The organism is Peiella sedimenti (assembly GCF_030504955.1).
In the GTDB taxonomy this organism is placed as follows: domain Bacteria; phylum Pseudomonadota; class Alphaproteobacteria; order Caulobacterales; family Caulobacteraceae; genus Brevundimonas; species Brevundimonas sedimenti.
Genome location: NZ_JAUKTR010000003.1, coordinates 53,738 through 446,914, shown reverse-complemented (window position 1 = coordinate 446,914; position 393,177 = coordinate 53,738). Strand labels below are relative to the sequence as shown.

The following is a 393,177-nucleotide window of genomic DNA, read 5'->3' as shown; positions in this document are numbered from 1 at the left end:
GCGGCGGCCCCAGCCGAACCCGGTACCACCTATAACGAGACCACCGGGCGAAGGCCCGGCGCTCCGCCGCCTCTCCACCCCAACTCCGCAGCCAAAGGCGCGGGGGCGATCAGCCGTGTCTCGTCCCTGCCGAAGGCGGGGAGGGGCTGCTCAGTCGTCGGTCCGGTAACGGCGGCAGTCCTCGCGCGAGCCGTCGCGGACGCGGCGCTCGCAGGCGCGGCGCTCCTTGCGCATGGTCTCGGCGTCCGATGTGGTGACGGCGTCAACGCCCGCGCCCACCACCGCGCCGGTGGCGCTGACCCCCGCCCCTACGACGGCCCCGGCCACGCCGGCGGCGGCGCCCACCAGGCACCCTGAAAGCGCGGGGGTCATGGCCATGAGAGCGGCGGCGATGGCGAGGCGGCGGGCGGTCGGCGTCATGATCAGGTCTCCGGTCCCGCCTGTGCTAGCGGGGGAAGGTTAACCGGACCATGACGCCAAACCGCGCAGGGGCGCGTCCCCGCCTAGCGGCAGTCCACCATGACCAACTCAGCATCCTCAAGGGCGCGGACGGTTATGTGGTCGACCTCGGCGATGGCCGCGCCGTCGCGAGCGTTCGCCCTGACGCCGTTGATCTCGACCGCGCCGGTCGCCGGCACCAGATAACCACGGCGGCCGGTCAGGTCGTAGTCCAGGCTCTCGCCGGCCTTAAGCGTCGCGCCCAGCACGCGGGCGTCGGTGTTGATGGGCAGGGCGCCGTCGTCACCTTTGGCATCGCCATCCCGGCCGCTGGCCAGGATCGCCCAAGCGCCGGAGCGGTCGGCCTTGGGGAAGGGCTTCGCGCCCCACGAGGGTTGCGCGCCCGGCCGGTCCGTCTGGATCCAGATCTGGAACAGGGTCGTCGTCTCGTCCTCGAGATTGTACTCGGCGTGGCGCACGCCAGTGCCCGCGCTCATCACCTGGACGTCGCCGGCGCCGGTGCGGCCCTGGTTGCCCATGGAGTCCTGGTGGGTGATGGCCCCCGTGCGGACATAGGTGATGATCTCCATGTCGGCGTGCGGGTGCGGAGGAAAGCCGGACTTGGCCGCGATCTCGTCGTCGTTCCAGACGCGCAATGCGCCCCAGCCCATGCGGCTGGGGTCATGGTAGTTGGCGAAGGAGAAGTGGTGCTTCGCCTTCAGCCAGCCGTGGTCGGCGCCGCCGAGGCTGTTGAAGGGCCGGATGTCGATCATGGGTGTCTCCCTGAGGATTTCGCCTCAGATAGGCATGCGATCTGGTAATGCAACAGACTCGGTTACGGTCATCCCATTTGACCCCGGTGGCGCAGCTTGGCGTCAGCCAGCACGCACAGGGCCATGGCCTCCACCACCGGCACGGCGCGGATGCCCACGCAGGGGTCGTGGCGGCCCTTGGTGCGCAGCTCCACCTCCTTGCCCCCCGCATCGATGGAGCGGCGCGGCGTCAGGATCGACGAGGTGGGCTTGAAGGCCACGCGCGCCGTCAGGGGCTGACCCGTCGATACCCCGCCCAGCACGCCGCCAGCATGGTTGGAGAGGAAGACCGGCCGCCCGTCCTCGCCTATCCGGATCTCGTCGGCGTTCTCTTCGCCACACAGTTCCGCCGCGCCGAAGCCGGCCCCGATCTCCACCCCCTTGGCGGCGTTGATGGACATCAGCGCGGCGGCCAGTTCAGCGTCCAGCTTGCCATAGACCGGCGCGCCCCAGCCCGCAGGCACACCGTCCACAGAAAGGTCGACCACCGCCCCCAGCGACGAGCCCGCCTTGCGCGTCTGATCCAGCAGCGCTTCCCAGCCCTTCGCCGTCTCCGCATCGGCGCAGAAGAAGGGATTGCGGCTGATCTCCCGGGCGTCGAACCGCGCCGGGTCGATGCGGCTGGACCCGATCTGGGTCACCGAGGCGATCGCCCGGACATCCGGTCCCAACACCATCTGGGCCACGGCGCCCGCCGCCACGCGCGCGGCGGTCTCCCGCGCCGAGGAGCGTCCGCCGCCCCGCCAGTCGCGCACCCCGTACTTGGCCTGCCAGGCAAAGTCCGCGTGGCCGGGCCGAAAGGCCCCCGCGATCTCATCATAGTCCTTCGACCGCGCGTCCTCATTTCGGATCAGGATCGAGATGGGATGGCCGGTGGTCACCCCCTCGAACACGCCCGACAGCACCTCGGCCGCATCGCTTTCGCGGCGCTGGGTGACGAAGCGCGAACCGCCAGGTTTCCTGCGGTCCAGGGCGCTCTGAAGCGCCTCGGCGTCGAACGTCAGCCCCGGTGGACACCCGTCGATGACGCAGCCGATGGCCGGGCCGTGGCTCTCGCCCCAGGTGGTGACGCGGAACAGGTGGCCGAAGGTGTTGTGCGACATGGCCGCATCGATAGCCCGGCCCCGGCGCTGGGGCTAGGCGGCGGCCCAGGTCTGGCGGAAGGCGTGCAGACGGGCGCGGCTGACCGGCGCGCGCTCTTGGGCGGGGTCTGCCTCGATGACGGCCATCAAGTCGCCCTGGGGCCGGGCGCCAGCGGCGGGCAGGCCGAGCCCCGGCAGGCGCAGGCGAGCGGCGTCGCCCTCCGTGGGTGGGACCCAGACCTCACGCGGACCAAAGGGGGTAATCAGGCGGCGGCGGCCGCCGCGCGCCAGCTCGGAAGGCGCGGCGCTGGTGACCAGCCACAGGTCATCGCCCAGCACCCACAGGCCGTCCTCGGCGATGATGCGCACCGGCAGCACCGAGCCTTTCAACCGCACCCGATCGCCCTGGCGCAGGCCGGGCGGCAGCCCCAGGTCTGCATCGCCGAAGAGGGCCTGGCGCGGGCTGAGGCTGAGAATCTCGACAGGCTGCTCCGCAATGGGCGCCGAGGCGGCCAGGAGAAGGCGATAGGCCTCGACCATGCGGTGGAAATCGGCCGGATCGCCCCCGGCGTCGGGATGGACCCGCTTGACCGCCAGACGGAAGGCGCGCGCCAGGTCTTCGGGCGTCGCGGCGCCGTCCACGCCCAGCCGGGCGCGGGCGTCGTTGAGGAGGTCAGGCGCCGCGAGCATGGCCCCAGCTTCACCGCAGCGAGGGTCAAGACGGGGTTAATCGCGGCTTCACCACAAAAATCTTCGCGGAATTGTCGGGCCGCCGAGCCGCTGTTCGACCTTGGGGCGCAGGGCCGATAAACAACGGCTGGAAGGAAGAGGAGATAAGACTCATGCGCGTCATGGTGATCATGGAAGGCAACCGTCACACCGAGTCCGAGGCCCAGCCCTCGGAGGCGCTGATGCGCGAGATGATGGCCTTCAACGAAGAGCTGACCCGGGCCGGCGTCATGCTGGCGGGCGAGGGCCTGAAACCGACCAAGTACGGCAAGCGCGTGCTGTTCGACGGCGACAAGGCGCCCATGGTGGTCGACGGACCCTTCACCGAGGCCAAGGAGATCGTGGCGGGCTTCTGGATCTGGCAGGTCGACAGCGTCGAACAGGCTGTGGAGTGGGCCAAGCGGGTGCCCAACACCGATGGCTTCCACACCGGCGTTCAGATCAGGCCCATCTTCGGCATGGAGGATTTCGAGAACATCACGCCCGAGATCATCGAGCAGGTGAACCGGCTGAGCGCCGAGACCGGCAACTACGCCGCTGAAAAAGCCTGACCCGAGCCTGACGCCAGGCCCGCTGGGCGCTATAGGCGGGGTCATGGTCAAGTCCGTGATCCCGCCCAGCCCCTCGGCCGATGACTATGCCAAGGCGCACGACGCCAACGCCGACGAAGCGATCTTCGGCCGCGACGATCCGATGGGGCTGTTCGTCGAATGGCTGGCCGAGGCGCGCCGGACCGAGCCGAACGACCCTAACGCCATGGCCCTGGCCACCAGCGGCGCCGACGGCCTGCCGGACTGCCGCATGGTGCTGCTGAAGAACGTGGATCCGGCGGGCTTCGTCTTCTACTCCAACGCCGAGAGCGCCAAGGGCCTGCAGCTGGCCGTCAATGCTCAGGCGGCCCTGCTCTTTCACTGGAAGTCGCTGCGCCGCCAGGTGCGGGTGCGCGGACCCGTCGAGCCGGTGACGCCGGAGGAGGCCGACGCCTATTTCGCCGAGCGGGCGCGGGACAGCCGCATCGGCGCCTGGGCGTCCGACCAGTCGCGCCCGCTGGAGGGCCGTTTCGAGCTGGAGCGACGCATCGCCAGGTACGCGGCCAAATACCTGACGGGCGACGTGCCCCGACCCCCGCAGTGGACAGGCTGGCGTATCCGCCCCCTGCAGATGGAGTTCTGGCGCGACCGGCCCTTCCGCCTGCACGACCGGCTGCAGTTCACGCGCGAAGGGCTGGACAGGCCCTGGACCCGGCGGCGGCTCTATCCCTGAGGCGTGGCGTAGCGCGCCAGGAAGGTCTCGGCCGCCTCGTCGCAGATGTCCTCGACCGCGCGCGTCGAGCGCCCCCCCTCTCCCACGACCAACGGCACGAAGAACAGCGGGTGTTCGATCATGCCGAGCAGCTGCCCTGCCGCCCAGGAGGGCTTTGGCGTCTTCAACTGACCCGACGCCTCCAGCTCTTTGATGGCGCGCACCAAGGCGCTGCCGATGCGCGCGCGACCTCGCTCGTAATAATGCGCCGCCATGCCGTCGAAGCGGGGGCGCTCGGCCACCACAAGCCGGAAAATGGACAGAACGAAGGGGTCGCCCATGAACCGGCCGTACAGTCGCGCGAAATGGGTGATGCGCGCGCCCGCGTCTCCGTCCAGCGCCTGAACCGCATTCATGCGCTCTTCGAACTCGAGCGCGGCGTCCTCGATGACGGCCTGGAAGAGATCCGCCTTGCTGGCGAAGAACTGGTAGAGGGTGGCGGTCGAGACAGAGGCGTCCCTGGCGATCGCCTCCATGCCGGTGGCGCCGTAGCCTTCGTGCGTGAATTTGCGCCGCGCCGTGCGCAGGATGTCCTGGCGCCGGACGTCCTCGAAGGCGGCGTGGGCGGTCATGGGAGGGAGGATGCGACGGTCAGCTGATCGTTAAAACGGCGTAATGTTACTTAGGAGTCCGAGGTACAGACAAGCCGTTCTCAATCCAGACCCACCTTGCCCGCCACCAGTGGATGCGCCAGCACGGCGGCCAACAGCGCGTCCACATGGGCGGGGTCTGGGAATCGTACGCTGTTCCCTTTGTCGTGGATCACGACGTCCGTCAGATTTCGACAGGGCTCTATCTGGCGCAGATAGGCGGGCCGGACCGTCTCCAGATACTGCTCGGTTACGGATTGGACCGAGCGGCCGCGCTCAGCCTGGTCCCGCAAGAGGCGCCGGATGAAGCGGATGTCCGCCGGAGCGTCCACAAACACCCTAAGGTCGAACAGGTCCGCTACCTCTGGCGTGCACAGCAGGTGCAACCCCTCGACGATAATGACCTCGGCCGGAGCGATCTCGTCGCTCCAGGGCAGACGGCGATGGTGGACGAAGTCGTAGCGCGGAGCCTGGATGGTCTCTCCGGCCTTCAGCCGTCCGAGATCGGCGGCAAGCCTCGCGTGATCCCGCGTCTTCACGTCGTCGAAGTCCCAATGGGCGGGGTCCACGCCCTCGGGCAGGTCGAAATAATAGGCGTCCTCGCCCAGCACCGCGGCTCGGGAGCCCAGGCGCGCGGCCAGGCGCCGCGCCAGGGTGGTCTTGCCCGAGCCGGAGCCGCCGACGATGCCGATGAGCAGGTGCTGCATGGGGCGGGCTTGTGGCCCAGCCGGTCTTCTGCGTCAAAGCTGACGTTACGGCGCCGTTTCCAAAAAGCGATCCCCGGCATAGGTTTGTCAGCGGGGGCGGAACGCATGGAGAAATGAGGGCGCGCATGCAGGGTTTGATGCAGGACTGGCCGCTTACGGTCGACCGGATCCTAGACCACGCCAAACGCTGGAACGGCGCGCGTGAGGTGGTGACGCGCTCGGTCGAAGGACCGCTGGTGCGCACGACCTATGCGGAGATCCACGACAGGGCCAAGCGCGTGTCGAACGTGCTGAAGGGTTGGGGGATCAAGACCGGCGATCGCATCGCCACCCTGGCCTGGAACACCGGCCGCCACATGGAGGCCTGGTACGGCATCATGGGCATCGGCGCGGTCTGTCACACGCTGAACCCACGCCTGTTCCCCGAGCAACTGGCCTACATCATCAACCACGCCGAGGACCGGGTCATCTTCACCGATCTGACCTTCGTGCCTCTGCTCGAGGCGGTTCTGCCCCACTGCCCGACCGTCGAGCGGGTCGTGGTGATGACGGACGAACTGACCATGCCGGTCTGCAAGCTGCCGCGCGCCGAGTGCTACGAGGCCCTGCTGGCCGACGCTTCGGCGGACTGCGCCTGGGGCGGCTTCTCAGAGGAGACAGCCTGCGGGCTCTGCTACACCTCTGGCACGACCGGCGATCCCAAGGGTGTCCTGTACTCGCACCGGTCGAACTTTCTGCACACGCTAATCACCTTGCAGGCCGACGTCATGGGCGCCTCCAGCAAGGATGTGATCCTGGCGGTGGTGCCGATGTTCCACGCCAATGCCTGGGGTCTGGCTTTCAGCGCCCCGGCCGTCGGCGCCAAGCTGGTCATGCCGGGCGCCAGGATGGACGGCGCCTCGATCCACGAACTGCTGGAGACCGAGGGCGTCACCTATTCCGCGGCGGTGCCGACGGTCTGGCAAGGCCTATTGCTGCACCTCCGCCAGACCGGCGCCAAGCTTTCGACCCTGAAGAAGGTCCTGATCGGCGGCTCCGCCGTGCCCGAGGCCATGATCCGCATTTTCCATGACGAGTACGGCGTCGAGGTGGTGCAGGGCTGGGGCATGACCGAGACCTCGCCCGTCGGCACCATCGGCAACATGAACCACGAGTACGCACACCTGCCGTTCGAGGAGCAGGTGCAGCACCGCGTCAAGCAGGGCCGCCCACCCCTGGGCATCGACCTGAAGCTGAAGAACGATGAGGGCCAGACCCTGCCGCATGACGGCCAGACCTTCGGCCGGCTGATGGTGAAGGGTCCAACCGTGGCCGCGCGCTACTTCAAGAACGTGGGCGGCGACATCCTTGATAACGAAGGCTATTTTGACACCGGCGACGTGGCCACCATCGACGGCCGCGGGTACATGCAGATCACCGACCGCGCCAAGGACGTCATCAAGTCCGGCGGCGAGTGGATCAGCTCCATCGACATCGAGAACATCGCCGTCGGCCACCCCAAGGTGGCGCTGGCGGCCGTGATCGGCGCCCCGCATCCGAAGTGGGACGAGCGGCCCCTGCTGCTGGTCAAGCTGCACGAAGGTCAGACGGCTCAGCCGCAGGAGTTCCTGGACCACCTACAGGGTAAGATCGCCAAGTGGTGGATGCCGGACGCTGTTGAGTTCGTGGACGAAATTCCGCTGGGCGCCACAGGCAAGATCGACAAGAAGATTCTGCGCGAACGTTTCAAGGACTACCGATTCCAGGGCTAGAGGGCTCGCAGATGCCGAAGCCGGAACAGAGCTCAGGACCGCTGCCGCTGCTGGCGGCGCTGGCCGCATTGTCGCCGCTGATCGTGGCGGTGGCGGTCGTGGCGGTGCGCATGGGCGCCCTGGATTGGCGAACGGCCTGGGAGTTGTGGGTGTGGACCGCCGCCTGGTGGCTGTCCTGGCTGGGCGCGGCGGCAGCCGTTGTGGCCGTGATCCTGATGCTGAAGGCGCCGCGGGCTCGATGGGGCTGGGCTCTGGTGGCCTTTGGGCTGGCGGCTGCGACGCTGGTTGTGTTCGTCCAGGGTTGGCGCGCGCGGCAGTCGCTGCCGCCGGTGCATGAAGCCGCTACCGACTGGGATGAACCGCCGCAGCCTTCGTCGTTGATCCAGCGGGAACGCGGCAGCGCCTCCACGCCGGTGGAGAATGACCCCGTGATCGGCGCCGAGTTCGGCGCGCCCTGGGCTGGAAGGCGCGTGGCCGAAGTGGACGCCGAGACCTGTCGTGGGCCACGGCCGGTGATGAGCCAGCTCGCTCCCGAAAGCGCCGCCGGCGCCCTGCGGGATGCCGGGGTCCGTGTCGTGTCCTCCGCCCCCTGGCGGGTGGAGGGGATCAAGGAAGGCATGTGGTTCGGCTTCACCCGGGATGTGATCGTCCGTATCCGGCCAGGCCGCACGGATGTTCGCGTCATCGGCCGCGAGGACCGTCACGATCAGGGCGACGCCTGCCGCCTGCTGACGCGGGTGACCCGCGAACTAGCCGAGCGGGCGGAAGCGGGCGGCTAGGGACAGCTTTCCGTCGCAAGCGGCCTGGTTCAGCTCCGTGAGCCGCTTGAGGTGAGCCAGCACGGAGAGGGATGCGGCCGGCCAAAGACGCCGGTCCACCTGGGCATAGAGAACGGGCACCATCTCGGCGACGGTGGCGTCTCCGGCGTGCAGGCGCTCTAGAACCTGGGTCTCCCGCGTAAGCCGGTGATCCAGATAGGCCTTCAGGAAAGGTTGAACCTCGCGGACCGGAGGACCGTGTGTGGGCCAGAGGGTTTCGAACCCCTTGGCCATGACCCGCTCGAGACTGGAGATGTAGGCGCCCATGTCGCCGTCGGGCGGCGCCACGACGGTCGTGGACCATCCCATGATGTGATCGCCGCTGAAGAGGGCGTTCTCCTCCTCCAGGGCGAAGCACAGGTGGTTCGAGGCGTGGCCTGGCGTCGCCAGCGTGCGCAGGGTCCAGCCTGGGCCCGACACGCGGTCGCCGTCCTCAAGCAACTGATCTGGCTGGAAGGCCTCGTCATAGGCCTCCTCGGCGCTGGCCAGGTCATGACCTTGGGGCGGCGGCGCGGCCAGCACGGGCGCGCCAGTGGCCCGGGCGAGGGGCCGAGCCAGGGGCGAGTGATCAAGATGGGTGTGGGTGATCAGGATATGGCTGACGCGCCGGCCCTCCAGCGCCCTCAGAAGCGCCGCAAGATGCGCCGGATCAGGTGGGCCCGGATCGAGGACCGCCACCGTATCGCCGCCGACGATGTAGGTCCCCGTGCCGGTGTACGTAAACGGTCCGGGGTTGCGGCAGGTGACGCGACCGATCAGGGGCGAGAGGGTCTCTAGCACCCCATAGGGAAGCTCGTCGCGACGGACGAAGGGGATGCTCACGGCTGTGCCGCCTGAGCGGCGCGGCCCTTGCGCCGTGGGCTCAAGAGTTCGCCCGGAGTCCCGATCATGGCCATTTCCACCGCCCTTTTCGTCTCAAAACGGCTCCAGCCCGTCGCCGTGGCGATCCTGTGTCTCATGGCAGCGCAGCTGGTCGTCGCCTCCTGCACGCCCGAGCCGGTCCCCTACGCCGCCCGCATCGCCATCGACCGCTAGAGGACGGCTGACAGGTCGTAACCGCACTGGGCCGCCTCGGCCAGGACGGCGTCGCGATGGCGGCCCGCGGCGATCTGGACGCCCGCCCAGGCCATGGTCGAGCGGGTGCCAGTGCGGCAGAAGCCCAATACAGGCCCCTCGGCGCCTTCGAGCAGCACGGCGACAGCCTGGACCTGGTCTGGGGTGGGTCGGCCGGTGATGGGCACGGCGGCATAGTCGAGTCCGGCTGCGCGCGCCGCCTCCTCGATCTCGGCGCCCGGCGGTTGGTCCGGAGACTCGCCCTCGGGGCGATTGTTGATGATCAGCACCGCGCCTTGTCGAGCGATTTCCGCAAGATCGGACGGAGACAACTGGGGCGCGGCCCAGAAATGGTCGGTGATGCGGCGGATATCGGCCATGGGCCTCTCCTTACGTTGACACCTGACAGGTGCAGTGGAAGGGTCCGGCGTGCAAGCCCGCCGCAGTTGTGCGGCGTATCGCGGATGGGCCGATGCCGAGTTTCGCCGGATGCTGAGATTCCTGTTCCGACGCCTGCTGGTGGCCATTCCCACCCTGCTGGTGGTCATCACCCTGGCCTTCTTCCTGATGCGCGCGGCGCCGGGCGGCCCGTTCGACACCGACCGCATCCTGCCCCCGGAAGTGGTGGCTGCTATGGAGGCGCGCTTCGGTCTCGATAAGCCGCTGCCGGTTCAATACGTCGAATACCTGGGCAATGTGGTCACCGGCGATTTCGGCCCGTCCATGAAGTACCAGGACAAGACGGTTCTGGACTTCATCAAGGAAGGCTTCCCCGTCTCGCTGAAGATCGGCCTGTCGGCCCTGATTCTGGCGATGGGGGTGGGCGTCACCCTGGGCAGCCTGGCGGCGCTTCGCCAGAACACGCCGGCGGACTATTCCGTGACGGCCATAGCGATCCTCGGCGTATGCGTGCCCACCTTCGTCACCGCGCCCCTGCTGTTGCTGTTGGGCAAGGCGGTGGACTGGGGTCTGCCCTCGGGCGGCTGGAATGACGGCGCCCTGCCCAACATGGTGCTGCCGGTCATCGTGCTGTCCCTGCCGCAGATCGCCATCATCTCGCGCCTCACGCGGGCCGGCATGGTCGAGGTGCTGAGGTCGAACTATGTGCGGACGGCAAGGGCCAAGGGTCTGTCGGAATGGACCATCGTCACCCGCCACGCCCTGCGGGGGGCGATCCTGCCGCTGGTTGCCTATCTGGGGCCGGCCTGCGCGGGGGTGATCACCGGTTCGCTGGTGATCGAGGAAATCTTTCAGCTGCCGGGCCTCGGCCGCTCGTTCATCATCGGCGCGCTGCAGCGCGACTATCCGGTCGTGATGGGGGTGGTGATCCTCTACGGCGCGCTGATCATCGTGCTGAACCTTGTGGCGGACCTTCTGACCGCCCTGCTTGATCCCAGGGTGCGCCTGTCATGACGGCACGCAAATACGCCATCGGGTCCGACGCCAACGCCCGCGCCATGGAGGCGGTGAAGGGCCGGAGCCTGTGGGATGACGCGCGCCGCCGCCTGTTCCGCAATAAGGCCGCCGTGACCGGCATGATCATCCTGGCGGTCATGGTGCTGGCCGCCCTGATCGGCCCCTATCTGCTGCCGAACGACTACAGCCACCTGAATCGCGACAACGTCTGGGCCTCGCCCGGCGAAGCCGGTTTCGTGTTGGGCACCGACTCGCTGGGGCGGGATCTACTGGCGCGCCTGCTGATCGGCCTGCGGGTCTCGCTGGCGGTGGGCGTGGTGGCCACGGCCGTGTCCCTGGTCATCGGGGTCATCTGGGGCGCCGTGGCGGGCTATGCCGGCGGCAAGGTTGACGAGCTGATGATGCGCTTCGTCGACGTGCTCTACTCCCTGCCCTTCATCTTCTTCGTCATCCTCCTGATGGTGACCTTCGGGCGCAGCTTCATACTGATCTTCGCCGCCATCGGGGCGGTCGAGTGGCTGACCATGGCGCGCATCGTGCGCGGCCAGACCATGTCCCTGAAACAGAAGGAGTTCGTCGAGGCGGCGCGGGCGGCGGGCCTCGGCCCCATGGCCATCATCGCACGGCACATCGTGCCCAACCTGCTGGGTCCGGTGGTGGTCTATGTGACCCTGACCATTCCCACCGTGATCCTGGTGGAGAGCTTCCTCAGCTTCCTCGGCATGGGCGTGCAGGAGCCGCTGACGTCCCTGGGCACCCTGATCAGTCAGGGCGCGCGCGACATGGAGATCGCCTGGTGGAGCCTGGTCTTCCCGGCGGGGGCGATGATCCTGACGCTCATGAGCTTCAACTTCATCGGCGACGGCCTGCGCGACGCCATCGACCCCAAGGACCGCTAGGCGCCGGCTCAGCGGATGCGCTCGACCCGCAAGGCCCGCTGGTCGTTTACATTGAGGAAGTAGCTGCCGAAGCCGGCGCGGCGCACGCGGATCGTATCACCCTGGCGCGGCGTGGTGCGAAGGCGCTCGTTGTCGATCTGGCGCCAGACCGAAGCGTCCTCCAGCGTGAAGACCCAATCGTCCTGGCCGTTGCGCGCCGCCGAGACGAGGGCCGAGGTGATCTCGGTCAGCTGCTCCGGCTCCGGCGCGCCCTCGCGTCGAAAGATGGAGCCCACATCCACCGACAGGCCGAACAGCCGCCGGTTCGTTTCCTGGATACGGGCCCGATCCATGACCACCACCTCGCCAGACTGGGTGGCGGCGCTGAGCGAGGCGGCGGCGGCGTCGAAACAGGCGAGCCGCTGCACCGGATCCATAACCTGACGGCAGCGCTCGATCTCGATGACGATGGCCGCTTCGGGCGAGGCAGGCGCCGACTGAGCAAGGGCGGGCGACGCCCCAATGAGCGCGATAAGCCCGATCGCCTTTGACGGAAGGTGCATCTGTGTCATGCCTCAAGAAGCCAAGAAGTGTAGCGGCCGCCCGCCGGCCGCGCGTGTCGCATTGAATGAGAGGCCGGCGTGTTGCGCAATCTCCTTCTCACCCTTTCCGTTCTGATGGTCATTTCCGGCTGCGCCCGCGAAGACGGGGCGCCCGCGCGTCCGGCCTGCCCGCAAGGCCAGCTGTGCCTTCACCGCGGCAACGGGGCCGAGCCGGTCTCGCTGGACCCGCATCGCAGTTCCGGCACCTGGGAGAACCGGATCATCAGCGACATGATCCAGGGGATGTTCGACTATTCGGCGGCGGGCGAGACCATCCCCGGCATGGCGGAAAGCTGGACCACCTCGGCCGACGGCCTGACCTGGACCTTCCGCCTGCGCGACGCCCAATGGTCGGACGGTCAGTCGGTGACCGCCGAAGACTTCGTCTACGCATTTCAGCGTATCCTGAAGCCTGAGATCGCGTCCCAGTATTCATACCTGCTGTACTTGATCCAGAACGGACGCGAGGTGAACGAAGGGACCGCGCCGCCGGAGAGCCTCGGCGCGCGGGCGCTTGACGCACGGACGCTGGAGCTGCGCCTGATCAACCCGGCGCCCTACCTGCCCGAGCTGATGACCCACTACACCTTCTATCCGGTGCCCAGCCACAAGGTGCGCGAGCTGGGCGACGCCTGGGTGCAGCCCGGCAACTACGTCGGCAACGGCGCCTACACCCTGGCCGAGTGGCGGCTGGGCGACCATGTGCGGCTGGTCAAGAATCCGCGATTCTGGGATGCCGAGAACGTCTGCTTCGATCAGGTCTACTTCTACCCCACGAACGACGCCACGGCGGCGGAGCGGCGCGTGTTCCGCGGCGAGTTGGACATGAACGCCGACATCCAGTCGAACCGGATCCAGTATTTGCTGGCTGATCCCGAAACGCGGCCGTTCGTTCATACTCACACCTACCTCGGCACCGCCTATCTGGCCTTCAACCAGGGCCCCCAGGTGCGCACCCCTGCCCTGCGCGACCGGCGGGTGCGCCAGGCTCTCGCCATGGCCGTGGATCGCGACTTCATCGCCAACCGCCTGCTCCGGGGCGGCCAGGTCCCGGCCTTCTCCTTCGTGCCGCCTGGCATGTCGAACTACGTGGAGAACGGCCCCAAGGCCTTCTATGCCGACTGGTCCCTGGAGCGCCGCCAGCGCGAGGCGCGCCGCCTGCTGGCCGAGGCGGGCTATGGCCCAGACAACCCGCTGCGCCTGGAGATCAAGCACCGCAATACGCCCGACCCCTCGCTGATGATGCCGGCCGTCCAGGCCGACTGGGCCGAGATCGGCGTACAGGTCCAATTGGTGCGCAACGAGGTGCAGATCGCCTATCAGTCCTATCGTTTGCGCGATTTCGACGTGGCCGACGCGGCCTGGGTGGCGGACTTCGACGACCCGAAAAGCTTCCTGGACCTACAATTGTCCACAACCGGTCAGCAGAACTACGGCGATTACGCAAATCCGGCCTATGACGCCCTGCTCCTGGCGGCGGATCGCGAACCCAATGAGGGCCGGCGCGCCCAGCTGCTGGCTCAGGCCGAGCAGATCATGCTCGACGATGCTCCGATTGTTCCGCTTTACTTCTATGTGAACAAGAACTTGGTCTCGCCCCGCATGACAGGCTTCGTTGACAATCTGGTCGACCAGCATCGCACGCGCTGGATGTGCCTGCGCAACCGAGGCCAGTAGCCGCTCGCCAGACCTTGCGGCGTTCGCACGACGCCGATGTGGCAAAGCTGTGACAGGGGTCGCGGAACCCGGTGAGCAAAAAGTAATGCGCATTGACCGGATTCGCGGTCCCTTCGTATCGTCAGAATAACCGTCAGTGCGGACTGGCGGTCGATTCTTGCTTCGGCGGGGGGAGGGACCCGGTGTCCTTCACGCCAGGCTCTGGAGGACTGGAACTTGAAAACCCAAACCGTTCGCGGGCGTCTGCTCGCTTCCACGATGATCGGCGGGGCGGCGCTGATGGCGCTGTCGTCCGCTCCGGCCTACGCTCAGGACGGACCGACGCAGGTCGAGGCCATCGTGGTCACCGGCTCGCGCATTGCCCGCCAGGACTACATCGCCAACAGCCCCGTCGCGACCGTCTCGGAAGAGCGCATCGAGGCGACCGGCACGGTGAACGTCGAGGCCATCCTGAACACCCTGCCCCAGGTGGTGCCGGGCTTCTCGGCCAACTCGAACAACCCTGCTGACGGCACGGCCACGGTCGACCTTCGCGGTCTGGGTCCGCAGCGCACCCTGGTGCTGCTGAACGGCCACCGCATGACCCCGGCCACCAAGGCCTTCTCGTCTCCCGACCTGAACACGATCCCCGCCTCGCTGATCGAGCGCGTGGAAGTGGTCACCGGCGGCGCCTCGGCCGTGTACGGCTCCGACGCCCTGGCCGGCGTCGTCAACTTCATCATGAAGGACGACTTCCAGGGCCTGGAGTTCCAGACCCAGTACGGCATGAGCTCGCGCGGCGACGGCGAGACCTTCACGCTGAACGCGCTGATGGGCGCCAACTTCGACGGCGGCCGCGGCAACCTGACCGCCTTCGCCGGCTACTATGACCGCGACGGCGTGCTGTCGACCGAACGCGACTGGGCGGCCGTGGCCACCAGCGCCAACGGCTCGCTGACCGGCCTGCGCGGCCGCTTCGACAACGTGGCGCTGAACCCGTTCACGTCGCAGCCCACCGTCGCGGGCTGCGCCAGCAGCGCCTCGTCGCCGAACATCACGTTCCGCAACAACGGCACGACCGCCTTCGGCTTCTGTAACGACCCGATCGCCGGCGACCCGGACAGCATCATTACGGACCGCTACAACTTCGCGCCGACCAACTATCTGTCGACGCCGGCCGAGCGTCTGAACCTGGCCTTCCTGGGCAACTACGACATCACCGACAATGTCGGCCTGCGCATGGAAGCCTTCTACACGGACAGCCGCAACGCCAACCAGCTGGCCCCGACGCCGCTGACCGCCGCCTTGATCCCGTTCGACAACATCTTCGTGACGCCGTCGATCGCGGCCGTCCTGGCCGGTCGTCCCAACCCGACGGCCGATGCGGTTTACCGCCGTCGTATGGCCGATGTGGGCGCGCGCCTGCAGACCCACAACAACAAGACCTTCGACTTCACGACCGGTCTTGATTGGGACATGGGCTCGGGCTGGAACGCGGATGCGACCTACACCTATGGCCGCAGCGAGTTCACCGACACCACCTTCAACGACATCTCGCGTTCGCGCTTCGCGGCGGCCACCGAGGGTCTGTCGGACGGCGCCGTGGCGCCGACTGTCGGCAACCCCAACGGCAGCTGTAGCGCGGCCACTCTGGCCATCTTCCCGGACTGCGTGCCCTACAATCCCTTCGGCGACGGCGCTCGTCCGCAGGCGGCTCTGGACTTCATCCGCCAGAACTTCACCGACAACACGATCTTCGAGCGTCATACCTTCAACGCCAACCTGACCGGCAGCGTCATGACCCTGCCGGCCGGCGACGTGGCGGTGGCGCTGGGCTTCGAGCGTCGTGAAGACAGCTTCTCGTTCAACCCCGACGCGGCCCATGCGGCCGGCGACATCTTCGGCTTCAACCAGGAACGCGCGGTGACCGGCTACTACGCCGTGACCGAGTGGTACGGTGAGGCCCTGGTGCCGCTGTTCCGGGACGTGCCGTTCGGCCAGTATGTGGGCCTGGAGCTGGGTGTCCGCTATTCGGACTACACCTCGATCGGCCCGGTCCGCAGCTACAAGTTCGGCGGCGAGTGGCAGTTCAACGACGACCTGCGCCTGCGCGGCATGTATCAGCGCGCCTCGCGCGCGCCGAACCTGTTCGAGCTGTTCCAGGCCGGCGACCAGGGCTTCCCGCCCATGACCGACCCCTGCTCGACCGTGATCGTGACCAACGGCAACCCGAACAACGGGCCCGGCACGGCGCTGGGCGATCCGGCGGTTCGCGCCTTCTGTACCGCCCAGATGGGCTTCGACCCTGTCACGGCCGGCTACGTCCAGCCGAACAGCCAGATCGAGTCGTTCTTCTACGGCAACCCCGATCTGAGCGAAGAAGTGTCGGACACCTACACCGCCGGCCTGGTGTGGAGCCCGTCGTTCATCGACAACCTCGACATCACCCTGGACTGGTACGACATCTCGGTTGAGGACTACATCGCCCCGCTCGCCGGCGGCGCGACCGGCACGATGCAGGCCTGCTTCGCCAGCCTGAACGCCGCCGGCCCCGAGTGCTTCAACTCGAACATCGGCGCCCTGGTCTATCGTGACGCCACGTCCGAGCTGAAGGTCCGCACCTACAACGTCAACGTCTCGCAGCTTGAGACGGACGGCGTCGACCTGACGGTCAACTATCGCGCGCCGATGGGTTGGCTGGCTGGCGACAGCGGCTTCTTCGGCGACACGCTGCGTATGAACCTGATGGTCAACTTCCTGGGCTCGTACGTCCTGGACGGCATCGACTACAAGGGCACGATCGGGGCGTACAACCTGAACATCGGCCTGCCGGATTGGAAGGCGAACCTGAGCCTGGGCTACGACTTCGGCCCGGTCGAGGTGAACTGGACCTCCATGTTCGTTCCGAGCATGGCTGACCAGGGCGATATCTTCGAGGGTGCCGGTTCCTACCCGGGCGTGGACTCCTACACGATCCACGAGCTGCAGGGCCGCTGGGCGATCAACGACACCGTCGAAATCTACGGCGGTATCCGGAACCTGTTCGACCAGGATCCGCACCTGATCACCAACGCGCCGGACGGCAACACCGACCCGAACCTGTACGATGTGCTGGGCCGGTACTTCTACATCGGCGGCCGCCTGCGCTACTAAGCGCCGGACGACTACCGGATAAGACGGAGCGGCGGGCCCTCGGGCCCGCCGTTTTCGTTTGAGCGCAGGAACGTCTCGGGACTGGGCGGGACTGGCTCAGCGCCGGAAGACGCCCACGACCTCCACATGGGCGGACCACAGGAACTGATCGACAGGCGTGACCTCATCCAGCCGGAACCCGGCCTCGATGAGCGCGCGGGCGTCGCGGGCGAAGGTCGAGGGATTGCAGCTGATCCCCACCACCGTGGGGATGTCCGACTTGCCGAGCTCCATTGCCTGGGCAAGACCTCCGGCGCGGGGCGGATCGAACAAGGCGCCGTCCACGCCCTTCAGCTCAAAGGCGGACAGCGGTTCGCGGAACAGATCCCGCGTCATAGCGCGGATGGGCTTCAGGCCCGAGGCGTGCGCGGCGCCCCGTTCCAGGGCGGCGATGCCCGGCGCCCAGCTATCGGCGGCCAGCACCTGACCGGTCTCGGCAAGGCGGAAGGCGAAGGCGCCCATGCCGCAGAAGAGATCGGCCGTTCGCCCGCAACCCTTGAGCGCCTGAACCGCCAGTTCAGCCATCGCCGTTTCGGCGGCCTCCACCGCCTGGAGGAACGCCCCTGGTGGCGGGGCGACCAGAGCCTGCCCAAAGCGCACGACTGGCTCTCGCGCCTGATAAAGCGCCTCCCCTCCCAGCGTCAGCCGGGCCAGATCGGCGGCGGCGGCGGCCGCCGCGGCGCGCACGCGGCCATCTCGGGACAGACCGCCGCTTTTGCGCTCCACCCCCGTCACCTCCACGTCCAGACCCGTCTCCGTCCAGGTCACATGCAGCGTGGGCGCGGACTTCGGATGCTCCAGGAAAGGCGCCGCCACCTCGCGCAAGGCCGGAAAGGCCGCCTCGATCTGACGGAGGGCGACGGGACACCGCTCCACCTCCACCAGCCGCCAGGACCGACGCGCCTTGAAGCCCAGCAGGACGCGACCGTTCTGCCCCCTGCGCGCGTGAAGCCCCAGACGCCGCCGCGAGCCGGGCCGACAGGGGATGGCCGGGCGCACCTCGGTCTCTATGCCCTCGCGCGCCAGTAGATGCCGCACGCGATCCGTCTTCCACTGCAGATAAGGCCCGGACGCCCAGTGCTGCAGCGAACAGCCGCCGCACTCACCGTAGTGAGGCGAGGCCGGGGTCTGTCGATCCGGGCTGGGACGCAGCACCTCGACCAACTGGCCGCGATCGCCCTCCACCTGGGCCAGCACCCGTTCGCCGGGCAGGGTCAGGGGCACGTGGATCCGGACGCCGCCCTGCATGATCGCCAGGCCGTCGCCCTGAGCGCCGAGGTCTGTGATCTCCAGATCTTCAAGGTCGGGGGCGGTCATGGCGTTGGGCTTTGGCCCCAATCCCGTCCTCGCGCAACATGAACGAATATGAACGCCCTGCTCAAAGGCCGTTCAGCTTCGCTCCTCTAGAAAGGTCAGCAACGGAGGAGATCGCCGGGCGTTACCGGGCCAGACCCTCCGCCAGACAGACGGGAGCTGAGACATGACCCTGCGTTCAAATCTTCTTAAGGGCGGCATGGCCGCCGTCATCGCCGCCGGCGCCCTGGCGGTTCCGGCCTTCGCCTCGGCCCAGAGCTATTACGGCGGGCAGACCTATCAGGGTCAGGCCTACTACGATCCCTGCACCCGCGACGCGCGCACCCGCGCCACGACGGGCGGTCTGGTCGGCGCGGCCATCGGCGCGGCGGCCGGGTCCTCCATCGCCAGCCGCGGCGCCCGCACCGAGGGCGGCGTCCTGGGCGCTGTGCTAGGCGCGGCCATCGGGTCCAGCGTCGGCCGTAACCAGGCCGCCTGCACGCCGGATCCGCGATACAGCGGCTACGACTACAACAACGGCTATTACAGCTCGACCAACCCCTACTACGACCGCTCGTCGAACTACGGCTACGGCTATGACCGGTACGGCCGCGACGATGACCGGTACGGCCGGGACTATGACCGCGGCTATCGCGTGAATGACCGCGGCTACGCCGACACCGATCAGTGCCGCCTGTCGGACAGCGTCATCCGCCTGCCCGACGGCCGCACCGAAACCCGTTACGTGCGCGTCTGCCCTGACGAGTACGGCCGCTATCGCGTCGTCGATTAAGTTTCAGCCCCCCTGTCGATCGACGACGTGATCGAAGCCCCCCGTGCGTATCTCGGGGGGCTTCTTTCGTTTCGACGGCTAGAGCCAGCGTCGCGGCAGCCCCCGGGCGATGACGTCCGCCAACCAGCCCAGAAGGTTCACCCGTCGCGGAGGCGCGGCCAGCCTCGCGCGGCGTCCTCGCCCCATGAACATCCGGACCACCATGGCCTCAGGGCACGCGATAGCGGCTGGCGAGGCAGATCAGCTGCTCGCGGCTCGAGACGCCCATCTTGGCGTAGATGCGCCTGATGTGGGTGCGGGCCGTCTCGATGGTGATCGACAGCGCCTGGGCCAGGCCGTCGGCCGTCAGGCCATCCATGAGACATCTGAGAACGCGCATCTCCGCAGGCGTCAGCTCATAGACATTGCGCAAGTCGGGCAGAAGGAAGCGCCCGGTGTCGCTGAGGCTGTATGCGGTGACGCCGAGCAGAACGGGTTCTCCCGGCGCCCGCATCGTTCGCCCTCTCAGCACCAAAGCCTCGCAGTCGCCAACGGGTGGCAGGACTATGGCGGTCCCAGAGGCCGCGGCGCCGAGTTCGTCCAGGCTACGCTGCCAACGTCGGTCGGCGCAGGCGAGACGGCCGCCGCTGAGCGCCAGCTGACGCCCCTGATCCAGCAGATCGCGGGCCGCGCTATTGGCCCAATGCAGCCGCAGCTCTCGCGGGGTGCAGAGGATAAAAGCCGTTTCCCACTGCCGAACGGACTCGGCGAGTGCGGCGGCCACGCCATGGTCGGTCAGACGGCCAGGCGCGGGCTCTTCCCCCCTGAACCTGACGGCGATCGTGCCCATGCCTCGTTCCCCCATTCCGCCGACGCCGGCTAGGCCGCCCGCAGAACGTCGATATACCTCGGGTTGAGTATGGAGTCACGCTATGGTGGCGTCATTGCCCGCTTGAGTTGTATTCCAGTCGCACTGTCAGAACGGCGGCCCCAGCCTCATCCCGCACCGTGACCTGACTGGCGTCCGCGTCTTCCGCGCCCATGTCGACGGCGTGTTCTGCGGCGGCGTGAATCGCGGCTCGCCGGACGTCGGGCCCGGGCTTCAACCGCAGTCCCGTCGCGTCCCGGCGCACTCGACCGCGCCAGATTAGATCAAAGAAGTAGCGCCGCTCCTGCTGCGGGCCGGCGCCGTGAGGTGGTTGAGCCATGGCGGATCACGCTGTGTCATGCCCAGTAGCGCATGCGGATTGGCTCTAGGGTAGCGGCCAGCCCTCTTCTCGCGAAGTACATATTCCATTTACCGCAACCGTCCGCCGTTTCTTAAGCCGGGACGGGTAAACCTCTGCGTGTGGAATGGAGAACTCCCATGCGAGCCCTTGCGATAGGATCGGCACTCGTCCTCGCGCTGTCCAGCGCGGCCCATGCCGACATTCGTATCAGCATTCGCGCCAACGTGGCCGTGCAATGTGGCGTGGCCGGCGTGCAGGCCAGCGGATCGCAGCTGATGATCCAGACCTTCTGCAACACGCCGAACTTCAGCGTGGTCCTGACAGGGCCTGACGGTCAGCCGATGATCGTCTCGGCCCAGTCGGCCCAAGCGCAGGTAGGCGTTGGCGCTGGGCAACTGAACGTCCAGCTGCAACAGCCCGGCTTTCAAAACATCGCCGTCACGCTTGAGGAACCGGCCGATGCGTCCCTGGTGGCGGTGGACCTGATCCCGGGCTGACGATCAGTAGGGCGTAAACGTCAGGGTCAGGGTGTCCCAGTAACGTCCCGCGTAAAGCCGCCGATGCGGCGGAACGCGAACCTCCAGCGTCTGGCTCTGTACGGTCAGGCGCGAGAATGGCAGATGCACCGGCGCCGCGCCGGTTGTCACGTCGAGCTCCTCACCCGCCACAAAGACCCGGTAGGACGCCGAGCCCACCGAAAGCCCGTCCTCATGGACCAGGCGCCCGCCATTCTCCGACGCGGCCGTGACGGCCAGATCCGCATTGGTGCGATAGAAGAAGCTGGTGCGCGTGACCGAGCCGTCGGTCAGTTCACCCAGGTCCATGGACTGCGCCCCGCCCGCCGAGGCGGCCTCGAACCGCATCACCGGCTGGACCACCGTCTCGACGGTGAAAGGCTGGACCGTGTCGCCCGCGCTGACTTCCAGCTGGGTGGTGTAGGCGCCGGCGCGGCGAAACTGGCCGCCCTCGATGTCGGCGAGCGGGACGGTGACGCTGCGGCCCTGGACCAGCTCGGCGCGGGCCGAGGCGGTGAGGACGAGGCTGCGGCCTGATCGGGTCACCACCCCTGAACTGACCAGCCTGGTGGTCAGGGCGCTGGCCCCGTTGCGCAGTCGTATGGGTGTGGGCTCGGTCGGAGCCGGCTCTATGATGACAGGCGTGTCTTCACAATCCGCGTCCAGCGCCCCAGCGCTTGAGCTGATGCGCAGCGACACCCGCTCATCGACGGGCGAAGCGGGATCGTACTCAAGGCCCTCGTCCTGAACGAGGCTGAGGGCGTAGCCGGGGCAGGAGCCTGGCGCGGCGGCCAGCACGGACAGGGCGACCAGGGTCCAGATCATGGCAGTCTCTCCAGTTCGATGACGCCCGCGTCCCGATACGCATCGTCATTCTCGCCCACGGTGAAGGTGAAGCCGGCGTTCATCCCCGGGAACACGACCCGGTACCGGCCGGGCGCCAGATTGCTGAAGGCGGCGCGGCCCACGCGGTTGGTGAAGACCACCTGCTCCACCCCCTCGGCATCTATGATGCGGCCGTACATCAAGGCGACGGGCCCGCCATCGTACATCAGGGTGGCGACCACGGATCGGTAGGCGTCGCTGCCGATGGTGACGCCGATGCCGGTCCGGGCGCCCGGCACGACGAGGTACCGGCCCGACCCGATGTCGTAACCGGCGGGCCCGCCGCTGACGCCGACACGAAGCTCCTCCGGACGATAGGGATTGCGCGCCGGCGCGATCGCCGGGCCCAAGGGGCCCGAGCGCGCCAGCGTCGTAGAGCCGGCGCCGCTTTGAATGGAGACTTCGGCCCCGTCGAGCGACGGGTGAGCCCGGAACAGATAGAAGCCGCGGCCCGGATCGCGCGCTATGCCGAAAGCGCCGTCCACGAACGCGATGCCGGACTGGAACCGGCCCCGGACAACCTGGCCCTGGCTGCCGACGGCGTTCGTTTCCAGCTGGCTGACCACGCCCAGATCGCCTTCGAAGCGCGTCGAGGTGTAGCCGACCTCGGCGTTCACTTCGGTGGCGCCGTCCTGGGTTATGGCGCCGACCCGATAGTTGTAGTCAGGCACCTCGAAGCCGCGGGCGCGCACATACTCCACGCGCCCCGTCTGGGTGATGCTGTCATAGGAGGCGCGCCCCGTCTGACGCAGGCCGAACGGCACGCTCAGCGAGAAGAACACGCCGCTTTCTTCACGCCCGTCGGCGTACTCCCCGACCCGCAGCACGCCGGTGGCGAGCACGCGGCCGAACTGGCGGCTGAGGCCCAGGTTCGCGAAACGGTCAGCGCCATCCCTGCCGTGCTGGGTGGCGTAGTAGCCGCCGACGGACATGGAGGTTCGAGGCGTCAGGTCGAAGCGGTAGTCAGCCGCCGCAATCCATTCCTGGCTGAGCAGGGAATTCGGATCGGCGAGGGTGGCGAAGTCCTCGGACGTGTAGTCGAGGCTGGCGGTCAGGTTGTCATTGCGCTCGACGCCGAGGAAGCCGCCGCCCCGGAAGTTCAGGCTCATGGCGTAGCCCTGACCGGCGAAGTCTGAGGTGCTGAAGCCGCTCTCGAAGGAGACGACGCCGGGTTCGACCGCGAAGGCGACGGCGCCGCCGGCGTTGATCAGCGCTTCAGACAGGGCGCCGTGGACGCCGTAGGTCAGGCTCTCGCTGAGACCCCGTGTGTAGAAGCCGGTCAGGGCCAGGTCGCTGCCGTATTCGTAGCCTGATCCGCTCTCGTCGCGCAGCGCGCCGAGCGCGAAGGAGAACTCCGACAGGCCAGGAGCGAGCAGGGTCAGATCGCTGGACAGTGAAAAGGCTTCCAGCTCGCGCCTGCCGAAGGCGTCCTCCACCACAATGGAGATGTTGTTGCTGACGTCGGCCAGCGGGATGTCGCCAATGTCGATAGGCCCGCCTTCGGACTGGAAGCGGCTGAGCAGGACGCCGTTGGCATACACCTCCACCGTGGCCGGGCGGTCCAGGAAGAAGGAGCGGCGACCGGTTGGGCGGATATTGCGGGTGGGGTCGAGCTCTTCGTAATTGCGCTCGAACGACAGGCCCAGCAGGCCGGCAGGTCCACCCAGACGCGGCAGGTACGGCGTCAGGTCGCCGGCCGAATAACGCAGGGACCGTTGCGGGTCGTCCTTGAAGACGACGATGGCGTCGCGGCGGAACTCGCTGTCATCGGCGCCAAAGTTGAAGGAGCCGCCGAAATCGACGTTCACGCCCGTCAGGCCGCCAAAGTTGGCGAAGCCGGCGAAGGCGAACTGGCCGAAGGGGTCGCGGTCGTCCTCAAGATTGTCGGTGACGAGCACAGCTCCAGTCACGCCGGCGGACACCCTGCCGGGATAGATGCGTTCTACACCTTCGTAGTTGCCGGGCGGCAGCAGGGAGACGCCCAGGGGAGGCCGGGCCGTCGGGGGCACGGTGACGACAACGCTGAGCGTGGTCGGATCAAGGCGCGCCGTCACCCCGGTTCCAGCCAGATCCTCGACCGGCCGCAGGCCCGGCCCAAGTTCGCGAAGGGCGATGTGGGTGCGCTCGTCGATCGTGGTCGTCAGAATCTCCGACAGAGCCGCCGGCGAAATCTCGATCAGCTGCGACACCGTCGTGCGCACGGCGACAGCGGGATAGCGGCGACCGTCCACGACCACCGGAAGGCTGGTGTCGATGACCGCGCTGTTGTCCGGCAGGGGGTTGGCGCCGCGCGCGGGCTGAGACGCGGCGGTCTCAGCAGCCGCGACAGGGGCGGCGGGACCTTCCAGAGCCGATGCGTCCCCGGCCTGATCAGCGGCCGCGACCGCGGGCCCGGCTTGGTCGCCGTCGGGGATGACGAGCCGAGCCCCCGCCATGATGAAATCGCGGCGGACGATGCCGTTGGCCTCGGCCAGGCGATCCAGGCTGACCTCATAGGCGCGGGCGATGCCGCTGAGCGTGTCGCCCGGCTTGATGAGATGCGTGCGGTCTGCGACCGAGGGCGTGGCGATGCTGAGCAGCACGACGGCCATGGCGGTCGATCCCGCCAGGGCTCCGCGAAACTTTCTTCGTCCCCCTGCCCTCATGCTGGTCGGCCTACTGCGCCGGGCCGAGATCGACGGTTACCGGCCCTTGCGGCAGTTCGCCCGCGGGGATCGTGAACAGGCGGGTCGACAGGGGAGGAACGATCGGGTTCTCGATGGCCGCCGCCAGATCCTCTGCCGCGATCTCGCGGCGTTGACCACCGGCGGCAACCGTCAGCGTCCTCTGCGCCAGGAAGCCGTAGTCGCGGCCGCTGTTCTCAACTTCGAAGGTGATGGAGTCGCCGTCGCGGCGCGCGTTGTGAACGGCCAGGTCCGCCTGGGCGCCCTGGGCCTGGACGTAGACCGCCACGCCGAAGTCATAGACGGTGATGATGCCGCTGAAGCCGTCGGGGATGACCGGCACTTCCTTGACCTGAAGCACGTAGGAGGCGCTCTGCGCCAGCGCGGGATCGCCGATGTACTGGAAGCGCACGGCCTGGCTCTGCTGCGGCTGCACCAGGGCCTGCGGCGGGAAGACGGTGAACTGATCCTCGGCGGGGGTGAACGTCTGGCTGCCGTCCGGCGCCACGTCGCGCCGGAGAACGCGAATCTCAAAGGGTAAGGGCGTCGTCCGGCTGTTCGACACGGTGACGACAGCCGAGGTCTGGCCGTTCTGCGGCTGCAGGAAGACCCGCATGGGCGAGACTTCGTGCGCTTGGAGGGCGGTCGCGGCGACCGATCCGGCCAGGATCAGGGCGGCGCCCAGGGCGCGCAGGCTGCGAAGCGGGCTGAACATCTGACTGAACCTGTGGGACGCTGCGCCCAGTGCGCGGAACGAGATTCCGGCGAGCGGCCGAAGCCGCCCGCCGGCGCTTCTCGGGGGGAGAAACGTTAGTTGGCGACGACCGCGATGGTCATCACGTCGGTGTAGTCGCCCGCGAACACGTTGGTGGTCGTGAACGACGAGTTGGCCGGCGACGGGATGCGGACGCCGTCGGCGCGCAGCGTCACGGTGCCGCCCTGGCCGTTCATCAGGGCCACGGAGCCCGGACGGACGGTCACGATCGGCGTGAACAGGGTGGACTCGGCGAAGTTCAGGCCCGAGCCGCCGCCGTGCTGGATGGTGTAGCGGACCTGGTTGGCCGCGCCGCCCGAGGTGCCCGTGCGCCACAGATAGCCGCCGTTGGCGGAGCTGATGGTGCGGGTCATGCCGGCGGCCGAGTTGCAGATGTAGGTGGCGTTGAAGCCGCCCAGCGGCACCTGCGCCGTGGCGTCGGTGTTGGCCAGCTGGCCGAAGTCCAGGTTCAGGACGCCGCCGGTGGCGCCGCTGTTGTAGGCGCCGCAGACGGTGGCGACGTTGCCCGTCAGGTTGACGGTCAGGTTTTGAGCCGAAGCGGCGCCGGCGGTCGCGGCGAGCGCGATGGCGGTAGCGGAAGCGATAAGCACTTTCTTCATGATCGAAGTCCTTGCATTATGCCCCTTGGCTAAGGGGCCTGGTGGAAGGTCAGCGATCACGTCGATCGCCCCTTGGTTTTCCCCGCGGACGGTTGCAGCCGCCGCGCGGAGCTTTGAGGCCCAGCGCATCCCCAAGGGTGCGCTGGGCCAATCTCTTTGGACTGGAAGGTTAGGACGCCCAGAGCCCGCGCCTTTCGGCGTTCGGTCGATTTGGACTTTGGTCTTCTAGCGCTCCCCTACGCTTGCGTCGTCCGATGGCCGCAAGATGAGCGTTAGGACTTTGTTAAGCATCCCCAACTTGGGGGACGCCGCGCACACTTTCGTAGTTAAGGGCCTTAGAAAGTTCAATTTTTCGCCAAACAGGCGAAAGGTGAAATGATTCGCCCTGTTGTGACTGCGATCCCGTCGCCGAGCTTGGCGGCCGTGGTAGGCCCGGAGGGACTCGAACCCCCAACCAGACCGTTATGAGCGGTCGGCTCTAACCATTGAGCTACGGGCCCCCGCGGGGGATGCTTTCCAGCTATCGCGAGCCGCCGCGCCCGTCAAAGGATGAACGTCGGCTGCCGGTTGGAACACCCGAGCCGTTCAGACGCTAATGGCCAAGGTTCCGCCCTAGCGGCCGTGTAGATGACCGGCCATGGATCCAGGAGAGACCCCATGAAATCCCTGCTTCGCTCGACCCCCCGTTGCTCGATCTTGGCCGCCGGCGCCCTGGCGCTGGCCTGCGCCGCCGCCGCCGCGCCGTCCGCCCTGGCCCAGACCATGGGCTCGGCGCCCATGCACGCCATGCATCACGCGCCCAGCCTGCATCTGGCCGCCCACGGCGAGGTGCGGGTGGCCCCCGACATGGCCACCATCATGACCGGCGTCCAGACCGAGGCCCCCACCGCCGAACAGGCGATGGCCGACAATCGGGCCCGCATGAACCGCGTCATCGCGGCCCTGCGCCAGCGCGGCGTGGCCGAGCGCGACATCCAGACCTCGGGCCTGAACCTCAACCCCGTGTACGATTATCGTGAGAACCAGCCGCCGCTGCTGCGCGGCTATCAGGCCTCCAACACGGTGACGGTGATCGTGCGCGACCTGGCCCGCGTGGGCCAGGTGGCCGACGCCGTGGTCGCCTCCGGCGCCAACCAGATCAACGGCATCAGCTTCGGTCTCGACAACCGCCAGGCGGCCGAGGACCAGGCCCGGGTCGCCGCCGTGCGTGCGCTGCAAGCCAAGGCGCAGCTCTATGCCCAGGCCCTGGGCCGGCCGCTGGGCGCGCTGCGCACCCTGAGCGAAGGCGTCAGCTATACGCCGACGCCGCCCATGCCCATGTACCGCATGGAGGCCGTGGCCAACGTGGCGGCGGACAACACGCCCGTCGCGCCGGGCGAGCTGCAGGTTCGCATCAATATCGAGGGCGTTTACGACCTGCCGCAGTAGCGCGGGTCAGGCCTTGGGCCGGTTGCCGTCGTCCAGCAGCACCACCGTGGGGTGGTGGGCGGCGGCTTCCTCCGGGCTCATCTGGGCGTAGGCCACGATGATCACCTTGTCGCCTGGCTGGGCCAGGCGCGCTGCGGCGCCGTTGATCCCGATCGTCTTGGACCCGGCTTCCGCCACGATGGCGTAGGTGGTGAAGCGCCCGCCGGTGTTGATGTTCAGCACATCCACCTGTTCGTTCGGCAGGATGCCCGCAGCGGCCATCAGCTCGCTGTCGATGGAGACCGAGCCTTCGTAGTGAAGGTCGGCGCGCGTCACCGTGGCGCGGTGCAGCTTGGCCTTCATCAGGGTCAGAAGCATCTCGGCTCCTTTCCGCCGGCGCCCGATCAGGGCCTCGATATAGCTTTCGCGCCTGCGTTTCGCAAATGCAGCATGACGAGGAAATGAGGGTTCGTCTGTTAAGGGGTCTTCATTTGACGCTTATCTCTCCCAGCTATAGCGCTTGAGTGTGTCGGTCACGCGGCGGACGCCGCGTTCTGTGGGGATGCCCGATGAAGCAGTTCTTCCTGACCCTGGCCGGCGTCTTCGCCGGCATGATGCTGTTCTTCGTGGGGCTGCCCGTGCTGCTGATCGTCAGCGCCATCGGCAGCGCCCAGCCCAGCGTCCCCGGCCGCGCCGTCCTCGAGTTGGATTTGCGGCAGGGGCTGACCGACCAGACGCCCGCTAATCCCTTCGCCGCCCTGGGCGGCGCCGTCTCGGTCATGGACGTGGTCGAGGCGCTGGACCGGGCCGAGGAGGACAGCCAGATCAAGGGCCTGTTCGTGCGCCTGCCCGAAGGCGGGATGACCCCCGCCGCCGCCGACGAGCTGCGCCACGCCTTCCGTCGTTTCCGCGCCGCCGGCAAGCCGATCGTGGCCCACAGCCAGGGCGTGATGGCCTCTGGCGCGGCGGTCTCGACCTATATGCTGGGCGCCTCCAGCGGCGACCTGTGGATGCAGTCTAACGCCACGCTCGAAGCGGTGGGTCTGGCCACCGAGGAAATATTCCTGGGCCGGGCCTTCGACCGCTACGGCGTCAACGCCCAGTTCGAGCAGCGCGAGGAATTCAAGAACGCCGTCAACGCCTTCACCCAGAGCGACTATACGCCCGCCCACCGCGAGGCGACGCTGTCGTGGATGAACGCCATCTATGAGGCGGCGGTTGGCAAAGCCGCCCAGGAGCGGCGTCGTACGCCCGACCAGCTGCGCGCCACGCTGGAGCAGGGTCCCTATCCGGCCGAGCGCGCCCGCCAGCTTGGGCTGATCGATCACGTGGGCGAGATGGAGCAGGCGCGCGACGCCATTCTGGAACGCGCCGGACGGGGCTCCCGCCTGGTGGACTTCGGCGAGTATGTCCGCGCCCATGTGCCTGGCGGCGGCGGGTCCATCGCCCTGGTCGAAGGCGAAGGCTCGATCATGACCGGCTATGGGACGATCGACCTGTTCGGCTCGGGCGACGGCATCTACTCGGACGACGTGGCCGAACAGCTGTACCGGGCCGCCGAGGATGACGATGTGAAGGCGGTGGTCTTCCGTGTGTCCTCGCCGGGCGGCTCACCCGTGGCGTCCGAGCAAATCCTGGCGGCGGTGCGCGCCGTACGCGCGGCCGGCAAGCCGGTGGTGGTCAGCATGGGGGCCTATGGGGCCTCAGGCGGCTACTGGATCGCCTCGGAGGCCGACGAGATCGTGGCCCAGCCCACCACCCTGACCGGCTCGATCGGCGTTTACTCGGGCAAGATGGCCCTGGGCGATGCGCTGGCCCGTTTCGGCGTCGACGTTCGCGGCCTGGCCGTGGGCGGCGCCTACGCCGACGCCTATGACGCCGGCGAGGGCTTCGACGCTCAGGATCGCGCGGTGCTCGCCCAACAGGTGGACCAGGTTTACGCGGACTTCATCACGCGGGTAGCGCGCGGTCGCGACCTGCCGCCCGAGCGGGTGCGCGAAATCGCCCGCGGCAGGGTCTGGACGGGCGCTCAGGCCCGAGAGCTGGGCCTGGTCGACCATCTGGGCGGCTATCACGAGGCCGTGGCGCGAGCCGCAGCTCTGGCAAATCTGGGCGACGCGGCGGACGTTCGGGTGAAGCGCTACGAGCGTGACCTGGGCCCGTTCGGCGGCCTGTTCCAGGCGCTCGGCGGCGCCTCCACTTCCTTGCGCGGCCTGATGGCGCTGGGAGCGGTGCTGTCCGACCCGGAAGCACGAGCCGCGCTGGCCCAGATCCGCGACGCCCAGACGTCCCAAGGCCGCGCCATGGTGCTCGCTGGACGCGGCGTAGGCTAACGCCTCAGAGATCGACCACGCAGCGCTCGTGGATGGTCGGACGGGAAACCGCCACGCGGCATAGGCCGGGCCATTCCGGGCGCAAACGGCGGGCGAACCACAGGCACAGGTGCTCCAGGCTGGGAAGCTCCAGGCCCGGCTTTTCGTTGAGCAGACCGTGATCCAGTTCGGCCGCCGCCGCCTTCAGCGCCGCCTCCAGCGCGCCCAGATCGGCGACCCAGCCGTGCGCCTCGTCCAGCGCCTCGCCCCGCACCGTGGCCTCGACCATGAAGGAATGGCCGTGCAACCCGCGGTAGGGGCTTCCCTCGGGCTCCGTGGGAAAGTGGTGGGCCGCATCAAAGGTGGCCGCCTTGGTGATCTCGAAACGTGGGGTCATTTCACGCCGATGTACTTGTGGGTCTGGACGCTGAGGCGCCAGCGTGGATGGGCGAGGCAGTAGGCGACGGCGGCGGCGGTGTTCGCCTCACGCGCCGGACCGTCCATGGGCTGCAGCCAGAACCGTTCGAAGGCGAGACCTTCGAAGGCTGCGGGGTCGACGCCGGCCTGGGGGAAGACCAGCTTCAGCTCCTGACCCCGGGTCTGCACGACGCGGTTCCGGCCCTTGGGACTGACACAGATCCAGTCGACGCCTTCCGGCGCCGCGATGGTGCCGTTGGTCTCGACCGCGATGGAGAACCCGCGCGCCTTGAGCGCCGTGATCAGAGGTGGATCGAGCTGCAACAGAGGCTCGCCGCCGGTGCAGACCACCAGCCGCTCGGACTTCCCGCCCTTCCAGAGGGCCGCCGCCGCGTCGGCCAACTCATCGGCCGAACCGAACTTGCCGCCCCCCTCCCCGTCGACGCCGACGAAATCCGTGTCGCAGAAGTCACAAGCCGCACTCGCCCGGTCCTGCTCGCGACCGCTCCATAGATTGCAGCCCGAAAAGCGCAGGAACACCGCCACGCGCCCGGCCTGGCCGCCTTCGCCCTGAACGGTCAGGAACAGCTCTTTCACCGCATAGGTCATCGGCGGGCCGTCCATTCCGCCCAACCGCGCGCGCGCAGCTCGCAGGCGGGGCAGGCTCCGCACCCATAGCCCCACGCATGACGCCGGCCCCGCTCGCCCAGATAGCAGGTATGGCTATCCTCGAGGACCAGATCGATCAGCGGGTCGCCGCCCAAATCATGGGCCAGGGCCCAGGTTTCGGCCTTGGTCAGGCGCATCAGGGGCGTCTCGATCCGCAGATCGCGGGCCAGTCCCAGCCGCAGCGCCCGCTCCATGGCGTCCAGCGTGTCGCGGCGGCAGTCCGGATAGCCCGAGAAGTCCGTCTCGCACATGCCGCCCACGAGGTTCACGATCCCCCGCCGGTCGGCCAGGGCCGACGCATAGGTGAAGAAGATCAGGTTCCGCCCCGGCACGAAGGTCGTCGGCAGGCCGCGCTCGTCGGTCTCAATGTGGCGGTCCGTGGTCATGGCCGTCTCGCCAATGGCGCCGAAGCCGCGCAGGTCCAGGACATGATCCGGCCCCAGCCGCTCCGCCCATTCCGGCTTGAGGTCCGCCATACCGTCACGGACCGCCAGGCGCGCGTCCATTTCCACGCCGTGCCTCTGGCCGTAGTCGAAGCCGACGGTCTCCACGCGCCCATACCGCTCCAGCGCCCAGGCCAGGCATACGGCGGAATCCTGGCCGCCCGAGAACAGGACCAGGGCAGAGCCGTTTTCGACAGGGGTTGACGGGGTTTCGCTCATGACGACCCTGCGGTCGGCCGCGGGCCGCGCGCATGGAAAGAGGTGCTGCAATGGATGACGAGGTGGTGCTGCTTTACACCACTTGGCCCAACGCCGAAACCGCTGAGGCTTTCGGGGCTCTCGCCGTGGCCGAGCGGCTGGCCGCCTGCGCCAACGTGATCTCGGGCATGCGCTCCATCTATCGCTGGGAAGGCGCCGTCGAACGCGCGGCCGAGACGGTGATGATCCTCAAGACGACGGCGGCGCTCAGCCCCAGCCTGACGGAGCGACTGATCGGCGAGCACCCCTACGACACCCCCTGCGCCGTGGCGTTGCCGGTCTCAACCGTCGGATCCAATCCGACGTTTCTAGGCTGGGTTGCAGCAAACGCGGCGCTTTAACGGTTCCGAAAAGGGGTTGTGGATAAGGTCAGGCTCCAAGACGAGGAGCTCGGCTTTAGTCATGCCGACCATCAGAGTACTGGCCGAACCCTGCGTACCCTTGGGTCCCGAGGCCACGGGCGCCGACGCCCTCGCTCGATTCCAATCAGAACCGAACTGTCTTGTGCTGCCCGTGGTTGATCACGGGCGGCCCTTGGGCCTGATCGAGCGCGACGCCTTTCTCGTGAAGGCCGCGGACGCTCAAACCGGCGCCCAACTGCTGGCCAGCCCGGCCGGCGGCCTGGTCGCGGACGAGCCGCTGATCGTCGAGGCCGACGTCCAGATGGCCGCCATCTCCAGCGGGGACTCCAGCCAGCGGCCGGAAGACCTGCGGCGCGGCTTCATCGTGACCGACAAGGGTTACTATCTGGGCGTCGGCTGCGGGCTTTCGCTGCTCATGTTCGCCTCGCGCCAGACGCGGCCGCAACCGCGCGGCCTGGATCTCAAGGCGATCAGCCAGGCGGTCGAGGAGGTGCGCACCCCGCTGGGTGGCATCATCGCGGTTGCCGACCTTCTCAAGCGCCAGCCCCTGAACGGCGACGCCCGCGCCTACGTGCAGACCATCGTCGACGCCGCGGAGAGCGCGCAGCGCATCGCCCTGAACAATCTTGATCTGGTCCGCATTCGGGCCGGCGATCTCAATCTCAAGCCGCAGATCACCGTCCTGCGCGAAGTCGTGGACGAGGTGCAGCAGGCGTGGAGAGCCGCCGCCGCCCGTGACAGCATCACTCTGATCGCCAGCTATGAAGGCGACACTGAGCTGGCCGCCGAGGTCGACAGCGCCCGCCTGCAGCAGGTGTTGAACTGCCTGGTGGCCGAAGCCTTGCGCTATGCTCGCGAGGGCGTGGTGGAGTGCGGCCTGCGCGCCTCGCTCACCGGCAAACAGGTCATCCTGCGCGCCAGCGTGCGTCACAACGGCGCCATGCCCGGCGAAGGACATCCGGATTCCTCCGGCGTCTCTCTCTCGCGGGAGATCATCGCGGCCATGGGGAGCCAGCTTCTCGTTGAGCGTCACCCCGGCAAGGGCGCCACCGTCGCTTTCGAGCTGGAGCTTCCCGCGGCCAAAGTGGAGGCTCAGCCGGCGGGCAACGTCGCAGCCCTCGCGGAACTGGAGCTCCAGTCCCAGCCACACATTCTGATCGTCGACGACAACGCCACCAACCGCGTCGTGGCCCAGGCCCTGTGCGAGATGTTCGGCTGCACCTCCGAATGCGCCGAGGACGGACAGGAGGCGCTCGAAATCGTGCAGTTGCGCGGCTTCGACCTGATCCTGATGGACATCAAGATGCCCCGCATGGACGGCGTTCAGGCGACACAGGCCATCCGCGCCCTGCCCGGCGCGGTGGGACGCACGCCGATCATCGCCCTGACGGCGAACGCCGACCCGGATGACGCAGCCCACTACCTGTCGGTCGGCATGGCCGCCGTGGTGGAAAAGCCGATCAAGCCTGAGCGGCTCCGTCAGGCCATGAACGCGGCGCTTCAGGCCCCTGAGGTCGCCCAGCAGCCCGCTGCGCGCAAGGCCGGATAATCGCTCCTAGCCCGTGCGGCTGTCGTTCGGATGATTCTGCGGATATTCCTGCAGGCGACGCGTGAGCTGTTGCGCCTCGCGCCGATTGCGTTCCCATTCCGCCGCGCTCAGGCAGACGATATGCCGATTGACTCGCGAGCCGGGCACGCGAAATCGCCGGCAAACTTCGCGGTTGGGATCCAGCCCGGGGCGAGCCGCCGAATCCGCTTCCTCTACTGCGCCTACTTGAGCTGGCGCCTGAGCCGCCTGATCGGGAACCTGTTCCACCGTCGCCGGGGCCGTCTGCAGCGCGACCGCTGCGATGAACCAAAGCATGTTTTCTCTCCTGCAGGCGACCCTCAACCCTCGGCTGCAGAACGGCTTTCGTCAATCCTCCTCGTCTTCGTACCCTGATAATCGCAAGGCCTGCGCCTTTCGCCCTTCCAACTCAGCCCAGCGCAGCAGCCCATCTTCGCGCCCATGGGTGATCCACAGCAGCGCCTCGGGAAGCTCTCGAAAGGTGCTGATCAATTCGTCCCAATCGGCGTGGTCGGACATGACCAAAGGCAGTTCGACGCCGCGCTGGCGGGCGCGGGCGCGCACGCTCATCCAGCCAGAAGCGAAGGCCGTGACGGGATCGGCGAACCGCCGTGACCATTTTTCCTGGAGAGCTGACGGCGGGCAGATCACGATCTCCCCGGCCAGATCACCGCCCCGCTCGGCCGTGGCGGGCTCGAGTGGGCCCAGTTCAACGCCCAGGTCTTCATACAGGGCGCACAGCCTCTGCATCGCGCCATGAATGTAGATGGGCCGCTCCCATCCCGCTTCGCGCAGCAGCCGGATCAACCTCTGCGCTTTTCCCAGGGCGTAGGCGCCGACCAGATGGGCCCGCTCAGGAAACTGGCGGACCGAGTGCAGCAGCCTGGCGATCTCTTCCGTGTCGGGCGGGTGGCGAAAGACGGGCAGGCCGAAGGTCGCCTCGCTCACGAACAGATCGCACTGGACAGGTTCGAAGCCCTTGCAGGTCGGGTCACGGCGGCGCTTGTAGTCGCCGGAAACCACGGCGGTGAAGCCGCGCCAGCGCAGCACCGCCTGGGCCGAACCCAGCACGTGCCCCGCCGGCGCCAGCGAAATTTCGACGCCGTCCCGGTCCACGCGCTCCCCGTAGGCCACCGGCTGCCGGCCCTGGGCGAAGTCGGCGCCGTAGCGTTCCGTCATTATGGCTAGGGTCTCTGGCGTCGCCAGCACGATGCCGTGGCCTGACCGCGCATGATCAGAATGGCCGTGGGTCACCACCGCCCGCGGCGTGGGACGCACCGGATCGATGTAGAAGTCGCCGGGCGAACAGTAGAGGCCCTCGGGCCTTGGCTGGAGCAGGTCCTGGGGCCGCATCACCCCCATATAAGCTCTCGGCCTTGCGATGCGATCCCGGGCTGCTTAAGCGCGGGTCATGGCCGATGTCTTTCTGCCCGCCAGCGCTGAGGAACTGCCCGCCCTGCTCGAGCGGCTGACCTCGGCGGCGCCGCACACCCAGGCCCTGGATCTGCGATTCGAAGGCGTGCGGGCGCGCGCGGTGCGCTTGCGCCTGCCCTGGCGCGAGGATCTTTGCGGTGGTCAGGACCGGATTCTGGCCGGCGGCGCCGTAACAGCCCTGCTGGACCATTGCGCGGGGCTGTCCGTCTGGGCCGACATGGGCGGCTACGCGCCCATCGCCACGCTCGATCTGCGCATCGACTATCTTCGGGCCGCCGACCCAGGCGGAGACCTCCTTGCGGAGGCGCTTTGCTACCGGCGCACACGGTCGATCGCCTTCGTGCGCGCCACGGCCTTCGCCAGCACGCCGGACGAGCCCGTCGCCGCCGTTCAGGCCGCCTTCGCCCTGGGCGCTGCAACCAGTCCCGACACGGCGGCGGATCGATCATGAGCGACCGCACTCTCGACGCCTTTGTGGATCAGACGCCCTACGCACGCTTTCTGGGCGTGACGTTCACTGAAGACGAGCAGGGCGTGCTCGGGCGGCTGCCGGTGGCGCCCCATCTGATCGGCAACCCAATGATTCCCGCTCTGCATGGCGGGGCCGTCTCTGCTTTCCTGGAGTTGACGGCGACGGCCCAGCTATGGCGGGCGGGCGCGGGCTCGCCCCGCCCCATCAACCTCACGGTGGCCTACCTGCGCGCCGGACGGGGCGGCCGCGAAGTTCTGGCCCGCGCCCACGTGAAGCGTTCCGGGCGGCGGATCGCAAACGTTCAGGTCGAGGCGTGGCAGGACAGCGCCTCCCGCCCAATCGCCCTGCTCCACGCCCACTTCATGGTCGATTGACGGACGGGTCGCCGACCCTGCGAAGTCCCACGGCGACGGGCTTTCAGACGGCGGCCTGACGCGGGCGGTGGGAATGAGTCTTATGGAAACTCAAGGGCCTAGATCGCAATACAGGCGGCTCGAGGCGTTAAGCTTCGATCTTAAGATTCCATCTACCAAAACCCAACCTGAGGTGTTAAGGATTCCTTAATGTTCACGTGTGGGGTGTCCGATGGACCGAGTTGAAGTTGTAAAGGCTGTTGCTGACGAGCTGTTCGCCACCGAACAGGCCGTCGACGCCGCGATCGTGCAGGCCACCGGCCTGGTGACCAAGATGATCGAGGGCCGCGCCGCTGCGAAGCTGTCGCCGGTCGTGGGCGCCGAAGCCCAGGCCAAGGTCATGGCGGCGGTCGCCGCTCTCGGCGAAGCCCGCGAGGCCGTCGTCGCCGCTCACGGCGAGCTGGCCAAGACGCACCGCAAGATGGGCCTCGGCGTGTTCGCGCTTGGTCCGCTCGACAAGCCGGATGATCACACCATCCCGGTGGGCGGCAGCGCCGATCGCGTCCTGCGGGTCGCCGCCTCGCGCTAAGGGAATTCTAGGGGCGCGCCGTCGGTGCGCCCCTATTCCCCCCGCCTTGCGAGGTCCTGGGGGATTAGGACTTCCTTGGTTAACTGATGGCAGGGTATCGCCGGTCTCGGCGGCGTGCGCCCCCGGGGTCCATCTCGGGGGCGATTCTGTGTTTGAAACACTCTACAGCCAACTCGGAGCGATAGCGGTCGTTTTGGTCTGCGGCTATGCCCTGTGGAAGGGCGGAGATCCGGAGAAGGCCGCAGCTGCAGGCTACTTCTTGATTTGGATCGCCTCCATGGTCCTCTCGTCGTACTCGGGATGGAGCAACCACCTCTACCCGGTGTTCGCCTTAGACGTGGTGGTCTTCGTCTTGTTGGTCGGCTTGTCGCTTCGGTACCGAATAGCTTGGCCAATGTGGGCTGCGGCATTCCAGTTGATTGGACTACTCGCCTATGTGTCAGTGTTCATCGGGATGACGCCGTCCGTCTTTAATTATCGCACCGCCCTCGCTGTCGCGAGTTACGGTGTCCTCGGCGCGCTGGCTGTAGGCGCCTTCTTGGCTAATGCTGAGAGGGACGCCAGCAAGGCTCAGTTTAGACTGTAGTATCCGATGCTTGAGACTTGGCCGGCGCGAATTGCGGCAGTCTTGGTGGCCGCAGTGCTGGCGCTCGCCTTCATAAGGGGCGATGCCAGGGTCAGAGCCGCTGCGCTGGCCTACGCCTTCGCCTGGGTCGGCTCAATTTTACTGCAAGACATCACACAGTTGTCGGGCATCCAAACGGGCGTTCTGTTGGTGGACGTGATTCTACTGCTAGCCCTCACCGGGCTATGCTGGGGGGCCAAGCACCCCTGGATTTATTTCGCCTCCGGCGCGCAGCTTGTCGGCGTGCTTTCCCACGTCTTCGCGGCGATAGATGATCGGATTGGGGTCGGCGCCTATTATTCCGCCTTTCAGCTCTGCACTTATTTGGTCGTGGGGATGATCGCCTGGGGCGCGTTGCGCTCACCGGATTAGGTTGATTTTCCTATTCCCTGGCCTATGGTCCTCGCCCTTAGCCGCGAGGGCCACATGAGTCTTAGCCACGGCCAGATATGGCGCGCCATCGACCGCCTCGCGGCGCGCTTCTCCATGAGCTCGTCGGGCCTGGCGCGCCTGGCCGGTCTGGACCCCACCAGCTTCAACCCGTCCAAGCGCGCCTCGACGGACCAGCCACCCCGTCGGCGCTGGCCGTCGAGCGAGAGCCTGGCCAAGGTGCTAGAGGCCACGGGCGTCAGCTTCGCCGAGTTCGCCAGCCTGGCTGAGGACGGGCCGCCCTCGCGCGGAGCGCCCCTCATCGGCCTGGCCCAGGCCGGGTCCGAAGGCTTCTTCGACGATGCCGGCTTCCCCGTGGGCGAGGGTTGGGATCGGGTCGAACTGCCCGGCGCGGGGCGCGAAGGCGTCTACGCCCTGGAGGTGACGGGGGAGTCGATGGCCCCCCTGTATCGCGACGGCGACCGTCTGCTGGTGGATCCCTCGGCCGAGGTGAGGAAGGGCGACCGGGTGGTGGTCAAGACCCGCGCAGGCGAGGTCATGGCCAAGGAGTTGGCGCGCCAGACCGCCAACCGTCTGGTCCTGCGCTCCCTGAACCCGGACTATCCCGACCGGACCCTGGACCGGAAGGACGTGCTGTGGGTCGCCCGGGTGCTGTGGGCCAGCCAGTAGAGGTCAGCCCGGCGCCAGGTCGCCCCGGGCTCCGCTCTCGATCAGCTCGATGGTTCGCGACAGGCCGTAGATGGCCGCGAACGAGCCGAAGCGTGGGCCCTGGGGCTGGCCCAACAGCACCTCATAAAGCGCGCCGAACCACGAGCGCAGGGGCTCGAAGCCGTGCTCTTTGCCGACGGCATAGACCTCGTTCTGGATGGTCTCGCCGTCCTTGAGGTCGCGGGGCAGGGCGCGCAGACGCGCGGCCAGGTCCTCGAACGCCGCCCTCTCCCTGGCGTCGGGCGCGCGATAGGCCTTCGCCGGCTTCACGAAGTCCTCGTAGTAATTAAGCGCGAAGCCCGCCATCTGGTCGAGCACCGGCTCGCTTTCGGGGGTGGCGCCGGGCAGATAGCGCGAGATGAAGCCCCACAGGTCGGCCTTGTCCTCGACGTTGGCCACCGCCGCCAGGTTCAGCATCAGCGCGAAAGTAACGGGCGAAGCCTTCACGGGCGGCGCGCCGCCGTGCACGTGCCAGACGGGGTTCTCGATCTGCTGGGCCGGCTCCTGGCGGTGGAAGGCCTCCAGTTGCTGGAGGTATTCGTCCGCGGCACGCGGCACCACATCGAAATAGAGCCGCTTGGCCGACTTGGGCGAGCCGAAGACGTAGTAGGCCAGGCTCTCGGGCGCGCCGTAGCGCAGCCACTCCTCCATGGTCAGGCCGTTGCCCTTGGACTTGGAGATCTTTTGTCCCTGCTCGTCCAGGAAGAGCTCGTAGTTGAAGCCTTCGGGCGGGGTTCCGCCCAGCACGCGACAGACCTGGGACGAGACCTTGACCGAGTCGATCAGGTCCTTGCCGGCCATCTCGTAGTCGACGCCCAGCGCCGTCCAGCGCATGGCCCAGTCGGGCTTCCACTGCAGCTTGACGTGGCCACCGGTAACCGGGACCTCGGCGCGCGAGCCGTCCTCGTCCTCGAAGACGATCGTGCCGCGCTCGACATGCCGCTCCAGCGTGGGGACCTGCAGCACACGGCCCGTCTTTGGGCTGATGGGCAGGAAGGGCGAATAGGTGGCGCGCCGCTCCGGCCCCAGAGTGGGCAGCATGATCTTCTGGATGTCGTCGAACCGCTCGAGCGCCCGGATCAGCACCGGGTCGAACTGGCCGGACCGGTAGCAGTCCGTGGCCGAGGCGAACTCGTAGTCGAACCCGTACTGATCCAGGAAGGCGCGCAGCCGCGCGTTGTTGTGGGCGCCGAAGCTGTCGTGTGTGCCGAAGGGGTCGCGCACCACCGTCAAGGGCTTGTGCAGGTCCTCCTCGAGCACACGCGGATCAGGAATGTTGTCCGGCACCTTGCGCAGGCCGTCCATGTCGTCCGAGAAGCAGACCAGCCTCGTCGGCCAGGCGTCGTCGGTCAGGGCGCGGAAGGCGTTGCGCACCATGGTGGTGCGCGCCACCTCCTGAAAGGTGCCGATGTGCGGCAGGCCCGAGGGGCCGTAGCCGGTCTCGAACAGTACGGGACGCGCCAGTTCGGGATGGCGCTTCAGCACCTCCGCCGTCTTCCCCGTGGCGATGTCGGCCAGGGCCGCGTCGCGGGCGGCGGGCTCGGTCAGGTGCAGCCGCAGCTGTCGCGCCAACAGGTTGCGGGCCTGTTCAAAAGGCCAGGCGCGGCCCGAATGGGCGAGGGAGGACAAACCAGACAGCATGGGGCGTGCGTTACGGGCGGTAATGGGCGCGGTCAATGCGCGAGCGCGGGTGGCGACCCCGGGGTGACTCGAACACCCGACCTACGGTTTAGGAAACCGCCGCTCTATCCTGCTGAGCTACGGGGCCACGCGAAGGGTTCCTTAGCGGGCGCCGGATCAGGACAAAAGCCCCGAGGCGGCGTCATGCTTTGGGGGAGCCCCCTCGGCCTGTGTGCGTTGAACGGCGACGCCTGGAGTTCGCCGCTTGAGTCTTTCCCTGCCCTCCCCGCCCTCGCCGGATGCGCTCAGCCGCGCACTGCATCGCCCGTGGCGTCGCCTGACACACCTAGTCCAGTCCCGGTGGCCGTGGGCGTCGCGCCTGCCGCCGCTGGCCAAGTGGGTCGAGTGGGCGGCCAGGGCGGGCTATGGCGGGCGCGGCTTCGTCTATCTGTCAGCCGGGGCGCTGTCCCTGCTCGCGGCCACGGATCACATCAGAGACGCGGCTGGATCCAGCGGCGCCGCGGGCTGGCTGGCGGGACAACCCTATGGCCAGGTCTGGCTGCTCGCCTTGGGGATCAGCCTTTGGGCCTTCGTCCTGTGGCGCGCCATCCAGGCCATCTTCGACCCTGATCGCCACGGGACGGGCGCCAAGGGGCTGGCCAAGCGCGGGGGCCAGGCCCTGTCCGGCGTTTTCTATGGGGTCCTGGCCGCCACCGTCTTCGAGTACCTAGACGAATACGGCGGGCGCACCGAGGCCGAGGACACGGCCGAGAACCAGCAGAAGGCGGCGGAGGTCCTGGCCCTGCCCTTCGGTGAGGCGCTGCTGATCCTGATCGGGCTGATCATCCTGGCCATCGGCCTGGGCAATCTGATCCGGGCCCTCCGTGAGGATTTCACCGAGGGTCTGGACTGCAGCGACCGGGCCCGCCGCTGGGCCGAACCCCTGGCCAGGGCCGGCTACGGGGCCAGGGGCCTGGCCTACCTGCCCCTGGCTGTCTTCGTTCTTCTGGCGGGACTGCGGGCAGAAGCCGGTTCCGTGACCAGCTTCGCCGGCGGGCTGGAGGCGCTGGAGCGCCAGCCGGGCGGCTCGATGGTGCTGGGCGCCCTGGCCGCCGGCCTGATGGCCTTCGGCGCCTTCGCCTTCGTCGAGGCCCGCTGGCGCCGCATCCGCGCCCCCAAGGAGCTGAGTTAGCGCCGGCGCTCGAAATCGCGAGCGTCGCGCAGTTCCGCGCGCTCCATGTCGATCTGATAGCCGTCCAGCCGATCATCAAAGGTGAGGTCGCGCCATTCGACGGGCCGCCAGGCCTCGCCGTGCAGCAGGCCGCCGCGGACGCGGACGACGGCGTATTCGACGCGACCGGACCGCTTGTCGACCATGAAGTTGGCCACCTCGCCCACGCGCCGTCCGTGCAGGTCGAAGACGGGGCTGCCCTCGACCTTGTCCGAGGCGATCAGGCGTTCCGTCTCCTCGCGCGGCAGGCGGCGGCGCGTGTCGTCCAGGCTGTAGCGGCGATCAGTGCGGCCGAAATCGAACTCGCGACGGCGACGCTCCTCCTCGTAGGCCGCCTCACGCCGGTCGTCGCCGCGATCATCGCGTCGCTCGTCGCGTCGGGCATAGTCCTGGCCCCAGGCCGGACCACCCACGGGCCCCTCGGGCCGAGCGTGGAAGTCCTCATGGTCGTGGCGGCGAGCATCAGGTTCGCCGTCGCGATCCCACGGCCCGCGCTCGTGGGCGCGGCGTTCATCGTACCGAAGTTCGTCGTAGCGATCCTCGCGCCACTCATCACGGTCGCGGCGGTGGGGGTCTCGGGCGGGATCGTGGAACATGCTAAGCCTCCTTCGCTTGTCCTGCGGACAACCGGAGGCGGCGCGCTAGGTTCCGGGCTTAAGGAGCGAGCAGCCCTTCCAGCTGGATGCTCTCCAGACGCTCATCCCCCAAATAGAGATGCAACGCCTTCGGCCGGCTGTGCAGCCGGGCCACACGCATGGCCTCCTCGCGGGCGGCCTCCAGTCCGTCGGCGGACAGGGCCTGGAGGTGCGGCACGGGACTGGTTTCGGTTTCGACGTAGCAGATATAGGACATGGCGCACTCTCTCGCGGTGACTAGGGCGGGAGTGCGCAGGCGGTTTAGGGCCCCTGTCTCTCAGTCACTGAAAACCCGAGGCTCTCGTCCAGCGATGGGGCATCCTAACATACGGAATCCAAACCGGATCGATTTTTCCCGCAAGATACGAAGATCGACATACCGATCAGGAATTTCGGACTTTTACGGTGCAGCCGAAACGATGCCGACGGCGCCGGGTTGTGCAGGCGCCATGACTGTGTCGGCCTACCTACAGAACGCCCGCACCTGCGAGCGACGCGCCCAGGAGGAGCGCAATCCCAGACGTCGCGAGACCTGGCTTCGCATGGCTCGCGACTGGCGCGAACGGGCCAGATCCGCCGGCGAGAAGGCGGACGAACTGAAGGAGGATCGCTAGGCCTCCACCGATGGCCCGCGTCGGCTACTCCACCATCTCGAGCAGCCAGAAGACGCCCAGGCCCGACAGCCAGACGACGAGGCCCAGCAGCAACGCCCAAAGTCCCGCCCTGAGCATCGGGGCCCGGCGGCGCAGGGCCGCGATGAGATAAATGGCGGCGTAGATCAGCGGCGATAGCTGAAAGAGCAGGAACGCCGCCACGTTCACGCCTGGAAACCACATGAAGGCGAACATCAGGGGCTTCATCAGCCCCAGCATGACCGCGCCGATCAGCCAGCGGACAGGGATGGGGTGCATGGGTTCCGCCCCTTATCCTCTCCCCTCGTGGGAAGTTTGGCTCGCGAAGCGACGGGTGGTCCCCCTCCCCATCGGAGAGATGGGGAGGAGACGCGGATGCTTAGATCAGCTTGGCCATCGCTAGGGCGGTGTCGCTCATGCGCGTGGCGAAACCCCACTCGTTGTCATACCAGCTGAGCACGCGGGCCAGCTTGCCCTCGATCACCTGGGTCTGCGGCAGGGCGGCGGTCGACGAAGCGGCGATGTGGTTCATGTCCATGGACACGACCGGATCGGTGGTGGTGGCCAGCACGCCTTTCATCGGGCCGTCGGCGGCGGCCTTCAGCGCCGCGTTGATCTCGTCCACCGAGGTGTCGCGGCCGGTCACGACCTTCAGGTCCACCACCGATACGTTCGGGGTCGGCACGCGGATCGAGGAGCCGTCCAGCTTGCCCTTCAGCTCGGGCAGGACCAGGCCCACCGCCTTGGCCGCGCCGGTCGAGGTGGGGATCATGGAAAGGGCCGCGGCGCGGGCGCGGTAGAGATCCTTGTGCATGGTGTCCAGCGTGGGCTGGTCGCCGGTGTAGGCGTGGATCGTGGTCATGTAGCCGCGCTCGATGCCCACCAGGTCGTGCAGCACCTTGGCGATCGGAGCCAGGCAGTTGGTGGTGCAGCTGGCGTTGGAGACCACCACGTCGTCACGGGTCAGCGTGTCGTGATTGACGCCATAGACGATGGTCTTGTCGGCGTTGTCGGCGGGGGCCGAGACCAGCACACGCTTGGCGCCGGCGTCCAGGTGCGCCGAGGCCTTATCCTTGGACGTGAAGATGCCGGTGCACTCAAAGGCGATATCGACGCCCAGCTCCTTGTGCGGCAGCTCGGCCGGGTTCTTGATGGCCGTGACGCGCATCTTGCCCATGCCGGCGTCGATCCAGTCGTCGCCCGCCGTCACCTCGCCCGGGAAGCGGCCGTGCACGCTGTCATAGCGCAGCAGGTGGGCGTTGGTGGCCACCGGACCCAGGTCGTTGATCGCCACCACCTCGATGTCGGTGCGGCCGTGCTCGACGATGGAGCGCAGGACCAGGCGGCCGATGCGGCCGAACCCGTTGATGGCGACGCGAACGGTCATGTCGGAAAACCTCGTCTGAAAGGGGGAATGAGTTGCGCGGCGTTGTGCCGCCAAGGTTCCCAAATCGCAAGCCCACGCGGGCTCACGTCCGGCGACGGATTGTGACCCATTCTGGCCTGTGGTGAGGTGGCCCCCATGATGTGGTTTTCAAAGCGGTTCCGCGCCCTTCTTCTGGCCTCGGCCCTCGTCGCCGGAGCCTGCGCCGGAGGCGGGCCCGGCCTTGAGCTGGCGCGCGAGGGCGTGCTGCCGCGCCCCATCATGGTCGAGGAAGCCTCGGCGGCGAGGCGGCGCGTCAATCTTGAGGTTTTTGACGCCGTCTGGCGGGCGGTGGACCGGGCCTATTACGACGCGCGGCTGCACGGGCTGGACTGGGATGCGGTGCGGCGCGAACACCGCCCGCGGGCCGAGCAGGCCACGAGCGAAGCCGAGCTCTACGCGGCCCTCAATCAGATGCTGGCCCTGCTCGACGACAACCACACGAACGTCACCTCGCCCTCGACCCGCGCCCGCGACGAGGTCATCCGCGTCGAAGGGGCCGTGGCCAGCTATGGCCTGCAGCTGCAGCGCCACGGCGAGGTCTGGATGGTCGAGCAGGTCTACCCCAACAGCCCCGCCGAAGCGGCGGGCGTGCTGGTGGGCTGGCGCATCGTCAGCGTCGACGGCGCCCCGTTCGGACGCCACGTCCTGGCCGCGGACGGGCGCGAGGACCAGGTGGTCTTCGAGGACGAGGACGGTCGCCGGATCGAGAAGGTGCTGCGCGGCGCCCTTCTGACGCCCCCGCCCCGGCGCGAGGCGCGCGTGCTGCCGGATGGCGGGCTCTATCTGCGCTTCGCGCGCTTCGACCAGAGCTCTCTGGTCTGGGTTCACCAGGCCATCAACCTGCGTGACGAGCCGCCGGCCTATCTGGTTCTGGACCTGCGCCATAACGGCGGCGGCCTGCTCAGCGTGCTGGGCCGCGTCGCGGGCCTGATCAGCGCTGAGCAGTCGACGCCCTACGCGGTTCTGCACGGCCGACTGTTCAACCAGCGCCTGATGACCGCGTCAGGTCAGGGCGGCTACCGCGGCCCACTGTACATCCTCATTGGGCCGGGCAGCGCCAGCGCCTCAGAGCTGCTGGCCGCCTGGGCCCAGGAGACCGACCGCGGCCTTGTCGTGGGCCAGCCCAGCCACGGCTCGGTCATCGCCTCGCAGGATTTCAACCTGCCCGACGGCGGCGAACTCAGCCTGTCGATCCGTGACATCCGCACCGGTCGCGGCGTGCGGCTGGAGAAGGTGGGCGTGACCCCCGATCTGGTCATCGCGCCCACCCTGGCCCAGCGCCGCGCGGGCGAGGATCCGGTCCTTCAGACCGTCATCGCCCGCGCGACGGGCGGCGGCTAGTCCACTCGCCGCGTACGCGCGGACGGACCGGACAGCGACAGGCGCTCCATGGCGATCACGCGGCCATCGCCGTCGCGTTCAAAGCGGTAGCGAACCGTGGGATCGTCGCTCAGGATGAACTGGTCCGGCTCCACCGGAATCAGCGTCAGCGGCGGGCGCCGGCCCGAGCGCAGCACCAGCCGATCGTCCTCAGCCACGGCCGTCGCCGGACCATAGGTTCCCTCATAGGGCCGCAGATCGAAGTTGACCGGGTTCAGCGCCGCCAGAGCCCAGCGCGCAGCCTCGGCCCGGCCTGGCGACGGGGCGGCGACGATAGTGCGCTCCAGCGCCGCGCGCTGGGCGGCGGTCAGGGCTTCGTCCTGGGGCGCGGCGATGTCGGGCTGCACGCCTGCGCCGCCCCAGTTGGTCCCCGTAAAGGGGTTCCGGGGCGTGCCGCGCGAGACAAAGACGGCGAAGCCTTCGCTCAAGGGAATGAACCCGCCGGGATTCGACGCGCCGCCGCTGGCCTCCCCGACGATCGTGGCCCGCCGCGCCGACTGGAGCGTGTAGGGGAAGCCCTCGGCCGCGGAGCCCGAGCGTCCGCTGATCAGGATATAGACGGGCACGTCCAGGCGCGGACGCGGGTACAAGACGCGAGGCCGCTCCACGCCCTCGCCGCGCCGGTTGATGAAGCGGTTATAAATGTCCTGCTCTCCCACGAAGGCGCTGGACAGGTACCCGACCATGGAGGGCGCGCCGCCGCCGTTGCCGCGCAGATCGAAGATCACCGCCTCGGTATTGCCCACAAGCGCCAGAGCCGCGTCGGCCGCCGCGCGGGCCGGGTCATTGGGATCGTCCCAGTTGATGTTGGCGAAGCGGCTCATGCGGATGTAGCCGAGATTGCCCGGCAGGATGCGCACCTCGGCGAAACCGTTGTTGTCGAAGGCCGCCGCTTCGGGCGGCGTCAGGCGCGTGGGCAGGCCCGGCGCTGGCACGCCCGCATGCCCCACCGGATCGTAGTTGACCTGGAAGTGCGGGTCTTCAGGTTTGAGGCGGCCGGTCAGCACCGTCGCCAGGTCGCGGGGATCCGTCTCGGCGTCGTAGGCGCCCCGGGCGGCCTCGGCCTCCAGCGCATCGGCGATGCGAGCGGCCGCGGCGGCGTCATAGAACTCGTGGCGGATCGCCTCGGCGATCTCCTGGACGGTCTCGCGCGGACCGGCTTCGGCGGGGATGGCGGCCAGCAGGGCGGTGGCGCAGGCGAAGGCCTTCAGCAGGTGGCGGCTCATGAATGCTCCTTGGGATGGGTCGTGGAGAGGATCAGCCGCGCCTCAAGCCCACGCGGCGAACGATTGGACAGGACGACACGGCCGCCGTGGGCGCGCGCCACCGACTGGGCGACGGCCAGGCCCAGGCCCACACCGCCGGTTTCGCGATTGCGGCTGGGATCGCCGCGCTGGAAGGGTTCAAGCGCCGCCTCGAGGGCGTCGTCCGGCAGGCCGGGCCCCTCGTCCTCGATGACGACGGCGATCTGGTCCGCTTCGGACGCCAGCCGCACCCGGCCCCGCCCGGCGAACTTGACCGCATTGTCGATCAGATTGGCCACGGCGCGGCGCAGAGCCACGGCGTCTCCAGGCACGACGGCCTCCGACACCAGGTCGGCCTGCACCTCGGCGCCGGTGTCGCGGAAGCCCTGCACGACGTCGCGCACGAGGGCGGCAAGGTCGACGGGCTGAAAGCTCTGGCGGGCCTGCTCGCCGCGCACGAAGGCCAGCACCTGGCCGATCATCTGGTCCATCTCGTCGATGTCGGCGGCCATCTTGTCGCGTACGCCGGGCCTGGCCTGCTCGGCGCGGAAGCGAAGCCGCGTCAGCGGCGTTCTCAGGTCGTGGGCGATGGCGGCCACCATGCGCGTGCGTCCCTGCACATAGGCCTGCAGCTTGGCCTGCATGTCGTTGAAGGCGCGGGCCGCCGAGCGCACTTCGGCCGGGCCGCTCAGCGCCAGAGGCGGGGCCGCCGGATCGGCGCCCAGCCGCTCGGCCGCCTCGGCGAAGACGCGGATCGGGCGGGTCAGGCGGCGGGCCACCCACCAGGCCAGCGGCCCCAGCAGCAGAGTCGTCAAAAGGAATCCCAGCCCCATGCGCACATGCCAGGGCGAGATCAGCGGCGGCCGCGGGCTGGCCGTCAGCCACTGGCCGTCCGGCCGCCGCACCGAGGCGGAGAGGCCCGAGATGCGAACGCCTGAGCGCACCAGCAGGGTCTCGGCCAGCCGGACCCGTTCGCCGATCACCTCGGGCGGCAGCGGCGGACGGGGCGGGGCGGGCGGCGGGGGTGGGAGGGCCCCGCCAGGGGCTGGAGCCGGCGGCGCCGGCGGCGGCGCTGGCGGCGTCAGGCGCACGCTCTCCGCCTGCATGACGATGACGTTGTGCACGTCGCCGACGCGGCGCTTAAAAGCAAAGCCGTGGCGGCCCGGCCCATCGGCGCTGCGCACGACCACCGAGGCGGGCGGCAGGTCCAGCTCTTCAGCCACCGCGCGGGCATAGGCGGCGCCCAGCGGATCGCGCGACCCGTTGTCCGGCGGAGGCTGGTCCGAGACGCTAAGGCGCATGTGCGGCCAGCGCCGGGCCCCGTCCAGCCCCGCGCTCAGGGCGGCGGCGACCTCTGGAACCGTGGCCCCCTGCGGCGGCGGCGGCGGCGCGAGGGTGACGATGGCGAAGGCCACGGCCTGACCCAACGCGACGCTGGCGGCCACTAGGGCCGCGACCTGGGCATAGGTCGGCCAGGCGGTGAAGCGCGGCCTCATGCGCCGCCCCTGACCTGGCGCACCTCGGCCTCGAACACGTAGCCCACGCCGCGAACCGTGCGGATCGGGTCCTGCCCGCCGTCCGCGGCCAGCTTCTTTCTCAGGCGGCTGATCTGCACGTCGATGGCGCGGTCAAAGGCATCGCAGGCGTCGCCGCGCGACAGATCGAGCAACTGGTCCCGCGTCAGCACCCGGCGCGGGCGTTCGGCCATGGTCTTGAGCAGGTTGAACTCACCGGTCGACAGCGGCGTGTCTCCCCGGGGGCCGCTGAGACGGCGGGCCATCAGGTCGAGCGTCCAGGCGCCGAAGGCCAGGCATGCCGGAGCGGCGAACACAGGCGGCGCAGAGCCGTCTGAGGAACCGGCGCGTCTACGCAGAACCGCCCGCACCCGCGCCAGCAGCTCGCGCGGATTGCACGGCTTGCCGAGGTAGTCGTCGGCGCCCAGCTCCAGTCCGACAATACGGTCCACGTCCTCGCCCATGGCGCTGAGCATGACCACCGGAACCCCGCGCGCGGACAGCCGCCGACAGATGGACAGGCCGTCCTCGCCCGGCAGCATCAGGTCCAGCACCACCAGATCGGCCTGGTCCAGCAGGGGCTCGGCCTGGCTTGCGTCGGCGGCGGTCATCACCTGAAAGCCGTGGCGGGCCAGATATTCGCTCAGCACCTCGCGGATGCCGGGATCGTCGTCGACGATGAGCAACCGCCCGACCGCTTCGGAGGAAGCGTCAGTCGTCGGATCGGCGGGGGCGGCGGACATGGCCATGGAATCCCTTTTGGCGCCCGCATCGCTCAGGCGGATTTCACGATTGAAATACCCAAAGGCAAAGATGGCAAAGGCGGGGCGGCCGCACCGAACGCTGAAATCTTTCTGCAATGCAGGATCGGTCTGATCCCGGCGCGGCCGATCTTTAGGCCCCTGCATTTTGGAGGAGAGCGACATGCGCCCCTTGATCTTGATCTCCCTGCTGGCCGTGGCCGGCCCCGTCCTGGCCGATACCGCCCAGGACGGACAAGAACGCCGCGTGGAGCGCGTCATCATCAACGGCGAGGAGGTCGACGGCGAGGCCAATCCGCTGGACGCCAACGGCGACGGCCGCATCACGCGAGACGAGTTCCTGGCCATGCACCAGCGCCGCTGGGACCAGCTGGACAGCGACCATGACGGCGCGGTCGACGCCGGCGCCCTGCGCGGCCATCGCATGCGCGTACCCGGACCGATGGCGCCCCGCGCGCCGATGATGTTCCGCCACCGCATGCCCGAGGGCGCGCCGGGCGAGCACAACGTCATCGTCATGCGTCACCGCGACGGCGACCCCGTGGTGATAGACGGCGACGGCCCTGGCCGCCACGACCTCCGGATCATCCGCCGCGGCCGCGAGGACATGGACGCGAACAACGACGGGCGTATCTCGCTGGAAGAGTTCACCGCCCCCATGCGCGAGCACTTCCAGGCCATGGACAGCGACAGCGACGGCTTCCTCGAGGAAGGCGAGCACATGGCTCCGCCCGCGCCGCCGGCCCCTCCGGCCCCTCCGGCGCCCCCCGCCCCGCCGCGCCCGCCGCGGGGCTAGGCCTCAGCGGCTCCCCCTGCCGCGCGGGAGGGGGAGCCGGCCCTTCACCGGGCCATCTTTTCGATCAGGGCCATGGCGGCGGCCGGGTTGCGCACCTTGGCGCCCGAGATGAAGTAGCAGAACACGTCCCCGTTCCCGGCCCAGCCGCGCGTGCGGGCCGCCACGGCGTCCAGGTCCTCATCGGTCAGGCCGGTCTCAAGATCCTCCCGGCTCGACATGATGCGGGCATAGGTGAAGTCTGTCGTTCGCCGGTCGATCCGCGGCCATTCGGGCGCCTCGTCGTCCTCGGCGTAGACGATGGCGCAGCCGTATTTTTCGGCCAGGGCGTAGAAGGCTTCGTCGCAGAAGCTGGGGTGACGCACCTCCAGCGCATGGCGCAGGCGAACACCGTCGCGCTCCGGCGGCAGCAGCTTGAGGAAGCCCTCGAAATCCACGGGATCGAACTTCTTCGTGCCCATGAACTGCCAGTTGATGGGCCCCAGCTTGTCGCCCAGCAGGGTCAGGCCCTGATCCAGGAAACGCCCCATGCTCTCGCCCATATCCGAGAGCGCCTTGCGGTTGGTGCAATAGCGGCTGGCCTTGACCGAAAAGACGAAGCCGTCGGGCGTCTCGTCGCGCCACTTCATCCAGCTGTCTGGCTTGAAGGTGGAATAATAGGTGCCGTTGATCTCGATGGAGGTCAGCTGCCGGCTGGCGAACTCCAGCTCGCGTTTCTGCGCCAGGCCCTCGGGGTAGAAGACCCCGCGCCAGGGCTCATAGGTCCAGCCGCCGACGCCGATATGAATCCTGCCGGTCATGGTTCCTCCACGCGCCGTCCCTTGATAGGCGACACGGGACCTTCGGCCTAGAGGACGACCATCGCGGACGTGTGAACTAGAGGGCCCTACTGGCGGCGGGGCGCGCGCTTCCGACAGGCCCCCACACCGACACCCGCGTGCCCGGTTTGCCGTCCGATAGCATTACTCGCGCCTGCAACTGGGCGGCCAGGGCCTGAACGATGCTGGTGCCCAGTCCCGCCTTGGCTTCATCGCCGCCGCCTGAGGCGGGCATGCCCACGCCGTTGTCGGCGACCGACAGGGTCCAGCCCTTGGGCGCGTCGTGATAAGCCACGGTGATCCGGCCTTTGCGCCGTCCGGGAAAGGCGTGCTTCAGGGCGTTGATGACCAGTTCGGTGACGATCAGCCCCAGGCTGACCGAGATTTCTGCGCTGGTCTCGCTGTCATCGACGTCCACGCCGATCGACAGCCGTCCGGGGTCCTGGATCATTGACGCGCCCAGACTCTTGCACAGCTGGGTGAAATAGGGCTGCAGTTCGACCTGGCCGGTCTGGGTCACGGCCAGCTGTTGCTGCACCGAGGCGATGGACATGACCCGGTTATGGGCGTCGCGCAGGTGAATGCGTGACTCTTCAGACTGCACCTTGCGGGCGCTCTGCATGAGCACGCTGGCGATGATCTGCAGGCTGTTGGCGACCCGGTGCTGAACCTCCTGAAGCAGGACGGCCTTTTCGCGCAGCAGTTCATCCTTCAGCCGGTCGGCCAGCCGCGCGTCGGTCACGTCCAGCACCGCCACGACCAGCCGCACATGATCAGCATCGCCATAGTCCAGCCGTTTGACGTTCAGGACCAGACGGCGGGTTTCGCGCCCGGCGCAAACCAGGTCCATCTCGTAGGCGTCGATGTCGGCGTCGCCCCTGGCGGTCGCCTCCAGGAGGGCGCGCAGTTGCGGCACGTCCCATTCGCCGCCACCCAGGGCGAACAGCTGCTGCCCGGCGACGCGGTCTGCGCCAGTGTCGAAGGACTCGCAGAACGACCGGCTGGCCGCGATCAGCGTCAGGTCGCCGTCCAGCAGCAGCAGGGGGGCGCTCGACGCCGCCACAAGGGCCAGCGACAGGTTCAGCGATGCATCAGGGTTCAGCGTAACAGGGGCAGCCATGGAAAGGCCGATCTTGAGAACCGGAGGCGCTCCGAAAGCGGAGGGCCATACCCGTTGGGCGTGGTTCAGGCGGCCCGTCCCCTACCCCGGCGAAGGACCAGGGCGCACCCTAGCACAATGGGGCGCGGGATGTGGATTATTCGGGTGGGGGATGGAGAGGGCCGCCTCGCTTTCGTCCCGTTCAGCGGCCAGACACCCCGCACTCCCGCCCGTGCGGGTCGCCACGGCGATGTAGATCCCGCCGGTCATGACGGCCTCCTGCTCCCCGTTGCCCTCGTGGACTGGCTAGCCCTGGAGCGGGTGGCGGGGAAGCGCGCCGCTAGTTCGGCCAGACGTCGATGGTCAACAAATCCTCGTACCGGCCGGACATCTGACCTTGGATCGGCCCGAGGGTGAAATCCAGCGGAAGCGAGACGCCGGCGAGGGTCCGCGGAGGATCGACCAGCCGCATCCAGTCCCGGGTCAGGTCGACCGGTTCACCGTCCAGCTCGAGCTGGTAGGCGACCTCGGTTCCCGCCTCTCCCATCTCCACGTGCCGCATGACGCCCCGATGCGCCGATCTGACGGACAGGGTGGATTCCGCATTGGCGCGAACCTGGACGAAGACCCGCTTCGTGGCCCCGCTTTCAGCCACGCCGAAGTCGACGGTCTCCACGGATGAACCTGACCCAAAGGCGCCGGCCGAGCCGGCGATGTTCACCTGGGCCCGCGGCATGGACTGCAGGATCAGGCGCAGCGGGAGCTGGGCGGCGGCGGCCGTTCCGTCACCCTCCAGAACCTCCAGACGCAGATCGGCCTGATGCTCGCCCGCAGGGACGATCCCTTCGCTGATGACCAAGGCGTCGATCTCTGCGCGAGCCGACTGGTTCCCTGGGACGCCCAGCAAGAAGACGCCGGGATCGAGGTCGCGCCGAAGCACGCCCGAGCTCTCGCGCGGCCGAAACTCCACCGTCGAGGGCCCGACCTCGACCGTCGGCCTGGTATCGCCGACCTCGTCTATGAACCGGAGACGAAGCTCGCAGGCCTCGTCCGAGCGGTTCTCGAACTGCACGTTCAAGGGACCGCTGGAGGGGCCTGGACCGAAAGGCTCATAGTCAATCCGAACCGCCTCAGGGGCTTGCACGACCAGATCACACGCCCCGGCCGGAGATAGACAGAGGCCAAGAGCCAGACCCACGGCTAGGCCCCCGATCCTAAGGGGTGGATGCGCGAATTTCGCCGACATTGACGACTCCTTCCTGATCCTCGCGAATGGTGAACTCCGCTATGGCCGCGCCCCGGACGATCAACCGGTAGCGGCCCGGCGCGAGGCCATCGCCCACGAAGCGTCCGGAGCGATTGGTGAAGAACGGGCGTGGCTCCTCGCCGGGGCTGGCGTCCACCGACTGAATCGCGCCGCTGATCAGCGCCATGGGTCCGTCCTGGTCAGTCAGGACCCCGATCACGGTGCGCGAGGCGTCGCTGCCGACCACCATGTGATAGCCGCTGCCGTAGCCCGGAAAGGCCGAGAGGACGCCCGCGCCCAGGTCGTAGCCCTGCGGCAGCGGCTCGACGGCGACCACAAACCGATTGACGCCGTAGGCCCGGCTGATCGGGGCCAGAGCCGGGCCGAACCAGCCGGCGCGGGCAATCGCCTGCCCGCCCCCATCGGTCAGGGCCAGGGACGACTCCTTGAGGGACGCGTGTCGGCTCGCAATGACGAAGCCTTCAGGAGACTGGCGGCCGAGCGCGAACGCGCCGCCGGCGTATCCGAAGAAGGACGAGATCCGCCAGAGGGACTCCTGCAGCGGCTCTCCCCCGGGCTCGTTGCGGACCAGGCGGTTGGTGACCAGCTGCGCGTCGAAGCGATTGTTGATGTAGCGGACGTCGGCGGAGAGCGACTGCTGCTTGCGGTCTTCCCCAAACCTCACCGTGCCGCTGATGTCGTTGAGCCGTCCGGTCGGCGCGCGGGACAGGCTGATCTCGCGGGCCCGGTCCTGGCGCTCGTATCGGGCCGCGCCGGTCCAGCGGCCGCCGAAGCGGGCCGTCAGCGACACCCCCACGCGCGTCTCGCTAGGCCGGTCATCGCTGAAGGCCCGCCATCCCAGGTTCAGGTTGACCGCGAAGCGTTCGAAGCTTCGCCCCAGGCCCAGCGTCAGGTCGGATTGGTGGGGATGACCGTCCCGCCCTCTGGCGTAGGCTGCGCCGAGATTGAGCGAATAGTCGCCACGGCGCAGCACGGACTGGGCCGCGGCGCGCCATCGTTCCCGGTTTGAGGGCCGATCCGCGAAGGGGGACTGAAAATCCCGGCTCTTGGCTTGCAGGGAGAGGATGAGGCGGGCGTCCACCTCGTCGAGGATCACCCCCTCGCGCAGATAATCGATCGACGCCGCAAGACCCGAACGGCCGTCCGGCCCTCCGTGGCTCGCTGCCGCGGCCACCTGCAACAGGCCCAGCGGAGCGCCCCAGGTGGCCAGGAAGCCGGCCTGAACCAGCTCGTCGGTCAGCTGTGCGTTGGCTCCCACCGTCAGGACGTCGCTGACCCCCTTGCGCACGAATCCCGACAAGCCAGGTGTGGAGCCGTACTCGAACGGGCCGCCCTCCTCCAGAACCCCCGCCGAGACCCCGAAATCGACCACGCCGGGATCCAGCAGGCCGGCCCCCCCGAAGAGATCGAAGACCGCGATCTCCCGGCGTCCGGAGTCGTCCTCGACGAGCAGGCGGACGAGATTGGGGCCCTGGGCGAACGGGAAATCCGCCAGGGAATAGGGGCCCGCGTCGAGCTGCAGCCGCTGGACGACCACGCCGTTCACCTCCACCTCCACGAAGGACGGACGATCGAGAATGAACTCCCGCCGACCCGACGGCCGAATGTTCTGGAAGGGGCGAATGGTCGAATAGGCGCGGGCCGCCGACACGCCGAGGAAGCGCCGCGATCCCTGGAAGCTCTCGATGGGGGGTGAGAACTCCCCGGCGGTTACACGCACGGCCGAGGCGAAGATATCCTTCGTCAATCGCACCTCCCTGCGCCGCCACCTGTCGTCTGGAGACGAGCCGTCGTAGTCGGCGCCGGCAGTGAGGGTGACGCCCTCGAATCCGCCCCAGTTGGCGAACATGTCCACCCCGGCCTGTAGGGGCGAGAAGGTGTCGCTCTGGTGCGAAAAGCGCTGGGAGAGGCTGAAGTTGGCGCCAGCGGCGAACTCCGCCGGCTGGTCGAAGCTGGCGGGGTCCACGACCTCGGGGTCGGAGAAGCTCACATGGCGGCGGGCCCGCGCCGTGGGCGCGAGCGTCGCGTTGAATGTCAGGGCCAAGGGGTCGAACGTCAGGTCAAAGGCCTCGGACCCGAGCTCCGCAAGGGCGATGCGGTCACGCCCAAGTATACGGGAGCGCAGATCGTCGAGGAGGCTGGGGCTCACCAGGGGCTCGAGCAGGGTCATCAGCCGGTCGGCGTCGACCACGCCGTCCCCATCGCCGCTCACCGCGCCACTGATGTCGCCGAGATAGCGCCTGTCCAGCAGGAGGGGGCCCTGGATGGGCGCCAGCACCGGGGTCGGCCGCGTAACAGGCGCCTGCGCCTGCGCCGCCGCCAGGGCCGGAGCCGTTCCCTCCAGCGGGGCGGCCATTGGGGCGTGATCGCCGCCCGCCGTGGTCATGGGCAGGTCGAAGGCGGGGATGTCCGAGACGGCGCAGAAGGCGGCCCCGGCCGAGGCTACCGCCAGACCGCCGCCGAGGCACAGGATCGCGCCCGTGCGGCGGCGGCTGGCGGCGCCCAGGCGGGCGCGGCGTCCAATTGGGGGGACAGACACAGCAACCGCCTAGCTCAACTCGATCGAGGCCGTGACCTCCTGGCCGATGCCGGGGACCAGCGCGGCGGGAACGCGGATGTTGCGCCGGGCGCCTCCGGGCAGTGCGCTCACCTGCCCCACATCGACGTCCTCGGCCCGGACCGGAAACTGCCGGCCGTCGGACGAGGTCAGCGCGTAGCGGGCCTCGCGCAGCGACGCGAAACCCACCCCCTGATTCTCAACGCTGATCAGCACGTCCCCGTTCTCCGCCTTTCGGGTCGAGAGGACGTGCAGGGACGGCCGCGCCCCCGCGGGCGCCAGAAGGACATGCGTATTGACGTTGAAGGCGACCTGGATCGCGGCGCCCGAGGCGCTGTTCTCTTCGGAAGAGAACGTGATCGGCAACTGCCCGACGCGCACCAGATACATGCGCGGCGTCGGGTCGGGCGGACCCACATAGCGCACCTGGACGACCTGCTCCCGGTTCGGCGGGATCACCGACTGGGGGGGGAAGATGGCCAGGTCATCGACCTCTTCACTTAGGGAACGCCGGCCGTTCTCATCGACCTCCATGAGGAAGGCCTGGATCTCCACCGTGATCGGTTGATCGTCGGTGTTCCGGACCCTGAGCCGGTAGCCGGAGCTCGCGCCGGATGGGGTGATGTGCTGGACCATCGGATTCACGTCGATGGCCGTAGCGGGCTGGACCGCGGACCAGCACAGGACGCTGGCGGCGGCGAAGGCGATCACTCGATTCTTGCGCATAATGTTTTCCCCCAATTGAGAACCATCTGGCCGGATCGGGCCGAAAAGCGGGGGCCGCTCCCCCGAGGGAGCGGCCCCTAAGCGCCCGGCGGTTAGGCCGGGTCGAGATCGAACTTGAAGGTCTCCGAGTAGGTGCCCGCCGGAGCTTCAGACGCACCGGGTCCCGAGGGAGCCGCAGCGCAGCCGCTCGATCCGGGGGTCGTGTCGCCAGCGGTGCCGCCCAGGCCAGGGCCGCCCGGGACGCCGTAGCAGAGGTTCAGGAACAGATCGGCGAAGATGCCGTCCGCCAGTTGCTCGCTATAGCCGCCCGAGTTCGTGACGACCTGCCAGTTGGTCGGGAAGGTGTCCTGGGGGGCGAACCCGAGGGCGGGGATCGCCGGGACCACCAGCTCCCAATCGTAGTTGATCAGGACGCCGCCGGCCGACTTCAGGTCGCCGTTGACCGCGGTCGAGGTCAGCCGCGCGCCGGTCGGCGCGTTGCAGGACATGCGCAGGGTGGTGACCTTCTGACGGACGCCGTTGGCGACGGCCACGTTGCTGCCGGCGACGTTGGCCAGACCGATCGAACAGTAGTTCTCGACCGTCGTGGTCACGACCAGCTGGGTGTCCTGAGCCTGAGCGGCGGCAGGGATGACCATGAGCGCGGCGGCCGCGGCGGCCGCACTGAGCATAAGATGACGCATTGAACCCTCCAGAGATTAAGCGGCACACCAAACCATTTTGATGCTTGCTCGCATCAGGCTTGTGCCTGATTTCTACTGGGTAACACGCCGACTTAGCGCCCTTCATCCCCTTCATTAGCAGTCATCTTTGCCCGTTAATATTGATTAACGGTGTTCTATAGGAACGTGCAGGACGTTCTGATCATTCCATTCAGGCCGCGAACGTTCATTTTCGCGTACAGATCTCTCAGATGCGCCCGCACCGTGTGCTCCGATATTCTCAGCGCCGTGGCTACGGATTTGGGGCACCCACCGGTCAGCAGGCCGTAGAGCACGTCGGTCTCTGATGTCGTCAGATGAAAGGCCGAGCCTATGGCCTCCATGGCCTCGACCGAGGGGCTCGCCTCCGCCTTCACGGACACGATGACGAGGCTTCCGTCCTGGACGCCGTGGAGGGTGGCGCCGACCCAACCGCCGTGTCGCTGACGCAAAACGAGGCGGGACTGGCCGCCCCTTCCCACGACCGCGCGGACGGCGGCGAGAAAGTCGGAATCACAGCCCGATGAACCGAAGCTGAGAACGCCTGAACCATTGGCGAGCAGTCGCCCGTCGTTGATCAGTTCAGTTCCCGCGGGATTGGCGCAGACCAGCCGCCCGCCTTCATCCACCACGAAAAGGGGTGTGGGATCCAGTGCGAACCAGCTGTCCGCCGGGCTGTTGATGTTCATTCGGCGCGCTGCGGCGACATCTTGAGGCGCCGCCTGGACCCTGGCGGTCCCCGTCGTCGGAAGGCGACCCGGCGCCGGCGCCACGGGTCGCCCGCGGGCCCGGAAGTTATCCACGCTCATCATGATGCCCCCCTTCATCGGGTTGAGCTCGACGCGGAACCAAGGCCACAGAAAAGGACCATTGTGGCCTATATTCAATCCCAGATTTAGTAGCCAATTCAGATAGGCCTTTGCATTGAAATGTTATTCTTAAGGCAGGCGAAAGGATCGACCCGCCACATTTCACAGGTGGTCAGGCCTTGCTCAAGATTTCCGCCCATGCTCCTTGCCACTGGATGCACTCTTCGCAGTTGATCAAAGTCAAAAATCACGATTTCAGAGGAAGATTTTTTCAGCAGTCGACCTGATCATTTGCACATCGGCCAATGGTCGCGAGTTAGTCGCTCGGGACGCGGCGGCGGTCATGCCGTCCCCGAGAGATCGACGGGCCAAAAAACCCCCCCGAATACAAGCTTTCGCCGGGCTGAGGCCAAGGACGACGATTTCAACCTGAAGTCGTTGAGCGGGGCGCCGGGCCTTCACGATCCGGCCTTGCCCGTGTGCGCCAATCGCGAGGCGTGTCCGGCGAGCCGGCACGGGCTCTGGGCGAAAGGCTCGCCTCGCTTTGGTCGGGATTTCGGGCTACAGACCCCGCCCCGCCCGTTTGGCGGAATGCGCGACGCCTGCGCCCTGGACCTGACTTCCCATGCCTTTTCCCGCCAGCCATCCCGCGCTCGACCGCGCGCTGTCCGAACGCGGCTATGCCGAGCCCACGCCCGTGCAGGCCGCGGTGCTGGAGGCCGAAAGCGGCCGCGACCTCCTGGTCAGCGCCCAGACCGGATCAGGCAAGACGGTGGCTTTCGGCCTGGCCCTGGCCGGCACCCTCCTGGGCGAGGCGGAGCGCGTCAGCGACAACGCCGCGCCCCAAGCCCTGATCATCGCCCCGACGCGGGAGCTGGCGCTGCAGGTCTCCAAGGAGCTGGAGTGGCTGTACGCCAAGGCCGGCGCCCGCATCGCCACCTGCGTCGGCGGTATGGACCCGCGCGCCGAACGCCGCAGCCTGGAACGCGGCGCCGCCATCGTGGTGGGCACGCCCGGGCGCCTGCGCGACCACATCACCCGCGACGCCCTGGACCTGTCCCAGCTGAAGGCCGTGGTGCTGGATGAGGCCGACGAGATGCTGGACATGGGCTTCGCCGAAGACCTGACCTTCATACTCGACGCCGCGCCCGCCGAGCGGCGCACCCTGCTGTTCTCGGCCACCATCGCCCCGGACATCGCCCGGCTGGCCAAGACCTATCAGCGCGACGCGGTTCGCATCGACACCACCCGGCGCGACCAGCCGCACGGCGACATCGAGTACCGCGCCATCCGCGTGGCCCCGCACGAGGTCGAACACGGCGTGGTCAATGTGCTGCGCTATTTCGAAAGCCCCGGCGCCCTCGTTTTCGCCAACACGCGTGAGCGGGTGAAGCACCTGACGGCCAGCTTGCGCGAGCGCGGCTTCTCGGTCGTCGGCCTGTCGGGCGAGCTGACGCAGGGCCAGAGGTCCGAGGCGCTGCAGGCCCTGCGCGACGGCCATGCGCGCGTGTGCGTGGCCACCGACGTGGCGGCGCGGGGGCTGGATCTGCCCGACCTGGGCCTGGTCATCCATGCCGAGATACCCGTGAACAAGGCGACCCTGCTGCACCGTTCGGGCCGCACCGGTCGGGCGGGCAAGAAGGGCGTGTCCGTCCTGATGGTCAGCCATACCCGCCGCCGCAAGGTGGAGCTGATGCTGCATTCGGCCGCCATCAAGGCCGAGTGGTCGGGCCCGCCCTCGGCGGACTCGATCCGGGCGAAGGACCGGGAGCGCATGCTGTCCGATCCCCTGCTGACCGCCCCCGCCGACGAGGAGGCGCTGGAGCTGGGCCGGGCCCTGCTTGAGCGCTCCACGCCGGAGCAGGTGGCCGCCGCCCTGATCCGGCTTTACCAGCAGAAGCTGCCGCCCCCCGAGGACGTGCAGGACGACGAGCGCATGGCCCGCGCCCAGGCGTCCGGCCGCAACGACAAGGGCCAGAGGGACGGGCCGCTGAGCGACTATGCGCGCGGCGGCGACATGGCCTGGTTCCAGATCAACATCGGCCGCGAGAAGAACGCCGATCCCAAGTGGCTGCTGCCGCTGATCTGCCGCCTGGGCCATGTGACCAAGCGCGACGTGGGCTCCATCAAGATCTTCGGACGCGAGACCAAGTTCGAGATCACGAAGGAGGCGGAAGGCAAGTTCCTGGCCGCCATCGCTCGCCCCAATGAAGACGGCGTGGTCATCACCTCGGCCGTCGCGCCGGCGCCGGGCGAGAAGAGCATGCGCCGCTGGGACAAGCCCGAGGGCAAGCCAAGGCCGCCATTCAAGGCTCGGCCGGACCAGCCGCGCGCCGAGAAGGCGCCCTTCAAGCCGCGGCCGGATCGGGACGATGCGCCCGCCCGCCCGAAGAAGCCTGGCTTCAAGCCACGCCCTGACCAGGCGGAAGCCAAGCCCTGGGCCAAGTCCGCTAAGCCGGATCGGCCCTCAAAGGGGCCCGGCAAGCCGGCGGGAAAGCCCTTCGCCAAGCCGAAATGGGCCAAGCGCAAGGCTGACAGCCGGTAGGTGTTCACCCTTCTAAAAACCGCCTCGGGGGTGGAGGCGGGCAAACTCGGCTGTTAGCCTCCGCCGCCATGGAAACCGCAGCGCTCATCTCCATCGGCATCTACTTCCTGGCCATGCTGGCCATCGGCCTGTTCTCGTACAGGACCGCCAACCAGGACCTGGCCGGCTATGTGCTGGGCGGGCGAAAGCTGGGCCCGGCGGTCACGGCCCTGTCGGCCGGCGCCTCGGACATGAGCGGCTGGCTGATGATGGGGCTTCCGGGCGCGCTCTATGCGTCGGGACTGTCCCAGGCGTGGATCGCCATCGGCCTGTTCGCCGGCGCCTTCGCCAACTATCGCCTCGTGGCGCCGCGCCTGCGCGTTCACACCGAGGTCGCGGACGACGCCGTCACCATCCCCGACTTCTTCGAGAAGCGCTTCAAGGATCGCTCGCGCCTGCTGCGCGTGATCTCGTCCTTGGTCATCGTTGTCTTCTTCACCCTCTACACCTCCAGCGGCCTGGTGGCGGGCGGCAAGCTGTTCGACAGCGCCTTCGGCATTCCCTACGCCTGGGGCCTGTGGGTCACGGCGGGCGTGGTGGTGGCCTACACCTTCGTCGGCGGCTTCATGGCCGTCAGCCTGACCGACTTCGTCCAGGGCTGCATCATGTTCCTGGCCCTGATCCTGGTGCCCATCGTGGCGCTCAGCCAGTCCGGCGGGGTCGGAGAGGCGACGGCGACCCTGAACGCGCTGAACCCCGAACTGCTCAACCTGTTCAGCGGGGCCACCGTGCTGGGCGTCATTTCGGCCCTGGCCTGGGGGCTGGGCTATTTCGGCCAGCCGCACATCATCGTGCGCTTCATGGCCCTGCGCTCGGTCAGGGACGTGCCCACGACCACCGCCATCGGCATGAGCTGGATGGGCGTCAGCCTCATCGGCGCCCTGGCCACGGGCCTGGCGGGCCTCGTCTATGCGACGAAGAACGGCCTGTCCGTCACGGACCCTGAGACCATCTTCATCATCCTGTCGGACGTGCTGTTCCACCCGCTGATCTCGGGCTTCCTACTGGCGGCCATCCTGGCGGCCATCATGAGCACCATCTCCTCGCAGCTTCTGGTGTCGTCCAGTTCGCTGACCGAGGACTTCTACGGGACCTTCCTGCGCCGCAGCGCCAGCCAGAAGGAGCTGGTGCTGGTCGGGCGTCTGTGCGTGGCCGTGGTCGCCCTCGTGGCGGGGTTCATGGCCATCGATCCGGAAAGCACCATCCTGGGCCTGGTCTCGAACGCCTGGGCCGGCTTCGGCGCCGCCTTCGGCCCCATCATCCTGCTCAGCCTGATGTGGCGCAGGCTGACGCGGAACGGCGCCCTGCTGGGCATGATCGCCGGGGCCGCCACGGTGCTGGTGTGGATCTACGCGCCGCTAGGTCCCGACGGCGGATCGCTGTCGCCGGTGCTGTACGAGATCGTGCCCGGGTTCCTGGCCTGCCTGATCGTGGCGGTCGTGGTCAGCCTGATCGACCGCAAGCCGTCAGAGATGGTGCTGGCCGATTTCGACCGCGCCCAGGAACTGCGAAGAGCCGGCTAGCGACCCTCAGATCGGCATGCGCATGATTTCCTGGTAGGCCTGGATCACCTGATCGCGCACGGCCATCACCGTCTCCAGCGAGGCCTCGGCCGAAGCCACTGAGGTGACCACGTCGATCAGCTCCGCGCGTCCGGCCGCATGCGCCTGCATCTGGGTCTCGGCGGCCCGGGTGGACTGGGCGGCCTGCTCCATGCCCGCCTTCAGCAGGTCGGCGAAGCCGCCCGCCTCTCCAGCAGGCGAGGCGCCGTTCGTGGGGGCCGCATTGCCCGCCGCGGCGGCGTAGGCGCGGGCGGCCATCAGGGCGTTCATCACCTAGCCTCCTATCGCTTGAGCAGGTCGAGGGTGCGCTGCTCCATGGCGCGCGCCGTCTCGACCACGTTGAGGTTGGCTTCGTAGGCGCGCTGCGCCTCGCGCATGTCCATGGACTCGATCAACGATTCCACGTTCGGCCTCAGCACATAGCCCTCGGCGTCCGCCGCCGGGTGCGAGGGGTCGTACTCGCGCTTGAAGTCCGAGGGGTCGGCCCGCACCTCGGCCAGGGCCACGCCGGTGGCGCCGTCGATCTGGCGGGTGGTCAGGACGGGCACCTGACGGCGGTAGGGATCGCCGCCCGGCGTGCGCGCGGTGGACTCGGCGTTGGCGATGTTCTCGGCGATCACCCGCATGCGTGACTGCTGGGCGCGCAGAGCGCTGGCGGCCACGGCCATGGCGGAGTTGCGGGGCGGAACGGGATCTGTCGGCATTCAGGCGTCCTTCCTCAGCGGCCCGGCGGGCGCGCCGCCATGCGCAGCATGGCCAGCGATTTCTGGTAGAAGCCGATGGCGGCGTCATAGGCCATGCGGCTCTCGGCCATGCGCAGCATCTGCTCTTCAAGCACCACCGAGTTGCCGTCGAGGGTGGTTTCCGAATCAGGCGTCCGCACCACCTCTGCCGCGGCCGCGGCAGGACGGCCCGCCGGGGCGATGTGGCTGGTCGAGGTGCGCGCCAGCGTTGTCCCCGCGCGGGGACCGTTCAGCATCTGGGCGAAGTCGCTGGGCCTGGCCAAGTCGCGCGCCGCATAGCCCGGGGTGTCGGCGTTGGCCACGTTCTCGGCCGTCACGCGCTGGCGCTGGTCCAGCCAGCTGAGGCGGTCGCGCAGCTGCGCGAACAGCGGAATGTCATCCAGGCGCACGGCGGCGATCCTTCCCTTCGGACTGGGAAGAAAATGCCGCCCGCATGGTTAACGGACCCTTGCCTCAACGCCGCGTTAACCGATGCCGTTAACCATGTTCACTGGACGCGAGGGTGCGTCCGCTGACCGCCGGCGCGTTTCCCATGAACTTCCTCACCCTGCTCCAGGCGGTGTTCAGTCTGGCCCTGACGCTGGGGATCATCCTGCTTGTGGCCTGGGGCATGCGCCGCTACGCGCCCGGGCTTCTGGCCCGCTTCCAGGCCGAACGCGGCGAGCGCCGACTGAAGGTGGTCGAGACCCTGGTGCTGGACCCCACCCGTCGCCTGGTGCTGGTCAAGGTCGACGATCAGGAGCGGCTGGTGCTGTTGGGCGAGGGCCGCGAACTCGATCCGGTCGAGGCGCCGCGCCGATGACCCGCCTGCTCAAGCTGCCCACCAAGGCCGAACTCAAGCGCGCCGCCCTTCTGTCGCTGGTCTGCGTCGTGGCCAGCTGGATCTTTCCCCTCGCCGCCTTCGCCCAGGATGCGGCCCAGGGCGCGGGCCCGGCCGTCAACATCAACCTGGGCACCGGCGCCGGCCTAACCGAGCGCGTGGTCCAGTTGGTCGGGCTGATGACGGTGCTGTCCCTGGCGCCGTCCATCGTCATCATGACCACCAGCTTCGTGCGCATCGTGGTGGTGCTGTCGTTGCTGCGCACGGCTCTCGGTCTGCAGCAGAGCCCGCCCAACGCGGTGCTGATCTCGCTGGCCCTGTTCCTGTCGGCCCTGGTCATGGCGCCGACCTGGCAGGACGCCTACGATTCGGGCGTGCGGCCCCTGCTCGACCAGCAGATGGAGCTGCCCCAGGCCTTCGACGCGGCGTCCGAGCCGGTCAAAACCTTCATGCTCAGCCAGGTGGGCGAGGCGGACCTGGCCCTGTTCACGCGGCTGGCCGACCTGGATCAGCAGCCCCAGTCGGCCCAGGACCTGCCCCTGCGCGTGGTCACGCCCGCCTTCATGATATCGGAGCTCAAACGCGCCTTCGAGATCGGCTTCTACCTGTTCCTGCCCTTCCTGGTGATCGACCTCGTGGTGGCCAGCGTGCTGATGAGCATGGGCATGATGATGCTGCCGCCGGTGGTGGTGTCCCTGCCCTTCAAGCTCATCTTCTTCGTCCTGGTGGACGGCTGGCGCCTGGTGGCCGGCTCCCTGGTCGAGAGCTTCCAGAGGGCGTCCGGCACAGGCTAGGCTCTTTAGACATGAGCCAGGTCCACATCGTTCTTCTGCGCGGCGTCAACGTGGGCGGGCGGCCCCTGCCCATGGCGGACCTCAGGGCCTGGGCCAAGGGTCTGGGCTTCAGCAACGCGCGCACCCTGATCGCCAGCGGCAACCTGATCATGGAGGGCGGCGCCTCATCCGGCGCCGATCTCGAGACCCTGCTGGAACGCGAGGCCGTGACCGGGCTGAATCTGAAGACGGCCTTCTTCGTGCGCACGCCCCAGGAATGGCGCGCCATGATCGAGACCAATCCCTTCCCGGCTGAAGCCGAAGAGCACCCCGCCAAGCTCATCGCCCACCTGACGAAGGAGACGGTCCCGGCCGCCGCCTTGAAGACCCTACGCGAGGCCATCACGGGCCCCGAGCGCGTCGAGGCCGGAAAGCGCGTCCTCTACATCGACTTCCCCGAGGGCCAGGGCCGCTCGACCCTCGACCGCGACTGGGCCAGGACAAAGGCCGCCCCGCTGGGCACCTCGCGCAACTGGAACACCGTGCTGAAGATTCTCAAGGCGGTGGAAGGCTAGGAGTCTCACCTGCTCACCCCCAGTTGCGCCGCTGGGGTGAACCGTGTATCTAGCCGCGCTCTTGATTTGACGGGTTCCCGTCCCGCCGCGCGCGGCGTTGCGCGGCGGTTTTTCTTTTGAGGCTAACGGACATGGCCGAGATCGTTCTGAACGTTGAAGTCCGCGACCGCGTCGGTGACGGCGGCGCTCGCGCGGCGCGCCGCGAAGGCAAGGTGCCCGGCATCCTGTACGGCGGCGACAAGGGCCCCGTGCCGATCGCCGTGAACGAGAAGGACTTCCGCAAGTCGCTCTACACCGGCAAGCTGCTGGGCCATCTCGTCACGCTGAAATACGGCGACGAGACCCAGCCGGTCATCGCCAAGGACGTGCAGTTCCATCCCGTGAGCGACACGCCGGTTCACTTCGACCTGATGCGCGTCGACGAGCACGCCCCGGTCAAGATTTCGATCCCGGTGCACTTCAAGAACCAGGACCAGTGCGGCGCCTTCCGCCAGGGCGGTTCGCTCGAGATCGTCCGTCACGAGGTCGAGATCATGGTCCCGGCCGACCACATCCCCGAGGAGCTGGTCGTCGATCTGGCCGGCCGCCAGCTGGGCGACACCCTGCGCATCTCGGACGTCCAGATGCCGAAGGACGCTCAGCCCACCATCACCGACCGCGACTTCGTGATCGCCTCGATCAAGGTGTCCTCGGCCGCCAAGGCCGACGCCGCTGACGAGGCCGCCGACGCCGCCGCCGCCGAAGAGGCCGCCGCCGCCGAAGAGGCCGCCGCGGACGAGGTTCCGGCCATTGAGCAGGCCGCCGCCGAAGAGCCTTCCGAGGGTTGATCCCCTTTCGCCCCATCGGGCATTGAAGCGGCCTCGCCTCTCCGGGCGGGGCCGTTTTCTTTTGGGCGTCCCATGCTGATCATCGCCGGCCTCGGCAATCCCGGTCCCCGCTATGCGGGCAACCGCCACAACATCGGCTTCATGGCCGCCGACGCCATCGCGGATCGCTGGCGCTTCGGCCCCGAGCGCGCGCGCTTCCAGAGCCTGGCCCGCGACGGCGAGGTGGAGACCGCCAAGGGGCCGGTCCGCGTCATCCTGCTCAAGCCCCAGACTTTCATGAACGAGAGCGGCCGCGCCATCGGCGAGGCCATGCGCTTCTTCAAGCTGACGTCCGCCGACGTGATCGTCTTCTATGACGAGATCGACCTGGCGCCCGGGCGCTTCCGCATGAAGACGGGCGGCGGCGCGGCGGGCCACAACGGCATCCGCTCGACCATCAGCCAGATCGGTCCCGACTTCCGCCGCGCCCGCATGGGCGTGGGCCATCCCGGCCAGAAGGAGCTGGTGCACGGCCACGTCCTGTCGGACTTCCACAAGGTGGAGCAGGGCTGGGTCGCCGATCTGTGCCGCGCCTGCGCCGACGCCCTGCCCTTCGCCTGCGCGGGCGAAGACGAGCGCTACCAGGCCGAGGTCATGCGCCTGGCCCCCGCCGAGAAGTTCAGTCCTAGACAGACGGGCCGCGACCCCCTTAGCTGACCCTGCAACCTGGGAGGGTAAATGATGCGCGCGGTGATCCTTGCGGCCTGCCTTGGCCTTATGTCCGGCCCCGCATTCGCCAGAGCGGAGCCGCCCCGGGAACCTTTCATCGCCGTGAGGGGCGAGGCCGCCGTGTCCCTTCCCGCCGACTACGCAACCCTGGTCATCGAGCTGAGGGGAGAGGGCGACGATAGGATAAGCGCATTGCGGCAGCTGGAGGAAACGCGGTCCCGGGTCATCGACGGCGTCTCCAGGCTCCAGGGCGCGCGCGCAGGCGTGACGTCGCGGCAGGCGGATGTCCAGCCGGCCTATGACCCGCAGTGCAATGACGGACGTTACGGCGGACGCCGGGCCACCGGCGCCTGCGCGCCTACGGGCTATATCGCCACAATGACGGTCTGGGCGGATATCTCACCCGCCGAAAGGATCGGAGCCGCAGCCTCCCTCGCCTCTGAGCTGGGCGCGTCGTCAGCTTCCTTCAGAACCGGCCGGCTGGCGGATCATCGGGCCGCCTACGCCGCCGCTCTTCAGGCCGCCTATGCAGACGCCCGACGCCAGGCCGAGGCCATGGCGCAGGCGTCAGGCATGCAGCTCGGCGAGATCATTCGATTGCAGGATGCGGACGTTCAGCTCGAAGACCCGGAAGATCAGCCTCAAGCGGCGGCAATCATGGTGACCGGGTCTCGAATCACCCGCCCGACCGTTGAGCTGCAGGCGGCTGTTCCGCCTGTGGCGGTGGAAGCGACGGTGACAGCAGTCTTCGCTATCCGCCCCCGCTAGACCGCTACCCACCTCAGCAGCGCCCCATAGGCTTCCCGCGTGAAGGCCTCCACGTCGTCAGGCGCGCGCAACTGCCCGGCCAGGTGGACCGAGTGAAACAGCCGCGCCGCCGCCCGCGCCCGGGCTTCATCCAGGACGTAGGCCGAGGCCATCAGCTGGGCCAGCACGGCCTCTCGGCGCTGGTCCGCCGCCTCGACCTCGGTCTCAAGGGCCGGCTGACCGATCGCGGCCCGGCGCACGGCCACGTCCAGCCGGTGATCCATGCGGCCCGTCAGCTTGCCGAGGGTCCGTAGCGCCAGCTCGGGTGTGCGCGCCGCCAGGGCGGCCTCCGCGATCCGGTCCGTGGCCCGCTCGCGCCAGCGGCCGATCACGGCGGCCAGGAATTCCGTGGCCGATCCGAAGTGGTGGTAGAAGGAGCCCTTGGTCCGGCCCGCCGCCTGACACATCCGCTCGATGGTCAGGGCTTCTGGCCCCTCGTCCCTCAGCCGCTCCAGACCTAGATCCAGCCAGGCCGCGCGCGTGAAGCGGCTCATGGCGTTGCCGGAAGAGCGAGGCCAAGCACGGCCAGGATCGTAATGACGGCGAACAGGATCACCGGGGGCAGCCGCCACGCAGGCAGCCTGCCCCGCCCCGCCGCATAGAGCGCCACCGCCAGGAAGCCGACGGCCTGGAAGGTCAGGAAAAGCGCCAGCACCGCGCCATCCTTGCGCCAGGCGGCCCAGCCGTAGCCGCCCGCCGTGAAGGCCAGGCTCATGCTGACCATGTGCCAGGTCATGAAGTTCAGCCAGCGGGGCACACGATCCAGTCCCGCCGCCTCCAGCAGCGGCCGGACCACCAGCCGCGAACCCAGGAACAGATGTACTCCCAAAGCGACTGCGGCCACGACCGCCGCCGCGACGAACCAGACGTTCATGGCGATCTCCATACCAGTTCGTATGGTTTGTGCTACCATTCGGCGTGGGACGCAAGCGTTTGGCGGCCCGGCCCGCCTGTGCTAGGCAGCGCGCCGCCGCCGCGCAGCGGGCGCGGCCCCATCACCTCCTAGGCGTCCATGGCCCTGAAAGTCGCGATCGTCGGCTTGCCCAATGTCGGCAAGTCCACCCTGTTCAATGCGCTCACCAAGACGGCGGCGGCCCAGGCGGCCAACTTCCCCTTCTGCACGATCGAGCCGAACACCGGCGACGTGGCCGTGCCCGAACCGCGCCTGGAAGTGCTGGCGAAGATCGCGGGCTCGAAGGAGATCATCCCCTCGCGGATCACCTTCGTGGATATCGCCGGCCTGGTGCGCGGCGCCTCCAAGGGCGAAGGGCTGGGCAATCAGTTCCTGGCCAACATCCGGGACTGCGACGCCATCGCCTTCGTGGCGCGCTGCTTCGTCAATGACGACATCACCCACGTCGAGAACCGCATCGACCCCATCGCCGACCTCGAGATCATCGAGACCGAGCTGATGCTGGCTGACCTCGACAGCCTGGAGCGCCGCATCGTCCAGGTCGAGAAGCGCGCCAAGGGCGGCGACAAGGAGGCCCAGGGGCAATTCAAGCTGATGAGCGCGGCGCTGGACCTGCTGCGCGCCGGCAAGCCCGCGCGCCTGGCTGAGGTGTCCAAGGAAGACCGCAAGGCCTGGGACATGCTGCAGCTCCTGACCGCTCTGCCGGCCCTTTACGTCGCCAACGTCGATGAAGGGTCAGCCGCCGAAGGGAACGACCTGTCCGCCCAGGTGGCCACGCGCGCCAAGGCCGACGGCGCCGAGACGGTCGTCATCTCGGCCCAGATCGAGTCCGAGATCGCCACCCTGGACGAGGCCGAGCAGGCCGAGTTTCTGGAGACGCTGGGCCTGACCGAGCCGGGCCTGAACCGCCTGATCCGCTCCGCCTATACCCTGCTCGGCCTTCAGACCTACTTCACCGTGGGCCCCAAGGAGGCCCGGGCCTGGACTATTCCCGTGGGCGCCACCGCGCCCCAGGCGGCGGGCGTCATCCATACGGACTTCGAGAAGGGCTTCATCCGCGCTGAAACCATTGCCTACGACGACTACGTCTCGCTGAACGGCGAGGCCAGGGCGCGCGAGGCCGGAAAGCTGCGGGCTGAAGGCAAGGCCTACGTCGTCAAGGACGGCGACGTGATGCACTTCCTGTTCAATACGTGACAATAGCCCTCCCCCTCGACGGGGTTGGGTGGGGGCGAGAACGCAGCGCTGCGGCCAGGGCGTATGAGGCGATCGCCGGCGTGCACTTGACGCGCTTCCGGCCCGCCAGGCTGACATGCGGTTGAAAGGGCGTTCGCGGCCAGGGCCCCGTCAGGCCGCTGCGCGTGCGGGAGCGGCTCCACCGGTCCGCTGGCGGAAGCGCTGCTTCTCCGCCGCCACCCACCCGGCGAAGGTTTCGGCCGAGGCCGCAACGCGGGTGACGGCCGCCAGATCCTCAGCGGCGGCCTCCGGCCCGGCCAGAGCGATGCGGACAGCGTCAGGCGCCCGCGCCCGCTCGGTGAAGCCCGCGAACCGGCCCGACAGCCTTGTGAGAGCCGCGCCGTCATTGGCCAGGGAATAGGCCACGCCGGCCCGCACCAGCCAGCTTTCCTCCTCTGGCGTCAGGGGCGTTTCGGCGTCGCGCCAACGCTCGCCGAGGCGACGTTCATAGATCGGCCCGGCCTGTGCCCAGGCCTGCTGGCGCCAGGCCGCCTCGCCGCGCACCAGCAGGGCCTCGGGCGACTGGTCATTGCCCAGCACCTCCAGGGCGTGTTCGTGGCGGCCCAGCGCGGCCAGGGCCCGCGCCTCGACCACGCGGCGTTCGGATTGCATGGCGGTGGGCAGAAGGGTGGTGCGCGAGTTCCAGATGGCCTGCAGCGCCTGCTCCGGCTTGCGGTTCATCAGGTGAATGCGCGCCAGGTCCGTGGCCACCGACGCCTTGGCCACGCCCTCCAGCCGGTTGTTGACCTGATAGTCCAGCAGCTCGGCCGCCTGATCCAGCAGGTCCACGTCCACCAGCCGCCGTGCCAGGCGGCGAACCATGTCGTCCCCCTCGGCCCCCACGGGCGTCAGGTCACGGAAGTCGTAGAACAGGGCCACCGCCTGGATCGGCTGAAGTCCGTCGGCCCGGCCTTCCAGGAACAGGGCGCGAAAGGCGGCGGACAGGTCGGCCTGCAGTTCGGTCGCCTCGGGCAGGCGAGCCAGCCGGTCGCCCGCGCCGCGCAGCACCTCCAGCGCCTCGCGATAGCGGCCCTGGCTCAGGTAGATGCCGCCCAGGGTGCGGATCAGCTTCAGCTCGGTGGCGTCGCCGCGCCAGCGCCAGCGCAAGGGCTCCAGCACCTCAATGGCCTGGGCCGTGGTGATCTGGCCGCTGTCCAGCTTGATGCGGGCCGCGTTCATGCGGGCCTCGGTGGCCAGGTCGTCCAGGGGCGCGCGGCCCACGGCCTCGAAGACGCGCACGGCGCGCGTCTTGTCGCCGCGCAGCTCGAACAGCTCGGCCTGGATCAGCCGCACCTTCAACTGCTCCTCGGCGTCGATGTGCTGGGACAGGGCGTAGCGGATCAGCGCCTCGGCGGCCTCAAGGTCTCCGGTCTTCATCGCCGCCAGGGCGTGGGCGGCGCCGAAGCGGGCGCGCCACTTGGGCGGGAAAGCGTCGATGGCGGGCGCGGCTTGCGTGAACTGACGGCGCGCCTCGTCCCACTCCTGCTGCTGAGCGGCGATGTAGCCCCGCCAGGCCGAGGCCGACGGGTCACTGGCCAGGGCGCCCACGGAGAAGTCCGCAAGGGCCTCGCCATAGCGGCCGACCATGGCCCGCGCCGCGCCGCGCAGGCCGCGCGCCTCGGGATCGGCCAGGCGGGCTTCGTTCTCGGCGGCCATCTGGTTGATGACGCCGATGGTCTCATAGGCCAGCTCGTTACCCATCAGGAAGCGCGCCAGGCCCAGACGGGCGCGGCTGGGGGCGCTGGGCCCCTCGAGGCCCTCCTGGGCGGCCATGTCCTCCAGCTGCCGACGGCGCGCCGAGTAGTCGGCCTCGCCCGTCGAGGCCCACCGCTCAAGGACAAGGGCCGGGCTGGGCGCCGCCTGGGGCAGCTCCAGGGCGGCGATGGCGGCGTCCTCGCCGGCTGCGGGCGGCGACAGGGTCAGGCCTCCCGGCCGGGACATGCGCACCAGGTCGCCCTCGACGGCCACGCTCAGGTCCGAGGCGATGGGCGCGAGGCCCAGGCCCTGGGCGCTCTCCAGCAGGGTCAGGTCGATGAGACGGCGGGACTGCCCCCAACCCTTGGCCGGGCCAAGGGCAGGCGTGACGAGGAAGCGGTCGCCCACCGCCGGGTCGCTCAGCCAGACCGGCTGGGCCGCGCCCGCCACGGCGGCCACCAGGGCGGTGGGGCCGGATTGATCGTCGCGGGACAGGGTCACCTGGCCCTCGGGCGGAACCGGCGCTCCACCCAGGGTGATGATCCAACGGTCGCCGTCGGCGCGAGCGGAGAAGGCGATGTCGTCCGGCGCCGACAGGCGCACGGCGGTGTGGGAGGGACCCGCCGTCCACTGCAGACCGGTGGCCGGCCCCAGATCCCGCGCCCGGCTGAGATCCAGGCGGAGCGGCGCGGCGAAGACGATCCACACGGCCGGGCCGCGCCGGACCACCGCCGCGGGCGTCGCCTGGCTGAATGGGAAGGTCAGGGTCAGGCGGCCGTTCTCCACCTGGCCCGCCACGGCCACGGTCCCCTGCGCCGCCGCGGGCGCTGGAGCTGCGGCTGCACCGTTCGGCCGGATGTTCAGAAAGGCCGCCCCGTCGGCGTGGCCCGAGACGATCGACGCGCCCTCGGCCAGGGTCAGGACGATCTCGACGCCGCGGTCCGCCGGCCGCACCTCGACCCCCGTCACGCCCGGCGGCGGGTTGACCCGCAGCTGCGATATGTCAGGCGCGGCGGTCATGCCCAGCCGGATAATGGCCTCGCGGCCCTCCTGGCGGATGCGCGCGCGCTGGCCGATCACCCCCGCGAACTCCACCCGTGTGAATTCGGTATTGCGGCCGACGCGCACCTCGACCGGGTCGAGGGCGCGCACGGGGGCCTCGGATGGGACGGCCATGGCCAGCATCGGCGCAGCGCCGACCGAGCCTGCCGTCAGCACGGCGAGGCCGGCGTTCAGAAGTCGCTGGCGGCGCGGGTTCCCCATCAGGCCGCACCTTCTTCCGCTGCGGTTGAGGCGCGGTTAACGAAGCGTCTATTCGACGGTCTGGCGCGGGCTGTTCTGCTGCCCCTGCGCCGCCCCTTGAGACGGCTGGTAGGGCTGGGGCGCGCTGGGCAGGGACGGCTGTTGGGCGGCCGGGCGCTGCGCGGCCTGTGCGGGCCGGTTGCGGTTCTGGGCGCCCGAGCGATTCTGCGCCGCAGGGCGGGGTCGCGGGCGCTGCGCTTGCGGCTGTGCCGCGGCAGGCTGCGCCTCGGGTTGAGTCGGCGCCTCAGCCCTGGCGGGATCATTGGCGGCCTGAACCGCCGCCTCGCTGCTGGTCCGGGGCGCACCATCGGTCGCGGCCTGGGTGCGCGCGCGCAGCTGCTGGGACTCGAAGCGGCGGGCCAGCTTTTCGGTGAGCTCGCGCGCCGCGGCGGGTTCCATCTGCGCCATGATGGCCGCCAGAGAGCGGGGCCGCATCGCCGCCGCCACCGGCAGGCGCACCTCGTCATCGAGCGTGGCCATTACGCGAGCCGCCTCGCGGGGCCGCATGGCGGAATAGACCTGCACCAGGCGGTTGGTCTCCTCCTGCTGGCGCGCGTCGGCCTGTCCCAGGAGCGCCTGCAGTTCGCCCTTGAGGCCGTTGAGTGTGTTGATGCGCTCGTCCAGCTTCTGTTCGGCCGCGGCCAGCAAAGGCAGCTGGGTGGCGAAGTCGGCGTCGCGGGCGTCCAGTTGGCCGCGCCTTTCGGACAGGCTCTGCAGAACACGCAGCTCGGCGGGCGACAACCCCGCTTGGCGCGCCAGCTCCTCGGGGCTCACGGCGCAGACGCCGGGCGCTGGACGGCTCGACGCCTCGGCGGGGGCCGCCTCCCCCTGGGCTTCGGCGGTCACCTCGGCGGCGAAGGCGCGCGCGCCCTGAAACAGGTCCGGCCCGGCCCCGATGGCGCGTACGGCCACCACGCCGCCGATGGCGACGGCGACGAGGGGAAGGATGCGGGGGATGCGGCTCATGGGGCTCTACTCAGGTCACAGAGCGCGCCGGGCGGGCGCCTCGAACAGGTCTTCGTCGGCAGGGGGACGAGGGCGCGACGGGGGAGTGCGCTCGCCCGCCTCGAAGCGGGTCTGCACCTCGCGCGCATTGGCCAGGGCCTGCAGGATGGTGGCGCGGTCGAGGCCAGGCGCGGGCGCGGCGGTCTCGGCCGGAGTCTGCCCTGCCGCTTCAGGGCGAGGGGCTGGCCGGGGTGACGGTTGGCTCGCGGCGGGGCGCGGCTGCACACCAAGGCGCTCGGCCCGCGCGATCAGGGTCTCCAGCTCCACCTTCAGCACGCGCGCGGCGGTGACGCGGCCGTGCAGCTCTTCGGTCTCGGCGGCCGCCTGCCGCAGAGCGCCCAGACCCTGCTCGGCCCGGATCGCGGCGCCGTTCAACTCCGCCACGGCCTTTGCGAAGCCGGTCTGGCCGTCGCGCAGCGCCTTGAGCTTCTTTTCCAGCTTCATTCCATAAACCAGCGCCATGACCAGCAACAGGATCAGCACGCCGTCCAGAAGCAATCCGACCTGGCTCATCTTTCCCCCCTGGCGGCGCGCTGCACGGCCTGGGCGCTGGGCGGCTGCTCGACCTTGAGGGCGATATGCTGGCCTCGACGTCCCATCCGGCCTTGGGTCAGGTTCACCGGTCCGCAACGCAGGGCGACGGGGCTATCGGGCCCCGCGTTCAACATCAGGGTGTCGCCCACCTTCAGGTTCAGCACCTGCCCCAGCGGGACCTGATGCTCGTCCAGCACGGCGCGCACCTCCAGCTGGGTCGTCCAGAGCTCCGTGGCCAGGTGCCCTTCCCAGATGTTGTCGCGGCCGAACTTCTCCCCCATGAACTGCTGCAGGAGCATCTTCCGGATGGGCTCCAGCGTGGCGTAGGGCAGCAACAGCTCAATGCGCCCGCCCCGATCCTCCATGTCGATACGCAGCTTGACCAGGATCGCCGCATTGGCGGGACGCGCGATGGCCGCGAAGCGAGGATTGGTCTCCAGGCGGTCGAGGTTGAAATGCACCGGCGTCAGGGGCTCGAAGGCGGCGCGGGCGTCGTTCAAGACCACCTCGACCATGCGCTGGACCAGGACCCGTTCGATCGTGGTGTAGGGCCGGCCCTCGATGCGCAGGGCCGCGGTGCCGCGGCGCCCGCCCAGCAGGACGTCCACGATCGAGTAGATCAGGTTGGAATCCACCGCCAGCAGGCCGTAGTTGTCCAACTCCTCGGCCCGAAAGACCGCCAGGATGGCCGGCAGCGGGATCGAGTTCAGGTAGTCGCCGAACCGGATCGACGAGATGTTGTCCAGGCTCACCTCGACGTTGTCGGAGGTGAAGTTGCGCAAGCTAGTCGTCATCAACCGCACCAGGCGGTCGAAGACGATTTCCAGCATCGGCAGACGCTCGTAGGACACCAGCGCCGAGTTGATGATGGCCCGGATGCCGGTGCGATCGGCGTCCTCATCGTCCGAAAGGTCGAAACCCAGAAGGCTGTCGATCTCCTCCTGGTTCAGGATGCGCTCTGCCGGGCCCCGCGCCTCGGGCATGTCGGCGGCCGCCTCGTCGTGCGTCGCCAGCGGGTCCATCTCGGCGAGCGCGGCGTCGGTCATTACTGCACCAACATCTCTTCGATCAGCACGGCGTCCACCCGGCCCGGCGCGGCGATCAGATTGACCCGGCGCAGTATTTCCTGACGCAGCGCGAAGCTGCCGGCCGATCCGGCCAGATCCGCCGGGCGCAGCTCGCGCAGGAAGCTCTGGAACATGTCCTGCATCCGGGGCGCCTCGGCCTGAAGCTGATGGGCCAGGTCGGCGTCGTGCATCTCAAGCGTGAGCTTCAGCTTCAGAAGGGCCGGGCGACCATCGTCGGACTGAATGTTCACCACCATGTCGGGCAGGGTGTAGAAGGTGACGCCGTCAGGCCCTTCGCGCACCAGGCCCAGAGAAGGGTCGCCGTCGCCGCCGCTGGCCTCGCCATGGCCGCCGCCACCCTTTTTCTTTTTCTTGGTGTCGTGGCCGCCGCCGCCATGATCGCCGGACGCCTCTTCGCCGTGCGCCGCCTCGGCAGGCTTGGGCTTCAAGAGAAAAAAGGCTGCGCCGCCGCCCCCGCCGCCCAGCAGGACGACGGCCGCGCCGATGATGACGAGAAGCGGGAGCTTCTTTTTCTGGGGCGCCTCATCTGCGCCCTCCGCACCCTCGGCGGGTGCGGGCGCCGCCTCGGCCTCGGCCGGAGCGTCCTTCGCCTTTTTCTTGAACAGCTTGAGCATGGACCGGCGCAGGTTGGAATTCGACGCCTTCAGGAATCGGCAGGTTTGGTTAACGAGGCGTTTCAAGCCCGGCAGATTCTGCCGATCCGGAGACGCTTTCCGACCGCGCCGGCCACGAGTTTCAGCTCGGAAAGCCTTACAGGCCTTGCGTTAACCATGTGGCCCGCCCCTTGCACCGTTCCAGGCGTCAAGGAGCCCACCCGTGGAAAACGCCGCCTATATCGGCCTGTCCCGTCAGATCACCCTGCGCCGCCAGCTCGATATCGTTGCGAACAACATCGCCAACGCCGAGACGACCGGCTTCAAGGTCGAGCAGCTGCTGGTCTCGGCCACGCCCGGCCGGGGGGCCGAGAACGACGGCGTGCGCCATTCGGCGACCTTTGTCATGGACAACGGCGTCGGGCGCGACTTCGCTCAGGGCCAGTTGCGCGCCACCCAGAACCCCTACGACCTGGCCATCGAGGGCGCCGACGCTTTCTTCCAGGTCGAGGGCGACCGCTTCACGCGGGCCGGGGCCTTCACCGTTGATGACCAGGGCCGCCTGACCACCGCCCAGGGGCTGCCCGTGCTGGACGCCGGCGGGGCCGAGATCACGCTGGACCGCCAGCGCGGCGCGCCGTCCATCGCCGCCGACGGCACCATCACCCAGGAGGGCCAGGCCGTGGGCCAGATCGGCCTCTACCGTTTCCCGGACCTGGGCGTGCTCGCCAAGGAGGGGGACGGCTTCTTCCGCAACACCTCCAACGCCCAGCCCGAGGCCGCCGAAGGCGCCCGCATCCGTCAGGGTTACCTGGAGGGCTCCAACGTCAACGTGCTGACCGAGATCACCGAACTGGTCGAGATCCAGCGCGCCTACGAGCGGATCACCCGCCTGATCGAACAGAACACCGACCTGTCCCGCCGCTCGGTCGAGCGGCTGGGCCGGGTGAGCTAGAAGGGAGGCTGAAGAGCCATGCGCGCGCTTCGCACCGCAGCCACGGGCATGTCGGCCCAGCAGCTGAACGTGGAGGTCATCTCCAACAACATCGCCAACATGAACACGGTGGGCTTCAAGCGTCAGCGCGCCGAGTTCCAGGACATGCTGTACCAGAACGTGGAGCGCATGGGGGCCCAGTCCTCGGCCCAGGGCACCGTGGTGCCGACGGGCATCCAGATCGGCTCGGGCGTACGCGCCGGCGGCGTCTACCGCATCACCGAGCAGGGCGCCCCCACCCAGACCGGCAACCGCTACGACATGGCCATCGACGGCCGCGGCTACTTCCAGGTGCTGATGCCGTCGGGCGAGACGGCCTTCACCCGCGCCGGCAACTTCGCCGTCAACGGCGAGGGCCAGCTGGTCACCGACGACGGCTATGTGGTCCAGCCCGAAATCAGCATCCCCCAGGACGCCCGCGACGTGATCGTCTCGGCCGACGGCCAGGTCCAGGTGGTCACGGCGGGGCAAACCGAGCCCCAGATCGTCGGTCAGCTGGAGCTGTCCATCTTCTTCAACGAGGGCGGGCTGGAAGCCATCGGCGACAACCTGTTCCTGCAGACCGCCGCCTCGGGCGAGCCGGCCACCGGAACCCCTGGCGACGTGGGCTACGGCACCCTGATGCAGGGCTATACCGAGGCCTCCAACGTGGACGCGGTCAGCGAGATCACGGCCCTGATCGTGGCCCAGCGCGCCTATGAGATGAACTCCAAGGTCATCTCCACCGCCGACGAGATGCTGTCCGTCACCGCCCAGGTGAAATCGTGATGCGTGCCCTGATCGCCGCCCTGGCCGCCCTGGCCTTCGCCGCTCCCGCCCTGGCGGGGCCGGTCCAACTGCGCGCCAGCCCCACCGACGGGGACGGACGCATTACGCTGGGCGAGCTGTTCGACGGCGCGGGCGCCGCCTCGGGCGTGCTGGCCGCCACCCGCACCGGCGAGACGGCGGTGCTGGACGCCGCCCAGCTGCAGCTGCTGGCGCGCCGCCACGGCCTGAGCTGGTCCAACCCCCAGGGTTTCCGCACCGTGCTGGTGAGCGCCGGAGCCGAAACCGCAGTCTCCACCACCGTCGCGAGCGCCAGCCGCACGGCCACGGTCGACATCCTGACCTATGCCCGCAACATTCCGGCCGGCGAAATCATCCAGCCGCAGGACGTGGTCTTCACCGCCGTCCAGGCTCACCAGGCTCCCGCCGACGGCGCCGACGATCCGGAGCGCGTCATCGGCCAGTCGGCCCGGCGGCCCCTGCGTTCCGGCGCGGCGGTGCGCGCCGCGGACCTGTCGTCCCCGGTCGTCGTGCGCCGGGGCGAGATGATCGAGGTCGCCTTCGAGACCGGCGGCGTCACCCTGACGCTCCAGGCCCGCGCGCTCCAGGACGGCGCGGTGGGCGAGCGCATCCGCGTGCTCAACACCCAGTCCGACCGCACCATTCAGGCCGTGGCCGCCGCCCCCGGGCGCGCCGTGGTCGGCCCCGCAGCCCAGGCCGCCGTCGCGCGCGGCTTCAACTAGGAACCGGACGTATGCGTAACATCCTCCTTCCCTGCGCCGCCGCCCTGATGCTGGGAGCCTGCTCCACCGCCGTCGAGGCCGTGCGTGGACCCGAGCTGGCCCCCATGGCCTATCCCTCCGCCCTGACCCCGGTTGAGCAGCAGATCGTCCACCCGCGCCCGCAGCCGGCCAGCGCCAACAGCCTGTGGCGGGCCGGAGCCCGCTCGTTCTTCAAGGATCCGCGCGCCGGCGAGGTGGGCGACATCCTGACCGTGAACATCGACATCGACGACCGCGCCCAGGTGCAGAACTCCACCACCCGCGACCGCTCCAACGAGATGAACGCGGGCGTGACCAACTTCTTCGGACTGGAGAACACGCTGGGCCGCCTGTTCCCCGGCGGATTCGATCCGGCCACCATGGTTTCGACCAGCGGCGGCTCCACCTCGTCCGGGTCGGGCAGCATCGCCCGGTCCGAGCGGGTCAACCTGACCGTGGCGGCCATCGTCACCGCCGTCCTGCCCAACGGCAACCTGGTCATTCAGGGCCGGCAGGAGGTGCGCACCAACCGCGAGGTGCGCGAGCTGACCGTGGCCGGCATCGTGCGGCCCGAGGACATTTCGAGCGCCAACACCATCGATCACACCCAGATCGCCGAGGCGCGCATCAGCTACGGCGGGCGGGGCGACGTCAGCCGCATCCAGGCCGCCCCGGCCGCCCAGTCCATCGCCGAGCGCTTCAGCCCGTTCTAGGGTGAGGGGATGAAGCCGCTTCATTCCCTCGTCCTGGCCGCCGCCCTCGCCCTGGCCCCCGCCGCAGTCGCCCGGGCGGACGAATCCACGTCGCCCGTCCAGGTGCGCGGATCCTTCTTCGCCCTGCAGGTGGCGGACGTGGAGGCCAGCGTGGCCTGGTGGCGCGATGTGTTCGGCCTCAGCCTGGCCATGAGCCCGCCCACCCGGAACGGCGTCACCATGCGGCTGATGGAGGGCGACGGCCTGATGGTCGAGCTGATCCAGGACGACAGCGCCCGCCCCTTGCGCGACCTGATCCCCGGCGGACGCGAGCGCCAGGGGCCCATCTGGGTGCATGGGGTCTTCAAGGGCGGGATCATCGTCGATGACTTTGACGGCGTGATCGCCCGCCTGCGCGAGCGCGGCGCGGACATCGCCATCGGCCCCTTCCCGGCCACGCGGGAGCAGCGCGCCAACGCCGTGATCCGCGACAACGAAGGCAACTATATCCAGGTGGTCAGCAGCCAGCCGCCGGTAAGTTGAGGCGGCGTCGGGTTTCTGTCTCCTCCCTGCCGCGTGAGCAGTGGGGAGGTGGCTGCGAGCCGCTGGCGAGCAGACGGAGGGGTATGGGGCGTCCCACCCCTCCACCACCCTGCGGGTGGTCCCCCTCCCCATCCGAGATGGGGAGGAGACAGGGGCCGGCGCCCCGCGCCGTGGCTGCGGAGTTAGGGTGGAGAGGCGGCGGAGCGCCGGGCCTTCGCCCGGTGGTCTCTTTGATGGTGGTACCGGGTTCGGCTGGGGCCGCCGCTGGGTTTTCCAGGCCCAGAAGCTGGTCAGCGCTCCGCGGTTCGTCAGGCTTGGCCGGCCTTCTGTTTAGGAAGGCGCTGTCGGAGCAGACCCGCCGGCGGGGCGGGCCCGTCGGGCCTGGGTATGCCAGAATGGGCCCGAAGCCCTCTCCCCCCCAAGCTGTGGCCAACCGGCGCGGCCAAACCGCCGGTCCCGATTTTTGCTCTCCGTTCGACCCAACGAAGCCCCAGGGCCGCACGAGCCGCCTGCGCATACGGCCTCTCCGCCCCGGAGCCCGCTTAGAGTGCGGGATACGCGAGGGGGTGTGCGCAAGTCGGACGCGGTTGGTGCGTGATGCGTTGTGGATCAGGAGGTTAGCGGCCCCGAGGCGGTGCGTATCCGGGCCCGTAATCAACCCCGCTCGGCCCGACAGGCCGCCAACAGGGCAGGGTCGCCCTGTCCTTTGAAGGCCAAAGCCACAACCCTGTCGCCGCTCATGGCCAGCGCGGAACTGGCGCGCCGACGCTCGTGGACCACGGCGGCGAAGTAGGGCCCCCTCTCCACCTGGCCACAGACCAGGCGGCGGCGAGCACCCGAATGGGCCCTCGGCACGCGATACCGGACCACGGTCTTCTCGAAGCGCGCCTGCGGGTCGCCCAGCCGCTCGCGCACCGCCGTCTCGGCCGCACGGGCCGGAGAGCTGGCGCTCCAGCCGTACCAGCTTATAGCGCCGATCAGACCCACCGTTGCGAGAATGGCCGCCCACCACGGATTGCGCACATCAGGCGCCAGGTCCGACACGATCTCAGGCAGGTGGCGCAGCAGGTGTAACATGCCGCTTGTTAACCTCATGAATTGAACAGGATGTTGCGGTCCGTCCGTTAGTCACATCGGGCAACACTCCGTTCAACGCGCCCGCTCATGCTTCGCGCCGGAGGAGTACGGTCAATGCCCGTTGAGCCATGGCGCGATCACGACGCGGCGGAAGCGCGGCTGCGGCGCCTGAACAGGCGGTTCGCCTCGGCATCCCGCCGGGCCGAACGGCGCGGGCCGCTGCGTCTGTCCGAGGCGGTGATCATCGGGGCCTTGGCGATAGCTGCGATGGCCTGGGCGCGGCCGGAGGCGGCGGCGGACGCGGTTCACCGTCTGGCCAAGATCAACCGGCAGCTGGTCTGGTATCCGAACTGCGCTTCGGCGCACGCGGGCGGCGTCTACAGTATCCGCGAGGGTGAGCCCGGCTATCGGCCCCGGCTGGACGCCGACACGGATGGCCTGGCCTGTGAGCCCCCGCCGCGGTGAGCGACGCCGCTGGCGCCCCTACGCCCTAAGCTCCACGCCGTTGCCGTCCGGATCGGCGAGGTAGATCGATACGGCCGAGCCCTTGGCGCCGTAGCGGACGCCCTCTTCACCCACCTCGACGCCGTGCGCCTGCAGATGACGGCGCACCTGGGCCGGGTCGAAGTCGGCGATCTGGAGGCAGAAGTGGTCGAGGTTGCGCGCGGTCTTGCCCGGCGCGGCGCCGCCCATGCGGCCCAGCTTGCCGTCCACCGGCACGAGGTCGATGAGCGAGGCGCCGGCGCGCAGCTGATAAAGGCCGATCTCTTCCTGCACCCGCTCGACCGTGCAGCCGATGACGTCACGGTAGAAGGCGAGCATGGCGTCCAGTCGCTCTGTGCGCAGGACGATGTGATCGATGCCGAGCGGCCGCATCAGTAGGCGTGGTCCCGGTAGAGGCGGCTGAGGTCGCCCTGCCACTCGCCGTGATACAGGGCCAGCAGGCGTTCGGCGGGGGTGACGCCGCTCTCGGCGATCTCTTCGGCCTCGGACAGATAGCCGGTCTCGTCCACCAGCCCGCCCGAGAAGCGCGCCCGGCGGCGAAGGCCGTGCCGGGCGATGGTCACCATGTCCTTGGCCACGTCCTGGACCGAGCGGCCCGAGACCTGGGCCTTGAGGCCCAGGCGCGTCACGTCGCGGCGCAGACGCTCGTGATCCTCGATATCCCAGTCCTTGCACAGGTCCCAGGCGGCGGTCAGGGCCGCGTCGTCGTAGAGGATGCCCGCCCACAGGGCCGGCAGGGCGCAGATGCGGGCCCAGGGGCCGCCGTCGGCCCCGCGCATCTCGAGGTAGCGCTTCAGCCGCACCTCGGGGAACAGGGTGGTCAGGTGATCCTGCCAGTCCTTGTAGGTCGGCCGCTCGCCCGGCAGGGCCGGCAGCTTGCCCTCCATGAAGTCGCGGAAGGACTGGCCCGAGGCGTCGATGTAACGGCCGTCGCGCTTGACGAAGTACATGGGCACGTCGAGCGCGTAGTCGGCATAGGCCTGGAACCCGAAACCGTCCCGGAAGACGAAGTCCAGCATGCCGGTGCGGTCGGGGTCCGTGTCGGTCCAGACGTTGGCGCGGGCCGAGAGGAAGCCGTTGGGCTTGCCCTCGGTGAAGGGACTGTTGGCGAACAGGGCCGTGGCGATGGGCTGGAGCGCCAGGGAGACGCGGAACTTGCGCACCATGTCCGCCTCGTCGGCGTAGTCCAGGTTCGCCTGGATGGTGCAGGTGCGCAGCATCATGTCGAGGCCCAGCGAGCCGCGCTTTGGCATGTAGGCGCGCATGATGTCGTAGCGGCCCTTGGGCATGATCGGAATCTCAGATCGCGCCCACAGCGGATCGAAGCCGACGCCCAGGAAGCCGAGGCCCAGCTCGTCGGCGACGGTCTTGACCTCTTCCAGGTGGCGGCCGGTCTCGTCACAGATCTGGTGGATGTCGTCGAGGGGCGCGCCGGACAGCTCGAACTGGCCGCCGGGCTCGAGGCTGACCGAGGCCATGGCGTGCTCCAGGGCGATGACCTTGCCGCCCTCCTCCACCGGTTTCCAGCCGAAGCGGGTCAGGCCCGTCAGCATGGCCTCGATGCCGGCGGGGCCGTCATAGGCGGGACGGCGGAGGTCGGCCTTGGCGAAGCCGAACTTCTCGTGTTCGGCGCCGATGCGCCACTGGGCCTTGGGCTTTGACCCCGCTTCGAATTCCGCGACCAGGGCGTCGTAGGTCAACGGTTCAGTCATGCGGGGCGCCCCTTCACTGACGGCCAAGCCGTGCGCGGGCAAATGGGCGAGCGAACGCGCCTGCGCAAGGGGCTTTAGTTGCGCCAGTCGCCGGCCGCCGCCTGCCACAGGGCAAGGGCCGCGATGGCGGCGGTGTCGGCCCTGAGAATGCGGGGGCCGAGAGACACGGCGACCGCGGCGGGATGGGCGCGCAGGCCGGCCCGCTCCTCAGGCGAAAAGCCGCCCTCGGGGCCAATGAGGATGGAGGCCGGGCCGAGGCGGCCCGCCGCCGCCTCGAGCAGGGGCGCGGCCTCGCCCGCCTCGTCGCAGAAGATCAGGGTGCGGCCCTCGGGCCAGTCGGCGATCAGCCGCTCCAGCTTTTCGGGGGGCGCGATTTCGGGGACGTCCAGGCGGCCCGTCTGTTCCGAGGCCTCGACGGCGATAGCCGACAAGCGGTCCACGCGCGTGTGGTCGGCGTTGGTGCGCCGCGTGACGGCCAGCCGCACGCGGCCGCAGCCCAGCTCGGCGGCCTTCTCGATGATGGTCTCCAGTCGGGTGCGCTTCACCAGGGCGATGACCAGCTCGAGGTCCGACGCGGGCGTCTGTTCACGGGTGCGCTCGACGGCCTCCAGCTCGCAGCCGCGTTTGGAGGCCGCCGTGATGCGGCAGCGCCATTCGCCGTCGCGGCCGTTGAAGCAAAGCAGCTCGTCGCCGACGGACTGGCGCATGACGGCCAGCAGATAGCGCGCCTGGTCCTCGCGCGGGGCGAAGCGCGCGGCCTCCTTGAGCTCGGCGTCGACGTAGAGGCGGATCATGGGCCTCAGCCTTCCACCGCCGCCTTGAGGGCCATGGAGATGCGTTCGAAGGCGGCGCGGCGGCGGGCGCGTTCACGTTTAGCGTCGAACTCGCCCAGGAAGCCGGACCAGATCTCGCCGTTGGCGAAGATGCAGCTGCCGCGATCCAGCTCCTCGATCTCGAAGTAGCGCACCGAGCGGGCCATGAGGCCACGGTTCATGGCCCAGATGATCTGCTCGCGCGGCACCCATTCGACCACCGAGGCGGACAGCATCTGTCCCTCACCCTCGCTCAGGCGCTCGCGCAGCATGAGGGGCGCGCCGATGCGAAGGGCGCCCTGAACCTCGGGGTGGACCGGGTTCCAGTGGGACCAGCGGGCGAAGTCGCCGAGCAGCTCCCAGATGTCGTCGCTGGCGGCCTGAATGCCGACGCGGCTCTCGATCTTGATGGGCATCAGCCGGCTCCCTTCATGCGCCAGGTCGCGCCCTGCGGCCCGTCCATGACGACCACGCCCAGGGCGTCCAGCTCGGCGCGGATGCGGTCGGCCTCGGGCCAGTCCTTGGCGGCGCGGGCGGCGGTGCGCTGTTCCAGCAGGGCCTCGACCCGGGCCTTCAAGTCCTCGTCGGCCCCGCCCTCGAACCAGGCGTCGGGGTCCTGCTGGAGAACGCCGAGGAGTGAAGCCAACTGAAGCAGTCGAGCCTTGGCGTCAGCCGCGGCGGCTTGGGCTGCATCGCCCTGCTTGTTCATCAAGGCTTCCAGCTCGTCGGCATAGGCTCGAAGACGTGCGAACGTCGCGGGGGTGTTGATGTCATCTAGAAGGGGTTGCGTAGGATCACGCCACTCTGACTCCTCCGCGTGCAACCACCTTGCCGCGATATGCCCAGATCTCTGGATCACCCCATACAACCGATCCAGGCTCTTGCGGCTCTGATCAAGCAGGCTCTGGGTCCAGTCCAGCGGCTGGCGGTAGTGGGCGGAAAGCAGGGCCCAGCGCACCACTTCGCCGGGGACCGTCTTCACCAGGTCGTGCAGCAGCAGCACATTGCCGACCGACTTGGACATCTTGTCCGCCTCGATGGTCAGAAAGCCGTTGTGCATCCAGTAGCGGGCGTAGGCTTCGGGGCCGTCGTGACCGTGGGCGCAGACCCCTTGGGCGATCTCGTTCTCGTGGTGCGGAAAGACCAGATCGATCCCGCCGCCATGGATGTCGATGGGGAAAGGCCCAAGGACCTCCTCGATCATGGCCGAGCACTCGATGTGCCAGCCGGGCCGGCCCGGGCCCCAGGGGGACGGCCATTCCGGCTCACCCGGCTTGGAGGGCTTCCACAGGACGAAGTCATGGGCGTTGCGCTTGTAGGGCGCGACCTCGACCCGGGCGCCGGCGATCATGTCGTCGAGCGAACGCTTCGACAGGGCGCCGTAGGCCGGATAGGCCCCCACGTCGAACAGCACATGGCCCTCGGCCGCATAGGCCGCGCCGCGCTCGACCAGGGCGCCGATCTGGCGCGTGATGGCCTCCATATGGTCGGTGACGTGGGGCGCGACGGTCGGCGGCAGGACGTTCAGGGCCGCCATATCGGCCAGATAGGCGGCCTCGTAGCGGGCCGTGATCTCGCCGATGGGCACGCCTTCCTTCGCGGCCTTGGCGTTGATCTTGTCGTCCACGTCGGTGACGTTGCGGGCATAGATCACATGCTCGGCCCCGTATTCGCGGCGCAGCAGCCGGTGCAGCACGTCGAACACCACCGCCGGGCGGGCGTTGCCGATGTGGGCGTAGTCATAGACCGTCGGCCCGCAGACATAGAGCGTCACCCGGTCCTTTCGGAGCGGCTTGAACTCCCGCTTCTCGCGGCTGAGCGTGTCGTAAAGGCGCAGGGTCATCGGCTGTCGAACGTTGCGGGGACGGGGTCCGGTCCCATATAGCCGTGAGGGCGTGTATTAGAACCGCCTTCTCTCCCCCGGACGCGAGAAATCATGGACGTGAAGCCCAGCCGGCCGGTCTTAGTGGCCAACCAGGATCGCCCGCGCCCCGACAAGGCCCGGGCGCTGGAGGCGGTGCGCACCCTGATCGAGTGGGCCGGGGACGATCCGGACCGCGCCGGCCTGGTCGACACGCCGGAACGCGTCTTGAAGGCCTATCGCGACTGGTTCAGCGGCTATGGCGAGGACGCCGCCGCCGAGCTGGGCCGCACCTTCGACGAGCTGGAGGCGGCGGGCGATTTCGTCATGCTGCGCGAGGTGGAGGTCGAGAGCCACTGCGAGCACCATCTGGCGCCGTTCCTGGGCCGGGCCAGCGTGGCCTATATCCCCGGCGAAAAGGTGGTCGGCATCTCCAAGCTGGCGCGGGTGGTCGAAATCTTCTCGCGGCGCCTGCAGAGCCAGGAAGCCCTGACCCGACAGATCGCCGACGTCATCGAAGAGGTGCTGAAACCCCAGGGCGTCGCCGTAATGATCGATGCGCGGCATCAGTGCATGACCACACGCGGGGTGCATCACCGCGACGTTTCGACCGTCACCACGCGGTTTACCGGCGCATTCCAGGACGATCCGTCGCTGCAGACGCGCTTTCTGTCGCTCGCCCGCCAGGGGTAAAGGCTGCGACGGAACCGGAAGGCGATTTAGACCGCTTTACAAACCGGTCGGATTCCGGCCAGAACGGCACGACAGCTTCGCCGGACGGATGCCCGCCGGCCATGGAGACAAGCGCGCATGGGTGCGAAACTGGGTGGGGCCTCCGGCGGCCAGACCATCGACCAAAACGCCGACATCAATGTCACGCCCTTCGTGGACGTGATGCTGGTGCTGCTCATCATTTTCATGGTGTCCGCCCCGCTGGCCACCGTGTCCATCAAGCTGGACCTGCCGCCGCCGGTCCCGCCGCCCCCGGGCACGCCGCAGGAAGATCCGGTCTACATCTCGATCCAGGAGGGCGGCGCCCTGTTCCTGGCCGACCGCGAGACCAACATCACCAACCTGGCCGCCGACGTCTGCTCGGCGCTGGGCGGCGGCCAGTGCCAGGAAGAGCGCGTCTTCGTCCGCGCCCAGCCGGAAGTCCGCTACAATCAGTTCATGGAAGTCATGAACACGCTGCAGGAAAACGGCTTCCTGAAGGTCGGCCTGCTGAACGAAGACATCACCTGATCGCCTGACGATCACGGTGCGAGTTCAGGGCCGGGCGGCGACGCCCGGCCCTTTCTCTTTTAGGGGTCAGGCCAGACGGCGGGGCGGCTGGCCGGGTCGGATTTCGAACCGGGCCACCTCGCGCGTCTCGAAGGCGCGGCTCTCCAGCGTGGAGACGCCCACGAAGCGCGCCTCGGCCCGCTCGGGAGTCAGGGTCACGTCAAGGAAGCCGCGCTCTCCGAAGTGGGCGAAGAGCACCTCGGGGTTCTGGGCCGTCATCGCCGCCGCCATGTCCATGCCTGGAACCAGGCGCGACAGGGAGGGCGGCGGGCTGGAGATGGCCGTGGCGCCCAGCTCAGTCCCGGCGCGGCGGCCGCCCGCGTCATGCAGGTCGTGGACCCAGTTGGCGTGGCTGTCGCCCGTCAGCACCACCAGATTCGCGCCTGCGCGCCCGGCGGCGGCGTAGAGCCGCTCGCGCTCGGCGGGATAGCCGCCCCAGTCGTCCGTGTTCTGGGGCAGGCCCTGCCGCTTGCGCAGGGCCATCTGCCGAATCCGGTTGCGCGCGAAGTTTGAGAGGCCCGCAAGGGTCTCGGGGGGCACGCTGTCGATCAGGTCGACGCCGGACTGGCGACCGATGGGCGTCTGCTGGCCCAGCAGCTGCCAGGCCACGGCGTCGCGCACAGCCTCGCCGAGGCCCGCCTCAAGCCAGGTCAGTTGTTCGGGTCCCAGCAGAGACCGCGCCGGACTCTCCAGCGCCTGGCGGAAAGCGGCGACCGCGGTCGCGTCGCCGGCGTCATCGGGAAACTCCAGCTGTTCGGATCGGGCCAGGAGCCGCGTCTCCAGCATGTGCAGGCTGGCGGTCCGTCCGAAGCGGAAGGCCCGCCGCGCGGCCAGGGCCAGGTTCGGGCCCCGGTCGCGGATGGGCATCCACTCGAACCAGGCCTGAAGGGCGGCGGCCTTGCGGGCCGCCCAGTCGCCCTCGTCCGGCTGATGGTTCTGGGCTCCGTCCGTCCAGGGATCGTTGGTGATCTCGTGGTCGTCGAAGGTGACGATCCAGGCGCAGCGGGCGTGGGCGGCCTGGGCCTGGGGGTCGGCCTTCACCTGGGCATGGCGGCGGCGATAGTCGGCCAGGGTCACCGTCTCGTGGGGCGGGTCGACCATGCGGCCCAGCTCGGCCGCCCGCGCCGCGCCGTAGTCGCGCGGCCCGCTGGCGTACTCGTAGATGTAGTCGCCAAGGTGCAGTACGGCGTGCACCTCGCCCAGGTTCGCGATGGCCTCATAGGCGTTGAAGTAGCCATGGCTGTAGAGGGCGCACGACGCCACCGCCAGGCGCACCGCCGACGCGTCGCCCGCCTCGGGCAGGGTCCGGGTCCGTCCCATCGGCGAGACCTGATCGCCGCAGCGGAACCGGTAGCGGTATTCACGACCGGGCCGGAGGCCGTCGACCTCGACCTTGACCGTATGATCCCGCGCGGCGGAGGCGACGGCGCGGCCACGCTTGAGAATTCGCGCGAAGCTGTCGTCCCCGCTGATCTCCCAGACCAGGTCAGCCTCCGGCGCGTCGGTGGTCAGGCGGGTCCACAGAAGGACGCCGTCGGTGGCGGGATCGCCGCTGGCCACGCCGTGAAGAAAGCGGCCCTCCGCCTGGAGCGGCCGCCCAGGCGCCGCGCAGGCCGCGGCGGTTCCGCCCAAAGCCCCACCCAGGGCCACGCCAAGCTGGCGCCGGTTCAGCGTCATCGCCATCGCCACCACTCCTTCTGGCGCTCTCCTTTAGCTCAGGATTGCGACAGCGGCTTGCACAAGCGGGGGGGAAGGTCCAACCCTAGCCCATGGAGTCCGCGCCGCTCGCCATCCTCGCCTTCACCGCCGCGGCGGCCCTGCTGACGGTGACGCCGGGCATGGACACGGCCCTGATCCTGAGAACCGCCCTGGTCGAGGGGCCGAGGCCCGCCTGGCGCGCGGCGCTGGGCATTCTGACCGGCTGCATGGTCTGGGCAGGGGCGGTGGGCCTGGGCCTGGGCGCCCTGTTGCTGGCGTCGGAGACGGCCTATCGCGTCGTGCAGGTCTGCGGGGCCGTCTATCTGGCCTGGCTGGGGCTGAAGCTGATCCTCAAGCCGCGCCGCGACTTCGCGGTGGAGGGACTGCGCCCGGCCACCGGCTTTCGACAAGGCCTTCTGACCAACCTGCTCAATCCGAAGGTGGGCGTGTTCTACATCTCGTTCCTGCCCCAGTTCATTCCTCACGGCGCGCCCGTGGCCGCCTGGGCCATCGGACTGGCGCTGATCCATGCCGTACTGGGCGCGCTCTGGTCCGGCGCCCTGATCGCCGCCACCCAACCCCTGGCGAAGGCGCTGAGACGGCCGGGCCTGATCGGCTGGCTGGACCGCGTGACCGGCGGGGTCTTCATCGCCTTTGGCCTGAAGCTGGGCCTTTCCGCCCGGTGATCCCCGAGGAGGAAGAGGGCTGGGACGAGGCCGGCGCGCGCCGGCTGGAGGTCACGCTGGCGCCCGGCGGGGCGAGCCGGCTGGACAAGGCCCTTCACGAGGCCCTGTCGGACCAGGCGCCGGAGCTGTCGCGGGCGCGCCTGCAGGCCCTGATGGCCGAGGGGGCCGTGACGCGGGACGGCCAGGCCGTCATGGCGGGGTCCGCAAGGGCGGCGCCTGGGCTCTACCTCATTGAGATTCCCGCCCCCGCGCCCGCTGAGCCGCAGGCCCAGGACATTCCGCTGACCATCCTGTTCGAGGACGCCCACCTGATCGTGCTGGACAAGCCCGCGGGCATGGCCGTGCATCCCGGGCCGGGGCGGACGGACGGCACACTCGTCAACGCCCTGCTGCATCATTGCGCGGGCAGCCTGTCCGGCGTCGGCGGGGTGGCGAGGCCCGGCATCGTGCACCGGCTGGACGCGGACACGTCTGGCGTCATGGTGGCGGCCAAGACGGATCAGGCGCACCAGGCCTTAAGCAAGCTGTTTGCAGCCCACGACATCGAGCGGGCCTACATCGCCCTGGTGCGGGGCGCGCCCCGGCCCGAGCGCGGCCGCGTCGAAACCCGCATCGGCCGCTCGCAGCACGACCGCAAGAAGATGGCCGTGCTGACCAACGGCGGCCGGGTGGCGATCACCGACTACGCGCTCGAAGGCGTCTGGGGTCCGCAGGAGCGGCCGCTGGCGGCCCGCGTGCGCTGCACCCTGCAGACCGGGCGCACGCACCAGATCCGGGTGCACATGGCCTCGCTGGGCTGTCCGGTGCTGGGCGATCCTGTCTACGGCTCTGGCGCCCCGGCGGGCGCTGTGCGCGAAGCCATGGCCGAGGCGGGGCTGGGCCGCCAAGCTCTGCACGCGACCGTGCTGGGCTTCGTCCATCCGGTCACGGGCGAGCGGCTGCGCTTCGAGTCCGCCCTGCCGGCGGATATGGCGGCGCTGCAACAGGCGCTCACCAAGAAGATCGCCTGAAGGTTGCATCTGTTCTGCAACGATTTCTGCGCTTAAGCTGTCCCCACTAGGGGGGCTCCAGCATGTGGAAGAACGCCGTACGCGCAGTGGTCGTGGCTGTCCTGGCCTTTGGGGCGGCGCCGCCCGCACTGGCGCGCACCCCCGTGCCGATCGACACCCTGACCGATGTTCCGGTCCTGACCAGCGCGACCCTGTCGCCCTCGGGCCGCTACGTCGCCTATCTGCGGCGGCAGGGGGCGGCCCACTTCCTGGCGGTGAAGGACCTGCAGACGGGGCAGGAGCGTGGCCTGATCTCGGCGCGCGCGACCCAGGTTTTCGGAGGCACCTCCATCCGCTGGATCGGCTGGAAGGACGGCGACCGCCTGCTGGCCTCGGTGCAGATGCTTGAGCTGACCCGCGACGGGCCCACGGTGCAGGACAACGTCACCGGCTATCGCGCCAGCGTAGCGACCTTCGCCATGAATCCGGACGGATCCGAGCGCGTGGAGCTGCGCGGCACCCAGTCGCGCAGTCGCTTCCCCGGCGAGGTGATCGACTTCCTGCCCAACGACCCGGACCATGTCCTGGTGGTGGTGCGCGACGCGGCGGATAACGCCGACGTGGTCCGCCTGAACATCCGCACGGGCCAGGGGACGCCGGTTCTGGACGGCGACCGCTCCGTGCTGGGCTATGTCACGGACCGCCACGGCCAGGTGATCGCCCGCTATGTGCGCGGCGCCCTGTCCAGCCGCGAGCGCTATCTGGAGGCTCGCCTGCCCGAGGGCGGCTGGCAGCGGGTCGCTGACGTCAGCTTCGATTCCATGTCGGGCGGGGCGGAGATGGAGATCATCGGACCCGCGCCGGAGAGCGGCCAGGTCTATGTCGTCGTTCCGCCGGAGCACGCCAACTCGGGGCTCGATGTGCAGGCGGTGCACATCTACGACTTCCGCACGCGCACCCTGGGCGCGCCGGTCTGGCGCCACGAGCGCTACGACGCCGCCAGCGCCGTGATCAACCCGCGCACGGGCGAGCTCGAGGCCGGCTGCTATGTGGCCGACGTGTTCCGCTGCGAGTACCTCGACCCGGCGCGCCAGGCGCTGCGCGCCGCCGTGGAAGGGGTGTTCGAGGGACGCTCAAGCGTTCGGGTGCAGGATCGGTCGGCCGACGGCCAGGCCTGGCTGCTGCACGTCTCAGGCTCGGACGACCCTGGCGGCTATTATCTGTTCGACACTCAGGCCCGCTCGATGACCGACCTGGGCCCCATCTATGCCGATCTGGTGGATGTGGGCCTGCGGCCTGCCGAGCGCGTTGACTACACGGCGGCGGACGGGACCCAGCTTCACGGCTATCTCACCCTGCCCGCGCCCCGCGCCGACGGCTCGGCCCCGCCCCTGGTCGTGCTGCCTCACGGGGGACCGGCGGTGCGGGACTCCATGGATTACAGTCCGTGGGTCCAGTTCCTGGCCACGCGGGGCTACGCGGTGTTCCAGCCCAACTTCCGCGGCTCAAAGGGCTTTGGCGCGGCCTTCGAGCACGCCGGCGACCGCCAGTGGGGGCGGCTGATGCAGTCCGACGTGGAGGATGGCGTGCAGAGCCTGATCAACGCCGGCCGCGTCGACGGCGGCCGCATGTGCATGATGGGAGCCAGCTATGGCGGCTACGTGGCCCTGTGGGCCGGCGCCTCTACGGGAGACCGCTACCGCTGCATCATCTCCATCGCCGGCGTCAGCGATCAGCGCGCCATCATGCGCTGGGAGCGGTCCACGGCGGGCGCCGAGTCGCGCCGCTACCGCTACTGGCTGCGCAACCAGGGCCACCCCGAGACGGACGCCGAATATCTGGACGAGACCTCGCCGATCCGGCGGGTGGCCGACTTCCAGGCGCCGGTGCTGATGTTCCATGGCGACCAGGACCCCATCGTGCCCTTCGAGCAGTCGCGGGACATGGATGCGGCGCTTCGCGGGGCGCGCAAGAACGTTCGGCTGATCAAGTTCGAGAACGAGGGGCACTCGGGCTGGTACACGGCCAACGAGCGGACCATGCTGCGCGAGGTCGAAGCCTTCCTGAACCAGCATCTGCCCGCGAACTGACCGCCCTATCGTTCGTCTTGAAAAAGGACGGACCTGCGCGCATATTCGCTCCAGGTCCACGGCGACGATTTTTTCGCGAAAGCTTGGCCGCGGGGTCTTTTCATGGGTGCAACCAACACCCAGCTATCCGGTTGAGGGGCCATGGGCCGGTCGCCTGAGCATAGGGGCCGCGCCGCTGAAGCGCCCGCTCGCTAGTTGAGGAAGGGGGAAGGCCAGATGGCTTCCAATTCGCTGATCGCCATGTCGCCGGAACAGGGCCTGTCCAGGTACCTGACGGAAATCCGCAAGTTCCCGATGCTCTCCAAGGACGAGGAGTACATGCTCGCCAAGCGCTGGATCGAGCATCAGGACACCGACGCCGCCCACAAGATGGTCACCAGCCACCTGCGGCTCGTGGCCAAGATCGCCATGGGCTATCGCGGCTATGGCCTGCCGATCGGGGAAGTGATCTCCGAGGGCAATGTGGGCCTGATGCAGTCGGTCAAGAAGTTCGACCCGGACAAGGGCTTCCGCCTGGCCACCTACGCCATGTGGTGGATCAGAGCCTCGATCCAGGAATACATCCTGCGCAGCTGGTCGCTGGTGAAGATGGGCACGACCGCCGCGCAGAAGAAGCTGTTCTTCAACCTGCGCAAGGCCAAGAGCGAGATCAGCGCCCTGGAAGAGGGCGACCTGCGGCCCGAGAACGTCGAGCATATCGCCACGCGCCTGGGCGTGACCAACGAAGAGGTCATCAGCATGAATCGCCGCCTGTCCGGCGGCGGCGACGCCTCGCTGAACGCGCCGCTGCGCGCGGACGGCGAAAGCGAATGGCAGGACTGGCTGGCCGACGACAACGCCGTCTCGCAGGAGACCCAGCTGGCCGAGAGCGAAGAGTTCAGCCTGCGCATGAGCCTGCTCCAGGAGGCCATGGAGGAGCTGACCGATCGCGAGAAGCACATCCTGACCGAGCGGCGGCTGACCGAGGAGCCCAAGACCCTCGAAGAGCTGGCCAGCCAGTACGGCGTCAGCCGCGAGCGCGTGCGCCAGATCGAGGTGCGCGCCTTCGAAAAGCTGCAGAAGGCGATGCGCGCCGCCGCCCGCGAGCGCAATCTCGATAGCGGCGACGGCGCGGGCGTTTAGGGGGCGGCCGGAGAGTCCAGCCGCCCTTCCTCCAGCAGGCTCAAGACCCAAGCCCTCAACCGTGGGTGATCCCAAGCGCCCGTGTAGGCGATATCGGGAGTGTATGCCTCCATGTCGCCACGGGCGCGACCGCGATAGACTTTCATGGAATGTTCCAGGCGCGCTCCGCCGGCAGGCAAGATCACGTCGCTGCGTTTCTCGATGTAGAGATTGTCGCCAGAGGTCGTCATGCCCAGGTGCGTCACACCGGGGCGAGTTAGGATACGGTCGGCAAAACCCAGGCAGGCGCTTGCGCACCGGTCGTCGCTGAGAAAGGCCACGCGCGCTGGGAAGGCCCCGGGGCCGCGAGGACGGCGCATCGTCAAGCCGCCCGATGGCCCCGTCTCGGCCGGACCCTGCCGCCAGTAGGGCCGGCCCGCTTCCAGGCTTTCGGCGATCCCCGTCTCCACGGCGGTGAGGAAGCGCACCACCTCATCCTGACCACCGGCGGACTGCATCTCCTCACGTGCCGTGCGGATGAAGGCCAGATTGTCCGAGGAGGCGCGCCAATCGACGGCGGAAGACGGGGTCACCGCATCCTCCGGCGAGGCGGGCCACAGGGCTTGGACGATGCGCGCACCCCAGGAGGTCGAGCCGCCGCCGTTGCCACGCACATCGAACACGATCAGCCGGGCCTGACGCAGCTCATCAGCCCGCGTCTCGATCTCGGCGACAAGGGCCAGCAACGCCTGCCGCTCCTGTCCGCCCGGACTGAAGGTCGGCAGGCCGATCCAGAACACGCCCGGCGCGATTTCCTCGATGCCCGTGACCGCCGGCTGGATGCCGATCGGCCCATAGAGGCGGGTGAAAGTGTCGGCGCCGTAGTCCCGCCAGCGCATCTGATAGCTTAGCGCCTGGCCGTCCGTCTCGAACTGACAGACGCGGGGCGGCGCGCGGAATGGATTGCCCGTGTCCACCAGGGTCCAGGTCACAGCCATGCGACGGTCGAAGTGTTTGCCCGCATGCCCCATCCACGACAGGGTCTCGGCCGCCATGTCCTGAGCGCTCACGCCGTCACAGCCGATAAGCCGCGCGCCCAGCGGCGGCGCATCTTCGCCCTCGCGGTCCACGACCACCGGCGCCACGTCATCACCGCCCGCCACGACCACACCGGCCCAGCGCGCATGCAGACGATTGTAGTCCGGCACAAAGACGGTGTGTGTGTCGCCCAGCGCCAGGACGAAACGGTTCAATCCAAAAGCGTAGCCCGGGTAGTCCCGAACTGGCAGGGCCTCAGCCTCAGCGTAGGCGGTGTCGAAACGCGCCGTAAATGCAGGGTTTTCGGGATCGACGGGACCGGGGTGGTTGGCTTCGATCTGCGCCCGCGCGAACGCCAGATCCCGCAGATAGGCCGCGCGCCAGTTCGTGGGTTCAGCGACCTGCGCCGACGAAAGGGCGAGCGCCATGGCGACTACGAGCATGCTGCTTTCTCCCGAGAGCAGACTAGCCAAGCTTCAAGAGAGGTCAGTTAAGGACGATCCCGGAGGCCTAAACCGCCCGCTGCTGGGGCGCGGCCGCGTCTTGCGGATAAAGCAGATCCAGAACCTTGGTCACCGGCGCGGTCAGGCTCATCTTGGTGGCCTGGGGATTGGTCAGCGCCACCTCCAGGCCGGCGACGGAAACCGCCGCGCGCGCCTCGCCGGCGCTGAGGGCCCAGGCCTTCAGCTGCTGGGCCTGCTCGCGCATGGCCCGCAGCGCCTGGTTGGGATCGCGGTCGAACTGATCCAGGGCCGCCCGCAGGATGCGGCACGGCTGCTCCACCGCCGTCAGGCGCGCCTGGGCCGCGTCGGTCATGCCCCCCGGCGTCGTGGCGGCGTCGGTCTTGCGTTTGCCCGCGCCCTTGAACTCGGCCGAGTTGAAGCGACGCCGGTCCGGACCGACATAGCCCACCGCCTCGATCCAGTTGCGGTCCTTCAGCGTGACCGCCTCGATGCGCTTCAGCAGGTCGCCCGCCGTGAAGGGCTTTCTCAGGAACTCGTGCACGCCGGAATCCCGCGCGGCCTTGATGCTGGTGGCGGTGGCCTCGGCCGTGACCATGATTACGGGCGCCTTGCGACAGGCCAGGTTCGAGCGGCGAAGCTTCTGGGTGAACATCTCGCCGCGCAGGCGGGGGCCCGCGTACTCGGTGAAGATGAGGGTCGGCTCGAAGTCGCGCGCGAGGTCCAGCGCCCGCCGTTCGTCCTGCTCGAAGACGGCCTCGCGCGTGCCCAGCCCCTTCATCAGGTCCGCGATCAGACGGCAGACCTGGGGGTTGGGATCGACCACCAGCACCCTTCGGGTGACGGGAGCGAACTTCTGCAACAGGCGTGGATCGGCGGCGAACACGGGCAAGACCTCACAGGGAGGCCGTCAGCCTAAACGCAGGCGGTAAACAGGCCCTTGAGCCTGCGGCGAAGCTTCAGCCGGCGAAGGGGTCGGTGACGAGGATGGTGTCGTCCCGCTGGGGGCTGGTGGAAACCAGGGCCGCCGGGGCCCCGACGAGCTCTTCGATGCGGCGCACATACTTCACCGCATTGGCCGGTAAGTCCTTCCAGGTGCGGGCGCCCTGGGTGCTCTCGCTCCAGCCCGGCAGGGTCTCATAGACCGGCTCCGCGCGGGCCTGATCCCCGGTCGCTGCGGGCAGGTGATCGACGACCTGATCGCCGATCCGGTATCCGGTGCAGATCTTCACCGTCTCGAAGCCGTCCAGCACGTCCAGCTTGGTCAGCGCCATGCCGGACATGCCGTTCACCGCCGCCGTCTGACGCACCAGCACGGCGTCGAACCAGCCGCAGCGGCGAGCCCGGCCGGTCACCGTGCCGAACTCATGGCCCCGCTCGCCCAGGCGCTGGCCGTCGGCGTCCTTGAGCTCCGACGGGAAGGGCCCCTCGCCCACCCGGGTCGTGTAGGCCTTGACGATGCCGAGGATGTAGCCGACCGCGCCGGGCCCCACGCCTGATCCCGCCGCCGCCTGGCCCGCCACCGTGTTGGACGAGGTGACGAAGGGATAGGTGCCGTGGTCGATGTCGAGCAGCGCGCCCTGCGCCCCCTCGAACAGGATGCGCTTGCCCTGGCGGCGCAGCTGATCCAGGTCGCGCCAGACCGGCCCGACGAAGGGCAAAATCCTCTCGGCAACCTCCATGAGATCACGGGTCAGGCGCTCGGCGTCCACGGGGGGCATGCCCAGTCCCTTGCGCAGGGCCTGGTGATGGGCCAGCAGGCGCGCCAGCCGCCCCTCAAGTTCGGACAGGTCGCGCAGGTCCGAGACCCGGATAGCCCGCCGCCCGACCTTGTCCTCATAGGCCGGACCGATGCCGCGGCCGGTGGTGCCGATGCGGGCCGAACCGGCAGCCTCCTCACGGGTCACGTCCAGGTCGCGGTGGATAGGCAGGATCAGGCAGGCGTTGTCCGCCAGGCGCAGCAGCTGGGGCGTGATCTTGAGCCCCTGCCCCTCGATGCGTTCGATTTCGCTCAGAAGGGCCCACGGATCGACCACCACGCCGTTGCCGATGATGGAGGTCTTGCCCTGCACCACGCCCGACGGCAGCAGGCTGAGCTTGTAGACCTTGTCGCCGACCACGAGCGTATGGCCGGCGTTGTGGCCGCCCTGGAAGCGCACGACCACGTCCGCCCGATCGGCCAGCCAATCGACGATCTTGCCCTTGCCCTCGTCGCCCCATTGGGCGCCGACAACCGCGACGTTGGTCAAATCAAAGCTCCGAAGGCGTAACTAGGCCGCTCAGCGGCCGAAGCGGTGCACCAGACGAATACCGACCTCGTCCAGGCCCTGGTTCTTGCCCTGGGCGAAGATCTGGCCGTTGGACAGGTGAACGTAGGACAGCTCGATCGAGGTGTTTTCAGACAGACGGGCGCCGAAGGCCAGTTCGGGTTCGAACAGCACCTTGGAGCCGAACTCGATGCGCTCGCTGCGCAGGGCGATGCGGCGGTCGCGTTCCTCGGTGGTGATGCCGGCCTCGTTCCAGTCGGGGAACTCGTCCCAGCCGTCATGATAGGCCAGGCCGAAGCCGGGGCGCAAATACCAGGTCCCGCTGTCGCCCAGCGGCACATGCCAGTTCAGGCCGACGGCTGCGTAGGAGGTGTCGCCTTCGGTGTTGGCCGAGATGAAGGCGTGCACGCGGGGTCCGCCCATCCAGTCAGGGGCGTTGTCCAGGCGCTCGGAGCGCCAGCCAAGGTGGATGTTGGCGCCGCCTTCCTTGCCGGCCGCGCCCAGGCCCAAGGTCTCGCCGACGAAGGTGACGTCGTGGGCATAGACGCCGACCCAGCCCTCGCTGGCGGCGGCGGCCCCCGCCGCACCCATGGCCAAGGCCGCCGCGGCGGCCGAAACGACTGCATGCTTCAAGGGACACCCCTCCGCTTGATCTGAACGTGCGACCCTTAGACCGATTGGCCGGTTCGCGAAAGCCGCGCTTCCAGGGCCGTATGGAAGGCCCAGTCCAGCCAGGACCCCAGCGCCTCGACGTCGGTCGTCTCCACGGTCGGCCCGCACCAGATGCGCAGACCCGCGGGCGCGGCGCGGTGGGAACCCACATCAAAGGCGGCCCCCTCGGCCTCCAGCAGGGCCGTCATTTCGCGCACGAAGGCATGCCGCTCGGCTTCGCTCAGCCCCGCCACGCGCGGCTCGGTGATCTTCAGGCAGATGGAGGTGGTCGAGCGCACCGCCGGATCATCGGGCAGATAGGCGGCCCAGCGGCTGGCCTGCACCCAGGCGCCCAGAGCCGCCGCGTTGCGGTTGGTGCGGGCGATCATCTCGCGCAGTCCCCCCGCCTGGCGGCACCAGTTCAGCGCCCAGACCCAATCCTCCAGGGTCAGGAAGGACGAGGTGTTGGTCACGATTCCCTCGAATATGGCCTCGTCCAGTCGGCCATCGGCGGTGGTCAGACGATGGGCCTTTGGAATGGGGCGCTGCCGTCCCGCCTCCAGCCGCTGGACCGCGCGGGGCGACAGGACCAGGACGCCCAGGCCCGCCTCGCCGCCCAGGGCCTTCTGGAAGGAGAAGGTGGTGGCGTCCAGCCTGTCCCAGTCCAACGGCATGGCGAAGGCGGCCGAGGTGGCGTCGCAGAAGGTCAGGCCCCCGCGTTCCTCGGGGATGAAATCCACGTTCGGCACACGCACGCCCGAGGTGGTGCCGTTCCAGGTGAAGACGATGTCCGCCTCGGGATCGACGCCGCTGACATCAGGAAAGCCGCCGAAAGCCGCGCGGCGCACCCTGGCCTTCAGGCCCAGCTGATCGGTCACGTCCTCGGCCCAGATGTTTCCGAAGGCCTCGAAGGCGATCACCTCGATCGGGCGCGGCCCCAGCAGGTTCCACAGGGCCGCCTCGAACGCGCCCGTGTCCGAGCCGGGCACGAACGCCAGGCGGTAATCCGCCGGTATTTCCAGCACTTCCCGGGTGAGCGCCAGAGCCTCGCGGAAGCGCGCATTGACCGGCTCGGCGCGGCTGGTGCGGCCGATAAGGGCGGTCGACAGGGCCTCGGGGCTCCACCCAAGCGGCTTGGCCGTGGGACCGCTGCTGAACCAGGGCCGATCGGGCCGCGCATTGGGTTTGGAGAGGCTCATGGGGCCCTTCTGCGCCTTGCCGAGCGCCGTCTCAAGATGAACCGAACCTTAAACGCGCCGTTCAGATCAGGCTCAGGCGCGGGGTGGTTATCTGCATCCCATGACGCCGCCGGATGGTCCGGCGACGCCGAACCGAAAGGACAAAGACCGATGAAAAAGGTTCTGATCCCCGTTCTGGCGGCCGCCGCTGTTGGTATGGCCGCCCCGGCCCTGGCGCAAAGCTCGGTCGGCTTCTCCATCTCGGTGGGCAATCCCGGCTACGGCTACGGCCATCGCGGCTATCATCGCGACTATGACCGCGGGTACGATCGCGACTGGGTGAACATCAACCAGCGTCAGGCCCAGCTGGACCGCCGCATCGACCAGGGCATCCGCAACGGCCAGATCACGCGCCAGGAAGCCTATCGCCTGCGCGCCGAGTTCCGCCAGATCGCCATGCTCGAGGCGCGCTATCGCCGCACGGGCCGTGGTCTGGACTACCGCGAGCGGGCGGACCTGGACTACCGCTTCGACCGTCTGGCGCAGCGCATCCGCTATGAGCGCCGCGACGGCGACCGCTACCGCGGCTACGGCCGCGGTTGGTAAGCCTGCTTACGGCTTACGACTCCTGGAAGACTGGGCGCGGACTCGACAAGGGTTCGCGCCCTTTTTCATGCGCGCAGGCGGGCCTCGATGACGGTCACCGCGCGGCCCCGCAACAGGACGCGGTCTCCCGCCAGCTCGCACTCCACCTCGCCGCCACGGCCAGGATAGGCCTGATGGCAACTGAGGGTGGTCTTGCCCAGCTTCTCAGCGAACAGGGGCGCCAGGATGCAGTGGGCCGAGCCGGTCACCGGATCTTCCGGGATGCCGAAGCCGGGCGCGAAGAAGCGGCTGACCACATCGAAATTCTGACCCTGGGCCGCCACGACCACGCTGCCGTGCTCCCAGGGGCCCCTGTCCATTCGCATGAGAGCCTCACCCCCCGGCGCGGCGGCGCGCACGGCGGTCTCGTCAGGCAGGACGGCGATCAGATAGGCGCCGGCCCACACCTCCACCGGCTCCACGCCCAGGGCCTCGGCCAGGCCCCGCGGCGGCTCGATGCGACGCGGCGGATCGGCCGGGAAGTCCATCTCGTAGCCGTCGCCCGAGCGGCGCACCCTCAACTCGCCGGACAGAGTCTGAAAGCTGAGCATGTCCGACGTCTCGCCCATCTCGGCCCATAGGGCGTGCGCCGCCGCCAGGGTGGCGTGTCCGCACAGGGGCGCCTCGCGCAGCGGCGTGAACCAGCGCAGGCCGTATCGACCGGGCTTGTCGCTCCTCAGCAGGAAGGCCGTTTCAGCCTGGTTGTTCTCCATGGCCAGGGCCTGCATCCAAGCCTCGTCCGGCCAGGCCTCGAAGGGTTCGACCACACAGGCCGGATTGCCCCGGAAGGGCTGGGAGGTGAAGGCGTCGATGGTCCACTGGCGCATGGCTGGGCAGATAGGCTAGGCCGTGGCGGCTTTCCAGCCGGAGCCGCCATGACGCCCGACATTCGCACCGATCTTACCGAGGACGATCTGCGCACGGCATGGCGCTGGATCAGCGAGGAGAGCTACTGGGCCAAGGGCATCCCGTGGCCGACGTTCGAGCGGGCGGCGAGGAATTCGCTCTGCTTCGGCGCTTATGTGGAAGACCAGCTGGCCGGCTTCGCCCGGGTGGTCACCGACCGGGCCACCTTCGGCTGGCTGTGCGACGTGTGGGTGGATGAGGCGCATCGCGGCCAGGGCCTGTCCAGGACGATGATGACGGCCATCAAGGCGCACCCGGATCTGCAGGGTTTCCGCCGCTTCCACCTGGCCACGGCGGACGCCCACGGGCTCTATCGCCGGTTCGGCTTCACCGACCTCACGGGGCCGGACCGCTGGATGGAGATCGTCGATCGGGACGTTTACGCGCGGGACCAGGCGCGCTCCACCACCTGACACTCAGGCCAACGCGCCTTTGCCGAGGCCGTGACCCGCTCCCAGCCCTTGGCCAGGGGGCGGTTGGGGTTTGGGCGCAGGACCATGCCGAACACATCGTCCAGGCCGAAGGGCGCCGCGATGGTCAGGCGGTCATCCGGCTCCAGCCGGATCCCCACGGAGAAGGCGGGGCAGACGAAGCGCTCCAACGCCTCGCCGGTTGAGGCGAGCGGCGAGTAGGGCTCGCCGAACCTGTCTTCAAACCAAAGGTGGACGCGGGCCTGATTGCGCAGCTCGACCTGGAACTTGAGCGGCTCGTCGAAGGCGTCGGCTACACGCTTGATCCAGACGTCCTCGGCGTCCCAGGACGTGTCAGGGTCGAAATAGCCGACGTCGTAATCCTTGAGCCCGTAATCCGGATCGCGGCCGGTCACGGCGTTCCAGACCGTCTGATAGACACCGCCGGAGAACAGCAGCCACTGGGGCGGCCCCACCTCACGGACGCCCCGCAGCACGCGCATCAGGGTCGGGCTGGCGCGGACGATCTGGTCGAGGCGACCTTCCAGGTCGCTCATCGGCGCATCGGCCAGGCATGGTCGAGCGGGCCGTGCCCCTTGCCGAGGCCCGGTGCGCGGCGGATCGCCTCGGCCACATAGGCCCAGGCGCGGGCGACCGCCGCCTCAAGCGTCAGGCCCTGGGCCAGTCCGGCCGCGCAGGCGCTGGCCAGGGTGCAGCCGGTGCCGTGGGTGCTGCGGGTGTCGATGCGGGCGCCTTCCAGCACGGTCTCACCCTGGGGCGTCAGCAGGAGGTCGACCACCGTCGGCCCCGGCACGTGCCCGCCCTTCATCAGCACGGCCCCGGCGCCCATGCGCAGCAGGGCCTCGCCCGCGCGGCGCTGGCCGTCCAGATCGCCGACCCCATGGCCGGTGAGCGCCTCGGCCTCGGGCGCGTTGGGCGTCAGCAGAGCCGCGCGCGGGACCATCAGGCGGCGCACCGCCTCGACGGCGCGATCCTTGAGCAGCGGAGCCCCGCCCTTGGCGACCATGACCGGATCCACCACGGCGGGCGCGCCGCCGGCCTCATCAATCAGGGCCGCCGCCGCCTCGACCACCTCCACCGAGCCCAGCATGCCGGTCTTGATGGCGTCGGCGCCGATGTCGGCCAGCACCACCCGCCCCTGGGCCAGGATGGTCTCCACCGGGATCGGGTGCACGCCATGAACGCCCAGCGTGTCCTGCACCGTGATTGCCGTCACCGCCGTGGCCGCATAGCCGCCCAGGGCAGTCACCGTCTTGATGTCGGCCTGAATGCCGGCGCCGCCGCCCGAGTCCGAGCCGGCAATGATGAGGACGCGTCCGAGGTGGGGCGACATGGGATCTCCAGCCAGAGGGGCCGCCTTGATACGGCGGGAGGCTGCGAACCGCCACCACGCGCGTATAAGTAAGCAGCCGTTCTGAGGAGCTCGCCATGAACGATGCGCCCGTCGCCAGCGCCGGAATGCTGATCCGCAAACCCGTGGACGAGGTCTTTGAGGCCTTCGTCGATCCCACGATCACCACGCGTTTCTGGTTCTCCAGGGGCTCCGGCCGGCTGGCGCCGGGCGCGGTCGTGCGCTGGGACTGGGAGATGTACGGCGCGGGCTCGGATGTGCGGGTCAAGGCCTTGGAGCCCGACCGGCGCATCCTGATCGACTGGGATCTGGACGCCCCAACCGAGGTCGAATGGCGGTTCGAGGCACGCGGCAAGCACACCTGGGTGACGGTGACCAACCGCGGCTTTCACGGCGAAGACCCGGTCGCCGAGGCGCTGGACTCCGCCGGCGGCTTCGCCCTCGTCCTGGCCGGGGCCAAGATCTGGCTGGAGCACGGGATCGCGCCGGGCTTCGTGGAGGATCGCCACCCGGACCATCTGAAGGCCGAATGGACGGACCGGTAGGGTTGGACCTGGGCTGGGTCAGCCTTCCAGCGCCGCCCAGACCTTCAGGGCCTGAACCGTCTCGCGCACGTCGTGGCAGCGGATCACGTCGGCGCCTCTGGAAGCCGCGAACAGGTGCAGGGCCAATGAGCCGCCCAGTCGGTCCAGCGGGTCGCTCGCCATCGGGTCGATGGCCTGGATAGTCCGTTTGCGGCTGGCGCCGACCAGCACCGGGAAGCCCAAGCCCTTCAGCCGAGGCAAGCCACGCAGAAGCTGGAGATTGTGGTGAGCCGTCTTGCCGAAGCCGAGGCCGGGATCGAGCCAGATCCGCTCGCGGGCCACGCCTGCGCCGATCACAGCCTCAGCGCGTTCGGCCAGCCAGGCGGCGACCTCTTCCACCACGTCGTCATAGGCGGGGTTCGCCTGCATGGTGCGCGGCGACCCCTGCATGTGCATCAGCACCACCTCGCAGCCGAGCGCCGCCGCCGTCTCAGTCGCGCCGTCAGCGCGCAGGCCGAACACGTCGTTCCAGATCGTCGCGCCCGCCGCCACGGCGGCGCGGGCCACCGCCGGCTTCATGGTGTCGATGCTGATGGGGCCGTCCCAGCGCGCCCGCACGCCCTCGACCACCGGCAGGACGCGGTCCAACTCCTCGGCCTCGCTGACGGGATCGGCGCCCGGGCGGGTGCTCTCGCCGCCGATGTCGAGAATGTCGGCGCCGGCTTCGATCAGGCGCAGGGCATGATCGACCGCGCCCTCGACCGAGGCCAGCCGCCCCCCGTCGGAAAAGCTGTCGGGCGTGACGTTGACGATGCCCATGACGCGGGCGCGCGCGCCGCTGCCGGTCTGCCCTGCCATCAGGGGTTCATGGGCGGCCCGCCCAGGGCCTGTTCCACGAGGGTCTTGGTCCGAATGAAGGCGTCCTGGTTCACGGTGACGCCGGACATGGCCACGCGCAGATCGGGGCTGTAGGCGACGAAGGTGCCCCAGAAGCCGGAATGCCAGTACCACCGACGGCCGTCCCGCTCGGCGACGAAGACACCCAGGCGATAATGGTCCGCGCGCTCATGCGAGCCCTGCCACAGCATCTCCTGCAGGGTCTCGGGGCGGTCAAAGACTCGCCCCTCCCATAGGGCGGCGAAGAAGGTGGCCAAGTCCTTTGCTGACATGACCAGGCCGCCGCCGCCGTACAGATCCATGGAGGCGTGGATATCGCGCGCATCGATGGAGCCCAGCGCCTGGGGCGCACGATCCTGGGCCGTCGCGGGCTGGCCCTCCATCACTTCCCACCACGAACCGTCGAGACCCAGACGGTCGAAACGCAGCTCGCGCCGCACGGCCTGGCCGAGATTGAGGCCGGTGATCCGCTCGATGATATCGCCCAGGAGGATGTAGCCACCGTCCGAGTAGCGCCAGCGCACGCCGGGCGGCGTGGGCGGATCGGCGTATTCCACCATCAGACCCAGAAGCTCGGCGCGGGTCCAGTGATGCTGGGGATCGGCCAGCACGGCCTGGATGAAACGCGGGTCCGAGCCGTGGTCGTAGAGGCCGCCTGAGTGGCTGAGCAGATGCCTGACCGTGATGGCCGACGTGTCGTAGCCGTCAGCGCGCAACAAGGCGCCCAGGTCCGGGCTGATCAGCGGCCCGATGGGCGCATCGAGGTCGATCCGCCCCTGCTCCCAAAGGCGCAGGACGGTGGCGGCCGTAAAGATCTTGGCGTTCGAGGCGATACGCAGCGGCGTATCGACGGTCATGGGCCGTCCAGCCTGCACATCCGCCAGCCCTGCGGCAGCGCCATACGGCTCGGCCACGCCTGCCCCGGCGATCCAGACCGCCGCCCCGCGGCCCGAAGCCGAGAGCGCCTGCTCAAGCTGGGCCGCGCCGGGCAGCGCGCCGCCCGCCTGCGCCCACGCCCCGCTGGTTGGAAGGACGGCGAGCCCAAGGCCCGCCGCCAGCACCGCGCGTCTATCCATGCCCCCTCCCCAAAGCCTGGATCAGGCCGTCGCGCCCGCCAGGCCCGGGCCGAAGTCAGGCGCTTCCTTGGGCGTGATCGGCACGGCCACGGACGGCCCGCTGGAGGGCGCGTCGGTCACGTCGCGGTTCGGCGGCAGGCCCTTTTCCAGCAGGTCGCGGATTTCGTCGCCCGACAGGGTTTCGTACTCCAGAAGCGCCTTGGCCAGGGTTTCAAGGTCGTCGCGGCGCTCGGTCAGGATGCGGCGAGCCTCGTCGTGGCCCTCGCCCACCAAGCGCTTGACCTCGGCGTCGATGATGCGCGCCGTCTCTTCGGAGACGTTCTGGGTGCGCGCCACCGAGTGGCCCAGGAACACCTCGTCCTGATTGTCGCCATAGGCCACATAGCCCAGCTTGTCCGAGAAACCCCAGCGGGTGACCATTGCGCGGGCCAGGTCCGTGGCGGCCTTGATGTCCGAGCTGGCGCCCGAGGTGATGTTGTCCTTGCCGAAGACGATCTCCTCGGCGACGCGGCCCGCCATCATGATGGCCAGGCGGCTGACCATCTGCTGGTACTTCATGGAGTAGCGGTCGCCCTCGGGCAGCTGCATGACCATGCCCAGGGCCCGGCCGCGAGGCACGATGGTGGCCTTGTGGACCGGATCGGTGGAGGGCACCGTCAGCGCCACCAGGGCGTGGCCGCCCTCATGATAGGCGGTCAGCTTCTTTTCCTCGTCGTTCATGGCCATGGAGCGCCGCTCGGCGCCCATGAGCACCTTGTCCTTGGCCTCTTCGAAGTCGCGGTGGGTGACCATCTTGCGGTTCTTGCGGGCGGCCAGCAGGGCCGCCTCGTTGACCAGATTGGCCAGGTCGGCGCCCGAGAAGCCAGGCGTGCCGCGGGCGATGACCTTAACGTTGACGTCGGCGGCCAGGGGCACGTTCTTCATGTGCACGCGCAGAATCTTCTCACGGCCCGACACGTCGGGGTTGGGCACCACCACCTGGCGGTCGAAGCGGCCGGGACGCAGCAGGGCCGGGTCCAGCACGTCGGGGCGGTTGGTGGCGGCGATCAGGATGATGCCTTCGTTGGACTCGAAGCCGTCCATCTCGACCAGCAGCTGGTTGAGGGTCTGCTCGCGCTCGTCGTTGCCGCCGCCCAGGCCCGCGCCGCGATGGCGACCGACCGCGTCGATCTCGTCGATAAAGACGATGCAGGGCGCGTTCTTCTTGGCCTGTTCGAACATGTCGCGCACGCGGCTGGCGCCGACGCCCACGAACATCTCGACGAAGTCCGAGCCGGAGATGGTGAAGAAGGGCACGCCCGCCTCGCCCGCAATGGCGCGGGCCAGCAGGGTCTTACCGGTGCCGGGAGGGCCCACCAGCAGAGCGCCCTTGGGGATCTTGCCGCCCAGGCGCTGGAACTTCTGCGGGTCCTTCAGGAACTCGACGATCTCGGCCAGTTCGTCCTTGGCCTCGTCGACGCCCGCCACATCGTCAAAGGTCTTGCGGCCCTTGTGTTCGGTCAGCAGCTTGGCCTTGGACTTGCCGAAGCCCATGGCCCCGCGCGCGCCGCCCTGGACGCGGTTCATCATCCAGAAGAACAGGCCGAAGACCAGCAGCAGGGGCAGCACGCCCAGCAGCAGGCTGACCCACAGCGACTGGCGCGTGGTCTGCAGCTGAACCTGAACGCCGGCCGCCTGCAGGGCCTCGATCAGGCCCTCATTGGGATAGGGGGTCGTGGCGCGGAAACGGCTGTCATCGGCGGCCACGCCCTGCAGGGTGTCGCCCTTGATCTGCACGGACTTGACCTGGCCGGCCTCAACCCGCTGCATCAGTTGGGAATAGCTGATTTCGCTGATCTGTCCCGGACGTTCAGCCGCGGCGCCGCTCTTGCCCGCGAAGCCGGGGCCCATGACGCCGTACAGCGCCACAAGGGCCATGATGATCAGGAGCCAGATGGCAAGGCTGCGCAGGATTTTCAAAGCTCGTCCTCGGATCGTCTGGGCCGCGCCGGCCCGTTCGCGTTCAAGATAGGGGTTGCGGGCCGTCCGCGCCATCGGCCCATGACGCCGCATCCCCCTCGGTTCCGATCCAGCCCAGCGCCGCCGCAAGGCGCCGCAGGACGAGGGGCCGGAGCCGTCCCGCAGCCTGTGCAAGAACCGGAGCAGTCTGCCCGTCCCGAAGAAGGACTGGAACTGCGCCGCGCATGGCGGGCGGCAACTTGGCAAGCTCGGCCCGGTCGGCGGCGCTGAGCCGGGCGCGCAAGCCCGCCGCAGGGACCAGGCGTCCGGGGTGGTCGGCCACGAAGGCGAAACGGCCGTCCCAGATGACCTCCGGCCCTGGGGCCACGGCCACGCTGGAAAGGCCCGTCCGGCCCGGCTCGCGGGCGACAAGGACCTGGTCTCGGACGGTCGCGATGCGGGCGCCGGCCAGGGTCCAGGCACCGTCTCCTGACGCCAGCCGCGCCTGAAGCGCCTCGATCCGCTCGCGGCGGGGCGGCGCCTCCCGTCCAGAGGCGCACAGGATCGCCGCCCTCAGCAGCCGGGACGAGGCGGCGGCGTCAGTCCGTCTCAGAATGAAGCCGCCGCCGACGGTCTGAACGGTGTAGAGCGGCGCGGGTCCGCCTTCCTCAGCGGCCGCAGGCGAGCCCGCTCCCCCGGCCCGCACGCGGGCGCGCAGCCAGCGCGGATCAACGTTGGCGGGATCCTCGATCCAGGTCGCGCCCTGCCCGGCCAGCCAGGCCTGAAGCTCGGCCCGGCGCGCATCCATTAAGGGCCGCAGCAGCATGACTTCGCGACCTTCGGGCCAGACTGGCGACGGTCCCCATTCGAGCGGATCGCCCACCGACGCCCCCGATGCGCGCATGGCGGCGGCCTCCGCCCGGTCGTCGGCGGTATGGCCCATCAGAACGACCCGCGCGCCCGCGTCTCGCGCCGCCTGAGCCAGCAAGGCGTGTCGCGCCCGTCGCGCGGCGGCCGGCAGGCCGGTGGTCGGCTTGGTCCCGGTCCAGGCCAGGGTCTGAAAATCCGCGCCGACCCGCTCCGCCAGCGCGCTGGCCGCCGCCGTCCATTGGCCGCTGTCCGAATGGAGCCCGTGATCGACGGTGAGGACAAGGAGGCGCCGTCCGGCCGCCCTCGCCCACTCGGCCGCCAACAGCAGCAAGGCGGTGGAGTCCGACCCGCCCGAGACCGCCACGGCCAGGGGCGCGGCGTCATTCCGGCTCAGCCGCCGGTCAAGGATCGCGGAGACCCTGGGAAAGGCGTTCAGGCGGCGCAGGCGGCGCGCGTCTTCAGCGCCGCCACCCTCTGGCGCAGGGCCTGGGGCGCCTGGGCGTAGCGGCGTTCGAATTCGCCGATGGCGGCGCAGGCCTGCTGGGTGCGGCCGCCGGCGTGAAGCGCGGTCGCCAGGTTCACCGTCGCCTCCGGCGCCCAGGACGTGCGCGGCCAGCCGCGCAGCGCGGCGGCATAGGCCTGGGCCGCGCCCGCCTGATCGCCCTGCCCGGCCCGGGCCTGGCCGAGGCGGAAATGGGCCTCCGGAATCTGGTCGGCGTCGGGCCAAACGGCGATGAAGGTGTCGAAGGCCGCCACGGCCGTCGCCCAGTCCTGGGCGCGCAGGGCCTGCATGGCGGCGGTGAAGTCGGCGCCCGGCTCGCCGGTGGGCGAGGTCGGGGCTGGCGGCTCGGCGTTGGCCTCCTTGAGGGCCGTCAGTTCGCTCTCCAGCTCGGCCGTGCGGGTGCGCAGGGCGTCGATGTCACGCTGACGCTCCACGGACTGACGCCGGGTCTGGACCAGTTCGGTCGTCAGGTCGTCTACCGAGCCGTTGACGCGGCGCAGAGCGCCTTCCAGGTCGCCGATGCGGCGGTCCATCAGCTCGACCCGCCCTTGCAGGGCGATGACCTCGGGATCCGGCTCCAGAATCAGCGGCTCGCCGGCGGCGTTGCGCTGGAACAGGGCCCGCTCGAGGCGGCGCACGTTGCGGTCCAGGCGATCGAGGCGGCGTTTGTCCCACTCGATCGGCTGCAGCTGCTCGGTCTGGGCCACCACGGTGGCGCCGATGAACAGAACCCCGGTCACGGTGGCGGCCAGCGTGCCCCACTGCACGGACTTCAGCTTGGACAGTCGGTTGAGCATGGCAGCCTGACCCGAAAAGAAGGCGGGAGCCGCCGGGGCGACGGCTCCCGTTACTCTACACTTATCGCGCGCCCGAGGTGATGGCCGTGTGGGCGTTGCGGTTGCGCGCCCAGGCCTCCTCGTTCGAGCCGTCGGCGATGGGACGCTCCTTGCCGTAGGAGATGGTGTCGATGCGCGACGGCGCGATGCCGCGCGCCACCAGGAAGCTGCGCACGGATTCAGCGCGACGTGCGCCCAGGGCCAGGTTGTATTCGCGGGTGCCGCGCTCGTCGGCGTTGCCCTCGATGCGCACGCGCACCTCCGGATAGCGGCGCAGCCAGGCGGCCTGGCCCTCGAGCCGCGGCTCGGCTTCGGCGCGGATCGCATAGCTGTCGAAGTCGAAATAGACGCGGTCGCCCACATTGACGACGAAGTCCTGAGTGCTGCCGGGCTGGATGGTTCCGGTGGGCTGCTGCGTCACCGGCGGCACGGGCTGGCCGCCCGTGCCCGGAGTGGTCCGCGGCTGCTCGGTGGGCGGGGGCGGGGGCCTGTCGGTGACAGGGCGACGGGCGCAGGCGGCGGCGGTCAGGGCGACGGCCAGAACCACGGCTCCGTTGCGCAGGGTGACGGCGTAACTCATTCGGTCCTCTCCTTCGTCAGGACGGGGACCGTCCGATCCCCAGGGCTGAAGCTTGGCTGTTGGTGGTACTGGCTACGGCCGAATACGCCAGCCGGATAACGTCAAGGTGAAGAGCAAAAGGCGGCTTTGTGTTCCCCCTCCGCTCATCGGGCCTGGCAGCGGCCCGAGCCGCCGAAGTCGCCGGCCGGCGGATCCAGCAGCGGCGACCACGCCGGGTCAGAGGCGGGCAGGTTGTAAGGCGCCGGACGCTCGATGCGGCCGGTCACATCCACCGTCCAAAGGCGCGGCGAGCCGCCGCCCGGCTGGCGGAAGAACATGATGTAGCGGCCGTTGGGCGCCCAGGTCGGGCCTTCCTGGAAGAAGCTGGACGACAGGATGCGCTCGCCCGAGCCATCCGGCGCCATGACGCCGATGTGGAAGCGTCCGCCCGCCTGCTTGGTGAAGGCGATCAGGTCGCCGCACGGGCTCCAGACCGGGGTGTGATAGTTGCCCGATCCCGTCGAGACGGGACGCTGACCCGAGCCGTCTGTGTTCATGATGTAGAGCCGCGGACGACCGGCGCGGTCCGAGTTGAAGACGATCTGGCGCCCGTCCGGCGAGAAACTGGGCGAGGTGTCGATGCCCGGATCGCTGGTCAGGCGCGAGATGCCTCGCGTCTGCAGGTTCATCACAAAGATGTCGGTGTTGCCGCCCCGCTCGATGGAGAAGGCGACGCGGCGGCCGTCCGGCGAGAAGCGCGGCGCGAACACCTGGCCGTCGAAGGAGCCCAGGCTCTCTCGGCGGCCGGTCTCCAGGTTGTGGACGTAGATGCGGGTGCTGTCCTCGCCCAGCACCATGTAGGTCACTTCCTGACCGGCGCCCGAAAAGCGCGGCGTCATCACAATGCCCTCGGCCTGGGTCAGATAGACGGGGTTGAAGCCGTCCTGGTCCATGACCGCCAGACGGGTGGCGCGACCCTGACCCCGACCCTGCTCGGCCACGAACACCACGCGGGTGTCGAAATAGCCCAGCTCGCCGGTCAGGCGCTGATAGACGGCGTCGGAAATCTTGTGGGCGATGCGGCGCCAGTTCTCGGGGGTGGCGGTGAACTGGAACCCCAGCAGCTGCTGCTCGGTCACCACGTCCCACAGGCGGAAGTTCACCCGCATGCGCCCCTGGGCGTCGATGCTGCTTTCGCCGACCACCAGCGCCTGGGCGCGGATGCGGCGCCAGGATTCGAACTGGGGCTGCACATCGACGCCGGGATTGGTCTCGATGAAGGCCGCCGGATCAATGGGGGCGAAGAAACCGGACCGCTCAAGGTTGGCCGTGATGACCTGCGAAATCCCTGCCCCATCCGGCCCGGCGAAGGGCGCGATGGCGATGGGCGTGGGGGCCACGACGCCCTGGTTGACCACCACTTCGCTCTGGGCGCGCGCGGCGCCCGGCAGGGCCAGGCCCGCCAGCAGCGCGGACATCAGGACGGCGATCAGGGTGCTCAGGCGCATCGAATACTCCGGCTGGAAGGACGCCATGACAACCAAGGCGGCCTTCCGAAGCAAGCGTCGCAGTGCATGAGGCCCCGCGAATGGGGCGACTTCACGGCATGTTTCAACGGCCGCGGCAGACGTCACGCAGCTCGAAGCGGAAGGTGATCTCCTGGGCGGCGAAGTCGTCCGGCACGGTGAAGGGCGCGGTGGCGCGGATGGCGCGTTCAGCGGACTCAGCAGCGGCCCGCCAGACCGGATCGCTGCGCCGGTTCAGCACCGTCGGGCCGGAGGTGATGCGGCCGTTGTCCGCCAAGCCCACGCGCACGCGGATGGTCAGGTCTTCGATGCCGGCCAGGTCACAGTTGAGCAGCCAGTTAGGAGGCACCTGACCCGCCAGGTCGGCCAGCTGTGGTCCCGTCGCCACCGGAGCGCGGCCCTGGCCCTGATCCCCCACCGGTGGGCGCTGCGGGCGGCGCGGCCCGGGCCGTGAGGGGCCGGAGGCGATGGCGTCCAGGTCCAGCGACGGCTGATCGCGCGGCGGCGATGGATTGGGGCGCGGGGGAGTCTGCGGCCGCTGCGGACCCTTCTGGGCCGGGTTCGGTTGCGGCGGCGTGGGGCGGGGTTGCGGCGGCGTCGGGCGAGTCTGGGACGGCGTGGGCGGTGCGGGCGTGGGTTCAGGCTCGGGCGTCTCGGTCAGCTCAGCCTCGGGCGCGACCTCGGCCTCGGGTTGGGGATTGTCGGCGGGCGCCGCCAGCTGGGTGACGCTGGAGACAATGGTCACCGGCACGGCCCCCTGCACAAGGGTGGACGGCCGCTTGGGCAGGGCGATGAAGAAGGCGCCGATCACCAGGGCATGCACCAGCACCGATCCGAGGATCGCGGGCAGTCTGCTCTGGCGCGGTTCGCGCGGCATGGGTGGGGCTCAGCCCTCCGCCGGGGCGGCGGCCTCGGCCGGGGCCGGGGCCGGTGCAGCCTGGCTCTGCGGCGCGGTGTCCGTGATCAGGTTCAGCTTGGTGAAGCCCTGGGTCGACAGGCGCGCCATCACCTGGGCCACGGTTTCGTAGGACGCCTGGCCGTCGGCGCGCACGAACACGGGCCGCTCGCCCGCCTCGCCGCCCGACATGGCCAGAAGACGCGGCGTCAGCTGATCCAGGGTGGCCGGGTCTTCCTGCACGAAGATGGAGCCGTCGCGGCGGATCGACACCGTGAGCGGCTCCTCAGCGTCGGCCACGGCGCCTGCGTCGGTCTTGGGCAGCTCCACCGGCACCCCCACCGTCAGCAGCGGCGCGGCCACCATGAAGATGATGAGCAGCACCAGCATCACATCCACCAGGGGCGTGACGTTGATCTCGGACAGGGCCGCGCGGCGGCCGCGCCTGCGCCCGCGTCCGGCTCCGCCCCGGCCTGATCCCGCCGTCAGCGCCATGTCAGCGGCGCTCGCCCAGGCGGCGCGCGATGGCGGCCTGCAGTTCGTCTGCGAAGGCGCCCAGCCGGTCGGTGAACTTGCCCGCGTCGATGGAGAACTTGTTGTAGGCGATGTAGGCGGGGATGGCCGCGGCCAGGCCGATGGCCGTGGCGAACAGGGCCTCGGCGATGGCGGGCGCCACCGTGGTCAGGTTGGTGTTGCCCTGGGCCGCGATGGCGTCAAAGGCGTGAAGGATGCCCCACACGGTCCCGAACAGGCCGATGAAGGGCGAGGAGGTCGCCACCACCGCCAGCACGCCCAGACCTTCCTCGGCATGGGCGCCCTCGCGCGCGATGACGGCGTCCAGGCTGCGGTCGATGCGGCTGACCAGCATGCCGGCCTGGCTGTCCGTCAGCGGCCCGGCGTTTCGCGCGTCGCGCCATTCGCGCAGGGCGATGACCAGCATGCGTGGCAGGGGGTGGGCCGGGTCGGGGCCTGCCTGGGCGGCGATGTCCTCCAGCGGACGGCCCGACGCCACCGCGGCCTCGAAGGACCTCGCCTGGCTCTTGAAGCGGGCGAACCGGGCGGCCTTGTCGAAGATCACCACCCACGACCAGATCGAGGCGATGGCCAGGCCGATCATGACGGCCTTAATGACCCAGTCGGCCTGGATGAACAGGTTGATGAGGTTCAAGGCCTCGGGATTGGCGCCCTCGGGCATGCGCTAATTCTCCAGCGGGATGTCGGCCATCCCCATGCAAGAAGGAAGCCGCGCACCCGTGTCGGCTTTATGGCGGTTTGGGCGCCCGGTCAGTCGGGCTTCAACCACGGTTTGAGGGTGGCGAACAAGGTCGCCGGCGGCTTTCTGGGCCGCCCCTTCAGGTCAATGCAGGCGGCCTGGACCTCGGCGGCGCAGAGAACATCGCCCTCGCGCTCCACCTGCTGGCGGATGTAAAGGCGCGGCCCCGCTATGCGCTCATAGGCCGTGCGGACCACCAGCGCGTCGTCGATCCGCGCAGGCTTCCGGAAGCTCAGGTTCATGGTCACGACGACAAAGGCCAGTGGGTCTTCGCGATCCAGAAGCTCGGCGTGACCCGCGGTGGTAAGGCGCAGGAAGTCTGACCGCCCCCGCTCGAAATAGCGAACATAGTTGGCGTGGTAGACAAGGCCGGTGAAGTCCGTGTCCTCATAATAGACGCGGATTGGCAGCAGGTGCTCGCGCCCCTCGAAACGCCCGGCGGTGGGTTGATCTGCGGTGCTCACGCGACCGGCGGTAGCGGCCGGATGAGGCCGGGGCAATAGGCCCGCCGCAGACGTTCGAACTCCTGGGGCAAGGGGTCCCTCTCCAGCAGCAGCCGGTTGGGCTGGGAGATGAAGGCCTGATCATCGCGCGCGCCCCGATGGGCCACATAGCCGCACAGCACGCCACCCTGCCCCCTCTCGAGCAGCCGCACCTCGGCGCGCGGGCCGAGACGCTCCTCGATCTGGTGCGACAGACGATCTTCATCGCCCATGTGCATGTGGATTCTCTGGCCGCGCCAGATGGATACGCCCGCCCAGATCGCCACCACGACGGCGATCAGCACGGCCAGGCTGGCCAGCCTCGACGGCTGGGTCCACGCCGCCAGCCTTGGCCGAGTCTCCCCCATGGAAGGCAGGATGCCCGCGAAGACCCCTCGCGTGAAGCCTTCCGCAAGCCGGGGTCCTTGGCCGCCCCCGGCCTTGACCCTAAGCTGACGGTTCAGAGGGAGATCTCTATGGCGCGCAAGCTCATCCTCGCGGCGGTTCTGACCGCGGCCCTGACCTCCGGCGCGCCGATCCTGGCCCAGGCTCAGCCAGCCACCACGGCCGCGCCTGCGGCCGAGTGGGACAGCGTCCTCGCCGGTCTGGATCAAAGCTTCGCCCAGTGGGCCGAGCAGGCCCACGCGCCGGGCGTGGTCTGGGGGGTCGTTCACCAGGGGCGGCTGGTCCACGTGGGCGTCTATGGGGTGCGCGACTTCGACGCCCGCCGCCCGGTGGACGCCGATAGCCTGTTCCGTATCGCCTCCATGTCCAAGGCCTTCACGGCGCTCGCCGTCCTGAAGCTGCGCGACGAGGGCCGCCTCTCACTCGACGCCCCCGCCGAGGACTACGTGCCTGAGCTGCGGGGCCTGGCCTATCCCACGGCGGATTCGCCGAAGATCCGCGTACGCGACCTGCTGAACCACACCGCCGGCTTCGTGGAGGACAATCCTTGGGGCGACCGCCAGCAGGTCATGAGCGAGGCCGAGCTCACCGCCCTGCTCCGCCAGGGCGTGCCCTTCGCCCATGTGCCGGGGACGCGATACGAATACTCCAACCTGGGCTACGCCCTGCTGGGGCGCATCATCACCAACGTCTCCGGCCGTCCGTACAAGGACTATATCGAGGCCGAGATCATGCACTCCCTCGGCATGGCGTCCAGCGGCTACGACATCTTCGAGTCCGACAACGCCCGCCGCGCCATCGGCTACCGCTGGGAGAACGACGCCCATCAGCGGGAGCCCGACCTGATCCACGGAACCTTCGGGGCCATGGGCGGGGTCCAGACCTCGGCCAACGACTATGCCCGCTGGATCGCCTTCCTGCTGTCGGCCTGGCCGCCCCGCGACGGGCCCGAGACCGGACCGGTGCGCCGCTCGACCGTGCGCGAGATGGCCCAGGGGCTGAACTTCGCCTCGCCCCGCTCGCGCCAGCGGCCCGACGGCACGCCGTGCCCGGGCAGCAGCGCCTACGGCATGGGCCTCTTCGCCATCCAGGACTGCGAGCTGGGCGCCTATCTGGCCCACAGCGGGGGTTATCCCGGCTACGGCTCGTACATGCTGGTCGTCCCCGACCGGGACCTCGGCCTCTTCGCCTTCTCCAGCCGCACCTACAACGCCCCGGTTCAGCCCCTGACCGAGGCCGCCCTGACGCTGGTGCGCTCAGGCCTGGCGCCCGTGCGCGACGAGCCGCCCACAGAGATGCTGGCTGCGGCTTACGCCGACGCCCAGGCCGTCTGGCGCGCCGGCGACATTCTGGCGGTCGAAGACCGGCTGGCCATGAACGTTCTGCTGGACCGCTCGGCGGAGAACTGGCGGACGATGCTGTCGGGTCTCAGGGATCAGGCGGGCGCGTGCGATCTCGGCTCAGCCGTGCGGCCCGCCGGACGCATGACAGGCCTGTTCACCTGGAGCTGCGAGCGCGGCGTGATCAACGGCCGCGTGAACCTGGCCCCGACTACGCCCGTCACGCTTCAGGCCATCACACTGCGCTTCACGCCGAACACGCCGGGGAGCTGAGGGCCCGCCTCAGTTCAGGTCCAGGTGCAGGATGGGCCGGGCCCAGGTCACCCGGCCCCCCGGCGGAGCCTCGCCGACCCGCCTCGCGCCCTGCCTCAGGTAAAAACTCTCCGCGGGCGGGTTGGAGACGATCAGCATGCGGACCCCGCCCATTCCCCTCGCCGCCCCCACCGCCGCCTGGAAGAGCTGACCGCCGAAGCCTTGGCCCTGGCGCGCGTCGGCCACGAACATCAGGTCCAGCTCCACGGGCTCGCCCGGGGTCAGGCTGAAGAAGCCAATCACGCCCTTGTCGTCCTCGGCCAACTCAAAGTGATCCCGCGCCAGCTGGTCGGCGCTGATCGCATAGCCCACCAGCATGGGCGCGTACTGGCCCTGATAGGCGCGGCTTTCTTTCAGGATGCGGTTCAGTGTCGGCAGGTCGCCGACCGTCGGCCGACGCAGCCTCATTTGCCGCCGAACAGGTCGCTGGCCCCCGGTGTCCTGGACGGCTCGGCCAGCCCCAGGTGGGCATAGGCCCGGGCGCAGGCCACTCGGCCGCGGGGGGTGCGCTGGATGAAGCCCTGCTGCAGCAGGTAGGGCTCGATGACGTCCTCCACCGCGTCGCGAGCCTCGGCGATGGCCGCGGCGAGGGTGTCCATGCCCACCGGCCCGCCGCCGTAGTTCTCGATCAGGGCCTTCAGGAACTTGCGGTCCAAGGCGTCCAGCCCCTGCTCGTCCACCTCCAGCCGCGCCAAGGCCTTGGCCGCCGTCAGCCGGTCGATCGCCTTGGCCCCATCGGCCATGGCGAAGTCACGGACCCGCCTCAGCAGCCGCCCCGCCACGCGCGGCGTGCCCCGGGACCGCGCCGCGATCTCGGTGGCGCCGTCGGCCGTCAGCTCCGCCCCCATGCGCCTCGCCGCGTGGTTCAGCACGCCCGACAGCTCTTCCGGCGAATAGAACTCCAGCCGGATCGGAATGCCGAACCGGTCCCGCAAGGGGGTGGCCAACAGGCCCGCCCGCGTCGTGGCGCCGACCAGGGTGAAAGGCGCCAGGTCGATCCGCACCGAGCGCGCCGCCGGACCCTCGCCTATCATCAGGTCCAGCACATGGTCCTCCATGGCCGGATAGAGGATCTCCTCCACCGCCGGATTCAGCCGGTGGATCTCGTCGATGAACAGGACATCGCGGGGCTCGAGATTGGTCAGGATCGCCGCCAGGTCGCCCGCCTTGGCCAGGATCGGGCCGGACGTGGCGCGGAAGTTCACGCCCAGCTCGCGCGCGATGATCTGGGCGAGCGTCGTCTTGCCCAGGCCCGGGGGGCCGAACAGCAGCACGTGATCCAGCGCCTCGGCCCGCTCGCGCGCGGCGTCGATAAAGACCTTCAGATTGGCCTTCGCTTGAGCTTGGCCCACGAACTCGGCCAGGGTCTGGGGCCTCAAGGCCCGGTCCTGGGGGTCGGGCGCGGCGCCGGAAACGAGACGATCGTCGGTCACCGCCCCAGCTCCTGCAGGGCCGCACGGATCACCGCCGAGACGTCCGCCTCCTCGCCCAGGCGGATCAGGGCCTGATCGACCGCCCTGCGCGCATTGGGTTCGGCCACGCCCAGGCCCAGAAGGGCCGAGACCGCCTCACCCGCTGTCGAAGGCTGAGGCGCGGCGGGGGCGGCGGCTACCGCGCCGGCCGGTGCGAAGCTCGCGTCGCCCAGGGCCTTGCCCTTCAGCTCCACCACGATGCGCTGGGCCAGCTTGGGACCAACCCCATTCGCGCGGGCCACCGCCGCCTTGTCCTCGCGCGCCACGGCCGCGGTCAGCTCTCCCGGCGGCAGCACGTCGAGCACGCTGAGGGCCGCCTTTGGCCCCACGCCCTGAATGGCAAGCAGGGCGGTAAAGGCCTTGCGTTCATCCTTGGTGAGAAAGCCGTAGAGCCGCGGACCCTGCTCCTGGGACCATTGGGTCTCCACATGCAAAAGGGCCTCGTCGCCCAGCGCCGGCAATCGCGACAGGGTGCGCGCGCCACAGGCCACGACGTAGCCGACGCCGCCGGCGTCGATCAGGCACTCGGCCTCGCCCACCTCGGCCAGCACACCACGCAGCCGCCCGATCACGCCGCGCTCCCAAGGGCGCGCGCGCGCCTCAGTTGGGCGTGGGCCACCGCCACGGCCAGGGCGTCGGCGGCGTCCGCCGTCACATGTCCGGCCTGGGGCATCAGCCGGCGGATCATGAAGGCCACCTGCGCCTTGTCCGCATGGCCGCCTCCGGTCACCGTCTTCTTGACCAGGTTGGGAGAATACTCCGCCACCGGCAGGCCGGCGCGCGCCGGCGCCAGCATGACCACCGCCCGGGCGTGGCCCAGCTTGAGCGTCGAGGCGCCGTTCATGTTCACGAACACCTCCTCGATGGCAGCCTCGTGGCAGGCGTGAGCCTCGGCCACCTCGGACACCGCCTCGAACAGCGCCCGCAGCCGCTCGGCGAAGGGGGCCTTCTCGGGCGGAGCGATGATCCCGTGGGCGATCCAGCTCAGGCGCGAGCCCTCGGCCGCCAGCACGCCCCAGCCGGTGCGGCGCAGCCCCGGATCGAGGCCCAGTATGCGGACAGGAGGAATCGCGGTGTTCGTCATTCGTTCGCAGTCATGCCCCAAACGAGGTTGACGAACAATGACCGGCTGCGGCTTGCGCTTTCTCCGGGGGGTGACGGAACCGGCCGGCCGCCGCTACGCTGAACCTGCATGAGCGTCGCCTTCACCCGCGAGGAAGATCTTGAGGCCACGGCGGCGGACCTGCCGGACCGGCCCATCTCGCCCCATCCCAATCTGGTCACAGCCGAGGGCCTCGCGGCCATCGAGCGCGAACTCGCATCGGCCAAGGCGGCCTATACGGCGGCCCGGGCGACGGGCGGCGTGGATCAGGACCGCACCGCCATGGCCCGCGCCACGCGCGACCTGCGCTACTGGTCGGCCCGGCGCGCTTCGGCCCTTCTGACCGAGACGGAGGCCGACGGCCGGGTCCGCTTCGGCGGCGCCGTCACCATCGAACGCGAAGACGGCCGGGTGCAGACCTGGCGCATCCTCGGCGAGGACGAGGCCGATCCGGCGAACGGCTCGGTCAGCCATGTCTCGCCGTTGGCGCGGGCTCTGCTCGGCAAGCGCGCGGGAGATGCCGCCGTCATCAACGGCCAGGAAGTCGAGGTCCTGGAGGCGACCTGAGGTTCACACGTCTCGTGGCGAGATTTCGAAGGCCGTGAGACGCGTTTCGCGCCGCAAAGCCCCGGCCAAGGATTCAATGTCGAAAGTCTGACGCGCCCGCAGCGCAAGCCGGCGGCGCACCATCCCCTTGGTGGTCAGGGCGTAGTCCAGCCGCGCCACCTTCAGGCCACAGCTCCCCATGATCGCTTCGAGATCGGCCCGGTCGGGGGCGGTGTCCGGTTCGGCCCAGACCGTCACGTCGATCATGGTGTGGGCCGCCAGGTAGCCCTCGATGATGCGCAGCAGCACCAAGACCACAATCACCGACACCGTGCCGAAAATCGCGAGCCCGTACAGCCCCGCTCCGAACAGCAGGCCGATGGCCGAGGTGGTCCACACGGAAGCGGCCGTCGTCAGCCCGTGAATGGAGAAACCTTCGCGGAAGATCACGCCTGCGCAGAGGAAGCCTATGCCCGTCAGCACCCCATGGGCCATGCGGGTGGGGTCCGCCACGACGTTGCCTTCCGGGAAGGGTGTGAAAATCCACTGCCCCTGCCTCGCGGCCGCCAGCATCAGCAAGCACGCCGCCAGGCACACCATGATGTGGGTTCGGAAGCCCGCGGGCCGCCCCCTATACTCCCGCTCCAGGCCAATGGCTCCGCCGGCGATGATCGAACCGGCGATGGCGAGCAGCATATCGTGGTCCAAGGCGTCTCCTCTCGAGGGCGGATTAGTTACGCCCTTCCGGATCGAAAGGTTCCGGTTTTCTGACCAGCGACACAAGCACCACGCTGATGATCATCAGCAGGAACCACGAGCCCAGCTTGGCCAGGGACACCGGCTCCCAGCCGTCCTCCTGCCCCGGATAGGCCCAGGCCCGGGCGAAGGTGCCGATGTTCTCGGCCGCCCAGATAAACAGCGCCACAAGGAAAAAGCCCAGCAGCACCGGCATCCAGCGCTGCGTGCGGTCCGGCATGAACCAGAACCGTGTCCGCCCGAACACCAGGGCCGTGGCCGCGAACAGCAGGAGCCTGATGTCCGGCAGCCAGTGGTGGGCGAAGAAATTGACGTAGATCGCCGCGGCCAGCAGCCACGTCCACCACAGCGGCGGATAATGGGTGAAGCGGATGTCGAAGATGCGCCAGATGCGCGCGATGTAGCTGCCCACCGCCGCGTACATGAAGCCCGAGAACAGCGGCACCGCGCCGATCCGCAGGTAGCTGTCCTCTGGATAGATCCACGAGCCGTGGGCCGTCTTGAACAGCTCCATGACCGTGCCCGCCACATGGAAGGCCAGGATCACCTTGGCCTCGTCCCAGCTCTCCAGCCGGAACGCCAGCATCCCCGCCTGGATCAAGATCGCCGCGATCACGAGGAAGTCGTAGCGCGCCAGCCAGGCCTCCTCCGGATAGAAGAAGGCGGTGCCCAGCAACAGGAGGAGCATCAAGGCGCCGAACAGGCAGGCCCAGCCCTGCTTCAGGCCGAACATCAGGAACTCGAAGGCCCAGCGGCCCAGTTGCGTCCGGTCGGCGCGGGCTTGAAGGCGTTCCAGAAGGTCGCGGCCCCACCGTTCGAGCGGCAGGCGGGGCTGGTGAGCGGGCGTCATGTTGAGCTTTCCAGGTGCTGCACCAGGATGTTGGTCCCGATGCCGATCAGTAAGAGGCCGCCCAGCGCCTCGGCGCGGGCTCCGAACCTGGCCCCTGCGGCCGCGCCCATCAGCCCGCCGATGCCCGAAAGCACAAAGGCCGTCAGTGCGATGACGCCGCACACGATCAGTCCGGACACGCTGAAGGCGGGTATCGCCACGCCCGCCGCCGCCGCATCGATGCTGGTGGCCATCGCCGCTCCGATCAGGCCGATCATGCCGGTGCCGATCTCCTCGGCCTCATCGTCGCCGGGCCGCAGAGCGCCCCACAGCATCCGCCCGCCGATCACGGCCAGCAGCCCGAAGGCGATCCAGTGATCCACCGCGGCGATCCAGCCTCCCACGCCGACGCCGAGGCGCCAGCCCAGCCAGGCCATCACCCCTTGCGCCAGCCCGAAGGCGCCGGCCGCCAGCAGGGCGTCCTGAACCCGCCTGCCGATATGCTCGGCGGCACGCGCCGCCCCGCGTCCCAGGGCCACCGCGAAGGCGTCCATGGCCAGGGCGACCGCCAGGATCAGAACGGCGGTCACGCCCCGATCAGCCCGCGTACTTTTCGGCGTCCTCGTCCGAGACGTCCTCGTTGGAATAGACCTGCTGCACGTCGTCCTCGGACTCCAGAGCGTCCAGCAGCTTGAACAGCGTCCCAACCTGGTCGCCCGACAGTTGAACCTCCGACTGGGGCTTCCAGACGATGGCGGTGGACTTGGGATCGCCCAGCACCTTGGACATGGCCTCGGCCACGTCGTTCAGATCTTCGAAGGCGGTCCAGATGGTGTGGCCCGGCGCGTCTTCGTAGATGTCGGGCTTGGTCAGGTCGCTTTCCACGTCCTGGGCGCCGGCCTCGATGGCGGCTTCCATGACCGCGTCCTCGCTGCCCGCCTCGGCCGGATAATGGATCTTGCCGACCCGGTCCCACATGAAGGTGACGCTGCCCGTCTCGCCCAGGGCGCCGCCGTTCTTGGCGAAGGCCGCCCGCACGGCCGAAGCGGCCCTGTTCCGATTGTCGGTCAGCACCTCGACGATGACCTGAACCCCGCCGGGGCCCCGGCCCTCGTAGCGGATCTCCTCCATGGCATCGACTTCGCCGCCCGAAGCCTTCTTGATGGCGCGGTCGATGTTCTCCTTCGGCATCGACTCGGCCTTGGCGTTGTTCACCGCCAGGCGCAGGCGCGGGTTCATGGCCGGATCGGGCAGGCCCTGCTTGGCCGCCACGGTGATCTCACGCGACAGGCGCGAGAACAGCTTGGAGCGGGCCGCGTCCTGGCGGCCCTTCTTGTGCATGATGTTCTTGAACTTTGAGTGGCCGGCCATGGGCGTCGTCGTTCCGCAGGTTCGATTGTCGAGCGAGGCGCCGCTTTAACCGACCGGCCCGGCCTTGTCATCCGGCGGAACAAGGCGTTCTGATTGGTGTTCCGCTAGCGAGTTCGCGGGAGCAGGCCATGAACGACGAAGTCGTCATCGAAGACGAAACACCCGAAGGCGAGCTGGTTCACTGGGGCGAGCCGCGCACCTGGCACGTCAAACCCTGGACAGGGGTCCTCAGCCTGGTCGGCGCCCTGAGCATCGGCATCGTTCTGGGCCTCGGGGTCGCCGCCCTGGTCGACGAAGTCTGGGACGATTAGCAATTCCGGCGCTTGGCGTCGGCGGCCGGGTTGAGCCAGACTGTTTCACTCTAGGCAGTGGAGGCTCAGATGCGCTGGCTTACCGACGAGGACATCGCCAAACTGACGCCCGCCGAACGCAGCGAGCCGCGCACGCCGCTGCCGGTGCGCATGGTCTCCAGCGAAGAGTACCACCCGGTCCCCCAGACCCGGAAGCAGGCCGAAACCCAGGCCCGCCTCTACGCCCTGGCCGATGAGATCGCCCCGAAGCTGGGCATGTCGCGCCGCCGCTTCTTCCAGACCTCGGCGGGCATGGCGGCGGGGTTCGCGGCGCTCAACGGGACGTTCGGGCCGATTTTCGACGCGTCCGTGGCCGAGGCCGCCACACCCGAGATGGCCGATGAACGCGCGGGCGCCCTGCGTGGCCAGTTCATCATGGACATGCACACCCACTTCCTGCGCGACGACACGCGGCTGCAGAACTTCGTCAATCTCAGGAACGCCGTGATCCAGGCGGGCTGGAACCCGCAGCTCAACGCCTCGGTCGGCGCCCAGTCTCTGGAAGACCTGAAGTTCGACAACTTCTTCAAGGAGATCTTCCTCGATTCCGACACCAAGATCGCCCTGATCTCGTCGGCCCCCTCGGACAATCCCGGCGACTGGTTCCTGACCAACCAGCAGATGGCCGACGCCCGCGCCCGCGTGAACGAACAGGCCGGCACGACCCGGCTGATGAGCCACGCCATCATGACCCCCGGCGCGCCCGGATGGCTCGACGATCTGGACGCCGCGCTCGCCCTGCGGCCGGATTCGGTGAAGGGCTATACGGTCGGCGACGCGCTGAGCCCCGGAACGGCGCGCCATCCCTGGCGCATGGACTCCGACGAGGCCTATCGCGGCTATGAGAAGATCCTGGCCGCCGGCGTCACCACCGTCTGCGTGCACAAGGGCCTGTGGGGCCGGGGCTCGGCCCAGCGGCTGCCGCACATGACGCCTCACGCCGCCGTGGGCGATGTGGCCCAGGCGGCCAAGGACTGGCCCCAGCTGAACTTCAACATCTACCACGCGGGCTATCGCCTGGATGACCCGAACTGGGCGCTTGAGGAGTTCGAGCGCACCGGCCGCATCGAGTGGGTCACGGACCTGGCCGAAATCCCCGCCCAGCACGGCGTCGCCAACGTCTATGCCGACGTGGGTCAGATCTTCGCCCAGACCCTGATCGCCCAGCCGCGCATCTGCGCCGCCATCATGGGGACCCTCATCAGGGGCCTGGGCGCCGACAAGGTGTGCTGGGGCTCCGACGCCGTCTGGACCGGCTCGCCCCAGTGGCAGATCGAGGGCCTGCGCCGTCTCGAAATCCCCGAGGACATGCAAACGGCCCACGGCTTCGCGCCGCTGGGCGCCGCCGACGGACCGGTCAAGAGCGCCATCTTCGGCGGCAACAACGCGCGGCTCTACGGCGTCGACATCCCGGCCCAGACGGCGGTGCTGGGCGACGACCGCTTCACCGCGCTGCGCTCGGAATATTTGGCGGGCGGCGCTCAGCCGTCCAACCGCCGCTACGGCTACGTGGCGAGGGGGTGAGCTTGACCACCGACCCGCGGCTTGAGCGCGTAAGAAACGGTCGCACCGACCTCGTTCTGGAGATGCTTGCCGAAGGGCTTCCCCCCGAGGAACGAGCGGACGACGGCGTGCCCCTGATCCGCTGGTGCGCCTATTATGGCGATGTTTCCGCCATCCGCGCCCTGCTTGCCACGGGCGCGCCGTTGAGCTCCCTCGGCGAGAACCTCGATCTGATGGGCGCGGCCTTTCATGGGCACTGGCGGCTGTGCGAGTTCCTCATCGAACAGGGAGCAGATCCAGACTGGGTGGATCCAACCACCGGAGAGACGGCCCTCCACGCCGCCTTGAGCCGGGTCAATCCGCCCCACCAGTCCCGCGTGGTCGCCGTGCTGCTGGCGGCCGGCGCGCAGGTCCAGGCTCGGACCCTGCGGGATGCGGAGACCGGCGCCTTCATGCGCGACGTCCGCACCCGGGGCGAAACGCCCCTGCATCGGGCCGCCGCCTTCGCGGATGCCGAGACGATCGAGCGGCTCCTGGAGGCGGGCGCAGATCGCACAGCCCGGGACGCGGCCGGAGATTCCCCCTTAAGCTGGGCCAGTTGGCATCTGAGGCCCGCTCATATCCTCAAGCTCCTGTGCTTCGGCGAGCATCGCATCAACCCGACCGCCGACTGGCGGGGTGATCATGGCGCGGGAACTAGCGGCATGGCGCTGCATCTGTGCGGAAAGCCAGCCGGTTTCGACAAAGCCGATTAGCGGGTTCAACCGGCGTCAGGAATGGCCTGGCTGAGCCGCCCGCCGACCCGGATCGGCTCGACCCGTGTCGCCAGGCCCGTGCGGTCATCCGTCTCCACATAGACCCCGCACACCGTCGCGGGGCCTGAGGCCGGCGCATATCGGCCGCCAGACAGGCGAGTGGTGAACCGCCTCAGCGGCTCTTCCTTGTCGTTGCCGATCACCGAGTCGTAGTCGCAGCACCCGCCCGCGTCGGTCTGATAGGCCGTCCCGCCCGGCAGCACCTGGGCGTCCGCCGTCGGCACATGAGTATGGGTCCCCACCACCAGCGAGGCCCGGCCGTCGCAGAAGTGGCCCATGGCCATCTTCTCGCTCGTCACCTCCGCGTGCATGTCCACGATCACCGCGTCGGCCACCACGCCCAGCGGCGCCTGGGACAGTTCGCGCTCCACCGCCGAGAAGGGGTCGTCCATGGGGTCCATGTGCACCCGCCCCAGCACGTTGATCACCAGCACGCGCCGGCCGTCATCCAGGATGAAGACGTTCGAGCCCAGCCCCGGCGCGTCCATCAGGGCCGGGAAGTTGGCCGGGCGGATAAGGCGCGGCTCGCGCACGATATAGGTCAGGGCCTCGCGCTGGTCCCAGGCGTGGTTGCCCAGGGTCAGGCAGTCGGCGCCCGCGTCGAACAGCTCGCGCGCCGTGTTCTCGGTGATGCCGAAGCCGCCGGCGGCGTTCTCGGCGTTCACGACCACGAAATCGAGCTTCAGATCCCGCCTCAGACCCGGCAAATGGTCGCTGATCCCGTCACGGCCCGACTTGCCGACCACATCTCCAAAAAAGGCCAGTCTCATTCTGCTTCCCGATCAAACCGGATCAGACCGTCCTCGGTCAGCACCGCGTCCAGCCGCTCGTCGTGGCCCTCGGCCTCCAGCCGCTCGACCCGCTGGCCCGCATAGGCCAGCCCTATGGCGCGAAAGGGGCGACCCTCGGCCCGCAGGGCCGCGAAGGTCCGGTCGTAATAGCCGCCCCCCTGACCCAGCCTGAAGCCCCGCCCATCGAAGCCCAATAGCGGCGTCACGATCAGGTCTGGAACCACCGCCTCGGCCAGATCGAGCGGCGCAGGGCACCCGGCCTGGTCCGGCTCCAGCGGCTCGCCCTCAGCCCAGCGCAGGAACGCCATCGCCTCCCCCACCGCATCGGCCCGGGGCGCGGCCAGCGCCACGCCGGCCTTGCTCAGGGCCCGCACCAGCGGTTCGCAGGACAGTTCCGACCCGATGGCGTGATAGACGGCGACGACCCCGCCCTCGCCCAGTCCGGCGATCAGTTCGCCCGCATGACCCGCCGCCCGTTCGGCCGCGTCCGGCCGTGCGGCCTTCAGCGCCTTTCGGACGCGGCGCATCTCGGCGCGGAGTTCGGCCTTGTTCGTCACAGGCCGCTTCATATCGGAGGTTGGCGGGCGCCGCGAGGACCGTGGGGCCGTTTCAATCCCCTCGGACCTGGATGACCAGGTGGGCGCCGTGTGCCTAGGCCCTCGGGCCAGAGCAGGGACAGCTCCCGATTGAGGCGATTAAGGTCCCCGGGATAGATGACCTTCACGAGAGCCGCAGCAGCCCGCCGTCGGTGAAATTAGGCGTCCATCGTGGCGGCGCCAAGGCGGCTGACGTCCGGCTGCATCCGTTTGTCGCGCACGGCCCCGTACCAGGCCCACAGCAGATGCGCCGCCGCCGACCGCTCAGGCGCCCAGGCCTCGGCCCGCTTCGCCGCCTGTCTGGCGTCCGGTCGCGCCTCCCGTGCATCGAACCAGCGCATGGCCTCCTGGAGCGCCACGTCGCCCGCCGGAAAGACGTCGCGCCGTCCCTCGCAGAACATCAGATAGATGTCCGCGGTCCACGGCCCGATGCCGCTGACGGCCAACAGCGCCCGCCGCGCCTCCGCCTCGTCCAGCGCCGCCAGCCGCTCGTGGGCCAGCCGACCGTCAGCGAAGGCCCTGGCGATCGAATGGGCGTGCCGGGCCTTGGGCCGCGACAGTCCCATGCCGCATAGGTCCTCTCCCGTCCGGCCCAGCACAGTCTCGGGCGTGATTTCACCCAAACCCGCCTCGCACCGGCTCCAGATCGCCGCCGCCGAGGCCAGCGAGACTTGCTGGCCCACCATGATCTTCAGCAGGCCCGCAAACCCGCCCGGCCAGCGCCGCCAGGGCACCGGCCCCACGGCCTGGGCCAAGCCCGCGAATGCGGCCTCACGCGCCGCCAACCTTTCGAGGGTGGCCGACTCGATTATTTCCACATGCCCGGTGGCTGGCGCCGTCATGCAAGCCGTGTAAGCGAGGCGGCATGGTCTTCACCACCCGTTTCGCGCCTTCGCCCACAGGCCGACTGCATCTGGGCCACGCCTTCTCGGCCCTGACGGCCGAGCGGGCCGCGCGCGAGGCGGGGGGCCGCTTCCTCCTGCGGATCGAGGACATCGACCCAACCCGGTGCAAGCCGGAGTTCGAGGCGGGAATCCTCGAAGACCTCGAATGGCTCGGCCTCAGCTGGGAGACGCCGGTCCGCCGCCAGTCCGATCACCTGGGCGACTACGCCGCCGTGCTGGATCGAATGCAGTCCGACGGCCTCATCTACCGCTGCTTCCTGACCCGCACCGAGGTGGCCGAGCGCATCGGCCAGGCTCCCCACGGCGCGCTCGAGGCCTATGTGGGCGCGCCCCTGCCGCCCGATGAGGAGGCCCAGAGGCTGGAGGCCGGCGACGCCTTCGCCTGGCGCCTGTCCCTCGCCGCGGCCCAGGTTCGGCTCGGCAGGCAGTGGGACTGCATGACCTTCACCGAGGAGGGGTCAGGCCCCGACGGCGAAACCGGCGCCCTCGCCGTGGATCCCGCGCGCGGCGGCGACGTGGTCCTGGCCCGCAAGGACGCCCAGGTGGCCTATCACCTGGCCTGCGTCCACGACGACGCAGCCCAGGGCGTGACCCACGTGATCCGGGGCCAGGATCTGTTCGAGGCCGTCCACGTCCAGCGCCTTTTGCAGGCGCTTTTGAACTTGCCCGAGCCGGTCTATCGCCACCACCGCCTCATCACCGACGAGACCGGCCGGCGCCTGGCCAAGCGTGACAAGGACCAGACTCTCAAGGCCCTGCGCGACAGCGGCGTCACCCCGACCGAAATCCGTGAAAGGCTGGGCCTGTGACCGCGCCCTCCGCCGCCGAGCGGCGCCTGGCCCTCATGGCGCTCACCGGCTGCGCCCTGCTGCTGGGATTGGCCCCCAATCTCGTGCGGCTGGCGGATGTGGGACCGGCGGCGGCCGGCTTCTGGCGTATGTTCCTGGCTGCGCCGATCCTGGCCCTGATCGTCCTCAGGCCGGGACGAGCGCGCGCGGCACTCAAGCCTCCAGGCCGCTTCGCCCTGCTGGCCGGCCTCTTCATCGGCTGCGACCTGGTTTTCTGGCACTACGGCATCCAGATGACCTCGGTGGCCAACGCCACCACCCTTTGCAACCTGACGCCGGTGGTGGTCACCGCCTTCGCCTGGATCGTGCTGGGCGAGCGGCCTGGCCGGCTCTTCCTCGCCGCCCTTGCGTTGGCGGTCATCGGGGCCTGGACCATGGCCGCGGGCGCGGACGGCGGCCAGGGGACCAACCCCCTGCTCGGAGACCTGTTCTCCCTGTCGGTTGCCGGTTGGTACGCGGGCTATTTCCTGGCCGTGCAACGGGCGCGGCGCACCATGGGCGCCCTGCCCGTCATGCTGTGGTCCACGCTCGCCGCCGTTCCCATTGCGCTCATCGCGGCGCTGGCCATGGGCGAGCCCCTGCTGCCCGCCAGTTCCGGCGGCTGGTGGGCGCTGGCGGGTCTGGCCCTGATGCACGTCACCGGCCAGGGCGGAGTGGCCTGGGCGCTCGGCCGCCTGCCGGCCTCCACCACGGCGGTGATCGTGCTTATCCAGCCGGTCTCGGCCGCTGTCATCGCCTGGCTCTGGCTGGGGGAGACCGTGACCCCGCTCCAGGTCCTGGGCGGGGCGGTGATCCTTTGCGCCGTGCTCCTGGCCCAGCGCGCCGCCACCGGGCCTGGCGGTGCAAATGAAAAGGGCGCGACGGCCTAGACCTTCGCGCCCTTCGCTTCAATCTGTTCCGAGCGGCCTAGAGCGGCTTCAGGTCCACGGCGGCCGTCTTGCCGCGCTCGTTCTGCAGCTCGTAGCTGACCTTGGCGCCTTCATCGAGGCCCTGCAGACCGGCGCGCTGAACCGCCGAGATGTGCACGAAGACGTCCTTGCCGCCATCGTCGGGTTGAATGAAGCCGTAGCCCTTCGTGGTATTGAACCACTTGACCGTACCGGTGGCCATTGTCGCGTCTCTCCTTGAACGCACTTATCCAGACAGGTCGCCCGACGGGAGACCCGGCGGCCATTTCCGGACAGCAGCTCGTTCAGCAGAAAGAGCGACCGCCGCCTCCCGGACGGGAAACGGCAAATCCATGGACCGCAGGGCAAAGCCTGACCACGCGAGGGCGGAACGGTCAATCAGAAATCGCGGTTTCTGCCGGGTTAGGCTTCACCGGCGGAGCGCCGCCGGAAGGGCCCACACCGCTCCGACAGCCGGTTGAGGGGTATCCGCAGATGGCCTAAGCGGCCGCAGCCTAGCGGAAGGCCTCTCCGGATTTCAGGCCAAGTCGTTTGAAGGCCATCGCGGCGGGGCAGAAGCCCGTGAACGCCGCCTGGATCATGTTCACGGCGGCGAGCACCGCCAGCCAGATCCAGGCCGGGTGGACCCACCGCGCCAGCGCGATACTGGCAAGAACGACAAGTCCCGCAAATACGAAGACGGCTCGATCAATGTTCATGGCCCGAGTTTCCCTGAAGCTTGGCGCCGCGCCGCAGCTTGGGCGCGCCGATCAGATCGAGCGCCAGGCGCTCGTAGATGGGCTGGCTTTGTCCGGTGCGGACCTTGTGTAGAAAGTACTTCTCGAAGGCGACCTTGGCCGCGTGGACCCAGCCGCCGCTGGCCGACCAGTTGATGTTGCGCGGCGGAATCTGCGGCTGGGCCATGAAGGCGACGCCGTCGTCGCCGAAATCGGCCAGGCAGATGGCGTTCCACGTCGCCTCGTGGGTCGGTTCTTCGCCCGCCAGCATCTGCTTCAGATTGGCCGCGACGGCCGTGACCATGCTCTCGATCATGAAGCCGGTCTTGGGCACCCCGACGGGCACCGGCGTCGGTCCGGTCGGCGGAATGGCGATGCAGACACCGACGCCGAACACGTTCGAATAGGTCGGGTTGCGCTGGTGCTTGTCCACGAGGATGAAGCCACGCGGGTTGGTAAGACCCTCGACGCCGCGCACCGCCTCTACGCCGCGAAAGGCCGGCAGCATCATGGAGAAGGCGAAGGGCAGGTCATGGCGGGCCTTAACCTCGCCCGTGTCAGCCACCTCCTCCACATGCATCTGGCCAGGCTCGATCGAGACGACCCGGGCATTGGTGATCCACTTGATGTGGCGTTGGCGCATCTCGCTTTCGAGCAGGCCCTTGGTGTCGCCCACCCCATCCAGGCCGAGATGGCCGATGTAGGGCTCCGATGTGACGAAGGTCATGGGCACGCGGTCGCGCACGCGCCGACGCCGCAACTCGGTCTCAAGCATCATGACGAACTCATAGGCCGGCCCGAAGCAGGAGGCGCCCTGCACCGCGCCCACGATCACGGGCCCCGGACTGGCCGTCAGCTTTTCGAAGGCTTCGCCGGCCTCCACCGCATGGCTGACGTGGCAGACGGACGTGGTGTGGCCCTCGGGCCCGAGACCCGGAATCTCGTCAAAGGCCAGTTCGGGACCGGTGGCGATGACCAGATAGTCGTAGGTGAGGGTCTCGCCGGTCTCCAGATCGATCTGGTTCTCAGCGGGGCGAAGCGCCTTGGCCGGAGCGTCGATGAAGCGAATCCCCTTCCTGGCCATGACATCCGGAAGCCGCACCTCGATCGCCTCGCGCTCTCGCCAGCCCACGCCGACCCAGGGATTGGACGGGGTGAAATGGAAGGTGTCGCCCTTGGACACCACGACCAGCTCGATGCGGTCCTTAAGCGTCTCGCGCAGTTCGAAGGCGGCGATGACGCCGCCGAGACCGGCTCCCAGGACGACGACGACGGGCTTGGGCATGACCCTCTCCTTCGGGAAACCCGGTCATTAGTCGCCCTGGCCGTGTGAACCGCCTTGATGTGGATCAAGGAGAAGGCCGCCGCTCCGCCGGAGATTGAACAAGATCCGGCTAATATTAGCTCTTGCTAATCAAGGAGCGCCCCGTGCGAAGCCCTCGGTCCTGCCTTGGCTTGATCTGTCTGGCCCTCGGCCTGGCGCCGCTGGCCAGCTGCGGCAGTGATGAGCAGGCGCCTGCGGCGGCGCCCGCGGCGGCTCAGGCCGGCCGCCTGGTCGTAACAACCGAGACGATCCCCGACGCCAAGTCGGTGTCCGCGGTCGTGGCGTCTCGCGACCTCGCCGAGGCGCGCGCCCGCATCAGCGGCGTTCTCGTCCGGCTGAACGTGCGCGAAGGCGATCAGGTGCGTTCGGGTCAGGTCATCGGCGTGGTCGCGGATGAGCGCATCGGCATGCAAACGGCGGCCCTGGACGCCCTGGTCGCGGCGGCCGAGTCTGAAGTTCGGCGGGCGCGAGCAGAACTGGCGCGCGTCCAGACGCTCTTTGATCGCGGAATCTACGCCCAGGCGCGCCTCGACCAGGCGCAGGCGGCCTACGAGGCGGCCGAGGGCCAGGCCCGCGCCGCGCGGGCCCAGCGAGAGGCTTCCGTCGAACTCGGCGCCCAGGGGCGCATCCTGGCCCCCGCCGCCGGCCGTGTGCTGACCGCAGACGTGCCGCAAGGCTCCATGGTCACCGCTGGACAGTCCATAGCGACGATCACCGCGGGCCCCGTGGTGCTGCGCATCGAAGTTCCTGAAGCCCAGGGCGGCGAGCTGCGCGTCGGCCAGACGGTTCAGGTGGACGGCCTCCCGCAGCCAGGGACCATCCGCCAGGTCTACCCGGCGGCGAGGGGCGGGCGCGTCATAGCCGACGTCTCGGTGGCGGGGCTGGAGGGTTGGAGCCTGGGGCGGCGGATCGACACGCGGATCACCCTGGGCGAGCGCGAGGCCATCGTCATTCCGCGCAGTTACGTCGCCACGCGGTTCGGCATCGATTACGTCCGCACCCTCGGCCCGGGCGACGTGGCGGTCGAGGCGCCGGTCCAGCTGGGCCCTGACCTGTCTGACGGACGGGTCGAGGTTCTCTCCGGCCTCGCCGAAGGCGATGTGGTCCTGCCGGCGGAGGCGCGCTGATGCGGTTGGGCCTGTCCGGTCGCCTGACTCAGGCGACCCTCAACTCTCCCCTGACGCCCCTGATGCTGCTGGCGGCCATCGCCGTGGGCCTGATGGCGCTGCTCAGCATACCCCGCGAGGAAGAGCCCCAGATCAGCGTACCCATGGTGGACGTGATGGTCGCCGCCCCCGGACTGAACGCGTCCGACGCGGTCGAGCTCGTGGCTGAACCGTTGGAGGCTATCGTCAACAGCATCGATGGGGTGGAGCACGTCTACACCCAGGCCGAGGACGACCGAGTCATGGTGACGGCCCGCTTCGAGGTGGGCTCGGACCCGGACGACGCCGCCGTGCGCGTGCACGAACGCATCCGGGCCAACTATGCCGACATTCCCGTGGGCGTCAGCGAGCCGATCATCACCACCCGGGGCATCGACGACGTCCCGGCCCTGGTCCTGACCCTCACGCCGTCTCCCGAAGCGGCGGGTCGCTGGAGCGATCAGGCCCTCTACGAGGTGGCGGTGCGCCTGCGCGCGGAGATCGCCAAGGTCGACAACGTCGGCCAGACCTTCATCGTCGGCGGACGGCCGTCGGAGATCCGGGTCGAGCCCGACCCCGCCCGCATGAACCTGCGCGGCGTCGCCCTGTCGTCCCTGCTCGAGACGGTCAGCCAGGCGAACCGCAGCTTCCCCGCCGGTGTGGTGCGCGAGGAGGGCTCGGCTACGGCCCTCAGGATCGGCGAGCGCCTGCGCACGCCCGAGGACGCCTCGCTGCTCACCGTCTCGTCCGTCTCGGGCCAGCCCGTCTACCTGCGCGACGTGGCCGATGTCGTCCTGGCGCCGCGCGAGGATCAGGCGCGCGTGGCGCACTATGCGCGCGGCGAAGAGGGGTGGAGCCGCGCGCCTGCTGTCAGTCTGGCCGTAGCCAAGCGGCCCGGCGCCAACGCCGTGGTTCTATCGCACGACCTGCACGCGCGGCTTGAGCAACTCGGCGGCTCGCTGATCCCCGAAGGGCTCGAAGTCGTGATCGCGCGCGACTACGGCGAGACGGCCAACGAGAAGGCCAACGAGCTGCTCTTCCACCTGGGCCTGGCCACCGTGTCGATCGTCGTCCTGATCGGCTTCGCCATCGGCTGGCGCGAGGCGGCGGTGACCGCCGTGGTCATCCCGACCACCATCCTGCTGACCCTCTTCGCCTCCAACCTGATGGGCTACACCATCAACCGGGTCAGCCTGTTCGCGCTGATCTTCTCGATCGGCATCCTGGTCGACGACGCCATCGTCATCATCGAGAACATCGCCCGCCACTGGGCCATGAACGACGGCCGCGGCCGAGCCGAGGCCACCGTCGAGGCCGTGGCCGAGGTCGGCAACCCGACCATCGTGGCGACCCTGACGGTGGTGGCTGCGCTGCTGCCGATGCTGTTCGTCTCGGGCCTGATGGGTCCCTACATGGCGCCGATCCCGGTGAACGCCTCGGCGGCCATGGTCTTTTCCTTTTTCGTGGCCGTGGTGCTGGCCCCGTGGCTGATGATCCGGCTGGCACGACGCGCGCTTGCCGCCGGGCACGGCCATGCGGAGGGCGAGGGCCGCATCGGCCGCCTCTATCGGTCCTGGGCGGGCAAGATCATCCGCACGCGCCGCAGCGCCTGGATGTTTCTCGGCGCCGTGGGGATCGCGACGCTATTGGCCATGTCGATGTTCGGCCTGCGCGCCGTGCCGGTGAAGCTGCTTCCCTTCGACAACAAGTCGGAACTGCAGGTCGTGCTCGACATGCCCGAGGGCACGAGCCTTGAGGTCACGGAGCGAACCCTGGCGGCGGCCGCGGCCCTGACCCAGTCGGTCCCTGAGGTCGTGGCCATCCAGAGCTATGCCGGAACCGCGGCGCCGTTCAACTTCAACGGTCTTGTCAGGCACTACTTCCTGCGCGAACGGCCCGAGCAGGGCGACCTGGCGGTGATGCTCAGCCATAAGGGCGAACGGGACCGCGCCAGCCACGCCATCGCCATCAACCTGCGCGAGCGGCTGGCTGAGCTGGTCTTGCCGGATGGGGCGTCGCTCAAGGTCGTGGAGGCCCCTCCGGGACCACCGGTGCTGGCCACCCTTCTGGCCGAGGTCTATGGCCCTGACGCCGAGACGCGCCGAGCCGTGGCCCGCCGCATCGAAGCGATCTTCCGGGCCGAGCCCTCGATCGTGGACGTGGACAACAGCTTCGGCGAACGGCGGCCAACGCTCCGGCTCACGCCGGTGCGCGAGCGGATCGAACGTTTCGGGCTCCAGGAACGCCAGGTTCACGACACGGTCGCGGCCCTGATGGGCGGCTCGACCCTGGGCTACGCCGCGCGCGACGAGGGACGCACGCCGGTCGAGATCGCCGTGCGCCTGCCCCAGTCCGGGCGCACCTGGAACGAGCACCTGGCCACCATGCCCGTGGCGGTGACCACGCTCGACGGCGCCCCCCGGCTGGTGGAGCTGGGCGAGGTGGTCGAGGCCCGCAGCGAGCTCGCCAGCTATCCGGTCTATCGCCGGGATGGACGGGACGCCGAGATGGTCATGGCCGAGCTGGCCGGCCGCTACGAGGCGCCGATCTACGGCATCCTGGCGGTGGGCGACGCCATCCGGGCCGAGGACTGGGGCGACCTGTCCGAGCCCGAGGTCCGCCTCAACGGCCAGCCCGACGACGAGAGCCGGCCGACCGTCCTGTGGGACGGCGAGTGGGAGATCACCTGGGTGACCTTCCGCGACATGGGCGCCGCCTTCGGGGTGGCGCTGGTCGGCATCTACATCCTGGTGGTGGCCCAGTTCCGCGACTTCCGCCTGCCGCTGGTGATCCTCACGCCCATCCCGCTGACCCTGATCGGCATCGTCATCGGCCACATGCTGTTCGGGGCGCCCTTCACCGCCACGTCGATGATCGGCTTCATCGCGCTTGCAGGGATTATCGTGCGCAACTCCATCCTGCTGGTCGACTTCATCGAACACGCCCGCAAGACCGGCCGGCCGTTGAAGGACGTGCTGCTCGAGGCGGGCGCCATCCGCTTCAAGCCCATCCTGCTGACGGCGCTGGCGGCCATGATCGGGGCGGCCGTGATCCTGTTCGACCCGATATTCCAGGGACTGGCGATTTCGCTGCTGTTCGGCCTGATGTCCTCCACGCTGCTGACGGTCCTGGTGATTCCGGCGATCTATGTGGCGCTGAAGGGGAGCGAGCCCGCAGCCGAGAACGGTGCATCGTGAGCCCCGCGATCCGGCAGGGTGCGCTCGCTCTGCTTGAGGCCCAGGCCTCTCAAGCCGCCAGGCTGATGGGCCTGTTCGCGAACAGGCAGAGGCTGGTCCTCCTGTGTCGGCTGAGCGCCGGAGAGGCCCGGGTGAACGAACTGGCCGCCTTTGCGGGGCTCTCGCAATCGGCCTGCTCGCAGCATCTGGCGCGGCTGCGCCAAGAGGGGGTCGTCAAGCGGCGCCGCCAAGCCCAGACGGCCTACTACAGCCTCGTCGACCCGACCGCGGCGCGCCTGGTCGGGGCTCTGTGCGACATCTTTGGAGGCGACGCGACCTAGCGGTGGTATGAGCTTGCTGCATCTTGAGAGAGCCGATCGTCGCATCCGACAGAGGCGCGCGAGCATGGGCTTGACCTTGTCATGACGTCAGGGTGCAAGGTCGGTCCATCTGCGACGGGCCCACGTATCTGCAGGGGTCCCGCCATCAAGAGAGCACTTAAGCCGTGACGAATATCAACCGGCGTCATCTCCTGCGCAGCGCGGTCGGAGGCGCGGGTCTGGCCGCCCTCTCCGGCCTACTTCCAGCGTGGGCTCAGACCGGAACGGGTGGTCTTCCGCCCGTGCTATCGGGCGAAGACATACGCCTTCGCGTCGGTCACAGCATCTACCGAGTTGGCGGCCGCGAGGGACATGCCATCACGATCAACGGGGTCTTGCCTGCTCCGCTGATCCGCCTGCGCGAGGGCCAGCGGGTGCGCCTGCACGTCGAGAACGGCCTCGACGAAGACACGTCGATCCACTGGCACGGCCTGATCCTGCCGTTCCACATGGATGGAGTGCCTGGCATCAGTTTCCCGGGCATCGCGCCAGGTGAGACCTTCACCTATGAGTTTCCCGTCCTTCAGAACGGGACCTACTGGTACCACTCGCATTCGGGGCTGCAGGAACAGCTCGGCCACTACGGCCCGCTGGTGATCGACCCGCAGGGCCAGGACCCGGTCGCCTATGATCGCGAGCACGTCATCGTCCTGTCGGACTGGACCTTCCTGCATCCGCACCAGGTGATCGGAAAGCTGAAGCAGGAGGGCGGCTATTTCAATCGGCAGCGCCTCGCCATGCTGGGCGACCCCGCGGAGAACACCATGTCGGCCGAGGACCGCCGCATGTGGGGGGCCATGCGGATGGACCCGACCGACATCGCGGACGTGACCGGCTCGACCTACACTTACCTGATCAACGGGCACGGGCCCGACGACAACTGGACAGCCCTTTTCCGACCCGGAGAGCGGGTCCGGCTGAGGATCATCAACGCCTCGGCCATGAGCATCTTCAATATCCGCATCCCCGGCCTGCCGGTCACGGTGGTGCAGGCGGACGGTCAGAACGTCCGGCCGGTCGAGGTCGACGAGTTCCAGATCTCGGTGGCCGAGACCTACGATGTGATCGTCAGTCCGCCTGACGACCGCGCGTACACCTTTGTGGCCGAAAGCATAGATCGCTCCGGTCTGGCGCGGGCCACGCTCGCGCCCCGCCTGGGTATGAGCGCGGAGGTCCCGCCGCTCCGCCCCAGGCCGCTGCTGTCGATGCGCGACATGGGCATGGGGGGCATGGACCACGGGGCGATGGGCCACGGCTCAGCCGCCGCGGCCAGTTGCCCGCCCGAGCACGCGGCCATGGGTCACTGCACGCCCGGTGATGCTGGCGCTGACGCCGAGCAAGCGATGTCCCACGATATGCGGGACCCCTCGCTCGTCCCGTCGACGGTCACGGTCGGCGTCGGCGTCGACATGATCGCCCCCATGCCCGTGGACCGGACCGGCGACCGGCCGCTTGGCCTGGAGGACGAGCCGCACCGGGTCCTGACCTATCACGACCTCGCGCCCCTGACGCCCTTTCCGGATAAGCGCCCGCCGACGCGGAGCGTGGACATCCACCTGACGGGCAATATGGAGCGCTTCATGTGGTCCTTCGACGGGCGAACCCTGAACGAGGGGACCGAGCCCATCCGGTTTGCCCGAAACGAGCGGGTGCGGGTGAACCTGATCAACAACTCGATGATGAACCACCCCATCCACCTGCATGGGCACTTCTTCGAAGTGGTGACGGGCCAGGCGCACGGCGACCCGATCAAGCACACCGTGAACGTGATGCCGGGGGGGATCGCCAGCTTCAACCTGACGGCCGATGCGCCGGGCGACTGGGCCTTCCACTGCCACCTCCTTTACCACATGCACGCCGGGATGATGAACGTGGTCACGGTCCGTCCGCTCGACGGCGAGGGGCGGTGACATGCGGGCGCCATTGCTCCTAGCCGCCGCCCTCGGCCTGGCTACTCCGGTGCTCGCGCAGCACGCCGGCCATGGCGCGCCGCCGCCTGAGCCGCCGGCCGAGATCTCAACCTGCGAGCCCGAGCACGCCGCCATGGGGCACTGCTCCCTTGCGCCTACGGCCGATCCGGTCGATCCCAACTGTCCGCCCGAACACGCAGCGATGGGCCACTGCACACCCACCCGCGCCGACTCGGAAGACGCCCCGGGCGGCTCCGATCCCGTTCAGGCGCCTCCGGTCGCGCCACCGCCGGCCGAGGCGTTCAGCGGGCCGGCTCATGCGGCCGACGCCGTTTTCGGCGCCGCGACGATGGGGCGCGTACGTAGCGACGTTCTCATCGAAGAACACGGCGGCATGCGCACGGGGCGGGTTCTTATCGACCGGCTGGAAGTCTCCTACGGAGACGGTTCCGACGGCTACGCCTGGGAGGCCGACGCCTGGTACGGCAGCGACTACAACCGTCTTTGGTTCAAGACCGAGGGCGAAGGCGAGTTTGGCCACGACATTGAGGCCGCAGAGATCCAGCTGTTGTGGAGCCGGCCCGTCACGCCCTTCTTCGACCTCCAGGCGGGCGTTCGGCATGACATTGAGCCGGACACCGGACCGGCCCACCTCGTCTTGGGCATTCAAGGTCTGGCGCCCTACTGGTTCGAGGTCGATGCTGCGGCCTTCCTGTCGGACGAAGGCGATCTGACCGCCCGTTTCGAGGCGGAGTACGACGCCCGGATCACCAACCAGCTGATCCTCCAGCCGCACGCAGAGCTGGAACTCTCCGCTGGCGACATAGTGGAGCGAGAGATTGGCGGCGGCTTGTCCTCCGTCGAGTTGGGGCTGCGCCTTCGGTATCAGTTCGTGCCTGAGTTCGCGCCTTATGTCGGAGTGAGCTATGAGCGCAGCTTCGGCGGCACGGCGGATTACGCGCGGGCGCGCGGCGACGAGGTGGCGGCGTGGCGCGTCCTGGTCGGACTAAGGACCTGGTTCTAGGAGAGAATATGCGCATCGGACTTACTGTCATCGCCGCCCTCAGCCTGGCCGCCGCGAGCCTGCCGGCCGCTGCTCGTCACCCCGAGAATGGCCAGACGGCCCCAAGCGCCCTAGCCCTTCCTGCCGAGCTTGAAGCGCCGGCTCAGGTGGTCGATGGCTTCCACGCGGCCCTGGCGCGGGGCGACACCGAGGCCGCGCTCGGCTTCTTGGCTGAAGATGCGCTGATCTATGAGTCCGGTGGCGTCGAGCGCGGCAGGGCAGAGTACGCGGCCCACCACCTTGGCGCCGACGCTGCGTTTGCTCAGGCCGTGCCCAGTCGGGTCTTGCGCAGGACAGGCGCGCTCAGGGGCACGACCGCCTGGCTGGCCAGCGAGGGGCGGGTGACCGGCGCCTACAACGATCGCGCGCTGGACCACATCACCAACGAAACCATCATCCTGGAGCACGACGGCGCCGCCTGGCGCATCGTTCACATCCACTGGTCCTCAGCAGCCGCCCCCACCCGTTCCTGACCCAAGAGTACGGAGTATCCATGTATCACCGCCTCCTTCCCGTCGCCGCAGTCGTCACTCTGCTTTCCGCCGGCGCGGCCCAGGCTCACGCCCAGCTTGTGTCGGCCAACCCCGCGCCCAACAGCACGGTGAGCTCGGCGCCCGGCGTCTATGTGCTGACGTTCAACGAGCGGGTGCTGCCGCGCTTCGTCACTCTTGAGGTGACCGGACCGAACGGAAACGCCCTGCATGTGGCGGACGTCACGGTTGATCCGGAGAACCCGGCCCGCGTGCGAGCGCCGGTTCATGGCGGCGGCCAGCCGGGCGTATACCGCGTATCGTGGACCGCGGCCGGCCCCGACATGCATCGCATGAACGGCAGCTACACCTTCGCCGTCCGCCCGTGATCGACGCCGGGCTGATCGCGGCCCGATTCGTCCACTACCTGGCCCTGGCGATCGCGTTCGGTGCGGTCCTCTACGGCCATTACGGGCGCGGCGAAGGGCTCGAAGGCGTGCGCCGCCGGCTGGATAGGCTGTCGATGGTAGGCGCGCTCGGCGTCATGGCCGGCGCCGCCGCTTTGCTCATGCTCACCGTCGCGGGGATGGGCGGCGGTTTCGCCTCGCTCGGTGACGCGCCCCTTTGGCGGGCCGTGCTCCTCGAGACCGACTTTGGCCGGGTGTGGATCGCCCGCCTTGTCCTCGCGGGCGGGCTGGTCGGTGTGACCATGGGGCTCAGCGAGCGCCCCTCGCCGGCGCGACGCGTCGCCCTCGGCCTTGCCGGCCTCTTGCTCTTGAGTGTGGCCCTCACGGGCCACGCGACTTCGCACGACGGCCCGATGGGTCTGCTTCACCGCGCCACTGACGCTGTGCACCTGCTTGCGGCGGGGGTGTGGATCGGCGCCTTGCCGCCTCTGCTGTTCCTGTTAAGCGCCGCGCGGCGGGACGTGGGCGCATCGACCCATGCGGCGCGAAGGCTGCGGGAGTTCCACGGGATCGGCCTCATCGCCGTCGCCGCGCTGGTCGCGTCGGGACTCGTGAACAGTGCGCTGCTCGTCAGTGACTTCCCCGCCCTGATCGGATCGCCTTACGGGAGGGTGCTTGCCGTCAAGCTCTGTCTTTTTCTGGGGATGCTTGCCTTGGCGGCGTCGAACCGCTGGCGAGCGGCGCCGCGGCTGGACCATGCCGTGGATAAGGGCGGAGACATTCGAGCGCCGATCCACTTGTTGCGTCGTCAGATCAGGATGGAGCTCGTGATCAGCTTGCTGGTTCTGGGCGCGGTCGCCGTGCTGGGAACGTTGTCCCCGACGATGCCCTAGTTCGAGGTGGGGGACGGGAGCCGGCCGCCTAAGCCGGAAGCCGACACGCTCGTAGATTGCCTGACTTCTTGTCGACGAGCGCCACCCAGGCGCCCCCCAGGCTATGGGCGCCACACGCTTGAGGATCCAGGTCGATCCTTCTCACCCACTGGTCGACAGGCCGAGCGTATTGCCGCGCCCCGACATGCGCATTGGGACGATTTCGCCTGGGCAAAGGCCAATTATCCGCCGGCGGACACGGAGATCCCGCCAAGCAACTTTCGCCTCCCCGCGCCGGCGCGATGATCTCGAAAGGCGCCGGCGCCCGTTTTCTGCTGCAGCACTGTTGATCGCGCCTACCTGCTGCGGTGTACGTGGTTGCCGGCCCAGGAAATCTAAGTACCCCTCGGCCGCCGGAGCTCCCAAGGTCATGCGTGATTCTGGGCTACGGCTCCCGACTTCGTGACGTAGGCCTTCATTCTTGGCGGCGATCCTTCGCCTTTCGACCAACGTCCGGTCGTTCTTGCGAGCGGACGATCACCCTGGAGCCCTCATGATGGCCAAGACCCCCCGCTTGTCGGAGTGGCTCGAAGGCCTTCGCCTGGCCCGTACCGAACGAGGGCCGATGGTCGTAGGGCTCGATGGTCGCAGCGGCGTTGGCAAATCGACCCTTGCGCAAACCATCGCGGCCGAAGCTGCCGGAGTGGTCGTTGGCGGCGACGACTTCTTCGCCGGCGGCACGACCCTCGTGAACGGGCGTCCAGAGCAGTTGGCAGACCTCTGCATTGACCGTCTCCGACTTGCCCGAGTCCTCGAGGATCTGAGGGCAGGGAAGCCGGCCAGGTACCGCGCGTTCGATTGGGAAGCCTTCGATGGGCGGCTGGAAGTCCAGACCACACACCTGGAGCCAGCTGACCTAATCATCGTCGAAGGGGTCTACAGTTGCCATCCCGACCTCCACCACGTTCTGGATGCGAAGGTCTTGGCTACGGCGGCGTCCGACATCCGAGACAGCCGACTCCAAGCGCGGGAAGGAGAGATAGGTCCTTGGGAGCGCCAATGGCACGCGGCGGAGGACTGGTACTTCTCGGCAATGATGACCGAGGCGTCCTTCGATTGGGTCATCGACGCGTCAGACTGAACCGAGGCCACCCCTTGCGGAACGGAGAGCACTATGGCGCACAACGAGTTTCTGGAGAGTCTCTGGTGAGCGTCGGCGCGCTCGAACCGCCTAATTCATTGAAAAGAATGGTGGACGCGACAGGGATTGAACCTGTGACCCCTACGATGTCAACGGTCACATCGTCAATGATTTCAATAGCTTGAAATTATCCACAGGTCGGAAAATTAAAGGAAATCAGTGTCCCCGCCCACGTTTTGTGGGCATTCCATGGGCTTGACCACGGCTGATTGGACCATTCCTACAGGCAAACCAACAATCTGATTTTTATCAGCTTCTTCGACAGCGCCTTGTAACGAACACCCACAGCGGTCGAAGGTCAAGGCACACTTGCCGGACTGGGTCAGCCTGCCCTGGCGCGTCGCCCGCTTGGCAGCGCAGGCGGCGGAAGTGAGGACGCCTCCGGCTCCACGAAAAACTCGCCCAGAGGAACGCCCAGGACCTGAGCGAGCCGCTCTAAAAGGTCCACGGTTGCGTTGCCGCGGCCTCGCTCAAGCTCGCCGACGTAAGCTCGGTCCACGCCCGTATCGGCGGCCAGCTTCTCTTGCGAGATGCTCCGCTCCGTCCGCAATTTTCGCAGATTCCACGCCACCAGCGCGCGCCCGATGTGATCTGACATGCGGTGTGGCTCTATTTCCGCTTCTCGCTCAGCCTGCGGGATGTGGAGGAGTTGCTGGCTCAGCGTGGCATTGAGGTGCGCAGCGCATCACCACGGACGGCCTGGTGTCGTATCAATCCGTCCTGCCCGAACTTGGCCTGGAGGGACGTCACCCGCCGGGACGACTTCGGGGGAACAATCGGGCTGAGAATTCTTACCTGCCGATCCGGCGAAGGAGCCTCAGCCCAGCGCTTCCTCACCACCCACGCCGCCGTCTGTAACACTTTCTACACACAGCGACATCTGATCAGCCGCCCCACCCTTCGCCGCTTCTGCACCGGGGCCCGGACCGCATAGTCGGCCGCTGTCGCCTGAAGCTGCTGGGTTTGGGCTTGCCGCATGCCGGGGCCGTGAACCTGACAGCGGTTACGTATTACCCCTAGTTGACCGCGCTTCCGAGGAACCTAGGCTGGAACTTGGTGATCGGGTCTTCGTTGACCTGCGGTAGAGCTAGGCAGGGAGGGCCAGGCTTGGTCGAAGAACCCCACCCCACATCCGTGGTCGAGGATGATGACGGCCTGTCCCAATCCCAGATTGACGAGGCCATGCGCGAGACCCCCAAGGGCGCGTTCGCCCTGGCGGGCCTGACCGTCGGGCTGCTGATCGTGGCCTGGTTGGCCATCTACATCTTCGTCTTCCTTCCGCGCGGCACGGTGGGCTGAGCCATGTCCGGACCCGAGGGAGAGGAAAAGGTCGTCAAGTCCGAGTTGCGCTGGGCTCTGGCGGCGGGCGCCGTGGTGTTCATCATCTTCGCCGCCGTGCTGTGGGCGGCGATCACCATGCGCATGAACCCGCCCAGCAACATCGAGCACGCCGACCCCGCCACCCTGCATATGCAGGGGGAGTTCACCGAGTCGAACCTGGGCACGACGGTCGAGCCCGACGGCCGGGTGACGGTGCGCATGGTGGCGACCCAGTTCGCCTTCGTGCCTAACTGTCTGATGGTGCCACAGGGCCGCGAAGTCACCTTCCGCTTCGTCAGCCCGGACGTGATCCACGGCATTCTGATCACCGGCACCAACGTCAACACCATGATCGTGCCGGGCTATGTGGCCCAGGTTCACACGGTCTTCCGCCAGTCCGGCGACATGCTGATGCCCTGCCACGAGTTCTGCGGCCTGGGCCACAGTGAGATGATCGCGCGGGTCCAGGTGGTTCCGGCCGATCAGTTCCGCCCTGGACCCGACGGCCGCGCCCATTGCGAGGGCCAGACGCCGCTCGTGAACACCGCCGCGCCGGGCGTTCCGGCCGGCGATGTGGATGCGGGCGCTCAGGCCCAAGGCCCTCTGGTAAGCGGCGAGCCTTCGCCCGATCCGGCCCAGGCCACACAAGACGCGGTAGCGGCGGCCCAGCCCGCCACGGGGGAATGATCCGATGCTGACGACCCGCCGCCTTGTCCTGACCCATATGTGGGTGGCCTTCGCCACCTTCAGCGTCGCCATCATCCTGGGCGTCTGGCAGATGTGGGCCAGAAGCCCCCTGCGCGCACCCTTCCTGACCGCCGAGAACTATTTCAACTCGGTGACGATGCACGGCGTCTCCATGGGCTATGTGCTGACCACCTTCTTCATCATGGGCTTCGGCTATTTCGTCGCCGAGACCGCCCTGAAGCGTCCCCTGCCCGGCAAGACCTGGGCTTGGGCGGCCTTCTGGATGGGCATCCTCGGTGTCTTGATGGCGGTGCTGGCCATCGTCACCAACAACGCCACGGTCCTGTTCACCTTCTACCCGCCGCTGACCGGCAGCCCCTGGTTCTACATCGGCCTGGTTCTGGTCGTCGTGGCCTCGTGGATATGGTGCGGCCTGATGATTGTAGCCATGGCGCAGTGGAAGCGCGCCAATCTCGGCGAGCCCGTGCCCCTGGCCATGTTCGCCACCGTGGCCAATGCGGTCATGTGGCTGTGGACCACCATCGGCGTCGCGGCCGAGCTGTTGTTCCAGGTGATCCCGGCGGCCTTCGGCTGGATCCACACCGTCGACGTGGGCCTGTCGCGCACCCTGTTCAGCTGGACCCTGCACGCCATCGTCTATTTCTGGCTGATCCCCGCCTATATCGCCTTCTACACCATGGCCCCGCGCGAGGCGGGCGGGCGGCTCTATTCCGACACCATGGGGCGGCTGACCTTCGTGCTGTTCCTGCTCTACAGCCTGCCGGTCGGCATGCACCATCTGTTCATGGACCCGGAGCACTCAACCGGTTTCAAGTTCGTGCAGGCGGCCCTGACCTTCCTGGTCTCGGTGCCCACCTTCCTGACGGTCTTCACCATCTCGGCCTCGATGGAGCTGGCGGCGCGGCTGCGCGGTGGCACGGGGGTGTTCGGCTGGATAAAGGCCCTGCCCTGGAAGAACCCCATGACCCTGGCCACGGGCCTGGCCTTCTTCATGTTGTGGTTCGGCGGCGGCGGCGGCCTGATCAATATGAGCTACGGCATGAACGCCATGATCCACAACACCAGCTGGGTCACGGCGCACTTCCACCTGATCTTCGGCGGCACCGTGGTCATCATGTATTTCGCCATCGCCTATTCGATCTGGCCGCACCTGACCGGCTGGACCTTCCGCAGCCCAGGCCGCCTTCGGCTTCAGCTGTGGCTCTGGGCCGTCGGCATGATGGTGATGACCATCCCGTGGCACTATCTCGGCCTGCAAGGCCAGTGGCGGCGCGTGGCCACCTTCGACTATTCCGACCCGATGATCGCCGGCTGGGGTCCGTGGGTGATCGTCTCGCTGATCGGCGGGCTGATCCTGCTGGCCAGCGCGGCGCTGTTCATCGTCAACCTTCTGCCGCCGCATAGGAAATGGGCGCGACAGCCTGGCCCGACCGAGCCCTATCGCTACGCCTTGGCCGCTCATCCGCCGCGTCGGGTGCCCGAGGTTCTAAACGGCTTCACCCTGTGGAACCTGCTGGTGGCCCTGTTGATGCTGGCGGCCTACGGCTGGCCAATCCTGCAGTTCTTCCTTACGGATGCGCCTGAGGCCATCGTCCACCGGATCGGAGGCTGAGATGGCCTCGCCGGACCCTCACAACACGCCTGAGACAGAAGCTGAGCGCCGCGCCGGCCGCCTGTGGGCGCGCACCGCCGTCATGGTGGTAGTGGGCTTCGTCGCCGTCTTCGGAGTGCTAGGCTTCGTCATTATCCCAGTGGCCCAGGGCGCTCAGGCCGGCATCGATCCGTGGTCGGCAATCTGCCGCGCTGTCGGCGTCAGCCCCGGCTCGCCCGCCATGCGCCAGCCGGTCAGCGACACCCCCGCCCAACCCGTGTCGAACGTAGCGTGGACCCCTGCCATCCTGAACACGCTCAGCGGCGCCGACCGCGCCACGGGCCAGCGGCTGGCGCAGGAAGTCTGCTCGGCGTGTCACGGCGAGTCAGGAGTGTCGCCAAGCCCAAACTTCCCGCATCTGGCTGGTCAGTCAGCGGCGGCCATCTACAAGCAGCTGCACGACTATCGCTCCGGCGCCCGCTTCAATGAACAGATGACGCCAGTGGCCGAGGCCTTGAGCGAACAGGAGCTGGCCGCCATCGCCGCCTACTATGCCGAGGCCTCCGACGACCTGCGGCTGGGCACGCGCAATCCCCTGCCGGACGAGCGGCTGCAGCGCCTGGTCAGCGAGGGGGATCCTTCGCGCGGCATCCCCGCCTGCAACGCCTGTCATGCGCGTGGCGCCGGCGGCCCCATCGAGACGCCGATGATCAACGGCCAGCACGCCGCCTATCTGGAGGCCCAGCTGACCGCCTACGCCAACGGCGGGCGCCGCAACGACATCTACCAGCGCATGCGGACCATCTCAGCGGCCCTGACCGAACAGGAGCGGCGTGAGCTGGCGGCCTATTATCAGGGCACGCGCTAGACGGTTGGTGCGGGCAGCCGCTGGCTGCCTTGCGGCAATGTTTTGAATGCCTCCGGGGCGCGTGGACCCCGCTGGCCGCGCCGCTACAGGAAGGTTCTCCGGTGGAAGAATTCTACATCCAGATTCGCCACGTCCACATCGGCGCTGTCATCGCCAGCGGCAGCCTGTTCTTCCTCCGCGGAGCGGCGTTGAACCTGTTTAGACAAGGTTGGGCCATGGCCAGACCGCTGCGCTGGCTGAGCTACGCCATCGACACGGTGCTTCTGACAGCCGCCCTTATGCTGATGACGATCATACAACAGTACCCCTTTGCGGACGTCTGGCTGACGACGAAGGTGATGTTGCTGGTCGGTTATGTCGTGCTGGGCAGCTTCGCCCTCAAACGCGGGCGTACGCCTCGACAGCGCACGGTCGCTTGGGCGGCGGCCTTGGTCGTCTTCCTGTTTATCATCACCGTGGCGCGGGCGCACGATCCCCTGGGCGTTTTCGCGGCCCTGTAGAACCCCGTAGCGGACGATTGCGGAGGCCCGGTCTTGCGCCGGCTCAATCTCGTCAGGAGCCGGGACGGCGATAAGGGCGGGCGGCCAAGCCGGTCGCGACTCCGCCTGTGGTCCCGCCATGTTCCTCACCACCGTTTCAGCCCTTGCCCTGGCGACTGCGGCGCCCGCTCTCCTAGCTGCGGAGGCCGATGGCGCCCCCACGGTGGTGGAGGAGGTCGTGGTCACGGCGCAGAGCCTGCCTGGCGATCCTCTCGCGGCGCGGAGGGCGCGAGCAGAAGCCCAGAAGACGCCCGGCGCGGTCGCAGTGGTGGCGCGCGAAACTTACGAGGATCACCTCGCCACCCATCTGGGTGAGGCTCTGCACGCTGTGCCGGGCGTCTACGCCCAACGCCGCTGGGGCGAGGACGTGCGTCTGTCCATCCGAGGCTCCGGCGTCGGCAACGCCTCCCATAACCGTGGGGTCATCCTCGTCCAGGACGGCATCCCCTTCAATCAGGCGGACGGCTTTGGTGACTTTCAGGAGATCGACCTGCTCAGCGCCCGCTATATTGAGGTGTACAAGGGCGGCAACGCCCTGCGCTTCGGCGGCGCGACCATGGGCGGCGCCATCGAACTGAACACACCCACTGGCCGCAACGCCCCCGACCGCAACCAGCTGCGCCTTGAGGGGGGCTCCTTTGAAACCCGGCGTGTCCACGGCGAAGCGGCGCGCCGCCGGGGCGATTGGGACGCCTGGACGGGCATTACGCTCCTTTCCGCCGACGGGTGGCGAGACCACTCGGCTCAATCGTCGCAGCGCCTCAGCATTAGCGCCGGTCATGAGCTGGGAGGGGCTGGGGAAATCAGACTAGTCCTCAGCGTCGCTGACATCAGTAACGACATACCTGGCGCACTGACGCTGGACCAGGCGCTCATGGATCCGACCCAGGCCGCGCCGGGCGTGGTGGCGCGGGACTACCGCAGAGACATGACCTCTGTGCGCGGCGCGTTAGAGCTGAGCTTTCAATGGGCAGATGACTGGCGCTTCGAAGGCGGGCTCTATGCGGCGAGTAAGTCTCTGGACCACCCTATCTCCATCGTCATCGACCAAGCCAGTCTGAACCTGGGCGCCTTTGGCCGAGCGGCGTGGGAGGGCAGGATCGGCGGCCGCAACGCGGACCTACTGGTGGGCGCCTGGTTGCGCTCGGGCGGGCTGGATCAGCAGACCTTTGTCAATGCCGCGGGCGCGCGCGGGCCCCGGCTGGGTGACGGACGCCAGGAGGCGCTGGCGCTGGATGTGTTCGCCGAAGGCCGGCTGTTCGTCACCGACCGTCTCGCCATCGTGGGCGGGGCGACGGCCGGTCGAGCCACGCGTGACTATGCCGACCGCTTGAACCCGTTGCGCAGCGACGACGCCGAGTTTGCTTGGATCGCGCCTCGGCTCGGTCTCCTTTGGGAAGCTGAAGGCGGACAGCAGGTCTTCGCCAATGTCACGCGCAGCGTGGAGCCGCCGAACTTCTCCGCCTTGGTGCAGACGCCCGTGCCCGCCTTTGTTCCCGTCCGGATGCAGGAAGCCTGGACCTATGAGCTCGGAGCGCGCGGGCGCGCAGGCAGGCTCGCCTGGGATTGGGCGGCCTATCACATGACGGTCGAGAATGAGCTGCTCACCTTCGTGCCGGGTCCTGATATTCCTGCCGCCACCTTCAACGCCGGGCCGACCCTTCATTCGGGGGTCGAGGCTGGCCTGAACATGACGCTGGGGGAAGGAGACTTCGGCAAGCTGGAACTGAACCAGACCTATGCCTGGTCGAACTTCCGGTTCGATGGGGACGGCCGGTACGGGAGCAATCAGCTGCCGGTCGTTCCCGAGCATCATTATCACGCCGAACTGCGCTTCAGTCGCGCAGGCGTCTTCTCCGTGGCGCCGTCGCTAGAATGGGCGCCCGGCGACACCTGGGCCGACTACGCCAACACGATGAAGAGCCCAGGCTATCTGGTCTGGTCCCTGAACGGCTCGCTTGAGATTGGCGGGCATGTGACCGTGTTCTTGGACGCACGAAACCTGACCAATCAGGTCTATGTCTCCAATGCCAACGCCATAACCGACGCCCGCGTGGCCTCCAACGCCGTCTTCTGGCCGGGCGAAGGCCGCTCCGCCTTTGTCGGCCTGCGCGCCCGCTTCTGAGAAGGGAATGTCATGCGCCACACCTTTATGATCGCCGCCGCCCTGGCCATTGTCGCCTTTCCCGCGGGCGCTCACCCCGTCTTCGCGCAGCCCGAGGCCCGGGCCGGGGACTACTGGGTCGGAGAGCTGCGCGTCGGGCACGGCTGCAATGGCTCAGCGACCACTTCAATCCGGGTGGAGGTGCCCGAGGCTTTGATCGTGGCGCGGCCCCAGGCGAAGCCTGGCTGGATCGTGACTATCGAACACGCGTCGCTCGCCAGCCCTGTCGCCGGAGAAGGCGGCCGTATGTTGACGGAGCGGGTCAGCGCCGTGACTTGGACGGGTAGGTTGCCGGACAACCAGTTCGACACCTTCGGCCTGGCGGCGAAGTTGCCCCAACAGACTGGTGAGCTGACCTTCAATATCCTCCAAACCTGCGAACAGGGAGAGGTCAGCTGGAGCGAGAGCGCCGGGCCCGACGGCCATCGCCCCGCTCATCCGCCGGCGCGGCTGAGGGTCAGTCCTCCGGCGGACCACGCCCACCACTGAGGCGTCCTCAGCATGGTGCGATCAGGGACCCGGGCCGTCGGCCCGGGTCTTCTGTCCAATTGCGCCAACTCTCGCTCACCGAGCTCACAGTGGAACGGCATACGCAAATTTCCCATCGGGCTACTCCTCTGGTGAGATTGTTGGGGCGCAAAGTCTGGCCAGACCACCCGCTCTAGATCAGCTCCATCAGGGCCGCGTCAGGCCCGGGAGACTGAAAGATGAAACGCCTTACCCTTCTCGCCGGCGTCGCCCTGCTGAGCCTCAGCGCCGCCGCCGTTCGCGCCCAAGATGCCGCGCCTGCGGGTGATCCCGCGCCTGCCGCCGACATTATCCGCCGAGGCGATGATCTGCCGGGGCCGCTGGCGGCCCAGACCGGCCCGCGCCACCACGTCGTCGACCTGGAGACCACTGAGGTGATCGGCCAGCTTGAGGACGGTACGACCTACACCTACTGGACCTATAACGACCGGGTGCCTGGTCCGATGATCCGGGTGCGCGTCGGCGACACGGTCGAGGTGAACCTGCGCAACGCCGACACCAGCGCCATGATGCACAATGTGGACTTCCACGCCGTCACCGGTCCGGGCGGCGGAGCGGCGGCCACCAACGCCAATCCGGGCGAACGCCGCAGCTTCACCTTCCGCGCGGTGGCGCCGGGGCTCTACGTCTATCACTGCGCCACGCCCATGGTGGCCCAGCACATCGCCAACGGCATGTATGGGCTGATCCTGGTGGAGCCCGAAGGCGGCCTGCCGCCCGTGGACCATGAGTTCTACGTCATGCAGGGCGAAATCTACACCGAGCAGCCCCAAGGCACGCCCGGGCTGCTGACGGAGAGCATCGATAACCTGCTCAACGAACAGCCCACGTACTATGTGATGAATGGCGCCTTCAAAGCGCTGACCGGCCCCAACGCGCTGCAGGTTCGGGTCGGCGAGACCGCCCGCATCTACTTCGGTGTCGGCGGCCCCAACAAGACCTCGAGCTTCCATGTCATCGGCGAGATTTTCGACCACGTTTACAACATGGGATCGCTGACCAGCGCGACGGTGGACGATGTGCAGACCGTCTCCGTGCCGCCTGGCGGCGCCACCGTGGTGGATCTGACCTTCGAGGTGCCGGGCAGCTACATCATGGTCGATCATGCCCTCAGCCGCGTCGACCGTGGCGCAGCCGGGATCATCGAGGTCACGGGATCCCAGAACCCCGATCTCTTCCGGGGCGATGACGCGGCCCACAACCATATGGAGCACTAGGCGGCCCTTGTCCGACTAGGAACTGAACGGCCGCCGGAGCGATCCGGCGGCCTCTTTCTTCAGGAACCCTCATGCTAGCGTTGACCTTGGCCCTGCTGACCTCCGTCACGCCTGCACCTCAGGCCGCCGACGCCGCAACGGACGACGCCGCTGACCTCATTGTGGAGTTCCGCGCGAGGTCCGAGATCGTCTCGCAGACTGGACTGGAGGATGCTCACGCCCTGACGGTCCGCTCCCGACTGGGCTGGCGTTCCGAGCGCCGCCGAGGCCTACAGGCGCTTATCGAAGGCGAGGCGGTATCGGTCATCGATGACGACTTTTCCGCTCCGCTCTCGCCCGATCCCGCTCGTCCGACCATCAGCGACGGGGATTCGCTGGAGCTGAACCGAGCCCAGCTCAGCTGGCGGCCCAGCCCCGCCTTCGAAATCATCGCCGGTCGCCAGCGGGTCGTGCTGGGCGATGGCCGCTTTGTCGGCAACAGCGGATGGAGGCAGAATGAGCAGACCTTTGATGCTCTGCGGATCAACACCACCGTCGCTCGGGGCCTGAGCGTCACGTTCCTGCACGCCAAGAACGTGCGGCGCTTCCCGGGCGCGGACCATCCGCAGGGCGTATGGCGCGGAGCTGTCAACGCCCTGAGCGCCCAGGCCGAGACCCCTGCGGGACGCCTGTCGGGCCTCTATCTGACCAGCGATCTAGAAGGCCGCCCGGCCGAGTCCCTGCGGACTTGGGTGATCGCGGTCGAAGGTGAGCGGCGGGTGACGGGGCAGACAGAGGCGGCCTGGCGCCTCGACTATGGGCGTCAGTCGGCGTTCGGTCCCAACCACGGCGACTTCTCTGTGGCGTACGCACGCGCCGTGGTCGGCGTGAGACGGCAGGACTGGTCCGTTCAAGTGGGCCGGGAGTGGCTGGAGGGGGACGGCCCACACGCCTTCCAGACGCCCCTGGGCTCCAACCACGCCTTCCTCGGCTGGTCAGACGTCATCGGGGCCACGCCCAGCTATGGGCTGACCGACGATTTATTACGCGTACAGAGGGCCGGCGGCCGCTTTCGGCTCGCTGCCGAGGCCCACAGCTTCCAGGATGGCTCCGGCCGGAATGCCGTAGGTCGTGAATTCGACATCTCAGCCTCGGCGCCTCTGGGAGAGCGCCTGTCGATCGAGGCGAAGGCCGCCCGGTTCGAGAGCCGGCGGCTCGCGTTCGCCGACTTCAGCAAGGTCTGGCTGACGCTGGAGTATCGCTACTGACCCATCAGCCGCACTTGGAGTAGCCGCATTCAAAGCAGGTGTCGCAGCCCTCTTTGCGCACCATGCCGGCCGTGCCGCATCGGGGGCAGGACGGACCGGCGATAACCGCCGCAGGCTGCGCCTCAGCGTGGCTAACGCAGACCGCCTCGCGCCCGAGGTGCCGTTCGATGATTCCGCCGATGGCCGCAGGCAGCGAGGCCACATAACGGCCGTTCATCCAGCCGCCGCCCCGCGGATCGAACACCGCCTTCAGCTCCTCCGCCACGAAGCTGACGTCGCCGCCGCGCCGGAACACCGCCGAGACCATGCGGGTCAGGGCCAGGGTCCAGGCGTAGTGCTCCATGTTCTTCGAGTTGACGAAGATCTCGAAGGGCCGCGTCCCGTCGGGGTCTTCCACGTCGTTCAGGGTCACGTAGACCGCGTGAGGGCTGTCCGGCCAGCGCAGCTTGTAGGTGCTTCCAGACAGGGTTTCGGGCCGGTGCGCCAACGCGGGGTGGTTCTCGGCCGGTGGGGCTGCGGGCTTTGGCGGTTCGGCCGACAGCACCGATCCGGTCACGGCATTGGGCCGGTACGTGGTCAGACCCTTGCAGCCCATGGTCCAGCCTCGGACATAGACATCGGCGAAGTCGTCGAAGGCGATATCCTCTGGGCAGTTGACCGTCTTGGAGATGGAGCTGTCCACCTGGCCCTGCGCCGCCGCCTGCATCTTTAGGTGATGTTCAGGAGTCAGGGTCTGGGCGGTGGCGAAGGCGTGCTCGGGCGGTGGGGCGTCCCCGTGCAGCCGCTTCCATATCGTGAGAGCGTAGTCCTCGACGGCCTCCTCGCGCTTGGAGCCATCAGGCTGCAAGACCTTTCGCGTGTAGGCGTAGGCGAACACCGGCTCGATGCCGGAGGAGACGTTTCCTGCCAGCAGCGAGGTGGTCCCGGTCGGCGCGATCGAGGTCAGACAGCCGTTGCGCAGACCGTGCCGCGTGATGAGCTCGCGCGTTTCAGGGTCCAGACTTTTCAGGTTCGGTGTGTCGAGGATGGTGGGCTGGTAAAGCGGGAACACTCCCTTCTCGGCGGCGAGCTCAGCCGAGGCGCGGTAGGCCTCGCGCTTGATGACCGACAGCCAGCGGGTGGTCAGGGCAGCCGCCTCATCCTCGCCGTAGCGGACGCCGCAGAACACGAGTGCATCCGCCAAGCCGGTCACGCCCAGGCCGATCCGCCGCTTGGCCTTGGCCTCTTGTTCCTGTGCCGGCAGCGGATAGCGCGACACGTCGATGACGTCGTCGAGAAAACGGATCGCCGTTCGCGTCAGCTCGGCCAGCCTCTCCTCATCCAAGGCCGCGTCTTCAGCAAAGGGATGCGGGACTAGCCGCGCCAGATTGATCGATCCCAACAAACAGGCGCCGTAGGGCGGGAGCATCTGCTCGCCGCACGGGTTGCTGGCCGAAATCGTCTCGATGCCCGCCAGATTGTTCTGGCTGTTGACCCGGTCGATGAAGATTACGCCCGGCTCGGCGACGTCGTAGGTAGCCTGCATCAGCCTGCGCCACAGATCTCGGGCCGGCACGGTGCGATAGGTCTGCCCGCCGAAGACGAGTGGCCAGTGGTCTCCCGTCTTCAGCGCCTCCATGAAGTCGTCCGTGACCAGAACCGAGACGTTGAAGTTCCTCAGCCGTGTGGGGTCGCGCTTGGCGTCGATGAAGGCCTCGATGTCGGGGTGATCGATGCGCAGGCAGCCCATCATTGCGCCGCGCCTCTGCCCTGCTGACAGGATGGTGCGGCACATGGCGTCCCAAACGTCCATGAAGCTCAAAGGGCCGGAGGCGTCGGCGCCCACGCCCATAACTGGCGCGCCGGCGGGGCGAATGGTGGAGAAGTCCATGCCGACGCCACCGCCTTGTTGCATGGTTACGGCGGCCTCGCGCACGGCCTCGAATATGCCCGGCAGGTCGTCCGGCACCGTGCCCATGACGAAGCAGTTGAACAGGGTGACGCTGCGCCCCGTGCCGGCGCCAGCCAGGATTCGGCCCGCAGGCAGGAACTGAAAATCAGCCAGAGCCTCGCGGAAACGGTCGCGCCACTGGCGGCGCGCCTTGGGCGGCTCTGCCTCAGCGACGGCGGATGCGACGCGCGCCCAGGTCTGCTCGACCGACTCGTCGCCGCCGCCCCCGGGCGGATTAAAGCTGTATTTGCCGCGCCAAATCTCGGCGGCCAAGGGATTGTCGAACGCCATGGATGGTCCTCCTTCGGATCGCCCAGGCTGGATGATTCTTTTCGGCCCCTATTTGCGCGGGCTCAAACTCGGCGCCCGCTCCTGGGGACAGCCCTTCCGCGTTCCTACGGAGGCTTGAGCTTGTGCGCGCGCAAGGTTGCAGGGGCGGCGCGAGCCTAAAAGACGGCCACGACGCGGCAGGGGCCGCGCCGCTTGCTCAAGGTAGTCCGACAATGCTGAAACGCACCTTCCTCACCCTGGCTCTCGCGGGCGCCGCCCTGGCCATGGCGGGCGAAGCCGCCGCCGCCGAACACCGCGTGCAGATGCTGAACCGCGGCGAGGGCGGAAACATGGTCTTCGTCCCGGCTGTGGTCCGTGCCCGCCCAGGCGACACCATCCGCTATGTGCCGACCAATCCGGGGCACAACGCCGAGACCATCGCCGGCATGCTGCCGCCGGGCGTCCAGGTCACGCGCGGCGCCATGGGCCGCGAGTATGTGCTGCAGGTGACGCGCCCCGGGGTCTATGGCGTCAAGTGCGCGCCTCACTACGGCATGGGCATGGTCGGGCTGGTGGTCGTCGGCGACGGCGCCGCCAACCGTGCCGGAGCCCAACAGCACGCAACCACCGCGCCCGGCATCGCCCGGCGCCGTTTCGCCGAGATGTTCGGCCGGCTTTGATCCCTCTCTCTCGCCGGTCGAGCCGCGGGCCTGGAGCGCTGCTCCGGGCCCGCTTTGCGTTCGGAAGAAGCCTCAGTGATCGGCCATGGCCTGTAGCGCGGCACGATCGCGCACGATGACGCGGCGGCGGGCGCTGGCGGTCACACCGGCCTGGTCCCAGGCGGCCAGTGTCCGGCTGACCGTATGCAGGGTGGAGCCGGTCATCTCGGCCAGCTCCTGCCGGGTGATGGGAAAGTCGATTTCCGTACCTTGAGGCGTAGGCCGCCCGGCCTGTTCAGCCAAGCGCAGGACAGCCCTGGCGATGCGTTGCTCCACGCGTTCGGTACTGAGTTCACTGATCCGGTTCTGTAGATCGAACAGCCGTGTTCCCGCCGAGGCGGTGGAGCGTACGCCGATCTCCGGGTGGCGGCGCATGAGTTCGCGAAAGTTGGAGACGCCCCAGCGCAGTTCGACGGACTCCGTCACGGCTATGGCGTCGGCTGGAAAGGGCTGGTCCATCAAGGCCGCGACTGTGCCGTACATCTCGCCGGGACCGATGAAGCGAAGGACAGCCTGGGTTCCATCCGGCAAGGTCTGAACGATCTTGACTCGGCCTTCCATCAGGGTGTGGCAGGTCACCCCTGGATCGCCCTGAGCGAAGATGCGCTCCCCCGCCACCAGCCGCCTCGGCAAGCCTGCGGCGGCGATGTCGGCCAGCGCTTCCGTGGGCAGGCTCCCGAACATTTCCGCCCGGCGCAACAGGTTCAGGTCGGCTATCGGCATAAGGGGTCCACTCCACCCTCTGCCTAGGCCCGCGATGCCGGTGCTGGCCACTTGGGGAAACCCCGTAGGCGTAATCCCCAGGTGTCGGGGCGTCGCCGCCACCGATAGACATGGCGGCATGGATCGTCACATAACAAGGAGCCGCGCCATGGTCATGCAGCCGCTGAACACTGGCGCTGTCTCTTCGGCCCTTCCGCGCCCGACGACGCTACCCTGCGCTGTTTGTGACGCCTTCGACGAGGTCGCGCAGACCTCAGTCTTTCGCGCTGGCCAGGAGTTGTGCGCGCAAGGCGAGCCCAGCTACCGCGTCTTCCGGGTAAAGACCGGCGCCGTGGCGGCCTATCGCCTGTTCAGCGACGGGCGACGTCAGGTGATGAGCTTTCACCTGCCTGGAGACTTCATCGGCCTGGAGGCGGGCGTCAGCCACGGCTCGACCGCGGTCGCTCTGATCGAAACCACCGTCGAAGCGATGCGCCGCAGCGAGCTGTCTGACCTGGCGCTCAACGATGCGGACCTGGGCCGGGCGCTGTGGCAGGTGTCGATCCGCGCCTTCCATCGCAGCGAAGAGCATGCCCTGGTCCTGGCGCGTCACGGCGCGCTGGAGCGGATCGTGTCCTTCCTGCTGAACTTCGCCGACCGCGCCGGCGCCGCAGACGCCTTTGATCTGCCCATGTCGCGTCAGGACATGGCCGACTATCTGGGCCTCACCATTCACACCGTGTCGCGCACCCTGTCTCAACTGGAGGCGCAGGGCCTGGTCGAGGCGCGGGGCAGCCGTCAGGTGCGGCTGCTGCGCCGCGCGCGTCTGGAGGACATGCTGCCATGAGGGATGCGGTCCACGCCCAGATAGTGCTGGTCGACGACGACCCCGCCGTCACCCGCGCCATTGAATTCTCCTTCGGGCTCGAGGGCTTGACCGTATGGAGCTACGCCGACGGCGCCGGCGCCCTGTCCAGCGACCGCTTGGATGACGCCGGATGCCTCGTGCTGGATTATCAGCTGCCGGACATGGACGGACTTGAGCTGCTGCGCCGTCTGCGTGTCCAAGGCGTGTCGGCGCCGGCCATACTCATCACCTCCAACCCCAAACGGGATATGCGCCGCCGGGCCGAGGCGGCCGGAGCGCCCATTGTTGAGAAGCCGCTGCTGTCCGACGCGCTGCTGGAGTCCGTCCGCGAGGCGTTGGCTGAAGCCGCTTAACCGCCGGTCAGCAATCGCATGCGGACCAGCTCCGACAGGCTCCTGGCCTGCATCTTCGTCATCACATTGGCTCGGTAAACCTCAACGGTGCGCGGGCTGATGCCGAGGTCGTAGGCAATGACCTTGTTCGCCTTGCCCGCCACCAGCCCTTCAAGCACCTCGCCCTCGCGCTGCGACAGGGATTCCAGACGGCGGCGTATCTCGACCGTCTCGGCGTCTTCGGCCGCGGCGGAGGCGTGCTGAGTCATGGCGGCGCGTACCGAGGCGAGAAACGCCTCGTCATCGAACGGCTTTTCGATGAAGTCGATCACGCCGGCGCGGATAGCCTCGATGGCCAAGGGCACGTCGGCGTGCCCGGTCATCACGATGATCGGGTGACGGACGTCCATCTCCTTCAGCCGTCGCACGAGCTCGATGCCGTTCATTTCGGGCATGCGCACGTCGGTGACGATACACCCCGGCTTTAGGTCGCGGGCCAGGCTGAGCAGTTCAGGCGCGGAAGCATAGGTCGCCGCCTCCAACCCCGCCGCCCTCAGCAGAAAACGCAGCGAATTGCGAACGGCGGCGTCGTCATCGACGACATGCACCACGCCTTCAGTCGTCATGGTCCAGCTCCTCCTGATCGACCATATTCAGGGTAAAACAAAAGCGGGTGCCGCCGCCGGGGTTTGGCTCGGCCCAGATACGCCCGCCGTGCGCCTCGATGATGGTGCGCGAGATCGACAGGCCCACGCCCATCCCCGTGCGTTTGGTGGTGAAGAACGGCTGGAACAGCTGGCCGGCGGCCTCGGGCGTCAAGCCTATGCCTGTGTCGGAGACCGTGACCAACGCCTCGTGATCGCCGCCGGCGTCGATGCGCACCTCCAGCACTTTTCGCGAAGCGTTCTCCATGGCCTCAATGGCGTTGCGTATGAGGTTCAGGACCACCTGCTGAATCTGGACCTTATCCGCCAGCACCAGATCCACGGCGGGATCGAAGCGAAAGCTGACCCGCACGCCATGCTCCTTGGCGCCGACCAGGGCCAGGGCCCCGGCCTCTTCGATCAGCTTGTGCAGGCTTTCGACACGCCGTTCCGTCTCGCCCCTGGCCACGAAGTCGCGCAGGCGCCGAATGATTTCACCGGCCCGCAGCGCCTGTTCGCCCGCCAGCTCCAGCGCCTCCTTCAGCATGTCGCGTGGCACCTCCGCCGCATCCAGAAGGCGGCTGGAGCCCTTGAGATAGTTGGCCACGGCTGACAGCGGCTGGTTCAGTTCATGCGCCAGGGCGGAAGCCATCTCGCCCAGGGCGGTGAGGCGCGAAATATGCACCAGCTCGGTCTGCAGTTCCTGCAGCCGCGCCTCAGTTTTCTGACGCTCGGTCAGGTCGCGCACAAACCCCGTGAAGAAGCGCTGGGCGCCCGAGTGCATCTCGCCGACCGACAGCTCCATCGGAAAGGTGGAGCCGTCCTTGCGCTCGCCCACTACGATGCGGCCCATGCCAATGATGCGACGCTCGCCCGTGGCCAGGTAACGCGCCAGATAGCCGTCGTGCTGCTCGCGATAGGGCGATGGCATCAATACGCTGACATTACGGCCCAACGCCTCGTCCCGGGTCCACCCAAACAGACGCTCGGCCGCCTGGCTGAAGGAGTGCATGATCCCTCGCTCATCGATCACGATCATGGCGTCCGGCACGGTCGCGAGAATCGAGGTCAGGTGCGCTTCACGCGCCCGCAGGTCGGCGTTCACCGCGGCGGCGCGCCCCCGCATGGTCTGGAACATCTCACCGCCCACGGCGATGGCGACGCCGACGCCGCAGAAGACGACCGCGCTGGCGATGTCGCCGCCTGTTCGCTCGGCCCAGGTGATGACCATGCCCCCGACGCCGCCCAGCGCGGTGGCAAGAACGCCCGGCCAAAGGCCGCCCAAGGCGGCCGCTCCGACCACTGCAGGGATGAAAAACAAAAAGGCGACCCGGTCCTCAAGCCAGGGCGTAACAGACACGCGAACAACCAGCGCCAGCGCCGCGCCCACGAGGGCCACCGCGACGGCAAACCAGGTGCGCCGCTCGGAGAAGGCCCACGCCAGCAGGCCGGCCCCCAAAGGTGGGGCGGGGGTATTCAGCGTCGTACCGGGAGATTGCGTAGGTGAAAGACCCAAGTGTCCCTCGTGGAGCGTCGCGCCTAAGCACCCCGTGCCGAGGTGGAGATTCCCTCAAGTTCGTCCTGTTTGAGACCGGAGGCAACCATGGCCGGAGTGATGGCGCCGCATCGTGAGGACCTCACGGGGCCCTCCGCCGCCTGGCTTGCCGAGGCCGGCCGGACCTTGCCGCGTTACACCAGTTACCCCACGGCTCTCGCTTTCGAACCGGCTGACGGCGAGGTTGAAACGCGCGAGTGGCTGAGCGCGATCACGCCGGATCAGGCGCTGTCCGTTTATGTCCACGTGCCCTTCTGCAGGCGGCTGTGCTGGTACTGCGGCTGCCACACCAGCGTCTTCCACGAGTATGATCGCGTCGGCTCGTACTTCGACACGCTGAAACGCGAGGTCGACATATGGGCGGACCACCTCCCTGCCCATGCCGGAACCCAGCATCTGCACTTCGGCGGCGGAAGTCCTAACGCCCTGCTGCCGGAGCATTTCGCCGAACTCTTGGAGTTGTTGAAGCGGCGCTTCGCCGTGCGGCCGGATGCGGAGGTTGCCGCCGAGCTCGACCCAGGCCTTCTGACGCACGAGTTCGTCCACGCGGCGGCTGCGGCGGGCGTGACCCGCGTCAGCCTGGGCGTGCAGACCTTTGACCCCGAAGTGCAGGGCAAGGTGAACCGCACACAGCCGTTTGCTCATGTGGCGGGTGTGGTCGATCAGCTACGCGCCGCCGGGATCCAAGCGCTGAGCTTCGACCTCATGTACGGCTTGCCCGGGCAGACGCCAGAGAATGTGGCCGAAAGCGCGCGCCAGGCCGTGACCCTGTCGCCCGATCGCATCGCCGTATTTGGTTACGCCCACGTGCCCTGGATGAAGAAGCACCAGCGCATGATCCGAGATGAGGACCTGGCCGACGCGCGGGGTCGGTGGGCTCAGGCTGAGGCTGCCGACGCCACTCTGGTCGAAGCTGGCTATGTACGTATTGGGCTGGATCACTACGCCAAGCCCGATGACCCGCTGACGATCGCGACTGCCGAGGGGCGGCTGCGACGTAACTTCCAGGGCTATACGGATGATCCTGCCCCCGTGCTGATCCCCGTCGGGCCGTCCAGCATCGGCAGCCTGGGACCCGGATTTGTTCAGAACGCGGTCTTCACTAACCTTTGGGGCCAGGCCGTGGCCGAGGGGCGGCTGCCGGCTGCGAGGCGGTTGCCCATCACGTCGGAGGACCGGCTGCGCGCCGCGGTGATCGAGCGGCTGATGTGCGATCTCCACGTGGATGTGGGGGCGCTCTGCTTGGCGCATGGATGGCCGGTAGAAACGCTGGACGGCAGCTTCGATGACCTGGCGCGGCTGCACGTACTGGGGCTTTGCGAAGTGGTGGACCGCACCCTCCGGATTCCCGAAGCGGCGCGGCGCCTGATGCGCACCGTGGCTGCCTGTTTTGACGCGCGACTGCAGGCGGCCGAGAAGCGACACGCAACCGCCGTCTGAGGCAATTGCGGATCGCGGGTTTGCGCTGGCGCAACGTTCCGCTGAGCCTCGCGCATCAAAGCAAGTCCAATGGCTGGCGAGGGGGAGTCCCTACGGCCGGAGGACATTGAGAGATGACAACCAAGAGACTGTGGATCGTCCTCGCCCTGATAATGGCCGCGTCCTTCGCGGTGCTGGGGCTGATGGGACGCGAGATACACCGCCAGGCGCCGCCCATTCCGGCTCAGGTGGTCAGCACATCCGGCGAGGTGCTCTACACCCGCCAAGACATTCAGGACGGCCAGCTGGCCTGGCAATCCATGGGCGGGCAGCAGGTCGGCTCGGTCTGGGGCCACGGCGGCTATGTGGCGCCGGATTGGTCGGCGGACCAACTTCACCGTGAACTGCTCGCCCTGCTCGACATCTGGGCCCGACGTGAGCATGGCGTCGCCTACGCCCAGTTAGACGGTGAGACTCAGGCGGCGCTGCAGGCCCGCCTGCAACGGGAGTTTCGCACCAACACCCATGATCCGGAAACCGGAGTTATAATTGTCTCAAACGACCGAGCCGCCGCTATTCGCGAGGTGCGGAGCCATTACGAGGCCCTGCTCAGCGACGATGCGCGCCTGTCGGAACTGCGCGAGCAGTACGCCATCGCCGAGAACCCGGTTCCCGACGCCACGCGCCGGGGCGACATCGCCGCCTTCTGGTGGTGGTCGGGCTGGGCGGCGGGCACGAACCGCCCCGGCGACGACGTCACCTATACCTCCAACTGGCCGCATGAACCGCTGATCGGCAACACGCCCAGTTCTGCGAACATGTTCTGGTCGGCCGCCAGCATCCTGCTGCTGATCATCGGCGTCGCCGCGCTGATTTTGTGGCACGCGAAGTCCAAGCACGATGCGCCACATCCGGCGCCTGCAACCGATCCGCTGTTCAGCCTGAAGCCAACGCCTTCGATGAAGGCGACGGGCAAGTATTTCCTGACCGTCATTGGCCTTTTCCTGCTACAGATCGGCCTGGGCGCCATGACGGCGCACTACGCGGTCGAGGGTCAGGACTTCTACGGCTTCCCCCTGTCCGACTGGCTGCCTTATGCGGTGACCCGCACCTGGCACACCCAACTGGCCGTTTTCTGGATCGCCACCGCCTGGCTGGCCACGGGGCTCTATATCGCCCCCATGATCTCTGGGCAGGAGCCGCGCTTCCAGAAGCTCGGCGTCAACATCCTCTGGGTGGCCCTGGTTGTGGTGGTGCTCGGCTCGATGTTTGGCGAATGGCTCGGCGTTCAGCAGGTCTTCGACATCCACACCAACTTCTGGTTCGGACATCAGGGCTGGGAGTACGTCGACCTCGGCCGCTTTTGGCAAATCCTGCTCTTCGTCGGGCTGATGCTTTGGCTGGTGCTGGTGGGCAGGGCCCTGTGGCCGGCGCTCCGCTCTCCGTCTGAGAGCAAGCCGGTGCTGGCGATCCTCTTCATGTCGACGGTGGCCATCGGCTTGTTCTACGCAGCCGGCTTCATGTGGGGTAAGCACAGCCACATCTCGATGGTCGAGTATTGGCGCTGGTGGATTGTGCACCTGTGGGTCGAGGGCTTCTTCGAGGTCTTCGCTACGTCCGTGATCGCCCTGCTTTTCGTGAAACTAGGACTCGTGCGGGCGCAGACGGCCAATATGGCCGTCCTGTTCGGCACCATCATCTTCCTCTCGGGCGGCGTTCTGGGCACCGCGCACCACTGGTACTTCGCCGGCACCCCGGTGTCGGTGATCGCCATCGGCTCGGTGTTCTCTGCCCTTGAGGTGGTTCCGCTGGCCCTGGTCGGTTTCGAGGCCTTCGAGACCTGGCGGCACACCAAGGCCGCGCCCTGGGTGAAGACCTACAAGTGGCCGATCCTGTTCTTCGTTGCGGTCTCCTTCTGGAACCTGCTCGGCGCCGGGATCTTCGGCTTCATGATCAACCCGCCGCTCAGCCTTTACTATCTGCAAGGGCTGAACACGACGGCCACCCACGGTCACGCCGCCCTGTTCGGGGTGTATGGGATGCTCGGCATCGGCCTGATGCTGTTCTGCCTGCGCGGCCTAGCCCGGCGCGAGGCCTGGAGCGACAAGCTGCTGGCCGGCGTATTCTGGAGCCTCAACATCGGCCTAGCGATGATGGTGTTCCTGTCGCTGCTGCCCATGGGCGTGGTCCAGGGCCTGGCCAGCATCGACAAGGGCATGTGGTACGCCCGCTCGCCCGAGGTCATCCACTCGCCGCTCATCGAGCTGTTGGTCTGGATGCGGGTGCCCGGCGACACCGTGTTCAGCATCGGCGCCGTTCTGCTGGCCATCTTCGCCGGACGGCTGGTGATCGCGGCCCGCAAGCCCCGAGCCCTAGCCGAACCGGCGACCCTGCCCGCCGAGTAGAGGCAGGTCCGCGTAATGGGGCGGGAGGGGCCAGTCTCCTCCCGCCCCTCTCTTTATTGAGGTGAGTTTTGATGGGCGCCACCCGAGAGGCGATCAGGTCCTATGCGGGGCCGCCGCTGTTCAGTTGGGGATTCCGCCCCTTCTTCCTTTTTTCCGCAGTCTGGGCGGCGGCGGCGGTGCCGATCTGGCTCGCGGTCTTCTTTCATGGAGGCCGCATCGGCGGGTCCGAGGGTCTGCCGTGGCATATCCACGAAATGTTGTTCGGCTATGTCGGCGGAGTCATCGCGGGCTTCCTGCTGACAGCGGTGCCCAACTGGACCGGCCGTCTGCCGGTGACCGGAATGCCCCTGATCGGCTTGGTCGGGCTGTGGTTGGTTGGCCGAGCCTCCGGCTTCCTGCCTCCAAGCCTGTGGCCGCTTCCGGCTCTGCTGGACGGCGCCTTCCTGATCGTTTTCGCCGCCGTGGTCTGGCGCGAAATCCTGGCGGCAAAGAACCGCCGCAATCTGCCCGTCGCCCTGATGGTCTCGCTCCTGGCGCTGGCCAATCTTTTCTTCCACGCGCGCGGCTTCTGGCCCGATGCGGTGGCCGTTTCCGAGCGCGCCGCTGTCGCCGTCATTACCGCCCTGATCGCCCTCATCGGCGGCCGCATCGTACCTAGCTTCACCCAAAACTGGACCTTGGCCCGTGGCTTCGCGGCGAGACCAGCACCTTTCGGGCCCTTCGACCGGGCGGCCTTGGCCCTGGCAGTCACGGCCTTGGCGCTGTGGGTCGCCGATCCCCTGAGCACCATGTCCGGCGCGAGCCTCGGCCTAGCCGGTATCGTGCATTTCATCCGCCTCGTCCGCTGGCGGGGCTGGCTGGCCTGGCGCGAGTCGATGGTCTGGAGTCTCCACATCGGCTACACCTTCGTTCCGGTCGGCCTGCTTCTTCTGGGCGGCGCCGCGTTGGCGCCGTCGCTCTTCCCCTTCACCGCCGGCCTGCACGCTCTGACCGCGGGCGCCATGGGTGTCATGACCCTGGCCGTCATGACCCGGGCTAGCCGCGGTCACACCGGCCGCCCGCGGGCCTCGGATCCAGCGACCACCGGCATCTACATCCTGGCTGTACTCGCCGCGGCCGCGCGCATCGTCGCGCCCTTCTTGGCGGACTGGACCCCGCTGCTGCTCTCTGCCTCAGCTCTCCTCTGGATCTTGGCGTTCTCCGGCTTTGTCCTGGCCTATGGGCCGATGCTGCTGCGGCGATCCCTGTAGCCTGCGTTGCGCTGGCTCAAGGCGCGGCACCCCCGAACAGGTCACGCTGATCCCATGAGACCAGACACCCTGCCGATGGATTTGTGCGGATTTCACGAGTGCCAGGCGCAAGCGCCCGCGGGTGCGCCGGGCCGCCTATTGGTTCTGCGGGTACTGGGCACGGCCGCCGCAGGCGCGGCGCTGACTGGCGTCTTCCTACCGCTGCTGCCGACCACACCCTTCGCCCTGATTTCGGCTTGGGCCTTCGCGCGATCTTCGCCGCGCCTGGAGGCTTGGCTTCTGGATCATCCGCGGCTCGGGCCAGCCATAGGGGCTTGGCGCGACCGCCGCGCCATACCGCCTCAGGCCAAAGCTGTCGCCGCGCTGAGCCTCCCGATCAGTTGGAGCGCGTTGTGGGCCTCGGGCGTCAGCCCGCTGGCGCTCGCAGGCTCCGGCTTGGTGCTGGCCTCCGTTGCCGCCTGGATCTTAACCCGCCCCCACTGACCAAGGAGCGACCGCCCATGGACCATCAGCGTATGGCCGCCAATCTCGGCGACGCCGAAGCTATTCCCAGCGCATCGCAGATCGCGGCCTCGTATTTTCCCGGCTTGGGCTCCCAGAATGAAACCTGGATGCGGGCCGAGATCCAACGTCTGCTGGATCACTGGTTCGACTGGCGGCGTGACCTGTTTCCGCAGGACCGGCGAATCGCAGCCGCTGCGCCTCCAGCCGATCCAGTGGCGCGCCACCTCATTACCGAGCGGCTGGACGAGCTGGCCCGCGCTCTCACGGCTGAAACGCCTACCCACACGCCACGCTATATCGGGCACATGAAAGCGGAGGTATCTCTGCCTGCCCTGTTCGGCTGGCTGGCGGCGATGCTGCACAATCCGAACAATACTTCCCGCGAGGCCAGCCGTGTCGGAGCCGTCATCGAGAGCGAGGCCATCGCTATGCTCGCCCAGTTGCTGGGGTACGATCCCTCCAAGGCCGAAGGACATTTCACCTCGGGCGGTACGGTCGCCAACTTCGAGGCGGTCTGGCGCGCCCGCTATCGGCTGGACCACTGGCTCAGCCTGGGCCTGCACCTGTCCGAAAAGACGGGCTGGCCCCTGGATGTATTCGCCTGCGCCCATATGGGCTGGGGCCGCTTTGGCGAACTTCGGCGTGAGCACGGGCTCGACGACCAGACCCTGCGGCGGTGCAGCGCCGCAGCGGGTAATCCCACTGATGTCTATCGACGCATCTCGCGCGCCGCCGGACGCGACTACCTGGGCCCGGTGCTGCTGGTCGCGGGCAATAAGCACTACTCCTGGCTGAAGGCCGCCAATGTCTTCGGCCTGGGCGAGGAAGCCCTGTGGAGTATCGCCCTCGACGGCGAAGGGCGTCTGGATGTTGCCGATCTCGACCGGCTGATTAAGCGCGCTCGCGGCGACGGTCGCCCTGTGCTAATGGCTGTCGCCGTCGCAGGCACCACTGAGACTTGCGAGATCGATCCTGTTCACACCGTGCATGACCTGCTGGAGCGGTGGGAGCGCGAGCAGGGCCTGCATATCTGGCGGCACGTGGACGCGGCCTATGGCGGTTTCCTGGCCGGGATCGTGGGCGGACCTGACGAAGCGACTTTGTCGCCCGGCAGCGCCACAGCCCTCGGCGCGCTCGGCCGGGCGGACTCCCTCACCATCGACCCGCACAAGCTCGGCTATGTGCCCTACGCCTGCGGGGCTTTCCTCACGCGCGACCGCGCGCGTTATGCGGTCTCGGGCTTCGACGCGCCTTACCTCGACCGGTCGGAGCTCGGTCCCGACAAGTGGTCTTCGACGCTTGAGGGGTCGCGCTCGGCCGCGGGCGCAGCGGCCATATGGCTGACGGGCAAGGCGCTGGGGTTCGGGCCGGAAGGACTCGGCGCCCTTCTGGCCCAGAGCGTGCGCTCGGCGCGCGAGTTCGCGGGAGCGGTAATGACGGCGCACGATGACGTGCGTGTGTTAACCCCTATCGACGCCAACATCGTCTGCTTCTCTCTGGGCCGGCAGGGCGAGCCCCTCTCAAGCGCGAACCGGCGCACGGGCGCCCTCTTCGACGCGATCCACGCTTCGCCCGACCTCTCGGTCTCCAAGACCACCTTGGGGGAAGGCTATAGGCGGCTGATCGACCGCCATGCCGAAGGGTTCAGCGCCTTGCTGGACGAGCAGCGCTTAGTGTTGATCCGCTGCGTGTTCATGAATCCATATCTCAGCCAGCCCGAGGCCCGGAGCCGGCTATTCAATGAGTTTGGCAGGATGGTGCGGCTCCTGGCTGATGCGACACACTGACCATCCTTGCTTGAGAGGGCTTGAGGCGCCGCAGATTAGAGCTTTCGACGCCCAGGACACGGGTGCTGGTGTTGATCTCGCGCATCTCGTGCGCAGAAATTGGGCCGGGAGAGCGGATTCAGCGTTTCATGGGCAGTTCCTCGCCGAGGGTGCTCAGAAGCCAGCTAACTCATTGAAAAGAATGGTGGACGCGACAGGGATTGAACCTGTGACCCCTGCGATGTCAACGGTGACATCTTCAATGATTTCAATGGCTTGAAATTACCCACAGGCCGGAAAATTCAAGCAAATCAGGCACCCCGCCCACGTTTTGTGGGCATTTCATGGGCTCGGCCACGATTGGTTGGACCATTCCTGCGCGAAGTCCAACCATTTGATTTCCGTCTGCTTCTCCGACAGCGTCTTGAAACGGACACCCACAGCGCTCGAAGGTCAAGGCGCCTTCGCCTGGCCTAGCTGCGCGCCGCACCTACCAAGCTGAGCGCACTCGCAGCGGGATTCTGCTGTACGGCCAGCCGAAAACCCACTCGTACGCAGTAGGAGGGTCTACAGCGAAATGGTTGACGCCATGTTCGGTCGGCGTTATCTTCTGTAGAATGCCTTACAGAGGGATTCTCGATGCGCCTCGCTGACGCCTGCACCATCCACACCGGCTACACGGCACGCGGCAGACTGGAACCGGCGCCCGGGGGCGTGCTGGCAATTCAGTTGCGGGACATATCCCCCGAGGGCCTCGTCGATCCTGAGCAGCTCACCCGCGTCCAGTTGGACGGCCTTGCCGATCGGTATTTCGTCCGCACCGGCGACGTGGTGTTCCGCTCGCGCGGTGAGCGAAACACGGCCTCCGCCCTCGACGAACGCCTGCAAGAACCCGCCCTTGCGGTGCTCCCGCTGATGGTGCTGCGTCCGAAGCGTGAGGTGGTGACGCCGGAGTATCTGGCGTGGGCCATAAACCAGCCTCCCGCCCAGCGCCATTTCGACAGCGCGGCACGCGGCACCAACATCCGAATGATCCCGCGATCCAGCCTCGACGATCTCGAACTCGATGTCCCGGACATCGAAACTCAAGGAAAGATCGTCGTGGTCGATGCACTGGCTGAGCGGGAGCGGGAGCTCACCCGGCTCGCCGCCGACACACGAAGAAAGATGATCAGCCTGCTCCTCGTGGAACGAGCGAACAGCATACGCCCCAAGACGAGGCAGGAAAGGACGTCCAAATGACCGACCAACTCACTCAGCAGCAGGTCAACCAGACGGCCTGGGCCGCATGCGACACCTTCAGGGGCGTCGTCGATGCCGGACAGTACAAGGACTACATCCTGGTGATGTTGTTCCTGAAGTACATTTCTGACCACTGGAACGATCACCTCGAAACCTATCGCAAGCAGTATGGCGGGGATGAAACCCGGATCAGGCGCAGGCTGGAGCGCGAGCGCTTCGTCCTCCCCGAAGGCGCCAGCTTCTACGATCTCTACGAGGCGCGGAACGAGCCCAATATCGGCGAGCGGATCAACATCGCGCTGGAGCGGATCGAGGATGCCAACCGCGCGAAGCTTGAAGGCGTGTTTCGCAACATCGACTTCAACTCCGAAGCCAACCTCGGGCGCGTCAAGGACCGCAACCGTCGCCTCAAGAACGTGCTGGAGGATTTCGCCAAGCCCGCGCTTGATCTGCGCCCCAGCCGCGTGACCGAGGACATCATCGGCGAGTGCTACATCTACCTCATCTCGCGCTTTGCCTCCGACGCGGGCAAGAAGGCTGGCGAGTTCTACACGCCCTCCGCCGTCTCCCGCCTGCTCGCGAAACTCGCGGCGCCCAAGCCGGGTGACACGATCTGCGACCCGGCCTGCGGTTCCGGGTCGCTGCTGATCCGTGCGGCCGAGGAAGTCGGGTCCGAGAACTTCGCCCTCTACGGCCAGGAAGTGAACGGTGCGACCTGGGCGCTGGCCCGGATGAACATGTTCCTGCACGCTAAGGACGCCGCCCGCATTGAGTGGTGCGACACGCTCAACAGCCCCGCACTGGTCGAGGGCGACCACCTGATGAAGTTCGACGTGGTGGTGGCCAATCCGCCGTTCAGCCTCGACAAATGGGGCGCGGAGAATGCGGACACCGACCAGTTCAAGCGTTACTGGCGCGGCATCCCGCCGAAGTCCAAGGGCGACTACGGCTTCATCACCCACATGATCGAGATCGCCACGCGCCAGAGCGGCCGGGTGGCCGTCATCGTTCCGCATGGCGTGCTGTTCAGGGGCGGGGCCGAGGGGCGCATCCGTCAGGCGCTGATCGAGGAGAACCTGCTCGACGCAGTGGTGGGCCTGCCCGCCAACCTGTTCACGACCACGGGCATTCCGGTGGCCATCCTGGTCTTCGACCGCTCCCGCGAACAGGGCGGCGCGAACGAGGACCGCCGCGACGTCCTGTTCATTGACGCCAGCAAGGAGTTCACGCCGGGCAAGACCCAGAACGTGATGGACGAGGCGCATATCAACAAGGTGCTGGAAACCTACGCTGCGCGGGCGGAGATCGACAAATACTCCCACCGCGCCAGCCCGGAAGAGATCGCCGAGAACGACTTCAACCTCAACATCCCCCGCTACGTCGACACCTTCGAGCCGGAGGAGGAAATCGACGTGGCCGCCTTGCAGAAGCAGATCAACACGATCGAGGCCGAGCTCGCCGAGGTGCGGGGCAAGATGGCTGGCTACCTGAAGGAGCTGGGCGTCGATGTCTGAGGGCGAACTGATCCTTTACAGCACCGAGGACGGCGCCGCGACCATCGGCCTGCGGGCCATCGACGGCACAGTCTGGCTGACGCAGCTGGAGATGGCCGAGCTGTTCGACACCTCCAAGCAGAATGTCAGCCTGCACATCAACAACATCCTGTCCGAGGAGGAGCTGGCGGCAGAGTCAGTTGTCAAGGAATCCTTGACAACTGCCGCGGACGGCAAGGCCTACCGCACGAAGGTCTATAATCTGGACGCCATTCTGGCGGTCGGCTACCGCGTCCGCTCCCCGAGGGGCACCCAGTTCCGCCGTTGGGCCACAACGGTCCTGCGCGAATACCTGGTCAAGGGCTTCGCCATGGACGATGCCCGGCTGAAGCAGGCCGAGCAATGGGACTATTTCGACGAGTGGCTTGCCCGCATCCGGGACATCCGCGCCTCGGAGAAGCGCTTCTACCAGAAGGTCCGCGACCTCTACACGACCGCCATCGACTACGACAAGACGTCCGAGCAGGCGCAGGCCTTCTTCAAGAAGGTGCAGAACAAGATGCTCTGGGCAGTCACGGGCAAGACGGCCGCTGAGCTGATCGAGAACCGCAGCGATCCGAGCGCCCCCAACATGGGCCTGACCAGCTGGAAAGGCTCGGTCGTGCGCAAGGGCGATGTCGGCACGGCCAAGAACTACCTCAAGGCCGAGGAGGTCGAGGAACTCAACCGCATCGTCGTGATGTACCTCGACTACGCCGAGGACCAGGCAAGGCGCCGCCGCCCGGTCAGCATGGCCGAATGGGCCGACAAGCTGGACGCTTTCCTGTCCTTCAACGAGCGCGACGTGCTGACCCATGCCGGGCGGCTGCGGATGGACGTGGCCCAGAAGCTGGCCGTCGAGCGGTTCGAGGTGTTCGACGCCAACCGCCGCGCGACTGAGGCGCTGGCGGCGGACGAGGCCGATATTGCTCAGTTGGAGGAGATGGAGAAAGCCGCCAAGGAGCGGAAGAAGGGCGGCAGCGATGATTGAGGGATGGAAACAAAAGTCTGTCGACGAAATCTGCGAACGCGTAAGCGTCGGCATTGTTGTCAAGCCGTCACAATACTATGTCGATGAAGGCCAAGGCGTCCGCGCGTTTCGCTCTGCTAACGTAGCGGAGAATAGAATCGTTGATGAGAACTGGGTATACCTATCCCATGAAGGACATACCGCAAACGCCAAGTCGTGCTTGAGAACTGGCGACGTGCTTGTCGTTAGGTCTGGGGCTCCTGGAACAGCCTGTGTCGTCCCGCCGGAGTTCCACGGATCCAACTGCATCGACGTCGTGTTCGCACGTCCGAACCCTAAGGCGGTTCTCCCGGAGTACCTTGCCGAATATACCAACTCTGCTGTCGGCAAGCAGCATGTCGTTGGGAACAAGGGCGGACTCGCTCTTCAGCACTTCAATGTGGGCGCTTACAAGGAGATGCTCGTTCTCCTGCCCCCACTCCCCCAACAGCGCAAGATCGTCGAACTCCTGCGGACATGGGACGGGGCCATCGAGAAGCTGGAGGCGCTGCGGGCGGCGAAGCTTCGTCGGCATCGCGCGTTGACCCACTCTCTGGTCTTCGGCACGCGCCAACTGGATCGCTTCCGCACCACAGACGAAGTGGCCGCGCATCGCTGGTTCACGCTTCCCGCCACCTGGGGCATCAAGCCAATCGGCAAGCTTGCGCGCGAGATATCCGAACGGAACGGCGACGCAGAGCAGCATGAAGTCCTGTCCTGCTCGAAATATGACGGATTTGTCCGGTCGCTCGAATACTTCAAGAAGCAGGTCTTCAGCGCCGATCTGTCAGGCTACAAGAGAATCTGGCGCGGCGACTTCGGCTTTCCCAGCAACCATATCGAGGAAGGCTCTATCGGCCTTCAGAACCTGACAGACGTCGGCGTCGTCAGTCCCATCTACACGGTCTTCCGCTTCGCCCCGGAGAAGGTGGATGCCGACTACGCCTTTGCCGTGCTCAAGACCGGGCTCTATCGGCACATCTTCGAGGTCAGCACCAGCGCTTCCGTGGACAGGCGCGGCAGCCTGCGCTGGAGCGAATTCTCGAAACTGCCCTTCCCGCTTCCGTCGCTGGCCGAACAGAGGGCCATCGCAGAGGTGTTGGGTACGGCACAGACCGACCTCGACGCCCTCAATACCGAAATCGAAGCCCTCACCCGCCAGAAACGCGGCCTGATGCAGAAGCTGCTGACAGGCGAATGGAGGGTCAGCCCATGAAGTTCATCTACATCGACGAAAGCGGTGCACGCGATCAGGGCGATGTGTTCGTCATGGCGGGGCTGATGGTCGACGCCTACAAGCTACGCAAGAAGACCGAGGATTTTGACCGGCGGCTGGAAGCCCTCTTTGCGCTCCATCCCGGAAATCGCTCGGACTTCAAGACCAGCCGTTTCATCAACGGCAAGGGTGGTTGGCGGGAGGTTGATGCGGCCGAACGAAAGGCTTTCCTAAAGACCGTCTGCGAGCTGGCTGTCGAGAATGGCGGCAAGGTCTTCGGATACGCGCTTTCCTATGGCGCATTCGATGCGGCCGCGGCCGCTGGCCATGGGCAGCCTTTCGGCACAAACTACTGGCTGGCCTCATCTATGTTCACGGCGTGCCTCGTCCAGAAGAGGATGCAGGGCGTCAAGAACAGCAAGGGCCTCACCGTCGTCATCATGGACGACAACAAGAGCGAGATGCCGAAGCTGTCGGACGGGCTGTATCAGGGCGATGCCTGGTTCGATGGCCTCTATCAGACGCAAGGCAAGAAGCGTGGGAAAACGGTCTGGCTGGAGCGCAGCAAGAAGGATCGGTTCGACCACATCATCAACACCGCCTTCGCGATCAAGTCCGACCATTCCTCGATGGTGCAGGTGGCTGACGCCATCTCCTACGTCTATCGGCGGCATCTGGAATTGCAGGCCGTCGCGGAGGCGTGGGCAGGCGAGAAGGATTACTACGCCGAGCTTGTGGCCATTCTGGAGCCTGCGCGCGAGACACTGGGCCGCTGCCTGGATGCTCCCTGCGTGAAGTTCTACAAGGCGGCGAAGCATGCGGAGTGGAAGCCATGACCTTCGACGCCGCCGAGAAGCATCAGTCGCAAATCCCCGCCCTGCAGCTCCTTGTGGCGCTGGGGTTCACGCCGCTGTCCCAGGTCGATGCTGTGCGCCATCGTGGCGGCCGCCTGCGCAACGTGGTGCTCGACGACGTTCTTGCGGACCAGCTCCTGCGGATCAACAGCTTCACCTACCGGGGACGGGAATATCCCTTCGACCTCGAGGATGCTCACGAAGCCATTCGCCGTCTTAAGCCCACGCCTGACCGGCAGAAGGGCCTGCGTGGGACCAACCAGGACATCTACGATACCCTCGTCCTCGGAACGACCATCACCAAAACGATCCAGGGAGACTCGAAGTCCTATTCGTTCCGCTACGTCGATTGGGAGCGGCCTGCGAACAACGTCTATCATGTGACGGCCGAAGTCTCGGTTGAGCGGACTGCCAGCACCCAGACCAAGCGATGCGACATCGTCGCCTACGTGAACGGCATCCCGTTCCTCGTGATCGAGAACAAGCGGCCGACCGCGAGCCTGAAGAAGGCCGGCAGCCAGCTGATCGGCTACCAGAACGAAGACAACATCCCGCAGCTGTTCCACTTCGCGCAGCTTCTCATGGTGATGAACCGTGTCGAGGCGCGCTACGCCACCGTGGGCACGCCGCGGCAGTTCTGGCAGACGTGGCGGGACGAGGAAGACCGGGACGAGATCATCGATCCGCTGGCCAATCGGCCGCTAACGCCGTCTGAGGCCGACGCGGTCTTCTCGGGCGACTTCGCCTTTGCCCGCGCTCATTTCGATGCCCTGGCCGCCGAAGGTGCGCGCGCGATCACGGCGCAGGACCGCACAATTCATGCGATGTGCCGGCCGGAACGCCTGCTCGACCTGATCCGTCGCTTCACCGTGTTCGATGGCGGCGCACGCAAGGTGGCGCGCCATCAGCAGTTCTTCGGCATCCGGAAGGCTGTCGAACGCGTCCGCCAGTTCAATCTGGACGGCCGCCGCAAGGGTGGCGTGATCTGGCACACCCAAGGGTCGGGAAAGTCGCTGACCATGGTGATGCTGGGGCGCTCGCTCGCGCTCGACAGGGCCATCCCTAATCCGCGCATTCTGATCGTCACCGACCGCGACGATCTCGACAAGCAGATCAAGGACACGTTCAAGTCCTGCGAACTGGAACCTGTGCGGGCAACCAGCGGCGCCCATCTGATCGAGCTGATCCGAAACCGGACACCGCTCGTGACGACCATCATCAACAAGTTCGATACGGCCGCCAAAGCTGCGGAGGACGTCGACGAGGATGCCAACGTGTTCGTCCTGGTCGACGAGAGCCATCGCTCGCAGACCGGCCGCTATGGCGGTCACAGCCAGTTCGCCACGCGGATGCGCCGGCTGTTGCCGAAAGCCTGCTATCTCGGCTTCACCGGAACGCCGCTCCTGAAGAAGGAGAAGAATACGCTCTCGACCTTCGGCGGCCTGATCCACAAATACGCGATCGACGAGGCTGTCGCCGACGGGGCCGTTGTGCCGCTCCTCTATGAGGGACGGATTGTCGAGCAGCAGGTCAATGGCGGCGTGATCGACAAGTGGTTCGACAAGATCAGCGAGGGCTTGACCCCCAGCCAGAAGGCCGACCTGAAGCGCAAGTTCTCCCGCATGGACGCGCTGTCGAAGACGGGCCAGGCGATCCGGGCGAAAGCTTTCGATATCTCGGAGCACTTCCGCCAGCACTGGCAAGGCACGGGGTTCAAGGCGCAGCTTGTGGCGCCGTCCAAGGCAGCGGCCGTCCGCTTCAAGGAGGTGCTCGACGAGATCGGGCACGTCACCAGCGAAATCGTCATCTCGCCGCCCGATGACAACGAGGGCAACGAGGAGGTCGACAAGGAATCGAAGGACCTCGTGCGCGGGTTCTGGGCGCGGATGATGGCCCGGTACAAGACCGAGGACGAATACACCCGCCAGATCATCGACGCATTCAAGGGCTCGGGCGACCCGGAGATTCTTATCGTTGTGTCGAAGCTGCTCACCGGGTTCGATGCGCCGCGCAATACCGTGCTCTACGTGTGCAAGGCGCTGCGGGAACATAACCTGCTACAAGCTATCGCCCGCGTGAACCGGCTCTACGAAGACGGCGCGACCGAGAAGCAGTCCGGCTTCATCATCGACTACGAGGGGCTGCTCGGAGAACTCGACACGGCGCTGACGACCTACAGCGCCTTCGAGGGCTTCGACGCCGCCGATCTCGCTGGCACGGTCCACGATGTGCGCGAGGAAATCCGGAAGCTGCCCCAGCTCCACGATCAGCTCTGGGACCTGTTCAAGCCGGTCAAGAACAAGAAGGACATGGAGCAGTTCGAACAGTTCCTGGCCGATGAGGCGATCCGGCAGGAGTTCTATGAACGACTGAAGGCGTTCAGCCGCTGCCTCCACATCTCGCTGTCGTCGGACAAGCTCTTCGACGTCTTCGACGAGGCGAAGATCGACGTCATGAAGAAGGACTGGAAGCAGTTCTCCGAGCTGCGGCGCTCGGTCCAGCTTCGCTACCAGGAGACCGTCGACGTCAAGGAGTTTGAGCCAAAGATCCAGAAGCTGCTGGACGACCATGTGGTTGCCATGCCGGCCGAGACGATCATCGAGATGGTCAACATCAACGACCCGGACGCGCTGAAAGCGGTGGTGGAGGAGACGGGCGTCTCCGAGGCGTCGAGGGCGGACCGGATCGCCAGTGCGACGCGCCGGACCATCACCGAAAAGATGGACGAGGACCCGACCTTCTACCGCAGTTTCTCGGAACTGCTGGAGGAAACCATCCGCGACTATCGGGCCAAACGGATTTCCGAGCGCGATTACCTCAAGAACGTAGTCGATCTGGCCAGCAAGGTTGCCCGCAAGGACCGGGGGCGCGAGGTGCCGGATGCGATCAAGGGCAACGACGATGGGCAGGCGTTTTTCGGGGTCCTTGAAGGCGTGCTCGCGACTAACGACGGTAAACCGATCGCGGCAGATGAGGTTGCCGCCATTGCGCTCACGATCATCGACATCGTCAAGTCCCATCACATCGTCGACGTCTGGTCCAATGACATCGCTCAGAACAAGATGCGCAACGCCATCGACGATTACTTCTTTGATATCCTTCGCGATGAGCGGGGCATCGAACTGACCCTTGAGGTGATGGACGATCTTGAACTCAAGATCATGGACTTGGCCCGCGCACGGTTTCCTGGATGAACGCGGAACGACACAGCGTCCGATATGGTGAACACCGGATTGATTTCTCCATCGTGCGCCGCGATCGGACGACGCTGGAAATCGCCGTAGAGCCTGATGCCTCCGTTGTGGTCGCTGCTCCACAGGATGCTCCGCTGGTGGCTATCGAGGAGAAAGTGCGCAAGCGCGCCGCGTGGATCAGGCGCCAGCAGCGGTATTTCATCCAGTTCCTGCCGCGCACCCCGGATCGCCAGTATGTGGCAGGCGAGACCCATCTCTATCTCGGGCGGCAGTATCGATTGAAGGTAGTGCCCCACGTTCAGGCGACGGTGAAGCTCGTCCGTGGCTTCATTGTGGTCCAAACGCACAGGCCCGAACGGACCGAGGCCACCCGCGAACTTGTCGAAGGTTGGTATCGGCAGCGGGCCCATTCAAAATTTGCCGAGCGCCTCGAAGTCAATCTGCTGCGCTTCCCGGCCCCGGAAGACTTCCGCCCCAAAAGCCTGATCGTGCGCCAACTCCAGCAGCGGTGGGGTTCGATGTCCCCGGCATCGCGGCTGCTGCTTAATCGCCGCCTGATCGAGGCGCCAATCGACGCAATCGACTACGTTATCACGCACGAGCTCTGCCACGTCGCGGTGCCGCACCACGGTCCAGAGTTCTTCGAGCTCTTGGACCGCGTGTTACCCGATTGGGAAATGCGGAAGCGGCGACTAGAACAAAAGATGGCGTGAGAAAATGAACTCTACCCGTCAGTAGCCAAAGCCAAGCAGACTGCCGCTCGCATCCATGACCGCAGCCCAAAGACGGACTACTGTGGCCGCGTTAGCGGCAGAAACGGTTTCGCCGGATACGCCAGTTCGGCGCGCTTTGTGGCCACGCCCGTGCTCGCGGCGGTGCATGGGCACGCGGGCTTCGAGCGGCTCTATCGCGAGATATGCGAGGACCTCCCCATGGTGGGGCGCGTTCCGCATTCCTGGCCGTTTGCGCCCGTCAACGGGCCCAGGTTACGCGGCGCCCAACCCGCACCGGACGGTGCATCACTTGCAGCGTGGTTAACCATTGTCCCGAAAGGAAGCAGATATGGTTAGCCATCACACCGAAGCCGCCGACGTCGTCCAATTTGTTCACCCAGCGCAAGTGGCGGTTGGTCGAAGCCGCAAGGCGGCGTCTGTCGTCATCCTGAAGCGCTTGCGCCAGATTCTGGCCGAGACTGAGCTGCGCCCCTCGGATTGGGGGCAAATCGGCGACGCCGTTCACGGCGATCTTCACATCATGTTCAACCGTCACGAAGCGGGCGTGTGCTTCCGGATCGACGGGCCCCAGGGAGGCCCGCCGTTGATGTCGGGCTATATCGATCCGCGCCGGCCCGGCCAGTATGTGGGCGGAAAGCTGCACGTCATGAGCTGGCGCCGCGGCTGGGAACGCGCCCTGTTCTAGACGCCAACCGAGGTCTGCGGCTCGAAGGCCGCCTCTATCGCTCGCTACTCTTCGGTCGTCGGCGTGCTGCGCCGGATCTGCATCACAGCGGCTTCCGGGCCGCCAAGCCGGATGACGCCCAGCGGCGCCGCCACGGTCACCCCGGTCTCGGCGTCTCCGACCGCGGTCGGGCCGCTGGCCGTGCGCCGCTTGTGCCGGACGCGCCACTCGTGATCCTTGAGCGGGCGATCAGCCCACACCCAACCCCAGTCGTTCGCATCGCTGAGGCGGATCGAGCGGACCCACTTGCCCCGGCGGTACTGGGCCAGGCCGAGCCGCACGCGAGCTTGGTCGGACTCCAGCTCGGCCTCGTCAGGCTCTCGCCCCCGGTCGTTCACGGCGGCGACCATTTCACGGAAGAGGATCGGCCAGTCCGCATCGTCGAGCATACGGCCGATTAGGGCCACGTCGCGCCACAGCTGCTCCTCCTCGGGCGTCTGGGGCTGGAACAGATCGACGTAGAACCAGAAGGTGGCGATCGGAAGATTATGCACGTCCCCGGCACCTCGCTCGTGCATGATCTTCTTTTCGAGCGTGACGCGGTCGACCAGGCGGCTGATCTCCCCCTCGATGTAGACGCGCACGGCCTTGTTCCCCTTGCCGTCGGGGCGACCGCCCTCGCCATCGAAGGGTTCCACGGTCACCTTGGTGATCAAGCTGCGGACGATTTCGCGGGCACGCGCAGCGTCGCGCTCGTTCCCCTGGATCGCCTGCCCCAGATCCTCCAGCAGAGCCTCGAAGCGGCCAACCACGAAATCCGAGGTGAGCTCCACCGGCCGCGCGTTCTCGGTGCGCGCGGCCTCGCGCTCGAACTGGGCCTTCGAAGCGATGAGCGTCTCCAGGTCGTCGTTGAACATCTTGCGCGCGTGCACGCCGGGCTTGAGGCGAAGCTGCTCGCGGATCGAGTCGATCTCCTCGTTGATCTCGGCCAGCTTCTGAACGGCCCGTGCGCGGCGCTCGGCGGCCGCCTCGTTAGCCGGCCCGCGTTCGCGCAGATATTCCGGCATGAACCAGGAGATGACTTCGGGCTGAGCGAGCTGCTGCGTCAGCCCATCCAGCGCCGCCTTCTCCAGGTCCTGGCGACGGACGCGACGGTTGTTCGAGCACGCCTTCAAGCGATAGGCCGAACATCCCATCGTCTTGGAAACCTGCACGAAGGAGCCACCGCAGACACCGCATTTCACCAGCCCGCTGAAGGGGTAGGTGGGGCGGCGTCGATCAACCAGCTTCGAGGCGGGGCGAGCGGCAAGCCTGGCCTGATTGCGGTCCCATACGTCCTGGGGAACGATGCGCAGATCAGGGCGCTCGTGCTCGATCATGTCGGCGACGTCGCCCTTACGCTTCTTGAGTTCGCCGGTCTTCGGATCGCGCTCGTTCGTCACCTTCCCGTGGATGACGCGCCCGACGATGATCGGGTTACGCAGCAGGCCGGACATCGAGCGCTTCACGCCCACGATGGTGTTCGGATGCCAGATCGGACCACCCTCCGGGGTCGGTATGCCCTCCGCTGTAAGGGCGACGGCAATCTGGTGGGGGCTGAGGCCCGCGTCGAAGTCCTGGTTCACTCGAAGGACGTAGGGAGCAGTGGCGTCGTTCACAGCGATGTCTCGCACGGGGTGACCGCGGCTGTTCAGGATCGGCGAGCCGTCCGCCGCCTTCTGCTCGACCAGGCGGTAGCCATACGGCACGTCGCCCATAAACTTCCCGCGCGCCGCGGCGGCGCGGCGGCCGCGGGACGTGCGTTCGGCCATGCGCTCGCTCTCCATCTGCGCCATTTCGGCGTAGATGGCGAACTCGAACCGGGTCATGAAGCCCTTGTCGTGCGTGAAGATCATGACGTTGGCGTCTTGGAGCCGGTTGCGGGCGTCGTTGAGCTCCCGCGCGTCGCGGCCAAGACGGTCTAGCTGGAAGACGCCGATTACATCTGCTTCGCCCGCGGCGGCGGCCGCCATCATGTCCAGGTAACCAGTCCGGCGCTTGACCGAACGACCAGACTTTCCCTTGTCGGTGTAGGAGCCGACCACCACCCATCCGTGCCGCTGGCAGTCTTCGGCCAGGATGCGAAGCTGATCTTCAGCCCCAAGCGGGTTCTGTTGGTTGTCGGAGAAGCGCGCATAGAGCAGCACTCTGGAGCCGGGAGGCGGCACCGGGCCGCGATTAAACAGGCTCACACCAACGGCTCCTGGGTCTTGGCGTCGCGTTGGGCGGCCAGCCGGGCGAGGCTGAGCACCAGGGGCGCAAGGAGACGCTGCTCGGCGGTCAGCCCCTCAAGGAGGTCCTGCTCTCGGCGGTCCTGCGCGCGGCGCCACAGTTCGTAGTCCACGGTCCTATTCGAGGGCGGTGTCATCGGGGGCGGGTTCCCAGCGTCAGCGGTCAGCGATGGGCTTGCGGACCACGATGCTGTCCGCCGTGAATTCGTAGCGCTGGGGCGGCAGCTTCTCGTAGGAGCGCCCCTTAAGCAGGCCGAACGCCTCGATGGCGCCCTCGCCATTGATCAACGCGGCGCCGGCCACGCGGGGGCGGCTCTCGAGCTGGAAGCAGACCGGCGAGGCGACCACCAGGCTGCGACGGCTGGTCCTGGCCAACTGGACCTCAACGGGTTGATGTCCCGGGCACCCGAGAACCTGTCCATGGGCGCCGTCCACATCGGGCATCTTCGAGAGGAGGACCAACCAAAGAGCCGAGCTGAACCCGTTGGCGCGGGCGATAAGCGACGGCGCCATCTCCGCGGCGAAGGGGCCGTGGGGATGCTGATCGTAAGGCTGATGAAGGACCGGCTGGGGGCCGCCGGAGAGGCCGACGTTGGTCTGCATGATGGCTTCTACTGAGGGTGATGTGTGGACGAGCCCAGGCTCGGGTGATGTCGCTGGCGATCAGGCGGAGGCCGGCGTGGTCGCGAGGCTCAGCTTGCGCCGCGCCAGGCCGCGCTTCACCCGGTGGTTGTGCACTTCGGACCAGGCAGTGCTCATCTCGCGCCAGATCGCAAACGTCAGGCGCTCAACCACGCCGGCCTGCGCGGTCATCAGGACGACGCCCGTTTCGTCCATCGCCTCCGACAGGTAGGACTGCGCGCTGGCGCTGCGCGGAAGTCGGTCCAGGCTTTCCAAGATGATGACCTCGGCATGACCTCGGCGTGCGAGGTAGGCCATGCGCCCCAGGGCGGTGCGGCTGTCACCGCGGCCACGGCGGCGCCGGTTCGTATCGAGGAACTCGCCCTCGATCTCCCATTCGTGGCGACGGGCGATCTCGCGGCAAATATCTCGCTGCTGCTCGACCGGGCCCCACGGACGGTCATCCGAGCCGCTGATATAGATAAAGGCACGGCTCCCCGCGGAGGGAAGGGAGTTAGGCATCCGAATTCTCCTTTCTAAGAGTTGTCGTTGATCGGCGGGGTCATGGCCCGCGCCCGGCGTCGGCAGCGCGCTGTCATGAATCGGCGCCGGGTGACCGGCCGCACGGCCATGGCGATTGCGCCTAGCCGCCAGAGCTCAGGGAGCCGCCCTGGTCGGCCCAGGGGCCCATCTAGGGCCCGCCTCTAGTCGATATCGTGCGCCCTACCCCTCCGTGACGAGCTGGATGCGGTGGGCGGGGACCAGAACGCGGCCCAGGACCTCGCCGTCGTCGTTCGGCAGCGCGTCCCCAAGCAGGCCGCGCTCGCGGCGGAGGATGTCGGCGACATCTTCCAGGCCGTCGGCCTCCAAGCCGAGCCCCAGGCGACCCCCGCCGATCATGTGGATGGTGATGTTCATGTGCGAATGATGCCTGGCCCCGAACTGGAGTCAAGTATTTTTAAGTTCTCGTGGTCATGGTCCGAGTTGTAAAGGATGGAATTGCGTGACCTGTGTAAAGGAATGATTTGCGTAAGCTGATTCATTACTTGACGCGAGCGTCGCACGTGCGTATAGGGGTGTGGACGACGAAGGAGGAGCCCACCTCGGCGGGAATGGTCCCGGCGAGAAACCTCAATTTCGATTCGTCAAATGAAGAACAACGGAAACGAGCTGAACCACCCCGGCCAACCGCTGCCGGAGCCCGAAGTCCTCACCTTCCCCTGCCCGCCCGGCATCCACCCCGACACGCCGCTGCGCCTGTCCAAGGCGGTGGTGATCGCCTTCCCCGACGGGTCGCTGAAGCCCAGCACCCTGATGACCGAGCACCAGCGCGGGAACCTTGAACTGGAGAAGATCGGGGGCCGCTGGTTCGTCACCCTCCGCGCCATCAACGAAATGAGGAAGAAGTGCCGCGTCGTCGTGAACCGCCCCGGCTCTGGCTCCGAGAGCGAGCAGGTCGTCCGTCCGTATACGTCGTCCTCGACGGAGGCCGAGAGGTCGGCACGGGCTGCGGCCCTGATGCGCGCCGAGAGGCTGAAGAAGCGCTCGCGCGCTACCTAGCGGCCAAGCACGAGCCGGCCTTCGGCGACGGCGACCCACGCCGCATCCTCGTCGCGGACTGCGTGATCTACTACCTGGACAGCCTGGACGAGGACCATAGCGGGCCCGAAGCCACTCACGTGCCCTGGCTGATCGACCACTTCGGCGGCATGGCCTGCAGTCAGGTGAACATTGACACCTGCAAGGCCTACGTCGCCGCTCGCACCACCGGAGCGATCGGGCACAAGCCGGTCAAGCAGGCGACGGCGAAGCGCGAACTCGAGACGCTGTCGGCCGCGCTGAACCGGGCGTGGAAGGCGGGCAAGCTGGATCGCCCCATCGCCGTCTGGAAACCGGGCACGGACGAACAGGAGGCGCGGTGGCTCACCCGTGACGAGGCCGCGCGGCTGCTCCGGGGCGCGCTGGGCTTCACGCCGAACGGCTTCGACGCTGACGGGCGGGTGACCGCCTACGCACGGGTGGCCAAGCCGAACTACCATGTGGCCCGATTCATCCTGATCGCCCTCTACACCGCCACCCGCCACGCGGCGGTGCTGGGACTGCGGTGGGAGCGGAACGCGCACTCCGGATCGGTCGATCTGAAGGAGCATCGCATCTATCGCCGCGGCACCGAAGAGCGCGAGACGCGCAAGCGACGCCGCCCCTGCCCGATCCCCGATCGCCTGCTGCCGCATCTCCGGCGCTGGCGACGGCTGACGGTCACCGGCCCGACCGAATACGCGGGCGAGACCATTCAGCGGCAGAAAACCGGGTTCGACGCTGCGCGGCGGCTGGCGAAGCTGGGCGGCGACGTGACGCCGCACACTCTCAAGCACACGTGCATCACCTGGATGCTCCAGGCGGGCGTGCCGACATGGGAGGTCGCTGGCTTCACCTCGACCAGCGAGAACCTGATCCGCCGCCGCTACGGTCACCACTGCCCCGACCACATGGAGAACGCCCGCAAGGCTCTGAGCCGCAGAAGGGGCTGACGAGGGGGACACCATCTTCCACCGGGCCGTCGATAAGGCCAGGCGATCCTCACAGGCAGCAACTCGCTCCGGAGTTTACCTGGCCCGGGCGATAGGCACGACGCCAAGCAGCCTCTCGACCTCGGCGACGACATCATCGGCTAGCGGCAGATGCGCCCGCTCGGCTCGCCAGATGTCATGAAAGCGATCGACGGCTTCAGCGGCCGCATCGCGGGCCAGGGCCTCCGGCAACCCGGCTCTGGCGGCCATGTAGACCACCTCGTCGAGGCTGAACTCGTCCATCCGCTTCGTCCGGGCGTACTTCAGCGCCGCGTTCTCATCGGGAATGTAGACGGTCGTCGACAGGAAGTCGTAGCCGGGCGACAGCTCGGGCGTGCGGCCGTCGCGATAGATCAGCGACCAGTTCTTCAGGTGCATGTCGGTGTTGCCGATCAGGGTGTTGAACACCAGGCGCCGGATGAACTCGCGCACCCCGGGCTCCCCAGTCTCCAGCCAGAGCACCTTCGCCAGATAGCGATAGGATCCCTTGTCGTACTTATCGCCCGGATAGACCCCGAAGACCTGGGCGAAGTCCTCGATATGGATCCGTCCCCCGTCCGCCCGGCGATCGAACCGCCGGATGGCGAAGGCGTCCTCCTCGAACTTTCCGATTCCTTCCGGCAGCCCCTCGATTTGGTCGAGTGGCACGAGGTCCACGTCAGGGATTTCCATGCCCATGGCCTTGGCCAGGCGCATCATCGAGTACTCGTTGGCCGCGACGCCGCGAAAGTGGACCGACGGCAGTTTGATGATCCAGTCCCCACCTCGGCCGCTCGCGGGGATGGTCAGCCTCCCCTGCGCCTTTTCGACCGCCGAGAACTTCAGTTGCACGCCGGCCAGGGAGAACCTCAGGGGGCCCTGACCCGCGGCGCCGTCGTCGTGCTGATCATCATCATGATCTTCATCAACCGGGCCCTCTCCGACGGGGCGGACGGCGACGGCGCCTGGAAGGTCGGGACCAAGCGCCTCCAGCAACGGGTATTCCCGCATCGGCTTGAGGCCGGCCCGCTGGGCCAGGTAGTCCCTAAGCGCGCCTTCAGGCAGCAGGTTGGAAAAGACGGGCATCAGCCGCGTCTGGGTGGGCCGATGATTGCGCAGCAGTCCGCCGCGCTCCCCCTTGAAGGAGAGGCTGAGCGTCGGCCGATCGGGATCGTCCGCATAGTCGTCATCGAACGAGAAAATCGACTGATCCCCACCCAAGGCGGTGATCAGGCCGATCCTTCGACCATCGAGCAGGACTTCGAGCGCGTCGGCTGCCATCGTCAGTCCTCGTCATCCAGGCTGTAGGCCGGACGCTCCGCCTGCGGCGCGTGCAATAGTGCGCTTCGGAGGTTCTTCAACCAGGCGGCGGCGTCCCGATAGGTCTTGGGGCGGCTAGGGCGCTCCACCGGCGGATCACTCAGGAAGCCCTCAAGGTTGGCCCGCAGGCGCTCAAGATCGGCCGTCGGTGCGATCTTCCCCAGGCCTGGCGCGAGAGGCTCCAACTCCTGAAGGCTGGACGCGATGGACGCGATGTCCTCGCGCTCCGGAGCAGAGGCTCGCGCCGCCTCGGCAAGACGGCGAAGCTTGGTGAGCAACCTCCTTGCGCTTCGCTCCTCCGACCTTTCCCCCGCAGAGCGGACGGCGGCTTCCACGGCCGTGATCGCCGATCTCGGCACGAGTTGGAGGTCCAGATCGAGGGAGCGCGCCAGTTCGAGCAGGGTGGAGACCTGCGGGTCCACCTCGCCGTTCTCGATCCGGGAGATTTGGGCCTGGGTCAGGTGCGCGCGGGCGCTGAGGTCTCTCTGGCTCCAGCCTTTTTCGCGACGCGCCTGCCGTAGCGCGTCGACAAGCGGCTCCAAGCCATATCGTTTTGATATTTTATGCGACATCGCCGCCCCATACTGATGCCGCTTTATATATCACAACCCGCACGGGAAAGCCGCTAGATTTATTCTTATATATCGCCCCGACCGAATGATGTTGTTTTTTATATCATCCGGGCGGCCTGATCTTCCGACCTGGGCGGTTTCAAGGTTTCACACGCCGATCATGGCTGAGCTCGAAGCGGCGGCGACGAAGAAAGGGGAAGCGAGGACGCCAGACTTTCCAAGCCTTGGGTCAAAAGGCCGAACCCGTCGCCCCAGGAGTCCCCGGCCCGGAAGGTCGCCTCCGTGCGGGTTGGCGGCTTTCAGAGCTTCCGCCCTCGGGACATCCATTTGATGCAGGTCAACGCCGTTTCCCGAGCCACGGTGCACATATCGTCCAAATAGCCGACGCGGCCGGATGGCGGCGAAAGATATGGGGGACGGCATGATCCGCGGATTACTCTTGGCTTCGACGGCGCTGGCAGGCCTCGCGCTGGCGCTCCAGCCCGCCCGGGCTCAAACGGCGGATCAGCCCCCTCCGCAGTCACCGGCCCCGGTCGCCGCCCAACCGCGCCTCAACGTGGACGGCTCGATCTCAGTCTCGGCGGTTCATACCGACAATGTCTTTGTGACCACGAACAATCGCGTGGGCGATTTCATAACGCTGGTGGAGCCGTCGCTGTCGGCGACCCTGACCGGCAACAGGTACCAGGCCCGGCTGGGCGTGAGCGCGGATCTGGCCCGATATGCGGATCAGACCAACGAGAATTACGAGGACTATCTGATTGAATTGGAGGGGCGGCTCCAGCTCAATCCGGCGATCCTGCTTTTTGGCGGCGTTGACTATTCCGCCCTGCACGAGGGCCGCCAGTCCCCGGACGATGTCCAAGGCGTCAGGCCCACTGAGTATGATCAAGCCAGCGCCTTCGCCGGCTTTACCGGCAATTGGCGACCGTGGGCGGTGCGCTTCGGGGTCAACTTGATCGATCTGAACTACGACGCCGCTCACGACGGCATGGGCGGCGTCATCAACAACGACGATCGCGACCGGGCCAAGCTGGAGGTCGGGGGCCGCGTCAGCTACGCCTTGAGCCCGCAACGACAGGCCTTCGTTCAGGCCACGCTTGACCAGCGCGACTACGATCTGGCGGTGGACGACCTGGGATTCCAGCGATCGTCGTCAGGATATCGCCTGGCCGGCGGCATGCAGGGCGTCCTGGGACGGAATGTGACGGGCGAGGTCTATGCGGGCCTCATATCCCAGGATTACGACGATCCGCGGTTCAGCGACACGGCGGCCCTGGACTTCGGCGTGCGCGCCGATTGGGCGTACGCTCCCCGCTCGCGCATCAGCGCCTTCCTGGGTCGGACACTTGAGGAGACGACCCTTGGCGGCTCCCCCGGATACCTCAGAACCTCTGGCGGGATTTCGCTCAGCAGGCGGCTGAGCAACGAACTCCAGGTGCTCGCTCACCTCGAGCACCGAAAGGACGATTATCGGCTGCTCCACCGGGCCGACTACAGCCTCGAGTCGGGGGTGAGCCTTCGATACTTCTTCACCCGCCGCGCCTATCTGGACGCCGGCTACGCCTTCTCGGAACGGAACTCGAACCAGGCGGGCAACGACTTTAACGAGAACCGGATCACCCTGCGGCTGGGGGCCCAGCTAGACCCGGTGACGCGGGCTGAAGATTTCGATCCCGACGCCGCATTCGAACCGCTCGGCTTCTATGCCGGCGTCAATGCGGGCCATGGCGCCCTGGTCACCAATCTGACGGGCTCGCGCGGACCGGGGACCAATACTGCCGACTTCGGGTCGGACGGCGGCTCCTTCGGCGTCTTTATCGGACACGGCTGGACCGTCGACGAAGTCATCCATCTCGGTCTGGAGTTCGAAGCCGAGGACGTCGCCCAACAGTGGGACCACCGCGCAGGCCGCACCTTCGGAGTTCGCATCGACGACACCTATGGCGTCACGGCCCGCATCGGCCATCGTCTGCAGGGCGACGCCCTTGCCTACGCGAGGGCCGGAGTCGTCAGCACCGCCGTCCGCACGCCCTATCTGCATGACACCGAAATCCTCGACCGAAGCGAGCGCGAGACTGGATACCGGTACGGGGTCGGCGCCGACTTCCCAATGACGGAGCGGGTCTTCGGCCGCTTCGAATACGTGTTCACCACCTACGGCGATTACACGATCCAGTCGCCGCGAACGTCCGACAACTTCGCGGATGCGCAATCGCTCCTCCGGCTGGGCGCGGGCTACAGGTTCGGACGCTCCGCGCCAGCCGCACCCTCCGCGGTGGATTTCTCCGGCTTCTACATAGGCGCCCAGTTCGGTCACGGAGCCCTGACGAGCGAGAATGTCGGTCCTCGCCCCGGCCCCGACTTCATTCTGGATGCGGAGAGGTCCGGCTTCGGGGGCGCAACAGGTGTTTTCGCCGGATACGGCTTCGTAATGGCCGAACGCTTTTACCTGGGGCTGGAGGTTGAGGCGGGGGTTTCCAGCGAGGGCTGGAACATCGAGCGCGACCCTGAGGGCCGCGTGTATTCGGTCGAGACTGACGAGGAGCACGGCTTCGGGCTTCGCGCCGGCTACGTGCTCAATGGCGCCAGTCTTCTCTATGTGCGCGCCGGATCCGTACGCGCCCAGTTCCACACCGAGTACGAGGTCGGGCCAAACCAGCTCATCCAAGACGACCGGCGGGACGGGCTTCGCTACGGAGGAGGCGTCGAGATGGGCGCGGGGCCGCGCTACCGGTTCAGGGTTGAGTACACGCACACGGACTACGATGAGTATTCGGCCACGCCCAATTCCGTCACGGATGTCTTCGCAAACCGCGGAACCAGCTTCAGGGTAGGGTTCGCCTATCGATTTTAAAGTCGGAAGCGATGGGACATGATGCTGGCGTGTGTGCCCGCCGACATGAGATTTTGCGTCTCGTTATCCTTCTCACTCATTGCTACTTTCGAACCGTACGTCGTTGTGAACTTTCGAAAGTTTGACTGAGATCAAATACATTGGTTCGCACCCCTGAATAGATGGTTTTCAACCGCCGGACCTGCGGGTCGGGCAGGCAGTGAAAATCCATTTCATCTAAACTCACGGGGACGCATCACATGACCACCTATCGCAAGTTTCTCACCGGCGGCGCGGCCTTCGCCGCCCTCGCCTTCGCGGCCGTCGCCATCCCGGCGCCGGCGGCTTTCGCCTTCACCAAAGAGTCCGGCGCCGCCATCGTTCTAGACGCCAGTCAGCAGCGGGGCGGCTCGCGCGACCAGCAGCCCCGTGGTCAGGGTTCGCGTCCTGACAGCGATCGCGGCGGCCAGGGTCAGGGGCAGGGCGGGCGCTCGCTCGACGACATCTTCCGCGACATCGGCGGCGAAGGGGAAGAGGAAGACTCCGACCGTCCCGACTGGGCCGGAACCCCGGGCGGGGGATCGGACCACGGCGGGGGGCGCCCCTCCATGGCGGGCAGCAAGCGCGGCGATCTTTTCGGCGACCTGTGGGTGATCCTGCGGGACGAGAACGGCGTGCCGATCCTGACCCCGGAGGGTTGGGTCCAGCCCCTCGACGCCAACGGCAACCCCGTGCCCCTGGATGAAGAGGGGGCGCCCATCGACGAGACCCTGGTGCAGGAGGTCGAGTTGGGACGCCTGAACGTCGGGCGGGCGCCGAACAGCGTGCTGGACCGCCGTGCCGAAGAGGTGGTGACCCTGCTGAACGCCGCCACCGATCTCAGCACCGACGCCTCGGGCCGGCTTGTCATCACGACCGCCGACGGAACCAGCACGATCGACTCGCCGCTGGAGAACCTGGCCATCTATGTGGCGCTGCTCACCCAGGGCACGATCCCGGGCGTCAGCGACCTGCCTGGCACCGCCTATGATCACCTGGTCGACGGTGTGTTCACGGCGGCCGACCTGCAGGCCAGCGCGTCCTTCCTGGCGGCGGCTACGGACAAGACCAGCCCGTTCACCGCCGACGAGATCGCCTACATCAACGCGTTCCTGGGCATCAACACGGCGACGCGGGGCAGCGCCACCTGGTCGGTCATCGACTATTCGGACTTCACCTATGACCGCTCGGACGTCTACGGCTCCGCTACGGCCACGGTCCTGGTCCAGCAGGCGGACGGAACCTGGGTGGCCCAGACGGTGAATATCTACGAGGCCGTTTTCGGCAGCGTGGACGCGACCGTGTCCGGCAGCCTCGACGCCTACACCCGGGCCGCCGACGACGCCCGCACCGTCGTCAACTTCCTGCACGAGTACGAGGTGCCCGCCACGTCGCTGGACGACGTCGAGCACTGATCAGTCAGCAAGAGGCCCGCCGCGAACGGCGGCGGGCCGTCCCTCATGCAGCGCCGGGCGCGCCTGGCGCAGGAGAGCCCAGATGTCAGCGAAGCTTCTTCTCGCCACCTCGTCCGCCTTGGTGATCCTGACGGTCGGAGCGCCGCCGCTCCAGGCTGGGGGGCTGCTTTCAGCCGACGCATCGGCTCTTTTGCAGCACCGCGGTCAACCTCGAGGCGGCGATGACCATAATCCTGGCGGTCATGGGGACGATCACGGCGACGACCATGGGGACGACCATGGCGGAGATCATGGGTCCGAAGGCCGGGGCCGAGGCCGCGATTCCCATTCGACCTCAGGCGGGCATGGCCGATCCATCGATGACCGCGTCTTTCGTCGGGATACGGACACCGGCCACGGCGGCGGACGGAGCGGTCGCGGCGCCCTGTACGGCGACATGTACGTCGTCCTGCGCGACGCCAACGGCGTTCCGATCCTGAACGAGAATGGCTTTGTCCAGCCCGTCGACGCCAACGGCCAGCCCATACCGTTGGATGAAGAGGGCCGGCCCATCGACGAATCGCTGGCTGTTGAGGTCGAGCTCGGCCGCCTGAATGTGTCGCGCGCTCCCAGCCAGGTGCTCAACCGCAGGCTCGACGAAGTGGTCGGCCTGATCAACTCCGCCTCGGCCCTGTCGCTGGATCCCGCCGGTCGCCTGGTCCTGACCGTGGACGGGGAACAGCGCACCATCGACTCACCTCTTGAGAACCTGGCCATCTACCGTGCGCTGATGACCACCGGGTCTATCCCGGGCGTCACCCTGGACCCTGCGCTGATGAGCGGCCTGGGCCACATGGCGGACGGTCAGCTGACGCCTGAGGACTACGCCGCTGCAGCCCATTTCCTGGCCGGCGCCGCGGACAAGACCACCCCTATCTCGCTGGACGCGGTCATATATCTCAACGCCATGCTGGGCGTGACAGGCTCCATTGAGGGGCCGAACGGCCGCAGCTACGTGGATTACGCCAGCTTCGGCTACGACCGCAGCGACGCCTATTCAGGCCGCATGGTCGAGGTGCTGACGCCCGACGGCAACGGCGGCTGGGTTACGCAGACGGTGGACATCTTCCAGGCCGTCTTCGGCGGCCAGAACGCCAGCGCCCCGACCGGAGCCGGCGCCTGGACCCGGGCCGCGGACGATGCGCGGGCGGTCATCAACTACCTCCACCAGTTCGAGGAGCCGTCGCACGAGACGCACGACTGAAGCGCGCCTCGTCCCCGGAGGTGAGGCGCCCGGACTTCCACTGAAGGAGCAAGAAGATGAACCGTCGACACTTTGCCCTGACGCTCGTGGCGCTGACATCATCGGCGAGCGTCGCAGGCTGCAGCCACGGCTACGGTCCCGGCTACGGTCCCTGGGGCGGCACAGTCATATACGTGCGAACCGCTCCGCCGCCGCCGCCGCCCAGGATCATCATCCCACCCCGCCCTTCATCCACCGCCGTATGGATCGAGGGCTACTGGAACTGGACCGGTGTCACCTTCGTCTGGGTGGACGGCTTCTGGGAGCGCAGCCCGCCTCCCGGCCGCGTCTGGGCGCCAGGACGTTGGGTGCAGACCCCTAGGGGCTGGCGGCACGAGCCGGGCCGCTGGGTGGCACGCCGCCGACCCAGGTGATTGCCAGTATTTGGCGCGCACAAAAGTTAGCGCTGTGTGGTTCCAGGCCGCGCCTTTTGATTCAGGTCAATGCGAACCATCACACGCATGAATAGTATTGCTGTATTCGAGGTGCGAAGAGCCCGCCTTTACGCCAGAATTGTTCTTTCCACCACTCAATGCGGGCGGAGGTGTGTCATGGTTTCGAGACAGGTTTCCTCAGTTGTTTTGGTCGGAATTCTGCTGCTGGGCTCGTCGGGGCTCGCGCTGGCGCAACCGCGCGGCGGCTCGCGGCCCCAACCCCAAGCGACCCAGCCCGCGCCGGTCCAGCCGGACCGTGACCGAACCCGCGACCAGGATAGGGATCGCGTTCCGGATCAGGATCGCCTGCGCGACCGGGACCGCGACCGGCTCCTGGATCTTGACGGCGACGGGGTGCCGGATCGCGATCGCGATCGCGACCGGGATCGGGACTATCTCAACAGCGCCAGCAGCCTGGTGGCTTCCGGCCTGCTGACCGAGCAGGAGCGAAGCCAATTCCGGCTGCAAATGCAGCAGGCGTCTTCGGACGCGGATCGCGCGCGAATCCGCGCCGAACACCGCCAGCAGATCCGCGAGCGCGCCGAGCAGATCGGGATCAGTCTCGGCCCCGACGGCGTGCAGAGCCAGGGCCGCCACCGCTACATGCTGAGCCAGATGCTCACCGATCAGGAGCGCCTGCGCTTTCACGAGCAGATGCGTCAGGCGACGAGCCGTCAGGAACGGGACCGGCTGAGAGAGGAACTGCAGGAGCGCCTGCAGGAGCGCCTGCGGCAGTCGATGCAGGACGGCCAGTAGGCTTTGACGAGGGATCCCCGGACAGCCCCCCTCCCGGATCCCTCGGCAGGGCGGCTGCGAGGCTCTGGCGCCAGCCCGCCGGAGCCCCGCGGCCAGCCTCTGAACTCATGGGCCTCGCCGCCATTGAGAGATCAGGCAGCCGGTGAAAAGCGATGGCGCTTGAACGACAACAGCTTCACTGAAATGCTTCCTCCACAAGGGCCTCATTCCCTCCCGAGTGGAAGTTTGCGTTAGACTGACAGCACCGCCATCGCCGCGACTTAAGCCCGCTTCAGCCGGGCCAGCTGATCCCACAGGTGGGCGCGATACGCCTCAAAGCAGGCGGCGCCGGCCATCAGCCGCATGACCGCGCCCTCGGCCAGGCTGCGCACGCACTCGGGTCGCTCGGTCGCCAGCGGCAGCAGCACCTCCTCGTTCCAGGCCTTGGAGTGCTCCACGTCGAGCGTGGCGTGCAGGGCGTAGTACTTACGCTCGGCGCCGATCCCGAGCCGCTTCAGACCCGCCGCCACTTGTGCCGAACGCCACGGCGCCGTCAGCTCCACGGCCCCAAGCGCGCCCAAGGCGTGATAGGCGTAGCGGCGCGTGGTCGAGAAGGCGACGAGGATGTTCCCCAGGGCCAGCGACGGCCAGACCGTGCTTTCGATGGTCGGTTTCAGGTTCAGATGATCGGCCAACACCTTCAGCATCGGGCCATGCATGCCCTTGATGTTGCCGCGGCCCATCTCGTCCCAGTAGTTACGCGCCAGCTCCAGCTTGGGCCGGTCGGGCATCTTCACCTGGGCCATGGCGACCAGGTCCTCGAAGCCGGCCTCGCCGGCCACCTCCTGCTGCAGGAACCAGCGCATCTGCTCCAGATCGGCCTCTTCGGCCAGCCACGGGAACAGCGGATCGTTCTCGCCAGGACCGTGGCCCTTGAGCGCCTCGAACCAGGCTACGAACGCCTCGGGGTCGTTCTCGGGAAGGTCCGCCAGCCAGCCCTCCGCATCCTTGCGCAGGTGCTCGATGAAGGCACCCTCGATCAGCACCATCTCGGCGTCCTCCAGCGCGTAGGACATCCAGTCGTCCGTCGGCGTGGAGGGGGCCAGCCGCCGCGCGTTCCAGCGCGTCAGGCGCTGATGGAAGGCGTCGGGATTGGCGACCTCGGGCCTGAGGGCGGTGATCTTGGTTTGCGGCATGCGCGACTCCATGGACTGGGCCGGGAATACGCGCGCCAGGACCGGGAGTTCCTAAGTCGGCGACCCGACCGAAGGCTCAGTGAATGACGCCCATCCGACATAGGAACTGGGGCGCCGGCCCTAACGTTCCGGCGTCTCTCAGGAGGCGTAGAATGAAATCTGGATATGTCTGGTCCCTGAAACCCGAGGGCGAAGGCTGGCGCTGGCAGGCGCTCGGCCGCGAGGATCGCGCCCTGGTGGCGCAAGGATTGGCCCGCTCCAAGGCGGAGGCCGCCGCCTATCTGGTGCGCGCCCTGTCGCGCGGCATGGTCGCGGAAAAGGACGCCGCCTCAGCATGAGCCGCAGGGCGAATCCGACCATGCCGATGAGCGTGCTGGAGACAGGCGTCTATCGGGGCCCGCACCTCTACAGCGCCACGCCCATGATCCGCATCCAGCTGGACCTGGGGGCGCTGGAGGACCATCCCACGAACGCCCTGCCCGGCTTCGCGGAAGGGCTGCTCGAGCGGCTGCCGGGACTGGCCAACCACGGCTGTTCCAGGGGCGAGCCCGGCGGCCTGGTCGAGCGCCTGGATGAAGGCACCTGGCTGGGCCATGTCATCGAGCATGTGGCGCTGGAGCTGCAGAGCCTGGCCGGCGCCGCCGTGACGCGGGGCAAAACCCGATCGGTCAAGGGGCGGCCCGGCACCTATAATGTCATGTACGCCTATGAGGACGAGTCAGCCGGGCTGCTGGCCGGGCGCCTCGCCGTCCAGATCGTCGACGCCCTGTTGCCGGAACACCTGCGCGGCGCGCGGCGTCTGGACCGCATCACAGAGGCGCCGGAAGGCACTGAGGTTGAAGCGGCTGTGGAGCTGGTGCGAAACGCCCTTCGGCGCAACGCCCTTGGCCCCACCACGCGCGCCCTGGTCGAGGCGGCCAAGCGGCGCGGCGTTCCGGTGCAGCGGTTGAACGAGCACAGCCTGATCCAGCTGGGCTGGGGCGCCAATCAGCGCCGCATCCGCGCCAGCGTCACCGACCGCACGGGGCTGCTGGCGGCGGAATCGGCCGGGGACAAGGCCGAGACCAAGATGCTGCTGGACGCCATCGGCATTCCGGTCGCGCGCGGCGTCGTCGCCCGCTCCGCCGATGAGGCGCTGAGCCAATCGAAGCGTCTGAAGACGCCGCTGGTCATCAAGCCGCTGGACGGCAACCACGGTCGCGGCGTGACCACCGGCATCGTCGGCGAAGAGCCCTTCCGCGCCGCTTTCGCCGAGGCGCAGAAGATCAGCCGCCGCGTCGTGATTGAAGAGCAACTGCCCGGCCGCGACCACCGCATTCTCGTCGTCGACGGCAAGGTGGTCGCCGTAGCCGAGCGCGTGCCGCCGCACGTCATCGGTGACGGCGAACGCACGGTTCGCCAGCTCGTCGATGCGGTCAACGCCGATCCTCGCCGGGGCGAGGGCCACGAGTGCGTGCTGACCAGGATCAAGCTGGATCCGGCCGCGCTGGAGCTGCTGAGCCGTCAGGGCCTGGCGCCCGACGATGTGCCGGCCCAGGGCCGCGAGGTGCTGCTGAAGACGGCGGCCAACCTCTCCGCCGGCGGGACGGCCGTGGACCGCACCGACGAGATTCATCCGCACAACGCCGCCATCGCCCGCCGCGCCGCGCTGGCGATGGGGCTGGACGTGGCGGGGATCGACCTCCTCGCGCCGGACATCACGAAATCGATCCGCGAAACCGGCGGCGGCGTGGTCGAGGTCAATGCCGCGCCGGGTTTGCGCATGCATCTGGAACCCTCGGAGGGCCAGGCGCGCGACGTCGCCGAACCGATCATCGACATGATGTTCCAGCGCGGGGCCCGCGCCCGCATCCCCGTGCTGGCGGTCACTGGCACCAACGGAAAATCGACCGTGGGCCGCATGCTGACCCATATCTTCGCCCGTCAGGGCAAGTGCGTGGGCCTGACGAACACCAGCGGCGTCTATGTGGGCGAAGAACAGATCCTGTCCGGCGACGCCTCCGGCCCGAAGAGCGCCCGCATGGTGCTGCGCGACCCGACGGTCGAGGTGGCGGTGTTCGAGTGCGCGCGCGGCGGCATCTTGCGCGAGGGCCTGGCCTTCGACCGCTGCGATGTGGGTGCGGTGCTGAACGTCACCGAGGACCACCTCGGCCTCAAGGGCGTCGACACGCTGGACGACCTGGCTGCGGTCAAGTCGGTGGTGGTCGAGAGCGTCTCGCGCCGGGGCGTCAGCGTGCTTAACGCCGACGATCCCACGACCCTGCGCATGGCGCGCCATGCCGGCGGAAGGATCGGCTGGTTCTCCATGCGCGGCGACATGGAGGCGCCGGGCTTCCTGCTGAAGCACATCGCCGAAGGCGGCCTGGCGGTCCTTTATGATCCCGCCACCCAGCTGATCACCCTGCACGATCGCGGCCAGGCGCAGGTGGTCTGCGATGCCCGGAATATTCCCGCCACTTTGCGCGCCAGGGCCGCGTTCAACGTGCAGAACGCCATGGCGGCCATCGCCATGGCCCACGGGGCGGGCGTTTCCGTCCCAGCCATCGCCGAGGCCCTGTCCAGCTTCGCCTCGACCTACGAGCAGAACCCCGGCCGCATGAACGTCCATGACGAGCACGGATTCCGCGTGGTGCTGGATTACGCCCATAATCCCAACGCGGTGCGGGCGCTGGGCGAGACCATCGCCGCCATGCGCCGGCCGGGCGCCCGGGCCATCGGCATGCTGAGCGTGCCGGGCGACCGGCGCGAAGAGGAGATCCGCGGCGTCGGCGCGGCGGGGGCCGAGCACTTCGACGTGCTGGTCTTCCGCGAGACCCCCGACAACCGGGGCCGGCCCGCCGGAGACGTGATGCGCCTGATGACCGAAGGCGCGGTGGCGGCCGGGTTCAACCCGCGCTGCATCCATGAGGTGTACGAGGAGTCCGATGCCGCCGAACTGGCCCTGCGCCTGGCGGAGCCTGGCGACATCGTCGCCCTCACGCCCACGCGGATCGAGGCGGTGTGGCGGATCATCCAGGCGTTCCAGCCTCTGAGCACTCCGGCCGAAACGAAAGACCGACCAGAAGCGCCAGACGCGGTGCTGGAGCCCGCCCATGGCTGACGAGCAACAGGACCCGTGTCCGGGGCCGCTCCTCATCATCGGAGGACATGAGGACAAGGATGGCGAGCGGGCCATCCTCAAGGCGCTGGCCAGGCTGGTGGGCGAGCGCCGGCTGGTCATCGCCACCGTGGCCTCGCACGAGCCCGACGGCTACCTCGAAGCCTATCAGGACGCCTTCCGCGACCTGGGCGTCACGGATCTGGTCGAACTGTATGTCGAAGAGCGTGGCGACAGCGCGAGGGACGAAGCATTGCGCAAGCTGGACGGCGCCGGCGGGGTCTTCTTCACAGGCGGCGACCAGCTGCGCATTTCAAGCCAGATCGGAGACACCCCGCTTGAGCGCCGCATCCTGGAGCTGCACGCCCAGGGGCTGCCGATCGCCGGCACCTCGGCCGGCGCGGCGGTGATGAGCGAGACCATGCTGGTCAAGGGGCCCAACGCTACCTCGTACCGCATCGGCGAGCTGCACATGGCGCCGGGCCTGGGCCTCATGCGCGACGTCATCATCGACCAGCACTTCGCCGAGCGCGGCCGTTATGGGCGCCTTCTGGGCGCCGTGGCCCATAACCCGCGCCTACTGGGCGTCGGCATCGACGAGAACACCGCCCTGCTGGTCGAGAACGGCTGCGGCACGGTGCTGGGCGAGGGCGCGGTCTATGTGGTGGACGGCCATGGGGCCAGCCATTCCAACATCGCCGAGGAAGAGGCCGAGCGGGCCCTGTCCATCTTCGACGTGCGCATGCATGTGCTGTCCAGCGGCGATGAGTTCGACTTTGAGCGCCGCCGGCCGAAAAGCGGCAAGCACTGGGACGACCGCTAGGATCCGATCTGGACCGAAATCTGGGCTTCGTTGGGCGCGCCGGCCTCAACCGATTTCGGTCTGGAGCGGCAGGATGCCCAGCCGCTCGCCCCGCGCCCTCAGTGCCCGGTAGCATTCGCAGGCCCGCCGCTCGAGCCGGGACCGGTCGCGGATGTGGATGACCCCCCGCGCATAGGAGAGCCCAGCCTCCTCCTTGAGCCCGCTCATGGCGTCGAGGATCGTGGTGCGCTGGGCGCCGAGCAGTTCGGCCAGCTCCACCTGCGTGTAGGTGAGCGGCAGGCCGGGACTCAGGTCCGAGGCGAAAAGCAGCCACCTTGCCAGTCGCTGGGCGACCGGATGCTCGGCGTTGCAGGCGGCGGCCTGCACAGCCTGGACCTGGTAGAACAGCGTCAGTCGCTGAAGCGCGATGCGTAACGCGTAGCTCTTCTCCGCCCGTTCGAGAATGGCCTCGGTCGGAATGGCCCACGCCCGGCCTGGGCGCCGCACCCTCACTCGCCACGGGCAGGCCGACCGCGCCAGGAAGGGCGCGAGGCCGGAGACGCCCTCGCGGCCCACCACCGAGGTCTCCACAGCGGCCCCGTCCTTGAGCACCACCACGTTGCCGAACTCGGCGTCCACGGGGAAGTGGGCGGCCTCGACCAGGTCGTCCTGCTCGATCAGTACACGCCCCCGCTCCAGCTCGACAGGCTGCAGCGCAGGAGCCAGGGCCCGCTGATCCTCCGCGTCAAGCCGGTCGAGAAAGGCGTTGCCGAAGGGTTCCGGACTCATCCGCTCCGGCCGGAACAGCGTGACACCTCTTCGGCAAACCGGACGGTCAGCCGGGCCTGGTCGGGCGCATGTTCCTTCAGGTGGATGAACCAGCCGTTCTCCTCCTCGAACATGTGGGTCAGGACCGCGCCTTCGATATGTTCCCACTTGTCGGTCCAGGCCTTGGCGGCCGGATCGATGTTCTCCAGCTCGGACATCTGCATCTTGGTGGTCGTCTGCTCGCCGTAGGCCGCGCCGGCCTGCATCTTGTGGCCGTGCTGGGCCATGGCCGGATAGAGCACCACCTCCTCAGCGGCCGAATGCGGGTTCAACACGTCGGCCAGCGCCTTCATGGCCGCCAGACGCGCCTCGGGCGCGGTGGCTTCACGCCCCTCTCGGAAGCAACGGCGGATCTGGTCATGCTGATCCAGCGCCAGGGTTAGCCAGTCATTCGCCTCGGCGGCGGCGCGCGCCTTCTCAGTGGCCTCGGCGCGCCTTTCGTCCGAGGGTTGGGGCGTGACGGCGGCCAGCGCCCGGTCGATGATGGACATCTTCAGTCTCCCTCGGTTGTGGAAACGCCGGCGGGCGAGCCCTTGGGCGCGCCGGAGGCCTCCCCGGTCGAGACGGTCAGGTCCGAGACCTCGCGCGCGTCAGGACCATCTGGCCCGGCGGTGTGGCGCTCCCTGCGACCGGTGCGCATGGTTTCCTCGTGGTCAGCCACGCCCCATCGCTCGCCCAGCGGCTGGGCGTCGTTGGCGATGCGGCCCTTCTGATTCTGCTGATGTATGTCGCGCTGCATGCTGGGCTCCTTGAGGGCTCCTCAAGGCAACAACCTGCATGCACCTAGGTTCCGCCGCGCCGCCTCCCACGGGAAGCGGGGTAGTCGGGATCAGGCCCGGTCGCGCGTGGGGTTCATCTTGCTCTTGTCGGCATAGGTCAGGGCCAGGAAGACATCCTCCAGGTCTGGGTCTTCAGTGGCGATGTCGCGGATACGCACCCCGGCCGCGCGCACGGCCATCAGCACCTGCTCCACGCTGGACTGGCCGGTCTTGTAGGTGATGGAAAAGGCGCCGCCCGGCCACGCCTTGGCCTCGAAGCCGCTGATCTCGGGCGCCGTCTCCAGCGGCTCCTCGGGCGTAACCCACACGTTGCGGGTATCCAGGCGGCGCAGCAGTTCGGGCGTTGGGGCGTCCGCGACGATCTCGCCGTGATTGACGATGGCGATGCGGTCGCACAGCTCCTGGGCCTCCTCCAGATAGTGGGTGGTCAGAAGCACGGTCACGCCCTCAGCGTTGATGCGCCGCACATAGGCCCACAACTGACGGCGCAGCTCCACGTCCACGCCCGCGGTCGGCTCATCCAGGATCAGCACCGGCGGATTATGCACCAGGGCCTTGGCGATCATCAGGCGGCGCTTCATGCCGCCGGACAGCTGGCGCACATAGGCCTCGGCCTTGTCGGCCAAGCCCAGGGCCTCGAGCAGCTCGTCGGTGCGGCGCTCAGCCTTGGGCACGCCGTAGAAACCCGCCTGCACCTCCAGCGACTCCCGCGGAGTGAAGAAGACGTCGGCGGTGATCTCCTGGGCGACCACGCCCAGCGCGGCGCGGGCGTTCCGGGGCTCGCGGTCGATGTCGCGGCCCCAGATCGTCACCTGCCCTTCGGTCTTCACCGTCACCCCTCGCCGGCTTCACCTCGAAACCAGCGAGAGCCTGATCCGGCAGCGCTACGGCCACCACTGCCCGGATCACATGGAAAACGCCCGCAAGGCCCTGAGCCGCCGGCGGCGCGCCTAGCGCGACGCGCACGGGCAAGACTGCGCTGCGGACGGCCTGTTCCGCACAATCGCCGTCATCCCGATCGGGAAGATCGGAACCGCCGGGGGGCCTCCAGACGCCGAGTCTTCCTGATTGGGCAGATTCTGCGTTTCATGGGCCAATCATGGGCAGCCCCTCGCCGAGGGCGCTCACAGACCAGATAAGTGTTTGAAAAGAATGGTGGACGCGACAGGGATTGAACCTGTGACCCCTACGATGTCAACGTAGTGCTCTCCCGCTGAGCTACGCGTCCGCCGGGCGGTTCCGGGGGGCCGGAACGGGAAGGCGGCTCCTATAGCCCGCCCACGGCGGACCCCGCAAGGCCTTCGCGCCGCGCGACCCTCAAGTCTGCGCCAGGATCGCTTCCAGCCCCTCGCGATAGCTCGGATAGCGGGGCCGCCAGCCCAGAGCCGCCTTGGCCTTGCCGTTGCCGATGCGTTTGGAGTCCAGATAGAAGCGCCGCATTTCGGCGTTGACCGCCGGATCATCCAACTCGGTCCAGGGCGGCGGCTCCATACACAGGCGCAGGGCCGCCCACTCGGTCACCTCATGCGCCGGCGCCGGCGCATCGTCGGTCAGGTTGTAGGCCTGGCCCGCCTGGCCCCGCTCCAGCATCAAGATCAGCCCCTCGGCCGCGTCATCGACGTGGACCCGGTTGAAGACCTGGCCGGGCTTGCGCACCCGCTGGGCGTCGCCCGCGCGCAGGCGGTCTAGGACCGATCGGCCCGGGCCGTAGATGGCGGGCAGCCGGGCGATCATCACCTCGGCCCCCGCAGCCTGTCCCAACGCCAGCCAGCCGCGCTCGGCCGCCGCGCGGCGCGCGCCCTGGATCGTCGGCGCGTTCAGGGATCCCTCCTCGAGCACCCAGCGTCCGCCCCGGTCGCCGTAAACCCCCGTGGTCGAGACATAGACGATGCGGCGCGCCCGCCCGTCAGCGAGCAAACCCCGCGTGAGCGCAAGGACAGGACAGCCTTCCGAGCCCGGGGCGGCGGTGACGATCACGCCGTCCGCGGCGCCGACGACCTGGCTCAAGGCCGCCCCATCCATCGGGTCGAGGGCCGCCAGCCCCTCGCCCTGGAGCAGGCGCCGCCGCTCGGCGGCCCGCGCCGCCGCGTCCACCCTCGCCCCCCTGGCCCTCAGCCGCAGGGCGGCGATCCGGCCCAGATAGCCGGCGCCCAGAACCGCGATGCGCACCGCCGTCAGGTTCAAGCCGTCAGACCGCCTGGGCCTGGGGCGGCGCGTGAGGCGTCTCAGGCGCCTGGGCGGCAGCCGCGCGATCCCGGTTCCAGTGGGAGACGCAGGGGATCTTGCTCATATCGACGCGGTCGGCGTAGCGGCGGGCCACCTCAGTCACCTCCTCCATCAGGCCCTGGCGCAGGGTGATGGGGTTGAGACCCAGCTGACGGAACTGATCGTTGGCCACCACCAGCTCGTTCTCATCCGCCTCCTGACGCGGGTTGGGCATGTGGGCGATCTCGGCCCCGGTCATCTCGGCGATCATGCCGGCCAGGTCGCGTACGCGGCGGCTCTCGGTCATCTGGTTCAGGATCTTGACCCGCTCGCCGCGCGAGGGCGGGTTCTTCAGGGCCAGCTCGATGCAGCGCACCGTATCCTGGATGTGGATGAAGGCCCGCGTCTGCCCGCCCGAGCCGTGCACGGTCAGGGGGTGGCCGACGGCCGCCTGCATCAGGAAGCGGTTCAATACCGTGCCGTAATCGCCGTCATAGTCGAAGCGGTTGATCAGCCGCTCGTCGGCGCGGGTCTCGGCCGTCTGGGTGCCCCAGACGATGCCCTGGTGCAGGTCGGTGATCCGAAGGCCGTCGTTCTTGGCGTAGAACTGGAACAGCAGGGCGTCCTGGGTCTTGGTCATGTGGTAGATCGAGCCCGGGTTCGGCGGGAACAGGATTTCCTGCTCGGCCGGGCCGAAGTCGGTGTCCACAGTCACCCGCAGATAGCCCTCGGGGATGCGTAGCCCGGCGGTGGTGTAGCCATAGACTCCCATGGTCCCCAGGTGGGCCAGGTGCACGTCCAGACCGCTTTCCACGATCGCCGCCAAGAGGTGATTGGTGGCGTTCAGATTGTTGTCGACCGTGTACAGCTTGTGGCGCGCCGACTTCATAGAATAGGGCGCGGCCCGCTGCTCGGCGAAGTGGACGATGCTGGTCGGCTTCAGTTCACGGATCAGAGCGACCAGCCGGTCGAACTCCTTGCCGACCGTCATGTTGACGAAACCGATGGACTTGCCGCTGACCTCTTTCCAGGCGGCGATGCGCTCGCCCATGGGCCGGATGGGCGTCAGCGACTGCACCTCCAGCTCGTTGTCGATGGCGCGCCTGGACAAGTTGTCGACAACGGTCACCTCCCAGCCCAGGTGGGACAGATGCAGCGCCGTCGGCCAGCCGCAGAAGCCGTCGCCGCCCAGAATGATGACGCGATGGGTCAATGCCGTCTCCTGCTCAAAAACCTGGCCCCTCAGCGTTAGCCATGGAGGGCGCGCCGGGCAACCTTGGCGGTGGGGCTGAGGAGAACTTCCTCGCCGCTTGCCGGCCGTTCTCAGGGACGGCGCCCGGCCATTGCGGCCAAAGCCCGTTTGGCCCCCGGCGCGGCTTGCTCTAGTTGTGAGGACTTAACCTTCCCCGGCTAGGTCCGGGCGAAACGACGGAATACGACGGACGGGTCATGGGTCAGAGACGCTATTTCGGCACCGACGGCATTCGGGGCCGCGCCAACAGCCATCCCATGACGGCCGAAGTGGCCCTGCGAGTCGGCCTGGCGGCGGGCAAGCTGTTCATGTCGGCCGACGACCGCCGCCATCTTGTGGTGATCGGCAAGGATACGCGGCTGTCGGGCTATATGATCGAGCCGGCCCTGGTGGCGGGCTTCGCCTCGGTCGGCATGGACGTGCGACTGTTCGGTCCGCTGCCGACGCCCGGCGTGGCCATGATGACCCGCTCCATGCGCGCGGACCTGGGCGTGATGATCTCGGCCAGCCACAACAACTACGCCGACAACGGCATCAAGCTGTTCGGACCGGACGGCTACAAGCTGTCGGACGAGATGGAGCTGAAGATCGAGGCGCTGATGGACCAGGGCCTTGAGCAGGGTCTGGCCGCCTCCGACAAGCTGGGCCGCGTCAAACGCATCGACGACGCCCAGGCCCGCTATGTCGAGATCGCCAAGGCGACCTTCCCGCGCAATCTGAACCTGAACGGTCTGCGGGTGGTGATCGATTGCGCCAACGGCGCCGCCTACAAGGTCGCGCCCGTGGCCCTTTACGAACTGGGCGCCGAGGTCTTCCCCGTGGGTGTTGAGCCGGACGGGACGAACATCAACCAGAAGTGCGGCTCCACCGCCCCCGAGGCCATGGCCGAAGCGGTACGGACCTATCGCGCCGACATCGGCATTGCGCTGGACGGCGACGCCGACCGGCTAATCGTCTGTGATGAGAAGGGCGCCGTGGTCGATGGCGATCAGATCATGGCGCTGATCGCCAAAAGCTGGGCCAGGAAGGGCGTTTTGAGCGGCGGCGGCGTCGTGGCCACGGTCATGTCCAACCTGGGGCTGGAGCGGCGCCTGGAGGCCGACGGACTGAAGCTGATCCGCGCCAAGGTGGGCGACCGCTATGTCATGGAGCAGATGCGGCAGGGCGGCTTCAACCTGGGGGGCGAGCAATCCGGCCACATCATTCTGCGCGACCACGCCACCACGGGCGACGGCCTTCTGGCGGCGCTTCAGGTGCTGGCGGTGATGGTCGAGAGCGGCAAGCCCATGAGCGAGCTGGCGCGGCAGTTCGACCCCGTCCCCCAGGTGCTGGAGAATGTCCGCCACGCCGGCGGCAAGCCGCTGGAGGCCGCCGCGGTCAAGGACGCAATCGCAGCCGGCGAAGCGACCCTGAACGGGTCGGGCCGGGTGCTCGTGCGCGCGTCGGGCACCGAGCCCCTGATCCGCGTCATGGCCGAGGGAGACAACGCCGCCCTCGTGCGCCGGGTCGTCAAGGACATCGCCGCGGCGGTGAAGGCGGCGGGTTAAATCCCTCAGATTTCCTGATTGAAGTCGGTCACCCCGTGGCGGGCCAGGCGGGGTTTCACCTCCTCGCGAAAAAGGGCGCGCATATCGTCTTCGGAAGCCATGCTCTCGACCACCGTGACCAGCTCGGGCTTGTTGGAGCTGGCGCGGACCAGCACCCATGAGCCATCCTCCAGGTGCACGCGCGCGCCGTTGACGGTGATGACCTCGGTGATCTTGCGGCCCAGGATCGAGCCGCCCTCGGCGCCCATCTTCTCGTACTCGGCGACGATGCGGGCCAGGACCTCGTACTTCTCCTCGTCGGGGCAGTGCGGGCTCATGGTCAGCGAAGTGTAGGCCGTCGGCAGGGCAGCCTTGAGCCGGCTCAGCGACTTCTCCGGATTGCGGTCCAGCATCTGCAGGATGGCGGCCGCCGCCACCAGGCCGTCGTCATAGCCGCGCCCGATGGGGGCGTTGAAGAAGAAGTGGCCGGACTTCTCGAACCCGGCCAGGGCGCCCAGCTCGGCGGTTTTGCGCTTGATGTAGGAGTGGCCGGTCTTCCAGTAGACGGTCTGGGCCCCGTTGGCCTTCAGCACCTCGTCGGTGGCGTAGAGGCCGGTGGACTTCACATCGACCACGAAGGTGGCGTCCTTGTGCAGGGCCGACAGGTCCCGCGCCAGCATCAGCCCGATCTTGTCGGCGAAGATCTCTTCACCCGTCTCATCCACCACGCCGCAGCGGTCGCCGTCGCCGTCGAAGCCCAGGCAGAGGTCGGCGCCCTTTTCGCGCACGGCCTTGGCCATCTCCTTCAGCATATCGTGGTCTTCGGGATTGGGGTTGTAGCGCGGGAAGGTCCAGTCGAGATCGCAGTCCATCTCGATGACCTCGGCGCCCATGCGGCGGAGCGCCTCGGGCGCGAAGGCGCCGGCCGTGCCGTTGCCGCAGGCGGCGATAACGCGAAGCGGCCGGGTCAGCTTCACCCCGCCGGTCACCTCCTCCAGATAGCGCTCGCGGAAGTTCTCGACGCGGGTGACCGAACCGCCGGGCCGCTCCACACCCTTGCCGCCCAGCACGATGTCCTTGAGCGCGCCCATCTCCTCCGGGCCGAAGGTCAGCGGGGCCTGGGCGCCCATTTTCACCCCGGTCCAGCCGTTCTCGTTGTGGCTGGCCGTGACCATGGCCACGCAGGGGGCGTCCAGCGCGAACTGGGCGAAATAGGCCATGGGCGACAGCGCCAGGCCGATGTCCAGCACCTCGCATCCGCCCTGGATCAGGCCCAGGGTCAGGGCCTGCTTCACCGACAGGGAATAGCTGCGGAAGTCGTGGCCGACGACGATGCGGGGCGTCTTACCCAGATCATGGATGTAGGTGGCCAGCCCCAGGCCCAGCGCCTGAATGCCGAGGAGATTGATCTCCTTCTCCAGGACCCAGCGCGCGTCGTACTCGCGAAAGCCGGTCGCCTTGACCAGGGCCTGGGTCTCGTACTCGGGCGTGTTGGGCTTCAGGTCGGCGCGGGGCGTCGTCATGGCAGGTCCGTCGGCAAGGGGTGCAGAAACTGGTCAGATCACGCCGGCGCGCAGCAGGTCGTGCACGTGCAGAACGCCGACCGGGCGCCCTTGGTCTACGACGAACAGCACGGTGATGCGCGCATCGTTCATCACCTTCAGCGCATCGGCGGCCAGGTCGTCGGGGGAGACCGTCTTGGGCGAGGGGGTCATCACCTCGGCGGCGGCATGGCTCATCAGGCCGTCCATGTGGCGGCGCAGGTCGCCGTCCGTGATCAGGCCCGCCAGGGCGCCGTCATCACCCAGCACGCCGACACATCCGAAGCGCTTCTCGGTCATGGTCAGCAGCGCCTGGGGCATGGGCGTGCGTCCCTCGACCAGGGGCAGTTCCGGACCGCCATGCATCAGGTCGCCGACGGTCTTCAGCGCGGCGCCCAGCTTGCCGCCGGGGTGGTAGTTGCGGAAATCCTTCGCCGTAAAGCCCCGCCGCGCCATCAGGGCCACCGCCAGCGCATCGCCCAGCGCCATCTGCAGGGTGGTCGAGGTGGTGGGCGCGTCAACGCCCTGCGCCGCCTCGGGCGCATCGGGTAGCAGAAGCAGTACGTCAGCGGCGCGGCCGAGGGCGCTGTCAGCCCGTCCTGTCATACCGATGAGGGGAACGCCGAACCGCTTGGCGTAGGCGACCACGTCGGCCAGCTCCTTGGTCTCGCCCGACTTGGAGAGCGCCAGGATCAGGTCGCCCGAACCGATCATGCCGAGGTCCCCGTGACTGGCCTCGGTCGCATGGACGAACATGGCGGGCGCCCCGGTGGAGGCCAGGGTCGCAGCGATCTTGCGGCCCACATGGCCCGACTTGCCGACGCCGGTCAGGACGACGCGGCCCGTCACGGCCGCGCACAACTCCACGGCCCGCGTGAACGGCTGGCCCAGACCTTCACCCATCTGGATCAGCGCCTCGGCCTCGGTCCTCAGAACCTGGCGGGCGACGTCGAGATCATCACTCATGGGACAGAGGGCTCCGACGCGTCCGATTCAGCGGCCTGAGCCGTACGCGCCAACTCTTGCGCTCGCTCGGCCGCGCGGGCCTCTTCAGCCGCCTTGCGCTGCTCAAGAATGGCGTACTCCGGCAGGGTGACGGGCCGGCGGAACGGGCCCGGCGACGGCGCGCCCATGCCCTGCGGCCAGACGAGCGCCAGCGCGATCAGCCCCAGGGCGAACAACGCGGTCAGAAAGTAGAACAGGCGGTCCGAAAGCATTGTCCGGCCTATACCGCCTGGGCGGCCCCCGCGCCACCCGCGCTTGACCCCTCCCCTGAGCGGCGTTAGCCCAGCCGGACCGCGCCGGGCCGCTGCCCTGCCCTGTCGCGCGGCGGAGAGCCTTGATGCCCACCCTGATCCTGCTGCGCCATGGCCAGAGCCAGTGGAACCTGGAAAACCGCTTCACCGGCTGGGTCGATGTGGACCTGACGACTGAGGGCGAGGCCCAGGCCAGGCGCGGCGGCGAACTGATGGCCGAGCAGGGCTTGTTGCCGGATGAGGCCTTCACCTCGGTGCAGACGCGCGCCATCCGCACCTGCAACCTGGCCCTGGACGCCGCGAGGCGCAGCTGGATTCCGGTGACCAAGGACTGGCGGCTGAACGAGCGCCACTACGGGGGGCTGACCGGCCTCGACAAGACGGAAACCGCGCGCCTGCACGGCGAAGAGCAGGTCAAGGTCTGGCGCCGCAGCTATGACACGCCCCCGCCGCCCCTGGAGGCGGGCTCCGAGCACGACCTGTCGGGCGATCCGCGCTACGCCGGCGCGACCGTGCCCGCCACCGAAAGCCTGAAGCTGACGCTTGAGCGGGTGCTCCCGTACTGGACCTCGGCCATCGCGCCGCGGCTCAAGGCTGACAAGACAGTGTTGGTGGCGGCCCACGGCAACTCGCTGCGTGCGATCGTCAAACATCTGTTCCAGGTGGCTGACGACCGGATCGTGGGCGTGGAGATCCCCACAGGCAATCCGCTGGTGATTGAGCTGAATGCGGACCTGCAACCCGTCTCGGCCCGTTATCTGGATGAGGGCCGCGCCCAGGCCCTGCCGGAGATCGCCGCATGAGCGACGCCGATTTCATGGCCCGCGCCATCGAGCTGGCCCGGGGCCGCCTCGGCCGCAGCTTCCCCAACCCGCCGGTCGGTTGCGTCATCGCCCGTGACGGCCAGATCATCGCCGAGGCCGCCACGGCCGATGGCGGTCGCCCCCACGCCGAGGAGCAGGCCCTGCCCCAGGCCGGCGAGCGAGCCGACGGCGCCACCGCCTATGTGACGCTGGAGCCGTGCGGCGCCCGCTCTTCCGGACGCATCTCGTGCGCCCAGCACCTGATTGACGCGGGCGTCAGGCGCGTCGTCGTCGCCTGCGAAGACCCTTCGCCATTCGCGGCCGGGCGGGGCATCGAGAAGCTGCGCGCCGCGGGACTTCAGGTTGAAAGCGGCCTGCTCGCGGATCAGGCCATCGGCCTGGTCGAGGGCTATCTGCACCGGCTGAAAACGGGCCGCCCCCTGGTGGTCGTGACCGAAGACGCCGAGGGCTTCGACGCCCGCTTCGCGGCCAGTCCAAAGGCCGACCTCGAGGCCGAACTGACCCGCCTTGGCGAAGCCGGCTACACGCGCCTCTGGACCCCGCCCGGCCCCCTGGCCGACGCCTTGGCGGAACAGGGACTGCTGACCGGCTGAGCGCCGCGTTAAGCACATTTCTTTAACGGCGTTCGCCGATGCTGGCGCGATGGCGGCCAGCGCCCAGATACAACAACTGCACAAGAGGCTGACCCAAGCCGAAGCGGACGCCATCTGCGCCCGGCACGACCGCCTGTGGCAAGCCAGGCCCGGCGGCGCCCGCGCCGTCTTCGCCTGGTGCGATCTGTCGGGCCTGAATCTGGTGGGTCGCAACCTCGCCGACGCGGACCTGTCCGGCGCCATTCTGGCCGACTGCGATCTGAGCGGCGCTCGCCTGGACAGCGCCAACCTGTTCGGAGCCGACTTGCAGAACGCCATCCTGATCGAGGCCAGCCTGAGGCGCGCCGACCTGCGCGGCGCCTGCCTGCGCGGCGCGGATCTCTCAGGGGCCGACCTGTTCGAGGCCGACCTGCGTGAAGGCGTCATCGCCGCGGCCGACAAGGCCTCCGGCTTCAAGGTCTTCGCGGCCCAGACCCGCGCGGGCGAGGCCCAGGGCGCCATCCTGGCCGGCGCCAATCTGCAGCGCTCCAAGCTGTCGGGCGTCATCGCCGTGAAGGCCGACTTCTCGGACGCGGTGATGAAGGACTGCAAGCTGGTCCGCGCCAATCTGAAACAGGCGAACCTGAACGGCGCCGACCTGGCGGGAGCGGACATGTCCGGCGCCGACATCTCCGGCGCGGACCTCAGGAATGCGGTGCTGGTGGGCGCACGCACGGACCAGATGCGCAAGGACGGCGCTGATCTGCAGGGCGCCCTGACTGACGACGCGCCCGCGGGCGCGCGGCTGACCGACCTGCCGGCCGCCGAAATGCTGCGCGAGCACGCCCGCTGGTGCGAGACTGGCGGGGCCGAGGGCCAGCCGTCCAGGTTCGACGGCGTCGACCTGCGCCCGCTGAAGTCCGTCAAGGGCCTGAACCTGACGGCGCTCTCGGCCAAGGGCGCGGTCTGGTACGGGCTGGATATGCAGGGCGTTCAGCTCCAGGGCGCCCATCTGGAAGGGGCCGACCTGCGTGGGTGCGACCTGCGCCACGCCGATCTGCGCGGCGCCCGGTTGACCGGCGCGAAACTCAACGGCTCGGACCTGCGTGGCGCGGACCTGGGGCCTCTGATGATCACGGCGGATCGGCTGCTGCCGACTGACCTGACGCGCGCCGACCTGCGTGGGGCGGATCTTTCCGGCGCCGACCTCAGGCGCGTCGTGATGATGCTGGCGGACCTTTCACGGGCGGACTTCCACGGCGCCCGCATGGACGGCGCCGATACCACCGGCGCTCAGGCGCGCACAGCCAGGGGCCTGCCGCCGCCGGAATAGCAAAGGGGCGGCGCCTTTCAACGCCGCCCCGACAGGCTCACATGGATGGGGCGGATCAGGCCGCCTTGCCCTTGCCGGCCGGCTTGGCCGAGCCTTCGACCAGGGTGGGACGGGTCCGGGAGCCTTCGCCCGAGATCGGGATGGAGCGGGGCTTCAGCGCCTCGGGCAGTTCGCGGCGCAGGCTGATGGACAGCAGGCCGTTCTCCAGCGAGGCGTTGGTCACGACCACGTAGTCCGCAAGCTGGAAGCGGCGCTCGAAGTCGCGCTCGGCCAGCCCGCGGTGCAGGAAGCGGCGCTCTTCAGCTTCGTTGGCCTGCTTGCGGCCGGCGACCAGCAACAGGTTTTCCTTCACATCGACCGACAGCTCTTCGGCCCGGAAGCCTGCAACCGCCACTTCGATGCGGTACTCGTTCTCGGCGGTGGCCTCAATGTTGTAGGGCGGCCAGCCGTTCGCCTCTGACTTGGCGGCGGTCTCCAGCATATTCGCCAGGCGGTCGAAGCCGACCATGGAGCGATAGAGGGGGGACAGATCGTAGGTACGCATGACAATCCTCCTGCATGCAGCAAGGTTGACGCCGATCCGCGCGTTTGACCCGGACCGGCAGGGGCGAAGCGGTAGGACCCATCTGGCGTCCAAGGCTTCGGAAGACCCGCGATGGCGTCTTCGCAATCAGAGATGGTGTGCGGCTTTCCGGCCGCAAGAGGGTTCCCGGCCAAATCGCCGCACGGCTTTGACGAGGGGGGCGGCGCGGGCTAATCCCGGCGTGTCCGGGGCCTCCGGAAGGCGCTCGGAAGATGGGTGGCATGGCCGAAGCAGGGTTCAAAAATCCGGGCGCGAGGGGGGTGTGGACGCGCCGCGGCCTTCTGGCGGCCGCGGGGGGCGCAGCCCTCGTTCTGACCGGCTGCGGCGAGCGGGATTCCACCAAGGCCGAGGCGCGCCGGCCCGCCAGGGCGGATGGTCCGCCCGAGGGGTCCATGGCCTGGGCCGTCGCGGGCGACTGGCGCGGCGGCGATCGGGCGCGCGACGCGGCGCGCCACCCGGCCGAGACCCTGGAGTTCTTCGACCTGGCCGCCGGCAACGAGGTGGCTGAGTTCTGGCCGGGAGCGGGCTGGTGGACCGAGATCCTGGCCCCGTGGCTGGCGCGCAACCAGGGCAGGCTGCACGCCGCCAACTTCCAGCTCCAGCCCGGCGGCGATCCCGCCATGGCGCGCATCGTGGAGCGATTCCGCGAACGCTTCGGCGGCGACAGGCGGCTTTACGGCGACATCTCGATGGTGGAGTTCGGCCCCACCAGCGGGCCCGTCGCGCCGGCCGGTTCGCTCGATCTGGCCCTGTTCATGGACAATATCCACACCTGGATGGCGGCTGGGATCGCCGAGAAGGCCTTCGCGGACGCCTTCGCCGCGCTTAAGCCGGGCGGGCGCCTGGGCGTCGTCCAGGCCCGGGCCGATTCCGGCGAAGTGCAGGATCCCGCAGCCACCAGCGGCTATGTGCAGGAGGCCTTCGTCAAGCAGCTGGCCCAGGAGGCGGGGTTCGAGTTCGTCGCCGGCAGCGAGGTCAACGCCAATGCCGAGGACACCAAGGACCATCCCTTCGGCATCTGGACCCTGCCGCCGCACCGCCTTTCGGCCCCGCCAGGGCGTCCGGCCGATCCGACCTTTGATCACACTCCCTTCGACGCGATCGGCGAGGCCGACCGCATGACGCTCAAGTTTAGGAAACCCGCGTGAGTCGCGCCGCCGCCTTCGCCGCCAACGCCCCCTTGATGGGCATACCCGCAGCTCCCTCGCCCGCGGGCGGACAAGGCGAATGGGTGCGCGGGGCGGGCGGTCTGCGCCTGCGGGCCGCCTTCTGGACGCCCGACGCCTCAAGCGCCCCGCAAGGCCCGCGAGGCACGGTGATCCTGAGCCCCGGCCGCACCGAGCCCATCGAGAAGTACTTCGAACTGATCGGCGACTTCCTGGCGCGCGGATTCTGCGTGCTGGCCCACGACTGGCGCGGTCAGGGGCTGTCCGCCCGCCTGACTCCCGACCGCCTGAAGGGTCACGCCCGCGCGGTCGAAGAGTATCTCGATGATTTCAGCCGCCTGCTCGACGCCTTTGAAGGCCGCGCGCCCAGGCCGTGGATGATGGTCGGCCACTCCATGGGCGCCTGCCTGAATCTGCTGACGCTGGAAGACGGCGAGAGCCGCATCGGCGCGGCGCTGCTGTCCAGTCCCATGCTGCGCATCAAGACAGGCAAGCGGTCCCTGTGGTCGGTTCGCTTCGCGGCCCGCTGGAATGTGCGCAATGGCCGTGCGGCCGAGTACATCCTCGACAACACCGACGATCCCTTCGAGCACACCTTCGAACGGGACGGCCTGACCACCGACGCCCACCGCTACGAGCTGTGGCGCCAGCAGCTGTACGCCTGCCCGCACCTGGCCCTCGGCGGCCCCACCTGGGGCTGGCTGCTCATGGCGCTCGAAGCGGGCGAGCGGGCCCTCAAGCCCAAGGCGTTGAAGCGCGTACGCATCCCGGTCGTGGTGGTGCAGTCCGGCGAGGACGATCGCGTCTGGAAGCAGACCAATCGCTGGGCCGCCAAGCGGCTGGGCCGCGGCCGCTATGTGGAGATCCCCGGCGCCAAGCACGAGATCTTGATGGAGCGCGACGACCTGCGCGCCCTGGCCCTTCGCGAGTTCGATTCGCTCGCCGACTATCTCGCGCCTCGCAAGGAGGCGCTGACGGGTCTCGAACACGCACAAGCCGCAGGCGAAGCGACTTAAAAACGTGGCATGATCCCCGCTAGGATGGCTTCCGATAGTCAGGGAGCGTCCGGTTCCGGGACGCCGGGGGTAGAGTCGGGTGCGTGAGGACGAGGACGACACGCCGCGGGGATCGCGCTTCGGGTCTGGTCTGACCCTGGGCGTTCTCGGCGGCCTTGTGGCGGGCGTGGCGTTCGGCTGGTGGGCGGCCGGCGGCGCCCTGCCCTCCATGCCGCAACCGGCTCAGCCCCATCAGGCTCCCGCCGCCGGCGCGGCCCCGGTCCAGGCCGTGACCCCTTCGGTGGACCTGAACGCCCAGGCTCTGCAGGCCGCCGTGGCCGAGACCGACCCTATCGTCATCGGCGTGTTTGGCGACTCCATGGCCGACGGCCTGTGGGCCGGCCTCTACCGCCAGCTGCGCGATGAGCAGAACGTGCGGGTGGTGCGCTTCAGCCGGCCGTCCACCGGCCTGACCCGCTATGACTACGTGGACGTGGGCGCCCAGACCGCCGAGCAGCTGGCCGGTGAGCCCGTCGATATCGCCGTGTTCCTCATTGGCACAAACGACCGCCAGGCCCTTCAGGGCGACGGCCGCCAGGCCCTGACCTATGGCGAGGCCGAGTGGCGCGCCGCCTATGCGGGCCGGGTCGACGCCTTGGCTGATCAGGTGCGCGGCGCGGGCGCGGCCCTCTATTGGGTCGGCCTGCCGCGCATGCGTTCGGAACGGGCCGACGCGGGGGCCGAGCTGGTCAATGACATCTTCGCCGGGCGGGGCCGCGCCAAGGGCTTTCCCTTCATCGACACGACGGCCGCCACCAGCGATGAGAGCCGTCTCTATGCCGCCTATCTGCCGACAGGCCCCAACGGGCGCCTGCAGCTGGCTCGCGCCAATGACGGCATCCACATGACCATGAGCGGCTACCTGCGCATGGCCGAGCCCGTGGCGGCGCAGATCCGCGCCGACCTCTCCCGCGCCCGCGCCTCGACCCAGCCGCCGGCGCCGCCGGGGAGCATCGATCAGGCCCCCGTCGTGGACGGCGCGGCTTGATCGCGGCGCTGCTGGCCCTCGCCGTGACCATGGCCCAGCCGCCAGAGCGCCCCGCGGACTGCACACACCTTTGCGGCGGCGAGGCCTTGGCGCCGGTCGCCCGGACTCTGCACGATCCTGAACGACAGCGGCCGCTACGCATCCTCATTCTGGGCGACAGTCACAGCGCCGCCGACCACATCTCGGGCGCCCTGCGCGAGCGGTTGCAGGGCCGCTACGGGGAAGGCGGCCGCGGCGTCCTGCCCGCAGGCCTCGCCTTTCAGGGCTACTCCATTCGCCAGGGCGCGATCGAGGCCTCGGGCGTGCGTATGACCCGCACGGGCGATGACGGCCAGGCGGCCGGCCTGTCCGGCTTCGTCGCCACGGCGCAGGCGGGCGCCCGCCTCAGCCTCGCGGTCGAGGGCGTCGCCGCCTTTGACGAGCTGACGATCTGCTACCTGGCCGAGCCGGGGGCGGGCGTGCTGAGCATCACCGCCGGCGACGCCCGGCTGGAGCAGTCGGCCGCCGCGTCCGACCGCGCGCCGCGCTGTGTGACCCTGACTCCCTCCTCCCGCGCCTTCGAGGCGGCGGTGGAGGTGTCTGGCGCGCCGGTGCGGCTGTTCTCCTGGGCAGCCAGACGCACCACCGGCGGAGGCGTCGAGGTGTCGAACCTCGGCGTCATAGGAGCCCTCGCGACCTCGGTACTGAACCGGGACGCCGCTTTGCTGCAGGCTGAGCTTGAAGCCTATCGGCCCGACCTGATCATCGTCGCCTTCGGAACCAACGAGGGCTTTGAGCCTCAGCTCGACCTCGACGCCTACCACGCCGCCTACGCCGGGGTTCTGACCCGTCTGGCCTCGCTCGCGCCGCAGGCCCAGGTCGTGGCGCTCGGAGCCCCCGACGCCGCCACCGTCAGACCCGACCTCTACTACGACGGCAGGGACGAGGCGTTCGCCGTCTGCTCACCGCTCACCCCGGTGGAGCGCGCCGACTACGCGGCCCTCGTCGCCGCGCGCGACCCGGCCCTGGCCCGCTGGTACGCGCCCCCGATGCTGGGCCCGGTGCGCGAGGCGCAGCGCGACGTGGCGCGCAGTCAGGGCGTTCCCTTCTGGGACTGGGAAGCGGCCATGGGCGGTCCCTGCTCGATCCATCAGTTCTACCTGGCCGACCCGCCCATGGCGCGCGGCGACCACGTGCATTTCACCCGTTGGGGCGCGGACCTGATCGGCGGCAGGCTCGCCGACGACCTGATCGCCGCCTTCGAAGCGGCCCGTGAGGGGAGCGACTGATGCTGTTCCCCACTATGCAGTTCGGCCTTTTCTTCCTGGCCGTCTACGCCATCACCTGGAGTTTCGGGCGGGACAACGTCGCGCGCAAATGGTTCCTGCTGCTTGCCAGCTGGGCGTTCTACGCGGCCTGGGACTGGCGTTTCGTCGGCCTTCTCATCGCATCCGGCCTGCTCAACTGGTGGACGGCCGAGCGCATCGATGCGGCCCAGACCAGCCGCCGGCGCAAGGCCTGGGTGGCGCTGGGCGTCGCCATCAACCTGACCATCCTCGGCTTCTTCAAGTATTACGGCTTCTTCGTCGAGCAGCTGAGCGCGCTGCTGACCCAGGTGGGCTGGGAGCGGGACCTGCCCCTGCTCGAGATTATCCTGCCGGTCGGGATCTCCTTCTACACCTTCCAGGGCATCAGCTACGTCGTGGACGTGCATCGGCGCGTAACGCCCAAGGCGGATTCGGTCGGCGACGTGATGCTGCTGATGAGCTTCTTCCCGCACCTCGTGGCGGGCCCGATCGTGCGGGCCTCGCACCTGCTGCCTCAGTTCGAACGCACGCCGAAGCTGTCGCGCACCCTAGTCGCCCACGGCCTGGTCCTGATCGCCTGGGGGCTGGCCAAGAAGATGATCTTCGCCACCGAGTTGGCGACCCGGGTGGTCGACCCGGTCTTCTTCGACCCTTCCGCCTATGGGGCGGCGGACCTGGCGCTCGCGGCCTACGCCTATGCCGTGCAGATCTATTGCGACTTCTCGGCCTACAGCGACATCGCCGTGGGCGTGGCGGCGCTGCTCGGCTATCGGTTTCCGCGCAACTTCGACCAGCCCTATCGCGCCACCTCGCTGCAGGAGTTCTGGCGGCGCTGGCACATCAGCCTGTCCAGCTGGCTGCGCGACTATCTCTACATCCCGCTGGGCGGCGGCCGGGGTCCGGTCTGGCGCACCTGCATCAACCTGATGATCACCATGCTCTTGGGCGGCATCTGGCATGGGGCCGCCTGGACCTTCGTCGCCTGGGGCGCGCTGCATGGCGGCGTCTTGACCCTTGAGCGCCTGTGGAGGGCCGCACGCAAGGAAGCGGCCCGGCGGGCGCCGGCCATCATCGGGCTGCTCGTGACCTTCCATGTGGTGCTGCTCAGCTGGATCCTGTTCCGCTCGGAGAGCTTCGAGGCGGTCAGGCAGTACTTCGTCGCCTTCGCCAGCAACCCGGCGACGCCGACCCTGCTGACCCCATTTGTGTTGGTGCTCGTGGTCGGGGGCCTTGGCCTTCACGCCCTGCCGTCCAGGGCGGGGGAAGGCGCGGCGCGGCTCCTGGCGCGCCTGCCCTCGCCGGCGGCGGCTCTGGTCTTCGCCTTTGCCCTGCTGCTGATCGAAGCGGTTCGGCCCCAGGGCGTTGCGCCCTTCATCTACTTCCAGTTCTAGGGAGGGTCCGATGGGCATGCTGTTCGACGAAGACCCCGCCGACCTCGACATCGAGGCCTTCGGCTACGCCGCCCCGGACGAGACCGAGGCCAGGGCCGACACTGACCGCGGGTGGCTCAGCCGCATTCTTCTGATCACGACCATCCTTCTGGCCTTCACCAACGCCCAGTCGCTTGTGACCTGGTCTTCGACCCTGGAGCCGACCTGGACCGGCCGCACGGTTCGCGCCCTCTCCCAGGCCTGGGCTGATCAGATGTCCGAGCTCGGCCTCGACCGGTTCCGCAACGGGGTCTCCGACGTCTGGACGGCCTTCCAGGAGTTGCCCCGGCGCCAGGGCCCGCCGCGCATCGCGCCCGCCTCGGACCAGGTCGACCAATCGCCCTCGCCTTGATCTCGCCCGGACTGGGGCGCAGGCTCCCCCCATGACCCGGGTCTTCTCCCTTCTGGCCGCCTCAGCCCTCGCCCTTGTTCTGGGCTGCGCCCCCTCGCCGGTCCCCGCCGACGAAACGCCGATCCACAGCCTCTCGCCGGACGCCTGCGCCGCGCGCGGCGGCTCCATGATGGCGGCGGGAATGCTGGGCCGGGTGCAGTGCGTGGTCCCCTACTCCGACGCTGGCCGGCGCTGCACCGACGGCGCCCAATGCCAGGGCGATTGCCGCGCCGATCTCGAGGCGGGCCCCGAGGCGCGCGAAGGGCGCTGCCAGGCCGACAGCCGGCCCTTCGGCTGCTACGCCGTCATGGAGAACGGTCGGGCCGGACCGGCCCTCTGCGTGGACTAGAACCGGAGCGGTCGCCGCGCGTTAGCTGCGCATGACCCAATCCTCCTCTGACAAGCTGTCCGCCAGCGAAGTTTCCGAGTCCATAGCTGTCCAGGGCGGAGACGCCATGACGGGCTCAGGCGTCGGCTCCGACACCCGGGCCGGATCCCTTCAGGGCGGCGCCGCGCACGGCTCTGAAATCGATCCGGATCAGGACGCCATAGATCAGGATCTGAAGGCCCAGGGCGAGTCGGGCGCTGAGCCGAAAAGCTTCAAGGATGCCGGCGGCGACACCCGGAACAGTCGAGCGGCGGTCAACAATGTGGGACAGTCCAACCTCGGCCCCAAGGGCGATCCTGCGGAGGGCAAACGTGGCCTTTCCGACTCCGGCGGGGACGACGTCGACGCCGCCAGCGGCTGACCGATCGGTAACTTGACCGACGCCGGCCAAGCGCCGAGCCTGACGGCATGGTCCAGCATCGCGTCACAGTCTGCCTTCTCGCGCTCGTGCTCGTCTCAGGGTGCGCCACCCGTGACAGCTTCCCTGCTCCGCGGGCGGAAGCCCAGGCGCCGGCTGTCGCCGTCGCCTCAGACCCTAGGCGCAGCTACCTGCCGCCTGAGCAGCTGGCCCGCCTGGGCGCCGAGACGCCCCAGGCTCCCGCTCCGGGCTCAGCGGGTGAGGCCGCCGACCGCGCCTACTCCGAACGCCTGACGGGCTGGGCCGACACTCCCCGTTGGACACTGGCTCAGACGCACGCCGAGGTCTCGCCAGCCTTGGCGCTCGCTCACTTCGACTGCCCGCTTGGGACCCGCCTGTCGCAGGAGCCCCCGCCCGCTCTGGTCAGGCTGTTCACGCGGGCCCTGCGCGATGCCTCCATCGCCTCGACGGCGGCCAAGAACCGGGCCTTCCGAGCCCGGCCCTTCGCCGATGACCCCAGTCGCGCGACCTGCATCCGGACCGACGAATCCCTGCGTGGCAGCGCCTCGCATCCTTCCGGTCACGCCACGGTCGGCGCCCTCTACGGCATGATCATGGGCGACGTGGCCCCCGACGTAGCCGAGGAGATGTATCGGCGAGGTCGTGAAATCGGCTTCTCGCGCGCGGTCTGCGGTCTGCACTATCCCGCCGACGTCGATGCCGGCCAAGCGCTGGGCTACGAAATCTATCGTGCTCTCATGGACCTGCCCGAGTACCAGGCCGACCTGGCCGAGGCCCGGCGGGAGGTGGCTGAGGCGCGCACCAAGGCCTTGCGCAATCCGGGCTGCGCGGCTGAGCGCGCCGCCCTGGCGCAGGAGCTGTCCTAGGGCTGCGACGGCCTGGGGCTGACCAGTGATCCGTAGAGATCGGTTCGCCGATCCCGGAAGAAACCCCAGGCGGCCCGGTGCCGGTCGACATATTCCAGGTCGAAGGTGTGAACGAGCACGCCCTCCTCCGTGCGGCCGAAGCTCTCGACCAGATCGCCGCGATGGTCGGCGATGAACGAGCTGCCGTAGAAGGTCTGGCCCACCTCGATCGCATGCTCCGTACCGGTGCGGTTGGCCCCGACGACCGGGACGACGTTCGAGACGGCGTGGCCCTGCATGGCGCGCCGCCACGGCTCGGCGGTGTCCAGCTCCTTGTCGTGAGGCTCGGAGCCGATGGCGGTGGGGTACATCAGCACCTCGGCCCCCATCAGCATCATGGCGCGCGCGGTCTCCGGGTACCATTGGTCCCAGCAGATGCCGACCCCCACCTTGCCGAACCGCGTGTCCCAGACCCGGAAGCCCGTGTCGCCGGGCCGGAAGTAGTACTTCTCCATATAGCCCGGCCCGTCCGGGATATGGCTCTTGCGATAGACGCCCATGGGTCGGCCGTCCGCGTCCAGCATGACCAGGCTGTTGAAATAATGGGGCCCCTCGCGCTCGAAGATCGAGACCGGAATGGCCACGCCCAGCTCGGCCGCCACGGGCGCGAGGGCGGTCACACACGGATGCTCGCGCCAGGCATATGCCGTTCCGAACCAGCGCTCCTCCTGGCTGACGCAGAAATAGGGCCCCTGAAACAGCTCGCTGGGCAGGATGACCTGCGCGCCCTTGCTCGCCGCTTCGCGAACAAGCTCCACCGTGCGGGCGATGTTCCGGTCGATATCCTCGGTCGGATAGCTGGCCTGGAGAGCGGCCACGGTCATGGTGCGCGCCATCAGGCGATCTCCTGCTGGGTGATGCAGTGAAACGAGCCGCCGCCGGTCAGGATGTGATCGCTGGGCAGGCGGACAATGCGGCGATCGGGGAACAGCGGCTTCAGCGCCTCAGCCATGTGGTCAGCCGGCGCCCCCTCGTATTCAGGCACGATCACCGCCCCGTTGGCGATGATGAAGTTCATGAACGAGGCCGGGACGATCACGTCGTCCTCGTCGGTCACGCGCCCGGGCGACGGGCAGCGCAGCACCTGAACGCCCTGGGCCTCCAGCGCTTCGGCGGCCGCCTCGTAGATGGCGAAGTTGGGATCCTGCATGCCCGTCCCCTGCGGGACCAGCACCGCGTTCTGCCCGACGAAGCGGGCCAGGTTGTCGACGTGCCCGTCGGTGTGGTCGTTGAGCAAGCCGTCCTGCAGCCAGATCACCCGCCGCGCGCCGAGCGCAGCCGCCAGGGCCGCCTCGGCCTCATCCGACGTCCAGCCTGTATTGCGGTTGCGGTTGAGCAGGCACTGGCGCGTGGTCAGGATCACGCCCTGGCCGTTGTGATCCACGGCCCCGCCCTCAAGGATAAAGCCGTGGCGGTCCAGAGGCGCGCCCGCATGGTCTGCGATCTGCTCGGCCACCTCGTCATCGCCTGGCAGTTCGTACTTGCCGCCCCAGCCGTTGAAACGGAACCCAGCAGCGCGCGGACCTTCCGGTCCATGCACGAAGATCGGTCCAGTGTCCCTCAGCCAGATGTCGCCGAAGCGGCCGGGCACAATCTCGACCCCCGAAACACCGCCCAGCAGCGCTTCCGCCCGGGCGCGAGCGTCCTCGCCGCAGACCAGTAACCGGACGCGCTCCTGACCAGGTCCCGCCAGGACGCGGGCCAGGGCGGCGACCTCCTCCTGGGCCGGCCCCAGATCTTCCAGCCAGAGGTCGGCCGCGCTGGGAAAGCCCAGCCACATGGCGGCGTGGGACTCCCACTCGGCGGGCGTGCGCAGGGCTGCGGGTGCGTTCAACTCAGGCTCCGGTCTCGATGAAGGCGCAGATAGCGTTGCGGCCGCCCCCTCACAAGCGCGGCCGCGCATGCGAAAGGGGCGGCCCGTCGCCGGACCGCCCCCTCGTCGTTTGGACTTGGCTGCCGCTTAGAAGGAGTAGCGGATGCCGAACTTGACCTGCCACAGCGAGGCGTTGTTGACGCCGAAGGGCCGGATGGCCTCGTCCGGGGTGCCGAACGCGGTCTGCAGGTTCGAGTAGGTGTAGGTGGCGCCCGGCGCCGCGCAGGCTCCGGCTCCGCCCGCGCCGCACTGCACCTGAACCACGGGGACGCCGCGGTAGAAGGTGTACTGCTCCAGCACGCCCCACTCGTCGTTCAGCAGATTGCCGAAGTTCTCGATGTCCAGATACAGGCGCAGCTTCGCGTAGGTCGGGAAGAAGGCCGGGATCTCCTGGCTGAAGCGCAGGTCCACCGTGAACACGTCGTCCGTGCGGAAGGCGTTCCGCGGGGCGATGCCGCCGGCGTAGTCGATCAGTCCCGTGTTGTGCAGGAAGTCGTTGAACGCCGAGACATCGAAGCCGCCGGCGTAGGTCACGCGGGCGTCAGAGCCCGCCGTGACGTTGCCGGAAGCGTCGGTCGCCGGGACGTAGAGCAGCGAGCTCGACGTGGCCTGGATGCCCGAGTAGCTCGAGGCGTACTGGCCGAAGTCGTTGTCGAAGTTGCCGCTGCGGCTGCTGTGGAAGGTGTAGGAGAAGGGCAGACCCGAACGGCGCTGGGCGAACAGGTTGATCGAGGTTTCGTTGTCCCCGAACAGCTCGCGCGTCCAGTTCACGTTCACCGCCAGACGGTGCGGGATTTCGTAGTCCGACGTGGCGATGGCGGGATCGTTGTGGTTCGAGCTGGCGAAGCGCGTGTAGCTCGAAGTGGCGATCGAACTGGTCATCGGATTGCGGTCGGTCGCGTCGGTGTAGGTGTAGGTGACGCGGGCCGACAGGCCGTCGAACAGACCCTCGTTCCAGTCCTTGGCCACCGTCAGGGCGTAGGCGTTGGAAGAGCCTCCGTCCTCAGCGTTGGTCAGCATCATGTCGGCCTGGTTTGCGCCGGTGACGCCGGTGGTCGACCGGGCGTAGACCGGGCGGCCGTCAGGCGCCGTACCGATCTGCTGAGCGCGCAGGTCGGTCCAGTACAGCGAGTTCTCGAAGCGGGTCAGCAGGATGTCGCCCTGGACGCGCCAGTCCGTACCCAGACCCCAATCGGACAGGTCGAAGTCGCGGCCGACGCTGAGGTTGAACTTCCAGGCGCTGGGGATCTTGAAGTTGGGATCCAGCAGGTTCACGTCGCCGTTGCCGGGGGTGAAGGTACAGCCGGCCGGAGCCGCCCGCAGGTCGACGTTGGTGTACGGACCGGCCGGGCAGACCGCCGTCACCTGACGCACGCCGTCGTTGGCGAACGGGTTGGAGATCCAGACGTTCAGGCCCTGGGTCGAGAAGCGGCCGACGCCTGCGGTGAAGTTCCAGTCGCCCGGCGTGTAGGACAGGCTCAGGCGCGGCAGCAGGATCGAGCGGCCGTCCAGGTTAGCGGTGTTGGCGAAGCCGTGACGCGAGACGAAGTTGTTGTTCAGCGTCGGCTGGTCGTCCATCACGAACCAGTCGTAGCGCAGGCCGAACAGCAGGGTCAGGTCGTCCTGGATGCGCCAGCTGTCTTCGCCGTACAGGGTGTTGACCACGTAGTCGAAGCGGGCCGCACCGTCGCGGGCGGTGCCGGGCGTCGCCGCCACGGTGCCGCCGTTCGGGTCCACCGCGCCGCGCAGGAAGTAGCCCGAGGCGATTCGGTTCTGGAAGTTGGCGTAGCTCGAGAAGGTGTACTCGCCGAACGAGTTCGAAACGAACACGTTCAGGATGTCCAGCATCTCGGTGCGGGCGCCGAACAGCAGGCTGTGCGCGCCCAGGTCCCAGCGACCGATGGCTTCGGCGTTGGTGGTCTCGACGTACAGGTAGTTGTCATTGCGGAACGAGTCCGCGCCGAAGCGGATCTGGGCCGAGCCCGGGCCCGCCAGAACGCCGGGCAGGTCGTTGACCGTGACCTGGGTCTGGCCGACTTCGAGGCCGCCCAGCGGGATCTGGGTGGTCTCGGTCTCCTTGTAGCCGAAGCGCAGTTCGGTCGAGAAATTCGAGGTCCAGTCCGAGTTCAGCTGCGCCGAGTACTGGGTCAGGCGCTCGTCCTTGTTGTACTGGAGCGACTCCAGACCGATGCGCGGCTGGGTGACGCTGTTGCCGGAGGCGAAGGAGGACGAAACCGAGCCGTTGAACGAGTTGCCGATCGTCTCCTGGAAGGTCAGGGCCAGACGGTGATCGTCGGTGATGTTCCAGTCGACGCGCGCCAGCATCTTTTCGTCGGCGACAGGCGGGGCGCCGTTCACCCACGAACCCGGATCATAGCCGTAGACGGACTGGGTCGTGGCGCGGAAGGTGTCGATGGCCCCGGCAGTGATGCGGGGAATCTCGGTGGAGCCGCCGCCACCCGCCGGAGTGTCGTCGAGCACGAAGGTGCTCTCGAACTTCTCGTAGTTCAGGAAGAAGAACAGGGTGTCGCGGATGATCGGGCCGCCCAGGCTCACGCCCCAGGTGGTCTCTTCGAAGGGCGCGTTCACGGCGATGGTGGCGCGCTGGCCGCGGGTCGGGCTGCCCGACCGGTTGTCCCAGCCGTAGTACTGGTCGCCGCGCCAGTCGTCCGAGGTGTACTCGTAGAAGGCCGCGCCGTGGAACTCGTTGGTGCCCGAACGGGTCACGGCGTTGATGGCGCCGCCGATGAAGCCGTTGTTGATGACGCTGAAGGGCGCGGCCGAGACGTTGATCGCCTGCAGCGCGTCCAGCGAGATCGGCGAACGCTGGGTGGGATAGCCGTTGTTGTTCAGGCCGAAGTCGTCCGACTGGCGGATGCCGTCGACGGTCAGCTGGTTGAAGCGGGTGTTGACGCCGCCGAAGGACAGCGAGTCCTGGTTGTCCGGGTCGTTGACGACCGCGAACGGATCGAGGCGGGCCACGTCCTTGAGGTCGCGGCTGATCGAGGGCAGCGACTGGATCTGGCGGGCGCCGAAGTTCGAGCTGGGGCCTTCACCGAAGGCGTTGGGCGCGCCGCGGCTGGCGGTCACGACCACTTCTTCAACGGCCGTGGCCGACGAGGAGAAGAGGATGAGGTCGACGTTCGAAGCATCGCCGACGCCGATGGCGCCGATGCGGGCGCTGTCCTGGCCGGTCTGGGTGGCCGCCGAAACGACGTACGGGCCGCCGACGCGCAGGCCGCGCGCCGAGTAGAAGCCGTTGGCGTCCGTCATGGTCGTGGAGGTCGTACCGGTCGGCTCGTGCGTGACCGTCACCGTGGCGTTGGCGACGGGCGCGCCGCCCTCGTCCGTCACCTGGCCGCGGATCGCGCCGGTGGTTTCCTGGGCGTGGACCGCGGAGGCGGTCGCCAGCATGAGCACGGCGGCTGAGGCCCCGTAGGCGAGCTTTCTGATAAACATCTCGGATTCATCCCCGTTGAGCGCCGCACCCTGCGACCGCGCCCGATGGGGCGGCGTCTATCCGTCTGATTGTAATCGAAGGCGACAGTTATGTGACAGCTGGATGACACCGGCTGGCCGTGGCCGGGGGGTCACGGTTCTGTGGATGGAATCGACCGCACAGGCTGACGCAAGGGCAAGCTTTACAAGCCGCGGCGGCGCAATCAGGCTCCGCCCATGCCGCCCGAACGCACCGACGCCGCCCCCATGTCAGATCCGCTCCGCTGGGGCGCCCTGCTGATATTGGGCCTGACCGCCGTCCGGCTGGTCGCCCTGTTCCTGTCGCCGCTCGAGTTGTATCCCGACGAGGCGCAGTACTGGCTGTGGTCGCGGGATCTGGCTTTTGGCTACTTCTCCAAGCCGCCCATGATCGCCTGGCTCATCGCCCTGACCACCGCCATCGCGGGCGACAGCGAGGCGGGCGTGCGCCTGTTCGCGCCGCTGCTGCACGCCGGAACGGCCTTCGTCCTCATGGCGGTCGCGCTGAGGCTGTCGGACCGCATCACCGCCTTCTGGGCGGCCCTGATCTACAGCCTGATGCCGGGGGTGCAGCTGTCCGCCGGCCTGGCCTCGACCGACGCGGCGCTGCTGTTCTTCCTGTCCCTGGCGCTGCTTGCCTACGTCGAGCTCGACCGCCGCCAAGGGCGCGAGGCGCTGGTCGCCGCGGCGGGGCTCGGAGCCGCGCTGGGCCTCGCCTTCCTCAGCAAGTACGCTGCGATCTATTTCCTGATCGGCGCGGCCCTGCACGCGGTTCTGTCGCATGGGGGCCGCGCGCGCTGGAGTTGGGCGAGGGGCAGCGTCGCGGCGGGGGCCCTGGCGGTCTTCATCGCGCCGAACCTGCTCTGGAATGCAGCCAACGACTTCGCCACCGTCAGCCATACCGCGGCCAACGCCAACCTAGGGGCCGATCTGTTCCATCCGGCGCAGGCGGCCGAGTTCGTCGCCAGCCAGCTGGGGGTTTTCGGACCAGTTCCCTTCGTGCTGCTGATCTGGGCCATGGTTCGCGCATTCCGTCGGCGAAGCGAGCCCGAGATCATGCTGGCGGCCCTGACCATACCGCCGCTGCTGATCGTCACGGTCGAGGCGTTCCTGTCGCGGGCCAACGCCAACTGGGCCGCCGCCGCCTATGTCCCGGGCTCGGTCCTCGCCGCCTTGATGCTGGTGAGCCTCGCGCGGGCCCGGCGCTGGTGGCAGGGCGGCGTCGCCCTGCCCCAGGGGGCGCTGGCCGCAGTGTTCCTGGTCGCCGCGATCAGCCCGGCCGCCGCCGACGCCCTGGGACTGTCCAACAGCTTCAAGCGCGCCAGGGGCTGGGAGGCCGCCTCGCGACTGATCATGGATGAGGCGCGGGACCAGGGCGTGGCGACCATCGCCACCGACGACCGTTTTCTGTTCAACAGCCTGGCCTTCTATGAGCGAGAGAGGTTGGCTCTGCCAGGCGCGCCCGTGCTGCGGATGTGGGTTCGGACCGGCCGCGCCGCGACCGAGGCCGAGCGCGCCGCGCCGTTGGACGCCGGAGCGCCAGGCCCGGTTCTCCTGGCCAGCCTCGAAGGCAAGTACGCCCCTGAGATGCAGCGCGACTTCGCCTCGACCGTCGCGCCGTCGACGGCCCGTGTTCGTCTGGACCGCAAGCGCGTCCGGCGCGTCGAGATGATGATCGCCCAAGGTTTCCGGCCCGGCCCCCGCGACGCCGAGGGCAAGCCCATCCCCCAGGCCGCCCCCTAAACCCAAAAAAGAAAGGGCCCGGCGTCGACGCCGGGCCCAGTTGCTCTGATCAGACTTGCGATCAGAAGCCGATGTTCACCGTCGCACGGCGGTTCAGCGGCTCCTTGACGCCGTCGCCGGTGGCCACAGCGGGCTGAGTCTCGCCACGCCAGTCGACCGACACGATGGAGCTGTTGACGCCGGCCCCGACCAGAGCGTCAGCCACGGTGCGGGCTCGGCGCTCGGACAGACGGACGTTGTAGGCGGCCGAACCGGAGGTGTCGGCGTGGCCGGTCACCGCCACGCGGGTCGGACGACCCGAACGAGCGTACGCGGCCGCCTGGCTGACCACCTGCTGGGCTTCCGTCGTCAAGGTGTACTGGTCGAAGGGGAAGTACACGATGAACTCACGCGCGACCGGCTGCGCCGGAGGAGGCGGCGGCGGGGGCGGCGGCGGGGGCGGAGGAGGCGGCGGAGGCGGCGGCGGGGGCGGCGGCGGGGGCGGCGGGGCCGCCTCAGCGCCGAAGGACCAGCGCAGGCCCACCGAAACCGAGCTGTCGGTGAAGCCGTCGTTGGAGAAGGCGCCCGGCTGCCAGGCGGGATTCGAAGCCGAGCCGACCGACTCAAACTCGACGCCGTTCGTCTTCAGCCAGCGGCCGGTCACGTCCAGCATGAGCCGCTCGCTGAGGGCCCAGCTGAAGCCCGCGATGGCCTGATAGGCGAAGGCGGTGTCGGAATCGTCCACGGCCAGGTTGGCGATCGGCCCACCGGGAGGGCTGGTCGAGAACTGCCCATAGGCGTCGACATTGACGCGGTTCACGCCGGCGCCGATGCCGATGAAGGGCCGGAACCGCGCGTCCCGATCTCCGAAATCGTGGATCAGGTTGGCCATCAGCGTCATCTGGGTGATGTCGCCGTCCGGGGCGCCGCAGGGATCGCTGGGGCCACGCGTCACGCCGGGGGTGCACAGGGACGAGCTGGCGGGCAGGGTGCGCGGATAGCCGCGGACGGCGTCAATCGTGCCGGGCCGCCAGCCGCCCTCAGCCTCGAGGCGCCAGTTCTCGTTGAATCGATAGCCGAGGCGGCCAAAGGCGGCCCACGTGTCCTCGGTGGCCCAGTTGAAGTTATACGGGCCGCCATCCGGAGCGTTGTTCTCCGAATAGGTGCCGATATCCTCCATCCAGTGGTAGCCGATGTCGCCGGCGACATACCAGCCGTCCGGATCAGCGGCGGCGCTTCCGGCGGCGAACAACGCCGCGGCGGACACGCCGGCAAGCAGCAGCTTGGTCTTCATGTGTCTAGGTCCCTCTGTCGTTCTCAGGAGAAGGCCGCCGGACACGGGGAGGACCGGCGCTTCTGGGGCAAGGAACCGCGAACCCCGCGCCTTGTTCCCGCCAAGCTGTCTGGAATCCCCGGCCCTGTTGCACGGACGCTACGCCCGCCGCAGTCTGGCCTCGCGATTCCGAAGGGAGACTCTGCGCATGGCGATTGATCTGAGAGGCCGCACGGCCATCGTCACCGGCGCGGGCCAGGGCCTGGGGCGCACTCACGCGCTGATGCTGGCGAGCCGCGGCGCGCGCGTCATGGTCAATGATTTCGGCGGCGCCCGCGACGGGACCGGCGGCGCGGAGGGTCCAGCCGCGGCTGTGGCGCGGGAGATTCGGGAGAGGGGCGGCGAGGCCCTTTGGGACGCCAGTTCGGTCACCGACATCGAAGGCGTCGCGGGCATGGTCGAGCGGGCGCGGCGCGAGTGGGGCTCGGTCGATATCCTGGTCGCCAACGCCGGCGTGCTGCGTGACAAGACCTTCGCCAAGATGACGCTGGAGGACTTCCGCTTCGTGCTGGACGTCCACCTGATGGGATCGGTGATCTGCGCCAAGGCGGTTTGGGACCTTATGCGCGAGCAGGCCTGGGGCCGCATTGTCTTCACCACCTCGTCCTCGGGCCTGTACGGCAACTTTGGTCAGTCGAACTACGGGGCGGCCAAGATGGGACTGGTGGGGTTGATGCAGACCCTGGCCCTGGAGGGGTCGAAGCATAATGTGCGGGTCAACTGTCTGGCCCCGACGGCCGCCACCCGCATGACCGAAGACCTGATGCCGCCCGAGGTGCTGGCCGAGCTGAAGCCCGAGCGGGTGTCGGACGGCCTGCTCGCCCTGGTGGGTGATGACGCGCCCACCCGCATGATCCTGTGCGCCGGGGCCGGCGGATTCGAGGCCGCTCATGTCACCCTGACCCAGGGCGTCCATGTGGCCGAAGGACCGGACGCGCCCGATGAGGTCGTGCGCCGGCTCGACGAGATCAGGGGCCGGGCCGGCGAGATGGTCCCGGACAGCGGCCAGGTTCAGGGCGCGCACGAGCTATCCAAGGCCGCCCAGTCAGGCCGAGGCTGACAGGTCTTTTAGAAAGGACCGTCGCCACGCGGTCACGTCGTCGGTCCGCACGCCGTGCGCCAGCGTCTCCCATCGCTTCAGGCGCTCTTGCTTGGGCATGGCGAGGGCTCTGCGAATGGCGTCGGCCAACTCGTCCGCGCTGTAGGGATTGATCAGCAGCGCGTCCTTCATTTGCTCGGCCGCCCCAGCGAACCGCGACAGGATTAGCACGCCCGGATCATCCGGATTCTGCGCCGCGACATACTCCTTGGCCACCAGGTTCATGCCATCGATCAGCGGCGTCACCAGCCCCACGTGGGCGGCGCGGTAGAGACCGGCCAGATGGTCTCGGCGGTGCTCGCGATTGACGTACCGCACCGGGGACCAGTCGAAGTCGGCATAGGCGCCGTTGATATGCCCGGCCAGGGCGTCGAGGCGCGCGCGGATCTGCTGGTAGCTCTCCACCTGCTCGCGGCTGAGGTTGGCGATCTGGACGAAGGTCACGCGCCGGTGTTGGTCGGGATTGTCGGCCAGGAACTGCTCGAAGCCGCGCAGACGGTCCTCCAGCCCCTTGGAATAGTCCAGACGATCGACGCCCAGCAGCACCTTGCGAAACGCGCACGAAGCCATCAGCCGGTCGTGGGCTCGCCCCGCCGCCGTGGTCTCCAGGGCCTTGGCGAAAGCCTCGGCGTCGATGCCGATGGGATAGACGCCGGTACGGGGCTGACGGCCTGTCTCGGCGGCGATCTCGGCGTCGTCTCGGGCCAGATAGTCCTCGAAGGCGCGTCGCCACTCCTCGGTCTGGAACCCGATCAGATCGTAGGCCAGCAGCTCACGCGCCCGGGCCCGGTGTTCCGGCAGGGCGCGGAAAATCTGGTGCGCCGGCCAGGGCGTGTGCAGGAAGAATCCGATGCGGCAGGTCACGCCCAGCTTGCGCAATTCCGACGCCAGCGGGATCAGGTGGTAGTCGTGCACCCAGACCTGGTCGTCGGGCTCGATCAGCGGCGCGAGCAGGGCCGCAAAGCGGGCGTTGACCGCCAGGTACCCCTTGGCCAGTTCGCGATCCGACGCCATCAGGTCGAGGCGCTGGTGCAGCAACGGCCAGAGCGTGCGGTTGGCGTACCCGTTGTAATAGGTCTCAAGCTCGTGCTCGGTCAGCGCGGCCGTGACGGTCTGGATTCCCCCGACCGTGCGGGTCTTGGGTGGTTCCGACTGGGCGTGCTCTGACGTCTCGCCGCTCCAGCCGAACCAGAGCCCCCCGTGATCCTGCAAGGCTGCGCGCAGAGCCATGGCCAACCCGCCCGAACTGGGCGCCGCGGCGTCGGTGGGGGCCGAGACCCGGTTGGAGACGACGATCAGGCGGGTCATCGCACCGCCGCCCAGGGCCGGCTGAGGAGCACGGCGCAGTTGATGATGCCCACCAGCGAATAGGTTTGCGGATAGTTGCCCCAGAGCTCGCCCGTCTCGACCTCGATGTCCTCGGACAGGAGCCCCGCGGAGGTCCGGCGCGCCAGCATGGCCTCAAAAAGCGATCGAGCCTCATCCTCGCGGCCGTTCAGGGCAAGGGCCTCGATGTACCAGAACGTACAGAAATTAAAGGCGGTTTCGGGTTCGCCGAAGTCATCGGGAATGACGTAGCGGAACAGGTGGTCGCCGCGGCGCAAGCCCTTTTCGATGGCGGCGAAGGTGGCCGCCTGACGCGGATCATCAGGGTCCAGGAAGCCCAGGTCGACCATCTGAAGCAGGCTGGCGTCCAGCTCCTCCCCGCCGAAGCTGGCCGCGTAGCGGCCTTCCCCCTCGACCAGCGCCTCGGTCTCGATCCGGGCGCGCACCGTCTCTGCGCGCTCGCGCCACACGGCGGCGCGCGAGGAGAGGCCAAGATGTTCGGCCGCCTTGGCCAGGCGGTCGCAGGCGGCCCAGCACATCAGGGCCGAATAAGTGTGCACCCGGGCGATGGTGCGCAGTTCCCAGAGGCCTGCGTCCGGCTTGTCGTACATGTGAAAGGCGCGCTCGCCGACCTTCTCCAGAGCATGGAAGTCGTCGAATGTCGCGGGCCGCAAAAGCCGGAGATCGTAGAAGGTCTGAGCCAGGGGCAGCACGATCTGTCCGTAGACGTCGTTCTGCACGTGCTCGTGGGCCTGGTTGCCGATGCGCACCGGTCCCATGCCGCGGAACCCGCTGAGGCCGGGCGCCTCGCGCTCGGTGATGGAGGGCTCCAGCCCCACGCCCCAGACGGGCTGGATGTGGGCCGGTCCTGAGTTCAGATTCGGTCCAGTCTCCGAGTTCAGATCGTACAGCGTCTGGTCGATCAGATTGCGCAGATAGGCCAGATAGCTCTCCAGCATGTCTGCGGCGCCCAGCCGGTTGAGGGCCCGCACCACGTAGTAGGCGTCCCGGATCCAGCAGTACCGGTAGTCCCAGTTGCGGCCGCTGTCCGCGAACTCGGGGACGGAGGTGGTCAGGGCCGCCACGATGGCGCCCGTCTCCTCATGCACGCACAGCTTGAGCGCGATGGCGGCGCGGATCACGGCCTCCTGCCAATCGAGCGGCAATGAAAGGGTGCGCACCCACTCGCGCCAGTACTTGCGCGTATGCTCCAGCGTCTCGGCGACGCCGAAGCCCACGTCCTGGGCGTAGACCTCGTCCGGCCCCAGGAAGAACGACAGCGGCCGCTCCAGCCGGAAGGTGCGCTCATCGGTGACGTGGCTGACCGCGCAGTCGGTGGTCAGACGCAGGGTCCCGTGATCACAGAGATAGCGGACGTGATTTGAGCCCGACGTATGGGCGGCGGCCCGCGCGCCCCAGTCTGCCGAGGGGCGGAGGCGGATCGTCACGCGCGGCGTGCCCTTCAGCGGCCGCAGCACCCGGCAATAGGCCAGCGGCCGATAGGTGCGGCCCAGCTTGGGGTGGCGCGGACAGAAATCGATGATCTCAAGCTCGGAGCCGTCCGCCGCCCGCTTCACCGTGCGCAGGATGGCCGTGTTGGTCCAATAGGCCTGTTCGACCGACACCTGCCCTTCGAGATCCACGGCCCAATAGCCATGATCCGGCAGGTCCGGCCCGTTCATCAGCGCCGAGAAGACGGGCGCGCCGTCCACGCGGGGAAGGCACGCCCAGACGAAGCGGCCCTGGCGATCGATCAGCGCCGAGGCGGCGCAGTTCCCGATGGGGAACAGATCGAGGCTCTGGCTGGCGGTGCTCATCACACGCGCTCCAGCCGGTCGGCCAGGCCCGCCAGCGCCGTCATCACAGCGTCCACATCAGCCAGGCCGTGGCGCGCGGCGCTGGGCTGGCGGTCGCCCACAAGCACGCCGAAGCCTCCGAGGCGCTGGGCGGCCTCAAAGGCGTGCTCGTCCGTCAGATCATCGCCGATCATGACCGGCACGCCCCCCTCGAACGGAGCCTCGGCCATGAAGGCGGCTAGAGCCGCACCCTTGTTCGCCCCCGGGGTTTTCAGTTCGAAGACCTGGTCTCCCGCCTGCAGCTCGAGGCCATAGGCCTTGGCCAACTCAGCGGCCATGGCCGCGGCTTCCTCGGCACGCGCCTGGGCCTGACGCACGTGCAGGGCCAAGGCGCCCGGCTTCACCTCCACCAGCACCCCAGGGTGAAGCGCGGCGTAGGCTTCCAGCACCGCCGTGACGGGCTTCAGGCCAGGGGCCGGGAAGGTTTCGATCACGTGCTCGCAGGCGTCGCGACGCTGCAGTCCATGCACGCCGGCCGCCGGCAGGCGAACCCCGCCGCAGATGCGATCAATTTCGCTCAGCGCCCGCCCGCTCAGGATCGCCATTCGCCCCTGCAGATGACCGTGCAGCCGCCGCAGGAGCGCGGTGCGGTCAGGGGTCGGCCCGACCGCGGCCGGATGGGGTGCGATGGGCGCCAGGGTGCCGTCGAGATCCAGAAACAGCGCCAGACGCTCAGGACGCGGCCAGGGAACGGCGTCCCGCTCCGCGGCCCTGCTGGTCGCGTTCTGTCGGATCTGATTCATGATTCTCCCGCGGGGAGGCCCCGGCTAGGCTTTGCACTTGGCCTCGCCGACCGGAACGCGCAACCCCGCGAAAGGTGTCAGGCGGCCAAGCTCAGGCTTTGCCGACCTTGATGTCGATGCGCCGAGCCGAGGCGTCAGGCCGCTTGGCGGCGGTCACCCGCAGGACGCCGTCCTTCAGCTCGGCGCTGATCTTGTCGGGATCGGCCCCGGGCAGACGCAGCGACCGGGAAAAGGAACCGTAGCGGCGCTCGGCGAAGCGATAGTTGCGGCCTTCCTTCTCCGTTTCGGATCGCTTCTCGCCGCTGATGGTGAGCAGGTCATCCTCGAAGCTGACCTTGACGTCCTTGTCCGTCATGCCGGGCGCTTCCGCCGTGATCTCATAGGCCTTCTCGGTCTCGGCCAGATCCACGCTGGGCGCGGGGCCGAAGAGGTCGAAATGATCCAGGCCGCGGCCGAAGTCGTCAAAGGCTCGATCGATCTCGCGCTGCAGCGGCGCGAAGAGGCTGGACGCCTGCCGGCCCAGATTGGCCAGCGGCTGCTGAGAGGGGTCCTTGGCCATGGCGCTTCTCCTTTGGCTTGGACGCGCGTCACAGGCTGACGCAGGGTCATGGTGCCCCCATCCGAGCTGTCCGGCCTTGCGCTGGATCAAGCTTTCAGATCAGGCCGTCACGCCTTGCGGCCTCGGTCAGGGCGGAACGGAAATCGGGATGGGCGACGCCGATGAGGGCCATGGCCCGCTCGGCTGTCGAACGCCCCCGAAGCTCGGCGACGCCGTGTTCGGTCACGACGAAGTGCACGTCGTTGCGCGGCGTCGTCACCGGTCCGTCCAGCCGAGCCGTGATCCGGGACACCTTGCCCTCCCCCGCCGTGGAGGGACAGCAGATGAAGGAGAGGCCGCCGCGTGAGGCCGCCGCTCCCCGCACAAAGTCCAGCTGTCCTCCGGCGCCGGAATACTGGGCGCCCGAGATATGCTCCGAGTTGCACGCGCCGGTCAGATCCACCTGAAGCGTCGCGTTGACTGACACCACCCGATCATTCTTGGCGATGTGGCGAGGGTCGTTGACCACATCCACCGGATGGCTGCTGATCCCTGGATTGTCGTCGATGAAGTCGTAGAGCGCCCGGTCGCCCATGGCGAAGGTGAAGACGCTGCGGCCGGGGAAGGTCGCCTTCTTACGGTTCGTCACAGCGCCCGAGCGCATCAGCTCGACCAGCCCCGGCGTCAGCAGCTCGGTGTGGACGCCCAGGTCGCTATGCCCCCTCAGCGCGCGCGCCACGGCGTCCGGCAGGCCGCCTATGCCCATCTGCAGACAGGCGCCGTCCGGGATCATGCCCGCGACAATGGCGGCGATGGCCTCGTCGGTGGCGCTGGGCGTGCGCACCCGGGCCTCCAGCAGCGGCGCCTCGTGCTCGACGATCGCATCCACCTCCGAGACGTGCAGCAGAGACTCGCCCATCACCCGCGGCATGTTCGGATTGACCTCGACGACCACCCGCCGGGCGACGCGCGCCACGCGGCTGACGTAGTCGTTGTTGGTCCCGAAGGTGAAATAGCCGTGCCGGTCCATCGGTGAGACGGCCGTGACCAAGGTGTCCATGCCCAGGTCCGCCAGCAGGCGGGGGGACCGGGAGAAGGCCGTGGGGATGAACTCGATGACGCGGCGGCCCTCCTCGCGGCCCCGGCGCATCAGCTCGCGCTCGATGCCGGTCAGGAACATGCAGTGCGGCCGGATGCGATCCAGCAGTTCGTAGCGCAGCACGGTCTGGGCGGCGTGCGGCTTGGACTCGAAGTAGTACAGACGCAGGTCGGCGATCTCGCCCGCCTCGGCGCGATCGGCGACGGCTTTCAGCAGCGCCGGCGGCTCGCCGATCGCCATGGCCATGCACAGCTTCTCGCCCGACGCGATGGACGCGACAGCCGTCTCAGGCGTCGTCAGCTTGGCCGCGTAGGCGTTTGCGAAACTCATTCGGCCCTCCCCGGCACCCTCCCATCAACCGCAGACCGTCCGCCCGGGCCTTGACCTCGATCAAGGCGGCGCTCTGGCGACCGGGTTCTGATGACCCGTCTCTGACGGCGGAGGATCATCGCCATGACCAGCGGACTGCCCGTATTCGACACCACGATACAGGAAACCAACGCTTGGCTGGCGGCGGTCGAGCACCGTCTGCCGCCATGCGATCGACAGCAGGCCTACGCGGCCACGCGCGCCGCCCTGCACACCCTGCGCGATCGCCTGCCCGAGCATGGCGTCCTGGCCCTGTCCGCCCAGCTGCCCATGCTGCTTCGGGGCGTCTATCTGGAGGGCTGGCGCGGCGGCCCGCCTGACGCCCCCCGCGATCTGCAGCCCTTCCTAGACAGGATCGCCGACCGCCTTCCGCCGGCCTATCCCAGAGACGCCAAGGGCGTGGCCGAGGCCGTGTTCGCCGTCATCGCCGACAGGGTGGACGCGCGCGAGGCGCGCAAGCTGGTCTCTCTTCTGCCCGAGGAGCTCCGCCCCCTGTGGCCGCCGATCCTATGGGTTCCCTGAGCGCGGAGGCGCCTTGAGGGCCTCGCGCCGCGCTTCCCAGCGGGCCTCCAGGCTGATCACTTCGCCATAGGGGATGAAGCTCTCATAGCGATGGTGGGGCGCCGCCGGCGGCGCGACGTGCTTGATGGGGCACCAGTACTGCTCGGTGCGCGCGGCGATCTCGCGCGCATAGGCCAGGACGCCGTTGGCGTAGGCGCAGTAGCCGCAGTTCATCTTCTGCATGGGGTTGAGGTACGGCAGCTCTGCGCGGGCGAAGCTGACATGATCCCGGCGGCGAACCTGGCCGATGCGCCACAGGCGGAAGCAGACGACCTGGTAGAGGCTGACCGCCGCGTCCAACACCGCCAGAGGCAGGGCCAGGCCATAGATGAAGGGCGCGGCCAGGATATTCCGCGCAATGCGTCCGACCGCGACGACGTCCGACTTCGACGGCAGGCTCAACGCCTCCAGAGTCATGACTGGCTCCCCCTCGCCGCCCTGTGCGGCCGAGCCTCTGTGCGGGAAGACGGGTGCGTCCGCCGTGATCTGGATCAAATGGAACGGGCGCCGATCAGGGCAGGATGTGGGGACCGTCCCGGAGGCCCTCATGCTCTTCCTGACCGTGACCCTTATTCTGATGCGCCTGTCCTTCGCCCAGCCGCACCCTCCGCCCGAGCCCGACCTGATCACCCTGGCGCGAGGCCAGGCCCTGGCGCGGGAGGCTTGCGGCGTCTGTCATGCGGTTGAGCGCAGCGGCGCCAGTCCCGATGTCGAGGCGCCGCCGCTGCGCGATCTGCAGCGCCTGGACCCGCTTTTGTTCGAGCCGCAGGGTCACACCCTGCGCATGACCGAAGGCCATCCGGTGATGCCGGACATTATCCTGAGCGAACAGCAGCGCGTCGATCTGATCGCCTACATTCGCGACCTGCAACAGACGGACGAAGACGCTTTTAGGTGAGCGCAATTCTTCCGGCAGCCTAGTCGAAGCGGCAACGCTTCGGCATGGTGGCGCCATGGATCGGCCAGGGGTCTCGCCCAAGGAAGCATTATGGCTGACGCTGGCCATCTGGGTCGGCGCCTTCCTGCTGTCCACGCTTGCGAACTGGATCGCCTATCCCAACGACTGGCGCTTTCTCTTCCCGCGCACGATCAACAGCCTTCTGGGCGCCCTGGTGTGTGGATTCATGTACCTGGCGCTGACGACGGTCAGGGACCGCAGCATGGCCCTGCAGATCGTCGTCGCCACCGCTCTCTCGATGATTGTCGCTGTAGCCTACGCCTGGGTCGTGCCCATCGTCCCGCGCCTGCTGTGGTCGCGCTGGGTGGATTTTCCAGCGGCCGCGCCGCTCCCCTACCGCCTGCGCAATCTGCCGGGGAACGCGCACTCCTTTTTCTGGAACTACTTCGCCTGGTGTTGCGGCTATTTCGCCCTGATGTACGGCAGCATGGCCCGCGCGCAGGCGCAGCGAACTCTGGAAGTTGAAGCGCTGCGGCGCGAAACCGAGAACCAGTTGCTGCGTAGCCAGATCAATCCCCACTTCCTGTTCAATGCTCTCAACACGATCTCAAGCCAGGTGCTGAACCGCAAGACGAGGGCGGCCGAGACTTCCATTCAGGCCCTGTCTCGACACTTGCGCCGCTCCCTTGACCAAACCCACCACGACTTCGTGACCCTCGCCATGGAGCTGGAGGGGCTGGAAGACCTGGCGGAGATCTATCGGGCCCGGTTCGGACCGCGCCTTATCGTGGAGCTGCGGCTCCCGGATGACCTGAAGACCGTCCTTGTCCCCGCCCAGATCAGCCAACCGCTGCTGGAGAACGCGCTCAAATTCGCCACGGCCGGAACGCCCGGACAGATTGAGGTGCAGGTCATCGCCGAGGCGGTGGGGGACCGGCTGCGTCTGACGGTGCGCGACAACGGAGAACCCTTCGGGACCTCGCCGCCGGGCCTCGGCAGCGGCCTCAGGACCGTGGAGCGGCGACTGGTCATCACCTATGGATCTGCGGCGTCCTTGACGCGTCAGGCCCTGCCTGGACGCGGCTTTGAGGCGATCATCGAAATCCCCCTCGAGCGCCCGGCATGAGCATCCTGACGCTTCTCGCGGTTGACGACGAGCCGGCGGCGCTGAACCGGCTGAAGAGCCTGTTGGCCGAGACCCCGGGGGTGACCCTGATCGGCGCCCTGAGCGACAGCCGCGAGGCCCTGGCGCGCATCAACCGCGAGCGTCCCGACGTACTGATCCTGGACATCAGCATGCCCGGTCTGAACGGCCTGGAGCTGATCGCCAACCTGGCCAAGGGCTACGCCCCCGCCGTCATATACGTCACCGCCTTTCAGAGCTTCGCCGTCGATGCTTTCGAGCGCGCCGCCGTGGACTATCTGGTCAAGCCCGCCTCGTCCGAGCGCCTGCGTATGGCTTTGGATCGAGCGCGGGAACGGCTCAACAACGCCACAGCCGCCCAACGGCTGAAGGCGCTCGAGACGCTGGGAGGCTCGCTGCCCGCCGAGTCCCTCCGCGAGCAGCATATCTGGGTGCCCGTACGCGGCGGCCGCACCCGGGTTTCAATCGCCGATGTCCGCTGGATCGAGGCGGAGCGGGAGTACGCCCGCATCCATGCCGGGCCCGACACGGGTCTGGTGCGAGCCAGCATGACCAGCCTCGAGGCCCGCTTCGGCTCGGAACGGATGGTGCGCGTCCATCGCTCGGCCATGGTCAACCTCGACCACGTCAGACGCTCGCACACTACGGCCTGGGGGGGCATGGCCCTGGAGACGAGCGATGGCGACATGATCAGCGTCGGGCCCTCCTACCGCTCGAACATAAAGCGCCTGCTTCGCGAACCTGAGCTACGAACCCCCTCCTAGGCGCCACGAACCGCCTCCCGCCGCGCGGGCCGCTGAGCCGAAACTCGGCCGGACGAGGGGCGCACCTGGAGACAATTTATGAAGTTCATGACCGCTGCCTGGGTCGCCCTGGCGCTGGGCGCCGCTCCCGCCATGGCGGCGCCGCGCACCTATGACCTGGACCCCGCCCACACCCAGGTGCTGTTCAGCGTCGGCCGCTTCGGCTTCAATTCGGTCTACGGCATCTTCGCCAACGCCCAGGGCGAGGTGGTTCTGGATGAGGCCGATCCCGGCCAGTCGCGCGTGACCGCCTCGGTCCGGGTGGCCGATCTCTGGACGGCTGACGCCACTCGCGACGAGCATGTACGTGGTCCGCGCTGGCTGAATGGGGCCGAGGCGCCGGAGCTTCGCTTCGTCTCGACATCCGTCCGGGTGATCGACGCGCGCACGGCGGACGTGACGGGCGACCTGACGATCGGGCGCGTGACGCGGCCCGAGACCTTCCGCGTGGTCCTGAACCGCCTGGGCCGCAATCCCGCCAGCCCCAGGCACACCGCCGGCTTCACCCTGGAGGGCCGGATCAAGCGGTCCGACTACGGCATCACGACCGCGCAACAGCTGATCGGCGATGAGGTCGCCATCCACATCGAGGCGCTGGCGCTGGAACGGGCTGAATAGGCGCCGCCTTGGTACCGCGAAGGTGAGATTCCCCCTCGGCGTCATTGTCCTGCACTGGCTGACCGCGGCTCTCATGGCGGCGACCGCCGGAGTCGGCCTGTGGGCGGCGAATGCATCGGGGCTGGACCGGCTGACCGCCTTTCAGTTGCACAAGTCTCTCGGACTGACCCTGCTCCTGATCGTTGCGGTCCGGCTGATCAATCGCATGGCGGGCGGACGGCGGCCGCCGCACGCCGGCTGGCGCGGGCGCCTGGCCGGAGCCGCGCAGACGGGGCTCTACGTGCTCATGGTCGCCGCGCCGATAACCGGATGGGCGGCGGCTTCCGCCAGTCCCCTGCCCTTTCCGGTCGCCTTCTGGAAGTGGGAAGCGCCGCGTCTGCCGCTTGACGTCGGTCAGGCCGCCTATGACCGCGCCGCGGACCTGCATCTGGGGGTGCTGATCGCGCTTGCGATTCTGCTGAGCCTCCACCTGGCCGGCGCCCTGGCGGCGCGGCTCAGCGGAGGCCCCGGAGCCCTCTTTCCCATGGGCCTGGGCCGCGCGCCCGGTCGCAAGCCGTGATCGGGCGCCGCGCTTTTCTGGTCGGCGCCGCGGCCTGGTCCGTCGCGCCCGACGTGAAGGCCCAGGCGGCGGCGCCGCGCTGGATCGTGGATCCCGGCCGCTCCCGCATCGGCTTTCAGGCCCAGGCCGCCGGCGAGTCCATCAGCGGCCACGTCGGCGCCTGGACCGCGGACCTGCGTTTAGACCCCGCCCAGCGGTCTCGGGGCGGCGTCACGCTCGTCCTCCAGACAGGCTCGATCCGCACCGGGGTCAGCGAAGCGGACGAGCTGCTCGGCCAGCCCGATCTGCTGCACACGGCCCGGCATCCGACGGCGCGGTTCGTCTCGCGCACCCTTGCGCCCCGCGGGGCCGATGGCGTGGACGTTGTGGGCGACCTGACGCTGAAGGGGGTGACGCGGCGGCTGCGCGTGCCGGCGAGCATCTCGGTTCAGCAGGATCGCGCCACCGCCACGGGGAGGCTGACGATCGACCGGACCCTGTTCGGCGTCGGTCAGGGCGCGTGGGGGGACCCGCAGCTGTTCGGACGCAACCTGCTGATCAACTTCCAGCTCAGCGCCCGGCGCTCGGCCTAGGGCGCCAGCCACCAGTGCTCGATCGGCCGTAATAGCAGCGTCTCGTTTTCCCACAGGCGAGCGAGTTCGAGGAAGGCTTCAGTCTGCGGCTGCAGGTTCGGCGGCAGCTCGGGGCCCTCGGGCGCCAGCGAGATATCCCCGTCCGCAAAGCGCAGCACCTGTCCCAGGGCATAGCCTGTTCCCCAGTTCGGGCCGAAAAGCGTGTAGGCGCCGTCAAGGGAGGTCCACCCCTCCGCTGTCGCCCCGCCGCGCACCCGGAATGAGACGCCAGTGGCGGATAAGGTGGTTGACGTGGCCAGAGTTATGACAGGGTTCTCCGGGCCGAGATTGACCCGCGCGTCCGGTACTTCTGTGAACGTCAGTCCGACGATATCGGATATGAGGGCGAAGGCTTCGCGTGCAGCTTCACGCTGGAGGTGGGTGAAGGGCTGCACGCCCAGCCAGTTTCCGTTTCCGGTCCATCGAGGCGGGATCGCCTCAAGGAAGCTGTAGGCAATCGTGGAGCGGATCCACACAAGATGGTCTCTCAGCAACTGATCGACGACCTGGGTGTCGCTGAGTATGGGCTTCGAGGCGGCGTCCGCACTTCCGTCCGCCCCGATGGATAACGGTAAGTCGACCGCTCCAACCATCTGGCGGCTCCAAGAAGAATGGCCCCCGCATCGCTGCGGGGGCCCTTGAAGGTCACGCCTTAGAAGCTGGCGCTTACGCGGAAGAAGGCGCGGCGGCCGATGTAGTCGTAGCCGTTCAGTGCCGCCGTGCCGGCTCGGAAGTTGCCGGTCGTGACGTTGGGCGGCAGGTCGTCGAAGACATTGGCCACGCCGATCTGAGCGCTCCAGTCGCCGAAGTTGCGACGCAGCGACACCGTATGGGTGGTGGTGAACTCGTTATGGATCTTCAGACCGACCCAGTTCGGAACCTGAGAGTTGGCGCCCGGCACAGTGTACCCCGGTAGGAGCGTACCCGTACCATCCGTGACCGAGGGACAGTCGACGAAGGTGGCTCCGCCGTCGTTGGAGCAGCGATAATATCGGCTGATGGCCCCCAGGTCGGCCGCGGCGGCGGCGCCGCCTGCCTGTTCGTAATCCGAGCCCTTGCCGATGATGTTGACGCCCCAGAAGGCCGTCCAGTCTCCGCGGTCGAAGCGGAAGTTCAGGTTGCCCGTGAAGTCGGGGCCATCATAGGCGAAGGTCGTGCCGTTGAAGTCCTGCTGCGGCGATCCTGGGAAAAGCGTCGTCACATCCTGAATCTGCCAGGTGAACTGACCATCGATCGTCAGATCCCCGAAGCCGAACTCGTGACCGTAGCGGAAGGTCATGTCGATGCCGCGGTTCTGCTGATCCGCAACGTTGACATAGGAGTCGTTGATCTGAGTGATGAAGTTCGTCCCGGCCTGGCGCGTGAACAGCGAACACAAGGGGTCCGTCGGGAAGGCCGATGAACGGTAGCACTGCCGAAGGATCGCAGCCGGCCCGATGCGCGTGATCTCATCGCTGATCTGGATGTCGAAGTAGTCGACCGCCACGTTCAGATCGATGAACGACGGGGTCCAGACAACACCGATCGTGTGAGCGTCGCCCGTTTCGGCTTCGAGCACGCCCGCGCCGCCGCCCGAGATAATGAGCGCGGAGGAGCTGCCGGCGGCCGTATAGCCCGCAGGAATGCCCGCCGCAGCGCAGTTCTGTTGGATGCGCTGATCGGGATCAAGCTCCCATTGAACGCAGGGATCCACGGCCGTCTGACCCTGGAAGCCGGTCTGGTTGGCCAGGAACAGCTCGTACAGCGCCGGGGCGCGGAACGAGGTGCCCCGCGTGGCGCGGATACGCCAGGACGGGTTGATCTGCCAGTTGATGCCCACCTTGTAGGTGTTGGTCGAGCCGTACGATTCATAGTCCGAGTAGCGGCCGGAGATGTTGGCCGTGAGGGAGTCGATGAAGCGGACGTCGCGGATCAGCGGCACTTCGAACTCGGCGAAGAATTCTTTGACGGTGTCCTCGCCCATGGTGCGTCCGGCCGACGAGAAGCCCCAGAGGTTGCCCGCCTGAGTCTGCGGGTCGGGCTGATCGTCGATCTCCTCCCGTCGCAGCTGGAAGCCGACGGCCGCAGCGATCGGGCCTGCAGGGAGCTCAAAGAGGTCGCCGCTGAAGACGCCTTCGATGTACTGATGGGTATACTCGGTGCTTCCCAGCGTATCGAACATCAGGAAGGCGCGCTCGGCGTCGGAGAAGCGCCCCTCCAGAACTTCACGGCTGGTCCAGTTGACACCGCCGGGCAGCATCGAACAGCTGTAGCCGGACAGATTGGTGACCAGAGGACCTTCGTAGCAGGGCGCTGCGCTGGTGAAGGTGGTCAGTCCCGGGTCCACGCCGGTGACGGCAGCCACACGGTCGGCATACAGGGCGTTGAAGCTGTACTCGCCGTCTGAACGAGACCATTGGGCGTAGATGTCGTAACCCCAGTTCCTGAGGAAGCCGAGCGAGAAGTCGCCGCGCACCCCGACCACAGCGCGGGTGTAGTCGATCAGCTGCTGACCATCGCTGTTCAGGGGAATGATCGGTAGGATCGTCGTCGCGGCGAACGGAGTCCCCGTATCCGGTCGTTGTGCGCCCGGAATAAAGCCGCTGGTGGTCGGGAAGAACTGGCGCGCTCCGTCCTGCTCTGACCTGCGGCGGTTCCACAGCAGTTCAGCGTAAAGCTCTGCGTTGGGCGCTAGGTCATAGTTTAAGTTAGAGAACAGCGTGTACCGGTCCATCTCCCCTAGTAGAGTCTGACGCCCATAGTAGTCGATCGGACCTTCGCCGTTGGAGCCGAACTGATAGTTCCCGTGCGCCCAGGTGGCCGGGAAGCCGCCACGGCCCTGGCGGATCATATTGGCGATCCAGACACTCGCCCCCTGTTGCGGTGTGGCGTAGGTGCGGCCGGCCACCGGATAGAAGAAATCCATGGTGCCGCCGCCGGCGTTGGCGCGCAGCACGCCCGCGAACAAGCCGTAGCACTTGGCTTCGCCGGTGAACGGATCCGTCAGATCCACCATCTGCGACGGATTGTTCTGATCGAACACATAATCCTGAGCGCAATCCAGATAGTCCCGCTGGCCGCGACGCAGGGGTTCCTGAGCGAAGTAGTCGAAGCCAACCGCGAAGCTGCCGCGATCAAATGTCGTGCCCCAGCTGCCTGAGAAACGATACTGCTCGCCGCCTTGCTCGGCAGGAACTGTGGCGAACGCATCGAACTGGAAACCGTCCAGGTCGGTTCGGGTGATGTAGTTGATGACGCCGGCGATGGCGTCGGAGCCGTAAACCGACGAGGCCGAGTCGTTCAGGATCTCGACCCGCTGGATCATGGATTGCGGTAGCACGTTCAGATCGAAGGCCTGGACCGTGCCGCTGACACCGGCTGGACCGGCGCGCTTGCCGTTGATCAGCGACAGGGTGCGGTTGGCGCCCAGGCCGCGCAGCGACACGCTGGAAGCGCCGCCGCCGCCCTGGGTGACGAAGCCCGTCAGGGTGTTGTTGGTCTGGAACGAACCGGAGGCGACCGACGACTGCTGCAGCAGCTCGGCGGTGTCGACGATGCCCTCCAGGGTCGCCTGCTCCGAGGTGATCACGGTGACCGGCGCGGCCGAGTTGAACTCGTTGCGGCGGATGCGCGAACCGGTGACGGTAATGGCTTCGACCTCGGTGGCCTCGTCCTCGTCCTCTTCGTCATCCTGGTTGGCGGTCTGGGGCTGCGTTTGCGCCATGGCCGACACCGGCGCGCCGGCGACGGCGGCCAGGGTGACGACGGCGGCGCCGCCCAACAACATTTTCTTGAAATCACGCATTACGATTCGATCCCCCTTGAGAGAATGGCATGCTCAGCACAGCGCAACGCCTGCGCCTTGCCGCGAGAAAGCCAAGATTTCTTCACTCGGGCGCCATTACTCAACATCAATATCGAAGATGGGATCACATCTGATCTTAACTGCGAAGCTTGGCGCAAGCCGCGACTTATGGGCCACACCCTACATTCGACGCGGATAAACTAGGATCATTTGTGATTTTATTCTACGGATGCTGGATGCGAACCGCGTCAATCACGGCCTCGTCCACCTGCTCACGCAGCGCGCGACCGGGTTCGGTCAGGTGGAGGGTGCGGCTGCGATAATCCGAAGGGTTGCGGCGCAGTTCGATCAGGCCGCCGCCGCCAGGCGCCGAAAGCGCTCTCGCTGCGCGCGACGCCGCCAGGGGAGGAATGGCGCACAGCTGCGCCAGCTCGCGCACGTTCACGCCCTCGTTTTCGCACACATATAGAAAGGCCAGGAGTTCGGTGAGGCCGCCCCGGGGCGCGGCGCGACGAAAGGCCTCAAGCGCCTGCAGGCATGTGCTGCGGCGCCGGCGACGCGGTTGATGCAGCATCAGTCCAGATACTCGTGCATGCGGCCCGTGTAGTGCACATAGCTTTCCGGCGCGGCGGCGGGAGAACGCGGTCGCCTGGGGGGGCGCAACCCGGCCAGCCGCAACCGCGCCGGTCCGTACTCGGCCTGCACGAGGGCCAGGATGGCCTCGGCCTTGCGCACGACTTCGGCCTGGGACTGATCCTGCGCCTCGAGGGGCAGTTCGATGATGATGCGCGTGCGCCCGCTCATCTGGCGTCTCCGCCAATGAGCTCCAGCGGCGCGGCCAGGCAGTACCCGTGCCCCCTGAGCGTGGAGATAAGGCGCGGAGCGGACCCGGTGATCTTCCGGCGCAGGCGGCTGATGATCCCGTCGACGTTGCGATCGCTGCCGCCCAGAGCGCCCAGCCTGGCGGCGAGCCGCGCGCGGGACGCCGAATGGCCGTCAGACCGCGACAACTCCATGAGGATGTCCGCCTCGTGGGAGGTGACGTTGTAAGTCTCGCCGCCGGGCGCGGTCAGCTGCCGCCGGGCGGGATGGAAGCTCCACGATGAGGACGAACGAGGCGCCGCCTGGCGACCGGATCGCCGCAACAACGCGCGTATCCTGGCCAGGCGCTCTCTCGGTCCCTGGCTCCAGAGCATGACTTCGTCGGCGCCCAGTTCGAGACTGAGCACGCGATCAACCTCGTCCGCCTCGTCACAGAGCACGGCGACGGCGGCTCCCCCGCTAACAGAGATGATGCGGGACAGGTCGATGGACTGGATGGAGTCGCAGACGAGCAGATTGACCCTTGCCGAAGAGCCCGCGTCGGCCCTCATGGCGGCGCCGCACGCAAGACCGCCGCGACGCAGTTGCAGCAACAGGTCGTCGATGCGCTCGTCCGGCCGGGAACACTGGACGGAGACGTCCGATTCAACCGACGGCTCTCGCAACTCGACGACGTATGCGGACACGAACCCCCTCCTGAACAGTTCACATCAGAGAGGACTTCAATAAAGCGGCGGCAAAGCCTTTATAGCGAGGCGCTTCGTTGCACGATTATGGCTGTTCGTGACGCATCAGATGCGGAAGTTTTGCATCAGGTGATCTGGTCCGGGTGGGACTGGGTGCCTGCGGGCATGGCGTCGGTCTGCTGATAGGGGTCGTCCACCTCCTCTATGCCCAGGATGTAGTCGCCCTCCGACATGGCGGCGACGGCGGCATCGCCGGCCTGGATGTCGGTCTTGGACGGCACCTGCAGGGTGCGGGGCTCCTCGCCGGGACGGCCCACCGTGACTCGATAGATACGCATGCTCATTAGCGGTGCTCCGCAGGAAGAACCCGCAAGAGCTAACTCGAGGAACCGCCCAGCGTTCCCTCGCAGGCGGGGTTGATCACGCCGCCAGCCCCACCTGCTGCATCAGGCCGCGCAGGGCCTGCAGGCTTTCCGGCGCCTCGGCCAGCCGCCCGCGGGTCTCAGGCGCCTTGAGCAGCCGGACGGCCTCGACCTTGGCGCGCTCGGCCACGGGGCCCAGCGGGGCCGCCTCGCCGGCCGCCAGGCGCAGCAGCGCCGACAGCTTCACCTGCACCGGCGCGGGCGAGCGCGCCAGCTGAGCGATCAGCCGGGCGTCCGCCTCGACCAGGTCGCCAACAGCGCCGATGGCGGCGAGAACGTCCTGTTCGTCCTTGTCCAGAAGGCCCGCTTCGCGCACCGAGCGTTGCAGGGCGGCCAGCCCCGCCAGGCGTTGCGCGGGGGTCTCGGCGCCGGCCCGCACCGACTTTTCGAACTTGAGGCTTGTGGCGGCCGCCGACAGCCAGCGGCCGGCCGCGCGCTTGGAGCCCGAGCCGGTGACGTTGTCGCAGAGCCGCACCAGGGCCGCGACCTCCTCCATGGGGTTTCGGTCGTCGCCCAGATAGGCCTGCACGAAATCAGCCGTGACCAGCGTTTTGGAACGTTCGATAAAGGCGGTCTGCACCTCCTCCAGGCTGAGAAGGCGCCCCGCGGCGGCCGTCAGGGCCATGGCCAGGGCGCGCAGCAGATCGATCTCGCCCCAGGCGTCGGCGGGCCTCAGCCGCCGGGGGCCGATCAGCTCGCGCAGGACGCGGCGGGTCAGGCTGGCCGCCAGCAGCTTGTAGTCCCCGGCCGCCAGGCGGGCGCCCAAGCGGGCCGCGGGACCGGTCAGGGCCGGCATGTGCGTCGGAATGTTCGGATCGATACGCTCCAGCTGCGTCAGCTCGGCCGAGGCGGCCAGGCGCACCATGGCCGCCAGCTGTCCGCCCAGATCCAGATCGGGGCCCAGCACCGACGCCACGGCGCGGCGGTCGGCGAACATCTCGCACAGCACCTGCTCAAGGGCCACCTGGACCAGGGCGCGCGGCTGGGGCTCGGCCGGCAGGGCGTCGGCCAGGTCCATCATGGCCTCCAGTCGCTCGGGCCACGAGCGCATGGGGGCCAGAAAGGCGCAGATGGCCCCGCCGATTCGGAAGGCGCGCTCAGGATCGGCGGCCAGCTTGTGCGCGACCGCGGCGACGCCCTGGGTCTTCAGATCGGGGAAGACGCCGCCGCGCCCGGCGCGGATGACGCGGTCGATCGCTTTCTGCACCAGAGCCTGATAGCTGCGGATCACCTCGTGGATGGGCTGGCCCGTGTCCTGGCTCTCGGGAATGGCCACCTTTTGAATGGCGTGCTGCAACTCGACGCCCGAGGCGTCCAGCTTCTCGATCAGATCGGGCCTGTGCAGCAGCTCGAAGGCGGTGGCGTTGTTGCGCGCCAGCCAGTCCTCCAGGACCCGGCCGATGGTCTCGCGGGCATGGGGCGTATAGAGGTCCTGGGGCGCGCTGCACACTTGCTGAGCGGCGGCGTCGCGGGGGCGAGCCTTGCGCTCGGGCTCCGGGAGCCCCTTCGTCACCAGGGTGACGCTCTGGAACTCCATGGTCTCGGGATCGAGGGTCTCCTTGCATACGCGCACGGAACAGGCGCGCTTGTCGGCCAGCAGGTCGTCGGCGGCGGTCATGGCCAGCTGGCGGTCTTCGGTGGCCAGTTCCAGCGCCCAGGGCGAGGCGGCGGTCTTGCGAATGAAGACCTCGAAGTGAACCTGCCCAGCCATACGCGCGTCCCACTCACTGCCGCCCGGAGACCCCGGGCCCTCTCAGGCTAGGCGAAAGGCTTTAAGGGCTGATTGAAACGTCCGCCTTGGCCCGGACGCGCCACGGCCCTAAGTTTGACGCAACCGGCGCGCGCTTTGCCGGCAGGAGACGAAGCGAAGATGGCGAACATCACCCTGGTGGATGACGACGAGAACATCGTCGCCTCCGTGTCCATGGCCCTCGAAAGCCACGGCCACAAGGTCAGCGCCTATCATGACGGCGCCTCGGGCCTGGAGGCGCTGCTGAACGATCCGCCGGACCTGGCCATACTGGACGTGAAGATGCCGCGCATGGACGGCATGGAGGTCCTGCGCCGGCTGCGCCAGACGTCCGGCCTGCCGGTCATCGTCCTGACCTCCAAGGACGAAGAGATCGACGAGATTCTCGGCTTCAACCTCGGCGCCGACGACTACATCCACAAGCCGTTCAGCCAGCGCCTGCTGATCGAGCGCGTCAAGGCCATCCTGCGCCGCGCGGGGCTGGAAAGCGAAGACCCGGGCGAGACGGGGGGCAAGGCCCTGCGCCGGGGCAAGCTGACCCTCGATCCCGCCCGGCACGAGTGCATGTGGGACGGCCGTCCGGTGAAGCTGACCGTCACCGAGTTCCTGCTGCTTCAGGCGCTGGCGCAGCGTCCGGGCTTCGTGAAGAGCCGCGACAACCTGATGGACGCCGCCTACGACGATCAGGTCTATGTCGATGACCGCACCATCGACAGCCACGTGAAGCGCATGCGCAAGAAGTTCCGGCAGGTGGACCCGGAGTTCGACGCGATCGAGACCCTGTATGGCGTCGGATACCGATACCGCGAGACCTGATCCCATAGAACGCTCCGCCAGACCGGCAGGGCCGCGCCGACGCCTTCCGGGCTTCGGCGGGTCCAAGCTTGGGCGCCTGATCCTGGCGCTGAACATGATCGGCCTGCTGATCCTGGTGGGCGGCGCCTTCGGTGTGAATGAGTGGCGCCGAGGCCTGGTGGACGCCCGGGTCGATTACCTTACCGCCCAGGCCGAGCTTGTGGCGGCCGTTCTGGCCGAGGCCTCGGCCACGCGGGGCGAGCCCATCCCCGAACTGGACCCTATCCGCGCCGCCCTGGTGCTGCGTGAGGACTACATCCCCGCGGGCCAGCGGGCGCGGCTGTTCGACGTCACCGGCCAGCTGATCGCCGACAGCTACACCGTCTCGGACGCGGTCACCGCGACGCCCCTCCCCCCGGCGCGCAAGCGCGGCGAGCCGGCCCCGCCGCCGCCCGACCCGGTGGCCGAAGCCCGCCGGCTGGAGGCGGCGCAAGCCGCGCTCACCGCCGAGGTCGAGGCGGCCCTGGACGGCGAGCCCCAGTGGGGCATCCGTCGCTCTGAGACGGGCGAGCGGGTGGTGTCGGTCTCGATCCCCGTACGCCACGTGGCGGCGGTGATCGGCGTCCTGACGCTGGAGGCCGGCGACTTCTCGGAAATCGTCGCCCGTCAGAGATGGGCCATGGCGCCCTTCGCCGTCGTGGCCTTCGGCGTGTCGGTCCTGTCGGCGATCCTGCTGCACCTGTTCGTGGTGCGCCCCGTCTTGAGGCTGTCGGCCGCCGCCGACCAGGTCAGGCTGCAGCGAGCGCGGGCCATCTCTCTTCCCGACCTTGAGGCGCGCGACGACGAAATCGGCGATCTGGCCCGATCGCTTGAGACCATGACGGCGACGCTGTCGGCGCGTCTGGACGCCATCGAACGCTTCGCCGCCGACGTGGCGCACGAGATCAAGAACCCGCTGACCTCCATCCGTTCCGCGGTGGAGACCCTAAACCTCGTGGACGATCCAGCGGCCAAGGCGCGGCTGACCGCGCTGCTGCAGCAGGATGTGCGGCGAATGGACCGGCTGATCACGGACATCTCCAACGCCTCGCGCCTTGACGCCGAACTGTCGCGGGACGCCCCGCACCCGGTCGATCTCGGCCGTCTCCTGGCCGACATCGTCGAGGCCGAGAACGCCACGGCCAAGGCCGGCTCGCCCGCCCTCAGCCTCAGCAACAGCGCCACGCCTCGGGGCGCGACCGTCACCGGCCGCGAGGGCGCGCTGGGCCAGGTGTTCCGCAACCTGATCGACAACGCCCGCTCCTTCAGCCCGCCGGACGGCCAGGTGCGGCTGACGCTCGAAACCGAGGGCGCCCTTGTCCGCGCCGTGGTCGAAGACGACGGCCCCGGCATTCCCCCCGAGAACCTGGAGACGGTGTTCGAGCGCTTCTACACCTCGCGCCCCAAGGGCCAGGCCTTCGGCGGCAACTCGGGACTGGGCCTGTCCATCGTGCGCCAGATCGTCACCGCCCACGGGGGCCGGGTCAGCGCCGCAAACCGCACCGGCGAGGAGGGCCAGGTTCTGGGCGCCCGCTTCACCGTCGAGCTGCCGAGGCTGCCCTCGTGAACGGGCCGCTTCTCTTGCACGCCACGGCGGCGGCCGTGCGCACCGGCGGCGACTGGGTCGCGGCCCTGATCAGCGGCCCCTCCGGCTCGGGCAAGAGCGACCTGGCCCTGCGCCTCATGGAGCGGGGCTGGCGGCTGGTGGCGGACGACTACGTCCAGGTCTGGGCCGATCAGGGGCGGCTGTGGTGCGCGGCGCCCCAGACCCTGCCCGAGGCCATCGAGGCCCGGGGCGTCGGCCTGATCAGCCAGCCCCTGTTGCGTCAGGCCCGCGTCGGCGCCTGGGTCGAACTGGAGGCCGATCCCGAACGCCTGCCCGAGGCCAGCCTGCATCAGCTGTGCGGCGTTTCCCTGCCCCGGCTGACCCTGACCGGGGTCGAGGCCTCGGCCCCCTATAAGCTGATGCGGGTCATCACGGCGGGCGGCAGGGCTTAAGGTCGCACTTGGAGGCTGGGCCGCATTCGACTAGACAGCGGCCTTTCGGCCTCAGCTGAGGCCGTGCGGGGAGCCCTCGGGGCGGCGGCAGATACACCCATGATCGGTCTGGTGATTGTCACCCACGGAGGCCTGGCCGTCGAGTTCGTGTCGGCGCTGGAGCACGTGGTCGGCCCCCAGCGGGGCCTCGCCGCTGTCTGTATCGGTGCCGAGGACGACATGGCCCGCCGCCGTCAGGATATTCTCGACGCCTGTCGCGCCGTCGATGAGGGCAAGGGCGTCATCCTCCTGACCGACATGTTCGGCGGCACGCCGTCCAACCTGGCCATCTCGGTCATGGAGCAGACGGGCGCGGAGGTGATCGCCGGGCTGAACCTGCCCATGCTGATCAAGCTGGCGGCCCTGCGCCAGAAGGAGACAATGGAGGTCTGCGTGGCCCGCGCCCAGGAGGCGGGACGCAAGTACATCTCGGTGGCCTCCTACGTGCTGGCGGGCGAAAAATAGCTGTGGCCGCCCGCGCCGAGGTCGACATCTGCAACGCCAGGGGCCTGCACGCGCGGGCCTCGGCCAAGTTCGTCAAGACGGCTTCGGGATTCGACGCCGAGGTGCGTGTCACCCGCGACGGTCAGACCGTGGACGCCCGCTCGATCATGGGGCTGCTCATGCTAGGCGCCGGCCAGGGCTGCCAGGTCCTCATCGAGGCCGAGGGCCCCGAGGCCGAGGCCGCCCTTGCGGCCCTGGTGGATCTGGTCGGCCGCCGTTTCGATGAGGACCAATAGACCTCAGACGGTCGCCTCGCAGCCGGTGGCGCGCAGGGCCGCCAGGCGCCCGAAGGCGATGGTCAGGGCCTTGCGGCGCGCGGGCGCCAAGGGCGTGACCACCGGCTCGCGCACCACCGCGCCGCCGAAACCATCGGCGACGATCAGGCCAGGATGCTCCGGCAGGATGACCTGCGGGAACTCAGGCGCCACGGCGAAATAAAAGGCGTCGCAGAAGGGCGCGTACTCGACCCATTTGCGATCGGTGGTGAAGTCCTCGCGGCTGGACTTGACCTCGCAGATGATCAGCTCGCCCTTGGCCCCCAACGCCATGACATCGGCCCGGCGGCCATTGGGCAGGCGCACCTCGGTCAGTGGGCCGTGGCCCATGGCGGCCAGCAACCGCGCGGCGCCGCGGGTCACCGCCTGGGTGACGTCGGGCCGGCGCACGGCGGTTTCCACGAAGGCCAGGGTGACAGAGGCGGCGGCGCTCATGCCGCGCACCATGTTCCCCTTTGGTTCCCAGCGTCAAGCGGGGGCGGAGGGCCTTACCCCACGCGCTCCAGGCGGCTGGTGTTGTAGCCCAGGGCCGCGATGCGGTTCATCAGCGCCTGGCGCACGCCCGCCGACGGATTGGCTGAGCGGGTCCAGCCCCAGACGTAGTTGCCGCCCGGCGTGCCCATGATGACCCACGAGTAGTCGTCGGCGCGGTCCAGGATCCAGTATTCCTGCGAGATCAGCGAGGCGATCCCGCCCGTCACGCGCATGTTGACCTTGGCGTTCGTCTCGCGGTCCACCACCGACATGCTGGCGTTGATGGTGCGCGGCTCGCCCTGGCTGCGCACGCAGGTCTGGGTCAGGCGCAGGTTCGGCGCGGACCCACTGATCTGCATCCGCGTGGCGACACAGGGCCGCTGGCGCGGGTTGGGCGTGCGCACCGCCTCGTGCCAGCTTCCGGTGAAGCGGCTGATGTCGATGCTGCGGCGCGGTTGGGGCGCATCGGCCAGCGCCGGCGCGGCGCTCAGGGTCAGGGCGGCGGCGAGAAGAAGGGCGCGCATCAAGAGCCTCACACGAAAAACGGAACCAGCGATCCTAGCGCACAACCCTACGGCCGTGGACCCGGTTCCGATCACCCGCAGGCGGCCACGGCGGCGATCAGCTCGTCCACCGCCGCCTCGGTGGTGGCCCAGGAGCAGACAAAGCGCACCGAGCCGTCGTCGAAGCGGTGGCAGGCCCAACCCATCTGGTTCAGCTTCTGGTGGGCCCTGGCGGGCATACGAACGAAGACGGCGTTGGCTTCAACCGGATGCGCCAGCACATAGCGGGTGCCGGCCATGACGCCCTCGGCCAGGCGCTGGGCCATCAGGTTGGCGTGGGCGGCATGCCCGACCCAGGCGCCGGACTCCAGCAAACCCAGGAAAGGCGCCGACAGGAAGCGCGCCTTGGACGCCACCTGGCCCGTCTGCTTCAGGCGGTTGTCGATGCGCCGCGCCAAGGCGCGGTCAAAGATCACGAGAGCCTCGGCGCAGGGCCCACCCGCCTTGGCCCCGCCCATCACCAGGATGTCGACCCCCAGGCGCGGAATGTCGGCGGGGTCGAACCCGGCCGCCACGGCGTTCGCCAGGCGCGCCCCGTCCAGATGTGTCCTCAGGCCCTTGGCCTGGGCCGGCTCGATCAGGCGTCGCAGCTCTTCGGACGTGTAGACCGCGCCGTATTCGGTCGACTGGGTCAGGGACAGGGCGCCCACCGGCTGGCGGTGACCCATAACCGGCTCGTCCAGCACGGCCAGCAGCGCCGTCTCGTCGATCTTGCCGCTCTCGCCCGGAAGACCCAGCATGCCGACGCCATGCCCGAAGAAGCCGGGCGCCCCCGCCTCATCCGTGCAGACATGGGCGGCCTGGTGGGCGGCGACGGCCTCGAACGGATCGGCCAGCATGGACAGGGCGATCGCGTTGCCGGCCGTGCCCGAAAAGACGAAGCGGATCTCGGCGTCGGCCTGGACCGTCTCGCGGATCAGGTCGGCGGCGCGGCGGCTGGTTTCGTCAGAACCGTAGGCCGAGGCGAACCCGGCGTTGGCGCGGGTCACGGCCTCCAGCGCCTCGGGCGCCATGCCGGCGGTGTTGTCGGAGGCGAAATCGAAACGCGGACTCACGAAGCTCTCCTGCGGCGCGAGGCGGGCTTGAGCACGGCCGGCTTGGGCGGCGGCGGCGCGGCCTTCTCCACGTGGACCTGGTGCGGATAGGGGATGACCACCCCCTCGCGGTCGAAGGCCTCCTTGATCTGGCGCATCAGGTCGGTGCGCGTGGGCCACCAGTCGTCCGATTTGACGAAGGCGTGCAGCGTCACCACCACGGCGCTGTCCGCCAGGTCCGTGACGCCGGCCCAGGGTTCGGGCGTCTTCAGCACCTTTTCGTGGGCCGCGGCGGTGGCCCTCATGATCTCGAAGACCTGGCCGAGGTCGCTGTCGTAATCGACGCCGATGGGCAGCTCGACGCGCCGCGTGCGCTGACCCGTCAGATTGACGATGACGTCGCCCAGCACCTTGGAGTTCGGCACGACGATCTTGTGATTGTTGGGATCCATCAGGACCGTGGTGAACAGGTCGAGCCGCGTGACCGAGCCGGTATGGTTGCCCACCGTGACCACGTGGCCGACCTTATAGGGCCGCAGCATCAGCAGCATGACGCCGGCCGCCACGTTCGACAGCGTCCCCTGCATGGCCAGGCCGATGGCCAGGGAGGCCGCGCCCAGCACCGCCAGGATCGAGGCCGTCTGCACCCCCAGCCGCTGCAGCACGGCGATCAGGCCTATGGCCAGCACCGCCACGCGAACCACCTGCACCAGAAAGCCTTGCAGCGTCTCGTCGTGCTTGGTGGCCTTCAGCCGCGCCAGCGCCCGCCGCACCCCGGCCGCGATCCAGCGCGCCGCCACGAAGGTGGCCACCAGGATCAGCACCGCCACCGTCAGATTGACGGCGAAGTCGCCGAGCATCCGCGTGGCTCGCTCGATCACCGCCCCGTCGAGGGCGACGGCCTGGCGGCCGGTCTCGATCATTTCGTCTAGCTGCATGGAAGGGGGTTTAGCCGCTTGGGCTCGCTTGTGAACCCCCGGCGGACCGGACGGTGCGCCCGCCCCCCGCCTCAATCCGGTCCAGCAGGTCCATCACCTCGTCCAGCGTGGCGGCCTCGCGCGGCGGCTTGTCCCAACGGATGCGGCTGATGCGGGGAAACCGCATGGCCACGCCCGACTTGTGCCGGGTCGAGCGCTGCAGCCCCTCGAAGGCGATCTCCAGCACCAGACCGAAGTCGCGCGTCGCCTTCACCTGGCGCACCGGGCCGAAGCGGTCGGTGGTGTGGTCGCGCACGAACTTGTCCAGCTGCTTCAGCTCAAGGTCGGTGAAGCCGAAATAGCTCTTGCCCACCGGGGTCAGGGCGCCCTCGTCCGTCCAGACGCCGAAGGTGAAGTCGGAATAGAAGCTGGAACGCTTACCCGAGCCCCGCTGGGCGTACATCAGCACCGCGTCGATCAGATGCGGATCGCGTTTCCACTTCCACCACAGCCCCTTGGGACGGCCGGCCTGGTAGTCGGAATCCAGGCGCTTGAGCATCAGGCCCTCGGCCGCCGCGCCCACCGGCGGGTCGGCGCGCAGGAGCGCCAGATCGTCCCAGGTCTCGAACGCCAGGCGCGGCGACAGGTGAAGGCGCGGGGAGGCCGTGCGGGCCACCAGCGCCTCCAGCCGCGCCCTCCGCTCCAGATACGGAAGGGGGCGCAGATCCTCGTCGTCCAGGGCCAGCAGGTCATAGGCGTAGATGGCCGCCGGATGACTGGCTGTCAGCTTCGGGTCGACGCTCTTGCGGTTCAGGCGCTGTTGCAGGTCGGCGAAAGGCGCCACCCGGCCCTCCCGCACCACCAGAAGCTCCCCGTCGATGACGCCCTGACAGTCCAGCGCCTCCATCAGGTCGGGAAAGGCGCCGGCGATCTCGTCTCCCGTGCGCGAGTACAACTTCTTGACCCCGCCCTCGCAGACGGCCTGGACGCGTATGCCGTCCCACTTCCATTCCGCGGCGTAGTCGGCCGGATTCAGCTTGGGGAAGTCGGTCACCTCGTCCACCGGATGGGCCAGCATGACCGGTCGGAAGCGGCCGGGCGCGTCGGCGTTGGGGCGAGGCGCGCGCCCTTCCAGCCAGGCGAACAGATCGCCGTAAGGGGGCTCCAGCGCGTGCCAGACCTCCTCGATCTCTGAGACGTCCACCGGCTCCAGCCCGTCCGGGCGGATCATGGCCGCCGCCGTCTTGGCCAGCCGCGCCGACAGGCCCACCCGCAGCGCCCCGGTGATCAGCTTCAGCAGCGCCCAGCGTCCGGCCGGGTCCAGCGCGTCCAGCCAGCGTTCGACGAGGCCGCGCACCTCGTGCCGCTTGGCGCGCGTCAGGGCCTCGACCACCTCGGACAGGTCCGGCTCACGGTTGGGCCGGTAGTCGGGATCGGGCGGCCAGATCAGGGCCACCGTCTCGGCCAGGTCGCCCACATAGTCGCGCGACAGATGCAGCAACACCGGATCGACACGCGCCTCCGCCGCCTCGCGGATCATGGCGGGCTTGGCCGCGTGAAAGCCGAGGTCGCCCGTCAGGGCCGCCAGGGCCCAGCCGCGCTCGGGGTCCGGCGCCGCGCGCAGATAGTCGCGCACCAGCACCAGCTTGGCGTTGCGCGAACTGGTGAAGGCCAGCCGGTCCAGCATGTCGGAGAAGGCGCGCACGGAAGAAGCCTAGCTCTGCCGGCAGCCGCGCCTCAAGCGACGGCGCGGCAGTTGACCGGCTCGGCGGCGGGGCGGGTCCAGACGGCGGTGTCGCCGCGTCCGCGCAGTTCGTGGGTGTCGCTGCGATACCAGATCCCGTCGGCCGCGCGCTCCTGGCGCAGGTCGACGGCCGTGCCGTCGCTCTTGCGGATGGTGGCCATCTCGCGGGCGTTGTCGAAGGTCACGTTCAGCGCCTGACCATCGACGCAGACGTACTGGGTACGGATCAGCCGAGTCACGGCCGCCTCCTGCCGCTCGGCCCCGGTGCGCGAATCGCGCTTCACGGCCAGGGCGCGCGCCTCCACCTCCCGCGCGGTCGGGGGCGCCTCCCGCGAACACGCCGCGATCATCAGGCCGACCAGGCCGAGCATCAGGAAGGCGAGGAGGACGTGGCGCACGGGCGCTGAACGCGCGCCGCGAACCCCCGTTCCAGCCTGTCCCGGCGCGGAGCCCGCGGGTTCTGACGACTCTTTAACTTGCGGACTTCCCGCGGGACGGGGCAGCTTGGCGCGCGAAATCGCCAGAGGCCCCGTCCCCATGCTGACCATCGAGAACCTGACCCACGTCTACGCCAACGGCACCAAGGCGCTGGACGACGTCACCCTGACCATTCCCACGGGGATGTTCGGCCTTCTGGGACCGAACGGAGCGGGCAAGTCCACGCTGATGCGCTCGATCGCCACCCTCCAGACGCCGACCTCAGGTTCGATCCGCTTCGACGACATCGACGTTATCAAGAACCCCGACGCCCTGCGCCGGACGCTGGGCTATCTGCCGCAGGACTTCGGGGTCTATCCGCGCGTGTCGGCCTACGACATGCTGGATCACATGGCCGTGCTGAAGGGGATTTCCGACGGCAAGGACCGCAAGGCCACGGTCGAGACCCTGCTGCACCAGGTCAATCTCTGGAACGTGCGCAAGAAGGCCCTGGCCGGCTTCTCAGGCGGCATGCGCCAGCGCTTCGGCATCGCCCAGGCCCTGATCGGCAATCCGCGCCTGATCATCGTCGACGAGCCTACCGCGGGCCTCGACCCGGAGGAGCGGAACCGCTTCCTCAATCTGCTGGCCGAGATCGGCGAGAACGTGGTGGTGATCCTGTCCACCCACATCGTCGAGGACGTCACCGACCTGTGCTCGCGCATGGCCATCCTAGCCGACGGCCGCGTGCAGATGGAGGGCGGGCCGCAGGAGCTTACCATGCGCATGAAGGGCCGCGTGTGGCGCAAGGCCATCGACAAGGATCAGCTGGAAGTCCACCGCGAGACCCATCAGGTGATCTCCACCCGCCTGCTCGGCGGCCGGACGATCATCCACGTGGTCGCGGACGAAAACCCCGGCCCCGGCTTCGAGCCGGTCAACGCCACTCTGGAGGACGTCTACTTCTCGACCCTCCGGTCGTCCAAGCGCGCCTAAGGGGGACGGCAGACCATGTTCGGCAAGGTCGCGGCCTTCGAGTTCCGCTATCAGGTCCGCCAGCCCATCTTCTGGGTGGCGATCATCATCTTCACCCTGCTGGCCTTCGGCCTAGTGGCCAGCGAGAACGTCAGCCTGGGCGGCGTCGGGCAGATCAAGGAGAACTCGCCCTACGCCCTGGGCCTGGCCCACATCGCCTTCTGTCAGTTCTATATGTTCGTCACCACGGCCTTCGTGGCCAACGTTGTGGTGCGCGACGACGAAACGGGCTTTGGGCCCATCATCCGAACGACCCGGATCGACAAGATCAGCTATCTGGGCGGGCGTTTCACCGGGGCCTTCCTGGCCTCGGCCCTGGCCTATCTGGCGATCCCGCTCGGCATCCTGATCGGCACCTTCATGCCTTGGGTCGATCCTGAGACGCTCGGGCCGAACCGGGTCTTGGACTATCTCTACGCCTGGGGCGTCCTGGGTCTGCCGACGGTGTTCCTGACCGCGGCGCTGTTCTTCGCCCTGGCCACGGCCACCCGGTCCATGATGGCCACCTACATCGGCGTGGTCGTCTTCCTGATCGGCTACATCATCGCCTCCAGCACGGCCGGCCAGCGTCCCGAGTGGGAAGAGACCGTCGCCTATCTGGAGCCCTTCGGCATCGCCGCCTTCCAGCTGGCCACCAAGTACTTCACGCCCATCGAGCGCAATACCCTCATGCCGGCCCTGGAAGGGGTCCTGCTGGTCAATCGCGTCGGCGTGATCGTGCTGGGCCTGGTGGTTCTGGGCGCGGCCATCGCGCTGTTCAGCCCCAGCAGCAAGGGCGCCAAGCCGGGCAAGGCCCAGAAGCTCAAGGTGCTGGCCGACAAGGGCGCGCCTCAGGCCGTCGCGGAAGGGCCGCTACCCGCCCCCCGCTTCGGCGCCGCCACGTCCATGGCTCAGCTGATGACGCGCACGCGCTTCGAGATGGCGCGCGTCTTCAAGAACCCGGCGTACGCCATCCTGGTGCTGCTGGGCGCCATGTTGGCCGTGGCCATCCTCTGGCAGGGCAATGAGGTCTTCGGGACCGCCACCTATCTGACCACGCGTAAGGTCATCGAGACGGTCCAGGGCGCCTTCGGCCTGTTCTTCATCATCATCGCCACCTACTACGCCGGCGAGCTGGTCTGGCGCGAACGGGACCGCAAGACGCACGAGATCATCGACGCCTCGGCGGCCCCCGACTGGACCTTCACCTTCCCCAAGGTGCTGGCGCTCGCGCTGGTGCTCGTCTCGACCGTCCTGGTCAGCGTGCTGGTCGGCATGGCCGTCCAGACGCTCAAGGGCTGGACTGACTACGAAATCGGCAAGTACCTGCTGTGGTACGTGCTGCCCACCAGCGTGGACATGATCCTGCTGGCCGTCCTGGCGGTCTTCCTGCAGGTCATCTCACCGCACAAGTTCGTCGGCTGGGGCCTGATGCTGATCTACCTCATCGCCACCCTGGTGATGAGCAACCTGGGCTTCCAGCACAACCTCTACCAGTACGGCGGCGTGCCCAGCGTACCGCTGTCGGACATGAACGGGCAGGGCTACTTCTGGATCGGCGCCACCTGGTTCCGCGTCTACTGGAGCGCCTTCGCCATCATCCTGCTGCTGCTGTCCTTCGGGCTGTGGCGGCGGGGGGCCGAGACCCGCTTCACCCCGCGCCTGCGCCGTCTGCCCGGACGGCTGAAGGGCGCCACGGGCGTCGTGGCGGCCCTGGCCCTGGTCACCCTGGTCGGCTCGGGCGTCTGGATCTACGTCAACACCGTCGTCTGGAACCCCTACCGGACCAGCCAGCAAAACGAGCGTTGGGCCGCGGATCTGGAGCGCACACTGCTGCGCTATGAGAATGTGGCGCGGCCGACCATCACCGACGTCCGTCTGGACGTGGACCTGTTCCCCCAGGAACACCGCGTCGTCACCGAAGGCGCCTATCAGCTGGAAAACCAGACCGGCGCGCCGCTGCAGCAGGTGCACGTCTACTTCCCGCGGGACCTGGAGGTGCAGCAGCTGACCCTGCCGGGCGCCCAGGTCGAGCGTGAGTTCGAGCGCTTCAACTATCGTATCCTGCGCCTGGAGCAGCCCATGGCGCCCGGCGAGCGTCGCACCCTCAGCTTCCGCACGCAGATCGCGCGCCGGGGCTTCACCAACAGTGGGCAGCTGGTTCCGGTGCTGAGCAACGGCACCTTCCTGAACCATCTGCAGGTCAGCCCGACCCTGGGCTTCAACCGCAGCGACCTGCTCGGCGATCCGACCCAGCGCCGTCGCCAGGGCCTGCCGGCCCAGCTGCGTCCCGCCAAGCTGGAGAACGAAAGCGCCCGCGCCTTCAATCAGCTGCGCGCCGACTTCGTGAACACGGACATCACCGTGACCACGGACGCCGACCAGACGCCCATCGCGACCGGCTATGTGGTGTCGGACGTCACCCATGACGGACGCCGCACGGCGCGCTTCCGCAGCGAAGCGCCGATCATGAACTTCCTCTCGATCCAGTCGGGCCGCTTCGCCAGGCGCGAGCGGATGCACAACGGGATCCAGATGGAGGTCTACTACCATCCCGACCACGACATGAACGTGGACCGCATGCTGCGCACCGGCGAGGTGTCGCTGGACTACTACCAGCAGGCCTTCGGCCCCTATCAGCTGCGCCAGTTCCGCTTCGTCGAGTTCCCCGAAATCTACGGCACCTTCGCCCAGGCCTACGCCGGCACCATGCCCTGGTCCGAGGGGATCGGCTTCATCGCCAACCTCGCCGAGCCCGACGAGATCGACTACGTCACCTATGTCGGCGCCCACGAGATCGGGCACCAGTGGTGGGCGCACCAGGTGGTCGGCGGCGACATGCAGGGCGCCACCGCCCTGACCGAGACCCTGGCCCAGTATTCGGCCCTCATGGTCATGGAGCGCATCTACGGCCCCGACAGCATCCGCCGCTTCCTGAAGCGCGAGCTGGACAACTACCTGCGCAGCCGCGCCGGCGAAGCCATCGAGGAGCTGCCGCTGGGCCGCGTCGAGAACCAGCAGTACATCCACTACCAGAAGGGTGGGCTGGCCATGTACCTGCTCAAGGACCAGATGGGCGAGGCGGCGGTGAACAACGCCCTGCGCTCTCTGGTGCAGCAGTTCGGCCGGCAGGGCGCGCCCTATCCGACCAGCCGCGATCTGGTGGCGGCCCTGCGCGCTCAGGCGACCACGCCTGAACACCAGCAGCTGATCACCGATCTGTTCGAGCGCATCACCCTGTGGAACGTGAAGACCACGGGCGTGCGGGTGAACCCGTTGGAGAACGGCCGCTTCGAGGTGCTGATGACCGTCGAGGCGCACAAGGTCTATGCCGACGGCCAGGGCCGCGAGACGCCCACGACCATGGACTCGGCGCCCTTCGACATCGGCCTGTTCTCCGCACGCCCCGGCGACGGCGCCTTCGACCGCGAGGACGTCATCCTGATGGAGCGGAGGCCCCTGCGCGACGGGACCCAGACCTTGCGGTTCGTGGTCGACCGGCGGCCGAGCTTCGGCGGGGCGGACCCGTACAACAAGCGCATCGACCGCGACAGCGACGACAACGTCGCCGCCGCGGAATGATCAGCGATCCGCCGCCGGGCGCCCGCACGGCCCCGGCGGCGGCCCGCAATCGCGGGCCCATCCTCCAGATATTGCGTCCACGCCTCGGCCCCGGCGATCGGGTGCTCGAAATCGCCTCGGGCTCAGGCGAGCACGCCGTCTTCCTGACCGAGGCCCTGCCCCGGATCGACTGGACGCCCAGCGACCCCGATCCCGAGGCGCTTCACAGCATCGCCGCCTGGCGCGCCGCCGCGGGCCGCGGCAATCTCAAGCAGCCCCTCGCCCTCGACGTGGCGGACCAGGGCTCCTGGCCTGAGGGGCCCTTCGACGCCCTCTTCTGCGCCAACATGATCCACATCAGCCCGTGGACGGCGACCGAAGCGCTTATGCGCGGCGCAGGTCGCGTGCTGCGGCCCGGCGGACGCCTGTTCCTCTATGGTCCTTTCCGCGAGGCGGATCGCCCCTTCGCGCCCTCGAACGCGGCCTTCGACGAAGGCCTCAGGGCCCGCGATCCCCGCTGGGGCGTGCGCGACCTCGACGCCGTGAAGGCCGAAGCGCTCGGCCAGGGGCTTATCCTGACCGAGCGCCTTGAGATGCCCGCCAACAATCTGACGGTCGTGTTCGAGAAGGCCTGAAGCCTAGCGGCGCCGACGCCGCTGACCCGCTTTGCCCTTGGGCCGGCTGAAGCGGACCACCTTGCGCGCGGTCTCCTCGGCCGACGTGCGCACCGTCGGGATCGAGCGAGGCGCCAGGCCGTAGAGCGACGCCATCGGCGCGTCCTCGACCACGGCGATCTCGTGCTCGCCATAGCCGTTGAAGCCCGTCGTCATGGCCACGCCGTACGCGCCAAGCATGCCGATCTCGATGAAGTCGCCTTCGCGCACATCGGCCGGCAGCCAGTAGGGTCCCGGCATCTGGTCGATCGAGTCGCAGGTCGGCCCATAGAAGCGGAAGGGCTTCAGCTCAGGCGAAGCCTCGGCGTCGCGAACCAGCTTGCACGGGAACGGCCAGCGCGAATGGGTGGCGTCGAACAGGGCGCCGTAGCTGCCGTCGTTCAGATAGAGCGCGTCGCCCTTGCGCAGGTCGACACGGCACAGCACCGACGAGCTCTCGGCCACCAGGGCGCGGCCCGGCTCGCACCACAGCTCGGTAGTTTCCGACACCGGCATCTCGGCGAAGCCACGGTGGATGGCCGCCGCGTACTCGCTCATGTCCGGCGGCACCATGCCCGGATAGACCGACGGGAAGCCGCCGCCCACATCGACGATGTCCACGAACACGCCCGCGCGGCTGATGGCCCGGCCCACCTGGGCCATGGCCGCCTCGTAGGCGGAGGGGCGCATGCACTGGCTGCCCACATGGAAGGACACGCCCATCAGCCCGTCCTTCACCGCCTGGCGCACGGCCAGAAGCAAGGCAGGCGCCTGGTCGGCCGAGACGCCGAACTTGCCCGACAGCGTGTAGGCCGCGCCGTCCGTCGAGACGGCCATGCGCACCACGAGGTTCAGGTCCGTGGCCTGTCCCGTGGCGTCCAGGATCTTGGCCAGCTCCTCCTGGCAGTCGAGCGAGAAGGTGCGCACGCCGTGGTCGAAATAGGCGCGCGTGATCGCCGCCCGGCTCTTGACCGGGTGCATGAAGGCCAGCCGGGCTTCGGGCAGGACCGAACGGACCAGCTCGATCTCGGCCAGCGAGGCCACGTCAAAGGCGGTGACGCCCGACGCCACGAGGGTTTCGATCACCCAGCGCGACGGGTTCGCCTTCACCGCATAGAAGACGTCGGCTTTCAGATTATCCTGGAACCAGCGCGCCGCTTGGGCCACCGCGTTCGGCCGCACTAGGGCGACGGGACGCTCCGGAGACCGCTCGCGGACCAGGTCCAGGGGAACATGGTACGTGTGCAACGCACGTAACCCCCTGTAGATTGTTGAACCCAGACCGGCGTTAGCAGCGCAGTTGGACACGGGGTCCGCCGGAACGCGCGATATGGGGAAAACGAGGCCGCCTGTAAAGGGAAAAACTTGCAGCCGGCGTCCTGTTCCCCCCTCCGGCCTCGCGATGCCGGCCATGCCGTCCAGCGCTGAACCGCCTCGCCGGCCGAGCGTTGCCTTAACCGGGCGGACCGATGCCGCCGGCTCCTAAGAGGCGACGGAATGAATCGCTGGCTGTTCTATTGGCGGCGCCTGAGCGGTCAGTTGTGGTTCAGGGCCTCCCTCTACGCTGGCCTTGCCGTGATCGCCGCCCTGGCCGCCGCGGGGCTTGGCCCCCTGGTGCCCGACGCCCTGGCCGAGCGCTTCGGCGGCGAGTCGGTGGAACAGATTCTCGGCGTGCTGGCCTCCAGCCTGCTGGCCGTGGCGACCTTCTCGCTGGGGGCCATGGTCACCGCCTACACCTCGATTTCCCAGGCCGCGACGCCGCGCGCGGCGATCCTGGTCACCAGCGACCGGGCGACCCAGCGCTCCCTGGCCACCTTCGTGGGGGCGTTCCTCTATGCGGTGGTGGGGCTGACCGCCATCAACGCTGGCCTCTACGGCAGCCACGGCCGCGCGATCATCTTCGGCTTCAGCCTGTTGGTGGTGGGACTGGTGGCCTTTCAGCTGCTGGCCTGGATCAACCGCCTGTCCAGCCTGGCGCGCGTGGGCCATGTCCTCGTCTTGATCGAGGAGAGGGCGAAGGACGCGCTGAAGAGCGAGCGGCGGCGGCCCCGCCTGGGCGGCGTCGCCGGCGACCTGCCCGCCGGCGCGCCGATCCCCGCTTCCCGGACCGGCCATGTGCAGAACATCGATATCAGCGGGCTCAAGGCCTGGATCAGGGACACCGGTCGCAAGGTTCAGGTGCTGGCCGCGCCCGGCGACTTCGTGCGCCGTGGCGAGGCTCTCGCCAGGATCGACGGCGCGGTCGAGACCGAGCAGCTCGCGAGCCTCACGGCCAACTTCTCCATCGGGCGCAGCCGCACCTTCGCTCACGACCCACGCCAGGGCCTGGCCATCCTGGGCGAGGCGGCGGCCAAGGCGCTGTCGCCGGGCGTGAACGACCCGGGCACCGCGATCGAGGCCATGGGGGCGGGCGTGCGGCTGATCGACGGTTGGGCGCGCAGCGAGATCGAGCCCGAAGCCGATCCAGAGCCCCGGCTGATGGCTCCAGCCCTTAAGGCCGACGCTCTGGTGGAGGCGGTCTTCGGCCCTGTCGCACGACATGGATCCGACAACGTCCTGGTGGCCGAGCGTCTGCAGCGAGCCCTATCGTCGCTGGAGGCTTTAGGCGGCGAGGTGGGCGCTGCGGCGGCCATCCTCCGCCGGGAAAGTCGGCGTCGCGCGCTGGAGCAACTGGCCTTCGCCCCCGACCGTCGCCGCCTGCGCGCCGCTTCGGACTGACGCGATGTGACCTCGACCGCAGTCCGGGTCGTTCGCCGCCAGGCGTGACTTGGCGCGGCGTTTTGGACATGGCGCCCTGACTCTCCACGGCTTGCGGCCCTGGGGGGCGGCGTGTCATTAAGCCTTCGCACGGGGCTGGCATCAGTCCGTGTCCGCATAACGCCACACGGAACAGCTTTTTTCTTTCGAATCATCGATGAGCCAGACCGCGCCCCTCCTAGTCGCGCGCGACGTCTCCAAGACCTTCGGCGCGCGTAAAGCCCTGGATGGGGTTTCCGTGACGGTCGGGGCCGGGGAGATGGTCGCCCTGATCGGCCCGTCCGGCTCGGGCAAGTCGACGCTGCTACGTTCCATTTCCGGCCTCCAGACCATCGACCCCGGCAAGGGCGAGATCGAGGTCTTCGGCCGCGCCGTGCAGAAGAACGGCCGCCTGGCCGGCGACGTGCGGCGCACCCGTGGGGGGCTGGGCATGATCTTCCAGCAGTTCAATCTGGTGGGCCGCCTGACCCTGTTCACCAACGTCATGCTGGGCGCGCTGGGCCGATTGAACCCCGCCGTCGCCCTGCTGGGCTGGTGGCCCGGCGCCGAAAAGAACAAGGCCATGGCGGCCCTGCACCGTGTCGGCGTGTCCGACTACGCCGGTCAGCGCGCCAACACCCTGTCCGGCGGTCAGCAGCAGCGCGGCGCCATCGCCCGCGCCATCCTGCAGGGCGCAAAGGCCATTCTGGCGGACGAGCCCGTGGCCTCGCTGGACCCCGTTTCCGCCCGCCGGGTCATGGACCTGCTGGTCGAGCTGAACAGCCGTGACGGCCTGGGCGTCATCGTGACCCTGCACCAGGTGGACTACGCGATCCGCTACTGCCGTCGGGTCATCGCCCTGAAGGCGGGCAAGGTCGTCTATGACGGCCCCGCCTCGGAACTGAACCGCGAACGTCTGATCGACATCTACGGCCCCGAGATCGAAGAGGCCTTCTGGGAAGGAGGAGCCCCCGCATGAGCCCGTTCCAGCTGGCCCGCCGCGGCCTGATCATCGGCGCCGCCGCGCTCGGCCTGACCCTCGCCTCCTGCAACCAGGGCGGTGAAAAGGCCGATGGCGCGCCCGAGACCATCACCTTCGCCATCCTGCCGGCCGAAAGTCAGGCCTCTTCCGAGCCCCTCTGGCGGCCGCTGATCGAAGACATGAGCCGCGAAACGGGCCTGAACGTCGAGATGCGCTTCGTCTCGAACTACGCCCTGCTGGTCCAGGCCATGCAGGCCGGTCAGGTGCAGGTGGGCTGGTTCTCGGCCCTGCCGGCGCTTGAGGCCACCGAACGCGCCAACGGCCAGGTCATCGGTCGCATCGTCGACCGCAACGGCAACGCCGATTACCAGTCGGTCCTGATCGTGCGAAAGGGCTCGGGCATCACGCTGGACGACGTGCTGGCCTGCGGCAAGCGCTATACCTTCGGGGCGGGCGACGCGCGCTCCACCTCGGGCACCCTCGCCCCCATGGCCTTCCTATTCGGGCCGCGCGGCATAGAGCCGTCCGAATGTTTCAGTCAGGTGCGCGCCGCCAACCACCAGGCCAATGCGCTGGGCGTCGCCAACGGCGTCGTCGACGTGGCCACCAACAACTCGGTCGGCCTGGTCTTCATGGCCCGCCAGTTCCCGCAGCAGGCCGAGCAGTTGGAAGTGATCTGGCGCTCGCCGCCCATCCCCGAAAGCTCGATCGTCGTGCGCCGCGACCTTGACCCGGCCATCACCGAGAAGATCCGCAGCTTCTTCCTCACCTACGGCACGGCCGAGGGCGCCGAGGGCGAACGTCAACGCGAAATCCTGCGCGGCCTTGAGTACGGCGGCTTCCGCGAGGCCGGCGACAGCTATCTCGACCCGATCCGTGAGATGGAGGCCTCGGTGGCCCTGGTTGAGGCTCGCCGGTCCGGCGACCAGGCCCGCATCGCCCAGGCCGAAGCCGAGTACGAAGCCATCCGCAACCGCACTGCGGTGACTGGAGCCGAGCGTCCGTGAGCCAGGCCGCCGCCATAGACGCCGTCCCCGCTCCGCCCAGCCGACCCCTGTCGGCGCGGGTGTTCGACCTGTTGCTCTGGGGCGGCCTGGCGCTCGCCCTGTGGGCCTCGTTCGAGCGCGCCGGCGTCAGCGGTCTGCCAGACCTGTTCCGCGGCTCGGAAAGCGCGGGCCAGCTGGCCGGCGCGCTGCTCGACCCGGATTTCAGCCGCCTGCCCTTCCTTTTGGGCAAGATGCTGGAGACCCTTCAGATCGCCCTGTGGGGCACCTTCCTGGCCGTCTTCTTCGCCGTTCCCCTGGGGCTTCTGGCGTCGCGGAACATCACGCCCTGGTACATCCAGCGGCCCATCCGCATGGTGCTGGACCTGCTGCGTTCAGCGCCCGATCTGGTCATCGGCCTGATCTTCGTCATCATCGTCGGCCTTGGCCCCCTGCCCGGCGTGCTGGCCCTGACCGTCAACACCGGCGGAGTCCTGGCCAAGCTGTTCTCGGAGGCCGTCGAGTCCATCGACAAGGGCCCGGTCGAAGGCGTGCGCGCCACCGGCGCCGGCAAGCTGCACGAGATCGTCTGGGGCGTGCTGCCCCAGGTCGCCCCCTTGTGGACCTCGTTCGCCCTCTATCGCTTCGAGTCCAACGCGCGGGCCGCGACCGTGCTGGGCATCATCGGCGCCGGCGGCATCGGCCAGGCCCTGATCGAGAGCTTCAACAGCTTCCAGTTCCGCGAGGTGTCGACCATCGCCATCATCGTGGTCGTCACCGTCAGCCTGATCGACCTGTTGTCCCAGGTGATGCGCAAGCGCCTGCTTTAGGCCGGGCGTCATGTAGCTGTTATGCGAACGTCACGGTCGGCGCGTAAGCGGGGCCATCCATTCAGGGAGACGGTTCGATGAAGAAGTTCTTCGCCCTGGCCGCTGCGGCGGCCCTGCTTGCGGCCTGCGGCGACGGAGGCGCTGGTGGCGCCGGCCAGAGCGGAGCGCGCGGCGTCTGGGCCGTGGGTTCCTCGACCGTCTTTCCCTTCACCACCCGCGTGGCCGAGACCTTCGCCCGCAAGTCCGGCGGTCAGCCGGGCCGCGTCGAGAGCCTGGGGACCGGCGGCGGCTTCCAGGCCTTCTGCGCCGGCGTCGGCGCCAACACGCCGGACGTGGCCAACGCCTCGCGCCCGATGAAGGCTTCCGAGTTCGATCTCTGCCAGCAGAACGGCGTCACGGACATCGTCGAGATCAAGGTCGGCTATGACGGCATCGTCATCGCCGATGCCCTGGGCGGCGCCGTCTACGACTTCCAGCTGCAGGATCTGGTTCTCGCGCTCGCAGCCCAGACTCCCTCTGGCTCGGGCTTCCAGCCCAACCCCTACACCAACTGGAGTCAGATTCGGCCGGGTCTCGCGGACGTCCGCATTCAGGTCTATGGCCCGCCGCCCACCTCCGGCACCCGCGACGCCTTTGTCGAGCTTGGCCTGACGCCCGGCGCCCGCGCCATTCCCGCCTACGCCGCGGTGCGCGAGCAGGACGAGGATCGCTTCGAGGCTCTGGCTCATACCCTGCGTGAAGACGGCGCCTGGATCGATGCGGGCGAGAATGACAACGCCATGGTTCAGACCCTGACCCGCACGCCGGGCGCCCTGGGCGTGTTCGGTTACTCGTTCCTCGAGAACAACCGCGACCAGGTGCAGGCCGCCCGCATCGCCGGCATCGCCCCCTCGGTCGAGACCATCGCCGACGGCTCGTATCCGCTGGCGCGCAGCCTCTACATCTACGTCAAGAAGGCCCATGTGGGCGTGACGCCAGGCCTGGCCGAGTTCGTCCAGGAATACATGTCCGACGCCTCTGCGGGCCGCGGCGGTTATCTCCAGGAGAGGGGCCTGATTCCACTGCCGGCCAATGAGCTGGCCGCCCAGCGGGCCATCGCTCAGGGCCTGACCCCGATGCAGCGCCCGGCCTCCTAGGCCGAGCCTCAGCAGACGCGCGAAGGGCGGCCCCTGAGGGCCGCCCTTTGTCGTTCAGGCGCTGACGCCCACGCCGATGGGGCAGACCACGCCCGTGCCGCCGATGCCGCAATAGCCGGCGGGGTTCTTGGCCAGATACCCCTGATGGTAGCCCTCGGCGAAATAGAAGGGCTCCGCCTCAGCCACCTCGGTGGTGATGCGGCCCAGGCCCTCGGCCTTGAGCGCGCGTTGATATTCGTCGCGCGACGCTTCCGCCGCCATGCGCTGCTCGTCGTTCAGCCAATAGACGGCCGAGCGGTACTGGGTGCCGACATCGCCGCCCTGGCGCATGCCCTGGGTCGGATCGTGGTTCTCCCAGAACAGCTTGAGCAGATCCTCGTACGAGGTCTCGGCCGAGTTGAAGACCACCATCACCGCCTCGGCGTGACCGGTGCGGCCGGTGCAGACCTCCTCATAGGTGGGGTTGGGCGTGAAGCCGCCCGTGTAACCCACTGCGGTGACCCATACGCCCGGCGCCTGCCAGAAGACGCGCTCGACGCCCCAGAAGCAGCCCATAGCGAAGACAGCGGTGTCGAATCCCTCGGGATGCGGTCCCTTGAGCGGGCGACCGTTGACGAAGTGCACCTCGTCGGTGGCCAGCGCCTCCGACCTGCCGGGCAGCGCCTGGTCGCGGGAGATCAGCGTCGTCTTTTCGGTCATGGGCGGCTCCTTTGGTCGCTTTCTCATGTAGGCGCCGAATGGCGTCTTGCCGAGAGCGGCCGCAACGGATATTCCCCGCCCCTCGCGTGGTGAGGTGGCCGAGTGGTTGAAGGCGCACGCCTGGAACGCGTGTATAGGGGAAACCCTATCGAGGGTTCGAATCCCTCTCTCACCGCCACCCCCTCTCGCAACCGTCCGGCGACATGCGCGGCCGACCACCCGTCTGATGGGGCGAGGCTGTCGTTACGGCGGGCGGGCTGATCTTCATCGCGGCGGCGACCGACGACCTCATCCGCGCCATCGATATCGAGACGGGAGAGACGGTCTGGTCCGACGTTCTTCCCGCCGGCGGACAGGCGGCGCCCATGGTCTACGAGGCCAATGGGCGGCAGTATCTCGTCATCATGACCGGCGGCCATCACTTCATGGAGACTCCCGCAGGCGATCAGGTCATCGCCTACGCCCTGCCTGAGGGACGTTCCTGATCATCGACGTCCAGGCGCCGCCCCCGCCCGAACAGCCGGTCGCCGTCGCTGAGGTGGTGATCACCGGCGCGCGCCTGCCGCCCGCACTGACGGAAGCCGGCTATTCAGTCGTGCGGCTGGACTCCGAGGAACTAAGCGAGGCGCGCCGACTGGATGAGGCGCTGACCTCTGTGCCCGCCGTATCGCTGTTCAGGCGCACCAGCAGTCTCTCGGCCAATCCCACCACCCAAGGCCTGTCCCTCCGGGCCATCGCCCCCTCCGGCGCGGGCCGGGCGCTCGTAACGCTGGATGGCGTGCCGCTGAATGATCCGTTCGGCGGCTGGGTCATCTGGAGCCAGCTTCCCGGCGAAGCCGTGGACCGCGCCGACATCGTGCGCGGCGGCGGCTCCGGTCCCTATGGCGCAGGCGCCCTGACGGGCGTTGTGGCCCTGAGGGAGCGAGACTCAGGCCCGGTGGTCGATCTTTCAGCCGCGGAATACGGCGGGAGGCGACTGGGCGCCTGGGGCGGGACAGACCTTCACGGCGCGCGCCTGACCGCCTCGGCGCTTCTGGAGCGCAGCTTGGGCTATGTGCCTGTTCGCGGCGTTGCGGCTGGGGCAGCGGACCAACCTCTGGACTTTGAAGCCGCGGGCGGCGCCCTGCGGCTCGATCTTCCTGCCGGCGACGGCTCCCTGTCATTGCGCGCATCGGCGTGGGAGGAGTCGCGAGGCTCCGGCCTCGAAGGCGCCCGCTCACGCGCCTCTGGCCAGCTGATCTCCGCCACCATCGCGGCGCCGCCCCTGGGCGATGGTTTCGGATGGCGGGTCCAGGGCTGGACGCACGGCAGCGACCTGTCCAACAGCTTCGTGGCCGTTGAGGATGATCGCTCGGCGACGCGCCGCGCCGCCAGTCAGGACGAGACTCCCGCCCGTGGCTGGGGCCTTAACGCCGCGCTCCGCCGTCGCATCGACCTCTGGGACGGCCAGGCGGAGTGGGAGCTCGGCGCCGACGCTCGCACCTTCGAAGGCGAGACGCGCGAGCGCTTCCGCTTCATGGGCGGCGACTTCACCCGCAGCCGCGTGGCGGGCGGCGAAGCCTCTGTTGTCGGCGCTTACGCCGAGGCGGCCTGGTCGGGTGGACCGTGGCTGGCCGCCGGGGGACTGCGCCTGGACGCCTGGCGTAACGCCGATGGCCGCAGGCTGGAGCGGGACCGAGCGACCGGCGCGCCCACGCTGGACCTGAGGCCGGTTGGCGGCTCTGGCGAGGTATTGAGCGGCCGGGCGGCCGGGCGGCGGACTTTCAACGGCTGGAGCCTGCGTGGCGCGGCCTATAGCGCCTTCCGCCCGGCCACGCTCAACGAACTGCATCGGCCATTCCGCGTCGGCAATGACATCACCGAGGCCAATCCGGGTCTGCGGCCAGAAAGGCTGAGAGGCGTCGACGCCGGCCTTGAGGGACGCCTTGGCGAGCTGTCATGGGCCGCAACGCTCTTCTGGAATGAGATCGACGACGCCATCGTCAACGTCACGATCGGCGAGGGACCGGGGGTCTTCCCGGTGGCGGGCTTCGTCCCTGCGGGCGGCGTTCTGCGGCAACGCATGAACGCGGGAACCATAGCGGCTGTGGGTCTTGAAACCGAAGCGGGCTGGCGCGCCGGCCCCCTGGAGTTGACGGCGGCCTTGTCCTGGACCGACGCAGAGGTGGACGGCGGCGCGGACGCGCCTCAACTGACCGGCTTGCGGCCCGCCCAGGCGCCGGAGCTCAGCGCCACGTTCGGGGCGGCGTGGGATGCGCATGAACGCTGGACACTGTCCGGGCGGGTCCGCTGGGAAAGCGACCGGTTCGATGACGACCTCAACAGCCGCGTCCTCGAGGCCGCCGCGACCGTGGACCTGCGCGCCGAGTGGCGGATGACGCCGCGCACCACCTTGTGGCTGGCCGCCGACAATCTGCTGAATGCGGACGTCGAGGTTTCCGAAACGGCTGACGGCGTCGCCGGCTTCGGGCCGCCGCGCACCCTTCGCCTCGGCCTTCGGTGGTCGGGATCTGGCGGCGGCGCTTAAACGTCGGAGCCGGGCCGCGCCTTGCCTTTGCCCTTGTTTTCCCCCATAAGCCGCCGCTTCCGGCGCAAGTAGACCTCGCGCCCTCCCTGGCCACGACCCCCTGACCATCAGGGACGAGGGTCAGGAGGCCTCCTGTCGGCGTGATCGCTCACAGGGGCCGAGGTTCCGTGCGCGATTGGGATGGATGATGTTCGAGGCCCTGAACGAGCGCCTGTCAGACGTTTTCGACCGGATCACCGGCCGGGGCGTGCTGACCGAAGCCGATGTCGACACGGCGCTGCGCGAGGTGCGCGTGGCCCTGCTCGAGGCCGACGTCGCCCTGCCGGTGGTCAAGGACTTCATCGCCCACGCCCGTGAGCGCGCTACTGGCGAAGAGGTCATCCGTTCGGTCAAGCCGGCCGATCAGGTCATCAAGATCGTCTACGACGGCCTGGTCGAGATGCTGGGCGGCGAGGAGCCGGTCCCCTTCAACCTGAACGCCAGCCCGCCCGTCGTGGTGCTGATGGCGGGCCTGCAGGGTTCGGGCAAGACCACCACCTCGGCCAAGCTGGCGCTGCGTCTGAGCAAGACCGAGCGCAAGAAGGTGCTGATGGCGTCGCTGGACACGCGACGCCCGGCGGCCATGGAGCAGCTGGCCACCCTGGGCCAACAGATCGAGGTCGCCACCCTGCCCATCGTCCAGGGCCAGTCGGCGGTGGAGATCACCCGCCGCGCGCTGCAGTCGGCCAAGCTGCAGGGATTTGACGTTCTGATCCTCGACACCGCCGGACGCACCACGGTCGATGAGGCCCTGATGGCCGAGGCGGCGGAGATCGCCTCGATCTCCAGACCGACCGAGACCTTGCTGGTCGCCGACAGCCTGACCGGTCAGGACGCGGTCCGCACGGCCAAGGCCTTCCACGAGCGCCTGCCCTTGACCGGCCTGATCCTGACGCGTGCGGACGGCGACGGCCGCGGCGGGGCCATCCTGTCCATGCGCTCCGTCACCGGCCTGCCGGTGAAGTTCCTCGGCTCGGGCGAAAAGATCGACGCGCTCGACGTCTTTGACGCCCGCCGCGTGGCCGGCCGCATCCTGGGCCAGGGCGACATCGTAGCCCTGGTCGAGAAGGCCGCCGAGGAGCTGGACCAGGCCAAGGCCGAAAAGATGGCGCGCAAGCTGGCGCGCGGCAAGTTCGACCTGGACGACCTGGCTGGCCAGTTGGAACAGATGAAGCGCATGGGCGGCCTGCAGGGCATCATGGGCCTGCTGCCCGGCGTCGGGAAGCTGAAGGGCCAGATGGCCGCCGCCGGCGTCGATGACCGCATGATCAGCCGCCAGCAGGCCATCATCAGCTCCATGACCAAGGCCGAGCGGGCCAAGCCGGAAATCCTCAACGCCTCGCGCAAGCGTCGCATCGCGGCCGGCGCCGGCGCCGACGTGGCCGAGATCAACCGCCTGCTCAAGCAGCACCGCCAGATGGCCGATGCGGTTAAGGCCATGAGCAAGGGCGGCGGCAAGGGCTTCGCCCAGATGGCCCGAATGATGGGCGGCATGGGCGGCGGCCCGGGCGGCATGGACCTGAACCGGCTGAAGAGCCTGGGCGCCAAGACCGATCCCGCCCAGCTCGAAGCCGAGCAGCAGAAGATGCAGGAGGCCCTCAGCCGTCTGCAAAGCCAGGGCGGGCTGCCGCCGGGGCTGAACCTTCCCTCCGGCGGCCTGCCCGGCCTGCCGGGTTTTCCACCCAAGAAGTCTTGAACCTCCCTGACCAAGGACCCCTGAAATGCTGAAGATCCGACTGGCCCGCGGCGGCGCCAAGAAGCGCCCCTACTACCACATCGTCGTGGCTGACAGCCGCGCTCCGCGCGACGGCCGCTTCCTGGAAAAGGTTGGCAGCTACAATCCCATGCTGCCCAAGGACGGCCCGACGCCTCGCGTGGCGCTGAAGACCGAGCGCATCGCCGAATGGCTGAAGAAGGGCGCCCAGCCCACCGACCGCGTGACCCGCTTCCTGAGCCAGGACGAGACCCTGGGCCAGACCGTGAAGTGGCAGGCCGGCAACAACCCGCAGAAGGCCCAGCCCGGCAAGAAGGCTCAGGAGCGCGCCGCCGAGCGCGAGCAGCGCGAAGCCGATCGCGCCGAGGCCGAAGCCGCGGCCAAGGCTGAGGCTGAAGCCGCCGCCGCCGCGCCCGCGGAAGAGGCTCCCGCCGCCGAAGAAGTGCCTGCTGAGGAAGCTCCGGCCGCTGAAACTGGGGCGGAAGAGGCCTCGACCGAGACCGCCGCCGAAGAGGCTCCGGCTGCTGAAGAGACTCCGGCCGCTGAGGAAGAAAAGACCGAGGCCTGATCGGTCGATTCCATAGAATGGCGCCGCGTTCGGGCTGACCGGGCGCGGCGTTTTTCGTATGCACGGTCTGATGAGCGACGAACGCGATCCCCTGATCCTGGTCGGCCGTGTGGCCGGCGCCTTCGGTGTGCGCGGGGAGGTCCGGCTATCGGCCTATACCGCCGATCCGCTGGCCGTCGCCGCCTATGGACCTCTGCTGAACGACGCGGGCCGGCCTGTCCTGACGCTTGAGAGTTCCCGCCGCCTCAAGGCCAATGAGGTCGCCGCCCGCGCCGCCGAGGTCGAGACCCGTGAGCAGGCCGAGGCCCTTCGGGGCCTGAACCTGCACGTGCGCCGCTCCACTCTGCCCCCGCCGGACGATGAGGACGAGTTCTACCTGGCCGACCTGATTGGGCTAGAGGCCCGCTCGCCCGAGGGCGAGGCGCTGGGCCAGGTGAAAGCGGTGCAGAACTTCGGGGCGGGCGACATTCTTGAGATCGCACCGGCCGAGGGTGGTCCCACCTGGTACCTGCCCTTCACGCGCGCCGCCGTGCCCGAGGTGCGGATCGCCGAGGGCTGGCTCACAGCCGTGCGGCCCGAGGAGTCCGAGTCCGGCCCGGCAGAGACGAGTTAGCGGCGGCCCAGCAGACGGTCGACCGCGTAGGGCCCCGAGCCGAACGCCGCGAACACCAGGCCAATGAAAATCAGCACCATCGGCGGATAGAGGTCGCGGAAGCTGGCGCCCGTCGGCTGGATCAGCGGAAAGGCGACCGCAAAATTGATCGCCAGCAGTACGCCGGCCCATCGCGTGAGCAGTCCGGCGATGAGACTGACGCCGATCAGGAACTGAGCCCAGACCGAGACGGGCGCGGCGAGGTTCGGCATCGGACAGTTAAGACTGCCGAGGAACTGCGCGAACTCGGCCATGCGGCTTGCGTCGGTGATGTTGTCCCAGACGCCGTAGATGAGAAAGGCCCCCAGGAAGAGGCGCAGGGCCAACAGGGCCAGCCCTTGGAATCGGCTGAAGCCGACAGGATCGATCCAGTTCATCGCGCCCTCCCCGGCGTGATTTGAGGCGGAGCATGGCCTGCGCCTCTTCGGGCGCCAAGTTAGGGTTTCGTCATGGAGCGGCGTCGTGGCGTCGGCGTTGATCGCAGATGCCTTCAAGCGTCATCCGCGACTGGACTTATGACAGTGACGCTCAGCGGCTGCGCATCACCTTCACCTTGGGCGAGGTCTACGACTACGAGGCTGTGCCGCCCGAAATCGATCAGGGGCTGAGGGACGCCCAGTCGAAGGGCCGTTTCTTCAGTCGCCATATTCGCGACCACTTTGTCTATCGGCGCGTGACCTAGCCCTGGCCCCCCGCCGGAAAGCCCCGGGGCGTAGAGTCCCGCCCGCGTCAGGCCTGGCCGCGCAGGCCGTCCTCTGACGCCGTGCGGCGCTCGGCGACCATGGCGTCGATGCGGGACTTCTGGGCGCGGAAGGCCGCCAGATCGGCTCCGGCCAGGACAGTGCCCTGCGGCACCCGGGCGCCGCGCGGATTGACCCGCTGGCCGTTGCGCCACAGCTCGTAGTGCAGGTGCGGCCCCGTCGAAGCGCCGGTGGAGCCGACATAGGCGATCACCTGTCCCTGGCGGACCCGCTGGCCCGCGCGAAGCCCGCGCGCATAACGCGACAGGTGCGCATAGCCGGTCTCCCAGCCGCCCGTATGGCGGATACGAACCCAGTTGCCATAGCCGCCCCAGCGGCGAGCCTCGACCACTACTCCGTCAGCGGCGGAGACGACCGGGGTGCCCATGCCCGCGGCGAAATCGATGCCCTGGTGCATGCGGCGATAGCCGGCGATCGGGTGTCGGCGCATGCCGAAGTTCGAGCTGATGCGGGCGCCGTCGATCGGGGTCTGCAGCAGGAAGCCGCGGATGTTCTTGCCCTGCTCGTCGAAGTACTGGACGCGGCCGTCGCGGCCCTCGAAGCGGTAGAACTTGACCCCCTTCACCTCGGCATAGAGCAGCTCGCCCGTGGCTACGGTCCGGCCGCTCTCGGTCACCTGGCGGTCGAAGATGAGGGTGAAAGGATCGCCCGCCTTGATGTCACGCGAGAAGTCCAGGCGGTGGGAGAAAAGCTTCACCACCTCGGCCGTGATGCGCGAGTTGGCGCCTAGGCGCGCGGCCGATTCGTAAAGGGAGCCGTGAATCTCGCCGTTGGCGACCGTGGTCTCGGAGGTGACGCGCTCCTCCAGGGAACGAACCTTCAGGGCGCCGTCGAAGCTGCGCGAAACAGTCAGCTGAGTCGCCGGCCCCGTCCGCATGGTCAGACCGACGAGACGGGCCGCGCCGCGGCCCGTGCGCGGGCGCGAAATGGCAGTGTCGAAGGTCAGGCCGGCGCGGATGTTCACCACGTCATAGGCCGAAGCCAGGGTGCGGGTGACGGCGCGCGCCTCTTCCGGATCGATGCCGGTGCGCGCCACGGCCTGTTCAAAGGTTTCGCCCGGACGCACCCGAACCTCAATCGGTTCCGGCTGAGTCATGCCGGCGGGGGCCGCGGCCGCGGAGAGGGCCTGGGACTCCAGGGCGGCCACCTGAGCGGCCGTCAGCGGCGGCGCCTCGTTGGCGGAAGCAGGCTGATTGATGCGCCAGGCCAAACCTGCGACCAGCACGGCGGCGACCGCCGTGAACAGGTGGGGCGCGAAGCGGATCGGTTGGCGGCGTGGATCGAATTGGGCCATCGGTCCCCGTCGAAGCAGGAAGGGCGCCGTCAAGTGCGACGAAGCCACATCGGACTACAAATCGGCGGCGACCGCTTGGGCCGTCCCCCCACTAAAATGCCATTTTGCCCCGCCGAAAGTATTAACCGCAAGGCTTTTCGCCTGTCGCGGGCCTGAGGCGGGGCGTCGCAGGCGAACAAAAGCGGCACAAAAATCCCCGAAGGGCGTGTCGTGACGGCCACGCCAGAAGCCGCTACGCCCAAACGAAAGGAGCGGCCCCGAAGGGCCGCTCCCACATCTCTGACGTTCGTGCGGCCTACTCGTCGTCGGCCGAGACTTCAGCCTCAGCGTCGCCCTGAGCCTCCGCCTCTACGACGGGCAGGCCCTGGACCTCGGTCGTGGTCAGGGTCGTGACAACCGCCCCGCCGCTGGCCGAAACCTTGTCCATGGGCAGAACGCGCTGCACGCCCTGGGCGTCGGCGATCAGCAGTCCGGCGGCGCCGTCAGCGGTGCGGCCCGCCGACACCAGCTGCCCCAGCACCTCGCCGGTAGCAGTCCTCACCTCGGCGCCGGGCGACACGGCGGTCGATCCCGAGGCGCTGGCATTCGCATTGGTCTCGGCGCCGTCCTCGTCGGCCGAAAGTCCGGCATTGGCGTTCGCATTGGCCTGAGCGGTCGCCGAGGGCTGAGCCCGACGGGCGTCACGTGCCTCTTCGCGGACGGTCTCACCCACCTGTCGGCGGGTATCTTCAGCCTGCTCACGCGCCTCGCGCGCCTCATCGACCGCCGTGCGAGCCGTGGTCGAGACATCGTTCATGGGTCGATCAAGGCTCGGGGTCCGCACCTGACCGGTCACGTTGCCTGTCACGCCGCCCACGACCTGGGCGGTGGCGGGCAGGGCCAGGGCGCCCAGGGCGGCGCCGAGCAGAAGGGTCTTAACGGGGGTTCGCATGGGGGAAGGTCCTTAGTTTCAGGATGCCGCCGCCGCGCCCCCCCGATGAGGGTCCGGCGCAGGTCTGGCGACCCCTGTCCAACCCCCTGATCGCGACGGGGTTTCCGGCGCCCCGAAATGACCTTGGCCTTGCCGAAATCCTGCCCGGCCAAGGCAGAGCTTGCCCCTAGTCTTCCCGCACGCGCTTCTTGCGGAAGGAGGGGTTCAGCACCTGTTTGCGCAGGCGGATGGACTTGGGCGTCACCTCCACCAGCTCGTCCTCCTCGATATAGGCGATGGCCTGCTCCAGCGACGGGCGGCGCGGTGGGGTCAGGCGCACGGCCTCGTCCTTGCCCGAGGCGCGCACGTTGGTCAGCTGCTTGGCCTTCATCGGATTGACGTCCAGGTCGTCCGAACGGCTGTTCTCACCGATGATCATGCCCTGATAGGTCTTCTCGCCGGCGCCCACGAACATGACGCCGCGCTCCTCCAGGTTCCACAGCGCGTAGGCCGCCGTCTCCCCATCGGAGTTGGAGACCAGCACGCCCTTCAGGCGACCCTCGATGGAGCCCTTGTGCGGCTCGTAGTGCGAGAAGACGCGGTTCAGGACGCCCGAGCCGCGCGTGTCGGTCAGGAACTCGCCCTGGTAGCCGATCAGCGAGCGCGAGGGGCAGGCCAGCTGGATGCGGGTCTTGCCGGCGCCGGACGGGCCCATGTCCTTGAGCTCCGCCTTGCGGGCCGACAACTTTTCGATGACCACGCCGGTGAACTCGTCGTCCACGTCGATGACCACGTCCTCGATGGGTTCCAGCCGCTCGCCGTTCTCGCCGGTCTGATAGACCACGCGGGGGCGCGAAATGCTGAGCTCAAAGCCCTCGCGGCGCATGTTCTCCACCAGCACGCCCAGCTGCAGTTCGCCGCGCCCGGCCACCTCGTAGGCGTCTGAGCCGGGGGTCTCCGTCACCCGGATGGCCACGTTGGCCTCGGCCTCCTTGAGCAGGCGGTCGCGGATGACGCGGCTTTGGACCTTGTCGCCCTCGCGGCCCGCCAGAGGGCTGTCGTTGACGGCCACGGTCATGGAGATGGTGGGCGGGTCGATGGGCTGGGCCGGCAGAGCCTCGTTCAGCTCCAGGGCGCACAGGGTGTCGGCCACAGTGGCCTTGGCCATGCCGGCGATGGCGACGATGTCACCGGCTTCGGCGCCCTCCTCCACCGGCTGACGCTTGAGGCCGCGGAAGGCCAGCACCTTGGTGATGCGGCCCTGCTCGATGGTCTTGCCATCGCGCGACAGGGCCTTGATGGGCATGCCGGGCACGGCCTTGCCGCTCTCGATGCGGCCGGTCAGCAGGCGGCCAAGGAACGGATCGCTCTCGATCAGCACGTTCAGCATCTGGAAGGGCTTGTCGGCGTTGGCCTGTTGCTTGGGCGCCGGCACGTGGCTGACGATCAGGTCGAACAGGGGCGCCAGGGTGTCCGACGGCTGGTTCAGGTCCAGCGTCGCCCAGCCGCTGCGGCCCGAGGCGTAGATGTGCGGGAAGTCCAGCTGCTCGTCCGTGGCGCCGATGGCGGCGAACAGGTCGATGGTCTCCAGGTGCACCCGGTCCGGATCGGCGTGGGCGCGGTCCACCTTGTTGATGCAGAGGATGGGTCGAAGGCCCATCTTCAGCGCCTTGGTCAGCACGAACTTGGTCTGGGGCATGACGCCTTCCTCGGCGTCGACCAGCAGGACGCAGCCGTCGACCATGCCCAGGATCCGCTCCACCTCGCCGCCGAAGTCGGCGTGGCCGGGCGTGTCGATGATGTTGACGCGCGTGTCCTTCCACACCACCGAGGTGGCCTTGGCCAGGATGGTGATGCCGCGCTCGCGCTCCTGATCATTGGAGTCCATGGCGCGTTCGGTGGTCGCCTCATTGGCGCGGAAGACGCCGGACTGGGCGAGCAGCTGGTCCACCAGGGTGGTCTTGCCGTGGTCGACGTGGGCGATGATGGCGACGTTGCGGAGGTTCATTTGCGAATATCACGATAGGGCGGCCGGAAGGGTCGGGCCGCGCCGGCAGGCGGGTTTCGGGGAAGGCGCGCGCCTCATACAGGGGTTAGGTCCAAAGCGCCATAGGCGCCGCCTTGCGCGGGGACGCTCCGGCGCCTAGCTTCAGTCTGCGGTACGGGCCCCTCTGGCGCGGCGGGTTTAATGATCCTCGCGTGATGTCGGACCGCTTCTCAACCTGACGGAGACGCGCCCATGCCCCTATTGATGTGCCCCAACGACAACGCACCTATGCAGACGCTGGAACGCTCCGGCGTGCAGTTCGACATGTGCCCCAGCTGTCGGGGCGTGTGGCTGGACCGGGGCGAACTGGAAAAGCTGATGGCCGCCGCCTCGGAGGACGGCCGCGCCCAGGCCGCTCCGGCGCCGCAGGCCGCGCCGACCTATACGCCTGCTCCGCAGCAACCCCAGTATCAGCAACCCCAGGGCTATTCGCCGCGCTACCGCGATGACGACGACTACAAGCGGTACAAGAAGCGCAAGCGCCTCGACATCTTCGACATCTTCGACTGAGGCGGGCCCGCCGCCTCAGTGGGCGTGGCTGTGCGCCTTGCCGCCACCGGTCAAAGCTGACTTCACTAGATAGAAGATGGCGATGACCACCGCGTAGCCGAGGAACAGGGCCACGAGGCTCATCCAGGTGGTCACGTCGAACACGTTCGGCAGCTGAAGCGCGCCGCCGTCGAGCACGGGCAGCAGCAGGTTGACCAGGGTGTGGACCAGGGCCGCGCCGAGCGCCATCGCCCACAAGCGTTTCCAGCCGCTCATCAGCAGAGCCGCGACGGCCGCGATGATCAGTCCCAGGACCTGGTTGACGCCCTGATAGCCGCCCTCGGCCAGATTGAGCACCCCTCCGAAAAAGGCGGCCGCCTGATCGACGAACCCTTCCATCCCGTCCTCCTGCGTCAGCGTGGCTGTTTAAGCTTAACCCTAACGCGGTTCTTCGAGGAAGGGTTGCCGGGGCTATCGCCCCGTCGACCCGAAGCCGCCGGCGCCGCGCGGGGTCTCGTCCAGATCGTCCGCCTCCTCGAAGGCCGCGCGCTCATGCCTGGCGATCACAAGCTGAGCGATTCGCTCGCCCCTGCGCACGACAAAAGGCTCCTGGCCCAGATTGGCGAGGATCACGCCGACCTCACCGCGATAGTCGGAATCGATAGTGCCAGGGCTGTTCAGGCAGGTGAGCCCATGTTTCAGGGCGAGGCCCGAGCGGGGCCGCACCTGCGCCTCGAAGCCTGGCGGCAGAGCGATCTTCAGCCCGGTCGGCGCGAGCACCCGGTCGCCGGGCATGAGGGTAAGGGGCGCATCCTCCGGGACGGCGGCGCGCAGGTCCATGCCCGCTGAACCATCGGTCTCGTATGCCGGCAGGGGCAGGCCCTCGGCGTGGGGCAGGCGCACCACCTTGACCGCGACATTCATTCAGTCGGCTCCGTTCAGATGTTGAGCGATACGGTCCGCCAGACGCGCCGCCACCTCGGCCTTTGAAAGAGAAGGCCAAGCCTCCTCGCGTTCGGCGGTGATCAGGGTCACTGCGTTGCCGTCCTGCCCGAACACACGGCCCTCCGAGACGTCGTTAGCGAGGATCCAGTCGCAATCCTTGCGCAGGCGCTTGTCGCGCGCGTTCTCCAGCAGGCCGTCCGTTTCGGCGGCGAAGCCCACGACCAGACGCGGACGGTTCGGTCCCGGCTGTGACAATCTCGCCAGAATGTCCGGCGTCCTCACCAGGGTCAGGGTCAGCCGGTCCTGACCCTCGGATTTCTTGAGCTTGCCGGGGGCCACGGCCTCGGCGCGCCAGTCGCCCACGGCGGCGGCCAGGACGGCCACATCGACCCGTCCAGCCGCCTCGCAGGCGCGGGCCATGTCCTCGGCGCTCTCGACGGCAATCGTTTGCACGCCTGTCGGCGGGTCAAGCGCCGTGGGACCGGACACCAGCGTCACCGCCGCGCCACGCGCCGCCAGGGCGGCGGCGATGGCGTAACCCTGCTTGCCGCTGGAACGATTGGTCAGACCCCGCACCGGGTCCAGCGCCTCGAAGGTCGGGCCGGCCGTGACCAGGGCGCGGCGGCCGGCCAAGGTCTGGCCCGGTCTGTCGAACTTAAGAATGGCCGAGAGGATAGCCTCAGGCTCGGCCAGGCGGCCAGGACCGTACTCTCCGCAAGCCATCTCCCCCTCGTCCGGTCCAACGAAGCGCACGCCGTCCGCCTTCAGCAGATCGAGGTTGCGCCGCGTGGCGGGGTGCTCCCACATGCGCACGTTCATGGCCGGCGCCATCATGACCGGCTTGTCCGTGGCCAGCAGCGCCGTCGTCGCCAGATCGTCGGCCAGCCCGTTCGCCGCCCGCGCCATCAGATTGGCGGTGGCCGGCGCGACGACCACCAGATCGGCCCATCGCGACAGCTCGATATGGCCCATCTCCGCCTCGTCCGTCAGCGACAGCAGCTCCGTGTGAACCGGGTTTCCCGACAGGGCCGCCAGCGACAGGGGCGTGACAAAGGCGGCTCCACCTTCGGTCAGGATGGCGCGCACCTCGACCCCGACCTTTCTTAGGCCGCGCACCAGCTCGAGCGTCTTGTAGGCGGCCACGCCGCCCCCCACGATCAGCAGGACGCGGCGGACCGGGCTGTTGTCCGAAGATGCCATGCCGCCGCTCTAGCAGGCCTCACGCGCCGGGCGAAGCCGGACAAGCTTGACCAAAAAAGAACATTGCAAGAACGCGCGTTCGAGGAGTAACGTTCTTTCGGGCCCTCGAGTGAGGGAAAAGGGAGGTCAGGATGAACAAGCGAATGGTGGGCGGCGTCGCCCTGGCGGCGATCTTGAGCCTGAGCGCGGCTCTGGCGGCCTGCGACAACGGCCCCTCGGCGGTCGAGTCGCGCGACCGTGGCGACCAGGTGCTGGAGCAGGCGGGCGAGGCGGCGGAGACCGCGGCCGAAGCGGTTGTGGGCGGCTCGGCCGAAGCCTCTATCGCCTGGGCCGAGAGCCGGCGCGGCACGCCGCAGGAAAACGCGGAGCGGGCCTTTGAACGTAACGGCCGCGACTTCGACGCCACGTCGGTCGAGGACTTCGCGCGCAAGGCCAACACCTTCATCAGCCGGCCGCCCGCGGGTACGGAGATCCTCCAGCGCAGCAATGGTGATCGGCTCTTCTATCACCCAGCCACCAACACCTTCGCCGTCGCCAACAGCGAGGGCCGCCCCCGGACCATGTTCAAGCCGGACGATGGGGCCGCCTATTGGGATGTGCAGAAGGCCCGGGTGATGGGCTCAAGCGCCAGCCAGGGCTAATCTCGGGCTAGAGGCGCGGCGGCCTGGCCTCGTGGCCGTCGGATCGTCGCGCCAGCCTCCCGGACCACAGCGCCGGCCCCGCTCTAGCGGGTGCAGTTGCGACGCGGCCGCCGGACTTCTCTCGCGTCAGGCGCGAGGAATACGCGCGCCCTGACCCGCGCTTTCATGGTGGGGATGGGGGTGGTGCCGCCTAGGTGACTCGAACACCTGACCTACGCATTACGAATGCGCCGCTCTACCGGCTGAGCTAAGGCGGCCCACGGCCCGGCCGCGGGGGCCGGAACGCAAGTGGCGGCCTCTTTAGCCGCCCTCGGCTTTGTTGCCAAGACGGCGCTGAAGGGTCTCAAGCAGCGCAGGCTCGGTCGGCGCGTCGGCCCAGGCGGGACTGAGACCCGCCCCCGCGAGTGGGTGGGCGGCGGCTTCCGAGATCCCCAGCAGGTGAGCCCGCTCCAAAGCCCGATGATCCGCCTGGCCGAGCAGAGCTTCGGCGGCTCGGGCCGAATGGATGAGCACGGCGGATAGACGGCCCTCCGACAGAGCGGCCAGCCCGGCGGGCCCCGGGCGGTCCACCGTGCGATAGACGGCGGCGTAGCGGGCCGGGACGCCGCGCGCCGCCAGCAGGGCGACAAGATCGCCGGCCAGGGTCTCGGCGCCGAGGTGCAGGACCTTGCCCGAAACCGGACGGTGGCGGTCAGCGATCAGCGCAGCAAGGGCGTGAACGTCTCCGTTGGCGGAATGAACGTTGGCGAGGCCCGCGATCCGCGCAGCCTGAGACGTCGAGTCGCCCACGCAGTAGACCGGCAGGTCCCGCGCGCCGGGCAGGGCGGCGGCGAAGGAAACGGCATGTCCGCTGGTCAGGGCTAGGGCGCTGACCCCGCTAAGGTCCGCCTGAGGGATCAACGGCTCCACGGCCAGCAGGGGATCGACCAGCGGATGGAGCCCAGCCGCTTCCAGACGGGCCGCCGTGCGCGCGGCGCCGGGCTCAGTCCGCGTCACCCAGACCAGAGGCCGGGTCACACCAGGTTCAGGCGGTCGCCCGCGAGCCCCTTCACTTCAAGACCCAGTTCGCGGCCGAAGGCGAAGGCCTGCCCGGAATCAGACTCGCTGGTCTCGCCCTCCGCCCGCCAGCGGGCCGAGCCGTCCGGGGCCAGCGCCTCGACGGTCAGGCGCAAACGGCTGCCGTCGAGCCGGGCATGAGCGCCGATGGCCGTGCGGCAGTTCCCCTCCAGCGCCTCGAGCGCGCCGCGCTCGGCGGCCACGGCGATCTCGGTGGGCCCGTGGTGCAGGACCTTCAACCAGGGCGCGTCGGCCAGCTCAAGACGGGTCTGCAGCGCGAGGGCGCCCTGTCCCGGCGCCGGCGGATTGGCGAGGGGGTCGATCAGGCTGCGGATCACCTCGGAACGGCCCAGCCGGTTCAGACCGGCCGCCGCCAGAAGGATGGCGTCAAACTCGCCCTCGTTCAGCTTTCTCAGGCGGGTGTCGACGTTGCCCCGCAACAGCTGCACGTCGAGGTCAGGCCGAACAGCCAGGGCCTGGGCCTTGCGCCTGAGGCTGGCGGTGCCCAGACGCGCGCCCTCAGGCAGATCCTCGAGCCGGTCCCAATCCAGGGAGACGAAGGCGTCGCGCGGGTCCTCGCGCACAGGCACGGCGGCGATGACCAACCCCTCGGGCTGGCCGGCGGGCACGTCCTTCATGGAGTGGACGGCCATGTCGATACGGCCCTCCAGCAGGGCCTCCTCGATCTCCTTGGTGAAGAGGGCCTTGCCGCCCAGGTCCGTCAGCGGTCCGGACAACTGGCGATCGCCGGTGGTCACGATCTCGACCAGGGGCGCGACCTCATCCGCCTGCTCAGGCGCGGCCCCAAGGGCGGCGGCTACCTGGCGCTGGACCCAGCCGGACTGGGTAAGGGCGAGAAGGGAGCGGCGGGTGCCGATGCGGACGAGCGGTTGCATGGGGTCCATCTGCGGACTACCGAGCGGGCGTGCAAGGACCGTCCGACTATCCCATGCCCGCGCCCCCGGCAAACCGGCCCCAAGAAAGCCGGTCCCTGACCGTGCTGGGGCTGGAGACCAGCTGCGACGAGACGGCGGCGGCCGTCGTGCGGTTGGACCCTGACGGGCGAGCTGAGGTGCTGTCCTCCATCGTCGCCAGCCAGCACGAGGCGCATCGGCCCTTCGGCGGGGTGGTGCCCGAGATCGCCGCCCGCAGCCATGTGGAGCGCATCGACGCCATCGCCGCGCGCGCCCTGACTGAGGCGGGGGTCGGCCCCGAGGCGCTGGACGGCGTCGCCGCCACAGCGGGGCCCGGCCTGATCGGTGGCGTCATGGTGGGCCTGTCCTTCGCCAAGGCCTTCGCCCTGGCGCGAGGGCTGCCGCTGGTGGCGGTCAACCATCTTGAAGGGCACGCCGTATCGGCCCGGCTGACAGCGCCCGCGCCCTACCCCTTCCTGCTGCTGCTGGTGTCCGGCGGTCACTGCCAGCTGCTGAGCGTCGAGGGCGTGGGCCTCTGCAAGCGCCTGGGCTCGACGCTGGACGATGCGGCCGGCGAGGCCTTTGACAAGATCGCCAAGACCCTGGGGCTGCCCTATCCGGGCGGGCCGGAACTGGAGCGGCTGGCCAGGGGCGGTGATGCGGCGCGCTTCACCCTGCCCCGGATGCTGGCGGGTCATAAGGGTTGCGACTTCTCCTTCTCGGGGCTGAAGACCGCCGCCGCGCGGCTGGCCGAAACCTGCGAGACGGATCAGGATCGCGCCGACCTGGCCGCCGCCGTCCAGGCCGCCATCGCCGCCCAACTGGCGGAACGGACGAGCGTCGCGATGCGGAGCTTTGCGCAGGCCCACGAGGCCCGGCTGTTCGTGGTGGCCGGGGGCGTGGCCGCCAACGCCCTGGTGCGTGAGCGGCTGAAGGCGACGGCGGATCAGCATGGCTTCACGTTCCTGGCCCCTCCCCTGGCCTACTGCACCGACAACGCGGCGATGATCGCCCTGGCCGGGGCGGAACGTCTGGCGCTGGGGATGACTTCAGGCTTGGATGCGGCCGCACGGCCGCGCTGGCCGCTGGACGAGGCGACCGCCGCCGCCTCGCCGCTGATGTCCACCGGCCGCAAGGGAGCCAAGGCATGACCCAGATCCGCACGGCAGGCGTCATCGGCGCAGGCGCCTGGGGCACGGCCCTGGCCCAGGTCTGCGCCCGCTCGGGCCTGAAGACCACGCTACAGGCGCGGGAGCCCGAGGTGGTCGAATCCATCGGCACGCGCGGCGTCAACGAGGCCTTCCTTCCAGGGGTTCGCCTGGACCCCGCCATCGAGATCACGGCCGAGCTGTCGGGCCTGGCCCACTGCGACATCGTCCTCGCCGTGCCGCCGGCCCAGCACGTGCGCTCGACCCTGACGGCGTTCGCCCCGTACGCGCGGCCGGGCCTGCCGGTGGTTCTGTGTTCCAAGGGGATCGAGCGCGGCTCGCTGAAGCTGATGACCGAGGTGCTGGCCGAGACCCTGCCGGAGGCGCGGGCGGCGGTGCTGTCGGGCCCTTCCTTCGCCGGCGAGGTGGCGCGCGGACTGCCCACCGCCGTCACCCTGGCCTGCGAGGACCAGACGCTGGCGGGCGAACTGGCTCAGGCGCTGGCCAACAGCCTGTTTCGGCCTTACTTGGCTGACGACCTGATCGGGGCCGAGGCGGGCGGCGCCCTGAAGAACGTTCTGGCCATCGCCTGCGGCATCTCGGAGGGCCGGGGCCTGGGCCGCAGCGCCCATGCGGCCCTGATCACGCGGGGCTTTTCGGAGATGACCCGGTTCGCCGTGGCCCTGGGCGGCAAGGCCGAGACCGTGGCGGGGCTGTGCGGCCTGGGCGACCTGGTTTTGACCTGCTCCTCGCCCCAGTCGCGCAACATGAGCGTCGGCCTGGCCCTGGGCCAGGGCCAGAGCCTGGAGCAGGCCCTCTCAGGCAAGCGCTCCGTGGCCGAAGGCGTGGAAAGCGCGCCCGCCGTGCGCGACCTGGCGCGACGTCTGGGCGTCGAGACCCCCATCTGCGAAGGCGTGGCCGCCATCCTGTCGGGCGAGGCCGGCGTCGACACGGTGATCGAAGGCCTGCTCAATCGGCCGCTCAAGAGCGAGCGCGAGGCGTGATCGAAGGCGAGCCGGACGAGACCGGTCTTGAGCCGCCCGTCGCGGACGATGTGGAGCACTATACCCCCGTCCGGCCACGCGTGTGGAAGACGCCGCCAGGGGTCCCGCTGTGCCGGCTGGAGGCCCTCGGCGAACCCGGCGCTCGAAACTTCGTCCTGCAGATCGGCGAGGCCTTCTTCCACGGCTTCGTGGTGCGCAAGGACGGGGCCGTGCACGGCTATGTGGACCGCTGCCCGCACGCGGGCTTTCCGCTGGCCCAGGAACTTGACCGCTACCTGACCGAGGACGGCGCCCTGATCCTGTGCGACTGGCACGGCGCCCTGTTCCGGCCCGAGGACGGGCTGTGCGTCGGCGGGCCCTGCGCCGGGCGCTCGCTGACGCCCTGGCCGGTCGAGGTAAAGGACGGGATCATCACCACCGCATAGAAAAACCGCGACGCCCATGAGGCGCCGCGGCTTCCATTCGGATCCTGATGGCCCTGCCGCTAGAGCGGCTTTCGCCCCCTGAACGCGCCCGCCACCAGCGAGACGACGAACAGGACCAGGAAGACGAAGAACAGAATCTTGGCGATATCCATCGCGCCACCGGCGATGCCGCCGAAGCCGAGCACCGCGGCCACGAGGGCGACCACCAGGAAAATCAAAGCCCAACGCAGCATGTTGCGGGTCTCCTCCAGAGGTCTTTCAGTCCTTGCCGCGACACCATGTCGCTGCCCCTGATGAACGCCGCCTGCCCGTGGCGGTTCCGCTTGGCGCTCAATCGCGCGCCCTGATGCAGCGCCTGCGGGGCGCCTCCCGCGAGGGGCGAAGGGGCGTTGGCCGCGGCTGTCCGGACGGTTCGGACTCAAAAAATACCGTCCGAAGCGTCCGAAGCGTCCGAAGCGTCCGAAGCGTCCGGATGAACCGACGATGTGAAAGACCCTAGCCGCAAGAGCCTACGACGACCGGCGGCGCTGGATAAGCAGGCCGCCCGCCTACTACGCCTGCGGGTACCGCCAGCCCGGCTCGCCCGCCTCGGCGGCGGCCAGCCGCTCGGCCACGAAGTCCCAGTTCACCAGCTGGTCGAACCAGGCATCGAGGAAGCCTTTCCGATCGTTCTTGAAATCCAGGTAGTAGGCGTGCTCCCACACGTCGCAGACCAGCAGCGGCGCGCACTGGGGCCGGGTGATGGCTGTGTCGGCGTCATGGGTGGAGATCACCTTCAGGCCGCCGCCCTCGCGCACCAGCCAGGCCCAGCCCGAGGCGAAGTGGGTCGCGCCCTCGGTGATGAAGGCTTCGCGGAATTGATCCAGCCCCCCGAAGCTGGAGGCGATCACATCCTTCAGCTCGCCCGAGGGCTTGGAGCCGCCCGGCTTCATGCACTGCCAGAAGAAGCCGTGGTTCCAGGCCTGGCCTGCGTTGTTGAACAGCTTGGAGCCAGGTTCGGCCGAGCGGACCACGTCCTCAAGGGGCCGGCTCTCCTCGTCGCCGACAAGCTGGTTCAGCACCTCGACGTACTTGGCGTGGTGCTTGCCGTGGTGGGTCTCGAGCGTGGTTTTGGAGATCACCGGCTCAAGGGCGTCGTGGGCGTAGGGCAGCGGCGTGAGCGGGTACATGCAAGACCTCCGGTGACTGAGTGCGGGGCGCGCGGAATGGCCCGCCGAAGCGGGTGCGCCCTATCTCAACGTACGGCGGCCGTTAGCGATCCGATCAGGGAAGAAGGTCAACCGGCAAGGTCTGACTGGCCAGGAGGGTCTCCATGGCGTCCCAGTGATCCGGGCCCTGGCGCTCGACCCAGGTCTGCACCGTGTCGCGGCCCAGCCCATAGTTGATGATGTAGCTGCGGTACGTATCGATAAAGCGCACGCGCTGGGCGGCGCGGGCCGGATCGGACAGCTGATACTCCTGGAGCAGGCGCTGGGCCTCGGCCCGGTCGATGCGGCCGGCCAGATAGGCGTCGGCGATGGTGTATTCCGCCCCGCCCAGCCGCCGCGTCAGGTCCAGCAGGCGCTGAAGTTCAGGCGCCATGGCCGGATCCAGGCCGGCAAGCGGATAGAGGACACGCTGCTCGAAGGCGGTCTTCTCCGGCCCCGGGAAGGCCAGGTCGATGCCGTAGTTGGCGCTGCCCTCGGCGATGAAGGACATGGGGCTGTAGAGCGGATAGACGCTCATCTCCAGCCAGCCGCGCTCGCGCACGAAGGCGCGTTCCAGCAGCGCGTTATAGACGTGGTGGCCGGGGTAGCCCTCGTGGCAGCCCAGATCCAGGGCCCGGTCGATGTAGATGGGCAGGTCGGTATTGATCTGGATCAGGCTCTGGGACCCGCCGCGGTACCAGTTGTAGCCGCTCCAGGGCTTGTCGGTGACGAACTCGAGCTCGAAGCTCTCGCCCGCCGGCAGGCCGATGCGGCGCTCGGTTCGGGCCTTGCACTCGGCGATCGCGGCTTCGAACATGGGCCGTAGCCGGTCCCGAGGAATGACGTAGCGGGCCTTGAAGGCGGCCACGCGCTGATAGAGCGGCCCGTCGCCCGGCAGCAGGGCGTCGATCTCGTTCAGGACGGGGCGATAGCTTTCCAGCGGGCGCAGCTCGGGTCTGACGCCGAACAGGGCGTGCGCCTCGTCGGCGAAGCTGAGCCGTTCGCCCGAGATCATGCGCAGGCGGGCCAGGGCGGCCGAGGCGTGCGCCTTCAGATAGGCCTGGCGCCGGCGCAGGTCGGGATCGGCGCCCGCGGTCTGATTATCCATGACCTCCAGCGCACGGATGACCGCCGCCGTATCCACCATCAGCTGATTGACCGAGCGGGGGTTGGCGCGAGCAGCCTCGCGCCACTCCGAAGGGCCGTAATAGGCGTCGACATAGCCCTCCTCGTGGGTGTCGATCTCGAGCATGAGCTTGACGTAGTCCTCAGCCACCGCGTTCAGGCGCGCCTCGAGAGGCGGCGGCGGAGGGGGTGACGGCGGAGCGCTGGCGCACGCGGCGATCACAAGCGTCAGGCAAAGCAGAACCGCGCGAACCATGAACCCTCTCCTCCTGCAGTGCGGCGGGGATTGAGGCGACCCCCAACCTGCTGTAAGCCCGCCGGCACGCACCCGTAGCTCAGATGGATAGAGCGTTGCCCTCCGAAGGCAAAGGTCACACGTTCGAGTCGTGTCGGGTGCGCCATTCGCCAGATTAGAGACTGACGACGCGCCCCCGCGCTGAACGGCTAGTGGATCAGGCTGAGCGGTCGTGTTTCGGCCGCCGGCTCGCGCGGCGTCTCCGGAGCCCCCTGTCCCGCGGCCTGCACCGACAGCGCGTGTCGCAGGCGCGCGATGTCGTTGAGAATCTCAAGGTCGTTGAGAACGTCGCCGGACGCGCGGGCCAGCATCGAGCGCACCGCGGTCTTCAGCCAGGGGCTCATGTCGGGGTGCTCGAGCACGAAGGACAGCCGGGCCTGGAGCGCGGCGTCGTCGGAGAGGCTGGTGACGGGCTTGGGCCAGGTCGGGCTCACGGTGAAATCTCCTCTGATCGATGCAAGGTCGCAGGCCGCTAGACGACGACCCTGAGGCGCGCCGGCGCCGCTGATGGCTGATCGGCGGGATTCATCGCGGTCCACTCGAGGTCGCGGGCATAACGCCAGGCCATGCGGCCCTGATCGTCCAGGGCGAACAGATGCAGCCAGCCGTTGTCGAACAGGGCGCGTACGCCCTCGTGTCGGCGCAGCACCTCGGTCATGGCCTGTCGCGGCGCCTCGATGCACACGGACAGGCGCAGGGGCTCGTGGACGAAGCGTTCGCCGTCGTGCACCGACTGCCAGGGCAGGCCCACGCGCAACGGGCCGCCGTTGCCCTCCACCACGCCCAGGCCGCCGACGACGTTGTGAAGCAACTTGTCCCCGCCGCCGAACACCGCTGGGGCCACGGTCGAGCCGTAGTATTGCAGGCTGATCCAGCTGGCCACGACCACGGGCGCGGTGAGGATCAGCTCCAGCACGCCGAAGCCGGCGTCCTGCTTCCAGTCGTAGTCGTGCAGGAAGGCCCGGCCTTCCAGGCTACGGCCGGCGGTGCGGGCGCGCGGAGCGGCGATGAAGGCCTGGCATCCGGCCAGAGCCCATTCGGGGCGCGTCTCGGCCCAGTCGCGGCTGCGGCGGGCGATGGCCGCTTCCGAGGCTGCGCGAGGCAGGCGTAGGGCGCGCTCGGCGCGGGTCAGCCGACCGGCGGCGGCGAGCCAGTCGCCCGCGCGCGCCAGGTCCATGGCGTGCTCCGAGGCGTCGTGATCCTGATCGTAGAGGGTCACCTGATCGGTGGTGGTGTCGTGCAGACCGCCGGCGAAGAGGGTGTCGGCGGGGATGGAGATGCCCGCCCCCGCGAGCTGGGCCCGCACCTCGGCGTCGTTGAGCAGCTGGGCCAGGAGCCGGGCGTTGACCTCGCCGGAATAGCCGCCGCAGGCGCCGCAATGCAGGGCGCTGGCGTGCGGATTGTTGACCACATTGGCGCCGTGGCCGAGCAGCAGCACCAGCCGCGCGAAGCCTGAGGTCAGCGACATGGCCCGCAGGATGGTCTCGGCCGCCTTGACCCGATCGGCCAGGCCCAGGGCCGGCTCCAGCCGCGGCGCGGGGTCATTCGGCGCAGACTGGCGCTTGAGGCCGAGGGCGTCGCCGATCAGCTTGCCCACGTAAACGGGGCCCGCCGCCTCGACGAAGGCGAAGGAGGAGACGGCGGCCAGCTTGAAGCGGCCCCAGGCGCGCTTGGCCCGGGCCTTCACGCGGGCGTCGTGGTCCGCCGCCGCCAGCTGGGGCGCGCCGGCGCGGGAACTGAGCCCCGGGTTCAGCAGCATCGGCAGGCGCAACTCGTCCACGTCTGAAGCGAAGCGGCGATGCGAGGTGGTCAGGCCGAAGAATCCGGCGAAGCCCAGGGTCTGGATGCGTGGGCTGATGCTCTCAAGCGCGCGGCGGAAGACCTCGGAGCGGACATCGATGCAGAAGGCCGCCTGCAGAGCCGGCCGCTCACGCGGAGCGGCGGGGGCCGGAGCGGCGAGCGTCTCGGCGAGTCGGCGCTGGGCCGCCCGCTCGCCGGCGAGTTGCAGGATGGCGTCGATCACCAGGTCGGCGGTGGGGGTCAACGGCTGGGCGTGGGCGGCGCGGACCTCGGTCCATCCATCCGCGATCTGGGACTGGTAACGGAGGAACAGCGCCTCCTCCCACAGCAGGCGGATGGCCAGGAAATCCGTCGTCGTGGCGTCGGCGCCGCCCGCCAGCTCCGCCTGCCACAGGCGGTGGCGCGCCGCCTGGGCCCAGCCGCCCAGGGTCATCAGCATCTGGTGAAAGTAGGTCTCCAGCGCTTCCTGTCCGAGGTCGAGGCGATCAACGATCCGCGCCATGAGGGCGGAGGCGCTGTCGGGCGCCTCGGAGACGTGCAGGGCGAAACCGGGCAGGCCGGCGATCTCGGGCGTCAGATCGTGGGAGGCGACGGCCTTCCAGGCCACATAGGCGCCCTTGCCGCGCGGCCCGGCCCACAGGGCCTGGCCCTCGTCGAAATAGGCGGCCGCCCAGGCGCCGAAGCGTTCGGCGATCAGGCCCGGCCAGTCGATGCCGGATACCCTCGCCGCCAGATCGGCGATGGTCGGCAGGGGCTGGGGGCCAGGCGCCTCCACGGCGGCGGCAGCCTTCAGGGCCGCGAGTCCGGCCGGGCGCAGATTTCGGTCCCCGTCGATCCAGGCCGCCAGGAGATCCTCGTCCGTGATGAGCCCCTCGGCGATCCTTGCGGCGTACCAGCTGCGCGGCAGGCTGACGGGGGCGCCGACGATCCGGGCCAGCCGGGCGCCGGCGACCTCGAGCGGCTCGCTCGCCTGGCCGAGGTAGGGGTTTACAGCGACGCTGGAAGCCAGGGGCCAGACCGGCGGAATGGCGCGGGCGGCGCGCTCGGCGGCGGCCTGAAGCCGTCCGGTGACGGACGCGGATGGAGGCGTGGACATGAGAAGCGCTCCGGTCAGGATGGGCGGCGGACGGACCAGCCGCCGATCAGGCGGTCGAACACCGCGTTGGCGTAGAAGCCGTTGGACAGATGCACGCGCAGGCCCGCGGCCGCGGGATGGTGCGCCCACAGCGGGAACATGGCCTGGACCACCGCGACGACGCCGAAGCTGAACACCGCCAGGACCATCAGGGCCCACTCCAGCCCGCCGGGCGCGGGCGTGGGCGGCAGCACGCCCGAGGTCAGCTGGACCGCCGCCATCTGCAAGGCGAAGTAGCCGGCGGAGGTGACGACCGCGTAGACCGCCGTACGGCGCGTCAGGGCCGCCGGGGCGGCGTCGGCGAAGCCCTGGGCCAGCATGTAGGCGACCCCGAAGATCAGGATCGCGCCCAGGGCCAGGGTCTGGGGCGACTTGTGGGTCAGGCCGAAGCCCAGGCCGATGACGACGTAGATGGCCAAGGCCGCCAGAAAGGCGCGCGCCACGGCCCCCGCGCCGGGGATGGCCACCGGTCCGGGGCGCCGAATCTGGGTCACACGTTCGACCGCGCCGCCCGAGGCGAGGAAGGAGTGCGCCTTGTAGAGCGAGTGGGCCAGGATGTGCAGCAGGGCCAGGGGGAAGAGGGCCAGGCCGCACTGGAGGATCATGAAGCCCATCTGGGCCACGGTGGACCAGGCCAGTGAGGTCTTCACTGCCGGCTGGGTCAGCATGACCAAGCTGCCGAACAGGGCCGTGAAGCCGCCGATCATGACCAGCACGGCCAGCACGCCGGGGGCCAGCAGCATGACGTCGGCGAAGCGGATGAGCAGGAAGCCGCCGGCGTTGATGACGCCCGCGTGCAGCAGGGCGGAGACGGGTGTCGGGGTCTCCATGACCTCGGTCAGCCAGCCGTGGAAGGGGAACTGGGCCGACTTCAGAAGGGCCGCCAGGGCGAGCAGACCGGCCGCCGCGACCGCCAGGCCCCCGCCCTCTCCTGCGCGCGCACTCTCCAGGATCAGACCGATGTCGGTCCCGCCGTAGGCCAGGGTCAGGCCCACCGCGCCGAGAGCGAGGGCGCCGTCGGCCAGGCGGCTGATGATCAAGTTCTTGCGCGCCGCGCGCTGGGCCGCGATCCGCTCGGGATGGAAGAGCAGGAGGCGCTGCAGGAACAGGCCGGCCGCCGCCCAGGCCAGGGCCAGCTGAATCAGATTGTTGGAGACCACCAGCAGCAGCACCGCCGCGAGGGTCAGGCACAGCCAGCCCATGAAGCGGCCCTGTCGCGCCTCGCCGTCCAGATAGGTTCCGGCGTACCGGACCACGACCCATCCGATGAAGGCGACTAGCACCAGCATGGCCGCGCTGACCGCGTCCAGCCGCGCCGAGAGACCGATCTCGCCCACCCCCAGAAGGGCGCTGGAGCCGCCGCCGGAGATCGCCAGACCGATGGCCGAAACCATGGCCAGGGCCAGCGACAGGAGGGTCGCGCCCTCGGCCAGCCCAACCGCCAGGCGGGGCCGGCGCCCCCGGCTGAGAAAGCTGACGCCCGCGCTCAGCAGCAGCGGGACCGGAGCCAGCAGGGGCAGCAGGAGGATCGACACGGGCGGTTCCCTTCGACGCGAGCTGGTCGGCAGGGGTACGCAAGCCCTATGATTTAGGAAAATACATTGTTATGTCGATATCGTTCGGTTTAATAGAACGATATGGCGGCGCTGAACTTCAACCACCTGCGATACTTCTGGGCGGTGGCGCACGAGGGAAACCTGACCCGGGCGGCGGCGAGGCTGAACCTGTCGCAGTCGGCCCTGTCCGTTCAGATTCAGAAGCTGGAGCATCAGATGGGCCACCCGCTGTTCGAGCGGGTGGGCAAGCGGCTGGTCCTGACCGAGGCGGGGCAAATCGCGCTCGACTACGCCGACACCGTGTTCAAGGCCGGCGACGAACTGATGAGCACGCTGGGCGGGCGGCCCGCCGACAGCCGACAGGTGTTGCGGGTCGGGGCCCTGACCACCCTGTCGAGAAACTTTCAGCTGGAGTTCCTGCGGCCCCTGGTGGGGCGACCGGACGTAGAGCTGATCGTCCGTTCAGGGAACATCCGCGATCTGTTGGCGCAGCTGGAGGCGCATGCGGTGGACGTGGTGCTGGCCAATAGCGCCGCGCCGCTGGACGCTCGTTCGTCCCTGCGCAACCACCTGCTCAACGAACAGCCGGTCAGCCTGGTGGGGCGGCCGCGCCTCGGCAGGCGCCGATTCCGCTTCCCCGAGGACCTGAGCACCGAACCGCTTCTGCTGCCCAGCCTGGACAGCGATATCCGCGTGGCCTTCGATCGGATGCTGGAGCTGGCGGGCATCCATCCAATCATCCTGGCGGAGGTGGACGACATGGCCATGCTGCGTCTGCTGGCCCGCGAGCGCGAGGGCGTGACCCTGGTCCCGCCGATCGTCGTGCGGGACGAACTGGCCAGCGGCGTGCTGGTGGAGCATTGCCGCATTCCGGGGGTGACCGAGCGCTTCTACGCCATCGTCAAGAAGCGGCGCTTCCCAAGCCAGCTTCTCCTGGAGGTGCTGCGCGGCGCGGGCGCGGGCGTTTAGGCCGGCTGCGCCTCAACCGCGTCCTACCCCATCCACAGCGTCGCCGGGTGCTCCAACAGACCCTTGATGCGCTGCACGAACACCGCCGCGTCGTGACCGTCGACAATCCGGTGATCGAAGCTGGAGGACAGGTTCATCATCTTGCGCACGACGAACTGGCCGTCCTTCAACACGACCCGCTCCTGGATCTTGTTGGGGCCGACGATGGCCACCTCGGGGTGGTTGATGATGGGCGTGTGAACCACGCCGCCCAGCGTGCCCAGCGAGGTGATGGTGATGGTGGAGCCCGACAGCTCCTCGCGCTTGGCCGAGCCGTCCTTGGCCGCGCCCGATACACGCGCGATTTCCAGCGCCGTATCGTAGGGATCGCGCGCCTCGGCGTGGCGGACCACCGGCACCATAAGGCCGTTCGGCGTCTGGGCGGCGATGCCCAGGTGCACGGCGTTGTGCTGGGTCAGCACGCCGGCCTCGTCGTCGTACCAGCTGTTGATCGTCGGCTGGTCCCTCAGCGCCACGACAATGGCGCGGGCGATGAAAGGCAGGACGTTCAGCTTGGGCTTGCCCGCGGCTTTCCCTTGGGCGTTGAGATGGGCGCGCAGCTCCTCCAGCGCCGTGACGTCGATCTCCTCGACGTAGGTGATGTGCGGGATGCGGCGCACGCTCTCGGCCATCTTCTCGGCGATCTTGCGCCGCAGGCCGATGATACGGACCTCGGTGGTCCCCTCAGCTTGAGCATACATGGAGCCGCCGCCCGACGAGGGCGCAGAGCCCCGGCCGCCGGAGGCGACGTAGGCGTCCAGGTCCTGGTGGGTGATACGGCCGGCGGGGCCCGAGCCCGGCACGAACTGCAGCTCGACGCCCAGTTCACGGGCGCGGGTGCGCACGGCCGGAGACGCCAAAGGTCGCTGCCCGGCGGTGCGGGTGGTGAAGGCTTCGGGCAGGGCTGCCCCCCCCGACTTCGGCGGCCTGGGCGCTTCCGGATCGGAAGCGGCCGCCGCAGGTTGCTTGGCCTTGGGTGAAGGGCTCTCCGTCTTCGAGGACGGAGCAGGCGCCGCAGCCTTCGCCGCGCCTTGCCTGTTGCCGGCGCCCTCCACCTGGAACTCCACGATCACCGAGCCCACAGCCACGGCCTTGCCGGGCTCGCCGTGCAGGGCGACCACCACGCCCGAGACCGGGCTGGTCAGCTCGACCGTCGCCTTGTCGGTCATGACGTCGGCCAGCAGCTGGTCTTCCTCGACGCGGTCGCCCTTGGCCACGTGCCACTTGACCAGCTCGGCCTCGGCCGTGCCCTCGCCCACGTCCGGCAGCTTGAAGACGTAGTTGCCGCCGCCCATGGCGTCGGGCTCGGGCGTGCGGACCTCGGCCTCTGCCTCCATCTCGACCTCGGGCTGCGGTTCAGCCCTCGCGGCCGGAGCGGCCGTGGCCGGAGCCGGCGCGGCCTCGGCGGCGGCGTTGCCGGCGCCCTCGACCTCGAACACCACGAGGGGCGAGCCGACGGCGGCCATCTGGCCGGGCTCGCCGTGGGTCTCCAGCACCACGCCCGCGACGGGGCTGGTCATCTCGACGGTGGCCTTGTCGGTCATCACGTCACAGAGCAGCTGGTCCTCCTCGACGCGGTCGCCGACCTTGACGTGCCATTTGACCACCTCGGCCTCGGCGGTGCCCTCGCCCACGTCGGGCAGCTTGAAGACGTAGCGTCCCATGATCAGCCCTCCATCGCCCGCTTGATCGCCTCGGCCACCCGCTTGGGCCCGGGGAAGTATTCCCACTCGAAGGCGTGCGGATAGGGCGTATCCCAGCCCGTCACCCGCTCGATCGGCGCCTCCAGGTGATGGAAGCAGTGCTCCTGCACCAGGGCTGACAGCTCGGCCCCGAAGCCCGAGGTGCGCGGCGCCTCGTGCACGATGACGCAGCGGCCGGTCTTCTTCACGCTCTCGACAATGGCGTCGATGTCCAGCGGGACAAGCGTGCGCAGGTCGATGACCTCGGCGTCGACGCCCGCGTGCTCAGCGGCGGCCAGGCTGACCCAGACCATGGTGCCGTAGGCGAGCAAGGTGACGTCCGCGCCCTCGCGCATGAGGCGCGCCTTGCCCAGCGGCTCGGCGTAGCGGCCCTCGGGCACATCGGCCAGCGGGTGTCCGGCCCAGGGGCTGACGGGGCGATCGTGCCAGCCGTCGAAGGGGCCGTTGTAGAGGCGCTTGGGCTCGAAGAAGACCACCGGGTCGTCATCCTCGATCGAGGCGATGAGCAGGCCCTTGGCGTCATACGGGTTGGAGGGGATGACCACCTTCAGCCCGGCGATGTGGGTGAACAGACTTTCGGGCGACTGGCTGTGGGTCTGGCCGCCGAAGATGCCGCCGCCGTAGGGGCTGCGGATGGTGATCGGCACGGTGAACTCGCCGCCGGAGCGGTAACGGATCTTGGCCGCCTCCGAGACGATCTGGTCATAGGCCGGATAGATGTAGTCGGCGAACTGCATCTCGATGACCGGACGCAGGCCGTAGACGGCCATGCCGATGCCCGCCGCGGCGATGCCGCCCTCGGCGATGGGCGCGTCGAAGCTGCGCGTCAGCCCGTACTTCTGCTGCAGTTGGTCGGTGACGCGGAAGACGCCGCCGAAATAGCCGGCGTCCTCGCCGAAGCTGAGGACGTTCGGGTCCTCGGCCATCTTCGCGTCGAGCGCCGAGTTCAGCGCCTGGATCATGTTCATGGACGGCATGGCTTAGACCCCGACCTCCTGGCGCTGACGGATCAGGCGCCAGTCCGGCTCCTTGTAGACGTCCTCGAACATGGTCTTCACCGAAGGCCGCGACTGGCCGATCGTGCCGATGGCCTCGGCCTCCTTGCCGGCGGCGCGGACCTGTTCGACGGCGTCCTTCTCGGCGGCGGCGTGACGCTCCTCGTCCCATTCGCCCAGGGCGATCAGGTGCTGCTTCAGACGCTGGATGGGATCGCCCAGAGGCCAGTGGTCGTACTCGTCGCCGGGCCGGTAGCGGCTGGGATCGTCCGAAGTGGAGTGCTGGGCGGCGCGGTAGGTGAACAGCTCGATCACCGTCGCGCCCAGGTTCGAGCGGGCGCGCTCGGCGGCCCACTCCGTGGCGGCCCATACGGCCAGGAAGTCATTGCCGTCGACACGCAGGGACGGCAGGCCATAGCCGATGGCCTTGGACGCGAAGGTGGTCTCAAGCCCGCCCGCGATGCCCATGAAGGAGCTGATGGCCCACTGATTGTTGACGATGTTCAGAACCACGGGGGCCCGATACACGGCCGCGAAGGTCAGAGCGTTGTGGAAGTCGCCCTCGGCGGTGGCGCCGTCGCCGATCCAGGCGGCGGCGATCTTGTCGTCGCCCTTGTACGCGCTGGCCATGGCCCAGCCCACGGCCTGGGGGTACTGCGTCCCCAGATTGCCCGAAATGGTGAAGAACCCATAGGCCTTGTCCGAGTACATGATCGGCAGCTGGCGGCCTTTGATGGGGTCGGCGGCGTTCGAATAGATCTGGTTCATCATGGCCGCCAGCGGATAGCCGCGGCTGATGAGCAGGCCCTGCTGGCGATAGGTGGGGAAGCCCATGTCCTCGCGGCTGAAGACCTGCCCCTGGGCGCAGGCGATGGCCTCCTCGCCCGTGCACTTCATGTAGAAGCTGGTCTTTCCCTGGCGGTGGGCGCGGTGCATGCGGTCGTCGAACGTCCGCACAAGGATCATGTCCGTCAGGCCCTTACGCAGCTGGTCGGGGGTCAACTTCGGATCCCAGGGCCCTTGGGCGCGACCCTCGTCGTCGAGCACGCGGATCAGCTGGAAGGCCATGTCGCGCATGGAGGCCGGCGTCGCGGTCACGTCAGGCCGCGCCACGGCGCCCGCCTGGCCCACGTCGATGCTGCTGAAGTCCGGCTTGTCGCCGGGCCGGCACACCGGCTCGGGCACCCTCAGCGACAGGGGCGTGCGGTTCTTCTTCATCCATGGCCTCCCATCAGGTCACCGTTGGCCGATGATCCCGTAGCGGAGCGCGTCTTACCACGGCCCACGCGCATGTGTTTGCCAAATTTATGCCCCGCGGAACCCGATCCGGGGTAATCTTCGTTTGAAATACCGCTGGGTCAGGAGAAAAGCTTGTCCATTAGCCTCGACGCCATCGACCGCCGCATCCTGGATATCCTCCAGGCGGACGCCGGCCTGTCCGTGGCCGAGGTGGCCGAGCGCGTCGGCCTGTCCACCTCGCCGTGCTGGCGGCGCATCCGCCGGCTTGAGGAGGCGGGCGTGATCCGGCGTCGCGTGGCCATACTGGACCGCCAGCAGCTGGGCCTGGATTTCGAGGTCTACGCCATGGTCAAGCTGAGTCTGCCGTCCAAGGCCAATCTCGAGGCGTTCGAGGCCGCCGTCGCCAAGTGGCCCGAGGTGGCCCAATGCGCCATCGTGACCGGGCGTGAGGACTACATCCTGCGCATCATCACCCGCGACATGCGCGCCTTCGACGAGTTCCTGCGCGAGCGGCTGCTGGCGCTGGACCTGGTTTCAGACGTGGTCAGCCACATCGTGACCCGGCCGGTGAAGTGCGAGACGGCCCTGCCGCTGTCGGCGACCGACTAGGCCGCCTCCTACTTCCGCTGCCAGGCGCCCGAAGTATCGCGCCACCACTGACCGGCGGGGATGTCGCCGAAGCGCTCGTTGAACGAGGCGGCCCCGGCGGCGGCCGTCTGCACGCCCGTGCGCTGGGCGGCCTGGGCGTAGAGCTGGGCGCGGCCAGCGTTCATCTGCGCCACGGCGGCGCGAATCTCGGCGGTGGCCTGGGCCTCAAGACGGATGGCCACATAGCCGTCGGCGGCTTCGCCGACGATGCCCTGGGCCTTGGCCGCGTCGACCGTGGCCTTGGCGGCGTTGGCCGAGGCCGCCTGGGCGATGGCGTGGGCCGCGGCCGGCAGGGCTGCGACGGCAAGCGCGCCGCCCGTGAGGGCCGCGGCGATCATCAGGTTGCGAGACATAGCTTTCATCGGCTTTCGTCCCCTTAGAAGAGTTCAGGATTCTGCTGGATCAGGGCGCGCACCTCTTCATCGAGGCGGATGCGCACATCGGCGTCCAGCTTGGCGTAGATCGAAATGGGATCGACCTTGACCCGCACCGTGGGGGTGCAGGCCGCGCCCACGGTCACGGCGCCCATGACCAGGGCGATGGCGATGTCGGGCCTCTTCATGCGGCGCTCCTTGAATGGGGGCGGTTGAGGGTCACTCTAACGCTCCACGGGCTGAACGGGGGCTGAACGTGAAGGTTGCCCGGCGCGCGCCCTTTGCAGCTCGGCCAGGTCCTCCAGCAACTGATCCAGATTGAGCGTCACGTCCAGCGTCAGATCCACCGGCGTGTCCGACGGCAGCGGGAGGGTGCGGCCATTATCCAGGAAACGGCGCGAGATCAGCTCGCCCAGCGTCAGGCGGATCTCCTGGTGTTGCGGCGGGTCATGGCGGCCGTCCACGTCGAACAGCATCCGCAGGCGACCCTCGGGCAGGCTGTTCAGCTCGACAGACAGGGTGTCGAAGGCGAGGTTCTCCATGGCCTGATAGGCCATGTCCTGGATCGGCCCGATCTGCTGGGCCTCCTCGCCGCCGCCCTCGGCCGAGACAGAGGTCAGGGCTTCGCGCGCTATGGAGATGCGCCCGGGCTGATCCGCCGTGAGGTGACCGTCGATCAGGGTCAGGTCGCCCCGGTTCCAGATGAAGGGCGCGCGGCCGCTGACGACCGCGTCCATGCGCACCTTTTCGGCGAAGCTGGAGGCGGCGAACAGCTGACCCAACTGCACATGCTCGAAGCGCACCGCGCCCTGGATGGGCGTCGTCTCGGTCAGAGGGATCGACAGGGGCTCCACCTCGACCACGCCGTCGGCGGCGGCGAAACGGCCGCCCGACAGCTCCAGCGCCGTGGGCGTCAGGCGGAATCCGATCTCGACATTCTCCAGCGGCGCGGCGGCGGTGGTCACCTGGCGCGCGGTCAGGCTCTGGCCTGGCGCGGTGGACAGCGGAACCAGGCTGTCGAAGACCACCCGCCCCGACAGGCCGCTCACCCGTCCGGCGGGGCTGTCGAAGTCGAGGCTGGGGATGGTGAGGACGCCGTCGCTGGTGAGGCCCGAGGCCGACCAGCCTACGCGCCCATCGAAGCCGGCTTGGCCGTCCGCCTTGGAGACGGCGTTGGCCAAGGGCGACAGGTGGGCCGGCTGAAGCGCATCCTGGGCGAAGACGATCTCGGGCGCGTGGATGTCGAGGCCGCCCACGCCGCTCGCCCCCGCGTGGGTCAGGATCAGGGTGCCCAGCGGCTCAGGCCGCGCCTCGGCGCGGAAGTTCAGTTGCGCCCGCCAGTCGCCGTTGGTCATGGCCACGGGGCCGCTCAGACGCATGGGCCGGAACCGTTCGGCGGCGGCGCGGTCGTGGGCGGTGGCCACGAGGCTGGGCGCCTCCAGGCGGTTGTTGCGTCCCGCGCCCGAGGCGGTGAGCGCGCCCTCAACGCCGGTGAAGGCCATCTCAAGGAAGGGCGCCTCGGCCGCCCCGCCCTCAATGCGGCCGCCCACGCGCCAGCCGCCGCCCGCCAGGCGCAGGGCCGGTCCGCCCGAGGGGCAGAGGCGGCCGGACAGGGCGCGGACGTCGTTCTCGCCCAGTTCCAACCTCTCGACGGTGAAGGGCGCGCAGCCCGCCAGAGCGAAGCTGGTGACGCCGTTCGTCGCCGTGAGCCGGCCCCGCGCCTCCAGCGCCACGCCGCGCGCCAGGTCGAAGTCCCAGCCGATGCGGCCGTCGACATCCGCATCGAAGCCGCCGCCGCCCATGCGCCAACGGGTCACGCGGACATCGCCCTGGGGCAGCTCGCCGCCTTCCATCTGCAGGTTGAGCGCCCCGCCGGAGCGGGCGCTGTCATAGACCGGCCCGCCTGCCTGTGTGACGGTGACGCGGCCGCCACTGGCCGGCGACAGGATCAACGGCGCGCCGAGCGTGGCCGCCGTGCGGCCACCGGCGATGGTCAGGTTCAGACGCGGCGCCTCAAGGCCGAAGTCGCCCAGGGCCCGCTTCAGGGCCGCGATCTGGGCGATGTCTCCAGCCTCCGGCGGACCCATGGCGGTCCAGGCCCCGCGGCCGCTCCAGGCGCCCGACAGGCTGATGCGGTCGTTCGTCGCCGTCAGACGGGAAGTGGTGGCCGCGTTCCTGAGCGTCAGGTCGCCGGTGCGCCATAGGCCGGCCTGGGCACGGATGGGCCCGGTGAACCGCCAGGAGAGGTGATCGGCGGCGCGCGACAGCTGCAGCTCACCGCGACCGAAGTCGGCGGCAAGCGCGTTCATGCGCACATCGGGCGTGGTCAGGGCGTCCGCCGTGGCGTCGCCCGCCACGGTCAGGCTGAGATCAAGATCGGCCCAGCCGCCCCGCGCCTGTCCCTCGAACCGGATCAGGCTCTGCACCGTCTCAGCCGAGGCGCCGCCCAGAACGCCGCCCTCCGCGCGAAGGGCCAGGGATCCCGCCAGCGCCCCGTCGGCGGAGCGGCGCTCCAGATCGGGATAGGGCGCTTCAAGCTCCAGCGCAGCCTCGGCGCCGCGCAGCGACCCCAGGGGGCCGGTGAGCGAGGTGACCGTCCCCTCAAGCTCCACATCCAGCCGCTCGCCCTGTCGGCGCAGACGCAGGGACAGCGGGCCGGTTACAACGTCGGTCTCACCGAAATCGAGGCTGGCGGACCGCAGGCCGGCGGCCAGCCGATTCAGCCGCCCCTCGGCGAGACGCGCATCGAAGGTTCCCGTGATCGGGCCCCATTCCGTCAGCAGGCGTCCGCGACCGCCCTCCACGAGAATCTCGGGCTTCGGAGCCTCGGGATCGGACGGGCGGCTGGTCAGCTCTTCGATGAGCGGATCCAGCGAGCCGAAGCTGAGGCCCTGCTCCGTCAGCCGCGCCTTCACCTGGGGTCGGACCAGTCGGATGCGCTCGGGCGTCACAGAAAAGCCGCCGCGCGCCCAGGGCCAGGCGACGCCGTAGTCGATCTCGACCCGCTCGACACGCAACTCGGGATCGCGCGGATCGCCCACAAGGATCGAGCCGACGGCGCCGTCCAGCTCCAGCCGGTCGATCTCGACCTCGGCCTCGACGCCGTTCCTGGCCAGCCAGTCGGTGAGGGCGCGGTCCGCCGCGGCGCGACGCGCCAGCCAGGCCGTTCCCGCGATGGCCACGACCGCGATCCCGGCCAGCAGAAGGGCGCGTCCGGCCAGGCGCCCGCGCCTCGGCCTAGCGCGCCGCGTCGGTTCAGCCTGATCCGGAACGGGGGAGGCCGGTTCGTCCATACGCCGCCAATCTTTCACACGCGCACGGTCGCGCCAACGCCTGCAAACGCGCAAAGCCCAGCTTGGCTCATTACGCCTGCGAAGGGAGGTGCGGCACAGCCCTTGAAGCGTGACAGGCGAACCGTCCCGCAATGGGACGTATCGACAGCGGGGAGAAGCCCATGGCCACCGAGATCGACCTTCACCTGGGGCGCCGTCTGCGCCGCCGCCGCCGCCTGCTGGGCCTGACGCAGCAGCAGCTGGCCGAGCAGGTGGGCATCCGTTTCCAACAGATTCAGAAGTACGAATGCGGCGCCAACCGCATCTCGGCCGCGCGCCTGTGGCAGCTGGCCGAGGCGCTGGAATCGCCGATCAGCTATTTCTACGACGGCCTCGCCGAGGCGCTGGAGCGCCGTGAGCAGCCGGCCGAGAAGCGCGTCGAAATGTTCTCGCGCAAGGAAACGCTCGACCTGATCGACGCCTATTACCAACTGGGCGAGCGGCCGCGCCGGCGCCTGCTGGACCTGGCCAAGTCGCTGAACGTGGGGGCCGAGAGCGCGGAGGCCTGAACGGCCTCCACCCACAGCGTCTAGTGCGCAGCGGGCTTCTTGCGCAGGAAGAAGATGCCGCCCGCCACCAGCACGACCGTCGCCACAAGGGCCGCCATGAAGTCGCCGCGGGGGAACAACCACATGGTGAAGAACAGCACCGTGGCCGCGATCAGCAGCGAGCCCCACTTGGAGAAGGCCATGAACAGGTCCCAGGTCGACTCCTGCTCGGCGATCTCCATCTCGCCGCGGTGATAGTCGGCGTCGTGGGCGTGCGGGTCGGCCATGGGGTCGGTCCTGAGTTGGGCGGGTCGAAACGGCGCGGACTATAGCGGCCCGCGCCGTGGGCTCAAGAGGCGCTTCCCCAAAGGCTGAAAGCCGTGTCCTATGCGCCGGTCGAGGGGAGACCGGACATGAACGAGCCCGCGGCGGCGGCGGACGAGCGGGGCCGCTGGATCCTGTGGACGCGGCTGGCCGTGGGACTGGTTCAGGGCCTGCTGCTGTATTTCATTTCCCGCACGCTGGAGCCGGAGGTCTCGCGCGCCGAGTTCCTGGCGCTGATGGTCGTGGGTTTCACGCCCGTGGTGGTTCTGGGCGGGCTGGGCCGGGTCAGGACCGCCGGGCTGATCGCCTGGGCCGCCGCCGCCGCCGCCGTGGTGGCCGGCTTGAGCTGGTACGGGCTGTGGCGGGAGTCCGAAGGCGGCCTTTCCGCCCGCATCGACCTGGATAATCCGCTATTGCCTCTGGCCCTGGCGGTCTGGCTGTTCATCGCCCACCACCTGGTCATTCCGGCCCTGCGCAACCGGCGCCTGGTCGCGCCCTATCCCGAATATTTCGACCTGGCCTGGAAGGCCGCGGTGCAACTGGCCCTGTCGCTGGCCTTCACCGGCGCGGTGTGGCTGGCCCTACTGTTGGGTTCGGCCCTGTTCCATCTGATCGGCCTCAACTTCCTGCGCGACCTGATCCAGGAGCCCTGGTTCGCCCTGCCCGTCACCACGGTGGCGTTTGCCCTGGGCGTGGCCCTGACCGACGTGTCGGACCGGCTGATCCGGGGCGTCCGGACCATCGGGCTGACCCTGCTCTCGTGGCTGTCGCCGCTTCTGACCCTGTTGGCGGCGGGGTTCCTGATCGCCGTGCCCTTCGCCGGCATCGACAAGCTGTGGGCGGCGGGAAGCGCCACGGCCCTGGTGCTGGCGGCGGCGGCCGGGCTGATCATTCTGATCAACGCGGCCTATCAGGACGACACGGAAGAGACGCATCCGCCCATGTTCCTGCGCTGGACGCTGCGGGTGGCGGCGGTGCTGCTGGTTCCGCTGGTGCTGATCGCCGTCTGGGGCCTGTCGCTTCGCATCGGCCAGCACGGCCTGACGCCCGAGCGCATCATCGCCGCCTGCTGCGCCCTGATCGGCGCGGTCTATGCGGGCGGCTACGCCTTCGCCGCTGTCAGGCCCGGCGCGTGGATGCGGCCGCTGGAGAAGACGAACGTGGCCGCCGCCTGGCTGGTGCTGGCGGTGATCCTGGCGCTGTTCTCGCCCCTGGCGGATCCGGCGCGGCTGTCGGTCGCAGATCAGACGGCGCGGCTTCAGCGGGGCGCGGTCAGCGCGGCCGACTTCGACTACGCCTTCCTGCGCTTCCGCTCGGGCCGTTTCGGCGAGGCGGCGCTCGCGCGCCTGACCCGCTCGCCCAACGCCGAGATCGCCCGCCGCGCGCGGGAGGCGAAGGCGGCGGAGCAGCCCTATGACCTCGGTCCCATCGAAACGGAGGGGCTGCCCGTGCGGCTGACCCCCTGGCCCGAGGGCTCCGCGGTTCCCGAGGGATTGATCGAGGCCCTGCCCGGCTACATGGGCAACCAGTGCCGGGCCTCTGGAGACTGTCTGGTGCAGATGCGCGACTTGAATGGCGACGGCGGGGCCGAGGCGCTGCTCATCACCGCCCATGAGCTAAGCGCGTGGCGGCAGGGCCCTGACGGCTGGGACCGCGCGCTCTCCTATTCCAAACCCATGTGCGGCGACGAGGCCACGGCCGATCTGCGCGCGCGGCTGCAGGAGGGGGGACTGGCCACGGCCCCGCCCCTTTGGCCGGACCTAAGCCTCGGCGGACTGCGCCTGCGGCCGAACCCCATCGAGCCGTGCGACCGCGAGCCCCGTGGCGCTCCCGCCGAGGCCGTCGTCGCTCCGCCCGCCCCTTAAACCCGATCTTCACCGGTCGCGTCCTAGTCTGGGACAGATGGAGCCCGTCTCCGAGCCGCGCCCCGCTCAAGAAGGCGCGCCGGGCCGGGCGTGATGGTGAGGGTGAAGGCGCATGGCCAAGACCGTGCTGGTCGTCGATGACGATCCGACGCAACGCAGGCTGATCCAGGCGGTTCTGGACCGCGAAGGCCTGGCCGTCGTCCATGCCGAGAGCGGCGATCAGGCGCTGGACCGGCTGACCTCGGGCGGTGGGGCCGATGTGGTGCTGCTGGACCTGGTCATGCCGGACAAGTCGGGTCTCGACACCCTGAAGGAGGCGCGCGCGGCGGGCGTCGCCTGCCCCTTCATCGTGCTGACGGCGTCGGGCGGCATCGAGACCGTGGTCAAGGCGATGCAGGCCGGGGCCCAGGACTTTTTCGTAAAGCCGGCCTCTCCTGAGCGTATCCTGGTCGGCATCCGCAACGCTTTGCAGATGGGCGATCTGGTGGCGGAGGTGGGCCGCCTGAAGAAGCGGGCCACCGGCCGCACGGGCTTTGAGGACCTGATCGGGACCTCGCCCGCCATGCGTCAGGTCAAGGCGCTGGGGGAACGGGCTGCGCGCGCCTCGATCCCGGTCCTGATCCTGGGCGAAAGCGGCGTCGGCAAGGAGATGATCGCCCGCGCCGTCCACGGCGGCGGCGACCGCTCGGGCAAGCCCTTCGTGGCGGTCAACTGCGGCGCCCTGCCCGCCAATCTGGTGGAGTCGATCCTGTTCGGCCACGAGAAGGGCAGCTTCACCGGCGCCACGGACAAGCACCTGGGCAAGTTCCAGGAGGCCAACGGCGGCACCCTGTTCCTCGACGAGATCGGCGAGCTGCCGCTGGACATGCAGGTCAAGCTGTTGCGCGCCCTGCAGGAGGGCGAAATCGACCCCATCGGCGCCAAGCGGCCGGTGAAGGTGGACGTGCGCATCCTGTCGGCCACCAACCGCGACCTGGCCGATCAGGTGGCGCAGGGGCGCTTCCGCGAAGACCTGTTCTATCGTCTGAACGTCTATCCGATCGAGGCGCCCAGTTTGCGCGAACGCCGCGAGGACATCCCGGCCCTCGTCGATCACTTCATTCAACGGTTCAACGTGGAGGAGGGCCGCAAGGTCGCGGGCGCCTCGCCCCAGACCCTGGCCATGCTCCAGGCCTTCGACTGGCCGGGGAATGTTCGCCAGCTGGAGAACGCCGTCTATCGCGCCATCGTCCTGGCCGACGGACCCTGGCTGCAGCCGCACGACTTTCCGGCCATTTCAGGCGTCTCCGTTCCGCTTGAGCCCAGCACTGCGGCCGAACCTGAGCGCATGGCGGCGGCGGACCAAGCCGAGAGCCTCATCCCGGACTCGCCTGTGCGGTTCCTCGACGAGCGCGGCCACCTGCGCAAGCTGGAGGAGGTCGAACGCGACCTGATCCAGCACGCCATCGACGTCTATGCCGGGCACATGACCGAGGTGGCGCGCCGCCTGGGCATCGGCCGCTCGACCCTCTATCGCAAGGTGCGCGAACAGGGGCTGGAGGAGCACCTGAAGGCCGTGGGCTAGGGATCAGAAGCGGAGACCCAAAGTAAGCTTGAAAATCTCGGCTCGAGTCAGGCTGCTCAGATCTTCACCGTTCTCGTAACTGACGCCGACGCTGAAATTGGATCGCTTGCTAGGCAGGTACTCCAGCCTTATCCGCCCCACGGCGGCATCGCCCACGTCGTCCTGCAGCGGCTCCATGACCTCATAGTCGAAACTGACGCGTCCCCAGCCGCCGCTGGATAGCTCGCGCCCGTAGACCAACCGCGTCCAGGCCCCCAAGCGCCAGAACTGGTCCACCTTGGATAGGTCGATCTTGTCTCCAGGGTCGCCCACTTCGACGTAGTCGGTCCTGAAGCCCAAACGGCAGGTCAGATACTGATCCGCCCCTTCGCCGTAGCGAACCTGATCGCGGCAGAAGCTGAAGCTGGGCAGTTCCCAATCCAACTGGACCTGATACAGACCCGACTCGAACTCGTCGTCGGTCTCGTAGGCGAACCCCAACCGCAGCTCATGACCATAGGGCCGCCAAAGACCGGTCACGCCGAAGGTCAGATCATTGATTTCCTTAGCGACTTCGGTGCGACGCTGATAGCCGACATAGGGTATCCACTGTACCTGTCCGGACTCAAAAGCCCCCACGCCAAAGACGGCATTGATGTCGATGAACTCATTGTTCGACGCATGGTCATCCACGTAGCTAAGGGTCGCGAAGCCTCGATCTGACAGAGAGCCCTGGGTTAAATCATCGACACTGGCGCCCATCATCAGTCGCCGGTCGTAGGGCGCGGGCGTCGCGTTTCCGCCGCCGGGCGAGGGACAGGTGATGGTGAGAACCTCGAAGTCCCCTGACAGATAGGCTTCGGCCAAGGCAAAGGCTTGACCCTCCCGCGCCGTGGCGGTGACGCCATTCTCTGGGGCGCCGGGCCCCTGACCAATCAGATCCGCGGTCTTGTTGAGCAGTGCACGTCGAGGCCCCGCCTCGCCGGGCAAGGTGGCGAGGGTCGCACCGGACGAATTCCCATCGATCGTATTGGTGTAGGCGGTCATCACCTCAGGAGACCAGGGCACCCCGGCCGCGGTGAGAAGGACAGTCAGAACCCGCTGGGGCGACATGGCCCCTGCGCCAGAGGCCGCGCAGGGATCCTTGAACGCCGCCAACTCTCCAGCCGAAACGGGGCCCGCCAACAGAGCAAACGCAGCCAGACTGCACGATGTCATCTTCGACATTAGGAGCCCACCTTCTTTATTCTTTCGGCAAGGTCGCCATTCAGGTCCGCAACCAGCTTAATCTTGGGCGTGGGATATGCCGCCGGCAGCGTGATCGCCTTGTGGGGGACTGAGGCTTGCGTACGTTCAAGGATGCGGCGCGCAGCTTCTCTCACGGCCGTGGGCGTCATCATGTATCCCCCCGAGTCAGACCCTAACGGACGGTCGCGATCATAGGGCACGCCTCCATAGAGGTCGGTGAGAACATGTTCGGACGCCGCGTCCACGTGCGCGTCTATGCTTGCCTTGACCATCCGGATCTCCCCCCTTTTTGCACCGGCAAACATTCCGCAGGGGAAGGCGTTTGGCAACTCAGGATTGAGAGCCCAGAAACCGCTGGGTCCAGGCCCGGGTCGCGTTCAATTCGCGGGCGCCGTTCTCGTCAGAGGGTTCGATTTCGGAGCCCTCGTGCCACTCGTTCCATGAGTTGATCAGCACCCAATCCGGCTGGGCGGCCACGGCGGCCTGCCACAGCTCGTCATAGGTCTCGCCATTGCGCCGGGGCGTGACCGGGCGATCTCCGGCGCGCAGGTGGCGGTCATCGAAGCCCGGCAACACCGTGGCCGTGGTGACGGCGGCGTCTCCCTGCGCCTCGACCCAGCGCCGCATCCAGCGCCGCGCCTGAAAGCCGAGCAGCCAGCGCCAGCCGTCGGTCTTGAAGGTCAGCGAATAGATGTGCAGGGCGTCGAACAGCGGCGCGCGGCGGCGGACCTCCTCCGGGTCATTGGCCGGGCCGACGATGAAGAAGCCGGGGTTGGCGACGCGGCGCCAGCCCTCCTCTCCCAGTGTCTGCAGGACGCGATCGAACACGAACAGCACGGGGCGTTCGCCCACCCGCAGCCAGGCCGGATGCCGGGCCTTTCCGTAGAGGGCCGCCAGCTGGCGCGAGGCGGCCGCGGCCGTATCGGCCTGCTCCAGATAGGCCGTCGCCTTCAGGCCCCGCTCGGCCGCTGCGGGCAGCAGCAGGTCGAGATTGCGGTCGGTGCGGTCGCCCGGACCCCACCAGCTGGCGATCAGGCCGGTGATCCCCGCCTCGGCCATCTGGTCCAGCTGACGCGCCACCACAGCGGGATCAAGGCTGTCGTACAGCTCGCCGCCCAGGGGCTGGTTCAGGATCGGTTCGGCCGGGGGCCAGTGCGCCTGGGGTCCGTACCAGCCGTAATAGAAGGCCAGAACCCGACGGCCGGCGCCCTGCGCCCGCGCGCACCCGGTCAGCGCCATGGCGGCCGCACCCGCCGCCAGTGCGTGACGCCGCGTCCAGCTCATGCGCCGCCCACGGGCTTCCTGCGGCCCCAGCGCGGCTTGAGCGGCTGACCCTTGGCCTTGGCGGATATCTCCTTGAGCTTCTGACCCTGCATGGCCGACAGCGGCGCGCCCATGGCGCCCTTGTCCGGATCGGCGAAGGCGCGGCCATAGGTCTCGACGCGCTCGGACACCGAACCCAGAAACTCGTCCTCCCACTCGGACAACTCGACGCCGGTCTGCGCCGCCACCTTCTTCGCCCGCTTCAGCGCCCTCAGCGCACGTCGCCGCGCCGCCTCACGCGCGGCCTCGAACGGGTTTTCGGGCGGCTTGGACTTCATCGAGGTCGAGGGAAGCGGATGGGCGGGGACGTGTCCAGCCTCACCCGGCCTGCCGCTCCGCGCCATGGCCGCGCGCGAGGGGCAGGAGGATGTCGCGGTTCAGCGCCGCCACGACGTGGGGCGAGACGCCGTCGCCCACGAGTTTCAGCGCCGCCTGCTCACTGGCGGGAAGGCGGTAGGCGTCGGGCAGCCCCATGAGCCGCGCCGCCTCGCGGGCGGTGAGGAGCCGGGCCCGCACCCCGCCCTCTTCGATGACCAGAACGAACTGGCGCGATGAGCCCCCCGCGGGCGTGCGCAGGCAGCCCGCACGACCGTCGAAGCGGGCCTCGGCGCGCTGTACGCGCCGGCCGTCCTCGTGGCGCGTGCGGCGATAGACGGCGGCGGCGGTGCGCTGTCCGGACGCCAGGGCCTGGCCTAGCCGCTCGCGATGCAGGGGCGCCATCTGAGCGATGAGGCGGTCCGTGCGCTCAGACGTGAACCAGCGGCGGCCTGCGTCCGGCTCCAGCAGATCGATGAGGCGTTGAGCCGGCGGCGTCGGCTGGTTCAGTCGCCACCAGACCCAGGCTGTTTTGGCCACGGAGCCCAGACGGGCGTGGGCCGTGCGAATCCGGTCGCTGTGAAAGGGCGGCCCCGGATCCTCGACTGTCAGCCCCTTCGGATCGCCGCGCGTGGCGATGACGAAGACGCGCGGGCGGGACTGGGCCGACCACAGGGCGGCGTCCGCCTCCAGCGCGCCGACACGATAGCCGAGATCAGCCAGGGCCTCGCACAAGGCGGCGAAATCGGCCCCGCCGTTCGAGGTGAGCAGGCCTGTGACATTCTCGATGACCACGGTCGTGGGCGCGCGGCCCTGCCGGGAGAGCGCCTTGATCAGCCGGTGGAAGCCCCAGAAGGCGCCGGAGCGCCGGGCCGACAGGCCCGCCCGCTGGCCGGCGAGGCTCAGGTCCTGGCAAGGCGGCGAGGCCCAGGCCAGATCGACCGGGCTCGGCACGCTGTCCGGCCCGAGGCTCCAGACATCGGCCTGGACCAAGTGCCCGGCGCCGAAGTTCTCGGCATAGGCCCGCGCCTTCATGGGATCGAGGTCGTTGGCGTAGAGGCAACGCCAGCCCTCCAGCCCCAAGCGGGCCATGCCGCCCCCGGCGAAGAATTCCATGAAGGTGGGGGCCGGGGCCATGACCCTTCTAAGCATGAGTCGGGCGGCTCCCTGCGCTGGGCCTGAGCCATCCGACATGTGCGACCGGACTCCGAAACACCGTCTGATCCGCCAAAGCTCCCCTGAACCCTAACCGGCCCCGCGGGCGCGTGGATAAGCGCCACTCGAGGCGAAGCCGGCGCATCCCTTGACCGTTTCGCGCTTTTCCTATGCCAATGGCTTCACATCGACCCAAAGGAGACTCCTTCATGCGTCCCTTTCTGATGGTCCCGCCGCTGGCCCTCGCCTTGAGCCTTGGCCTAGCGGCCTGTTCGCCTGAAACCCCGACCCAGGAGCCCGAAGGACCGCCGGCCATGACGCCGGGCGGGCAGCCTCCCGCCGGGGAGGAGCCGGGGCCGGTGACGCCGCCTCCCCCGTCGGTGAACGGGGTCAACCTGACCACGGACATCAATCTGTTGGGCACGGAGCCCTTCTGGGCCGTGGAAATCCGGCGTGACCAGATCAAGTTGACCGGCGTCGACCGGCCCGAGGTGACCGCGCCCAACCGCGGCGTCGATGCGGGCGGCGACCGGGCCACCTGGACGACCGAGGCGGCGGACGGGACGCCCCTGGTGATCAACGTCACCGAGGGCCCGTGTTCCGACGGCATGAGCGACCGGCAGTATCCGCTGACGGCGGAGGTGCGCTTCGGTCAGGAGACGCTGCGGGGTTGCGGCGCCACCACCGCCTTCATCCTGGGAACCGACGAGCAGGGCCGGCCGCGCCAGGGCTGAGGCCGAACCTTTCCCTGACCGCTTGCATCGGCGGGCGCTTTGCCGTTCAAGGCGCGCGTCCGTCCTCCCCTGCCTGACCTGCAAGGACCCTTGATGCCCCGCTCCTCCGACTTCAAGCCCTCGAAGGTCGTGCTGGCCTATTCCGGCGGGCTGGACACTTCCATCATCCTGAAGTGGCTGCAGACCGAGTACGGCGCGGAGGTCGTGACCTTCACCGCCGACCTGGGCCAGGGCGAGGAACTGGCGCCGGCGCGGGAGAAGGCGCTGAAGCTGGGCCTCAAGCCCGAGAACATCTTCATCGACGATCTGAGGGAAGAGTTCGTTCGCGACTACGTCTTCCCCATGTTCAGGGCCAACGCCCTGTATGAAGGGCAATATCTGCTGGGCACATCCATCGCCCGGCCGCTGATCGCCAAGCGCCAGATCGAGATCGCCCGCCAGGTGGGCGCCGACGCCGTCTGTCACGGCGCCACGGGCAAGGGCAACGATCAGGTCCGCTTCGAGCTGGGCTACTACGCGCTGGAGCCCGACATCCACGTCATCGCCCCCTGGCGCGAGTGGGACTTCCGGAGCCGCGAGGCCCTGCTGGCCTTCGCCGAGGCGCACCAGATTCCCATCAGCAAGGACAAGCGTGGCGAGGCGCCCTTCAGCGTCGACGCCAACCTTCTGCACTCGTCTTCCGAGGGCAAGGTGCTGGAGGACCCGGCCGTGGCCGCGCCCGAGTTCGTCCACCAGCGCACGCTCAGCCCGCAGGACGCGCCCGACCGGGTGACCGAAATCACCATCGAGTTCCAGCATGGCGATCCCGTCGCCATCGACGGCGAGGCCATGAGTCCGGCGACGCTGCTGACCAAACTCAACCGGTTGGGCCACGACAACGGGATCGGGCGGCTGGACCTGGTGGAGAACCGTTTCGTCGGCATGAAGTCGCGCGGGGTCTATGAGACGCCGGGCGGAACCATCCTGCTGGCGGCGCACCGGGGTATCGAGAGCATCACTCTGGACCGGGGCGCCATGCACCTGAAGGACGAGCTGATGCCGAAGTACGCCAGCCTGATCTACAACGGCTTCTGGTTCAGCCCCGAGCGCGAGATGCTGCAGGCGGCCATCGACAAGAGCCAGGAGAAGGTCGCCGGGACCGTTCGGGTCCGGCTCTACAAGGGCAACGTCACCGTGGTGGGCCGCGAGAGCCCGCACAGCCTCTACGATCAGGAGTTGGTGACCTTCGAAGAAGGCGCCGTGGCCTATGATCACCGCGACGCCGAAGGCTTCATCAAGCTGAACGCCCTGCGCCTGCGGGTCCTGGCCAAGCGCGACCGGCGCGCCTGAGGCGAATCGTCTCTTGCCGCGAATTCACGTGCGCGGGGCGCGGGCCCGGGCGATTGTTGCGGCCCTGTTTCAACGCGCGGAGCCGCAACTGATGACTTTCAAGACCCGACTGCTGGCCAAGTCCACGGTGCTGGCCTGCGCCGGCGCCCTGATGCTGGCGGCGACCGCCGCCGCCCCGGCCATGGCCCAGGAGGCTGCGGCCGCCGTCGCCGCCCCGACCACCGACGCCGAGATGCAGGCGGCCGGCGAGGCCTTCGAGGCGCGCATGAACGCCATGGGCTCGGAGATCGAAGCCGCCGTGACCGCCAACGCCACGGACGCCGCCGCCCAGGCCGCCGCCGTCGATCAGGTGCTGGTGCGCTACGAGCCGGAGATCAACGCCTTCGCCGACACGCTGGACCGCTTCCTGGCCACCCGCATCGCCGCCTCGACCAATGAGCAGGAAGTGGCGGGCCTGACCCAGGCGCGCACGGCGGCCGTTCCGGCCATCCGCGGGATTCCCGCCCGGGTGCGCGCCAGCGTCGCCGGCGCGGCGGCCGCTTCGGCCCAGGCCCCGGCCCCGGCCCCGGTCCCGGCCGCGGCCGAGGGCGGTCACGGCGACCACGCCCACTAAGGATTGAAGGGCGGCCGGACCCCGCGTCGGGCCGCCCTTTACCAACCTTCGAAAACCGGCCTAGGCTCACCTCCGTCGCATCGGCAGGGAGAGTCGCTTGGCCGTCGCTATCGCCGTCACCCGCGAACGCCGCGAGGGCGAGACCCGCGCCGCCCTGACGCCCGAAACGGCGAAGAAGCTGATCGGCCTGGGCGCCACAGTCATCGTCGAGAGCGGGACGGGCCTCGGCTCCTCAATCCCCGACGCCGACTACGCCGCCGCCGGCGCCACTGTCGCCAAGGACCTGAAGACGGCCCTGGCCGGCGCCGACGTGCTGCTGAAAGTGCGCGCGCCAACCGCGCCTGAGATTCTGGCGCTGAAGCCCGGCGCGGTCGTCATCGGCCTGCTGGATCCCCACCGTGAAAAGGATGCGCTCAAGGCCCTGACCGAGGCCGGCGCTTCCGCCTACGCCATGGAGTTCGTGCCGCGCATCACACGCGCCCAGGCCATGGACGCCCTGTCCTCCCAGGCGAACCTGGCGGGCTATCGCGCCGTGATCGAGGCCGCGGCCGCCTACGGCCGGGGCTTCCCCATGATGATGACCGCGGCGGGCACGGTCGCGGCGGCCAAGGCCTTCATCATGGGCGCGGGGGTGGCCGGGCTTCAGGCCATCGCCACGGCGCGGCGGCTGGGGGCCGTGGTCACCGCCACCGACGTTCGCCCCGCCGCCAAGGAACAGGTGGAGAGCCTGGGGGCCAAGTTCATCGCGGTGGAGGACGAGGAGTTCAAGGCCGCCGAGACGGCCGGCGGCTACGCCAAGCAGATGTCGGCGGAATACCAGGCCAAGCAGGTCGAGCTGACCGCCGCCCACATCCTCAAGCAGGATGTGGTCATCACCACCGCCCTGATCCCTGGCCGGCCGGCGCCGCGCCTGCTGACAGCCGCCCACGTGGCGTCCATGAAGCCCGGCTCGGTCATCGTCGACCTGGCTGTGGAGGCTGGCGGCAATGTGGAGGGCTCGAAGCCGGGCGAGGTCGTGACCACCCCGAACGGGGTGCAGATCGTGGGCTGGTCAAACCTGCCGGGCCGCATCGCCGCGGACGCCACGGCGCTCTACGCCCGCAACCTGCACGCCTTCCTCGGCCTCATGCTCAGGGACGGCGCACTGGCGCCCGACCCGGACGACGAAATCCTGAAATCCGCCCTGATCGCCCAGGGCGGCCAGGTGGTGAACGAGGGGCTGACGGGATGAGCCGGCTTCTGAAGACGTTCCTCGGCGGCGTGGCGCATCTCTGCCTGATCGGCGGCCCGCTTCTGGGCGTGGTCGCGATTGCGGCGGCCTTCCTGCCGACCCCGGACTCGGCCCGGGTCACGGTCGGCTTGATGACGGGCGTCTATGTCACGTTCCTCGGGCTGTTGATCGGGGGCGTCCTTCGCCTCCTGCTCAGCATTGACGACCGCCTCGAGCGGCTGGAGCAGAATCGCTGATGGAACACGTCGATCCCACCGTCTTCCGCCTGGCTATCTTCGTGCTGGCGATCTTCGTCGGCTACTACGTAGTCTGGAGCGTCACGCCGGCCCTGCACACGCCGCTCATGGCCGTGACCAACGCCATCTCATCGGTGATCATCGTCGGCGCCCTGCTGGCGGCCGCGGCCAGCGGAACCGGGACAGCCGGGTGGATCTCCAAGGGCGCAGGGGCCTTCGCGGCCCTTCTGGCCAGCGTCAACATCTTCGGCGGGTTCCTGGTCACCCAGCGCATGCTGGCCATGTACAAGAAGAAGGACCGCGCGAAGTGAACGCCTCCATCGCGGCCCTGCTCTATCTTGTCGCGGGCGTCCTCTTCATCCTGAGCCTTCGGGGTCTTTCCAGCCCCGAGACCAGCCGCAAGGGCAATTTCTACGGCATGGCCGGCATGGCTCTGGCGGTGGGCGTGACGCTGATCACGCTGGGCGCCTCGGGCGCGCTGGACTGGATCACCCTGGCCATGGTCGGCGGCGGCGTGGCCGTAGGCGGCGTCATCGGGGCGGTCATCGCCCGGCGCGTGGCCATGACCTCCATGCCCCAGCTGGTGGCGGCCTTCCATTCGCTGGTGGGCCTGGCCGCCTGTCTGGTGGCCGTGGGGGCGGTCTATTCGCCCGGCGCCTTCGGCATCGCGGATGCGGACGGCACGGGGATCAAGCTGATCTCCATCATCGAGCTCAGCCTGGGCCTGGCCATCGGCGCCGTCACCTTCACCGGCTCGGTGATCGCCTTCGCCAAGCTGAACGGCAACATGTCGGGGGCGCCGATCCTGCTGCCCGCCCGGCACCTGATCAATATCGGCCTGGCCCTGGGCGTCATGCTGCTGATCGGGGTGCTGATCGGCTCGGGCGGCGCGGCCATATGGGCTTTCTGGGGCCTGTTCCTGCTGGCCCTGATCCTGGGCGTGACCCTGATCATCCCCATCGGGGGGGCCGACATGCCGGTCGTGGTCTCCATGCTGAACAGCTATTCGGGCTGGGCGGCGGCGGCCTTGGGCTTCACGCTGGAGAACATCGCCCTGATCATCACCGGCGCCCTGGTGGGCAGCTCGGGCGCGATCCTCAGCTACATCATGTGCAAGGGCATGAACCGCAGCTTCGTCTCGGTGATCCTGGGCGGCTTCGGAGCGGCGGATGGCGCTGCTGCGGGCGGCGGCGTGGCCGAGACCCGGCCGGTGAAGCAGGGCAGCGCCGACGACGCGGCCTTCATCATGAAGAACGCCTCCAAGGTGATCATCGTGCCGGGCTACGGCATGGCGGTGGCTCAGGCCCAGCACGCCCTTCGCGAAATGGCCGACCTGCTGAAGGCCGAGGGCGTGGACGTGAAGTACGCCATCCACCCCGTGGCGGGCCGTATGCCGGGCCACATGAACGTGCTGCTGGCCGAGGCAAACGTCCCCTATGACGAGGTGTTCGAGCTCGAGGACATCAACGCCGAGTTCGCCGCCTGCGACGTGGCCTTCGTCATCGGCGCCAACGACGTGACCAACCCGGCGGCCAAGACCGACCCGCAGTCGCCCATCTACGGCATGCCCATCCTTGAGGTTGACCGCGCGGGCACGGTCCTGTTCGTCAAGCGCGGCATGGGCTCGGGCTATGCGGGCGTCGAGAACGAGCTCTTCTTCCGCGACAACACCATGATGCTGTTCGGCGACGCCAAGAAGATGGTCGAAGGGATCGTGAAGGGGATGTGAAGCGGTGCGCTTCTTTATCCCTAGGTTGGATCCGAATGAGCCACTCAAATTCCTTCCGGGATTTGCAGTCGCGGCCAGCCTGTTCCTTTTTGGGCTGGCCGACCTGGCGGGGCTAGACCGGTTCGTGGCCAGTCTACGCGGCTTCGATGGCGAACCCTTGTTCTGGTGGCCGGCCGGCCGATCCTGGCTCCTTTACGCCGCCCCCGCGCTTGTGCTCGCCTATGTCTCCATCTGGCTGGCGATCATCGCACCGAAGCCTCGACTGGTCTTTCGCCTCGGCGCCGGACTCTGCGTCGCCCTGATCGGGGGGGCGTTCATCTGGAACGCGGGCCACAGGCTGGAGGTGTATGCGGACCGCGTGGTGGTTCGCGAAAGCTGGATCGCTGAGCCGCAGACTTACGCGCTTGAGCAGATGGTCAGCCTGCACGTTCACTGCGCCTTCGCAGGCGACGGCCGCCGCGGAGGAAGCTACGGCTATCATCCGTGGCGATCGCAGGCTGACCAAGCAGGCGAGCCCTGGCAACGCCGATGGTGGCACGGCAGCATGCCGGTCCTGGCCATGACCTTCTGGGATGGACGCGTGGTGGACCTGGGTTGGGGCTTCGAGCGCTTCGGGAATCGGGAGCGCTGGCTTCGGGCCGCCGAGCGCTTCGACGCCGTCGCCGCCAGCCAGAACCGGCGCCTGGTGCTCATGGATCAATACCGTCACCCGGTGAACGATCTGCGCTGCGTCAGGCGCATCGCCGACAATGTCCCGAGGCGGCTGTGGCCGCGGTTGTTCCGCCTCTATCGTTCGGCGGGCGCAAGTGAGATGGACCGGGAAATCCCAATGTAACCTCCTAGCGCCCTGCTGTAGGCGGCGCTAAATCCGCTCGCCCCCACCTCGCGGCGAGCCTGATCCGTGACCGAGACCACCGCCGCCACCCAGCCCCGATTCCTCGCCCTCGATGCGCTCCGGGGCGTGTTGGCCCTGCTAGTGGTGCTGTTCCATCTGCCCGTGGACAGCCATCTGCGGGACCTGCCTTTGGTCATGCACGGCTATCTGGCGGTCGACTATTTCTTCGTTCTGTCGGGCTTCGTCATCGCCCACTCCTATGGTCAGCGGATCAATGGCCTGGCGCAGGGGCGCGACTTCCTCATCAAGCGCGTGGCCAGGGTCTGGCCGCTGCACGCAGTCATGCTGGGCCTCTTCGTCCTCCTGGAAGTCGTGCGCGCCCTGACGCACTTCGATCCGGTCCCGCCCTTCACCGGCGATCGGGCCCCCGGCGGCATCGTCACCAACCTCTTGATGATCCACGCCCTCGGGACCGAGGACAGCCAGACCTGGAACGGCCCTGCCTGGGCCGTATCGGCCGAGATGCTCTGCTACGTGGTCTTCGCCGGGATCATGCTGTGGGCGCGGCGCTTCGGCATCGCCCTGTCGCTGATCCTGTCGCTGATACTGGCGGTTCTGGGCGCCGTCATCGTGGTCAGCCTGGCGCCGCGCTGGATGAACACCACCTGGGAATACGGCTGGGCCCGGGCGCTCTACGGCTTCTTCCTGGGCCTGATCGTCTATCGCGTCTTCAGCTGGCGGCGCGCGCCCGGAAAGGGCTGGCTGGAGGCCCTGCTGATCCTCGCGGCGCTGGCCTTCATCTGGGTCGCCACGGGGCCGTGGACGGTTCTGGCGTCGCTGGTCTTCGCCCCGGTGATCTGGGTGCTGGCGGGCGACCGGGGTCCGGTGGCGCGCGCCCTGACCTGGAAGCCGCTGGTCAAGCTGGGCGACGTCTCCTACGGCGTCTACCTGATCCATATGCTGCTGATCGTGCTGATGCTGATCGCGGCCCGAAAGCTCGGCCTGTTCCATGAGCGCCGCGTGGACTTGGGCTCGATGTGGCTGAACGACCTTTTGACGCTCGGCTTCCTGGCCCTGGTGATCGCCCTGGCCGTAGCGTCCTACCGCTACATCGAGACCCCGGCCCGCGACGCGGTCGGGGCTTGGCTCAGGCGCCGATCCGGCGTTTCATCGGCTCATGGCTGAGCTCAAGACCCGTCCCACCGACGCCTCGGTCGAGGCCTTCATTGACGCGGTGGAGCATCCCGGCCGCCGCGAGGACGCCCGCGCGCTGGACGCCCTGCTGCGCGAGGTCACCGGCAAGGCGCCGCAGATGTGGGGCCCCTCCATCGTCGGCTACGGCCGCTATACCTATGTGAACTCCACCAAGAAGCCGGCGGACTGGCCGGTCATCGGCTTTTCGCCGCGCAAGGCGAACATGACCCTCTACATCATGCCGGGTTTCAGCGAGCGCCCCGACCTGATGGCCCGCATCGGCAAGGCCAAGACCAGCGTCTCCTGTCTCTACTTCAACCGGCTGTCGGACCTCGATCCGGCGGCGCTGCGCGAACTGTGCGCCTGGTCTGTCGCAACCATGCGCGAACGGTATTCAACGGCCTAGGCCGCACGGGCGAAGCAGCCCGGCTCGGCCCATCCATGGCGGGCCTCAATCCAGTATTCGTCCGCCTCGTCGAAGGCGCAGCGGGCGCCGGCGGCGTAGGTCTCGAGAACCTGCTCCTCGCGCGGATCCCACAGGATGGCGCCGCCGCGGTCGTCGGGCACGATCATCAGGCCGTTGTCGAGCGTGGCGCCTTCGGTGCGCAGGGCTTGGGCGGTCAGCAGCTTGCGGGCCATGTCGGAAACTCCTTGGCGATGCGATGATCGCAAGTTAGGGTGCCGTTACGACAAAATCGGTCAGGAGAACAAATGCGGCACGACAAGGCGGCGATGGTGCTGGATCTGGCGCGGCGGCTGGCCGCCAGCGCCGAGGGGCTGACCCTGGATGAGATGGCCCGCGCCATGGAGGTGGGCCGCCGCACCGCTGAGCGCATGCGCGACGCCGTCTGGGCGCTGTATCCCCAGATGGAGGAGGTGCCCGATCCGCCCACAAAGCGCTGGCGCATCCGGGGCGGACTGTCGGCCTTCGAGCAGGCGCCCGACACCACCGAGCTGCTGGAGCTGACCAAGGCGGCCGAGGCCCTGCGCCGGGCTGGCGAGCCGGGGCGCGCCGCCGCCCTGGAGGCGCTGGAGCACAAGATCAAAGCCGCCATGCGCTCCACCACGCTGAACCGTCTGGCGCCGGACTTGGAGGCCCTGGTGCGGGCCGAGACGATCGCCGTGCAGGCCGGGCCTCGCCCCTTCGAGGATGAGGCGGTGCTGTCGGTGATCCGCCGCGCCATCATGGCCGGAACAGCTGTGGGGTTCGTCTATATGGGCGGCTCGACGCCTGGGCGGAAACGGCGCATCGCGCCCTTCGGCCTGATGTTCGGGCGGGCCAACTATCTGGTGGGCGGCGACCTGGACTCGGCCCAGCCGGAGGCGCCGCGCACCTTCCGCCTGGATCACATGGAGGGCGTGACGGCCCTGCCGGACCGCGCTTCGCCGCCCGCCGACTTCGACCTTCAGGCCTTCGCCTCGCGCTCGTTCGGAGTCTACCAGGGCGAACTGGAGGAGGTGGTCCTGCATATCGCCCCCGACAAGGCGGACGAGGCGCGCGCCTGGCGCTGGCATCCGACCCAGACCCTGACCAACCTGGCGGACGGGGGCGTCGAGGTGCGCTTCAACTCCAGCGGCATGCGCGAGCTGGCCTGGCACCTGTTCACCTGGGGCGAGGCCGTTCGCATCGCGGGACCCGACAGTCTGAAGGCCGAGATGAGACAGGCGCTGGAGGCCGCGGCGCGGGCCCACGGCGGCGCCTGAGGCGAGAAGGGCCCGGCGTGTGGCCCGGCCCTTGCGCCCCTCGTCCCAGCGGCCCAGCCGCCAGTGGACGAGGTCAATGTTTTTCAAGGACTTGCAGATCGGCGTCGCCAGTCTGACCGGGCAATATCGTCCGGCGGCTCTGCAATCCTTGCCGGGCGGAGGACTCTAGATGTCGCTCAGCCTGATCCTGAACACGGCCACCTCGGGCCTGCACACGGCCCAGACCCAGCTGCGCGTGGTCTCGGACAACGTCGCCAACGTCAACACGCCCGGCTATGTGCGCAAGATCGCCGACCAGGTGGCCGTCTCGAGCCAGGGGATCGGCGCTGGCGTCGATGTGGCGCGCGTGCGCCTGGCCACCGACCGCTTCCTGCAGGCCGCCAGCCTGACGGCGGGATCTGAATCCGGGCGCCAGACGGTGCGCGCCCAGCTCTTCGACCGCATCCAGGCCATGTTCGGCGATCCGGGATCGAGCAGCGGCTTCTTCGCCCAGATCGATTCCATGTTCGCCGCCTTCTCGGCCATCGCCGAGGACCCGGTCTCGACGCCGTTGCGCCAGGACGTCCTGTTCCGCATCCAGGGGCTGTTCGACGAGTCGGCGCGCATCTCGGGCCAGATCCAGGACATCCGCCAAGACGCCGACGGCCGCATCCAGAGCGCGGTCGAGCGGGTCAACGACCTGCTGAGCCAGATCGAGGCGCTGAACACCGAGATCGCCCGCGCCAACGTCACCGGGTCGGACGCCACGGGCGCCGAAAGCACCCAGGCGGCCCTGATCGCCAGCCTGGCCGAGTTCATGGACATCCGCACCTCGGTGCGGCCGGTGGGCGGGGTGTCGATCCGCACCAACGCCGGCCTGTTGCTGGCGGGCGACGGGGCGGCCAGCCTGTCCTACCAGAGGGCCGGGGCGGTCAACGCCGAGACCCAGTTCGGCGAGCTTTGGATCACCGAGCCGCGGGGCGAGAAGCGCGCCCTGCTCGACACCCTATCCAGCGGTCAGCTGAAGGGGCTGGTCGAGCTTCGCGACGTGGAGGCTCCGGCGGCGGCGGAACGTCTGGCCGAGCTGATGACGCGCATGGCCGATGAGCTGAACCGGGGGCACAACGCCGCCACGGCCACCCCGCCGCCGTCCAGCCTGACGGGCCGCAACACCGGGATGACCCTGGAGACGGCGCTGCAGGGCTTCACCGGGTCCACTTCAATCGTGGCGACGAGCGCCTCGGGCGCCATCGTCGGCCGCGCCGACGTGGTCTTCGGCCCACCCCTGACCGTGGGCGGGACGCCGTCGTCCGCGGCCACCTTCCTGGCCGACGTCAACGCCCAGCTGGGCGGAACGGCCACCCTGGCCTTCTCGAACGGCGTGCTCAGCCTGACCGGCGCCGGGAGCAACGGCGTCGCCGTGGCCGATCCCGCGGGGGCCGCCAGCGACAAGGCCGGGCGCGGCTTCTCGCACTTCTTCGGCTTGAATGATCTGGTCAGGGCGGACCGGCTTTCGCTCTATGACACCGGCCTTTCGGCCGCGTCAGCACACGGCTTTTCGACGGGCGAGACCGTCGCCTTCCGCTTCCGCAACGCCGGCGGCGCGCGGGTGCGCGACCTGACCTTCACCATTCCAGCCGGCGTCGCCACGGTCGGTCAGCTGGTCACAGCCCTCAACGATCCAGCCTCCGGCGTGGGGCGGTTCGGAACCTTCAGCCTGGGCGCGAACGGCGCCCTCAGCTTCACCGCCAACGCCGGATCGGGCGTCAGCATGTCGGTGCTGGAGGACCGCACGACCCAGGTTCCCTCCGGCGTCTCGTTCACTGAGCTGTTCGGCGTGGGCCAGGGTGTGCGCGCCTCGCGCGCCGACGCCTTCTCGGTCAGGGCCGACATCCTCGCCTCGCCGCGCCTGCTGGCGGCGGGCCAGCTGGATCTGACGGCCGCGGCGGGCGTGCCGGCCGTAGCCTCGGGCGACGGCCGCGGGGCGCTGAAGCTGGCTGATGCGGGTCAGCGCGCCGCCGCCTTCCAGGCCGCGGGCGGCTCGGCGGCCAACCAGATTTCCGTATCGCGCTACGCCGCCGAGTTCTCAGGCCACCTGGGCGGCCAGGCCGCCGCCGCCGAGGATCGTCGCGCCGCCGCCGAGGCCCTGCACGACGAGGCCGTCAACCGCCAGCTCAGCCAGGAGGGCGTCAACCTGGATGAGGAGCTGGTCAAGCTGACCACCTATCAGCAGGCCTTCGCCGCCTCGGCCCGGCTGATCCAGACGGCGGGCGATCTCTACGACGTGCTGCTGGGGATGATGCGATGAGCGTCCGCACCGCCACCTTCGCCAACTATCAGACGGCCCTGTCCGACCTGATGCGCGCCCAGCAACGCGGCCAGGAAGCCCAGACCCGCGTCTCGACCCAGAAGGTCGCCACCGACCTGAAGGGCTTCGGACGCGCCTCCGAGACGCTTACGGCGCTCCAGTCCACCCAGGCCCGGCTGAAGGGGTTCACCGAAACCTCGGAGGCCGTGGCGGCGCGCCTGTCCACCCAGGCCGTGGCGATCGACCGGGTCAAGGACGCCGCCCAGGGCGCGCGCCAGGCCATCGCCGACGCCCTGGCCTCGGGCCGGGTCGACGGGCTGATGCTCGATCTGCAGAGCGCCTTCCTGGCCGTGCAGGACGGGCTGAACACCAAGCACCAGGGACGTTACCTGTTCTCGGGCGGCCGAACCGAGGAGCCCTCCGTCTCGGTCCACACCATGGAGGAGCTGGCCGCCGCGCCGTCGGTGGCGGGCGTCTTCCAGAACGATCAGCTGCGCGCCACGTCACGCGTGGACGAGACCTCGACCCTGCAGACGGGCTTCCTCGCCAGCGAGCTGGGCCAGGATCTGTTCGACATCTTCAAGGCGCTGCAACAGTTCAACGACGGCGCCGACGGCCCCTTCACCGGCGCCCTTACGGACGCGCAGCGCGACTTCCTGGAGGACCAGCTGCCGCTGTTCGACGCCGCCCGCGAGACCGTAATCGCCGCCGGCGCCCGCAATGGTTCACTCCAGAATCGCGTCGACGCCATTCTGGAGTCGCACAAGGCCCAGGATCAGCTCCTCACTGGACTGATCGGCGACAAGACCGACGCCGACATGGCCAAGGCCATCACCGACCTGCAACTGTCCCAGGTGGCCATCCAGGCCTCGGCCCAGGTGCTGAACCAGCTGCGCCAGGTGTCGCTGCTGAACCTGCTCGGCCAGGGCTGATCGTCCGATCCTGCGCGGATTAGATGAGCGTTTGACAGGTGCGACTACATCTGTAATCGATAGATCAACTACGGGTGTAATCAATGCGCATCAGCTCCGCCGAAAGCCTTGTCATGGACGTCCTCTGGCGGGACGGTCCCCGCACAGCCGATCAGGTCTGCGCCGCCGTGGCCGCCGAGCAGAACTGGACAGCCGCGACCGTGAAGACGCTGCTCAGCCGCCTGCTGACCAAAGGCGCGCTCACAGCCGAACGGGATGGACGCCGCTATCTTTATCGTCCCGCGCTCAGCCGCGATGACTACGTCCATGGCGAAAGCCGGGGAGTCATCGAGCGCCTGTTCGGCGGTCAGGTGGCGCCGCTGGTGGCGCACTTTTCGGCGCGCGAGCGTCTCACGCCCGAGGACATCGCCGCCCTTAAGCGCCTGATAGAGGAGATGGACGATGGCCGCTGACCTCCTGGCCCTGCTGCTGAAGGCGGCGCTGGCTTCGGGCCTGGCCACCCTCGTGATCATCGCTCTTCGTAAGGCCGCCCGTCGGCTGGCCGGGGCTGAGGTCGCCTACACTCTGTGGCTGCTTGTCCCTCTCGCGGCCCTGGCCTTGCTGGTTCCGCCGCGCACGGTCCAAGTCGAAACCGCGCCAGAGCGCGCCGCGATATCCTCATCGCAAATTCAAACCCGGGCCACCGCCACGCTTGCTGTGACCTCGTCCCCAACCTCCACGACAAGCGCCCTGCCCGGCGTGACGGTTCTGGCGCTGACCATCTGGGGCGCGGGCGCCGCCGGGCTGATCGGCGTCCAGTTCTACCGCCAGAGGCGCTTCACCCGCCGCGCCGGACCCCTGTCGCCGGTCGAAGGCGGCGTCTGGCGCGCGGCCGGTCCCCAGGTCGGGCCCCTGCTGGTCGGCGTACTTCGCCCTCGCATCCTGGTCCCTTCCGATTTCGAGCGCCGCTTTTCACCCGAGGCGCGCGACCTGATCCTGCTGCACGAACACATTCACCGGCGCCGAGGAGACGTCGCGGTCAACGCGGCCGCGCTGCTGCTCCAGGGCCTGTTCTGGTTCAACCCCCTAATTCATCTGGGCGCGCGGCTCATGCGCCTGGACCAGGAGCTTGCCTGTGATGCGCGGGTAGCGGCGGAGCGGCCGGGTTCGCGCAAGGCTTACGCCGAAGCAATGCTCAAGGCCCAGGCTGACGGGACGACGCTCGCGGCGCCTCTGGCCTGCGCCTGGCCCGCCCGGAGCGCCTTGGCTGAACGCATCGCCTGGCTGAGCCGGGGCGCGCCCTCCAACACGGCGCGCAGGGCGGGCGCCGCCGCGGCTGTCCTGCTGGCGCTGAGCGGAAGCGTCGCGGCCTGGGCGGCCCAGCCGCCGCGCGAGGTGACGGCTGACCGCGATGCTGCAAGTCCCGCCGCGCGCGCCCTGGGCGGCGAATTGATCGACGCCCTCATCGAGGGCCGTTTCGATGAGGCGTATGCCCTCATCGGCCAGGGCGCGGACGTGAACAGGGCTCGCCTCGGCGACGGCTCGCCGTTGATCCTGTCGGCCCGCACCGGCCGGCCCGATCTGGTGCGCGCCCTTTTGGCGGCGGGCGCCGATCCGAACCTGGCCGTCAGCGGAGACGGCTCGCCCCTGATTCAGGCGGCGGCGGGCGGCGACCTGGATTCGGTCAATCTGCTCTTGGCGGCTGGGGCGGGGGTCGATCAGATCGTGCCCTCGGATGAGACGGCCCTCATCAATGCGGCCCGAGAAGGCAAGATGCCGGTCGTCCAGCGTCTGATCGAGGCCGGAGCCGACCCGAACCTCGCCGTCATGGCTCCACGTTTCAACGGCGACATGGAACGGCGAAGTCCGCTCTCCATGGCCGAACGCGAGGGCCACGCCGATGTCGCCGCTTATCTGAGAGCGCAAGGCGCCCGCGCCTAGACCTCCACCTTTCACGCTTAGACCCAAACCCGGAGAAGGCCATGCCTGTCGCCGACGCCCGATCCTTGCCTGACGCCACCCGGATTGAAGGCGATATCGTCATCATCGGCGGTGGCATCGCCGGACTGTCCATCGCCCACGAACTGGCCGGAACGAACGCCAGGGTCGTCTTGCTGGAAAGCGGCGGGCCTGAGCCTGACCGCGAGATACAAAGCCTCTATGACGGCGGATGCGTGATCTCTGGCCCCGGCAACCGGGATTGGAACTTCACGGAATATCTGGGCACTTCCCGCGTGCGCGCCCTGGGCGGCTCCGGCCATGTCTGGGGCGGCAAGTGCGGGCCGCTGGACGCCATCGACTTCGCCGAACGGTCCTGGAGACCGCTCAGCGGCTGGCCTTTCGGCCGCGCCGAGCTGAAGCCCTGGTATGACCGCGCTTGCGACCGATTGCGGCTGCCCCGCTTCCCCGCCGATGACGGCCTGCCCGAAGGTCAAGCCCTCGAGCCGGTCACGGATCATCAAGGCCCCCTACGCTCTTCGCCGCGCGCCTACAGCCCCGTCTCAGGCCGCGCCGACCCCGCCGCCTTCGCCGCGTTCCGGGATGCGCCCGGCCGGGCGGAGAACATCCATATTCACACCCACGCCAACGTCACCGGCATCCGGTTGAAGCCCGATGGGGCCGTGGACCATCTGGAGGTCCGCTGTCTGACTGGAACCCGTCACGTCGCATGCGGGCGGCTCTACATACTGGCGACAGGCGGCATCGAGAATGCCCGCCTCATGCTGGCGTCCAACGCCGACCGACCCGAAGGCGTCGGCAACGCCACCGGTTGGGTCGGACGCTGCTTCCAGGGGCATTGCACGATTTCGACCGCCGACGCCGATCCGCGCGGCGACGCCGAGGTAGCCTTCACCACGGACCGCGACCTGTCACTCTATGACAACCAGCCACGCGACCGGGCGCACGCGGTCTTTGTGCTCAGTCCAGAGGCGCAGCAGGGTCTCGGCGTCGGCAACTGCACCCTGACCCTATCTTTGCGCCCCAAGGCCGCGGCGGCGGCAGGCAGCACCCGCGCGGCGGTCGAGCAGACGGCGTCGGCCATTGAGGGGCCGGTCCCCCGCCGGCTCGACTACTTCTTCATGTCCGAGGAAGCGCCGAATCCCGACAGCCGCATCACTCTGTCGGAACGCACCGACGCGCTGGGGCAACCTCAGGCGCATCTGGAGTGGCGCTACACCCAGACGGACTGGGATTCGTTGACCGGCTCCGCCGCCGGTTTCGCCCGCGCTCTGGGCGCCCAGGGGCTGGGGCGATTGTGTTGGCCTGTGGAGCCGGAAACCCTCATCGCGGCCTTTGGCCCCTCGCGCCACCATATGGGCACGACCCGCATGAGCGTGGATCCCGCCAAGGGCGTAGTCGACGCCGACTGCCGGGTCCACGACACGCCCAATCTCTACATCGCCGGCAGCTCGGTCTTCCCGACGTCCGGCCTGGTCAATCCGACCCTGACCCTGACCGCCCTGGCCATTCGCCTGGCCGACCACCTGAAAAACCAGTTGGGGATCGCCCGATGAGCACGCTTCTCAGCAAACGAACCCTGCTACAGACCCTGGCCGGACTGGCCATCGCCTCGGCGGCGGGCCTGGCCCAGGCTCGAACCCCGGCCATCGCCGCCATCGACGCCGAAGGGGCCGCTGATATTGGACGCTCCTGGCTCGCTCAGCATCCGGAGACCGCCTCCGCCTTACGGGCCGATCTGGTCCCGCCGTCGGACGATGCCCCTCTTCGATTGAGGAGCCGAGTCCGCGACGACTTTCGCGCCGGACGGATGTTCATTCATCGAGGCTGGTACCTGTCAGAGACAGAAGCGCGGCTCTGCGCGCTCATCACGATCAGCTAGGCCAGCCGGCGCAACGCGGCGTCAGGATCGTCATAGGCCTTCAGCTCCACGATCCAGCCGTCTGGATCACGCAGGTAGAGCTTGTGCTGGACGCCGCCGGCCGCCGGTTCGGACAAGGGGCCGCGCACAACGCTGTCTGAGCCGTCGAGACGTTCGGCCAGCCCCTCCCACTCCGCCTTGTCCAGCGTCGCGCCGAAGTGGGTGCGGCCCATCTCCGGGGCGCGAGCCGCTAACGTCGGATTCTCGAAGAGGGTGATCTGGCCGCCGAAAACCCACACATCCGCCCAGTCGCTCGCGCGGCGGCCCGGGCCGCCGCCCAGGCCTTCATAGAAGCCAAGCGAACGATCCAGATCCGACACCGGGATGGACAGGTGGAGGAGCGGAAATGTCAGACCAGCCATGCTCACCTATTAGGCTGGGACGACTACAGACGCCACGCCGCCTCGAAATCGCGCCGCTTTGCCCCTAAATGGGCGCGATGACGCTGGCTGAGCCTCTTTGCCCGATCCCCGAGATCGCGCCCGCCGACATGGATGCGGCCATCAACGCCGCGCGCGCGGCGGTCGGTCTGCCCGTGGGCGCGCGGGTGGTGGCGGCCATGTCGGGCGGGGTGGACTCCACCGTGGTCGCGGCCCTGCTGCACAAGGCGGGCTATGAGGTCGTGGGCGTGACGCTGCAGCTCTACGACCACGGCGCGGCCCTCAAGAAGAAGGGCGCCTGCTGCGCCGGTCAGGACATCCACGACGCCCGCCTGGCGGCCGAGACCCTGGGCATTCCGCACTACGTGCTCGACTACGAAAGCCGCTTCCGCGAGGCGGTGATCGACCAGTTCGCCGACACCTATCTGCGCGGGCACACGCCGGTGCCCTGCATCCGCTGCAATCAGACGGTGAAGTTCCGCGACCTTCTGGACGTGGCCCGCGACCTGGGCGCCGTGGCCATGGCGACGGGCCACTATGTCCGCCGCGCCATCGGGCCGGACGGCCGGACCCAGATGCGCAAGGCCGTCGATCCCTCGCGCGACCAGTCCTACTTCCTGTTCGCCACCACCGCCGAGCAGCTCGACTATCTGCGCTTTCCCCTGGCCGATCTGGAAAAGCCCCAGGTGCGCGGCGTGGCCGCCGAGCTGGGTCTGAGGATCGCCGCCAAGCCCGACAGCCAGGACATCTGCTTCGTGCCCACGGGCGACTACCGCACCCTGATCGACCGCCTCCGGCCGCAGGGGCGCGCCGCGGGCGACATCGTGCATATGGACGGCCGCGTGCTGGGCCGCCACGAGGGCGTCACCGGCTTCACCATCGGCCAGCGCCGGGGCCTGAACGTGGCCGTGGGCGAGCCCCTGTTCGTGGTCCGGCTCGACCCCGAGGCCCAGCAAGTCATCGTCGGCCCGCGCGAGGCTCTGCTCACCGCCTCACTGACGCTGGAAGAAGCCAATTGGCTAGGCGACCAGCCCAGCCTGAAGGCCGCCGCCGAAGGCGGCGTGCCGGTGCTGGCGCGCGTCCGCTCCACCCGTGATCCGTCGCCGGCGCGGCTAGCCCTGTCAGGCGGCGACGTGACCGTCATCTTCGAGGCGGGCGAGGAGGGCGTGGCCCCCGGCCAGGCCTGCGTGCTTTACGACCCGGCCGACCCTGACCGCCTGCTGGGCGGCGGCTTCATTCGCGAGACGGCCGCGCTTGGCTGATCCGCTGGCCCTGTCGGCCAGGGCCGGCCTGCCTGAGGACATGCGCGTCCTGCTCACGGACGTTCCGCGTGATCGCTGGGATCAGAGCCTGCCGGAGATGGCGCGCTTCTGGCTGCAGATGCACCAGGGCTTTCGCCAGCATCACGCCCACATGGCGGCGCTGACCACTGCCTGGCGCCAGGGACAGCTGGACGTGCGCGGCCTGCATGACCGGCTGATCCCGGCGCTGCAGCAGTTCCTCCAGCACCTGGACGGCCATCACCGCATCGAGAGCGGCCAGTACTTCCCGGCCATGGCCAGGGTGGAGCCGCGCATCGCCACGGGGATCGCGCTGCTCGACCGCGACCACGAGACCATCCACCAGGTGCTCGAGAACCTGTTCAAGGCCGGCCTCGCCCTGCATCAGGGGCTGGCGGGACCGGATGCGGGCGACCGCGCCGCCCGCCTCGGCGATGTCATCGAACGGGCCCAGATGCCGCTGGCCCGCCACCTGGACGATGAGGAGGAGATCGTCATCCCCCTCATCGCGCTGAAGGGGGATCAGCTGGCGTGACGCACCGCCCCGAGGAGACCCTGAGCGCCCTTCAGGCCCGGCGCATCGCGCTGGCGGCGCAGGGTTTCGGCGCCCGCCGCTCCGCTAGCCCCGGCAAGGCCCAGCTGATGCGCGTGTTCGACCGGGTCGGCCTGATCCAGATCGACTCGGTCAATGTGCTGGCGCGCTCGCACTATCTGCCGCCCCTGGCGCGGCTGGGCGCCTATGACCGCGCGGACCTCGAAGCCTTGGCGTGGGGCCAGCGGCGCAAGCTGTTCGAGTACTGGGGCCACGAGGCCTCGCTGATCCCGCTGGAGCACCATCCCCTGTTCCGCTGGCGCATGGATCGCGCCCGCGCCGGGCACGGCATCTATGGCGGCCTGCGCCGCTTCGCCGCCGAGCGGACGGCCTTCATCGAGGGTGTGCTCGACGACATCCGACGGCGGGGCCCGCTGGGAGCCTCTGAAATCGAACAGGCCGGCAAGGCCAAGGGCGGCTGGTGGGGTTGGAGCGACGGCAAGCGCGCGGTCGAATGGCTGTTCTGGGCGGGGCTGGTCACCACCGCCACGCGGCGGGGCTTCGAGCGCCTCTACGACGTTCCCGAGCGCGCCCTGCCTGCCGCCGTGGTGGACGCGCCGACGCCGCGCGTGGAGGACGCCCAGCGCGAGCTGATCCGCCTGGCCGCTCGGGCCATGGGCGTCGCCACGGAACGCGACCTGCGCGACTACTACCGCATGGAGCCGGCCGAGACCCGCGCCCGCATCGATGAGCTTTTCGAGGACGGCGGCCTCATTCCGGTGGCGGTGAAGGGCTGGGACCGGCCGGCCTGGCTGCATCCCCAGGCCGCGCGGCCCCGGCGCATCGACGCGCGGGCCCTGCTTTCGCCGTTCGACAGCCTTGTGTGGCGGCGCGAGCGGGCCGAGCGCCTGTTCGGCTTCCACTACCGGATTGAGATCTACGTGCCCGCCCATCTGCGCAAGCACGGCTATTACGTCCTGCCCTTCCTACAGGGCGAGCGCCTGACCGCCCGGGTCGACCTGAAGGCCGATCGCCAGGCCGGCCTCCTGCGCGTCCAGGCCGCCCATCTGGAGGATCACGCCACCCCCGAGGAGGTGGCGCCGGACCTGGCCGCGTCCCTGTCCGAGATGGCGGGCTGGCTGGGCCTCTCGGACGTGGCGACCCCAGACACTGACTTTGGCCGCCGGATCGCCCAGGCCCTCGGTCAATAGGCCTGTCAAGCCGGTGATCTTTCGCCCGGAAGGGACTAGGATGACAGAATGTCGCAGTCTCCCCTGCCCGACGCGGCGCCCGCCAACTGGGTCGACGCCTATGCACCTGAGCCTCTCAAGCCCTGGCTGAAGCTGGGCCGCTTCGACCGGCCCATAGGCATCTGGCTGCTGCTGCTGCCGGGCTGGCAGGGCGTGGCCCTGGCCAAGTCCTACGCCGACCTGCCCATGACCGCCCGGTACTGGTGGTTCCTGTTCGCCTTCCTGGTGGGAGCGGCGCTGATGCGCGCCGCAGGCTGCGCCTACAACGACATCGTCGACCGCGACATCGACGCCAAGGTGGCCCGCACGGCGGGGCGCCCGATTCCCTCTGGTCAGCTCAGCGTCGCCCACGCCTGGGAGATGGTCATCGGCTTCTCGCTGCTGGCTCTTCTGGTGCTGCTGAGCCTGACCAAGGCGGCCATCCTCCTGGGCGTGGCCTCGCTGCTGCTGGTCGCCGTCTACCCCTTCATGAAGCGCATCACCTGGTGGCCCCAGGCGTGGCTAGGCCTGACCTTCAACTGGGGCGCCCTGATGGGCTTTGCGGCGGTTCTGGACGGGCTGGGATGGCCTGCGGCCCTGCTCTATCTGGGCGGCGTGTTCTGGACCCTTGGCTATGACACCATCTACGCGCTGCAGGACATCGAGGACGACGCGCTGGTGGGGGTGAAGTCCTCGGCGCGGCGCCTGGGCGGGAGGGCGGCGCAGGGGGTCATGATCTTCTACGTCCTAGCCGTAGCCTCCGTGGTCGGCGCGGGCGTTCTGGCTGGACTGCACTGGGCCTTCTATGTGGGCGTCGCCCTCTATGCCGCCCATCTGATCTGGCAGGTTCGCCGGCTGCGTCTTGACGATCCGGCGCTGGCGCTCAAGCTGTTCAAGTCCAATGCCTGGGCGGGCCTGATCCTGCTCGCCGCCCTCTTCGCAGGAGGATTCTGATGCGTCGTCTCGCCCTTGTCGCCCTCGCGGTTCTCGCCGCCGCCTCGTGCCGCCCGCGCGAGGCCGAGAAGGCGGAGACGCCGCCCGCGCCCCAGCCGGCGCCGGTCGAGCAGCCCCAACCGACCGCCATCCCGCTGACCTATGAGAGCAAGACGCCCTTCGCAGAGGTCAAGCTGACCCTGCCGCGCGAGATCGCCACCGTGCCGGACCTGCACCGCAAGGTGTTCGACGAGGCCGTGCGCGACCTGCGCCAGTTCAACGAGGGCGCCCAGGCTGATCGTACCGAATACGCCGGGCGCGAGGGCATGCCGCCCTATTCCCAGTTCCGCGACTGGACCCTGGCCGCCCAGACCCCTCGTCTGTTCAGCATGAAGGCGGCCGTGTCCGAGTACACGGGCGGAGCGCACCCGAATAACGGCTACGGCGCCGTTCTGTGGGACAAGGCGCAGAACCGCGAGCTGCAACCGGCGGCCCTGTTCCGCCAGGGCTTTGACCAGGCCGCCCTGAACCGCGCCCTGTGCGACGCCGTCACCCGCGCCAAACGCGAGCGCATCGGCGCCGACGCCCCGCCCTTCCCCAACGAAAGCTGGAAGTGCCCGGCCTGGACCGAGACGGCGATAGTGCTGGCGCCGTCCCGCACGCCCGGCAAGGCCGGCGGCCTCACCTTCCTGATCGGCCCGTATCTGGTCGGACCCTATGCCGAGGGCGGCTATGAGATCACCCTGCCAACGGCCACGATCCGGCCCTGGCTGGCGCCGGAATATGCCGATCAGTTCGCCTAGAAGCCTCTGAAATCGGGCCGGAACGGGCGGGGGCTCCAGCCCAGGTCGCGGCGCGCCTCGGCGTCGTCGAACACAAGATCGTCCTGCATGCGCGCGCCCATCTGCGCCCCTGCGCCCGGCAACAGCGGCCTGGCCAGGGTGAAGGCCGCGCGCCATGCCCAGGCCGGCAGCGGCACGATGCGGCGGCGAAGGCCCAGGGCGTCGAAGATGCGCCCGGCCATCTCGCGATAGGTCAGCGTCTCGCCCCCGGCCAGGTCATAGGCCTTGGAGCGTGCGGCGTTGCGCTCCAAGGCGTCGAGGCAGCCGCGCGCCAGATCGGCCGCGTGCACTGGCTGTCGAAGGCCTCGCCCGCCGCCAGCCAGGGGCAGGACGCGGGCCTTGCGGATCAGTCGCGCCAGACGCGTCACGTTGCCGTCCAGGCCTTCGTCATAGATCAGCGTGGGCCGCAGGATGGTCCACGCCACGCCGCGTTCCGCGCAGACCTCGCGCAGGCGGGCCTCGCCGGTCGCCAGGGCCTGGGCCACGGCGCGCTCGGCCGGATCGGGCGAATGGGCCTTGGTGAAGCGGCTGGTGGAAGATGTCGCCACGATGCGGCGTACGCCCTTCGCAGCCAGGCTCGGCACGGCGGCGGCGGCCGTCCAGACGGGCGAAAGGATCAGGGCGCGCTCGGCCTCCGGCAGGCCCCGCCCGAACCCGCCCTCCGTCAGGTCGGCGGTGATCCAGTCGGCGTAGCCGGGACGAGGCTCGCTTCGCCGCGAGACGCCGGCCAGCCGGAGGCTGCCGGCGGCCTCGGGGAGGCGACGGCCGATCAGGCTGGTGGCGCCCAGTACGATCAGGGTCTCAGACACGCCACAGGCTTGGGCGGGCGAACCGGCCCCGTCAAGCTAGTGAAGGGTGTGCGGCGTCGCGGACGAGGTCTGCTGCCCCTTGGGATCGGGGTTGGCCAGGGCCACCATCGAGCCGCTGTTGGGGGCCATCAGAGTGGCGGCCCGCTTGTCTAGCGGCCGGGCATGGAAGGCATAGGCGGCGGTGACGCCGGCCGTCACCATGGCCGCGCCGATCTGGCCGAACAGACGACGGGGCCGCAGCGCCATCCACACGGCCGTGACCGCCTCCAGCACGAACCACAGGCCCAGCGCTCGCGAACGCTCGGGCCCCTTTGGACTGTTCCAGACGCGCAGGGCTGAAAGGGTCGTGGCCGACAGCAGGGCGGGCGCCACGACCGCGGCCGGGTTGCGAGGCGCCTCCATCAGGCTGCGGCCACGGGGGCCCTTACGCAGGTGCCGCTCATCGACGATGCGCGCGCCCTGACCCGCCAGGGCATGGGCCAGCATGGCGACGCCCACCACAAGGCCCGCGCCCAGAAGCACGTGGCGCAGCGGTTGATCCTCTGCGTTGAGGAAGCTTTCGGCCTTTTCCTTCAGCAGTTCACGCAACGTCGGGCCTCCCTGGATGACCCAGGAAAAACCCCTCCTCGCGGCGACGGTTCCGGCGTGAGCTCTAACCGCCCTTGGCGGCGTCGTCCGGCTCGATCTCCTGCATGGCGCTCTGCAGGTAGTTCTGCTCGCCCAGATGGGCGATCAGGTTCATCTGAGTCTCGAGGAAATCGATGTGCGTCTCGGTGTCGGCCAGGATGTCCTGGAGGATCTGACGGCTGACATAATCGCCCGCCTGCTCGCACTGGCGCACGCCGTCGACCAGCAGCTGGCGTCCGCCCGTCTCGAGGGCCAGGTCCGCGCCGAGACACTCGGGCACGGTCTCGCCGATCTTCAGCTTGTGCAGGTCCTGAAGGTTGGGCAGCCCCTGTAGGAACAGGATGCGCTTCACCAGCCGGTCGGCGTGTTTCATCTCGCCGATCGATTCCTCGTAGACCACGTGGCCGAGGCGCCTGAAGCCCCAGTCCTCGAACATGCGGGCGTGCAGGAAGTACTGGTTGACCGCCGTCAGCTCGTTGGTGAGGACCGCATTCAACAGCCGGATGATCTGGGGATCGCCCTTCATGGCGCACGCCTTTCCTATTCGGCGGCGTGACGCAGAGCCTCCCGGCGGTCCTGAATCATCTGCCGCATCTCGCACACGCACTTAGCACACTGCGGCGCGCATTGGGTTCTTGCGAACACGTCGCGAGGACGCGCGGCGCCCGCCTCGACGGCGGCGGCGACGTCCCTCTCGCGGATGCCATTGCAGTTGCAGACGTACACGGGCGATTCTTGGGTCCAGCAGATGCGAACGCCTCGCATATACAGGCGCCTCTCGCCCTTGGCAATGCGAGTCAGTCTCAGGAGAGTCCCTTAGGGGGATGCTCTCACTGGCACAGGCTGAAGGTCGAGCCGTCCAGGTGCAGATGGTCGCGGTGCGCGGCGTTGTACTCCGGGCTGAGAACCGTGCCGAAGATGCGGCAGCCCTCGTCCCGGATGCGGCGCAGGAAGCGGCCCTCGGGGCCGGGCTCAGGCGGCGCCTCGGCCCGGACCGGCGTTCCCCCGGCCTCGAGGATGGCCTGCTCGGCCGCGCGAGCCGCGCGCGAGTTCGGATCGATCGCGCCCCAGTCCGAGGCCACAGAGATCGTGCGGCCGTCGCCTAGCCGGATGCTGAACACGTCCAACGCGTTGGCCCGGGCGTGCTCGCTGACGCGCGCTTCCGGCCCGGTGGCGTTGCCCACGGTGCGGCAGGCATAGGTGCCCGCGACCTCGACGCGCTCAACCTCGGCGCCCAGCACCTCGCGCGCGGCCGGTTGCAGCGCCTGGCGGTCCCAGATGGCGTAGCGGATGGCCAGGGGACAGGCCATGGGCTGCCCGCCCGGCGACAGGGGCGTCGTCCCGCCCGTAATGCGCACGCCGTTCCTGATGACGCAGAAGCCCTGTTCCTCGCGCGGATCGACCCGCTCCACCTGGACCCCGGCTTGTTCCAGCACGGCCAGGCAGCGCTCGAACTCAGCGTCCGCCAGGGACGGCTGCGGCACAGGCTGGAAGCGGGCGATCTTGATCGGCGTGGCGGCGCCCACGGGCCGATCGATCTCGAGCGGCGTCCAAGGCAGGTGCTGGGGCGGCGCGACCATGTCCACGGCCAGGAATCCGGCCAGCCCCGCCATGGCGGCGTTGCAGGCGAAGGACCACAGCGAGGCGAGGGCGCTACCGGGCATGACCCCAGCTTAACGCATTCAGGGCGCAGCCGTCCCCACCGCCTGGGCCACGCTAGAATAGCCGTCGGCCTGCAGCAGGGCGGCCAGGTCCTTCTGGATGCGCCCCACCAGGGACAGCCCGCCATAGATGAGGGCGCTGTAGACCTGGACGGCCGAGGCGCCGGCGCGGATGCGCGCATAGGCCTCGGCGCCGGAATCGACGCCGCCCGCCGCGATCAGCGGCATTCCGGCGTCCGCCGCGCGGAACCAGGCCAGCGCCTGACGCGCCCGGGCCTGCACCGGCAGGCCGGACAGCCCCCCCGCCTCGCCCTTGAAGCGTGATTTCAGCGTCGCCGGCCGATCCAGTGTTGTGTTGCTGACGATAACGCCGTCCAGACCGTGGCGTCGGCAGGCGGCGGCTATGTCGGCGCAATCCTTCGCCTCGAGATCAGGCGCCACCTTCAGGAAAAGCGGATAGTTCGCTCCGTCTGCGCTCAGCTCCGCCCGCGCCTCGGCCATCCGGCCAAGCAGCTCGTCCAGGGCCGCGCCGCTCTGCAGGCCCCTGAGGCCCGGGGTGTTGGGCGAGGAGATGTTGGCGGTGAAATAGTCCGCCAGCCCCCACAGGCGCTTCAGCCCCGTGACGTAGTCGCCGATGCGGTCCTCGGCCTCCTTGTTGGCGCCGATGTTGGCGCCGACGATCCCCGCGCGGCGGTCCCTGCGCGCCAGCCGCTGGGCGAAGGCCTCGACCCCGTCGTTGTTGAAGCCCATGCGATTGATGATGGCCTCGTCCTCGCTCAGCCGAAACAGGCGCGGCCTGGGATTGCCCGGCTGGGGCAACGGCGTGACGGTGCCGCACTCCACAAAGCCGAAGCCCGCCCGCAGCAGCGGCGCGAACACCCGCGCATCCTTGTCAAAACCGGCGGCCAGACCCACGCAGTTGGGCAGATCGAGGCCCGCCACGCGCGTCGCCAGGATCGGGTCGGCAGCGGGAACACGGGGGCCGAGGCCCGCTTCCAGCGCCGCGATGGCGAGGTGGTGCGCGGTCTCGGGATCGAGGCGGCGCAGGGCCGCCGCGGCCCAATCCTGAACCATACCGCCATCGAGACTCATTGGACCGCCAGAACATCAGGGCGGATCACTCGCTCCAGCCGGGCGCGCCCCCGCTCGTCCACCTCGAACACCGCCGCCGTGCCGGGCGGGAAGCCGCCCGCCAGCCGGTCTAGCGACGAGGGCAGCGCCTCGCCCTCGGTCACCAGCTCCACCGCCAGCTGATGCACGCCCGGATTATGGGCCACGATCAGCAGGGTCGCCGCGTCGGGATGCGCCGCGATCTCCTCGCGCAGGCGATCCGCCGAAGCGTTGTAGAGCCGCCGCGAATAGGCGGGCGTCGCCGACAGTGCGCCCAGCGCCTCGACGGTCTGGCGGGTTCTCACCGAGGCGGAGGCCAGGACCGCGTCGAAGCACAGGCCTGTCATCTCCAGGAAACTGCCCACCAGGGCCGCGTCAGAGCGCCCCGCATCCGTCAGGGCGCGGTCGTAGTCGTCGCCGGAGGCGGCCGACATCTCGGCTTCGGCGTGACGCATGAGAACGAGGTAGGCCATATCAGCCTGGACTTACGGCGACTCCCGGTTTGCGCCAAGACCGCTGCGGCCTGCGGGCTGTGGAGCCAGCACCGGCGCGGCCAGGACCGGCTTTCGCGCCTTGGCCACGCGCGCGGGGGCCAGATAGGGGCGCTTCACCGCCTCCATCAGCAGCACGCCCGCCAGGCCCGGGGCCAGGGCGGAGCCGACCTGCTCAATGCCCTCCGCCCAACCGGCCAGCCGGGTGACCGGCGGCATGTAGAGAGCCTGGGACCAGGCCGTCGGCTCAAGCTCCACGTCGCGCAGCAGGCGCTCCAGCTGCCGGCGGCTGAAAGGGCGGCCCGAGCCGAAGGGCGTCGCTTCGGACCGCGCCCAGAAGCCGCCGCGCGCCGCCGCCACGATCATCATCCGGCCCGCACCGCTCATCACGCGGCAGGCCTGGGCCAAAAGGGCGGCAGGATCCTCGCTGTCCTCCAGTGCGTGGACCAGCAGAACGCGGTCGAAGCTGGCGTCGGCGAAGGGCATGGCGGCGCCCTGGCCCAGGCAGACCCGGTTCTTGCCGCGCGCCGGCCAGGGATTGATCTCATCCACCCCGGTGGCCAGCCAGACCGAGCGGCGCGTCGCCACAAGGCCGTTCAGCAAAGGCCCGGCATAGCCGACCCCCAGCACGTCCAGGCCTGAGCAGGCGCCCCAGGCCTCGGCCAGCTTGCCGGACAGGATGGCGTTGGCCGATCGCCCCAGCGGGCCGGCGTAGAACTGGCGCAGGTCTCGGACATCGCGGGCCATGAGGGCTTATATAGCGGATACGGGCGCTCGCGCCGCGCCCAAGACGCCGCAGCCGCAAGGGAGGAGCCCATGGCCCTCGACATCCACCAGTTCCCCTGCCTGTCGGACAACTACGGCTATCTGATCCGCGACGGGGACACCGGCGTCGTGGCCAGCATCGACACGCCCGACGCCGAGGCCATTCTGGCGGAGCTCCACAGGCTGGGCTGGCGCCTGGACCTGATCCTCAACACCCACTGGCACCCCGACCACGCGGGCGGCAACCAGCGACTGAAGGACGAGACGGACTGCACGATCATAGGGCCGGAGGAGGCGCGCCGCATCGGCCCGGTCGATCAACTGGTCAAGGGCGGGCAGGAGGTCCGGCTGGGCGCAACACGGCTGCGGGTGCTGGACGCGCCGGGCCATACCCTGGGCCATATCGTTTACGTGGACGACGAGGGAGGAAACGCCTTCGTGGGCGACGTCATCTTCGCCATGGGCTGCGGACGGCTGTTTGAGGGCACCGCCCCGCAGATGTGGGGCAGCCTGTCGTCCCTGGCGGCCCTGCCGGACGAGACGCGCATCTGGTGCGCCCACGAGTACACCCTATCCAACGCCCGCTTCGCCCTGAGCGTTGACGACAGCCCGGCGCTCCGCGACCGCGCAGCCGAGGTTGAGCGCCTGCGCGCCGAGGGCCGGCCCACCGTGCCCACAACGATCGGCCTGGAGAAGGCCACCAACCCCTTCCTGCGTGCGCCCCTGCTGCGGCCGGGCCTTGAGCCCGCCGAGGCCTTCGCCCAGCTGCGTGCGGAAAAGGACGCCTTCAGGGGTTAGGCTAGGCGGCCTGGACGATGGCCCGGGTGATGCGCGCCGACGAGGGCCGTCCGGCCACGCCCAGAGCCGGATTGATGGTCACCAGGATCTGATTGCCGCGACGTTCCACGTCGGGTCGGTTGCCCTGCTCCACACGCACAGAGCGGACGCTGACCGCGCGGCTGCGGGTATTGGCTGCGCGCGCCGTGAAGGCCAGCGCCTCGCCGGCCAGGGTCAGGGCGTCAGCGGCCAGGGTTGCGGCGGTAGAGCTCTCTTCCACGTCCACGTGCAGGCTGACCGGATGGCCGAGCGCGCGCCGCACGCGCTCGCCCACACGCACCACCTGGCGGAACAGGTCCGCGTAGCTGACCACCTGGGGGCGCAGGGCCTCGCCCCGGCCCGCCGCCGCCACCGGCATGCCCGCCGGCTGGCCCGGCGTGTAGAGGGTCATGCCTCCGGTGCGGGACTGGCGCAGCACCGTCTGGCCGATGTCGTTCTTGTAGAAGACGTCGCCGCGCGGCCCGGCCTGGGGGGTCAGCGCCCAGATCTCACTGGAGCCTTCGAAGCGGATCAGCCGCCGCGAGCCGGCCTGATCCAGCACAAAACCCATGTCCGACTGGGTTTCGTAGCGCACGGGCTGCTGGGTCTCGGTGGTGCGGCGCTGCTGAAACAGCCGGTCTCTCAGCGAGTTCGACTGCCCCGCCTCGGCGAGCGCAGGCGTGCAGGCAAGCGCACACGCCAGGGCCACGAGGGCGCTGGCGCGGACCGGCCGTCCTTGCTGAGGAACCACATGCATCCGGGCTCAGATGACTCTGGCGCGCGGCGGATTTTGGGCGAACCGGTTTCAGCCGACCATGTACTGGCCGCCGTTCAGCGAAAGCGTGCAGCCTGTGACGTATCCGGCACGGTCCCCCGCCAGCCACGAGACCATGTCCGCGATCTCCTCGCCCTTGCCCAGGCGGCCTACCGGAATCTGGGCGATGATGCCGGCCAGCACCTTTTCGTCCATGGCGCCCACCATCTCGGTGTCGATGTATCCCGGCGCGATGCAGTTCACGGTCACGCCCTTGCGCGCATTCTCAAGGGCGAGGGCCTTGGTGAAGCCGATCATGCCGGCCTTGGCGGCTGAGTAGTTGGTCTGCCCCACCTGGCCCTTCTGGCCGTTGATGGAGCTGATGTTGATGATGCGGCCCCAGCCCCGGTCGCGCATGCCGCCGATCACCTGGCGCGTCATGTTGAAAACGCTGTCCATGTTCACGCGAATGACGTCGGACCACTGATCCTTGCTCATCTTGTGAAAGAAGCCGTCGCGGGTGATGCCGGCATTGTTGACCAGCACATCGACCGGGCCCAGTTCGGCCTCGACGGCCTGCACCGCGCGCTCGCAGTCCTCATAGCTGCCGACATTGCCCTTGATGACCATCACGCCTAGTTCGCGGGCCGTGGCCTGGGCGGCCTCCTCGTTGCCGGAATAGCCGGCCGCCACCTGCAGCCCGTCGGCCTTCAGCCGCTCCACGATGGACTTGCCGATGCCGCGCGTTCCGCCGGTGACAAGGGCCACTCTGGTCATCTGATGCATCCTCTCCCTGCGGCGCCCTCATTCGTGGAGCGCCTTGTTCCGCAACTATTAGGCAAGCCCCGCGCCCGCGTCACCCCGCCGCATCACCCGGAGGCGATTCACCTGATCCAAAGCTGTTAAGCCCAAGCTTGGTCGGAACCGGGGCCGCGGCGTCGCCGTTGGCCCTCCCATGAGAAAGGCCTGCGCCTACGTGCTGAAGCGCATCTGCACCCCGGACGAGCTCGACATGATCGAGCATTATCCCACCCGGGCCGAGCGGGTGGCGGACTCGTGGGTGCACGCCATCGGCCTGATGCTGGCGGGGGTGGGCGGCATCGTCCTGGCGGCCCTGTCGGCGACCACGGGCGGGCCCAGTCTGGTGCTGTCGACCGCCGTGTACGCCGTCTGCCTGATCGCCATGCTGGGGGCGTCGACGCTCTACAACCGCTCCAGACCCTGCGCGGCCCGGCCGATTCTGCGCCGGCTGGACGAAGCGGCCATCTTCCTGATGATCGCCGGCTCCTACACCCCCTTCACCACCCAGAGGTTCGAGGACCCGGCCTGGGCCATCGGCTTCACGGCCCTGGTCTGGACGCTTGGCATAGGCGGCGCCGTCGGCAAGATCTTCGCGCCCCGGCTGAACGACGCCTTCTGGGGCGTGGTCTACGCCCTGTTCGGGTGGGTCGCCGTGCTAGCCATCAAGCCGCTGACGGAGGGCCTGTCCCCCCTGGCCCTGACGTTGCTGGTCGCCGGCGGCCTCATCTACACGCTGGGCGTTCTGATCTTCATCCGTCAGGCCCTGCCGTTCCGGCGTGCGATCTGGCACGGCTTCGTGGTCGCCGGCGCCGGGGTGCACTACGCCGCCATCCTGTTGGGCGTCGTGCTGGTCACCTAGGCGCACAGCCGAAGCGGCCCCTTCAAATCGAACCGGACCCAAGCTCAGACAAGCTGTTTGGGCGTCCGTACGGCCATGCTAAGCCGTCTTCCGCAAGATCGGGAGAGACGACGCCATGACCCTTCGCACCACCCTCTTGGCCTGTGCGGCCTTCGCCCTGCTGCCGGCCGCAGCCTTCGCCCAGAGCGCGGATCAGAGCGCGGATCAGAGCGTGGCCCAGCGGGCCATGGAGGGCGTGCCAGAGGGACCGCATCCGTTCTCGATCCAGGACCTGGTTCGGCTGGACCGCGTGTCCGATCCACAGGTGTCCCCCGACGGCCGCTGGGTCGTCTATCAGGTGCGCGCCACCGACCTTGAGGCCAATCGTGGCGTGGTCAGCCTGTGGCGCGTTCCCGTGGCCGGCGGCGAGCCCCAGCGGCTGGCGGTATCGGACGGCGGAGCCAACACGGCCCGCTGGGCCTCGAACGGGCGGCTCTACTTCCTGTCCTCGCGCTCGGGCTCGTCGCAGGTGTGGGTCACGGACGCGGACGGCGCGACGGCCCGACAGGTGACGGACCTGCCGCTCGACGTCTCCACCTTCCGCATCGCGCCCGGCGGCCAGAACCTGGTCGTAGCGCTGGAGGTCTATCCCGCCTGCGAGGCGGATCTGGCCTGCACCGCCGCCGAGGTTGAGCACCGCGCCGCGCGCGTGGAGACCGGCCGCATCTATGACCGGGTCTTTGTGCGTCACTGGGATACCTGGGAAGACGGCCGCAAGAACCACCTGTTCAGCCTGGCCCTCAACGCCGATGGCATGGCCGAGGGCGCGGCGCGCCCGCTGATGCGCGGCTTCGACGGCGACGCGCCCAGCGTGCCCTTCGGCGACGACACGGAGTTCACCGTCAGCCCCGACGGCGCCCGCGTCGTCTTCGCCGCCCGCGAGGCCGGCCGGACGGAGCCCTGGAGCACGGACTTCGACCTCTACGAGACCGCCATCGACGGCTCAACGGGTCTGACCAACCTGACCGAGGACAACCCCGCCTGGGACACCGGCGCGGCCTTCTCGCCCGACGGCCGCCGGCTGGCCTGGCGGGCCATGAGCCGGCCAGGCTTCGAGGCCGACCGTTTCCGCATCATGCTGCGCGACCTGCGCACCGGCGCCACCCGCGAGGTTGCGCCGAACTGGGACCGTTCCGCCGACGCCATCGCCTGGTCGCGCGACGGCCGCTGGCTGTTCGCCGTGGCCCAGGACGTAGGATCGCACCGTGTGTTCCGCATCGACCCCCGGACTGGCGGCGTCACGCCGGTGACCGGCCCCGGGTCGGTCGGCTCCATCAGCGTGGCCGACGGCCGGGTGGTCTATGATCAGGCGCGCATGAACGCGCCGGCCGACGTCTGGGTCGCGCCCATCCTGACCCGCCAGGCGCCTATGCAGCTGACCCGGCACAACGCCGAACGCCTCGAAGGCGTGGCCATGGGCGACTACGAGCAGTTCAGCTTCGCCGGCTGGAACGGCGAGACCGTCCACGGATACGTGGTGAAGCCGGCCAACTACCAGCCGGGACGCCGCTATCCGGTGGCCTTCCTGGTGCACGGCGGGCCGCAGGGGTCGTTTGGCGACGCCTGGTCCTACCGCTGGAACCCGCAGACCTACGCCGGGGCCGGCTATGCGGTTGTGATGATCGATTTCCACGGCTCGGTCGGCTATGGCCAAGCCTTTACGGACTCGATCTCCCAGCACTGGGGCGACCGTCCGCTCGAGGACCTGCAAAAGGGCTGGGCCCACGTCCTGTCCACCTATGACTTCCTGGACGGTGACCGGGCCTGCGCGCTGGGCGCTTCTTACGGGGGCTACATGGTCAACTGGATGGCCGGCGTCTGGAACGAGCCCTGGAAGTGCTTCGTCAGCCACGACGGCATCTTCGACACCCGCGCCATGGGCCTGGAGACCGAGGAGCTGTGGTTCACCGAGTGGGAGAACGGCGGGACGCTGGCCGAGGCGGCGCGCAACTACGACCAGTTCAACCCCATCAACCACATCGCTAACTGGCGCGTGCCGACCCTGGTGGTCCACGGCGGGCGGGATTACCGCGTGCCCGAGACGCAGGGCCTGGCGGTGTTCAACGCCCTTCAGCGCCAGGGGGTCGAGAGCCGACTTCTCTACTTCCCCAACGAGAATCACTGGGTGCTGAAGCCGCGCAACAGCATCCAGTGGCATGACACGGTCGAGGACTGGCTGGATCGCTGGATTGGCGACTGAGCCCAGAGCCTTCCGGCCGGGCGACGCCGCCCTGGCCGCACTGCCCGTGATCTGGGCCGCGGCTGAGGCGTCGCTGTTCTTCATCGTGGCCGACGTGGCGATCGGCTGGATCGCGCTGAGGCGCGGCTGGCGGGCGGGCGTTCTGGCGGGGCTGGCGGCCGCCCTCGCCGCTGGGCTGGGCGGGGCGGGGCTCTATGCATGGAGCGCGCGCGAGCCGGCGCGCGTGGAACGCCTGATCGAAAGCCTGCCGGCCGTGCCGCAGGGCGCCGTCGCCGCGGCCGCCGCCGACCTGCAGTCCGACGACTGGCGCGACCGCATGCTGTTCGCGGCCTTTTCCGGCAAGCCCTACAAGCTGTACGCCGCCGCCGGCCCCCGGACCAACATCTCCGCAGCCGAGCTGGCGGCCGCCACGCCTGGCGCCCGGCTGCCCCGCTTCATGCTGATCGCGCTGGGCTTCGCCGTGCTGGGCGGCGCGCTGCGAGGCCGGCTGACCCCCCGCACCACATTGGGCCTCTATGTCGGAGGCTGGATCGGCTTCTACGCCGCCTTCTGGGCCCTGACCCCGGGCTGAGGCGGCGCGCCCCCTAGCCCCGCCCGCGCCCAGCCGCTAAGACCGCCGCCGACGACCGCGCGCCCTGAGTGAGCGCGCCCTGCTGGAGAGTTTCCCCGTGCGCGAGATCAACCACTTCATCGACGGCGCGTCCTTCACGGGCGCCTCGGGCCGCTTCGGCGACGTGTTCAACCCGAATACCGGCCAGGTTCAGGCCCGCGTGCAGCTGGCTGCCGAGAACGAGCTGGACCAGGCGGTCCAGGCCGCCCAGGCCGCCTTCGAGGACTGGTCGAACGTCAACCCGCAGCGCCGCGCCCGGGTCATGTTCGAGTTCAAGCGCCTGGTCGAGGCGAACATGAACGAGCTGGCCGAGTTGCTGTCCTCGGAGCACGGCAAGGTCATCGCCGACTCGAAGGGCGACATCCAGCGCGGCCTCGAGGTGATCGAGTTCGCCTGCGGCATCCCGCACGCTCTGAAGGGCGAGTACACCTATGGCGCGGGCCCGGGCATCGACGTCTATTCCATGCGCCAGCCGCTGGGCGTGGTGGCGGGCATCACCCCGTTCAACTTCCCCGCCATGATCCCGATGTGGATGTTCGGCGTGGCCATCGCGGTGGGGAACACCTTCATCCTGAAGCCGTCCGAGCGCGATCCGTCCGTGCCCGTGCGCCTGGCCGAGCTAATGCTGGAGGCCGGCGCGCCCAAGGGCGTGCTGAATGTGGTCCACGGCGACAAGACGGCGGTCGACGCCATCCTGACCCACCCGCTGGTGCGCGCGGTCAGCTTCGTCGGCAGCTCCGACATCGCCCACTACGTCTTCCGCATGGGCGCCGAGCACGGAAAGCGCGTCCAGGCCATGGGCGGAGCCAAGAACCACGGCATCGTCCTGCCCGACGCGGACATGGACCAGGTGATCAAGGACCTGACCGGCGCCGCCTATGGCTCAGCCGGCGAGCGCTGCATGGCGCTGCCGGTGGTCGTGCCCGTCGGTCAACGCACCGCCGATGAGCTGCGCGAGCGTCTGGTCTCAGAAATCCCGTCGCTGAAGGTGGGCGTCTCCACCGACGCCGAGGCCCACTACGGTCCGGTGGTCAACGCGGCCCACAAGGCGCGCGTCGAGGGCTGGATCCAAAAGGGCGTCGACGAAGGCGCCGAGCTGGTCGTCGACGGCCGCGGCTTCAAGCTTCAGGGCCACGAGGACGGCTACTTCATCGGCCCGTCGCTGTTCGACCACGTGACGCCGGAGATGGAGTCCTACCGCGAGGAGATCTTCGGCCCGGTGCTGCAGATCGTTCGCGCCGCCAGCTTCGAGGAGGCCCTCGCCCTGCCGTCGAAGCACCAGTACGGCAACGGCGTCGCCATCTTCACCCAGAACGGCCGCGCGGCGCGCGACTTCGCCGCCCGCGTCAACGTCGGCATGGTCGGCATCAACGTGCCGATCCCGGTGCCGGTGGCCTATCACACCTTCGGCGGCTGGAAGCGCTCGGCTTTCGGCGACATCAACCAGCACGGCATGGAAGGCGTCCGCTTCTGGACCAAGACCAAGACCGTCACCGCCCGCTGGCCCGACTCGGAGCTGGAGCACGCCGATTCCAGCTTCGTCATTCCGACCATGCGCTGAGGCGGCGGCGGTGGAGCCGCTAGAGATCAAGCCGGCGCGGCGCGTGCGGAACCCGTCGCGCCCGCTGGCCTTCTGGGCCGTTTATGGGCTGGCCGCCCTGACCCTGGTCACGGCGGTGTTGGCCTTGCTGGCGCTGGAGTAGGCTTAGGTCCTCAGCGCCCGTCGAGGCACTTCAAGGCCACTTCCAGGTTCTTCAGCCCGTCCTGACCGGTGACGGCGGGGGCGGCGCGACCCAGGCAAGCCTCGACAAAGGCCTCCAGCTCCTTCTTCAGGGGCTCGGACGGCCAGGCGTTGACCATGCGGGTGGAGTAGGAACCGTCCTTCTGGAAGCCGAAGTTCTCGGTCACCGTGCGGGTGATGAGGTCGGCCACCACGAACTTCTGCCGTGTCGCCACCTGGAGGATGCGCGCCTTGAAGGGCGTGACCCAGTTGGTGTTGATCTGGGCGATCACGCCGCTCTCGGTGCGGAACTGGAGCAGCGCCGTGTCCTCGCGATCAGCGTGGGTGCGGGCCAGCTGGGCCTGGACATCGACGATCTCGGACCCGGTCAGGTGACGGACGATGTCGATGTCGTGCACCGCCAGGTCGATGACCACGCCCACCTCTCCCATGCGCGGCGGGAAGGGGCCGACCCGGGTGATCTGGATGGAGATGATGTCGTCGTCGGCGATGGAGCGCTTGACCGCCTCGACCGCCGGGTTGAAGCGCTCGACGTGGCCCACCATCAGCACGGCGCCCGAGCGCTCGGCGGCCGCGATCAGGGCCTGGGCGCCCTCCAGGTCGGCGGCGATGGGCTTTTCCACCAGCACATGCACGCCGCGCTCCAGCAGGGCCACGCCCAGCTCGGCGTGGTGGCGGTTCGGCGTCGCCACGATGGCGGCCTCAATGCCCGACGACAGAAAAGCCTCGGCGTCCGTGAAAGCGTCCGCGCCATAGGCCTCGGCCACGCCCTGGGCCGTCGCGCCGTCCGGATCGAACACGGCGGTCAGGCGGCCCTCGCGCAGCTCGGACGCCACCCGGGCGTGGTTGCGGCCCATGACCCCGGCGCCGGCGACGCCGATCCTCAGGCGCTGATCCTCCATCAGAAGCTCCTCACGGCGTCGATGATCCGATCCTGGGTGGCTTCGTCCAAGTCGGCGTGCATGGGCAGGGCCAGGACCACATCCGCCTTCGCCTCCGTCACCGGCAGGCCGCCAGCGCCCACATGATCGCCCTTGAAGGCCGGCTGCTGATGCAGCGGAATCGGATAATAGACCGCCGTGGGCACGCCCTTTTCGCGCAGATGCGCCGCCAGACGGTCGCGCGCCTCATGCTCGATGACGTACTGGGCCCAGACCGAAACGCCGCCGTCGATCACCTGCGGCACGGCGGCCACGTGGGGCGCGAGCAGCTCGTTGTAGCGGGCGGCGATGCGGTTTCTCGCCTCGATCTCGTCGGCGAAGACGGCCAGCTTCTCGATCAGGACCGCGGCCTGGATGGTGTCCAGGCGCGAGTTCACGCCCACGCGCATGTTCAGATACTTGGGGTCGTGATCGAAGGTGCGGCCCTCCAGGTCGCGGGCGACCGCCTTGCCGTGCACGCGGCAGCTGTCGATCATCTGCGCCAGGTCGTCATCGTCGGTCAGCACCGCCCCGCCGTCGCCGTAGCAGCCCAGCGGCTTGGCCGGAAAGAAGCTGGTGGTGGTGATGTCAGCCCACTTCACCGGATGCGCGCCGTTCAGGGTGCAGCCGAAGCCTTGGGCGGAATCGGCGATCAGCTTCAGCCCGTGGCGGTCGCAAATCTCGCGAAGGCGGGGGTAGTCGGCCGGCTGGCCGAACAGGTCCACCGCGATGACCACGCGGGGCTTCAGCCGCCCCTCGGCCTTCACGGCGGCGATGGCCGCCTCCAGCTTGTCCGGGTCGATGTTGTAGGTGTCCGGCAGGATGTCGACGAAGACGTTGGTCGCGCCGAACCAGGGCGCCACCTCGGCCGTGGCGGCGAAGGTGAAGGAGGGGCAGAACACCGCATCGCCCGGCCCGATCCCCCAGGCGCGCAAAGGCAGGGCCAGGGCGTCGGTGCCATTGGCGCAGCCCAGGGCGTGCCTGGCTCGGCCAAAGTCCGCCAGTTTCTGTTCGAACTCGCGCACCTGCGGACCCATCACCCAGGCGCCGCCCTCGACGGCGGCCATGATGGCGTCGGTCATGCGCTGACCGATGCGGCGGCGCTGGGCCTGGAGGTCGATGAAGGCGATGCTCATGGTCGTCTTTGAATGCTCTGCGCCGATCCTGCGCGGGCGCTCTTTAACCACCGCCCGACAACCGCGCCACGCCCGCGGCGTTCACGCTTGGCGACGGCTTGTGTCGGAGGGTTCGGGAACCGCAACGCCTCCGCCGGGCTTAACGCATCGGTTTCGAAGGAAGAGTTCCATGCGGATCGTCTCAAGCCTCGTCCTGGCGGCCGCCCTCCTGACCGGCTGCGCCACAACGCCTTCGCCGGAGAGGCCCCCCAGCGAATACCGGCCCCAGCACACCGGCGCCGCTTCCGAGATTGTCTTCGTGGATTATCGCCGCGGCGAGTTCGCCGACGACCAACTCATCATCACCGTGACGGACGCGCGCGGGACGCGGCGCATCACAGAGCGAGACTTTCGCCCCCTGAACGAGGTCGTGAACGAAACTGGCTACTTCCCCACGGCTTCAGAGGGCTCGGTGCGGGTGCGGGCCGAACTGCGGCGCGGCGGGCGGCTCATCAGCCAGGCGGAACTGCAGCTGGAGGCTCGGCGCGACTGGTTCTGGGGCGTGGGCATCGACGTCTCCCCGAACCTGAACCGCCCGCCCCCCTGTATCGGCTGCATGGGCGAGGCCGCCGCGCCGATCGTCGGCTACGACGGGCCGGAGGAACTGCGCTTCCGTCTGACGTTCAGCGGCAACTCCATCTCGGCCCCGGGGGTCTACTGATTGCGCGGGCGCCGCGCCCGCTCCATAAGCTTAGCCGATTGGAGAAGCTCGCCATGACCCGCGCCAAGACCATGATCCTTCTGGGCCTCGCCGCCCTGGGCCTGACCGCCTGCAACACCATCGCCGGCATCGGCCGCGACATGCGCGCCGCCGGCCAGGCGGTGGAGGAAACTGCCGAGGACGTGCGCCGCTAGGGGCACGCGGCGGACCCTTTCGCGTTAGTGGCGCAAAGGAGGATTCCATATGCGCGCCTGCCTCACCTTCGTGGCGACGACCGCCTTGGCCGCCTGCGCCGCCACCCCGATGCCCGAACCGATGCCCGGACCCGGGCCCGGCGGCGGCGCTGAAATCCGTTCGACCGAACAGGACTGCGCCGTGATCGCGGCGGTGGCGCGCCAGCACTACGGCTATGGCGGAGAGAACGCCCCCCTGCCCCTGTGGAACCCGGTGGAGGAGAACGGCGCGACGTGGCGGCTGACCTGCGACTGGAGCCGTTATGGTCTGTCCTTCCCGCGCACCTACCAGCCGACGCCGCCACGCCCGGGCGAAGGCTTCAAGCCCTGGGTCAAGTTCGAGCGGCCCCGCTACACCAGCCGGGGCGCCACGGTGGCCACAAGCTATCTGATGGGGCCGCTGGCCGGCGCCGGACAGGAATGCGAGTTGGTTTCCGGCGTGGCCGGCTGGACGGTGCGCGAGTGCCGGATGATGTGGATCTCCTGATTGGCCCCGCCGAACGACGTCAGGGTCAAGATCTGTGGGCTGTCCACGCCTGAGACGGTCAGCGCGGCGGTGGACGCCGGCGCCGACTGGCTGGGTTTCGTGCTGGTCCCCTCCAGCCCCAGGACCGTCTCGCCCGAGCAGGCGCGCCTCCTGGCCGAACCGGCGAGAGGGCGGGCCGGGATCGTCGCCCTGACCGCCGACGCCTCGCCCGACGAGCTGGCCGCCCTGGTCGAGAGGGTGCGGCCCGACGTGCTGCAACTGCACGGCCGGGAGAGCCCCGGGACCTGTCTGTTCGCGCAAGGCTTGGGCGTCGAAGTCTGGAAGGCGGTCGGCGTCGCCTCGCCTCAAGACCTGAGGCGGGCGGCGGCTTACTCGGCCGCCTGCGACGCGGTCCTGCTGGACGCCCGCCCGCCCAAGGGAACGGATCGCACCGGCGGTCACGGCCAGGCCTTCGACTGGTCGCTGCTGGAGGACTGGCGAGCCGGAGGGCCCTGGCTGCTGGCGGGCGGCCTGAGACCCGAAAACGTGGCCGAGGCGCTGCGCCGGACCCGGGCCCCGGCCGTGGACGTCTCCTCTGGCGTGGAGACGAGCCCCGGTGTTAAGGACCCCCGGCTGATCTCGGCGTTCATGAGCGCCGTAAAGAGCGCCTGAGGCGGCCCCTCCCCCTGGCCGCGAAGCCAGAAGAGACGAAGCGTGAGCGTCGCCGCATCCAACGCCTATGCCTGGCCCGATGAACGTGGCCGTTTCGGCCCCTTCGGCGGCAGATTCGTGCCCGAGACCCTGATGCCGCTGGTGCTGGAGCTGGACCAGGCGTACGCCGACGCCAAGGCTGACCCGTCCTTTCAGGAAGAGCTGGATGGTTTCCTGCGCGACTATGTGGGCCGGCCCAGCCCACTCTATTTCGCCGAGCGCCTGACGGACCACGTCGGGGCGGCGAACATCTGGTTCAAGCGCGACGAGCTGAACCACACCGGCGCGCACAAGATCAACAACTGCATGGGCCAGGTGCTGCTGGCCCGTCGCATGAAGAAGCCGCGCATCATCGCCGAAACGGGCGCCGGCCAGCACGGGGTGGCCACGGCCACGGTCTGCGCGCGCTTCGGCCTGCCCTGCACCATCTATATGGGCGCGACCGACGTGGAACGGCAGAAGCCCAATGTCTTCCGCATGAAGCTGCTGGGGGCCGAGGTCGTGCCGGTGACGGCGGGCCGCGCCACGCTGAAGGACGCCATGAACGAGGCCCTGCGCGACTGGGTCACCAACGTCCACGACACCTACTACATCATCGGCACGGCGGCGGGTCCGCACCCCTATCCGGCCATGGTGCGCGACTTCCAGAGCGTCATCGGACGCGAGGCCCGGGCCCAGTTGATGGAACGCACCGGCCGCCTGCCGGACGCGGTGGTGGCGGCCATCGGCGGCGGATCAAACGCCATCGGCCTGTTTCATCCCTTTATCGGCGATGAGGGCGTGCGCCTGATCGGCGTCGAGGCGGCCGGTCGGGGCCTGGACGGACCGGACCACGCCGCCAGCCTGCAGGGCGGGCGTCCGGGCGTGCTGCACGGCAACCGCACCTACCTTCTTCAGGACGACGACGGCCAGATCCTTGAAGGGCATTCCATTTCTGCCGGGCTGGACTATCCAGGCATCGGCCCCGAACACGCCTGGCTGCACGAGACCGGCCGGGCCGAATACCGCGCCGCGACGGATCAGGAGGCTCTGGAGGCCTTCCAGCTGTGCTCGAAGCTGGAGGGGATCATTCCGGCGCTGGAGCCCAGCCACGCCCTGGCGCGGATCGGCGAGATCTCCCGCGAGGTCGGCAAGGGCGGGAACGTGGTGATGAACCTGTGCGGCCGGGGCGATAAGGACATCTTCGCCGTGGCTCAGCACCTGGGGGTCAGGCTGTGAGCGCGCGCTCCCATACCGATCCCTGGCGGCTGAGCGGGCCCTTCGAGCGCAATCCCGACCGCGCCTGTCTGGTGGCCTACATCATGGCCGGGGACCCCGATCTTGAGACCACCTACCAGCTGATGACCACGGGCCTGGCGGGCGCCGACATTATCGAGCTGGGCATGCCTTTTTCGGACCCGATGGCCGAAGGCCCCAGCATCCAGCGGGCGGCGCAGCGGGCGCTGAAGGCGGGCACGACGCTAAAAGCCGTGCTGGGCCTGGTGCGGCGGTTCCGCGAGACGGACACGGTCACGCCCGTGGTGCTGATGGGTTATCTGAACCCGGTGGAGTCGTACGGTTACGAGGCCTTCGCGCGCGACGCGGCGGACGCGGGCGCCGACGCGGCCATCATCGTCGACTGCCCCCCCGAAGAGGCGAACGCCCTGGCCGACGCGCTGGAAGCCGCACGGCTGAGCCTGATCCCGCTGGCGACGCCGACGACCGACGCGCGCCGCCTGCCGATGGTGCTGAAGCGGGCTTCCGGTTTCATCTACTACGTGTCGGTGGCCGGGGTGACCGGCGTGAAGTCCGCCGACGCGGGCTCCGTCGCCGAGGCCGTGGCCCGGATCAAGGCCGCCTCCCGCCTGCCCGTCGCGGCCGGATTCGGCGTGCGCACGCCCGAGCGGGCGGCCGAGATGGCCCGCATCGCCGACGCCGTCGTGGTCGGCTCGGCCATCGTGAACGAAGTCGCGGCCGCCCTCGACGAGGGCGTCTCGCCGGTCGAGCGGGTCGAGACCGCGGTCTGGCGTCTGGCCGAGGCCGTGCGCAACGCCCGTCTCGCCTGATCCGTTCCGAAGCGTTAGAAGGCGCCCATGGCTGACCGGAACCCGAACGATCCCGACAAGCGCCAGCGCGGCGGCTGGCTGGCCCGCATCGCGCCCGGCGTACGCAAGATCGTCGCCCGGCGCGACACGCCCGACAACTTGTGGGTCAAGGACCCCGACACCGGCGACATGATCTGGCGGCCGGACCTGGAGGCGGCTCTTTGGGTCACGCCTTCGGGAAGGCATATGCGTATCGGCGCTTCCCAGCGTCTGAAGGTCACCTTCGATGACGGCGCCTACGAGCCGCTGGAGCTGCCGGAAGTCCCCGAAGATCCGCTGAAGTTCTCGGACGGCAAGCCCTATCGCGATCGCCTGGCCCAGGCCCGCAAGGCCCAGGGCATGCGCGACGCCATGGGCGGCGGCTTCGGCCGTATCCAGGGCGTGGAGGCCGTGGTCCTGGTGCAGGACTTCCACTTCATGGGCGGATCGCTGGGCATGGCGGCCGGCGAAGCCTTCGTCGCGGCCGCACGCGACGCGGTGCGGCGGGGCGTTCCCTTTGTCTGCTTCACGGCGGCCGGCGGCGCCCGCATGCAGGAGGGCGCCCTGTCCCTGATGCAGATGGCGCGCACCACCCTGGCCATCCAGGAGCTGAAGGCGGCGAAGCTGCCCTATCTGGTGGTGCTGACCGATCCGACCACCGGCGGCGTCACCGCCAGCTACGCCATGCTGGGCGACGTGCATCTGGCGGAGCCCGGCGCCCTGATCGGCTTCGCCGGTCCGCGCGTCATCGAACAGACCATTCGCGAGAAGCTGCCGCCGGGCTTCCAGCGCTCGGAGTACCTGGCCGAAAAGGGCATGGTGGACAAGGTGGTGCCGCGCGCCGAACTGCCCGAGACGCTGGCCCGGCTCCTCTCCATGCTCATGGACGCTCGGAGCGCCGCCTGACCGCCCGCGTCGACCAGGCGCTGGCGCGTCTGAAGGCCCTGCATCCCAAGCGCATCGACCTGTCGCTCGGCCGCATGCGCCGGGTGCTGGCGACGCTTGGGAATCCCGAGAGGCGCCTGCCGCCCGTGATCCACGTGGCCGGCACCAACGGCAAGGGCTCCACCTGCGCCTATCTGCGCGCCATGGCCGAGGCGGCGGGGATGGCGGTCCACGTCTACGCCTCGCCGCATCTGGTCCGTTTCAACGAACGCATCCGGCTGGCGGGCGATCTGATCAGCGACGACCAGCTGGCTGAGGCGCTTGACCGGGTCGAGGCCGCCAATGGCGATCAGCCCCTGACCTTCTTCGAGGCCACCACGGCGGCCGCCTTCCTCGCCTTTTCCGAGACGCCCGCGGACCTCCTGATCCTTGAGGTGGGACTGGGTGGGGTGCTGGACGCCACCAATGTCATCGAGGCGCCGCTGCTGTCGGTGATCACGCCGGTGGACTACGATCACGCCGAGTTCCTGGGGAACGAGCTTTCCGGCATCGCTCGCGAAAAGGCCGGGATTATGAAAGCCGGGCGGCCCGCCATCATCGCCCGCCAGGCTGAAGAGGCCCAAGGGGTCATCGAGACCGCGGCCGCCCGTGTGGGCGCGCCCCTGACGCAGATGGGCGTGGACGTGGACGCCTTTGCTGAGCGCGGACGACTGATCTTTCAGGGACGCGATCGCCTGCTCGACCTGCCGCTCCCGGCGCTGCCGGGGCCGCACCAGATCGACAACGCCGGCCTGGCCGTCGCCTGCGCGGTGGAGCTGGGTTGGCCCGAGGCCGCCATTGAGCAGGGGCTTACCTCAGTGAGTTGGCCCGGGCGCCTTCAGCGGCTGACCCTGGGGCTATATGGCCGTAGGGCGCAGGCGGCCGGGGCCGAGCTGTGGCTGGACGGCGGCCATAATCCCCACGCCGCCGAGGCCTTGGCGCGCACGCTTGAGCAGATGCAGGGGCGCGACCCGCAACCTCTGAGCCTCATCACCGGCATGCTCGCCAGCAAGGACGCGGGCGGCTTCTTCCGCGCTTTTCGACGACTCGATCCAACGGTGCTGACCATCGATTTCGGCGCGTCTGGAGAAGGCGGATCGGCCGCCGATCCCGCCGTGCTGGCCCATGCGGCCCGGGCCGAAGGCCTGAACGCCCGGTCTGCAACTGGCGTGAGCGACGCGCTCGATCAGGCGCAGGCTTCAGGCGCGCGACGCATCCTCATCTGCGGTTCGCTCTACCTGGCTGGAGAGGTGCTGGGGGCCGATCCGGAGACCTGGCCCCGCTAGCCTCACCGCTGCGAAGGTCCGCCCGCCGCGATCCAGGCGTCGACCCGCTGCTCCAGAAGGCTCAACGGCACCGGCCCTGAGGCCAGCACAACCTCGTGGAAGTCCCGGATGTCGAACCGGTCGCCCAGGGCCGCCTGGGCGCGGGCGCGCAGCTCGAAGATCTTCAGCTGGCCGATCATGTAGCAGGTCGCCTGACCGGGATTGGTGATGTAGCGATCGATTTCGCGCACCACATCGCCCTCGGACATGGCCATGTTGGTGCGGAACCAGTCCATGGCCTGATCCCGCGACCAGCCCTTGGAGTGGATGCCGGTGTCCACCACCAGGCGGCCCGCGCGCCACAGCTCCAGCGACAGGCGGCCGTACTCGGCCCACGGGTCCTGATAGTAGCCCATCTCCCTGGCCAGCTTCTCGGCGTACAGACCCCAGCCTTCGATGTAGGCGCCGTAGTAGGCGAAGCGCCGGAACAGGGGCAGGCCCTCCTGCTCGATGGCGCGGGCCAGCTGGAAGTGATGGCCCGGCGCGCCCTCGTGGTAGGCGGTGGCGTCCACCTCGGGCTTCAGCACCTGGGTCATGTCGCGCAGGTTCACGTAGTAGACGCCGGGCCTCGATCCGTCGGCCGTCGGCCGCTCGTAGAAGGCGGTCGAGGCGGTGTTCTCGCGGAAGGCTTCAACGGCTCGCACCTCCAGCGGCGCGCGCGGCAGGTGGTGGAAGAAGCGCGGCGCGTCGGCCATGGCCTGATTGATCAGGCGCGTGGAGTCGTCCAGGTACGCCTGCCGTCCCTCCGCCGTATTCGGATAGGTGAAGCGCGGATCGGTGCGGACGTGTTCGAAGAACTCCTGCAGGGTGCCTTCGAACCCGACGCGCTGCTTCAGCGCCTCGAATTCGCGGTGCAGGCGCTCCACCTCGCGCAGGCCGATGTCGTGAATCTGGTCGGCGGTCAGATCGGTGGTGGTGAAGAAGCGCAGCTGAGACTGATAGAATTCCTGTCCGTTCGGTTGGGCCCAGACGCCGTTATTGTCCGTCTTTTCGCGGGAGATGGTCTCCAGCGTCCCGATCATGCGCTCATAGCCGCGCCGGAACGGCCCTGAGAGAGCTTCGGCGGCCCCGGCCTTCAGGCGCGCCTTCTCCTCAGCCGGGATTTCCAGCGCGTCCACCTTGGTGGAGAAGTCGGCCAGAAGGACGCTGGGCTCGCCGTTGTCGAAGGGCGCCCCGCGCAGCTGGTTGCGGGCGTCGGTGATCACAGCCGGATAGACCAGGGCCGGCGCCGACAGGCCCTGGCGGTGGCGGTTCATCAGATCGGTCGAGACCTCGCCCATGACCCGCTCCACGTCGCGCAGGCGCGAGATGTAGGCCTCGGCGTCGGCCACGTTCGCCACCGGGTGGTTGTTCAGCAGCAGCACCGGAATGTTGCTGGTCGGCGCGCCGTTGTTGGTCACCAGATAGCTGTGCTCCCGCCAGCGCAGGAACATGCGCTGGTTGGCGACGCCGTCCTCGAACAGGGCCATCGAGATGCGGCCCTGCTCGGACAGACGGGCGGGGTCGAACTGGCGGCGCATCTCCGCGAGGTGGCGCTCGGCCAGGGCCAGGGATTGTTCGGAACCCGCTCGGGTATAGTCGTCGAGCCGGTCGTTGTGCTGTTTCGAACCGAACTGGCTGAGGCTTTCGGGGCTGAGCGCCAGCTGCTCGCGGAAGGCGGCGTCGAGGAAGGCGGTCAGTCGAGCGTCCTCGGCGGCCGCATCGGGCGCCGGGGTCTGGACGACGGCGGGCGCGGCGGGCGCGGCGGGCGCGGCCGCCATGTGCGCGCAGCCCGAGACGGCGACGGCGAGGGCGAGCACGCTGGCGGTGAGAAGGGCGCGGCGCATGGGCGGGTCTCCTGAAACAGCGGCGGCGAGAAGGCCATGCTAGAGCTGGGCTGTCACCTGAAAGATTGCTCATTCAGCAAGCCCGGTCCCGCCCCGGCTTGAGCCGGCGGCGCAACGCGGCTTAAGCATGCGGCATGAGCGCACCCACCGACAGCGACCGCGGCCTGACCTACGCCTCTTATCTGGCGCTGGACGAGCTGCTCCATTTGCAGCGCCCCCTAAGCGACCAGCACGACGAGATGCTGTTCGTCATCATCCACCAGACAAAGGAGCTGTGGCTCAAGCAGATCATTCACGAACTGGGCCTAGCCCAGTCGCTGATCGCGGCGGGCGATCTGGTCCCGGCCTACAAGTCCATGGCGCGGGTCTCGCGCATCCAGGCGGTGATGACCCAGTCGTGGGACATCCTGACCACCATGACGCCTGCGGACTATCTGAAGTTCCGGGATTCCCTGGGCACGTCGTCCGGCTTCCAGAGCGATCAGTTCCGCAGGCTGGAATACATGCTGGGGCTGAAGGATCGCGCCTTCCTCAAGTTCCATGAGGGCCGGCCAGACGCGCTGAAGGCGCTGGAGGCGGCGCTGGAGAGCCCGAGCCTCTACGACACCGTGCTGGCCCACGCGGCGGCGGCGGGACTGTCCGTTCCGGACGAGGTTCTGAAGCGTGACGTCACCCAGCCCTACGAGGCCCACCCCGGCGTCGAAGCCCTGTGGCTGACCGTCTATCGCGACACCGACCGCTGGTGGAGCCTCTATCAGCTGGCCGAAAAGCTGATGGATCTGGACGACGCCATGATCACCTGGCGGCACAAGCACGTCCTGACCGTGCAGCGCATCATCGGCGGAAAGCCCGGCACCGGCGGCACACCCGGCGTGGCCTACCTGATCAAGACCCTCGAGCGGCGCGCCTTTCCCGAGCTGTGGTCGCTGCGGACCCAACTGTAAGGCGGCCTATGTCCCACAAAGCCCTGTTCTCGCGCGCGTTCGAAGCGGCGCCCAAGAGGCTGCACTTCGCCGCCCACAGCCATCACCTGTGGCCCGACGCCAGCTATTTCGCCCACATGAAGGCCTGGGACCTGGCCGCCGCCATGGCCGACACCAAGTGGGATCCCATCTTCGCCGACGTCATCCCCGAGGCCCAGGACAGCGTGGCCAAGGAGCTGCGCCTGCCGTCAGGCGACTCCGTCGTCTTCGCGCCCAACACCCACGAGCTGCTGGTGCGGCTGGTCTCGGCGGTGCGCCGCAAGCCCGTGCGCATCCTGTCGACCGATGGCGAGTTCCACTCCTTCCGCCGACAGGCCGAGGCGTGGGAGGAGGCGGGCACGGCTCAGGTCACGCGGGTTCCGGTCCGGCCGTTCCACGACTTCGCCGAGCGCTTCCTCAAAGCGGCGCGCGAGGGGCGCTTCGACCTGATCCTGGTCAGCCAGGTCTTCTTCCGCACCGGCTGGGTGTTCGGACGCATGGCCGAGCTGGCCCAGCTGTCGACCCCGGCGGGACCGTGGGTGGTCATCGACGGCTACCATGGCTTCATGGCCGTCGACACCGACCTGTCCGCCATCGCCGACCGGGTCTTCTACATCGGCGGCGGCTACAAGTACGCCATGGCCGGCGAGGGCTGCGCTTTCATGCATGCGCCGGAGGGCTTCGGCGAGCGGCCCGAGATCACCGGCTGGTACGCCGAGTTCGGCGACCTGCAGGGGCCGCCAGGCGGCGTCGGTTATGCGCGGGACGCCGGTCGATTCTGGGGCGCCACCTTCGACCCGTCGGCGCTGTTCCGTTTCAACGGCGTCAGGCGCATGCTGGACGATCAGGGCCTGACGACGGCCGGGATCAGCGCCTGGTGCGAACCCCTGATGCAGCGTTTCGCCGCGGCCGCCGAGGCGGGGCGCGCCGGCCCCCTGAAGGAGGCCGTGCTGCTCAACCCCGTGACGCGGGGGCCGCGGGCGCGCTTCCTGGCCTTCCAACACCCCGAGGCGGCCAAGTGGCAGGCCATACTGGAAAACGCCAGCGTCATCACCGACGTGCGCGACGACGTCATCCGCTTCGGCTTTGGCCTGTATCACGATCCCGAGGACGTGGACCTGCTGGCTGAGGTGTGCGCCGACCTGCTGGCCGACTGATCAGTAGAAGACCGTGTCTTCGGTCTGCTGCGGCTGGGGCGCGGCGCGCGGCTCTGACGGAGTCTCGTCAGCGGGCTCCTCGGTCTGCTGCGGCTCGGCGCCCGGAGCCGGCTCGGGCGGCGGCAGATCAGGCAGGGCCAGAGGGTCGGGCCGCTGCGGCTCCGCCTCGGGCGTTTCGGCCGTCTCGGTCTGGCGATCCGCGCCCACGTCGTCCAGCAGGTAGCGGAAGGACCGCTCGTCGGAACAGGCGCAGGCCTTCATGTGACCTTCGGCGTCGCGCCAGATGACGATGGGATAGCCTCGTGACACGCCGGCCCCCGATAGCAGGCCCTCAAGCTGGGCGACGAAGCCGCGCGCCGTCTCGACCACGCCCGAGCGGGCCAGATTGCCGTCCGCCGGCTGCAGCCCCGCCGCCGTCCAGTTGCGCGACGGAGTCGCCGTCCAGCGCTGGTACAGGGCGGGATCGCGCGCCAGCCACAGCTCGGCCACCGTGGCGCGCTCGGCGGCGGTGGACTGGGCCATGCCCTCGCGGTCCGGACGGGCGAAGACGATCACGCGCGGCTGTCGGCCCGCGTCGCGCAGGGCCTCGAAGGTCTGGCGTTCGAAGGCGCGGCAGCTGGCGCAATCGCGGTAGGTGACCACCCAGACCGGATCGCCGCCCTCGCCCAGCGGCGCGATCCAGCTGGCGGATTCAAGCAGGCGCTGAATCTCGGCCTGGTTCTTGGCCAGGGTCACGGGGCGGTAGCGCGCGAAATAATTCCAGTAGGCCCAGTAGCCGCCGCCGGCCAGCAGCACGCCGATCACAGCGGCGATCAGGCTGAAGACGAGGAAGCGGCGCACCGGGTTGCGCCTGCGGGGCGTGGGGGCGTTGGGCTCGCTCATGCGCAGGACAGTAACACCGCTTCTCAGCCCCTGTCGCTAGGGACAACCCCCGGCCGAAATCGGCTGAGCCGGACGCACTCTGGCGAAGCTCAGATTTCGGCCCCAGTGTCTCAGCGGGACCTCATTCCGCCAGGGCCAGCTCGATGCGCGAGGCCTGGGCCTGGACCTGAGAATAGGGCGTGGCGGCCGACGGCTGCTCCGGCGCCGTCACCGAGGGCCATAGAGCCACAAAACGTTCGATGTCGGCGCGGGCGGGCGCGGCTTCGGCGCCCTTGGCGGCGTCGCGGGCGGCCAGGGCGGCGCCGTAGGCGTGCTGGTACTCGACCGGATCGACCGCATTCGCCTGGACGACGTGGCGATAGAGGCCGGCGGCGATGGAGGTCATGCCCTTGGCGACCTCGGCCCCGCTGCCGCCCGCGCGCTGCTGGGCCTGGTCAAGGGCGCGGATAGCGGCGTCCAGATCGGTCGGCGCGCCCGTCTCGGCGGCGCGGCGCAGCACGGCTTCGTCCACGCCCTCGAAGCGCGCCTTCTGCGGATCGTAAACCTCAAGCAGGCCTTGACCCACCAGAGCGGCGGCGGCCTCCGGACCCTCCACCCGGGCCGACTCCTTGGCCACCAGGAAGAAGCCCTTGAGATGGGCGATGCGCAGGGCCTGGCGGCTTTCCGGCGCCACCGCGGCATAGGCGGCCTGGGCGCCGGCTTCGCCCGCAGCGCCGCCTTCGGCACCGCCTTCGCCGCCCTCGCCCACAGGAGCGGAGGCGCCCCGTTCGGCCCCGCCCTCGCCGCCTTCGGCCGTAGCGCCCGGTTCACCCCCTTCGCCGCCGCAGGCCGCGAGGCCCGCGCTGAGGGTCAGGGCCAGGCCCAGGCGGGTCCAGGTCTTGGCGTGAAAAGTGGTCATGGCGGCCTCTCCGAACTATCGCCCGGACCCTAGCGCTCCGAACCGTTATTGCAAGCGGCTCGCAATAGCAGATCAGCCGTCCAGCCGGTCCGCCCGCCTCAGCGAGGGGAACATCCGGGCCCAGCCCACCGTGGCGGCCAGGGCCGCGCAGCCGCCGAACACCGCCGCGGTGATCGGTCCCAGCAGCCGCACCATCAGGCCCGAATAGGCTTCTCCCAGCTCGTTGGACGCGCCGATGAACAGCATGGACACCGAGCTGACCCGCCCCCGCATGTGATCGGGCGTGGCCAGCTGGATCAGGGTCTGGCGGATGTTGACGCTGATCATGTCGGCGGCCCCGCCGATGAACAGCAGCGCCGCGCTCAGCCAGGCGATCTTGGACAGGCCGAAGCCCAGGGTGCAGACGCCGAACACGGCCACCGCGGCGAACATCCAAGCCCCTCCTCGCCGCACGATGGGATAGCGCGACAGGTAGATGGCCATGCTGAGAGCCCCGACCCCGAAGGCCGCGCGCAACAGGCCGAAGCCTTCGGGGCCCACATGCAGGATGTCGCGCGCGAAGATGGGGGTCAGCAGCGCCACGCCGGCCAGCATGACCACCACCAGGTCGAGCGAGATGGCTCCCAGGACCAGCTTGGTGCGCCAGACATAGGCCAGCCCCTCGCGCACAGCCTCCAGACGGGGCTGGAGTCCGGCGTCCGGATCGGGCTTGCCCGAGGTGCGGATCAGCAGGAACAGGGCGAAGGCGGCGATGAACAGGGCCAGGGCCGTGGCGTAGGCGAAGGGCACCGAGACGCCCAGGATCAGCCCACCGGCGGCCGGTCCGGCGATGGCCCCGGTTTGAAAGGCGATGGACTGGGCGGCGATGGCGGGCGGCAGAGCCTTGCGCCCCACCACGCGCGGCAAGAAGGCCTGGCTGGCCGGCGCCAGGAAGGCCCGCGCCGCGCCGAACACCGTGGCCACCGCCAGCAGCCCCCACAGGGGCGGCTCGCCGTGCAAGGCCATCGCCAGATAGGCCAGGGCGCAGCCGCCCTCGACCAGGATCGACAGCATGACCGTCAGCTTGCGGTCGCGCCGGTCGGCCATGGCGCCCGCCGGCAGTGTGAAGGCCAGCAGGGGGATGAACTGCGCCAGGCCCACCAGGCCCAGATAGAGGCTGGCCTCCTCGATGGGATGGTCGCGCCGGGCGATCTCGTACACCTGCCACAACAGGGCCGCCGACTGGATCTGGATGGCCAGCACGGCCAGCACCCGCCCCAGCCACAGCAGGCGGAAGTCGCGGATCTTCCAGGGGCTCTCGTGGCCGCCGCCTGGTGTGGCGGGCTCGGGCGGGGCCGGCTGCGGGTTCTCGGGCGCGTCTATGGTCACGCGCTGCGCCGACCCTGGCTCGGATAGGGCGTTCCGTCCTTGTGGGTGAAGCCGCCAGGGCCGAACAGCATGTCGATGTCCGGATAGACGCCCTGGTCGCCGCCGGGCGTGCGCGTGCCGACCTCAAGCAGAACCGCCTCAGCGCCTGAGCGGTTCTCCAGCTTGTGGCCATTCTCCACGCCGGCCTTGAAGCCCGCGCAGTCCCCGGCCCGAAGGACGGTCTCTCCCTCGTCCTCCACCAGCACCACCTCGCCCTCCAGCACCCAGACGAACTCATCCTCGCCCTTGTGCCAGTGGCGCTGGCTGGACCAGCTTCCAGAGGGCAGGCGCAACAGGTTCACGCCGAACTGGCTGAGGCCTGCGGCGTCCCCCAGACGCCAACGCCTGCGCGCCAGGCAGGGCTCGGCGTGGGGATCGGGATAGCCGGTCCCGTGGCCGGTGGGGGCGGCGTCGATGTCGATCTTGGGCATGGGCTTCTTAATCGCGGCCAAGCGCCCTAAAGCAGGGCCATGGCCACGCCTTTCATCGACCCCGTTCTGCTGACCCGCGACCTGATCCGCAAGCCCTCGGTGACGCCGGTGAACGCCGGGGCGATCGAGGTGGTGGCCCAGACGCTTGAGAGCCTGGGCTTTACCTGCCGGCGCATGGATTTCGACGGCATCGTCAACCTCTACGCCCGGCTTGGGGCCGAGGGGCCGAACCTCTGCTTCGCCGGCCACACGGACGTGGTTCCCCCGGGGCCCGAGAGCGACTGGAGCCGCGGTCCATTTGAGGCCGAGGTGGTGGACGGCATGCTCTATGGACGGGGCGCGGTGGACATGAAGGGCGGCATCGCCGCCTGGATCGCGGCGGTCGCAGAGCGGCTGGCGAAGGGCGGCGTGCCCGGCTCGCTGTCCTTCCTCATCACCGGCGACGAAGAGGGCCGCGCCACCCACGGCACCAAGCTGGTGGTCCAGGCGCTGAAAGCCGAGGGCGAGCGCATCGACCACTGCATCGTCGGCGAGCCCTCGTCCCAGCAAAGGCTGGGCGACTGCATGAAGATCGGGCGGCGCGGCTCGCTGAATGTCTGGATCACGGCGCGCGGGCGTCAGGGCCACGTGGCCTATCCGGAGCGGGGGGCCAACCCGATCCCGGTGCTGGTGCGCCTGTTGAACCGGCTGGAGGAGACGCGGCTGGACGAGGGCTACGAGGCCTTCCAGCCCTCCAATCTGGAGCTGACCACCATCGATGTGGACAACCCCGCCACCAACGTCATCCCGGCGGTGGCGACCGCGCGCCTGAACATCCGGTTCAACCCGGCGCGCACCGGGGCCGACCTGATCGCCTGGCTTGAGGACGAGCTGCGCGCCGCCGAGGGCGGGGGCGTGACCCTGTCCATGGAGACGCTGCACTCCGGCGACGCCTTCCTGACCCCCGAGGGCGACTTCACCCACCTCGTTCAGGACGCCGTCGAGGCCGAGCTGGGCGTGCGGCCCACGGCCTCGACCACCGGCGGCACCTCGGACGCGCGCTTCATCAAGGACCTGTGTCCCGTTCTGGAACTGGGACTGGTCGGCCAGACCATGCACCAGATCGACGAGCGGGTGCCCGAGGCCGAGCTGCGCGCCCTCGCCGGGGCCTACGGCCGCGTCATCGACGCCTATTTCGCGCGCTTCTCGGGCTGAGTCAGAGAATAGCGACCACCACCACGCCGATGCAGGCGGCGGCCATCAGGGTCACAACCACATCGGCGACCATCTGGACGCGCATCTCGCCTGAACTCAGCACACGCGCGCCCCTGCGACGGGCGGGAATGCGCGACGGCGGCGGGGCGTGGGGGGGACGTTCGAATTCGGTCATTGGCTCACTCCGGGACAATCCGGATCCGAGGTGGCAGGGTTCGTGCCGCCCGCCCCTCCCCTTGTGTCCCCGCCCCTTGCGTCGCGCCTCGTAGCGGCGCATCTCACCGCCATGGATCAAGCCCACCTGGTCGAAACCCTGGCCGGCGGCCGCCCGCCGGTCCCCCGCACCTATTCAGGCCTGAATGGGAGAGGCCTGTGGACCCTCTACGTCCGCGAGGTTCGCCGCTTCTGGAAGGTGGGGATGCAGACCCTGGCCGCGCCGGTGGTCACCACCCTGCTCTATATGCTGGTCTTCGTGGTCGCCATGCAGGGCGTGCGCCCGCCCATCCACGGCGTCGGCTTCGCCGAGTTCGTGGCCCCCGGCCTGATCATGATGGCGATCCTCAACAACGCCTTCGCCAACTCATCCTCCAGCCTGATCCAGGCCAAGATCATGGGCACGGCTACGGACTTCCTGACGCCGCCGCTCAGCCCGCTTGAGCTGACCCTGGGCTTTACGCTGGGCGCCGCCACGCGTGGCGTCCTGGTGGGCTTCGTCACGGCGGTGTGCGTGGCGCCCTTCGCGGCGCTCAGCTTCCAGCACATCTGGGCCATCGTGCTGTTCGGCGCCGGCGCCTCGCTGGTCATGGGCCTGGTGGGTGTGCTGGCCGGCCTGTGGAGCGAGAAGTTCGATCACCTGGCGGCGGTGCAGAACTTTGTCGTCATGCCCATGACATTCCTGTCGGGCACCTTCTACAGCGTCGACCGCCTGCCCGAGCCCTTCGCCACGCTCAGCCACTTCAACCCGTTCTTCTATCTGATCGACGGCTACCGCTACGGCTTCGTCGGGGCCTCGGACGGGGATGTGCGCATCGGCGCGGCCCTGATCGTGGTGCTGACCCTGATCATGGGCTTCGCCGCCTATGAGGTCTTCCGTCGCGGCTGGCGGCTGAAGACCTGAGCCCCGGTGTTGACTAAGCCGGAGGCCGGGCCGACAAAGCCGCCGTCCTGAACGCGGTCCTGGCGCAGCCCGCCGGGGCCGTCGCCCTTTCTAGGAGGCCGCCTTGTCCACCGAACACCTGATGGGAGTCTACAACCGCGCGCCGATCGAGGTGGAGCGCGGCGAGGGCGCCCGCCTCTACGCCAAGGACGGGACCGCCTATCTGGATTGCGTGGCCGGCATCGCCACGACCGCCCTGGGCCACTGCCATCCGCGCCTGGTGCAGGCGGTCAAGGATCAGGCCGTGAAGCTGTGGCACGTCTCCAACATCTTCCGCATTCCAGGACAGGAGGCGCTGGCCGACCGGCTATGCGCCGAGAGCTTCGCCGACGTGGTCTTCTTCACCAACTCGGGCACCGAGGCCGTCGAGTGCGCCCTGAAGACGGCGCGCAAGTATCACTCCGCCAACGGCGACCCGGAGCGTACCGAGATCTTCGGCTTTGACGGCTCGTTCCACGGCCGCACCTACGCCGCCATCAACGCCGCGGGGAATCCCTCCTATGTCGAAGGCTTCGGCCCTCGCCTGCCCGGCTATGAACAGCTGAAGTTCGGAGACATGGCCGCGCTGGAGGCCGCCCTGGCCCGGCCCACGGCGGCCGCCATGATCATCGAGCCCGTCCAGGGCGAGGGCGGCGCCCGCGCCGTTCCGGACGAAGACCTGCGCCGCATGCGCGCGTTGTGCGACCAGCACGGCGTGCTGCTGATCTTTGACGAGGTGCAGTCCGGCATGGGCCGCACCGGCAAGATGTGGGCCTACGAATGGGCCGGAATCGCGCCGGACATCATGGCGGTGGCCAAGGCGCTCGGCGGCGGCTTCCCCATCGGCGCCTGCCTGGCGTCGGCCAAGGCGGCCAAGGGCATGACCGTGGGCGTGCACGGCTCGACCTTCGGCGGCAACCCGCTGGCCATGGCTGTCGGTCTGGCGGCGCTGGACGAGATCGCCAAGCCCGAGACGCTCGACAATGTGCGTGAGGTCTCCGGCTATCTGAAGCAGCAGCTGCATGGCCTGAAGGAGCGATTCCCCGACGTCATCGTCGATATCCGCGGCAAGGGTCTGCTGATCGGCGTCAAACTGATCCCGAACAATCGGGAGTTCATGGGTCTGGCCCGCGACCAGCAGCTGCTGGTGGCCGGCGGCGGCGACAACTGCGTGCGTCTGCTGCCCGCCCTGAACCTGAGCAGGGAAGAGGCCGCCGAGGCCATCGAGAAGTTCGAGCGCGCCTGCGAGGCGGCCCGCAAGGCCGCCGCGTGAGCCTCCGCCACTTCATCGACCTGTGGCGGCTGACCCCCGCCGACCTGCGCGCCATCCTGGACGAGGCGCATCGGCGCAAGGCTGCGCGCCAGGGCCGCCCCAAAGGTTTCGTCGACAACGACGCCCCCGCGCGGGACCGCGTGCTGGCCATGGTGTTCGAGAAGAACTCGACGCGCACCCGCTTCTCATTCGATGCGGCGATGCGGCAGTTGGGCGGCGCCTCCATCATCGCCACGGCGGCTGACATGCAGCTGGGCCGAGGCGAGACCATCGAGGACACCGCGCGCGTGCTGTCGCGCATGGTCGATGCGGTGATGATCCGGGCCAATCGCCATGACGACGTGGAGCGTTTCGCCGCCGCATCGAGCGTGCCGGTCATCAACGGCCTGACCGATAAGAGCCACCCGTGTCAGATCCTGGCCGACCTGTTGACGGTGGAGGAGCGCAAGGGCCCAGTCGAGGGCAAGACCATCGCCTGGATCGGCGACGGCAACAATGTCTGCGCCAGCTTCATCCACGCCGCGCCGCTGTTCGGGTTCGACCTGCGCATCGCCTGTCCCGGCGCGTATCATCCTGACCTTTACGACCTGGCGCGCGGCGCCGACCGGGTCTCGCTGGTGGATGGCCCGACCGAGGCGGTGCGCGGCGCCGACGTGGTCGTCACCGATACTTGGGTCTCCATGGGCGACACCGACTACGAAGCCCGGCTCGAGGCGTTCGAGGCCTACGCCGTGGACGAGCGGCTGATGGAGAATGCGCCGGACGCGGTCTTCCTGCACTGCCTGCCGGCCCACCGGGGCGAGGAGGTGTCGGACGCCGTGCTGGACGGGCCCCAGTCCGCCGTCTGGGACGAGGCCGAGAACCGAATCCACGCTCAGAAGGCCGTGCTGGCCTGGTGCTTCGGCGCGCTTTGAGCTTCACCGTACGCAATCTTCACGATTAGCGTTTACCGAAGTCACTCCAGTGTCGGAGTGCGTAATGCCGCTTGAGCGTTTGATTTACGTCAGCCGGGCCCGGGGTTCGGCCGCTGACGATCTTCTCACTGTTTCCGAAATCGTGGGGGCTTCGGCCGCCAACAACCGGCGCGATGACGTGACCGGCATCCTGCTGGCGCACCAGGGCCGGTTCCTTCAGGCTGTGGAGGGACGCGGCGCCGCGCTCGAGCGGCTGATGGCGCGCATCGAGGCCGATCCTCGGCACACTCAGATTGAAGTGCTTGAGCGCAGGGTCATTGCTGAGCGGCAGTTCCCTTATTGGGAGATGGCCCACGGCCATGCCCCCGAGGGCGCGCCCTCTTTCGACACCTTGGACGCCAAGGGCGCCTTCGCCGTGCTCAGCGCCGCGGCCGAACTGGCCGGGGCGCCCGAGTTTAGCTGACGCCCGCATCGTCAGGCGCTACGGAGGCGCATGAGCTTTTCCGACGCCGAGGTCGAACGCTATGCCCGCCATCTGGTGCTCGCCGAGATCGGCGGACCGGGCCAGCAGAGGCTGAAGGCCGCCTCGGTCGCCATCGTCGGCGCGGGCGGGGTCGGCTGTCCCGCCGCCCTTTATCTGACGGCCGCGGGCGTCGGGCGACTGACCCTGATCGATGACGATCACGTCGCCCTGTCCAACCTGCAGCGGCAGGTGCTGTTCGAGACCGGCGACATCGACCAACCGAAAGCGTCCACGGCCGTCCGTCGGCTGGCCAGCCTTAATCCGCATGTGGAGGTCCGGCCGCTGGACCGACGCCTGACCGCCCACACCGCTGCCGACATGCTGACGGGCCATGATCTGGTCCTGGACGGCACGGACAGTTTCGAAACCCGGCTGGCCGTTTCAGACGCCTGCGTGTCGCTGGGCCTGCCGCTGGTCAGCGCCGCCCTGGGGCGCTGGACGTGCCAGGTCGGCGTGTTCGAGGCACGGCCCTGCTATCGCTGCCTGACGCCCGCACCGCCGCCGGGGGCCGAGACCTGCGCCCGCGTCGGCGTGGTCGGCGCCCTGGCGGGCGTCGCCGGATCGCTGGCGGCGCTAGAGGCGATCAAGCTGATCACCGGGACGGGGGAGCCGCTGACCGGCCGCCTGCTGATCTTCGATGGCCTGCAGGGCGCCTCGCGCACTGTTCGGGTTCAGGCTGACCCGGACTGCCCCGCGTGCGGCCATGCTTAACCGAGCCTAAACACGGGGCCGGTGACAAGGGCCTCATGGTCCGCCGCCTTCCCGTCCTGATCGCTGTCTTGCTGCTGGCCGCCTGCGGCCGCGGCGCGGAGAAGGCGCCTGACACCCCGTCCGGACGGCCCGTGCCCCGCTGGATCTCCATCCGCTCCGAGCCGGTCAGCGCCCGGGCCGGCCCCGGCTTCGACTACGAGGTCCGCTTCCAGTACCAGGCGCGGGGCCTGCCGGTTCAGGTCGTCGAGGAGACCCGCGACTGGCGCAAGGTCTGCGACCCCAGGGGCCAGACCGCCTGGGTGCATCACACGCGCACCTCAGGCCGGCGCACGGCCTTCAACCGGGGCGCGGAGGCCCTGCCGCTGAGAGCTTCGCCGCGCGACGACGCCGAGGTGCGGGCCCTGCTGGCGCCCCAGTCCATCGCCGGACTGGACCGCTGTAAGGACGGCTGGTGTCGGCTGGAGGTGGACGGACAGAAGGGCTGGGTTCGCCAGAGCGCCGTCTTTGGCGGCTCTGAAGAGCCGGTCTGCGCGTTCAGACCCCGTCGGCGGTTGAACGCCGCTCCGCCAGCGGCTGGTTGAGGCCGCCGCGCCGGTCGTGTAACCGGCCAGTGTCTTAGTCAGCGAGGCCGCGCCATGTCCGCCCATCCCAACGCCTTCGACCTTGAGGGGCTGCTCGCCAGCGGCCGCGGCGAGCTGTTCGGGCCGGGAAATCCGCAGCTACCGGCGCCGCCGATGCTGATGTTCGACCGCATCACCACGATCACCGGCGACGGCGGCGATTTCGGCAAGGGCTTTGTGGAAGCCGAACTCGATATCCATCCCGGCCTCTGGTTCTTCCAGTGCCACTTTATCGGCGATCCGGTGATGCCGGGCTGCCTCGGCGTGGACGCCATGTGGCAGCTGGTCGGCTTCTTCCTGGGCTGGTCCGGCGGCCAGGGCCGCGGCCGCGCTTTGGGCGTGGGCGAGGTCAAGTTCACCGGCCAGGTTACGCCCGACATCAAGAAGGTGACCTATCGCGTGCACCTGAAGCGGGTCATCAACCGCCGCCTGGTTATGGGCATCGCCGACGCCAGCATGGAGGCGGACGGCCAAGTCATCTACACCGCAACCGATCTGCGCGTCGGCCTGTTCGGCGCAGGTCAAGCCGCCGCTACCGCCGAGGGTTGAACTGAATGCGTCGTGTCGTCGTCACGGGTCTGGGGATCGTCTCGTCCATCGGCAATGACGCCGATCAGGTAGCGCAGTCGCTGAAGGCGGCGCGCTCCGGGGTCAGCTTCGCGCCGGACTATGCCGAGCTGGGCTTCCGCTGCCAGGTGCGGGCTGTGCCCGACATCAACTGGGAAGAACATGTGGACCGCCGCGCCGCACGCTTCCTCGCGCCGGGGACCGCCTATGCCCACATCGCCTTCGAGCAGGCCATGAAGGACGCAGGCCTTGCCCAAGAGGCGATCAGCGACGAGCGCATCGGCCTGATCGTCGGCGACGGCGGCCCTTCCACCCGCACCATCGTCGATGCAGCCCAGATCACGCGCGACAAGGGACCCAAGCGCATCGGGCCCTTCGCCGTGCCTAAGGCCATGTCGTCCGGCCCGTCGGCGGTGCTGGCCACCTGGTTCCAGATCAAGGGCGTCAACTATTCGATCAGTTCGGCCTGCGCGACCAGCGCCCACTGCATCGGGGCCGCGGCCGAACAGATCGCCTGGGGCAAGCAGGACGTGGTCTTCGCCGGCGGCTGTGAGGAGGAGGACTGGACCCTGTCCAACCTTTTCGACGCCATGGGGGCCATGTCGACCAAGTACAACGACACTCCGACCAAGGCTTCGCGCGCCTATGACGTGGGCCGTGACGGTTTCGTCATCGCGGGCGGGGGCGGCATCGTCGTGCTTGAGGAATACGAGCGGGCCAAGGCGCGCGGCGCCAAGATCTACGCAGAGCTGGTGGGCTACGGCGCCAACTCCGACGGCTTCGACATGGTGGCCCCCTCTGGCGAGGGCGCCGAGCGCTGCATGAAGATCGCGCTGGATATGGCCGGCGGCCGCGGGATCGATTACCTGAACCCGCACGGCACCTCGACGCCCGTGGGCGACTCCAAGGAGATGGGCGCGGTGCGCCGCGTGTTCGGCGATCAGGCGCCGATGATCTCCTCGACCAAGTCGCTGACCGGCCACAGCCTGGGCGCCGCGGGCGTGCAGGAGGCGATTTACTGCCTTCTGATGATGCAGGGCGGCTTCGCCTGCGAAAGCGCCAACATCGAGGAACTGGACCCCGAGTTCGAGGGCCTGCCGATCCTGCGGGCGCGCCACGACGGCGAGATCACGACCGCCATGTCGAACAGCTTCGGCTTCGGCGGCACCAACGCCACGCTGATCTTCTCGAAGGTCTGAGGGGGCTACTGAGCCGCTTATTGCGCCGTCAGGCCGCCGTCGATCTTCAGCTCCGCGCCGGTGACGAAGCGGCTCTCGTCCGAGGCCAGATAGACGACCGCGTAGGCCACGTCGTCGGGCTCGCCGATGCGGCCCAGCGGTATGCCGCGCGACAGCTTCTGGTGCGCCGTCGTCTCATCGCCGCCCGCCATGGCCACGAAGGGGTCGAGGATGGGTGTCCGGATAAAGCAGGGGTGGACCGAGTTGGCGCGCACGTCGACGCCGTCCTTGGCGCATTCCAGCGCCACCGCCTTGGTGAACAGCCAGACCCCCGCCTTGGCGGCGTTGTAGGCGCCCAGGCCCGGCGCGGCGGCCAGGCCCGCGATGGACGAGATGTTCACGATCGACGCCGGTTGGCTGGCCTTCAGGTGCGGCAGGGCGTGCTTGCAGCCCAGCATGACCGAATCCAGGTCTATGGCCATGACCCGCCGCCATTCCTCCAGCGACTGGTCCTCGACCCGGGCCATGGCCCCGATCCCGGCGTTGTTCACCAGCACTGACAGTCCGCCCATCGCTTCAGCGGCCTGCCCGACCACCTCGGCCCAGCGCGCCTCGTCCGTGACGTCGTGCGGGAAGGACAGGGCGCGGCCGGGATGGGCGTCGTTCACGGCCTTCGCCAAGGCCTCGACCGCAGCCTCATCCAGATCGGTGAGCGCCACCATAGCGCCCTCGCGCGCCATCATGTGGGCCATGGCCCGGCCCAGACCGCCGGCCGCGCCGGTGATCAGCGCCTTCTTGCCTTGAAGACGTCCGCTCATGCGCCGGCGACCCTGAACGCCTCATCCATGAAGCGGGCCATGGCCACATCGCGGGCCGTGACGCCGTCGGCGTCGTGGGTGGTCAGCAGCACCTCCACCCGATTGTAAACATTGGACCATTCAGGGTGATGATCCATCTTCTCGGCCAGCAACGCGACGCGGCTCATGAAGCCGAAGGCGGCGTTGAAGTCCTTGAAAACAAAGGTCCGGCAGATGGCCTCGCGACCCGTGTCGGCGGCCCACTCGGGCAGGTCTTTCAGGGCTTCGGACAGCTCCAGTCGGGCGTCGGCCATGGGGGGTCTCCGGCGAGGGCGAGTTAAGAAGCTTGGCGGAACTACGGTGCAGCTTCCGGCGTTCCGGGCCGGACACAGCGTTACAGGAGCCGCCGCATGATCGGCAACCAGTGGATCGACAGCCTGCCGCCCGCCGACCGCGCCCGCCTCATCCCGGAGCTGGACGAGGTCGCCTTCGAGCGCGGGCGCATGATCTATGACTCGGGTCAGGACGTGGATCAGGTCTGGTTCCCGACCGCCGGCGTCGTATCGCTGATGACCATTCTGGACCGCGACCGCATGGTCGAAACCGCCGCTATCGGCCCGGAAGGCCTCGTGGGCGTCACCTGCGGTCCGCTGAACGGTCGCGCCTCCAGCCGCGCCATCGCTCAGACTTCGGGCCGGGCCGGTTGCCTTAAGGCCGAGACCTTCAGCCGAGCCATGGCTGAGAGCTCCGCCATCCGCGAGGCGCTGGCCCGCTATACGGAGGGCCTGTTCGCCCAGGTGCAGCAGGTCGCCGCCTGCAACGCCCAGCACAAGCTGGATGAACGCTTCGCCCGCTGGCTGCTGATGCTCCAGGATCGGGCCGGGACGCCGCGGCTCGAGCTGACCCAGGAATCCGTGGCCGAAATGCTGGGCGTGCGCCGGGCCACCGTCAGCGAGGTGGAAAGCCGCCTTGAGGATCGCGACCTGATCCGGCGCGGCCGCGGCGTGGTCGAAGTTCTGGACCGCAAGGGTCTCGAGCGCGCGTCCTGCGCCTGCTACGGGGCGATCCAGCGCATCGCCCGCGAACTGGACGTGGCGCCGACGGCCGGAGCCGCCTGACGCCGGCTCAATCGTAGGCGACGCCGATCAGGTAGAGGCCGTGCGCAGGCGCCACCGGGCCGCAGGCGGTGCGGTCGCGGGCCTCGAGCGCGGCGATAAGATCCTCCCGCCTCCAGCGACCGGCCCCTACCTCGGCCAGCGAGCCGGTCATGGAGCGCACCTGGCGGTGAAGGAAGCTGCGCGCCGCAAAATGCAGATGCACCTCCTCGCCGACCCGTTCGACGCGCGCCTCGTCGAGCGTGCGCAGGGGCGACTTGGCCTGACAGCCCACGTCGCGGAAGGTGGTGAAGTCGTGCGTGCCGATCAGCGCCTGCGCCGCCTCAAGCATGGCCCCCGTGTCCAGGGGTTTCTTCACGTACCAGACGCGCCCCTGATCCAGCGCGGGCGGCGCCCGCCGGTTCAGGATGCGATACAGATAGCGCCGCCCCGTCGCCGAGAAACGCGCATGCCAGTCTCCCTCGGCCACACTGGCCTCAAGGATCGCCACCGGCTGCGGGACCAGGTGCGCGTTCAGCGCCTCGGATACGGTGCGGGCGGGCCAGGTCTTCTGCAGGTCCGCATGCAGCACCTGGCCGGTGGCGTGCACCCCGGTGTCGGTGCGCCCCGCCGCCTGCAGCCGGATGCGCTCGCCGCTGAAGGCGAAGATGGCGTCCTCGATCGCCTCCTGCACCGAGGGCAGGCCCGCCTGGGCCTGATAGCCGTGAAAGGCCCGGCCGTCGTACTCGACCAACAGGCGATAGCGCGGCATCAGGCCGGGCCCGCCGCTGAGCCCAATACGGTTCCGGGCGACAGGGGAAAGCCCCGCAGGAACTCCTCGGCCGCCTGGGGCTTGCCCCCCGGGCGCTGCAAGGTGATCAGCCGGACCGCGCCCTCGCCGGCCGCCACGGTCAGGGCGGGACCATCAAGCACGGTCCCGGGCCGGCCAGAACCTTGGCCCAGCGCACTCATCAGCACCTTGATGCGCACGAGGCCCTGCGGCGTCTCCTGCTCGAACCAGGCGCCCGGCGCCGGCGACAGGCCGCGGACCAGCCGGTCCAGTTCGGCGGCCGAGCGACTGAAGTCAAGGCGGGCTTCGGCGGTGGTGATCTTCTTCGCATAGGCGGGCTCGCCCACCTGGGGCGTCTCGGCCGCTCCGCCCCGCTCGATGGCGGCCAAGGCCCGCGGCAGCAGATCCGCGCCCAGCTGGGCCAGCCGCTGGGCCAGGCTGCCGGTGGTGTCGTTCGGCCGGATCGGGGTCCGCTCGGACAGCAGCACCGGGCCTTCGTCCAGCCCCGCTGTCATTCGCATGATCTGCACGCCCGTCTCGGCGTCTCCGGCCATGATGGCGCGCTGGATCGGCGCGGCGCCACGCCAGCGCGGCAGCAGCGATCCATGCACGTTGAAGCTGCCCAGTCGGGGAGCGTCCAGCACCGCCTGGGGCAGAATCTGACCATAGGCCACCACCACCGCGGCGTCGGCGCCAAGCGCGCGCAGGGCCTCCAGCTCGGCCGGGTGCCGCATGGAGGCGGGGGTCCGCACCTCAAGGCCCAGCCCCTCGGCGAAGGCCTGGACCGGCGTGGGTCTCAGGGCCTGGCCCCGGCCCCGCGGGCGGGGCGGCTGGGTGTAGACGGCCGCGATCTCATGCCCTGCTGACACAAGGGCCGCGAGGGAGGGGACGGCGAACTCGGGGGCGCCCATGAAGACCAGTCGCATGGGCGGGCTTTAGACCGGGTAGAGGCGATGCGGAAGCGTCAGGAGGCGAACAGGTCGTCGTCCAGCCAATCCTCGCCGCCGGGATCCAGCGCGCCGTCGAGGTCGATCAGCCGGTCCAGCAGCAGGCCAGCCACGACGCCCAGCGCGGCCACGAGGAACAGGGCGCCCAGAGAGCCCGCGGCTACTCGGCCCCGGCGTCTGCGCCTCAGGTCGGGGGAAAGGCGGTTTCGGCTCATGAAAACCCTCCTTGCGGGTCGGCGTCAGGCCGCTTTGTCGCGCAGCGCCTTCTTCACCTTGGCCATGGCGCGCTCGCGCTTCAGCCGTGACAGGTGATCGATGAAGAGAACGCCTTCCAGGTGGTCCATCTCGTGCTGGATACAGACGGCGTAGAGGCCCTCGGCCTCCTCCTCGACGGACTCGCCGTCGCGGTTCAGATAACGCAGGCGCACACGGGCCGGGCGCTCCACCGCATCGTAGTACTCGGGAACCGACAGGCATCCCTCCTCGTAGGAGAACAGCTCGTCGGAGGTCCACACGATCTCGGGATTGACGAAGAAGCGCGGATTGCGGCGAGCCTCGTCGTCCTCGGCCGTGTCCTGCACGTCGCCTTCGACCTCGCGGTCGCCCAGATCCATGACGATGACCCGGATGGGCTCGCCCACCTGAACGGCGGCCAGCCCGATGCCGGGCGCCGCGTACATCGTCTCCAGCATGTCGTCCATGAGCGCGCGCAGGGGCGCGTCCACGCCCTCCACCGAGGTGGAGACGCGCTTCAGCACCGCCAGGTCAGCGGGATTGTCGCAGGTCAGAATGCGCCGGATCGCCATGGCCTTCGAGGTAGGCGGACCCCTCCGCCCCGTCAAGGCGAGCCGTCGCCGCAGGGCGCCCGCACGGAACCGCCAAGCCTGAGCGGGAGTTTCAACGGCCAAGCCCCGGACGGCGGGCCTATTTGGGAGAGGTTTCCATGGATCAGGAACGGGTTACGGAGCGCACCGACGGCGTCACCAACGAACGCACCGTCGAGCGCAATCATGACGGCGGCACGACGGTGGTCGAGCGCCGCGGCGGCGGCGCATCCGGTCTGCTGATCGGCCTGGGCGTTCTGCTGCTGGTCGTCATCGTCGGCTGGTTCCTGATCAACGCCAACCGCAACGACGCCATCGAGACCGCGGCCGTCTCTGACGCGGCCGAGAGCGTGGCGTCCAGCGCGGCGGGCGCGGCCGATGCGGTCGCCGACAGCGCCGCCACCGTGGCCGGCGACGCCGGTCAGGCGGTGGAGAACGCCGGCGAGGCCGCAGCGCCGGCCGAATAGAACTGCGATGTCAGGCTGGAGGCGTTTGCCCCGCCTCCGGCCGCTCCAGTTGAGGCGTGTCCGAGACGACCTCCAGCTTGGCTAGAGGCCGGACGGCGCGGTCCACCGCGTTCAATTCGGGCAGGTCGCGGCCCTCGTGATCCACCTTAAGCTCCTCGAAGCGGCGAGCCGTGGTCATTACATTGCGCTCCAGCGAGCCGACGAAGCGATTGTAGCCGTCCACCGCCCGCTCCAGCGCCTGACCGACCGAAGCGGCGTGACCGCCCATCACCGCCAGCCGCTGGTAGAGCTCCTTGCCCAGGCGCGCGACCTCTTCGGCGTTCCTGGTCTGCTCCTCGGCGCGCCAGCCGTAGGCCACGGCCTTGCACAGGGCGAAAAGGGTCGAGGGCGTCACGATCACCACCCGGCTGGTCATGGCCTCGGTCAGCAGGTCCGGCTCGTGATCCAGCGCCGCCGCCAGAAAGGCGTCTGACGGCACGAACATGGCCACGAAATCGGGGCTGGGCTTGAACTGGTCCTGATAGGCCTTTGACGCCAGTTGGCGCCAATGGGTCTTCAGGCTCTGAGCTGTGCGTAGCGACGCGGCGCGGACCCGCGCCTCCTCGTCGCCCTCGCCCTCGTCGGCGAAGGCCAGCGGAACCTTGGCGTCGATGACGAACTGGCCGCCGCCCGCCATCTTCACGATAAAATCCGGGCGCTGACGCCGCCCGTCATCATCGTTGGCGGTGGTCTGTTCGACGAAGTCAAACCGGCCCGCCATGCCGGCGGCCTCCAGCACATTGCGGCAGGTCTGCTCGCCCCAGCGGCCGCGGCGCCCCGTATTGCCCCGAAGAGCCTCGGTCAGCTTGCGCGCCTCGTCACGGGTCGCCGCCGAAGCCTGCATCAGGGCCGTCAGCTGCTCCTTCAGGCCGCCGGTCTCCTGGGCGCGCGCCTTCTCCAGCTCGGTCACCTGGGACTGGAACTTGGACAGGGTCTCGGCCACGGGCTTCAGCTGGGCCTCCAGCCGCTCGCGCGCCAGGCGGTCCTGGGCCTGAAACGTCTCGGACGCCCGCTGGACCAGCTGTTCGGCCACAGCCTGAGCGGATTGCGCCGCCTGGGCCTTCACCAGCTCGGCGGCGGCGTCGCGGCTTTCCTGCATCAGCTTCAGCCGCTCCTCGGCGCGGAACAGCTCGGCGCGCGCCTCGCCCTCCGCCCGGCGCGCCGCCCGTACGCGCAGGCTCATCCACAGAAAGCCCGCTCCCAGAAATAGGCAGATAATGGACAGCAGGATCAGGGTGGTGTTCATGCTCCGTTCCTTAGCCCGGTTCGGACGTGGGAGGAAGCCGCATGCTTGAGACACGCATTACCGCCGTCACCCTGGGGGTCGCTGACGTGGAACGATCTCTGGCCTTCTACGCTCGCCTGGGCTGGAAGCCCCGTGCCCAGTTTCCCGGCGTCGCCTTCATCAGCCTGAATGGCCTGGTGCTCTGCCTCTACGCTGATCTGGCGTCGGATTCGGGGACCAGCAGCCGCTCAGCTTCAGGCGGTCTTGTCGCCGTGGCCCACAACGTACGGAACAGGGATCAGGTGGACGAGGCGCTCACCCTGGCCGAAGAGGCGGGCGCAGCCATAACCCGGCCGGCGCACGACGCCGACTGGGGCGGGCGCTCGGGCTACTTCGCCGACCCGGACGGCCACCTGTGGGAGGTGGCCTGGAACCCGCATTGGCCCATGGACGAGCAGGGCCGCGTCAATCTGGGGGGCTGACAAAGCTAAGCCGTTGCGCCTCAATCCCATCAGTTGAAAGGGAGTTGAGCATGAAGCGCCGGATCGCCGCTGTCCTCTTGGCCATGGCCCTGGCGGCCCCTGGAGGGCTCGCCATCGCTCAAGCGGTCCCCGCCGCCGCGCCGGCCGACGCCGATGTGGCGGCGCTGGAGGCCCTCAACGCCCGCTGGCTGAACGCCTACATCTCGGACGACCGCGCCGCGCTGGACGCCATACTGGCCGAGGATTTCATGGTGATCCGGCCCAACGGCACCATGGGCGACCGAGACTCCGTCATCAACGCCGACCGCAGCGCCCTCAGGGCCGTGCGCTGGGAGAACCTGCAGATCCGCGTCCAGGGCGACATCGCCTACGTGGCGGCGCGCACCATATTCACTCGGGCCGAGCCAGACGGAACGGAGCGGGTCGTCTCAAACGACTATCTGGATGTCTATGCGCGCCGCGACGGCCAATGGAAGGCCATCGCCGCCTATGTGGTGCGGCGACCAATTAGTTGACACTGCGCCCAAGCAGGCTGGACCGGAATCGATCTGAATGGCCGGCACAGGGGGGCGTTCTGATGAGAGAATTCATTTGGGGAGGGGCGAATGACAGCTTTCGGGGCAACGCGTCGCGCTGCGCTGGCGGCGACGAGCGGCCTGATCGGCGCCTTGGCGACAGCGCCCGCGTCGGCGCGGCAGACTGAAGAGGCGATACCTTACAGGATGCCGTTCAGTCAGATTATTCGGCTGTCCTCGGCGGTAAATGGGATCGAGTATCTCCTCTATGTGCGCACGCCGCCGTCCTATGCCGACAATCCCGAGCGGCGCTACCGGATCGTGCTGACGCTGGATGCGGACTATTCCTTCCCCCTTTGCGCCATGCATCTGGAGCATCTGGCCGACCGCATGGACCAGGGGCCCGACGCCATACTGGTCTCGGTGGCGTACGCGGGCGCTTATCCGGACCGGGATCGCTATCGGGCTGAGCGAACGCGCGACTACACGCCGATAGCCTTTCCGACGGGCGGTTATGGACCTGAGTTCCAGCGCAACTCAGGCGGCGGTCCGCGCTTCCTTGATGTCCTGACCGACGAGGTTTTGCCGCTGATTGAGGCCCGTTTTCGCACGGCGCCCGGCCAACGCACCTTGGTGGGTCATTCCTACGGCGGTCTGTTCTGCTGCTGGGTGCTGCAGGAACGGCCCCATGCCTTTGATCAGTACCTCTCCGTCAGTCCCTCGCTCTGGTACGCCGACGAATGGCTGTTGGTCCGCGAGGCGGCGGGCGAACGCGCGGCGCTGACGCGGCCCACCCTGTTCTACCTGGGCGTCGGCTCCTGGGAGGAACAGCCCGAACGCAATCAGCGCATGGTCAGCCAGGCGCGAAGGTTCGGCGAGTTGCTGGCCGCGCGCGGCGACAGCAACCTCCAGCACGAGGTGCGCGTGTTCGAGGACGAGACCCACGCCAGCATCTTTCCGGCGGCCTTCTCCACCGGCATTCGCCACCTGCATTACGCAGCGCGAAACTCCGCCTAGCCGAAGGTGAAGGCGTAGGCGGATAGGCCTGGGTCCAGCGCCTCGATGCGGATCAGCCCGCCGTCCCGCCCCTGCGGCAAGCGGATCAGTTGATAGAGACGGTGACTGGTGACGGTCACGGTCCCGTCGGCGGCCACGTCGGCCCCGGCGGCGCGGCCCGGCGCCTGGCCGTCCAGGGTGATGCGCAGCCGCACAGGCCGTCCGTCCTCGGCGGGGGCCAGGACCAGATGCACATCGCGCCCCCGGAAGCGGTAGGCAATTGCGCCCGGCGCCTGATCCAGCACGATGCGCTCCGCCTCGCGGCGCCAGGTCCCGTCGAGCGTCCACTGGTCGGGGTCGAGTGCAGCGACATCGACGCCCGGCCGATAGTTCGCCGCCCGCGCCGTGCCCAGATAGGTTTCTGGCGAGCGCTCCCGGCCGCTGTGCGCAGCCAGGGCGCCTTGGGCTTCCAGCGTCCCTTCCTCCACCGGCGGCGGCAGGTTGCGGGCTCCGGCCTCAACCAGAAGGGCCCGGATGGTCGCCTCGGATTCTGCATAGGCACCCTCGCCGAAGTGGGCCTGGCGCATGTGGCCGCGCGCGTCGATGAAGTACTTGGCGGGCCAGTAGCGGTTCGAATAGGCGCGCCAGACGGCGAAGCGGTTGTCCAGCGCCACGGGCCAGGTCACGTCCAGATCGCGGACCGCGCGCCGCACATTGTCCGGATCGCGCTCGAAGGCGAACTCCGGCGCGTGCACGCCCACGATCACCAGCCCGTGCTCGGCATAGCGATCATGCCAAGCCTTCAGATGCGGCAGGGTACGCAGGCAGTTGATGCAGGAATAGGTCCAGAAATCGACCACCACCACCTTTCCGCGCAGGTCGGCGAGGCTCAGCGGCCCGCCCTGCAGCCACTGGGTGGCGCCGGTGATCTCGGGCGCGGGGCCGAAGTCGCGAAGCCTGCCGTCCGAGGCCATCTCCGCCGGCTGGCCCTGCATGCCGCCCAGCCTCAGCAGGCGGCTTTCCAGCGCGCCGGTGGACTCGGCGGACAGACGGGTCAGCACGCCCCGGTCCAGCCCCAGGGCGATGGCGGCCACGCCGATGAGGACAAGGACGCCGAGACCCCGGCGGATCGCCCGTTCATAGCGCAGATAACCCTTCATGGCCTTGAACACCCGGCCGCCGATCAGAAGAGCGGCGGCCAGCGAGGCCGCGGCCCCCAGCGCATAGGCCAGCAGCAGGAGGGAGGTGGAGGCGCTGGCGCCGTTCAGGGCCGCGCCGGTCAGGATCAGGCCCAGGATCGGCCCCGCGCACGGCGCCCACAAAAGACCGGTGGCCAGGCCCAGCGCCAGCGAGGCGCCGGCCTCGCCCCAACGGCCGCCCTCGCCGCCGCCGCCGCCGCCGAAGCGTTCATTGAGACTAGAGCCCCAGCGGGTCAGCGGGGCCATCGCCCGCTCGCCCAGACCAGGGAACAGCATCATCAGACCGAACACGGCCAACAGGATCAGGGCGACGGCCCGCCCGGCCTGATTGGCGTGCACGGCCCAGCCGCCGCCCACCGCAGCCAGGGTGGCCACAAGCGCGAAGGTCAGGACCAGGCCGGCCAGAAGCGGCAGGGTGCTGGTGACAAAGGGCCGCCCGGCGCGGGCGAAGACAAAGGGCAGGATGGGCAGGATGCAGGGGCTGAGTATGGTCAGTACGCCGCCCAGGAAGGCCAGAAGGAACACCAGCATCAGGCGGGCCTGAAGACGAGGGCGACGCCGTTGTTGCAGTAGCGCAGGCCCGTGGGCCTCGGGCCGTCCTCAAAGAGGTGGCCGTGGTGCCCCAGGCAGCGGGCGCAGTGATACTCGGTGCGCGGTATGCCGATGGCGAAGTCGCGCTTTGTGCCGACCGCGCCGTCGATCACACGATAGAAGCTGGGCCAGCCCGTGCCGCTGTCGAACTTCCACTCCGAGCGGAACAGGGCCAGGTCGCAACCGCGGCAATGGAAGACGCCGCGCCGGTGCTCGTCGTTCAAGGCGCTGGTGAAGGGCCGTTCCGTCGCCTCATGGCGCAGCACCTGATAGCTCAGGCCCGGCAGCCGCCGCCGCCACTCAGCGTCGCTGATCCTGCGGAAGGCCGAGTTGGCGTACCGGCTCTCCTGGGCCCCGCTCGGGGCCGGCGAGCAGGCCGTCAGAGCGACGGCGGCGCCGCTGAGAAGCAGATGACGGCGATGAAGTTGGCGGGCGGGCATCGGCGGAGCTCCGCTGTATGGGCGGCTCAGCCTTATACGCGAAATGGGCGGGATTAGGTCACGCGGGCCGCCGCGCCCGAAGGGCCTGGGCGATGGTGCCGTCATCCAGCCAGTCCAGCTCGCCGCCCACCGGCACGCCGCGGGCCAGCGACGTCACCTGGGTTCCGGCGGCTGAGACGCGCTCGGCCAGATAGTGGGCGGTGGTCTGGCCGTCGACCGTGGCCGGCAGGGCCAGGATCACCTCCTTGACCTCGCCGGGCTCCAGCCGCTCCACCAACGCCTTGATGCGCAGGGCGTCCGGCCCGCGCCCGTCCAGCGCCGACAGCAGCCCGCCCAGCAGGTGATAGCGCCCGCGAAACGCTCCCGCTCGCTCCATGGCCCACAGGGCGCCGGCGTCCTCGACCACGCAGATCAGGCTTTGGTCCCGATTAGGGTCCGAGCAGATGGAACAGGGATCGCGCGTGTCCGGCGCGCCGCACATCCGGCAGTTCACCACCCGATCGGCCACCTCGGCCAGGGACGCCGCCAGCGGCGACAGCAGCTGTTCGCGCCGCTTCAGCAGGGCCAGGGCGGCCCGGCGGGCCGAGCGCGGTCCCATGCCCGGCAGCTTGGACAACAGGCCGATCAGGCGCTCGATTTCGGGTCCGGCGAAGGCGGCCATGGGAGGGGCTTAGCACAGGCGGCCAGGGCCTACGCCAATGGAAATTCCATGATCGAGAGGATCAGTAAATCGGACTGAACCTCGACGAAAGGAGTGACGCCGATGGGTCGGGCACAACCCATCGGCGCGCGAACTCAGTAGTGCCAGGTAAAGCCGATGGACAGCGTGTCCAGTGACAGATCCTGGGAGAACGTCTCGGTATAGGCGGGCGAGGTGAAGGTGCTTCCCGGCCGATAGGTGGTTGCAAACTCGCCGTCTTCGTATTCCGTGCGCGTGTACTCGGCCCGCACGGACCAGTTGGGATTGAGGCGCCAGGCGCCGCCGAGACCCCAGGTCACGCCGCCCACGCTCTCACTGCTCTCGCCGATCTTGCTGTAGCCGCCGTTGCTGAGGATCTCGGCTCCGAAGGTGGCGTCGGCCCAGCTATAGCCCACGATCACATAGGCCATCAGAGGCTCAAAATCGTAACCGAGCCTGCCTCGCAGATTGAAGGCGCTGTTGATCTCGGCGCTGTTGCCCACCGAATAGGTGAGTGCCGGGAAGGTGCTGGTCGCCACGGTCTGGGGCGTTAGCCGGGAGGCTTCTGCATTGAGAAAGGCGTAGCTGGCCTCAAAGCCGATCACCATGCCCGACGACATCTCGTGATTGTAGCCGCCGAAGATGGCCCCGCCGAAGCCGTCAGGCTCCAGTTCCGTCGACCAGAGGGCGGTCACGCCATTCCGTAACGCAGCCGACTCTGACGACCACTGGCCGCCCAGAGTGACATCGGCTGAAGAATCGCCCTGGGCTCTGGTCGCCTCGGCGCCTAGGTAATAGCCTGTCCAGTCTTGGGCGGAAGCCGCAACGGGACTGAGGATCGCCGCAGCGGCGATCAGCACAGACTTAAGGTTCATTGTAGTGTTCCCCGATACGCCGTCTGGCATAACGGGGTGACGGCGCCCCCGGCACTGACGCCAGAAGTGTCGGATGCTTCCAGTGTGAAATCAAGCCGGCTTGGGCGGCCGCCTTACGACCGAAACGAACGCCGTGCTCAGAACAGCTTGGGCATGCCCGGCATGCCGCCCATCATGCCCGCCATGGGGCCGGCGGCTTCCTTCATCAGGGCCGTGTTCATCTCATCAAGCTTGCGCTTCGCGTCGGCGTGAGCCGCGAGGATCAGGTCGGCCAGCAGCTCACCCTCGCCGGGCGTGATGGCCTCGTCGTCTATCTGCACCGCCACCAGTTCGCCCGACCCCTTCAGCGTCAGGCGCACGGCGCCGCCGCCGGCCGAACCCTCGACCGTGGTTTCGGCCATGCGCCCCTGCGCCTCCTGCAGGCGGGCCTGCATGGCCTGGGCCTGACGCATCAGTCCGGAGATGTCCTTCATGCCTCGTCACTCTCGTCTTCGCTGTCGGGCGCCGTCTGGATGGGCGCGGGCGTCTCGGCCTCGCGCACGCTCACCAGCTCGGCGCCGGGAAAGGTGTGCATGACCGCCTGAACGAAGGGATCGGCCTCGATCTCGGCGCGGGCGGCGTCGCGCGCCTTTCTCATGCGTTCGATCTGGGTCTCGGCCCCGCCCGTGCCTTGCGCGGCCACCAGCCAGGTGCGGCCGGTCCATTCCTTGAGACGCGAGGCCAGCCGGCGGGCCAGGTTGTCAGGGCAGCCGGGCGCCGGCTCGAACTCGATGACGCCCGGACGGAACGCCACCAGCTTGACGAACCGGTCCACGTCCAGCTTCAGGCCGATGTCGCGGCGGGCCTCGATCAGGGCCAGGGTCTGATCAAAGGTCTGGAGTTGCGGCAGGCCAGGCGCCTCGGCGGCCCTGGCCTGGGCCATGGCGCCGCCCCCGGAAATAGGTCCGGCGCCCCCTCCGCCGCCCGAGGGCGCGGGCGCGGGGCTCTCGCCGGACTGCAGCCGGCGCAGGGCCTCCTCCGGCCCAGGCAGCTCGGCGGCGTAGGCCAGGCGCACCAGCGCCATCTCGGCGGCGGCCAGGGGATCGGGCGCGCGACGCACCTCGTCATAGGCCCTGAACAGCATCTGCCAGGTGCGCGAAAGCACCCCCGCCGACAGGCCGGCGCCCAAGGCCGCCAGCCGCATGGCCTGATCGTTCGGCAGGCGCGTCGCCGCCGCGCCCAGGGTCTTGGCCACCGTGGCGGCGTGGCTGTGCTCCAGGAGGTCGAGGATCACCTGGGCCGGCTCGGCGCCGTAGCCGTAGAGGCTGCGCAGCGTCTCGAGCGCTTCGGCCAGACGGCCGCCCATGAGGCTTTCGAGCAGGCCGATGGTCTGGGCCCGATCGGCCAGACCCAGCATGTCCTGGACGCCCGCGGCCTTCACCGCCTGGCCGGGGTCAGCCTGCAAAAGGGCCTGATCCAGCAGCGAGAGGGCGTCCCGCACCGAGCCTTCGGCGGCGCGCGCGATCAGAGCCAGGGCGTCCTGCTCGACCAGGAAACCTTCCTTCTGAGCCACCTTCTCCAGATGGGCCGACAGCACGTCCGGCTCCACGCGGCGCAGGTCGAAACGCTGGCAGCGCGACAGGATGGTCACCGGCACCTTGCGAATTTCGGTGGTGGCGAAGATGAACTTGGCGTGGGCCGGCGGCTCCTCCAGCGTCTTCAGCAGCGCGTTGAACGCCGCCGTCGACAGCATGTGGACCTCGTCGATGACATAGACCTTGTAGCGCGCCTCGACGGGCGCATACCGCACCCCGTCCAGCAGCTCGCGCATCTCGTCGACCTTGGTGCGGCTGGCGGCGTCCAGCTCCAGCACATCCATGTGCCGGCCCTCGATAATGGCGCGGCAGTGGCGGCCCTCTTCGGTCAGATCGACCGAGGGGCGGTCGACCGTATCGGTCTCGTAGTTCAGAGCCCGAGCCAGAAGGCGGGCCGTGGTCGTCTTTCCGACCCCGCGCACTCCGGTCAGCATGAAGGCGTGAGCGATGCGCCCGGTGGCGAAGGCGTTGGTCAGGGTCCTGACCATGGCCTCCTGGCCGATCAGGTCCTCGAAGGTGCGCGGCCGATACTTGCGCGCCAGGACCGTGTAGCCGGCGTCGTCCCCCGTCGGCGGGGGCGCGGGAGGGGCGGCGGCCGCGTCCTCGTCCCCACCCCCGAAGATGTCGGAGGTGTTCGGATCACGCTCTTCCAGCTGCGGTTCAGCAGCGTCGTCCGGCGCGGAATCGAGGTCGGGAGAGGCCATCGCCTCTGTTTAGCGGCTCGCCGCCCCCGGCGCTACGCCAGGGCCTTCAGGCGCTCCACCAGATCCGTGCGTTCCCAGGAGAAGCCGCCCTCGGCGTCGGGCTTGCGCCCGAAGTGACCGTAGGCGGTGGTGCGCGCATAGATGGGCGCGTTCAGGCCCAGGTGCTGGCGGATGGCGCGGGGGCTGGCCCCGCCGATCATGACGGGCAACTCGCGCTCCAGAACCTCCTCGCCGATGCGGCCCGTGCCGTGCAGGTCCACGTGGACGCTCAGCGGCTCGGCCACGCCGATGGCGTAGGAGAGCTGAATGGTGCAGCGCTCGGCCAGGCCCGCGGCCACCACGTTCTTGGCCAGGTAGCGCGCGGCGTAGGCGGCCGAACGGTCCACCTTCGTCGGGTCCTTGCCAGAGAAGGCGCCGCCGCCGTGCGGCGCGGCCCCGCCATAGGTGTCCACGATGATCTTGCGCCCGGTCAGGCCCGTGTCGCCGTCCGGGCCGCCAATGACGAATACGCCCGTCGGATTGATGTGCCAGACGGTTTCGTCGCTCAGAAGCTCCGCCGGAATAACCTGGCGCACGATCGGCTTGACGATGTCGGCCACGTCCGCCTGGCTCAGCCCCTCGCGGTGCTGGGTCGAGACCACGATGGCCGTCACTGCGGCCGGGCGTCCGTTCTCATAGCGCAGGGTCACCTGGCTCTTGGCGTCAGGCTCCAGCCCCAGGCCCGGATCGGCCCGGCGCGCCGCGGCCAGGGCGCGCAGGATGTTGTGGCTGTACTGCAGGGTCGCCGGCATCAGCTCAGGCGTCTCGTCCGACGCATAGCCGAACATGATGCCCTGATCGCCCGCGCCCTCGTCCTTATTGCCGGCCGCGTCCACGCCCACGGCGATGTCCGCCGACTGGGCGTGCAGATGGCAGGCGTATTCGGCCTTCTCCCAGTGGAAGCCGTCCTGCTCATAGCCGATGTCGCGCACCGCGGCGCGGACCAGCGGCTCGAGACCGTCGATGATCGATTGCGTGAACGCCTCGTTCTGCTCGCGCGTGTTGCCCGGCTGGGTCGCGCGCACTTCGCCGGCCAGAATGATGCGGTTGGTGGTGACCAGGGTTTCGCAGGCGACCCGCGCCTCGGGGTCCTTCGACAGGAAGGCGTCGACCACCGTGTCTGAAATACGGTCCGCCACCTTATCCGGATGGCCCTCCGACACGCTTTCAGAGGTGAACAGATAGCTCGAACGGCTCACGGGGCGGCTCCGGCGTTAGAGTGAACGGCCCGGCACATATAAAGAAGTCCTTATGTCCCGCAAGGCGCAAGGCGGCCTTCAGTCCTTCGCCACGTCCTCGACCATGGTGCGGATGAGCGCCAGAATCTGGCGGCGTTGGTCCGGCCTCAGCCTGGGAAACAGCTCCGACAGCTCGGTTCCTTCGCGCGTGGCGAGGAAATCATAGGTGAAGCGCGGCCCCTCCGGCTCCGCCATACCGGCCACGGCGCCGGCCGTAAGGCCCTCGAAAAAATAGTCGATCGGGGTCTCTAGAAAGCGGGCGATGTCCCACAGTTTCGAGGCCGAGATGCGGTTGGACCCCTTTTCGTACTTCTGAACCTGCTGGAAGGTCAGGCCCAGGGCGTCCGCCAGCCGTTGCTGACTGATCTGCTGGCGTCGCCGCAGAAGGCGCACCCGGTCTCCAACGTGAACATCAACAGGGTGAGGGCCGGCGTCTGGGGCGGGTTTGGCGGGCAAGGGATCAATCTTCCTCCGTGACGGGCCCCACCCCTTTGGGACCGGGTTGCATATGGCCATGCTCTACCCTTGGCCTGCGCAACACAAGCGGCGTCAGGCCAGAAACTATCAGTACAAGAAACATAAGGTCGCCGAAGCGGCTATAGGGGGTGGACGCTAGAGCCTCGGGCAAACGCGCGTCAATGACCCCGCTCTCGCCCGGATCCAGGCGCTGATCGTCGCGGATTCGGCCCCAGGGATCGATCACGGCGGAGGATCCAGTCGGGGTCGCCCGCACCATGGGCAGGCCCTGTTCAATAGCGCGATATGCGGCGAGATTCAGGTGCTGGAGGGGCCCGGAGGTGCGCCCGAACCAGGCGTCATTCGAGACGTTGACGATCCATTGCGGTCGTCCGGCGCGGCCGTCCGGAAGCCCCGCATACAGGCCCTCGTAGCAGATCAGGGGCTGCACCTGGCCCAGCTCGGGACCCAGGTCCAGGGGGCGGGGGCGGGGTCCGGCGCTGAAATCGCTCGGCATGTGCACCAGGCTGCGCAGCCCCGTGCGCGTCATCAGGCCCGCCAGCGGCAGGTACTCGCCGAACGGCACCAGCCGATGCTTGTCATAGACGGCCACGGGCTCGAGCAGGGGCGAGCCGTCGTCGCGCGCCGCGATCAGACTATTGAAGTAGACGTCCGGTCGCTCGCCCATGCGATAGCCGCCGAACAACAGGGTTTGGCCCGGCTCGAGCGCGCGGCCGATGGCCGGGGCCGTCCAGGACTCAGCCGCGAGCAGCTCATTGGCCTCGGCCGGCAGGGCGCCTTCTGGCCAGACGATGATGTCCGGCGTCAGGGCGCCGGTACGCGAGCTGAGATTGACGTAGCGCAGCACGATGGAGCGGAAGCGCTCGGGGCTCCACTTGGCCTCCTGCGGCACATCGGCCTGGACGATCCGGATGGACAGGTCTCGCGTCTGCACGTGCGCGTTCAACAGCCGCGCCTGGCCGCCGATATGCAGGGCCGCCAGCAGCACCACGCCGAGCACGGCGGCGCCCACGCGCCGCTTTCGCGAGCCGGGCGTGAGCAGCGGCGCGAAAGCCGTCAGTCCAGCCACGGTCAGGAAACTAAGCCCGTAGATTCCCACCACCGCGGCGGCCTGGGACGCGGGCGTCCCCGCCTCCCACGAGGCCCCGGCGGGGTTCCACGGAAAGCCGGTCAGCACATGACCGCGCAACCACTCAAGGCCGCAGAACAGCGCTGTGAAAACGAAGAAGCGCAGGACGCCCTGCGGTTTCAGCCAGCGATACAGCAGGCTCGCGAGCCCCCAGAAGATCGCCAGCCCCATGGGCAGGAGGGTGGCCGCGAAGGGGGCCATCCAGGCATGGGCGTCCGGATTGACGAGGAAGGCCTCCGCCACCCACCAGCATGAGATCAGGAAGTAGGCGAAGCCCGCGGCCCAGCCGACGGCGAAGGCGCCTCGACGCGTCCGGCGTCCCTCGCTCAACAGCATCAGCAGCGGGTAGCCGATCAACCCGATCCAGAAGCCGAAGGGAGGATGCGCCAGGGCCGCTCCCGCGCCAGCCGCCAGGGCGCCCGCCAGGGCAAGCGGAAACGGCCCTCGTCCCGGGTGGGAGGCGGGAGGTTGGTCTTCGGAAAGGCGGCCGGCGTCAGTGTCCTGTGTCATCCTGAGACGCGTAAGGATCCGGGACGCCCAGTCCTGCAAGGACCGTGCGTTCCAGCTGCTCCATGGTCTCGGCTTCGGCGTCATTTTGATGATCCATGCCAAGAAGGTGCAGCACTCCATGCACCACAAGGTGGCTGAGGTGATCAGCCGCGCGCTTGCCCTGCGCCTCTGCCTCTCGGCGGCAGACGCCCAAGGCTAGCGCCAGGTCTCCGAGATGGTCCCCCGCGCCTGGCCCCGCGGGAAACGATAGCACGTTTGTGGGCCCCGCCTTCCCCCGGAAGCGATGGTTCAGCTCGGCCACGTCCTCGTCCTCGCTCAGCAAGACCGTAATGGAGCCTGAAGTCCGATCCGGCGCCGCCGCCAGAGCTGCGCGGGCCGCGCGCTGCGTCACCGCTTCAACGTCAGCGATCCACTCGCGCCAAAGGCCTTCGATTTCGACCTCGACAGAGGCGTTCACCGCGCCTCGCCCCGGTCCCGGGCCGCGTCGGAATCGTAGGCGCGCACGATGCGCTCCACCAGGGCGTGGCGCACCACGTCCGAGGCGTCGAAGGTCTGCACGCCCACGCCCTTCACCCCATCCAGGATGCGGATAGCGTGCGCTAGGCCTGAGTCGCGTGGATTGAGCAGGTCCACCTGGCTGGGATCGCCCGTGACCACCATGCGCGCGCCCTCGCCCAGGCGCGTCAGCACCATCTTCATCTGCAGGCGGCTGGCGTTCTGGGCCTCGTCCACGATGATGTAGGCGTGGCTGAGGGTGCGGCCGCGCATAAAGGCCAGGGGCGCCACCTCGATCTCGCCCTTGTCGCGACGGCGGCGCAGGCCGTCCGCTCCCAGAATGTCGTCCAGCGCCTGCCAGATGGGGGCGAGATAGGGGTCCACCTTCTCGGTGAGATCGCCGGGCAGGAAGCCCAGCCGCTCACCGGCCTCCACCGCCGGGCGGGTGATGACCAGCCGGTCCACCTTGCCGCGCAGCAGCTGGGTGGCGCCGAACGCCACCGCCATGAAGGTCTTGCCGGTGCCGGCCGGCCCCACGCCGAAGGTCAGATCCTCGCTCTCCAGCAACTGGAGATAGCGCGCCTGGGCCGCGGTCTTGGGCGCGATAGGGCCGCGACGGCCGCGCGTCAGCCCGCCCTCGGCGGCCACGCCCTTGCCGGTGGAGACCGCGCCGATGGCGGCCCGCACGTCGGCCTCCTCCACATCGACGCCTGAGGCGGCGCGCGCGGCGATGATGTCGATGGCCGCCCGCGCCGCAAGCCGGTCCTTGGCTGCGCCGGCCACCTTGACCCCCCCGCCCGGCGTCTCGATCAGCACGCGGAAGGCGTCCTCCACCAAAGCCAGGTGACGGCTGGCGGGCCCCAGCACGGCGGGCAGCACGCGCTCGTCCAGAGCGACGAAGTCTTCCTGACGGCTCATGCGGGGCACAGCGCCCGCGCGTCCACTACGGTTCCGCTCAGCGCATTGGGCGTGGCCGCGTCGATGCGCACCTCGACGATCTGGCCCATCAGGCGGTCCGCGTCCTCGGCGAAGACGGACTGCAGATAGGGTGAGCGGCCGACCCCCTGGCCGGGCCTGCGGCCGGGCTTTTCGAACAGCACGGGAAGGGTCTTGCCCACCTGGATTTCACCGAAGGCCTGCTGCTGGTCGCGCAATAGGGCCTGCAACGCCTGAAGCCGCTCTTCGGCGACGCCCTGCTCCACCTGTCCCGGCATGGCGGCGGCGGGCGTGCCGGGTCGGGCGCTGTAGAGGAACGAGAAGGCCGAGGCGTAGTTCACCCGACGCACCAGCTCCATGGTCGCCTCGAAGTCCCTGTCGGTCTCGCCCGGGAAGCCGACGATGAAGTCGCCCGACAGGGCCAGGTCCGGGCGCGCCTCGCGCAGCCGCTCGATAAGCGCGATGTAGGCCGCCGACCCGTGCTTGCGGTTCATGGCCCGCAGGATCTTGTCCGATCCCGACTGCACCGGCAGGTGCAGATAGGGCATCAGCTGGGGCAGGTCGCGGTGAGCCGCGATCAGGTCTTCGCTGAAATCGTTGGGATGGCTGGTCGTATACCGGATGCGGTCCAGCCCCGGGATCTCGGCCAGGGCGAAGGCCAGCCGCGCCAGGGACCAGGGCTCGCCGCCAACACCTTCGCCCGCATAGGCGTTGACGTTCTGGCCCAGCAGGGTGACCTCGCGCACGCCACGCTCAGCCAGGGCCCGCGCCTCGGCCAGCACGGCCTCGGCCGGCCGGCTCCACTCGGCGCCGCGGGTATAGGGCACCACACAGAAGGTGCAGAACTTGTCGCAGCCCTCCTGGATGGTCAGGAAGGCGGTCGGCCCCGTGGCCTCGCGGGTCTTGGGCAGGGCGTCGAACTTGGCGTTCGGTTCAAACTCGGCGGCCACCCGCTCGCCCAACTGGCGGCCGGCCCGGGCGATCAGCTCGGGCAACTGGTGATAGGCCTGCGGGCCCACCACCATGTCCACGGCGGGCTGGCGACGCATGATCTCCTCGCCCTCCGCCTGGGCCACGCAGCCGGCCACGACGATCGTCGAGCGGGGCAGGCCCTGCTCGAGCCGCGCCTCGCGCAGCGCCTTCAGGCGACCCAGCTCGGAATAGACCTTCTCGGCCGCCTTCTCGCGGATGTGACAGGTGTTCAGCACCACCAGGTCCGCGTCCTCCGGACCGTCCGCCAACCCATAGCCCAGCGGGCGCAGCACATCGGCCATGCGCTCGCTGTCATAGACGTTCATCTGGCAGCCGTAGGTCTTGATGAACAGCCGCCGGGCGGGAAGGGCTCCGGTCATGGGCAGGCCTTATGACGCAAGGGGCGGCAAAGGAGCAAGGCGGCGTTGCGACGCCGGGGCGTCAGCCCTTCTCCGCCTCGTCCAGGGGCACGGCGTAAAGCTCCAGCTTGTGGCCGATCAGACGGTAGCCCAGGCGCTCGGCGATCTTGGTCTGCAGCGCCTCGATCTCGGCGTCATAGAACTCCACGACCTTGCCCGAGCGGGCGTCGATCAGGTGATCATGATGCTCGTCGCCCGCCTCTTCATAGCGGCTGCGGCCGTCGCCGAAGTCGTGACGCTCCACGACGCCGGCCTCTTCGAACAGGCGCACCGTGCGATAGACGGTGGCGATCGAGATATTCGGATCGACGGCCGAGGCGCGGCGGTACAACTCTTCCACGTCCGGGTGGTCCGTCGCGCCCGAGAGGACGCGTGCGATGGTGCGGCGCTGGTCGGTCATGCGCATGCCGCGCTCGACGCAGAGTTTCTCGATCCGGTCCATGGGCCGCAAACTAGGCCGGTCAGGCGCGGCTGTTAAGCCGTTCGCGTCACATCCAGCGCCAGAATGTGCGCGTCCGCCGCGGCGGCGTCAGCGCGCGGGTAATAGCGGGGGCGAAAGCCCACCTTCTCAAAGCCCAGTCCGGCATAGAGAGCCAGGGCCGCGGCGTTGTCGTCGGCCACCTCCAGGAACAGGCGTTCCGCGCCGATTTCCTCCAGCGCCGTACGGATAAGACCGCGCGCCAGGCCCTGGCGGCGTGCGGCGGTGCGAACCGCGAGGGTCAGGATTTCGGCCTCGCCCGCCGCTTCGCGGATGATCAGAAAGCCCGCCTCGCCCGAGCGCCAGGCCGAGACGCCGGGCTCGCCCAGCAAGCGCTCAAGATAGGCTGCGTCCCAGGGCCGATCGGGAAAGCTCTCGGCGTGGATGACCGCCAGCTGGGCCGCGTCAGCCGCTCGGGCGCGCTGAGGCGTCACGGCCGCGCCTTGGCTTGAGGGAGCTTGGCGTCCGGCGGGCGCAGATAGATGGGCGTCACTCCGCCGGGATGGGTTCGGGCCACCAGCCGCGCCAGGGCTTCGGGATCTGGCGCGCGGACCGGCTGAAACGGCAGCCCGGCGAAGCCCCCCGGCGCTTCACCCGCCAGATGTTCGATCCGCCAGTCGCGGCACAGGGCTTCGGCCTCGTCCCAGTTCGCCCAGCGCGGCGGGCCCAGCGGCGGCGCCTCTCCGTCGAACCCTTGAATGGCCGCGCCGTCGCGCGAAGGCAGCACCGTCGCCAGCCGTCCTTCGAAGCCGGCCGTGGCCGCCAGGGCCTCCAACGTGCCGACGCCGACCAGCGGCCTGTCCAGCGCCAGGGCCAACCCTTTGGCGAAGGCCAGCCCTACGCGCAGGCCGGTGAACGAGCCCGGCCCCAGGGTCACGCCGATCCGGTCCAGCTGCGTGAAGCCCTCACCCCACTCGGCCATGACCTCTTGGACAAGCGGCGCCAGCCGCTCCTGGTGACCGCGCGCCATTTCCTCGGTGCGGACGGCGGCCAGGCGCCCATCCGCCAGCACCACCGCCGTACAGGCCGACAGCGCCGTGTCGATGGCCAGCAGCTTCACGTGCGAGAGCCCCTAGGCCGCTTCGACCGAGCTGATCTCGGGCACGTAGGTCTTCATCATGGTCTCGATGCCGGCTTTCAGCGTCGCCGTCGAAGACGGGCAGCCGGCGCAGGCGCCGCGCATCTTCAGCGTCAGCACGCCGGTCTCCATGTCGAAGTGGTCGAACAGCACGTCGCCCCCGTCCTGCGCCACCGCCGGGCGGATGCGCGTGTCCAGCAGTTGGCGGATCTCCTCGACGATCTGGCCCGCCTCGCCCTCATAGACCGGCCCCTCCGGCAGGCTCTCGCCCTCGCCCAGCACCGCCGGGCGGCCCGACAGGTAGTGGTCCATGATGGCCGACAGCACCGGTGCCCTCAGCTGTTCCCAGCCAAGCGGACCGCCGCGCGTCACCGCGATGAAGTCCTCGCCCAGGAACACGCCGACGACGCCGTCGATCTCGAACAGGGCGGCGGCCAAGGGCGATCGCGCCGCCTCCTCCACGCTGGTGAAGTCGTGGGGACCGCCTGGCGAGACGTCTCGTCCCGGGAGAAACTTGACGGCGTCGGGATTTGGAGTCTGCTCGGTCTGGATGAACATGGGCCGTCACATGCGCCCGCGAGGGCTCCCGCGCAAGGCTTCGGGCCGGAACCGCGCCCCTGCCCAAGCGTTGCCGCGTTGATGGAGCCCCCCGTGACCGAGACGCCTGCCGCCCCGGCCCGCGGGTTGACCCCGCACTTCCCGCTGAAGCGCATCGAGATCGTCATCAACCCCCGCTCGGGCAGCGTGGGGGCCAAGGCCGCGCTCGAGGCCGAGGCCCTGATGCAGGGCTACGCCTGTGACTTCCGCATCGCCGAGCTGGACCCCGAGCGCATGGGCCCGACGCTGGACGACGCCTTCTCGGCCGAGCCGGACCTGATCGTGGTGCTGGCCGGCGACGGCACGGCCCGCACCGTGGCGGCGCGCGCGGGGCCGGACGGCCCGGCCATCGCCCCCCTGCCGGGCGGCACCATGAACATGCTGCCGCGCGCCCTGTACGGCACGACCGACTGGCGCCAGGCCCTGGAAAGCGCCCTGACCGAAGGCGTCGAACACACCGTCGCCGGGGGCGAGATCAACGGCGAGGCCTTCTATGTGGCCGCCATCCTGGGATCGCCCGCCCTGTGGGCGCCGGCGCGTGAGGCGGTGCGCACGGGCAAGCTGCGCCTGGCCTGGCTCTACGGACGGCGCGCCATGCGGCGGGCCTTCTCCCACCGCGCCCGTTTTCAGCTGGAGAACGATCCGTTCCGGCGCGGCGAAGCCCTGGTGCTGCTCAGCCCCATGATCTCAAAGGCGCTGGATCGCCCGGTCGGGCTGGAGGCGGCCCTGCTGGACCCTGCGGGCGCGCGCGAGGTCTTCCATCTGGCGGCCACGGCGGCCTTTTCGGACTGGCGTCACGACCCGTCGGTCAAGACCCGCACCATCACCCGCGCCAGGGCCATGGCGCGACGGCCCATCCCGGCCATCATCGACGGCGAGACCATGCACCTGGGTTCGGAACTTCAGGTGAAGTTCGTGCCTCGCGCCTTCCGCGCCCTGGCGCCCAAGCCTGAAGCCGCCGCCGATTCCGTGTAAGCCTTGGGCGTCATGGGTCGTATCCTGCACTATTCGGACATCCACTTCGGCGTCGAGAACCGCCCCGCCGTGGACGAAGCCATGCGCCTGGCGCACGAGAACCCGCCGGACCTGGTGCTGATTTCGGGCGACATCACCCAGCAGGGTTATCGCCGTGAGTTCGCCGCGGCGGCCGAATGGATCAACGCCATGCCCGAGCCGGTGTTCGTCATCATCGGCAATCACGACGTGCCCTACTGGGACCCCGTCGCGCGCATCTTGCATCCCTGGCGGCGGTTCGAGGAGATGGTGGGCCACCCGGCCCACGACCACCAATACCTTTCGGACAAGCTCATGGTCCGAGGCGTGGCCACGGCCCGCGGTTGGCAGGCTCGGCTGAACTGGTCCAAGGGCGTCATCGACCTGGATCAGACTCGCCGGGCGGCGGCGGCCCTGCGCACGGCGCCGGCCGGCGTGCTGCGCGTGCTGGCCTGTCACCACCCCCTGATCGAGATGATCGGCGCGCCCATGACCGGCGAGGTCAAGCGGGGGCGCGAGGCGGCCCAGATTTTCGCCGAGGCCGGCGTCGATCTGATCATGAGCGGTCACGTCCACGTGCCCTTCGCCCTGCCGGTGAAGATGGGCGAGCACTGCTCCTACGCCGTGGGCTGCGGCACGCTTTCCTTACGCGAGCGCGGCGCGCCCGTCGGCTACAACTGCATCGAGTGGGACGAGACCGGGATCGAGGTCACCGCCATGGGCTGGACCGGCTCCCACTTCGAGCCGCAGCGCACCTGGCACCTGGAGCGGATCAGGCGCTGAGGCCTGGCCCGCGCGGGGCCTAGACCTTGGCCGCGCGGCCGCGCACCCAGCGGTACATCAGCACGGTCACCGCGAAGAACACGACCACCCCGATCAGCATGGCGGGCCACGTCTCGGGCAGGCCGAAGACCGCGAAGGGCGCCTCATTCTCGGTCGCTCCGATAATCGCCGCGTTGAATACCCCAAACAGGCTCTCGCCGACGATCAGGCCCGACGCCATCAGGACGCCCATTCGGCGGCCCACCTCGGCGAAGCGAGTCTTGGCGATGCCCTTCTCGTACAGCCAGCCGCTGACCGCGCCGATGACCAGCGTCATGGTCACCGCCGCCGGCAGGTAGAAGCCGATGCCCACCGCCAGCGGCGGCAGCTTGATCCGCCCTTTGGTGGCCCCGCTCAGCACGGCGTCCAGCACGATGACCGCGACGCCGATCACGGCGCCCACGGCGATCAGATCCCAGCGCAGATCGCCGCCGATCACCCCTCTGGCGAGCGCCGAGATCAGCGTCGCCTGGGGCGCCGCTAGGGGCTCGGCGGCGATGCCCGCGGGACCGCCTTCGAAACCGAAGGCGCGGTTGAGCGCGTTCAGCACGTAGGGGATCACCACCGCGCCCGCCGCGACGCCGACGATCAGGGCGGTCTGCTGACGCCAGGGAGTGGCGGCGACCAGCTGACCGGTCTTGAGGTCCTGCAGGTTGTCGTTGGCGATCACCGCCACGGCGAAGACGATGGCCGTGACGATCAGGGCATAGGCGATGAAGGCCGGATCAGCCGGCACGCCCGCAACCGCCATAACCCCCAGCATCAGCAGCGACGAAATGACGATGGCCAGGATGCCCACGCCCGAGACCGGGCTGTTCGAGCTGCCGATCAGGCCGGCCATGTAGCCGCATACGGCGGCGACGGCGAAGCCGATCAGGATCACATAAAGGATGCCGCCTAGAACCAGTATGAGGCTGGAGCCCGCCAGCACCGGAGACGTGTTGGCGAACCAGGCCAAGAGGGCGGCGATGCCGGCCAGGGCCAGCACCGACAGACCGCCGACCAGATTGATCGGAATGTCTTGCTCAGTGATCTCCAGCGCTTGGCCGCCCTTGCGTCGGGCGTTGGCGGCGAGCGCCGAGGTCAGCCCGCCGATCAGGGGTCCGGCCAGCTTGACCAGCGTCCAGATGGCCGCCACGCCGATGACCCCGGCGCCCATGAAGCGCACCTCGTTGCGCCAGACATTGGTGGCCAGCTCTTCGGCGGGCGTACCTGCGGGCATGGTCGCGGCGACCGAAGGCAGGCCGTTGGCCGTCAGCCACGCCACCGTGTCGGGCGATGTCAGGATCGGCACGGCGATCAGCCAGGCGCACAACAGGCCAAACAGCTGGGCCAGACCTACGGTCAGGCCGATCAGGTGTCCCGCGCCCAGCAGCGCGAACTGCATGCCAAAGCCCAGGCCCGTCGCGCCGCCGCCCAGGGCGGCCGGCAGCTTGACGAATCGGGCGGCCTCGCCTGCGAATACGCGCGCCGCCGCCAGCCAGGCGAAGGCGGCCGAGACCACCGACGTCCAGACCACCAACCACAGGCCGATCTTGTTCTCGCGCACGGCGGCTTCGCACTGGTGGGCGCCGCGCGAGCCGACCTTCAGCACCTCGGCGGCGGCGACGCCTTCGGGATAGGGCAGCCCGCCGCCCACCACGAGGGCCCGGCGCAGCGGGATGGAGAAGGTCACGCCCAGCACCCCGCCCAGAATGCAGATGGCGATGGATTCCCAGATGGGGAAGTCGCGCCACCAGCCGATCATGACCAGGCCCGGCAGCACAAAGATGATGGAGCTCATGGCGCCGCCCACCGAGGCCACGGTCTGGACGGTCATATTCTCCCAGATGGTCGAGCTCTTGAACGCCCGCAACAGCGCCATGGAGATGACCGCCGCCGGAATCGCGGAGGCGAAGGTCAGGCCGACCCGCAGGCCCAGGTAGGTATTGGCCGCGGTGAAGACCACCGCCAGCAGGCAACCCAGAATAAGGGCGCGCAGGGTCAGT

At 68.6% G+C, this 393,177-nt stretch carries 409 protein-coding genes, 6 tRNA genes, 1 other RNA gene and 4 pseudogenes (1 of these 420 running past the window's edge); 208 read left to right on the top strand and 212 right to left on the bottom strand.

From position 1 onward, the window contains the following. Positions 1-150: 150 nt before the first annotated feature. From Q0812_RS09670 to Q0812_RS09655, 4 genes are all read right to left on the bottom strand, one after another. Positions 151-420, bottom strand: a complete 270-nt coding sequence (locus tag Q0812_RS09670; RefSeq protein ID WP_302110116.1) for a hypothetical protein — start codon at positions 418-420, stop codon at positions 151-153. Between the two features lie 83 nt (positions 421-503). Further along, positions 504-1,211, bottom strand: a complete 708-nt coding sequence (locus Q0812_RS09665) for a pirin family protein (protein WP_302110115.1) — start codon at positions 1,209-1,211, stop codon at positions 504-506. 68 nt (positions 1,212-1,279) lie between these two features. Next, entirely contained in the window at positions 1,280-2,353 is a 1,074-nt protein-coding gene (gene aroC, locus Q0812_RS09660; RefSeq protein WP_302110114.1) for a chorismate synthase, read from the bottom strand. 33 nt (positions 2,354-2,386) lie between these two features. Next, positions 2,387-3,022 (bottom strand): J domain-containing protein, encoded by a 636-nt coding sequence (locus Q0812_RS09655; protein ID WP_302110113.1) that lies wholly within the window; start codon positions 3,020-3,022, stop codon positions 2,387-2,389. Between the two features lie 152 nt (positions 3,023-3,174). Here Q0812_RS09655 and Q0812_RS09650 point away from each other — a divergent pair, with 152 nt between their 5' ends. Further along, complete coding sequence (locus Q0812_RS09650; RefSeq protein ID WP_302110112.1) at positions 3,175-3,612, top strand: YciI family protein; 438 nt, start codon at positions 3,175-3,177, stop codon at positions 3,610-3,612. 43 nt (positions 3,613-3,655) lie between these two features. After that, positions 3,656-4,324 (top strand): pyridoxamine 5'-phosphate oxidase, encoded by a 669-nt coding sequence (pdxH, locus tag Q0812_RS09645; RefSeq protein WP_302110111.1) that lies wholly within the window; start codon positions 3,656-3,658, stop codon positions 4,322-4,324. Here the strand turns inward: pdxH and Q0812_RS09640 are convergent. Together Q0812_RS09640 and Q0812_RS09635 are read right to left on the bottom strand one after the other, a co-directional pair. Then, positions 4,315-4,935 (bottom strand): TetR/AcrR family transcriptional regulator, encoded by a 621-nt coding sequence (locus Q0812_RS09640; protein WP_302110110.1) that lies wholly within the window; start codon positions 4,933-4,935, stop codon positions 4,315-4,317. The genes pdxH and Q0812_RS09640 overlap by 10 nt on opposite strands. 80 nt (positions 4,936-5,015) lie before the next feature. Beyond that, a complete protein-coding gene (locus tag Q0812_RS09635) occupies positions 5,016-5,660 on the bottom strand; it encodes an AAA family ATPase (RefSeq protein ID WP_302110109.1) in 645 nt (214 codons plus the stop codon). Positions 5,661-5,785: 125 nt separating this feature from the next. On the opposite strand from Q0812_RS09635, the gene Q0812_RS09630 reads away from it, so the two are divergent. Next, positions 5,786-7,411, top strand: a complete 1,626-nt coding sequence (locus tag Q0812_RS09630; protein WP_302110108.1) for a long-chain-fatty-acid--CoA ligase — start codon at positions 5,786-5,788, stop codon at positions 7,409-7,411. An 11-nt stretch (positions 7,412-7,422) separates the two neighbouring features. Next, positions 7,423-8,190 carry a DUF1499 domain-containing protein gene (locus Q0812_RS09625; protein WP_302110107.1) on the top strand — a complete coding sequence of 256 codons (768 nt, stop codon included), beginning with the start codon at positions 7,423-7,425 and terminating at the stop codon, positions 8,188-8,190. Here Q0812_RS09625 and Q0812_RS09620 read toward each other — a convergent pair. Continuing rightward, positions 8,161-9,051 carry an MBL fold metallo-hydrolase gene (locus Q0812_RS09620; RefSeq protein WP_302110106.1) on the bottom strand — a complete coding sequence of 297 codons (891 nt, stop codon included), beginning with the start codon at positions 9,049-9,051 and terminating at the stop codon, positions 8,161-8,163. The two genes, Q0812_RS09625 and Q0812_RS09620, sit on opposite strands and share 30 nt — an antisense overlap. 66 nt (positions 9,052-9,117) lie before the next feature. On the opposite strand from Q0812_RS09620, the gene Q0812_RS09615 reads away from it, so the two are divergent. Further along, the gene (locus tag Q0812_RS09615; RefSeq protein ID WP_302110105.1) at positions 9,118-9,264 is read left to right on the top strand and encodes a hypothetical protein; all 147 of its coding nucleotides are present in this window, start codon (positions 9,118-9,120) and stop codon (positions 9,262-9,264) included. Here the strand turns inward: Q0812_RS09615 and Q0812_RS09610 are convergent. After that, positions 9,261-9,662, bottom strand: a complete 402-nt coding sequence (locus tag Q0812_RS09610; RefSeq protein ID WP_302110104.1) for a TIGR01244 family sulfur transferase — start codon at positions 9,660-9,662, stop codon at positions 9,261-9,263. The two genes, Q0812_RS09615 and Q0812_RS09610, sit on opposite strands and share 4 nt — an antisense overlap. A 109-nt stretch (positions 9,663-9,771) precedes the next feature. Here Q0812_RS09610 and oppB point away from each other — a divergent pair, with 109 nt between their 5' ends. Together oppB and Q0812_RS09600 are read left to right on the top strand one after the other, a co-directional pair. After that, positions 9,772-10,695, top strand: a complete 924-nt coding sequence (oppB, locus tag Q0812_RS09605; RefSeq protein WP_302110103.1) for an oligopeptide ABC transporter permease OppB — start codon at positions 9,772-9,774, stop codon at positions 10,693-10,695. Next, positions 10,692-11,597 (top strand): ABC transporter permease, encoded by a 906-nt coding sequence (locus Q0812_RS09600; protein WP_302110102.1) that lies wholly within the window; start codon positions 10,692-10,694, stop codon positions 11,595-11,597. Before oppB ends, Q0812_RS09600 begins: the two co-directional genes overlap by 4 nt. An 8-nt stretch (positions 11,598-11,605) precedes the next feature. On the opposite strand, the gene Q0812_RS09595 is transcribed toward Q0812_RS09600, so the two are convergent. Continuing rightward, complete coding sequence (locus tag Q0812_RS09595) at positions 11,606-12,139, bottom strand: hypothetical protein (protein WP_302110101.1); 534 nt, start codon at positions 12,137-12,139, stop codon at positions 11,606-11,608. Between the two features lie 78 nt (positions 12,140-12,217). On the opposite strand from Q0812_RS09595, the gene Q0812_RS09590 reads away from it, so the two are divergent. Further along, a complete protein-coding gene (locus tag Q0812_RS09590) occupies positions 12,218-13,855 on the top strand; it encodes a peptide ABC transporter substrate-binding protein (RefSeq protein WP_302110100.1) in 1,638 nt (545 codons plus the stop codon). A 216-nt stretch (positions 13,856-14,071) separates the two neighbouring features. Continuing rightward, on the top strand, positions 14,072-16,987 hold the full coding sequence (locus Q0812_RS09585) for a TonB-dependent receptor plug domain-containing protein (protein ID WP_302110099.1): 2,916 nt from the start codon (positions 14,072-14,074) through the stop codon (positions 16,985-16,987). Between the two features lie 96 nt (positions 16,988-17,083). On the opposite strand, the gene Q0812_RS09580 is transcribed toward Q0812_RS09585, so the two are convergent. Continuing rightward, the gene (locus Q0812_RS09580) at positions 17,084-18,343 is read right to left on the bottom strand and encodes a class I SAM-dependent RNA methyltransferase (RefSeq protein ID WP_302110098.1); all 1,260 of its coding nucleotides are present in this window, start codon (positions 18,341-18,343) and stop codon (positions 17,084-17,086) included. A gap of 163 nt (positions 18,344-18,506) precedes the next feature. Here Q0812_RS09580 and Q0812_RS09575 point away from each other — a divergent pair, with 163 nt between their 5' ends. Next, complete coding sequence (locus Q0812_RS09575) at positions 18,507-19,112, top strand: glycine zipper 2TM domain-containing protein (protein WP_302110097.1); 606 nt, start codon at positions 18,507-18,509, stop codon at positions 19,110-19,112. Positions 19,113-19,320: 208 nt separating this feature from the next. Here Q0812_RS09575 and Q0812_RS09570 read toward each other — a convergent pair whose 3' ends face one another. Both Q0812_RS09570 and Q0812_RS09565 read right to left on the bottom strand, forming a co-directional pair. Next, complete coding sequence (locus tag Q0812_RS09570; RefSeq protein WP_302110096.1) at positions 19,321-19,941, bottom strand: helix-turn-helix transcriptional regulator; 621 nt, start codon at positions 19,939-19,941, stop codon at positions 19,321-19,323. Between the two features lie 91 nt (positions 19,942-20,032). Further along, the gene (locus Q0812_RS09565) at positions 20,033-20,299 is read right to left on the bottom strand and encodes a DUF6894 family protein (RefSeq protein WP_302110095.1); all 267 of its coding nucleotides are present in this window, start codon (positions 20,297-20,299) and stop codon (positions 20,033-20,035) included. Positions 20,300-20,457: 158 nt separating this feature from the next. On the opposite strand from Q0812_RS09565, the gene Q0812_RS09560 reads away from it, so the two are divergent. Beyond that, the gene (locus Q0812_RS09560; RefSeq protein ID WP_302110094.1) at positions 20,458-20,817 is read left to right on the top strand and encodes a hypothetical protein; all 360 of its coding nucleotides are present in this window, start codon (positions 20,458-20,460) and stop codon (positions 20,815-20,817) included. Between the two features lie 3 nt (positions 20,818-20,820). Here Q0812_RS09560 and Q0812_RS09555 read toward each other — a convergent pair whose 3' ends face one another. The 5 genes from Q0812_RS09555 to Q0812_RS09535 all read right to left on the bottom strand — a co-directional run bounded on the left by Q0812_RS09555 (position 20,821) and on the right by Q0812_RS09535 (position 26,257). Next, positions 20,821-21,660, bottom strand: a complete 840-nt coding sequence (locus tag Q0812_RS09555) for a hypothetical protein (RefSeq protein ID WP_302110093.1) — start codon at positions 21,658-21,660, stop codon at positions 20,821-20,823. Continuing rightward, positions 21,657-24,311 carry a LysM peptidoglycan-binding domain-containing protein gene (locus tag Q0812_RS09550; protein ID WP_302110092.1) on the bottom strand — a complete coding sequence of 885 codons (2,655 nt, stop codon included), beginning with the start codon at positions 24,309-24,311 and terminating at the stop codon, positions 21,657-21,659. The genes Q0812_RS09555 and Q0812_RS09550 overlap by 4 nt, the downstream gene beginning before the upstream one ends. Positions 24,312-24,375: 64 nt before the next feature. Beyond that, entirely contained in the window at positions 24,376-25,098 is a 723-nt protein-coding gene (locus Q0812_RS09545) for a fimbrial biogenesis chaperone (protein WP_302110091.1), read from the bottom strand. Positions 25,099-25,193: 95 nt separating this feature from the next. After that, the gene (locus tag Q0812_RS09540) at positions 25,194-25,757 is read right to left on the bottom strand and encodes a hypothetical protein (RefSeq protein WP_302110090.1); all 564 of its coding nucleotides are present in this window, start codon (positions 25,755-25,757) and stop codon (positions 25,194-25,196) included. Positions 25,758-26,181: 424 nt separating this feature from the next. Beyond that, positions 26,182-26,257: transfer RNA gene (locus tag Q0812_RS09535), tRNA-Ile, on the bottom strand. Positions 26,258-26,414: 157 nt separating this feature from the next. Between Q0812_RS09535 and Q0812_RS09530 the strand changes: the two genes are divergently transcribed. Beyond that, on the top strand, positions 26,415-27,185 hold the full coding sequence (locus tag Q0812_RS09530; protein WP_302110089.1) for an SIMPL domain-containing protein: 771 nt from the start codon (positions 26,415-26,417) through the stop codon (positions 27,183-27,185). A 6-nt stretch (positions 27,186-27,191) separates the two neighbouring features. Here Q0812_RS09530 and panD read toward each other — a convergent pair whose 3' ends face one another. Continuing rightward, entirely contained in the window at positions 27,192-27,542 is a 351-nt protein-coding gene (panD, locus tag Q0812_RS09525) for an aspartate 1-decarboxylase (protein WP_302110088.1), read from the bottom strand. A 191-nt stretch (positions 27,543-27,733) separates the two neighbouring features. Between panD and sppA the strand changes: the two genes are divergently transcribed. After that, positions 27,734-29,497 (top strand): signal peptide peptidase SppA, encoded by a 1,764-nt coding sequence (gene sppA, locus Q0812_RS09520; RefSeq protein WP_302110087.1) that lies wholly within the window; start codon positions 27,734-27,736, stop codon positions 29,495-29,497. A 4-nt stretch (positions 29,498-29,501) separates the two neighbouring features. On the opposite strand, the gene Q0812_RS09515 is transcribed toward sppA, so the two are convergent. The 3 genes from Q0812_RS09515 to queC are packed head-to-tail and all read right to left on the bottom strand — an operon-like array spanning position 29,502 to position 31,224. Beyond that, positions 29,502-29,873, bottom strand: coding sequence for a 6-carboxytetrahydropterin synthase (locus Q0812_RS09515; protein WP_302110086.1), 372 nt, complete (start codon positions 29,871-29,873; stop codon positions 29,502-29,504). After that, a complete protein-coding gene (gene queE / locus Q0812_RS09510) occupies positions 29,870-30,502 on the bottom strand; it encodes a 7-carboxy-7-deazaguanine synthase (RefSeq protein ID WP_302110085.1) in 633 nt (210 codons plus the stop codon). The genes Q0812_RS09515 and queE overlap by 4 nt, the downstream gene beginning before the upstream one ends. Next, on the bottom strand, positions 30,499-31,224 hold the full coding sequence (queC, locus tag Q0812_RS09505; RefSeq protein WP_302110084.1) for a 7-cyano-7-deazaguanine synthase QueC: 726 nt from the start codon (positions 31,222-31,224) through the stop codon (positions 30,499-30,501). The genes queE and queC overlap by 4 nt, the downstream gene beginning before the upstream one ends. Before the next feature lie 50 nt (positions 31,225-31,274). Here queC and cutA point away from each other — a divergent pair, with 50 nt between their 5' ends. Beyond that, the gene (gene cutA, locus Q0812_RS09500; RefSeq protein ID WP_302110083.1) at positions 31,275-31,604 is read left to right on the top strand and encodes a divalent-cation tolerance protein CutA; all 330 of its coding nucleotides are present in this window, start codon (positions 31,275-31,277) and stop codon (positions 31,602-31,604) included. Between the two features lie 61 nt (positions 31,605-31,665). Beyond that, a complete protein-coding gene (locus tag Q0812_RS09495) occupies positions 31,666-33,174 on the top strand; it encodes a response regulator (protein ID WP_302110082.1) in 1,509 nt (502 codons plus the stop codon). A gap of 6 nt (positions 33,175-33,180) precedes the next feature. Here the strand turns inward: Q0812_RS09495 and Q0812_RS09490 are convergent, their stop codons facing one another. Next, positions 33,181-33,489: a hypothetical protein gene (locus Q0812_RS09490; RefSeq protein ID WP_302110081.1), complete on the bottom strand. Its 309-nt coding sequence runs from the start codon at positions 33,487-33,489 to the stop codon at positions 33,181-33,183. A gap of 51 nt (positions 33,490-33,540) precedes the next feature. Further along, a complete protein-coding gene (locus Q0812_RS09485; RefSeq protein ID WP_425281562.1) occupies positions 33,541-34,545 on the bottom strand; it encodes a ligase-associated DNA damage response exonuclease in 1,005 nt (334 codons plus the stop codon). A 58-nt stretch (positions 34,546-34,603) separates the two neighbouring features. Here Q0812_RS09485 and Q0812_RS09480 point away from each other — a divergent pair, with 58 nt between their 5' ends. The 6 genes from Q0812_RS09480 (at position 34,604) to Q0812_RS09455 (ending at position 37,724) form a co-directional block, all read left to right on the top strand. Further along, the gene (locus Q0812_RS09480) at positions 34,604-35,077 is read left to right on the top strand and encodes a PaaI family thioesterase (protein ID WP_302110079.1); all 474 of its coding nucleotides are present in this window, start codon (positions 34,604-34,606) and stop codon (positions 35,075-35,077) included. Next, the gene (locus Q0812_RS09475; RefSeq protein WP_302110078.1) at positions 35,074-35,472 is read left to right on the top strand and encodes a PaaI family thioesterase; all 399 of its coding nucleotides are present in this window, start codon (positions 35,074-35,076) and stop codon (positions 35,470-35,472) included. The genes Q0812_RS09480 and Q0812_RS09475 overlap by 4 nt, the downstream gene beginning before the upstream one ends. 211 nt (positions 35,473-35,683) lie before the next feature. Next, complete coding sequence (locus Q0812_RS09470; protein WP_302110077.1) at positions 35,684-36,040, top strand: hypothetical protein; 357 nt, start codon at positions 35,684-35,686, stop codon at positions 36,038-36,040. A gap of 148 nt (positions 36,041-36,188) precedes the next feature. Next, entirely contained in the window at positions 36,189-36,626 is a 438-nt protein-coding gene (locus Q0812_RS09465) for a hypothetical protein (protein WP_302110076.1), read from the top strand. Positions 36,627-36,671: 45 nt separating this feature from the next. Continuing rightward, on the top strand, positions 36,672-37,037 hold the full coding sequence (locus Q0812_RS09460) for a hypothetical protein (protein WP_302110075.1): 366 nt from the start codon (positions 36,672-36,674) through the stop codon (positions 37,035-37,037). Between the two features lie 24 nt (positions 37,038-37,061). Next, positions 37,062-37,724 (top strand): S24 family peptidase, encoded by a 663-nt coding sequence (locus Q0812_RS09455; RefSeq protein ID WP_302110074.1) that lies wholly within the window; start codon positions 37,062-37,064, stop codon positions 37,722-37,724. A gap of 3 nt (positions 37,725-37,727) precedes the next feature. On the opposite strand, the gene Q0812_RS09450 is transcribed toward Q0812_RS09455, so the two are convergent. Beyond that, positions 37,728-39,404 carry a lysine--tRNA ligase gene (locus tag Q0812_RS09450; RefSeq protein ID WP_302110073.1) on the bottom strand — a complete coding sequence of 559 codons (1,677 nt, stop codon included), beginning with the start codon at positions 39,402-39,404 and terminating at the stop codon, positions 37,728-37,730. Positions 39,405-39,454: 50 nt separating this feature from the next. Beyond that, positions 39,455-39,531: transfer RNA gene (locus Q0812_RS09445), tRNA-Arg, on the bottom strand. A gap of 117 nt (positions 39,532-39,648) precedes the next feature. Here Q0812_RS09445 and Q0812_RS09440 point away from each other — a divergent pair. Next, positions 39,649-40,575: a DUF1206 domain-containing protein gene (locus tag Q0812_RS09440; protein WP_302110072.1), complete on the top strand. Its 927-nt coding sequence runs from the start codon at positions 39,649-39,651 to the stop codon at positions 40,573-40,575. Here the strand turns inward: Q0812_RS09440 and Q0812_RS09435 are convergent. Next, positions 40,572-41,210 carry a PRC-barrel domain-containing protein gene (locus Q0812_RS09435; RefSeq protein ID WP_302110071.1) on the bottom strand — a complete coding sequence of 213 codons (639 nt, stop codon included), beginning with the start codon at positions 41,208-41,210 and terminating at the stop codon, positions 40,572-40,574. The genes Q0812_RS09440 and Q0812_RS09435 overlap by 4 nt on opposite strands. A gap of 58 nt (positions 41,211-41,268) precedes the next feature. Next, a complete protein-coding gene (locus Q0812_RS09430; protein WP_302110070.1) occupies positions 41,269-41,466 on the bottom strand; it encodes a hypothetical protein in 198 nt (65 codons plus the stop codon). A 232-nt stretch (positions 41,467-41,698) separates the two neighbouring features. On the opposite strand from Q0812_RS09430, the gene Q0812_RS09425 reads away from it, so the two are divergent. Further along, the gene (locus Q0812_RS09425) at positions 41,699-41,863 is read left to right on the top strand and encodes a hypothetical protein (RefSeq protein WP_302110069.1); all 165 of its coding nucleotides are present in this window, start codon (positions 41,699-41,701) and stop codon (positions 41,861-41,863) included. A 24-nt stretch (positions 41,864-41,887) separates the two neighbouring features. Here the strand turns inward: Q0812_RS09425 and Q0812_RS09420 are convergent, their stop codons facing one another. Beyond that, positions 41,888-42,160 carry a hypothetical protein gene (locus tag Q0812_RS09420; protein WP_302110068.1) on the bottom strand — a complete coding sequence of 91 codons (273 nt, stop codon included), beginning with the start codon at positions 42,158-42,160 and terminating at the stop codon, positions 41,888-41,890. A gap of 100 nt (positions 42,161-42,260) precedes the next feature. After that, entirely contained in the window at positions 42,261-43,268 is a 1,008-nt protein-coding gene (gene gap / locus Q0812_RS09415; protein WP_302110067.1) for a type I glyceraldehyde-3-phosphate dehydrogenase, read from the bottom strand. A 135-nt stretch (positions 43,269-43,403) separates the two neighbouring features. Here gap and Q0812_RS09410 point away from each other — a divergent pair, with 135 nt between their 5' ends. Beyond that, complete coding sequence (locus tag Q0812_RS09410; protein ID WP_302110066.1) at positions 43,404-44,648, top strand: S41 family peptidase; 1,245 nt, start codon at positions 43,404-43,406, stop codon at positions 44,646-44,648. Here the strand turns inward: Q0812_RS09410 and Q0812_RS09405 are convergent. The 3 genes from Q0812_RS09405 to Q0812_RS09395 are packed head-to-tail and all read right to left on the bottom strand — an operon-like array spanning position 44,645 to position 48,194. Then, entirely contained in the window at positions 44,645-45,913 is a 1,269-nt protein-coding gene (locus Q0812_RS09405) for a S41 family peptidase (protein ID WP_302110065.1), read from the bottom strand. The genes Q0812_RS09410 and Q0812_RS09405 overlap by 4 nt on opposite strands. Beyond that, positions 45,910-47,427 (bottom strand): ATP-binding protein, encoded by a 1,518-nt coding sequence (locus tag Q0812_RS09400; RefSeq protein WP_302110064.1) that lies wholly within the window; start codon positions 47,425-47,427, stop codon positions 45,910-45,912. The genes Q0812_RS09405 and Q0812_RS09400 overlap by 4 nt, the downstream gene beginning before the upstream one ends. Beyond that, positions 47,424-48,194, bottom strand: coding sequence for a response regulator (locus tag Q0812_RS09395; protein ID WP_425281561.1), 771 nt, complete (start codon positions 48,192-48,194; stop codon positions 47,424-47,426). Before Q0812_RS09395 ends, Q0812_RS09400 begins: the two co-directional genes overlap by 4 nt. 175 nt (positions 48,195-48,369) lie before the next feature. Between Q0812_RS09395 and Q0812_RS09390 the strand changes: the two genes are divergently transcribed. After that, a complete protein-coding gene (locus Q0812_RS09390; RefSeq protein WP_302110063.1) occupies positions 48,370-49,002 on the top strand; it encodes an EF-hand domain-containing protein in 633 nt (210 codons plus the stop codon). Between the two features lie 44 nt (positions 49,003-49,046). Here Q0812_RS09390 and Q0812_RS09385 read toward each other — a convergent pair whose 3' ends face one another. From Q0812_RS09385 to Q0812_RS09355, 7 genes are all read right to left on the bottom strand, one after another. After that, positions 49,047-49,799 carry a DUF72 domain-containing protein gene (locus Q0812_RS09385; RefSeq protein ID WP_302110062.1) on the bottom strand — a complete coding sequence of 251 codons (753 nt, stop codon included), beginning with the start codon at positions 49,797-49,799 and terminating at the stop codon, positions 49,047-49,049. A gap of 76 nt (positions 49,800-49,875) precedes the next feature. Further along, the gene (locus tag Q0812_RS09380) at positions 49,876-50,937 is read right to left on the bottom strand and encodes a sensor histidine kinase (protein ID WP_302110061.1); all 1,062 of its coding nucleotides are present in this window, start codon (positions 50,935-50,937) and stop codon (positions 49,876-49,878) included. A 319-nt stretch (positions 50,938-51,256) separates the two neighbouring features. Continuing rightward, positions 51,257-51,994, bottom strand: a complete 738-nt coding sequence (locus Q0812_RS09375) for a hypothetical protein (RefSeq protein WP_302110060.1) — start codon at positions 51,992-51,994, stop codon at positions 51,257-51,259. 136 nt (positions 51,995-52,130) lie between these two features. Continuing rightward, positions 52,131-54,722 carry a hypothetical protein gene (locus tag Q0812_RS09370; protein WP_302110059.1) on the bottom strand — a complete coding sequence of 864 codons (2,592 nt, stop codon included), beginning with the start codon at positions 54,720-54,722 and terminating at the stop codon, positions 52,131-52,133. 9 nt (positions 54,723-54,731) lie between these two features. Next, entirely contained in the window at positions 54,732-55,466 is a 735-nt protein-coding gene (locus Q0812_RS09365; RefSeq protein WP_302110058.1) for a fimbrial biogenesis chaperone, read from the bottom strand. A gap of 92 nt (positions 55,467-55,558) precedes the next feature. Further along, complete coding sequence (locus Q0812_RS09360) at positions 55,559-56,149, bottom strand: hypothetical protein (protein ID WP_302110057.1); 591 nt, start codon at positions 56,147-56,149, stop codon at positions 55,559-55,561. Positions 56,150-56,304: 155 nt separating this feature from the next. Continuing rightward, the gene (locus Q0812_RS09355; protein ID WP_302110056.1) at positions 56,305-56,856 is read right to left on the bottom strand and encodes a helix-turn-helix transcriptional regulator; all 552 of its coding nucleotides are present in this window, start codon (positions 56,854-56,856) and stop codon (positions 56,305-56,307) included. A gap of 745 nt (positions 56,857-57,601) precedes the next feature. Between Q0812_RS09355 and Q0812_RS09350 the strand changes: the two genes are divergently transcribed. Continuing rightward, the gene (locus tag Q0812_RS09350) at positions 57,602-59,521 is read left to right on the top strand and encodes a DEAD/DEAH box helicase (RefSeq protein ID WP_302110055.1); all 1,920 of its coding nucleotides are present in this window, start codon (positions 57,602-57,604) and stop codon (positions 59,519-59,521) included. Positions 59,522-59,589: 68 nt separating this feature from the next. Next, positions 59,590-61,083, top strand: a complete 1,494-nt coding sequence (putP, locus tag Q0812_RS09345; protein WP_302110054.1) for a sodium/proline symporter PutP — start codon at positions 59,590-59,592, stop codon at positions 61,081-61,083. Positions 61,084-61,089: 6 nt separating this feature from the next. On the opposite strand, the gene fliE is transcribed toward putP, so the two are convergent. Genes fliE through flgB form a run of 3 tightly spaced genes read right to left on the bottom strand, consistent with a single transcriptional unit; the run spans position 61,090 to position 62,254 of the window. Then, positions 61,090-61,392, bottom strand: a complete 303-nt coding sequence (gene fliE, locus Q0812_RS09340; RefSeq protein WP_302110053.1) for a flagellar hook-basal body complex protein FliE — start codon at positions 61,390-61,392, stop codon at positions 61,090-61,092. An 11-nt stretch (positions 61,393-61,403) separates the two neighbouring features. After that, positions 61,404-61,790, bottom strand: a complete 387-nt coding sequence (flgC, locus tag Q0812_RS09335; RefSeq protein ID WP_302110129.1) for a flagellar basal body rod protein FlgC — start codon at positions 61,788-61,790, stop codon at positions 61,404-61,406. A 50-nt stretch (positions 61,791-61,840) separates the two neighbouring features. Beyond that, entirely contained in the window at positions 61,841-62,254 is a 414-nt protein-coding gene (gene flgB, locus Q0812_RS09330; RefSeq protein ID WP_302110052.1) for a flagellar basal body rod protein FlgB, read from the bottom strand. A 143-nt stretch (positions 62,255-62,397) separates the two neighbouring features. Between flgB and Q0812_RS09325 the strand changes: the two genes are divergently transcribed. The 6 genes and pseudogenes from Q0812_RS09325 to Q0812_RS09300 all read left to right on the top strand — a co-directional run bounded on the left by Q0812_RS09325 (position 62,398) and on the right by Q0812_RS09300 (position 66,336). Continuing rightward, complete coding sequence (locus tag Q0812_RS09325) at positions 62,398-62,667, top strand: FliO/MopB family protein (RefSeq protein WP_302110128.1); 270 nt, start codon at positions 62,398-62,400, stop codon at positions 62,665-62,667. After that, on the top strand, positions 62,664-63,479 hold the full coding sequence (gene fliP, locus Q0812_RS09320; RefSeq protein ID WP_302110051.1) for a flagellar type III secretion system pore protein FliP: 816 nt from the start codon (positions 62,664-62,666) through the stop codon (positions 63,477-63,479). Before Q0812_RS09325 ends, fliP begins: the two co-directional genes overlap by 4 nt. An 11-nt stretch (positions 63,480-63,490) precedes the next feature. Next, positions 63,491-64,033, top strand: a complete 543-nt coding sequence (locus Q0812_RS09315; RefSeq protein WP_302110050.1) for a DUF1697 domain-containing protein — start codon at positions 63,491-63,493, stop codon at positions 64,031-64,033. Between the two features lie 131 nt (positions 64,034-64,164). Next, positions 64,165-64,773 (top strand): annotated as a pseudogene (locus tag Q0812_RS09310) (50S ribosomal protein L25/general stress protein Ctc); the annotation flags it as partial. A gap of 159 nt (positions 64,774-64,932) precedes the next feature. Next, positions 64,933-65,556: an aminoacyl-tRNA hydrolase gene (gene pth, locus Q0812_RS09305; RefSeq protein ID WP_302110048.1), complete on the top strand. Its 624-nt coding sequence runs from the start codon at positions 64,933-64,935 to the stop codon at positions 65,554-65,556. A gap of 21 nt (positions 65,557-65,577) precedes the next feature. Continuing rightward, positions 65,578-66,336 carry an SIMPL domain-containing protein gene (locus Q0812_RS09300; RefSeq protein ID WP_341923564.1) on the top strand — a complete coding sequence of 253 codons (759 nt, stop codon included), beginning with the start codon at positions 65,578-65,580 and terminating at the stop codon, positions 66,334-66,336. On the opposite strand, the gene Q0812_RS09295 is transcribed toward Q0812_RS09300, so the two are convergent. Together Q0812_RS09295 and Q0812_RS09290 are read right to left on the bottom strand one after the other, a co-directional pair. Beyond that, complete coding sequence (locus Q0812_RS09295) at positions 66,333-66,869, bottom strand: TetR/AcrR family transcriptional regulator (protein WP_302110047.1); 537 nt, start codon at positions 66,867-66,869, stop codon at positions 66,333-66,335. The two genes, Q0812_RS09300 and Q0812_RS09295, sit on opposite strands and share 4 nt — an antisense overlap. Further along, positions 66,866-67,249, bottom strand: coding sequence for a hypothetical protein (locus Q0812_RS09290; RefSeq protein ID WP_302110046.1), 384 nt, complete (start codon positions 67,247-67,249; stop codon positions 66,866-66,868). The genes Q0812_RS09295 and Q0812_RS09290 overlap by 4 nt, the downstream gene beginning before the upstream one ends. Positions 67,250-67,387: 138 nt before the next feature. On the opposite strand from Q0812_RS09290, the gene ychF reads away from it, so the two are divergent. Continuing rightward, positions 67,388-68,485 (top strand): redox-regulated ATPase YchF, encoded by a 1,098-nt coding sequence (gene ychF, locus Q0812_RS09285; protein ID WP_302110045.1) that lies wholly within the window; start codon positions 67,388-67,390, stop codon positions 68,483-68,485. 150 nt (positions 68,486-68,635) lie between these two features. Here ychF and Q0812_RS09280 read toward each other — a convergent pair whose 3' ends face one another. From Q0812_RS09280 to Q0812_RS09260, 5 genes are read right to left on the bottom strand one after another with little or no spacing between them, the layout of a single operon-like run. Then, positions 68,636-71,482, bottom strand: coding sequence for a hypothetical protein (locus Q0812_RS09280; RefSeq protein ID WP_302110044.1), 2,847 nt, complete (start codon positions 71,480-71,482; stop codon positions 68,636-68,638). A gap of 48 nt (positions 71,483-71,530) precedes the next feature. Beyond that, a complete protein-coding gene (locus tag Q0812_RS09275; protein WP_302110043.1) occupies positions 71,531-72,487 on the bottom strand; it encodes a hypothetical protein in 957 nt (318 codons plus the stop codon). Positions 72,488-72,502: 15 nt separating this feature from the next. Then, positions 72,503-73,039 carry a DUF6468 domain-containing protein gene (locus Q0812_RS09270; RefSeq protein WP_302110042.1) on the bottom strand — a complete coding sequence of 179 codons (537 nt, stop codon included), beginning with the start codon at positions 73,037-73,039 and terminating at the stop codon, positions 72,503-72,505. Continuing rightward, a complete protein-coding gene (fliM, locus tag Q0812_RS09265) occupies positions 73,036-74,106 on the bottom strand; it encodes a flagellar motor switch protein FliM (RefSeq protein WP_425281560.1) in 1,071 nt (356 codons plus the stop codon). The genes Q0812_RS09270 and fliM overlap by 4 nt, the downstream gene beginning before the upstream one ends. Then, a complete protein-coding gene (locus Q0812_RS09260; protein WP_302110125.1) occupies positions 74,106-74,762 on the bottom strand; it encodes a flagellar basal body-associated FliL family protein in 657 nt (218 codons plus the stop codon). Before Q0812_RS09260 ends, fliM begins: the two co-directional genes overlap by 1 nt. Positions 74,763-74,964: 202 nt before the next feature. Here Q0812_RS09260 and flgF point away from each other — a divergent pair, with 202 nt between their 5' ends. The 5 genes from flgF to Q0812_RS09235 are packed head-to-tail and all read left to right on the top strand — an operon-like array spanning position 74,965 to position 78,496. Beyond that, positions 74,965-75,696, top strand: a complete 732-nt coding sequence (gene flgF / locus Q0812_RS09255) for a flagellar basal-body rod protein FlgF (RefSeq protein WP_302110041.1) — start codon at positions 74,965-74,967, stop codon at positions 75,694-75,696. A gap of 18 nt (positions 75,697-75,714) precedes the next feature. After that, positions 75,715-76,503 carry a flagellar basal-body rod protein FlgG gene (gene flgG, locus Q0812_RS09250; RefSeq protein ID WP_302110040.1) on the top strand — a complete coding sequence of 263 codons (789 nt, stop codon included), beginning with the start codon at positions 75,715-75,717 and terminating at the stop codon, positions 76,501-76,503. Further along, a complete protein-coding gene (gene flgA, locus Q0812_RS09245; protein ID WP_302110039.1) occupies positions 76,503-77,243 on the top strand; it encodes a flagellar basal body P-ring formation chaperone FlgA in 741 nt (246 codons plus the stop codon). Before flgG ends, flgA begins: the two co-directional genes overlap by 1 nt. An 11-nt stretch (positions 77,244-77,254) precedes the next feature. Continuing rightward, complete coding sequence (gene flgH, locus Q0812_RS09240; protein WP_302110038.1) at positions 77,255-77,974, top strand: flagellar basal body L-ring protein FlgH; 720 nt, start codon at positions 77,255-77,257, stop codon at positions 77,972-77,974. A gap of 9 nt (positions 77,975-77,983) precedes the next feature. Beyond that, entirely contained in the window at positions 77,984-78,496 is a 513-nt protein-coding gene (locus tag Q0812_RS09235; protein ID WP_302110037.1) for a VOC family protein, read from the top strand. Positions 78,497-79,150: 654 nt separating this feature from the next. Here Q0812_RS09235 and Q0812_RS09230 read toward each other — a convergent pair. Next, on the bottom strand, positions 79,151-79,573 hold the full coding sequence (locus tag Q0812_RS09230) for a hypothetical protein (protein WP_302110036.1): 423 nt from the start codon (positions 79,571-79,573) through the stop codon (positions 79,151-79,153). Positions 79,574-79,687: 114 nt separating this feature from the next. Here Q0812_RS09230 and Q0812_RS09225 point away from each other — a divergent pair, with 114 nt between their 5' ends. Further along, the gene (locus tag Q0812_RS09225) at positions 79,688-80,038 is read left to right on the top strand and encodes an excalibur calcium-binding domain-containing protein (protein WP_302110035.1); all 351 of its coding nucleotides are present in this window, start codon (positions 79,688-79,690) and stop codon (positions 80,036-80,038) included. Between the two features lie 18 nt (positions 80,039-80,056). On the opposite strand, the gene Q0812_RS09220 is transcribed toward Q0812_RS09225, so the two are convergent. From Q0812_RS09220 to cysS, 5 genes are all read right to left on the bottom strand, one after another. Beyond that, positions 80,057-80,449 (bottom strand): VOC family protein, encoded by a 393-nt coding sequence (locus Q0812_RS09220; RefSeq protein WP_302110034.1) that lies wholly within the window; start codon positions 80,447-80,449, stop codon positions 80,057-80,059. Then, positions 80,449-81,789 (bottom strand): glutamate--cysteine ligase, encoded by a 1,341-nt coding sequence (locus Q0812_RS09215; protein WP_302110033.1) that lies wholly within the window; start codon positions 81,787-81,789, stop codon positions 80,449-80,451. The genes Q0812_RS09220 and Q0812_RS09215 overlap by 1 nt, the downstream gene beginning before the upstream one ends. A gap of 74 nt (positions 81,790-81,863) precedes the next feature. Then, a complete protein-coding gene (locus Q0812_RS09210) occupies positions 81,864-82,583 on the bottom strand; it encodes a 16S rRNA (uracil(1498)-N(3))-methyltransferase (protein WP_302110032.1) in 720 nt (239 codons plus the stop codon). Positions 82,584-82,588: 5 nt separating this feature from the next. Beyond that, on the bottom strand, positions 82,589-83,017 hold the full coding sequence (locus Q0812_RS09205; RefSeq protein WP_302110031.1) for an SRPBCC domain-containing protein: 429 nt from the start codon (positions 83,015-83,017) through the stop codon (positions 82,589-82,591). Further along, positions 83,017-84,444, bottom strand: a complete 1,428-nt coding sequence (gene cysS, locus Q0812_RS09200) for a cysteine--tRNA ligase (protein ID WP_302110030.1) — start codon at positions 84,442-84,444, stop codon at positions 83,017-83,019. Before cysS ends, Q0812_RS09205 begins: the two co-directional genes overlap by 1 nt. Positions 84,445-84,537: 93 nt before the next feature. On the opposite strand from cysS, the gene folE reads away from it, so the two are divergent. Together folE and Q0812_RS09190 are read left to right on the top strand one after the other, a co-directional pair. Next, positions 84,538-85,155 carry a GTP cyclohydrolase I FolE gene (folE, locus tag Q0812_RS09195; protein ID WP_302110029.1) on the top strand — a complete coding sequence of 206 codons (618 nt, stop codon included), beginning with the start codon at positions 84,538-84,540 and terminating at the stop codon, positions 85,153-85,155. 117 nt (positions 85,156-85,272) lie between these two features. Next, positions 85,273-85,704: a biopolymer transporter ExbD gene (locus Q0812_RS09190; protein WP_302110028.1), complete on the top strand. Its 432-nt coding sequence runs from the start codon at positions 85,273-85,275 to the stop codon at positions 85,702-85,704. Positions 85,705-85,770: 66 nt separating this feature from the next. On the opposite strand, the gene Q0812_RS09185 is transcribed toward Q0812_RS09190, so the two are convergent. Continuing rightward, positions 85,771-87,426 (bottom strand): alkaline phosphatase D family protein, encoded by a 1,656-nt coding sequence (locus Q0812_RS09185; protein WP_302110027.1) that lies wholly within the window; start codon positions 87,424-87,426, stop codon positions 85,771-85,773. Positions 87,427-87,512: 86 nt separating this feature from the next. Between Q0812_RS09185 and Q0812_RS09180 the strand changes: the two genes are divergently transcribed. The 4 genes from Q0812_RS09180 (at position 87,513) to rpoH (ending at position 92,328) form a co-directional block, all read left to right on the top strand. Continuing rightward, positions 87,513-88,127: a LysE family translocator gene (locus Q0812_RS09180; protein WP_302110026.1), complete on the top strand. Its 615-nt coding sequence runs from the start codon at positions 87,513-87,515 to the stop codon at positions 88,125-88,127. Continuing rightward, positions 88,124-89,137 (top strand): RluA family pseudouridine synthase, encoded by a 1,014-nt coding sequence (locus Q0812_RS09175; RefSeq protein ID WP_425281559.1) that lies wholly within the window; start codon positions 88,124-88,126, stop codon positions 89,135-89,137. The genes Q0812_RS09180 and Q0812_RS09175 overlap by 4 nt, the downstream gene beginning before the upstream one ends. A 62-nt stretch (positions 89,138-89,199) precedes the next feature. Next, positions 89,200-91,206, top strand: a complete 2,007-nt coding sequence (locus tag Q0812_RS09170) for an alpha/beta hydrolase family protein (protein WP_302110025.1) — start codon at positions 89,200-89,202, stop codon at positions 91,204-91,206. Between the two features lie 216 nt (positions 91,207-91,422). Beyond that, positions 91,423-92,328 (top strand): RNA polymerase sigma factor RpoH, encoded by a 906-nt coding sequence (gene rpoH, locus Q0812_RS09165; protein ID WP_302110024.1) that lies wholly within the window; start codon positions 91,423-91,425, stop codon positions 92,326-92,328. On the opposite strand, the gene Q0812_RS09160 is transcribed toward rpoH, so the two are convergent. The 5 genes from Q0812_RS09160 to Q0812_RS09140 all read right to left on the bottom strand — a co-directional run bounded on the left by Q0812_RS09160 (position 92,325) and on the right by Q0812_RS09140 (position 97,923). Continuing rightward, positions 92,325-93,788: a S41 family peptidase gene (locus tag Q0812_RS09160; protein ID WP_302110023.1), complete on the bottom strand. Its 1,464-nt coding sequence runs from the start codon at positions 93,786-93,788 to the stop codon at positions 92,325-92,327. The two genes, rpoH and Q0812_RS09160, sit on opposite strands and share 4 nt — an antisense overlap. A 67-nt stretch (positions 93,789-93,855) precedes the next feature. Beyond that, positions 93,856-94,692, bottom strand: coding sequence for a response regulator (locus Q0812_RS09155; protein ID WP_302110022.1), 837 nt, complete (start codon positions 94,690-94,692; stop codon positions 93,856-93,858). A 73-nt stretch (positions 94,693-94,765) separates the two neighbouring features. Then, complete coding sequence (locus Q0812_RS09150) at positions 94,766-96,055, bottom strand: adenylosuccinate synthase (protein ID WP_302110021.1); 1,290 nt, start codon at positions 96,053-96,055, stop codon at positions 94,766-94,768. Between the two features lie 30 nt (positions 96,056-96,085). Next, the gene (locus Q0812_RS09145; RefSeq protein ID WP_302110020.1) at positions 96,086-96,706 is read right to left on the bottom strand and encodes an acyloxyacyl hydrolase; all 621 of its coding nucleotides are present in this window, start codon (positions 96,704-96,706) and stop codon (positions 96,086-96,088) included. Positions 96,707-96,741: 35 nt separating this feature from the next. Beyond that, positions 96,742-97,923 carry a phosphoserine transaminase gene (locus Q0812_RS09140; protein ID WP_302110019.1) on the bottom strand — a complete coding sequence of 394 codons (1,182 nt, stop codon included), beginning with the start codon at positions 97,921-97,923 and terminating at the stop codon, positions 96,742-96,744. 150 nt (positions 97,924-98,073) lie between these two features. Here Q0812_RS09140 and Q0812_RS09135 point away from each other — a divergent pair, with 150 nt between their 5' ends. Further along, positions 98,074-98,508 (top strand): hypothetical protein, encoded by a 435-nt coding sequence (locus Q0812_RS09135; protein ID WP_302110018.1) that lies wholly within the window; start codon positions 98,074-98,076, stop codon positions 98,506-98,508. Positions 98,509-98,573: 65 nt separating this feature from the next. Here the strand turns inward: Q0812_RS09135 and Q0812_RS09130 are convergent, their stop codons facing one another. Beyond that, on the bottom strand, positions 98,574-99,374 hold the full coding sequence (locus Q0812_RS09130) for a PhzF family phenazine biosynthesis protein (protein WP_302110017.1): 801 nt from the start codon (positions 99,372-99,374) through the stop codon (positions 98,574-98,576). 48 nt (positions 99,375-99,422) lie between these two features. Here Q0812_RS09130 and Q0812_RS09125 point away from each other — a divergent pair, with 48 nt between their 5' ends. After that, complete coding sequence (locus Q0812_RS09125; protein ID WP_302110016.1) at positions 99,423-99,866, top strand: GNAT family N-acetyltransferase; 444 nt, start codon at positions 99,423-99,425, stop codon at positions 99,864-99,866. Here the strand turns inward: Q0812_RS09125 and Q0812_RS09120 are convergent. Both Q0812_RS09120 and thiD read right to left on the bottom strand, forming a co-directional pair. Next, complete coding sequence (locus Q0812_RS09120) at positions 99,833-100,420, bottom strand: nucleotidyltransferase family protein (protein WP_302110015.1); 588 nt, start codon at positions 100,418-100,420, stop codon at positions 99,833-99,835. The genes Q0812_RS09125 and Q0812_RS09120 overlap by 34 nt on opposite strands. Then, a complete protein-coding gene (gene thiD / locus Q0812_RS09115; protein WP_302110014.1) occupies positions 100,417-101,217 on the bottom strand; it encodes a bifunctional hydroxymethylpyrimidine kinase/phosphomethylpyrimidine kinase in 801 nt (266 codons plus the stop codon). The genes Q0812_RS09120 and thiD overlap by 4 nt, the downstream gene beginning before the upstream one ends. 95 nt (positions 101,218-101,312) lie before the next feature. On the opposite strand from thiD, the gene Q0812_RS09110 reads away from it, so the two are divergent. Further along, the gene (locus Q0812_RS09110) at positions 101,313-101,780 is read left to right on the top strand and encodes an SRPBCC family protein (protein ID WP_302110013.1); all 468 of its coding nucleotides are present in this window, start codon (positions 101,313-101,315) and stop codon (positions 101,778-101,780) included. A gap of 18 nt (positions 101,781-101,798) precedes the next feature. Here the strand turns inward: Q0812_RS09110 and folP are convergent, their stop codons facing one another. The 12 genes from folP to Q0812_RS09050 all read right to left on the bottom strand — a co-directional run bounded on the left by folP (position 101,799) and on the right by Q0812_RS09050 (position 112,981). Next, positions 101,799-102,617 (bottom strand): dihydropteroate synthase, encoded by an 819-nt coding sequence (folP, locus tag Q0812_RS09105; protein WP_302110012.1) that lies wholly within the window; start codon positions 102,615-102,617, stop codon positions 101,799-101,801. Continuing rightward, entirely contained in the window at positions 102,617-103,732 is a 1,116-nt protein-coding gene (locus Q0812_RS09100; protein WP_302110011.1) for a serine hydrolase domain-containing protein, read from the bottom strand. The genes folP and Q0812_RS09100 overlap by 1 nt, the downstream gene beginning before the upstream one ends. A 21-nt stretch (positions 103,733-103,753) precedes the next feature. Beyond that, positions 103,754-105,766: an ATP-dependent zinc metalloprotease FtsH gene (gene ftsH, locus Q0812_RS09095; RefSeq protein WP_302110010.1), complete on the bottom strand. Its 2,013-nt coding sequence runs from the start codon at positions 105,764-105,766 to the stop codon at positions 103,754-103,756. Then, positions 105,735-106,904 carry a tRNA lysidine(34) synthetase TilS gene (gene tilS, locus Q0812_RS09090; RefSeq protein ID WP_302110009.1) on the bottom strand — a complete coding sequence of 390 codons (1,170 nt, stop codon included), beginning with the start codon at positions 106,902-106,904 and terminating at the stop codon, positions 105,735-105,737. The genes ftsH and tilS overlap by 32 nt, the downstream gene beginning before the upstream one ends. Before the next feature lie 68 nt (positions 106,905-106,972). Next, positions 106,973-107,839: a tetratricopeptide repeat protein gene (locus Q0812_RS09085; protein ID WP_302110008.1), complete on the bottom strand. Its 867-nt coding sequence runs from the start codon at positions 107,837-107,839 to the stop codon at positions 106,973-106,975. Between the two features lie 61 nt (positions 107,840-107,900). Beyond that, positions 107,901-108,458, bottom strand: a complete 558-nt coding sequence (gene pal / locus Q0812_RS09080; protein ID WP_302110007.1) for a peptidoglycan-associated lipoprotein Pal — start codon at positions 108,456-108,458, stop codon at positions 107,901-107,903. A gap of 143 nt (positions 108,459-108,601) precedes the next feature. Continuing rightward, complete coding sequence (gene tolB / locus Q0812_RS09075; RefSeq protein ID WP_302110006.1) at positions 108,602-109,945, bottom strand: Tol-Pal system beta propeller repeat protein TolB; 1,344 nt, start codon at positions 109,943-109,945, stop codon at positions 108,602-108,604. Positions 109,946-110,048: 103 nt separating this feature from the next. Further along, positions 110,049-110,840: a hypothetical protein gene (locus tag Q0812_RS09070; RefSeq protein WP_302110005.1), complete on the bottom strand. Its 792-nt coding sequence runs from the start codon at positions 110,838-110,840 to the stop codon at positions 110,049-110,051. 9 nt (positions 110,841-110,849) lie between these two features. Continuing rightward, entirely contained in the window at positions 110,850-111,353 is a 504-nt protein-coding gene (locus tag Q0812_RS09065) for an ExbD/TolR family protein (RefSeq protein ID WP_302110004.1), read from the bottom strand. A 1-nt stretch (position 111,354) separates the two neighbouring features. Next, on the bottom strand, positions 111,355-112,053 hold the full coding sequence (gene tolQ / locus Q0812_RS09060; RefSeq protein ID WP_302110003.1) for a protein TolQ: 699 nt from the start codon (positions 112,051-112,053) through the stop codon (positions 111,355-111,357). Positions 112,054-112,142: 89 nt separating this feature from the next. Then, positions 112,143-112,595 (bottom strand): tol-pal system-associated acyl-CoA thioesterase, encoded by a 453-nt coding sequence (gene ybgC, locus Q0812_RS09055; RefSeq protein WP_302110002.1) that lies wholly within the window; start codon positions 112,593-112,595, stop codon positions 112,143-112,145. Then, positions 112,592-112,981, bottom strand: a complete 390-nt coding sequence (locus Q0812_RS09050) for a hypothetical protein (RefSeq protein WP_302110001.1) — start codon at positions 112,979-112,981, stop codon at positions 112,592-112,594. Before Q0812_RS09050 ends, ybgC begins: the two co-directional genes overlap by 4 nt. 108 nt (positions 112,982-113,089) lie before the next feature. Here Q0812_RS09050 and Q0812_RS09045 point away from each other — a divergent pair, with 108 nt between their 5' ends. Beyond that, the gene (locus Q0812_RS09045) at positions 113,090-114,631 is read left to right on the top strand and encodes a serine hydrolase domain-containing protein (protein ID WP_302110000.1); all 1,542 of its coding nucleotides are present in this window, start codon (positions 113,090-113,092) and stop codon (positions 114,629-114,631) included. A 9-nt stretch (positions 114,632-114,640) separates the two neighbouring features. Here the strand turns inward: Q0812_RS09045 and Q0812_RS09040 are convergent, their stop codons facing one another. The 4 genes from Q0812_RS09040 to ruvC are packed head-to-tail and all read right to left on the bottom strand — an operon-like array spanning position 114,641 to position 117,226. Continuing rightward, positions 114,641-115,078: a GNAT family N-acetyltransferase gene (locus tag Q0812_RS09040; RefSeq protein ID WP_302109999.1), complete on the bottom strand. Its 438-nt coding sequence runs from the start codon at positions 115,076-115,078 to the stop codon at positions 114,641-114,643. Next, a complete protein-coding gene (gene ruvB / locus Q0812_RS09035) occupies positions 115,075-116,103 on the bottom strand; it encodes a Holliday junction branch migration DNA helicase RuvB (RefSeq protein WP_302109998.1) in 1,029 nt (342 codons plus the stop codon). The genes Q0812_RS09040 and ruvB overlap by 4 nt, the downstream gene beginning before the upstream one ends. Beyond that, the gene (ruvA, locus tag Q0812_RS09030) at positions 116,100-116,714 is read right to left on the bottom strand and encodes a Holliday junction branch migration protein RuvA (RefSeq protein WP_302109997.1); all 615 of its coding nucleotides are present in this window, start codon (positions 116,712-116,714) and stop codon (positions 116,100-116,102) included. Before ruvA ends, ruvB begins: the two co-directional genes overlap by 4 nt. After that, entirely contained in the window at positions 116,711-117,226 is a 516-nt protein-coding gene (gene ruvC / locus Q0812_RS09025; protein ID WP_302109996.1) for a crossover junction endodeoxyribonuclease RuvC, read from the bottom strand. The genes ruvA and ruvC overlap by 4 nt, the downstream gene beginning before the upstream one ends. A 108-nt stretch (positions 117,227-117,334) precedes the next feature. Here ruvC and greA point away from each other — a divergent pair, with 108 nt between their 5' ends. Beyond that, positions 117,335-117,811, top strand: coding sequence for a transcription elongation factor GreA (greA, locus tag Q0812_RS09020; protein WP_302109995.1), 477 nt, complete (start codon positions 117,335-117,337; stop codon positions 117,809-117,811). A gap of 3 nt (positions 117,812-117,814) precedes the next feature. Here the strand turns inward: greA and Q0812_RS09015 are convergent, their stop codons facing one another. The 4 genes from Q0812_RS09015 to Q0812_RS09000 are packed head-to-tail and all read right to left on the bottom strand — an operon-like array spanning position 117,815 to position 120,746. Then, positions 117,815-118,486: an MgtC/SapB family protein gene (locus Q0812_RS09015; RefSeq protein ID WP_302109994.1), complete on the bottom strand. Its 672-nt coding sequence runs from the start codon at positions 118,484-118,486 to the stop codon at positions 117,815-117,817. A gap of 34 nt (positions 118,487-118,520) precedes the next feature. Next, positions 118,521-119,396 carry a DUF817 domain-containing protein gene (locus Q0812_RS09010; protein WP_302109993.1) on the bottom strand — a complete coding sequence of 292 codons (876 nt, stop codon included), beginning with the start codon at positions 119,394-119,396 and terminating at the stop codon, positions 118,521-118,523. Next, the gene (locus Q0812_RS09005; RefSeq protein ID WP_302109992.1) at positions 119,393-119,965 is read right to left on the bottom strand and encodes a manganese efflux pump MntP; all 573 of its coding nucleotides are present in this window, start codon (positions 119,963-119,965) and stop codon (positions 119,393-119,395) included. Before Q0812_RS09005 ends, Q0812_RS09010 begins: the two co-directional genes overlap by 4 nt. 7 nt (positions 119,966-119,972) lie before the next feature. Continuing rightward, positions 119,973-120,746 (bottom strand): YebC/PmpR family DNA-binding transcriptional regulator, encoded by a 774-nt coding sequence (locus Q0812_RS09000; protein WP_302109991.1) that lies wholly within the window; start codon positions 120,744-120,746, stop codon positions 119,973-119,975. 128 nt (positions 120,747-120,874) lie between these two features. Between Q0812_RS09000 and Q0812_RS08995 the strand changes: the two genes are divergently transcribed. From Q0812_RS08995 to Q0812_RS08985, 3 genes are all read left to right on the top strand, one after another. Next, entirely contained in the window at positions 120,875-121,057 is a 183-nt protein-coding gene (locus tag Q0812_RS08995) for a hypothetical protein (protein ID WP_302109990.1), read from the top strand. A 69-nt stretch (positions 121,058-121,126) separates the two neighbouring features. Further along, positions 121,127-122,620, top strand: coding sequence for an amidohydrolase family protein (locus tag Q0812_RS08990; RefSeq protein ID WP_302109989.1), 1,494 nt, complete (start codon positions 121,127-121,129; stop codon positions 122,618-122,620). Positions 122,621-122,622: 2 nt separating this feature from the next. Then, entirely contained in the window at positions 122,623-123,354 is a 732-nt protein-coding gene (locus Q0812_RS08985; RefSeq protein WP_302109988.1) for an ankyrin repeat domain-containing protein, read from the top strand. Positions 123,355-123,359: 5 nt separating this feature from the next. Here the strand turns inward: Q0812_RS08985 and Q0812_RS08980 are convergent, their stop codons facing one another. The 4 genes from Q0812_RS08980 to Q0812_RS08965 all read right to left on the bottom strand — a co-directional run bounded on the left by Q0812_RS08980 (position 123,360) and on the right by Q0812_RS08965 (position 125,643). Next, a complete protein-coding gene (locus Q0812_RS08980) occupies positions 123,360-124,184 on the bottom strand; it encodes a TIGR00282 family metallophosphoesterase (protein ID WP_302109987.1) in 825 nt (274 codons plus the stop codon). Further along, entirely contained in the window at positions 124,181-124,774 is a 594-nt protein-coding gene (locus tag Q0812_RS08975; protein WP_302109986.1) for a 5-formyltetrahydrofolate cyclo-ligase, read from the bottom strand. Before Q0812_RS08975 ends, Q0812_RS08980 begins: the two co-directional genes overlap by 4 nt. An 11-nt stretch (positions 124,775-124,785) precedes the next feature. Next, a non-coding RNA gene (gene ssrS / locus Q0812_RS08970) (6S RNA) lies at positions 124,786-124,946 on the bottom strand. Positions 124,947-124,959: 13 nt separating this feature from the next. Beyond that, a complete protein-coding gene (locus Q0812_RS08965) occupies positions 124,960-125,643 on the bottom strand; it encodes a DNA-3-methyladenine glycosylase family protein (protein WP_302109985.1) in 684 nt (227 codons plus the stop codon). A gap of 23 nt (positions 125,644-125,666) precedes the next feature. Here Q0812_RS08965 and gluQRS point away from each other — a divergent pair, with 23 nt between their 5' ends. Next, on the top strand, positions 125,667-126,515 hold the full coding sequence (gluQRS, locus tag Q0812_RS08960) for a tRNA glutamyl-Q(34) synthetase GluQRS (protein WP_302109984.1): 849 nt from the start codon (positions 125,667-125,669) through the stop codon (positions 126,513-126,515). After that, positions 126,512-127,423, top strand: a complete 912-nt coding sequence (locus tag Q0812_RS08955) for a DMT family transporter (RefSeq protein WP_302109983.1) — start codon at positions 126,512-126,514, stop codon at positions 127,421-127,423. The genes gluQRS and Q0812_RS08955 overlap by 4 nt, the downstream gene beginning before the upstream one ends. Before the next feature lie 37 nt (positions 127,424-127,460). On the opposite strand, the gene Q0812_RS08950 is transcribed toward Q0812_RS08955, so the two are convergent. From Q0812_RS08950 to Q0812_RS08940, 3 genes are all read right to left on the bottom strand, one after another. Then, positions 127,461-127,664: a cold-shock protein gene (locus Q0812_RS08950; RefSeq protein ID WP_302109982.1), complete on the bottom strand. Its 204-nt coding sequence runs from the start codon at positions 127,662-127,664 to the stop codon at positions 127,461-127,463. Positions 127,665-127,956: 292 nt separating this feature from the next. After that, positions 127,957-128,160, bottom strand: a complete 204-nt coding sequence (locus tag Q0812_RS08945; RefSeq protein WP_302109981.1) for a YgaP family membrane protein — start codon at positions 128,158-128,160, stop codon at positions 127,957-127,959. After that, the gene (locus tag Q0812_RS08940; RefSeq protein WP_302109980.1) at positions 128,150-129,463 is read right to left on the bottom strand and encodes an NAD(P)/FAD-dependent oxidoreductase; all 1,314 of its coding nucleotides are present in this window, start codon (positions 129,461-129,463) and stop codon (positions 128,150-128,152) included. Before Q0812_RS08940 ends, Q0812_RS08945 begins: the two co-directional genes overlap by 11 nt. Positions 129,464-129,633: 170 nt before the next feature. Between Q0812_RS08940 and Q0812_RS08935 the strand changes: the two genes are divergently transcribed. The 9 genes from Q0812_RS08935 (at position 129,634) to Q0812_RS08895 (ending at position 140,066) form a co-directional block, all read left to right on the top strand. Further along, on the top strand, positions 129,634-130,629 hold the full coding sequence (locus tag Q0812_RS08935) for an efflux RND transporter periplasmic adaptor subunit (protein WP_302109979.1): 996 nt from the start codon (positions 129,634-129,636) through the stop codon (positions 130,627-130,629). Next, positions 130,629-133,844, top strand: a complete 3,216-nt coding sequence (locus Q0812_RS08930) for an efflux RND transporter permease subunit (protein WP_302109978.1) — start codon at positions 130,629-130,631, stop codon at positions 133,842-133,844. The genes Q0812_RS08935 and Q0812_RS08930 overlap by 1 nt, the downstream gene beginning before the upstream one ends. Then, positions 133,841-134,164, top strand: a complete 324-nt coding sequence (locus tag Q0812_RS08925; RefSeq protein ID WP_302109977.1) for an ArsR/SmtB family transcription factor — start codon at positions 133,841-133,843, stop codon at positions 134,162-134,164. Before Q0812_RS08930 ends, Q0812_RS08925 begins: the two co-directional genes overlap by 4 nt. 164 nt (positions 134,165-134,328) lie before the next feature. Next, complete coding sequence (locus tag Q0812_RS08920) at positions 134,329-136,113, top strand: copper resistance system multicopper oxidase (RefSeq protein WP_302109976.1); 1,785 nt, start codon at positions 134,329-134,331, stop codon at positions 136,111-136,113. A gap of 1 nt (position 136,114) precedes the next feature. Next, positions 136,115-137,137 carry a copper resistance protein B gene (locus tag Q0812_RS08915; RefSeq protein ID WP_302109975.1) on the top strand — a complete coding sequence of 341 codons (1,023 nt, stop codon included), beginning with the start codon at positions 136,115-136,117 and terminating at the stop codon, positions 137,135-137,137. 8 nt (positions 137,138-137,145) lie between these two features. Beyond that, the gene (locus tag Q0812_RS08910) at positions 137,146-137,649 is read left to right on the top strand and encodes a nuclear transport factor 2 family protein (RefSeq protein WP_302109974.1); all 504 of its coding nucleotides are present in this window, start codon (positions 137,146-137,148) and stop codon (positions 137,647-137,649) included. Between the two features lie 20 nt (positions 137,650-137,669). Next, the gene (locus Q0812_RS08905) at positions 137,670-138,035 is read left to right on the top strand and encodes a copper resistance CopC family protein (RefSeq protein WP_302109973.1); all 366 of its coding nucleotides are present in this window, start codon (positions 137,670-137,672) and stop codon (positions 138,033-138,035) included. After that, positions 138,032-138,946 (top strand): copper homeostasis membrane protein CopD, encoded by a 915-nt coding sequence (gene copD, locus Q0812_RS08900; RefSeq protein WP_302109972.1) that lies wholly within the window; start codon positions 138,032-138,034, stop codon positions 138,944-138,946. The genes Q0812_RS08905 and copD overlap by 4 nt, the downstream gene beginning before the upstream one ends. Before the next feature lie 535 nt (positions 138,947-139,481). Then, positions 139,482-140,066, top strand: coding sequence for a uridine kinase family protein (locus tag Q0812_RS08895; RefSeq protein ID WP_302109971.1), 585 nt, complete (start codon positions 139,482-139,484; stop codon positions 140,064-140,066). Positions 140,067-140,448: 382 nt separating this feature from the next. Here Q0812_RS08895 and Q0812_RS08890 read toward each other — a convergent pair whose 3' ends face one another. Beyond that, positions 140,449-140,724, bottom strand: coding sequence for a helix-turn-helix transcriptional regulator (locus tag Q0812_RS08890; protein ID WP_302109970.1), 276 nt, complete (start codon positions 140,722-140,724; stop codon positions 140,449-140,451). Between the two features lie 3 nt (positions 140,725-140,727). Between Q0812_RS08890 and Q0812_RS08885 the strand changes: the two are divergent. The 10 genes and pseudogenes from Q0812_RS08885 to Q0812_RS08840 form a co-directional block, all read left to right on the top strand. Beyond that, positions 140,728-140,802: pseudogene (locus Q0812_RS08885) on the top strand (IS6 family transposase); the annotation flags it as partial. A 431-nt stretch (positions 140,803-141,233) separates the two neighbouring features. After that, complete coding sequence (locus tag Q0812_RS08880) at positions 141,234-141,425, top strand: hypothetical protein (protein WP_302109969.1); 192 nt, start codon at positions 141,234-141,236, stop codon at positions 141,423-141,425. A gap of 3 nt (positions 141,426-141,428) precedes the next feature. Next, positions 141,429-142,133, top strand: a complete 705-nt coding sequence (locus Q0812_RS08875) for a cupredoxin domain-containing protein (RefSeq protein WP_302109968.1) — start codon at positions 141,429-141,431, stop codon at positions 142,131-142,133. A 4-nt stretch (positions 142,134-142,137) separates the two neighbouring features. Next, positions 142,138-143,766, top strand: coding sequence for a cbb3-type cytochrome c oxidase subunit I (locus Q0812_RS08870; protein WP_302109967.1), 1,629 nt, complete (start codon positions 142,138-142,140; stop codon positions 143,764-143,766). A 1-nt stretch (position 143,767) separates the two neighbouring features. Continuing rightward, positions 143,768-144,613, top strand: a complete 846-nt coding sequence (locus Q0812_RS08865; protein ID WP_302109966.1) for a c-type cytochrome — start codon at positions 143,768-143,770, stop codon at positions 144,611-144,613. A 101-nt stretch (positions 144,614-144,714) separates the two neighbouring features. Further along, on the top strand, positions 144,715-145,113 hold the full coding sequence (locus Q0812_RS08860; protein WP_302109965.1) for a SirB2 family protein: 399 nt from the start codon (positions 144,715-144,717) through the stop codon (positions 145,111-145,113). Positions 145,114-145,231: 118 nt separating this feature from the next. After that, the gene (locus Q0812_RS08855; protein WP_302109964.1) at positions 145,232-147,277 is read left to right on the top strand and encodes a TonB-dependent receptor family protein; all 2,046 of its coding nucleotides are present in this window, start codon (positions 145,232-145,234) and stop codon (positions 147,275-147,277) included. 12 nt (positions 147,278-147,289) lie between these two features. Further along, entirely contained in the window at positions 147,290-147,805 is a 516-nt protein-coding gene (locus tag Q0812_RS08850) for a DUF1775 domain-containing protein (RefSeq protein ID WP_302109963.1), read from the top strand. Positions 147,806-148,023: 218 nt separating this feature from the next. Then, the gene (gene nirK / locus Q0812_RS08845) at positions 148,024-149,061 is read left to right on the top strand and encodes a copper-containing nitrite reductase (RefSeq protein ID WP_302109962.1); all 1,038 of its coding nucleotides are present in this window, start codon (positions 148,024-148,026) and stop codon (positions 149,059-149,061) included. An 86-nt stretch (positions 149,062-149,147) separates the two neighbouring features. Then, positions 149,148-150,308 (top strand): hypothetical protein, encoded by a 1,161-nt coding sequence (locus tag Q0812_RS08840; RefSeq protein ID WP_302109961.1) that lies wholly within the window; start codon positions 149,148-149,150, stop codon positions 150,306-150,308. Positions 150,309-150,312: 4 nt separating this feature from the next. Here Q0812_RS08840 and Q0812_RS08835 read toward each other — a convergent pair whose 3' ends face one another. Further along, positions 150,313-152,529, bottom strand: a complete 2,217-nt coding sequence (locus Q0812_RS08835) for an adenosylcobalamin-dependent ribonucleoside-diphosphate reductase (protein WP_302109960.1) — start codon at positions 152,527-152,529, stop codon at positions 150,313-150,315. A 212-nt stretch (positions 152,530-152,741) separates the two neighbouring features. Here Q0812_RS08835 and Q0812_RS08830 point away from each other — a divergent pair, with 212 nt between their 5' ends. Continuing rightward, positions 152,742-153,188: a pseudoazurin gene (locus Q0812_RS08830; RefSeq protein WP_302109959.1), complete on the top strand. Its 447-nt coding sequence runs from the start codon at positions 152,742-152,744 to the stop codon at positions 153,186-153,188. Between the two features lie 72 nt (positions 153,189-153,260). On the opposite strand, the gene Q0812_RS08825 is transcribed toward Q0812_RS08830, so the two are convergent. Next, complete coding sequence (locus tag Q0812_RS08825) at positions 153,261-153,950, bottom strand: Crp/Fnr family transcriptional regulator (RefSeq protein WP_302109958.1); 690 nt, start codon at positions 153,948-153,950, stop codon at positions 153,261-153,263. Positions 153,951-154,068: 118 nt separating this feature from the next. Between Q0812_RS08825 and Q0812_RS08820 the strand changes: the two genes are divergently transcribed. Beyond that, positions 154,069-154,776 (top strand): helix-turn-helix domain-containing protein, encoded by a 708-nt coding sequence (locus Q0812_RS08820; RefSeq protein ID WP_302109957.1) that lies wholly within the window; start codon positions 154,069-154,071, stop codon positions 154,774-154,776. After that, positions 154,773-155,150: a response regulator transcription factor gene (locus tag Q0812_RS08815; RefSeq protein WP_302109956.1), complete on the top strand. Its 378-nt coding sequence runs from the start codon at positions 154,773-154,775 to the stop codon at positions 155,148-155,150. Before Q0812_RS08820 ends, Q0812_RS08815 begins: the two co-directional genes overlap by 4 nt. Here Q0812_RS08815 and fixJ read toward each other — a convergent pair. Together fixJ and Q0812_RS08805 are read right to left on the bottom strand one after the other, a co-directional pair. Beyond that, positions 155,147-155,755, bottom strand: coding sequence for a response regulator FixJ (fixJ, locus tag Q0812_RS08810; RefSeq protein WP_302109955.1), 609 nt, complete (start codon positions 155,753-155,755; stop codon positions 155,147-155,149). The two genes, Q0812_RS08815 and fixJ, sit on opposite strands and share 4 nt — an antisense overlap. After that, positions 155,745-157,232, bottom strand: a complete 1,488-nt coding sequence (locus Q0812_RS08805; protein ID WP_302109954.1) for a PAS domain S-box protein — start codon at positions 157,230-157,232, stop codon at positions 155,745-155,747. Before Q0812_RS08805 ends, fixJ begins: the two co-directional genes overlap by 11 nt. A 144-nt stretch (positions 157,233-157,376) precedes the next feature. Between Q0812_RS08805 and hemN the strand changes: the two genes are divergently transcribed. The 12 genes from hemN to Q0812_RS08750 all read left to right on the top strand — a co-directional run bounded on the left by hemN (position 157,377) and on the right by Q0812_RS08750 (position 174,432). Continuing rightward, complete coding sequence (gene hemN, locus Q0812_RS08800; protein WP_302109953.1) at positions 157,377-158,768, top strand: oxygen-independent coproporphyrinogen III oxidase; 1,392 nt, start codon at positions 157,377-157,379, stop codon at positions 158,766-158,768. A gap of 113 nt (positions 158,769-158,881) precedes the next feature. Next, entirely contained in the window at positions 158,882-161,152 is a 2,271-nt protein-coding gene (locus Q0812_RS08795; RefSeq protein ID WP_302109952.1) for a nitric-oxide reductase large subunit, read from the top strand. Between the two features lie 71 nt (positions 161,153-161,223). Next, a complete protein-coding gene (locus tag Q0812_RS08790; RefSeq protein WP_302109951.1) occupies positions 161,224-162,402 on the top strand; it encodes an NnrS family protein in 1,179 nt (392 codons plus the stop codon). A gap of 54 nt (positions 162,403-162,456) precedes the next feature. Continuing rightward, complete coding sequence (locus Q0812_RS13760) at positions 162,457-162,885, top strand: YbaN family protein (protein WP_425281558.1); 429 nt, start codon at positions 162,457-162,459, stop codon at positions 162,883-162,885. 17 nt (positions 162,886-162,902) lie between these two features. Further along, positions 162,903-164,693 (top strand): pyridoxal phosphate-dependent decarboxylase family protein, encoded by a 1,791-nt coding sequence (locus Q0812_RS08785; protein ID WP_302109950.1) that lies wholly within the window; start codon positions 162,903-162,905, stop codon positions 164,691-164,693. Positions 164,694-165,311: 618 nt separating this feature from the next. Next, positions 165,312-165,914 carry a restriction endonuclease subunit S domain-containing protein gene (locus tag Q0812_RS08780; protein ID WP_302109949.1) on the top strand — a complete coding sequence of 201 codons (603 nt, stop codon included), beginning with the start codon at positions 165,312-165,314 and terminating at the stop codon, positions 165,912-165,914. After that, positions 165,911-167,428, top strand: a complete 1,518-nt coding sequence (locus Q0812_RS08775; RefSeq protein WP_302109948.1) for a type I restriction-modification system subunit M — start codon at positions 165,911-165,913, stop codon at positions 167,426-167,428. Before Q0812_RS08780 ends, Q0812_RS08775 begins: the two co-directional genes overlap by 4 nt. Continuing rightward, positions 167,421-168,437 carry a virulence RhuM family protein gene (locus tag Q0812_RS08770; RefSeq protein ID WP_302109947.1) on the top strand — a complete coding sequence of 339 codons (1,017 nt, stop codon included), beginning with the start codon at positions 167,421-167,423 and terminating at the stop codon, positions 168,435-168,437. The genes Q0812_RS08775 and Q0812_RS08770 overlap by 8 nt, the downstream gene beginning before the upstream one ends. Positions 168,438-168,732: 295 nt before the next feature. Continuing rightward, positions 168,733-169,671, top strand: a complete 939-nt coding sequence (locus Q0812_RS08765; RefSeq protein ID WP_302109946.1) for a restriction endonuclease subunit S — start codon at positions 168,733-168,735, stop codon at positions 169,669-169,671. Continuing rightward, the gene (locus Q0812_RS08760; RefSeq protein WP_302109945.1) at positions 169,668-170,507 is read left to right on the top strand and encodes a DUF3800 domain-containing protein; all 840 of its coding nucleotides are present in this window, start codon (positions 169,668-169,670) and stop codon (positions 170,505-170,507) included. The genes Q0812_RS08765 and Q0812_RS08760 overlap by 4 nt, the downstream gene beginning before the upstream one ends. Beyond that, entirely contained in the window at positions 170,504-173,719 is a 3,216-nt protein-coding gene (locus Q0812_RS08755) for a type I restriction endonuclease subunit R (protein WP_302109944.1), read from the top strand. The genes Q0812_RS08760 and Q0812_RS08755 overlap by 4 nt, the downstream gene beginning before the upstream one ends. Next, positions 173,716-174,432 carry a M48 family metallopeptidase gene (locus Q0812_RS08750; RefSeq protein WP_302109943.1) on the top strand — a complete coding sequence of 239 codons (717 nt, stop codon included), beginning with the start codon at positions 173,716-173,718 and terminating at the stop codon, positions 174,430-174,432. Before Q0812_RS08755 ends, Q0812_RS08750 begins: the two co-directional genes overlap by 4 nt. 259 nt (positions 174,433-174,691) lie before the next feature. On the opposite strand, the gene Q0812_RS08745 is transcribed toward Q0812_RS08750, so the two are convergent. Beyond that, a complete protein-coding gene (locus tag Q0812_RS08745) occupies positions 174,692-174,970 on the bottom strand; it encodes a hypothetical protein (RefSeq protein ID WP_302109942.1) in 279 nt (92 codons plus the stop codon). 3 nt (positions 174,971-174,973) lie between these two features. Here Q0812_RS08745 and Q0812_RS08740 point away from each other — a divergent pair, with 3 nt between their 5' ends. Beyond that, the gene (locus Q0812_RS08740; RefSeq protein WP_302109941.1) at positions 174,974-175,138 is read left to right on the top strand and encodes a hypothetical protein; all 165 of its coding nucleotides are present in this window, start codon (positions 174,974-174,976) and stop codon (positions 175,136-175,138) included. A 44-nt stretch (positions 175,139-175,182) separates the two neighbouring features. Here the strand turns inward: Q0812_RS08740 and Q0812_RS08735 are convergent, their stop codons facing one another. The 5 genes from Q0812_RS08735 to Q0812_RS08715 form a co-directional block, all read right to left on the bottom strand. Next, on the bottom strand, positions 175,183-177,348 hold the full coding sequence (locus tag Q0812_RS08735; protein WP_302109940.1) for a recombinase family protein: 2,166 nt from the start codon (positions 177,346-177,348) through the stop codon (positions 175,183-175,185). Next, complete coding sequence (locus tag Q0812_RS08730) at positions 177,345-177,500, bottom strand: hypothetical protein (RefSeq protein ID WP_302109939.1); 156 nt, start codon at positions 177,498-177,500, stop codon at positions 177,345-177,347. The genes Q0812_RS08735 and Q0812_RS08730 overlap by 4 nt, the downstream gene beginning before the upstream one ends. A gap of 43 nt (positions 177,501-177,543) precedes the next feature. Further along, a complete protein-coding gene (locus Q0812_RS08725) occupies positions 177,544-177,990 on the bottom strand; it encodes a hypothetical protein (protein ID WP_302109938.1) in 447 nt (148 codons plus the stop codon). Between the two features lie 60 nt (positions 177,991-178,050). Further along, entirely contained in the window at positions 178,051-178,530 is a 480-nt protein-coding gene (locus Q0812_RS08720; RefSeq protein WP_302109937.1) for a recombinase family protein, read from the bottom strand. A 201-nt stretch (positions 178,531-178,731) separates the two neighbouring features. Beyond that, positions 178,732-178,926, bottom strand: a complete 195-nt coding sequence (locus tag Q0812_RS08715) for a hypothetical protein (protein WP_302109936.1) — start codon at positions 178,924-178,926, stop codon at positions 178,732-178,734. 231 nt (positions 178,927-179,157) lie between these two features. On the opposite strand from Q0812_RS08715, the gene Q0812_RS08710 reads away from it, so the two are divergent. Further along, on the top strand, positions 179,158-179,568 hold the full coding sequence (locus Q0812_RS08710; protein ID WP_302109935.1) for a hypothetical protein: 411 nt from the start codon (positions 179,158-179,160) through the stop codon (positions 179,566-179,568). 62 nt (positions 179,569-179,630) lie between these two features. Next, the gene (locus tag Q0812_RS08705) at positions 179,631-180,539 is read left to right on the top strand and encodes a site-specific integrase (protein ID WP_302109934.1); all 909 of its coding nucleotides are present in this window, start codon (positions 179,631-179,633) and stop codon (positions 180,537-180,539) included. A gap of 75 nt (positions 180,540-180,614) precedes the next feature. On the opposite strand, the gene Q0812_RS08700 is transcribed toward Q0812_RS08705, so the two are convergent. Continuing rightward, entirely contained in the window at positions 180,615-181,838 is a 1,224-nt protein-coding gene (locus Q0812_RS08700) for a type II toxin-antitoxin system HipA family toxin (protein WP_302109933.1), read from the bottom strand. 2 nt (positions 181,839-181,840) lie between these two features. After that, positions 181,841-182,419, bottom strand: a complete 579-nt coding sequence (locus Q0812_RS08695) for a helix-turn-helix domain-containing protein (protein ID WP_302109932.1) — start codon at positions 182,417-182,419, stop codon at positions 181,841-181,843. Between the two features lie 451 nt (positions 182,420-182,870). On the opposite strand from Q0812_RS08695, the gene Q0812_RS08690 reads away from it, so the two are divergent. The 5 genes from Q0812_RS08690 (at position 182,871) to Q0812_RS08670 (ending at position 189,211) form a co-directional block, all read left to right on the top strand. Beyond that, on the top strand, positions 182,871-185,306 hold the full coding sequence (locus tag Q0812_RS08690) for an outer membrane beta-barrel protein (RefSeq protein ID WP_302109931.1): 2,436 nt from the start codon (positions 182,871-182,873) through the stop codon (positions 185,304-185,306). 239 nt (positions 185,307-185,545) lie between these two features. After that, positions 185,546-186,739, top strand: a complete 1,194-nt coding sequence (locus Q0812_RS08685; RefSeq protein ID WP_302109930.1) for a hypothetical protein — start codon at positions 185,546-185,548, stop codon at positions 186,737-186,739. 82 nt (positions 186,740-186,821) lie between these two features. Further along, on the top strand, positions 186,822-187,982 hold the full coding sequence (locus Q0812_RS08680) for a hypothetical protein (RefSeq protein ID WP_302109929.1): 1,161 nt from the start codon (positions 186,822-186,824) through the stop codon (positions 187,980-187,982). 56 nt (positions 187,983-188,038) lie between these two features. Then, entirely contained in the window at positions 188,039-188,395 is a 357-nt protein-coding gene (locus Q0812_RS08675; RefSeq protein WP_302109928.1) for a hypothetical protein, read from the top strand. Positions 188,396-188,572: 177 nt separating this feature from the next. Next, positions 188,573-189,211 carry a hypothetical protein gene (locus Q0812_RS08670; protein WP_302109927.1) on the top strand — a complete coding sequence of 213 codons (639 nt, stop codon included), beginning with the start codon at positions 188,573-188,575 and terminating at the stop codon, positions 189,209-189,211. Positions 189,212-189,471: 260 nt separating this feature from the next. Here the strand turns inward: Q0812_RS08670 and Q0812_RS08665 are convergent, their stop codons facing one another. Beyond that, positions 189,472-190,386, bottom strand: coding sequence for an iron-containing redox enzyme family protein (locus Q0812_RS08665; RefSeq protein ID WP_302109926.1), 915 nt, complete (start codon positions 190,384-190,386; stop codon positions 189,472-189,474). A 152-nt stretch (positions 190,387-190,538) separates the two neighbouring features. Between Q0812_RS08665 and Q0812_RS08660 the strand changes: the two genes are divergently transcribed. From Q0812_RS08660 to Q0812_RS08650, 3 genes are read left to right on the top strand one after another with little or no spacing between them, the layout of a single operon-like run. After that, a complete protein-coding gene (locus Q0812_RS08660) occupies positions 190,539-190,724 on the top strand; it encodes a hypothetical protein (protein ID WP_302109925.1) in 186 nt (61 codons plus the stop codon). Continuing rightward, entirely contained in the window at positions 190,721-193,486 is a 2,766-nt protein-coding gene (gene cphA / locus Q0812_RS08655) for a cyanophycin synthetase (RefSeq protein WP_302109924.1), read from the top strand. The genes Q0812_RS08660 and cphA overlap by 4 nt, the downstream gene beginning before the upstream one ends. Beyond that, complete coding sequence (locus tag Q0812_RS08650; protein ID WP_302109923.1) at positions 193,479-194,306, top strand: cyanophycinase; 828 nt, start codon at positions 193,479-193,481, stop codon at positions 194,304-194,306. Before cphA ends, Q0812_RS08650 begins: the two co-directional genes overlap by 8 nt. Before the next feature lie 45 nt (positions 194,307-194,351). On the opposite strand, the gene Q0812_RS08645 is transcribed toward Q0812_RS08650, so the two are convergent. The 7 genes and pseudogenes from Q0812_RS08645 to Q0812_RS08615 form a co-directional block, all read right to left on the bottom strand. Further along, a complete protein-coding gene (locus Q0812_RS08645; protein ID WP_302109922.1) occupies positions 194,352-195,074 on the bottom strand; it encodes a Crp/Fnr family transcriptional regulator in 723 nt (240 codons plus the stop codon). Next, positions 195,071-195,604 carry a hemerythrin domain-containing protein gene (locus tag Q0812_RS08640; protein ID WP_302109921.1) on the bottom strand — a complete coding sequence of 178 codons (534 nt, stop codon included), beginning with the start codon at positions 195,602-195,604 and terminating at the stop codon, positions 195,071-195,073. Before Q0812_RS08640 ends, Q0812_RS08645 begins: the two co-directional genes overlap by 4 nt. 2 nt (positions 195,605-195,606) lie before the next feature. Next, positions 195,607-195,852: a hypothetical protein gene (locus Q0812_RS08635; RefSeq protein ID WP_302109920.1), complete on the bottom strand. Its 246-nt coding sequence runs from the start codon at positions 195,850-195,852 to the stop codon at positions 195,607-195,609. Between the two features lie 90 nt (positions 195,853-195,942). After that, positions 195,943-196,731: pseudogene (locus Q0812_RS08630) on the bottom strand (ABC transporter ATP-binding protein); the annotation flags it as partial. A 314-nt stretch (positions 196,732-197,045) separates the two neighbouring features. After that, positions 197,046-197,120: transfer RNA gene (locus tag Q0812_RS08625), tRNA-Val, on the bottom strand. 89 nt (positions 197,121-197,209) lie between these two features. Then, positions 197,210-198,076, bottom strand: a complete 867-nt coding sequence (locus tag Q0812_RS08620) for an NAD-dependent epimerase/dehydratase family protein (protein ID WP_302109919.1) — start codon at positions 198,074-198,076, stop codon at positions 197,210-197,212. Between the two features lie 4 nt (positions 198,077-198,080). Then, entirely contained in the window at positions 198,081-199,310 is a 1,230-nt protein-coding gene (locus Q0812_RS08615; RefSeq protein WP_302109918.1) for an NAD-dependent epimerase/dehydratase family protein, read from the bottom strand. A 236-nt stretch (positions 199,311-199,546) separates the two neighbouring features. Here Q0812_RS08615 and glmM point away from each other — a divergent pair, with 236 nt between their 5' ends. Beyond that, positions 199,547-200,896, top strand: coding sequence for a phosphoglucosamine mutase (gene glmM, locus Q0812_RS08610; protein WP_302109917.1), 1,350 nt, complete (start codon positions 199,547-199,549; stop codon positions 200,894-200,896). 5 nt (positions 200,897-200,901) lie between these two features. On the opposite strand, the gene Q0812_RS08605 is transcribed toward glmM, so the two are convergent. Genes Q0812_RS08605 through Q0812_RS08595 form a run of 3 tightly spaced genes read right to left on the bottom strand, consistent with a single transcriptional unit; the run spans position 200,902 to position 203,633 of the window. After that, positions 200,902-202,398: a phosphomannomutase/phosphoglucomutase gene (locus Q0812_RS08605; protein WP_302109916.1), complete on the bottom strand. Its 1,497-nt coding sequence runs from the start codon at positions 202,396-202,398 to the stop codon at positions 200,902-200,904. Positions 202,399-202,431: 33 nt separating this feature from the next. Next, a complete protein-coding gene (locus Q0812_RS08600) occupies positions 202,432-203,382 on the bottom strand; it encodes a KpsF/GutQ family sugar-phosphate isomerase (protein ID WP_302109915.1) in 951 nt (316 codons plus the stop codon). After that, positions 203,379-203,633, bottom strand: coding sequence for a hypothetical protein (locus tag Q0812_RS08595; RefSeq protein WP_302109914.1), 255 nt, complete (start codon positions 203,631-203,633; stop codon positions 203,379-203,381). The genes Q0812_RS08600 and Q0812_RS08595 overlap by 4 nt, the downstream gene beginning before the upstream one ends. 125 nt (positions 203,634-203,758) lie before the next feature. On the opposite strand from Q0812_RS08595, the gene gpmA reads away from it, so the two are divergent. From gpmA to Q0812_RS08580, 3 genes are read left to right on the top strand one after another with little or no spacing between them, the layout of a single operon-like run. After that, entirely contained in the window at positions 203,759-204,475 is a 717-nt protein-coding gene (gene gpmA, locus Q0812_RS08590; RefSeq protein WP_302109913.1) for a 2,3-diphosphoglycerate-dependent phosphoglycerate mutase, read from the top strand. Then, positions 204,472-205,089 (top strand): bifunctional diaminohydroxyphosphoribosylaminopyrimidine deaminase/5-amino-6-(5-phosphoribosylamino)uracil reductase RibD, encoded by a 618-nt coding sequence (locus Q0812_RS08585; RefSeq protein WP_302109912.1) that lies wholly within the window; start codon positions 204,472-204,474, stop codon positions 205,087-205,089. Before gpmA ends, Q0812_RS08585 begins: the two co-directional genes overlap by 4 nt. A gap of 49 nt (positions 205,090-205,138) precedes the next feature. Continuing rightward, complete coding sequence (locus tag Q0812_RS08580; protein WP_302109911.1) at positions 205,139-206,401, top strand: pentapeptide repeat-containing protein; 1,263 nt, start codon at positions 205,139-205,141, stop codon at positions 206,399-206,401. Between the two features lie 55 nt (positions 206,402-206,456). On the opposite strand, the gene Q0812_RS08575 is transcribed toward Q0812_RS08580, so the two are convergent. After that, positions 206,457-206,945: an Hsp20 family protein gene (locus tag Q0812_RS08575; RefSeq protein ID WP_302109910.1), complete on the bottom strand. Its 489-nt coding sequence runs from the start codon at positions 206,943-206,945 to the stop codon at positions 206,457-206,459. A 260-nt stretch (positions 206,946-207,205) separates the two neighbouring features. Here Q0812_RS08575 and Q0812_RS08570 point away from each other — a divergent pair, with 260 nt between their 5' ends. From Q0812_RS08570 to Q0812_RS08530, 9 genes are all read left to right on the top strand, one after another. Then, positions 207,206-208,132 (top strand): class I SAM-dependent methyltransferase, encoded by a 927-nt coding sequence (locus Q0812_RS08570; protein WP_302109909.1) that lies wholly within the window; start codon positions 207,206-207,208, stop codon positions 208,130-208,132. Further along, complete coding sequence (locus Q0812_RS08565) at positions 208,129-209,166, top strand: alpha/beta fold hydrolase (RefSeq protein ID WP_302109908.1); 1,038 nt, start codon at positions 208,129-208,131, stop codon at positions 209,164-209,166. Before Q0812_RS08570 ends, Q0812_RS08565 begins: the two co-directional genes overlap by 4 nt. Positions 209,167-209,245: 79 nt before the next feature. Then, the gene (locus Q0812_RS08560; protein WP_302109907.1) at positions 209,246-210,193 is read left to right on the top strand and encodes an SGNH/GDSL hydrolase family protein; all 948 of its coding nucleotides are present in this window, start codon (positions 209,246-209,248) and stop codon (positions 210,191-210,193) included. Then, entirely contained in the window at positions 210,190-211,461 is a 1,272-nt protein-coding gene (locus Q0812_RS08555; RefSeq protein ID WP_302109906.1) for a GDSL-type esterase/lipase family protein, read from the top strand. The genes Q0812_RS08560 and Q0812_RS08555 overlap by 4 nt, the downstream gene beginning before the upstream one ends. Beyond that, complete coding sequence (locus Q0812_RS08550) at positions 211,461-212,870, top strand: MBOAT family O-acyltransferase (RefSeq protein ID WP_302109905.1); 1,410 nt, start codon at positions 211,461-211,463, stop codon at positions 212,868-212,870. The genes Q0812_RS08555 and Q0812_RS08550 overlap by 1 nt, the downstream gene beginning before the upstream one ends. A gap of 10 nt (positions 212,871-212,880) precedes the next feature. Further along, a complete protein-coding gene (locus Q0812_RS08545) occupies positions 212,881-213,261 on the top strand; it encodes a hypothetical protein (RefSeq protein WP_302109904.1) in 381 nt (126 codons plus the stop codon). A 31-nt stretch (positions 213,262-213,292) separates the two neighbouring features. Then, entirely contained in the window at positions 213,293-213,649 is a 357-nt protein-coding gene (locus Q0812_RS08540; protein WP_302109903.1) for a hypothetical protein, read from the top strand. Between the two features lie 31 nt (positions 213,650-213,680). Beyond that, complete coding sequence (locus tag Q0812_RS08535; protein ID WP_302109902.1) at positions 213,681-214,049, top strand: hypothetical protein; 369 nt, start codon at positions 213,681-213,683, stop codon at positions 214,047-214,049. A 47-nt stretch (positions 214,050-214,096) separates the two neighbouring features. After that, positions 214,097-214,933, top strand: a complete 837-nt coding sequence (locus Q0812_RS08530) for a phosphatase PAP2 family protein (protein WP_302109901.1) — start codon at positions 214,097-214,099, stop codon at positions 214,931-214,933. On the opposite strand, the gene aguB is transcribed toward Q0812_RS08530, so the two are convergent. From aguB to Q0812_RS08515, 3 genes are all read right to left on the bottom strand, one after another. Further along, positions 214,930-215,808, bottom strand: coding sequence for an N-carbamoylputrescine amidase (gene aguB, locus Q0812_RS08525; protein ID WP_302109900.1), 879 nt, complete (start codon positions 215,806-215,808; stop codon positions 214,930-214,932). The genes Q0812_RS08530 and aguB overlap by 4 nt on opposite strands. Continuing rightward, positions 215,808-216,806 (bottom strand): agmatine deiminase family protein, encoded by a 999-nt coding sequence (locus Q0812_RS08520; protein ID WP_302109899.1) that lies wholly within the window; start codon positions 216,804-216,806, stop codon positions 215,808-215,810. The genes aguB and Q0812_RS08520 overlap by 1 nt, the downstream gene beginning before the upstream one ends. 126 nt (positions 216,807-216,932) lie before the next feature. Beyond that, the gene (locus Q0812_RS08515; RefSeq protein ID WP_302109898.1) at positions 216,933-220,304 is read right to left on the bottom strand and encodes a TonB-dependent receptor; all 3,372 of its coding nucleotides are present in this window, start codon (positions 220,302-220,304) and stop codon (positions 216,933-216,935) included. Positions 220,305-220,520: 216 nt separating this feature from the next. Between Q0812_RS08515 and Q0812_RS08510 the strand changes: the two genes are divergently transcribed. Next, positions 220,521-222,065 (top strand): ArnT family glycosyltransferase, encoded by a 1,545-nt coding sequence (locus tag Q0812_RS08510; protein WP_302109897.1) that lies wholly within the window; start codon positions 220,521-220,523, stop codon positions 222,063-222,065. 61 nt (positions 222,066-222,126) lie between these two features. Here the strand turns inward: Q0812_RS08510 and Q0812_RS08505 are convergent, their stop codons facing one another. After that, positions 222,127-223,338: an OmpA family protein gene (locus Q0812_RS08505; protein ID WP_302109896.1), complete on the bottom strand. Its 1,212-nt coding sequence runs from the start codon at positions 223,336-223,338 to the stop codon at positions 222,127-222,129. Positions 223,339-223,525: 187 nt separating this feature from the next. Between Q0812_RS08505 and Q0812_RS08500 the strand changes: the two genes are divergently transcribed. After that, a complete protein-coding gene (locus tag Q0812_RS08500; protein ID WP_302109895.1) occupies positions 223,526-224,437 on the top strand; it encodes an SDR family NAD(P)-dependent oxidoreductase in 912 nt (303 codons plus the stop codon). Here the strand turns inward: Q0812_RS08500 and Q0812_RS08495 are convergent. From Q0812_RS08495 to Q0812_RS08475, 5 genes are all read right to left on the bottom strand, one after another. Next, positions 224,423-225,784, bottom strand: a complete 1,362-nt coding sequence (locus tag Q0812_RS08495) for an alpha,alpha-trehalose-phosphate synthase (UDP-forming) (RefSeq protein ID WP_302109894.1) — start codon at positions 225,782-225,784, stop codon at positions 224,423-224,425. The genes Q0812_RS08500 and Q0812_RS08495 overlap by 15 nt on opposite strands. After that, a complete protein-coding gene (locus tag Q0812_RS08490; protein WP_302109893.1) occupies positions 225,781-227,619 on the bottom strand; it encodes a glycoside hydrolase family 15 protein in 1,839 nt (612 codons plus the stop codon). Before Q0812_RS08490 ends, Q0812_RS08495 begins: the two co-directional genes overlap by 4 nt. Further along, positions 227,619-228,401, bottom strand: coding sequence for a trehalose-phosphatase (gene otsB / locus Q0812_RS08485; RefSeq protein ID WP_302109892.1), 783 nt, complete (start codon positions 228,399-228,401; stop codon positions 227,619-227,621). Before otsB ends, Q0812_RS08490 begins: the two co-directional genes overlap by 1 nt. Before the next feature lie 91 nt (positions 228,402-228,492). Then, the gene (locus tag Q0812_RS08480) at positions 228,493-228,960 is read right to left on the bottom strand and encodes an Hsp20/alpha crystallin family protein (protein WP_302109891.1); all 468 of its coding nucleotides are present in this window, start codon (positions 228,958-228,960) and stop codon (positions 228,493-228,495) included. A gap of 94 nt (positions 228,961-229,054) precedes the next feature. Continuing rightward, positions 229,055-230,368, bottom strand: coding sequence for an acetyl-CoA hydrolase/transferase family protein (locus Q0812_RS08475; RefSeq protein WP_302109890.1), 1,314 nt, complete (start codon positions 230,366-230,368; stop codon positions 229,055-229,057). A 123-nt stretch (positions 230,369-230,491) separates the two neighbouring features. Between Q0812_RS08475 and Q0812_RS08470 the strand changes: the two genes are divergently transcribed. Then, on the top strand, positions 230,492-230,929 hold the full coding sequence (locus Q0812_RS08470) for a DUF2267 domain-containing protein (protein ID WP_302109889.1): 438 nt from the start codon (positions 230,492-230,494) through the stop codon (positions 230,927-230,929). Here the strand turns inward: Q0812_RS08470 and Q0812_RS08465 are convergent. After that, on the bottom strand, positions 230,915-231,385 hold the full coding sequence (locus tag Q0812_RS08465) for a hypothetical protein (protein ID WP_302109888.1): 471 nt from the start codon (positions 231,383-231,385) through the stop codon (positions 230,915-230,917). The genes Q0812_RS08470 and Q0812_RS08465 overlap by 15 nt on opposite strands. A gap of 130 nt (positions 231,386-231,515) precedes the next feature. Here Q0812_RS08465 and Q0812_RS08460 point away from each other — a divergent pair, with 130 nt between their 5' ends. The 6 genes from Q0812_RS08460 (at position 231,516) to Q0812_RS08435 (ending at position 235,562) form a co-directional block, all read left to right on the top strand. After that, a complete protein-coding gene (locus tag Q0812_RS08460; RefSeq protein WP_302109887.1) occupies positions 231,516-231,866 on the top strand; it encodes a c-type cytochrome in 351 nt (116 codons plus the stop codon). 55 nt (positions 231,867-231,921) lie between these two features. Then, positions 231,922-232,992 carry a sensor histidine kinase gene (locus Q0812_RS08455; protein ID WP_302109886.1) on the top strand — a complete coding sequence of 357 codons (1,071 nt, stop codon included), beginning with the start codon at positions 231,922-231,924 and terminating at the stop codon, positions 232,990-232,992. Continuing rightward, positions 232,989-233,774 carry a LytR/AlgR family response regulator transcription factor gene (locus Q0812_RS08450; protein WP_302109885.1) on the top strand — a complete coding sequence of 262 codons (786 nt, stop codon included), beginning with the start codon at positions 232,989-232,991 and terminating at the stop codon, positions 233,772-233,774. Before Q0812_RS08455 ends, Q0812_RS08450 begins: the two co-directional genes overlap by 4 nt. Positions 233,775-233,852: 78 nt before the next feature. After that, a complete protein-coding gene (locus Q0812_RS08445; RefSeq protein WP_302109884.1) occupies positions 233,853-234,431 on the top strand; it encodes a YceI family protein in 579 nt (192 codons plus the stop codon). A gap of 22 nt (positions 234,432-234,453) precedes the next feature. Beyond that, complete coding sequence (locus tag Q0812_RS08440; protein ID WP_302109883.1) at positions 234,454-234,990, top strand: cytochrome b; 537 nt, start codon at positions 234,454-234,456, stop codon at positions 234,988-234,990. Beyond that, the gene (locus Q0812_RS08435; protein ID WP_302109882.1) at positions 234,987-235,562 is read left to right on the top strand and encodes a YceI family protein; all 576 of its coding nucleotides are present in this window, start codon (positions 234,987-234,989) and stop codon (positions 235,560-235,562) included. Before Q0812_RS08440 ends, Q0812_RS08435 begins: the two co-directional genes overlap by 4 nt. Here the strand turns inward: Q0812_RS08435 and Q0812_RS08430 are convergent. The 7 genes from Q0812_RS08430 to Q0812_RS08400 form a co-directional block, all read right to left on the bottom strand. Continuing rightward, positions 235,559-236,194: a hypothetical protein gene (locus tag Q0812_RS08430; protein ID WP_302109881.1), complete on the bottom strand. Its 636-nt coding sequence runs from the start codon at positions 236,192-236,194 to the stop codon at positions 235,559-235,561. The genes Q0812_RS08435 and Q0812_RS08430 overlap by 4 nt on opposite strands. A 59-nt stretch (positions 236,195-236,253) precedes the next feature. Continuing rightward, a complete protein-coding gene (locus Q0812_RS08425; RefSeq protein WP_302109880.1) occupies positions 236,254-239,385 on the bottom strand; it encodes a TonB-dependent receptor plug domain-containing protein in 3,132 nt (1,043 codons plus the stop codon). A gap of 223 nt (positions 239,386-239,608) precedes the next feature. Beyond that, positions 239,609-239,959: a MarR family transcriptional regulator gene (locus Q0812_RS08420; RefSeq protein WP_302109879.1), complete on the bottom strand. Its 351-nt coding sequence runs from the start codon at positions 239,957-239,959 to the stop codon at positions 239,609-239,611. Continuing rightward, on the bottom strand, positions 239,959-240,189 hold the full coding sequence (locus Q0812_RS08415; protein ID WP_302109878.1) for a hypothetical protein: 231 nt from the start codon (positions 240,187-240,189) through the stop codon (positions 239,959-239,961). Before Q0812_RS08415 ends, Q0812_RS08420 begins: the two co-directional genes overlap by 1 nt. Continuing rightward, on the bottom strand, positions 240,186-240,893 hold the full coding sequence (locus tag Q0812_RS08410; RefSeq protein ID WP_302109877.1) for a winged helix-turn-helix domain-containing protein: 708 nt from the start codon (positions 240,891-240,893) through the stop codon (positions 240,186-240,188). Before Q0812_RS08410 ends, Q0812_RS08415 begins: the two co-directional genes overlap by 4 nt. Before the next feature lie 125 nt (positions 240,894-241,018). Then, entirely contained in the window at positions 241,019-241,237 is a 219-nt protein-coding gene (locus Q0812_RS08405) for a PDZ domain-containing protein (RefSeq protein ID WP_302109876.1), read from the bottom strand. A 76-nt stretch (positions 241,238-241,313) separates the two neighbouring features. Beyond that, on the bottom strand, positions 241,314-243,026 hold the full coding sequence (locus tag Q0812_RS08400) for a hypothetical protein (protein ID WP_302109875.1): 1,713 nt from the start codon (positions 243,024-243,026) through the stop codon (positions 241,314-241,316). Positions 243,027-243,185: 159 nt separating this feature from the next. On the opposite strand from Q0812_RS08400, the gene Q0812_RS08395 reads away from it, so the two are divergent. From Q0812_RS08395 to Q0812_RS08375, 5 genes are all read left to right on the top strand, one after another. Continuing rightward, positions 243,186-243,881, top strand: a complete 696-nt coding sequence (locus Q0812_RS08395; protein ID WP_302109874.1) for a response regulator transcription factor — start codon at positions 243,186-243,188, stop codon at positions 243,879-243,881. Then, complete coding sequence (locus tag Q0812_RS08390; RefSeq protein ID WP_302109873.1) at positions 243,850-245,466, top strand: ATP-binding protein; 1,617 nt, start codon at positions 243,850-243,852, stop codon at positions 245,464-245,466. The genes Q0812_RS08395 and Q0812_RS08390 overlap by 32 nt, the downstream gene beginning before the upstream one ends. Further along, positions 245,463-245,897 (top strand): HPr kinase/phosphorylase, encoded by a 435-nt coding sequence (locus Q0812_RS08385; RefSeq protein WP_302109872.1) that lies wholly within the window; start codon positions 245,463-245,465, stop codon positions 245,895-245,897. Before Q0812_RS08390 ends, Q0812_RS08385 begins: the two co-directional genes overlap by 4 nt. 99 nt (positions 245,898-245,996) lie before the next feature. Then, positions 245,997-246,401 (top strand): PTS sugar transporter subunit IIA, encoded by a 405-nt coding sequence (locus Q0812_RS08380; RefSeq protein WP_302109871.1) that lies wholly within the window; start codon positions 245,997-245,999, stop codon positions 246,399-246,401. A 2-nt stretch (positions 246,402-246,403) separates the two neighbouring features. Continuing rightward, on the top strand, positions 246,404-246,676 hold the full coding sequence (locus Q0812_RS08375) for an HPr family phosphocarrier protein (RefSeq protein WP_302109870.1): 273 nt from the start codon (positions 246,404-246,406) through the stop codon (positions 246,674-246,676). Positions 246,677-246,679: 3 nt separating this feature from the next. On the opposite strand, the gene mmcB is transcribed toward Q0812_RS08375, so the two are convergent. The 6 genes from mmcB to Q0812_RS08345 form a co-directional block, all read right to left on the bottom strand. After that, the gene (gene mmcB, locus Q0812_RS08370) at positions 246,680-247,150 is read right to left on the bottom strand and encodes a DNA repair putative endonuclease MmcB (protein WP_302109869.1); all 471 of its coding nucleotides are present in this window, start codon (positions 247,148-247,150) and stop codon (positions 246,680-246,682) included. A 53-nt stretch (positions 247,151-247,203) separates the two neighbouring features. Continuing rightward, positions 247,204-247,713, bottom strand: a complete 510-nt coding sequence (locus tag Q0812_RS08365; RefSeq protein ID WP_302109868.1) for a lipocalin family protein — start codon at positions 247,711-247,713, stop codon at positions 247,204-247,206. 71 nt (positions 247,714-247,784) lie between these two features. Then, positions 247,785-248,807: a beta-eliminating lyase-related protein gene (locus Q0812_RS08360; RefSeq protein ID WP_302109867.1), complete on the bottom strand. Its 1,023-nt coding sequence runs from the start codon at positions 248,805-248,807 to the stop codon at positions 247,785-247,787. Beyond that, positions 248,804-249,724 carry a mechanosensitive ion channel family protein gene (locus tag Q0812_RS08355; RefSeq protein WP_302109866.1) on the bottom strand — a complete coding sequence of 307 codons (921 nt, stop codon included), beginning with the start codon at positions 249,722-249,724 and terminating at the stop codon, positions 248,804-248,806. The genes Q0812_RS08360 and Q0812_RS08355 overlap by 4 nt, the downstream gene beginning before the upstream one ends. A 10-nt stretch (positions 249,725-249,734) precedes the next feature. Continuing rightward, positions 249,735-251,408, bottom strand: coding sequence for a cisplatin damage response ATP-dependent DNA ligase (locus tag Q0812_RS08350; protein WP_302109865.1), 1,674 nt, complete (start codon positions 251,406-251,408; stop codon positions 249,735-249,737). 32 nt (positions 251,409-251,440) lie between these two features. After that, positions 251,441-251,845, bottom strand: coding sequence for an MliC family protein (locus tag Q0812_RS08345; protein ID WP_302109864.1), 405 nt, complete (start codon positions 251,843-251,845; stop codon positions 251,441-251,443). Positions 251,846-251,984: 139 nt separating this feature from the next. Here Q0812_RS08345 and Q0812_RS08340 point away from each other — a divergent pair, with 139 nt between their 5' ends. The 3 genes from Q0812_RS08340 to Q0812_RS08330 are packed head-to-tail and all read left to right on the top strand — an operon-like array spanning position 251,985 to position 257,074. Further along, positions 251,985-252,860, top strand: coding sequence for an ABC transporter ATP-binding protein (locus tag Q0812_RS08340; protein WP_302109863.1), 876 nt, complete (start codon positions 251,985-251,987; stop codon positions 252,858-252,860). A gap of 15 nt (positions 252,861-252,875) precedes the next feature. Further along, the gene (locus tag Q0812_RS08335; RefSeq protein WP_302109862.1) at positions 252,876-256,460 is read left to right on the top strand and encodes an aminopeptidase; all 3,585 of its coding nucleotides are present in this window, start codon (positions 252,876-252,878) and stop codon (positions 256,458-256,460) included. Further along, positions 256,457-257,074, top strand: a complete 618-nt coding sequence (locus tag Q0812_RS08330; RefSeq protein WP_302109861.1) for a DUF938 domain-containing protein — start codon at positions 256,457-256,459, stop codon at positions 257,072-257,074. The genes Q0812_RS08335 and Q0812_RS08330 overlap by 4 nt, the downstream gene beginning before the upstream one ends. A gap of 3 nt (positions 257,075-257,077) precedes the next feature. Here Q0812_RS08330 and Q0812_RS08325 read toward each other — a convergent pair whose 3' ends face one another. Further along, the gene (locus tag Q0812_RS08325; RefSeq protein WP_302109860.1) at positions 257,078-258,340 is read right to left on the bottom strand and encodes a type III PLP-dependent enzyme; all 1,263 of its coding nucleotides are present in this window, start codon (positions 258,338-258,340) and stop codon (positions 257,078-257,080) included. Positions 258,341-258,589: 249 nt separating this feature from the next. On the opposite strand from Q0812_RS08325, the gene Q0812_RS08320 reads away from it, so the two are divergent. From Q0812_RS08320 to Q0812_RS08300, 5 genes are all read left to right on the top strand, one after another. Beyond that, positions 258,590-259,810 (top strand): DUF2254 domain-containing protein, encoded by a 1,221-nt coding sequence (locus Q0812_RS08320; RefSeq protein ID WP_302109859.1) that lies wholly within the window; start codon positions 258,590-258,592, stop codon positions 259,808-259,810. A 196-nt stretch (positions 259,811-260,006) separates the two neighbouring features. Then, positions 260,007-260,807, top strand: coding sequence for a phosphonate ABC transporter ATP-binding protein (phnC, locus tag Q0812_RS08315; protein ID WP_302109858.1), 801 nt, complete (start codon positions 260,007-260,009; stop codon positions 260,805-260,807). Then, complete coding sequence (gene phnD / locus Q0812_RS08310; protein ID WP_302109857.1) at positions 260,804-261,817, top strand: phosphate/phosphite/phosphonate ABC transporter substrate-binding protein; 1,014 nt, start codon at positions 260,804-260,806, stop codon at positions 261,815-261,817. The genes phnC and phnD overlap by 4 nt, the downstream gene beginning before the upstream one ends. Continuing rightward, a complete protein-coding gene (gene phnE / locus Q0812_RS08305; protein WP_302109856.1) occupies positions 261,814-262,623 on the top strand; it encodes a phosphonate ABC transporter, permease protein PhnE in 810 nt (269 codons plus the stop codon). Before phnD ends, phnE begins: the two co-directional genes overlap by 4 nt. Positions 262,624-262,700: 77 nt before the next feature. Next, positions 262,701-263,759, top strand: coding sequence for a substrate-binding domain-containing protein (locus tag Q0812_RS08300; protein WP_302109855.1), 1,059 nt, complete (start codon positions 262,701-262,703; stop codon positions 263,757-263,759). Between the two features lie 54 nt (positions 263,760-263,813). On the opposite strand, the gene msrA is transcribed toward Q0812_RS08300, so the two are convergent. Beyond that, on the bottom strand, positions 263,814-264,458 hold the full coding sequence (gene msrA / locus Q0812_RS08295) for a peptide-methionine (S)-S-oxide reductase MsrA (RefSeq protein ID WP_302109854.1): 645 nt from the start codon (positions 264,456-264,458) through the stop codon (positions 263,814-263,816). An 88-nt stretch (positions 264,459-264,546) separates the two neighbouring features. Here msrA and Q0812_RS08290 point away from each other — a divergent pair. The 6 genes and pseudogenes from Q0812_RS08290 (at position 264,547) to rimM (ending at position 269,919) form a co-directional block, all read left to right on the top strand. Next, positions 264,547-264,636, top strand: a tRNA-Ser gene (locus Q0812_RS08290). Between the two features lie 64 nt (positions 264,637-264,700). Beyond that, positions 264,701-264,943, top strand: a pseudogene (locus Q0812_RS13800) (pyrroloquinoline quinone-dependent dehydrogenase); the annotation flags it as partial. 56 nt (positions 264,944-264,999) lie between these two features. Continuing rightward, positions 265,000-266,985, top strand: coding sequence for a TonB-dependent receptor (locus Q0812_RS08285; RefSeq protein WP_302109853.1), 1,986 nt, complete (start codon positions 265,000-265,002; stop codon positions 266,983-266,985). A 187-nt stretch (positions 266,986-267,172) separates the two neighbouring features. Then, positions 267,173-268,720 (top strand): signal recognition particle protein, encoded by a 1,548-nt coding sequence (ffh, locus tag Q0812_RS08280; RefSeq protein ID WP_302110123.1) that lies wholly within the window; start codon positions 267,173-267,175, stop codon positions 268,718-268,720. Between the two features lie 25 nt (positions 268,721-268,745). Next, positions 268,746-269,306 (top strand): 30S ribosomal protein S16, encoded by a 561-nt coding sequence (gene rpsP / locus Q0812_RS08275; protein WP_302109852.1) that lies wholly within the window; start codon positions 268,746-268,748, stop codon positions 269,304-269,306. 70 nt (positions 269,307-269,376) lie between these two features. Further along, complete coding sequence (rimM, locus tag Q0812_RS08270; protein WP_302109851.1) at positions 269,377-269,919, top strand: ribosome maturation factor RimM; 543 nt, start codon at positions 269,377-269,379, stop codon at positions 269,917-269,919. On the opposite strand, the gene Q0812_RS08265 is transcribed toward rimM, so the two are convergent. After that, positions 269,916-270,335, bottom strand: a complete 420-nt coding sequence (locus Q0812_RS08265; protein WP_302109850.1) for a DoxX family protein — start codon at positions 270,333-270,335, stop codon at positions 269,916-269,918. The two genes, rimM and Q0812_RS08265, sit on opposite strands and share 4 nt — an antisense overlap. A 107-nt stretch (positions 270,336-270,442) precedes the next feature. On the opposite strand from Q0812_RS08265, the gene Q0812_RS08260 reads away from it, so the two are divergent. Then, entirely contained in the window at positions 270,443-270,640 is a 198-nt protein-coding gene (locus tag Q0812_RS08260) for a KTSC domain-containing protein (RefSeq protein WP_302109849.1), read from the top strand. A 47-nt stretch (positions 270,641-270,687) separates the two neighbouring features. Here the strand turns inward: Q0812_RS08260 and Q0812_RS08255 are convergent, their stop codons facing one another. From Q0812_RS08255 to typA, 3 genes are all read right to left on the bottom strand, one after another. Continuing rightward, a complete protein-coding gene (locus Q0812_RS08255) occupies positions 270,688-272,013 on the bottom strand; it encodes a peptidoglycan DD-metalloendopeptidase family protein (RefSeq protein WP_302109848.1) in 1,326 nt (441 codons plus the stop codon). A gap of 295 nt (positions 272,014-272,308) precedes the next feature. After that, complete coding sequence (locus Q0812_RS08250; RefSeq protein WP_302109847.1) at positions 272,309-272,944, bottom strand: hypothetical protein; 636 nt, start codon at positions 272,942-272,944, stop codon at positions 272,309-272,311. A gap of 166 nt (positions 272,945-273,110) precedes the next feature. Beyond that, positions 273,111-274,931 carry a translational GTPase TypA gene (typA, locus tag Q0812_RS08245; protein ID WP_302109846.1) on the bottom strand — a complete coding sequence of 607 codons (1,821 nt, stop codon included), beginning with the start codon at positions 274,929-274,931 and terminating at the stop codon, positions 273,111-273,113. Positions 274,932-275,162: 231 nt separating this feature from the next. Between typA and Q0812_RS08240 the strand changes: the two genes are divergently transcribed. Next, entirely contained in the window at positions 275,163-275,480 is a 318-nt protein-coding gene (locus Q0812_RS08240) for a TFIIB-type zinc ribbon-containing protein (protein ID WP_302109845.1), read from the top strand. Between the two features lie 15 nt (positions 275,481-275,495). Here Q0812_RS08240 and Q0812_RS08235 read toward each other — a convergent pair whose 3' ends face one another. The 3 genes from Q0812_RS08235 to coaBC form a co-directional block, all read right to left on the bottom strand. Beyond that, positions 275,496-275,858 (bottom strand): hypothetical protein, encoded by a 363-nt coding sequence (locus Q0812_RS08235; protein WP_302109844.1) that lies wholly within the window; start codon positions 275,856-275,858, stop codon positions 275,496-275,498. Between the two features lie 72 nt (positions 275,859-275,930). Beyond that, positions 275,931-276,383: a dUTP diphosphatase gene (gene dut / locus Q0812_RS08230; protein ID WP_302109843.1), complete on the bottom strand. Its 453-nt coding sequence runs from the start codon at positions 276,381-276,383 to the stop codon at positions 275,931-275,933. After that, positions 276,384-277,604, bottom strand: a complete 1,221-nt coding sequence (coaBC, locus tag Q0812_RS08225) for a bifunctional phosphopantothenoylcysteine decarboxylase/phosphopantothenate--cysteine ligase CoaBC (protein ID WP_302109842.1) — start codon at positions 277,602-277,604, stop codon at positions 276,384-276,386. A gap of 131 nt (positions 277,605-277,735) precedes the next feature. Here coaBC and Q0812_RS08220 point away from each other — a divergent pair, with 131 nt between their 5' ends. After that, positions 277,736-278,245 carry an S-type pyocin family protein gene (locus Q0812_RS08220; protein WP_302109841.1) on the top strand — a complete coding sequence of 170 codons (510 nt, stop codon included), beginning with the start codon at positions 277,736-277,738 and terminating at the stop codon, positions 278,243-278,245. A 181-nt stretch (positions 278,246-278,426) separates the two neighbouring features. Here Q0812_RS08220 and Q0812_RS08215 read toward each other — a convergent pair. From Q0812_RS08215 to hemC, 3 genes are all read right to left on the bottom strand, one after another. Further along, positions 278,427-278,502, bottom strand: a tRNA-Thr gene (locus Q0812_RS08215). Positions 278,503-278,545: 43 nt separating this feature from the next. Beyond that, positions 278,546-279,262 (bottom strand): uroporphyrinogen-III synthase, encoded by a 717-nt coding sequence (locus tag Q0812_RS08210; RefSeq protein WP_302109840.1) that lies wholly within the window; start codon positions 279,260-279,262, stop codon positions 278,546-278,548. After that, on the bottom strand, positions 279,259-280,197 hold the full coding sequence (gene hemC, locus Q0812_RS08205) for a hydroxymethylbilane synthase (protein ID WP_302109839.1): 939 nt from the start codon (positions 280,195-280,197) through the stop codon (positions 279,259-279,261). Before hemC ends, Q0812_RS08210 begins: the two co-directional genes overlap by 4 nt. A gap of 53 nt (positions 280,198-280,250) precedes the next feature. On the opposite strand from hemC, the gene tsaD reads away from it, so the two are divergent. The 3 genes from tsaD to Q0812_RS08190 are packed head-to-tail and all read left to right on the top strand — an operon-like array spanning position 280,251 to position 282,792. Continuing rightward, on the top strand, positions 280,251-281,366 hold the full coding sequence (gene tsaD / locus Q0812_RS08200; RefSeq protein WP_302110122.1) for a tRNA (adenosine(37)-N6)-threonylcarbamoyltransferase complex transferase subunit TsaD: 1,116 nt from the start codon (positions 280,251-280,253) through the stop codon (positions 281,364-281,366). Then, positions 281,363-282,367, top strand: coding sequence for an NAD(P)H-dependent glycerol-3-phosphate dehydrogenase (locus Q0812_RS08195; RefSeq protein ID WP_302109838.1), 1,005 nt, complete (start codon positions 281,363-281,365; stop codon positions 282,365-282,367). Before tsaD ends, Q0812_RS08195 begins: the two co-directional genes overlap by 4 nt. A 50-nt stretch (positions 282,368-282,417) precedes the next feature. Beyond that, on the top strand, positions 282,418-282,792 hold the full coding sequence (locus tag Q0812_RS08190; protein ID WP_302110121.1) for a Rieske (2Fe-2S) protein: 375 nt from the start codon (positions 282,418-282,420) through the stop codon (positions 282,790-282,792). A 59-nt stretch (positions 282,793-282,851) separates the two neighbouring features. Here Q0812_RS08190 and Q0812_RS08185 read toward each other — a convergent pair whose 3' ends face one another. The 3 genes from Q0812_RS08185 to Q0812_RS08175 form a co-directional block, all read right to left on the bottom strand. Next, a complete protein-coding gene (locus tag Q0812_RS08185) occupies positions 282,852-283,025 on the bottom strand; it encodes a DUF1328 domain-containing protein (RefSeq protein ID WP_302109837.1) in 174 nt (57 codons plus the stop codon). A gap of 318 nt (positions 283,026-283,343) precedes the next feature. Beyond that, entirely contained in the window at positions 283,344-283,961 is a 618-nt protein-coding gene (locus tag Q0812_RS08180) for a superoxide dismutase (protein WP_302109836.1), read from the bottom strand. Positions 283,962-284,055: 94 nt separating this feature from the next. Next, on the bottom strand, positions 284,056-285,360 hold the full coding sequence (locus Q0812_RS08175; RefSeq protein WP_302109835.1) for a hypothetical protein: 1,305 nt from the start codon (positions 285,358-285,360) through the stop codon (positions 284,056-284,058). Between the two features lie 68 nt (positions 285,361-285,428). On the opposite strand from Q0812_RS08175, the gene Q0812_RS08170 reads away from it, so the two are divergent. Next, positions 285,429-285,505, top strand: a tRNA-Arg gene (locus tag Q0812_RS08170). Positions 285,506-285,548: 43 nt separating this feature from the next. Here Q0812_RS08170 and Q0812_RS08165 read toward each other — a convergent pair. The 3 genes from Q0812_RS08165 to Q0812_RS08155 are packed head-to-tail and all read right to left on the bottom strand — an operon-like array spanning position 285,549 to position 289,869. Then, entirely contained in the window at positions 285,549-285,833 is a 285-nt protein-coding gene (locus Q0812_RS08165; protein ID WP_302109834.1) for a hypothetical protein, read from the bottom strand. Positions 285,834-285,871: 38 nt separating this feature from the next. Then, positions 285,872-288,295, bottom strand: a complete 2,424-nt coding sequence (locus tag Q0812_RS08160; protein ID WP_302109833.1) for a YbcC family protein — start codon at positions 288,293-288,295, stop codon at positions 285,872-285,874. A gap of 14 nt (positions 288,296-288,309) precedes the next feature. Next, positions 288,310-289,869, bottom strand: a complete 1,560-nt coding sequence (locus Q0812_RS08155; RefSeq protein WP_302109832.1) for a proton-conducting transporter transmembrane domain-containing protein — start codon at positions 289,867-289,869, stop codon at positions 288,310-288,312. 102 nt (positions 289,870-289,971) lie between these two features. On the opposite strand from Q0812_RS08155, the gene Q0812_RS08150 reads away from it, so the two are divergent. Next, positions 289,972-290,859, top strand: a complete 888-nt coding sequence (locus tag Q0812_RS08150) for a LysR family transcriptional regulator (protein WP_302109831.1) — start codon at positions 289,972-289,974, stop codon at positions 290,857-290,859. A gap of 23 nt (positions 290,860-290,882) precedes the next feature. Here Q0812_RS08150 and Q0812_RS08145 read toward each other — a convergent pair whose 3' ends face one another. From Q0812_RS08145 to Q0812_RS08135, 3 genes are read right to left on the bottom strand one after another with little or no spacing between them, the layout of a single operon-like run. Next, complete coding sequence (locus Q0812_RS08145; RefSeq protein ID WP_302109830.1) at positions 290,883-292,562, bottom strand: 2-oxo acid dehydrogenase subunit E2; 1,680 nt, start codon at positions 292,560-292,562, stop codon at positions 290,883-290,885. A gap of 2 nt (positions 292,563-292,564) precedes the next feature. Continuing rightward, the gene (locus tag Q0812_RS08140) at positions 292,565-293,578 is read right to left on the bottom strand and encodes an alpha-ketoacid dehydrogenase subunit beta (RefSeq protein ID WP_302109829.1); all 1,014 of its coding nucleotides are present in this window, start codon (positions 293,576-293,578) and stop codon (positions 292,565-292,567) included. Between the two features lie 3 nt (positions 293,579-293,581). After that, positions 293,582-294,814: a thiamine pyrophosphate-dependent enzyme gene (locus tag Q0812_RS08135; protein WP_302109828.1), complete on the bottom strand. Its 1,233-nt coding sequence runs from the start codon at positions 294,812-294,814 to the stop codon at positions 293,582-293,584. 153 nt (positions 294,815-294,967) lie between these two features. On the opposite strand from Q0812_RS08135, the gene Q0812_RS08130 reads away from it, so the two are divergent. Further along, positions 294,968-295,444: an Lrp/AsnC family transcriptional regulator gene (locus Q0812_RS08130; RefSeq protein ID WP_302109827.1), complete on the top strand. Its 477-nt coding sequence runs from the start codon at positions 294,968-294,970 to the stop codon at positions 295,442-295,444. Positions 295,445-295,452: 8 nt separating this feature from the next. Here the strand turns inward: Q0812_RS08130 and Q0812_RS08125 are convergent, their stop codons facing one another. The 3 genes from Q0812_RS08125 to Q0812_RS08115 are packed head-to-tail and all read right to left on the bottom strand — an operon-like array spanning position 295,453 to position 299,150. Further along, the gene (locus Q0812_RS08125) at positions 295,453-295,845 is read right to left on the bottom strand and encodes a DUF1318 domain-containing protein (protein WP_302109826.1); all 393 of its coding nucleotides are present in this window, start codon (positions 295,843-295,845) and stop codon (positions 295,453-295,455) included. A gap of 14 nt (positions 295,846-295,859) precedes the next feature. Then, positions 295,860-296,045, bottom strand: coding sequence for a YnbE family lipoprotein (locus Q0812_RS08120; RefSeq protein WP_302109825.1), 186 nt, complete (start codon positions 296,043-296,045; stop codon positions 295,860-295,862). 36 nt (positions 296,046-296,081) lie between these two features. Next, positions 296,082-299,150, bottom strand: coding sequence for an intermembrane phospholipid transport protein YdbH family protein (locus Q0812_RS08115; protein ID WP_302109824.1), 3,069 nt, complete (start codon positions 299,148-299,150; stop codon positions 296,082-296,084). A gap of 161 nt (positions 299,151-299,311) precedes the next feature. Here Q0812_RS08115 and Q0812_RS08110 point away from each other — a divergent pair, with 161 nt between their 5' ends. After that, positions 299,312-299,698, top strand: coding sequence for a helix-turn-helix domain-containing protein (locus tag Q0812_RS08110; protein ID WP_302110120.1), 387 nt, complete (start codon positions 299,312-299,314; stop codon positions 299,696-299,698). A 20-nt stretch (positions 299,699-299,718) separates the two neighbouring features. Here Q0812_RS08110 and Q0812_RS08105 read toward each other — a convergent pair whose 3' ends face one another. Next, a complete protein-coding gene (locus Q0812_RS08105) occupies positions 299,719-299,964 on the bottom strand; it encodes an aa3-type cytochrome c oxidase subunit IV (RefSeq protein ID WP_302109823.1) in 246 nt (81 codons plus the stop codon). 126 nt (positions 299,965-300,090) lie between these two features. Here Q0812_RS08105 and Q0812_RS08100 point away from each other — a divergent pair, with 126 nt between their 5' ends. After that, positions 300,091-301,866 carry a DUF4153 domain-containing protein gene (locus tag Q0812_RS08100; RefSeq protein WP_302109822.1) on the top strand — a complete coding sequence of 592 codons (1,776 nt, stop codon included), beginning with the start codon at positions 300,091-300,093 and terminating at the stop codon, positions 301,864-301,866. A gap of 112 nt (positions 301,867-301,978) precedes the next feature. After that, the gene (locus Q0812_RS08095) at positions 301,979-303,430 is read left to right on the top strand and encodes a sigma-54-dependent transcriptional regulator (RefSeq protein ID WP_302109821.1); all 1,452 of its coding nucleotides are present in this window, start codon (positions 301,979-301,981) and stop codon (positions 303,428-303,430) included. 3 nt (positions 303,431-303,433) lie between these two features. On the opposite strand, the gene Q0812_RS08090 is transcribed toward Q0812_RS08095, so the two are convergent. The 4 genes from Q0812_RS08090 to Q0812_RS08075 form a co-directional block, all read right to left on the bottom strand. Continuing rightward, complete coding sequence (locus Q0812_RS08090) at positions 303,434-304,456, bottom strand: hypothetical protein (protein ID WP_302109820.1); 1,023 nt, start codon at positions 304,454-304,456, stop codon at positions 303,434-303,436. Between the two features lie 531 nt (positions 304,457-304,987). Further along, positions 304,988-305,941: a glycoside hydrolase family 99-like domain-containing protein gene (locus Q0812_RS08085; protein ID WP_302109819.1), complete on the bottom strand. Its 954-nt coding sequence runs from the start codon at positions 305,939-305,941 to the stop codon at positions 304,988-304,990. Next, positions 305,938-306,258, bottom strand: a complete 321-nt coding sequence (locus tag Q0812_RS08080) for a hypothetical protein (protein WP_302109818.1) — start codon at positions 306,256-306,258, stop codon at positions 305,938-305,940. Before Q0812_RS08080 ends, Q0812_RS08085 begins: the two co-directional genes overlap by 4 nt. 40 nt (positions 306,259-306,298) lie before the next feature. Beyond that, complete coding sequence (locus tag Q0812_RS08075) at positions 306,299-307,432, bottom strand: DNA cytosine methyltransferase (protein ID WP_302109817.1); 1,134 nt, start codon at positions 307,430-307,432, stop codon at positions 306,299-306,301. A 227-nt stretch (positions 307,433-307,659) separates the two neighbouring features. Between Q0812_RS08075 and Q0812_RS08070 the strand changes: the two genes are divergently transcribed. From Q0812_RS08070 to Q0812_RS08025, 10 genes are all read left to right on the top strand, one after another. Further along, positions 307,660-308,184 carry a COG3650 family protein gene (locus Q0812_RS08070; RefSeq protein WP_302109816.1) on the top strand — a complete coding sequence of 175 codons (525 nt, stop codon included), beginning with the start codon at positions 307,660-307,662 and terminating at the stop codon, positions 308,182-308,184. A 93-nt stretch (positions 308,185-308,277) separates the two neighbouring features. Next, positions 308,278-309,513, top strand: a complete 1,236-nt coding sequence (locus tag Q0812_RS08065; protein WP_302109815.1) for an argininosuccinate synthase — start codon at positions 308,278-308,280, stop codon at positions 309,511-309,513. Positions 309,514-309,604: 91 nt separating this feature from the next. After that, positions 309,605-310,126, top strand: coding sequence for a hypothetical protein (locus Q0812_RS08060; RefSeq protein WP_302109814.1), 522 nt, complete (start codon positions 309,605-309,607; stop codon positions 310,124-310,126). Positions 310,127-310,223: 97 nt separating this feature from the next. Continuing rightward, on the top strand, positions 310,224-311,357 hold the full coding sequence (locus Q0812_RS08055) for a Re/Si-specific NAD(P)(+) transhydrogenase subunit alpha (protein ID WP_302109813.1): 1,134 nt from the start codon (positions 310,224-310,226) through the stop codon (positions 311,355-311,357). Next, positions 311,354-311,593 (top strand): hypothetical protein, encoded by a 240-nt coding sequence (locus Q0812_RS08050; protein WP_302109812.1) that lies wholly within the window; start codon positions 311,354-311,356, stop codon positions 311,591-311,593. The genes Q0812_RS08055 and Q0812_RS08050 overlap by 4 nt, the downstream gene beginning before the upstream one ends. Further along, on the top strand, positions 311,593-311,904 hold the full coding sequence (locus tag Q0812_RS08045) for an NAD(P) transhydrogenase subunit alpha part 2 (protein ID WP_302109811.1): 312 nt from the start codon (positions 311,593-311,595) through the stop codon (positions 311,902-311,904). Before Q0812_RS08050 ends, Q0812_RS08045 begins: the two co-directional genes overlap by 1 nt. Next, positions 311,901-313,322, top strand: coding sequence for an NAD(P)(+) transhydrogenase (Re/Si-specific) subunit beta (locus Q0812_RS08040; protein ID WP_302109810.1), 1,422 nt, complete (start codon positions 311,901-311,903; stop codon positions 313,320-313,322). The genes Q0812_RS08045 and Q0812_RS08040 overlap by 4 nt, the downstream gene beginning before the upstream one ends. 25 nt (positions 313,323-313,347) lie before the next feature. Beyond that, entirely contained in the window at positions 313,348-314,157 is an 810-nt protein-coding gene (locus Q0812_RS08035; protein WP_302109809.1) for a hypothetical protein, read from the top strand. A 66-nt stretch (positions 314,158-314,223) separates the two neighbouring features. Next, on the top strand, positions 314,224-315,342 hold the full coding sequence (locus Q0812_RS08030) for an acyltransferase family protein (RefSeq protein ID WP_302109808.1): 1,119 nt from the start codon (positions 314,224-314,226) through the stop codon (positions 315,340-315,342). Further along, on the top strand, positions 315,335-315,757 hold the full coding sequence (locus tag Q0812_RS08025) for a DUF1801 domain-containing protein (RefSeq protein ID WP_302109807.1): 423 nt from the start codon (positions 315,335-315,337) through the stop codon (positions 315,755-315,757). Before Q0812_RS08030 ends, Q0812_RS08025 begins: the two co-directional genes overlap by 8 nt. Here the strand turns inward: Q0812_RS08025 and Q0812_RS08020 are convergent. Then, on the bottom strand, positions 315,754-315,990 hold the full coding sequence (locus Q0812_RS08020; RefSeq protein ID WP_302109806.1) for a hypothetical protein: 237 nt from the start codon (positions 315,988-315,990) through the stop codon (positions 315,754-315,756). The two genes, Q0812_RS08025 and Q0812_RS08020, sit on opposite strands and share 4 nt — an antisense overlap. A 72-nt stretch (positions 315,991-316,062) precedes the next feature. Here Q0812_RS08020 and Q0812_RS08015 point away from each other — a divergent pair, with 72 nt between their 5' ends. From Q0812_RS08015 to Q0812_RS07985, 7 genes are all read left to right on the top strand, one after another. Further along, on the top strand, positions 316,063-317,055 hold the full coding sequence (locus Q0812_RS08015) for a helix-turn-helix transcriptional regulator (RefSeq protein WP_302109805.1): 993 nt from the start codon (positions 316,063-316,065) through the stop codon (positions 317,053-317,055). Positions 317,056-317,224: 169 nt separating this feature from the next. Continuing rightward, positions 317,225-319,342: a flagellar hook-associated protein FlgK gene (flgK, locus tag Q0812_RS08010; RefSeq protein ID WP_302109804.1), complete on the top strand. Its 2,118-nt coding sequence runs from the start codon at positions 317,225-317,227 to the stop codon at positions 319,340-319,342. Next, on the top strand, positions 319,339-320,274 hold the full coding sequence (locus Q0812_RS08005; RefSeq protein ID WP_302109803.1) for a flagellin: 936 nt from the start codon (positions 319,339-319,341) through the stop codon (positions 320,272-320,274). Before flgK ends, Q0812_RS08005 begins: the two co-directional genes overlap by 4 nt. Before the next feature lie 83 nt (positions 320,275-320,357). Then, positions 320,358-320,726 carry a BlaI/MecI/CopY family transcriptional regulator gene (locus Q0812_RS08000; RefSeq protein ID WP_302109802.1) on the top strand — a complete coding sequence of 123 codons (369 nt, stop codon included), beginning with the start codon at positions 320,358-320,360 and terminating at the stop codon, positions 320,724-320,726. Then, on the top strand, positions 320,716-322,194 hold the full coding sequence (locus Q0812_RS07995; protein ID WP_302109801.1) for a M56 family metallopeptidase: 1,479 nt from the start codon (positions 320,716-320,718) through the stop codon (positions 322,192-322,194). The genes Q0812_RS08000 and Q0812_RS07995 overlap by 11 nt, the downstream gene beginning before the upstream one ends. 41 nt (positions 322,195-322,235) lie before the next feature. Beyond that, complete coding sequence (locus tag Q0812_RS07990) at positions 322,236-323,768, top strand: FAD-dependent oxidoreductase (protein WP_302109800.1); 1,533 nt, start codon at positions 322,236-322,238, stop codon at positions 323,766-323,768. Beyond that, positions 323,765-324,094, top strand: a complete 330-nt coding sequence (locus Q0812_RS07985; protein ID WP_302109799.1) for a hypothetical protein — start codon at positions 323,765-323,767, stop codon at positions 324,092-324,094. The genes Q0812_RS07990 and Q0812_RS07985 overlap by 4 nt, the downstream gene beginning before the upstream one ends. On the opposite strand, the gene Q0812_RS07980 is transcribed toward Q0812_RS07985, so the two are convergent. Then, positions 324,091-324,495 (bottom strand): VOC family protein, encoded by a 405-nt coding sequence (locus tag Q0812_RS07980; RefSeq protein ID WP_302109798.1) that lies wholly within the window; start codon positions 324,493-324,495, stop codon positions 324,091-324,093. The two genes, Q0812_RS07985 and Q0812_RS07980, sit on opposite strands and share 4 nt — an antisense overlap. Positions 324,496-324,572: 77 nt before the next feature. Here Q0812_RS07980 and mnmA point away from each other — a divergent pair, with 77 nt between their 5' ends. Genes mnmA through Q0812_RS07955 form a run of 5 tightly spaced genes read left to right on the top strand, consistent with a single transcriptional unit; the run spans position 324,573 to position 329,290 of the window. Continuing rightward, complete coding sequence (mnmA, locus tag Q0812_RS07975) at positions 324,573-325,775, top strand: tRNA 2-thiouridine(34) synthase MnmA (protein WP_425281557.1); 1,203 nt, start codon at positions 324,573-324,575, stop codon at positions 325,773-325,775. Continuing rightward, positions 325,768-326,328 carry a hemerythrin domain-containing protein gene (locus tag Q0812_RS07970; protein ID WP_302109797.1) on the top strand — a complete coding sequence of 187 codons (561 nt, stop codon included), beginning with the start codon at positions 325,768-325,770 and terminating at the stop codon, positions 326,326-326,328. Before mnmA ends, Q0812_RS07970 begins: the two co-directional genes overlap by 8 nt. Further along, entirely contained in the window at positions 326,325-327,536 is a 1,212-nt protein-coding gene (locus tag Q0812_RS07965) for a winged helix-turn-helix domain-containing protein (RefSeq protein ID WP_302109796.1), read from the top strand. Before Q0812_RS07970 ends, Q0812_RS07965 begins: the two co-directional genes overlap by 4 nt. Positions 327,537-327,584: 48 nt before the next feature. After that, positions 327,585-328,508, top strand: a complete 924-nt coding sequence (gene ubiA, locus Q0812_RS07960) for a 4-hydroxybenzoate octaprenyltransferase (protein WP_302109795.1) — start codon at positions 327,585-327,587, stop codon at positions 328,506-328,508. After that, positions 328,508-329,290: a PdaC/SigV domain-containing protein gene (locus tag Q0812_RS07955; RefSeq protein ID WP_302109794.1), complete on the top strand. Its 783-nt coding sequence runs from the start codon at positions 328,508-328,510 to the stop codon at positions 329,288-329,290. The genes ubiA and Q0812_RS07955 overlap by 1 nt, the downstream gene beginning before the upstream one ends. Here the strand turns inward: Q0812_RS07955 and Q0812_RS07950 are convergent. The 8 genes from Q0812_RS07950 to Q0812_RS07915 form a co-directional block, all read right to left on the bottom strand. Further along, positions 329,287-330,138 carry an NAD-dependent epimerase/dehydratase family protein gene (locus Q0812_RS07950; protein WP_302109793.1) on the bottom strand — a complete coding sequence of 284 codons (852 nt, stop codon included), beginning with the start codon at positions 330,136-330,138 and terminating at the stop codon, positions 329,287-329,289. The genes Q0812_RS07955 and Q0812_RS07950 overlap by 4 nt on opposite strands. Before the next feature lie 36 nt (positions 330,139-330,174). Continuing rightward, entirely contained in the window at positions 330,175-330,726 is a 552-nt protein-coding gene (locus tag Q0812_RS07945; RefSeq protein WP_302109792.1) for a tryptophan-rich sensory protein, read from the bottom strand. Positions 330,727-330,790: 64 nt separating this feature from the next. Beyond that, positions 330,791-331,291, bottom strand: a complete 501-nt coding sequence (gene bfr, locus Q0812_RS07940; RefSeq protein WP_302109791.1) for a bacterioferritin — start codon at positions 331,289-331,291, stop codon at positions 330,791-330,793. Positions 331,292-331,305: 14 nt separating this feature from the next. Next, the gene (locus Q0812_RS07935) at positions 331,306-331,491 is read right to left on the bottom strand and encodes a (2Fe-2S)-binding protein (protein WP_302109790.1); all 186 of its coding nucleotides are present in this window, start codon (positions 331,489-331,491) and stop codon (positions 331,306-331,308) included. A gap of 104 nt (positions 331,492-331,595) precedes the next feature. Continuing rightward, a complete protein-coding gene (locus Q0812_RS07930) occupies positions 331,596-332,429 on the bottom strand; it encodes an extensin-like domain-containing protein (protein ID WP_302109789.1) in 834 nt (277 codons plus the stop codon). A gap of 18 nt (positions 332,430-332,447) precedes the next feature. Continuing rightward, entirely contained in the window at positions 332,448-333,518 is a 1,071-nt protein-coding gene (locus Q0812_RS07925) for a quinone-dependent dihydroorotate dehydrogenase (protein WP_302109788.1), read from the bottom strand. Beyond that, positions 333,515-333,991 (bottom strand): SixA phosphatase family protein, encoded by a 477-nt coding sequence (locus Q0812_RS07920; RefSeq protein WP_302109787.1) that lies wholly within the window; start codon positions 333,989-333,991, stop codon positions 333,515-333,517. The genes Q0812_RS07925 and Q0812_RS07920 overlap by 4 nt, the downstream gene beginning before the upstream one ends. Before the next feature lie 30 nt (positions 333,992-334,021). Next, positions 334,022-334,774, bottom strand: a complete 753-nt coding sequence (locus tag Q0812_RS07915) for a class I SAM-dependent methyltransferase (protein WP_302109786.1) — start codon at positions 334,772-334,774, stop codon at positions 334,022-334,024. A gap of 69 nt (positions 334,775-334,843) precedes the next feature. Between Q0812_RS07915 and gloB the strand changes: the two genes are divergently transcribed. Next, positions 334,844-335,590 (top strand): hydroxyacylglutathione hydrolase, encoded by a 747-nt coding sequence (gene gloB, locus Q0812_RS07910; RefSeq protein ID WP_302109785.1) that lies wholly within the window; start codon positions 334,844-334,846, stop codon positions 335,588-335,590. 1 nt (position 335,591) lies between these two features. On the opposite strand, the gene Q0812_RS07905 is transcribed toward gloB, so the two are convergent. Then, a complete protein-coding gene (locus Q0812_RS07905) occupies positions 335,592-336,365 on the bottom strand; it encodes a DUF4908 domain-containing protein (protein WP_302109784.1) in 774 nt (257 codons plus the stop codon). A 48-nt stretch (positions 336,366-336,413) separates the two neighbouring features. Beyond that, entirely contained in the window at positions 336,414-337,139 is a 726-nt protein-coding gene (gene phbB / locus Q0812_RS07900; RefSeq protein ID WP_302109783.1) for an acetoacetyl-CoA reductase, read from the bottom strand. A gap of 178 nt (positions 337,140-337,317) precedes the next feature. On the opposite strand from phbB, the gene trhA reads away from it, so the two are divergent. The 5 genes from trhA (at position 337,318) to Q0812_RS07875 (ending at position 342,574) form a co-directional block, all read left to right on the top strand. Continuing rightward, positions 337,318-338,022: a PAQR family membrane homeostasis protein TrhA gene (gene trhA / locus Q0812_RS07895; RefSeq protein ID WP_302109782.1), complete on the top strand. Its 705-nt coding sequence runs from the start codon at positions 337,318-337,320 to the stop codon at positions 338,020-338,022. Between the two features lie 115 nt (positions 338,023-338,137). Next, the gene (locus tag Q0812_RS07890; RefSeq protein WP_302109781.1) at positions 338,138-340,261 is read left to right on the top strand and encodes a S9 family peptidase; all 2,124 of its coding nucleotides are present in this window, start codon (positions 338,138-338,140) and stop codon (positions 340,259-340,261) included. Next, positions 340,251-340,832, top strand: a complete 582-nt coding sequence (locus Q0812_RS07885; RefSeq protein ID WP_302109780.1) for a hypothetical protein — start codon at positions 340,251-340,253, stop codon at positions 340,830-340,832. The genes Q0812_RS07890 and Q0812_RS07885 overlap by 11 nt, the downstream gene beginning before the upstream one ends. Before the next feature lie 97 nt (positions 340,833-340,929). Continuing rightward, positions 340,930-342,432 carry a CoA-acylating methylmalonate-semialdehyde dehydrogenase gene (locus Q0812_RS07880; protein ID WP_302109779.1) on the top strand — a complete coding sequence of 501 codons (1,503 nt, stop codon included), beginning with the start codon at positions 340,930-340,932 and terminating at the stop codon, positions 342,430-342,432. A gap of 10 nt (positions 342,433-342,442) precedes the next feature. Beyond that, positions 342,443-342,574, top strand: coding sequence for a hypothetical protein (locus tag Q0812_RS07875; protein WP_302109778.1), 132 nt, complete (start codon positions 342,443-342,445; stop codon positions 342,572-342,574). Between the two features lie 10 nt (positions 342,575-342,584). Here Q0812_RS07875 and Q0812_RS07870 read toward each other — a convergent pair whose 3' ends face one another. Together Q0812_RS07870 and Q0812_RS07865 are read right to left on the bottom strand one after the other, a co-directional pair. Beyond that, complete coding sequence (locus Q0812_RS07870) at positions 342,585-343,514, bottom strand: Gfo/Idh/MocA family oxidoreductase (RefSeq protein ID WP_302109777.1); 930 nt, start codon at positions 343,512-343,514, stop codon at positions 342,585-342,587. Beyond that, complete coding sequence (locus tag Q0812_RS07865) at positions 343,514-344,668, bottom strand: DegT/DnrJ/EryC1/StrS family aminotransferase (RefSeq protein ID WP_302109776.1); 1,155 nt, start codon at positions 344,666-344,668, stop codon at positions 343,514-343,516. The genes Q0812_RS07870 and Q0812_RS07865 overlap by 1 nt, the downstream gene beginning before the upstream one ends. A 169-nt stretch (positions 344,669-344,837) precedes the next feature. Between Q0812_RS07865 and Q0812_RS07860 the strand changes: the two genes are divergently transcribed. From Q0812_RS07860 to Q0812_RS07825, 8 genes are all read left to right on the top strand, one after another. Continuing rightward, positions 344,838-345,368: a YajG family lipoprotein gene (locus Q0812_RS07860; RefSeq protein ID WP_302109775.1), complete on the top strand. Its 531-nt coding sequence runs from the start codon at positions 344,838-344,840 to the stop codon at positions 345,366-345,368. Between the two features lie 53 nt (positions 345,369-345,421). Next, positions 345,422-345,562, top strand: a complete 141-nt coding sequence (locus Q0812_RS07855; RefSeq protein ID WP_302109774.1) for an entericidin A/B family lipoprotein — start codon at positions 345,422-345,424, stop codon at positions 345,560-345,562. A gap of 49 nt (positions 345,563-345,611) precedes the next feature. Further along, entirely contained in the window at positions 345,612-346,088 is a 477-nt protein-coding gene (locus tag Q0812_RS07850; protein ID WP_302109773.1) for a hypothetical protein, read from the top strand. Next, the gene (locus tag Q0812_RS07845; RefSeq protein WP_302109772.1) at positions 346,089-346,739 is read left to right on the top strand and encodes a phosphoribosylanthranilate isomerase; all 651 of its coding nucleotides are present in this window, start codon (positions 346,089-346,091) and stop codon (positions 346,737-346,739) included. Between the two features lie 42 nt (positions 346,740-346,781). Beyond that, on the top strand, positions 346,782-347,996 hold the full coding sequence (gene trpB / locus Q0812_RS07840) for a tryptophan synthase subunit beta (RefSeq protein WP_302109771.1): 1,215 nt from the start codon (positions 346,782-346,784) through the stop codon (positions 347,994-347,996). A 29-nt stretch (positions 347,997-348,025) separates the two neighbouring features. Further along, complete coding sequence (trpA, locus tag Q0812_RS07835; RefSeq protein ID WP_302110118.1) at positions 348,026-348,823, top strand: tryptophan synthase subunit alpha; 798 nt, start codon at positions 348,026-348,028, stop codon at positions 348,821-348,823. A gap of 27 nt (positions 348,824-348,850) precedes the next feature. Next, entirely contained in the window at positions 348,851-349,747 is an 897-nt protein-coding gene (locus Q0812_RS07830; RefSeq protein WP_302109770.1) for an acetyl-CoA carboxylase carboxyltransferase subunit beta, read from the top strand. Positions 349,748-349,821: 74 nt separating this feature from the next. Then, positions 349,822-351,051, top strand: coding sequence for a bifunctional folylpolyglutamate synthase/dihydrofolate synthase (locus tag Q0812_RS07825; protein ID WP_302109769.1), 1,230 nt, complete (start codon positions 349,822-349,824; stop codon positions 351,049-351,051). Positions 351,052-351,053: 2 nt separating this feature from the next. On the opposite strand, the gene Q0812_RS07820 is transcribed toward Q0812_RS07825, so the two are convergent. Then, on the bottom strand, positions 351,054-352,916 hold the full coding sequence (locus Q0812_RS07820; protein WP_302109768.1) for a DUF885 domain-containing protein: 1,863 nt from the start codon (positions 352,914-352,916) through the stop codon (positions 351,054-351,056). 134 nt (positions 352,917-353,050) lie between these two features. Between Q0812_RS07820 and Q0812_RS07815 the strand changes: the two genes are divergently transcribed. After that, positions 353,051-353,860, top strand: a complete 810-nt coding sequence (locus tag Q0812_RS07815) for a tryptophan 2,3-dioxygenase (protein ID WP_302109767.1) — start codon at positions 353,051-353,053, stop codon at positions 353,858-353,860. Positions 353,861-353,868: 8 nt separating this feature from the next. Next, positions 353,869-355,035 (top strand): kynureninase/PvdN C-terminal domain-containing protein, encoded by a 1,167-nt coding sequence (locus tag Q0812_RS07810; protein WP_302109766.1) that lies wholly within the window; start codon positions 353,869-353,871, stop codon positions 355,033-355,035. Here Q0812_RS07810 and Q0812_RS07805 read toward each other — a convergent pair whose 3' ends face one another. The 4 genes from Q0812_RS07805 to Q0812_RS07790 form a co-directional block, all read right to left on the bottom strand. Beyond that, positions 355,036-355,917: a hypothetical protein gene (locus tag Q0812_RS07805; RefSeq protein ID WP_302109765.1), complete on the bottom strand. Its 882-nt coding sequence runs from the start codon at positions 355,915-355,917 to the stop codon at positions 355,036-355,038. It lies immediately after the preceding gene. A 121-nt stretch (positions 355,918-356,038) separates the two neighbouring features. Further along, entirely contained in the window at positions 356,039-356,815 is a 777-nt protein-coding gene (locus Q0812_RS07800; protein ID WP_302109764.1) for a hypothetical protein, read from the bottom strand. 72 nt (positions 356,816-356,887) lie between these two features. Then, positions 356,888-358,177: an MFS transporter gene (locus Q0812_RS07795; protein ID WP_425281563.1), complete on the bottom strand. Its 1,290-nt coding sequence runs from the start codon at positions 358,175-358,177 to the stop codon at positions 356,888-356,890. Between the two features lie 2 nt (positions 358,178-358,179). Further along, on the bottom strand, positions 358,180-358,653 hold the full coding sequence (locus Q0812_RS07790; protein ID WP_302109762.1) for a cupin domain-containing protein: 474 nt from the start codon (positions 358,651-358,653) through the stop codon (positions 358,180-358,182). 39 nt (positions 358,654-358,692) lie between these two features. On the opposite strand from Q0812_RS07790, the gene dapE reads away from it, so the two are divergent. Continuing rightward, the gene (gene dapE / locus Q0812_RS07785) at positions 358,693-359,847 is read left to right on the top strand and encodes a succinyl-diaminopimelate desuccinylase (protein ID WP_302109761.1); all 1,155 of its coding nucleotides are present in this window, start codon (positions 358,693-358,695) and stop codon (positions 359,845-359,847) included. 1 nt (position 359,848) lies between these two features. Here dapE and Q0812_RS07780 read toward each other — a convergent pair whose 3' ends face one another. Then, entirely contained in the window at positions 359,849-360,022 is a 174-nt protein-coding gene (locus tag Q0812_RS07780; protein ID WP_302109760.1) for a hypothetical protein, read from the bottom strand. 111 nt (positions 360,023-360,133) lie between these two features. On the opposite strand from Q0812_RS07780, the gene Q0812_RS07775 reads away from it, so the two are divergent. The 8 genes from Q0812_RS07775 (at position 360,134) to fabB (ending at position 366,789) form a co-directional block, all read left to right on the top strand. Beyond that, the gene (locus Q0812_RS07775) at positions 360,134-360,964 is read left to right on the top strand and encodes an ABC transporter permease (protein ID WP_302109759.1); all 831 of its coding nucleotides are present in this window, start codon (positions 360,134-360,136) and stop codon (positions 360,962-360,964) included. Between the two features lie 121 nt (positions 360,965-361,085). Then, the gene (locus tag Q0812_RS07770) at positions 361,086-362,255 is read left to right on the top strand and encodes an aspartate aminotransferase family protein (RefSeq protein ID WP_302110117.1); all 1,170 of its coding nucleotides are present in this window, start codon (positions 361,086-361,088) and stop codon (positions 362,253-362,255) included. Next, positions 362,252-363,169, top strand: a complete 918-nt coding sequence (gene argF, locus Q0812_RS07765) for an ornithine carbamoyltransferase (protein ID WP_302109758.1) — start codon at positions 362,252-362,254, stop codon at positions 363,167-363,169. Before Q0812_RS07770 ends, argF begins: the two co-directional genes overlap by 4 nt. A 64-nt stretch (positions 363,170-363,233) precedes the next feature. Next, positions 363,234-363,632, top strand: a complete 399-nt coding sequence (locus tag Q0812_RS07760; protein WP_302109757.1) for a BLUF domain-containing protein — start codon at positions 363,234-363,236, stop codon at positions 363,630-363,632. A 30-nt stretch (positions 363,633-363,662) separates the two neighbouring features. Then, positions 363,663-364,403: a HesA/MoeB/ThiF family protein gene (locus Q0812_RS07755; RefSeq protein ID WP_302109756.1), complete on the top strand. Its 741-nt coding sequence runs from the start codon at positions 363,663-363,665 to the stop codon at positions 364,401-364,403. Between the two features lie 35 nt (positions 364,404-364,438). Then, positions 364,439-364,984 (top strand): SH3 domain-containing protein, encoded by a 546-nt coding sequence (locus Q0812_RS07750; RefSeq protein WP_302109755.1) that lies wholly within the window; start codon positions 364,439-364,441, stop codon positions 364,982-364,984. A gap of 54 nt (positions 364,985-365,038) precedes the next feature. After that, entirely contained in the window at positions 365,039-365,572 is a 534-nt protein-coding gene (gene fabA, locus Q0812_RS07745; RefSeq protein WP_302109754.1) for a 3-hydroxyacyl-[acyl-carrier-protein] dehydratase FabA, read from the top strand. Between the two features lie 5 nt (positions 365,573-365,577). Then, positions 365,578-366,789: a beta-ketoacyl-ACP synthase I gene (fabB, locus tag Q0812_RS07740; RefSeq protein ID WP_302109753.1), complete on the top strand. Its 1,212-nt coding sequence runs from the start codon at positions 365,578-365,580 to the stop codon at positions 366,787-366,789. A 17-nt stretch (positions 366,790-366,806) separates the two neighbouring features. On the opposite strand, the gene Q0812_RS07735 is transcribed toward fabB, so the two are convergent. Both Q0812_RS07735 and Q0812_RS07730 read right to left on the bottom strand, forming a co-directional pair. After that, entirely contained in the window at positions 366,807-367,586 is a 780-nt protein-coding gene (locus Q0812_RS07735) for an SDR family oxidoreductase (RefSeq protein ID WP_302109752.1), read from the bottom strand. Further along, complete coding sequence (locus Q0812_RS07730; protein WP_302109751.1) at positions 367,583-367,879, bottom strand: 4a-hydroxytetrahydrobiopterin dehydratase; 297 nt, start codon at positions 367,877-367,879, stop codon at positions 367,583-367,585. The genes Q0812_RS07735 and Q0812_RS07730 overlap by 4 nt, the downstream gene beginning before the upstream one ends. 96 nt (positions 367,880-367,975) lie before the next feature. Here Q0812_RS07730 and Q0812_RS07725 point away from each other — a divergent pair, with 96 nt between their 5' ends. Next, positions 367,976-368,683 (top strand): Crp/Fnr family transcriptional regulator, encoded by a 708-nt coding sequence (locus Q0812_RS07725; protein ID WP_302109750.1) that lies wholly within the window; start codon positions 367,976-367,978, stop codon positions 368,681-368,683. A 7-nt stretch (positions 368,684-368,690) separates the two neighbouring features. Here the strand turns inward: Q0812_RS07725 and truA are convergent, their stop codons facing one another. From truA to def, 4 genes are read right to left on the bottom strand one after another with little or no spacing between them, the layout of a single operon-like run. Next, a complete protein-coding gene (truA, locus tag Q0812_RS07720) occupies positions 368,691-369,431 on the bottom strand; it encodes a tRNA pseudouridine(38-40) synthase TruA (RefSeq protein ID WP_302109749.1) in 741 nt (246 codons plus the stop codon). Then, a complete protein-coding gene (gene fmt, locus Q0812_RS07715; RefSeq protein ID WP_302109748.1) occupies positions 369,431-370,375 on the bottom strand; it encodes a methionyl-tRNA formyltransferase in 945 nt (314 codons plus the stop codon). Before fmt ends, truA begins: the two co-directional genes overlap by 1 nt. 38 nt (positions 370,376-370,413) lie before the next feature. After that, positions 370,414-370,611: a hypothetical protein gene (locus Q0812_RS07710; protein WP_302109747.1), complete on the bottom strand. Its 198-nt coding sequence runs from the start codon at positions 370,609-370,611 to the stop codon at positions 370,414-370,416. A gap of 24 nt (positions 370,612-370,635) precedes the next feature. Further along, complete coding sequence (gene def, locus Q0812_RS07705; RefSeq protein WP_302109746.1) at positions 370,636-371,202, bottom strand: peptide deformylase; 567 nt, start codon at positions 371,200-371,202, stop codon at positions 370,636-370,638. 137 nt (positions 371,203-371,339) lie between these two features. Between def and Q0812_RS07700 the strand changes: the two genes are divergently transcribed. Next, the gene (locus Q0812_RS07700) at positions 371,340-371,687 is read left to right on the top strand and encodes a hypothetical protein (protein WP_302109745.1); all 348 of its coding nucleotides are present in this window, start codon (positions 371,340-371,342) and stop codon (positions 371,685-371,687) included. 10 nt (positions 371,688-371,697) lie between these two features. On the opposite strand, the gene Q0812_RS07695 is transcribed toward Q0812_RS07700, so the two are convergent. Then, on the bottom strand, positions 371,698-372,972 hold the full coding sequence (locus Q0812_RS07695) for a DNA recombination protein RmuC (RefSeq protein WP_302109744.1): 1,275 nt from the start codon (positions 372,970-372,972) through the stop codon (positions 371,698-371,700). A 41-nt stretch (positions 372,973-373,013) separates the two neighbouring features. On the opposite strand from Q0812_RS07695, the gene Q0812_RS07690 reads away from it, so the two are divergent. The 3 genes from Q0812_RS07690 (at position 373,014) to Q0812_RS07680 (ending at position 374,965) form a co-directional block, all read left to right on the top strand. Further along, entirely contained in the window at positions 373,014-373,433 is a 420-nt protein-coding gene (locus Q0812_RS07690; RefSeq protein ID WP_302109743.1) for a VOC family protein, read from the top strand. 50 nt (positions 373,434-373,483) lie between these two features. Continuing rightward, on the top strand, positions 373,484-373,948 hold the full coding sequence (locus Q0812_RS07685; protein ID WP_302109742.1) for a nuclear transport factor 2 family protein: 465 nt from the start codon (positions 373,484-373,486) through the stop codon (positions 373,946-373,948). 207 nt (positions 373,949-374,155) lie between these two features. After that, complete coding sequence (locus Q0812_RS07680) at positions 374,156-374,965, top strand: alpha/beta hydrolase (RefSeq protein WP_302109741.1); 810 nt, start codon at positions 374,156-374,158, stop codon at positions 374,963-374,965. Here Q0812_RS07680 and Q0812_RS07675 read toward each other — a convergent pair. From Q0812_RS07675 to Q0812_RS07600, 16 genes are all read right to left on the bottom strand, one after another. Continuing rightward, positions 374,962-376,674, bottom strand: coding sequence for a cytochrome c biogenesis protein DipZ (locus tag Q0812_RS07675; RefSeq protein WP_302109740.1), 1,713 nt, complete (start codon positions 376,672-376,674; stop codon positions 374,962-374,964). The genes Q0812_RS07680 and Q0812_RS07675 overlap by 4 nt on opposite strands. Beyond that, a complete protein-coding gene (msrB, locus tag Q0812_RS07670; RefSeq protein WP_302109739.1) occupies positions 376,674-377,174 on the bottom strand; it encodes a peptide-methionine (R)-S-oxide reductase MsrB in 501 nt (166 codons plus the stop codon). The genes Q0812_RS07675 and msrB overlap by 1 nt, the downstream gene beginning before the upstream one ends. A 58-nt stretch (positions 377,175-377,232) precedes the next feature. Then, complete coding sequence (gene recR / locus Q0812_RS07665; RefSeq protein WP_302109738.1) at positions 377,233-377,835, bottom strand: recombination mediator RecR; 603 nt, start codon at positions 377,833-377,835, stop codon at positions 377,233-377,235. 134 nt (positions 377,836-377,969) lie between these two features. After that, entirely contained in the window at positions 377,970-378,728 is a 759-nt protein-coding gene (locus Q0812_RS07660) for an outer membrane protein (protein ID WP_302109737.1), read from the bottom strand. A 137-nt stretch (positions 378,729-378,865) separates the two neighbouring features. After that, positions 378,866-379,201: a YbaB/EbfC family nucleoid-associated protein gene (locus Q0812_RS07655; protein ID WP_302109736.1), complete on the bottom strand. Its 336-nt coding sequence runs from the start codon at positions 379,199-379,201 to the stop codon at positions 378,866-378,868. Beyond that, entirely contained in the window at positions 379,198-381,006 is a 1,809-nt protein-coding gene (locus tag Q0812_RS07650) for a DNA polymerase III subunit gamma/tau (protein WP_302109735.1), read from the bottom strand. Before Q0812_RS07650 ends, Q0812_RS07655 begins: the two co-directional genes overlap by 4 nt. A 32-nt stretch (positions 381,007-381,038) precedes the next feature. Next, positions 381,039-382,244 (bottom strand): methionine adenosyltransferase, encoded by a 1,206-nt coding sequence (metK, locus tag Q0812_RS07645; protein ID WP_302109734.1) that lies wholly within the window; start codon positions 382,242-382,244, stop codon positions 381,039-381,041. Positions 382,245-382,322: 78 nt separating this feature from the next. Continuing rightward, positions 382,323-382,676: a helix-turn-helix domain-containing protein gene (locus tag Q0812_RS07640; RefSeq protein WP_302109733.1), complete on the bottom strand. Its 354-nt coding sequence runs from the start codon at positions 382,674-382,676 to the stop codon at positions 382,323-382,325. A gap of 67 nt (positions 382,677-382,743) precedes the next feature. Then, positions 382,744-384,399 carry an apolipoprotein N-acyltransferase gene (lnt, locus tag Q0812_RS07635; protein ID WP_302109732.1) on the bottom strand — a complete coding sequence of 552 codons (1,656 nt, stop codon included), beginning with the start codon at positions 384,397-384,399 and terminating at the stop codon, positions 382,744-382,746. After that, positions 384,383-384,856: an rRNA maturation RNase YbeY gene (gene ybeY, locus Q0812_RS07630; protein WP_302109731.1), complete on the bottom strand. Its 474-nt coding sequence runs from the start codon at positions 384,854-384,856 to the stop codon at positions 384,383-384,385. Before ybeY ends, lnt begins: the two co-directional genes overlap by 17 nt. After that, positions 384,853-385,812, bottom strand: a complete 960-nt coding sequence (locus tag Q0812_RS07625; protein ID WP_302109730.1) for a PhoH family protein — start codon at positions 385,810-385,812, stop codon at positions 384,853-384,855. Before Q0812_RS07625 ends, ybeY begins: the two co-directional genes overlap by 4 nt. Next, positions 385,809-387,182, bottom strand: coding sequence for a tRNA (N6-isopentenyl adenosine(37)-C2)-methylthiotransferase MiaB (gene miaB, locus Q0812_RS07620; protein ID WP_302109729.1), 1,374 nt, complete (start codon positions 387,180-387,182; stop codon positions 385,809-385,811). The genes Q0812_RS07625 and miaB overlap by 4 nt, the downstream gene beginning before the upstream one ends. A gap of 61 nt (positions 387,183-387,243) precedes the next feature. Further along, positions 387,244-387,663 (bottom strand): Fur family transcriptional regulator, encoded by a 420-nt coding sequence (locus tag Q0812_RS07615; protein WP_302109728.1) that lies wholly within the window; start codon positions 387,661-387,663, stop codon positions 387,244-387,246. A 32-nt stretch (positions 387,664-387,695) separates the two neighbouring features. Then, complete coding sequence (locus tag Q0812_RS07610; RefSeq protein ID WP_302109727.1) at positions 387,696-388,133, bottom strand: GNAT family N-acetyltransferase; 438 nt, start codon at positions 388,131-388,133, stop codon at positions 387,696-387,698. Beyond that, positions 388,130-388,759, bottom strand: coding sequence for a tRNA (adenosine(37)-N6)-threonylcarbamoyltransferase complex dimerization subunit type 1 TsaB (tsaB, locus tag Q0812_RS07605; protein ID WP_302109726.1), 630 nt, complete (start codon positions 388,757-388,759; stop codon positions 388,130-388,132). The genes Q0812_RS07610 and tsaB overlap by 4 nt, the downstream gene beginning before the upstream one ends. A gap of 12 nt (positions 388,760-388,771) precedes the next feature. Beyond that, positions 388,772-389,335 (bottom strand): NifU family protein, encoded by a 564-nt coding sequence (locus Q0812_RS07600; RefSeq protein WP_302109725.1) that lies wholly within the window; start codon positions 389,333-389,335, stop codon positions 388,772-388,774. 93 nt (positions 389,336-389,428) lie between these two features. On the opposite strand from Q0812_RS07600, the gene Q0812_RS07595 reads away from it, so the two are divergent. Then, the gene (locus Q0812_RS07595) at positions 389,429-390,349 is read left to right on the top strand and encodes a diacylglycerol/lipid kinase family protein (RefSeq protein ID WP_302109724.1); all 921 of its coding nucleotides are present in this window, start codon (positions 389,429-389,431) and stop codon (positions 390,347-390,349) included. 12 nt (positions 390,350-390,361) lie between these two features. Then, on the top strand, positions 390,362-391,150 hold the full coding sequence (locus Q0812_RS07590) for a metallophosphoesterase family protein (RefSeq protein ID WP_302109723.1): 789 nt from the start codon (positions 390,362-390,364) through the stop codon (positions 391,148-391,150). A 19-nt stretch (positions 391,151-391,169) separates the two neighbouring features. Here the strand turns inward: Q0812_RS07590 and Q0812_RS07585 are convergent, their stop codons facing one another. Further along, a protein-coding gene (locus Q0812_RS07585) for an OPT family oligopeptide transporter (protein ID WP_302109722.1) crosses the window boundary here: on the bottom strand, positions 391,170-393,177 show its 3' portion. The gene runs 47 nt beyond the window's last position; the window shows 2,008 of its 2,055 coding nt (coding positions 48-2,055); its start codon lies off the right edge, out of view; it ends in the stop codon at positions 391,170-391,172.

What these genes read in the sequence shown, in the direction of transcription:
- Q0812_RS09670 (WP_302110116.1), bottom strand. Translation starts at nt 420, where the DNA reads ATGACGCCGACCGCCCGCCGCCTCGCCATCGCCGCCGCTCTCATGGCC.
- Q0812_RS09665 (WP_302110115.1), bottom strand. Translation starts at nt 1,211, where the DNA reads ATGATCGACATCCGGCCCTTCAACAGCCTCGGCGGCGCCGACCACGGC.
- aroC (WP_302110114.1), bottom strand. Translation starts at nt 2,353, where the DNA reads ATGTCGCACAACACCTTCGGCCACCTGTTCCGCGTCACCACCTGGGGC.
- Q0812_RS09655 (WP_302110113.1), bottom strand. Translation starts at nt 3,022, where the DNA reads ATGCTCGCGGCGCCTGACCTCCTCAACGACGCCCGCGCCCGGCTGGGC.
- Q0812_RS09650 (WP_302110112.1), top strand. Translation starts at nt 3,175, where the DNA reads ATGCGCGTCATGGTGATCATGGAAGGCAACCGTCACACCGAGTCCGAG.
- pdxH (WP_302110111.1), top strand. Translation starts at nt 3,656, where the DNA reads ATGGTCAAGTCCGTGATCCCGCCCAGCCCCTCGGCCGATGACTATGCC.
- Q0812_RS09640 (WP_302110110.1), bottom strand. Translation starts at nt 4,935, where the DNA reads ATGACCGCCCACGCCGCCTTCGAGGACGTCCGGCGCCAGGACATCCTG.
- Q0812_RS09635 (WP_302110109.1), bottom strand. Translation starts at nt 5,660, where the DNA reads ATGCAGCACCTGCTCATCGGCATCGTCGGCGGCTCCGGCTCGGGCAAG.
- Q0812_RS09630 (WP_302110108.1), top strand. Translation starts at nt 5,786, where the DNA reads ATGCAGGGTTTGATGCAGGACTGGCCGCTTACGGTCGACCGGATCCTA.
- Q0812_RS09625 (WP_302110107.1), top strand. Translation starts at nt 7,423, where the DNA reads ATGCCGAAGCCGGAACAGAGCTCAGGACCGCTGCCGCTGCTGGCGGCG.
- Q0812_RS09615 (WP_302110105.1), top strand. Translation starts at nt 9,118, where the DNA reads ATGGCCATTTCCACCGCCCTTTTCGTCTCAAAACGGCTCCAGCCCGTC.
- Q0812_RS09610 (WP_302110104.1), bottom strand. Translation starts at nt 9,662, where the DNA reads ATGGCCGATATCCGCCGCATCACCGACCATTTCTGGGCCGCGCCCCAG.
- oppB (WP_302110103.1), top strand. Translation starts at nt 9,772, where the DNA reads ATGCTGAGATTCCTGTTCCGACGCCTGCTGGTGGCCATTCCCACCCTG.
- Q0812_RS09600 (WP_302110102.1), top strand. Translation starts at nt 10,692, where the DNA reads ATGACGGCACGCAAATACGCCATCGGGTCCGACGCCAACGCCCGCGCC.
- Q0812_RS09595 (WP_302110101.1), bottom strand. Translation starts at nt 12,139, where the DNA reads ATGCACCTTCCGTCAAAGGCGATCGGGCTTATCGCGCTCATTGGGGCG.
- Q0812_RS09580 (WP_302110098.1), bottom strand. Translation starts at nt 18,343, where the DNA reads ATGACCGCCCCCGACCTTGAAGATCTGGAGATCACAGACCTCGGCGCT.
- Q0812_RS09575 (WP_302110097.1), top strand. Translation starts at nt 18,507, where the DNA reads ATGACCCTGCGTTCAAATCTTCTTAAGGGCGGCATGGCCGCCGTCATC.
- Q0812_RS09570 (WP_302110096.1), bottom strand. Translation starts at nt 19,941, where the DNA reads ATGGGCACGATCGCCGTCAGGTTCAGGGGGGAAGAGCCCGCGCCTGGC.
- Q0812_RS09565 (WP_302110095.1), bottom strand. Translation starts at nt 20,299, where the DNA reads ATGGCTCAACCACCTCACGGCGCCGGCCCGCAGCAGGAGCGGCGCTAC.
- Q0812_RS09560 (WP_302110094.1), top strand. Translation starts at nt 20,458, where the DNA reads ATGCGAGCCCTTGCGATAGGATCGGCACTCGTCCTCGCGCTGTCCAGC.
- Q0812_RS09555 (WP_302110093.1), bottom strand. Translation starts at nt 21,660, where the DNA reads ATGATCTGGACCCTGGTCGCCCTGTCCGTGCTGGCCGCCGCGCCAGGC.
- Q0812_RS09550 (WP_302110092.1), bottom strand. Translation starts at nt 24,311, where the DNA reads ATGGCCGTCGTGCTGCTCAGCATCGCCACGCCCTCGGTCGCAGACCGC.
- Q0812_RS09545 (WP_302110091.1), bottom strand. Translation starts at nt 25,098, where the DNA reads ATGTTCAGCCCGCTTCGCAGCCTGCGCGCCCTGGGCGCCGCCCTGATC.
- Q0812_RS09540 (WP_302110090.1), bottom strand. Translation starts at nt 25,757, where the DNA reads ATGAAGAAAGTGCTTATCGCTTCCGCTACCGCCATCGCGCTCGCCGCG.
- Q0812_RS09530 (WP_302110089.1), top strand. Translation starts at nt 26,415, where the DNA reads ATGAAATCCCTGCTTCGCTCGACCCCCCGTTGCTCGATCTTGGCCGCC.
- panD (WP_302110088.1), bottom strand. Translation starts at nt 27,542, where the DNA reads ATGCTTCTGACCCTGATGAAGGCCAAGCTGCACCGCGCCACGGTGACG.
- sppA (WP_302110087.1), top strand. Translation starts at nt 27,734, where the DNA reads ATGAAGCAGTTCTTCCTGACCCTGGCCGGCGTCTTCGCCGGCATGATG.
- Q0812_RS09515 (WP_302110086.1), bottom strand. Translation starts at nt 29,873, where the DNA reads ATGACCCCACGTTTCGAGATCACCAAGGCGGCCACCTTTGATGCGGCC.
- queE (WP_302110085.1), bottom strand. Translation starts at nt 30,502, where the DNA reads ATGACCTATGCGGTGAAAGAGCTGTTCCTGACCGTTCAGGGCGAAGGC.
- queC (WP_302110084.1), bottom strand. Translation starts at nt 31,224, where the DNA reads ATGAGCGAAACCCCGTCAACCCCTGTCGAAAACGGCTCTGCCCTGGTC.
- cutA (WP_302110083.1), top strand. Translation starts at nt 31,275, where the DNA reads ATGGATGACGAGGTGGTGCTGCTTTACACCACTTGGCCCAACGCCGAA.
- Q0812_RS09495 (WP_302110082.1), top strand. Translation starts at nt 31,666, where the DNA reads ATGCCGACCATCAGAGTACTGGCCGAACCCTGCGTACCCTTGGGTCCC.
- Q0812_RS09490 (WP_302110081.1), bottom strand. Translation starts at nt 33,489, where the DNA reads ATGCTTTGGTTCATCGCAGCGGTCGCGCTGCAGACGGCCCCGGCGACG.
- Q0812_RS09485 (WP_425281562.1), bottom strand. Translation starts at nt 34,545, where the DNA reads ATGCGGCCCCAGGACCTGCTCCAGCCAAGGCCCGAGGGCCTCTACTGT.
- Q0812_RS09480 (WP_302110079.1), top strand. Translation starts at nt 34,604, where the DNA reads ATGGCCGATGTCTTTCTGCCCGCCAGCGCTGAGGAACTGCCCGCCCTG.
- Q0812_RS09475 (WP_302110078.1), top strand. Translation starts at nt 35,074, where the DNA reads ATGAGCGACCGCACTCTCGACGCCTTTGTGGATCAGACGCCCTACGCA.
- Q0812_RS09470 (WP_302110077.1), top strand. Translation starts at nt 35,684, where the DNA reads ATGGACCGAGTTGAAGTTGTAAAGGCTGTTGCTGACGAGCTGTTCGCC.
- Q0812_RS09455 (WP_302110074.1), top strand. Translation starts at nt 37,062, where the DNA reads ATGGTCCTCGCCCTTAGCCGCGAGGGCCACATGAGTCTTAGCCACGGC.
- Q0812_RS09450 (WP_302110073.1), bottom strand. Translation starts at nt 39,404, where the DNA reads ATGCTGTCTGGTTTGTCCTCCCTCGCCCATTCGGGCCGCGCCTGGCCT.
- Q0812_RS09435 (WP_302110071.1), bottom strand. Translation starts at nt 41,210, where the DNA reads ATGTTCCACGATCCCGCCCGAGACCCCCACCGCCGCGACCGTGATGAG.
- Q0812_RS09430 (WP_302110070.1), bottom strand. Translation starts at nt 41,466, where the DNA reads ATGTCCTATATCTGCTACGTCGAAACCGAAACCAGTCCCGTGCCGCAC.
- Q0812_RS09425 (WP_302110069.1), top strand. Translation starts at nt 41,699, where the DNA reads ATGACTGTGTCGGCCTACCTACAGAACGCCCGCACCTGCGAGCGACGC.
- Q0812_RS09420 (WP_302110068.1), bottom strand. Translation starts at nt 42,160, where the DNA reads ATGCACCCCATCCCTGTCCGCTGGCTGATCGGCGCGGTCATGCTGGGG.
- gap (WP_302110067.1), bottom strand. Translation starts at nt 43,268, where the DNA reads ATGACCGTTCGCGTCGCCATCAACGGGTTCGGCCGCATCGGCCGCCTG.
- Q0812_RS09410 (WP_302110066.1), top strand. Translation starts at nt 43,404, where the DNA reads ATGATGTGGTTTTCAAAGCGGTTCCGCGCCCTTCTTCTGGCCTCGGCC.
- Q0812_RS09405 (WP_302110065.1), bottom strand. Translation starts at nt 45,913, where the DNA reads ATGAGCCGCCACCTGCTGAAGGCCTTCGCCTGCGCCACCGCCCTGCTG.
- Q0812_RS09400 (WP_302110064.1), bottom strand. Translation starts at nt 47,427, where the DNA reads ATGAGGCCGCGCTTCACCGCCTGGCCGACCTATGCCCAGGTCGCGGCC.
- Q0812_RS09395 (WP_425281561.1), bottom strand. Translation starts at nt 48,194, where the DNA reads ATGGCCATGTCCGCCGCCCCCGCCGATCCGACGACTGACGCTTCCTCC.
- Q0812_RS09390 (WP_302110063.1), top strand. Translation starts at nt 48,370, where the DNA reads ATGCGCCCCTTGATCTTGATCTCCCTGCTGGCCGTGGCCGGCCCCGTC.
- Q0812_RS09385 (WP_302110062.1), bottom strand. Translation starts at nt 49,799, where the DNA reads ATGACCGGCAGGATTCATATCGGCGTCGGCGGCTGGACCTATGAGCCC.
- Q0812_RS09380 (WP_302110061.1), bottom strand. Translation starts at nt 50,937, where the DNA reads ATGGCTGCCCCTGTTACGCTGAACCCTGATGCATCGCTGAACCTGTCG.
- Q0812_RS09365 (WP_302110058.1), bottom strand. Translation starts at nt 55,466, where the DNA reads ATGCGCAAGAATCGAGTGATCGCCTTCGCCGCCGCCAGCGTCCTGTGC.
- Q0812_RS09360 (WP_302110057.1), bottom strand. Translation starts at nt 56,149, where the DNA reads ATGCGTCATCTTATGCTCAGTGCGGCCGCCGCGGCCGCCGCGCTCATG.
- Q0812_RS09355 (WP_302110056.1), bottom strand. Translation starts at nt 56,856, where the DNA reads ATGAACATCAACAGCCCGGCGGACAGCTGGTTCGCACTGGATCCCACA.
- Q0812_RS09350 (WP_302110055.1), top strand. Translation starts at nt 57,602, where the DNA reads ATGCCTTTTCCCGCCAGCCATCCCGCGCTCGACCGCGCGCTGTCCGAA.
- putP (WP_302110054.1), top strand. Translation starts at nt 59,590, where the DNA reads ATGGAAACCGCAGCGCTCATCTCCATCGGCATCTACTTCCTGGCCATG.
- fliE (WP_302110053.1), bottom strand. Translation starts at nt 61,392, where the DNA reads ATGAACGCCCTGATGGCCGCCCGCGCCTACGCCGCCGCGGCGGGCAAT.
- flgC (WP_302110129.1), bottom strand. Translation starts at nt 61,790, where the DNA reads ATGGCCGTGGCCGCCAGCGCTCTGCGCGCCCAGCAGTCACGCATGCGG.
- Q0812_RS09325 (WP_302110128.1), top strand. Translation starts at nt 62,398, where the DNA reads ATGAACTTCCTCACCCTGCTCCAGGCGGTGTTCAGTCTGGCCCTGACG.
- fliP (WP_302110051.1), top strand. Translation starts at nt 62,664, where the DNA reads ATGACCCGCCTGCTCAAGCTGCCCACCAAGGCCGAACTCAAGCGCGCC.
- Q0812_RS09315 (WP_302110050.1), top strand. Translation starts at nt 63,491, where the DNA reads ATGAGCCAGGTCCACATCGTTCTTCTGCGCGGCGTCAACGTGGGCGGG.
- pth (WP_302110048.1), top strand. Translation starts at nt 64,933, where the DNA reads ATGCTGATCATCGCCGGCCTCGGCAATCCCGGTCCCCGCTATGCGGGC.
- Q0812_RS09300 (WP_341923564.1), top strand. Translation starts at nt 65,578, where the DNA reads ATGATGCGCGCGGTGATCCTTGCGGCCTGCCTTGGCCTTATGTCCGGC.
- Q0812_RS09295 (WP_302110047.1), bottom strand. Translation starts at nt 66,869, where the DNA reads ATGAGCCGCTTCACGCGCGCGGCCTGGCTGGATCTAGGTCTGGAGCGG.
- Q0812_RS09290 (WP_302110046.1), bottom strand. Translation starts at nt 67,249, where the DNA reads ATGAACGTCTGGTTCGTCGCGGCGGCGGTCGTGGCCGCAGTCGCTTTG.
- ychF (WP_302110045.1), top strand. Translation starts at nt 67,388, where the DNA reads ATGGCCCTGAAAGTCGCGATCGTCGGCTTGCCCAATGTCGGCAAGTCC.
- Q0812_RS09280 (WP_302110044.1), bottom strand. Translation starts at nt 71,482, where the DNA reads ATGGGGAACCCGCGCCGCCAGCGACTTCTGAACGCCGGCCTCGCCGTG.
- Q0812_RS09275 (WP_302110043.1), bottom strand. Translation starts at nt 72,487, where the DNA reads ATGAGCCGCATCCCCCGCATCCTTCCCCTCGTCGCCGTCGCCATCGGC.
- Q0812_RS09270 (WP_302110042.1), bottom strand. Translation starts at nt 73,039, where the DNA reads ATGAGCCAGGTCGGATTGCTTCTGGACGGCGTGCTGATCCTGTTGCTG.
- fliM (WP_425281560.1), bottom strand. Translation starts at nt 74,106, where the DNA reads ATGACCGACGCCGCGCTCGCCGAGATGGACCCGCTGGCGACGCACGAC.
- Q0812_RS09260 (WP_302110125.1), bottom strand. Translation starts at nt 74,762, where the DNA reads ATGCTCAAGCTGTTCAAGAAAAAGGCGAAGGACGCTCCGGCCGAGGCC.
- flgG (WP_302110040.1), top strand. Translation starts at nt 75,715, where the DNA reads ATGCGCGCGCTTCGCACCGCAGCCACGGGCATGTCGGCCCAGCAGCTG.
- flgA (WP_302110039.1), top strand. Translation starts at nt 76,503, where the DNA reads ATGCGTGCCCTGATCGCCGCCCTGGCCGCCCTGGCCTTCGCCGCTCCC.
- flgH (WP_302110038.1), top strand. Translation starts at nt 77,255, where the DNA reads ATGCGTAACATCCTCCTTCCCTGCGCCGCCGCCCTGATGCTGGGAGCC.
- Q0812_RS09235 (WP_302110037.1), top strand. Translation starts at nt 77,984, where the DNA reads ATGAAGCCGCTTCATTCCCTCGTCCTGGCCGCCGCCCTCGCCCTGGCC.
- Q0812_RS09230 (WP_302110036.1), bottom strand. Translation starts at nt 79,573, where the DNA reads ATGTTACACCTGCTGCGCCACCTGCCTGAGATCGTGTCGGACCTGGCG.
- Q0812_RS09225 (WP_302110035.1), top strand. Translation starts at nt 79,688, where the DNA reads ATGCCCGTTGAGCCATGGCGCGATCACGACGCGGCGGAAGCGCGGCTG.
- Q0812_RS09220 (WP_302110034.1), bottom strand. Translation starts at nt 80,449, where the DNA reads ATGCGGCCGCTCGGCATCGATCACATCGTCCTGCGCACAGAGCGACTG.
- Q0812_RS09215 (WP_302110033.1), bottom strand. Translation starts at nt 81,789, where the DNA reads ATGACTGAACCGTTGACCTACGACGCCCTGGTCGCGGAATTCGAAGCG.
- Q0812_RS09210 (WP_302110032.1), bottom strand. Translation starts at nt 82,583, where the DNA reads ATGATCCGCCTCTACGTCGACGCCGAGCTCAAGGAGGCCGCGCGCTTC.
- Q0812_RS09205 (WP_302110031.1), bottom strand. Translation starts at nt 83,017, where the DNA reads ATGCCCATCAAGATCGAGAGCCGCGTCGGCATTCAGGCCGCCAGCGAC.
- cysS (WP_302110030.1), bottom strand. Translation starts at nt 84,444, where the DNA reads ATGACCCTGCGCCTTTACGACACGCTCAGCCGCGAGAAGCGGGAGTTC.
- folE (WP_302110029.1), top strand. Translation starts at nt 84,538, where the DNA reads ATGGACGTGAAGCCCAGCCGGCCGGTCTTAGTGGCCAACCAGGATCGC.
- Q0812_RS09190 (WP_302110028.1), top strand. Translation starts at nt 85,273, where the DNA reads ATGGGTGCGAAACTGGGTGGGGCCTCCGGCGGCCAGACCATCGACCAA.
- Q0812_RS09185 (WP_302110027.1), bottom strand. Translation starts at nt 87,426, where the DNA reads ATGGCGATGACGCTGAACCGGCGCCAGCTTGGCGTGGCCCTGGGTGGG.
- Q0812_RS09180 (WP_302110026.1), top strand. Translation starts at nt 87,513, where the DNA reads ATGGAGTCCGCGCCGCTCGCCATCCTCGCCTTCACCGCCGCGGCGGCC.
- Q0812_RS09170 (WP_302110025.1), top strand. Translation starts at nt 89,200, where the DNA reads ATGTGGAAGAACGCCGTACGCGCAGTGGTCGTGGCTGTCCTGGCCTTT.
- rpoH (WP_302110024.1), top strand. Translation starts at nt 91,423, where the DNA reads ATGGCTTCCAATTCGCTGATCGCCATGTCGCCGGAACAGGGCCTGTCC.
- Q0812_RS09160 (WP_302110023.1), bottom strand. Translation starts at nt 93,788, where the DNA reads ATGCTCGTAGTCGCCATGGCGCTCGCCCTTTCGTCGGCGCAGGTCGCT.
- Q0812_RS09140 (WP_302110019.1), bottom strand. Translation starts at nt 97,923, where the DNA reads ATGAGCCTCTCCAAACCCAATGCGCGGCCCGATCGGCCCTGGTTCAGC.
- Q0812_RS09135 (WP_302110018.1), top strand. Translation starts at nt 98,074, where the DNA reads ATGAAAAAGGTTCTGATCCCCGTTCTGGCGGCCGCCGCTGTTGGTATG.
- Q0812_RS09130 (WP_302110017.1), bottom strand. Translation starts at nt 99,374, where the DNA reads ATGCGCCAGTGGACCATCGACGCCTTCACCTCCCAGCCCTTCCGGGGC.
- Q0812_RS09125 (WP_302110016.1), top strand. Translation starts at nt 99,423, where the DNA reads ATGACGCCCGACATTCGCACCGATCTTACCGAGGACGATCTGCGCACG.
- Q0812_RS09120 (WP_302110015.1), bottom strand. Translation starts at nt 100,420, where the DNA reads ATGAGCGACCTGGAAGGTCGCCTCGACCAGATCGTCCGCGCCAGCCCG.
- thiD (WP_302110014.1), bottom strand. Translation starts at nt 101,217, where the DNA reads ATGTCGCCCCACCTCGGACGCGTCCTCATCATTGCCGGCTCGGACTCG.
- Q0812_RS09110 (WP_302110013.1), top strand. Translation starts at nt 101,313, where the DNA reads ATGAACGATGCGCCCGTCGCCAGCGCCGGAATGCTGATCCGCAAACCC.
- folP (WP_302110012.1), bottom strand. Translation starts at nt 102,617, where the DNA reads ATGGCAGGGCAGACCGGCAGCGGCGCGCGCGCCCGCGTCATGGGCATC.
- Q0812_RS09100 (WP_302110011.1), bottom strand. Translation starts at nt 103,732, where the DNA reads ATGGATAGACGCGCGGTGCTGGCGGCGGGCCTTGGGCTCGCCGTCCTT.
- ftsH (WP_302110010.1), bottom strand. Translation starts at nt 105,766, where the DNA reads ATGGCGCGGACGGCCCGCAACCCCTATCTTGAACGCGAACGGGCCGGC.
- Q0812_RS09085 (WP_302110008.1), bottom strand. Translation starts at nt 107,839, where the DNA reads ATGCTCAACCGACTGTCCAAGCTGAAGTCCGTGCAGTGGGGCACGCTG.
- pal (WP_302110007.1), bottom strand. Translation starts at nt 108,458, where the DNA reads ATGAGTTACGCCGTCACCCTGCGCAACGGAGCCGTGGTTCTGGCCGTC.
- tolB (WP_302110006.1), bottom strand. Translation starts at nt 109,945, where the DNA reads ATGCGCCTGAGCACCCTGATCGCCGTCCTGATGTCCGCGCTGCTGGCG.
- Q0812_RS09070 (WP_302110005.1), bottom strand. Translation starts at nt 110,840, where the DNA reads ATGCCGCGCGAACCGCGCCAGAGCAGACTGCCCGCGATCCTCGGATCG.
- Q0812_RS09065 (WP_302110004.1), bottom strand. Translation starts at nt 111,353, where the DNA reads ATGGCGCTGACGGCGGGATCAGGCCGGGGCGGAGCCGGACGCGGGCGC.
- tolQ (WP_302110003.1), bottom strand. Translation starts at nt 112,053, where the DNA reads ATGCCCGAGGGCGCCAATCCCGAGGCCTTGAACCTCATCAACCTGTTC.
- Q0812_RS09050 (WP_302110001.1), bottom strand. Translation starts at nt 112,981, where the DNA reads ATGGGGGAGACTCGGCCAAGGCTGGCGGCGTGGACCCAGCCGTCGAGG.
- Q0812_RS09045 (WP_302110000.1), top strand. Translation starts at nt 113,090, where the DNA reads ATGGCGCGCAAGCTCATCCTCGCGGCGGTTCTGACCGCGGCCCTGACC.
- Q0812_RS09040 (WP_302109999.1), bottom strand. Translation starts at nt 115,078, where the DNA reads ATGAGGCTGCGTCGGCCGACGGTCGGCGACCTGCCGACACTGAACCGC.
- ruvC (WP_302109996.1), bottom strand. Translation starts at nt 117,226, where the DNA reads ATGACGAACACCGCGATTCCTCCTGTCCGCATACTGGGCCTCGATCCG.
- greA (WP_302109995.1), top strand. Translation starts at nt 117,335, where the DNA reads ATGAGCGTCGCCTTCACCCGCGAGGAAGATCTTGAGGCCACGGCGGCG.
- Q0812_RS09015 (WP_302109994.1), bottom strand. Translation starts at nt 118,486, where the DNA reads ATGCTGCTCGCCATCGCCGGTTCGATCATCGCCGGCGGAGCCATTGGC.
- Q0812_RS09010 (WP_302109993.1), bottom strand. Translation starts at nt 119,396, where the DNA reads ATGACGCCCGCTCACCAGCCCCGCCTGCCGCTCGAACGGTGGGGCCGC.
- Q0812_RS09000 (WP_302109991.1), bottom strand. Translation starts at nt 120,746, where the DNA reads ATGGCCGGCCACTCAAAGTTCAAGAACATCATGCACAAGAAGGGCCGC.
- Q0812_RS08995 (WP_302109990.1), top strand. Translation starts at nt 120,875, where the DNA reads ATGAACGACGAAGTCGTCATCGAAGACGAAACACCCGAAGGCGAGCTG.
- Q0812_RS08990 (WP_302109989.1), top strand. Translation starts at nt 121,127, where the DNA reads ATGCGCTGGCTTACCGACGAGGACATCGCCAAACTGACGCCCGCCGAA.
- Q0812_RS08980 (WP_302109987.1), bottom strand. Translation starts at nt 124,184, where the DNA reads ATGAGACTGGCCTTTTTTGGAGATGTGGTCGGCAAGTCGGGCCGTGAC.
- Q0812_RS08975 (WP_302109986.1), bottom strand. Translation starts at nt 124,774, where the DNA reads ATGAAGCGGCCTGTGACGAACAAGGCCGAACTCCGCGCCGAGATGCGC.
- Q0812_RS08965 (WP_302109985.1), bottom strand. Translation starts at nt 125,643, where the DNA reads ATGACGGCGCCAGCCACCGGGCATGTGGAAATAATCGAGTCGGCCACC.
- gluQRS (WP_302109984.1), top strand. Translation starts at nt 125,667, where the DNA reads ATGGTCTTCACCACCCGTTTCGCGCCTTCGCCCACAGGCCGACTGCAT.
- Q0812_RS08950 (WP_302109982.1), bottom strand. Translation starts at nt 127,664, where the DNA reads ATGGCCACCGGTACGGTCAAGTGGTTCAATACCACGAAGGGCTACGGC.
- Q0812_RS08945 (WP_302109981.1), bottom strand. Translation starts at nt 128,160, where the DNA reads ATGAACATTGATCGAGCCGTCTTCGTATTTGCGGGACTTGTCGTTCTT.
- Q0812_RS08940 (WP_302109980.1), bottom strand. Translation starts at nt 129,463, where the DNA reads ATGCCCAAGCCCGTCGTCGTCGTCCTGGGAGCCGGTCTCGGCGGCGTC.
- Q0812_RS08930 (WP_302109978.1), top strand. Translation starts at nt 130,629, where the DNA reads ATGCGGTTGGGCCTGTCCGGTCGCCTGACTCAGGCGACCCTCAACTCT.
- Q0812_RS08915 (WP_302109975.1), top strand. Translation starts at nt 136,115, where the DNA reads ATGCGGGCGCCATTGCTCCTAGCCGCCGCCCTCGGCCTGGCTACTCCG.
- Q0812_RS08910 (WP_302109974.1), top strand. Translation starts at nt 137,146, where the DNA reads ATGCGCATCGGACTTACTGTCATCGCCGCCCTCAGCCTGGCCGCCGCG.
- Q0812_RS08905 (WP_302109973.1), top strand. Translation starts at nt 137,670, where the DNA reads ATGTATCACCGCCTCCTTCCCGTCGCCGCAGTCGTCACTCTGCTTTCC.
- Q0812_RS08895 (WP_302109971.1), top strand. Translation starts at nt 139,482, where the DNA reads ATGGCCAAGACCCCCCGCTTGTCGGAGTGGCTCGAAGGCCTTCGCCTG.
- Q0812_RS08890 (WP_302109970.1), bottom strand. Translation starts at nt 140,724, where the DNA reads ATGTCAGATCACATCGGGCGCGCGCTGGTGGCGTGGAATCTGCGAAAA.
- Q0812_RS08875 (WP_302109968.1), top strand. Translation starts at nt 141,429, where the DNA reads ATGTCCGGACCCGAGGGAGAGGAAAAGGTCGTCAAGTCCGAGTTGCGC.
- Q0812_RS08870 (WP_302109967.1), top strand. Translation starts at nt 142,138, where the DNA reads ATGCTGACGACCCGCCGCCTTGTCCTGACCCATATGTGGGTGGCCTTC.
- Q0812_RS08865 (WP_302109966.1), top strand. Translation starts at nt 143,768, where the DNA reads ATGGCCTCGCCGGACCCTCACAACACGCCTGAGACAGAAGCTGAGCGC.
- Q0812_RS08855 (WP_302109964.1), top strand. Translation starts at nt 145,232, where the DNA reads ATGTTCCTCACCACCGTTTCAGCCCTTGCCCTGGCGACTGCGGCGCCC.
- Q0812_RS08850 (WP_302109963.1), top strand. Translation starts at nt 147,290, where the DNA reads ATGCGCCACACCTTTATGATCGCCGCCGCCCTGGCCATTGTCGCCTTT.
- nirK (WP_302109962.1), top strand. Translation starts at nt 148,024, where the DNA reads ATGAAACGCCTTACCCTTCTCGCCGGCGTCGCCCTGCTGAGCCTCAGC.
- Q0812_RS08835 (WP_302109960.1), bottom strand. Translation starts at nt 152,529, where the DNA reads ATGGCGTTCGACAATCCCTTGGCCGCCGAGATTTGGCGCGGCAAATAC.
- Q0812_RS08830 (WP_302109959.1), top strand. Translation starts at nt 152,742, where the DNA reads ATGCTGAAACGCACCTTCCTCACCCTGGCTCTCGCGGGCGCCGCCCTG.
- Q0812_RS08825 (WP_302109958.1), bottom strand. Translation starts at nt 153,950, where the DNA reads ATGCCGATAGCCGACCTGAACCTGTTGCGCCGGGCGGAAATGTTCGGG.
- Q0812_RS08820 (WP_302109957.1), top strand. Translation starts at nt 154,069, where the DNA reads ATGGATCGTCACATAACAAGGAGCCGCGCCATGGTCATGCAGCCGCTG.
- Q0812_RS08815 (WP_302109956.1), top strand. Translation starts at nt 154,773, where the DNA reads ATGAGGGATGCGGTCCACGCCCAGATAGTGCTGGTCGACGACGACCCC.
- fixJ (WP_302109955.1), bottom strand. Translation starts at nt 155,755, where the DNA reads ATGACGACTGAAGGCGTGGTGCATGTCGTCGATGACGACGCCGCCGTT.
- hemN (WP_302109953.1), top strand. Translation starts at nt 157,377, where the DNA reads ATGGCCGGAGTGATGGCGCCGCATCGTGAGGACCTCACGGGGCCCTCC.
- Q0812_RS08795 (WP_302109952.1), top strand. Translation starts at nt 158,882, where the DNA reads ATGACAACCAAGAGACTGTGGATCGTCCTCGCCCTGATAATGGCCGCG.
- Q0812_RS08790 (WP_302109951.1), top strand. Translation starts at nt 161,224, where the DNA reads ATGGGCGCCACCCGAGAGGCGATCAGGTCCTATGCGGGGCCGCCGCTG.
- Q0812_RS13760 (WP_425281558.1), top strand. Translation starts at nt 162,457, where the DNA reads ATGAGACCAGACACCCTGCCGATGGATTTGTGCGGATTTCACGAGTGC.
- Q0812_RS08785 (WP_302109950.1), top strand. Translation starts at nt 162,903, where the DNA reads ATGGACCATCAGCGTATGGCCGCCAATCTCGGCGACGCCGAAGCTATT.
- Q0812_RS08780 (WP_302109949.1), top strand. Translation starts at nt 165,312, where the DNA reads ATGCGCCTCGCTGACGCCTGCACCATCCACACCGGCTACACGGCACGC.
- Q0812_RS08775 (WP_302109948.1), top strand. Translation starts at nt 165,911, where the DNA reads ATGACCGACCAACTCACTCAGCAGCAGGTCAACCAGACGGCCTGGGCC.
- Q0812_RS08770 (WP_302109947.1), top strand. Translation starts at nt 167,421, where the DNA reads ATGTCTGAGGGCGAACTGATCCTTTACAGCACCGAGGACGGCGCCGCG.
- Q0812_RS08760 (WP_302109945.1), top strand. Translation starts at nt 169,668, where the DNA reads ATGAAGTTCATCTACATCGACGAAAGCGGTGCACGCGATCAGGGCGAT.
- Q0812_RS08755 (WP_302109944.1), top strand. Translation starts at nt 170,504, where the DNA reads ATGACCTTCGACGCCGCCGAGAAGCATCAGTCGCAAATCCCCGCCCTG.
- Q0812_RS08750 (WP_302109943.1), top strand. Translation starts at nt 173,716, where the DNA reads ATGAACGCGGAACGACACAGCGTCCGATATGGTGAACACCGGATTGAT.
- Q0812_RS08740 (WP_302109941.1), top strand. Translation starts at nt 174,974, where the DNA reads ATGTTCAACCGTCACGAAGCGGGCGTGTGCTTCCGGATCGACGGGCCC.
- Q0812_RS08725 (WP_302109938.1), bottom strand. Translation starts at nt 177,990, where the DNA reads ATGCAGACCAACGTCGGCCTCTCCGGCGGCCCCCAGCCGGTCCTTCAT.
- Q0812_RS08720 (WP_302109937.1), bottom strand. Translation starts at nt 178,530, where the DNA reads ATGCCTAACTCCCTTCCCTCCGCGGGGAGCCGTGCCTTTATCTATATC.
- Q0812_RS08715 (WP_302109936.1), bottom strand. Translation starts at nt 178,926, where the DNA reads ATGAACATCACCATCCACATGATCGGCGGGGGTCGCCTGGGGCTCGGC.
- Q0812_RS08710 (WP_302109935.1), top strand. Translation starts at nt 179,158, where the DNA reads ATGAAGAACAACGGAAACGAGCTGAACCACCCCGGCCAACCGCTGCCG.
- Q0812_RS08700 (WP_302109933.1), bottom strand. Translation starts at nt 181,838, where the DNA reads ATGGCAGCCGACGCGCTCGAAGTCCTGCTCGATGGTCGAAGGATCGGC.
- Q0812_RS08690 (WP_302109931.1), top strand. Translation starts at nt 182,871, where the DNA reads ATGATCCGCGGATTACTCTTGGCTTCGACGGCGCTGGCAGGCCTCGCG.
- Q0812_RS08685 (WP_302109930.1), top strand. Translation starts at nt 185,546, where the DNA reads ATGACCACCTATCGCAAGTTTCTCACCGGCGGCGCGGCCTTCGCCGCC.
- Q0812_RS08680 (WP_302109929.1), top strand. Translation starts at nt 186,822, where the DNA reads ATGTCAGCGAAGCTTCTTCTCGCCACCTCGTCCGCCTTGGTGATCCTG.
- Q0812_RS08675 (WP_302109928.1), top strand. Translation starts at nt 188,039, where the DNA reads ATGAACCGTCGACACTTTGCCCTGACGCTCGTGGCGCTGACATCATCG.
- Q0812_RS08670 (WP_302109927.1), top strand. Translation starts at nt 188,573, where the DNA reads ATGGTTTCGAGACAGGTTTCCTCAGTTGTTTTGGTCGGAATTCTGCTG.
- Q0812_RS08665 (WP_302109926.1), bottom strand. Translation starts at nt 190,386, where the DNA reads ATGCCGCAAACCAAGATCACCGCCCTCAGGCCCGAGGTCGCCAATCCC.
- Q0812_RS08660 (WP_302109925.1), top strand. Translation starts at nt 190,539, where the DNA reads ATGAAATCTGGATATGTCTGGTCCCTGAAACCCGAGGGCGAAGGCTGG.
- cphA (WP_302109924.1), top strand. Translation starts at nt 190,721, where the DNA reads ATGAGCCGCAGGGCGAATCCGACCATGCCGATGAGCGTGCTGGAGACA.
- Q0812_RS08650 (WP_302109923.1), top strand. Translation starts at nt 193,479, where the DNA reads ATGGCTGACGAGCAACAGGACCCGTGTCCGGGGCCGCTCCTCATCATC.
- Q0812_RS08645 (WP_302109922.1), bottom strand. Translation starts at nt 195,074, where the DNA reads ATGAGTCCGGAACCCTTCGGCAACGCCTTTCTCGACCGGCTTGACGCG.
- Q0812_RS08640 (WP_302109921.1), bottom strand. Translation starts at nt 195,604, where the DNA reads ATGTCCATCATCGACCGGGCGCTGGCCGCCGTCACGCCCCAACCCTCG.
- Q0812_RS08635 (WP_302109920.1), bottom strand. Translation starts at nt 195,852, where the DNA reads ATGCAGCGCGACATACATCAGCAGAATCAGAAGGGCCGCATCGCCAAC.
- glmM (WP_302109917.1), top strand. Translation starts at nt 199,547, where the DNA reads ATGGGTCAGAGACGCTATTTCGGCACCGACGGCATTCGGGGCCGCGCC.
- Q0812_RS08605 (WP_302109916.1), bottom strand. Translation starts at nt 202,398, where the DNA reads ATGACGACGCCCCGCGCCGACCTGAAGCCCAACACGCCCGAGTACGAG.
- Q0812_RS08600 (WP_302109915.1), bottom strand. Translation starts at nt 203,382, where the DNA reads ATGAGTGATGATCTCGACGTCGCCCGCCAGGTTCTGAGGACCGAGGCC.
- Q0812_RS08595 (WP_302109914.1), bottom strand. Translation starts at nt 203,633, where the DNA reads ATGCTTTCGGACCGCCTGTTCTACTTTCTGACCGCGTTGTTCGCCCTG.
- gpmA (WP_302109913.1), top strand. Translation starts at nt 203,759, where the DNA reads ATGCCCACCCTGATCCTGCTGCGCCATGGCCAGAGCCAGTGGAACCTG.
- Q0812_RS08585 (WP_302109912.1), top strand. Translation starts at nt 204,472, where the DNA reads ATGAGCGACGCCGATTTCATGGCCCGCGCCATCGAGCTGGCCCGGGGC.
- Q0812_RS08580 (WP_302109911.1), top strand. Translation starts at nt 205,139, where the DNA reads ATGGCGGCCAGCGCCCAGATACAACAACTGCACAAGAGGCTGACCCAA.
- Q0812_RS08575 (WP_302109910.1), bottom strand. Translation starts at nt 206,945, where the DNA reads ATGCGTACCTACGATCTGTCCCCCCTCTATCGCTCCATGGTCGGCTTC.
- Q0812_RS08570 (WP_302109909.1), top strand. Translation starts at nt 207,206, where the DNA reads ATGGCCGAAGCAGGGTTCAAAAATCCGGGCGCGAGGGGGGTGTGGACG.
- Q0812_RS08550 (WP_302109905.1), top strand. Translation starts at nt 211,461, where the DNA reads ATGCTGTTCCCCACTATGCAGTTCGGCCTTTTCTTCCTGGCCGTCTAC.
- Q0812_RS08545 (WP_302109904.1), top strand. Translation starts at nt 212,881, where the DNA reads ATGGGCATGCTGTTCGACGAAGACCCCGCCGACCTCGACATCGAGGCC.
- Q0812_RS08540 (WP_302109903.1), top strand. Translation starts at nt 213,293, where the DNA reads ATGACCCGGGTCTTCTCCCTTCTGGCCGCCTCAGCCCTCGCCCTTGTT.
- Q0812_RS08535 (WP_302109902.1), top strand. Translation starts at nt 213,681, where the DNA reads ATGACCCAATCCTCCTCTGACAAGCTGTCCGCCAGCGAAGTTTCCGAG.
- Q0812_RS08530 (WP_302109901.1), top strand. Translation starts at nt 214,097, where the DNA reads ATGGTCCAGCATCGCGTCACAGTCTGCCTTCTCGCGCTCGTGCTCGTC.
- aguB (WP_302109900.1), bottom strand. Translation starts at nt 215,808, where the DNA reads ATGGCGCGCACCATGACCGTGGCCGCTCTCCAGGCCAGCTATCCGACC.
- Q0812_RS08515 (WP_302109898.1), bottom strand. Translation starts at nt 220,304, where the DNA reads ATGTTTATCAGAAAGCTCGCCTACGGGGCCTCAGCCGCCGTGCTCATG.
- Q0812_RS08510 (WP_302109897.1), top strand. Translation starts at nt 220,521, where the DNA reads ATGCCGCCCGAACGCACCGACGCCGCCCCCATGTCAGATCCGCTCCGC.
- Q0812_RS08505 (WP_302109896.1), bottom strand. Translation starts at nt 223,338, where the DNA reads ATGAAGACCAAGCTGCTGCTTGCCGGCGTGTCCGCCGCGGCGTTGTTC.
- Q0812_RS08500 (WP_302109895.1), top strand. Translation starts at nt 223,526, where the DNA reads ATGGCGATTGATCTGAGAGGCCGCACGGCCATCGTCACCGGCGCGGGC.
- Q0812_RS08495 (WP_302109894.1), bottom strand. Translation starts at nt 225,784, where the DNA reads ATGACCCGCCTGATCGTCGTCTCCAACCGGGTCTCGGCCCCCACCGAC.
- Q0812_RS08490 (WP_302109893.1), bottom strand. Translation starts at nt 227,619, where the DNA reads ATGAGCACCGCCAGCCAGAGCCTCGATCTGTTCCCCATCGGGAACTGC.
- otsB (WP_302109892.1), bottom strand. Translation starts at nt 228,401, where the DNA reads ATGAATCAGATCCGACAGAACGCGACCAGCAGGGCCGCGGAGCGGGAC.
- Q0812_RS08480 (WP_302109891.1), bottom strand. Translation starts at nt 228,960, where the DNA reads ATGGCCAAGGACCCCTCTCAGCAGCCGCTGGCCAATCTGGGCCGGCAG.
- Q0812_RS08475 (WP_302109890.1), bottom strand. Translation starts at nt 230,368, where the DNA reads ATGAGTTTCGCAAACGCCTACGCGGCCAAGCTGACGACGCCTGAGACG.
- Q0812_RS08470 (WP_302109889.1), top strand. Translation starts at nt 230,492, where the DNA reads ATGACCAGCGGACTGCCCGTATTCGACACCACGATACAGGAAACCAAC.
- Q0812_RS08465 (WP_302109888.1), bottom strand. Translation starts at nt 231,385, where the DNA reads ATGACTCTGGAGGCGTTGAGCCTGCCGTCGAAGTCGGACGTCGTCGCG.
- Q0812_RS08460 (WP_302109887.1), top strand. Translation starts at nt 231,516, where the DNA reads ATGCTCTTCCTGACCGTGACCCTTATTCTGATGCGCCTGTCCTTCGCC.
- Q0812_RS08455 (WP_302109886.1), top strand. Translation starts at nt 231,922, where the DNA reads ATGGATCGGCCAGGGGTCTCGCCCAAGGAAGCATTATGGCTGACGCTG.
- Q0812_RS08450 (WP_302109885.1), top strand. Translation starts at nt 232,989, where the DNA reads ATGAGCATCCTGACGCTTCTCGCGGTTGACGACGAGCCGGCGGCGCTG.
- Q0812_RS08445 (WP_302109884.1), top strand. Translation starts at nt 233,853, where the DNA reads ATGAAGTTCATGACCGCTGCCTGGGTCGCCCTGGCGCTGGGCGCCGCT.
- Q0812_RS08430 (WP_302109881.1), bottom strand. Translation starts at nt 236,194, where the DNA reads ATGGTTGGAGCGGTCGACTTACCGTTATCCATCGGGGCGGACGGAAGT.
- Q0812_RS08425 (WP_302109880.1), bottom strand. Translation starts at nt 239,385, where the DNA reads ATGCGTGATTTCAAGAAAATGTTGTTGGGCGGCGCCGCCGTCGTCACC.
- Q0812_RS08420 (WP_302109879.1), bottom strand. Translation starts at nt 239,959, where the DNA reads ATGCTGCATCAACCGCGTCGCCGGCGCCGCAGCACATGCCTGCAGGCG.
- Q0812_RS08415 (WP_302109878.1), bottom strand. Translation starts at nt 240,189, where the DNA reads ATGAGCGGGCGCACGCGCATCATCATCGAACTGCCCCTCGAGGCGCAG.
- Q0812_RS08405 (WP_302109876.1), bottom strand. Translation starts at nt 241,237, where the DNA reads ATGAGCATGCGTATCTATCGAGTCACGGTGGGCCGTCCCGGCGAGGAG.
- Q0812_RS08400 (WP_302109875.1), bottom strand. Translation starts at nt 243,026, where the DNA reads ATGGCTGGGCAGGTTCACTTCGAGGTCTTCATTCGCAAGACCGCCGCC.
- Q0812_RS08395 (WP_302109874.1), top strand. Translation starts at nt 243,186, where the DNA reads ATGGCGAACATCACCCTGGTGGATGACGACGAGAACATCGTCGCCTCC.
- Q0812_RS08390 (WP_302109873.1), top strand. Translation starts at nt 243,850, where the DNA reads ATGGCGTCGGATACCGATACCGCGAGACCTGATCCCATAGAACGCTCC.
- Q0812_RS08380 (WP_302109871.1), top strand. Translation starts at nt 245,997, where the DNA reads ATGATCGGTCTGGTGATTGTCACCCACGGAGGCCTGGCCGTCGAGTTC.
- mmcB (WP_302109869.1), bottom strand. Translation starts at nt 247,150, where the DNA reads ATGAGCGCCGCCGCCTCTGTCACCCTGGCCTTCGTGGAAACCGCCGTG.
- Q0812_RS08365 (WP_302109868.1), bottom strand. Translation starts at nt 247,713, where the DNA reads ATGCGCGCCCTTCTTCTCGCCGCCGCCCTGACCCTGAGCGCCGCGCCG.
- Q0812_RS08355 (WP_302109866.1), bottom strand. Translation starts at nt 249,724, where the DNA reads ATGCAGCTAGACGAAATGATCGAGACCGGCCGCCAGGCCGTCGCCCTC.
- Q0812_RS08340 (WP_302109863.1), top strand. Translation starts at nt 251,985, where the DNA reads ATGCTGACCATCGAGAACCTGACCCACGTCTACGCCAACGGCACCAAG.
- Q0812_RS08335 (WP_302109862.1), top strand. Translation starts at nt 252,876, where the DNA reads ATGTTCGGCAAGGTCGCGGCCTTCGAGTTCCGCTATCAGGTCCGCCAG.
- Q0812_RS08330 (WP_302109861.1), top strand. Translation starts at nt 256,457, where the DNA reads ATGATCAGCGATCCGCCGCCGGGCGCCCGCACGGCCCCGGCGGCGGCC.
- Q0812_RS08320 (WP_302109859.1), top strand. Translation starts at nt 258,590, where the DNA reads ATGAATCGCTGGCTGTTCTATTGGCGGCGCCTGAGCGGTCAGTTGTGG.
- phnC (WP_302109858.1), top strand. Translation starts at nt 260,007, where the DNA reads ATGAGCCAGACCGCGCCCCTCCTAGTCGCGCGCGACGTCTCCAAGACC.
- phnD (WP_302109857.1), top strand. Translation starts at nt 260,804, where the DNA reads ATGAGCCCGTTCCAGCTGGCCCGCCGCGGCCTGATCATCGGCGCCGCC.
- Q0812_RS08300 (WP_302109855.1), top strand. Translation starts at nt 262,701, where the DNA reads ATGAAGAAGTTCTTCGCCCTGGCCGCTGCGGCGGCCCTGCTTGCGGCC.
- msrA (WP_302109854.1), bottom strand. Translation starts at nt 264,458, where the DNA reads ATGACCGAAAAGACGACGCTGATCTCCCGCGACCAGGCGCTGCCCGGC.
- ffh (WP_302110123.1), top strand. Translation starts at nt 267,173, where the DNA reads ATGTTCGAGGCCCTGAACGAGCGCCTGTCAGACGTTTTCGACCGGATC.
- rpsP (WP_302109852.1), top strand. Translation starts at nt 268,746, where the DNA reads ATGCTGAAGATCCGACTGGCCCGCGGCGGCGCCAAGAAGCGCCCCTAC.
- rimM (WP_302109851.1), top strand. Translation starts at nt 269,377, where the DNA reads ATGAGCGACGAACGCGATCCCCTGATCCTGGTCGGCCGTGTGGCCGGC.
- Q0812_RS08265 (WP_302109850.1), bottom strand. Translation starts at nt 270,335, where the DNA reads ATGAACTGGATCGATCCTGTCGGCTTCAGCCGATTCCAAGGGCTGGCC.
- Q0812_RS08260 (WP_302109849.1), top strand. Translation starts at nt 270,443, where the DNA reads ATGCCTTCAAGCGTCATCCGCGACTGGACTTATGACAGTGACGCTCAG.
- Q0812_RS08255 (WP_302109848.1), bottom strand. Translation starts at nt 272,013, where the DNA reads ATGGCCCAATTCGATCCACGCCGCCAACCGATCCGCTTCGCGCCCCAC.
- Q0812_RS08250 (WP_302109847.1), bottom strand. Translation starts at nt 272,944, where the DNA reads ATGCGAACCCCCGTTAAGACCCTTCTGCTCGGCGCCGCCCTGGGCGCC.
- typA (WP_302109846.1), bottom strand. Translation starts at nt 274,931, where the DNA reads ATGAACCTCCGCAACGTCGCCATCATCGCCCACGTCGACCACGGCAAG.
- Q0812_RS08240 (WP_302109845.1), top strand. Translation starts at nt 275,163, where the DNA reads ATGCCCCTATTGATGTGCCCCAACGACAACGCACCTATGCAGACGCTG.
- Q0812_RS08235 (WP_302109844.1), bottom strand. Translation starts at nt 275,858, where the DNA reads ATGGAAGGGTTCGTCGATCAGGCGGCCGCCTTTTTCGGAGGGGTGCTC.
- dut (WP_302109843.1), bottom strand. Translation starts at nt 276,383, where the DNA reads ATGAATGTCGCGGTCAAGGTGGTGCGCCTGCCCCACGCCGAGGGCCTG.
- coaBC (WP_302109842.1), bottom strand. Translation starts at nt 277,604, where the DNA reads ATGGCATCTTCGGACAACAGCCCGGTCCGCCGCGTCCTGCTGATCGTG.
- Q0812_RS08220 (WP_302109841.1), top strand. Translation starts at nt 277,736, where the DNA reads ATGAACAAGCGAATGGTGGGCGGCGTCGCCCTGGCGGCGATCTTGAGC.
- hemC (WP_302109839.1), bottom strand. Translation starts at nt 280,197, where the DNA reads ATGCAACCGCTCGTCCGCATCGGCACCCGCCGCTCCCTTCTCGCCCTT.
- tsaD (WP_302110122.1), top strand. Translation starts at nt 280,251, where the DNA reads ATGCCCGCGCCCCCGGCAAACCGGCCCCAAGAAAGCCGGTCCCTGACC.
- Q0812_RS08195 (WP_302109838.1), top strand. Translation starts at nt 281,363, where the DNA reads ATGACCCAGATCCGCACGGCAGGCGTCATCGGCGCAGGCGCCTGGGGC.
- Q0812_RS08185 (WP_302109837.1), bottom strand. Translation starts at nt 283,025, where the DNA reads ATGCTGCGTTGGGCTTTGATTTTCCTGGTGGTCGCCCTCGTGGCCGCG.
- Q0812_RS08180 (WP_302109836.1), bottom strand. Translation starts at nt 283,961, where the DNA reads ATGTACCCGCTCACGCCGCTGCCCTACGCCCACGACGCCCTTGAGCCG.
- Q0812_RS08175 (WP_302109835.1), bottom strand. Translation starts at nt 285,360, where the DNA reads ATGGTTCGCGCGGTTCTGCTTTGCCTGACGCTTGTGATCGCCGCGTGC.
- Q0812_RS08160 (WP_302109833.1), bottom strand. Translation starts at nt 288,295, where the DNA reads ATGTCCACGCCTCCATCCGCGTCCGTCACCGGACGGCTTCAGGCCGCC.
- Q0812_RS08150 (WP_302109831.1), top strand. Translation starts at nt 289,972, where the DNA reads ATGGCGGCGCTGAACTTCAACCACCTGCGATACTTCTGGGCGGTGGCG.
- Q0812_RS08145 (WP_302109830.1), bottom strand. Translation starts at nt 292,562, where the DNA reads ATGGGACGCTACGTCTTCAAGCTGCCCGACGTGGGCGAGGGCACCGCC.
- Q0812_RS08140 (WP_302109829.1), bottom strand. Translation starts at nt 293,578, where the DNA reads ATGCCGTCCATGAACATGATCCAGGCGCTGAACTCGGCGCTCGACGCG.
- Q0812_RS08135 (WP_302109828.1), bottom strand. Translation starts at nt 294,814, where the DNA reads ATGAAGAAGAACCGCACGCCCCTGTCGCTGAGGGTGCCCGAGCCGGTG.
- Q0812_RS08125 (WP_302109826.1), bottom strand. Translation starts at nt 295,845, where the DNA reads ATGAAAGCTATGTCTCGCAACCTGATGATCGCCGCGGCCCTCACGGGC.
- Q0812_RS08120 (WP_302109825.1), bottom strand. Translation starts at nt 296,045, where the DNA reads ATGAAGAGGCCCGACATCGCCATCGCCCTGGTCATGGGCGCCGTGACC.
- Q0812_RS08115 (WP_302109824.1), bottom strand. Translation starts at nt 299,150, where the DNA reads ATGGACGAACCGGCCTCCCCCGTTCCGGATCAGGCTGAACCGACGCGG.
- Q0812_RS08110 (WP_302110120.1), top strand. Translation starts at nt 299,312, where the DNA reads ATGGCCACCGAGATCGACCTTCACCTGGGGCGCCGTCTGCGCCGCCGC.
- Q0812_RS08105 (WP_302109823.1), bottom strand. Translation starts at nt 299,964, where the DNA reads ATGGCCGACCCGCACGCCCACGACGCCGACTATCACCGCGGCGAGATG.
- Q0812_RS08100 (WP_302109822.1), top strand. Translation starts at nt 300,091, where the DNA reads ATGAACGAGCCCGCGGCGGCGGCGGACGAGCGGGGCCGCTGGATCCTG.
- Q0812_RS08095 (WP_302109821.1), top strand. Translation starts at nt 301,979, where the DNA reads ATGGCCAAGACCGTGCTGGTCGTCGATGACGATCCGACGCAACGCAGG.
- Q0812_RS08090 (WP_302109820.1), bottom strand. Translation starts at nt 304,456, where the DNA reads ATGACCGCCTACACCAATACGATCGATGGGAATTCGTCCGGTGCGACC.
- Q0812_RS08085 (WP_302109819.1), bottom strand. Translation starts at nt 305,941, where the DNA reads ATGAGCTGGACGCGGCGTCACGCACTGGCGGCGGGTGCGGCCGCCATG.
- Q0812_RS08080 (WP_302109818.1), bottom strand. Translation starts at nt 306,258, where the DNA reads ATGAAGTCCAAGCCGCCCGAAAACCCGTTCGAGGCCGCGCGTGAGGCG.
- Q0812_RS08075 (WP_302109817.1), bottom strand. Translation starts at nt 307,432, where the DNA reads ATGGCCCCGGCCCCCACCTTCATGGAATTCTTCGCCGGGGGCGGCATG.
- Q0812_RS08070 (WP_302109816.1), top strand. Translation starts at nt 307,660, where the DNA reads ATGCGTCCCTTTCTGATGGTCCCGCCGCTGGCCCTCGCCTTGAGCCTT.
- Q0812_RS08065 (WP_302109815.1), top strand. Translation starts at nt 308,278, where the DNA reads ATGCCCCGCTCCTCCGACTTCAAGCCCTCGAAGGTCGTGCTGGCCTAT.
- Q0812_RS08060 (WP_302109814.1), top strand. Translation starts at nt 309,605, where the DNA reads ATGACTTTCAAGACCCGACTGCTGGCCAAGTCCACGGTGCTGGCCTGC.
- Q0812_RS08050 (WP_302109812.1), top strand. Translation starts at nt 311,354, where the DNA reads ATGAGCCGGCTTCTGAAGACGTTCCTCGGCGGCGTGGCGCATCTCTGC.
- Q0812_RS08045 (WP_302109811.1), top strand. Translation starts at nt 311,593, where the DNA reads ATGGAACACGTCGATCCCACCGTCTTCCGCCTGGCTATCTTCGTGCTG.
- Q0812_RS08025 (WP_302109807.1), top strand. Translation starts at nt 315,335, where the DNA reads ATGGCTGAGCTCAAGACCCGTCCCACCGACGCCTCGGTCGAGGCCTTC.
- Q0812_RS08020 (WP_302109806.1), bottom strand. Translation starts at nt 315,990, where the DNA reads ATGGCCCGCAAGCTGCTGACCGCCCAAGCCCTGCGCACCGAAGGCGCC.
- Q0812_RS08015 (WP_302109805.1), top strand. Translation starts at nt 316,063, where the DNA reads ATGCGGCACGACAAGGCGGCGATGGTGCTGGATCTGGCGCGGCGGCTG.
- flgK (WP_302109804.1), top strand. Translation starts at nt 317,225, where the DNA reads ATGTCGCTCAGCCTGATCCTGAACACGGCCACCTCGGGCCTGCACACG.
- Q0812_RS08005 (WP_302109803.1), top strand. Translation starts at nt 319,339, where the DNA reads ATGAGCGTCCGCACCGCCACCTTCGCCAACTATCAGACGGCCCTGTCC.
- Q0812_RS08000 (WP_302109802.1), top strand. Translation starts at nt 320,358, where the DNA reads ATGCGCATCAGCTCCGCCGAAAGCCTTGTCATGGACGTCCTCTGGCGG.
- Q0812_RS07995 (WP_302109801.1), top strand. Translation starts at nt 320,716, where the DNA reads ATGGCCGCTGACCTCCTGGCCCTGCTGCTGAAGGCGGCGCTGGCTTCG.
- Q0812_RS07990 (WP_302109800.1), top strand. Translation starts at nt 322,236, where the DNA reads ATGCCTGTCGCCGACGCCCGATCCTTGCCTGACGCCACCCGGATTGAA.
- Q0812_RS07985 (WP_302109799.1), top strand. Translation starts at nt 323,765, where the DNA reads ATGAGCACGCTTCTCAGCAAACGAACCCTGCTACAGACCCTGGCCGGA.
- Q0812_RS07980 (WP_302109798.1), bottom strand. Translation starts at nt 324,495, where the DNA reads ATGGCTGGTCTGACATTTCCGCTCCTCCACCTGTCCATCCCGGTGTCG.
- mnmA (WP_425281557.1), top strand. Translation starts at nt 324,573, where the DNA reads ATGACGCTGGCTGAGCCTCTTTGCCCGATCCCCGAGATCGCGCCCGCC.
- ubiA (WP_302109795.1), top strand. Translation starts at nt 327,585, where the DNA reads ATGTCGCAGTCTCCCCTGCCCGACGCGGCGCCCGCCAACTGGGTCGAC.
- Q0812_RS07955 (WP_302109794.1), top strand. Translation starts at nt 328,508, where the DNA reads ATGCGTCGTCTCGCCCTTGTCGCCCTCGCGGTTCTCGCCGCCGCCTCG.
- bfr (WP_302109791.1), bottom strand. Translation starts at nt 331,291, where the DNA reads ATGAAGGGCGATCCCCAGATCATCCGGCTGTTGAATGCGGTCCTCACC.
- Q0812_RS07930 (WP_302109789.1), bottom strand. Translation starts at nt 332,429, where the DNA reads ATGCCCGGTAGCGCCCTCGCCTCGCTGTGGTCCTTCGCCTGCAACGCC.
- Q0812_RS07925 (WP_302109788.1), bottom strand. Translation starts at nt 333,518, where the DNA reads ATGAGTCTCGATGGCGGTATGGTTCAGGATTGGGCCGCGGCGGCCCTG.
- Q0812_RS07920 (WP_302109787.1), bottom strand. Translation starts at nt 333,991, where the DNA reads ATGCGTCACGCCGAAGCCGAGATGTCGGCCGCCTCCGGCGACGACTAC.
- Q0812_RS07915 (WP_302109786.1), bottom strand. Translation starts at nt 334,774, where the DNA reads ATGGCCCGCGATGTCCGAGACCTGCGCCAGTTCTACGCCGGCCCGCTG.
- gloB (WP_302109785.1), top strand. Translation starts at nt 334,844, where the DNA reads ATGGCCCTCGACATCCACCAGTTCCCCTGCCTGTCGGACAACTACGGC.
- Q0812_RS07905 (WP_302109784.1), bottom strand. Translation starts at nt 336,365, where the DNA reads ATGCATGTGGTTCCTCAGCAAGGACGGCCGGTCCGCGCCAGCGCCCTC.
- phbB (WP_302109783.1), bottom strand. Translation starts at nt 337,139, where the DNA reads ATGACCAGAGTGGCCCTTGTCACCGGCGGAACGCGCGGCATCGGCAAG.
- trhA (WP_302109782.1), top strand. Translation starts at nt 337,318, where the DNA reads ATGAGAAAGGCCTGCGCCTACGTGCTGAAGCGCATCTGCACCCCGGAC.
- Q0812_RS07890 (WP_302109781.1), top strand. Translation starts at nt 338,138, where the DNA reads ATGACCCTTCGCACCACCCTCTTGGCCTGTGCGGCCTTCGCCCTGCTG.
- Q0812_RS07870 (WP_302109777.1), bottom strand. Translation starts at nt 343,514, where the DNA reads ATGGAGGATCAGCGCCTGAGGATCGGCGTCGCCGGCGCCGGGGTCATG.
- Q0812_RS07865 (WP_302109776.1), bottom strand. Translation starts at nt 344,668, where the DNA reads ATGAGCATCGCCTTCATCGACCTCCAGGCCCAGCGCCGCCGCATCGGT.
- Q0812_RS07860 (WP_302109775.1), top strand. Translation starts at nt 344,838, where the DNA reads ATGCGGATCGTCTCAAGCCTCGTCCTGGCGGCCGCCCTCCTGACCGGC.
- Q0812_RS07855 (WP_302109774.1), top strand. Translation starts at nt 345,422, where the DNA reads ATGACCCGCGCCAAGACCATGATCCTTCTGGGCCTCGCCGCCCTGGGC.
- Q0812_RS07850 (WP_302109773.1), top strand. Translation starts at nt 345,612, where the DNA reads ATGCGCGCCTGCCTCACCTTCGTGGCGACGACCGCCTTGGCCGCCTGC.
- Q0812_RS07830 (WP_302109770.1), top strand. Translation starts at nt 348,851, where the DNA reads ATGGCTGACCGGAACCCGAACGATCCCGACAAGCGCCAGCGCGGCGGC.
- Q0812_RS07825 (WP_302109769.1), top strand. Translation starts at nt 349,822, where the DNA reads ATGCGCCGGGTGCTGGCGACGCTTGGGAATCCCGAGAGGCGCCTGCCG.
- Q0812_RS07820 (WP_302109768.1), bottom strand. Translation starts at nt 352,916, where the DNA reads ATGCGCCGCGCCCTTCTCACCGCCAGCGTGCTCGCCCTCGCCGTCGCC.
- Q0812_RS07815 (WP_302109767.1), top strand. Translation starts at nt 353,051, where the DNA reads ATGAGCGCACCCACCGACAGCGACCGCGGCCTGACCTACGCCTCTTAT.
- Q0812_RS07810 (WP_302109766.1), top strand. Translation starts at nt 353,869, where the DNA reads ATGTCCCACAAAGCCCTGTTCTCGCGCGCGTTCGAAGCGGCGCCCAAG.
- Q0812_RS07805 (WP_302109765.1), bottom strand. Translation starts at nt 355,917, where the DNA reads ATGAGCGAGCCCAACGCCCCCACGCCCCGCAGGCGCAACCCGGTGCGC.
- Q0812_RS07800 (WP_302109764.1), bottom strand. Translation starts at nt 356,815, where the DNA reads ATGACCACTTTTCACGCCAAGACCTGGACCCGCCTGGGCCTGGCCCTG.
- Q0812_RS07790 (WP_302109762.1), bottom strand. Translation starts at nt 358,653, where the DNA reads ATGCCCAAGATCGACATCGACGCCGCCCCCACCGGCCACGGGACCGGC.
- dapE (WP_302109761.1), top strand. Translation starts at nt 358,693, where the DNA reads ATGGCCACGCCTTTCATCGACCCCGTTCTGCTGACCCGCGACCTGATC.
- Q0812_RS07780 (WP_302109760.1), bottom strand. Translation starts at nt 360,022, where the DNA reads ATGACCGAATTCGAACGTCCCCCCCACGCCCCGCCGCCGTCGCGCATT.
- Q0812_RS07775 (WP_302109759.1), top strand. Translation starts at nt 360,134, where the DNA reads ATGGATCAAGCCCACCTGGTCGAAACCCTGGCCGGCGGCCGCCCGCCG.
- Q0812_RS07770 (WP_302110117.1), top strand. Translation starts at nt 361,086, where the DNA reads ATGGGAGTCTACAACCGCGCGCCGATCGAGGTGGAGCGCGGCGAGGGC.
- Q0812_RS07760 (WP_302109757.1), top strand. Translation starts at nt 363,234, where the DNA reads ATGCCGCTTGAGCGTTTGATTTACGTCAGCCGGGCCCGGGGTTCGGCC.
- Q0812_RS07755 (WP_302109756.1), top strand. Translation starts at nt 363,663, where the DNA reads ATGAGCTTTTCCGACGCCGAGGTCGAACGCTATGCCCGCCATCTGGTG.
- Q0812_RS07750 (WP_302109755.1), top strand. Translation starts at nt 364,439, where the DNA reads ATGGTCCGCCGCCTTCCCGTCCTGATCGCTGTCTTGCTGCTGGCCGCC.
- fabA (WP_302109754.1), top strand. Translation starts at nt 365,039, where the DNA reads ATGTCCGCCCATCCCAACGCCTTCGACCTTGAGGGGCTGCTCGCCAGC.
- fabB (WP_302109753.1), top strand. Translation starts at nt 365,578, where the DNA reads ATGCGTCGTGTCGTCGTCACGGGTCTGGGGATCGTCTCGTCCATCGGC.
- Q0812_RS07735 (WP_302109752.1), bottom strand. Translation starts at nt 367,586, where the DNA reads ATGAGCGGACGTCTTCAAGGCAAGAAGGCGCTGATCACCGGCGCGGCC.
- Q0812_RS07730 (WP_302109751.1), bottom strand. Translation starts at nt 367,879, where the DNA reads ATGGCCGACGCCCGACTGGAGCTGTCCGAAGCCCTGAAAGACCTGCCC.
- Q0812_RS07725 (WP_302109750.1), top strand. Translation starts at nt 367,976, where the DNA reads ATGATCGGCAACCAGTGGATCGACAGCCTGCCGCCCGCCGACCGCGCC.
- truA (WP_302109749.1), bottom strand. Translation starts at nt 369,431, where the DNA reads ATGCCGCGCTATCGCCTGTTGGTCGAGTACGACGGCCGGGCCTTTCAC.
- fmt (WP_302109748.1), bottom strand. Translation starts at nt 370,375, where the DNA reads ATGCGACTGGTCTTCATGGGCGCCCCCGAGTTCGCCGTCCCCTCCCTC.
- Q0812_RS07710 (WP_302109747.1), bottom strand. Translation starts at nt 370,611, where the DNA reads ATGAGCCGAAACCGCCTTTCCCCCGACCTGAGGCGCAGACGCCGGGGC.
- def (WP_302109746.1), bottom strand. Translation starts at nt 371,202, where the DNA reads ATGGCGATCCGGCGCATTCTGACCTGCGACAATCCCGCTGACCTGGCG.
- Q0812_RS07700 (WP_302109745.1), top strand. Translation starts at nt 371,340, where the DNA reads ATGGATCAGGAACGGGTTACGGAGCGCACCGACGGCGTCACCAACGAA.
- Q0812_RS07695 (WP_302109744.1), bottom strand. Translation starts at nt 372,972, where the DNA reads ATGAACACCACCCTGATCCTGCTGTCCATTATCTGCCTATTTCTGGGA.
- Q0812_RS07690 (WP_302109743.1), top strand. Translation starts at nt 373,014, where the DNA reads ATGCTTGAGACACGCATTACCGCCGTCACCCTGGGGGTCGCTGACGTG.
- Q0812_RS07685 (WP_302109742.1), top strand. Translation starts at nt 373,484, where the DNA reads ATGAAGCGCCGGATCGCCGCTGTCCTCTTGGCCATGGCCCTGGCGGCC.
- Q0812_RS07680 (WP_302109741.1), top strand. Translation starts at nt 374,156, where the DNA reads ATGCCGTTCAGTCAGATTATTCGGCTGTCCTCGGCGGTAAATGGGATC.
- Q0812_RS07675 (WP_302109740.1), bottom strand. Translation starts at nt 376,674, where the DNA reads ATGCTGGTGTTCCTTCTGGCCTTCCTGGGCGGCGTACTGACCATACTC.
- msrB (WP_302109739.1), bottom strand. Translation starts at nt 377,174, where the DNA reads ATGCCCGCCCGCCAACTTCATCGCCGTCATCTGCTTCTCAGCGGCGCC.
- recR (WP_302109738.1), bottom strand. Translation starts at nt 377,835, where the DNA reads ATGGCCGCCTTCGCCGGACCCGAAATCGAGCGCCTGATCGGCCTGTTG.
- Q0812_RS07660 (WP_302109737.1), bottom strand. Translation starts at nt 378,728, where the DNA reads ATGAACCTTAAGTCTGTGCTGATCGCCGCTGCGGCGATCCTCAGTCCC.
- Q0812_RS07655 (WP_302109736.1), bottom strand. Translation starts at nt 379,201, where the DNA reads ATGAAGGACATCTCCGGACTGATGCGTCAGGCCCAGGCCATGCAGGCC.
- Q0812_RS07650 (WP_302109735.1), bottom strand. Translation starts at nt 381,006, where the DNA reads ATGGCCTCTCCCGACCTCGATTCCGCGCCGGACGACGCTGCTGAACCG.
- lnt (WP_302109732.1), bottom strand. Translation starts at nt 384,399, where the DNA reads ATGACACAGGACACTGACGCCGGCCGCCTTTCCGAAGACCAACCTCCC.
- Q0812_RS07625 (WP_302109730.1), bottom strand. Translation starts at nt 385,812, where the DNA reads ATGAGCCGTCAGGAAGACTTCGTCGCTCTGGACGAGCGCGTGCTGCCC.
- miaB (WP_302109729.1), bottom strand. Translation starts at nt 387,182, where the DNA reads ATGACCGGAGCCCTTCCCGCCCGGCGGCTGTTCATCAAGACCTACGGC.
- Q0812_RS07615 (WP_302109728.1), bottom strand. Translation starts at nt 387,663, where the DNA reads ATGGACCGGATCGAGAAACTCTGCGTCGAGCGCGGCATGCGCATGACC.
- Q0812_RS07600 (WP_302109725.1), bottom strand. Translation starts at nt 389,335, where the DNA reads ATGTTCATCCAGACCGAGCAGACTCCAAATCCCGACGCCGTCAAGTTT.
- Q0812_RS07590 (WP_302109723.1), top strand. Translation starts at nt 390,362, where the DNA reads ATGGGTCGTATCCTGCACTATTCGGACATCCACTTCGGCGTCGAGAAC.